Below are 454,606 nucleotides of genomic sequence, written 5' to 3' on the forward strand. Positions count from 1 at the left end.
GGCCGGAACTACGCGGACCACGCCAAGGAACTCGGCAACGAGGTCCCCGAGGAGCCGCTGCTGTTCTTCAAGCCCAACACGTCGGTCATCGGCCCGAACGTCGAGATCAAGCTCCCGGCGGTGTCCGAGCGCGTCGACTTCGAGGGCGAGGTCGCGGTCATCATCGGCCAGCCGTGCCGCGACGTGCCGCGGTCCAGGGCGGCCGGCGTGATCATGGGCTACACGATCGCCAACGACGTCACCGCGCGCGACCTGCAGAAGAAGGACGTGCAGTTCACGCGCGCCAAGGGGTTCGACACGTTTTGCCCGTTGGGTCCCTTCATCGAGACCGAGTTCGACCCGTCGGACGTCCGCCTCGTCACCGAGCTCGACGGCGAAGTCAAACAAGACGGACGTACTTCCTTGATGGTGCACGACATTCCATCCCTCGTGGAGTACGTGTCGGGCATCATGACGTTGCTGCCGGGCGACCTGATCCTGACCGGTACGCCGGCCGGGGTCGGCCCGATGACCGCCGGACAGACGGTCTCGGTGACGGTGGACGGCCTCGGCACGCTCACCAATCCGGTCGCAAATAGGTAGCCGTACGGAGCAATCCGGCGTCCGGCGGCTTACGCACCCGGGTACCCGCGAGTAACTTCCCGGTGTCATGACGGACCCGGCGTCCACCCGTGTGTTGCTGGTCGACGGTTCGCAGCTCATCACCGAGGGGCTGCGGATCTCGCTGCACCGCACGCACTGCTTCCGCGTTGTGGGGATCGCCCACACCGTGGCCGATGCTGCGCGCAGCCTGCGCGGCACACCGGTGGACCTCGTCGTCACGGACTTCGACGTGCCGGGCGCCGGACCGCTGCGCACCGTGCGCGACACGGCGCAGCACCGGCCGGGCGCCCGCGTCGTCGTCCTGTCCAATGCGGACAGTCCGAGCTGGGCCCGCGCGGCGCTGGACGCCGGCGCGGTGGCCTACCTGCTGAAGACCTCGCCCGTGGCCGAGCTGCTGCCGCTGATCGTGGCCGCGGTGCGGGGTGCTCCCGCCACCATCGACGCCAGGGTGGGCTCGCTCGCACGCCTGCCGGCGCGGATGCCCCCGCCCGCGTCGCTCGGCCGCCTGTCCGCGCGCGAGTTCGACGTCCTCGCCGAGATGGCGAAGGGGTTGGACAACGCGCGCATCGCCCAGCGGCTCTTCATCAGCAACGACACCGTGAAGACCCACGTGAAGGCGATCCTGCGCAAGCTCGGCGCACGCGATCGCGCCCACGCCGTGGCGATGGTGCTCAGCGAGTCCTCGGACTCGTTCGTCACGACCTGACCGTCACGACCTGACCGTCACGACCTGGTGATGACCTGCGGAGCACGGCGGGCGAACTCCGGCGCGTGCTCCGGGCGCGGGCCGATCGCGACCACGTAGGCGGGCACGGCCTGCAGGAACGGCAGCTTCTGGGCGATCCTGAGCGGCAGCGGCACGCCGGTGCGCGAGACCGTCTCGGTGCTGTTGAGCTTGCGTCCGAGGAACAACCGGTGGATCACCCGCTGCACGGTCTGGATCACCAGGGTCGGGAACAGCCTGCGCCCGCGCACCTTCGCGAGCGTCGCGCTCGTGACCCCGCCCTCCCGCAACGGCTTCGCGAGCAGGGTGGCCGCCGCCACGGCGTCCTGCACGGCGAGGTTGATGCCCACGCCGCCGACGGGCGACATCGCGTGCGCCGCGTCACCGATGCACAGCAGTCCGTCCACGTGCCAGCGCCGCAAGCGGTCCAGCTTCACGTCGAGCAGCTTGCAGTCGTCGATGCCGGTGATGTGGTCGACGCGGTCCGCGAGCCACGGGACGAGCGTGACGACGCGTTGCCGGAACTTCTCGACACCTTCGGCGCGCAGCGCCTCGTCGGTGCCCTTGCGGATCAGGAAAGCGCACTGGAAGTAGTCACCACGGGGAATCAGGACCATCGCGCTGCCGGCGCTGAACCGGCCGGCGCCGCCCTTGATGTCGTCGGTCTCCTTGCGCGGCAGGCGGAACCACCACACGTCCATCGGTGCGCCGAAGCTGTGGACGGGGAGTTCCGCGGCGGCGCGCAGGATCGAGCTCCTGCCGTCCGCCGCGACGACGAGGTCCGCCGCGATCTCACCCTCGTGCCCGTCAACGCGGTCCCGGTACTGCACGCCGGTGACCCTGTTGCCACTCTTGGTGATCGCGGTGACCTCGGTGTTCATCCGCAGCGAGAACGTCGGTTCGAGCCTGGCCGCGTCCGCGAGCAGGTCCAGGAAGTCCCACTGCGGCACCATCGCGATGCGCTTGTTCGGGCCGGGAAGCCGTGACAGGTCGGCGATCGTGGCCTTGGCGCCGCCGTCGAGCAGCGCCTCGAGCTTGTCGACGTCCTGGTGGGGCACCTGCTCGAACGCCGGACCGAGCCCCAGTTCGTCCATCAGCGTGAGCGTCGACGCGTGCACCGTGTCGCCGCGGAAGTCGCGCAGGAAGTCGCCGTGCTTCTCCAGCACAGTCACCTCGACACCTCCGCGCGCCAGCAGCAGCCCCAGCACCATCCCCGCGGGTCCGCCGCCGACGACGAGACAGGTCGTCCTCTCCATGTCGATCCCCTCTTTTCAACTGCTGTTGAATAAACTCAGCATGCTCCTGATCGCAAGGCGCGTCAAGCGGAGTTCGCGGTGGCGCGGACCTCGTTCGGGACCATCCATTGTGGACCGTCTGGGAAACCAGGCCTCGAAAAGGTTGCGGCTGCTGCGGAAGTTCGCTGTTCGGGCTAAGGTGCCGCACCCGCGGAATCGCAGGGCACTACAGCGGTGGTTGCGTTGCCGAACAACACTCGACCGGGCGATTGCTTTCAGCGCCTGGAGGAGTGCGACTGGTTCGTTCGGGGCCTCAAGGTCCGCTTGATCGTGCAAGGACCTGGAGGAATCACCTCGTTAGCCGAATCGGACGAGGCCCCCACGCACCTAACCTTCCTGGGTGACAACTGCGTCCCCGACTTTCACGCGTAAGAGAACCGGCGAGATCCGCGCTGTGTGCCTGGACGTCGACGACACACTTGTCGACTACAGCACTTCTTCGCGAGCCGCGTTGGCATCGATGGTCGGTAACGCCGACGCCTGGTCGTTGTGGCAGCGCATCACCGACGACCACGTGTCCCGCCAGCTCTCCGGCGAGCTCCGCTACGAGGAGATGCGCAACATCCGGACGCAGGCCTTCTTCGCCGCGCTCGGCGAAGACCTGCCGCTCGACGAAGCGACCCGCCGCGAGGTCGGCCGCCAGGAGGTCCTCTCCGCCGGCTGGTGCCTCTTCCCGGACGCGATCCCGATGCTCGACTGGCTGCGCGCCACGGGCCTGCCCATCGCCGCGATCAGCAACGCCTCCGGCTGCCACCAGCGCGTGAAGATCGCCCAGCTGGGCCTCGCCGAGTACTTCGACGCCGTGCTCATCGCCGGTGAGGTCGGCTGCGCGAAGCCGGACCGCGTGATCTTCCACACCGCGTGCCTGTCCCTCGGCGTCCCGCCCGGCGACACCGTCCACGTGGGAGACCGCCTGCACGCCGACGCCATCGGGGCCCGCGACGCCGGAATGCACGGCGTCTGGATCAACCGCACGGGTCCGACCGGCGGAACGCTGCCCGCGGGACTGTCGTCGATCACGAGTCTCGCGGAACTGCCCGAGCTCCTCGTGTGCGAACTCTCCGCCGCGACCGCCTGAGTTCACCTCCGAGACCGGCCCCCACCTGCGCATATGCGTTGAGGAGGGGGCCGATTTCACTTCTGGTGGGGGCGTGGTCTAGTATTTCTCCCGGCAGCAACGAGGGCCTCGGAACTCCCCAGGGACAACGAAGTCGATCGTGAAAGCCAATGGGGTATGGTGTAATTGGCAGCACGACTGATTCTGGTTCAGTTAGTCTAGGTTCGAGTCCTGGTACCCCAGCTGCAACGGAAGAACTGCCCTCGGGTAAGGTTCCGGAGCAAAGCAAGAAAAAGAACTGAATAGCCGGATTTGAACCGGACAGAGCGATCTGATAAGGTTCACACCAGCAAGAAGTTCTAGGGCCCCGTCGTCTAGCGGCCTAGGACGCCGCCCTCTCAAGGCGGTAGCGAGGGTTCGAATCCCTTCGGGGCTACAGAGGTGGGAGAGGCCCGTCTGCGGAAAACGCAGACGGGCCTCTTTTGCATGTGTCCTCTGGGGGCCGAGCCCCCAGACCCCCAGCCGGCGGGCTGCCGCCCCCGGACCCCCGCCTCGGGGTTGCCCGAATGTTCTGGGTCGGGCTTCGCTTCGCTCGCCGGTGGCTGGGGCGTCGCTTCGCTCGCCGGTGGAGTGGGCTTTGCTTCGCTCGCCGTCGGAGTGGTTTCTGTGAGTTAGGGCCTCGTTTTGAGCGGGCTTCTTATTGTGCTGCGGCACACATTTGGAGCGACTGTCTTAGCTTTGATGGGTTTGGTGTTGAGGCTCGCCTTCTGTGTGTTGCATCTCTTCGGCGGCGCTGTGAGCGGCTGAGCAATCGTTTGGGCCGGCACTGGCGGTGAGTGGTCGTCGGCGTCGCGCTCGGTCTGTGTTCCGCGCCGGGTTCGGCGGCTGCCTGGCTTTGTCGTGTGGAAGGGCGGCGTGTGGGGGAGGGAAAGCAGAAGGCCGCCCTTCCGTGGGGAGGACGGCCTTGGGGGCGTGGTGCTTCAGAGGCGGCTTTGCAGGGCCTCGGCTGCCGCCAGCAGGTCTGCGGCCCAGCGGGCGCCCGGGCGGCGGCCCATGCGGTCGATGGGGCCCGAGACCGAGACGGCGGCGACGACGGCTCCCGAGGAGTCGCGCACCGGGGCTGAGACCGAAGCCACGCCCGGTTCCCGTTCCGCCACGCTTTGCGCCCAGCCCCGGCGGCGGACCTCGAGCAGGGTGCGTTCGCCGTAGACGGCGTCGGCCAGCACGGCGCGTTGCGTGCCGGGATCCGACCACGCGGCCAGGACCTTGGCGCCGGAGCCCGCCGTCATCGGGAGCCTGGCACCGATCGGGACCGTGTCGCGCAGGCCCGAAGGAGGCTCGGCCGAGGAGACGCAGACCCGCTGCATGCCGTCGCGACGGTACAGCTGCACGCTTTCGCCGGTGATGTCGCGCAGGCGCGGCAGCACCGAGGAAGCCGCGTCCAGCAACGGGTCCGTCGCACCGCCGGCCAGTTCGGCGAGTGCCGCGCCGGGGCGCCAGCGGCCGTCGGAGCCGCGGCGCAGCAACCTGTGCACCTCGAGGCCCACGGCCAGGCGGTGCGCGGTCGCCCGCGGCAGGCCTGTGCGGTTGCACAACTCGGCCAGGCCACACGGATCTTTTGCTACGGCGTTCAACACGGCCACTGCCTTGTCCAGCACGCCGATCCCGCTATGCTGTCCCACAAGCCGATACTAACTTCCCAGACAGTGAGAAGTCCAGATCTGTCGGCACGTCCATACTGTGGGAGATGTCGCGATGAGCCGCACGCTCGCGGAGAAGGTGTGGGAGGCACACGTTGTGCGCCACGGAAGTGGTGCGGAGCCGGACCTGCTCTACATCGACCTCCACCTGCTCCACGAAGTCACCAGCCCCCAGGCGTTCGACGGGCTGCGCCTTGCCAACCGGAAGCTGCGCAGGCCCGACCTGACGATCGCCACCGAGGACCACAACGTCCCGACCGTCGACATCGACAAGCCGATCGCGGACCTCGTCTCGCGCACGCAGGTGGAGACGCTCCGCCGCAACTGCGCGGAGTTCGGGGTGCGGCTGCACCCCATGGGGGACTTCGAGCAGGGCATCGTCCACGTCGTGGGCCCGCAGCTGGGTCTCACGCAGCCGGGGATGACCGTGGTGTGCGGCGACAGCCACACGAGCACGCACGGTGCGTTCGGCGCGCTGGCGTTCGGCATCGGCACGTCCGAGGTAGAGCACGTGATGGCGACGCAGACGTTGCCGTTGCGCCCCTTCAAGACGATGGCCATCACCGTCGAAGGCGACCTCGGTCCCGGCGTCACGGCGAAGGACGTCATCCTCGCGGTCATCGCGAAGATCGGAACCGGTGGCGGACAGGGCTACGTGCTCGAGTACCGCGGCTCCGCCATCGAGAAGCTGTCGATGGAAGCGCGCATGACGGTTTGCAACATGTCGATCGAAGCGGGCGCGCGCGCCGGCATGATCGCGCCGGACGACACGACTTTCGACTACATCCAGGGACGCCCGCACGCACCGTCCGGCGCGGAGTGGGACAAGGCCGTCGAGTACTGGAAGACGTTGCGCACCGACGACGACGCGACGTTCGACGCCGAGGTGCACATCAACGCCGACGAGCTCACCCCGTTCGTCACGTGGGGGACCAACCCGGGCCAGGGACTGCCCCTGGGCGCGAGCATCCCCGACCCCGGGCAGATCGCGGACGAGAACGAGCGCGTGGCCGCCGAGAAGGCGCTGACGTACATGGGCCTCGAGCCCGGCACGCCGCTGCGCGACATCCGCGTGGACACCGTGTTCCTCGGCTCGTGCACGAACGGGCGCATCGAGGACCTGCGCGCCGCCGCGGACGTGCTGAAGGGCAAGCACGTCGCCTCGGGGGTGCGGATGCTCGTCGTCCCCGGGTCGATGCGGGTGCGCAAGCAGGCGGAGGACGAGGGGCTGGACAAGGTCTTCCTCGACGCGGGTGCCGAGTGGCGCCAGGCGGGCTGCTCGATGTGCCTTGGCATGAACCCGGATCAGCTCGCCCCCGGCGAGCGCAGCGCGTCGACCTCCAACCGCAACTTCGAGGGCAGGCAGGGCAAGGGCGGCCGCACGCACCTCGTGTCCCCGCTCGTCGCGGCCGCCACGGCCGTGCGCGGCACCCTGTCGGCCCCCGCAGACCTGGAGAACTGACCATGGAAGCCTTCACCACCCACACGGGCGTCGGCGTGCCGCTGCGCAGGTCCAACGTGGACACCGACCAGATCATCCCGGCCGTCTACCTCAAGCGCGTGACCCGCAGCGGGTTCGAGGACGGGCTCTTCGCCGCCTGGCGCGGCGACGAGCACTTCATCCTCAACCAGGAGCCGTTCAGGGCGGGCAGCGTCCTCGTCGCGGGCCCCGACTTCGGCACCGGGTCCTCTCGGGAACACGCCGTCTGGGCGTTGATGGACTACGGCTTCCGCGTCGTCGTCTCGTCCCGGTTCGCGGACATCTTCCGGGGCAACGCGGGCAAGCAGGGCCTCGTGGCGGCGCAGTGCAGCCAGTCCGATGTCGAGCTGCTGTGGAAGCTGCTGGAGTCCGAGCCCGGCACGCCGGTCACCGTCGACCTCACCGACAAGACCGTTCGCGCCAAGGACTTGGTCGCCCCCTTCGAGATCGACGACTACACCCGCTGGCGCCTTCTCGAAGGCCTCGACGACATCGCTTTGACGCTGCGCCACGAGGCCGAGATCAGCGCATTTGAAGGCAATCGCCAGACTTGGTTGCCCACAACGGATCCGCTTCCGGCGGTCTGAGAGGGGGCCGGATTCTCCTCTTGAGAGGGGCGAATCCGGCGCTCTGAGTCCCTCGAAGGGGCGCAATTAGCCACGCCACAACGAAAACTTTGGCGTGGCGATTGGTATTTCTCGCGATTTGGGCCTACCGTTGCGTTCTAGTCGGCCCGACGCTTAGGGGCCGTGAGCGTCCTGGGAGGGACTGAAGGTGAACAAGGCCCAGCTCATCGAGGCGCTCGCCGAGCGCCTGGGAGACAAGAAGACCGCGGGTGCTGCTGTTGACGGCATCGTCGATGTGATCGTGCGGAGCGTCAACAAGGGCGAGAAGGTCAACATCACGGGCTTCGGCGTCTTCGAGAAGCGTGCCCGTGCGGCTCGCACCGCGCGCAACCCGCGCACGGGCGAGACCGTGAAGGTCAAGAAGACCAACGTGCCCGCGTTCCGCCCCGGCTCGACGTTCAAGGACGTCATCAGCGGTGCGAAGAAGCTGCCGAAGGCCGTTGCCGCCAAGGCCGCCGCCAAGCCCGCCGCCGCTGCCGCCGCGAAGCCCGCGGCCACCAAGGCTCCGGCGACGAAGGCCGCGACGACCCGCGCGACCACCACCACGCGCACCCGCACGGCCGCGGCCGCCACCAAGGCGCCCGCGACCCGTCGCACCAGCACGGCCGCCGCGACGAAGACCGCTGCTGCCGCCAAGGCGCCCGCGAAGGCGACCGCCACCAAGGCCGCTGCCACGAAGACGACGGCTGCCAAGGCTCCGGCGAAGCGCACCACGGCTGCCACGAAGACGACGGCTGCCAAGACGACGACGGCCGCCGCCAAGACGACGACGACCGCCGCTGCCAAGCCCGCCGCGAAGACGGCGGCTGCGAAGCCGGCTGCTCGCAAGACGGCTGCCAAGAAGAAGTGAGACGGGCCTCCACAGGGAGGCTGCGTCACTTCAGCAACTACGCGGAAGGCCCCGGTGTGCGCACACCGGGGCCTTCCGCGTGCCTGGGGCAGGACGTCACCGGGCCGGGAGGTCGTTGGGGCACAGGGATCCCCGGAGAAGCCCTTGGCGTGCCTGGGAAGCCGCCCCACGAAGCCTCTGACCTGCGGTGGAGCTGCACGGTGTGGTTCAGGGAACGGGGCCGGGCGATCAAATCCCGTGTCCCGCAGCGGGACTGCGGTGCCTGCGGAGAACGGTTCCGATCCGGTTCCGCTATTCGCAGGCGGACTCGCCCACTCCCGCCGGCAGGCCGAATTCACCGCCGGCTTCGAACGCTCGGCGGCCTCAATGCGCCCACCCCCGCAGAGGCGGAAGAATCGCCCTGCGCGCCAATAGAAATAACGCCCCGCACCTGTGAACACCCGAGGCACAAGCGAAACCGCCGCCTTCCCGCCCGACTTGGTTGCCTGAGGCGAACTTTCGTCGGAGCGGGAAGACGGCGGCGGCAGAACGCCCGCGCGGGCTCGTCAGGGACGGGGCAGCGCGGAGGGCAGGTAGTGCGCCGACACCAGCGTTGGCCAGCGCGAAGGCGAGTCCGAAGTGGACCAGGCGCCGAACGGCCTGGTGAAGGCCAGCACCCACGTGCTGCCCTTCTTGCAGGGGATCTTGTCGAGCCGGAGCCCGCCCATCTCGGCCAGCGACTGCACGACGGACGGGATCACACCGCCCTGCGAGGACACCACGGCACGGCCTTCGAGAGCCGCCACCTCCAGGAGGCGCACGAGGCCCGCGTCGGGGTCGGGCCAGTAGCCCTCCTCGGACAGCCGGGCCTCCTCGACCACCTCGACGGACAGATCGGCCGCCACGCCCCGCACGGTGTCCGCGCAGCGCACCCTGGGGGCCGTGTGGACGCGCACCGGCGCCCACAGCGGCAACAGCGTGCGCAGGGCCTCCGCCTGGCGCCAGCCGGCGCCGGAGAGGGGACGCAGGTCGTCGTCGCCGTCCCACTCGGACCGCTTCCCGGCCTTGGCGTGCCGCACCAGCAGCACCAGCAGCAGGTCCGCGGGCAGGCGGGCGAACTCCTCCAGCACCTCGCGGTCGGGCTCGTAGGTCAGCAGGGAGGACGCTTCGGCGACCGGCAGCCACTTCAGCGAGTCGACCTCGTCGTTCTCCTCGAACGAACCGGAAACGGCCTCGGCCGCGTAGTAGTCGACGGTCTTCGGGACCCCTCGGACCTGGTAGGAGACCTGCCGCAGGTGGCGGCCGAGGACGCAGGAATAGCCGGTCTCCTCGAGGATCTCGCGCACCGCGCAGGCGGGAATGGTCTCCCCGTCGTCGAGTTTTCCCTTCGGCAACGACCAGTCGTCATAACGCTGGCGGTGCACGACCGCGACTTCGACGTCACCGCCGGCATCGCGCCAGAGCACCGCCCCAGCAGCTTTGATCACCCAAGAGCTCCGTGCTTGTGCAGCAGTTCCATTTGGTGGTCGCGCACCGACGAACCGTCGGACGGTGACGCTTCCCATTCTCCGTCCGCGCGCAGCACCCAGCAGCGCGTGTGCGGGTCGAGCGCGGATTCGAACATGTCGCCGAGCTGCTTGGTGAGCCGCGGGTCGGCCACGCGGACGGCCACCTCGACGCGGCGGTCCAGGTTGCGGTGCATCATGTCCGCACTGCCGATCCAGTACTCGTCGCAGGCGACGAAGTGGAAGACGCGCGAGTGCTCGAGGAACCGGCCGAGGATCGAGCGCACCCGGATGTTCTCCGACAGCCCCTTGATGCCCGGCTTCAGGCCGCAGATGCCGCGCACGACCACGTCCACGGGCACGCCCGCCTGCGACGCCCGGTACAGCGCGTCGATGACCTGTTCGTCCACGAGCGAGTTCACCTTGATGCGCACACCCGACGGCTCACCGGCCTGTGCGCGCTCGATCTCGGAGTTGATCCGCTCCACGATGCCCTTGCGCACGCCGTAGGGCGCGACGAGCAGCGAGCGGTACTCGTCCTGGCGCGCGTAGCCGGTCAGCACGTTGAACAGGTCCGTGAGGTCCGCGCCGATCGTCGGCTCGGCGGTCAGGATGCCGACGTCCTCGTAGAGCCGCGCGGTCTTCGGGTTGTAGTTGCCGGTGCCGATGTGGCAGTAGCGCCGGATCGTCGACCCCTCCTGGCGCACCACGAGCGACGTCTTGCAGTGCGTCTTCAGGCCCACCAGGCCGTAGACGACGTGCACGCCCGCCTTCTCCAGCGTGCGCGCCCACTTGATGTTCGCCTGCTCGTCGAAGCGCGCCTTGATCTCCACCAGCGCCACGACCTGCTTGCCCGCCTCGGCCGCGTCGATCAGCGCGTCGACGATCGGCGAGTCACCGGAGGTGCGGTACAGCGTCTGCTTGATGGCGAGCACGTGCGGGTCGGCTGCCGCCTGCTCGATGAAGCGCTGCACCGACGTGGAGAACGAGTCGTACGGGTGGTGCACGAGCACGTCGCCCTCGCGCAGGGTCGCGAACACGCTCTTCGGCGTCTCGCGCTCACCGAACGCCGGGTGCGTCGCCGGCACGAACGCCGGGTCCTTCAACGTCTTGCGGTCGATGCCGTAGAGCTGCCACAGGCACGACAGGTCGAGCAGCCCGGGCACCGTCACGACGTCGTGCGGGTCGACGTCCATCTCCCGCAGCAGCAGTTCGAGCATGTGCTCGGTCATGTCGTCGGCCACTTCCAGGCGCACCGGCGGGCCGAAGCGACGCCGCGCGAGCTCGCGTTCGAGCGCCTGCAGCAGGTCCTCGTCGCGGTCCTCCTCGACCTCGAGGTCCGCGTTGCGCGTCACGCGGAACGCGTGGCACTCGATGACCTCCATGCCCGCGAACAACTCGCCGAGGTGCGCGGCGATGAGCTCCTCCAGCGGCAGGAAGGTCGCCGACGAGGACGACCGGTCCGCCTCGACCCGCACGAGGCGCGGCACGTTGTCCGGCACCTTCACGCGGGCGAACCGCTCGCCGCCGCCCTCGGGGTCCCGCACGGTCACCGCGAGGTTCAGCGACAGCCCCGAGATGTACGGGAACGGGTGCGCCGGGTCGACCGCGAGCGGCGTCAGGACCGGGAACACCTGCGCGCTGAAGTAGTTGGAGAGCCTCAGCCGGTCGTAGTCGGTGAGGTCGCCCCACGTCACGATGCTGATCTGGTGCTGCTCCAGGCCGGGCCGGATGTGGTCGAGGAACGTGCGGGCGTGCTGCTCCACCAGTTCCTGCGAGCGCTTGAAGATCCCCACGAGCTGCTCGAGCGGGGTGAGCCCGTCCGCGCTGCGGACCGTGAGGCCGGTCTCCGCGCGCCGCTTCAGGCCCGCGACCCGGACCATGTAGAACTCGTCCAGGTTCGAGGCGAAGATCGCGAGGAACTTGGCGCGCTCCAGCAGGGGCTGCGAGGAGTCCTCCGCGAGCGCGAGCACGCGGGCGTTGAAGTCCAACCAGGACAGTTCACGGTTGAAGTACCGGTCGTCCGGGAGGTCTCCGGGCACGGCGCTCGTCGTCACCGCGGGCGGTGCCGAGGGGACGCCGCGCAACGGAGCGGCGGCCGCGGGGCCTCGCTCGACCTTCGCGCGCGTGGTCGAAACCCGCCGGGTAGCCGCACGAGGCTGCTTGCGCGGGGTCGCCGCCTCCTCGCCCTTCGCGCGCGGCGTGCGGCGTCGGGATGGGGTCGCCTTGCCGTCAGAGTTCTCCGTGCTCACGTCACGCATTGTGTCGCACTATCGCCGTTGGCGCCCCCAGCCAGGACGACCGCTTAATGAACTCCTCGTCACAGAACAGGCAGGCGCAGAGCTGTGACGACCCCGTCGGGGCTGCGTTCGAGGGTCACCCGCTGACCGGGACGCAACATCCGCCAGCCACCCGCGGTGACGGCTTCGGCACTCACGTCGACGAGAACGCCGTCATCTCGCAGGACGACGGCAGAGCCGTCACTGTTGAAGGTGGACACGGTCGCCTGCACGGAGCAGAACCCTAGACGTTCGGGCGGTCCTGTCCGCCTCCGCCACGGCAGGAGTTGCTCCGGCGGGGCCGCCGAACCGGGACCGTGGCGTTCGTGAGCGTGGAGACCGGCCGGGGAGAGCGACCGGGGACCCGTGCCGCTCGCCCCGAACCCGTTCTACGGCTGGGCCTGCCCGGTGGTCGCTAACCGCGACGAGTCGGTGGACCGCGGCGCGCCCCGCCCGGCCACGCCGCCGGTGACGGCGGCCTTGGCGCGTCGGCGGGTGATCACGCGGCGGCCGAGGTCGATCATCGGGATCTCCACGGTCGCGTAGAGGACGCTCGCCAGCGCCAGCCCCAGCGCGGTGACGCCGGCGGCCTGCCCGAGGCCGGACAGTTCGGGCCAGACGAACGCGAGGACCGTCGCGGCGATCGTCTGCACGAGGTAGAGCGAGTACGAACGCTCGCCGACGAACTGCATCGGCTTCGTGGACAGCACGGCCGTGACCGGACCCGGTGTGACCATCGAGGTGAGCAGCACGGCTGTCGCCAGCGCGTAGACCGGGACGACCAGCACGTGGCCGGGGATGCCACCCGTGCCGTCGAGGAAGCCCGCCATCGGCTTCACGCCCACGTGGACCATCACGAAGCCGAGGGAGACGAAGACCTGCGCGACCGGGTTCGTGAGCGGGCGCAGCAGGGCGAAGCCGCGCGGGCTGTGCAGCGCGATCGCGAGCAGCACGCCGGTCAGGATCGAGAAGTAGTGCAGCGGCCAGCCGGGGTTGCTGTGCGACACGGTGAAGTTCACGACGACGAGGGCGAGCAGCATGCCGAGGGCGGCCGCGCCGGCGCGGCGCTTGAGCACGACGGTGCCCAGCGCGATCGCCACCAGCGGCCAGACGAGGTAGAACTTCTGCTCGATGCCCAGCGACCAGGACTGCCCGTACGGGCTGGCGTCGGCGAACTCGTTGGTGAAGGTGAAGAAGTACCGCAGCGCCGGGCCGGTCCCGTTGCTGACGAACGTGCCCATGACGAGCGAACCGGCGATTGTGGCGAAGAGGACGACGAAGTACACGGGCAGGATCCGGAACGCCCGCCGCAGGTAGAACTCCTCGAGCGAGATCCGCCCGGTCCTGCGCTCCTCGCGGAGCATCAGCGTGGTGATGAGGAATCCGCTGAGGACGAAGAACATCTGGACCCCGGCCCAGCCCTGGAGCCAGTCGGGACCGCCGTAGTGGAAGAAGACGACCAGGACCGCGGCGATTGCGCGAAGGCCGTCGAGAGCGGGAAAGCGGCGCAACGCCAGGTAGTCGGCGTGCGTCAGCGACTTCATGCAGGTACACCTCTGAGCAATGCGTCGGGGGAACGGCGTAGGGGGTTGCGCCGTCTGCATCGGGGGATACGGATGTAAAGGTGCCGGGGTTCCCCACCGAGTTGCTCAAACCAACATTTTCGTGTCGTTCGTCACGGAATCAACGTGACACGAAAGGGGAACGCGCGTGGCGACCGCGCGTCAGCAGGCCTTCAGCGGCGACAGCTCCGAAAGCGGTGCCGCCGCCGCGACGCGCCACCCCTGCCGCGTCAACGCTCCGCCGTGGACCTCGAGCCAGTACGCGCCCTCGGTCGTGTGCACGGTCGCGCCGCTGCGGATGTCCGTCACGTACGAGGACTCCGACTGCCACGACACGAAGTCGCCGCTGACCCGGGGGAACACGATGCCCTCCGTCCTCGGCACCGGCCTGATCGCGGCCAGCTCGCGCGGTTCGGCCCAGCCGTCGCGCCAGCCGCGCAGCTCGTCGTCCTGCGCCCACACCACCGTGCGCCCGTCCGAAGCCACGCTGTCAGAGGGCCTCGCGTTCGACAGCTGGACCGGCAGCGCCCCCTCGGACCGGAACTTCCCGTCCTGCAGCCAGAGGACCGCGTCGCCCAGGAACACCGGCTTGCCGCCCCGGCCGACGACCCTGTCCTTCTTCTTCGCCAGGTCGTAGACGTGCACGCCCGCCTGGTCCGCCCAGGCGGCCTTGCCGTTGTGCAGCACCGCGCCGCTGGCGCCGATCGGCACCGGCGCGCCGTCGTTGCGCGAGTCCCACGCGTAGGTCGTGGTGGTGGTGTCGCCGGGGCTTGGGGACGTGGAGAACGTGACCCAGCGGCCGTCGAACTCGACGCCGAACAGCTGACCGTCGTTCTGGACGGCCATCACCTGCTGGCGCTTGCCGTGGTCGTGCAGCACCAGTTCGGTGGTCCTGTTGCGCGTGGTCCTCACCAGCGTCGTGCCGGCGTCGGCGTCCGCACCGACGACGGTGACCTTCTCGTGCGAACCGACCTCCGTCGTGTCGCGGGACAGCCGGTCCTTCCAGTCCCGGGGCAGGTCCACCCGGCACGTGCCGAGCTTGCTCTCCGCCGTGTAGTCGGAGGGACGGTCGATCGGAAAGGCGGCTACACAGCCCGCGATGGCCGTGACTGCCGCCAGCGCGGTCAGCGCTCGCATCGGTCTCCCAAGTCGTGATCACCCCAGCGACCCGGAAGACGCGCGACGGCTGCTCAGGTTGTCCAGGCGGGCAGGGCGTTCGCGGTGCGGACCCCCAGACCGAGGACGAGAGCGAGGCGCAGGTCCTCCTCCGTGTCCACGTCGCAGCGCAGCGACGGCCACGGACCGATCAGCTCGGCCGCCCCGGAGAGCCGGTGGTGCCCGGCCGATCCGACGCCGAACCGGGGGTCGAGCTCCCCGCCGGGCGCGGCCAGCAGCAGCGTCGTGCCGGTGCCCTGGCGGTCCGGGACGAACGCGCGGCGGCCCGCGGCGGCGTCGAGCGCCGCCCTGAGCTCGACGGGCCTGAGCGCCGGCAGGTCGGCCTGGAGCGCGCCGACGCGGGACGACCCGAGCGTGCGCGCACCGTGCCGCAAGGCGGCGTTGAGCCCGGGCTCGCCGGGTTCCGGCAGCGACTCGACGCCCAAGGCGGCCATTTCGGACGCGACGGCGGGATCGGATGTGATCGTGACCACGCGCCGGACACCGGGTGTGCGCGCAGCCGCGCTCACGGTGTCGAGGGCGAGCGCGAGCGCCAGCGCCGCGTGCGACACCGGATCTCCGCCTGTCGCGCTGGTCAGCCTGGTCTTCGCCCTGTCCAGGGTCTTGACCGGCACCACGAGGTCGACTTCATCCCGCACCTCGCCATAGTCCACGATCCGGCGACTAGTGTGCTCTCGGGTTCAGGACCGCGCAGATCTGGAGTGAGGAGAGGTCCACGTGGCCAAGGAGAAGGGCGGCTTCTGGGTGGGGGTCGCAGCGGCGATCGTCTACCCCATGTCGTTCGTGCTGGGCAGGCACCGGATCCTGCACGGGGAGCGCATCCCGCGCCAGGGCGCCGCGCTGCTCGTCATGAACCACATCTCGCACCTCGACCCGTGCTACGACGCCGTGTTCGTGCACCGCAACGACCGGGTGCCGCACTTCCTCGCGAAGCACAGCCTGTGGAACGTGCCGATCATGGGCTCGATCCTCAAGGGAGCGAAGCAGATTCCCGTCTACCGGGGCAGCACCGACGCCCAGCAGAGCCTGCGCGAGGCGCACAAGGCGCTGGAGAACGGCCTGGTCGTGGTGATCTACCCCGAGGGCACGATCACCAAGGACCCCGACGGCTGGCCCGCGCACTCCCGCACCGGCGTCGCCCGGCTCGCCCTGCAGCACGACGGTCCGGTCATCCCGGTCGCCCGCTGGGGCACCCTCGACCTCTACAACCACTACCGCAAGAAGTTCCGGCCGCTCCCGCGCAAGACGATCACCCACCTCGTCGGCGAGCCGGTCGACCTCTCCGCGTACCGCGGCAGGGAGGAGACCCTGCCGCTGCTGCGCGAGGTGACGGACCTGCTGATGGGCGCGGTCAGGGACAACCTGGCCGAGATCCGGCAGCAGCAGGCCCCCCAGGGCTTCTACGGACCGAGGAAGGCCTGACCATGGCGATCGAACGCGTTGCGGTGCTGGGCTCCGGGTCGTGGGGCACGGCCTTCGCGAAGGTCATCGCGGACTCCGGTCCCGAGGTGGTGATGTGGGCGCGCCGCCAGGAGGTCGCCTCGGAGATCACCGAGACCCGCGTGAACTCCGGCTACCTGCCCGGCATCTCGCTGCCCGCCAACCTCGCGGCCACCTCCGACCCGGCGAAGGCGCTGGACGGGGCGGACGCCGTGGTGCTCGCCGTGCCGTCGCAGACGCTGCGGGCGAACCTCTCGGCCTGGAAGGACCTGCTGCCGCCGGACGCGACCCTGGTGTCGCTGTCCAAGGGCGTCGAGCTCGGCACGCTCAAGCGGATGAGCGAGGTGATCCGCGAGGTCGCCGCCGTCGACGAGTCGCAGGTGGCCGTGGTGTCCGGGCCGAACCTGGCCAAGGAGATCGCCGTCGGGCAGCCGACCGCGACGGTCATCGCGTGCACGGACCACGACCGCGCGGTCGACCTGCAGCACGCGTGCTCGAACTCGTACTTCCGCCCGTACACCAACACCGACGTCGTGGGCTGCGAGCTCGGCGGGGCGTGCAAGAACGTCATCGCGCTGGCGTGCGGCATGGCGGCGGGCATGGGCTACGGCGACAACACGATGGCGTCGATCATCACGCGCGGCCTGGCCGAGACCGCACGGCTGGGCGCGGCCCTCGGGGCCGACCCGCTGACGTTCGCGGGCCTCGCCGGCCTGGGCGACCTCGTCGCGACGTGCGCGTCGCCGTTGTCGCGCAACCGGTCCTTCGGCGAGCGGCTCGGCAGGGGCGAGACCCTCGCGCAGGCGCAGGAGGCCGCGCACGGGCAGGTCGCCGAAGGCGTGAAGTCCTGCTCGTCGATCCGCGAGCTCGCCGCGGCGCACGGTGTCGACATGCCGATCACCGAAGGCGTCCACCAGGTCTGCCACGACGGGCTGAGCGTGCGCGAGCTCGGTGCCGCGCTGCTGGGCCGCGACCGCAAGCACGAGCGCCAGTGAACGCCGAGTTCGGCGACGGCACGCGGGTCGTGCACGCCGTCCAGGGCGGGCCGGGCGAGCCGTTCGGCGCGCAGCCGGTGTTCGCGTCGGCGTTCCACCTCGGCGGTGCGGACACCTACGCCAGGTCGGGCAACCCGACGTGGCGGTCGCTGGAGAGCGCTCTCGGGTCGCTGGAGGGCGGCGAGTGCGTCGTGTTCCCGTCCGGGATGGCGGCGATCTCGACGTTGCTGCGCACGGTTCTGTCCACCGGGGACACCCTCGTCCTGCCGTCGGACGGGTACTTCCTGAGCCGCAGGTTCGTGTCCGGAATGGACGTGCGGATCGTCGAGGCGCCCACGGCGGGCCCGTACCCGTCCTTCGAGGGCGTGCGGCTGGTCCTGCTGGAGACGCCGTCGAACCCCGGTCTGGACGTGTGCGACATCGCCGCCCTGGCCGACGCGGCGCACGAGGCGGGCGCGTTGCTGGCCGTGGACAACACGACGGCGACCCCGCTCGGGCAGCGGCCGCTGGAGCTGGGTGCGGACGTCGTGGTGGCCTCGGACACCAAGGCCGTCGCCGGGCACAGCGACGTCCTCTTCGGACACGTCACGGTCGCGTCGCCCGAGCTCGCGACCCGGTTGCGCGACGCCCGCACGCTGAACGGCGCGATCCCCGGCCCGTTCGAGACGTGGCTCGTGATGCGCGGCCTCGGCACCCTGGACCTGCGGCTGGAGCGGCAGGCGAAGAACGCGGCGGTGCTGTACGAGGCGTTGTCCGGCAGGGTCGAGGGCCTGCGCTGGCCCGGCGCCGAGCGGGACCCGGCCCACCTGCTGGCCGCCCGGCAGATGCGGCGGTTCAACGGCGTGCTGACGTTCGAGCTGCCCGACGCCGAGGCGGTGGAGGAGTTCGTGGAGCGCTCGGAGCTGGTGTCGGCGGCGACGTCGTTCGGCGGCCTGCACTCGACGGCGGACCGGCGTGCGCAGTGGGGCGACCCGGTGCCCGAGGGTCTGGTGCGCTTCTCGTGCGGTTGTGAGGACACGGCCGACCTGGTCTCGGACGTGTCCCAAGCTCTGGGACTGGATTGACGGAGGGTCCCGGTTCCGGGACCCTCTGCCGCATGTCCTTCAACACGTGTTGCTGTTGTACCAGGCGATAGTCCCGCGTCCTCTTTTCGCGCATTCGCCTGGTTAGGACCTTTTCCCGATGTTCGCCGTTCCCGAGAACAGCGTCGTACTGCCCGAGAACACCCAGCTGCTGCACCCCGTTCGGGTGGCTTTGGCGTGGGCGGCCGACCGCGACCGCTGGAAGCACCTGCTCCGCTACGACCCGGAAGAGCGCTTCTCGGCGTTGGTCGACAAGACCGGCGACCAGGAGATCTGGCTGATGAGCTGGCTCCCCGGCCAGACCGCGTCGCTGCACGACCACTCCACGACCTCCGGCGCGTTCACCGTGGTCAGCGGCCTGCTGACCGAGGTGGTGACGACCCGCGTCCAGGTCGTGCACTCGCTGCGCGCCGGCCAGTCGCGCGTGTGGGGCCCCGGCTACGTGCACCAGGTGCGCAACGACGGCGTGGACCCGGCCGTGTCGATCCACGTGTACCGCCACGGCACACGCGCCATGACCCCGTACCGCTACGACCCGGTCAACGGCCCCGTCCGCTGACGTGCGGCGGCACGGGCTTGTCCGTCTCGTGCGGCACCGGCGCACCCCACGACTGGATGAGCGGCATGTGCCCGCCCCACACCAAGTTCGCCGCGAGGTCGTCGGGCTCCTCCCCGGGGCCGCCCTCGCGCACCTTGACGCTCGCCTCGGTGAGGTCGACCTCCAGCGCGACCGTCGCCGCGAGCTCCTTCCTGGACGGACGGCGCGCGTGGTCCCAGCTGCCCGGCGTGACGTGCTCGACGATGACCTTGAGCGCGTGCTCGGGGTCCTCCGCGACCTTCGCCGTGCCGTGGACGACCGCCGACCGGTAGTTCATGGAGTGGTGGAACACCGACCGCGAGTAGACGACGCCGTCCACCAGCGTGACGGCGACGCAAACCGGCTTGCCCTCGAGCATGCTCCTGATGGACCGTGAGCCGGTCGACCCGTGCAGGAAGATGCGGTTGCCGTCCCGCCCGTACGCGGTGGGGACGAGGAACGGCGCCCCGTCGACCTCCACGGCGAGGTGGCAGACCAGGCCGGCGTCGAGGATGTCGTAGAGCACCTGGCGGTCTTGGACGGCTCGGTTCTTGCCGCGGACGACGGTGCTGCGTTCGGTGGGGGAGAGCTGCAGGTCGGAGGTCATGCTTCTACTGTGCGGGCAGAAGTGGCATCATTGAAGCGCCATTTTCCGCTCATTTCAGAAGGCCACTTCATGCCTTGCGTCCGCCAGGAGTGTCGGTGCTGTCCGGGAGAATGAGAACAAGGGGCTCCCTTGGCCGGGGGACGCCTGCGCGAGCGTGCGAGGTCGCCCGTGGCTGAGACCGCGCTCCCCGTCGCCCTCGACCGCGAGTCCGCCGAACCACTCGCCGTCCAGCTGGCCGACGCCCTCCGCTCCGCCGCCTCCGAAGGCCGCCTCCGGGCGGGCGACCGCCTCCCGTCCACGCGCGCACTGGCCGACAGCCTCGGCGTCTCCCGCACCGTCACCGCCGCCGCCTACGAGCAGCTGCACGCCGAAGGCTGGATCGCGGGCAGGCACGGCTCCGGCACCTACGTCACCACGACCCCGCCCGGTCCGTTGCGCAAACGTTCGCGCAAGCCGGTCGTGCCCGCCATCACCGACTTCGTCGACCTCGGCACCGGCGCGCCGTGGGCCGGCGGGCTCGACCGGGCGGCGTGGCGCAGGGCGTGGCGGGCGGCGGCCGACACGCCTCCGCTGTCCCGGCCCGAACGCGCGGGGCTGCCCGAGTACCGCGAGGTCATCGCCGAGCACCTGCTGCGTCACCGCGGTCTCGCCGTCAACGCCGGCCCCGTCCTGGCCACCGGCGGCACGACGGCCGTCCTCACCGAGATCGCGGTGGCCGTCCTCGAACGCGGAGACGCCGTCGCCGTCGAGGAACCCGGCTACCAGCGGGCGGTGGGCGTCTTCAAGGCGAACGGGCTCGAGGTCGTGCAGGCGGTCGTCGACGCGGAAGGCCTCCTGCCCGACGCCGTCCCCGCGGGCGTGAAGGCCGTCTACTGCTCGCCCGCCCACCAGTACCCGCTCGGCGGGCGCATGTCGGCGGGGCGCCGGGTGGCGCTCGTCGAACGGGCGCGGCGGGACGGCTGGCTCGTCATCGAGGACGACTACGACGGCGAGCTCCGGTACGACGTGGCCCCGCTGCCGTCGCTGGCCGCGCTCGCCCCGGACGTCGTGGTCCACCTCGGCACCACCAGCAAGATCCTCACGCCCACCCTCGGCGCGGGCTGGATGGTGGCACCCGAGCACATCGCCACGGCCGTCCTCGAGCACCGCGACCTCACCGGCACCAGCCCGGCCGCGGCGGGGCAACGGGTCGTCGTCGAGCTCGCGCGAACCGGTGACCTCGGTCGGCACCTGCGCAAGCTGCGCCGCGAGCTGTCCGAGCGCCGCGCGCTGATCGTCGGCACGTTCGCCGAAGCGGGGATCGAGGTGCTGGGCGACGACGCCGGAGCGCACGTCGTGGTGCCGCTGCCCGGTGCCGAGCAGGAGCGCGAGGTCATGCGGGCGGCGCTGGAACGCGGGCTGCGCGTCGACGGGCTCGGGAGGCACTTCGTCAATCGCGCGAGGTGGCACGGGCTCGCGATCGGCTACAGCGCCTGCTCACGGGAACAGCTGGTCAGCGCACTGCCGGTGCTGATCGAACTGATCACAGCGAGCGGCTGACCACGACCACCTCGCGGGTCGTGACGAAGCCCAGCCGCTCGTTCACCCGGATCATCGCGGAGTTGGCCGAATCGGTCCCGGTGCCGACGTGCTCGAGCTCCGGCCGGTCCGCGGTCAGGCCCCGCAGCAGGTGTGCCTTGACCATGCGGCCCAGCCCGTGGCCGCGGTGGGCGGGCATGACGACCGTGGTGCCCCAATGCGTCCGCGTCAAGTCGCCGGGGTGCAGCGGGACGTCGGTCAGCGCCACGACGAGTCCGGTGGCCTCCTCGACCGCGACGGCGACGCGCTGCTCGACACCGCCCGCCCGTGCCTCGGCCTCCTCGGCGCGCACCACCTCGGGCGTCCACTCCGGTGCCCGGACGGCGCTCCGCGTGGCCGGCGCGTCGTCGATCGACTGCCGGGTGGCCGCGACGGACGCCAGCAGGTGCTCCGGCGTCTCGCCGGTCCACTGCTCCACGCGGTAGCCGGGAGGCGGCGCGATCCCGCCGACGGCCGCCTCGGAGATCGTCAACGTCTGCAGCACCCTCGACGCGGCCACGCGGAACCCGCGCGCGACGGCCCAGTGCTCGCCCGCGCTGCCCTTGGTGACCCCCAGCTCGCCAGCACGTCCCGGCCATGGGCGCGCAGTCGCGGCAGCACCGCCTCCAGCAGCGCGGTGCCGACACCCCGCCGCCGGTGCCGCGGGTGCACGGTGACCGGACCGACCGCCAGCCGGGCGTTCACGCCGCCGAGCAGTCCGATGGTCGCGCTGCCCACACCCTCGCCGTCACGACGGGCGACGAACCGGAGCACCTCGCTGAAGTCCGGGTTCGCCTCCCGCAGCGAGGCGATGATCCGCTCCCTGGCCGGTGCCGGTTCGTCCGGCCGGTCGACGGCCTGGGCCGCGATCCGCACGTCGGCGTAAGCGTCGAGCGCGGCGGTGTCCCCGAGGTCCAGCGCGGTGATCTCCAGCACGGCCGCGAGGTTAACTTGCAGGTGGGCACAATCGCCCAAACGGGTAGGGTCCCCGGCATGACGCAGCGCAAGACGAGGGTGGCCGTGGTGTTCGGCGGCCGCAGCTCCGAGCACGAGGTCTCCTGCCAGTCCGCCAAGAGCGTCCTGCCCTACCTGGACCCGGACCGCTTCGAGGTGGTCCCCGTCGGCATCACACCGCAGGGGCAGTGGGCGCTCGGCACGGACCCGAACGCGCTGGAGGCCGGCACGGGCAACCTCCCGACGCTGCGCGGCAGGTCCGACATCACCCCGGTCGAACCCGGCCAGGCGTTGAAGGACGTCGACGTCGTCTTCCCGCTGCTGCACGGCGCGTGGGGTGAGGACGGCACGATCCAGGGCCTGCTCGAGCTGGGTGGCGTCCCGTACGTCGGGCCCGGCGTGTTCGCGAGCGCCGCCGCCATGGACAAGGTCTTCGCCAAGAAGATCCTCCAGGCCGAGGGCCTCGACGTCGGCAGGTTCGTCGCGCTGGACCGCTCCGCCACCACGCTGACGCTGGACGAGCGCGAGCACCTCGGGCTGCCGGTGTTCGTGAAGCCGTCGCGCGCGGGCTCGTCCGTCGGCATCTCCAAGGTGAACGACTGGGCCGACCTCGACGCCGCGATCTTCGAGGCCCGTCAGCACGATCCCAAGGTCATCGTCGAGGCCGCCGTCGCGAACCCGCGCGAGATCGAGCTCGCCGTGCTGGAGTTCCCGGACGGCCGGGTCGAGGCCTCGCTGCCCGCCGAGCTGCGCCCGGTCGGTGCGGGCGCCGACTGGTACGACTTCGAGGCCAAGTACGTCAACGACTCCTACGAGGCCGACATCCCGGCGAAGCTCGACGACGAGACCACCGCACGGGTGCGCGAGCTCGCCGTGACCGCGTTCAAGGCGCTCGACTGCCAGGGGCTGGCGAGGGTGGACTTCTTCCTGACCGAGCAGAACGAGCTCATCGTCAACGAGCTCAACACCATGCCCGGCTTCACGCCGATCTCCATGTACCCCAAGGCGTGGGACGCGACCGGCATCGACTTCCCGACGCTGCTCACCACGCTGGTGGAGACGGCGATCGCGCGCGGCAGCGGTCTGCGCTAGGAGGTCTTGACCGGCTGCTTCGGCAGGAGGTCGCGCACCGTCGTGGAGATGTCCTGCAACGGTCCGGTGCCCGCGTCGTCGGGCACCGTCAGCGCCACGTACACGCCGCGGTCCACGACCACCCACGTCGAGCTGCCCGAACCGGGCAGCTGCAACCACTGGACGTCGGAGATCAGCCGCAGCTGCGACGTCGGCGTCAGCTCGGACGGCCGCGGCAACCCGCAGCGCAGAACCACCGGATCGTGTTTGGCGTCACCCCACGCGACCGTGGCGGGCGGCGCGGGCGCGGCGATCTCCCGGCGCGACAGCATGTCCGTCCCGGACGGCAGTCCGAGCGGCAGCTTCTCGACCAGGGAAGCGCATTCCGGTGAGCCGGCCGACGGTGCGTCGATCGACACCAGCGCGAGCGGACCCGTGCGACCGGGGACGTCCTCGGACTGGTTTCCCGTGCCCAGCCACAGACCGAGCCCGGCGACACCGGTGGCGAGCAGCACGGCGAGCCCGACCGCCGCGAGCAGCGGCCGGGACAGCGCCGACGTGGTTTCCTGCTGAGTCACCCGGCTATGACAGCACGAGCTAGAGATGGACCACCGGGCAGGTCAGTGTGCGGGTGATGCCCTCGACGTTCTGGATGCGCGCGACCACGAGCTGGCCGAGCTGGTCGACGGTCTCCGCCTCGGCGCGCACGATGACGTCGTACGGACCGGTGACGTCCTCTGCGGTGGCTACCCCGGTGATCCCGGAAATCTCGGAGGCGACTGCGGCGGCCTTGCCGACCTCGGTCTGGATGAGGATGTATGCATGCACCACGGCGTGCCCCTTCGTCGCGACAGGTTGGGTCGGGGTAGGAACGTGTCACGCAACGTACCCCAGTTGGGGTTCCGAATGCTCAGATTGGGAGGCAACTTTGCGTCCGGAGCCGCCGCGCGACGCGGAAACGGTCGCCGACGTGGGTGAGTTCCACCTCATCCACCGGGTGACGACCGGTCGCGCGCAGCCGGAGACGACCATCCTCGGGCCGGGTGACGACGCGGCCGTCGTCGCCGTGCCGGACGGACGGGTCGTCGCCTCCAAGGACCTGCTCGTCGAGGGTGTCCACTTCAGACTGGACTGGTCCACACCCGAGCAGGTGGGCCGGAAAGCGGCCGCGGTGAACCTCGCCGACGTCGTCGCGATGGGCGCCCTGCCCTCGGCCCTGCTCGTCGGTTTCGCGTGTCCCGCGGACACCCCGGCGTCGGTCGTCGAGGGGATCATGGCGGGCCTGTGGGAGGAAGCGGCGAAGGCCGGCGCGGGCATCGTGGGCGGCGACATGGTCAGCTCCGCCACGCTGGTGATCTCCATCACCGCCATGGGCGACATGAACGGGCTCGAGCCGGTCACGAGGTCCGGAGCGCTCGTCGGGGACGTCGTCGCGGTCACCGGGAGGCTCGGCTGGGCAGCCGCCGGACTCGCGGTGCTCGGCCGCGGGTTCCGTTCGCCGGTCGGCATCGTCAACGCCCAGCGCAGCCCGGAGCCGCCGTACGAGGAGGGCCCCAGGGCCGCGGAGGCGGGAGCCACGTCGATGATCGACATCTCGGACGGGCTGCTGCAGGACCTCGGCCACATCGCGGACTCCTCCGGCGTGGCGATCGACGTCCGCACCGACCTGCTGCCGCTGCACCCGCGCCTGCTCGACGTCGCCTCGGCGCTCGGCGGTGACGCACGGCACTGGGCGCTGACGGGAGGCGAAGACCACGCCCTCGCGGCGACGTTCCCCGGCCCCAGGTCGGTTCCGCCCGGGTGGACGACGATCGGCACGGTCCGCGCGGGCGAAGGGGTCACGGTCGACGGCAGGGTTTACGAGAAACCTCCCGGCTGGGAGCACTGGCGGGCGTAAACTGGTCGATGTGGAACTATGCACGCGCGCGTATGATCATCCAGATTCGGTCAAGCTGATCGCCGACCTCCAGCAGGTCTTCGTCGAGCGCTACGGCGACGAGGACGCCACCCCCGTGGACCCGGCGCAGTTCGCCGCGCCGCTCGGCTACTTCGTGGTCGGCTACCTCGACGGCACGCCCGTCGCGTGCGGCGGCTGGCGCGCGCACCAGGAGCTCGAGGGCGCCGCCGAGATCAAGCGCATGTACGTCGCCGACGCGCTGCGCGGCCGAGGGCTCTCCCGGCTCGTCCTCACCGACCTGGAGGACACCGCGCGCGAGGCCGGCCACCGGCGGATGGTGCTGGAGACCGGTCTGCGCCAGCCCGAGGCGATCGGCCTGTACCTCGCCACCGGCTACGAGCGTATCGAGAACTTCGGCGTCTACCGGGACCACCCGGAGAGCCGCTGCTACGGGAAGTCGTTGTAGGTTCAAGCTCATGGCCATCTACGCGCTGGGGGACTACACGCCGCAGATCCACCCGGACGCGTACGTCCACCCGGACGCGACGGTGATCGGCGACGTGCGCATCGGTGCTTTCTCGTCGGTGTGGCCGCAGGCCGTGCTGCGCGGTGACTACGGGCGCATCGTCGTGGACGAGCGCACGTCGATCCAGGACGGCACGGTCATCCACTGCACCGAGGTCCACCCGGTGCACATCGGGTCGTCGTGCGTCATCGGCCACAACGTCCACATCGAGGGCGCGACCGTCTCGGACGACTGCCTGATCGCGTCGGGTTCGGTGGTGCTCAACGGTTCCATCGTGGAAAAGGGTGCGATCGTCGGCGCCGGCGCGGTGGTGTCGTTCGACGGCCACGTCCGCGAACGCACGATGGTGCTGGGCGTTCCGGCCCGCGAACGCGCCGGACACGTCGTGCCGGAACGGGCCTGGGAGTTCATCGTGGAGAAGTACGTCCAGAACATCGCCCTGTACCGGGAGAAGCTCCGTCGGCTCGATTGAGTGAGATAGGGTTCACAGCCGTGGCTCGTCCCCTCAACGAAGTTGTCGAAGCCGGCTGGGCTGAAGCTCTCGCCCCCGTCGCTGACCAGATCGCCGCCATGGGTGAGTTCCTGCGCGCGGAGGTTTCCGCCGGCCGCACCTACCTACCGGCGGGCGAGAACGTGCTGCGCGCGTTCCAGCAACCGTTCCACCAGGTGAAGGTGCTGATCGTCGGCCAGGACCCGTACCCGACGCCCGGCCACGCGGTCGGCCTGTCGTTCTCGGTCGCGCCGGACGTCCGTCCCATCCCGAAGTCGCTCATCAACATCTACAAGGAGTACGCCGAGGACCTGGGGTACCCGATCCCGTCCAACGGCGACCTCACTCCGTGGTCCGAGCGCGGTGTGCTGCTGCTCAACAGGGCGCTGACCGTGCAGCCCGGCAAGGCGAACTCCCACCAGGGCAAGGGCTGGGAGGCCGTGACCGAGCAGGCCATCAAGGCGCTCGCGGCCCGCGGGGCACCTCTGGTCTCGATCCTGTGGGGCCGCAACGCGCGCAACCTGCGCCCGTTGCTGGAGCCGTTGCCCGCCATCGAATCCGCGCACCCGTCGCCGCTGTCCGCGCACTCCGGGTTCTTCGGGTCGAAGCCGTTCAGCCGTGCCAACGAGCTGCTGGAGAAGCAGGGCGCCGAGCCGATCGACTGGAAGCTCCCGTAAGTGCCCCGGCAAGACGTGATCTGACGCTGACGGCCGCCGGTGCGGCCGTCAGCGAGTTCGGCAACGCGTTGTCGTTGCTCGTCCTGCTCTTCTGGGCGACGCCGATCAGCTCGTTGCTCGTCGCCGCGATCCTGATCGCCGAGCTGCTGCCGCTCGTGCTCGGCGCACCCCTCGCCGGTGTCCTCGTCGACCGGCTTCCCAACCGCCGCCTGCTGATCGTCGCCCTGCTGTTCCAGGGCGTCGCGATCGCGGCCATCGCGCCGTTGATGGGGCAACCCGTCTTCGTCGTGGCGCTGGTGCTCCTCTCCGGCTGCGGCCGGGCGGTCGCCCAGCCCTGCGTCTCCGCTCTCGTGCCGCACATCGCCGGCGAGGAAGAAGCGACGCGCGGCTACGCGTGGCTCGGCACCGGACGCAGCCTCGGCAGCATGGCGGGCGTCACCGGTGGTGCGTTGCTCGCCGGGTTCTTCGGCCATCCCGCCGCGTTGCTCATCGACAGCGGCACGTTCGTCGCCTACGCGGCGCTGCTGGCGTTCGTGCGCACGGAACGACGGCCTTCCGGCACGCACGAGGCGCGTCCCAGCGCGCTCACGGGGATCCGGCACGTGCGGCGGGACCCGGTGCTGTTCGCGTCGGTCATCGGACTGGCCTTCTGCGTCGGCACGGTCGTGGTCGTCAACGTGGCCGATCCCGCGTTCGTCCGGTACGTGCTGCACGGCGACGAGTTCGTGCTCGGCGCGATGCAGGCGTGCTGGATGACCGGGATCCTGGTCGGCAACAGGCTCGCCGCACGGCTGGAGACGATCTCCGGGGTGGCGCACGCGATCGCCGTCGCCGCCGTCACCACGGGCGTCGGCGTGCTGATCCCCGCGTCCTTCCCGTTCGTCGTCGCGGCGGGGACGGGCTGGGTGGTCGGTGGCGTGTCGAACGGCGTCCACAACGTGGCCCTGAACGCCGTCGTGCGGATGCGCACGCCCGAGGAGATGCGCGGGCGTGCGTTCGCCGCGGTCGGGTCGGTGGTGATCGGGGCGAACCTGCTCGGCACGGCCGCCGCGGGCGGGCTGCTGCTGGTCGTGGAGCCCCGGACGGTGTTCGCGCTCGGCGGCACCGGGGCGTTGCTCAGCGGCGTCGCCTGCCTGGTGTTCGTGCGCCGTGCCTTGGAACGCGAAAAGAGCCCGGCCGAAGCCGGGCTCTCTCCGAACTGGTGATCTGTGGCGGTGATCAGCCGCGCACGACCTTGCCGGCCTTCAGGCAGGACGTGCACACGTTGATCCGCTGGCGCTGCGAGGCCGAGACCTTCGCGCGCACAGACTGGATGTTCGGGTTCCAGCGGCGGTTCGTCTTCCGCTGGGAGTGCGAAACCGAATGGCCGAAGCCCGGCCCCTTGCCACAGACGTCGCACACGGCAGCCACGTCAGCCACTCCTTCAGGTTCCTCAAGCGGTAAGTCATGCGTCCCGGTGGGCGCGCAAGCGTGCACAAGCCTCAACCGGGCACGGCAACTCGATGAGGGTAGCCGGTGGCCTCACCTGCGACCAAACCGGGTGGATACTCTCGCCGCCATGCAGGTCATGGATGCGGTCGCGGTGCGCAGATGGGCAGACGCCTGCGTGCGGTCGTTGGACGCCAACCGGGAGTCGATCGACCAGATTAACGTCTTCCCCGTCCCGGACGGTGACACGGGGACGAACCTGCTGCACACGATGCAGTCGGCGCTCGACGCGCTGCTGCGCACGCCCATGTCGACGGTGGGGGACGCGCTGTCCGCCCTCGCCCGCGGCGCGCTGGCCGGGGCGCGCGGGAACTCGGGCGTGATCCTGTCGCAGGTGCTCAGGGGCCTCGCGGAGACCGTGCAGGAGGTCTCCCTGGTCACGGGGTCCGCGCTGCGCAGGGGCCTGCACAGGGCCGACGAGCTGGCCACCGCCGCCGTCTCGAAGCCCGTTCCCGGCACGGTGCTGTCCGTGCTGCACGCCGCCTCCGAGGCCGCCCGTGACTGCACGTCCGACGAGCTCGACGACGTGGTGATGGCGGCGTCACGCGCGAGTGCCGTCGCACTGGCCGATACGCCCCGTCAGCTCGCCGTGCTGGCCAAGGCGGGGGTGGTCGACGCGGGCGGCCGGGGGCTCGTTGTGTTGTTGGACACACTGGCCGCGGTGATCACCGGCCAGAGCGTGGAAACGCCGGTGGACGCTCCTCTGCTGCCCCGCACGCCCGAGTCGCTGACGACCGCGCGCGAGGCCGGGTCGGCGGAGTTCGAGTACGAGGTCATGTACCTGGTCGACGAGACCTCGGAAGAGCGCGTGGCCGAGCTGCGCGCCACCTTGAACGAACTGGGCGACTGCGTGTCGGTCGTGGGGGACGGCGCTTCGCTGTGGACCGTCCACGTGCACTGCAACGACATCGGCGCCGCCGTCGAGTCGGGTGTGCGCGCCGGGCGCCCGCACCGCATCACGGTGGCGCGGTTCGCGGACCAGATCGCGGCGCAGGCCTCCCGGTTCGTCCGCGACCGGGCGATCGTGGTCGTCGTGAGCGGTGCGGTAGACCTGTTCCGGGCTGAGGGCGCCACGGTGTTCGACCTCTCCACGACTTCGGCGACGCCCACGGACCTGTTGTCGGCAATAGTGTCGACGCGCGCGCGTCACGTCGCGGTGCTGCCCGGTGACCCGGACATCCGTGAGGAGCTGGACGAAGCCGTGGCGTACGCACAAGCCGCGGGGCAGGACGTGGTGGTGGTGCCGACGCTCTCGCCCGTGCAGGCCCTCGCGGCGTTGGCGGTCCACGACTCTTCTCGCCGCGCCGGTGACGACGTCGTCGCGATGGCCGAGGCCGCTGCCGCCACCCGCCGCGGTGAGCTCTCGGTCGCCGCCGACGAGGCCCTGACGTGGGTCGGCCGCTGCCAGCCCGGCGACCTGCTGGGCATGCTGGACGGCGAGGTCGTGCTGATCGAGCCCGGTCCCGCGGCACCGGACTCGGTGACGGACCTGGCCTGCCGCCTGGTCGACCGCATGCTGGCGGGCGGGGGTGAGCTGGTGACGCTGCTCCTGGGCGCCGAGGCCCCCGACGGCCTCGTCGACGTGCTCGAGGACCACCTGCGGGTCACCCATCCGGAGGTCGAGGTGACGGCGTACCCGGGCGGGCAGCCGGACGCGCTCATTTTTGTCGGTGTCGAGTAGTTGAATGGGACGCGATGATCTCCTTCGACGACAAGCTGCAGCCGTTGCTCGGCAAGAAGACCGCCGACGCACTGGAGACCGGCCTCGGCCTCACGACGGTCGGTGACCTGCTGCGCCACTACCCGCGCCGCTACGACGAGCGCGGGAAGCTGACGGACATCCGCTCGCTGGAGATCGACGAGCACGTGACGGTGCAGGCCGAGGTGCGCAAGTGCCAGAAGCGCCAGATGAAGGCGCGCCGCGGCCAGATGACCGAGGCCGTGATCACCGACGGCACGTCCGAGCTGCACCTGGTGTTCTTCGGCAAGCCGGCGTTCGTGGCCGAGCAGCAGCTGCTGCCGGGCACGCGCGCGCTGTTCGCGGGCAAGGTGGGCCGCTACCGCCAGAACCTGCAGCTCGTGCACCCGGCGTTCGAGGTCCTCACCGCGGAGCAGGACGGGTCGTCGTTCCTGCAGGCGTTCCTGCCGGTCTACCCGGCGTCGCAGCACATCAACACGTGGAACATCGCGAACTGCGTCAAGCAGCTGCTGGAGGTCTGGGACGGCCCAGGCGAGGACCCTCTGCCCGCCGACTTCCGCTCCGAGCAGGGCCTGATCGGCCTGGAGGAGGCGCTGCGGGCGATCCACCGCCCCGACAGCTGGGCGCAGATCGCCGTGGCGCAGCAACGCCTGAAGTGGGACGAGGCGCTGGCCGTGCAGCTGGCCCTCGCCCAGCGCCGCAAGGCCTCCACCGCCCGCCCCGCCCCGTCGTGCGCGCGCCGGTCCGGCGGCATCCTGGACGCGTTCGACGCGCGGCTGCCGTTCACGCTCACGGCCGGCCAGGTGGAGGTGGGGGAGCAGATCTCCACCGACCTCGAGTCCGTGGTGCCGATGAACCGCCTGCTGCAGGGCGAGGTGGGTTCGGGCAAGACGATGGTCGCGTTGCGAGCTATGTTGCAGGCCGTCGACGCGGGCCGTCAGGCGGCGATGCTCGCCCCCACGGAAGTCCTCGCGGCACAACACGCCCGCTCGCTGTCGGAGATGCTCGGCGACCTGGCCCGGGCCGGTCAGCTCGGCGGCGCGGAGGACGCGACCCGCGTGACGCTGCTGACGGGCTCGATGAACACGGCCCAGCGGCGCCAGGCGTTGCTCGACATCGTGACAGGCGAGGCCGGCATCGTCGTCGGCACGCACGCGATCATCCAGGAGAAGGTGGAGTTCCACTCCCTGGGCCTGGTCGTCGTCGACGAGCAGCACCGCTTCGGCGTGGAGCAGCGGGCGGCCCTGTCGGCACGCGGCGAGCGGGAGAACCCGCACGTGCTCGTGATGACGGCGACACCGATCCCGCGCACGGTGGCCATGACCGTCTACGGCGACCTCGAGGTCTCCGCCCTGCGCGAGCTGCCCGGTGGCCGCTCACCGATCAAGACGTCGGTGGTGCCGGTCCGCGAGAAGCCCACGTGGCTCGACCGCGCCTTCGCCCGCGTGCGCGAGGAGGTGGCGGCGGGCCACCAGGCGTACTTCGTGTGCCCGCGCATCGGTGACGAGGAGCCGGCGAAGACCGACGACGAGGACAAGCGCCCGGCCCTGTCCGTGATCGACGTGGCGACGATGCTCGCCCAGGGTCCGTTGCGCGGCCTGCGCATCGAGATCCTGCACGGCCGCATGCCCCCGGACGAGAAGGACGCCGTGATGCGCGCCTTCGCGGCCAACGAGGTGCACGTGCTCGTGGCCACCACCGTCATCGAGGTGGGCGTCAACGTCCCGAACGCCACCGTCATGGCCATCATGGACGCCGATCGCTTCGGCGTCTCGCAGCTCCACCAGCTCCGCGGCCGGGTGGGCCGCGGCAGCGCGCCGGGCCTCTGCCTCCTGGTGACGGAGATGCCCGAGATGACGGCCACCATGGAACGCCTGCGCGCCGTCGAGTCCACCCTGGACGGCTTCGAACTGGCCCAGCTGGACCTGGAGCTGCGCCGGGAGGGCGACATCCTCGGCGCCGCCCAGTCAGGCCGCCGTTCGGGCCTCAAGATGCTGTCGCTGCTGCGCGACGAGGACGTCATCGCCGATGCCCGCACGGCGGCCCAGCAGGTCGTGGACGCCGATCCGGACCTGGAGGAGCACCCCGGGCTGGCGCGCATGGTGGCGACGCTGCTGACGGAGGAGAGCGCGGGCTTCCTGGAGAAGGCCTAGCCACGGGAGAAGTCGCGAGGGACGCGGCCGGGTCGAGGCCGCGCTGGTCGTGCCGGTCGCGGGAGCGCTGGTGCCCGGGCAGCGAGCCTGGACCGCGCTCGGCCCCTGTCGGCCTCGGACCTGCGCCACCACTCCGCGGAGCCGGCCATCCCGTCCCGCCCGGCGGCTGACCACGCGAAGAACGGCGGCCGCTGCGATCAGCGTGCCGCCGTTCCCGGGTCGGTCGTCAGTCCTTGCGGCGCGGCTTCGGCAGCTGCTCGGTCTTCTGCTCGGCCGCGTCCACGGCCTTGCCCGGCCCTGCGGGCGCACCCGGAGCCCCGGTCTTGCCGGAGTCCCCGGTCTTGCCCGGCCCCGCAGGCGCACCCGGAGCCCCGGCCTTGCCCGAGTCCCCGGTCCTGCCCGTGCTCACGGCCTTGCCCGAGGCCGGAGCGGACTCCGCCTCATCGGCGTCGGCCGAACCGTCCTCCAGTGGCTTGAGCACCGACATCGCCGCCTCCACCGCGGCCTGCGCGGCGTGGAACTGCGTGGCGAGGTTGTCGTGCGCCGCCCTCAGCGACGACTCCTTCGCGGCCGCGGCCGCGGCGCGCTGGTCCGCTTCGGCGACAGCAGCGGCGGACCGCTCCTCGGCGTCGCGCACGAGAGCGGACGTCTTGGCCTCGGCGTCGCGGACGAGGGATGCGGCCTTCTCGTCGGCCTCGCGGACCGTGGTCTCGGCCTTGCGCGTGGCCTCCTCGACGGTGGCCGTGGCCTTGTCCTCCGCCTCGCGCAGGGTCGTCGCCGCCTTCTCCTCGGCCGCGGTGACCAGGGTGGTCGCCTGCGCGGTGGCGTCGGCGGTGGTCTTCTCGGCACGGGCGAGCGACTCGGCCTCGAGCTCGGACACGGCCTTCTCGGCCTCCGCCCGCTGGGCCGCGAGCTCGTCGGCGAGCGCCTGCAGCGTCTCGGTCCGCTTGACCTCGGCCTCGGTGGTGATCCGCTCGGCCTCGGCGCGCGCGTCGGTCAGCACCTTCTGGTGCTCGGCGGTCAGCTTCGCCTTGAGGCCGTCGTACTCCTTGTCCAGCTCGTCGTGGTACGCCTTGTACTTGGCGTCCAGCTCGACGCGGCGGGCGTCCAGGTCGGCCGACTTCTGCTCGAACTCGGCGGCGACGCGCTCGCCGTTCGCGCGCACCTCGGAGACCAGGGTCTCGTGCTCGGTGGCGAGCTTCGCGCGCATCGCCTCGAACTCGGCCTCGAGCTCGGACCGGCGGCCGGCGACCTGCTGGTCGAGCTCGGCGTGGCGCTGCTGGTAGTTGACCTCGAGCTGCTTGCGGCGCGCCTCGGTCTCGGCGAGCAGGCGCTGGTGGGCCTCGCGCTGCTCCGCCGCCCACCTCTCGGCCTCACCGCGCGTCGCGGCGGCCTTGTCGAGGGCGTCCTGGCGGATGTCCGCGATCTCTTCCTCGGCCAGGCTCATCATCACGCGGACGCGCTCGGTGACGTTCGACGCGCTGACGGGGCTGTTGGCGAGGTTCTGGAGCTGGATCTTGGTCTTGTCCAGGTCCGTGCGCATCGAGTTCAGGAGTTTGGTGAGCTCCGCCACCTGCGCGGCGGCAGCGTCTCGGGAGCGGTTCGAGTTCTTGAGGTCGAACTCCAAGCGGGTGACCCGTTCGTTCACCTGTCGCTGGTTGTAACCACGGAGGACAACGTCGAAATGCGGTGTGCGGGCAGTAGGCTGCCCGGCTCCATCAGCCCCGGCCATATGGCTCACCCTACCGAGATGCTTCCCAAGATCGTCACTCGATCTGGTTAATCCCACTACCGGGTGGAGTCTGACCGGGTGGCGGGTGTCCACATCGCTCTCACCACGCGAGAATCCACGGGAGCAAGACCGATCAGGATGACACCCATCACGTGGGACAGTCCTCCCAACAGGCAAGAGTCGCACGGTAACGTGCCTCGACTGATGACCGCCGAGCACCACCGGGAGGGCACGGATGTTCCGCAAGGTTCTTGTCGCCAACCGCGGCGAGATCGCGATTCGCGCGTTCCGAGCCGCCTACGAACTGGGCGCGGGAACGGTTGCCGTCTTCCCCCACGAGGACCGCAACTCGCTGCACCGGTTGAAGGCGGACGAGTCCTACGAGATCGGTGAGCCCGGGCATCCCGTCCGCGCCTACCTGTCCGTGGAAGAGATCATCAAGGCCGCCCGCAAGGCCGGCGCCGACGCGATCTACCCGGGCTACGGCTTCCTGTCGGAGAACCCCGAGCTCGCGATGGCGTGCCGTGAGGCAGGTCTCACCTTCATCGGCCCCGTGGCCGAGGTGCTGGAGCTGACGGGCAACAAGGCGCGCGCCATCGCCGCCGCCCGCGAGGCCGGGCTGCCGGTGCTGGAGTCGAGCGCGCCGTCGTCGAACATCGACGAGCTGCTCGCGGCGTCGGGATCCATGCGCTTCCCGGTCTTCGTGAAGGCCGTCGCCGGTGGCGGTGGCCGCGGCATGCGCAAGGTCGACGACCCGGCCGCGCTGCGCGAGGCGCTGGAGGCGGCGTCGCGCGAGGCCGAGTCGGCGTTCGGCGACCCGACGGTGTTCCTCGAGCAGGCCGTGGTCGAGCCGCGCCACATCGAGGTGCAGATCCTCGCCGACGGCCAGGGCAACGTGATCCACCTCTTCGAGCGCGACTGCTCCGTGCAGCGGCGCCACCAGAAGGTCATCGAGATCGCGCCCGCGCCGAACCTCGCCCCCGAGCTGCGCGACCGCATCTGCAACGACGCCGTGAAGTTCGCGAGGCACATCGGCTACCGCAACGCGGGCACCGTGGAGTTCCTGCTCGACCCCCACGGCAACTACGTCTTCATCGAGATGAACCCGCGCATCCAGGTCGAACACACGGTCACGGAAGAGGTGACCGACGTCGACCTGGTGCAGTCGCAGATGCGCATCGCGTCCGGCGAGACGCTGGAGGACCTGGGCCTGTCCCAGGACACCGTCCAGCTGCGCGGCGCGGCGCTGCAGTGCCGCATCACCACCGAGGACCCGGCCAACGGCTTCCGCCCGGACACCGGCACGATCAGCGCCTACCGCTCGCCCGGCGGCTCCGGCATCCGTCTCGACGGCGGCACGGCCGGCGCGGGCATGGCCATCAGCCCGCACTTCGACTCGATGCTCGTGAAGCTCACGTGCCGAGGCCGCACCTTCAGCCTCGCCGTCGCCCGTGCGCGCCGTGCGATCGCGGAGTTCCGCATCCGCGGTGTGTCCACGAACATCCCGTTCATCCAGGCCGTGCTGGACGACCCGGACTTCTACGAGGGCCGCGTCACCACGTCGTTCATCGAGAAGCGCCCGCACCTGCTGACGGCGCGCCACTCGGCCGACCGCGGCACGCGCCTGCTGACCTACCTCGCGGACGTCACGGTCAACCACCCGAACGGCACCCGCCCGACGGCGGTCGACCCTCGCGAGAAGCTGCCGGTCATCGACCTCGGCGCCGAACCGGCCGCGGGCTCCAGGCAGAAGCTCGCGGAGCTCGGTCCCGAGGGCTTCGCGCGGTGGATGCGGGAGAGCAAGGCCGTCGGCGTCACCGACACGACGTTCCGCGACGCCCACCAGTCGCTGCTCGCGACCCGCGTGCGCACCAAGGACCTGCTCGCCGTCGCGCCGCACGTGTCGCGCATGACGCCCGAGCTGCTGTCGCTGGAGTGCTGGGGCGGCGCGACCTACGACGTGGCGCTGCGGTTCCTCGCGGAGGACCCGTGGGAGCGGCTCGCGGCGCTGCGCGAGGCCGTGCCGAACATCAACCTGCAGATGCTGCTGCGCGGCCGCAACACGGTCGGCTACACGCCGTACCCGGAGGCCGTGACGAAGGCGTTCGTGCAGGAGGCGACGAACACCGGCATCGACATCTTCCGGATCTTCGACGCCCTGAACGACGTCGAGCAGATGCGCCCGGCGATCGAGGCCGTGCGCGAGACCGGGACGGCCGTCGCCGAGGTCGCGCTCTGCTACACGAGCGACCTGTCCGACCCGGACGAGCGTCTGTACACACTGGACTACTACCTCAAGCTGGCCGAGCAGATCGTCGGCGCCGGCGCGCACGTGCTGTGCGTCAAGGACATGGCGGGCCTGCTGCGGGCACCGGCCGCGTCGCGCCTGATCACCGCGCTGCGCAAGGAGTTCGACCTCCCGGTCCACCTCCACACGCACGACACGGCGGGCGGCCAGCTGGCGACGTACCTCGCGGCGATCCAGGCGGGCGTGGACGCGATCGACGGCGCGACCGCGTCGATGGCGGGCACGACGTCGCAGCCGCCGCTGTCGTCGATCGTGGCGCTGACCGACCACACCGACCGCTCGACGGGCCTGAACCTGCAGAACGTCTGCGACCTGGAGCCCTACTGGGAGGCCGTGCGCAAGATCTACGCGCCGTTCGAGTCCGGCATCCCCGGCCCGACCGGCCGCGTCTACCACCACGAGATCCCCGGTGGTCAGCTCTCGAACCTGCGCACCCAGGCCGTCGCGCTCGGCCTCGGCGAGAAGTTCGAGGAGATCGAGTCGATGTACGCGGCCGCCGACCGCATGCTCGGCCACCTCGTGAAGGTGACGCCGTCGTCGAAGGTCGTCGGCGACCTCGCGCTGCACCTCGTCGGTGCCGGCGTCGAGCCCAAGGAGTTCGAGGAGAACCCCGGCAAGTTCGACATCCCGGCGTCGGTGATCGGCTTCCTGCACGGCGAGCTGGGCGACCCGCCCGGCGGCTGGCCGGAGCCGTTCCGCAGCAAGGCGCTCGAGGGCCGTGCCGCCCCGAAGCCGGTCGAGGAGCTCTCGCCCGAGGACGAGGCCGGCCTGGCCGACGACCGCAGGGCGACCCTGAACAGGCTGCTGTTCCCGGCGCCGACCAGGGAGTTCACCACGCACCGCGAGGCCTACGGCGACACGTCGGTGCTGCGTTCGAAGGACTTCTTCTACGGCCTGCGCCCCGGCGAGGAGTACTCCGTCGACCTGGAGCCGGGCGTCCGGCTGCTGATCGGCCTGGAGGCGATCTCCGAGGCGGACGCGCGGGGCATCCGCACGGTCATGGCGACCCTGAACGGCCAGCTGCGCCCGATCCAGGTCCGCGACCGCTCCGTGGCAGCGGACATCCCGGCCGCCGAGAAGGCCGACCGCGGCAACCCGAACCACGTCGCGGCCCCGTTCGCCGGCGTGGTGACGGCCGCCGTGGCCGAAGGCGACCGCGTGGACGCCGGTCAGACCGTCGCGACGATCGAGGCCATGAAGATGGAGGCGGCGATCACCGCCCCGAAGGCGGGTGTCGTGCAGCGCCTGGCGTTGCGCGGAGCCCAGCAGGTCGAGGGCGGCGACCTCCTGATCGTCCTGGAGTAGGCCTGCTCGCCGAAGGGCCCGGTCTCTGCCCGAGACCGGGCCCTTCTTGCCGCGCGAGGCCTGGAACTCCACGACCGTTCCGCGCGTTGCACCGAGCACGGGGTCAGGGAGAGGGAATCGCATCATGAAGAAGGCGTTGGCCGGCCTGCTCGGCCTGGCAGGGGTGGCGTACGCGCTGAAGGACGTGCCGCGGCAGCTCGGTGGCAAGCCGGACCCGGTCCACATGTCGCGCTCACCGCGCTACCGCGACGGCAAGTTCCACAACGACGAGGAGGTCAGCTCGGTCCCGGACCGCGACGCCTTCTCGTTGCGCGACTTCGTCTTCGGCGGCGCGGACCGCAAGCCCTCCGTCGCCGTGCCGCTGGTCGGACCCGCCGCGCCGGTGACCGACGGCCTGCACATCACCTGGTACGGCCACGCTTCCGCGCTGATCGAGATCGACGGCGCCGCGGTGCTGGTCGATCCTGTGTGGAGCGACCGGGTGTCGCCCTCCGCTCACGTCGGGCCTCGCCGGTTGCACCCTGTTCCGCACCAGTTGTCGGACTTGCCCGCCATCAGTGCCGTCGTTGTTTCGCACGACCACTACGACCACCTCGACATGGACACGGTGCAGAAGCTCGCGTCGTCCACGTCCGCGGTGTTCGTGGTGCCGCTGGGGTTGGGTGCGCACCTCGCCCGGTGGGACGTTCCGGCTTCCCGCGTGGTCGAGCTCGACTGGGACGAGTCGCACTCAGTGGACGGGTTCACGCTCACCTGTACTGCGGCACAACACTTCTCGGGCCGTTCGGTGCAGCGCGACGTGACGCTGTGGGCCTCGTGGGTGATCCGGCGCGGGGAACGGTCCGTGTTCTACAGCGGGGACACCGGGTACTTCGCCGGGTACAAGACGATCGGGGCGGCGCACGGGCCGTTCGACGCCGTGCTGATGCAGGTCGGGGCCTACGGGGACGCCTGGCCGGACATCCACATGACCCCTGAGGACGGCGTCCGGGCGTTCGACGACCTGGGCGGTGGCTTGTTGATCCCCGTGCACTGGGCGACGTTCAACCTGGCGCTGCACCCCTGGGGGGAACCGATCGACCGGGTGTGGCGGGAGGTCAAGGCCCGGGGGATGAAGCTGGCGGTGCCCCGGCCCGGGGAGCGGGTCGACGTCGATTCCCCCGGGGAGGTCGACGGGTGGTGGCAGTCGCTCGCCTGATCTGGTGGACCTCGGCCGGGTGATCTTGTCGGGGGTGCTGGGTAGGTTGTGTTGCGAGGGGTCCCGAGGGTGGGGGGACGCCTGCGTGAGCCTGCGTCGGCGTGGGTGTGCGCTCCGTTCGTGGGGGTCGCTGGTGTGGCGGCGCTGGGGTCCGTAGGTGGTTGCGTTGCGTGCGGCTGGTTGCGGTTGCGTTGTTCCCCTGAGGGCTCTCTCCCCAGAACCCCGGCAACCTGACCAGGGGCCGGCGCTTCGAGCGGGTTGATGGGACCCCACCGCCGGGAGCGCTTGCTCGGGAAGGCGTTCGGACGGCTCGCCGTTGGGGCGCGCGCCGGCGTGGTGGTGGGCGTGGGTGCGTGGCCGCCGCCTGGGACGATGTACCCGTGACACGCATCGTTGCCGGGACCGCGGGAGGTCGCAGGCTCAAGGTCCCGCCCAAGGGCACGCGCCCCACCTCCGATCGGGTTCGGGAGGCGCTCTTCAGCTCCCTGGAGTCGTTGATGGACCTCGACGGTGCCCGCGTGCTGGACCTCTACGCCGGCTCGGGTGCGCTGGGTTTCGAGGCGTTGAGCAGGGGAGCGGGTCACGCGACGTTCGTCGAGTCGGACAAGCGGGCCGCTGACGTGCTCAAAGGCAACGCCAGGGAGCTCGGGTTCGCGAACGTCGTGATCGCCAACCGGACGGCTGAGGCGTACGTGGCGACCGAGGGGGAGCAGTTCGACGTCGTTTTCGCCGATCCGCCCTACGCGCTGGGGGACGACGAGCTCGCCGAAGTCCTGAAGGGGATCGTGCCGAGACTCACGGCCGACGCCGTCTTGATCGTGGAACGTGCTTCGCGAAGCAGCGAACCAGCGTGGCCTGAAGAGGTGGAATCCTTGCGCGCCAAGCGTTATGGAGACACTGCCGTGTACTGGGGGCAGGTGCGTGCTGATGGGTGACGAGAACCACGGACACGCCTGGAGGCGTCCGATCGGGTGCTAACGTCCGCTCCATGACACGTGCCGTGTACCCCGGCTCCTACGACCCGGTAACCAACGGTCACCTGGACATCATCGGGCGAGCCGCGCACCTGTTCGACGAGGTCGTCGTCGCTGTGCTGATCAACAAGAACAAGCGCACCTTGTTCTCCGTTGAGGAGCGCCAGGAGATGCTGCGCGAGGTCACGGCTCAGTGGGACAACGTGCGCGTGGACTCGTGGCATGGGCTGTTGGTCGACTACTGCCGTGAGAACAACATCAAGGCCATCGTGAAGGGCCTGCGCGCGGTCAGCGACTACGACTACGAGCTGCAGATGGCGCAGATGAACCACCAGCTCACCGGGGTCGACACGCTGTTCATGCAGGCCAGCCCGCAGTACTCCTACCTGGCGTCGTCGCTGGTCAAGGAGGTCGCGACCTACGGTGGCGACGTGTCGACGCTGCTCCCGGCGTCCATCGAGCAGCGGCTCAAGCTGCGCCTCGAGGAGACCCGCTAGAGGGTCAGCTTCATCCCCACGTGCGACGCGGTGAACCCGAGCCGCTCGTAGAAGCGGTGCGCGTCCACGCGTGACGCGTCCGTCGTCAGCTGCACGAGGCCGCAGCCGCGTGCGCGGGCCTCGTCGACTGCCCACTTCACCAGCTGTTCTCCCAGGCCGTGGCCGCGCTGGTCGGAGCGCACCCGCACGGCCTCGACGGTCGCGCGGGTCATGCCCAGGCGTGAGAGGCCGGACGTGAACGTGAGCTGCAGCGTGCCCACGACCTCGCCGGACCCGTCGACCGCGACGGCCAGGTACTGGTGCGGGTCGGCGTCGATGACCTCGAACGCCGCCAGGTAGGCCGGGTCGCCCGGCTTCTCCCGCCGTGCGCCCAGCGGGTCGTCCGCCAGCATCGCCACGATCGGGTGAACGTCGTCGGCGGTGGCCCGCCTGATTGTGATCTTCACGGTTCCCCCAGGTGGATGTGGGGAAATCCTGACACGCCCTGCCGATCTCCCGGAGCGCGGGAGATCGGCAGGGCACACTTGTGGGTGGGAGTCACAGGGGTTAGGGAGTGAGACGTGTACCGGGTGTTCGAGGCTCTCGACGAGCTCGTCACGATCGTCGAGGAAGCGCGCGGAGTTCCGATGACCTCGGGCTGCGTCGTGCCGCGCGGCGACGTGCTCGAACTTCTCGACGACGTGCGCGACGCGATCCCAGCCGAGCTCGACGACGCGCAGGACGTGCTGGACCACCGCGACGAGGTCGTCGGCAAGGCCAAGCACGAGGCCGAGACCGGCGTGTCCAAGGCCCGCGCGGATGCGGACCGCATGCTCGCCGAGGCGCAGGCCGAGGCGGAGGCGATGCTGTCCGACGCGCGCGCCCGTGCCGAGCGGATGATCGCCGAGGCCGAGGACCAGGCGGAGCGGACCGTCGCCGCGGGCCGGCAGGAGTACGACGACCTGGTGGGCCGGTCGCACGCCGAGGCCGAGCGGATGATCCAGGCGGGTCGCGCGAACTACGAGCGCGCCACCGAGGACGGCCGCGCCGAGCAGGCGAGGCTCGTCAACGAGCAGGAGGTCGTCCGGGCCGCGCACGCCGAGGCGGCGCGCATCCTCGACGCCGCGCAGAACGAGTCCATCCGGCTGCGGTCGGAGTGCGACGCGTACGTCGACGGCAAGCTCGCGGACTTCGAGGACCTCCTCGCGCACACCCTCAGGTCGGTCGGCAAGGGCCGTTCGCACCTGCGCGGACCGGCCGTCGCGGGTGCGGCGGCGCCGTTCGACTACGGCTCCTGACGAACCAGCCCGGTTCTCCGGCGCCTGAACGTGTGATTCGCGCTACGTCTGACAGGTGCGATCACCTGGCGATTTCACGCGCGGGGCCGTCGTCCCGTACCCTGGACCGGCTGGACGTGGTAGGTCCCCGCCGGCAACCAATCTGATCATGACTGAGCATCGTCACGCGTCCACGCGTCCCACAGCATCCGGTCCCTGGGTCTTCGACACCAGGGATCTCGGCCGTCGTGCCGGGTCCAGCCGACCCTTCGTCCGGTCGGTTCCCGCAGCAGGCACGGGGCTCCTCGGCGTGATCGCGGTGCCAGAAGGCGGAGAGGTGGAGCTCGACCTCCTGACCGAGTCGGTCGTGGAGGGCGTGCTCGTGTCGGGGACGGCGTTCGCCAAGGTCGAAGGTGAGTGCTCGAGGTGCCTCGAGCCCATCACCGATGAGGTTGAAGTCCGGATCACGGAGCTCTACGCGTATCCGGACAGCGCCACGGACGAGACCACTGAGGAAGACGAGGTCAGCCGGATCGAGAACGATCTGATCGACCTCGAGCCTGTGGTGCGGGACGCCATCGTCCTCGCGTTGCCGCAGGCGCCGCTCTGCGAGCCGGACTGCGAGGGGCTTTGCTCCGAGTGTGGTGGCAGGTGGGCGGAGCTCGGGCCCGACCACGGGCATGAGACGATTGACCCTCGTTGGGCCGCGTTGCAAGAGCGGTTCAGCGATGACAACTCGGAGGAGAAGTAGTCGTGGCCGTCCCGAAGCGGAAGATGTCGCGTTCGAACACCCGTGCGCGCCGTTCCCAGTGGAAGACGTCTGCTGTGCACCTGGTGGCGTGTCAGAACAAGGCCTGCCGTCAGCCGAAGCCGCAGCACGTCGCCTGCCCGGCCTGTGGTCAGTACGCTGGCCGCCAGGTCGCTCAGCCGGCCTGATCTCCTCGCCGTCGTAGTGGGGGGAAAGCCGCCGCGCGCACCGAAAGCGGACCGCGCGGATCTGCTCGAAGCGCTCGGCGTCCACTTGGACGCCGAGCTGCTCGTGCTCGCACTCACCCACCGGTCGTACGCGTACGAGAACGGCGGGCTTCCGCCGAACGAGCGTCTCGAGTTCCTGGGAGACGCGGTTCTGGGGCTGGTCGTCACTGACCACCTCTACCGCACCCATCCTGATCTTCCCGAGGGTCAACTCGCGAAGCTCCGTGCCAGCGTGGTGAACATGCACGCACTGGCTGGCGTAGCGCGTGACCTGGGCAAGGGCGGGCTCGGTGCACACCTGCTGCTCGGTCGTGGCGAAGAGCTGACCGGCGGCAGGGACAAGGCGAGCATCCTCGCCGACGGCCTCGAGGCCGTCATCGGTGCGGTGTACCTGCAGTTCGGTATCGATACCGCACGAACGTTCGTTCATCGGCTGTTCGATCCGCTCTTGGCCAAAGCTCCGCTTTTGGGTGCTGGACTGGACTGGAAGACAAGCCTGCAGGAGCTCACCGCTCAAGCCAGCCTCGGCGTCCCGGAGTACCGCGTGGACGACCAGGGGCCGGACCACCGCAAGGAGTTCACCGCCACGGTGCTCGTCGGTGGCCAGCCTTACGGCAAGGGTGATGGGCGCACCAAGAAGGAAGCCGAGCAGAAAGCCGCTGAAGCGGCTTATCATGTTCTGCACGAACGGGTCAAGGCCGAGCAGGAGTCGGTCAAGGCCACGAACGGGCAGAACGGCGCCTCGGTGACGCCAGGGACCCTCCCATCCGAGGAAGACTGAGACACGCGATGTATGCGACCAGGAACCGCACCAACCGCCGCACCCGCACCGTCCGCGGGCCGGTGAACACCTCCCGCAGCGGAGGCATCCAGGGACTTGTGCTGGTCAGGGACACGAGCCGCGCGGGCGTGTGGGTGCTCAAGCCCACCAAGCCCCAGGCTGCCGTGATCGAGGCGCAGCCCGTCGACGAGGGCAAGTCCGAAGCCTGACGTGCCCGAACTCCCAGAGGTCGAGGTAGTACGTCTCGGCCTCGAAGCCCACGTCGCCGGCCGGGTCATCTCCTCGGTAGAGGTGCTGCACCCACGCGCCATCCGCCGGCACGACCTGGGCTCGGAAGACTTCTGCGCGCGCTTGGCCTCGCAACCGATGGTGGCAGCCAAGCGCCGCGGCAAGTACCTCTGGGTGGAACTGGCCGACAAAGCAGCCATGCTCGCGCACCTGGGCATGAGCGGCCAAATGCTCGTCCAACCCTCGTCGGCCCCCGACGAGAAGCACCTGCGCGTCCGCTTCACGTTCGAGGACGGCGGGCCCGAACTCCGCTTCGTGGACCAGCGCACCTTCGGTGGCCTGGCCCTGGCGGAACTGGTCGAGGTGGACGGGACTCTGGTGCCCGACTCGGTCGCGCACATCGCCCGCGACCCGATGGATCCTCTCTTCTCCCGTGATGCCGCCGTGCGCGCGTTGCGTCTGCGTCACACGGAGATCAAGCGCGCCTTGCTGGACCAGACCCTGGTGTCCGGGATCGGCAACATCTACGCCGACGAGGCTCTCTGGCGTGCCCGTCTGCACGGCACCCGGATGACGGACAAGCTGAGCCGGGCCAAGGCCGCCGAGGTGCTGGACCACGCTTCGGACGTGATGCGTGAGGCGCTCGGGCAGGGCGGGACCTCGTTCGACGCTTTGTACGTCAACATCAACGGGCAGTCCGGGTACTTCGACCGGTCCTTGAACGCTTATGGGCAGGAGAACCGGCCTTGCAAGCGGTGCGGGGCGATGATGATCCGGGAGCCGTTCATGAACCGGTCTTCGTTCTCGTGCCCTCGTTGTCAGCCCCGGCCGAGGGCTTGAGGATCTCCGCCGGCCCGGTGTGCGGGTTTTGAGGTAGTGGACGCCTTCCGGTTCGCCTTTCGCATGCCTGCGGCAACGGCTCGTCGACGTTGCACGACGTCCGCGCCAGCCGCTCTTACCCGCTGAATTCGATCTTCCCGAGCGCACGTCTCCCGCAGGGAACAACGGGATGGACAGTACTGCGCGATGCGTAGTAGTGTTCACGGCGTAACAGTGCTCGGCCCTGGAAGAGGGGTCCGGCCTGGGTCGGAGGGGCCATGGACACCAGTCAGCTGCTCAAGGGGGTACTGGACCTGGCCGTCCTTGCGGTACTGCGCAAGGACGACGGGTACGGGTACGACGTGGTGCGCAGACTGCGCGCCGGGGGATTGGACGAAGTGGGCGACGCGTCGGTGTACGGGACGCTGCGGCGGCTCTACAACGCCGGGATGCTGACCTCGTACGTGGTGCCCAGTGAAGAAGGGCCGCACCGCAAGTACTACAGCATCAACGAGACCGGGCGGGCGCGCCTGGCTGAGTCGAGGGAGACGTGGAGGTCGTTCGCCAGCACGTTGGACGGCCTGCTCGAGGAGGTCGCAGCATGAACACGCAAGCGCTCGGTGTCGAGCACTACCTGGCCGGGATGCGTGCCGCCCTCGACGACCTGCCGGCCAACGAGGTCGCCGAGATCATGGAGGACGTCGAGGCGCACGTCGCCGAGCTGACCACGGAGCTCGGGGAGGACGAGACGCTCGAGCGGCGGCTCGGGTCGCCGGAGCAGTACGCGCGGGAACTGCGGCAGGCCGCTGGCTATCCGCCGAAGACCGAACGGCTGCCGGTGACGACCAAGCAGTCGTGGCTGTCGCGTCCGCGGGCTGCCGCGTGGGGACTCGTCGTGGCCACCGGTGTCACGTTGCTGGCCGGGGCGGCGGCGTTGCGGGAGCCGGCGGTGTTGCTGCTGCCGGGTGTGATCCTCGTGCTGAGCCTGGCACTCGTGCACGACCGGGGTCCGGTGCAGCAGGAGATCATGAACCTGCCGGAGACGCACCGGCTCAAGAAGTGGCTGACTCCTGAGGAGGGCACGCCGGCGGAGCGTGCCATCACGTACCTGAAGTCGCTGCAGCCCGCGTGGTGGTTGGTGCGGGCGGGTCTGCTCGGGCTCGGCGCCGTGTTGCTCGCGGGGCGCGACATCCTCGGGTTCCTCGCGATCGCCGCGATCGCCGTGGTGTCGGTGTTCGCCGGGCCGCGGGCCAAGGTCGACCGGCGGTGGCTGTGGTTCAGCCTGCCCGCTTCGGCGTTGGCGGTCGGGTTGTTGTTCCAGGTCATCGACGTGACCGCGGGGCAGCTCGGGTACAACGCCTCGCGCTCGTCGTACCAGCCGCCCATCGTCGAGTCGTACGAGAACATCTACGCGTACGACGAGAACGGCAAGTTGCTCACGAACGTCTTGCTGTACGACCAGGACGGCAGCCCCATCAACGCGCCGCGGAGCTACAACGGCTGCAACATGCCTGGCAACGGTCCCGAGCCGGTCATTCCCGCCAACCGCTATCCGCGGCCTCAGGTCGACTACGAAAACGGTGTCTGTTACACAGTGACACCATCTGTGACCGCTCCGTCATCGACCTCTTCAACGCCGAGTTCGGTACCGGCCAGTTCTGGAAGCACGACTTCGAGCTCGGTACCGCCTACTTCTGTGTCACCGAGCAAGTAAAGCCAGGAGCGGGACCCGTCGGGGGGTCCCGCTCCTACTTGTTCTCCTGCGGGTCCGCCAGGTGGCGCAATACCGGCATGGCTGAGCGCAGGTGTTCTCTGTCTTCTGGGGAAAGCTCGGACATTCTTTCACTCAATAGTTCGGCTTCGCCGTGAGCGAGCGACAGGATCGTCTCGCGGCCGACTTCGGTGAGCACGACTATCGTCGCTCGTCCGTCGGCGGCGTCGGGCTCCCTGCGCACTAGGCCGGTGGACTCGAGGCTGGTCACGACGGTTGTCGCGGTCGGCTGCGAACACAGCGCGCGCACCGCGATCTCGCCGATCCGCATCGGGCCGTGGGCGCTCAGTTCTGACAGCACCAATAACTGGGTGGGTTGCAAACGACGGGCCGGAGCGGCCTGCCGCAGACTTCGCACCAGCCGGTGCACGGCCACCACGAGTTGAAGTGCCTCGTGGTTGGTGACGGTGGTGGGCATCGTTTCTCCGCGCGCATGTGATTGTCCGAATTCGGACACGAACCCTGGCACTTTCCCTCATTCACGCTCTGCGCGCTATCCGCCAACTGCCGATAACCCATTCGGCCGTTGTGGTGACGCGGGGTGTCACCGCGTGCGTCCGACACACTTGAATGTGCTGGTAAACGGCGTAAAAAGCGCAACCCGGCTCACTCGAACGGTCGCCGAGTTGAAGCATGATTCAACGAGACAGATCCGGTGTCAGAACTGTGGGAAGGCGCACTCGTTTCGCCGTGTGGCGCAGCGCATACCCCCGAACGGTCCACGGGCGATCAGGGGCAGACTGGGTTGGTGAGTCCGAAAACCCGTCGTGGCGAGCTCCGCATCCACCTCGGCGCCGCTCCCGGTGTGGGGAAAACGTTCGCCATGCTCAGTGAGGCGCACCGCCGACGGGAACGCGGCACCGACGTGGTCATCGGTTTTGTGGAGACCCACGGCCGGAGGAGGACCGCCGAACTGGTCGAAGGCCTGGAAATCGTTCCGCGCAGGCGTTCGGTGCACCGCGGCGTCGAACTCACCGAGATGGACGTCGACGCCGTGCTGGCCCGCGCGCCGCAGGTCGCCGTCGTCGACGAACTGGCGCACACGAACGTCCCCGGCTCCCGGGGTGCGAAGCGGTGGCAGGACGTCGAGGAGCTCCTCGAAGCGGGCATCGATGTGCTCTCCACGGTCAACGTGCAGCACCTGGAATCGCTCAACGACGTCGTTCAGCGCATAACAGGCGTTCCGCAGCAGGAAACCGTGCCGGACGAGGTCGTGCGCAATGCGAACCAGATCCAGCTCGTCGATCTGACGCCGGAGGCGCTGCGCCGCCGGCTCGCCCACGGCGACGTCTACCCGGCGAACAAGATCGACGCGGCCCTCGGCAACTACTTCCGCGTCGGAAACCTGACCGCGTTGCGCGAACTGGCGCTGTTGTGGGTCGCTGACCAGGTCGATGTCGCGTTGCTGCGCTATCGGGCGGAACAGCAGATCACGGACACGTGGGAGACGCGCGAACGAGTCGTCGTCGCCATCACCGGTGGCACGGAAAGCGAGACGTTGATCCGTCGCGCACGCCGCATCGCGACGCGCGCGGGTGGTGACCTTCTCGTCGTGCACGTGCTCAGAGGCGATGGGCTCGCAGGGGCGGATCCGCACTCACTGCAGAAGTACCGCAAGCTCGCCGACGACGTCGGTGCGACCTTCCACACCGTTGTCGGTGATGACGTGCCCACGGCGCTGCTTGAGTTCTCACGCGGCGTCAACGCCACTCAGCTCGTGGTCGGCACCTCGCGCCGTTCACGGGTCGCGCGCGTGTTTTCGGCAGGGATCGGTTCCACGGTCGTGCAGGAGTCCGGGGCGATCGACGTCCACATGGTCACGCACCCCGTGACGGCCAGCGGCTGGCGGGCGCGGTTCGCGGGCAGTCCGCTGGAGCCGAGCCGGCTCGCCTGGGGCTGGTTCCTGGCCGTTGCCGGGCCCGCGCTGGTCACGGCCGCGGGAGCGTTGCTGCGGAGCGGCCTGAACTTCTCCACCAACGTCATCGGCTACCTGCTGGTCACGCTGGTCGTCGCGATCGTCGGCGGCCTGGGGCCGGCGATCGCGGCAGCCCTGGTCAACGCGCTGCTGCTGAACTTCTTCTTCACCGAACCCCTCTACACGTTCACCATCAACGCCCAGCAGAACGTGCTCACCTTCTTCGCGATGATCATTGTCGGCGTCTCCACGGCGTTGGTGGTGGACTACGCCGCGAGACGCGCCACGCAGGCAGCGCGCGCACGCACCGAAGCCACGCTTCTCGCCTCATACGCGCGCACTGTTCTGACGCACCCGTATCCGCTCGCACGGCTGTTGGAAAAGGTGAAGGAGAACTTCGGCCTGACGTCCGTCGCCCTGCTGGAACGCGTGGACGGCGCCTGGGACCGGGTCGCGTGCGTCGGCGCGGCCCCGTGCGACGAACCCGACGAGGCGGACGTCGACATCGCCGTGACGCCGGAGGTGCACCTGGCGTTGCGCGGACGCTCGCTGCCCGCGTCGGACCGCCGCGTGCTGGAGGGCGCCGCCGGCCAGGCGTTGCTCGCGCTGAGGCAGCAGCGGATGGCCGAGCAGACCCTCGAAGCGCAGCGCCAAGCCTCGCGCACCGAGCTGCGCACCGCGTTGCTCTCGGCCGTCGGCCACGACCTCCGCACGCCGCTGACCTCGATCAAGGCCTCCGTCGGCTCGTTGCGCGATCCCGAGCTGACCCTGTCGGCGGAGGACACCGCCGAGCTGCTGGAGGCGGTCGAGGAGTCGGCGGACCGCCTCACCGCGCTCGTCGACAACCTGCTCGACTCGTCCCGCCTCGCCACGGGGGCCGTGTCGCCGCAGTTCCGCGCGGTCGGCTACTACGAGGCCGTCGCACGGGCGCTGAGCGGCCTCGGCGGCGACGTCGAGGTCGACGTCCCGGAGTCGCTACCGCCCGTGCGCGCCGACGTCGGACTGCTCGAACGAGTGGTCGCCAACGTCGTGGGCAACGCGCTGCGTTACGCCGGAGCCGTCGCCATCAGGGCGTCCGCGCACGGCTCGGTGGTGGAGCTGCGCGTCGTCGACCACGGTCGCGGTCTGCCCGCCGGTGCCGCGGAGCAGGTTTTCGCGCCCTTCCAGCGCCTCGGCGACCGCACGCCGGGTGGCGTTGGTCTCGGTCTGAGCGTGGCGAAGGGCTTCACCGAGGCCATGGGAGGCACGATCACCATGGAGGACACACCCGGTGGCGGGCTCACCGTGGTGATCTCGCTCCCCGCCGAGGAGAGGAACGCGTGACGAAGGTACTGGTGGTCGACGACGAGCCGCAGATCGTGCGCGCGCTGCGGATCAACCTCTCGGCCCGCGGCTACGAGGTGCTCACCGCCCCCGACGGCGCCACGGCGCTGAGGCTCGCCGCCGACGGCAAACCGGACGTCGTGGTCCTCGACCTCGGCCTGCCCGACATGGACGGCACCGACGTCATCGCGGGCCTGCGCGGCTGGACGACCCTGCCGATCATCGTGCTGTCCGCCCGCACCGACTCGACCGACAAGGTCGACGCCCTGGACGCAGGCGCCGACGACTACGTGACGAAACCGTTCGGCATGGACGAGCTCCTCGCCCGCCTGCGCGCCGCCGTCCGCCGCTCGGCGGTGGCGGGCCCCGAGGACGAGCCGGTCGTGAAGACCGCGTCGTTCACCGTCGACCTGGCGGCCAAGCGCGTGCTCAGGGACGGCGCCGAGGTGCACCTCACGCCCACCGAGTGGGGTCTGCTGGAGGTCCTCGCCCGCAACGCGGGCAAGCTCGTCGCGCAGAAGCAGCTGCTCAGGGACGTCTGGGGGCCCGCCTACGAGAAGGAGACGCACTACCTTCGCGTGTACCTCGCGCAGCTGCGGCGCAAGCTGGAGCCGGAGCCCGCACGGCCGCGGCACCTGCTGACCGAGGCCGGCATGGGTTACCGGTTCGAGCTCTGAGCCGTCAGGACTGCGGGTCCGGCGCGGCCGAGCTGGAGGAGCTCGACGACGGCGGCACGGTGGTCTCCGACGCCGAAGAACTGGACGTCGTCGGTGCCGGTTCCTCGATCGACGTGGGCGGGTTGCTCTGCGACCGCGTCGGCTCCACCGGGTTCGTCGTCACCTGCGGCTGGTCGGGCGTCCCGGGCTTCGGCTGCTGCTCCTGCGGACGTGCCGCCTGCCTGCGGTCCTGCTCGGGCTGCGACGACGGGGCGCCGGACGACACGGTGACCACGACGGTGCTCGTGCTGCCGTCGGGCGCGACACTGGTGATGGTCTGCACGACGTCGGCCGCCGTGCGTTCCGGGCTCGCCTCGCGGCCGGACGCGGCGAGCATGGACGCCACCGTGGCGAACAGCGTCGCGACGACCACGCCGCCCGCAGCGAGCATCACGGCCGTGCCCACGCGCTTCTTCGAGGCCTCTGCCGATGACTGCGGATGATCTTCTTCGAACACACCCATCTCCTCGTGGAAACCCGGTCGGATGGACTTGCGTTCGAGTTATCGGCGGGAACACTCCAAAGCCTCAGCAGAGCCACACCTTCGTGTAGCTCTGCGTCACAGGGCGGTGACTGGCGTAACCCTAAGGGGTCGTCGTCGTTGTCGTCGGGTCCGTGGTGGTGGTGGTCGTCGTCGGCTCCGTGGTGGTGATCGGCGGCTTGGTGGTCGTCGTCGGGTTCGACGTGACCACCGGCGGGTCCTCGGTCGTGACCGTCGTCGTCGTGCCGTCCGGACGCGTGATGGTCGTGACGCGCGTCGGCTTCTTCGACGTGGTGGTGGTCGTCGAGGTCGTCGTCTCCACCGTCGTCGACGTCTGCTCGACCGACGAGCTCGGCGTGGACGTCGGCACGATGCTCAAGGCGTCGCGCACGGCCTCCTTGCGCGGGGGCTGGGTCGCGGGCGACTCGGCGGCGCTGTCCGAGCCCGCCGCGAGCGAGGCGACGGCGGCGAAGACGGTCGCCAGCACGACGCCCGTCGCGGCGAGGACGATCTGCGGCGCGCCTCGGCGCCAGCGCGGGCTCGAGTCCGGTTCCGGGCTCTCGTACACGAAGTTTCCCCTGCTCAAGCGGTCAGCGGCCGAAGTTCTGGGTCCAGTAGTTGCCTCGCGTGTCGAGGCCCACGCCCATCGTGGTGAAGCTGCAGTTCTCGATGTTTTCGCGGTGGCCCGTCGAGTTCATCCAGCCGGTCACGACCGCCTGGGGCGTCGGGTAGCCCTTCGCGATGTTCTCGCCGCCGGGCTTCGGGTAGCCCGCTTCCTTCATCCGCACGTCGAACGTCCTGCCGTCCTGCGACGTGTGCGAGAAGTAGTTCTTGGTGGCCATGTCCGTGCTGTGGGCCTGGGCGGCGGTCGTGATGCGGTCGTCGATCACGAGGGCCTTGCAGCCGGCGGCGGCGCGGGCGTCGTTCACGAGCGCGAGCACGGCCTGCTCCGGCGTCTGGCCGGCGGGCGGCTTCGGCGGCTGGACGGGCGGCTTCGGCGCTTCGGGAGGCGTCGTCGTCGTGGTGGTGGGAGCCGCTGACGAGGTGGTGGAGGAGGGCGTCGCCGTCGTCGACGAGGTGGTGGGAGCGGAGGAGGACGACGAGGCCGTGGGGGTGCCGACACCGGTGTTGCCGTCTTCGGGTGGCGTCCGGCTGCCGGGGGCGGCGGCGTTGCCCGTGCCGAACTGGTTCGCCGCGTCGGTGCTCTCCTGCTGCGCGGCGTTGGTGAAGCCGATGCCGAGAGGGGAGGTGCCGGTGATGGCGAGGCCGCCGATTCCGGTTGCACCGATCAGCAGGCCGAGTAAGAGGCTGCGGGCACTCACGGGTCGGGACCGTACCACTAATGGGTGACACCCCAGAGTGCGTCATCCGTCACCTTCGGTCACTACGCCACCATTCGGAGGTGGACGTACGACTGAACGCCTGGGTGCGTGGACGGGTGCAGGGTGTCGGTTTTCGCTGGTGGACGCGCGCCAGAGCGCTGGAGCTGGGCCTGGTCGGAAGTGCTTCGAACCGGCCGGACGGGCGGGTCGAGGTGGTGGCCGAGGGTCCGCGGGAGAAGTGTGAACAACTGCTGGAGGCTCTCCGATCGGGTGACACTCCGGGGCACGTCGAATCGGTGGGTGAGCAGTGGTCCGCCGCCCGGGGCGACCTGACCGGCTTCGTCGAACGCTGAACCTTCCGCGAGAGGATGGCGTAGTAGGAGATCGTGGACTCCTCAGAAGACGTCCTCATCCAGCTGTACGACCGCTGGAGAGGCCCGCTGCTGCACTACGTGCTGCGGCTGGTCGACGGCGACTACCAGCAGGCCGAAGACGTCGTGCAGGAGACCCTGCTCCGCGCGTGGCGGCACCACGAGGAGTTGAAACCGGACGACGCGGCGCCGTGGCTCTACACGGTCGCGAAGAACCTCGTGATCTCCGGATACCGCCGCCGCAACGCACGCGCGACCGAGGTGCCGCTCGAACCGGTGGACCTCCCGCCGGTCAGCGACCAGGTCGAGCACGTGCTGCAGACGTGGCAGGTCGCGTCGGCGCTGAGAGCGCTCACGCCCGAGCACCGGACGGTCGTCATCGAGCTGTACTACCGCCGCCGCACCGTCGCGGAGGCCGCCAAAACGCTCGGCATCCCGCCGGGCACGGTCAAGTCGCGCTGCTTCTACGCGCTGAGGGCGCTGCGCGACGCACTGGAGGAGAGAGGGGTGACCGGGGCGTGAGCTGCCAGCACACCGTCGACGTCGGCGCCTACCTCTTCGGCTCGCTCGACCTCGGGGAACGAGCCGCGTTCGAACGCCACCTCGGCACCTGCGACTGCTGCCAGGCCGAGATGCTGCGGCTCGCCCCGCTGCCGGGCCTGCTCGGCCGCCTGACCCCGCAGGACGTCGAGAACCTCGACGAGATCCCCTCCTGCCCGCCGGGGCCGGACCGGCAGCGCCGCGTGGCGCTGGTCTGCGCCGCCGTCCTCGTGGCGCTGGCGCTGGCCGGCGGCGTCCTGTTCCTGCGGCCACCGCCCGCGCCCACGTGGGCGGCCGAGGACCCCGGCACCGGGGTGGACGGCGAGGTCTCGATGGTCTCGAAGTCGTGGGGCACGGAGATGTGGTTCAAGCTCGGCGACGTCAAACCGGGTGCGCGCTGCAAGGTCATCGTGTTCGACCGGCGGGGCCAGCGCGAGGTCGGCGGCTGGTGGGGGTCCGACCACGGCCCTGACGAGCGCATTCCCGGTTCCACGTCGTTCCGGGTGGACCAGATCGACAGGCTGGAGGTGTCGGACGAGAGCGGGCTGCTCGTCACCCTGCGCCCCTAGACGCGCAGGTCAAGGCACGCCTCCCGCGACCGCCGCAAGCGCTTGGGTACTCTGCCCGGCGTGCATCTCAAGAGCCTGACGCTGAAGGGCTTCAAGTCCTTCGCCTCGGCTACCACGCTGCGCTTCGAGCCCGGCATCACCTGCGTGGTCGGTCCCAACGGGTCCGGCAAGTCCAACGTGCTCGACGCGCTGCGCTGGGTGATGGGCACGCAGGGGGCCAAGGACCTGCGCGGCGGCAAGATGGAGGACGTCATCTTCGCCGGCACGTCCGGCCGCGCGCCGCTCGGCCGCGCCGAGGTGACGCTGACGATCGACAACTCCGACGGCGTGCTGCCGATCGAGTACACCGAGGTGTCGATCACCCGCCGCATGTTCCGCGAGGGCGCCACCGAGTACGAGATCAACGGCAACTCGTGCCGCCTCATGGACATCCAGGAGCTGCTGTCGGACTCCGGCATCGGCCGCGAGATGCACGTGATCGTCGGTCAGGGCCAGCTCGCCGCGATCCTCGAGTCCAAACCGGAGGAACGGCGCGCGTTCGTCGAAGAGGCCGCCGGCGTCCTCAAGCACCGCAAGCGCAAGGAAAAGGCGCTGCGCAAGCTCGAGGCGATGCAGGCGAACCTGACGCGCCTCACCGACCTCACCGCCGAGCTGCGCCGCCAGCTCAAGCCGCTGGGCAAGCAGGCCGAGATCGCCCGCCGCGCGCAGGTCGTCCAGTCCGAGCTGCGGGACTCGAAGCTCCGCCTGCTCGCCGACGACCTGGTGACGCAGCGCGAGGCCATCGCGCAGGAGGAGCACGACGAGGCGAAGGCCCGCGAGCGCCGCGCCGAGGTCGAGAAGTCGTTGCAGGCCGCGCAGTACCAGCAGAACGAGCTGGAGGAACGGGTCGCGGCTGACTCGCCCAAGCTGCAGGCCGCGCAGGACACCTGGTACCGGCTGTCCGCTCTGGAGGAACGCCTGCGCGGCACGGTCCGGCTCGCCGCCGAACGCGCGCGGCACCTCTCCGCCGACGTGGACGCCCCCAGCAGGGGCCGCGACCCCGACGACCTCGACCGCGAGGCCGAGGAGACCGCCGAGATGGAGCTGGAGCTCCAGGAAGGCGTGACCGAGGCCCGCATCGCGCTCGCCGAGGCAGTGGAGACGCGCGCCGAGCTGGAGCGCATGGTCTCGCAGGCGGAGAAGGCCCACATCGCCGCCGTCCGCGCCATCGCCGACCGCCGGGAGGGCCTCGCCCGCCTGTCCGGTCAGGTGGAAGCGTTGCGCAGCAAGACGAACGCCACCGCCGAGGAGATCGAACGCCTCTCCGTCACGGTGGCGGAGGCCGCCGAACGCGTCGAGTTCGCGTCGATGGAACTGGCCGAGGCCCGCGAGATCACCGGCACCGAGGACGAGGACGACCACGACCTCGACGAACGCCACCGCCAGGCCGTGCAGTCCAACGACGCGGCACGCCAGCGCGTCGAGGAACTGGTCAAGGCCGAACGCACGGCAGAACGCGACATCGCGTCGTGGCGTGCCCGCGTCGACGCTCTCTCGTTGGGCCTCACGCGCAAGGACGGTGCGGGAGCGCTGCTCGCGTCGGACGTGCCGGGCCTGCTGGGCTCCGTCGCCGCGCTGCTGACCGTCGAACCGGGTTTCGAGGTGGCGCTGGCCGCCGCGCTCGGCCCGATCGCCGACGCCGTCGCGGTGTCGTCCGGAGACGGCGCGCTGGCCGCCCTGAAGCTGCTGAAGGAGAAGGACGCCGGCCGCGCGGGCGTGCTGATCGGCTCCGGTGGGTCCACTGTGGACACCTCCGCGTGGGGTCACCTGCCGCACGGCGCGCGCTGGGCGATCGACGTCGTGCACGCGCCCGAGGCGTTGCGCCCGGCGCTCGCGCGAGCACTGGACCGCCTCGCCGTGGTCGACGACCTCGACACGGCGGCACGCCTGAACGTGCGCGCGGTGACCCGTGACGGCGACGTTTTCGGCCTCGACTGGGCCGTCGGCGGCTCGGGTGGCCAGGGCCAGAGCGTGATCGAGGTGCAGGCCGCGGTCGACGAGGCCCAGGAGCAGCTGGCGACGGCGGAACGGGCGCTGGAGCACGCCTCGGCGGCGCTCGAAGGTGCCCGCGCCGAGCAGCAGGCCCGCCGCAAGGTGCTCGACGCGGTCAAGGAGGCCGTGCAGGAGGCCAAGGTCCGCCAGGCCCGCTCCGGCGAGCGGCTGAACCGGATGGCCGCGGCCGTGCGGTCGGCGGAGGCCGAGGTCGCCCGCATCACCGAGCAGCGCTCCAAGGTCGAGCGGTCCCGCGAGGAAGCCCTGATGAAGCTGGGCGAGCTCGAGGAACGGCTGCTGATGGCCGAGGAGGAGCAGACCCTCGAGGACGAGCCGGACACCGACCAGCGCGACGCGCTGTCCGCGGAGCTGGCTCAGGCCCGTCAGGCCGAAATGGACGCCCGCCTGGTGCAGCGCACGGCAGAAGAGCGCGCACGGGCCGTACAGGGCAAGGCAGACGCTTTACGTCGCGCCGCCCGCGCCGAGCGTGAGGCCCGCGAACGCCACGCCCGCGCCACGGCGCACCGTGCGCGCGGTGCGGTCGTCGCGAAGGCCGTCGTCCGCGGTGGCGAGCAGGCGCTGGAACGCATCGAGATTTCGCTGGCCCGCGCCGCCCGTGAGCGCGACCTGGCCCAGGAACGCCGCCAGCAGCACGAGCTCCTGCTGACCCAGGTGCGCAACGTGGTGCGTGAGATGTCCGGCGAGCTGGAGAAGCTCGTCGACGCCGTGCACCGCGACGAGGTGCTGCGCGCCGAGCAGCGCATGCGCATCGAACAGCTGGAGACCAAGATCGCCGAGGACTTCGGCATCGGCCTCGACGACCTGGTCAACGAGTACGGCCCCGACGTAATGGTGCCGGCGTCGGCCGCCGAGATGGCCGAGTACCAGGCCGCCAAGGACCGCGGCGAGCAGGTCTCCGAGCCGCAGCCCATGCCGTACGACCGCGACACCCAGGCCCGCCGCGCCAAGCGGGCCGAGCGCGACCTGTCGTTGCTGGGCAAGGTGAACCCGCTCGCGCTGGAGGAGTTCGCGGCCCTGGAGGAGCGCTACAAGTTCCTCTCCACGCAGCTGGAGGACATCAAGGACACCCGCCGCGACCTGCTCACCGTCGTGAAGGAGGTCGACGACAAGATCCTCGAGGTCTTCACGCTGGCCTACGAGGACGTGGCGCGCGAGTTCGAGATCGTCTTCAAGGTCCTGTTCCCCGGCGGCGAGGGCCGCCTGGTGCTGACCGAGCCCGAGGACATGCTGACCACCGGCATCGAGCTGGAGGCCCGCCCGCCCGGCAAGAAGGTCAAGCGCCTGTCGCTGCTCTCCGGTGGCGAGAAGTCGCTGGCCGCGGTCGCGATGCTGGTCGCGATCTTCCGCGCCCGCCCCTCACCGTTCTACGTCATGGACGAGGTCGAGGCGGCGCTGGACGACACGAACCTGCACCGGCTGATCAGCCTGTTCCAGCAGCTGCGGGACAAGTCGCAGCTGCTGATCATCACGCACCAGAAGCCGACCATGGAGATCGCCGACGCGCTGTACGGCGTCTCCATGCGCGGCGACGGCATCTCGCAGGTGATCTCGCAGCGGCTGCGCACGTCGGGCGACGAGCCCGCGCGTGCCGCGCAACCCGCTCCGGAACCGGCTCAGGCCGAGGCCTGAGCGCCGCGGGTCAGCGCCCGCCGCGGTCGAGCCGCGCCGCTTCCTCCGGCGTGGGCGCGCTGCCGCCCAGGTGCGCCGGAGCCCACCAGGCACCCGGCTCGTTGGGGTAGCCGGCCTGGGCGACGTCCAGCAGGTCCTGCAGGCGCTTGCGGAGCAACGAGTCGCCGGAGTCGCCGGGGGAGGCCTCGAACGGCTCGCCGATGAGGATCGTGATGGGGATGTGCCGCTGGGTCAGGTCCTTGGGGCGGCCCTTGGTCCACAGGCGCTGGGTGCCCCACAGGGCGACGGGGATGAGCGGCACGCCGGCCTCGTGCGCGAGGCGGTTCGCGCCGGACTTGATGTCCTTGACCGTGAACGAACGGCTGATGGTGGCCTCGGGGAAGATCCCGACCACCTCGCCGGTGCGGAGCGCGGACAGGGCCTGCTGGTAGGAGGCCTGGCCCGCGCTCCGGTCGACGGGGATGTGGTGCATGCCGCGCATGAGCGGGCCTGCGATCTTGTTGGCGAAGATCTCGTGCTTCGCCATGAACCGCGTGAGGCGCTTCGAAGGGTGCGCACCGTAGCCCGCGAAGATGAAGTCGAGGTAGCTGACGTGGTTGGACGCCAGCACGGCTCCACCCGTGCGCGGAACGTGGTGCGCCCCTTCGACGGTGATCCGCAGGTCGAGCACCTTGAACATGAGCTTCGCTGCGGCGATCACCGGGGGATATACGCGATCCGACATGCTTCCGAACGGTAGCCGGAAAAGCTACTGACCGGTAGCGGCACCTTCGTGTTCTCGCATGACCTTGGGCACGCCCGCCAGGTCCTCGTCGTTGCAGAGCAGCTTGAGGTCGTAGTACGGGTTTCCATGGGTGTCGTCGTAGTCGAGATGGACTGCGATGACGTCCACGGGCTCGCCCAGCCACTCCTGGGTCTGCCGCAACCAGGCGGCAGCACGTTCCAGAGCGGCGGGAAGATCATCGTCTCGGAATTCGACCGGCCTGTACGGAACTCCCTGGACACCGTCCCGGTTGTTCGACGGCAAGGGCAGGTCGACGGCCACCCCGGATTCGTTGAGATCGAGTTGGATCGTTTCCTCACTCACCGTAAAAGAGTCCCCCACCCTCACCTGGGCTGCAAGCCCGAATCTGGTTGTCGTGCCCACGGCGCCGGTGGTAGCGCCCCGGCATACCAGCGCCGAGGAGGGGGTCGGTGTGAGTGTTGTCTCCCGCCTCAGCAGGAGCGTTTCAGGAACTCGATGTCGCGCTTGACCTTCGTGATCCGGTCGTGGGTGGGCATCAGCACGCGGGAAAGCGCGGCCAGGAGCTGCTCCAGGTCCGCGGCCGCGCCACCGGTGTCCCCGGTCGCGTAGCGCAGGTTCGCGAGCAGCTGCCGGGTCTCCAGGACGTCCTCGTGGTCGGGGCCGAGCACGCGCTCCTGGTCGCGCAGCAGTGGCTCGCACACGGCGATGGCCTTGGCGGACTGCTTCGCCGCGCCCAGGACGCGCGCCAGGTTCAGCCGAACGGTGAGGGTCCCGGGGTCGTCCGCGCCCGCCACCTCCCCGTACCGCTCGACGAGCGCCCGGAGCTCCTTCGCGGCCGTCCTGAAGTCGCCCGCGTGGGCCCTGGCCTCGGCCTCGGCGGCGCGGGCGTGCAGCTCTTCGAGTTCCCCGGCGGACGACATCCGGCCGATTTTACGCGAGCGCGCGACCGTGACCTGGGGCCGGTGAAAACTCCCTCGCTTCGAACGGCCGTGCGAGCAACCATTCTTCTCATGTACGACATCCGTTTCGCCGAACCTGGCGACCTCGGCGCCACGATGGCGCTGCTGGTCCGGCTCCAGGCCGACAACGCGCACCACATCGGGTACCTCGGTGAGACAGTCGAAGAGCTCCGCGCGGAGCTCGGCGAGTTCGAGCCCAGCTGGGCCGACTGCACGGTGGTCGCCGTCGACGCCGACGACAACATCACCGGCATGCTCAGCGTGGAGATCGACGCCGAGCTCGGGCGCGCGTGGCTGCACGGCCCGTTCGTCGACGTACCGGTCAACCACCCCGCGGGCAGCCGCATCTGGGACCAGACCGCCGACGCGATGTTCCGGCGCGCCACCGAGCTCCTCACCGGCATCACCGACCTCGAGCTCTACGGGCACACCGCCCACCGGCGGCTGGCCGCGTTCGCCGAACGGCACGCCTTCAGCGCCGGCAAGGCCAGCGCCATCCACGTCCTCGACAACGGGGACTTGCGCACGTTGCTCCTCAGGGACGCCAAATGTCCCAACGAGCGCGAGATGCGCATCCTGCCGACCGACAAGTTCGTGCACGAGGCCGTCGCCGTGCTGCACGAGCGATGTTTCCCGCGCACGTACCTGTCCGGCAGGCAACTCGTCGAATCCGATCCCAGGACGCGCACGGTCGTCGTCGCCATGGACGGTCAACGCGTGCTCGGGTACGCCGCGGGCAAGGCCCAGCCCGAGGAGTACTACGTCGACTTCGTGGCCGTCGAACCCGACGTCCGCGGCCAGGGCGTCGGAGCCGCTCTCGTCACCGAGCTGCTGTGGAAGCTCGCGGCCGAGCACGGCGCCCGGCCGCAGGCCGCGGCGTCGATCTACGCCGGCAACGAGTCCTCGCAGAACATGTTCGCCCGACTAGGATTCCGCCTTCACGTCGAGCTCGTCGCGTACCGCCACACCGCGTGAGTGGCGCAGTGACAGCAACCCGCCCACGAGCAGCGTGACCGCCACCCCCAGGGGCGTGTTCCACCAGCCGGTGAGCGACTTCAGCTCAGAGGTCGCCTTGCCGAAGTAGATCGTCGGCGTGCTGCCGCCGAACTTGACCCCGAGGATCACGAACCCGACGACCACCACCGTCGCCACGAACGCGATGATCGCGTCCGCCTGCGTGACGCGCCGGAAGACCAGGCCGAGCAGGAAGGCCCCGAGCAGCGCGCCGTAGGTGTAGCCGGCGATGCCGAGCGCCTGCACCACGATCGGATCCGCGGTGGTCTTGTTCGAAGAGGCGAACAGGCCCGCGCAGACGATCAGCAGACCCGCCCACACCAGGGTCCAGATCCGCCCGTGGCGCAGGCGTTCCTCGTCGGTCATCGGGGTCTTGCGGACGCGTTCGTAGACGTCGGTGACGGTGCTGGAGGCCAAGGCGCCCAACGACGACGACAGCGCGGCGGCGAGGATGCCGGCGATCACGAAGCCGGACAGGCCCGACGGCAGCTCGTTGACGATGAAGTAGCCGAACAGCTCGTCCTTGTTGCCGAGCCCCAGCTCCTTCACCGGGTCGGCGCCGTTGTGGAAGGCCCACATCATCACGCCGATGAACAGGAAGAACGCGAACTGCAGGAACACCACGAAGCCGGAGGCGATCAACGCCTTCTGCGCGGACTTCACGTCCCGCGTGGCCATGAGCCGCTGCACGATCAGCTGGTCCGCGCCGTGCGACGCCATCGACAGCAGTGCGCCGCCGAAGAACGCGGCGATGAACGGGTACGCGCCCGTCAGCGGTGAGGAGGTGAAGTCGAAGACCTGGAACTTGTCGACGTCGACGGCCTTGGCGAACCAGCCGTCCGGCAGCTGGCCGGACAACCACCAGATCACCACGAGTCCGCCGAGGACGTACCAGAGCATCTGGATGGCGTCGACCCACACGACCGCGCGCACGCCGCCGAAGAAGCTGTAGAACACCATCGCGATGCCGAGCGCGAGGATGATCGTCCAGTAGCCGGCGTCGATGCCGTACCGGGCGAGCACCAGCTTGATCGGGATCGCCGTCGCGAAGAGCCGGATGCCGTCCGCGAGCAGGCGCGTGAAGAGGAACGTCACGGACGCCGTGGCGCGCATGCCGCCGCCGTACCGCTTGCCCAGGAACGCGTACGCCGTCACGAGGTCACCGGCGATGTAGCGGGGCAGCAGGACGAAGCTGACGACGATGCGTCCGACGACGTAGCCGAGAGCGAGCGTCAGGTACGTCATGCCGCCCTGCGCCGGCGTCGCCATGTAGGCGATCACCGGCACGCTCAGCACGGTGAGCGTCGACGTCTCCGCGGACACGACCGACAGGCAGACGACCCACCACGAGATGCGCTTCTCGCTGACGAAGTAGTCGGTGGACGAGTTCTGCCTGCCGCCGATCCACATGCCGAGCAACGGCATCCCGACGAGGAACAGGGCGATGATCGCGAGGTCTAGTCCGCGCATTTCGGCTCCCCCACTTCCAGCTTGGTCACGGTGGTGGTGACGGGCTCGGGCAGCCTCAGCGGCCCGGCGCCCGGCGTGATGCTGCCGAGCAGCCGCGGTCCGGACGCACCGGTCGCGGACGGCGTGTTGCCCGCGATCCCGTGCCAGGTCAGGAACCCGAGCAGGGCGGCGAGGTAGGCCTCCTTGCCGTCGCGCGGCAGGCCCAGCGAGTCGCTGATCCGCAACGGGATCGGGTCGAGGGCACGTGCCAGCGCCTCGACCAGCACGGGGTTGCGCATGCCGCCACCGGACGCGACGACGGTGCTCGCGTCGTGCGCGCGGCAGGCGTCGGCGATGGTGCGGGCGGTGAGCTCGGCGAGCGTGCGGAGCATGTCCTCGGCCTGGACCGTGGGCAGACCTTGGAGGTACTCGGCGTTGAAGTGCTCCTTGCCCGTCGACTTGGGCCACGGCTTCGCGTAGTACGGGTCGGCGAGGAGCTTTTTGAGGACGTCCTCGCGCACGGTGCCCCTGCTCGCGAACTCGCCGTTGGTGTCCTGGCGGCGTTCGCCTCGGGACAACACCTCCATGACGGCGTCCATCAGCGCGTTGCCGGGGCCTGTGTCGTAGGCGATCGGCGGGCTGCCCGGTCTGACCACGGTGATGTTCGCGATGCCGCCGATGTTGAGCGCGACGGCGGGCGCGTCCCCGGCCAGCCAGAGGGCGTCCAGCGTGCTCGCGAGCGGGGCACCCTGGCCTCCCGCCGCGACGTCGCGGACCCGCAGGTCGGCGACCACGGGCACGCCGGTCCGTTCGGCGATCCAGGCGGGCTGGCCGAGCTGCAGGGTGCCGAGGCAGTCGCCGTCCTGGACCTCGTGGTGCACGGTCTGCCCCAGCGAGCTGATCAGGTCCGCCGGCAGGTACCCGGCGGCGACTTCACCGAAAGCCTGCCCGAGCGACGTGTCGAAGGCGCACACTTCAGCGAGGTCCCGCGGCTTCTCCAGCAGGTCCTTCGGGAACGGGTGCTCGGCGCACTGCACCGGCACGAGCTCTACGACGTCGCCGTTGATCGACAGGTCGGCGACGGCGACGTCGATGCCGTCCATCGACGTGCCGGAAATCAGTCCGATCACCCTCACGACGTGTGGTGTATTCCACACAGTGGTCGGGCGCAAGAGCTCTGGTGAAATCTTCGCTTAATTGAGCAACAACTGGTTGACAGATCACATGCGGGCCTGTGAAAGCATGGTCCCGTGTCGACGTCCTCCCTTGTCCTGATCCTCGTAGTCGTGGCGGTCGTGCTGATCGCTGCGCTGGTGACCGGTGTGGTGCTGACGCGTCGCCGTCGCATCAGCCTGACCCAGAAGGAGGAGACCCCTCGCCCCGGCGGGTACCAGGCCGCGTCGGGGATCACGTTCGCCCCGGCCACCCCCGAAGCCACCGACGCCGAAGCGGTCGCCGTGGCCGAAGTCGAGGTGACCCCCGTGCGCCCGGCGCCGGTCGAGCGCCCGGCGCCGGTCGAGCACCCGGTGGCCGACCGGACCGAAGTCGACGGCCAGCCGGGCGTGGGCGACGACGCCTCCGTGCCGCGCGACTCGCCCCAGCGCGGCTTCGTCGAGATCGACCTGCCGGAAGAGGCCTCCGAGGTCGAGGAGATCGAGCCGACCGAGGGCCGGCTGGAACGGCTGCGGGGCAAGCTCTCGAAGTCGCGCAACGCCTTCGGCACCTCGCTGCTGGGCCTGCTGGGCGCGGGCGACCTGGACGAGGACTCGTGGCAGGACGTCGAGGACACGCTGCTGATCGCGGACCTCGGGGCGGCGCTGACGACCGAGATCGTCGACACGCTGCGCTCGAAGATCGCCGGATCCGGGGTGCGGACCGAGGCCGAGGCCCAGGCACTGCTGCGGTCCGTGCTGGTCGACGCCCTGGGCCCGCGCATGGACCGGTCCCTGAAGGCCCTGCCGCACGCCGGCAAGCCCGCCGTGCTGCTCGTGGTGGGCGTCAACGGGGTCGGCAAGACCACGACCACCGGCAAGCTCGCGCGGGTCCTGGTGGCCGATGGGCGCACGGTGCTGCTCGGTGCCGCTGACACGTTCCGCGCCGCTGCCGCCGACCAGTTGGAGACCTGGGGCAAGCGGGTCGGTGCCGAGACCGTGCGCGGCCCCGAGGGCGGCGATCCGGCCTCCGTCGCCTTCGACGCCGTCAAGCGCGGCGTGGACTCCGGTGTGGACACGGTGCTGATCGACACCGCCGGCCGGTTGCACACCAAGGTCGGGTTGATGGACGAGCTCGGCAAGGTCAAGCGCGTGGTGGAGAAGCAGGCTGTCGTCGACGAGGTGCTGCTCGTGCTGGACGCCACCACGGGGCAGAACGGGCTGGCTCAGGCCCGGGTCTTCGCCGAGCAGGTGGACATCACCGGGATCGTGCTGACCAAGCTGGACGGAACCGCCAAGGGCGGGATCGTGTTCCAGGTCCAGCGGGAGCTCGGGGTCCCGGTGAAGCTGGTCGGGCTGGGGGAGGGGGCGGACCACCTGGCCCCGTTCGAGCCCGGTGCGTTCGTGGACGCACTGCTCGGGTGATCTTGTCGGGGGTGCTGGGCAGGTTGTGTTGCGAGGGGTCCTGAGGTCGGGGGGACGCCTGCGTGAGCGCGCGTCGGCGTGGGTGTGCGCGCCCTGTCCGTAGGTTCTCGCTGTTGCGTTGGCGAGTGCCTGTTCGGCGATTTGCCCCCAGACCCCGGCAATCTGATCAGGGGCCGGCGTTTCGAGCGGGTTGACGGCACGCCTGTTGCGTTGGGCGGCTGCCGGTTGCGGTGGTGGTTGCGCCGGGAGCGCTTGCTCGGGAAGGCGTTCGGACGGCTCGCCCTCGGCATCGCGTTCGGTCAGGCTGTTGCCGCCTGGTCCGCCAGTCGCTTCGCCGCCGCCCGCACCTCGGGGAGGATGCGGGCTACCGCTTCCTTCGTCAGTCGCCCCTCCGGGCCCGACACCGACACCGCGGCCAGCGTCGGGCCTCCCACGACCGGCACCGCGATGCAGCGCACCCCGAGTTCTTGCTCGGACTCGTCCAGCGCGTATCCGCGTTCGGCGATCTCGTCCAGCGAAGCCAGCAGCTCGCCGGCGTCCGTGATCGTGTTCGACGTGTAGGCGGGTAGGCCCGTGCGCTCCAGGAGTGCGCGGACGTCGGATCGCGGTAGTTGCGAGAGCATCGCCTTGCCCACGCCGGTGCCGTGCGGCAGCAGGCGGCGGCCCACTTCCGTGAACATGCGCATCGAGTGCTTCGAGGGCACCTGCGCCACGTAGACGACCTCGTCGCCGTCCAGGACTGCCAGGTTCGCCGTTTCCTCCACCGAGTCGACGAGCTGGGAGAGCAGTGGTCTGGCCCAGGTGCCGTACTGGCGCGAGGCGGTCTCGCCGAGGCGGATCAGGCGCGAACCGAGGGTGTAGCGCCGGTTGCTGTTCTGGCGCACATAGCCCAGCGTGACAAGGGTGCGGATGAGGCGGTGGATCGTGGGCAAGGGTAGGCCGGACGTGGCCGCCAGCTCCGACAGCGATGCCTCGCCGCCCGCGTCCGCCAGGCGTTCGAGCAGGTCGAATGCCCTTTGCAGGGACTGCACGCCACCTGTGGACACGTGCGGCTCCTTCCATTGCAGTTCCGCAATGCAAAAACTATAGTCCACACAGCAAAACCGAGAGAGGTGGATTCCGGTGCAGGTCCTGACCGAAGAGGCTCTTGAGTTCGTCGCGAAGCTGCACGAGGCGCATGCCGCCCGCAGGGACGAGCTGCTCGCTCTGCGCAAGGAGCGACGGCCTCTCGGGTTCCTGCCGGAGACGCGGGAGGTGCGCGAGGGCGACTGGCGGGTCGCGGAGGCGCCCGAAGCGCTCAGGGACCGCCGCGTCGAGATCACCGGGCCCACCGAGCGGAAGATGACGATCAACGCGCTCAACTCCGGCGCGAAGGTGTGGCTCGCGGACCTCGAGGACGCGAACACGCCGCACTGGGACAACGTCGTGCAGGGGCAGGTCAACCTCTACGAGGCGGCGCGCGAGACCATCGAGCACACCTCGCCGGAGGGCAAGGAGTACAAGCTCAAGGGCGGGCCGTACCCGACGGTCGTCGTCCGGCCGCGCGGCTGGCACCTCGACGAGCGCAACCTCGAGTTCGGTGGCCGCAAGGCCGTGGGTGCTCTCGTCGACTTCGGACTGCATTTCTTCCACAACGCGTCCCTTGGCAAGCCGTACTACTACTTGCCGAAGATGGAGTCGTACCTCGAAGCACGGCTGTGGAACGACGTCTTCACGACGGCGCAGAAGTTGCTGGGCATCCCGCACGGCACGATTCGCGCCACGGTGCTCATCGAGACGATCCCGGCCGCGTTCCAGATGGAGGAAATCCTCTACGAACTGCGCGACCACGCGTCGGGGCTCAACGCCGGCCGGTGGGACTACCTCTTCAGCGTCATCAAGTACTTCCGCGACGCCGGCGCCGACTACGTGCTGCCGGACCGCAACAGCGTGACGATGACGGCGCCGTTCATGCGCGCGTACACCGAGCTTCTGGTGAAGACGTGCCACAAGCGCGGGGCGTTCGCCATGGGCGGCATGGCGGCGTTCATCCCGAACAGGCGCGATCCAGAGGTCACGGAGAACGCGCTGCGCAAGGTCCGCGAGGACAAGACGCGCGAGGCGAACGATGGTTTCGACGGGTCGTGGGTGGCGCATCCTGACCTCGTGCCGATTTGCCGGGAGATCTTCGACGGTGTGCTGGGCGACAGGCCCAACCAGGTCGACAAGCAGCGACCCGACGTCAGCGTCACGGCCGCGCAGCTGCTGGACTTCAAGTCCGCGGGTGGCGCGGCGACGCGGGCCGGGCTGGAAGCCGCCGTCGACGTCGGCGTGCGCTACATCGCGTCCTGGCTGGGCGGCAACGGCGCGGCGGCGATCCACAACCTGATGGAGGACGCCGCCACCGCGGAGATCTCCCGCTCGCAGATCTGGCAGTGGATCAACAACGAGGTCGTGCTCGACGACGGCACCCAGGTCACCCCGGAGGTTGTGCGCGAGGTCCTCGCCCGTGTCGGCGGCTCGCTGGAGGGTCCGCACGTCGCGGCGGCCGTCGAGCTGTTCGAGCAGGTCGCGCTGTCCGAGGAGTTCGTCGACTTCCTCACGCTGCCGGCGTACGAGCGCATCTGATGTACCGGACATCGCTGCCTCCCGAGGAGGTCGAACGGCTGACAGCGCGGTTGTCCACTGTGGAACGCAGCTGGCCGGTCGGCCGTCAGCCCGTGCACACGTGCTACGTGCCCGCCGGGCGCCTCATCGGTTCCACGGTCGACGACTGGGGCCGCGAGGCCCTGGAGTCGATCGAGCCGGAACTGCTGCCGGACCTGCCGGACGGCGTGCTGGACCGCGTCGAGGCGAAGCTGCGCCGCGAGCCGATCGAGGACCTGCGGATCGACTTCGAGGACGGCTACGGCGCGCCCGAGGACGACGTCGAGGACATGGACGCCGAGAGCACGGCCCACCTGGTGTCCCGCTGGCTCGCCGAGGACACCGCGCCGCCGTCGTTCGGCGTGCGCATCAAGTCCTTCGACACCGCGGAACTGCGCGAGCGCGGACTGCGCACCCTCGACATCTTCCTGACCGCGCTGGAGGACGTCCCGCCCGGCTTCGTGATCACCCTTCCGAAGGTGACGTCGGTCGAGCAGGTCGAGGTGTTCGGCGAGATCCTCGACCTCTTCGGCGGCGACCTGAAGTTCGAGATCCAGGTCGAGACCACCCAGTCCGTTGTGGACTCTTCGGGACGGCTCGCGATCCCGCAGTTCATCGAGGCGGGGCACGGCCGCGTGACGGGCCTGCACTTCGGCACCTACGACTACACCGCGGGCTGCGGTCTGTCCGCGGCACAACAACACCTGGCACACGGCGCGTGCGACTTCGCCCGCCACGTGATGCAGGTGTCCGCCGCCGGCACGGGTGTCCGGTTGTCCGACGGCTCCACCAACGTGCTGCCCGTGGGCGACGGGAAGCAGCACGGCTGGGAGACGCACTACCGGCTCGTTCGCCGTTCGCTGGAACACGGCTTCTACCAGGGCTGGGACCTGCACCCGGCACAACTGGTGACGCGGTATGCGGCCGTCTACGGCTTCTACCGCGAAGGCCTCGCCGCCGACGCCGCCCGTTTGAAGTCGTACGTCCAGCACGTTTCCGGCGGCGTCCTGGACGAGCCGGCGACCGCCCGGGCGCTGTCGTCCTCCTTCCTCCGCGCGGTGGACTGCGGCGCGCTCGACCCGGAGGAAGTGCAGGTCGCGACGGGTCTGGACGAACCGGCGCTGAGGAGCCTCGCGACCCGGTCGAGCTGATCCGGCTGCTCGGCCGTCTGTACCGGCGACTGCTGATCGAGTACTGCTGATCGAGTACTGCGGGGCGGACCTGTTCCACTCGTGGCGGGACCAGCGGATGTCGTTGCGGGGCACGGAGAACCGCTGACCCTGCTGGTTCAATGGGGCCATGAAGGTCGTGGTGGTAGGTGGGGGAATCGCCGGACTGCTCGCCGCCCGCGTGCTGAGCGAGTCGCACGACGTCGTGGTCCTGGAGCGGGACGAGCTGTCCGACGAGGTCGAGTACCGGGCCGGTGTGCCGCAGGGCCGGCACGTGCACGGGCTGCTGGTGCGCGGCGGCGAACTGCTGGAAGGGCTGTTCCCCGGGCTGCGCGACGAGCTCGTGGCGGCGGGCGCGGTGCTGGCGGACGCGGGGGACATGCGCATCCTCAACCCGCTCGGCTGGCTCGCGCGCACGCGGACGGGGCTGCCGCTGCTGTCGTTGAGCCGGCCCTTGCTGGAGACCGCGATCAGGCGGCGGGTCACGGCCGAGATCGTGGACGGCGTGCACGTCACCGGGTTGTCGTTGCGCGACGGCACGGTCGACGGCGTTCTCACGCGGGACCACGGCAAGATCGGCGCGGATCTCGTCGTCGACGCTTCCGGGCGGTCCTCGAAGCTGGCGGACTGGCTCGCGCGGGCGGGGATCACGACGCCGGAGCCCGAGGTCGTCGACTCGCGCACCGGGTACGCCACGCGGATCTACACCGCGCCGGAGGACTTTCCCGTGGTGTACGCGGAAAGCCTGTCCGCGCCGCACGTGCCGAGGGGCTGTGCGGTGATGCGGGTCGAGGGCGAGCGGCTGATGGTGACCGCGCAGGGGGCCGCGGGTGACCACCCGTCGCGGGACGTGCGGAGCTACGAGGAGTTCCTGGGTTCGCTGCGGGTGCCGATCGTCGAGATGCTCGAGGACGCCGAGCCGCTCACGCCCGTGTACCTGTTCGCGCGGACGGCCAGTCGCCGCAACGCGTTCGAGTCCACGGCGAACTGGCCCGGCGGGCTGGTGGCGGTCGGGGACGCGGTGTGCGCCTTCAACCCCGTCTACGGGCAGGGGATCACCGTGGCGGCGATGGAGGCGTTGTTGTTCCGGCGGCACGAGAACTTCAGCGCCAAGGGGTGCCGGGCGTTCCAGCGCAAGGTCGCCAGGACGTCGCGGGGGTCGTGGGCGATGTCGAGCAACGCCGACCGCAGCTGGGTCGAGGACAGGCGCCGGGGCGTGCTCGGGTGGTACCTCAAGAAGTGGCAGGTCGGGATCGTGCGCGACCCCGACCTGTTCCGGCGTTTCGTCCGGGTCGCGCACATGGTCGCCTCTCCGGCGAGCCTGTTCAACCCGGTGGTGTTCAGAAGGCTGGCAAAGTACTCCAGGCAAGCCCCGCCTCCGGGGCGTCGTCCCGCAGGACCGAACCCTCGATGAGGCCGTAGGGGCGGTCCGCGGCGTGGAAGACCTCGTTGTCGTTCTCCAGGCCGAACGGGCTCAGGTCCACGAGGAAGTGGTGCTTGTTCGGCATGGAGAGCCGCACCTCGGCCACCTCGGGCCGTGTGGTCAGCACGGCCTCGCCCATCGCGTACAGCGTCTGCTGCAACGAGAGGGAGTGCTTGTCCGCGAACGTCTTCAGCATCGTCGAGCGGATCTCGGCGAACGACGTCGCCCAGTCGACGTCCGTGCCGGTGTAGCGCCAGCGGGCGGTCACCGACGTCGCCAGGATGCGGTCGTCGGTCTCCTTCAGCGTCGTGTACGGGTCCTTCGGGTAGCCGTGGAACTCCGAGCCCGTCGACTTCAGGACCACGAGGTCGCGCACGCCGGAGACGACCCAGGCGGAGGAGCCCTCGATCGTCACGGCGGTGGTGCGCTTCTCGTTCGAGCCTTGCACGAACGAGTGGTCGTGGCCGTCGATGCGGTCCCAGGAGTGCTCGTCGACGAGGATGCGCGCGCCCGTGATCGGCTCCTGCGAGTCCACGAAGTGCCGGCCGAGGCGCAGGGCGAAGTCCTCGATCTCGCCGACGGGCGCTTCCTTGGCGAACGCGTAGACGGTGTTCTTCTGCGTGTCGGTCGCGAGCACCTTGGCGTTGTCGCCGGTGAGGTGCGTGTCGGCGAGGTCTCCGCGCAGCGAGGTGCTGACGGTCAGGTCTTTGATCGTGTGCACGGAACCGTTGCGCGACACCGTGACGAGGCGGATCTCCGCCTTCCCGTACTGGTTGGGGCCCAGGACGATGGCCATGTTCAGCTCCCGATCAGCTTCCGCAGCCGCAAGGCGGCGATCTTCGCGAGTTCGTCGTTGACGACGCGGAGCTCGACCTCCGGCGCGTTGCCCAGGCGACTGGACAGGTTGCCGAGCATCTCCGCACCGCTCAGGCCGGTCGCGCACACCAGGTAGATATGCCCGAACCGATCCTCGTACGCGGCGTTGGCGGCCGCCAGGCGATCGGCCTCGGAGGCGTCCACACCGGACTGTTCGGACCGCGACCACCTCGCCGACACCCCGCCTGTCCTCTGCCGTTCGCCGATGCGCGGGTGCCCGGCGATCGCGCCGAGCACCTCCTCGTCGGAAAGTCCTTGTGCGGCAACCGAAGAAGCCGCGAGGAGAGCATCCATCGACGCGTAGGGCCTGCCCGCCGCTATCGCGTCGATCCAGCGGGGTACCGCGAGGCACTCGGCGAGCAGAGGGCGGAGTTCGGACTCCGGGGCGCTGTTGAAGCTCTCCACGGCTCTCCAAGTTTCTACATCGCGGAATTGAACTTCCACATTCTTGCGCCGGGCTGCGCGCGCTGTCCAGTGTCTCCGTGAGGCGAAATATTGATTCTGTTCAGCGAAATGACGCTCGACCCGGAGCACGCCATCCACGCATTGCCGGACGTCGAACCGGACGTCACGCGGCGCATGGCTCAGGCCGATCCGCTCCTCGCCGTCCCAGGCGGTCGCATCGCCCGCGACCGGGTGTCACAGTGAGTGCCATGGACCTGGTCTTCCGCGCCCGCAGGGTCGTGACGCCGCAGGGTGAGATCGCGTGCGACGTCGGCGTCGTCGACGGCAGGGTGGTCGCCGTCGAGGCGCGCATCGACTCGCCGAACGTCGTGCACCTCGCCGACGACGAGGTGCTGCTGCCGGGCCTGGTCGACACGCACGTGCACGTCAACGACCCAGGCCGCAGCGAGTGGGAGGGTTTCGGGACGGCGACCCGGGCCGCCGCCGCCGGGGGCGTCACGACGATCATCGACATGCCGCTCAACAGCATCCCGCCGACGGTCGGGGCCGAGGCGCTGGAGATCAAGCGCGAGGCGGCGGCGGACGTCTCGGTCGACGTCGGGTTCTGGGGCGGCATCGTCCCCGGCAACCTCGCCGACCTCGAGCCGTTGCACGAGGCCGGCGTCTTCGGCTTCAAGTGCTTCCTGCTGCACTCGGGCGTGGACGAGTTCCCGGCGGTGACCACCGATGAACTCGAAGCGGCGTTGCGCCAGTTGGCGACGCTCGACGCGTTGACGATCGTGCACGCCGAAGACGCGCACACGGTCCGTGAGTCCGAGCCGGACTACGCGGGCTTCCTCGCCTCACGGCCGCGAGAGGCGGAGAACAAGGCGATCAGCGACGTCGTGGCGTTGACCCGCAAGACCGGCGCGCGGACGCACATCCTGCACCTCTCGTCGTCCGACGCGCTCTCGATCCTGGAGGCCGCGAAACGCGAGAGCCTGCCGATCACCGCGGAGACGTGCCCGCACTACCTCACGTTCTCGGCGGAGGAGATCCGCGACGGGCAGACCGAGTTCAAGTGCTGCCCGCCGATCCGCGAGGCGGAGAACCGCGAGGCGCTGTGGCAGGGCCTGCGCGACGGCGTGGTCGACCTCGTCGTGAGCGACCACTCGCCGAGCACGGTGGAGCTGAAGCAGGGCGACTTCGCCACGGCCTGGGGCGGCATCTCGTCGCTGCAGCTCGGTCTGCCCGCGGTGTGGACGGGCGCGCGGGAACGCGGGTTCCAGCTCACCGACGTCGTCCGCTGGATGGCGACGCACCCGGCGCGCCAGGCCGGGCTGGAGAGCAAGGGTGCCGTCGAGGTCGGCAAGGACGCGGACCTCGTGGTGTTCGCGCCCGACGAGACGTTCGTGGTGGACAGGGAGAAGCTGCACCACCGCAACCCGGTCACGCCCTACCACGGACGCGCGCTGCACGGCGTCGTGCGCCAGACGTGGTTGCGCGGCAGGGAAACCGGTCAGGCGCAAGGCAAGCTGCTCAGAAGAGGAGAAGCATGACGGAGTGGACCCGGCTGCCCGATCTCGCCTCGCGCGCGGTCGGAGGTGGTGTGATGTGGGCTAACGACGAGCTGTTCGCCGAGCGGGAGAACCTGGTCGAGCCCGCCGAGCCGGTCTACCGGCCCCACACCTTCGGTCACAAGGGGCAGGTCTACGACGGCTGGGAGACCCGCCGGCGTCGTGAGCCCGGCGTGGACCAGGCGGTGGTCCGCCTCGGCATGCCCGGTGTCGTGCGCGGGATCGTCGTCGACACGGCGTTCTTCAAGGGCAACTTCCCGCCGTTCTGCCGGGTCGAGGGCGCCCAGGTCGACGGCTACCCGTCGGCCGACGAGATCACCGGGTGGTTCCCGCTGGTCGAACGCTCCGCGCTGAAGGGCGACGAGAAGCACTTCTTCGACGTCGGCGAAGGCCGCCGCGTCACGCACGTGCGCCTGACCATCGACCCGGACGGCGGCGTCGCCCGGCTGCGCGTGCACGGCGAACCGGTCGCCGACCCGCGCCTGCTCGTCGGCGGCGTCGACCTCGCCGCCCTGGAGAACGGCGCGGTCGTCACGGGCTGCAGCAACATGTTCTACAGCTCGCCCAGCAACCTCATCGCCCCCGGTCAGGCCACCGTCATGGGCGAGGGCTGGGAGACCGCGCGCCGCCGTGACGACGGCAACGACTGGGTGTCGCTGCGGCTCGCCGCGCCCGGTCTCGTGCGGCTCGTCGAGCTCGACACCAGCCACTTCAAGGGCAACGCGCCGGGTTGGGCGTCCGTGCAGGGCTGTGACGAGCGCAGCGACCCGGACACGTGGTTCGACCTGCTCCCGCGCACGCGGCTGCAGCCCGACACGAGGCACCGGTTCCTCGTGGACCCGGCCGAGGCGACGGCCGCGCGCCTCGACATCTACCCGGACGGCGGCATGGCGCGCCTGCGGATCCTCGGGACCCCTACGAGTGACGGCCTGGCTCATCTGCGGATGAGGTGGACCGAAACGACCAACTGACGGTGGTTGTACGACCACGGGCTGATTTCACTCCCTACCTGAGTTGGTTGTCTGCGTCACACGATCGGTGGAAGCGTTCCTCCCGCAAGATCGGGGATCTAGGGAGGAAATCCATGCAACCGATGGTGCGCGTCTTCGGAGCCGCGCTAGCGAGTTCTGCATTGGTGCTAGGTGCGAGCCAGGTCGCGGTCGCGGCTCCGGAAGGGCAGCCGGAGTTCAACGTCGGCGCGATCGACTGGAAGCCCTGCGAAGAGGTGCCGACGGTCGAGTGCGGCTTCCTCGAGCTGCCTGTCGACTACGCGAAGCCCAAGGGGGAGAAGTTCCAGCTGGCCGTGTCGCGCCGCAAGGCGAACGACCCGTCCCAGCGCATCGGCGCGATGGTGATCAACCCCGGCGGACCGGGTGGGTCCGGTGTCGACTTCTCGTTCGGCGCCGACCGCTACTTCAGCAAGGAGATCGTCGACAAGTTCGACGTCATCGGGTTCGACCCGCGCGGTGTCGCCCGCAGCGCGCCGATCAAGTGCTCGGCGGAGATGCTGCAGAAGACCCCGTCGAGCTACCCGAAGTCCAAGGCCGAGTTCGACGCGCTGGTCGTGTTCAACAAGGCGCTGCGCGAGGACTGCCGCAAGCAGTCCGGCGCGATCTTCGACAACGCCTCGACCGCGGAGGTGGCGCAGGACATCGACGCCATCCGCCGCGCCCTGGGCGAGAAGAAGATCAATTACTACGGCATCTCGTACGGCACGATCATGGGCCAGCACTACGCGGAGCGGTTCGGCCGCAACATCCGGGCCATGATCATCGACTCCAACATGGACCACAGCCTCGGCACCAAGGCGTTCCTCGACTCCGAGGCGCGCACCGCCGAGGACTCGTTCGACGAGTGGGTCAAGTGGAGCGACCGCAGCCCGTCGTCGCCGTTCCACGGCCAGGACCTCCGCAAGATCTGGAAGGACCTGCTGGCCAAGGCCGAGCGCGGTGAGGTGCCGGCTCCGTGGGACCCGACCCTCAAGATGACGCCGGAGGACCTCGGCAGCGGTGTGGTCGGCATGGCCTACGGCCCCAGCTGGAAGCCGTTCGCCGACCAGGTCAAGCAGATCATCGACGGTGTGCAGGCGCCGAAGTCGGCGTTCTCGGCCTTCGCGGCCGAGGAGACGTTCCCCAACCCGTTCCCCGGCATCTTCTGCAACGACTACAACCTGCGCGTCAGCTCGTGGGGTGAGTACCAGGCGTTGACGAAGTCGGAGTACCGGATCGCGCCGAACACGCGCGGCTCCTCGCTGGGCCACGGCGCCATGATGGGCTGTGCCGGGTTCCCGAAGGCCACGAACCCGCAGCGCACGCTGAAGATCAAGAACGCGCCGAAGATCCTGCTCACCAACGCCAAGCACGACCCGGCGACGGCCTACGAGTGGGCGGTCAACGCGCACCGCCAGTCCCGCGACACCACCGTCTTCGTGACCTACGAAGGCTGGGGCCACGGCGTCTACGACCGCAGCGAGTGCACGCTGAAGATCAACAACGAGTACCTCGTGTCGCTGAAGCTGCCGCGCAACGGCACGTCCTGCGCCGCCGTCGAGCCGGCCGAGACGGCGACCATGTCCGTGAAGCCGCGGGTGCCCGCGGGTCCGTACTCGATCGCGTAGTCCAGTCAGGTCGCGGACCGCGTCCGCCGGTGAGCGCACCGGGGGACGCGGTCCGTTCGCGTCCCCCGGAAGGGTGAGGTCGGGGCCACTCCTCGTCACCGCTTCGCCGCCGTGAGGTGGCCGAATCGAGACCGTGAACGCCGTGAAACGCGGACGTAACACGTCCAGGTCGACAGTTCACCTCGGCGAAACGTTCCACGCGGGTCCGTGAAACAGGACCTGCCGATGCTCCCTGCAACCGACGTGCAGTGGAGGTCGAAGTGGATACAGGGGACACCGCCTGGGTACTCACCAGCGCCGCCTTGGTGCTGCTGATGACGCCGGGCCTCGCCTTCTTCTACGGAGGCATGGTCCGTTCGAAGAGCGTGCTCAACATGATGATGATGAGCCTGGGCGCCATGGCCGTGGTCGGTGTCCTGTGGGTGCTGTTCGGGTACTCGACGGCATTCGGCGCGGACGTCGGCGCGGGCCTGCTGGGCAAGCCGTTCGAGTTCTTCGGCCTCGACGGCCTGCTGGGCGCCGACTCGCTGTCGGGCAAGATCCCGAGCACCGTGTTCGTGGCGTTCCAGGCCATGTTCGCGATCATCACGGTCGCGCTGATCTCCGGTGCGATCGCCGACCGCGCCCGCTTCGGCCCGTGGCTGCTGTTCGCGGGTCTGTGGGCCACGATCGTCTACTTCCCGGTCGCCCACTGGGTCTTCGACTTCGACGGCAAGGACGAGGCCGGCAACGTCGTCGACCCCGGCGGCTGGATCGCCAACAAGCTCCTCGCGATCGACTTCGCCGGTGGTACGGCGGTGCACATCAACGCCGGTGCCGCGGGTCTCGCGCTGGCGCTGGTGCTCGGCAAGCGCGTCGGCTGGCCGAAGGAGCCGATGAAGCCGCACAGCCTGCCGCTGGTCGTGCTCGGTGCCGGTCTGCTGTGGTTCGGCTGGTTCGGGTTCAACGCCGGTTCCGCTCTCGGTGCGAACGGCATCGCGGGTGTCACGTTCATCAACACGCTGGTCGCCACGTGCGCCGCGGTGCTCGGCTGGCTGCTGACCGAGCGCATCCGCGACGGCAAGGCCACCACGCTCGGCGCGGCGTCGGGTGTCGTCGCCGGTCTGGTCGCCATCACGCCCGCCTGCTCCGCGGTCACCCCGGTCGGCGCCATCGCGATCGGCGCGATCACCGGTGCCCTGTGCGCCCTGGCCGTGTCGCTGAAGTACCGCTTCGGCTTCGACGACTCGCTCGACGTCGTCGGCGTGCACCTCGTCGGCGGTCTGTCCGGCACGATCCTGATCGGCCTGTTCGCCAGCGAGGCGGCGCCCGCCAAGATCAACGGCCTCTTCTACGGCGGCGGTGTCGACCAGCTGTGGCGCCAGGCCGTCGGCGCCTTCGCGGTGCTGGCCTACTCGTTCGTCCTGAGCCTCGCGCTCGGGTACCTGGTGAAGTTCACCGTCGGGTTCCGCGCCACCGAGGAAGCGGAGGTCGCGAGCATCGACGAAGCCGAGCACGCCGAGCGCGCCTACGAGTACGGCAGCCTCACCAGTGCGCGGGGTACCGGCAAGCCGAGCGCGGCCGCCGGTGCGACCGCGGTCCTCGAGGGGAGCAACAAGAAATGAAGCTGGTCACCGCGATCATCAAGCCGTTCACGCTCGACGACGTGAAGAGCTCCCTGGAACAGCTCGGGGTGCTGGGCATGACCGTCAGCGAGGTGCAGGGCTACGGCCGCCAGAAGGGCCACACCGAGGTCTACCGCGGTGCCGAGTACTCGGTGGACTTCGTGCCCAAGATCAAGATCGAGGTCGTCATCGACGACACCGCCGTCGACAAGGTGCTGGAGGCGGTCGTCGAGGCCGCCCGCACCGGCAAGATCGGCGACGGCAAGGTCTGGGTCACTCCGGTCGAGACAGTCGTTCGCGTGCGCACGGGCGAACGTGGATCGGATGCGCTTTAACCACTAGGAGACGGCCCGTGGAGAACAACGAAACGGCCGTCGTCACGGCTGACGACCTGGTGCGAGCACGCGAAAGGCTGCTCGTGCCAGGTCGTCGTCGCTTGACCGCCGAACCCCTGCGCGAAGCACTCGTGGACCTGCACGAGTTCTGGTTGACCAAACACGCGCAGGGAGCGGGGATATCCGGATCGGGTGTCGCGCTCGTGGCGGTCGGCGGGCTGGGGCGGCGCGAGCTCGTGCCCTACTCGGACCTCGACCTGGTCCTGGTGCACAACGGTGTCAAGAACATCGATGAGATCGCCGAGAAGCTCTGGTACCCCCTGTGGAACTCCGGCATCGGGCTGGACCACTCCGTGCGGACCGTCGGGGAGGCGTTGAGGGTCGCCGCCGGCGACCTGCGGACAGCGCTGGGACTGCTCGACATCCGCCTCGTCGCCGGTGATCCGGAAGTCGCGCAGAAGCTCGCGGACGGCGCGCGGCAGGCGTGGCGGGGCAACGTCCGCAACCGGCTGGACGAGATCGCCGAGTCGTCGCGGAAGCGCTGGGCGCGCAGCGGCGAGATCGCCCACCGCGTCGAACCCGACCTCAAGCACGGCCGCGGTGGGCTGCGGGACCTGACCGTCCTGGACGCCCTGTCGCTCGCGCAGCTCGTGGACCGGCCGTCCGCCGACGTCGGTGAGGCGCGCCGGTTGCTGCTGGACGTGCGCACCGAACTCCGCCGTGTGGCGCGGAAACCTCGTGACGTGCTGCGGGCGCAGGACGGCGACGAGGTGGCATCGGCTCTGGGGCTGGCCGATCGTTTTGCTTTGGCCCGTGCGCTTTCTTCTGCCGCACGCACTGTCGTCTACGCGTTCGACGTGGCCATGCGCTCGGCCCGTGCGGCCGCACCGAAGCGTGGACTCGGCGCGTTCCTCCGCGGACAGCCGCCGCGCAGGCCGTTGGACGAAGGCGTTGTGCTGCACGGCTCCGAGGTTTCCCTCGCCCGTGACGCGATTCCCAGCCGTGACCCGGCGTTGTTGTTGCGCGTGGCCACGGCGGCGGCAAGGTCGAAGCACCCCATCGCGTCCGGAACGCTCACCCGGCTCGCGGACTCGGCGCCGGAGCTGCGCCAGCCGTGGCCGCGCGAGGCCCGCGAGGAGCTGCTGGCGTTGCTGGGCAGCGGAAGCGGGCTCGTGGACGTCGTGGAGGCGTTGGACCGCACGGGTCTGTGGGGCCGGCTGTTCCCCGAGTGGGGCGCGGTGCGGGACCTGCCTCCCCGCGACGCCGCCCACATGTGGACGGTCGACCGGCACCTGGTGCAGACCGTCGCGCACGCCGCCCGCCTCGCGACGACGGTGGCGCGGCCGGACCTGTTGCTGCTGGGCGCGTTGATCCACGACATCGGCAAGGGCCGGCAGCAGGACCACTCCGAGGTCGGGGCCGCGCTGGCGACCCAGATCGGCGAGCGGCTCGGGCTGTGGCCGCAGGACGTCGAGACGCTGTCCGCGATGGTGCGCCACCACCTGCTGCTGCCGCACACAGCGACCCGCCGTGACGTCGAGGACGAGGCCACCGTGCACCGCGTGGTCGAGACCCTCGGCGGCGACTCGGTGCTGCTGGAACTGCTGCACGCGCTCGCGGAGTCCGACTCCATCGCGACCGGGCCGGGCGTGTGGACGGACTGGAAGGCCGCGCTGCTGGCCGACCTGGTCGCCCGCTGCCGCACGGCGATGGCGGGGGAGGCGTTGCCCGAACCGGAACCGCTCGACCCCGTGCACGTCGAGATGGCGGAACGCGTCGCGGCGTCGGGGAAACCGGACGTGCTGCTGGAGAAGCAGGACCACGCGGCGGTCGTGACGGTGATCGCGCCGGACCGGCCGGGGCTGCTGTCCAAGGCGGCCGGTGTGCTCGCGTTGAACTCGCTGGAGGTCCACGCGGCGACGTTGCGCTCGCACGGCGGTGCGACGGTGGACGCGTTCACGGTGTCACCGCGTTTCGGCTCGTTGCCGGACGCGGCCCTGCTGCGCGAACAGCTCACCAGGGCGGTCGAGGGCTCGCTGCCGCTGGCGGACAAGCTCGCCGCCAAGGAACGCGACTACGGCGGCCCGCCGCTCGACCCGCCGCCCGCCCGCGTGCTGTGGTTCGACGACGAGGCGACCGGTGCCGTGGTGCTGGAACTGCGCGCCGCCGACCGCATCGGGCTGCTGCACCGCGTGGCCGGTGCGTTGGAGCAGTGCGGGGTGGACGTCCGGTGGGCGCGCGTGTCCACCTTGGGGGCCACGGTCGTCGACTCGTTCAGCATCGCCGGCGCCGATCTGGACCGGAGGCGGATCGAGCGGGCGGTGCTCGACGCGGCCGGGTAGAGGTTGAGTAGCACTACGCACAACCACTCGGGGGTGCTCACGCTCCTGGACGCTTCCGAAACGCGGCAGTCTTCGCGGTGTCCGGAAAGCGTCCTCGAGGGGTGGACCGCTTCCCGGACGGGCGAAGGCGGTGGTGACGGGTGGCGGAGCCGGGGGAGGTACCGGACACCCGCACCGCCGCCGGCGTGCGAACGGCACGGGCCGCGGAGTCGAAGCTGTGCATTCGGTGAGAAACCGGGCCAAACTGAACGAGAAGGATGGCCGGAACGTCTTCTAGGACATGACCGCCGTGTTGAACACGCAGACCACCGCCGTCCGAGTGCGGCCGCGTTCGCTCGTGGTCCTCGCCGGGATCCCCGGCGCGGGCAAGACGACGCTGCTCACCCGCCTCGACGCGGACGAACCGGTCACCGTGCTCGACTCCGACCAGGTGCGCACGTGGCTGGAACCGCGCGTGCGCCTGCCGTACCGGTACTGGCGCGTCTTCGTGCACCTCACGCACCGGCTGCGCGTGTTCTGGGCGGCGCTGTCCTGCGCGGGCCTGCTGGTCGTGCACGAGCCCTCCACCCGTCCCGGCACCCGGCTCATGCTGGTGCTGGCAGGCCTGCTGACGGGACGCTCCCGCCACTTCCTGTGGCTGGACGCGTCCGCCGCCCAGGCCCTGGACGGTCAGATCGCCCGCAAACGGGTCGTTCGCACCCACGCGTTCGAACGCCACGTCCGCCGCGGCACGTCGATGCGCGCCCGGTTCGAGGCGGGCTGGGTCCCGTTCGGCTTCCAGGGCGTGACGCTCCTCACCCGCGCGGGCACCTCCGGTGGCCTGCGCATCGTGGTGTCGTGATCAAGGCTGTCCTCTTCGACTTCGCGGGCACCCTGTTCGGGCGTCCGGCCCACCAGTGGTTCTCGCCGCGGCACCTCTCCGTCCTGCGCGCGCCCGCCCCGTACGTCGCGCGGATGAACGCGGCGGAGCGCGCCGTCTGGAACGCCCGCGACCTGACGGCGCTGGCCGACCGCTCGGCCCACCGGACCCTGTTCCGGCTGGCGGGCCTGTCGCTGACCGAGGACCTGTTCCAGCGCCTGCGCAACCCGGCGTTCTGGCTGCCGTACCCCGACACGGCCGCGGCGTTGAGCGTGGTGAGGCCGCTGAAGGTCGGCGTGCTCAGCAACATCTCGTGGAACATCCGCGGCGTGTTCGCACGCGAACGGCTGTCGGTGGACGCCTTCGCGCTGTCGTACGAGATCGGCTTCTCGAAGCCCTCGCCCCGCGCCTTCGACGCCGCCTGCGTGCGGCTGGACGTCGACCCGTCCGAGTGCGTGTACGTCGGCAACGACCCCGTGGCGGACGGGGCCGCGGCGGTGGCGGGGCTGCGGTTCGCGCGGGTCTCCACTGCTCCGGTCGGACGCCGTGAACCGGTCCTGCTGGAGGCGCTGGCGAGCCACGGGATCGGGTGGAGCTGAGGTTGGCTAGGCTGGACGGCGTGTTCTCCACGCTTTCCGACCGGCTGACCACGGTTCTCCAGGGCCTTCGCGGCAAGGGCCGGCTCAGCGACGCCGACATCGACGCGACCGCCCGCGAGATCAGGGTCGCCCTGCTCGAGGCCGACGTCGCGCTGCCCGTTGTGCGCGGCTTCATCGCCAAGGTGAAGGAGCGCGCCAAGGGTGCCGAGGTGCACCAGGCGCTGAACCCGGCGCAGCAGGTCGTGAAAATCGTCAACGAGGAGCTCGTCAACGTCCTCGGTGGCGAGACCCGCAGGCTGAACCTCGCGAAGAACCCGCCGTCGGTGATCATGCTGGCGGGTCTGCAGGGTGCGGGCAAGACGACGCTCGCGGGCAAGCTGGCCCGCTGGCTCAAGGGCCAGGGCCACACGCCGCTGCTCGTCGCGGCCGACCTGCAGCGCCCGAACGCCGTCACGCAGCTCCAGGTCGTCGGTGAGCGCGCGGGCGTGCCCGTGTTCGCCCCTGAGCCCGGCAACGGCGTGGGCAACCCCGTCGAGGTCTCGCGCCGCGGCATCGAGGAAGCCAAGGCCAAGCAGCACGACATCGTCCTCGTCGACACGGCCGGCCGGCTGGGCGTCGACGAGGAGATGATGAAGCAGGCCATCGACATCCGGGCCGCGGTCGACCCGGACGAGGTCCTGTTCGTCGTCGACGCGATGGTCGGTCAGGACGCGATCAACACCGCCACGGCGTTCCGCGACGGCGTCGGCTTCACCGGTGTCGTGCTCACGAAGCTCGACGGCGACGCCCGCGGTGGTGCCGCCCTGTCGGTCCGCGAGGTCACCGGCCAGCCGATCCTCTTCGCGTCCAACGGTGAGAAGCTCGAGGACTTCGACGTCTTCCACCCGGACCGGATGGCGTCGCGCATCCTCGGCATGGGTGACGTCCTCACGCTGATCGAGCAGGCCGAGCAGCACTTCGACCAGGCCCAGGCCGAGAAGGCCGCCGCGAAGCTGCACACCGGCCAGCTCACGCTCGAGGACTTCCTGGAGCAGATGCTCGCCATCCGCAAGATGGGTCCGATCGCGAACCTGCTCGGCATGCTGCCCGGCGCCGGTCAGATGAAGGACCAGCTCGGCATGCTGGACGAGAAGCACCTCGACCGGATCCAGGCGATCATCCGCGGCATGACGCCGGCCGAGCGCGACGACCCCAAGATCATCAACGGCTCCCGCCGGCTGCGCATCGCCAACGGCTCGGGCGTCAAGGTCAGCGACGTCAACGACCTGGTCAACCGCTTCTTCGAGGCCCGCAAGATGATGGCGTCGATGGCCGGCCGGATGGGCTTCGGCGGCGGTGGCGGCGGCAAGGGGAAGAAGGGCAAGAAGGGGAAGAAGGGCAAGGGCGGACGCGGCCCGACGCCTCCCAAGATCAAGGGCGGCTTCCCCGGGATGCTCCCCGGCGGCCTGCCCGGTGGCTTCCCCGGCATGCCTCCCGGCGGGATGCCCGACCTGTCGAAGCTCGGTGGCGGCATGAACGAGCTTCCGCCCGGCTTCGACCCGTCGAAGTTCAAGTTCGACGGCGACGACAAGAAGAAGTGACCATGCACCTGCGCGGCGTCGTCCTGCCGGACGGCGAGCCGCGAGACCTGTGGGTCGTCAACGGCCGTGTGCGCACCCAGCCCGTACCGGGTGCGCGGACCGTGGTCGACGGCGGGTTCCTCGTCCCGGGCCTGGTCGACGCGCACTGCCACGTCGGGCTGGGCCCGCAGGGCGGTGTGGAGCTGTCCGAGGCCGTCGAGCAGGCGATCACCGACCGCGACGCGGGCACGTTGCTGATCCGCGACTGCGGGTCGCCGATCGACACGACGCCGTTGCAGGAACGCCTGGACCTGCCGCGGATCATCCGGTCGGGCCGCCACATCGCCCGCCCGAAGCGCTACCTCCCGCACATCGGCGTGGAGATCGAGTCGGACCTGGCGTCAGCCGTGGCCGAGCAGGCCGCGCAGGGCGACGGCTGGGTGAAGCTCGTCGGCGACTGGATCGACCGCGGCGCGGGTGACCTCGCCCCGTTGTGGACGGACGAGGAGCTGGCCGGGGCGATCAAGGTCGCCCACGACGCCGGCGCCAAGGTCACCGCGCACGTGTTCGGCGAGGACGCGCTGCCGGGCCTGATCAACGCGGGCATCGACTGCATCGAGCACGGCACCGGCCTGACCGCCGACACGATCGCGCTGATGGCCGAGCGGGGTACCGCGCTGGTGCCCACGCTGATCAACGTCGAGACGTTCCCCGGCATCGCGGACAAGGCCGGCAGGTACCCGGTCTACGCGAACCACATGCGGGACCTGCACGCCCGCGTCTCGTCCACGGTGGCGTCCGCGATCGAGGCGGGCGTGCCGGTCTACGCGGGCACCGACGCGGGTGGCGGCATCCGGCACGGGCGCATCGTCGACGAGGTCGTCGCCCTGCACCGCGTGGGCATGAGCGCGGCGGACGCCATCGGCGCCGCGTCGTGGCGTGCCCGCGAGTGGCTGGGCTTCCCGTCGCTGACCGAGGGCGCGGCGGCGGACATCGTCGTCTACGACGAGGATCCGCGGGAGGACCTGGAGGTCCTCCGGACGCCGCGCATGGTCATGCTCCGGGGCCGGATCCACTAGTCGAACTGGGCCATCGCGCCCACCTGGTACGCACCGCCCTTCTGGCGCGTGATGACGCCCAGCCGGTTGGCGGCGTTGATCAGGCCGACCAGGCAGACCAGGGCGGCGGTCTCCTCCTCGTCGTAGTGCTCGCGGACCGCTGCCCACGTCTCGTCGCTCACGCCGTCGAGCGTGAGCAGCGTGCCCTCCTCGGTGAGCTTGAGCGCGGCCCGTTCGGCCTCCGTGAACACGGTCGTCTCGCGCCACCCGGCCACCAGGTGCAGCCGCAACGGGTCCTCACCGGCCGCGACGGCGTCCTTGGCGTGCATGTCGAGGCAGAAGCCGCAGCCGTTGAGCTGGCTCGCCCGCATGCTGACCAGTTCGACCACGGTCTTCGACAGCGGCGACTCGTGCAGCACGCCGTGCAGACCCGCGAACCGCTTGGCGAGCTTGGCACCGGTCTGGGTGGCGAAGAGGTCGAAGCGGGTTTCCATCGTTGGTTCCTCCCTCGTGGACTTGCCGGACGACCACGAGATGCCGGACCCCCGAATCCTGTGACTGTGATCCAGCACACTGTCACAGGCGCTCCCGGCCGGGTGTCCTGTGTTCATGGACGTCGCGACCGACTCGTTCGTCAGCCACCGCAACCTGCTCTTCACGATCGCCTACGAGATGCTCGGCTCCGCCGCCGACGCGGAGGACGTGCTGCAGGAGACGTGGCTGCGGTGGGCCGACGTGGAGCACGGCGCCGTCGGGAACCACCGCGCCTACCTGGTCCGCGTCGTGACGCGCCAGGCGCTGACGAGGCTGCGGACCCTGGGGCGCCGCAAGGAGTCCTACGTCGGCTCGTGGCTGCCGGAGCCGCTGCTGACCGCCCCGGACGTCGCCGAGGACGTCGAGCTCGCCGACAGCGTCTCGATGGCGATGATGCTGGTCCTCGAAACGCTCACCCCGACCGAGCGCGCCGTCTTCGTGCTGCGCGAGGTGTTCGACCTCGACTACGACGAGATCGCCGAGGCCGTGGGCAAGAACCCGGCCGCCGTCCGCCAGATCGCCCACCGCGCCCGCTCGCACGTGGCCGCCCGGCGCCCGCGCGAGGTCGTCACCCAGGCCGAGTCGCGCAAGGCCCTCGCGGCCTTCCAGCGCGCCACCGCGACGGGTGATCTCCAGTCGTTGCTGGACCTGCTCGCCCCGGACGTCGTGTTCCTCGGCGACGGCGGCGGCGTGAAGCAGGCCGTCCGGCGCCCGGTCGTCGGCGCCTCGAAGGTCGCGCGCATGCTGCTCGGCGGACTGCTGAAGGTGACCGGGTGGGAGATGGAACCGGCGCAGGTCAACGGCTACCCGGCGCTCGTGGTCAAGTTCGGCGGCGAGCTCGACACGGTGATCGCGGTGCGGATCGAGGACGGGCGGATCAGCGGCCTCTACGCCGTGCGCAACCCGGAGAAGCTCTCGCACATGGAGCGGGAGACGTCCCTGCGCCGTTGACCACCGGCTGCCGCGGACGCGTCCTGCCCCCGGCTACCGCTCGGGTCTGGGCTCCTCGACGGGATCGCGCACCGACTGCCCGCACAGCGACACGACCCGGGACGACCTCGCCGCGGCACCGGTCCGGCACCATCCGCGCCAGTGGTTTGCGATCCGGTCCGCCCGCCGATCCGTTCACCAGGAGCCGGGACATCCGGCGGAGACCCGATCTGACCATCTTTTGGCCAGGTGCTTGGCCCGGATTCCGTCGGTGCCGCACAGTAACCTCGGATCCGGGGGCGGTAACACTCCCCGAGGGGGCTCGCGGTCCCCACTCCAAGCGTATCGCGAGGCACCGACAGCCCGGTGGTGCTTCAGCAGCCGTCGATCGCGAGGTGAGCTGATCATGAGGGTGTCGGTGCCCGCTGTTGCGCCGCTGGTAGCCGCGGTGTGACTAGATTGCAGAGCGTGAGCGAGCCGGAATCCCTGAAGCCCAAGCGCGGCTTCGCCGAGAGCGTCGCCGGAACCGCGCGCCGCGTTGCCGGGGCCGTGCGCGGCGCCGTCGAAGCGGTGCGGAACATCAACCGCGACCCGGAGCCCGAGCGGGTCGGCCAGCGCTGGGGGTTCGGCGCGTTCCTCCTGGTCGAGGCGATCTTCATCCTCAGCGCCGTGTTCATCACGGCGATCGCCAAGCAGTTCGGCATCAGCCTGCTGGACTCGGTGCCACTGGTGCTGATCGGCTCGATCGTGCCGACGGTCCTCGCGGCCGGCGCCGCCATCGTGATCACCTGTGTCAGGGGCAACGGTCCCAAGATCGACCTCCGCTTCAGCATGACCAAGGAGGACGTCGCGATCGGGCTGAAGCTCGGCGTCCTCGGTCTCGTCCTCACCTACACCGCCGCCACGCTCTGGACGAAGGTCGTCGGCGAGGAGAACGCGACGAGCGCCGTCGGTGACCTGCTGTCCGGCTCGAACCTGCCGCTCGGCGCCGCGATCACGATGTTCCTCTACGTGAGCCTCATCGGGCCGGTCTGCGAGGAGATCATCTACCGCGGCATGCTCTGGGGCGCCGTCGAACGCCAGGGCTGGAGCCGCTGGGCCGCGTTCTGGCTCACCACGGTGATCTTCGCGATCGGCCACTTCGAACCGCTGCGCACGTCGTTGCTGCTCGTGATCGCCATCCCGATCGGCATAGCCCGCCTGCTCACCCGCCGCCTCGGGGCGAGCATCGTGGCGCACGTGATGAACAACTTCCTGCCAGGACTCACTCTCCTGCTCGTCGCCGTCGGGGTCATGTGATGGATCTGAACAGCGACTTGGGCGAGGGCTTCGGCATCTGGAAGCTCGGCGACGACACCGCCCTGCTGGGTCTCATCAGCAGCGCGAACGTCGCGTGCGGCTTCCACGCCGGCGATCCGTCGACCATGCGCAAGGTGTGCGAGGAGGCGGCGCGCAACGGCGTGCGGATCGGCGCCCAGGTGTCCTACCGCGACCTCGCCGGGTTCGGGCGCCGCTTCATCGACGCCGACCCGCTCGAACTGGCCGACGAGGTGCTCTACCAGATCGGTGCGCTCGACGCGTGCGCGCGAGCAGCGGGCACCGAGGTCGTGTACGTGAAGCCGCACGGCGCGCTCTACAACGCGACGGTGCACCACGAGAAGCAGGCCGAAGCCGTGGTGAACGGCACCAAGGCGTTCAAGGACCTGCCGATCCTCGGTCTGCCGGGCTCCCAGCTGCTCGCGAAAGCCGCGGAAGCCGGGCTCAGGCCCGTCCAGGAGGCGTTCGCGGACCGCGGCTACACGCCGGAGGGCACGCTGGTCCCGCGCAGCCGGCCGAACGCCCTGCTGAGCAGCACGGACGAGGTCGTCGAACGGGCCAAAAGGCTTCTGAACGGCGAGATCGTCGCGGTCGACGGCACCGTGATCAAGACGCGCGCCGAGTCGTTGTGCGTGCACGGCGACACGCCCGGAGCGGTCGAACACGCCCGCGCGGTGCGCGAGGCGCTCGGCTCCGTGACGCCGTTCGCGTAGGCCCGATTCGGATCCACCGTCCGTCATCTGGCACAATTGCCCGCTGTCCGTCGTGGTCGGCCCCTCTGCCCGGGCCACGGCCGTGCGAACCATCAACACAGAGCTTTCGAGGAGTACCAGGCCAATGGCCGTCAAGATCAAGCTTCAGCGTCTCGGCAAGATCCGCCAGCCGTACTACCGCATCGTGGTCGCCGACGCGCGCACCCGTCGCGACGGCAAGGCCATCGAGACGATCGGCAAGTACCACCCCAAGGAAGAGCCGTCGTTCATCGCGGTCGACTCCGAGCGCGCGCAGTACTGGCTGGGTGTCGGCGCGCAGCCGACCGAGTCGGTCCAGCGCCTGCTGGAGATCACCGGTGACTGGCAGAAGTTCAAGGGCCTGCCGGGCGCCGAGGGCACGCTGAAGGTCAAGGAGCCGAAGACTCCGAAGGCCGAGCTGTTCGCCGCCGCGCTCGCCGCCGCGAACGAGGAGCCGATGACCGAGGCCACCACGCCGAAGGCGAAGAAGACCCGCAAGGCCGACGACGCGCCCAAGGCTGACGCCGAGGCGCCCAAGGACGAGGCGTGAGTTTGTTGGCTGACGCCCTCGAACACCTCGTTCGCGGCATCGTCGACCACCCGGACGACGTCCGGGTGAACCTCGTCACGACCCGCCGCGGCCGCACCCTCGAGGTCCACGTCCACCCGGACGACCTCGGCAAGGTGATCGGCCGTGGCGGTCGCACCGCGACGGCTCTGCGCACCGTGATGGCCGGTATCGGCGGTCGCGGTGTCCGGGTCGACGTCGTCGACACCGACCGCTGAACGAACTTCAAGGGCAAATGGACGTCGTTGTCGGCCGTGTGGCCAAGGCGCACGGGATCACCGGCGAGCTCGCCGTTGACGTGCGCACTGATTCACCCGAACTGCGGTTCGCGCTCGGAGCCACGCTCCAGGCCAAGCTGCGTGACGGCACGTCCCGAAGCCTCACCGTGTCAGCCGCCCGGCCTCATGCCGGGCGGCTGCTCGTGCGTTTCGAGGAAGTTCTCACGCGCGACGTCGCGGAAGCCCTGCGCGGCACGTTGTTGCTGGGCAGCACCGACGACCTCCCGCCGACCGACGACCCCGACGAGTTCTACGACCACGAGCTCGAAGGGCTCGCGGCGGAGCTGGTCGACGGCACGAAGATCGGCACGGTCAAAGAGGTCTTGCACGGCCCCGGTGGCGAGCTGCTCGTGGTCATCCGCGACGGCGGGGAGGCTTTGATCCCGTTCGTGCGCGAGATCGTGCCCACTGTGGACGTTCGCGGCGGCCGTGTCGTGATCGACCCGCCCGAGGGCCTTCTCGATGCAGATTGACGTCGTCACGATCTTCCCCGAGTACCTCGCGCCGCTGCGCGCGGCGTTGCTCGGGAAGGCGATCGACAGGGGTCTGATCAGCGTCGGTGTGCACGACCTGCGGGACTGGACCCAAGACGTGCACAAGGCCGTCGACGACAGCCCGTACGGCGGTGGGCCCGGCATGGTCATGAAGGCCGACATCTGGGGTCCCGCACTCGATGACGTCTGCACGGACGAGACGCGTCTGATCGTGCCGACGCCGGCCGGTCGTCCGTTCACGCAGGCGCTCGCGCACGAGTACGCGAGCGAGTCGCACCTCGTCTTCGCGTGCGGTCGCTACGAAGGCATTGACCAGCGTGTGGTCGATGACGCCCGGCGGCGCGTTCGCGTCGATGAGGTGTCCATCGGGGACTACGTGCTGGTCGGCGGCGAGGTGGCCGTGCTCGCGATCGTGGAAGCGGTCGCGCGGCTGCTGCCGGGCGTGCTCGGCAACCCCAAGTCGCACGCCGAGGACTCGTTCCAGGACGGACTGCTCGAAGGGCCGAGCTACACGCGGCCGCTCGTGTGGCGCGACCTGGCCGTTCCGGACGTGCTGCGCTCGGGCAACCACAGGCTCATCGACCGCTGGCGGCGTGACCAGTCACTCGCCCGCACCTTCGAACGGCGTCCCGACCTGCTGGAATCGTTGCCGGAGGACGCCTTCGACAAGCACGACCGGGCCCTGCTCGCACGCCTGCGCGAGGGTGGCGAGTAGCCCGATTTCATTCCGGAGTGCCTGGTCTGGCACACTGGAACAGTTGCCGCAGCCGGTGTCGTATCGGCGTGCGCACCAAGCCGACCCCCATCATGTCGTGCACAGCCATGGAACATGCTCTGGGGAGTTCACAGACACACGTGAGGACCACCGATGAACATCCTGGACGCACTTGACGCCCAGTCGTTGCGCTCCGACGTCCCGGCCTTCCGCGCCGGCGACACGCTGAAGGTCCACGTCCGCGTCATCGAGGGCTCGCGCGAGCGCGTCCAGGTGTTCCAGGGCGTCGTGATCCGTCGCCAGGGTGGCGGCATCCGCGAGACCTTCACCGTCCGCAAGGTCTCCTTCGGTGTCGGCGTCGAGCGCACCTTCCCGGTGCACTCCCCGAACATCTCCGAGATCGAGGTCGTCACCCGCGGTGACGTGCGTCGCGCCAAGCTGTACTACCTGCGCGACCTGCGCGGCAAGGCCGCCAAGATCAAGGAGAAGCGCGAGGCCCGTCCGGTCTCCTGATCGGTGGCCTCGAGCCCAGAAGACCCGGAGGACGCCTCCGCACCGGATGAACCGGAGCGGGGGCGTACTCCTGTGTGGAGGGAAGTCCTCTACGTCGTCCTGACAGCCGTCGTGCTGACGGTGCTGATCCAGGCGTTCGTGGCGCGGGTCTACGTGATCCCCTCGGCGTCGATGGAGAACACGCTGCACGGGTGCACCGGCTGCGAGAACGACCGCGTGCTCGTCGACAAGGTCACCTACAGGTTCGGCGACGTCGAGCCCGGCGAGGTGGTCGTGTTCCGCGGGCCCGAGGCGTGGACGACGGACTTCCGCAACCCGCCGTCGACGAACCCGGTCGCACGGTTCGTGCAGTACGTCGGTTCGTTGCTGGGCATCGCGCCCGCGAACGAACGAGACTTCGTCAAGCGCGTGATCGCGCTTCCCGGCCAGACGGTGATGTGCTGCGACGAGCAGCACCGTGTCGTCGTGGACGGAAAACCCCTCGACGAGCCGTACGTGTACTGGCAGCCCGGCACCTCTCCCGCCGACCACGAGCCGTTCGCGCCGATCCGCGTGCCGGAAGGGCGGTTGTTCGTGATGGGGGACAACCGGATGAACTCCACCGACTCGCGCAAACAGGGCGGCGGGGGCGTCGCGGGCACGGTGCCTCTCGAGAACGTCATCGGCAAGGCCCGGTACGTCGTTTTCCCGAAAGATCGGTGGAGTGTTGTGTCCGACCACAACCCCCAGCCCCTAGGCTGATCTCGTGGTCGACGACGCTCCAGAGCAGAACACGTCCGGTGACGAGCCGACTTCCGATGCTTCGGGTGAAACCGGGAAGAAGAAGAAAAAGGGCAACTTCTGGAAGGAACTGCCCGTCCTCATCCTGGTCGCGTTCGGCCTCGCGATCGGCATCCAGGTCTTCCTGGGCCGCGTCTACATGATCCCGTCGGAGTCGATGGAGGCGACGCTGCACGGGTGCACCGACTGCTACGGCGACCGCGTGCTCGTGGACAAGGTCACCTACCGCTTCACCGAGCCGGCGCCCGGCGACGTGATCGTCTTCCGCGGGCCGCCGTCGTGGCAGAACGACTTCATCTCCGAGGAGCCGGGCAACCCGGTCTCGCAGGGGCTGGCGTGGCTCGGGTCGCTGGTCGGCCTGCCGTCGGCGAACGAGGAGGACTTCGTCAAGCGCGTGATCGCCGTCGGCGGGCAGACCGTGAAGTGCTGCGACGAGCAGAACCGCGTGACCGTGGACGGCAAGCCCCTCGACGAGCCGTACAAGCACTTCGACGAGGGCACGCCGGCCGAGCAGGAGTCGTTCGAGGAGCTCAAGATCCCGGACGGGATGCTGTTCGTGCTGGGCGACAACCGCAACCACTCGTGCGACTCTCGCTGCCAGGGCCAGGGCGGCCTCAACGGCCTCGTGCCGGTGGACGACGTGATCGGCAAGGCGCGCGTGATCGTGCTGCCCCCGTCGCGGTGGGGCGGGGTGTCGGACCACGACCCGCAGGCCGTGTCGATGGGGGCGCCGGGCTGGCAGGAGAACGTGCCGCTGGGGCTGGGTATCGTCGCCGCGTGGCCGCTTCTGCTGCTCGGACGTCGAGTGCGAGACCGATTCCGCCGATGACCATGCTGATGCCGCCTCGCGCGGTCGTGCGGGGTTCGTCGGGGAACTGGGCGCTGCAGAGCACCCTGGAGCGCCGGGGCCTGGGTCCCGTCGCCGGGGTCGACGAGGCGGGGCGGGGTCCGTGCGCCGGGCCGCTGGTGATCGCCGCGTGCGTCCTCCGGCCGGGTGACGCGTCGCGGTTCGAGGGCCTGAACGACTCGAAGCTGATGACGGCGTCGGCGCGCGACAGGATGTACGACCTGGTCCTGAAGCGCGCGCTGGACCACTCGGTGGTCGTCGTGCCGCCCGCGGACATCGACTGGCTGGGCATCCACGTCATGAACATCGAGGGCATGCGGCGCGCGGTGGCGCGGATGTCGACGCATCCCGGCTACGTCCTGACCGACGGGTTCAAGGTGCCGGGCATGCCCGCGCCGAACGTGGCGGTGCTCAAGGGCGACCAGGCCGCGGCGTGCGTGGCCGCGGCATCGGTGCTGGCCAAGGTCACGCGGGACCGGATCATGGCCGACCTGCACGAGCGCCATCCCGAGTACGGGTTCAACGTGCACAAGGGTTACTGCACGCCCGACCACACGGCTGCGTTGATGGAGCACGGGCCGTGTGCGGAGCACCGGTGGTCGTATGTAAATGTGGCAGCGGCGGCTGCCAAGCACGGTCTCGCCGCGCCGCACAGGGTGGCGCGCGCCACGACCGCGGCGGCCGTGGTCCAGAATGATGCAGCCCCGGCTGATGCCGGGGAGCTCGCGACGAGGGAGGGCGCGGAGCAGATGATGACCCGCGCGGAGGCGTAATGAGTGCAGAGGATCTCGAGAAGTACGAGACCGAGATGGAACTGTCGCTGTACAAGGAGTACCGCGACATAGTCAGCCAGTTCTCGTTCGTCGTGGAGACCGAACGGCGTTTCTACCTGGCCAACTCGGTGGACGTGCAGGTGCGCAACGCCGACGGCGAGGTGTACTTCGAGGTGCGCATGTCGGACGCGTGGGTGTGGGACATGTACCGGCCCGCGAGGTTCGTCAAGAACGTTCGCGTCATCACGTTCAAGGACGTGAACGTGGAGGAGCTGGACAAGCCGGACCTCCGACTGCCGGAAAGCGGTCCGTTCCCCACCTGAGGTCTTCCGCAGCACCGCCCTCGCGTCCCGGGTCGTCCCGGGACGCGGGGGCGGTGCTGTTTCGTGCCGCGGGTCGCCTTCCTCGGGCCAGTAGCACACCCCACCGACAACTCCGCCACTTCAAGATCCACAACGGCCTACCTGTCCACAGCCGCTGAGTTGTCCACAGATTCCCCTCAGCCCGGCCACCCACCCCGCCCCGCCCGGCAAGGTCGAACCCGACGACCCGCAGGGAGGCGAGGACAGTGGTGGCACAGGCACCGGTGGGGACCAGGCAGCAGGAGAGAGGCCGTCAGGGCGAGGACCTGGCGTGCAGGTATCTGGAGGAGCAGGGCCTGGTGGTCCTGTCGCGGAACTGGACGTGCCGCGACGGTGAGCTCGACATCGTGGCCGTGGAGGGCGACCAGCTGGTCGTCTGCGAGGTCAAGACGAGATCCGGTCCCGCGTGGGGACGCCCGGACGAGGCCGTGGACCAGCGCAAGCTCTCACGCCTGCGCCGAACAGCCCTGCGCTGGCTCGCGGCGCACGGCGTCGGCTGGTGCAACGTCCGCGTCGACCTGATCTCGGTCACCTGGCCCCCGTCCGGCGAAGCCCGCCTGCAGCACCTGCGGGGAGCCTGAGATGGGCCTCGCACAGGCGTGGTCGGTGGCGCTCTGCGGCGTCGACGGCCTGCCGGTGGAGATCGAGGCGGACGTGGGCGTGGGCCAGCCCCGCACCCACCTCCTCGGGCTGCCCGACGCGTCGCTGCACGAGTCGAAGGAGCGCGTGAAGGCCGCCGTCCGCAACAGCGAGGAGGAGTGGCCGAAGCAGCGCATCGTCCTGGGCCTGTCCCCGGCGAACCTGCCGAAGGGCGGCAGCAGCTACGACCTGGCCATCGCCTGCGCCACGCTGGCCGCCTCGGGCGCGATCCCGCCCGACCGCCTCGCCACCACCGTCCTGCTGGGCGAGCTGGCCCTGGACGGCCGCATCCGCCCGGTCCGCGGCGTCCTGCCCGCCCTGCTGGCGGCCCGCCGCGCGGGCCTCACGCAGGCCGTCGTCCCCGTGGCCACCCTGCCCGAGGCCGCCCTGGTGGACGGCGTGGACATCCACGGCGCCCTCACCCTGCCCGAGGTCCTGGCGTGGCTGCGCGGCGACGAGGTGCCGCTGCCGAAGCCACCGCGGCCGGTCGACCCGCCGCTGCCGCAGGTCCCGGACCTGGCCGACGTGGTCGGCCAGCCGGAAGCCCGCTGGGCGCTGGAGGTGGCGGCAGCCGGCGCCCACCACCTCCTCCTGACGGGCCCACCGGGCACCGGCAAGACGATGCTCGCCGAACGCCTCCCGGGCCTGCTCCCACCCCTGACCCGCGAGGAGTCGCTGGCCGTCACAGCGGTGCACTCCGTGGCCGGCGTCCTCTCCTCCGACTACCCGCTGGTCGCGAGCCCGCCGTTCGTCAACGTGCACCACACGACGTCGATAGCGGCCCTGATAGGCGGCGGAAGCGGACTGGCGAAGCCGGGCGCCGCCTCCCGGGCGCACAGGGGAGTGCTGTTCCTGGACGAGGCCTGCGAGTTCGGCCAGAAGACCATCGACACCCTCCGCACAGCCCTGGAAGAGGGCGAGGTCCGCATCCCGCGCCGCGACGGCATAGCCCGCTACCCGGCGCGCTTCCAGCTGATCCTCGCCACCAACCCGTGCCCGTGCGCCCCACCGAAGGAGGTCGACTGCATCTGCACCAGCACGGTCCGCCGCCGCTACCAGTCCAAGCTGTCCGGCCCGCTGCTCGACCGAGTGGACCTCCGCGTCCGCATGAGAGCGACCACCGCCATGTCGAACGCCGACGCGGCCCCACCCGACTCGACGGCAACGGTCCGCGAACGTGTCCTCAAGGCCCGCTCGCGAGCCGCCACCCGCTGGTCGGCCCACGGCCACAACTGGCAGGCCAACGCCCTGGTCCCCGGCCCAGCACTCCGCCAGGAGTTCGCGCTCCCACGCGACACCACGGCGCTGCTGGACCGAGCCCTGGCCATCGGCGCCCTGACAGGCCGAGGCGCCGACAGGTGCCTGCGAGTCGCCTGGACCCTGGCCGACCTGGCCGAAGCCGACCGCCCCACCGCCGACCACGTGGCCGCCGCCCTCCAGTTCCGAGAACGCCGAGTCTGACGCCTCTGCGCTGGTCTCCGGCTCTACTGCGGAGGCGCCAGACCAGCACCCTGCGCCGCCGTGGCTGGTCGGCCACGAGTACCGCCTGACAAACGGCGTTCGTGACCGGCGGCCGGCTGCCCGTCCGCCGGTCACGAGCCCAGGGGAGCCGTTCACCCGAGCCGCCGATCATCAGCGGCAACCTTCGTCCCTCCGGCTGCCAGCGGACTCCAAGGCAGCCGTCCACCCAGGCTGCCGGTCGCCAGCGATGGCCCTTGGCACCCCGGCTGCCAGTGACTCCAAGACAGTCGTCCACCCGAGCCGCCGGTCGCGGAGCTTCCCGCCCCGACTCCGCGTCCCGCCCCGGTCGAGCGGGCGCACGTCCACTCCTGCGGACGCCCGCTCACCCACCAACCCCAGGGGTCTACCCCCAGTCCCCGACCACCAACGCCCTGATCCCCGAGCCGCCGGGCGCGGAGCCCACTCCCGCTCCGCGCCCGGCGCCTGCCCCGTTCACCCGAGCTGCCGGAGGCGAGCTTCGAGCCTCTGCTCGCCTCCGGCCCGAGGTGGGTCGTCCGCTCCTCCCCAGCGGGCGGCCCACCACCCCAGCCCTCTTACCGACTTCCGAGCCGCCGGTCGCGGAGCTTCCCGCCCGGACTCCGCGTCCGGCTCGGTCGAGCGGGCGCTCGTCCACCCCTGCGAGCGCCCGCTCACCCACCAACCCAGAGGTTCGACCAGGCCCCGACCACCAAGCCTGAGCTCCCGAGCCGCCGGGCGCGGAACCTCACTCCCGCTCCGCGTCCGGCACCGCCCTGCTCACCCGAGCTGCTGGAGGCGGGCTTCGAACCTCTGCCTGCCTCCGGTCCCAGCCGAGCGGGCGTTCGTCCCCTGCGGGCGTCCGCTCACCCGCCGCCTGTCCCCACCGAGCCGCCGGGCGCGGAGCCCCACTCCCACTCCGCGCCCGGCACCTGTCCGTCCCACCTGGACCAAGGAGTCCGACCATGTCCCCGCTTCTCGTCTGCGCTGCCACCTCGACCACCGCCCGAGCAGCCGCTTTGCCCGCGCTTCTGCGAATGCCGTGCACGGTGCGAAGGCGCTCGTCGGGTGCCAGTCCGCCGACGCCGTGGCGTTCGGAGCCCTGGCAGAGCTGGCTGCCCTGGTGGTGGTTCCGGTGAGCGCCGGGCCGACGGATGCCGTCCGGCTGGCGCGGGCGTACCTGTCGCGGGTGGCGGAGCCGTACCCGGCGGCGCTGGCCGCGTTGGTGGCCCAGGTCGGGCCGGTCGAGGCCGCAGTGCTTGTCCGGGCTGGTGAGGTGTCGCCCTCGGTTGCCGGTCAGACTTCTGCTCGGCGGGCTGAGGAGCGGGCGGAGCAGGACCTCGCGCACGTTGCCAAGTTGGGTGGTCGGCTGGTTGTTCCTGAGGACGAGGAGTGGCCGCGGTGGCCGTTCGTCGCGTTGGAAGGGGTGTCGGCGCGGCGGTGTGGTGGTGAGCCGTTGGCGTTGTGGGTTCGCGGGGCGCACGACCTCGCCGAGGCGGTGGACAAGGCCGTGGCGATCGTGGGGTCGCGGGCTTCGACCGGGTACGGCGAGCACGTTGCCGGTGAGTTCGCGTTCGGGTTGGCGGCGGCGGGGGTGACGGTCGTGTCCGGGGCGGCGTACGGGATCGACGGCGCTGCTCACCGCGGTTCGCTCGCCGGTGGCGGGCTGACTGTCGCGGTGCTGGCGTGCGGGGTGGACTTCGCCTATCCCGCCGGGCACCAGGGGTTGCTCGCGAAGATCTCGCGGGAGGGGGTGGTCGTCAGCGAGTACCCGCCCGGGGTGATGCCTGCTCGGCACCGGTTCCTGACGCGCAACCGCCTCATCGCGGCGTTGGCCGGCGGCACGGTCGTCGTCGAGGCCGGGCGGCGCAGCGGGGCCAAGAACACCGCTGCGATCACGCTCGCGTTGGGGCGGCCGTTGATGGTGGTGCCGGGGCCGGTGACGTCGGCCAGTTCGATCGGGTGCCACGAGCTGTTGCGGGACGGGCAGGCGGTGTCGGTGAGCTCGGTGGCCGAGGTCGTCGAGTCGGTCGGGCGGTTCGGGGACGACCTCGCCACCGAACCCGCGGAGAAGGAGAGCGAGCTCGGGGCACCGCAGGGCGAGGCCATGCGGGTCTACGAGGCTCTCGGAAAGCGGTGCGGGGTCAGCGACGAGGTCGTGTCGGTCGAGTCCGGTGTGCCGTTGGAACGGGTGCGGGCGCTGCTGCCCGAGTTGGAGCTGGCCGGGCTGGCGCTGCAGGTCGACGGTGGCTGGCAGAAGCTGGAGGTGCGGTGCTGATCAGTCCGGGACGGCCGGGCCGTCGTCAGGGTCGTTGCCGCGCAGCACCAGGGCGGCGACCACGGCGTCGGCGAGAGCCTCCGCCTTCTGCTGCTCCATGCCCAGCGAGAGAGCGCGATCGAGGGCGATCTTGCGCACCTCGGCCAGCTGGGGCGTGGTCAGGGGCGTGGACGGCAGCTCGAGCGGTTCGGCGGGCTTGCCGCGGAGTTTGCGCCACGCCTTGCGCGCGGCGTTGGTCGTCCCCTGCTGCACGGCCTTGCCGACGCTGTCGGACACGGCGGTGATCACGCTGCCGGACACCAGGGCGATCACCGGGGTCGCCATCGCGACGATGTCGCCCAAGCCGAAGCCCAGCGGGTCGTCGTGGGCCTGGCGGAGCCGGCGTTCGGCCTGCTTGGGGTTCTCCAGGTAGGGCGCGGCGACTATCTCGAACGAAGGCAGCTCCTCGGGAGCGATCTTGCGCACGACTCGGCGGGCGAGCTCGTCGACTGTTCGGACGGTGGTGCTGACTACCATCGCTACTCCGAAAGGTGATCTGTACGTGCCACCAACCCCTGGTCGTCACAGGGAGTTGAAACGTTATCGTGTTCTCGATCATGAGAGCGCTCTCAAGCGGCACGGGGGTGTGGCGATACTTGACCAAACGCCCCGACTGGCGCAGCGTCTTGACCTATGTCCCCGCCGCCGCATGGTCGGACACGTCGTGTCGATCTCGTTCGCCTGCGCGAAAAATTGCCTGCGCACGTCGCGGAGGTGTTGCGGCAGTACGAACGCCACTTGGCGTTGGAGCGTGATCTGTCAACGCACACAGTGCGCGCGTACGTGGGCGACGCAGTGGCGTTGCTGGGACACGTCGCCGGGAATATCCCGGAAAACGCCGCTGTCGAGCACGTAGACCTGGCAAATCTGCGGTCATGGCTTGCGGCGCAACGCGCAACGGGTGCGAGCCGCACGACTCTCGCGCGTCGCGCTGCCGCTGCACGCGCGTTCACGGCGTGGGCGCACCGAACAGGGCATTTGGCGTCGGATCCGGGGCCTCGCCTCGCTGCTCCGCGGCCGCACCGGACGTTGCCGTCCGTGTTGCGCCAGGACCAGGCGAAGGACGTGATGAGCGCCGTATCCTCCGGCGCGTCCCAAGGTGATCCGGTTGCGCTGCGTGATCAGGCCGTGGTGGAGTTGCTGTACGCCACCGGTATCCGCGTGGCCGAACTCTGTGGTCTTGATCTCGACGACGTGGACTACTCCCTAAGGGTGATTCGAGTTCTGGGCAAAGGTGGACGAGAGCGCAGCGCGCCGTTCGGCGTGCCGGCCGAGCGCGCGGTGCGCCGGTGGGTGGACGAGGGCAGGAACGCCCTGGTGGCACCGGATTCGCCGCCCGCCCTGTTCCTCGGTGCGCGCGGGGGCCGGCTGAACCAGCGGGCCGTCCGCGCTCTGGTGCACGAGGTCGTCGCCGAGGTACCGGACGCGCCGGACATCGGGCCGCACGGGTTGCGCCACTCCGCCGCGACCCATTTGCTGGAAGGAGGAGCGGACCTGCGCACCGTCCAAGAGCTGCTTGGTCACGCTACGCTCGCAACGACTCAGCTTTACACACACGTCACTGTCGAACGGCTGAAGGCGATCCATGACCGAACCCACCCCCGTTCCTGACGCCGCAGGGGGAGGATCGCGTACGGCGACCGTGCCCCCTGACCCCGTCCTGCCCGCACCAGCGTCGAAGCAGGCGAGCAACGGGCACCGTCAGAACGGCGCGCCGCACAGCACCGAGGCGATCCCCGAGCCCGGTGCCGACACGCATGTCAACGGCACGCCCGCTGCCGTCCCGACCGGCGTGACGCGCGCGGACGTCCGGTCCGGTGACGACGTCGAAGCCGGCATCGTCGCGCTGTGGCGCAGCTACGGCGAGTCCCGCGACCAGGGCCAGCGCGACCGCCTGGTGCTGCACTACGCGCCGCTGGTCAAGTACGTCGCCGGCCGCGTCGGCACGGGCCTGCCCGCCCACGTGGACGTCGCCGACCTGATCCAGTCCGGAATCTTCGGCCTGGTCGACGCGATCGAGAAGTTCGAGCCGGAGCGCGGTCTCAAGTTCGAGACCTACGCCATGCAGCGCATCCGCGGCGCGATCCTCGACGACCTCCGCTCCCAGGACTGGGTGCCGCGGTCGGTCCGCAGCCGCGCCCGCGACGTCGAACGGGCCCTGGAACGCCTCGGCGCCAAGCTCCAGCGCACGCCCACCGACCGCGAGCTCGCCGCAGAGCTCAAGATCGGTCTGGCCGAGCTGCGCGAGCTGTACGGCCAGCTCCAGCTCACCAGCGTCGTCGCGCTCGACGAGCTGATCGCCCCGAACAAGGGCGGCTCCTCCCTCGCCGAGTCGCTGCCCGACGACGCCGCGGAAGACCCGGTGGCGAGCCTCGTCGACCAGGACAGCCGCCGTCAGCTGGCCGACGCGATAGCCCAGCTCGCGGAGCGCGACCGCGTGGTCGTGACCCTCTACTACTTCGAGAACCTGACCCTCGCCGAGATCGGCAAGGTCCTCGGCGTGACCGAGTCCAGGGTCTGCCAGCTGCACACCCGCGCCGTCCTGCGCCTGCGCACCAAGCTCAACGAGCAGTCCGAGGCCTGACGCAGCCTCACCCACCCGCAGTCGGGCGCATCGCCCGAGCTGCCGGACGCGCGTACCGAGAAGTCGTGCGCGGCCCTGGAAATGAGCTTCAAGCCTCCATTCCGCCCCTTGCCGGGCCAATTCACTCGAACGGGTGGACTTCTGCCAAGTCCCCGTACGTCGCGTGCCCGCTCGGGCAGCAGGCGAACGGTCGAGCGCCGAGCTGAGCTGCTGGACTTCGGGGCGCTCTGGTCGATTCCCGCGGTGAGCGGTCGAGTCGATCTGCGAACGATGGCGGCCGATCCACGAGTCCGCCGAAAATGCATTCAGCGCTTGCGAACCTCCACCGCCAACGGCAATCGGGCAGTCGCCGAACAGGCCGGTCGTCATCACCGGATCGCGATTCGACGATCGGCTGGATCCCGAACTGTCGCCCGCGGCCGGTGGACGAGCGGGAGCAGTGGGCAGGGCCGAGCCGGCTCGTGGGCGCAGGCCGGGCAGTTCCGCGCGGACAACGGGCACGGCCGACGCCCGCCGATCGTGTTCAGACGTCCGCGTGACCAGGGCCGGGAGGCGGGCGGAAGGTGAGCGGGGCCGCCTCCCGGCACCTGGTGGGCGCCGCGGCGCGGGGACGGGTCGCGCCGCTGTCCGGCCGCCGGGGACGGCGGGAAGCGCCCTATCGGAGCGCCGCTGGCAAGCACTGGGCCGCGCGGCGCGGGTCTCGGCCGCGACCGGGTCAGGGGCTCCTGGCCGGCGCGGACAGGGGCAGCAGGCGCACGCGCGCCGAGCTGACCAGGCGGAGCGGGTCGAGGTACTCGGCGCCCCGCCTGGCACCCCAGTGCAGGCACGGCGTGGGGCAGTGGCCCTCCTGCAGATGACCGATCACCTGTCCCCGGCGCACCGGGCTCCCCGCCGCGACGGCCGGGGTCACCGGCTCGTACGTCGTGCGCAGGCCGCCGCGGTGCTGGAGCGACACCAACGTCCTGGTGGCCACCGGCCCGGCGAACACCACCACCCCGTCCGCCGCGGCCAGCACGTCGGTGCCGGCCGGAGCGGAGAGGTCCGCGCCCCGGTGGCCGGGGCCGAACGGGGTCGCCGGGGCCTCGAAGGCGCGCACCACCGGGTGGGGCGGGGGCAGCGGCCAGGTGAAGCGGGCCTGAGGCGAGGTGAGGAGCGTCGTGAGGACCAGGGCGGTGGGGAGGAGGGGCATGGGTCAACGATCGGCCACGGGGCACACCGGGGACCAGCGGTGATCGGGGATCTGTGGATTACTCGCCGGTTGTGGACAACCACCGCCTGCTCGACGGGGGCGATTCGAAGTTTGACGGGGGTGAGGAGTAGACTTTCGGGCGCGTCCCGTCTGTGCGCGGGACGACTTCGCGTGCCAATGCAGATCCGACCGGCTGGTTCCAGCAGGGTCGAGTCACGACGTCCGACGGTCCTGAAGGTGCAGAGATGCCCCGAGGGTGCGGGCGGCGGCGTTCGGCACCAGGGCTGACGGCCTACCGGCCTGAGGCGACAACCGGACCGACGCGCAAGGCCAGACCTGACGCGTCCGACAGATGAGGTGCGAACCGGCCATGGCCGTCGTAACCATGAAGCAGCTGCTCGACAGCGGCGTGCACTTCGGGCACCAGACTCGGCGCTGGAACCCGAAGATGAAGCGCTACATCCTCACCGAGCGCAACGGCATCTACATCATCGACCTGCAGCAGACGCTGACCTACATCGACCGGGCTTACGAGTTCGTGAAGGAAACGGTCGCGCACGGCGGGTCGATCCTGTTCATCGGCACCAAGAAGCAGGCGCAGGAGGCCATCGCCAACGAGGCGCTCCGCGTCGGCATGCCCTACGTGAACCAGCGCTGGCTGGGCGGCATGCTCACCAACTTCTCGACGGTCCACAAGAGGCTCCAGCGCCTCAAGGAGCTCGAGTCGATGGAGCAGACCGGCGGTTTCCAGGGTTTCACCAAGAAGGAAATCCTGATGATGAACCGCGAGAAGGACAAGCTGGAGCGCACGCTCGGCGGTATCCGCGACATGTCCAAGGTGCCCAGCGCCGTGTGGATCGTGGACACCAAGAAGGAGCACATCGCGGTCGGTGAGGCTCGCAAGCTGAACATCCCGATCGTCGCGATCCTCGACACGAACTGCGACCCGGACGAGGTCGAGTTCCCGATCCCGGGCAACGACGACGCGATCCGCTCCGCCGCACTGCTGACCAAGGTCGTGGCTGAGGCCGCCGCCGCCGGTCTCATGCAGCGCTCCGGTGGTCGCCGCGACGCCGCCGACGGCCAGGACAAGCCCGCTGCCGACGAGCCGCTGGCCGAGTGGGAGCAGGAGCTCCTGACCAGCTCCACGGCCACCGAGGCTCCGGCCACCGAGGCTCCGGCTGAGGCGGCCCCGGCCGAGGAAGCTCCGGCCGAGGAAGCTCCGGCCGAGCAGCCCGTCCAGTCCTGATCTCCCCCACGAGGTGCCCGCGACCGCGGGCACCTCGTGACCTAAGCGCGTACATCGCAGAAGGAAAACGATGGCGAACTACACCACCGCGGACGTCAAGAAGCTCCGCGAGCTGACCGCCGCCGGCATGATGGACTGCAAGAAGGCGCTGGACGAGGCTGACGGCGACTTCGAGAAGGCCGTCGAGATCCTGCGCATCAAGGGCGCCAAGGACGTCGGCAAGCGCGCCGAGCGCACCACGTCCAACGGCCTCGTCGCCGTCAAGGACGGCGCGATGGTCGAGCTGCGTTGCGAGACGGACTTCGTCGCCAAGAACGCCGACTTCATCGCCCTGGCCGACGACATCGTCGCGATCGCCAAGGCCAACAAGGTCGCGGACGTCGAGGCCCTCAAGGCCGTCGAGGTCGACGGCAAGACCGTCGACGCGCTGGTCCAGGAGTTCTCCGCGAAGATCGGCGAGAAGCTCGAGCTGGCCAAGGCGGTCGACTTCGACGGCACCGTCTCGACCTACCTGCACAAGCGTGCCGCGGACCTGCCGCCGGCCGTCGGCGTGCTCGTCGAGTACACCGGTGACAACGCCGAGGTCGCCAAGGGTGCCGCGATGCAGATCGCCGCGATGCGCCCGAAGTTCGTCACCCGTGACGAGGTGCCGGAGGAGCTCGTCGCCAACGAGCGCCGCATCGCCGAGGAGACCGCTCGCGAGGAGGGCAAGCCCGAGGGCGCGCTCCCCAAGATCGTCGAGGGTCGCGTCAACGGCTTCTTCAAGGACGTCGTGCTCCTCGAGCAGGCTTCCGTGACGGACAGCAAGAAGACGGTCAAGGCTCTCCTGGACGAGGCCGGCGTGACGGTGACCCGTTTCGCTCGGTTCGAGGTCGGCCAGAGCTGATTCGCATGAGGGCGGGGTTGCAGGCACCAGCGACCCCGCCCTTGGCGTGTCTACAGAAGTTCCCGGGGTCAAAGGAGAGGGACCTGTGAGCGAAGAAGGTAGCCACGGCTACAGCCGGGTGATGCTCAAACTCGGTGGCGAGATGTTCGGTGGTGGTGGCGTCGGCGTCGATCCCGACGTCGTCCAGACAGTCGCCAAGCAGATCGCGGCCGTCCACAAGTCCGGCGTGCAGGTGGCCGTCGTGATCGGTGGTGGCAACTTCTTCCGCGGGTCCGAGCTCCAGCAGCGCGGCATGGACCGGTCGCGCGCCGACTACATGGGCATGCTCGGCACGGTCATGAACTGCCTGGCGCTGCAGGACTTCCTCGAGCGCGAGCACGGCATCGACACCCGCGTGCAGACCTCCATCCAGATGACGCAGGTCGCCGAGTCCTACATTCCCCGCCGCGCGATGCGCCACCTCGACAAGGGCCGCGTCGTGATCTTCGGTGGCGGCGCGGGTCTGCCGTACTTCTCCACCGACACCACCGCCGCCCAGCGCGCACTGGAGATCGGCTGCGAGATCGTCCTGATGGCCAAGGCCGTCGACGGCGTCTACACGGCCGACCCCAAGATCGATCCCGACGCGCTGATGTTCGACAACATCACCCACCGCGAGGTGCTGGAGCGCGGCCTCAACGTCGCCGATGCCACGGCCTTCAGCCTCTGCATGGACAACAACATGCCGATCCTCGTCTTCAACCTCCTCACCGAGGGGAACATCGCGCGAGCGGTGCGTGGTGAGAAGATCGGCACCCTGGTGAGCACCCCCGGTGGCCGCCCGGCCTTCTAGACCTGGTGGGATCTCTCCAGGACCGGGAATCAGGCACGAACACGCAGAGCAAGGAGCAGTCGTGATCGACGAGACCCTCCTCGACGCCGAGGAGAAGATGGAAAAGGCGGTTTCGGTCGCGAAGGAGAACCTTTCCTCCGTTCGAACCGGTCGTGCGACTCCCTCGATGTTCAACCGCATCCACATCGACTACTACGGGTCGATGACGCCGCTGAACCAGATGGCCAGCATCACGGTCCCCGAGGCGCGCATGGCGGTCGTCAAGCCGTACGACGCGAGCCAGCTGAACGCCATCGAGAAGGCGATCCGGGACTCCGACCTGGGCGTCAACCCGAGCAACGACGGCGCCATCATCCGCATCGTCATCCCGCAGCTCTCCGAGGAGCGCCGCCGGGACATGGTGAAGGTCGCCAAGCAGAAGGGCGAGGACGCGCGCGTCTCCGTCCGCGGTGTCCGCCGCAAGGCGAAGGAAGAGATCGACCGGCTCGTCAAGGACGGCGAGGTCGGCGAGGACGACGGCTCCCGTGGTGAGAAGGAGCTCGACGCTCTCACCCACAAGTACGTCGCGCAGGTCGACGAGCTCGTGAAGCACAAGGAAGCCGAGCTTCTCGAAGTCTGATCCCCCTTGATGGTTCGCCCGGCCGAGTCGCCGAAGGCGTGATTGCCCTGGCCGGGCGGAGGTCGTGATGGGAGCACAGGTGGCAGGCGGTCCCGCGGACGCGCCCGCGTCGAAGCCGTCGCGCGCGGGACGTGACCTGCGGGCGGCGATCCTGGTCGGTGTGGGCCTCGGCGCGGTGATCATCGCGTCGTTGCTGACGGTGAAGGAGACCTTCATCGCCATCGTCGCGGCCGCCGTGGCGGTGTCGACGTGGGAGATCGCCACCGCGTTCAAGAAGGCGGGCATCAACGTCGCCTTCTGGCCGGCGTTGATCGGCGGTCAGGCGATCCTCTGGCTGTCCTGGCCGCTGGAGCGCGCCGGCATGATGACCGCGTTCGTGGTCACCGTGCTGGTGTGCATGATCTGGCGGTTCCGGGGCGGCTCGGACGGCTACCTGCGCGACCTCAGCGCGTCGGTGTTCACCGTCGCGTACGTGCCGTTGTTCGCGGCGTTCGCGGCCATGCTCGTCGTGCCCGACGACGGCGTGGGTCGTGTGTTCGCGTTCATCGTCGGTGTCGTGCTGTCCGACGTCGGCGGGTACGCGGCCGGCGTCTTCCTGGGCAAGCACCCGATGGCGCCGACGATCAGCCCGAAGAAGTCCTGGGAGGGCTTCGCGGGCTCGCTGACCGCCGGTGTGGTCGGTGGCGCGATCACGGTGTCCACACTGCTCGACGGCCAGTGGTGGCAGGGCGCGCTGTTCGGTGCCGCGCTCGTCGTCACGGCCACCGCGGGTGACCTGGTCGAGTCGCTGATCAAGCGCGACCTCGGCATCAAGGACATGGGCACGCTGCTGCCCGGCCACGGCGGGCTGATGGACCGGATGGACTCGCTCCTGCCGTCCGCCGTCGCCTCATGGCTGCTGCTGCACCTGTTCGTGCCGTAAGCCCTCGGTCAGTCGTCGAACGGGTCGTCCACCTCGGTGCGCGGCTCGGCCTCGATCACGCGGGACGGGTCGATCACCGAGAAGGCCGTTCCCGCGTGGTCCTCGACCACCGTGATGCGCCCGAACGGGGTGTCGTAGGGCTCGACGGTCACCCGGCCGCCGAGCTCGAGCACGCGGTACGCCACCGAGTCGATGCCGATCTCCGGCGCCGCGTTGAAGTAGACCATCCAGTGGGAGCGCTCTCCGTAGGGGAACTCGCGCCCCATCTTCTGCCGCCCGATGACCTCCGTGCCCTCGATGGACCAGGAGGCGTAGTCCAGGCGCTGGCCGTCGCCGATCTGGGTGATGTCGTAGTTGCACAGCTCGCCGAAGAACTCGTCCGCCGCGATGCCGTCGCGGGTGTTCAGCTCGGCCCACGCGTACGAGCCGTGGCCTCCCATGCCGAACCGCCAGTCCGGGGGCACGTGGCGGAAGCCGACGACGGCGCCGGTGGGGTCGGCGATCACGGTGCTCTGCGTGTGGTCGGCGGCGTCCTCGGGGTTGTGCAGCACGGACCCGCCGAGGTGGAAGGCCTTCTCCGCAGTAGCACGTGCATGCGGTGTGACCAGGTACAACCGCCACCCTTCGGGATCACCCTGGGGTAAGCCCGCGACGGGGATGCCGTCGACCATCGCGACGGTGTAGCCGGCGTCGTCGGCGTAGTGCCAGCCGAAGAGGCCGGTGTAGAACTCGATCGCACCCTTGAGGTCGTCGACGGTTCTCTCGACCCAGCACGGACTTCCGGAGAGCAACGGCGCGAGCTTGGGCGTGTTGGGCGCGATGGACACAGCCGCCTCCTGCAGGGGAAAGAGATGCCAACACGCTACGCCGTGATCGGGCGAATTCGTACGGTCGCCGGGAAATGGAGGCCCTACAGTGGCTCCGTGAGGGGATTCGTGCGGGCGGCGCTGAACGCGGTGCGTCCGGCAGACGTCGTGCCCAGTCCGAACATCTGGCACTGGCCGGACGTTTACGAGGTCGAGAACCGCGCGCAGGACGTCCACGGTGCGATTTGGACGACGATAAGCGAAGAATGTCCGTTTGGCGGCGGGGACGTCGTGGACGTCGGCTGCGGTGACGGGTTCCACCTGCCGCTGTTCGCGCGCACCGCGAAGTCCGTCACGGGCGTCGAACCGCACCCGCCTCTGGTCGTGCGTGCCAGGCAGCGGGTGGCCTCGTTGCCGAACGCCCGCGTCGTTTCCGGTCCGGCGCAGGGGCTGCCGCTCGACGACGCGTGCGCTGACCTGGTGCACGCCCGTACCGCCTACTTCTTCGGACCCGGGTGCGAGCCGGGGATGCGGGAGGCTGACCGGGTGCTGCGGCCCGGGGGTGCGCTGGTGATCGTCGACCTCGACGGGCTGGCCGACCCGTACGGGCCCTGGTTGCTCGCCGACGAGCCGCGTTACGACCCCGTGGTGGTCGAGAAGTTCTTCGCGGAAAACGGGTTTTCATTGCGACGGGTCGTGGCGGAGTGGCGGTTCGAGAGCCGCGAGGACCTGGAGGCCGTGCTGCGCATCGAGTTCTCGGCGAAGGTGGCCGAGCGGGCGATCGCCTCGGTGAGCGGGGTGAGCTTCCCGGTCGGGTACCGGGTGCACGTGCGGCGCAAGCCGAAGGGTCTGATCGTGTGATCGGGACTAGGCTCGATTCGTGGAGAAGCGAAACGCAGGCAGGTTGAACCGCCAGGTCGGCGTCGTGGGGCTGGGGTGCTGGCAGCTCGGCGCGGACTGGGGCGAGGTGGACGAGAGCGACGCGCTCGCGCTGCTGCACGCCGCCGCCGACACGGGTGTCGACTTCTTCGACACCGCCGACGTGTACGGCGACGGTCGCAGCGAGACGCTCGTCGGGCGGTTCCTGGAGGAGCGCAAGGACGACGGGATCTTCGTCGCCACGAAGATGGGGCGGCGGCTGCCGGCGCAGGTCGAGGAGGGGTACAGCCGGGAGAACTTCCTCGCGTGGAACGACCGGAGCCGCCGCAACCTGGGGGTCGACACGCTGGACCTCGTGCAGCTGCACTGCCCGCCCACGGCCGTGTACAGCCGTGACGAGGTGTACGACACCTTGGACGAGATGGTGGAGCAGCAGCGGATCGCCGCTTACGGCGTGTCCGTGGAGAAGGTCGAGGAGGCGCTGGAGGCGATCAGGCGTCCGCACGTGGCGAGCGTGCAGATCATCCTGAACGCGTTCCGGCTCAAGCCCCTCGAGGAGGTGCTGCCCAGGGCCGCGGAGGCGGGGGTCGCGATCATCGCGCGGGTGCCGCTCGCTTCCGGGTTGCTGACCGGCAAGTACGACAGGTCGACGACTTTCGGTGCGGACGACCACCGCAACTACAACCGCAACGGTGAGGCCTTCGACGTCGGCGAGACCTTCTCCGGGGTGCCCTACGAGGTCGGCCTGGAGGCGGTGGAGCGCCTGCGGCCGCTGGTGCCGGAGGGGGCCACGATGGCGCAGTTCGCGCTCAGGTGGATCGTGGACCAGGCCGGTGTCACGGTGGTGATCCCCGGTGCTCGCAACGTGGAGCAGGCACGCGCCAACTCGCAGGCCGCGGATCTGGAGCCGGTCGACGGGAAGGCCGTCGCGGCCGTGTACGACGAGCTGATCCGGCCGCACGTGCACGACCGGTGGTAGGTCACTCCTCGGCGAGGATGGCGTAGAGCTTGCGCCGCAGGTCGTTGTAGAGCTCGACCGCGCGGGTCTTCTGCTCCGGCGTGCCCGCGTGGGAAATCTGCTCCATCGCGGCGCCGAGCAGGCGGACCGCCGTGCGCAGTTCGCCGTCCACCGGGTCCAGCTGGATCTCGATGTCGCGCCAGGGCGGGGCCGTGTGCTCCGTCCTGCCGTGCTCGGTGAGGTTGAAGAGCTTCTTGCCTCCTTCCTCGGCTGCGAAGACGAGGCCCTCGTCGGCGAGCATCTGCAGCGTCGGGTAGACCGAGCCGGGACTCGGGCTCCACGCGCCACCGGTGCGCCTGGCGATCTCCTGGATGATCTGGTAGCCGTGCATCGGCCGTTCCGCCAGCAACGACAGCACTGCCGCCCGGACGTTGCCGCGCCTCTGGCGGCCGCCCCTGCCGCCGCCCCCGAAGGGTCCGTGGCGATGCCTGTGGTGGTGGTCTCTGTGGTGCGGTTTCATCATCATGTCGTTAACGATATATCGCAAGCTATCGCGATACAGCGGTCTTGTGTTGCTGAAGTTCATGGGACACTAGATGTGCTATGACCTCGCTTCCCCTTGTCTTCGACGCGCCCAAGCGCGGCCTGCCGCCGCGCCACCTCGTCGACCTGTCACCCGTCGAACGCGCTGAAGCCGTTGCGGCTCTGGGCGAAAAGCCGTTCCGGGCCAAGCAGCTGTCGAACCACTACTTCAGCCGCCTGACCGTCGACCCGGCCGAGATGACCGACATCCCGGCGGCCACGCGCGACAAGCTGGTGGCCGACCTGATGCCGCCGCTGTTCACGGTTGTGCGCAAGGTCACCGCCGACGAGGGCACGACGGCGAAGACGCTGCTGCGCGCGCACGACGGCACGCTCATCGAGTCCGTCCTGATGCGCTACCCGGACCGCGCGACGCTGTGCATCTCGTCGCAGGCCGGCTGCGGCATGGCGTGCCCGTTCTGCGCGACCGGCCAGGGCGGCCTGCAGCGGAACCTGTCGACCGCGGAGATCGTGGACCAGGTGCGCCTGGGCGCCGCCGCCATGCGCGACGGCGACCTGCCCGGTGGTCCCGGCCGGCTGTCGAACATCGTCTTCATGGGCATGGGCGAGCCGCTCGCGAACTACAAGCGGATCATCGAGGCCGTCCACCGCATCTGCGACCCCGCGCCGGACGGCCTGGGCATCTCGCAGCGCCACGTGACGGTGTCGACGGTCGGGCTCGTGCCGGCGATCAGGAAGCTGACCGAGGAGAACCTGCAGGTCCGCCTCGCGGTGTCGCTGCACACGCCGGACGACGAGCTGCGCGACACGCTGGTGCCGGTCAACACGCGGTGGAACGTCGCCGAGGTGCTGGAGGCCGCTCGTGGGTACGCGGACAAGACGGGGCGTCGCGTCTCGATCGAGTACGCGCTGATCCGCGACATCAACGACCAGGGCTGGCGCGCGGACCTGCTCGGCAAGAAGCTGCGCAAGCACCTCGGGCAGCTCGTGCACGTGAACTTGATCCCGCTGAACCCGACTCCCGGGTCGAAGTGGGACGCGTCGCCGAAGCCGGTGGAGCGGGAGTTCGTGCGGCGGGTCCGGGAACAGGGTGTCGAGTGCACCGTGCGGGACACGCGCGGGCAGGAGATCGCGGCGGCCTGCGGTCAGCTCGCCGCCGAAGGCTGACCGTCTGCCGTTGATCCGGCGCAAAGCCGTCAGTCCTGTCTTCGACCGGTTGCGCTGGCGAAAATCAGTCGCTGAGGTCCACTGTGGCTCCTACCGTTCCCCGCGATGAAACTTCTGGGGGAACGCTGGCGCACGCTCGTCAGCACCGTGCGGCTGGGCCGCGACGAGTACCGGGTGGTGCGGCCTGCCCGGCCGGTTCCGCACGCCTCGATGCACCTGGCGTCGTGCGGTGTGAGCGTCACGGTGAACAAGCCGGCGGCGCGTGAGCTGGCGATGGCGTGGCAGCGGGAAGGCTTCTGCGCCGAGATCGTCGCGAAGGGCATGGGCAGCAGGGAGCAGTTGCACGTCCAGTACTGCCCCAAGCACCGCGTGAGCACGCGCCGATGAAGCTCGAAGGGGCGCGCTGGCGCACGCTCGTCACCACCGTGCGGTTAAGGCACAAGGAGTACCGGGTCGTGCGGCCCGCCAAGCCCTTGGAGCACGCGCCGCTGTACGAGGGGTACATGGGCGTCGAGTCGTGCGTGACCAAGGCGTCGGCGCTCGACATCGCGATGGCGTGGGCGTTCGCGATGCGGTCGCCACGCACGCTGGTGTACCTGCCGTTGCGGCAGAGCGATTGCGGGTGCCGCAGCAACGACGGACCGGCGCTGGACCTCGTGCTGCTCCACCACAGCCTCGGGTTCCGCCTCTCGACGTGGCGGGACGTGCGGGCCAAGCTCCGGGGTGGACGCCGCACACCGTCGTCACCCGTGCACTACCTCGGGAGCACCCGTCGCCGGCGTGGGACGGGGAGGAGCTGCGCGGCGAGATCGTGGAAGGCACCGTGTTCGTCGTCGGCAGCAAGGCCGCGTTCCAGGCAGGCGGGCAGGCGTTCCGGCAGTTGGTGGAGGACTGCCCGCAGCACATGCACGAGGCCCCCGGCACGCATTGCTGCGCCGAGATCACGGCCAAGGGCCGGCACGAGTGCTGGTTGCACGTCGTGTACTGCGACAAGCACCGGGTGAGCACGCGTCGATGAAGCTCGAAGGGGCGCGGTGGCGGACGCTGATCAGCACCGTCAGGTTGGGGCGGGACGAGTACCAGGTCGTGCGGCCTGCCAAACCGTTGCGGCACGCGTCGCTGTACATCACGGACGACGCGTTTCGCAACGCGGAACTGCTCGTCGACAAGGTCGCTGCTCGTGAGCTGGCGATGGCGTGGGAGCTCGCGATGCGGTCGCCGCGCACGGTGGTGTACTTGCCGTTGCGGCAGACCGAGTACGAGTGCCGGTCGTTCGAGGAGGACGACGAGCCGTTGCTGGACCTCGTGTTGATGCACCACAGCCTCGGGTTTCCGCCGTCGCTGTGGAAAGAGGTGCGGGCGCGGCTCGGGCGGGGGAGGCCGCACGTCGTCAGGAGCAGGGGGTTCCTGCCGGTCGAGAGCCTGCTCACGCCGGACTACCAGCCGCTGCGCCGCACCTGCCGCGACGTGGTGCGGCACCGGGTCGCGGCTCGCACGGTGTTCCTCACGGGGAGCTGGAAGGCGTTCGCGCTCACCGGGGAACAGTGGCGGTGGCTGGTCGAGGACGGGCCGCGCTGGATCCACGAGAACCCCGGCCGGCACTGCTGCGCGGAGATCGCGGTCGAGTGGGACTGGGACTGGCTGCACGTCGTCCGCTGCGACGATCACCGAGTCGGTGTGAACGCCTGACGCCGGGGCGGAGTTCTGCGAAGCTCCGTTCATGGGAGTGCTCTGCGACTACTTCGCCGCGCCGTCCGACGAGCTCGCGGCCACCGCGATCGAGGACGGGCCGGTGGGTCTGTTCAGGACGGTCGAGACCAAGTCGCTCGACCCCGTCGTGGTGATGGGACAGCTGGAGGAGCTGCTGACCGGTCGCCCCTACACCGAGGTCGTCCAGGACCCGAGGTGCGGTCACGGCGTTGCCGTGGAAGACGACGGGAACGTGGCGGTCCTCGCGGTCACCGACGGCCTGCGGGACGGGCTCGCGGCCGCCGGTGACCTGGACGAGGTCTCGGTGCGGTGGGCCGGGATCGAGGAGCTGGAGGGGTTCGAGGCCACCGTGCTCGCCGAGGTCCTGGCAGAGCTGCGGGACCTCGCCTCCGAAGCGCGGAAGAACGGCGAGCGGCTCTACTGCTGGGCCTGCGTCTAGGGTTTCACCCCGGTCGCGCGGCAGTCGGCCTGGGTCACGAACCGCACGTGCCGGACGCCGCCGCCCAGGCGGGAGGCCGCCGGGGCGAAGGCGTTGCCGATCTGGTCGGCGAACGACTGGAACTGGCCGGACAGGAACCTGCCGCCACGACCGTGCGGCTACCATGCGGCCTCGTGGGGGATTCGACAAGGCTGGTCGCGGGCAGGTACGCGACGCTCGGAGAGCTGGGCCGGGGCGGCATGGGGGTCGTCTGGCTGGCGGAGGACAGGGTCATCGGCCGGCAGGTCGCGCTCAAGGAGCTGCGGACCGGCGAGACCGAGCGGGTGCTGCGGGAAGCGCGCACGGCAGGGCGCCTGAACAGCCCGAACGTCGTCGGCATCTACGACGTCATCGTCGAGCACGGCGTCACCTACCTGGTCATGGAGCTCGTCGAGGCGCCCACGCTCTCGGAGGTCATGACCCGCAGGACCCTCACCGAGGACGAGGTCGCGGACATCGCTCTGCAGACGCTCAACGCCCTCGATGCGGCGCACGCGGCGGGGATCGTGCACCGGGACGTCAAGCCCAGCAACATCATGGTGCTGCCGGACGGCCGCGTGAAGCTCGCCGACTTCGGCATCGCCCGTGCGCTGGACGACCCGGGCCTCACGGCGACCGGCGGCATCATGGGCTCGCCCGGCTACATGGCGCCGGAGCTGTTCGCGGGCAAGCAACCCTCGCCGGCGAGCGACCTGTGGGCGTTGGGCGCGACCATGTTCCACGCCGTGGAGGGGCGTTCTCCGTTCCAGCGCGACACGACCGCGGCCACGATGCACGCGATCATGTACGAGGAGCCGGTCCTCCAGCGCACCAGAGGCCCGCTCGCGGACACGATCATGGCGCTGCTGGCGCAGGACGACACCCGGCGGCTCACCGCGGCCCAGCTGCGCGAACGGCTCGAGAACCGCACCAGCGTCGTCAAGCCGCTGACGCCGTCCGAGCAGACCGTCGTCATCGAACCGGTCACCGGCTACGTCGTGCCGCAGGCGGCGACGCGGGACGACTGGAGCGACGAGAAACCCAGGTCGCGCAAGAAGGTCGGCCTGTTCGCCGGTGCGGCGGCGGGCGTCGTGGTGATCGCGCTGGCCGTCGTCTTCCTGGTGAAGCCCGAGACGAGGCAGGGCGAAGCCGCTGCCGCGCAACAGGGTCCGGTTTCCGGGCAACCGTCCTCGACGGTGAGCAGCACGCCCTCCAGCGCGGCGAGCAGCAGCAGTGCGGCTCCGAGCAGCAGCAGCGCTGCGCCGTCGTCCACGCAGGTGTCGAAGCCGTCCCAGACCTCGCAGGCGGGGCAGCCCCAGCCGACCACGACACCGCCGAAGCTGCCACGCGAGACCCTGGCGTTCTCCCGCTACCGCAACGCGAACGGCTGGCACTACAGCGGAACGCCGAACATCGCGGTGCCGCCCGGCTTCACGGTGGAGAACACCGGCGGCCTCGGCAAGCTCCTCGCCAAGCCGGAGCCGGGCACGAAGCCGTTGTACAGCTGCATCATCAACAACTCGGAAGACCGCATGACGTCGGCTTCGGACGGGTGCGAGGGCCAGCAGCGCTACGGCGGCGTCCTCGGCCACGTCTTCACCACCAAGCCCGCCGACGTCGCCTCGTTGCCGCTGCACCGCTGCAACACGGGCGGCCACCACTTCGACTCGGTGGCGGGCTGCGAGGGCTACCCGCAGGAGTTCGTGCAGGGCTGGGTGCTCGCCTGACCGACCCGGTCAGCGGGTCGTGGCGGGCTCCAAGCCGACCGGCTCCGAGCTGTCGAACGTCTCCCTCGCCTCGGCGACGGACTCGTAGTTCCGCTGCGCCCACAACCGCAGCGCGGCCAGCGGCTCGGTGACGCTGCGCCCGAGCTCGGTCAGCTCGTACTCGACGCGCAACGGCACCGAGGGGTAGACCGTGCGCGTGACGAGCCCATCGCGCTCCAAGGTGCGCAGCGTCTGGGTGAGCATCTTCTGGCTGATGCCTTCCAGTCGGCGCTTGAGCTCACCGAACCGCTTGGGTCCGTCTTCCAGGTCGCCGATCACCAACGCCGTCCACTTGGACGCGACCATGTCCAGCAGGTCGCGGCACGGGCACATCTTGAGGTAAACGTCCCTGATCACGACTAGTTTCTACCAGGTACCCAGTGCACAACATAGTGCCTGGTTGCCAGAAGTGACCTGCTCTCTCATGCTGTAGTGCATGCGAGCGATCACCCAGAACGAGATCGGCGGCCCCCTCACCCTCGCCGATGTCCCGAAGCCCACGCCGCTTCCGACGGAGGTGCTGGTCAGGGTCCACGCGGCCGGCGTGAACCCCGTGGACTGGAAGACCCGCGCCGGCAGCGGCATGGCCGGGCTCCAGACGTTCCCGTTCATCAACGGCTGGGACGTCTCCGGCGTGGTCGAGGAGGTCGGCTTCGGCGTCACGACCCTCAAGCCCGGCGACGAGGTCTACGGCATGCCGTGGTTCCCGCGGGCCGCAGGCGCCTACGCCGAGTACGTCACCGCGCCGTCGCGGCACTTCGCGAAGAAGCCGAAGAGCCTCAGCCACGTCGAGGCGGCCGCGCTGCCCCTCGCCGCCCTGACCGCGCACCAGGTCCTCATCGACACCGCTGACCTGCGGAAAGGTCAGAAGGTGCTGATCTCGGCCGCGGCGGGTGGTGTTGGTCACCTCGCCGTGCAGATCGCGAAGGCGCACGGCGCGTACGTCATCGGCACCGCGCGCGAGCCGAAGCACGCGTTCCTGAAGGACCTCGGCGCCGACGAGGTGGTCGACTACACCAAGGGCGACTACCAGGGCACCGACATCGACCTGTACGTCGACCTGGTCGGTGGGGCGTCACCGGCCCCGGTGCGGCCCGGAGGGTTGTTCGTCGGCGTGCCGTCCCGAGCGGACGTGCAGATCCGCGACGACATCAGGACGAGCCCGATCCTGGTCGAACCCGACCGCGCGGGGCTCGAGGCCATCGCCGCGCTGGTCGAGTCGGGCGAGCTCAGGGTGCACGTCGACGCGACTTTCCCGCTGGAGGACGCCGAAAAGGCGCATGCCCTGGGCGAGACGGGCCGCACCCAGGGCAAGATCGTGCTCGAGACGCTCTAGCGGCGCCAGGGCTTCTTGCGGCGCGCGGCGTCCCACACCAGCAGGGCGATGATCGAGACACCGGAGGCGACGAGCCAGATGTTCTCGGTCTGACCGTGGTGGTTGCCGATCAGCATCAGGAAGCAGAAGATCGCGGAGAGCCAGCCCGCGATGCGGGTGCCCTTGGGGAACGTGCCGTGCCAGCCCCACTCGGCCGACGGCTCCTCGTGCGGGTCGACGGCAGGACGCTTGTCCAGTTCCGAGGACGTGGCCACGGTTTCCTCCACTGCTCATCCGGATTACGAGGCCATCGTCGCACATGTGGGCGGGGACGGATGTGTGAGGTCGCGCGCGCACGACTGACGGGCGGGGCCGCGCCGGTCTAGGCTCAGCGCGGCCCCACCCGTCCGACCTCGAAGGCGCCTCGACTTGACCGGCTTCTCCCCCGCCGAGGCCTCCGCCCCGGACACGTCCGCCCCCGTCGAGATCGGTCTCCACGGTGTGCGCAAGCGCTTCTCCGACCAGGTGGCGGTCGACGGCGTCTCGCTGAACGTCCACGAGGGCGAGTTCTTCTCCGTCCTCGGCCCGTCCGGCTGCGGCAAGACCACGGTGCTGCGCATGATCGCCGGGTTCGTCGACCCGGACGAGGGCCGCATCGAGCTCGACGGCGACGACATGGTGGGAGTCCCTCCTCACCGGCGGGACGTCAACACGGTCTTCCAGTCGTACGCGCTGTTCCCGCACATGACGGTGTGGGACAACGTCGCGTACGGCCTCAAGCGCAAGAAGGTCCGCGGCGACGAGCTGAAGAAGCGCGTCGGCGAGCACCTCGAGCTCGTGCGGCTCTCGCAGTTCGCCAAGCGCAGGCCCGCGCAGCTCTCCGGCGGTCAGCAGCAGCGCGTCGCCATCGCCCGTGCGCTGGCCGCCGGTCCCCAGCTGCTGCTGCTCGACGAACCCCTCGGCGCGCTCGACGCCAAGCTCCGCAAGGAGCTGCAGATCGAGCTGATGCGCATCCAGCGCGAGGTCGGTACGACGTTCCTCCACGTCACGCACGACCAGGAAGAGGCGCTGGTCCTGTCGCACCGCATCGCCGTGATGAACGCGGGCAAGATCGAGCAGGTCGGTTACCCCGAGGACGTCTACGAGCGCCCCGCGACCCGGTTCGTCGCCGGCTTCATCGGCACCTCGAACATCCTCGACGCCGTCGTGTCCGGTGTGGACGGTGAGTTCGCCGCCCTCCGCGCGCCGGGAGCGGAACACCTGCGCGCCAAGTTCTCCGGCAGCGTCGGCCACGGCCGCGAGGTCGCCGCCACCGTCCGCCCGGAGAAGGTGCACCTGTTCGACGAGTCCGCCGAGCCCCCGACGGGCTGGTGTGTGCTCAAGGGTGTCGTCCAGGACGTCGTCTACACGGGCGTCTCCACGCAGTTCGTGGTCGAGACGCCCGCCGGCGTGCTGTCGGCGTTCGTGCAGAACGCGCGGCGCATCGACGACGCGGGCGCGCCGGGCCAGCCGGTGCGGATGGCGTGGGACCCGGAGTTCACCGTGCTGCTGGAGAGCTCGGATGGCTGACCGGGTCCGGATCGCCCGGCTGTGGGACGTCGACAGCCCGCGGGTGACCCGGCGCACGATGCTGGGCTCGATGGCGTTCTTCGCGCTCGCGGCGTGCGCCGTCGGTCCGGCGCCGACGAACTCCGCCGGCTCCGGCGGCGCCGTCAAGGCCGCGAACCTGCTGGACGAGCCGAAGCTCGGCTTCTACAACTGGACCGACTACATCGCGCCGGAGACGTTGCCCGCCTTCACGTCCGCGAGCGGCATCGAGGTCACGTACGACAACTTCTCGACCAACGACGAGATGGAAGCCAAGATCGCGTCCGGCCAGGCCGGGTACGACCTGGTGGTGCCGAGCGACAACTTCCTGCGCCGGTTCCTGCGGTCCGGGCTCCTGCAGCCGCTCGACCACGACGCGATCCCGAACCTGCGCAACCTGGAGCCGCGGTTCGCCGAGGCGGAGTACGACCCGGGCAACCGGTACTCCGTGCCGTGGGCCTGGGGCACCACGGGGCTCGCGTACTCGAAGGCGGAGATCGGTGGCGAGGTCATCGGTTTCGACGCCTTCGACCTGCCGAACGCCCGGGGGCGCAGCTCGATCCTCGACGAGGCCCGCGACGGCATGGCGATCGGGCTGCTCAAGCTCGGCCACGACCCGAACACCACCGACGCGCGGCAGATCGACGACGCCGCGAACTTCCTGCTGTCGCTTAAGAAGAAGCTCGGCCAGATCACCTCGGACGTGATCGAACCGCTGACGTCGGGGCAGGTGCGGCTCGCGCAGGCGTACTCCGGCGACGCGTTCCAGGCCCGCGAGACCACCGAGGACGTCGGCTACGCGATCCCGGCGGAGGGTGGACTGTCCTACGTGGACCTGCTCGTCATCCCGAAGGACGCGCCGCACGCCGGGAACGCGCACCGGTTCATCGACTTCGTCCTCGGCGCGGAGGCGGGCGCGGCGCTGTCCAACGCCGTCCGGTACGGCAGCCCCAACGCCGCCGCGAAGCCGTTGATCGACAAGGAGCTGCTGAACGACCCGGTGGTCTACCCGCCGGACGAGCAGCTGGCGAAGCTCCCGTTCACCAAGGACCTCGGCGGCGACGCCGAAGCGCTCTACGCCGACGCCTGGACGAAGGTCAAGACCGGCTGACCGGCATGGACCTCATGCCCCGGATCACCACCGAGTCGCGGAACGTCACCGGACCCGTCTGCCGCAGATCCGGCATGCGGCGCGCCAGCGCGCGCAACGCCACGTCGCCCTCCATGCGCGCGAGCGTCGCGCCCAGGCAGTAGTGGATGCCGCTGGAGAACGCGAGGTGCTCGGGCTGGTGCACGCGCATCACGTCGAACTTGTGCGGCTCGGGGTAGACCTCCGGATCGCGGTTCGCGGCGGCGAGCAGGAGCGTCACCACCTCGTCCTTGCCGATCGCGTCGACCCGCTCGTGCGCGATCCGGCTGGTCAGCTGCACCGGTGGCGCCCACCGCAGCGTCTCCTCGACGACCGCGGGCGCGAGGTCCGGGTTGGCCTTGAACAACCTCCACTGCGCGGGGTGGTCGAGCAGCGCACGGGTGGCGTTGCCGATCAGGTTCACCGTGGTCTCGAAGCCCGCGACCAGCAACAACACCAGGGTGCCGAGCATCTCCTGCGCGGTGAGCTTTCGCTCCGCCTCCGCGGCGACCAGCGAGCTGATCACGTCGTCGCCGGGCGTCCTGCGGCGTTCCGCGATGAGCCGGTCGAACAGCGCGAGCACCTTGTCGTGGGCCTCGGACATCTCCGGCGTGACACCGGAGTCGAACGACGCGGCGACCAGCGCGCCGTAGTCGGCGAACTCCGCGGTGTCGGAGTCGGGGATGCCCAGCAGGTCGCTGATCACCGAGATCGGCAGCGGCGCCGCGAAGTCGGCGATCAGGTCGAACTCGTCGCGGTCGAGCAACGCGTCGGCGACCTTCTCCACGCGCGCCCGGTACTCGTCGATCTTCTTCGGGCTGAACGCCGGCATGGCGAGCCTGCGCAGCCGCGTGTGGTCCGGCGGGTCGAGCTCCAGGAACGAGTCGGGCAGCAGGCTGCCGCCGGCCGGGTAGCCGCCGTCGGCGAACCGGACGCCGAAGCGGCGGTCGCGCAGGACCTTGTTGGCCAGCGCGTGGCTCGTCGTGAGCCACATTCCGTTGTCACGCGTCAGCGGTCCTTGCGCGCGCAGTCGTTCGTAGATCGGGTGCGGATCTTCATGGCCGGTCAGCTGGTCCAGCACTTGCTACCCCCTCGAACACAGTGGTGAGCACGAACCGGGGAGCGTCCAGCGGCGCGAGACGGCCGTCGCTGATCGCTTCCCAGGCGTTGAAGAGCCCGGCGTAGAGGGTCTGCAGGACCCACCACGCGGGCAGGTCGCGGCGCAGCGTCGTGCCCTGCAGCCGGGTGATCAGGTCGAGCACGGGCCGGTCCATCTCGCGGATGCGGGCCGCCAGCTCCTCGTCGCGTTCCAGGCCGGGGAAGCGGAGCAGGAACTCCACCCGCGGCCCCAGCGCGACCAGGCGGGTGACCAGGTCTTCGAGCGCCTCGTCGGAGCCGAAGTCGACCTCGCGGGCCACCGAGTAGATCAGGTCGAGCGCGTCGCTCGCGACGGCGCGCACCAGCGCCGCGCGGGTCGGGAAGCGCTTGTGGAGTGTGGTCCTGCCGACACCGGCGGCCCGCGCGACGTCGCTCAGCGACGCTGTCGGGTCCTTGAGCAGCACAGACGTCGCCGTCTGGAGCAGGTGAACACTCATGTTCACAACGGTACACGAATGTTCGCGCTGGTGCGGGTGGCAAGATGCGGCCCGTGCTCCGACGCTGGCTGAAGGCCAACGCCCTCCTCGCCCCGACCGGGGTCTGGCTGGGGATCTTCCTGATCGCGCCGCTGGTCGTGGTCGTCGAGTTCAGCTTCGCGACCAGGAACACGGGAGTGGCCCGCGCGGTGCTGCCGTGGACGGCGCAGGCGTACCTGACGGCGCTCGACCCGGCGTTCCTGCCGATCTTCGGGCGGACCCTGCTGTACGCCGGTGCGACGACGCTGCTGTGCCTGGTGCTCGGCTTCCCGCTGGCGTGGTTCATCGCGCGGCACGGCGGGCGCTACCGGACGGCGTTGCTCGCGGCGGTGCTGATCCCGTTCTGGTCGAGCTACCTCGCGCGGATCTACGCGTGGAAGGCGCTGCTGGACGGCGAAGGGCTCGTGAACACCGTGCTCGGCTGGGTCGGGCTGGACCGGGACGGCGGTTTCCTGCTGACCCACGGCGCCGTGGTGCTCGGCCTGACGTACGGCTTCCTGCCGTTCATGGTGCTGCCGCTCTACGTGGCCTGCGAGCGGTTCGACGTGCGGCTGGTGGAGGCGTCCCACGACCTCGGCCACGGGCGCGTGTCGACGTTCTTCCGCGTCGTGCTGCCGGGGGTGATGAGCGGTGTGCTGGCCGGGTCGTTGCTGGTGCTGGTGCCCGCGGCCGGTGACTTCGTGACGCCGAAGCTGCTCGGCGGGGTGGAGCAGTCGACGTTCGGGTCGGTGATCGACGACCAGTTCCGCGGCGGCAACAACTGGCCGCTGGGCTCGGCGATGGCGGTGCTGCTGCTGGTGCTCGTCGTGGTGGTGCTGGTGCTGCGCGGACGGCGTGGGGAGGACGTGCTGTGAACCGTCGTCCGTGGGCGCTCGGTGCTGTCGTGGCGCTGGTGTTCCTGTTCTTGTACGCACCGATCGCGTGGCTCGCCATCGCGTCGTTCAACTCCTCGCGATCGTTGTCGCGCATCAGCGGGTTCTCGCTGCAGTGGTACGCGGAACTGGTGGACGACACGCGTGTGTTCGACTCGTTGCAGCTGACCTTGCAGCTCGCCCTGTCGTCCGCGGTGATCTCGACGGTGATCGGGACGCTGGCGGCGTTCGGGCTGCGGCGGGCGTTCCCCGGCCGCGGGCTCTGGACGGTGCTGCTGTCGTTGCCGCTCGTGGTGCCCGAGGTCGTGCTCGGCGTGGCGATGCTGGGGTTCTTCGTGAAGCTCGCCGGTGTGCCGCTCGGGTTCGGGGCGCTGCTGTTCGCGCACGTGGCGTTCTCGCTGAGCTTCGTGGTCGTCGTGGTGCGGTCGCGGGTGTCCGGGATGGACGTCCGGCTGGAGGAGGCGGCGGCCGACCTCGGGGCGTCGCCGTTCGTGGCGTTCCGCACCGTGACGCTGCCGCTGGTGGCCCCCGCGGTGGTGGCCGGTGCGGCGTTCGCGTTCCTGCTGTCGTTCGACGACGTGGTGATCTCGTCCTACCTGACCGGTGTCGGCTCGACGACGCTGCCGGTGTTCGTCTACGCGCAGGCTTCGAAGCGCGGCATCTCGCCGGAGATCGTCGCGCTCTCGACGTTGATGGTCGCCGCGACGGCTCTTCTGCTGATCATCGGCGTCGTCTTCGCCTCCTGGCGGGCGCGCAGGACCGGATCAGCCGCGAAGCTGGCCGTGTAGTCAACTTTCGTCGCAGGTTTCCGATACTCCAGCGTGCCGCGCGGGCAGGAGCCGTCTCGTAGCTTGAGAGCGTGACTATTGCTGTGCGGACCAGGGCCGAGGCGTTCCGCGCCGACGCCCTGGCCCGGTTCCGCGGCCTGACCGTGGTGCGCCTGGTCGGCGACCTGGTCGTCGTGGTCGCCGCGATCCTGCTGGACGTGTGGCCGGGCCCGTGGGCCGAGACGAAGGCGACGGGCTGGTCGCTCGCCGGCATCGCCGCCGTCTACGTGGTGCTGCTCCCGCTGCGGCACCTGTTCCCGGCGACGACCATGATCGGAGGTGCGGCGCTGCCGTTCCTCGGGCCCGCGGCGATGGTCGTGCTGAGCTACACGGCGGGCCGCCGGGTCGAGTCGTGGGTCAAGGCCGTCGCGTCGACCACGCTGACGTTCGTCGTCGTGGCCCTGCTGTGGGACTGGGACGCGCGCCCGCTCGAGTTCGACCCCGTCTACGGGATGCTCATCCTCATCACGATCTTCGGCGTGGGCGTGGCGCTGCCGTTCCTCGTCGGCCGGTACCTCGCGCAGCGCGAGGCGCTCGTCCAGGCCATGCAGGACCGCGAGGCGCGCATGCGCGGAGAGCACAAGCTGCTGTCGCGGCAGGTCCGTCTGCGCGAACGCAGCCGCATCGCCCAGGACATGCACGACAGCCTCGGCCACCGGCTCTCCCTGATCTCGGTGCACGCCGGCGCCTTGGCGCTGGACCCGTCGCTGGGGGAGAAGCAGCGCGAGGCGATCGGGGTGCTGCGCTCCGCGGCGCTGACCGGCATGGGGGAGCTGCGGGCGATCATCGGCGTTCTGCGGGCCGAGGACGGCCCCGACGACGACCCGGCGACACGCACCGCAGAGTCCATCGACTCGTTGGTCACCGACGCGCGCAAGGCCGGTGTTCTGGTCAGTCTGGTGCGCGGCGGACAAGCACACCCTTTGCCGTCCCGTGTCTCTCACGCGGCCTATCGCGTCGCACAGGAGGGCCTGACGAACGCCGCCAAGCACGCGCCGGGCGCGGCCGTGCAGGTGACGGTGAAGTACGAGCCGGACGCCCTGGTCGTCGAAGTCCGCAACAACCCGTCACGCAACGGCTCGCCGAGCGGCGCACCAGGCGTGGGACTCATCGGCCTGACGGAACGCGTGCGCGTGGCGGGCGGCATCCTGCACGTGGGCGCACTGCCGTCCGGTGGCTTCCGCATCGCCGCCGTGCTGCCGTACGAGGAGACCGCGCTCCCCGACGAGCCCGAGGACGAGCAGGACGAGACCGAGTCGCCGCGCGGCATCCGCAAGTGGGCGGGCATCGGCTCCATCGCGGGCGCGTCCGTGGTGCTGGCGATCATCATCGGCGGCTTCACGTACCTCGGCGCGCAACCGGTGACCGAGGTCGTCTCGCAGGAGAACCTGGACAAGATCCAGGAGGGCCAGCCCGAGGCCGACGTGCGCGCGTTGCTCCCCAACGGCGACGAACCCCTGGTGGCCGACGGCGAACGCAAGTCGCAGGCCTCCCCGGAACCACCCGGCGCCCGCTGCGTCTACCACATCACCGACGAGCAGTCGTACCTCGCGAAGGGCACCAGGGTGGTGCGTTTCTGCTTCCGAGACGGCAAGCTGGTCGAGAAGAAGATCCACGTTCAGAGGACTGGTCAATGATCCGGGTGCTCATCGCCGACGACGAGCCGTTGATGCGCGCCGGCATCAAGGCCATCCTCGGCACCGCCGACGACATCGAACTCGTGGCGGAGGCCGGTGACGGCCGCGAGGCGCTGCAGATCGTGCGCGAACGCCGCGTGGACGTGGCGGTGCTCGACATCCGCATGCCGCGCATGGACGGCCTGGCGTGCGCCCGCGAGCTGCGGACGGTGGCGCCGTCCGTGCGGGTCGTGATGCTGACGACGTTCGGCGAGGACGACAACATCGTGCGGGCCCTGTCCGACGGCGCCGCGGGCTTCCTGCTGAAGGACTCCGCGCCCGAGGAGCTGTTGCGCGCCGTGCGCGCGGTGAACAACGGCGAGGCGTATCTGTCGCCGATGGTCACGTCCCGCGTGGTCGGCATGGTGGCGACGTCCGGGCAGCCGAAGCGGCAGGAGGCGCAGAAGGCGGTCGGAGGGCTGACCGAGCGCGAGGTCGAGGTGCTGGCGCTGCTCGGGCAGGGGATGTCGAACGCGGACGTCGGCGCGAAGCTGCACATGTCCGAGGCGACGGTGAAGACGTACGTGTCGCGGCTGCTGGCGAAGCTGGGGCTGACGAACCGGGTGCAGGCGGCTCTGCTGGCGCGGGACGCGGGCATCGCGAACTGACCCGGAAAGCACGAGACCCGGAAAGCACGTGACCCGGAAAGCACGTGACCCGGAAAGCACGAGAGGCCGTTCGGGTGTCACCCGAACGGCCTCAAACGTCATGTGCCGCTATGCGTGGCTGCGTCGTCCCGCGACCAGGCGGTAGATGCCCAGCAGGACCAACGATCCGACGATGGCCAGCAGCCACGTCCGGAGATCGAAGAAGTTGCCCAGACTGGTCCCGAAGATGGCGGACCCGATGAAACCGCCCAGGATCGCGCCGACGATGCCGATCAGCATCGTGATGATGATTCCGCCCGGGTCCTTACCCGGCATGATCGCCTTGGCAATGGCTCCGGCCAGCAGGCCGAGCACGATCCATCCGAGGATGCCCACCGAGAATCTCCTTCCAACGACTTGACGACCGTGGAATGCCCTCGATCCGGTGACTTCACACCTCCAAAACCACTTCGTTATCAAAGTAGCGGCCTGTGCCGAGGCTCTCAGGCACTCTCCGGAACAATGAGGGGCGATGAGTACTCCACGCACTGTCCTGATCCTGGGGTCGACCGGCTCGGTCGGGACCCAGGCGCTCGACGTCATCCGGCGCAACCGCGACCGCTTCCAGGTCGTCGGGCTCGGCGCGGGTGGACGTCAGCTGGACCTGCTGAAGCAGCAGGCAGCAGAGTTCGACGTGAAGACGGTCGCCGTGGCCAACGGCGCCGACGTGCCCGGTCTCAGGACGCTGACCAGCATGGTCGACCTGATCGAGGCGTGTCCGGCGGACGTCGTCCTCAACGGCATGGACGGGTCCAGGGGGCTCGAGCCGTCGCTCAAGGTGCTCGAGACCGGCGCAGTGCTCGCGCTCGCGAACAAGGAGTCGCTCATCGCGGGCGGGCCGCTCGTGCTCAAGGCGGCCAAGCCGGGCCAGATCGTCCCGGTCGACTCCGAGCACTCGGCACTCGCGCAGTGCCTCCGCGGCGGCACCGAGAACGAGGTCCACAAACTCGTTCTCACGGCATCGGGCGGGCCGTTCCGGGGCAAAAGCCGCGAACAACTCGAATCGGTCACCGTGCAGCAGGCCATGGCGCACCCGACGTGGTCGATGGGACAGGTCGTCACCATCAACTCGGCGAACCTCGTCAACAAGGGCCTGGAGCTGATCGAGGCGAACCTGCTGTTCGGCGTGCCCTACGACCGCGTCGACGTGGTCGTGCACCCGCAGTCCATCATTCACTCGATGGTGACCTTCACGGACGGCTCCACGCTCGCGCAGGCGTCGCCTCCGGACATGCGGCTCCCCATCTCGCTGGGCCTCGGGTGGCCCGAGCGCGTACCGGGGGCCGCCGCCGCCTGTACCTTTGACACCGCCACCTCGTGGACGTTCGAGCCGCTGGACAGCGTGACCTTCCCGGCGGTCGAGCTCGCGCGGCAGGCCGGCACGGCGGGTGGGTGCCACCCCGCGATCTACAACGCCGCGAACGAGGAGGCACTCGCCTCATTCGTGGCCGGGAAGACGTCGTTCCTGTCGATCGTGGACACCATCGGCCAGGTTCTCGGCGAGGCAGACGTTTGGCAGAAGGACCCCGCGGACGTCGCGGAGGTGCTGGCCGCCGAGGACTGGGCACGCGCACGTGCCCGCGAGCTGGTTGGAAGGAACTGAACTACTCGTGAACACATTCATCAACATCCTCGGGGTGCTGTTGTTCGCGTTCGGCATCGCGGTGTCCATCGCGCTGCACGAGTTCGGGCACCTGCTGACCGCGAAGGCCTTCGGCATGAAGGTCACCCGCTACTTCATCGGTTTCGGCCCGAGGATCTTCTCGTTCCGCAAGGGCGAGACGGAGTACGGCCTGAAGGCGATCCCGGCCGGTGGTTTCTGCGAGATCACCGGCATGACGGCGCTGGACGACGTCCACCCGGACGACCGCAAGCGCGCCTTCTACAACCAGAAGGTGTGGAAGCGCGTCGTCGTGCTGGCCGCCGGCTCCATCACGCACTTCATCCTCGGCTTCCTCATCCTGCTCGTCCTCGCGATGTCGCTCGGCCTGCCGAACAACAAGGACCTCCCGGTCCTCGCCGAGATCACGCCGTGCGTCCAGGACCACACCGTCGGCCTCACCGCGCCGTGCCAGCCGGGCGCCCCGGCCCCGGCCAAGGACGCGGGCCTGCGGGCCGGCGACGAGGTCACGGCCATCGCCGGCAAGCCGATCTCGACGTGGTCGGAGATGCTCAAGGTCACCCGCGACCTGAGCGGCCCGACCGAGTTCAAGGTCAAGCGCAACGGCGAGGACCTGGCCCTCACGGTGAACGTGCCCAAGGTCACCCGCGAGGTGACGGACGGCAAGGGCGGCCGCGAGGTCAAGGAGGTCGGCGCCATCGGCGTCACCTGGCAGCAGAACTTCGAGTACAGCCCGCTCGCGGCGGTCCCGGCGTCCATCGCGTTCACCGGCGACATGTTCGTGAACACCTGGAAGGGCCTCATGCGCTTCCCGGAGCGCATCCCGGCCGTGGTCAAGGCCATCGGCGGCGGCGAGCGCGACCTCGACACCCCGATCTCCGTCGTGGGCGCGTCGCGCCTGGGCGGGGACGCGGCGGAGCGGGGCCTCTGGGCGTTCTTCATCCTGATGCTGGCGGGCCTGAACTTCTTCGTGGGTGTGTTCAACCTCCTGCCGCTGCTCCCGCTTGACGGTGGTCACATCGCCGTCAACCTCTACGAACGGGTGCGAGACTGGGTGAGGAAGCTCCGCGGGAAGCCCGCCGGCGCACCGGTCAACTACATGCGCCTGCTGCCCCTCACCTACGTGGTCATCTTCATCGGTGGCGCCATCACGCTGCTGACCGTGACCGCCGACATCGTCAACCCGATCAGGTTGCAGTAGTGATTCACGGAAAGGTGCACAACCCATGAGTGACGGCGTGATGCTCGGAATGCCGGCACTGCCGCCGCCGGTGCTGTCGGAACGTCGCAAGACCCGGCAGCTGATGGTCGGCAACGTCGGTGTCGGCAGCGAGTTCCCCGTCTCCGTCCAGTCGATGACGACGACCCTCACGTCGGACGTCAACGCGACGTTGCAGCAGATCGCGGAACTCACCGCGGCCGGCTGCGACATCGTCCGCGTCGCCTGCCCCTCGCAGGACGACGCGGACGCCCTGCCGGCGATCGCGAGGAAGTCCCAGATCCCGGTGATCGCCGACATCCACTTCCAGCCGAAGTACGTCTTCGCCGCGATCGAGGCCGGTTGTGCCGCGGTCCGGGTCAACCCCGGCAACATCCGCAAGTTCGACGACCAGGTGAAGGAGATCGCGGCCGCCGCGCGCGACCACGGCACCCCGATCCGGATCGGCGTCAACGCCGGTTCGCTCGACCCCCGCCTGCTGCAGAAGTACGGCAAGGCCACCCCGGAGGCCCTGGCCGAGAGCGCGATGTGGGAGGCCTCGCTCTTCGCGGAGCACGACTTCCACGACATCAAGATCTCGGTGAAGCACAACGACCCGGTGGTCATGGTCCGCGCGTACGAACTGCTGGCCGAGCAGTGCGACTACCCGCTGCACCTGGGCGTCACCGAGGCGGGCCCGGCCTTCCAGGGCACCATCAAGTCCGCCGTGGCCTTCGGCGCCCTGCTCCGCCAGGGCATCGGCGACACGATCCGCGTGTCGCTGTCCGCCCCGCCGGTCGAGGAGATCAAGGTCGGCCACCAGATCCTCCAGTCGCTCAACCTGCGCCCGCGCAAGCTGGAGATCGTGTCCTGCCCGTCCTGCGGCCGCGCGCAGGTGGACGTCTACACGCTCGCCGAGCAGGTCACGGCCGGTCTGGAGGGCATGGAGGTGCCGCTGCGCGTCGCCGTCATGGGCTGCGTCGTGAACGGCCCCGGCGAGGCCCGCGAGGCCGACCTGGGCGTGGCGAGCGGCAACGGCAAGGGCCAGATCTTCGTCAAGGGCAAGGTCATCAAGACCGTTCCCGAGCACGCGATCGTCGAGACCCTCATCGAAGAGGCCATGCGCCTCGCCGAGGAGATGGAGCCGGTAGAGGGCGGCGCGCCCGCCGTCACCGTCGGCTAGCAGCAACAACAGCACCACCGGAGGGCGCTCCCACGGGGGCGCCCTTCGCCAACTCACGACCCGGAGCCACCCCGTCACCGCAAGAACCAGCGCAACCGGCAACCGCTGGAATCACCAGGCGTGCCACCTCAAGGTGACGGCTCGGACAACAGTCGCGGAAATAAACGCAACCACCATCACCCTCGCTCCGCACCAACGGCTGATCCCAATCCCCGCGCGGATCTGGCACGCTGGATGACGTGCTGAGGCTGGCCGGAGCGCGCGTGCTGGACGAGCGCGACCTGATCGACGTACGCGGGGTCTTCGAATCAGACCCCGTAGCCGCGTGCATGGTCGCCGCGAGGGTCGAGGTCGCCGGCCTGGACCCGTGGCGCCTCGGTGGCGAGATGTGGGGTTCGGACAGCAAGCCGACCAGGGGCACGATCGACGGCCTGTGCTTCAGCGGCCCGAACCTGATCCCCCTCAAGGGCAGCGCGACGGCCATGCGCATGTTCGCGGACAGGGCCCGCCGCAGAGGCCGCATGTGCTCCAGCCTCGTAGGCCCGGCCGAACAGGTCCTCACCCTCTGGGACGAGCTCCAGCCGGACTGGGGACCGGCCAGGGAGGTCAGGGCGGACCAGCCCCTCATGGCCATCTCGACGGCCCCCAGGACCACCCCGGACCCCGCGGTCCGGCAGGTCAGGCCGAGCGAGCTGAACCGCTACCTGCCCGCGGCGATCAGCATGTTCATCGAAGAGGTGGGCATCGACCCGTGCGCGGAGGACGGTGGCACGGGCTATCGCGCACGAGTCAGCGAGCTCATCGCCGCGGGCCGGGCGTTCGCCAGGTTCGAGGACGGCGAGGTCGTCTTCAAGGCAGAGATCGGCGCCATGTCGAGCCGCGTCGGCCAGATACAGGGGGTCTGGGTGCGCCCGGACCGCAGGGGCGAGGGCATCGGCACGGCGGGCACGGCGGCTGTCGCCGACCGCCTCACCAGGGTCCTGAACAGGACCGCGAGCCTCTACGTCAACGGCTACAACCACGTGGCGCAGGCCGCCTACCGCCGAATCGGTTTCGAACAAGTCGGGCAATACGCCACCGTCCTCTTCTGAGAGGGCATACTCGCGCGAGTGCGCCTACTCGCGATGATCACGGTGGTGCTGGTGACGGTGAGCGGCTGCGGGCTGTTCGAGTCGGAACCGGGGGCACCGGAGATCACCCACGACTTCCTGGCGAAGCTCGCGTCCGGTGACGTGCGGGGTGCCGCCGGGATGACCGACAACCCGGCCGAGGCCGAGGAGACCCTGGAGAAGTTCCGGGGTGCCCTGAAACCGGAGGGGCTCAGCAGCAAGGTCGACCAGATCCGCAAGAACGGCGAGACGGCGTCCGAGGCGAGCGTCACCCTCGACTGGGACCTCGGCAAGAACCGCCACTGGACGTACCCGGCCAAGTTCGACGTGCGCCAGGAGGGCGACACGTGGAAGGTCCACTGGGCTTCGTCGGTGGCGCACCCGAAGCTCGCGCCGCAGCAGTCCGTGCGGCTCACGGAGCTCAAGCCCGACCCGGCGCCGGTGCTCGACCGCGACGGCACGCCGCTGCTGGCGCCCGAACGGATCGTGTCGGTGCTGCTCGTCGCGAAGGAGGCCGGGGACGTCGGGGCCGTCAGCAAGACCCTCGCGGACGCGCTCAACCCGCTCGACAAGGCCATCACCCAGCAGACGATCACCGACGGCGTGGCCAAGACGCCGGAGGGGCAGGCCTACCAGGTCGCGGCGCTGCGCGACCCGGACTACCAGTCGGTGAAGCCCGCCATCTACGAGCTGCCGGGCGTGCGGTTCAGCTCGCAGACGTCGTTGCTGGCGCCGAGCCGCAACTTCGGCTCGCAGGTGCTGCCGGCCGTGCGCAAGCTGGTCGAGAACGACATAGCCGGTGACGCGGGCTTCCGGATCGCCACGGTCGACGCGCAGGGCAACGAGATCGACGAGCTGCACTCGAAGGCGCCCGAGCCCGCCAAGGCCGTGAGCACCGCGTTGTCCCGCTCGATCCAGGCCGCCGCGGAGGACGCCGTCGAACCGGTCACGCAGCCCGCGATCCTCGTCGCGATCCAGCCGTCGACCGGGGACGTCCTCGCCGTCGCGCAGAACGACCCGGCCGACGCGCAGGGGGCGCTGGCACTGACCGGCCGCTTCCCGCCGGGCTCGACGATGAAGGCCGTGAGCGCGCTCGCCGCGATCCAGTCCGGCAAGGCCACCGCCGACACCCCGCTGCCGTGCCCCGGCAAGACCACCATCGACGGGCGGCGGATCGTGCCGAACTCCTCGGAGTTCGACAAGGGCACCATCCCGTTCCGCTCGGCGTTCGCGTTCTCCTGCAACACCACGTTCGCGCAGCTCGCCGTCGACATGCCGGCGGACCTGCTGACGAACTCCGCGCTGTCGCTCGGCCTCGGCGTGGACTTCGACGTCCCCGGACTGACCACGATCACCGGCTCCGTGCCGCCCGCGACCGACGTCGTGGAACGGGCGGAGGACGCGTTCGGGCAGGGCAAGGTGCTGGCGTCGCCGTTCGGCATGGCGCTGGTCGGGGCGTCCATCGCGAAGGGCTCGATGCCGGTGCCGCAGCTGGTGCGGGGCAAGGAGACCAAAGCGGACAAGCAGCCCGCCGCGCCGCCCGCCGCCGCGCTCGACCCGGTGCGGCAGATGATGCGCGAGGTCGTCGACTACGGCACTGCACCGCAACTCAAGCCGTACGGAGACGTGCGCGGGAAGACTGGTACCGCACAGTTCGGTGACGGAGTGCACTCGCACGGGTGGTTCATGGGGTACCGGGGCGATCTCGCGTTCGCGACCCTGGTGCTCAGCGGTGAGACTTCGACACCAGCCGTGGACGTGGCGGTGAGGTTCCTCAAGGCGGTGCCGTGATGAGCAAGACCAACGACCTGACGTTGCGCGAACGCCTGCTGCGGGCAGGCATCCTCCTGCCCGCGCCGCGCGTGCCTGAACCTCGTGCAGAGGACCAGGTTCAGGGTGGTGCGCGCGTAGGCGGCTAATGTGGAACGCATGGCTGTTCGTGCTCCACTGCAACCCGGTGTGCAATCTCCGCGGCGTCAGGTGCCCTCCCGCATCGTGCGTCCCGAGTACGTCGACAAGCCCGCGCCGCAGCGCGGCACCGACCCCTGGGTGCAGACGCCGGAGATCATCGAAGCCATGCGCGTCGCCGGCCGTCTCGCGGCCCAGGCGCTGCAGGAGGCCGGCAAGGTCGTCGTGCCCGGCGTGACGACGGACGAGATCGACGCGGTGGCGCACGAGTTCCTGTGCGACAACGGCGCGTACCCGTCGACGCTGGGCTACCGCGGCTTCCCGAAGTCGTGCTGCACCTCGCTGAACGAGGTCATCTGCCACGGCATCCCGGACAGCACCGTCGTCGAGGACGGCGACATCGTCAACATCGACGTCACGGCCTTCATCGGCGGCGTGCACGGCGACACGAACGCCACCTTCCTCGCGGGCGACGTCTCGGAGGAGGCCAAGCTCCTCGTCGAGCGCACGCACGAGGCGACCATGCGTGCCATCAAGGCCGTGAAGCCCGGTCGTGAGCTCAACGTCGTCGGTCGCGTCATCGAGGCGTACGCGAAGCGGTTCGGCTACGGCGTCGTGCGCGACTTCACCGGCCACGGCATCGGCCGGACGTTCCACAGCGGCCTCGTGGTGCTGCACTACGACGAGCCGTCGGTGAAGACCGTGCTCGAGCCCGGCATGACGTTCACGATCGAGCCGATGATCACGCTCGGGGACTACGAGGGCGAGATGTGGGACGACGGCTGGACCGTCACCACCAAGGACAAGAGCTGGACCGCGCAGTTCGAGCACACGATCGTCGTGACCGAGACCGGCTCGGAGATCCTCACAGTCTGCTGACCACGGACTTCACCGCGGCCGCGACCGACGAGGGCGACGTCGCGGCCGCCAGGTGGTGCGCCTCGACGCGCTCGACCGGCCACCCGAGCCCTTCCGCGCGCACGGCCGCGTCCTCGTAGACCGGGGACAGCAGCACGTAGCCGCAGGGCCCGGACCACTCGACGCTCGGGCGCTGCTCCTTCAGGAACTCCCACGGCACCTCGGGCGCCTCGTCGCGCATCTCCTCGCGCAGGCCGGCGGGCACGAGCCGCAGCGGGTCGGAGTCGAACCAGCGGTCCCAGCGCGGCAGCCTGCCGTCGCGCACGGACGCCTTGACCTGGCTCACCAGGGCGGGGTCGACGGTCTCGCGCCACGCCCTCCCCGGCGTCGGCAGGTCGGAGTCGACGAACACGAGGCCGGCCACGTCCAGTTCGAGGGCGTCGGCGAAGGCGGGGAGCAGCGGACCGGCTCCGCTGTGGCCCACGAGGACCAGCGGGCCGGGCACCCCGGCGTCCTCCAGGGCGTCGGCGAAGGCGCCGATCAGCCGCTGGTGCACCGGGGCCTCGTTGACCGTCATCCGCAGGTCGACGAGCAGGACGGCCACCCCGTCGGAGGCCAGCGCGTCGGCGAGCGGGCGCATGCTCGACGGGCCGAGGAACGGGCTGTGCATGAGCACGACGGTGACCATGGGGGTGATGATGGCAGCATTGGCGTCCATGCGGGGCGCGATGTTGATCTGTGGGACGACCTCCGACGCGGGCAAGAGCGTCCTGGTGGCCGGTCTGTGCCGGTTCCTGGCACGCCAGGGCGTCGACGTCGTGCCGTTCAAGGCCCAGAACATGTCGAACAACTCGTTCGTCACACTCGACGGCGGCGAGATCGGGCGGGCGCAGGCGCTGCAGGCGCGGGCGGCGTTCAAGGAGCCCAGCGTCCGGTTCAACCCGGTGCTGCTCAAGCCCGGCAGCGACCGCACGTCCCAGGTCGTCGTGCTCGGGCAGGCGGCCGGCGAGGTGTCGGCGCTGAGCTACCGCGACCGCAAGCGGCAGCTGCTCGGCACCGTTCTGTCCACTTTGGACGAGCTGCGGCGCGACCACGAGGTCGTCGTGTGCGAGGGCGCGGGCTCACCGGCCGAGATCAACCTGCGCGCCGACGACATCGCGAACATGGGTCTCGCGGTCACCGCGCACCTGCCGGTGCTCGTGGTCGGCGACATCGACCGCGGTGGCGTGTTCGCGCACCTCTTCGGCACGGTCGCGGTGCTGGACGCGGCCGACCAGGCGCTGGTCTCGGGGTTCGTCATCAACAAGTTCCGCGGCGACCAGCGCCTGCTCGAACCCGGGCTGCACCAGCTGAAGGCGCTCACGGGCCGCCCGGTGCTCGGCGTGCTGCCGTGGCGCGAGGAACTGTGGCTCGACGCCGAGGACTCGTTGTCCTACAACGCCGACGGCGTGATCGGCCGGCCGCGGCCGCCGGTGAAGGACTGGCTGCGCGTCGCCGTGATCCGGTTGCCCCGCATCTCGAACGCCACCGACGTGGAGGCGCTGGCGTGCGAACCCGGCGTCTCGGTGCGGTTCGTGACGGAGCCGTCGAGGCTGGCCGACGCGGACCTGGTGGTGCTGCCCGGCTCGAAGGCCACCGTCTCCGACCTCGCCTGGTTGCGCGAAACCGGCCTGGCACAGGCGATCGCGCGGTTCGACGGCCCGGTCCTCGGCATCTGCGGGGGGTTCCAGATGCTCTCGAAGCGGATCGAGGACGACGTCGAGTCCGGGCGCGGCACGGTCGACGGGCTCGGCCTGCTCGACGTCGACATCCGCTTCCGGCGGCGGAAAACGCTGGCCACGCCGTCGGACACGGCCTGGGGCGAACCCGTCACGGGGTACGAGATCCACCACGGCCAGGTCGTCCGCAGCGCCGAGCAGCCGTTGATCGGCGACGAGGGCGCGCAGACCGACACGGTCCTCGGCACGCACTGGCACGGCCTGCTGGAGAACGACGCGTTCCGCCGCAGGTTCCTGCGCTGGGCCGCCGACCGCGCCGGCCGCGACTTCGAGCCGGCCGAGGTGAGCTTCCAGGCCGCCCGCGAGGCCCAGCTGGACCTGCTGGGCGACCTGGTCGCCGATCACCTCGACACGAAGGCCGTCATCGACCTGCTGGAACGAGGGGCTCCGGCAGGACTGCCGTTCGTGCCGCCCGGCGCCCCAGCAGCTGCGGGATAGCGAGCCCGGCCAGCACGAGCCCGCCGGCCGCGGCCTGCAGCCCGCTCAGGTCCTCGCCGAGGAACGCCCACGCCGAGAACATCCCGAACACCGGCACCAGCAGCGAGAACGGCGCCACGACGGACGACTCGTAGTGCCGCAGCAGGAACCCCCAGAGGGCGAACCCGAGCAGCGTCGAGATCCACGCGACGTACCCGACCGCGCCGATCCCGGACCAGCCGAGGTCGCCGAGCGCGCTCATGTCCTCCGTGAGGGCCGACAGCGCGAACAACGGCAGCACCGCGACCGCGCTCACCCACACCATGAACCGCAGCGTGTCCGCGGGTCGCGCGTACCGCATCAGCACGTTCGACACGCCCCAGCAGGCCGCCGCGGCGATCAGCAGCACGAACCCGAGCAGAGGCGCCGAGAGCCCGTAGTCCCACGCGATGACCCCGATGCCCGCGACGGCCAGCGCGATCCCGGTGACCTGCACGGACTTCGGCCGTTCGCGGAGCGCGACCGCCGCGAACAGGGTCGTGAAGATCACCTGGCTCTGCAGGACCAGCGACCCGAGGCCTGCCGGCATGCCCGCCTTCAGGCCGATGAACAGGAAGCTGAACTTCGCGACACCCAGCACCAGCCCGACGGAGATGATCCAGCGCCACGCCACCCTCGGCCGCCCGACGAAGAAGATCGCGGGAACCGCCGCCGCGAGGAAGCGCAGTGCCGAGAACAGGATCGGCGGGAACTCGTCGAGGCCGACCTTGAGCACGACGAAGTTGAAGCCCCAGATGGCGGCGACGAGAACGGCGAGCAGGACGTGGCGGGGACTCATGGGCTCAAGCTTGCGGGTGCTAACTGTTTAGCACTAGTTCCGATTCCTAAGGGGATGGGTTTAGCATCACTACATGCTCGACCTCGGCAGACTGAAAGCCCTGCACGCCGTCGCCACCCACGGGACCGTCGGCGCCGCTGCGGACGTGCTCGGCTACACGCCGTCCGCCGTCTCGCAGCAGATCGCCAAGCTCGAACGCGAGACCCGCACCACACTGCTGGAGCGCAACGGGCGCGGTGTCCGCCTCACCGACGCGGCCCGGCTGCTCGCCGAGACCGCCGACCAGGTGCTCAAGCTCGTGGAAGAGGCGGAGGTGGCGCTGGAGGAACAGCGCGGCGCCGCGATCGGCAGGCTCTGCGTCGGCTCCTTCGCCACGGCGGCGCGCGGCCTGCTGCCCGAGGTGCTCGCGCGGCTGGGCGAGCAGCACCCTGCGCTCGACGTGCGGCTCACGGAGATCGACCCGCCCTACGCCATCGAGGCGGTCGCCCGCGGTGAGCTCGACATGGCGATCGTGCACGACTGGGCGAACACGCCGTTGCCCGTGCCGGAGTCGCTGTCCCGCGAGTTCCTCGTCGAGGACGTCGCCGAGGTGCTGATCCCCGCCACGAACCCGTTGGCGCACAGCGAGTTTCTCGAACCGGTCGACCTCGCGGGCGAGCGGTGGATCTGCCAGACCGAGGGCTCGATCTGCTTCGACTGGCTGGAGCGGACGTTCCACGGCGCGGGCATCGAACCCGTGGTGGCCTACCGGATCAGCGAGTACCGGACGCAGATCGCGTTGCTGGACAAGGGGATCGGGGTCGCGCTGATCCCGCGGCTCGGCAGGGGGGAGGTCCCGGACACGGTCAGGATCGTGCCGTTGCGACCCACGCCCACCCGGCGGCTGTACGCGGTGTGGCGGACCCAGGCCTCGCGCAGGCCCGCCATCACCGCGACGCTCGACGTGATCAGGCAGGTCGCTTAGGGCGTCACGATGACATGGGGCTTCTTCGGCGCCATCACCTTGAGCACCGCCTTGGCCTCCCGGACCACTCCGGCCATGTCCTTCTTCGTGGTCTTGGAGTAGGGCTCGATCGTCAGCGTCGCCGCGTCCCTGTTCTCCACCACGTTCCAGGTGCCGCGCAGGAACCCGTCCACGAGGAACGTCGGGGGGAACACGGCGTTGCGGACCGCGCCCCACCGCGAGCGCGCGTCCTCGCTCATGATCCGCCTGCGGTCGGCGTGCCCGAGCAGCACGTTGTCGAACGCGGGCAGCAGTCGTGCGGGCGCCGGCACGTCCTCGGGCACGATCACGCCGTCCGGGACGTCGAGCAGCACCTTGCCGTCCTCGTTGCGGTACTCCACGAGGTCGAGCTCCGCCGCGTGCGCCTTGAGCCCGACCAACCGCGACCAGGCCTGCATGTCCGCGAGCGTCGCCGGCCCGAACGCCCGCAGGTACCGCTCGACGAGCTCCGCCACCGCGGCCTTCTCCGGCAGCTCCCGGCCGAGCCACGTGGCCATGGCGACGTTTTGCGGAACGCCGCCCACGCCCCAGATTCCGCGCGGCGGCACCTGGATCATCGGCACGAGCATCTGCGCCTGCGTCGACAGCTCGCGAGCCTTCGCCCCGGGGAAGTGCTCCTCGAGGTGCGCGCCGATCTCGGCGACCGTGCGCGGCTCGGCGTCGATGAACTCGCGCGTGATCCGGGCGAGCTCCTCGAGGTCGACCTCGACGCGCGTGGCGGGCGGCATCACGGTCTTCGCCCACTTGTTCAGCTCCGGCTGCAACGCCGTGCGCATGAGGTGCACGTCGTCGGCCGAGATCAGGTGCAGGGTGCCGCGCCACAACGTCATCCGCACCAGCGAGCGGTCGATGATGAGCTTGCTCAGCGCGTCGACCGTGTACGGCTTGAGCCGCGTCCACAGGGCGAGGTAGGGCGGGATCGGCGCCTGCGCCTGCAGACCGACGAGGTGTTCGACGGCCTGGACGATCGGCATGTCGGTGCGTTGCAGCAACATCTGCCGCGCGAGGAGCGTGCGGTTGAGGGTGCGGTGGGAAAGTGTTGTGCTCATAGTGATCCGAAGAACTTCCTGATGTCTTGGACCAGCAGGTCCGGCTCCTCCATCGCGGCGAAGTGACCGCCGCGGTCGAACTCCGTCCAGTGCACGATCGACGGGATCGTCTTCTCCGCCAGCGACCGCACCGGCAGGCTGAGGTCGTGCGGGAAGACGGCCACGCCCGTCGGCACGGTCGACGGCTGCTGCTTGCCCCAGGCCGCGGACTGCTCCTTGTAGAGCGCCGCGGACGAGCCCGCGGTGGCGGTGAACCAGTAGATGGACACGTTGGTCAGCATTTGGTCGCGGTCCACAGCGTCCTCGGGCACGCCGTTGTTGTCCGTCCAGTCGTGGAACTTCTCCGCGATCCACGCGAGCTGCCCGACCGGTGAGTCCGTCAGGGCGTACGAGAGAGTGCGCGGCCGGCTGCGTTGCAGGTGCATGTAGCCGGAGAGTTCCTTCTGGTAGTGGTCGAGCGATTCCAGCGCCCGCATCTCCTCGGGCGAGAGGTCGTTCACGCCCTGCGGCCGGAAGGTCTGCAGCATGTTCACGTGCACGCCGACGACGTGCTCGGGGAACACCCGGCCGATCTCCTGCGCGATGCCGGAGCCCCAGTCGCCGCCCTGCGTGCCGTAGCGGTCGTAGCCCAGGGCTTCCATCAGCTTCGCGAACGCCCACGACACGCGCAGGACGTTCCAGCCGGGCTTGCGCACCGGGCCCGAGAAGCCGAAGCCCGGGATCGACGGGATCACCAGGTGGAAGTCCTGCGAGAGCGGCTCGACCACGTCGAGGAACTCGACGACCGAGCCCGGCCAGCCGTGCACGAGCAGCAGGGGCAGCGCGTCCGGGTTCTTCGAGCGGACGTGCAGGAAGTGGATGCGCTGCCCGCTCACCTCGGTCGTGAACTGCGTGTGGGAGTTCAGCCGCTCCTCCTGCGCACGCCAGTCGAACCCGTCGGCCCAGTACTCGGCGAGCGGGCGCAGGTAGCTCAGCGGGATGCCGTAGGACCAGTCGACACCGGGCAGGTCGTCCTCCGGCCAGCGCGTCCCGGCCAGGCGGGCGCGGAGGTCGTCGACCTCGGCCTGCGGGATCTCGATGCGGAACGGCGTGATTTCCATGGCCCCCGCTATGAGCTCGTGCGGACAGCCGTTGTCCGCGTTTTCAGCAGAACTTCTCGATCAGCTCCTCGAAGAACCCGCCCGCCTCGATCGCCGCCTTCTCCTGGTCGCCGTCGCGGACGGCGTGCAGCAGCCCGGTGTGCGACACCTGGTCGGTGCCAGGCTGGCTGGTGTCGACAGAGGCCGCCACCGAAGCTTTGACCGCCTCGGTCAAGCCCCGGTAGAGCTCGGCCAGAAGAGTGTTGTGCGAGCACTGGACGAGCAGCACGTGGAACGCCGTGTCGTGCTCGACCACCTCGGCCCACTGCTCCGCCTCCATCGCCGCGTCGCGCTGGTGCAGCAACTCGGTGAGGCGCGCGAGCTCGGCGTCGGTGCGGTGCTTGGCGGCCAGGCGTGCGCCCTCCACCTCGAGGGTGCGGCGCACCTGGAGCACCTCCCTGAGCTCCGACCCGCACATGCGGCGGACCGCGCCGGAGATCTCGCTGGTCGCGCGGACGAACGTGCCGTCGCCCTGCCGCACCTCCAGCAGGCCCGCGTGCGACAGCGCCCGCACGGCTTCCCGAACTGTGTTCCGACCCACCCCGAGCGCGGTGACGAGCTCGGGCTCGGGCGGGATGCGCTGCCCGACAGGCCATTCACCAGAGGTGATCGCGCCGCGCATCTGCTCGATCACCTGGTCGACGAGGCCCGCCCGCCGGGTAGTGGCCAACGGCACAGCGTCATCCTTTCATCCGAACATCCTACGTCTGCGATAGTGGCTCGCGTGACGCTTCAGCAGACGACTCCCGCCGCACAGACTGCCACCGATCGAGGTCGCAGGGTGACGGTCGTCAAGAATCGTCACGTTCCGCTGGTCGGCTCCGCGGTGCTCGCGATCGGGGTCGCCCTCGCTGCCGCGAATCTCCGGCCTGCGGTGACCAGTCTGGCCTCGGTCCTCGGCGATGTCCGCGCCGCCCTGGGCGTTTCGGCCGCTTGGACCAGCGCGCTGACGGCCGTTCCGGCGCTCTGCTTCGGCTTCGCGGCGTTCGCCGCCCCCTGGCTCGGCCGCCGTCTCGGCATGGCCCGCGCGATCGGTCTGTCCCTGGGGGTGCTCACGCTCGGCCTCGTGCTGCGCGTGATCGACGGGCCGTGGGTCGTGCTGGGCGGCACCTTCATCGCGTGCGCGGGCATCGCGGTGTCCAACGTGCTGATCCCGGTGGTCGTGAAGGCCTCGTTCCCGGACAAGGTCGGCCTCATCACCGGTGTCTACACCGGGGCGCTGTCCGCGGGCGCCGCGCTCGCCGCCGCCCTGACGCCGCGCCTGGAGGACCACCTCGGCTCGTGGCGCCTCGCCGTCGGCGCGTGGGCGCTGCTGTCGGCCGGTGCGGTGATCGTGTGGTTCGCCGGTGCGCGGCACGGTTCCGAAGCCTCGGTCGTGCGCTCCGCCGCTCCCGCGGAGAAGCGTTCACTGCTGCGCAGCCCGCTGGCGTGGGTGATCACCGCGTTCTTCGGCCTGCAGTCGCTGTTCGCCTACACCGTCATGGGCTGGCTGCCCGCGATGCTCGTCGACTCCGGCGTCGACCGGAACACCGCCGGCATGCTGCTCGCCGTCTCGATGCTGCTGAGCGTCCCGGTCAGCCTGTTCGTGCCGCCGATCGCCGCGCGGTTGCGGAGCCAGGGCCGGATGGTGCTGGCGCTCGGCGTGCTGTCGTTCGCGGGCATGCTCGGCATGCTGGTGGCGCCCGCCGCGGCACCCGGCCTGTGGGTGATGCTGATCGGGTTCGGCATGGGCATGTTCCCGCTGGCGCTGCTGCTCATGTCGCTGCGCACGAAGTCCACTTCGGACACCGCGCGGCTGTCCGCGATGGCGCAGAGCCTCGGCTACCTGATCGCGGCCTCCGGGCCGTTCGCGTTCGGCGTGCTGCGCGAGGCCACCGGCACCTGGACCACGTCGCTGGTCCTGCAACTGGTGCTGCTCGCCGCGCTGACCGCGCTCGGCATGATCGCCGGCCGTCCCCGCTACGTCTGAGCGCAGCCGGTCAGGAATCGAGAAGCACGGCGTTCGCGCCGGTCCTAGCGTTGCCGGCGTGGACATCACCCTTCAAGCGACGTTCCTCCCGCACACCGACCCCGACGCCTCGCTGGCGTTCTACCGGGACCTGCTCGGCTGGGAGGTCCGCGCGGACGTCGGCCAGGGCGCGCTGCGCTGGATCACCGTCGCCCCCGCCGGTTCCAGCTCGTCGGTCGTCCTGGAGCCGCCGGCCATGGCGGAGGGCCTCACCGACTCCCACCGCACGGCCATCGCCGAGATGATGGAGAACGGCTCCTACGCCTTCATCACCCTCGCGACGCCCGATCTCGCGGGCGCGTTCGACGCGTTGCAGGCGGGCGGGGCGGACGTCGTGCAGGAGCCGGCGGACCAGCCGTGGGGCGTGCGCGACTGCGTGTTCCGCGACCCGGCGGGCAACACGGTCCGCATCCAGCAGGCCTGATTCCCCCTAGCCGGACACGAAACCGCGGTGCAGCACCGTGAGCTGGTCGGCGAGGTAGCGCGCCCACGCCTTCGCCCGCTCCCAGTCCGGTGCCGCACCGCCGAAGCTGACAGGCCCGATGGCACCGAGCCTGCGCACCATGCGCGTGACGTCGCCGGGCACCGGAGGTGTGCCGCGGTGGAACAGCCACAGGGGCGTGCACTTGAGGGAAGTCTTGTGCCGCCGCACGAATCTGTGCGCGTCCCGTGCTGCGGCATCACCCATGATCACGGCACCGAACCCGTGCAGCGTCTCCGCGGCGGCGACCGGGAGCACGCTGACCCTCAGGCCGCAGCCCGCGAGCTCGGTGCCGATGATCTGGGCGATTTCGTCCGTGGCGGCGATTTTCGACGTGTACGCGACGAGGACCTTGTCTGCCATCGCTGCATCCTGGTCCGTGTGAGCGGTTCGCGGCAGCGGCGGAAGACCCTGTCGAGCGGGACCTTCAGTCCAACGGCAGGTTCAGCAGCGCGTTCTCGACCAGCTCGGGCATCGCCGGGTGGATCCAGTACTGGCCCTGCGCCATGGACTTCGCGTCCAGCCCGAAGCTCATCGCCTGGATCAGCGGCTGGATCACCGTCGACGCCTGCGGACCGATGATGTGCGCGCCCAGCAGCTGCCCGGTCGCCGGGTCCGCGAGCAGCTTCGCGAAGCCCGTCGTGTCCTCCATCGCCCAGCCGTACGCGATCGACGCGTAGGCCTGGCTCGCGGTGACGTACCGGATTCCCCGCTCCTTGGCCTGCTCCTCGGTGAGACCGACGCTCGCGATCTGCGGGCTGGAGAACACGGCCGCCGGCACGAACCGGTGGTCGCTCGCCTTGGGCTCGTCCGGGTGCAGCAGGTTGTGCTGGACCACGCGGGCCTCGTGGTTCGCGACGTGCTTGAGCTGGTGGTCCGAGCTGATGTCGCCCAACGCGAAGATGTGCGGCTGCGAGGTGCGCTGGAACTCGTCGACCTTGACGCGTCCGTCGTCGTGCGTCTCGATGCCCGCCTTGGCGACGTCGAGCAGGTCGGAGTTCGGCTGCCGCCCGGTGGCGACGAGGAGCTGCTGCGCCTCGACGGTTTCCGCGCCGTTCGGCCCCTCCAGGTGCAGCCGCACGCCGGTCGCGGTCTTCTCGGCGCGGGTCGTCTTGCGCTGGAGCAGGACGTTCCACTTCGACTTCGCGACGGACGTGAAGCGCTCGGCGATCTCCAGGTCCTCGTGGCGCAGCAGGAGGTTCGAGCGGGCGATCACCGTGACGTCCACGCCGAAGCTGCTGAAGACGTGCGCGAACTCCGAGGCGATGAAGCCGCTGCCGACGATGATGAGGCTCTCGGGCAGCTCGTCGAGGCGCATGACCGTGTCGCTGGTGTGGAAGCCGGTCGTGTCGAGGTCCGCGATGTCGGGGATGCTCGGACGGCTGCCGGCGGCCACGACGATCCGGTCCGCGGTGATGGTCTCGCCGGTGCCGGTGTCGATCGTGTGGGCGTCGAGGAAACGCGCGGTGCCCTCGTAGACGGTCACGTTGGCGTTCTCGTTGGCCCGCCAGTTGCGGCCGCCCTCGGCGATCGGGTCGATCCGCCCGAAGACGCGGTCGCGGATCTCCGGCCAGTGGACCGCGTCGGTGTGGGCGTCCACGCCCAGCTTCCTGGCGTTGGCCGGGGCCGCGGCCTGGTCCGCGGTGTGGACGAACATCTTCGTCGGGATGCAGCCCACGTTGAGGCAGGTTCCGCCGAAGGTGCCTTTCTCCAGGATGGCGATCTGCCAGCCTGCCATGGCTTCGGTGGGGATGCTGTTGCCGGAGCCGGTGCCGATGATGACCAGGTCGAAGTGCCTCACGTGTCGATCCAACCACTTCGGGTGGGTGGGTGTTCCCCGGATGGTCTTACGCGGGGGTTGCGTGGCATGCCCTGTTCGCAGGCGGTTGGGTTGCGGGCGGCCTGTCGCGCTGGTGGTCCTGCCCGTCGTGGGGTGGGCCGGTGGGGCGACTCATGACGGGACACCCCACCGGCGAGGCGGCCGGAAGCCCGGAGCGAAGCGGCTCGTGTGCGATCAGTGCTGGTAGGTCGGGGTGATGATCGCCCTGGCCAGGGTGTGGAAGGCCAGGTTGAAGCCGACCACGGCGGGGGAGGCGTCGGCGTCCACGTCGAGCTCGTCGACGTCCACGGCGTGCACCACGAAGTAGTAGCGGTGCGGGTGGTCGCCCTTGGGCGGGGCGGCTCCTCCGAACGCTCGGGTGCTGTAGTCGGAGCGGACGTGGAAGGCGTCGCCCGGGAGGGTGTCGTCCGAGGCGCCCGCGCCGGTGTCGAGGCTGGTGGTGGTCGCGGGGATGTTCACGGCCACCCAGTGCCAGAAGCCCGAGGGGGTCGGGGCGTCGGGGTCGTAGCAGGTGACCACGAAGCTGCGGGTCTCCTCCGGGAAACCCGACCAGGACAGCTGGGGTGAGGTGTTGCCGCCCTCGAAGACCTGGGCTTCGGGGAGCTGTTCGCCGTCTCGCACGTCCGTCGAGGTGACGGTGAAGGTGCCCACCTGCGGGAGCAGCTCGTAGGGGTCGGGAGCGACTGGGCGCTCGAGGCTCATGGGAGTCCTCCTTCTTGTGATCAGTTCGACCCTATCCGCGTGCAACCGGTGGGGCCTGCTCGACGTCTTCGGCCTGGAGGGGGATGTTGATGTCGAGGTTGCGGCTCTTCGCTGCTCTTGTGCTGGTCGCGGGGATGGTCTCCTGTGCGGGGACGCCGGAGGGGTCCGGTGGTGGGCCTGTGCTCACCACGTCGTCGCCCGCGGTGGTGACGACGACCGGGGAGCGGCCGAAGAGGATGTTCGAGCCGCCGTACCCGTACGGGACGGTGCAGGCCAAGGCGCCCGCTGTGGTGGACGGGATGGTTCCCGTCGTCACGCACATCCCGACGGACAAGCCGTACGTGTTCATCACGGTCGACGACGGGGCCGTGCAGCACCCGAAGGCCCGTGAGCTGATGATCGAGGCCGGGGTGTGGCCGTCGGTGTTCCTCAACACGAAGTATGCCGAGGGGCATCGCGACTACTTCAAGGAACTGCCCGTCACGGTCCACAGCCACACCACGAGCCACCCGAACCTCGCCGGCAAGGGGCTGGAGTTCCAGAAGCACGAGATCTGCGGCAACGCGGACTTCCTGGCGGCCGAGTACGGGAAGCGGCCCACGTTGTTCCGGCCGCCGTTCGGCAACTACGACGCCACCACGCGGCACGCCGCGGCGAGCTGCGGGTTCAAGGCGCTGGTCAACTGGACCGCCGCGGTCAACGACGGGCGGGTGCAGTTCCAGCAGGGGGATCGGCTCAAGGCCGGGGACATCGTGCTCATGCACTTCCGCACGACGTTCGTCGAGGACTTCACGGCGTTCCTCGACCGGGCCAAGCAGGACGGGCTCACGCCGGTGCCGCTGGAGGACTTCCTGGGATAGCGGAGCAACCCCGCGGACGGTTGTCGCGTGGTAGAGGTGAAACGTTTCACGACCACACTGACGTTCGCAGGGGGAGACAAAGTGCAGAAGCGGCTTATCGCGGTGCTGCTCGCAGTGCTCGCGGTGTTCACGTTCGTCCCGGCGGCCTCGGCCAGCGGGCACGCGGAGCTCACGGACATCAGGACCGGCAAGCACGACGGCTTCGAGCGGATCGTGCTCGACTTCACCGGTCTGCCGGGCAACTACCTCTCGCGGGAGACGACCGAGGTCTCGAACTGCGCCTCGGGCAACCCGGTTCCCGTGCAGGGCGCGAAGATCCTCGACACGGTGCTCTACGGCGCGGCCACGTACGACGAGAACTTCGACCCGACGTACACCGGGCCGCGCAACTTCGTGCCGCAGGGGCTGACCAACGTCAAGGGCGTCGCCATCACGTGCGACTTCGAGGGGACGCTGGGCATCGCCGTCGGGTACGCGAACCCGCACTCGTACCACAAGGTGTTCACGCTGACCGGTCCTGACCGGCTCGTCATCGATGTCTACTCGTTCTGACGCAACTGTGGCCCGTGTCACACGTCTTGAAGTCATCGAATGAGCCCTGAGAGGGGGCCGAAGATGAACAGACGTATTGCCGCGGTCCTGGTCGCGGTGCTGGCGGTCTTCACGTTCGTCCCGATCGCGTCGGCGCAGAGCACGCCCACGCTGTCGAACATCAGAACCGGGCAGCACGCCGGGTTCAGCCGCGTGGTGCTGGACCTGTCCGGACTGCCGGCCGAACACCGGGTCAGCGAGGTCACCGGCGTGTCGAACTGCGGGTCCGGCGACCCGGTCACCGTCGCGGGGTCCGGGATCCGGGAGATCCTGTCCGTCACGCTGATCGGCGCCGCCGCGCACGACGACGCCGGGAACCCGACCTACCCGGGGTCGCGGAACTTCGCGACGCCCGGCCTCACGCACGTCCGGGGGGTCGCGCTCACGTGCGACTTCGAGGCCACGCTCGGGATCGCTGTCGGTTACAGCAACCCCTCGTCGTGGCACCGGGTCTTCACGCTGACGAGCCCGAACAGGCTTGTCATCGACATCGGCCTGTAGAACGGAAAAGCCTCGTGGGGGCAGCAGTCGCCGCTGCTGCCCCCACGAGGGGTCTGCGTCAGGATTCCGCTACGCCGCAACGGTCGCGACGGTCTCCTTCGACAACGCGTGCTCCAGCACCTGGGCCACGTCCGACACGAAGTGCACGGTCAGCTGCTCGCGCACCGACTCCGGCACGTCGTCCAGGTCCGGCTCGTTGCGCTGGGGCAGCAGCACGGTCGTGATGCCGGCGCGGTGGGCGGCCAGCAGCTTCTGCTTCACGCCACCGATCGGCAGCACGCGGCCGGTCAGCGAGATCTCACCGGTCATCGCCACGTCCGAGCGCACCGGGCGGCCCGACAGCAGCGACGCCAGAGCCGTCGTCATCGTGACGCCCGCAGACGGGCCGTCCTTCGGCACCGCGCCCGCCGGGACGTGGATGTGCACTCCCCGGTCGGCCAGCGCCGCGGCCTTGTCGTCGTGCGAACGCAGGTACGACAACGCGATCTGCGCGGACTCCTTCATCACGTCGCCGAGCTGGCCGGTCAGCGTGACACCGGCCGACCCCGTGTCCTTCGGGGCCAGCGAGGCCTCGATGAACAGCACGTCGCCGCCGACACCCGTGACGGCCAGACCCGTCGCCACGCCGGGCACCGAGGTCCGCTCCGCCGACTCGGGCGTGTTCTTCGGGCTGCCCAGGTACGACTTCAGCGACGGCCGGTCGACCACGACCGGCAGTTCCGACTCGCCCAGGGCGACCTTCGCGGTGACCTTGCGCAGGATCCGCGAGATGGCGCGTTCCAGTTGCCGCACACCGGCTTCCCGCGTGTACTCGCTCGCGAGCTGGTGCAGCGCGGGCTTGTCGAACGTGACGTCCTCGGGGGTGAGGCCGGCGCGTTCGACCTGGCGCGGCAGCAGGTGGTCGCTCGCGATCGTGACCTTCTCGTCCTCGGTGTAGCCGTCGAGCTGCACGAGCTCCATGCGGTCGAGCAGCGGAGCCGGGATCGACTCCAGGACGTTCGCAGTGGCGAGGAAGACCACGTCCGAGAGGTCGAGCTCGACCTCCAGGTAGTGGTCGCGGAACGTGTGGTTCTGCGCCGGGTCCAGCACCTCGAGCAACGCCGCCGTGGGGTCGCCGCGGTAGTCCGAGCCGACCTTGTCGATCTCGTCGAGCAGCACGACCGGGTTCATCGACCCCGCCTCGCTGATCGCGCGGACGATCCGGCCCGGCAGCGCGCCGACGTACGTGCGGCGGTGGCCGCGGATCTCGGCCTCGTCGCGGACGCCGCCGAGCGCCACGCGGACGAACTTGCGGCCCATCGCCCGTGCCACGGACTCGCCGAGCGACGTCTTGCCGACGCCGGGAGGACCCGTCAGCGCGAGGACGGCGCCGGAACGACGCCCGCCCACGACGCCCATGCCGCGGTCGGCACGGCGCTTGCGCACGGCCAGGTACTCCGTGATGCGCTGCTTCACGTCGTCGAGGCCCGCGTGGTCGGTGTCGAGGACCTCGCGCGCCGCCTTGATGTCGTAGGAGTCCTCGGTGCGCTCGTTCCACGGCATCTCGAGAACCGTGTCGAGCCAGGTGCGGATCCAGCCCACCTCGGGCGACTGCTCGGAGGTGCGCTCCAGCTTGTCGACCTCGGCCAGCGCGGCCTTGAGCACCTTCTCGGGCAGCTCGGCGGCCTCGACGCGGGCGCGGTAGTCCTCCTGCTCGGTGGCGGGCTTGCCGTCGAGCTCGGCCAGCTCCTTGCGGATCGCGGCCATCTGCTGGCGCAGCAGGAATTCCCGCTGCTGCTTCTCGACGCCTTCCTTGACGTCCTTGGCGATCGTCTCGTTGACGTCGAGCTCGGTCAGGTGCGCCTGGCCCCACTCCACGAGCTTCTCGAGGCGCTCGGTGACGTCGGACGTCTCCAGCAGCCAGATCTTCTGCTTCTCGTCGAGGTAGGAGGCGTAGCCCGCGAGGTCGGCGAGCGCCGACGGGTCGGTGATCTGCTGCACCGAGTCGACCATCTGCCACGCGCCGCGCGTCTGCAGGATGTTCGTGACGAGCGCGCGGTACTGCTTCGCGAGCTCACGGGTGCGGTCGGTGATCTCGGACTCGTCCGCGATCGTGGCGTTCACCCACAACGCCGCGCCCGGCCCCGTGGTGCCCGTGCCGATGCGCACGCGCTTGGTGCCGCGCACGACGGCGGCGCGTTCGCCACCGGGCAGCCGGCCCACCTGCTCGATCTCGGCCAGTGTGCCGACCGCGGCGTACTTGCCGTCCAGCCGGGGGACGAGCAGCACTTGATGGTTCGCCGCGGTCGTGGCCGCGTCGACGGCCGCGCGGGCCTCGGCGCTCGCGTCCGCACCGGAGATGCGGATCGGCACCACCATGCCGGGAAGCACCACGACGTCGTCCAGCGGCAGTACCGGCAGGGCCAGGGTTTCGCCCATCTCGTCATCCTCCAAAGTTGAGTCTGTACCGCTCAACCAACTGGAGTCTGCTGATGTTCCCCCGCGGTGTTCGCTGTCAGCGAGCAGTGGCTCGCAGGCGTCTGACCAGCGCGATCTCGCCGGTCAGGCGGGCTATCGCCGCGCCGGTCCCGCACGAGGACAGCACACCGGTGGGCCTGCGCCGCAGGTCGAGGCGGTCCGCGCCGGGATACCTGACCGTGCAGCGGTTGGCCGCCGCGACCAAGGGGACCAGCACCTCGCCCGCTTCGACCGTACGCCCGCTCAGCACGACCGGGAGGGGTGTGCGGCGGACCGGGGCGACGGGGACCGGTGTGTCGAACCGGAGCAGCTCCTCGACGGCGTCCGCGGCGAGGCCCGGGTCGGCGCGGAGCAGCGCCGCCTGGCCGGGGTGCTCGTGCAACGCGCGCAGGGCGTTGGTGAGGAACCCCCGCGTGGTGGCGAGGGCGGACGGGGCGAACGCCTCCACGCCGTGCGTGAGGGTGAACGCCTCCGCGGCCGTGGCGGCGACCGACTGCGCGAACGTGGCGTCGTCGGCGTCGAGCAGTTCCACGGTGCTCATGGTGATCGCCGGCCGGGCCACTTTCAGCGCGCGGGCGATCGCCCGTTTGGGTGGAGGTTGCGGGCCGCCCGCGTCCACGCCGAGCACCGTGCGCACGTCGTCGTAACGGCTGATGCACCAGCCGCCGATGTCGGCGTCGAAGTGCACCGGCGAGCGTTCCCTGAGGTAGCGGAACCTCGCGTGGCGTTCAGCGGTGCTGGAGGGCATGTCCTCCACACGTGAGCGACACCATCCCGGTTCGGATGTGTGGCGGTGGACACCCGTGCGGCGACGACGGAGGATGCGCACGTGAAGGAAGAGCTGAAGTGGGTCCCGTCCACGGTCGACGTCACGCGCCCGAGCGTGGCGCGGATGTACGACTACTACCTGGGCGGCTCGCACAACTTCGAAGCCGACCGCGCGGCCGCCAAGCAGGTGGAGCAGATCTTCCCCGGCGTCGCCCAGAGCGCGCAGGCCAACCGCTCGTTCCTGCGCCGGGTCGTCCGCCACCTCATGGACCAGGGCGTCGACCAGTTCCTCGACCTCGGCTCCGGCATCCCGACCGTGGGCAACGTCCACGAGATCGCGCAGCACGAGAACCCGGACGCCCGCGTGGTCTACGTCGACTTCGAACCGGTCGCCGTCTCGCACAGCAACGCCCTGCTGGCCGACAACCCGAACGCCACCGCGATCCTCGCCGACCTGCGCGCCACCGCGACGGTGCTCGGAGGAGCCCGCGAGACGCTCGACTTCTCCCGCCCGGTCGGCGTGCTGGTCATCGCCGCGCTGCACTTCATCCAGGACGCCGACAGCCCGTACCAGGCCGTCGAGGAGTACATGGCGGCGTTCCCCTCCGGCTCGTACCTCGCCATCACCCACGCCACGTGGGACACCCTGAACGACGAGGAGCGCGCCGAGGCCGAGCAGATCGCCAAGATCTACAGCAGCTCGGACAACGGCCTCAAGATGCGCACGCACGCCGAGGTGACGAAGTTCTTCGACGGCATGGAGATGCTGGAGCCGGGCGTCGTCGCGGTCAACGACTGGCGCCCGGACTCCTTCGACGAGGCCCACGTGGGCATCTACGGCGCCGTCGCCCGCAAGCCCTGAAGCAGGCGGTCCCGGATCTCGTTGGTCTCGCGGTCGGTGAGGGTGCGTTCCGGCGCCCTCATCGTCACGCGGATGAGCACGTTCTTCTGACCAGGCAGGGCCCTCAGCCGTTCCCTCACGTGCTCGGGAAGCTCCTCCGACGGTGTCTCGGCGAGAATCTCGATCTCCTCGACGACATCTTCCGGCACGAGAGCGCGGATCCGGTCACCCAGTGTCTCCGCGTCGTCGTTGCCGTCGGCCACGATCGAGATGTCCCTGATCGCCGCCGGGTGCCGCGAGATCGGCCGGTACTCGTCCAGGTCGAGCATCTGCGCCGCGATGCGCGGGTCCTCGTTGCGCAGCAGGCGGATGTCCGGGATCCCCTTGCGCAGCATGAGAACCCGGTCGAGACCGAGCCCAAGCGCGAGGCCGTGCGGGTGGTGCTTGAGCACGTGCCGCGCCGCCCTGCCGCACTCACCGATCTCCACCCACCGACCGTCGTGCTCGACGTCGATCTGCTTGCCGTGCGTGGTGTACGGGTGCTGCGCGTCGACGGTCCGATAACGCTTGCCGGGCAACAGGGTCGTGACGACGGTGTGGATGAGGTCGTCGAGCGGTTCCTCCGCGGTGCTGATCCGCCAGACGTCGAGCTGGTGCGGCGTGCCGGTGTGCAGGCGGTCAACGGTGTCGCGGCGGTGGACGAGGCCGGGGCAGAGCAGCGTCACGTCCGGGGTGACCTCCCGCAACGCCGGCGGGATCATCGCCGTGGTGTGGCTGCGCAGCATGCACGTCTGGCTGACGTACCGGGTGTAGCGGGCGTCCCTGGTGATCGCGTCGGCCGGGTAGCCGAGGTGCTCGTAGTTGTGCTCCACCGGGACGAGCGGGTGGTGGCGGACTTCCCGCGGGTTGTGCAGCGCTGCCTTGAGATCAGCGATGAGGAGCTGCATCGCGTGCGGACCCCGCGCGGGATCGGTGAGGTCGCGGACGTTCAGGGCGCGCACGAGTTCTTCGGTGCTGTACATGGGTTTCCCGTTTCTTCCGGCCGGAGTGGGATGCGGAGTCCCCCGACCAACGGGAAGGTTCTAGGCGCGCGCCACCCACGCGGGTCGGGGGTGGCTAAATCGCGTCACGGGACCAGGTTAGCGCGTCTACTCCGGCGGCGTCAGCCGCAAATCCGGGTCCACCGGCGGCACCCCGTCGAACGGCCCGTCGTCCTTCAGCCGCCCCACGTGGTCCAGCGCGACCTCGATCTCGTCCCGGAACGGGTCGCCGTCGGCCGGCGGAGTGCGGAACCAGTCGTGCAGCTCCGCGGGGATCTCGAACCGGGCGAGCAACTGGTCGTAGAGCGCCTCGCGGTCCGCCGCCTGCTCGCCGAGCTCCTGGTACTCGCGCAGCGCCATGCGCAGGCGGATCCAGCGGTAGCGGTCGGTGTTGTGCCGCTGCTCGAACCGCTCGCGCAGGAGTTCGCCCGCTCGCTGGCCGCGCAGCGCCAGGCGCCGGATCGTGGCGGGCGGCATGAAGAGGTTCGAGCCGCCCTCGTCGTCGGCCTGCCGGACGTGCGCGATGCGGCCGCGGTAGCCGGGGAGCGCGGACTGCGTGGTGTCGCGCCAGTCGAGGAACGTGTTCAGGATCGACACCAGGAAGCGCGGCATCGAGTCCAGGGACGCGTACGGCGTGCCGGAGCTCGACGCGTCCTGCTCCGGCAGCCACACCTCCCGCGTGTCGCCGTTCGGGTAGGACTGCAGGCTCAGGCCGAACGTGGGCCAGCGGGGCAGCAGCGTGTCGAAGAAGTGGATGGGGAAGTTGCTGGTGATACCGCCGTCGGAGAACCAGTGCACGCGCCCGTCGCGGCACAGCGGCACGGCGGCGACCAGGCCGGGGAACGACAGCGACATCCGCACGGCGAGCACGACGGGCAGCCGGTCGCGGGGAGGCAGCGCGCGCAACGGCATGTGCTCGTGCAGCGGGCACTTCACCGCGGTCACAGCCCCGTTCAGCTGCTCCACGACCCGGCTCGGGAGCACGTGGCCGAGGCACTCCTCGCAGTACTGCCACTCCTCCTTGAACGGCAACCGGTACGGCCGCCCCTCCGACACGTCGGTCGTCATCAGCACGAGGTTGATGTCACCGAGGTCGCCGAACGTCAGCGCCTGCGAGGTACCCGCCAGCGCGTCGAGCTGGTCGGCGATCCAGTCGGCCAGCGGTGGCACGCCGGTCGACTTCGGCACGCCGGCGAGCCGGTCGAGCCACGACGGCGTGAAGTCACCGGTGCCCGGCACGAGTCCGAAGTGGATGGACCGCGCGTTGTTCTTCAGGAACCGTTGCACGGCATAGCCGTACGTGACGATCAACGCGCTGACCGCCGCCAGTGACAGCACCAGCCACACCAGCAGCACGACCGCGGCCGTGGCGTGGTGGCGGGAGAACGCCAGCCCGAGCACCAGGGGCACGGCGGCGAAGATCCAGGCGGGCCACGGCAGGCTCGACCTCAGCGGCCACAGCGCCAGGGCCAGGCACGCCAGCGCCAGCACGACCACCAGCGCCGCGAGCCAGCCCGCGTAGGACGACGGGGCGAGCCACGCCGACCACAGCACCGGCCCGCCCAGCCACAGCGCCGCCATGAGCGCCAGCACCGCCTTCGCCCGCCAGCCGACCGCGCCGAGCAGGGCGAAGAACAGGCACGTGATCGCGCTGCGGCCCGTCGTGGAGCGCTTCTGCATGGACGCGACGACGATCCGGTACAGCGCGCGGGTCTTCTCCGCGGGCTGGAACAGCTGCGCCATCCGCCACCGCTCCGCGCCCGTGCCGGACGTGAACCAGTCGATCAACCCGGCCAGCTTCTCGAAGCCGCCGGTCGCACGCCCGCGTTCGGCCGCCGCCGTGAAGCCCGCCGCGATCGCTCCCGCCGACGCGCCACCGATCTGCTTGAACTCGTAGTGGCGGGCCAGCGAGGCGACCGCGAGCGGGTACACGACACCGCTGGTCGTGCCGCCCCGCATGGTCAGGTCGCAGTAGCGGTCGTACTCCATGTGCTCATGATCGCGCGGTCAGCGTGATCTCCCGGGAAAGTTCACCCGGACGCCAGCGGCCGGACCGGACCGCGTTCCACGGCGAGCCACCACGAGATCACGTCCTGCGCCACGTCGGCCACGGACTGGTCCGCGTCGACGACGTAGTCCTCGACCCAGGACGCCGCGTAGAGCATCTCCAGCTCGTCGGCGCGGTTGAGGTGCCACCGCAGGTCCGCCTCGTCGAGGTGCCGCTGCGACAGCCGCCGGTGCACGACCGACAGGTCGGCCTTCAACCGGCAGACGTTGAGCTTTCCGCCGATCACCTCGGCGTACCGCAGGCGGTCCGCCTGGCTCTCCACCACGCCCGCGAGCACGATGCGGTGCACGCCGGTCTCGACGTAGTTGCCCACCACGGCCCGCAGGTTGCGCAGCCGCAGCTCGAAGTGGAACGGATCGGAGTCCGGCGCGGGCCAGCAGGACGACAGCCAGTCGAGGTCGATGACCGCGTGCGGCACCTTCGCCTCGGCGAGCCTGCCGCCGACCGCCTCGGCGACCGTCGTCTTGCCCACCCCGACCGGCCCGGTGATCAGCAGCGCCTTCACCCCGCCACCGCCGCGAGCTCCGCCGGCGTCCCGGACATGATCACGCGGACGTGCTCGGTCACCTTCTCGACCGGCCAGTCCCACCACGCGATGCTCTCCAGCAGCTCGACGTCGGCGTCGCTGTAGCGCTTCTTGAGCAGCTTGGCCGGGTTGCCGCCGACCACGCCGTACGCCGGCACGTCCGCCACGACGACCGAACCGGACGCGATGACCGCGCCGTTGCCGATGCGCACACCCGGCATGACCAGGCTGCGGTAACCGATCCAGACGTCGTTGCCCACCACGGTGTCGCCCCGGCTCGGCGCCCCCAGCGCGATGTCGAGCGTCTTCTCCGCCCACAGCCCGCCGAAGATCGTGAACGGGAACGTCGACACGCCGTCGGTGCGGTGGTTGCCGCCGGACATGATGAACCGCACGCCCTCCGCCAGCGCGCAGTACTTGCCGATGACCAGCTTCTCCTCGCCGAAGTTGTAGAGGACGTTGCGGTGCTCGAACTCCTCGGCGTGGTGCGGGTCGTCGTAGTAGGTGTACTCGCCGACCTCGATCTGCGGGTTCTTCACCAACGGCTTGAGCAGCACCGTCCGCGGGTGGTCCGGCAACGGGTAGAGGTTGTCGGGCGGGGGAATCGTCACGGCGCTCCGATCGGCTCTTCGCTGAACTGCGTGCGGTACAACTTGGCGTAGTGGCCTTCCCGGGCCAGCAACGCTTCATGCGTACCACGTTCCACGATCCGCCCCTTCTCGACCACGAGGATCTGGTCCGCCGCGCGGATGGTCGACAGCCGGTGCGCGATGACGAGCGAGGTCCGCCCGGCGAGCGCCTCGACCAGCGCCTCCTGCACCGCGGCCTCCGACCGCGAGTCGAGGTGCGCGGTGGCCTCGTCGAGGATCACCACGCGGGGCTTGGCCAGCAGCAACCGCGCGATGGTCAGGCGCTGCCGCTCCCCGCCCGAGAGCCGGTAGCCGCGCTCGCCCACCACGGTGTCGAGCTGGTCCGGCAACGAGGAGACCAGGTCCGCGAGCCGTGACCGTTCAAGTGCGTCCCACAGTTCCTCGTCGGTCGCCGCGGGAGCCGCGAGCCGCAGGTTCGCGCCGATCGTCTCGTGGAACAGGTGCCCGTCCTGCGTCACCATGCCCACGGTGTCGCGGATCGAGTCGAACGACAGGTCTCGAACGTCCACACCGGACAGCCGGATGGAGCCGGAGTCCGCGTCGTACAGGCGGGGCAGCAGCGAGGCGATCGTCGACTTGCCCGCACCGGACGACCCGACCAGCGCGATCATCGAACCGGGCTCGGCGGTGAACGACACCCCGTCGAGGATCTGCTCACCTCCGCGCGTGTCGAGTGACGCGACCTCCTCCAGCGAGGCCAGCGACACCTTGTCCGCGGACGGGTAGGCGAACCGCACGTCGGAGAACTCGACGGACACCGGTCCGTCGGGGACGGGGACCGGCTCGGGCTTCTCCTCGATGAGCGGCGGCAGGTCCAGCACCTCGAAGACGCGCTCGAACGACACCAGCGCCGTCATCACGTCGACCCGCGCGCCGGCCAGCGCCGTCAGCGGTGCGTACAGCCTGGTCAGCAGCAGTGCCAATGTCACGATCGTGCCCGGCGCCATCTGCCCGGCGAACACGAACCACCCGCCCAGGCCGTAGACCAGGGCCAGTGCCAGCGAGGACACCAGCGTGAGCGCCACCAGGAAGAGCCACTGCGCCACCGCGGTCCGCACGCCGATGTCGCGCACCCGCCGCGCCCGTGCGCCGAACTCGGCGCTCTCCAGGGCGGGCCGGCCGAACAGCTTGATCAGCGTCGCGCCGGGCGCGGAGAACCGCTCGGTCATCTGCGTGGTCATCGCCGAGTCGAGGTTCGCCGCCTCGCGGTGCATCGACGCCAGGCGCTTGCCCATCCGCCGCGCCGGGAACAGGAAGATCGGCAGCAGCGCCATCGCGAGCAGCGTGACCTGCCACGACAGCGTCAGCATCACGGCCAGGGTCAGCACGAGCGCGATCACGTTCGTGACGACACCGGAGATCGTCTCGGAGAACGCCCGCTGCGCCGCGATCACGTCGTTGTTCAGGCGCGACACCAACGCACCCGTGCGCGTGCGGGTGAAGAACGCGACCGGCATCCGCTGCACGTGGTCGAAGACCGCCTGGCGCAGCCGCAGGATCAGGTCCTCGCCGACCCGCGACGACTGCCACCGCTCGGCCAGGGAGAACCCGGCCTCCAGCACCGCGACGCCGGCGATCGCCAGCGCGAGCCACACGACCAGCCCGAAGTCCCTGCCCGCGATGATGGTGTCGACGACGCGGCCGGCGAGCAGCGGTGAGGCCACCGCGAGCACGGCGGCGACCGCGCTGGTGGCGAGCAACGCGTGCACGGCCCGCCGCTGGGGGCGGGCGAACCGGGCGACGCGCTTCAACGTCGCCCGGCTCACGCGACGGCTCTTCTCGTCCTGCATCGCGCTTTCGAGCGCGTACCAGGCGTTGAAGTCGATGTTCATGACGACCAGTCTCGAACTTCGACCTATCAGGAGGTCAAGCGGTTTCGAGGAACGCGTCCACCTCGGCGAGCGCCGCCGCGCGCACGGGCTCGGGCGAGAGGAAGAGGTCGTGCATGCCGGCCTTGATCTCGACGACCTTGACCGACGACCCGATCTTCGGACCCCACCTGCGCATCCCCTCGACGTCGAGCACGGCGTCGGCCCGGGAGACGTCCTCGCTCCACTCGCGGGCGTTGAGCATGCTCTTGTCGGAGTGCAGCACGAGCACGGGCACGCGCACGTCGAGTCCCTTCTGGACCTTCTCCTGCGCGATGAGCACGGCCCGGATCCACCCGGCCAGCACCGGGAAGCCCGCGAGCGGCTTCCACCTGAGGTCGAAGTCCCACTCGCCGTTGCGCGAGTTGTGGATCGCCGCTCCGTACGCGTCGCCGAGGTTCGCGCGGATCTTCGCCTTCGGAGCGAGCCGGCCGACCAGCTTCACGACTCGGCGCAGGAACGGCGGCTCGACGACGTCCAGCCACGGGCTGTTGAGCACCAAGGCGTCGATCAGCTCGCTGGAGCGCCGTTCGTGCGCCCACAACGACGTGGTCAGGCCTCCGGTCGAGTGCCCCATGAGGACGACGCGCGAGTGCTCCTCGCGGACCTTCGCGATCGCCGCGTCGATCTCCTCGAAGTACACCGCCATGTCGGTCGTGTAGTTCGGCACCTCGCCGTCGCGCAGCGACCGGCCGTACCCGCGCAGGTCGACGGCGTAGAAGTCGTAGCCCCGGGCCGTGTAGTGCTCGGCCACGTGCTCCTGGAAGAAGTAGTCCGCGAACCCGTGCACGTAGAGGATCGCGCCCCGGTCGTTCGCCGCGGCCCGCCGGCGGACCAGGGTGGCCGATGCCCCGCCGCGCAACGGCAGAACGGTGGTGTCTTCGTCGCTGCTCACCGCGCAAGTCTGCAACGGTCCGGTGCGGATTCCGCACACCCGCGTCCGGATCGTGTCTAACCTGGGGACATGACGGGGGACATCGAACAGTCATCCAGGGTGCGGTTCCCGGGCATCAGCTCGCGCGCCTACGAACATCCGGCCGACCGGGGCGCCCTCGCGGTGCTGCGCGCCGTGCCCGCCGTGGGACCGATCATCAAGGCGGTCGCGGCGGCGTTCTCCGAGCGCGGGGAGCGCCTGGTCCAGATCGCGTCCTCGGTGCGCGTCGGCCCGAAGCAGTTCCCCGACCTGCACCGGCTGCAGAACGAGGTCGCCGCCGCGTTCGACCTGCAGGAGGTGCCGGAGCTGTTCGTCCGGCACTCCCCGCTGGTCAACGCGCAGACCAGGGGCATCGACAAGCCCTTCGTCGTGCTGAGCTCCGCGCTGGTCGAGAGGTTCGACCGGGAGCAGCTGCGCTGGGTCATCGGCCACGAGATGGGCCACGCGATGTCCGGCCACGGTCTCTACAACACGATCCTCGACCGCCTGCTCGGCCTGCGGTACACGATGGGCTGGAACCCGGCGGGCACGTTCGCCATGCGCGCGGTGATCGCGGCGCTCTACGAGTGGCAGCGCAAGACCGAGCTGTCGTGCGACCGCGCCGGCCTGCTCGCGGGCCAGGACCCGCAGGCCGCGCTGCGCGTGCACCTCGCGTTCGCCGGCGACACGGGCGGCCAGGTGGACATCGCGTCGTTCCTCGAGCAGGCCAAGGAGTACGAGGGCGAGGACATCCGCGACAGCATCCTCAAGCTGCTCGACAACGAGCAGCGCTCGCACCCGCTGGCCGTCGTCCGGGCCGCCGAGCTCCAGCGGTGGGCCGCGAGCGAGGAGTACCGCGAGATCCTCACCGGCACCTACCCGCGCCGCGAGGACGACCACCCGACGAACAACCTGGCCGACGACATCAAGGGCGCCGCCAGGTCGTACAAGGAGTCCATGAGCAGCTCCGCCGACCCGTTGATCAAGACCATCAACGACATCGGCGAGACCGTGATGGGCGCGGCGGGCAAGATGTGGAGCAAGGTTGCTCCAAATGGACCAGCGGAATAGCTACCATCTGGAGTCATGAGACGACTCCTGGTACTGGTTCTCTCCGCAATGCTGGCTTCCGCGGGTGTTGCCGCCGCCGACGTGCAGGTCGTCGGCGGCGAGCGCGCCTCGATAGCGGCCAATCCGTGGATCGTCCACCTCACCGATGAGCGGGGTGCGCAGTTCTGCGGTGGCACGATCGTCGCGCCGACGAAGGTGCTCACGGCGGCGCACTGCGCGCTGGGCCGGTCCCCGAGGAGCCTGCGGGTCGTCGCCGGTCGCGAGGACAGGCAGGACCGCGAGGCCGGGGTCTCGGTCGTGCCCGAGTCGATCTGGATCCACCGGCAGTACGTCTCCGCCGACCAGGGCGAGGACGTCGCGGTGCTCACGCTGCCCGGGGAGCTGCCGTACCAGCCGCTGCCGTTCGCGGACGAGACCGACGGGGCGCTCTACCAGCCCGGAACGCCGCTGCGCGCGCTCGGCTGGGGGCGCACCAGCGAGAACGGCAGGACCTCGCGCTTCCTCATGCAGGCGACCTTGCCGGTGCTGCCGGACGACTTCTGCGCCAACACGTACCCGCAGTTCGTGCACACCGACATGTTCTGCGCGGGGTACGAGGGCGGCAATGTCGACACCTGCCAGGGCGACTCGGGCGGTCCGATCGTCGCCGAGGGCAAGCTCGTCGGCATCACGTCGTGGGGCGAGGGCTGCGCGCGCAGGAACAAGCCCGGCGTGTACGTGCGGATCCCGCGGTACGCCAAGGAACTTCGCTCGGTGGTGGGTTCTCCGCAGCCCGCGGTCGTCGAGCCGTAGGCCGGCGGGTTCGGTGAGGGGCGTGCGGCTGCTGCCGGCGGTTCTGGCTCTGCTCGTGATCACGGCGACCCCGGTTCACGCGGCTCCCCGGATCGTCGGCGGCGTCGTGGCGGAGGCCGGTGAGGCGCCGTGGGTGGTGGCCCTGACGTCGTCGGGCGACCAGTTCTGCGGCGGCGCCCTCCTCGGTCCCGGGCAGGTGGTCACGGCGGCGCACTGCGTCGACGGCCGCCCGCCCGCCTCGATCACCGTCGTCGGTGGGCGGCTCGACCTGCGCACCGGCGACGGAGCCACCTCCGCCGTCTCGGCCCACCGGGTCGTGGACGGCTATTCGACGCCCTCGCGCGGCAAGGACCTCGCGGTGCTGACGCTCGCCGAGCCGATGCCCTACGCGCCGTTGCCCGTCGCGCAGTCGTCCGGTGTGTACATGGGCGGCAGCGTCGGCGTCGTGTACGGCTGGGGACGGCAGGCGGAGGACGACGCGGTCAAGAGCCCGTTGCTGCACAAGGCGCACATCCCGATCGTGCCGGACGCACAGTGTGCGGCGGTCCATCCGCGGTACGACGCCGTGGTCATGTTCTGCGCCGGCTACCCGGACGGCGGAATCGACTCGTGCGTCGACGACTCAGGCGGTCCGTTCGTGATCGACGGCAGGCTCGTGGGCATCGTGTCGTGGGGCGTCGGCTGTGCCCGCCCGAACCTGCCCGGCGTCTACACACGCGTCACTACGTACCTGAGCGCAGCCGCCTGACCACGTCCGCCCGATAGCGCAGTCCAGCGCTCTCCGCCCGTTCGACCGCCTTGGCGTACAACGCGTCGTCCTGCGTCAGCGCGGCTTTGCCCGCGAGCGCGCGCACCTCGATGATGCGGAACCCGGCGTCCACCGCGCGACGCAGCACCTCGTCGTACTCGGCGACCGACCGGTTCACCTCCGCGAGCACGAGGCACGCGTCGACCTCGATGAACAGGTCGTCGTCGCCCGCGAGTTCGAGGGCGCGCCCGGCCTGCTCGCGCGCCTCCTCCCGGCGGCCGGCGGCCAGGAGCAGTTCGGCGTACTCGACCCGTGCGGACATCTCGACCGGCCGCAGCCCGTGGCGCTGGGCCAGCAGGACCGCCTCGGTGAACGCGGACTCGGAGTCGGCGTGCCGGTGCTGGGCGGCGAGCACCACGCCCAGGTTGTTCAGGCCGTTCGCGAGGTGCTGCCAGTCGTCGGTCTCGCGCGCCAGCTCGACGGAGCGCCGCAGCATCTCCTCGGCCGAGGAGAGCCCGCCGAGCTCGAGGTCGACCAGGCCGAGGTTGGCGAGACCGCCGATGAGCTGCGCCCGCATGCCGTTCGGCCCGTAGAGCTCGATCGCGGCCGCCAGGTGGTCGCGGGCGCGGTCGAGCTCGCCGAGGTCGTGGCGGATTCCGGCGAGCGTGTTGAGCGCCGTGGCCTCCTGCGCCTGCGCTCCGGCCGCGCGGAACCCGGCGATTGCCCGTTCGCTGTGCTCGACGGCCCGCCGGTGCTCACCGGCACGCCAGTCGAGGAGGGCGAGGCACACCCGCACCGCCGCCGCGCGCTGCCCGGTCTCGCCGGCGTCCAGCGCCGCCTGCGCGATCGTGCGCAGGTCGGCGTACTGGCCGGTGAGCAGCAGGAACGGCCGCATGGCCGCGACCAGCGACGCGTCGGGGCGCTCCACGGCGAGCGCGACGAGGTTCTGCCGTTCCGCCTCGAACCAGGTCATCGCCTCCGCCCTGTCCGCGAACTCCACGGGTTCCGGCACTGGCGGCAGCAGCCGGGTGAAGCCGGCCCGCAACCGCGCCTCGGCGCCGTCGGCGTGCCGCAGGTACCAGTCGAACACCGCTCGCCGGTCCGCGGCGGTGGCCCGTTCGTCGGCGTAGAGGCGCAGCAGATCGTGCAACTGGTAGCGGTCGCCGGTGCGCTGCACCAGGTTCGCCGCGACCAGGTCGTCCACGGCCGGACCGGCCAGACCGGGCGGGACGTCGGGACCGGGCACGGCGCCGAGGAAGTCGAACGTCCGGCGTGCCCTCGACGAGAGCTTGCGGTACGAGAGGTCGAACGCCGCCCGCACCGCCGTGTCGTCTTCTTCGATCTCCAACGCTTCGAGCCGGTGTTCGCGCAGCTCCGCGACGTAGTCCGGCAGGTGCCGGCCGGCGAGGTTCGCCCCGGCGATCCGCAACGCCAGCGGCAGCCGCGCGCACAGCCGGACCAGCTCGCCGGTGTCGCCCTCGACCCGCATGCCCTCCAGCAGCTCGCGTGCTTCCCGTTCCGCCAGCACACCGATCTTGACCTGTGCGAACTGCGGCAGGTCCTGGCGGCTCGTGACCAGCGCGGCGCACCCCGGCGTGGCCGGGAGCAGGGGCGCGATCACCTCGGCGGTGGCGTTGTCGAGCACGACCAGCACCCGCCGGCCCCGCAGCAGCTCGCGGTAGTCGTCGTCCGGCCCGCCGCCGAGCGCCTTCACGAACCGCGCCTGCGCCTGCTCGACGGTCGTCGACGGACCGGTGGAGAAGCCGCGCAGGTCCACGTACAGCTGACCGTCGGGGAACCTCCCGCGCAGCCGGTGCGCCTCGCGGATCGCGAGCGCGGTCTTGCCGACACCGGGCAGGCCGGTGATCGCCCGCACCGGGGCGTCGAGCAGCTCCAGCCGCGCCAGCTCCTCCTCCCTGCCGACGAAGTCGGGCAGGTCGGCGGGCAGCTGGCACGGCGCGGGCGGGCGCGGCACGAGCCGGTACCCCGTCGGTTCGGTGATCACCTGCTCCGTGGCGCGGAGTCTGCTGACCAGCGTGCGCAGCGCCGCCCGGGGGTGCTTCGGCGGTTCGGCCGGCCAGACCCGCGCCGCCAGCACGTCGAACGGGACGGGGTCACCGGGACGCTCGGCCAGCGCGTCGCGCAGGGCCCGCAGTCGATCCACCACGTGATCGATCGTAGGGAAGTCGTGCCGGGAGGCGCGCCGCTCCCGAGATCGCCTAGACCACTAGGCCCACGGACATGGTCAGGAAGACCGCGGCGCAGACCGCGTCCAGCGCCGTCGTGACACCGGGGCGCTTCAGCCGTCCGGCGACGCGCGACGCCGCCAGCACGATCATCAGCTCCCAGACGGCCGCCAAACCGAGGAACAGCGCCGCCAGCATCGCGAGCTGCGGTGCCGGTTCACCCGATCCGATGAACTGCGGCAGGAACGCCAGCGAGAACAGGATCATCTTCGGGTTCGTGATGTTGGTCAGGAAGCCCTGCCGGAACGGCCGGTCGCCGACGACCTCCTCCGGCTCGCCGCCGGAGCGCCTGAGCAGACCGCGCGTGATGGAAACGGCCAGGTAGAGCAGGTAGCCGGCGCCGATCCAGCGCAGCGCGATGAGCACCATCGGGTACTGCGCGAGCACCACGCCGAGACCCGAGATGACCAGCGCCACCTGGACCGCCGCGGCCGTGTGGATGCCGCCCAGCGCGAGCAGTCCGGCGCGGGTGCCGGAGCGCAGTGACGTGCGCAGCAACAGGAACGCGTCAACACCGGGGGTCACGATGACGACCGCGCACGCGATGAGAAAGGCCGGAACCTGGCCGAAGTCGAACAACACCGTACATACCCCCGTGATCTGCGCCACTAGCCGTAAAATCTACGGCCAGCCGGGACACTAACACGAGAATCTCCGGTTTTGACGCCGTCCCAGCGCCATCGCTACGGTTGGTGACCGATCGTCCACCTGGCGCAACGAGGAGTGGTCCGTGAGGGGTAAGCGGTGTGCCGTGCTGATGGCGGTGATCGCGCTGGTCAACGGCGCCACGACCGCCGATGCGATCGTCGGGGGGACACCCGCGCGGGTGGCGGACACCCCGTGGGTTGTGGCGATCACCACCACGGACGGTCAGCTGATCTGCGGCGGTGCGCTCGTCGCCCCGGACAAGGTCGTGACGGCCGCCCACTGCGTCACCGCGAAGGGCGTCGTCGGCGAGAACCAGCGCCCGGCGGAGCAGTTGCGCGTGGTCGCCGGCCGCACCGACCTGAAGGGGGAACAGGAGGGCGTCGAGGCGGCGGTCGCGAGCGTGTGGCGCCACCCCGACTACCGCGAGGTCACGAAGGGCGACGACGTGGCGGTGCTGACGCTCGCCCGCACCGTGCCGTACCGGACGATCGCGCTCGGCGAGCGCGGGGACGACGGCGTCGTGCTGGGCTGGGGCCGCACGTCCGAGAACTCCGCGCCCGCGATGTCGTTGCGCCAGGTGACGGTGCCGGTGCTGTCCGACCAGGAGTGCCTGCTCAAGGAACCGGCCTACCGGCAGGGCGCGATGCTGTGCGCCGGGCGGGGTGGCCGCGACGCGTGCACCGGCGACTCGGGCGGACCGCTCGTGGTGCGCGGCAGGCTCGCGGGCGTCGTGTCGTTCGGCCGCGGCTGCGCCCGTCCCGACGAGCCCGGTGTCTACACCAGGCTGGCTCACTACCGGCAGGCGCTGGGCTTCTGATATCCAAGGTTCGGTGCGAACCACACAGTTTCCGGCCACCCTGCGCCGCCAGTGGGGACTCGACCTGAGCCCCGCCCAGCTCTACGCGATCCTGCGGCTGCGCCAGGACGTCTTCGTCGTCGAGCAGAGCTGCGTCTACGCCGACGTGGACGGGCGTGACCTCGACCAGGGCACACGGCACTTCTGGCTGGAGGCAGAGGGGTCGCACGACCCGCTCGCGTACCTCAGGCTCCTGGAGGAGCCCGACGGCACGTTCCGCATCGGACGAGTCGCCACCGCGCGCATGGCCCGCGGCCGTGGCTACAGCCGTCGCCTCATGCAGGCCGCGCTCGTGGACGTGGGCACCACGCCGTGCGTGCTCGACGCGCAGACGTACGTCGCGGACTTCTACGCGTCGTTCGGGTTCGTCGCCGAGGGCGCCGAGTTCATGGACGACGGGATCCCACACCTGCGGATGCGGCGCTCTCCCTGATCACGCGCACCGCGCGCTCGATCTCGGCCTCGGTCAGGTCGGCGCGCGCGGTGAGCCGCAACCTGCTGACGCCGTCCGGCACCGACGGCGGCCGGAAGCAGCCGACGACCACGCCGCTCGCCCGGCAGTTCTCGGCCCACTGGAACGCCTGCTCCGGGCTCGGCGCCCGCACGCTCACGACGGCGGCGGTGGGCGTGCTGACCTGGAAACCGGCCTCCTTCAGGCGGTTGCTCAGGTCGTGCGCCACCGTCAGCGCCCGTTCGGGGCGGTCCGGCTCCTCGCGCAGGATCCTGATCGCGGTCAGGGCCGCCGCCGCGCTGCTGGGCGCGAGACCGGTGTCGAAGATGAACGTCCGCGCGGTGTCGATCAAGTGCCTGATCACCCGGCTCGGGCCGAGCACGGCACCGCCCATCGCGCCGAGCGACTTGCTCAGCGTCAGCGTGGTGACCACGTCCGGCGCCTTGATGATCCCCGCCTCGGCGACCGCGCCGCGGCCGCCCGGTCCGACGACACCCAGGCCGTGCGCGTCGTCGACGACCAGCGCCGCCCCGGTCGCGCGGCAGGCCTCGTGCAGCTCGTTCAGCGGGGCGATGTCGCCGTCGACGCTGAACACCGAGTCCGTGACGACGATCGCGCGCCGCTTGCCCCGCGTCTCGAGCGCGTGCCGGACCTTGCCCACGTCGCAGTGGTCCGCGACGACGACGTCGGCCTTCGACAGGCGCGTGCCGTCGATCAGCGACGCGTGGATGTGCTGGTCCGCCACGATCGCCGTGCCGGGACCGGTCAGCGCCGTGACCGCGCCGAGGTTCGCCATGTAGCCGCTGCTGAACACCAGCGCCGACTGCGCGCCGCAGAAGTTCGCGAGCTCGTACTCCAGCTCGTTGTGCAGCTCCGTCGAGCCGGTGACGAGACGCGAGCCCGTCGAGCCCGCACCCCACTTCAGCGTGGCGGCGGCCGCGGCACCCGCGACGCGCTTGTCCCTGGCGAGGCCGAGGTAGTCGTTGCTCGCGAGGTCGAGGTCCGTCGAGTCCGCCGTGCGCGGCCTCACGCGCCGGGTCAGACCCGCCTTGGACCGCGCCTCGGAGCGGACGTCGATCCAGTCGAACGTCGACTCACCGCCACTGGACACTGCCTCGGTTGTGCTCACGGTCACCGCCTGAGTCTCCCATCCGCCGACTAGCGTGCCGCTCGTGGACCTGTTCACCTTCACGCGCGCCGAACTCACCTCACCGGTGCAGTTCGCCGGCGGACGCTGGGTGGTGTCCGCGTACGACGACGTGCGTGCCGTGCTGGCCGACCCGGTCACGTTCCTGCCCGACAACGCGCTGACCGCCGTCACCCCGGTCGCCCCCGCCGCGCTGCGGTCCCTGGTGAGGGCCCGCTTCTCGCTGCCGCCGACGCTCGCGAACAACAGCTCCGCGTCCCACACCCGCCTGCGCAAGCTGGTGGCGTCGTTCTTCACGCCGGCCCGCGTCGCCGCTGCGGAGCCTCGCATCCGGTCCCTGGTTTGGGAACGGCTGGGTGGCACGGATCTCGTGCGCGACCTCGCGTGGGACCTGCCCGCGATCGTGCTGATGGACCTCCTGGGTTGTCCGAATGTTGACATTCCGACGTTGAAGCGGTGGAGCTCCGGCTCGCTGGAGTTCTTCTGGGGCGACATCACCCGCGAACGGCAGCTGGAGCTGGTCGACGACGTCGGCGACTTCCACCAGTGGCTGGTCAAGCGCTACCACGCGCGCGACGGCGAGCTGTTCCGCGCGCTGGCCGACGCCGGGATCTCCGTCGAGGACTCCGCGGGCCTGTGCTACTTCCTGCTGATCGCGGGTCAGGAGACGACGACCCAGCTGCTGTCCACGGCGTTGCGCCGCGCTCTGCGGGACCGCGAGCTGTGGGCGCGGCTGCCGTTGCCCGGTGTCGCGGAGGAGTTCGTCGAGGACGTGCTGCGCACCGAGACGCCCGTGGTGACGTGGCGGCGGCTGACCGCGCGGGAGGTGGTGCTGTCCGGGGTGCGCGTGCCCGCCGGTGCCGAGCTCGTGTTGTTGTTGCGCGGCAAGGAGACCGATCCGCGGCACCTGGCCTTCGGCTACGGCAGGCACTTCTGCCTCGGCGCCGGGCTGGCCCGGCTGGAGGCCGCGGTGACGCTGCGGACGGTGGCCGAGCACGAGCCCTCGCTGCACCTCACCGGGCCTGGTCCGGACTGGCTGAACCTGCTGTCGTTCCGCGCGCCGCGGTCGGTCACGGTCGCGCGATGAGCTCGCCCCTCGTGGTGCGGGCTTCGAGCGCCCGGTGCGCCTCGGCGATCTCGTCGAGCCGGTGGACGTCGCCGAGCACATCGAGTTCCTGCTGGACCAGGGCATGACCGCCGACGAGATCCGGGCGGACGTCATCTCTCTCGCGGACACTCTCGCGACTGAGGTTTGATGCTGGGGTGCTGAACCGCCAACTCTCCGGAATCCGCAAGAAGACGCTGCTGGAAAGCCTCGGCCCCGTGCCGGACGTCGACCCCGACCGGTACGGCGACGGCGGCCCGGTGGAGGCGCTGGAGAAGCGGGTCGCGCAGTTGCTGGGCACCGAGGCGGCGCTGTTCGTGCCCACCGGCACCATGGCGCAGCAGATCGCGCTGCGCTGCTGGGCCGACCGCACCCACAACCCGATCGTGGCGATGCACCCGCGGGCGCACCCGTTGAACCACGAGGACGACGCGCTGACCGTGCTGTCCGGCCTGCGCCCGGTCAAGGTGCGCGACTCCGAGGTGGGCTCCTGCCCCGAGCCGTACGGGACGCTGCTGCTGGAGGTGCCGGACCGCGAGGCCGGGTTCGTCCTGCCGACCTGGGACGAGCTGACCTCGCTCGTGGACCTGGCACGGGAACGGGACGCCGTCGTGCACCTCGACGGCGCACGGCTGTGGGAGAGCACGTACGGCCTCGGCAAGCCGCTGCCCGAGATCGCGGGCCTGTTCGACTCGGTCTACGTGTCGTTCTACAAGTCGCTCGAAGGCGTCTCGGGCGCGGCGCTCGCGGGTTCTCAGGACTTCGTCGACCAGGCGCGCGTCTGGCGGCACCGGTACGGCGGCATGCTGTTCCAGCAGTGGCCCGCCGCCCTGTCGGCGTTGCACGGCCTCGACACCGTGCTGCCCCGGCTGGGCCGGTACGTCGAGCACGCCAAGGTCGTGGCCGCAGCCATGGACCTGCCCGAACCGCACACCCACCAGTTCGCGCTGCACCTGCCGGGCGACCCGGCGCGGCTGACCGAGGTGAGCGGGTCGTTCCTCGGCGGGTTCTGGCGGGACGGGACGCTCGCCAAGACGGAGATCACGGTGGCGGAGCCCGCGCTGGAGTGGACGGCCGACGAGGTCCGGGAGGCCTGGGCGGAGTTCCGGAGCATGATCTAGGGCGACGTCGCTCACCTGGCTGTTGGACCCGGCGGCGCGAAGTGCGACGATGCCGGGGCTGTGAGGGGAGTGCGAGGAAGCCGGTGCGAATCCGGCGCCGTCCCGCGACTGTGACCGGCCCGGCAGGGTCGGGAGTCAGGAACTCATCCCCCTCTTCACCTGACCGCGGGCGTGGACACCCGAGGAAGGACTTCACCGAGCATGTTCCCCTTTTCGGCTGTCGTCGGACATGACGACCTCCGGCTTGCCCTGCTGCTCAACGCCGTTCACCCCGGCATCGGCGGCGTTCTCGTCCGAGGCGAGAAGGGGACCGCGAAGTCGACGATCGTGCGTGCCCTCGCCGCGCTCCTGCCCGACCTGGAGGTGTCGGCGCACTGCCGCTTCGGGTGCGTGCCCGGCAGCGCGGACTGCCCCGACGCGCCGCACGAGGGCGTGGAGCGGCGGCGCGCGAAGCTCGTCGAGCTGCCCGTCGGCGCCACCGAGGACCGGCTGGTCGGGTCGCTCGACCTCGAGAAGGCGCTGACCCAGGGCGTGCGGGCGTTCCAGCCCGGGCTGCTGGCGGCGGCGCACCGGGGTGTGCTCTACGTCGACGAGGTCAACCTGCTGCACGACCACCTGGTCGACCTGCTGCTCGACGCCGCCGCGATGGGACGCGCGCACGTCGAGCGCGAGGGCGTGTCGGTCTCGCACCCGTCGCAGTTCCTGCTGGTCGGCACCATGAACCCCGAGGAGGGCGAGCTGCGGCCGCAGCTGCTCGACCGGTTCGGGCTGACGGTGGCGGTGAAGGCGGCGCGGGACGTCGGCGTGCGCACCGAGGTCATCCGGCGCCGGCTCTCCTACGAGGCGGACCCGGTGGGGTTCGCGCGGAAGTGGGAGGACGAGGACGTCCGGCTGCGGCAGCGGATCGCCGACGCGCGGCACAAGCTGCCCGCGGTGTCCCTCCCGGACGGTGAGCTGCGCCGGATCGCCGCCGTCTGCGCGGCTTTCGAGGTCGACGGCATGCGCGCGGACCTCGTGGTCGCCCGTGCCGCCACGGCCCACGCGGCGTGGCGGGGCGCCGAGCAGGTCGAGGAGCAGGACGTCGAGATCGCGGTCCGGCTCGCGCTGCCGCACCGGCGTCGCCGCGACCCGTTCGACGAGCCCGGCATCGAGGAGCAGCAACTCGAGGACGCCATGCGCCAAGCGGCCGAGCACGCGGAGGACCCCGGGGAGGGGCCGGACGACGACGGGCCGGGTGGTGGCGAGCTGCCCGAACCGCAGGAAGGCCCGAAGGGCGGCGGGAACGCGCCCGGCGACCGTCCGGCACCGGAGCCCGCGCCCGCGTTCAAGGCGCGGCTGCTCGAGGTGCCCGGAGTGGGGGAAGGCGCGCCCGGCAAGCGTTCCAGGGCACGCGCCCGCACGGGCCGGGTCGTGCGTTCGTCCACAGTGGACGGCAGTGGGCTGCACCTGGTCGACACGCTCACGAACGCGGCGCCGCACCAGCGGGCCCGCGGCCGCAGCGGACCGGGACTGCTGCTGACGGCCGCCGACCTCCGCAAGGCGGTCAGGGAGGGCAAGGAGTCGAACCTCGTCCTGTTCGTCGTCGACGCCTCCGGTTCGATGGCGGCGCAGAAGCGGATGTCGGCGGTCAGCGGCGCGGTGATCTCGTTGCTGCGCGACGCCTACCAGCGCCGGGACAAGGTCGGCGTGGTCACGTTCCGCGGCAGCCAGGCCGAGGTCGCGCTGCCTCCGACGACTTCCGTGGACGCGGCGGCGACGCGGCTCAAGAAGATGCGCACCGGAGGGCGGACCCCGCTCGCGGACGGCCTGCTGAAGGCCCACCGGGTGCTGGAGGTCGAACGGCTGAGGGACCCGCGCAAGCGCCCGCTCGTGGTGTTGCTGACCGACGGGCGCGCCACGTCGTCCGGGCTCGGCGGTGATCCGGCCAAGGACGCGCTCAAGGCCGCCGGCCTGCTGGAGCAGACCGCTGTCGTCGTCGTGGACTGCGAACAGGGGCACGTCCGCCTCGGGCTCGCCCAGAAGATCGCCGAGGCGCTGCAGGGCACCTGCGTGCGACTCGAACAGCTGTCCGCCGACCACCTCGCCGGCGTCGTCCGGGCCGCATAAGGAGATCCCGATGCCTCAAGGACAACCCACCGAGGTGCCGAAGGACGGCCTGACCACCCGTCAGCGCCGCAACCGGCCGTTGCTCATGCTCCACACCGGCGAGATGAAGGGGAAGTCGACGTCGGCGTTCGGCCTCGCGCTGCGCGGCTGGAACCAGGGCTGGGACATCGGCGTGTTCCAGTTCGTGAAGTCCGCCAAGTGGAAGGTCGGCGAGGAGTCCGCGTTCAAGGCGCTCGGCCGGCTGCACGACGAGACCGGCGAGGGCGGCGCCGTCGAGTGGCACAAGATGGGCGAGGGCTGGTCCTGGACCCGCAAGCAGGGCACCGAGGACGACCACGCCACCGCCGCGCGGGAGGGGTGGGCGGAGATCGCCCGTCGCATCCGGTCCGAACGCCACGGCCTGTACGTGCTCGACGAGTTCACGTACCCGCTGCACTGGGGCTGGATCGACGTCGACGAGGTGGTCGACACGCTGACGGCCAGGCCCGGTCACCAGCACGTCGTCATCACCGGCAGGTACGCGCCCCGGAAGCTGGTCGACGCCGCTGACCTCGTGGTGGAGATGACCAAGGTCAAGCACCCGATGGACGCCGGGCAGAAGGGCCAGCGGGGGATCGAGTGGTGAACAGGCTGGTCGTCGCCGCCCCGGCGTCCGGCAGCGGCAAGACCACCGTCGCCACCGGCCTGATGGCCGCGCTGCGCCTGGCCGGGTCCCGGGTCGCGCCGTTCAAGGTGGGGCCCGACTACATCGACCCCGGCTACCACGCGCTGGCGACGCGGCGGCCCGGTCGCAACCTCGACCCGGTGATGGTCGGCGAGCACCGGATCCCCGGCCTGTTCGCGCACGGTGCCAAGGGCTGCGACATCGCCGTCGTCGAGGGCGTGATGGGCCTCTTCGACGGCCGCGTCGACACCGCGGGCATCGGCTCGACCGCGCACGTCGCCAAGCTGATCAACGCGCCGGTGCTGTTCGTCGTGGACGCCCGCGGGCAGAGCCGGTCGCTGGCCGCGCTGCTGCACGGGTTCCGCGGCTACGACCCGACGGTCCGGCTCGGCGGCGTCATCCTCAACCAGGTCGGTTCGGAACGGCACGAGCAGGTGCTCAGGTCGGCGTGCGACGAGGTCGGCCTCGACGTGCTCGGCGTGCTGCCCCGCGACCCGCAGTTCTCCCTGCCCTCACGGCACCTGGGCCTCGTGACGGCCGCGGAGCACGGGCCGGAGGCCGTCGCCGCGGTCGACGCGATCGCCGCCGCCGTCGCGAAGCACGTCGACCTCGACGCGGTGCGCAGGCTCGCGTCGTCGGTGCCCTCGATGGCCGTCGCCGCGTGGGAGCCCCGGGTCGGCCGCGTGGAGGACGAGCCGCTGGTCGCGGTCGCCGGGGGAGCGGCGTTCACGTTCGGCTACGCCGAGCACGTCGAGGTGCTGGAGGCCTCGGGCGCCGCGGTCGCCGTCGTCGACCCGCTGAACGACGAGGACCTCCCGGCGGGGACGGCCGGTCTCGTCCTGCCGGGCGGGTTCCCCGAGCAGCACGCGGAAGCCCTGTCGGCCAACGCGAAGCTGCGCGACGCCGTGGCGCGGTTCGCCCGATCGGGCGCTCCCGTGCACGCCGAGTGCGGAGGGTTGCTGTACCTGGCCCGCTCGCTCGACGGGCACCCGATGTGCGGGGTGGTCGACGCCGAGGGGTTCATGACCCCGAAGCTGACCCTGGGCTACCGGGACGCGGTGGCCTCCGCGAGCTCGCCGCTGCACCCGCCGGGCAGCCGCGTGACCGGCCACGAGTTCCACCGGACCCAGCTGTCCACACCGCACTCGGCCCCGCCCGCGTGGCAGTGGCGCGGCGTCGACTCGCGACCCGTCGCCGAGGGGTTCGTGGTGGGCGGCGTGCACGCGTCGTACCTCCACACCCACCCGGCCGGTGATCCGGACGCGGTGGCCCGTTTCGTGCGGGCCTGCCACCCGTTCGTGGCAGGAGTGGCGGACGGTACGGTCTTCGCCTAAGCCTCTCGCCGAAACCCCTGTGGAGCTGTCGTGACGACGACCGGTCGGGTCTCCTTCGTCGGCGCCGGTCCCGGTGCCGCCGACCTCATCACTGTCCGGGGCGCGCGCCGCATCGCGGAAGCCGACGTCGTGATCTGGGCCCCGAGCGCGGTGGACGTCGAGTGCGTCCGCGAGCACGCCCGCCCCGACGCCGACCTCGTCGACTTCTCGCGCGTCACGCCGGAGGAGATCACCGACCTGTACCGCCGTGCCGCGGCCTCGCGCCAGGTCGTCGTGCGCCTGCACGCGGGCGACGCCGCGACCGGTGGTGGCGTCCAGGAGCAGCACGACCTGTGCGTGCGCCTCGGCCTGGAGGTCGAGGTCGTTCCGGGCGTGTCGGTCGTGGCCGCCGCTGCCGCCAGGATCGGCCGCGAGCTCACGCAGACCGAGGCGTCGTCGGCGGTGCTGATCTCGCCGGAGAGCAGCGAGCGCGTCGCCGAGTTCGCGCGGCTGCAGACCACGATGGCCGCGACGGTCTCGGGCGCGCGCACGGGCCAGTTCGTGGAGCAGCTGGTGCAGGGCGGCTACACCACCGAGACGCCGGTCGTCGTCGCGTACAAGGTGAGCCAGACCGACGAGGTCGTCGTGCACACCACGGTGGGCGAGCTCGAGGCGGTCGTGAAGCAGCACAAGCTGTACCGCCCCACGCTGTTCCTGGTCGGCACCGCGGTGAAGGCGCCGGCGCGCCGCGTCTCGGCGCCGGCCACGAGCTCGGCCGACGAGCCCCAGCGCACCGCCCGCCCGACCCGCTGGTCCCGCCGCGCCGCCTCGCGCATCGCGACGCGCGCGGACGAGCCCATCCCGGCGGCGGCCCCCGCGCCCGCCACTCCCGCCGAGCCGAACCCGGCGTGGACGGCGGTCGAGGAGATACAGCAGTCCGTGCGCAAGCCCGCCGAGGAGTCCACGCCCAAGCCGAAGCTGACGGTGGTGGCGGCCGAGAAGCCGAAGCCGCCGACGGTCCGCGCCTCCACGGCCACGGCGAAGAAGAAGCCGGTCGGCCGCAAGTCCAAGCGCACGGCCGGCAACTGAGGCGGAAGCCGTGACAGTCGAGAAGCTGAGGGAGGCGGCGGGCCGCCCGGTCGAGGTCGTCGACGCCGCGGACGGTCTGCGCCCGGCGCTGAACGTGTGCCGTGCCCGTTCCGCCGTGGTCGTGCGGCTGGCCGAGGGTGTGGGACCCGCCGAGATCGGAGCGGGCCTCGCGGGCTGGCGCCGGTCGATGGTCGTGTCGGACGCCGACGGACTGACCACAGTGGACCCGCGTGACGCGGTGACCAGGCGCTGGACCGCGCCGGACGCCGTGTTGTGCCTGGCGGACAACGAGTTCCTCCAGTCCAACGACGGCTGGGCGCTCCCGGACGAGGAGTTCGCGAGCCGCAGCCACGTGCTGGGCGCCGAGGTCCGCGCGTTCGTGCTGGCCCGTCTCGCCCCGCGCCCCGGCGTGCTGGTGTGGGACGTGCTGGCCGGTTCCGGCGCGGTGGGCGTGGAGTGCGCCCGGCTGGGCGCCGCCGTGATCGCGGTCGAGCCGGACCCCGTGCAGTGCGTGCGGATCATCGCGAACGCCTCCGCGCACGGCGTGGACGTCCGCGTCGAGGAGTTCGAGCTGGACGCGCCCTCGTTGCCGCGCCCCGACGCGGTGTTCGTCGGCCGCGGTGAGATCGGCGCGGTCAAGGCCTCCGCCGCCGTGTCGGCCCGCCGGGTCGTGGTGGCGACCGAGAGCGTCGACGAGATCGTGCCGGCGCGCGACGCGCTGGTGGCCGCGGGCTACGAGGTGGAGGGCGTGCACTGGACCGCCTCGCGCCTGCTGGACTCCGGGTTCGCGCCCGCGGTGCCGGTGACCGTGTTGTGGGGGAGCAAGAAGTGAGCGCGGTGGCACCGAGCCGCCCGGCCACCGGACCGTGGGGAAGCAGCAAGTGATCGGTGTGTTCGCCGGGGCCGCCCACCGCGGTGACGCGGCCGACCTGGCAGGCCTGCTCGGCGCCGACGCGGTCGTCCCCGACGGCCCCGTCAAGCTCGCCCTCCGCGGTCTCTGGCCGCGGCTCGACGCCGCCGTGCTGTTCCTGGACGCCGGGTCCGCCGTCCGCCTGATCGCGCCGCTGCTGCGCGACCGGCGCCGCGACCCGGCCGTGGTGTGCGTGGACGAGCACTTCGTCGTCGCGCTGGCCGGGAACGCGGACACGTTCACCCGCCACGTCGCGGACCTGCTGAACCGCACGGCCGTGGTGACGAAGGGACCGTCGATCGACTCGGTGCTCGACGAGCTGGTGGAGCAGCTCGACGCCACCGCGGACGGCGACGTCGAGGCCTGCTTCGCCGCCATCGAGGCGGGCGAGGAGGTCGTGCTGCGCAACCCGTTGAACTTCCCGCTGCCCGCCCTGCCGCCGAACGTCGTGGCGGCCGGCGAGGACGCGACGTGGGTGATCGTCGTCGACGACCGGGCGGCCTCCCGCAAGGAGAACGTGTTGCGGATCGTGCCGCGCACGCTCGTCGTCGGCGTGGGGTCGACGAGGGGCGCGTCGGCCACGAGCGTCGGCGCGGCACTGTCGGAACTGGACGCCCAGGGCGGACTCGACCTGCGCGCCATCAAGGCGTTCGCGACGGCCGACGTCAAGGCGGACGAGCCCGGCATCGTGGACGCCGTGGAGGACTGGGGTTTCTGGCACGGCGACACCGCCGAGCTGCTGACGTTCCCGACCGAGGAGCTGGCGGAGATCGGGGTGCCGAACCCGAGCTCGGTGGTGCGCAACTCGATGGGCACCGCGAGCGTCGCGGAGGCGGCGGCGCTGCGGGGTGCGCGGTCGCTCTGCCACGGCGGCCCGGTCGAGCTGGCGGCGGAGAAGTTCAAGCGGGACAACGTGACCGTGGCCGCGGCTCGGGTGCTGCCGCGCGGCAGGCTCGCGCTGGTCGGGCTCGGTCCGGGCTCCGCCGAGGAACGCACGCCGCGGGCGGAGGCGGAGATCCGGCGCGCGGCGTTCGTGGTCGGGACACCCGAGGCGCTCGACGCCGTGGGACCGATCCTGCGTGCCGGCACCGAGGTCCGCCACGAGGGCGCGGGTGAACTGGCCGCCGCGGGGGCCGCCGTCGCGTTCGTCGCTTTGGGAACCGGTCCCACGCTGGACGGTCCGGTCGCGGCCGACGTGGTCGTCGTTCCCGGGATCGGCTGAGTCAAAAGTCAAGTCCGGCATCTCCGACTAATGGCGGTTATGCCGCCGAATCCTCCCCAGTGACGCTGTGTGCGCCGTTGCTTCACACCCTGCACACACGGCGTCATAGGGAAGGACTGGCAACATGGCGAAAACCCTGCATCGCCTGATCATGTCTGTCTTGGTGTCCGCTCTCGCGAGCATCTTCTTCGTCGCTCCGCCCGCCAGCGCGGGCGACGTGTCGCCGATGATCGTCGGTGGCACGCGCGCCAGCACGTCGACCTACCCGTGGGTCGTCTACCTGGCGTCGACGACCGGCTCGCAGTTCTGCGGTGGCACTCTGGTGAAGGCCAACAAGGTCGTCACCGCCGCGCACTGCGTCTCCGGCCGCTCCGCCTCCAGCACCCGTGTGGTGCACGGGCGTGACGACAAGCAGAGCACCGCGGGCACCGTCGCGAGCGTCACGCGCATCTGGGTGCACCCGAGCTACCGCAGCGCGACGTCCGGCTACGACGTGGCGGTGCTGACGCTGGACCGCGACATCAGCTCGGCCACCCTGCCGCTCGCCACGCCGGCCGACACGGCGCTCTACGCGGCCGGCAACTCCGCGCTGATCCTCGGCTGGGGCACCACGTCCTCCGGTGGCTCGGCCTCGCGGTACCTGCTCAAGGCCAACGTGCCGCTGACGTCGGACTCGACCTGCAAGACCGCGTACTCGCAGTACAGCAACACCTCGATGGTGTGCGCGGGCTTCCCGCAGGGCGGCGTCGACACCTGCCAGGGCGACTCCGGTGGTCCGCTGGTCTACGGCGGCAAGCTGATCGGTGCCACGTCCTGGGGCCGTGGCTGTGCCTCGGCGGGCTACCCCGGCGTGTACGCGCGCATCGCGTCGTACAACTCCGTGATCACCGCTCAGCTCTAGGTCTCCGGTTGCGGGGTGCGTGCTCCGGCACGCACCCTGCACGCATGGCTGATCTCGAAGCTGTTCCCGAGGACTGGTCGAGCGCCCTGGTCGTCGTCGCTCACCCCGATGACATGGAGTACGGCGGTGCGGGCGCCATCGCTCGGTGGACCGCCCAAGGCAAGAAGATCGCGTACCTGCTCGCGAGCCGTGGCGAGAACGGCATCGACTCGATGGACCCGGACGTCTGCGCGCCGTTGCGCGTCGAGGAGCAGATCGCGTCGTGCGCGGCCGTCGGCGTGACCGAGGTCGAGTTCCTGGACCACCCGGACGGCACCATCGAGTACGGCGTCCCGCTGCGGCGCGACATCACGGCCGCCCTCCGCCGCCACCGCCCGGAGTTCGTCATCACCGGCAACTTCCGCGAGACCTGGCCGGGCGGCGGGCTCAACATGGCCGACCACGTCGCCGTCGGCCGCGCGACCGTCGACGCCGTGCGGGACGCGGGCAACCGCTGGATCTTCCCGGAGCTCGGCCTGGAGAAGTGGGACGGCGTCAAGTACGTCGCGGCGGCGTCTTCGCCGTTGGCGACGCACGCCGTGGACATCACCGCCTCGTTCGACGCCTCCGTGGCCTCGCTGCGCGCTCACAAGGCGTATCTGGAGGCGTTGAGCGGCGACATGGCCGAGCCGGAGCCGTTCCTCCGTTCGATGGCGGAAGCCGCGGGGAAGAGGTTCGGAGGCGTCCTCGCGACCTCGTTCGAGCTCCTGCCGCTGTGACCATGTTCCCTTCGGCTGGACACGGCGGGTCCGGTGTGGATGCTTCTACGCATGCCCTTTGAACAGCACTACCTGGCCGGCCTCGACCTCCGGGGCCGACGCGTCCTCGTGGTCGGCGGTGGCACGGTCGCGCAGCGCCGTCTTCCCCGCCTGATCGCGTCCGGCGCCGTCGTCGACCTCGTGTCGCCCGTCATCACCCCCGCCGTGCAGGGCATGGTCGACGCGGGGGAGCTGACCTGGCACGAAAGGCTGTTCGAGGCCGGGGACGTCGAGGGTGCCTGGTACGTGCTGGCGTGCACGTCCGATGTCGAGGTCAACGCGCAGATCAGTGAAGAAGCGCTCTCTCAGCGTGTGTTCTGCGTGCGCGCGGACATCGCCGTCGAGGGCACGGCCGTCACACCGGCCTCCGGCACGCACGACGGCATGCTGATCGGTGTTCTCGCGGGTGGCGAGCACCGCCGCTCGGCCGCGGTGCGGGACGGGCTCGTGGCGGCGTTGCGCGACGGCCGCATCGCGGACCAGGCCGCACCGCCCGTCGGTGTCGCGCTGGTGGGTGGCGGTCCGGGCGACGCCGAGCTGATCACGGTGAAGGGCAAGCGTTTGCTGGCGCTCGCGGACGTGGTGGTCGCGGACCGGCTCGCCCCGCGTGAGCTGCTGGAGGAACTGCCCGCGCACGTCGAGGTCGTGGACGCGGCGAAGATCCCCTACGGCCGCGCGGCGACGCAGGACTTCATCAACCAGACGCTGGTCGACCGGGCCAAGGAGGGCAAGTTCGTCGTCCGGCTCAAGGGCGGCGACCCGTACGTCTTCGGCCGCGGCTTCGAGGAGCTGCTGGCGTGCGCCGAGGCCGGGATCCCGGTGACGGTCGTGCCGGGCGTGACGTCGGCGTTCGGCGTGCCGGCGCTGGCCGGTGTGCCGGTGACGCACCGGGGTGTGGCGCACGAGGTCGTCGTCGTCTCCGGTCACGTGGCACCGGACGACCCGCGTTCTCTCGTCGACTGGCCGGCGATCGCACGCCTGCGTGGCACGGTCGTGCTGATGATGGCGGTCGAACGAGCCGGTGCGTTCGCCACGGCCTTGATGGAAGGCCGTCCCGGCTCGACGCCCGTCGCCGTGGTCCAGGAGGGCAGCACGACCGCCCAGCGCGTTCTGCGTTCCACTTTGGACTCGCTCGCGGCCGACATGGAGGCGCACCAGATCCGCCCGCCGGCGATCATCGTCGTCGGACCGGTCGCCGACATCGCCTCCCTGGAGGGCTAGAACCGGCTTGGGCGGATATCGCGGAAGTGGGTGCGCAGCGGCTTCAGGCTGAGCACCCCGACCGCCGTGCGCAGCGCCACGGCGGCGTACCAGGGTGCGAGCAGCCCGAAGCCGTCCGCGACGAGCCCGCCCAGCAGCGCGCCGACCGGCTGGACACCCCAGGTGATCAGCGTCTGCGCGCTGCTGACGCGGCCCAGCAGCCCGGTCGGCACCACCCGCTGCCGCAAGCTCGAGGTGGCCACGCCCCACACCGCCGTGCAGAACGAGCTCACGACCGCGAACACCGCGACCGTGGGAAGATCCCGCGCGATCGTGGCGATCCCGAGCCACATCAGCGGGATCAGCACCACGGTCGCGAGGACCGCCCAGCTCGCCCGGGCCAGGATCCGCTCGGCCAGCAGGGCCCCCGCGACGCCGCCGCAGGCGAGGGTCGCGAGCAGCGCCCCGAAGCCGGCGTCGGTGAGCCCCAGGCGCTGCTGGGCGAACAGCACCAGCGTCGCCATCGTCATCGCGATGCACAGGTTGGTCGTCGCGGACACGACCGTGATGGTGCGCAGTGCCTGGTGCTTCATCAGCCACCGCAAGCCGTCACGGGCCTTCTGCCGGGTGGACGGCACTTTGCGTTCCGTACGCATCTGAGTGACCAGCAACGCCGCTATGGCGAACGTCAGCGCGTTGACCCAGAACGGCGCGGGCACGGCGATGGCGAACAGCAGACCACCCAACGGTGGTCCCGCGAACTGCAGCGCTACCGCTTGAGAGGCGAACAACCTGCCGTTCGCACGCTCCAGCAGATGGTTCTTCACAGTGGCCTTGATGAGTGGTTGTCCCACGGCCCTGGGGATCGTCTCGACGGTGCCGATCAGGAACGCCAACCCGTACAGGACCGCGATGTGCGCGCTGTGGAAGGTCGCGAGCAACGCCATGAGCGCGCACTGGACCCACAGCGCGGCGAGGAGAAGCCGCCGTCCGTCGTAGCGGTCCGCGGCCGCGCCGGCGGGCAGGGAGACCAGCAGCCAGGGGAGTGCGCCGAAGAAGCTCACGCCGGCGACCAGCGTCGGGTCGCGGGTGGTCGTGGTGGCGAGCAACGGCAGTGCCGCGAGGAAGATGCCGTCGCCCAGCGCCGAGATCGCGCTGCCGCCCCACAGGAAGTACCAGTTCCGCCCCACGGGGCACCCTACGTGCCGGTCCCTGTGGGACCGGCACGCGGGCGACTGGGGAACACGGCCGGGCTCGAACCGGCGTCCCTCCGGTGAAGAGCCGGAGCTCTACCGCTGAGCTACGCGTTCCAGGCGTTCGGCGGGCCGGGCTCGAACCGGCGCCCACCCGGTCCAGAGCCGGGCGCTCCACCACTGAGCTACCACCGAACGCGTCCCAGCTTGCTCAACCGAGCGTGTTCTGTCCACCCAATACCTCGGCGCGGACCGCCTTGCCGCTGAACACGTGCGCGCGCCGCAACACCATGCCCCACAACGGATCCGAGACGGACACACCGTGCACGAGCTCCGGGGTCGGGCGGAAACGCGCGATCGCGCCGTGTTCGCGCGGCGCCGTCCACCCGGCACGTTCCGGGTCGACGCCGTGCTCACGGCACGCCGCCTCCACGTCCGCGCGGGTGCACGCCGCCGTGCCGTCGAGGACCTCCCACGGCAGGGGCAGCCGCGCCCACACCGAGGTGTCCGGGTGCAGGCCGCCGTGCCACGCGACCAGGTCGGCCGCCATCACGCGCATGGCCTTGCCCGGCCAGGCGTCGTCGAGCAGCGACGAGAGCCCTGCGGCGTGCAGGCACGAGATCCAAGCCGCGCGTGCGGCGTTGTAAGCGCCCGCGAAGGCGTTCCAGGTCGACGAGTCGACGCCGGACCGCACGACCATGGTCGCCCGGTCGATGTCCGACGAACGCCACACGCCGTCCAGCACGGCCGCGAGCGACCGCGTCGCCGCGGACCACCGGCCGAGCAGCTCGCCGAGCTGGTCGGCGGACAGGTGCCGCAGCACGTCCCACACCGGGTGCGCCAGCGCGATCATCGCCCAGTCGGTGTCCGCGCGGGCCCGGCAGCGCGCGAAGAGCACGTCCGCCACCTGGTCGAACGGGTTCTCCCGGCCGGTCAGGCTGAACTCGCGGCGCAGCTTGCGGCGAGCCGTGAAGTAGGCGACGAAGCAGGCCGCGTCGACGTCCGCGCCGAAGCGTTCGCGGTCGATCACGTCGACGAACCCCGCCGACGCGAGCAGCGTCGCGCTGCGCAGCCGCTGGGCGCGGCCGAGTCGGTCGGCCTTGGCGGACAGCCTGCGCAGCATGCGGAACCGGCGGTTGTACTGCCGCTTGGACAGCTCGACACCGGCCGCCTCGCGCGCCTCGCGGTTCAGCCGGTCCGCGAGGAAGTCCGTGTGCTCCGGGTCCCAGCCGATCCCGGCGCCGGCCAGCTCGGCGAACTCCAGCACCGACACCGGGTCCTCGGTGTCGACCGCGGCGTCCACGTCGAACAGGCGTCTGGTGGCGGCGACCTGCCGCGCGGCACCGACCGGGCGCGCGTAGTCGTCGCTCATGCCGGAGAACCCCTGCCAGCGCGACGCGTGCCCGGCGACGTTCCCGATCACCGCGCGCTCGCGGCGCGTCAGGGACCGGTTCACCTCCAGCACCAGGACGGCCACGTCCTCCGGGCGCGGCCGTGCGTCGAGCGAGCGGTACAGGCGGTCGAGTGCTTCCACGCCTCCAGAGGACCACGCCCTGTCCAGCGGTTTTCGGGCTTTGCCCTACCCTTTCGACCGTGCTGGTGCTGCTTCCCCCGTCGGAGACCAAGGCGATCGGCGGCGAGGGCGCGCCGCTCGACCTCGACGCGCTGTCGTTCCCCGAGCTGAACCCGGTGCGCGACAAGCTGGTGTCCGCGCTGGCCGACCTGGCGCGGGACGTCCCGGCGAGCCTCAAGGCGCTCGGTATCTCCGAACGCCAGGTCGACGAGGTGCACCGCAACGCCGCCCTGCGCACGTCGCAGACCACGCCCGCGCTCCTGCGCTACACCGGCGTGCTCTACGACAACCTGGACTTCCCGTCGCTGAGGAAAGCCGAGAAGCAACGCGCCTGCCAGCGGCTCGCGGTCGCGTCCGCGTTGTTCGGAGTGGTCCGCGGCGGTGACCCGGTGCCCGCCTACCGGTTGTCGGGCGGCAGCACGCTGCCGGACCACGGCAGCCTGCGCACGGTGTGGAAGCCCGCGCTGGAGCCCGTGCTGGCCGGCGCGGACGAGTTCGTCGTGGACCTCCGGTCCGGTGCCTATTCGAGCCTCGCGAGGGTCCCGCACGCCGTCGTCGTCCGGGTCGTCACCAGCGAGGGCAAGGTCGTCAGCCACTTCAACAAGGCGCACAAGGGCTTGCTCGCGCGGGCCATCGCCCGGTCCAGCGCCGAGCCCGCCGACCTGAAAGGCCTGGTCAAGCTCGCGCAGAAGGCCGGGATGCGGCTCGTGCCGACCGGCGGGAAGACCGCTGACCTGATCACCGGTTAATTCGGTTGCGGCCGGTGGGGCCGCAGGACATCCTTCTGTTCGAAGCGCGACATCGGAACTGGATCGAGGAGGTGCGTGATGTCAGAGCCTGTCTGGGGACGTGGCACCGCGTTCGCGACCCGTCCAGCCGCCCTTCGCGCCTGATCAGCACCGTTTGATCGCAGAGCGCCAGTGGGGCGGTCACCCTTCGTCCTTTCCGGGAGACCCCACCGTGCGCGAGCACGATCTTTTCGACCGTTACGAATCCGCTTTCGACGACACCGCCGACACGATGCGGCGCAAGGGAAAGCGCACCACGTCCAGGCTCGACGACGCGGAACCCACCCGTCGCGGCCGCATGACCGAGGAAGAGAAGCTGCGCGTCGCGCGAGTGCGCGAGGACCAGCTCAGCTCGGCCGACACCCCCGAGGACGGCGACCGCTGGTCCACGTGGGGCGACGCCGACCAGGGACCGAAGCCGCACCCGTCGTGGCTCATCACGGAGCTGGCGGCGGTCGACCGCGAGCTCGGCATCGTGAAGACCGGCAAGGAGGCGGACGTCTTCCTGCTGGAACGCGCGATCGGCGACCGGGCGTGCCTGCTCGCCGCCAAGCGCTACCGCAGCAACGACCACCGGATGTTCCACCGCGACGCGGGGTACCTCGAGGGTCGTCGCATGAAGAAGTCCCGTGAGATGCGGGCGATCGCCAACCGCACCTCGTTCGGGCGCAACCTGATCGCGGAGCAGTGGACGGTCGCGGAGTTCGCCGCGCTCTCCCGGCTGTGGCAGATCGGCGCGCCCGTGCCGTACCCGGTGCAGCGCAGCGGCACCGAGCTGCTGCTGGAGTTCATCGGGGACGCCGAGGGCAACGCGGCGCCGAGGCTCGCGCAGACCCGTCCCGACGAGGACGAGCTGCTCGACCTGTGGCGCCAGCTGGTCGCGACGCTGACGACGCTCGCCGAGGCGGGCATGACGCACGGCGACCTGTCCGCGTACAACCTGATGGTCCACGAGGGCAGGCTGGTCGTGATCGACCTGCCCCAGGTGGTCGACCTCGTCGCGAACCCCCGCGGCGTGGAGTTCCTCGACCGCGACGTCCGCAACATCTGCGGCTGGTTCGCCGCGCGCGGCCTCCCGCCGGAGATCGGCGACCCGTCCGCGCTGGTGGCAACGCTGCTGGACGTGGCCGGTATGGCCTGACCCCGCCGTCGCGCGCCCGGCCGTGTCCAAGGACACTGCCGGGCGCGCGAGGTGTCGCCATTGATCAGCTAGACTGTGCTGTACACCGATGAAGGCCTGACGGCCGTTGACCGGTGTTTCCACCTACTCATCAGCGGCGTGACCACCACGCCGGGCCCGTCCTTGTGATCGGCACCGCGGTAGCGCGCGGGGCAGCCTCGAGACGTGCCATGTCCCGGAGGTTTGTTTTGCCATCAATGTCCGAAGGTCGTTCCGAGCGTGGACAAAGCCGCAGGTCACCGCGCCGCCGCTCGGGTCGCCAGGGCAATTCCTCGCGTCCGCAGCAGCGGGTCGAGGAACCGATCGTCGCCGAGCACTTCGAGAGCACGCTGCCGGAAGGCCCGCTGCCCTCGTTCGCTGAACTCGGCTTGGCCGACGCGCTGATCCGCTCGCTCGTCGCCAACGAAATCACCGAGCCGTTCCCCATCCAGGCGGCCACCCTTCCCGACGCGATGTCGGGCAAGGACATCCTCGGCCGCGGCCAGACCGGCTCCGGCAAGACGCTGGCGTTCGGCCTCGCGATGCTGTCCCGCCTCGCGGGCGGCCGCTCGATGCCGAACAAGCCGCGCGGCCTGATCCTCGTCCCGACCCGCGAGCTCGCGATGCAGGTGGAGACGGCGCTCATGCCGCACGCCCGCTCGCTGGGCATGTGGTGCCGCGTCGTCGTCGGCGGCACGTCGTTCCCGCGCCAGGTCGAACACCTGCGCCGCGGCGTCGACCTGCTGATCGCCACGCCCGGCCGTCTGTCCGACCACGTCCGCCAGGGCACGTGCGACCTCGGCTCCGTCGAGATCACCGCGCTGGACGAGGCCGACCAGATGGCGGACATGGGCTTCATGCCCCAGGTCCGCGCCATTTTGGACCTGACCCCGCAGGACGGTCAGCGCCTGCTGTTCTCCGCGACGCTCGACGGCGACGTGGACAAGCTGGTGCGCCAGTACCTGCACTCCCCGGTGACGCACTCGGTGGCCCCGTCCACCGCGAGCGTCACGACCATGGAGCACCACCTGCTGTTCGTGTCCGCTGAGGACAAGCAGAACGTGGTGACCGAGGTGGCCGCGCGCGAGGGCCGCACGATCATGTTCGTGCGCACCAAGCACCACGTCGACCGCCTGGCCAAGAAGCTCCGCTCGGTCGGCGTCCACGCCGGCGCCCTGCACGGCGGCAAGGCGCAGAGCGCCCGCACCCGCGTGCTCGGCGAGTTCCGCGAGGGCACCACGCCGGTCCTGATCGCCACCGACGTCGCCGCCCGCGGCATCCACGTCGACGACGTCTCGCTCGTCGTCCACGTCGACCCGCCGGCCGACCCGAAGGACTACCTGCACCGCGCGGGCCGCACCGCGCGCGCCGGCCAGTCCGGCACCGTCGTCACCCTCGTGACGCACGACCAGCGCCGCGCCGTCCAGGGCATGGCCGCTCGCGCCGGCATCCGTCCGGAGAGCACCAAGGTCCGGCCCGGCGACGACGAACTGGTCCGCATCACCGGCGCCCGCACGCCCAGCGGCGAGCCCGTGCTGGAGCGGGAGAAGCCCGCCCGTCGCGGGTCCTCGCGCCGGTTCGGTGCTCCTGGTGCCGGTTCCGGTCGTCGTTCCGCGGAAGGGGGCGAGTTCCGCAGCGGGCCTCGTCGGCCTTCCGGGGACGGTGGCGAGTTCCGCGGGCCGCGTCGCACCGAGCGGGCCGAGGGCGGTCGCGCGTTCGGTCGTTCGGAGCGCGGTGGACGGCCTCGCCGGGCGCCTCAGCACTGAGGATCGGCCGGCGGTGAAGTCCGCTGGGTGATCTTGTCGGACCCCCTGAGCAGCGTTTGGGCTCAGGGGGTCTTTCATTGGGGGACGCCTGCGCCAGCTCGGCGTTGGTCTTTTGCCTGGTGTTTGTCTGTCGGGTGCCTGGGGTGCCGCCTTCGGCGTGCGCGGGTTTGCCGTTGGTCGTCCCCGCTGGTGCGTAGCGATGTGCGTCCGGTGGGGTGGTCCTGTCACAAGCCGCGCCCGAGCCGGCGCGGCAAGAGCTGAGGCACGACTCGTGACAGGACCACCCCGCCTCGGGTCGTTGTGAAGAGCTGACAAGCCTGGAGCGGGGTGGGAAGCGGCTCGGCTTCGCCCTTGCGTTGGCTCGCCCTGCCCTTGCCCGGCCTCGCCTTGCTCCAACCCGGCTCTGTCCCGTCCACTCTGCCCACCCGCATCCCGCCCGCGTCTCGTGGGCGGCCGGCGGTGGCTTTGGCTGTGTCGGCCGGGTTCAGGTCCACGCCTGTACCGGTGGCTGTGGGGGCTGCTTCGAGGGGGCGCAGGAGCAGCTCCGCCCAGCCGCAGCCGAGGTCGAGGACGTGGGCGTTGTCGAGGGGGAGCAGCGAGCGGATGAGGCGGGCTGCTCGTTCTTCGGACAACGGGCCGTGGAAGGTCAAGTCGTCGTGCAGCGGCGCTATCTCTGGCGGTGTCATCTGGCGCACGGTGGCGCTGCCGGGGTGTTCGGGCAACGCGTTAATCAGTTGGCCGGGGCCGGGTCTCGCCGTAGCTTCGGGGTGTGGAACTCGTGTGGCGCTCGCTCACGACCGCGGACATCCCGGCGGTGGCCGCGTTGTACAACGCTGTCGAAGCCGCGGACGACACCGGGGAGTTGTTGTCCGAAGAGGACTTCGTCGAGTTGTTCGGTGAGGCCGACCTCCCTCGCGGGTCTGTTGCCGCGCTGGTGGGGGACGAGCTCGCCGCCTACGGGATGGTCGTGCCGCGGGACAAGCCTGTTGGGGCGCACCGGGTTCGGCTTGACGGGTTCGTGCATCCCTCGTTCCGGCGGCGCGGTGTCGGGCTTCAGCTGTTGCCGCGGATGGTCGAGCTGGCGCGGGACCTGCACGCGGACAAGCACCCGGACCTTCCGCTCGTGGTGAGCACGATGGTCGAGAGCCGGTGTGCTGGCCACGTGGCGCTGGTGGAGCGGTGCGGTTTTCGTGCCGAGCGGCACTTCCACGAACTGGAGGTGGCGCTGGGCGAGTCACTCGCCCGGGTGCCGATGCCGGCCGGGTACGAGGTCGTGCCGTTCTCGGCGGCTCGGGATGCCGAGGTCCGGGTGGTGTCCAACACGGCGTTCGCCCGGCACTGGGGGTCCGTCGAGCGCAGTCCGGAGGAGTGGGCCGCGTCGTTCACCAACAGCAAGCGGTTTGTGCCGGAGAGCTCCTTTCTCGCTTTGCACAACGGTGTTGTCGTCGGGTTCGTGCTCGCGCGGCACTACCCGGTCGTCGAGGAGATGACCGGCGTGCGCGAGTTGTGGATCGGGGACGTCGGCACCCTGGAGGAGCACCGCGGACGCGGGGTGGCCTCCGGGTTGCTGAGCTGGACCCTGGCCTGGGCCAGGGCTCAGGGGTACGCCAGGGCAGGGCTCTCGGTGGACACGGCGAACCCCTCCGGCGCGCTCGGGGTGTACGAGCGTGCCGGGTTCGGGGTGGCGCGGACCTGGGCCGACTACGGGATGCCGGTGGAGCTTTAGAGCTCCTCGCCCGCCTGGCCGACGCAGAACTCGTTGCCGTCCGGATCCGCCAGGACCGACCAGACCAGGCCCGGCACGCTGTGCACGGCCACCTCGGTGGCACCCAGGCCGACCAGGCGTTCCACCTCCGCCTTGCGGTCCGGCACGTGCGAGTCGAAGTGCACTCTGTTCTTGCCCGGTGTGGCGTCCGGGACCTGCTGGAAGCCGAGAGCCGGGCCGGTCTCGGAGTTCGGGGCGAGGACGATGAACTCACCCCAGTCGTTCTGGATCTTCGTGCCCAGGGCGGCCGTCCAGAACTCCACGAGCTTGCGCGCGTCCGGGGTGTCGATGGTGATCATGTCGATCGTCAGTGGCATGGGCAGGACGCTACTCAGGGAGTCTGACAATTCTTGTCGTCGCAGGTGGGAGCCCGTGGCGAGCACCGCGCGCGATTTCAGGCAACGTCCAACCAGTACGCTGCTCCAACAGCCCGTGAACGAGGAGTACCCACCGTGATCACCAGGATGTCGTCGCTGTTCCTGCGAACCCTTCGCGAGGACCCGGCGGACGCCGAAGTGCCCAGCCACAAGCTGCTGGTGCGTGCCGGCTACGTCCGCCGCGTCGCGCCGGGCGGATACTCCTGGCTGCCGCTGGGGCTCAAGGTCCTGCGCAACATCGAGGCCGTCGTCCGCGAGGAGATGGACGCCTTCGGCGCGCAGGAGATCCAGTTCCCCGCCCTGCTGCCCAAGGAGCCCTACGAGGCGACGAACCGGTGGGAGGAGTACGGCCCCAACCTGTTCCGCCTCAAGGACCGCAAGGGCGCCGACTACCTGCTCGGGCCGACGCACGAGGAGATGTTCACCCTCACCGTGAAGGGTGAGTACAGCTCCTACAAGGACTACCCGGTCACGCTGTACCAGATCCAGACCAAGTACCGCGACGAGGCGCGTCCCCGTGCGGGCATCCTGCGCGGCCGCGAGTTCCTGATGAAGGACTCGTACTCGTTCGACCTGACCGACGAGGGCCTGAGCCAGTCGTACGTGAACCACCGCGACGCCTACATCCGCATCTTCGACCGGCTCGGCCTGGAGTACGTGATCGTCTCCGCCACGTCCGGTGCGATGGGCGGGTCCGCGTCCGAGGAGTTCCTCGCCGTCGCCGAGACGGGCGAGGACACGTTCGTGCGCAGCACCGAGTCCGGCTACGCGGCGAACGTCGAGGCCGTCGCGACTCCCGTGCCCGCCGAGCAGCCGATCGAGGACAAGCCCGCGGCGCAGGTGCACCACACGCCGAACACGCCCACCATCGAGACGCTGGTGGACTTCCTCAACGCGAACACCGACCGCAAGTTCACCGCGGCGGACACGTTGAAGAACGTCATCGTGAAGACGCAGCAGCCGGGCCAGAAGGACTGGACGCTGCTCGCGATCGCCGTCCCCGGTGACCGCGAGGTCGACTTCAAGCGCCTCGAGGCGGCGCTCAGCCCCGCCGAGGTCGCGATGGTCGACGAGGCCGACTTCGCGAAGAACTCGTTCCTGGTCAAGGGCTACATCGGTCCGGGCGCGATCCAGTCCAACGGCATCCGCTTCCTCGCCGACCCCCGCGTCGTCAAGGGCACCGCGTGGGTCACCGGCGCGGACAAGGCCGACCACCACGTCGTCGACCTCGTGGCGGGCCGCGACTTCACGCCCGACGGCGTCATCGACGTCGCCGAGGTCCGCGAGGGCGACGCCTCCCCGGACGGCAAGGGCGTGCTGGTCGCCGCGCGCGGCATCGAGATCGGCCACATCTTCCAGCTGGGCCGCAAGTACGCGGACGCGTTCTCGCTCGACGCCCTCGGCCCGGACTCCAAGCCGGTCCGGATCACCATGGGCTCGTACGGCATCGGCGTCTCGCGGCTCGTCGCGGTCATCGCGGAGCAGTCGCACGACGAGCGCGGCCTGATCTGGCCCCGCAACGTCGCGCCCGCCGACGTCCACGTCGTGGTCGCCGGCAAGGACGAGGCGCTGCTCAACGCCGGTGAGGACTTCGCGAAGCAGCTCAGCGACAAGGGTCTCGACGTGCTGCTGGACGACCGCAAGGCGAGCCCCGGCGTGAAGTTCGCCGACGCCGAACTCGTCGGCATCCCGACGATCCTCGTGATCGGGCGCGGGCTGAAGGACGGCACGGTCGAGGTCAAGGACCGCCGCTCCGGCGAGCGCGTCGAGGTGCCGGTGGCCGAGGCTGTCGACCACCTGGTGCAGGTCGTCAAGGGCTGAGCGGGGAACTTCGGACGCCGGGTCGCGCGCTGGTCGCGCGGCCCGGCGTCCGGCGTTTCCGGGGCCGGTCCTGCGGCCGTTGAGCGGGTTGCGGGGCAACGGTTCCGGCGTGGCGGCGGAGGCACGCTGCCGCAGGGCGGAGGGGCGTCCGAAGGCGAACGCCGCGGAGGCTCCGGACGCGCTGCCGGTCGGCGCGAGAGGGCCGGAGCGGCGCGGCCGGACGTCAGGTCGTCGGGACCAGCGACTCGGCCATCTTCTGCAGGTCGGACTCCTTGACCAGCGGCGGGGTGGTGCCGCCTCCGCCGCCCTCCAGGTCTCCGTTGACGACCAGCACGTGCAGCCTGTTGCTGCCGTTGAGCACGACGACCTTGAGCATTCCCTTGGACGCCAGGCACTTGTTGGCGGACTGGGTCACGGTGGCGTCGACCTGCACGCCCTCGACGGTGACCTTCTTGCCGTCCTTCTGGGTGTGCTGGATCTTCACCGGCTTCGGCTGCGTGAGCTCCACCTTGGGCTCGCCGCCGGAGTTGTAGTACTGGGTGGCCAAGGACTTCGTGAAGTCGGTGGCCGTCTTGTTGATGTCGCTCTTGGGCAGCAGCGCGCCGCCGTTGGTGCCCTTGGTGTAGTTCTTGCCCTCGCACTCGTAGTCGCCGTACGAGGTGACGCCGGACAGCGAGATGCCGTCGAACTTGTCGACCGGAATCCTGGCCTCGCTGAGGATGTCCCAGTTCTTCGGGACCTCGTAGGTGAAGCCGAGGCTGGTCTCGACGCACTGCTGGCCGTCGTTCTTCGGGCACTTCACCTCGGCCGGCTGCGAGGAGGAGGTGGCGCTGCTCGTCGAGGACGGGTCGGGCTGCGCGCCCTGATCGTCCGAGCGCGACAGGAGCAGCCACGTGAGGCCGCCGCCGACCAGGAGCACCAGCACCACCGCGCCGAGCACGAGCCACAGCGTCTTGTTGCTCTTCTTCGGCGGCTCGTTGTCGAAGCCGCCGTAGACGCCCAGGCCGCCGTACCCGCCGCCGTAGGGCTGCTGGGGGAATCCGCCCTGCTGCGGGAACCCGCCGGTCTCCGGGAAACCGCCGGTCTGCGGGTAGCCGCCGGTCTGGTAGCCCCCCGTCGGGTGGCCGCCGCTCTGATCACCCTGCTGCTGGCCCCAGCCCTGCTGGTCGTTCCAGCCGCCCTGTCCGCCCCCTGGGTACGTCACGGGGGGAACCGTACCTGGTGGGTCTGACAGCACCGAAATTCATCAAGCGTTGACTTCCGGGAAGAAGTAGGCGTACCGTCCCCTAAATTCAACAAATGATGAACTTTGGAGGCGCACGATGCGCACCGCGCTGGTCACCGCCGCCGCAGGCGCGGTGGTGGCGTTTCTCCTGGGACTGCTGACGTTCGGCGTGCAGGCCACCGTGCACCCGCACGACGTGCCGCTCGCCGTGGTGGCGCCTCCACCGGTCGCGGAGCGCGTGCGGGCCGCCGACTCGGCCGAGGTCGACATCAGGGTCGTGTCCGCGGACGAGGCGCGAACCTTGTTGGCGGACAAGGAGGTCTACGGAGTGCTGGAGATCGCGCCCGGCCAGGCGACGATCCGGCTCAACCCGGCGGTCAACCCGTCCGGCACCCAGGTCGCGCAGCAGGTCCTGACCGGTGTCGCGCAAGGCGCGGGGCTGCCGGTCAGGGTCGACGCCCGGGCCGTCACGGCCGCCGAACGCACCGCACCACTCGCCGCGAGCGCACTGCTGTGGGTCGGCGGGATGATCTCCGGGCTGCTGTTCGTGGTGCTGAGGGGACAGCGCCTGAGGTGGCTGTCCGCCTTGTTCACCGCCGTGCTGGTCACCGGCTCGACCGCGGGGCTGCTGGCCTGGTGGGGCGTCACCCCGGACGCGGCGGCGCTCACCTTCCTGCTCGCCGTCGCCGGGGCGTTCGCCCTGCTGCAGGCCGGGTTGTTCCGGCACCTCGGCATCCGCGCGATGGGCGTCCTCGGCCTGCTCTACCTGATGGCGCCCGCGGTCGCGGGGCAGGTGCCGGAGCTGCTCGACCCCGTCTACAAGGCGGTCCTGTGGTCGTGGACGCCCTTCCGGTTCTCCGCGGAAGGCTTGCGCAGCCTCCTGTACGACGGCTCCGTCACCACCGAGTGGTGGGTGTTCGGCGGGATCGCACTCGTCGGTGTCGTGCTGCTGCTAGCCGGCCAGAAAGCTCAGACGGACCGTGCGGACGGGGTTGTCGACGTTGGTGTCGACCAGGCAGACGGACTGCCACGTGCCGAGCGCCAGCACACCGCCTAGCACCGGGATCGTCGCGTAGGGCGGCACCAGGGCCGGCATCACGTGGTCGCGGCCGTGACCCGGGGTGCCGTGCCGGTGCCGCCACCGCGCGTCGCGGGGCAGGATCCGCTCCAAGGCGGTCAGCAGGTCGTCGTCACTGCCCGCGCCGGTCTCGATGATCGCGACGCCGGCGGTCGCGTGGGGCACCCACACGTGCAGCAGCCCGTCGCCGTTCTCGCTCTCGAGGAACCGCTCGCACTCCCTCGTGAGGTCGTGGACGACCTCGTCGGAACCGGTGCGGACCTGGATCTCCTCGCTGCGCATGGCCCCAGATCTTACGAACCACCCGGGCAGGGCTGCCGACCGCAAGCGCGTGAGCAGGCATCGTGCCTCGCTCTCGAAGTCCTCAGTATCGTCACGTCATGCGCGTGCTGTTCGCCTGCATGGCCACAGTCGGCCACACGTACCCGTTGATCCCGTTGGCGTCAGCGCTGCGCAACGCCGGGCACGAGGTGCACTTCGCGGTCGGCGAGGAGATGCACCCCGAACTCGAGCGGCTGGGGCTGCGGCCGTTCCGCCCCGGCCTCTCGTTCGGCGAGATCTACGCCGGGGACATCGCGCCCGAGCTCGAACGCGTCCTGCCCGACCTGGTGATCAGCGGCTGGTCGGTGCCGGAGGTGTTCCGGGAGGCGAAGCGCAGGGCGTTCCCGGTGCTGTGGCACGGGTTCGGGCGCATGTTCGACGACGGCATCGGGCTGGCGCGGCCCGACGGCGGACGGCACCTCGACCTCTGCCCGCCCTCGCTGCAGAACGCGGACTTCACCGACGACCGGATCCTGCTCCGCCCGGTGCCGCACGCGACGCCCGGCCGGGTCCCGGAACGCACGCACGAGAAGCTCGTCTACGTCACCTTCGGAACGGTGTTCGGCACGGAAGAACTGCTCGCGACGGCGGTGGGGGACCTCGGACGGCTCGACGCCCAGATCGTCGTCGCCACGCCGGACCGGTGGCTGCCGCAGGCCGAGGTGATCAAGCAGGCGGACGTCGTCGTGCATCACGGTGGAAGCGGCACGATGCTGACCGCTCTGGCCGAGGGGGTCCCTCAGGTCGTACTGCCGCGAGGGGCGGACCAGTTCGGCAACGCCGAGGCGCTCGTCAAGGCGGGCGCCGGGGTGCGTCCGGACGCGGTCGGTGCCGAGGCGGTCGCGCAGTGCGTGCGGCTGCTGCTCACCGATGGCCGCTACCGGGAAGCCGCAGGTCTGATCGCGGACGAGATAAGTCACATGCCGTCGCCGGAAGAAGTTGCGGACAGGCTCGCGGAGGTTGTGTAACACTGTTTTTTATGAAGGCAAGCCGCCTGCGCTTCGGGATGAACCTGTGGCCGCCGTTCCTGTTCGCCGGCATCCGCGTCGAGGAGATCTCGCCGGACTACCGGTATGCGCGCGTGCGGATGCGTCTGCGCCCGTGGAACCGCAACTACTTCGGCACCCACTTCGGCGGCTCGCTGTTCGCGATGACCGACCCGTTCTGGGTGTTGCTGCTGTTCAACCAGCTCAAGGGTGAGCACGTCGTGTGGGACCGGGCGGGCGAGATCGAGTTCGTCGCACCCGGCCGCGGCACGGTGCACGCCGAGTTCCGGCTGACCGACGAGCACGTCGAGCAGGTGCTGGAACGGACCAGGGGCACCGAGAAGGCCTTGATCTGGTTCGACACGGACGTCGTCGGGCAGGATGGGACCGTGATCGCACGGGTGAAGAAGCAGGTCTACGCGCGACGCAAGCGCGACAAGCAGCTCACGCATGCGTGAGGCCTTCGGAGCGGTTTTCGACGTCGAGCCCGGCTACCTCAACACGGCGTCCATCGGGGTGCCCCCGCGGCACGTCGCCGACGCGGTGGCGGCCTCGCACGAGCGGTGGCGGCGCGGCCAGGACACGTCGTCGACGTTCAACGAGGTCGTGGAGACCTCCCGAGAGGCGTTCGGGCGGCTGGTCGGGGTGCCCGCCGCGTCGGTCGCGTGCGGCGCCACGGTGTCGCAGTTCGCGTCGCTGGTCGCCCAGGCCCTGCCGGCCGGCTCGAAGGTCTTCGTCGACCCCGGCGAGTTCACGAGCGTCTCGCTGCCGTTCGTCGCCGCGGGGCACCGGGTCGTGGCCACGGTGGACGAGTGCGACCTGGTCGCGGTGAGCGTGGTCCAGAGCGCGGACGGGACGATCGCGGACCTCGAAGGCCTTCGCGCAGCGGGGAAACCGGTGCTGCTCGACGTCTCGCAGGCGGCGGGGTGGATGCCGTTGTCGCTGGCGTGGGCCGACTTCGTCGTCGGCGTGGCCTACAAGTGGCTGATGGCACCGCGAGGCGCGGCCTGGATGGCGGTGCGGCCGGACCGGATGGACTTCCTCAGGCCGTTGGCGGCCAACTGGTACAGCACCGGCGAGAACTACGGCACGGAGCTCGTGCTGCGTTCCGACGCACGGCGGTTCGACCTCTCGCCGACGTGGTTCTCCCACGTCGGTGCGGCGGTTGCGCTCCCGTGGGTGGCGACCCTGGACCTCGACGCAGTGCGCGCGCACTGCGTGAGTCTGACTGATCGGCTTCTCACCGGGCTCGGCCTGCCGGCCCGCGGCTCGGCGATCGTGTCCGTCGACGCACCACCCGTGCCGGGCGTCGTGTCGTCTGTCCGCGCAGGTCGCACACGGTTCGCATGTCACCTTTACAACACGGTCGAGGACGTGGACCGGGTGCTCGAAGCACTCGGCTGACTGCCGTCCGTTACCGTGGGTCCTTGTGTCGGAACCACGTCAGTCACCTGAAGAGGTGACCCAGAACCTGCCTCGCTTCCCACCGAGGCCCACCGACACCGCGCCGTTGTACCCGGCCGACGAGCTCGTGAAGCTCCAGTCGATCATGGACAACCGCCAGGGGCACATGCCCGCGCCGCCGCCACCCGCACCCGTGCGGAAGAGCACGTGGGTGGGCAGGGCGCTGGCACTCGTAGGCGTCGCGGTGGTCTCCGGGCTCGTCTGGTGGGTGCTGCAGCCGTCGGACCCGGTGGACCAGCAGGTCGCGCAACCCCAGAAGACCGCGGGGGAGTACGAGTTCACCACCGTGCCGGAACTGCCGGAGCCGGTGAAGGACAGCGACTGCGCCGCCCACGCCACGAGCCAGACGCAGGCGTTCCTCAAAACCACGCCTTGCCTGCAGTTGACCCGTGCGTTCTACACGGCCAAACTGCCAGACGGCCGCACTGTCTACTCGTCCGTGTCCGTCGTGAAGATGAAGACGGCCGAGGAGGCGCGTCAGCTGCGCGAGCTCACCCAGCGCGACGGCACCGGCAACGTGAAGGACCTGGTCCTGGACAAGGCCATCAGCGTGCCGCCGCTGACCACGTTGGCCAACGGCGGGTACGCCTCCGAGCAGCGCGACGAGGAGGTCGTGATCGTCGAGTCCGACTCGCCGACCAGGGGCCCCGACGCGCTCACGCACAACAAGGACATGAAGAAGGTCTCCGAGGACGCGCTCAGGCTCGCGTCCTCGTTCACCGGCTAACCGGACGCGACACCCGGCATCGTGATGGATGCCGGGGTCGTCCCGGCCGCCTTGCGCCACCGCGTCGCCCGCACCGCCGCCGTCGTCAACGCCTCCAGCGCGGACGTGCGCAGCGCCGCGTCGTCGGTCCGCTCCAGCACCCCTCGCCAGGCCGCACAGGTGTCCTGCTCGGCGGCGACGAGCGACGCCAGGGCGGACGGGGCGTCGGACACCGGCGCCGGCGGCAGGTAGGCGGCCGCGGGCGGGTTCGGCGTCGCGCCGTGGTCCTTCAGCCACCGCTCGGTCGTGTCGCGGCGCGCCCGGTGCAGGTTCGCGCCCTCGGCGACGGCGGCGGACTGCTGGTCCAGGAACGCCGACACCATGCCGTAGGTCCACAACGCCGCGTGCTCGGTCCCGAGCGCGGTCTGGACGGCCTCCACGCTCATCCGAGCACCTCCCGCAGAGACGCGCAGCCGGCGGCCACCGAACCGACGAGACCGGCGCGGTAGGAGGGCAGCGAGGCGACGGCGGCCGAGGCCTCGCGCACGGACTCGTCGAGCGCGGTCCGCAGCGCGGCCAGGGGGTCCGGCGGCGTGGGAGGGCTCGTGGGGGCGGGCGGCGCCGTGGACGACAGCGGCGGCCGTTCGCGGTCGACCTCGGCCTGCAGCAGCGTCGCGTGCGTCTCGCGCGCCTTGGCGATCTCCGCGGCCGCGGGCACCGTCGTCAGCGACTGCGCCAGCTTGGCGTCCGCACGGGCCCGCGAGGCGAGGGCCGACAGCGGGTCCGGCGGGGGCGGCGCCGGGGGTTCTGTGGTGCACGCAACGGCGAGCGGTGCGGCGGCCACCGCGAGCAGCACACGGCGGCGGCTGACCGATTCGGAGATCACGCGAACCCATCTTGCCAGCAGCCGTGCGGGTCGGTGGGAGCCGGGCGAACGAGATAGTCTGGTCGTCCACGGCCGCCGGAAACAGCGTCGGCCGGGGTTTTCATGCGTTCGAACTGAAGGAGACACCACGTGTCCAGCCCGCCGCGCGGAGACCTTTCCGCGCAGCTAACACCCGTTGTGCGGGAAGCTCTCGAAGCCGTCGGCTTCGACCTCGACGCGCTCGACGTGCATCAGGCTGGGCGCCGCCGTCTGGTCAAGGTCGTCGTGGACGGTGAAGACGGCATCGGGCTCGACGAGGTCGCCGAGGCGAGCCGCGTGGTCTCCGCCGCGCTCGACGCGCACGACCACCTGATCAACGGGCCGTACACCCTCGAGGTCACCTCGCCGGGTGTCGACCGCCCGCTCACCCGCCCGCGCCACTGGAAGCGCGCGCACCTGCGTCTCGTGAAGGTCAAGCAGCCGGAGAAGGCCGAGTGGTTCGGCCGGGTCGGCGAGTGCGACGAGACCGGGGTCGAGCTGCTGCACCAGGGCGAGCTGCGGCGCGTGGAGTACCGCCACATCGAACGCGCGGTCATGGAGATCGAGTTCAAGCAGCCGCCGGTCGAGGAACTGGCTCGGCTCACTCGGAAAGCACCGGAGGAGGAGCCGAGGTGAACGTCGACATCGCCGCCCTGAGGGCGATCGAACGTGAAAAGGACATCCCCTTCGAGACGGTCCTGGAGGCGATCGAGTCAGCACTGCTGACCGCCTACAAGCACACCGAAGGACATGCCACGCACTCACGCGTGGAGATCGACCGCAAGACCGGCGTCGTGCGCGTGATCGCGCAGGACCTGGGTCCGGACGGGTCGGTCCAGGAGGAGTGGGACGACACTCCGGAGGGCTTCGGCCGCATCGCGGCGACGACGGCGCGCCAGGTCATCCTGCAGCGCCTGCGCGACGCGGAGCACGAGCGCACCTTCGGCGAGTTCGCCACCAAGGAGGGCGAGATCATCGCGGGTGTCGTGCAGCGCGATGCCCGCGCGAACGCCCGCGGCATGGTCGTCGTCCAGGTGGGCGACACCGAGGGGGTGCTGCCGCCGGCCGAGCAGGTGCCGGGCGAGCAGTACAACCACGGCGAGCGCATCAAGTGCTACGTCGTGAGCGTCTCCCGCGGCTCCAAGGGGCCGCAGATCGCCCTCTCGCGCACCCACCCGAACCTCGTGCGGCGGCTGTTCGCCCTCGAGGTCCCGGAGATCGCGGACGGCACCGTGGAGATCCCCGCGGTGGCGCGTGAGGCAGGTCACCGTTCGAAGATCGCGGTGAAATCAACGGTTGCCGGAGTGAACGCCAAGGGCGCCTGCATCGGCCCGATGGGCGCCCGTGTGCGCAACGTCATGCACGAGCTCGGTGGCGAGAAGATCGACATCATCGACCACTCGGACGACCCGGCCACGTTCGTCGGGAATGCGTTGTCACCTGCGAAGGTCGTGTCGGTCAAGGTGGTCGACGAGCGCACCAAGACGGCCCGTGTCGTGGTGCCCGACTTCCAGCTGTCGCTGGCGATCGGCAAGGAGGGGCAGAACGCCCGCCTGGCCGCCCGCCTGACCGGCTGGCGCATCGACATCCGCAGTGACGCGGAGGCTCCGGCCGCCGGTGCGGTCACATCCGGTTCGGCTGAATGAGCTCCAGGGGATAGAATCATCAACGGTTCATCGTCGGGAGTGGTGTCCCAGCACATCGGCCCTGTTCGCACGTGCATTGGATGCCGCGCCCGGACGTTGCCCTCCGAGCTGCTGCGAGTGGTCGCGGTGGACGGTTCGGTGGTTCCGGACGTTCATCGGCGGCTTCCGGGTCGGGGTGCTTGGTTGCACTTCGATCTCGAATGTCTCCGCAACGCCGAGCGGCGACGGGCGTTCTCGCGGGCCCTCCGGGTCCAGGGAGCACTCGACGTCGCTTCGCTGCGCGAGCACTTCGAGCGGCACGGGAAACCGGTCCCGGGACAGCCCCGGGGCCAGCAGGAAACAAGGAAGCAGGTCGACCCGTCATGAGTCAGCCGTGAAGCTGAAGACATGAACGCGCGACGTTAAGACGAGGTCGATGGGACTTGCCCGCCGGCCTCACGACCTAGGAGACCAGTGGCAGGCAAGGCCCGCGTGCACGAGCTCGCGAAAGAGCTCGGTGTTACGAGCAAGGAAGTTCTCAACAAGCTCGCCGAACAGGGCGAGTACGTGAAGTCCGCGTCGTCGACCGTCGAGGCCCCCGTGGCCCGGCGGCTCCGTGACGCCTACGAAGCCAAGTCCTCGAAGCAGGCTCCCAAGCCGTCCGCTCCGAAGCCGAAGGCACCCGCACCCGCACCCGCACCCGCAGCTGCCGCGCCCTCCGCCCCGGCGGAGTCGAAGCCGGCAGCGACCGACAACAAGCCCGCTGCGCCCAAGGGCATGCCCGGACCGCGTCCGGCCGCCCCGCGCCCGCCGGCCCCGAAGCCCGCTCCGGCAGCTCCTGCCGCGCAGGCTCCGGCTCCCGCGGCGCCCGCAGCGGCACCCGCGCAGCCCCAGGCCCCGGCCGCCGCACCGGCACCCGCCGCGTCGGCTCCGGCCGCCCCGAAGGCTGCCCCGGCTCCCGGCACCAAGCCGGGTGGCGGTCCGCGTCCGGGCCCGCGCCCGGCTCCGCAGCAGCAGCCCGCACAGCCCCAGCAGCCGCAGGCCCCGGCCGCGTCCGCCGGTGGCCAGTCCTCGGCCGTGGTCCCGCCGCGCACGCAGGCTTCCAAGCCCGCGGGCCCGCGCTCTCCGCGTCCGGGCAACAACCCCTTCGGCGTCGGTGGCGGCAACGCTCCCTCGCCGCGTCCCGGACCTCGTCCCAGCCCGCGCCCCGAGCAGGGCGGCGACCGCCCCGCCGGTGGCCCGAAGCCCGGTGACCCGCGTCCGGCGAACCCCCGTCCGAGCGGTGCGCCCGGTCAGGGTGGTCCGCGTCCCGCGGCCGCACAGGGTGGCGGTCGTCCCGGTCCCGGTCAGGGCGGTCCTCGCCCGGCGCCGGGTCAGGGCGGTCCCCGTCCCAACCCGGGCAACATGCCCCCGCGGCCGAACCCCGGCATGATGCCGGGCAACCGTCCGGCCGGTAACCGTCCTGGTCCCGGTGGCGGCGGTGGCCGTCCCGGTGGTGCCGGTGGCGGTGGCGGCGGTCGTCCCGGTGGGGGCGGCGGCGGTGGCGGCTTCCGCGGTGGCGGCGGTGGCGGCGGAGGCGGTGGCTTCCGTCCCGGTGGCGGCGGTGGCGGTGGCGGTGGCTTCCGTCCCGGTGGCGGCGGTGGCGGTGGCGGTGGCTTCCGTCCCGGTGGTGCCGGTGGCGGTGGCGGCGCGCCCGCTGGTGGCGGCGGTTTCCGCGGTCGCCCCGGTGGTGGCGGCGGCGCTGGTCGCGGCGGCACCGCTGGTGCCTTCGGTCGTCCGGGTGGCCCGGCGCGCCGTGGACGCAAGTCCAAGCGGCAGAAGCGCCAGGAGTACATGGACAACATGCAGGCGCCTTCGGTCGGTGGCGTCCGCCTGCCCAAGGGCAGCGGCGAGACGATCCGCCTACCGCGCGGTGCCTCGCTGACCGACTTCGCCGACAAGATCAACGCCAACCCGGCGTCGCTCGTGCAGGTGCTCTTCCACCTGGGCGAGATGGTCACGGCGACCCAGTCGGTGTCCGACGAGATCTTGGAGCTGCTCGGCACCGAGATGAACTACGTCGTGCAGGTCGTGTCCCCCGAGGAGGAGGACCGCGAGCTGCTCGAGACGTTCGACATCACCTACGGCGAGGACGCCGGTGACGAGGACGACCTGCAGGTCCGCCCGCCGGTCGTGACCGTCATGGGTCACGTCGACCACGGCAAGACCCGCCTGCTCGACACCATCCGCAAGGCGAAGGTGCACGAGGGCGAGGCCGGTGGCATCACCCAGCACATCGGCGCGTACCAGGTGGAGACCGAGCTCGAGGGCAACCCGCGGCTCATCACCTTCATCGACACCCCGGGTCACGAGGCGTTCACCGCCATGCGCGCCCGTGGTGCGAACGCGACCGACATCGCGGTCATCGTCGTCGCCGCTGACGACGGCGTCATGCCGCAGACCGTGGAAGCGATCAACCACGCGCAGGCCGCCCAGGCGCCGATCGTGGTCGCGGTCAACAAGATCGACAAGGAGGGTGCGAACCCCTCCAAGATCCGTCAGCAGCTGACGGAGTACGGCCTCGTCGCCGAGGAGTACGGCGGCGACACGATGTTCGTCGACATCTCGGCCAAGCAGGGCATCAACATCGACAGCCTCCTCGAGGCCATCCTGTTGACCGCCGATGCTTCGCTGGACCTCCGGGCCAACCCGGACATGGAGGCCCAGGGTGTCGCGATCGAGGCGCACCTCGACCGCGGTCGCGGTCCGGTCGCCACGGTGCTCGTGCAGCGCGGTTCGCTCCGTGTCGGCTCCTCGATCGTCGCGGGTGACGCGTACGGTCGCGTCCGCCGCATGGTCGACGAGCACGGCGATGACGTCACCGTCGCGACCCCCTCGCGTCCGGTGCAGGTCATCGGTCTGACCTCGGTGCCGCGCGCCGGCGACTCGTTCCTCGTCGTCGACGAGGACCGGGTGGCCCGCCAGATCGCCGAGCGTCGTCAGGCCCGCACCCGCAACGCCGCCAACGCGGCGAAGCGCAAGCGCGTCAGCCTGGAAGACCTGGACGCCGCGCTCAAGGAAACCAGCGCTCTCACCTTGATCATCAAGGGTGACAACTCGGGTACCGTCGAGGCCCTCGAGGACGCGCTCATGAAGATCGAGGTCGGCGACGACGTCGAACTGCGCGTGATCCACCGCGGTGTCGGTGGCATCACCGAAGGCGACATCAACCTCGCCGTGGCCGGTTCCGCCATCGTCCTGGGCTTCAACGTCCGGGCCGAGGGCAAGGCGACCGAACTCGCGAACCGCGAAGGTGTGGACGTCCGGTACTACACGGTCATCTACCAGGCGATCGACGAGATCGAGGCGGCCCTCAAGGGTCTCCTCAAGCCGGAGTACGAAGAGGTCCAGCTCGGCCGCGCCGAGATCCGCGACGTCTTCAAGTCCTCCAAGGTCGGCACGATCGCGGGTTGCATGGTCCTGTCGGGCGAGATCCGCCGCAACGCGCGTGCTCGCCTGCTCCGTGACGGCAAGGTGATCGCGGAGAACCTCCCGATCAGCTCGCTCAAGCGGTTCAAGGACGACGCCACCGAGGTTCGCGAGGGTTTCGAGTGTGGTCTCACGCTCGGCAACTACAGCGACCTCAAGCTGGAAGACATCATCGAGACCTTCGAGATGCGCGAGAAGCCGCGCGCCTAGTCGGTGGGTGAGGGGGTGCGAAGCCGCTTTAACCAGTGGCTTCGCACCCCTTTCTTCTGGAGGATCTTGCCCATGTACGTGGGTGCTCTGGAACTGGACTTGCTCTTGGGCGACGTCCACTCGTTGAAGGAGAAGCGCTCGGTGGTCCGGCCCGTCGTGGCCGAACTGCGCAAGCGCTTCGAGGTCGCCGCGTCCGAAGCAGGTCACCAGGACCTGCACAGGCGCGCGTTGATCGGTGTCGCCGCGGTCTCGGCCGACGCGGCGCATGTCAGGGACGTCCTGGCCGGCTGTGAAAGGCTGGTCGCGGGACGGCCCGAACTCGAACTGCTCTCCGCCCGGACGCGTCTCGTCGGGCCGGAGGACGATTAGGAAGGGGAGGCTCGTGGCCGACACGGCACGTGCCCGCAAGCTCGCCAAGCGGATCTCGCAGATCGTCGCTTCGGCTCTGGAGCACGAGGTCAAGGATCCGCGCCTGGCCAGGGTTACGATCACCGACACCAAGGTGACCGGGGACCTGCACGACGCGACCGTGTACTACACCGTTCTGGGCGAGCGCCTGGACGTCGAACCCGACTACGCCGGTGCCGCCGCGGCCCTCGAGAAGGCCAAGGGCGTCCTGCGGTCCATGGTGGGCGCTCAGACCGGCGTCCGGTTCACGCCGACGCTGACGTTCATGACGGACACCGTGCCGGACGAGGCCCGGAAGATGGACGAGCTGCTGGCGAAGGCCCAGGCGGCCGACGCCGAGGTGGCCCGACGTGCGGTGGGAGCGTCTCCCGCCGGAGAGGCCGACCCGTACAAGGCACCTCGTGAGGACGACGAGGACGAGGACTGAACTCGTCCGGAACTCTGCTCGTGACCAGGGCGGACGCGGTTCACCGCGTCCGCCCTGCGGTTTTGCGACCAGTCCACTTGGCACACTCGCGCTGCAATCGGATGGAAACTGTCTTGTCCGGGGGTCCCGCACAGCACTTTTGGACAGTTAGCGGCTAACGTCTCCCTGTGGCAGACGACCTGAGCACCACCATTGCCGAGGCCGCGAGGTTGCTGACCGGCGCCCGTGATGTGACTCTCCTCAGTCACATCAACCCCGACGCCGACACGCTCGGGAGTGCTCTGGCGGTGGGGCTCGCGCTGCACCGGCGCGGGGTGGCGGTGCGGGTGGCGTTCGGTGAGCCGGAGACCGTGCCCGAGAGCCTGAAGGCGTTGGACACGGCCGGGTTGCTCGTCCACCGCGACGAGGTGCCCGAGGTGCCCGAGCTCCTGGTCGTCCTGGACACGGGCAGCGTGCAGCGGCTGGGACCGTTGGGGGGTCGCGTCGCGAACGCCCGTGGTCCCGTGATCGTCGTCGACCACCACGTGTCGAACACGCGCTACGGGACGGTGCACTGCATCGACGAGCACGCCGAAGCCACGGCGCTCATCGCACTCAAGCTGCTCGACGAGATGAACGTCGAGATCGACGAGCCGATCGCGCGCTGCATCTACGCGGGGCTCGTGACGGACACCGGGGGTTTCCGCAAGGCGGGGCCCGAGGCGCACCGGACGGCCGCGCGGTTGCTGGAGACCGGAGTGGACGCGTACGCCGTCACGCGGCCGTTGATGGACTCCCACCCGTTCGCCTATCTCGGCATGTTGTCGAAGGTGCTGGCCAAAGCCGAGTTCGACGCGAAGGCGGCGCACGGGCTGGGGCTCGTGCACGCGGTCGTGGGTCTGGACGACGCCCGCGGTGTTCGCAGTGAAGAGGTCGAGAGCGTCATCGACGTCGTGCGCTCCACCTCCGAGGCCGAGGTCGCGGCGGTGCTGAAGGAGCTCAGGCCCGGGTACTGGTCGGTGTCGCTGCGCGCGGTCAGCCGGGTCGACGTTCGTGAGGTGGCGCAGGTCCTCGGGGGTGGCGGGCACCGGCTGGCGGCCGGGTTCACGTTCGACGGGGCCGCGGACCAGGTCGTCGCCGCCCTGAAGGGCGCGTTGGAGCAGGTGGGGTCATGACACGGACAGGGAGTCCGCGGCTGCTGCGGGAGATCAACGACCGGGCCGCGATCGAGACGTTGTTGCGCACGGGCGCGATGACGCGCGCCGAGCTGGAAGAGGTGATCGGGCTCTCGAAGCCCGCGACCGCCCAGCTGCTGGCGCGGCTCGAGGAGGACGGCATGGTCGTCCGCACCGGGTTGCGCGGGGGCGGGCGCGGGCCGCGAGCGCAGATGTGGGCCGTCAACGGGGGCGTCGGGTACGTCGCGGCCGTGGCGTTGTCGGCCGAGCTGATCGACGTGGCGATCGCGGACATCACCGGGTCGTTGCTGGCCCAGCACAGCGCGCCGATGCCCGGGGAGAACACCCTGCGGGTGTTCCGCGAGACGGTGCAGAAGGCCGCGGCGCTGGCAGGGCTGTCGCTCGGCGCGTTGGCGCACGTCGTGGTCGGCACGCCGGGCGCGGTCGACCCCTCCACCGGGCACCTCGGGTTCGCGCCGCACCTGCCGGGGCTCGTCGACGTGGACCTGCCGTCGACGCTGCGCGAGCTGCTCGGGACGTCGGTGTCGATCGAGAACGACATCAACCTCGCCGCGCTGGAGGAGATGAGCTCCGGCAAGGCCGTCGGCGTGCGGAACTTCGTGCTGTTCTGGCCCGCGGACGAGATCGGCTCCGCGGTCGTCGTCAACGGCGTGCTGCTGCGCGGCGTCACCGGCGGTGCGGGCGAGATCGACTCGATGCAGGTGCCCGGCGGGCGCTACGGCGACCAGGTCGACAGCGACGCGATCGTCGAGCTCGCGGCGGAGTACGGCATCACGCGCCCGACCGGGCTCGAGGCCGTCGCGCACGCGCTGAACGCCGGCACCGAGGGCAAGGCGTTCCTCACCGCCCTCGCGCACCGGATCGCGCTCGGGCTGGCGAACGTCGTGTGCGTGCTCGACCCGGAGCTGGTGCTGCTGTCCGGCGCGGTGGCGCACGCGGGAGGCGAGACGTTGTGCGACCTCGTGGCGGCCGAGCTGCTGAAGCTCGTCGTGCCGCGGACGCCGGTGCACCTGGCGCAGATCGCCGCGAAGCCGGTGCGGTCGGGGGCGTTGCACTCGGCTCTCGCCGTGGCGCGGGAGCGGGTGTTCGGGCTGCCCCAGCGGTCGTGAGTGGCCGCCGTCACCGCACGGGCGCACTCGTCAGCGCTTAGGTTCGTGAGGTGGAGGATCGGGTTCCCGCTCGGCGGGTGATCGGGCTGGCGGTGCCTGCCCTGGGGGTCTTGGCGGCGGAGCCGTTGTACGTGCTCGTCGACACGGCGGTGGTCGGTCACCTGGGGGCGTTGCCGCTGGCCGGGCTCGCACTCGGCGGTGTGCTGCTCACGCAGGTGTCGACGCAGCTGACGTTCCTGTCGTACGGCACAACGGCACGCACGGCTCGGTTGCACGGTGCCGGGCGGCGCCGTGAGGCCGTCGAGGAGGGCGTTCAGGCCACGTGGCTCGCGCTCGCCGCCGGTGTGCTCGTGGTGCTGCTCGGGCAGGTGTTCGCGCGTCCGCTGGCGGAGCTGCTCGCGGGTGGCGGCGCTGTCGCGGACGCGGCCGTCGAGTGGGTGCGCATCGCGTTGTTCGGTGCCCCGTTCATCCTCGTCACGATGGCCGGCAACGGGTGGATGCGCGGTGTTCAGGACACCAAGCGGCCGTTGAAGTACATCCTGATCGGCAACGGCATCAGCGCGGTGCTGTGTCCCGCGCTCGTCTACGGCGCGGGCTGGGGGCTGGAGGGCTCCGCGGTCGCGAACGTCGTGGCGCAGCTGCTCTCGGCCGGGCTCTTCTTCCGGGCGCTGTTCGCCGAGCACGTGCCGTTGAAGCCGCAGTGGCCCGCCATGCGCGCGCAGCTCGGCATGGGGCGCGACCTGGTGTTGCGGAGCTTGGCGTTCCAGGCGTGTTTCATCAGCGCGGCTTCTGTGGCGGCGCGTACGTCCGTCGGGGCATTGGGCGCGCATCAGGTCGTGTTGCAGCTGTGGACGTTCCTCGCGCTCGTGCTCGACTCGCTGGCCATCGCGGCGCAGTCCCTCGTCGGGGCGGCCCTGGGGGCGTCGAGGCGCCGGCAGGCGGAGAAGCTGGCGTGGCAGGTCACCCGGTACGGGCTGGTGTTCGGCATCGGGCTCGGGGTGGTGTTCGCGGCGCTGTTCACCGTGCTGCCGCGGGCGTTCACCTCCGACGCGGGCGTGCTGGCGGAGATCCCGCACGCGTGGTGGTTCTTCGTTGCGCTGCAACCGATCGCGGGCGTGGTGTTCGCGTTGGACGGCGTGCTGCTCGGTGCCGGTGACGTGAAGTTCATGCGGACCGCGACGCTCGGTTCGGCAGTGGTCGGGTTCCTGCCGCTGGTGTGGGCGTCGTACGCGTTCGGGTGGGGGCTCGCGGGCATCTGGACCGGGCTGTCGGCGTTCATGGTGCTGCGGCTGCTGGCCGTGGTGTGGCGCACGCGCTCGGGGGAGTGGGCCGTGGAAGGCGCCGTCCGATAGGTGTGAGCAGGCCCACCACCACCCTCCCGGACAGGTGCTGTGGCCGACCTCACGGCATAGAACTGTCACCAAAAAGGTTGTTTAGGCGATGTAACTAATATCCGCCTGGCTCCTACCTGGGGAGAGTGCTCTCTTGCCGTCGGTCGATCGCGCCACCCGGACGTCGTGGCTGATCTGGACCACCGCCGTACTCGTCTACTTCGCCGCCCTGTTCCACCGGACCACGCTCGGCGTGGCCGGACTGGAGGCGAGCGAACGCTTCGGGCTCGGACCCGCCCAGCTCGGCGTGTTCACCGTGCTGCAGATCGGCGTCTACGCCCTCATGCAGATCCCCACCGGCCTGCTGGTGGACCGCTACGGGCCGCGCCGCGTGCTCACCGCCGCCGCCCTGCTCATGGGCACCGGCCAGGTGCTCTTCGCCATCGCGGGCTCCTACCCGCTGGGTCTCGTCGCACGAGCCGTGCTCGGCATGGGCGACGCGATGACGTTCATCAGCGTGATCCGCCTCGTCGCCACGCACTTCCCGCCGCGCCAGTACTCGCTCGTCGTCGCGGTCACGGCCGCGATCGGCGGTGTCGGCAACCTCGTCGCCACCGTGCCGCTGACGCTGCTGCTCGGCTCGATCGGCTGGACGTGGGCGTTCCTCATCGCGGGCGGCATCACCGCGCTCTACTCCGTCGTGGCGTTCCTGCGGGTGCGCGACGTGCCCGCCGGGTTCGTCGCACCGATGCCCGAACCCGTGCCGTTGCGCAAGATCTGGCCGAAGGTGCGGCAGGCGTGGAGCGTGCCCGGTACCCGGCTCGGGTTCTGGGCGCACTTCAGCACCATGTCGACGCCGGCCGTCATCGGCCTGCTGTGGGGCTACCCGTACCTCGTGCAGGCGCAGGGCATGTCCCCGAAGGCGGCGTCGTCCACGCTGGGCCTGCTCGTCATCGGCGCGATCGTGGCCAGCCCGGTCATCGGCGGCCTGTTCTCCCGCAACCCCGAGTGGCGCATGCCGATCTCGGTCGGGTTCCTGGCGTTCGCGCTGACCGGCTGGGCCGTGCTGCTGCTCTGGCCGGGAGGACACGTGCCGGCGCCGGTCATCGCCGTGGTGTTCCTCGTGCTGACGGTGGGTGGGCCGATCTCGGGTGTGGCGTTCGCCCTCGCCCGTGACTACAACCCGTCGCACCGGCAGTCCACGGCCAGCGGTCTGGTCAACGTCGGGGGCTTCCTCGCGGTGACGGTCTCGGCGCTGGGCATCGGTGTGGTGCTCGACCTCCTCGAGGGCGTGCTGGCGCCCGTCACGGCGTTCCGCGTCGCCTTGAGCTTCCTCGTGCTGGTGCTCGTGCTCGGCGGCTGGCGGATGCTCGTCTGGTGGCGTCGCGCGCGGGCCGCCGTGTTCGAGGCGGAGGAGCGAGGGGAGTGCGTGCCGGTGCAGATCCGGCGTCGCCGTTGGGACGCTCTGCGCGTCGCCTAGGATTTCCCGCCGTGAAACCCTCTGTTGCACCGGGCCTGGTCGTCGTCGACAAGCCGGACGGCATGACCTCGCACGACGTGGTGGCGCGTGTGCGCAGGATCCTCGGCACCCGCAAGGTCGGGCACGCCGGAACCCTCGACCCGATGGCGACCGGCGTGCTCGTGCTCGGCATCGAGCGCGCGACGAAGCTCCTCGGGCACCTCGCGCTCGACAGCAAGGCCTACCTCGCGACCATCGTGCTCGGCGCGTCCACCACCACGGACGACGCCGAGGGCGAGGTCCTGTCCACAGTGGACGCCTCAGGGGTGGCCGACGACGCGGTCGCCGCCGAGGTGGCGAAGCTGACCGGCCCGATCCAGCAGGTGCCGTCCGCCGTGTCCGCGGTGAAGATCGACGGCAAGCGTGCCTACGCCCGCGTCCGCGCCGGCGAACAGGTCGAGATCCCCGCACGCCCCGTGACCGTGCACCGGTTCGACGTGCTGTTCTCGCGCCGTGAGGACAAGCAGGTGCTGCTCGACGTGATGGTCGAGTGCTCCTCCGGCACCTACGTGCGCGCGTTGGCCCGTGACCTCGGTGCCGCCCTGGGCGTCGGCGGGCACCTGGGGGCGTTGCGGCGCACGAGGGTGGGGCCGTTCGACCTGCGCGTGGCCCGGACGCTGGAGCAGCTGGAGGAGACCCCCGGCCTGTCGCTGGACCTCGACGCCGCCGTGGCGACGGCGTTCCCGCGCCGGGAGATCGATCCCGGCGAGGCTTCGGCCCTGTCGCACGGGCAGCGGTTGCGCGCCGGTGGGATCGATGGGACTTATGGGGTGTTCGGGCCTGATGGGCACGTCATCGCGTTGGCGAAGGACGAGGGCACGGCCTGCAAACCCGTGGTGGTGCTGAGCCCCGCCGGCTGAGCCGCGCCCGGGTCCGGCCCGGTCGCGAGGCGGTCGGACGCCGGGCTCGGCGGGCGTCGTAGGCTGATCGGCGTGCAACGCTGGCGCGGACTAGACCACCTCCCCGGCGGCTGGGGCCGCTGCGTGGTGACCATCGGCGTGTTCGACGGTGTCCACAAAGGCCACCAAGCCCTCATCGGCAGGGCCGTCGAGCTCGCACGGCAGCGCGGTCTGCCCGGCGTGCTGATGACGTTCGACCCGCACCCCTCCGAGGTGGTGCGGCCCGGCAGCCACCCCGCGCAGCTCACCACGCTGCGGCGGCGGGCCGAGCTGGTCGAGGCGCTCGGGATCGACCACTTCGTCGTGGTGCCGTTCACCCTGGAGACCAGCCGGATGCCCGCGGACCAGTTCGTGCACGAGGTGCTGGTCGAGAAGTTGCACGCGGCGGCGGTCGTGGTGGGGGAGAACTTCACCTTCGGGCACAAAGCCGCGGGTAACGTCGCTTTGCTGCGCCAGCTCGGGCAGCGGTTCGGATTCGTGACCGAGGGGGCTGATCTGGTGTCCGCTGACGACCTCACCTACTCGTCGACCTACATCCGCGCGTGCATCGACGCCGGAGACGTGAAAGCGGCGGCCGAGGCGCTGGGCAAGCCGCACCGGCTGGAGGGGATCGTCGTCAAGGGCGACGGGCGGGGCAAGGACCTCGGGTTCCCGACCGCGAACCTGTCGACGCCGAAGTTCGCCGCCGTGCCCGCGGACGGCATCTACGCGTGCTGGTTCACCGACGCCAAGGGCAAGACGCTCAAGGCCGCGGTGAGCGTCGGCACCAACCCCACGTTCTCCGGGCGGGAGCGGCGGGTCGAGGCGTTCGTGCTCGACGTGGACGAGGACTACTACGGCCAGCGCGTGGCCGTGGACTTCGTCGAACGGCTGCGCGGGATGGAGAAGTACGACTCCGTCGAGGCCCTGCTCGAGCAGATGCACAGGGACGTGGACCGGACGAGGGAACTGCTGGCGGGGTCGTGACCGTCAGATCAGGCGAAATGGGCATCTGAGGGCCGTTGTGCTGGCAGGATGCGCTCAGAAGTGCGGGCTACGGGAGAGGCCAACGTGGAGGACCACAAGATCGTTCAGCGCAACCTCGCCCTGCAGCGGGAGTGGTACGGGGAGCCCCTGGGCGACCGAGTGCGCCGGTTGGTCGTGGCCTTCAACGTCTCCCAGGCCCAGCTCGCGGACGTCCTGGGCATCAGCGCGCCCATGCTCAGCCAGGTGATGAGCGGTCGCCGCGCCAAGATCGGCAACCCGGCCGTGCTCGCTCGGATGATCATGCTGGAGCGCAAGGTCCTCACGCCGGACGTGGCGACCGGGGCGCCGGAGGCGTTGCAGCGCGCGCTCGACGACGTGCGCGAGTCCAAGCCGACCGTTTCCCGCGACTCGTTGCCGGTCAACGGTGACGAGAGCGTCGCGTACCCCGTGTTGCGCCGCGTCGCCGACCGCACCGAGCTCCAGCAGGCCGCCGACCTGCTCTCCGACGACTTCCCCGCCATCGCCGACCTGTTCCGCCGGGTCATCCGGGCCGCCGGCAGGTGAAGTTCTTCACCGCCCTCTACCCGCCGCCGAACGTGGTCTCCGAGCTCGAGGCCGTGCTGGACCGCGGTCTCGACCTGGAGTGGACGAAGCCGGAGAAGTGGCACATCACGTTGTGCTTCCACGGTGAAACCGCAGATGAGGAGCGCTTCCGGGCGCTCGAGGGGCACGAAGCGCCGCGGCTGAGGCTCCGGAACTTCGGCGACTTCCGCGGGAAAGTCCTGTGGGCGGGAATCGAGGGCGACCTAAATGAGTTGGCAAGAGCAGCGGGCGCGGACGACACTTGGTCAGCGCACCTGACGGTCGCGTACGGCTACAAGGGCCAGGCGATGCCGGAGTTCCTGAGCAGTCCGTGGCAGCCGTCGGAAGCAGTGCTCGTGAGCAGCGCGGACGGCGTCTACACACCCGTGGACCGGGTGGGGTTGCGCACGTCAGCGCGCCGCTGAGCGGTTTGCCTGATAGCCTTCGCAGTTGGGTCTGGCTGCGGTCCGTGGCGGCCAGTACCGGCTACCCCGGCCAGCAACTCGGCGGGCGTGGGGCCGCACGGACCTGAACAAGTAGGAGAAGTACCTAGTGGCACTGTCCACGGAACAGAAGAAGTCCATCCTCGGTGAGTACGGTCTGCACGACTCGGACACGGGCTCGACCGAGGCGCAGGTCGCTCTGCTGAGCAAGCGCATCGCCGACCTCACCGAGCACCTCAAGCAGCACAAGCACGACCACCACTCCCGCCGTGGTCTCCTGCTGATGGTCGGCCGTCGCCGCCGTCTGCTGAACTACCTGACCAAGGTGGACATCAACCGCTACCGCGCGCTGATCCAGCGCCTCGGTCTGCGCAGGTGATTCACGCGGAGGGGGAGTGACCGGCCGGTCACTCCCCCTCCGCGCACAACCGGGTGTATACAGATCCCTGGTTGCAAAGAGGAAGAAAAACAGGACCCGCATCGCGCGCAGCAGTTTCCGCGCCGGTCCTCGGTAGTGGTCCCCTGGTGGAAACGCCCCAGAGGACTTCGATCGAAGACCGGCCTCGTCAGAACGCGTGAGCGGTGTCCAAAAGACGAGGAGCAACAAGTAAATGACGGACATCGAGGTCCACGAGGCGACTGCCGTTATTGACAACGGCACGTTCGGCTCGCGCACCATCCGCTTCGAGACCGGGCGCCTCGCGCGCCAGGCCGCCGGCAGCGTGGTGGCGTACCTGGACGACGACACGATGCTTCTGAGCGCCACGACGGCGTCGAAGCACCCCAAGGAGCACTTCGACTTCTTCCCCCTCACGGTGGACGTCGAGGAGCGCATGTACGCCGCGGGCCGCATCCCCGGCTCGTTCTTCCGGCGTGAGGGCCGTCCGAGCACGGACGCCATCCTCACCTGCCGCCTGATCGACCGTCCGCTGCGCCCGTCCTTCGTGGACGGTCTGCGCAACGAGATCCAGGTCGTCATCACCGTGATGAGCCTGAACCCGAAGGACCTGTACGACGTCGTGGCGATCAACGCCGCGTCCGCGTCGACGCAGCTCGCGGGCCTGCCGTTCTCCGGCCCGATCGGTGGCGTCCGCGTCGCCCTGATCGAGGGCCAGTGGGTGGCGTTCCCGACCCACGAGCAGCTCGAGAAGGCCGTGTTCGACATGGTCGTCGCGGGTCGCGTGGTCGAGTCCGGCGACGTCGCGATCATGATGGTCGAGGCCGAGGCCTCCGAGAACGTGATCGACCTGATCGGCGAGGGCGCCACCGCCCCCACCGAGGAGGTCGTGGCCGCGGGCCTCGAGGCCTCCAAGCCGTTCATCAAGGTCCTCTGCGAGGCCCAGGCGCAGCTCGCCCAGGTCGCCGCGAAGGCCACCGGTGAGTTCCCGACGTACCCGGCCTACCAGCCGGACGCGTTCGAGGCCGTCGAGTCCGCCGCTTCCGGTGAGCTCGCCCAGGCGCTGACCATCGCGGGCAAGCAGGAGCGCGAGACCACGCTCGACGAGATCAAGGCGGCGACGCTCGAGAAGCTCGCCGAGCAGTTCGAGGGTCGCGAGAAGGAGGTCGGCGCCGCGTTCCGCTCGCTGACCAAGAAGCTCGTGCGCCAGCGGATCCTGCGCGACAAGGTCCGCATCGACGGCCGTGGCCTCACGGACATCCGCGACCTCGGTGCCGAGGTGGCCGTGATCCCGAGGACGCACGGCTCGGCGCTGTTCGAGCGCGGCGAGACCCAGATCCTGGGTGTCACCACGCTGAACATGCTGCGCATGGAGCAGCAGATCGACTCGCTGTCCCCCGAGACGCACAAGCGCTACCTGCACCACTACAACTTCCCGCCCTACTCGACCGGTGAGACCGGCCGCGTGGGTTCGCCGAAGCGCCGCGAGATCGGCCACGGCGCGCTGGCCGAGCGGGCGATCATGCCCGTGCTGCCCAAGCGCGAGGAGTTCCCCTACGCGATCCGCCAGGTCTCCGAGGCGCTGAGCTCCAACGGCTCGACCTCGATGGGCTCGGTCTGCGCGTCGACGCTGTCGCTGCTCAACGCGGGTGTCCCGCTGAAGGCGCCGGTCTCCGGCATCGCGATGGGTCTCGTCTCCGACGAGGTCGACGGCGAGACCCGCTACGTGGCGCTGACCGACATCCTCGGTGCCGAGGACGCGTTCGGCGACATGGACTTCAAGGTGGCGGGCACCAAGGAGTTCGTGACGGCTCTCCAGCTCGACACGAAGCTCGACGGCATCCCGTCCGAGGTGCTGGCGGCGGCGCTGGGCCAGGCTCGCGACGCGCGCTACACGATCCTCGAGGTCATGGCCGAGGCCATCTCCGACCCGGACGAGATGAGCGCCTTCGCCCCGCGCGTCACGTCGGTCAAGATCCCGACCGACAAGATCGGCGAGGTCATCGGCCCGAAGGGTAAGATGATCAACTCGATCACCGAGCAGACCGGTGCCGACATCTCCATCGAGGACGACGGCACGATCTACGTCGGTGCGGCGGACGGCCCCTCGGCCGAGGCCGCGATCGGCATGATCAACGCGATCGCGAACCCGCAGCTGCCGAAGGTCGGCGAGCGCTTCCTCGGCACCGTGGTGAAGACGGCCGCGTTCGGCGCGTTCGTCTCGCTGCTGCCCGGCAAGGACGGCCTCGTCCACATCTCGAAGCTGGGCAACGGCAAGCGCATCGCGAAGGTGGAGGACGTCGTCAAGATCGGCGACAAGCTCCGCGTCGAGATCGCCGACATCGACCAGCGCGGCAAGATCAGCCTGATCGTGGTGTCCGAGGACGCCGCGAAGCCGGCTGAGGCCCCCGCTGCCGCCGAGGACGCTGCTGCTGAGGCGGCTCCCGCGCAGTGAGTGCGACGAGCAACAACGTGACGGCCGCGGGTGCATCCACCCGCGGCCGTCCGCGTACTCCCGTGCTGGGCCACCTCCAGAAGCCCGGCAGCACGCGGGTGCTCGAGATGTCCGCGGGCTCCGAGGTGCGGCGCAGCACGCTGCCCTCGGGCCTGCGGGTCATCACCGAGCGCATCCCCGGCGTGCGGTCCGCCTCGGTCGGGCTGTGGGTGCAGGTCGGGTCCCGTGACGAACGGCCCGAGGTCGCGGGTGCCGCGCACTACCTGGAACACCTGCTGTTCAAGGGGACGTCGCGGCGCACGGCGGCGGCCATCGCGGAGGAGATCGACGCGGTCGGCGGCGAGCTGAACGCGTTCACCGCGAAGGAGCACACCTGCTACTACGCGCACGTCCTGGACGAAGACCTGCCGCTCGCGGTGGACCTCGTCGCGGACGTGGTGTTCGAGGCCGTGTGCGGTCCGCGCGACTTCGAGACCGAACGCGGTGTCGTGCTCGAAGAGATCGCGATGCGCGACGACGACCCCGAGGACCTGCTGCACGACGCCTTCATCGAGGCGTTGTTCGGCGGGCACGCGCTGGGCCGCCCCGTCCTCGGCACCGAGAAGTCCATCCAGGACATGCAGCGGGACAACCTGTTCTCGTTCTACAAGAAGAACTACACGTTGCCGCGCATGGTGTTCTCGGTCGCGGGCAACATCGAGCACACGCACGTGATGCGCCTGATCCGCAAGGCGATCGGCGACCGGTTGTCGAAGCAGGGCGGCGCGGTGCCGCCCCGGGCGGGCCGCGCGCGCATCGCCGACGCCCGCAAGCTGGTGCTGCACACCGACGACACCGAGCAGGCGCACATGATGCTCGGCATGAAGGGGCTCGACCGCCACGACGAGCGCCGGTTCGCGTTGAACGTGCTGAACGCGGCCGTCGGCGGTGGCATGAGCTCCCGGCTGTTCCAGGAGGTGCGCGAACGGCGGGGCCTGGCCTACCAGGTGTACTCGTCGGTCGGCCTCTACGCGGACACCGGCACGTTCGCCGTCTACGCGGGCTGCCAGCCGGACCGCCTGGGCGAGACCGCCGGCGTCATCCGCGAGGTGCTCGTGGACGTGGCGCGCGGTGGCCTGTCAGACGCCGAGGTGGCGCGCGGCAAGGGCCAGCTGCGCGGTGCTCTCGTGCTGGGGCTGGAGGACACCAGCTCCCGGATGTCGCGCATCGGCAAGTCCGAGCTGAACTACGGCGACCACCTGAGCGTGGAAGCGACTTTGGCGCGCATCGACGCGGTGTCGGCCGACGAGGTGGCGCTGCTCGCACGTGATCTGCTGCGCCGCCCCGTCGCCGCGGCCGTGGTCGGCCCTTACGATCACGCCGACGATCTGCCGGACCAGGTACACGAGGTGATTGCATGATTCGCGTCGGAGTTCTCGGCGCGCGGGGCCGCATGGGGTCCGAGGTGGTCCGCGCGGTCGAGGCCGCGAAGGACATGGAGGTCGTGGCGGCCATCGACGCCGACGACCCGCTGCAGACCCTGGTGGATTCCGGCGCGCAGGTCGTCGTCGACTTCACGCACCCCGACGTGGTGATGGGCAACCTGGAGTTCTGCATCGGCGCCGGGATCCACTGCGTCGTCGGCACCTCCGGGTTCGACCAGGCCAAGCTGGACGCGGTCGGGGCGCTGCTGGCGGACCAGCCGTCCGTCGGCGTGCTGGTGGCGCCGAACTTCGGCATCGGCGCCGTCCTGCTCATGCGCTTCTCGGAGATCGCCGCCCGCTACTACGAGTCGGCCGAGATCATCGAGCTGCACCACCCGCGCAAGGCCGACGCGCCCTCGGGCACGGCCGCGCACACGGCCCGCCTGATCGCGGCGGCGCGGGAGGGCATGGACCCGATGCCCGACGCGACCACGCAGGAGGAGCCGGGCGCGCGCGGCGCGGTCGTCGACGGCGTGCGAGTCCACTCGCTGCGCATCTCCGGCATGATCGCGCACCAGGAGGTCGTGTTCGGCGGCGAGAGCGAGACGCTGACCATCCGCCAGGACTCGTTGCACCGCACGTCCTTCATGCCCGGCGTGGTGCTGGGCGTGCGGGAGGTCGTGTCGCGGCCGGGCCTGGCCGTCGGCCTCGACAGGTACCTCGACCTGTGAAGGTCAGGCTGGCGGTAGGGCTGCTGATCGCGGCCCTCGCGGTCTACTTCGTCCTGCTCACCGGCCGCGCGGTGGCCCTGCTGGGGACCGGCGAGGTCGTCGGCGTCCTGCTCGGCGTCGGCGTGCTGATCCTGCCGCTGCTCGGCGTGTGGCTCGTGTACTCGAACCTGCGCTTCGGGTGGGAGACCGAGAAGATGGCCCGCGAGCTCGACGCGGACGGGCTGCTGCCGGACGTCTCGCACCTGCCGCGCCGGCCGTCCGGGCGGGTCGACCGGGACGCCGCCGACTCGTGGTTCGAGGAGCGGCGGGCCGAGGTCGAGACCTCGCCGGACGACTGGCGGGCCTGGTTCCGCCTCGCCTACGCGTACGACGTCGCGGGGGACCGCGGCCGGGCGCGGCAGACGATGCGGAAGGCGATCGAGCTGCACTCGTGAACGAAGCCCCGGGCCTGTCGGTCCGGGGCTTTCGTGCTGTGGCGGGCCTTGCGGGTGCGAGGTGTCTTCCGCGGGCTTCGAGCAGATCGGGGACGGGGCCGAGACGGTGGTCGCGGGCGCGTCGACGCTGGGGAGCCGCCGACGCTCCGACCTCAGACGCGGAGGCGGTCCAGCCGCACGCCTGATCTTGCCCGTGGCGCTGAGTACGGTGAAACGCAGGCGTTCCCGATCAGGGGGACACCTGCGCCAGCGCGACGGCGGGGCGGATGGGACCGGACTGGTACTGCGACGAGGTCATCCCGAGCCTGGTCGACGTCGAGGTCTCGCCCGCACCGCGAACGCCCTCGCTTTCCGGCCGCCGCGGCCGGGTTTCGGCGTCGCCCGGTTCGTGCGGCGCCGCTGAGCTATCCCCGGACGACCGCGGCGATCAGCTCCGCCGCCAGGTCGCCCTTCTGCACGACCAGCACGTCCTCCAGGTCGAGCCAGCCGGCCATCAGCCGCAGCTCCGCGGCCAGCTCGGCCGCCACCCGAGGCCGGTCCACCCCTTCCTCGGCCCAGGCCGACTGCACCCGCAGCACCCCCGCCGCCCGGTCGGCCTTGATGTCCACGCGGCCCACCAGGTCCCCGTCGAGCAGGAACGGGAACACGTAGTACCCGTGCACGCGCTTGGGCTCCGGCACGTAGATCTCGATGCGGTACCGGAAGCCCCAGATGCGCTCCGTCCTGGCCCGCTCCCAGATCAGCGGGTCGAACGGGCACAGCAGCGCGCGGCCGGTGACCCGGCGGGGCGTGGAGGCGTCGCGGTGCCGGTAGCCCGCGGCACGCCAGCCGTCGACGGCCACGGGTTCGAGGACGCCCTCCTCGACCAGGGACGCCACGGCGGCCCGCGAGTGGCGGGGGTCCAGGCGGTAGTAGTCGCGCAGGTCGGGTTCGGTGGCCACGCCCAGCGCGACGGCGGAGCGCTGGACCAGTTCGCGGGCGCCCTCCTCGGGCGTGTACCTCCGCTCCAGGACGTCGGCCGGGATCACGCGCTCGGTCAGGTCGTACAGGCGCTCGAACGAGCGGCGGGTGCCGGTGGTCAGGACGCCGACCCCGAAGAGGACCTCGCAGACGCGCTTGACCTCGGACCAGTCCCACCACGGGCCCTTCGCGCGGCCGGAGTCGCCCATCAGGGCCTTCTCCAGGGCGCCGGCGCCGATCGGGCCGAGTTCCTTCACGGCGGCGAGCACGTCGTCGACCAGTTGCGGCGAGCGTTCGAGGATCGTCCGGTAGTTCTGCCACCAGCCGCGCTTCTTGGCCCCCGAGTGGAACAACGGCCAGTCCGCGACCGGCACCAGGGAGGCCTCGTGCGCCCACGTCTCGACCAGCATGCGCGGCTTGCGGGCCGAGTGCGTCCAGGCGGCCTCGTCGAGCAGCGAAGGCGCGTAGGCGCCCAGGCGGGAGAACAGCGGCATGTAGTGCGCGCGCACGGCCACGTTCACCGAGTCGATCTGCAGCAACTGCACTCGGGACAGGACTCGCTGCAGGTGCCTGCGGGTGGCCGCCGACGGCCTCGGGTCGGTGAAACCTTGCGCGCCCAGCGCGATCCGGCGGGCCACGTCCGCACTCATCCTCTGCACGAGGGCGATGGTGCCACGCACCCCTGACAATTCCGGCGTCGATAGCATGCGTCCATGGCCGACGCCGGCGTGCACACCGCCACCGCTGCTGATCTCGCGGAGATCGTCCGCATCCACCGGGAGACCTGGCGGCTCGCCTACGCAGACCTGCTGCCGTCCGAGGTGCTCGACACGCTCGACACCGACGACGCGTGGTCGAGCGCCATCCAGCTCGGCGCGGTGCTGAAGGCGACCGAGGGGGAGTGGACGGTCGGGTTCGTCGTGGCGAGCAAGGCGCCCGACGACGAGGTGGCGAAGGCCGACGGGTCGTTGCCGCGGGACGCCGCGACAACGGCGCTCCTGAGCGTCCTCGTGGAACCCCGCTGGGGCCGCAGGGGCCACGGCACGCGGCTCGTCGCGGAGGCAGTCAGGCGGCTGGGCGAGACGGGGGCGACCAGGGGCATCGCGTGGGTGCCGGAGGCCGACAAGGCGTCCAGGAACTTCTACGAGCGACTGGGCTGGACGGGGGACGGCACGGTGCGCACTTTGGACGCTGCCGGGCGTCCGCTGCGCGAGATCCGGGTGTCCGGTCCGCTGAGCGTCCGGCTGGGCGACTGACATCTGTGTAACCTCGGCACGGTGCTTGCCTTGGTTGGCCTCACCTTCGGGGTCGCGCTCGGCTCAGCCATCGTTCCCCTGATCAGCATCGAGATGTTCGTCCTGGGACTTTGCGCGCGCTGGCCGGACATGTCGTTCTGGATCGTCGGCGCCTCGGTCGCGGTCGGCCAGGTGCTGGGCAAGCTCCTGTACTTCTACGCGGCGCGCGGCGACATCCACCTGCCGAAGTTCCTGCACCGCAAGCCCAGCGACAAGCCGTCGAGGCTGAGGCGCTGGATCGGGCCCGGCACGCGCCCGCACCGCTGGGGCGAGTGGATGCACGCGAAGTGCCGGGCGCACCCGAACTGGATGGCCTGCACGCACGGGGTGAGCGCGCTGGTCGGGGTGCCGCCGTTCATGGCGACGAGCGTGCTCGCCGGGCTCTCGGGCATGTCGACGCTGATGTTCGTCGCCACCGGCATGGTCGGCCGCTTCGCGAGGTTCAGCCTCCTCGCGGCCTCCCCGGCCGTCGTGATGACGTGGTTCTAGTAGCCGAAGAAGATCGACGCCGTCACGGAGAAGGCGATCAACACGGCTGCCACGGTGATTCGCGCTGAATCGAGCACGGTCCTGAATTTATCGATTCCGAACCGCTGAAAGCCAGGCGCGAACAGGTGAGAGCCGGATGATCTGGCTCTCACCTGCCCGGTATTCGCCCGGTTATTCGAGGACGAGGACGCCGTCGGGCAGTCCGGGGACCTCGTAGGAGTGCCACATCGGGCGCCAGCCGGGTACCTCCAGCATGCGGCGCATGTCCGCGAACCCGGACAGCCAGCCCAGCCACGACCCGTAGGGCGGGGCGGCGGGGTCGAAGCCGCTCTGCACGAACGTCAGCCGCGTCCTGCCCCCGGAGCCCTTCAGCTCCCAGGACGACACCATCCCGTCCGGGAACTCGATGGCGAAGTGCTCCTCGTCGAGGGCGACGACCTTCGCCGGGTTCGGCTCGTCCTCGAAGCTGCCCATCGCCCAGCGGCCGCCGACGTGCGGCTCGATCGAGCACCGCGCCCCGAAGTACCGCGCGAACACCTCCTCGTCGGTGAGCGCGTGCAGGACGGCCGCGGGCGGTGCCGCGATGTCGACCTCGATCCGCTGCTCCGGCGTCGAGAAGTCGCACAGCGCGAAGACCGGCCGGCCCTCGACGTGCTCGACCAGGTTCGCGAGCGTCAGCGACCAGAACGTCTGGATGACGCCAGCGCCGCCCTCGTCCTCGATGCCCGCGCCCCATTGCGGGTACGGCGACTGCGTCGCGACGATCAACGTCTGGCCGTCGCGCTCCTCCACACCGAGCTCGAGCGTGTAGTCGGTGCCCTGCAACAGCCACGAGAAGCGCACACCGGACGGGGTGACCTCCAGCAGCTTCTGCCGGCCGCGCTCGCCCTCCGGCGTGTAGCGCCCCCAGAACTCGTAGACGCCCTGCTCCAGGTCCACGTGGGCGTGTTCGGCGAGCCACACCCGCATGTCGTCGGCCGTCGTCAGCGCCCGGCGGATCCGGGCGGGGTCGGCGGTGGTGCGTACGCGGACAACTCCGGTGCTCATCGATCGTCTCCCTTGGGGTAGCAGGCGAGCGCGATGCGGAACGCATCCCCTTCCGCGCCGCCGTATCGGGTGAAGAGGTCCTGCAACGTCGTCTGCAGCTCGGCCAGGAACCGCTGGCGCTCCTCCGGCCGCACCCGGATCTCTCCGGACACGCCGACGGACGGCAGTTCGCTCGACCTGTCGAGGGCCGCCACGTCGACCTGGATCTGCTCCGCGAGGTCCACGAGGTGCCCCAGGGCCAGTTCGTCGCGGGCTCCGATCCGGCCGACCAGGCGGGGCGACAGCCAGTACGACCGCGCCACGGCCTGGTAGAGGCCCTCCTGGACGCCGCGCACCTTCCGCTCGGCGACCTGGGCGGCCAGACCGGCCTTGACCAGCTGTTTGACGTGGTAGTGCACGCGTTGCGGCGTCTGGTCGAGCGCCTCGGCGACCTCGGTGCACGAGCGCGGCGCGGCGAGCTGCCGCAGCACCTCCACGCGCTGCGGCTTGAGCAGGGTCTCGGCCTGCTCCATCCGGTCCAGGTAGATGACGTCTCTCATCGCAAAAAACACTTTGAACGTTCAAAACTCTTTTGTCAATCACGCCAACAAATATCGACTGACAGATATTGAAATCTGTCAGTTGTTCGGACAGGCTGGAGAACACCGAAGAGACGAAGGGGTTCGAAATGCAGAAGCGCCAGCTCGGAGCCACCGGTCCGGTCGTGTCCGCCCTCGGTCTGGGGTGCATGGGCATGTCCAACGCCTACGGCCCGGCCGACCGCGACGAGAGCATCGCGACCGTGCGGGCCGCCCTGGACGCGGGTGTCACGTTGCTCGACACCGGTGACTTCTACGGCCAAGGCCACAACGAGATGCTCATCGCCGAGGCCATCAGGGGCCGTCGCGACGAGGCCCAGCTCAGCGTCAAGTTCGGCGGCCTGCGCGACGCCGACGGCGCGTTCATCGGGTTCGACACCCGTCCGAACGCCGTGGCCAACTTCCTCGCGTACTCGCTGCAGCGGCTCGGCACCGACCACGTCGACGTCTACCGGCCGGCGCGCCTCGACCCGGCCGTGCCGATCGAGGACACCATCGGCGCCATCGCCGAGCAGGTCGAGAAGGGCCGCGTCCGGCACATCGGCCTGAGCGAGGTCGGGCCCGAGACCATCCGCCGCGCCCACGCCGTGCACCCGATCGCCGACCTGCAGATCGAGTACGGCCTGCTGGAACGCGGTGTCGAGCGCGAGATCCTCCAGGTCACCCGCGAGCTCGGCATCGGCATCACCGCGTACGGCGTGCTGTCGCGCGGCCTGATCTCCGCCACCCCGCTCGCCCTCGGTGCGAGCGACTGGCGCGGCCACGCGCCGCGGTTCCAGGGCGACAACCTGACCCGCAACCAGGACCTCGTCGACAAGCTCGGCGAGATCGCGCGGGACAAGGGCGTCACCGTCGCGCAGCTCGCGATCGCGTGGGTCGCGGCGCGCGGTGAGGACGTGGTGCCTCTCGTCGGCACGACGAAGCGTGCGAGGCTGACGGAGGCGATCGGTGCCGTCGACGTGACGTTCACCGAACGGGAACTCCAGGAGATCGAGGCTGTCGTCCCTGTCGGGGCGGCCGCGGGCACGCGCTACGCGGCCGAGCAGATGGCCGCGCTGGACAGCGAGAGGTGAGTGGGAAGTGGCGGAGGCGCTGACCGCGGAGGCGATCCTCGCGGCGACCGAAGAGGTGCTGCGCAGGTACGGCCCCGCCAAGGCGACGGTGGTCGACGTCGCCAAGGCGCTCGGGGTCAGCCACGGCAGCGTCTACCGCCACTTCGCCACCAAGGCCGCGCTGCGCGAGGCGGTGACCAGGCGCTGGCTCGACGCGATCCACGAGGAGATGGAGCCCGAGTTCGACCGGGAGGTCCCCGCCTCGCGGATGCTCGGGGACTGGCTGCAGAAGCTCTTCGACAGGAAGCGGCGCTCGCACACCGAGGACCTGGAGCTGTTCACCACGTTCCGCACGCTCGTCGGCGAGAGCAGCGCCGTCGTCGAGTACCACCTGGGGCACCTCGTGGGGCAGCTCGAGCGCATCATCCAGGCCGGAGTGGATACCCGGGAGTTCGTGACGGACGACGTCGGCAGGACGGCGCAGGCGGTGTGGGACGCGACGCAGGTGTTCCACCACCCGGCTCACGCCCAGGAGTGGGGGAATCCTCACATTCAGGACGCGTTCGACGCGGTCGTCTCCCTGGTCGTCGCCGGACTGCGGTACAACCGAATCCCAAGCGCCACAGGCGATGCTTGAGGGTCACGGAGGTGAACGGTGCCGCCTGACGAGTGGATCGATCTGCTGGGGGCGCCCGAGAGGCGCCCGGACCCGGTTGACTGGGACGCGGTCACCGCACGGGTCGGCACGGCGCTGCCCGGCGACTACGTGCACCTCGCCGAGGCCTACCCGCCGCTCATCGTCGGTGGCTACGTTCGCATCCTCCACCCAACGGCGCGTGCCGGTTTCATGAACTGGATGTCAACAGCGCCCAAGATGTTGCGCGCGTTGCGCCGCCAGCCGGGTCTGCGGGCACACCCGGAGTCCCCCGGCCTGCTGCCCTGGGGCATGACCGTGAACGGCGACCACTGCCTCTGGGTGACCGGGGGAGAGCCGGACGAGTGGACCGTGATGATCACGGACATGCGGCAGAAGTGGTCTTATGACGGCACTTTCTCGAGTTTCATCAGGAAGTTCCTGACCGCGGAGATCCGCTGCCCGCTCTTCCCGGACGACGTCCCCGGCGGCTCCAAGCCGTTCCAGGAGCCGTAGGGACGCCGTCCGGTTCCCTCCCGACCCCCCGGTCAGCTCGATGCGGCGGTCACCAGCGCGTTGCCGCTGCCCGTGCGGCCCGTGACCGACAGCACGGCGTCGCCCAGCGGTTCCGCCGAGACGTCGAGATCGCTGCGGGCGGTGCCGGACGTGGACACGAGGTCGATGCGCGCGAGCGCCCCCTGGCGGATGCCGACGCGGATGTGGCCCGACCCGGTGCCGAGGTGGATCTCGCCCGAGGCGGCGTCGGCGACGGTGAGGTCGCCGCTGCCGGTGCGCACCTGGACGTCGCCCTGCACCGCGCCCAGCCAGACGTCGCCGGTGCCGGTGACCAGCGTGGTGGTGCCCCCGACCGACGACACCTCCACGTCACCGCTGCCCGTCTTCGCCTTCAGCGACGAGAGCATCGTGCCGAGGCGCACGGTGCCGGCGCCCGAGTTCACCTTGGTCTCGCCGGTCGCCCGGTCGGCGGACACGTTGCCGGTGCCCGTGTTCAGGTCCAGACGGCCCGCACCCCCGGTCACGGTCACATCCGCAGCACCGGTCCGTGAAGACACGTGCGAGCCGACGGGTGCCGTCACCACCACCGAGAGCGGCACGGCGCGCAACGGCAGAGCCTTCGACGACTCGATGCGCAAGCGGTTGCCCAGCAGTTCGACACGGGCGTCGCGCACGGCGTCCTCAGGTCCGGCCGGCGCGGCGGTCCTGTCGGGACCGAACTGGCCGCTGACCCAGCTCAGCACTCCGGCCAGCCCCTCGGTCCACGTGTTGCCGGCGCCGGGGTCGTGCCGCACCTCGACGTGCACTCCGGGCGCGTCGGTCAACTGCACCTGCACGCGGCCGCTGAGCAGCGAGATGTCGATCTCGGCGGTGCCCGCGGGTTCGAAGCTCTGCCGGCGCACCACGCCGGTGGGGCCGGTCTGGTCCTGTCCTGCCGATTCAGTCATCCCGCTCACCCCTGCACCCATCCGCGGACGCGCGAGCCCGAGCCCGCGTTCCCGCTCCACCCCTTGTGCTGGTGCTTGTGCTTGCCGTGCACGGCACCCCCGACGGCCTGCTGGATGAACGAGTTCAGCGACACGCCCTGGGCCGCGGCGGCGGCCTCGGCCTTCGACTTGAGCTCGTTGATCATCCGCAGGGTGATGCGGCTGATGTCACCCGTGGCGTCACCGGCGCCGAATCCCGGCGCCTCCTGGCGCGGAGCGGGCTCCGGCTCCGGTTCGGCCGACCCGGTGACGACCACCTGCACGTCCCGCCCGGCCAGCCGGACGTCCACGACCTGGCCGTCCAGGGAGGCGGTGACCTCCGCAGCCAGGTCGGACAGTGCGTTCATGATCGCCAGCCGCGCGGCTGGCTCGAGCGCTGCGGACAACGCGGCGGCCGTTCGACGGGTGTTCTCGTCCCCCGCGGATGCGGCCGTCGCCAGGTCCTCGCGCAGTGACGCGATGTACGGTGACAGATCCATGACACCACTATGACGTCACTCGCGACATCGTGCAACCAACTCGTGGTGTCAGGGCTAATGTCGGCCCATGCCGAGAGTGCGCTTGGTGGCGAGAACCGAGTTCATCCCGCCGGACGACGTGCCGTGGACGACCGACGCGGACGGCGGCGCGGCGCTCGTCGAGTTCGCCGGCCGGGCCTGCTACCAGTCGTGGGACCGCTCGAACCCCATGACGAACACCAACGCGACGTTCCTGCACCACCTGCTCGACGTCGGCCACCTCGCCGCGTTCGAGCACGGCAGCGCCTCGCTCTACCTGACCGAGCTGCCGCGGTCGCTCACCCACGAGCTGATCCGGCACCGGCACTTCTCGTACTCGCAGCTGTCCCAGCGCACCGACCCGACCGACGTCGTCGAGCCCTCGCTGATCGCCGAGGACCCGGAGCTGCACGCGCGCTTCGTCGCCGCCACCGAGGCGAGCCTGAAGGCCTACGAGGACCTGGTGCAGAGCCTGGAGAAGACCGTCAACGGCCGGCGTGCGCGGCAGATCGCACGGTCCGTGCTGCCCAATGCCACCGGCACCGAGATCGTGGTGACGGGCAACTACCGCTCGTGGCGGCACTTCATCGCGATGCGCGCGACCGAGCACATCAACGTCGAGCTGCGCGAGCTCGCCGTCGCCTGCCTGCGCGAACTGGTCAAGGCCGCTCCCAACGCGTTCGCGGACTTCGTCATCTCGACACTCCCGGACGGCACGGAAGTTGCCTCGAGCCCGCTCGTGGTTGAAGGCTGACGTCATGAAGCGGCTCATCGTGGACGTCCGGCCCGGCGAATACGCGGTCACGCGCCTGGCACCGGACGCACCCGTCCCCACCGGGCTGCTCGACCTCACCGACGTGCTGGTGTCCGTGACCAGGACCCCGGCCGAGCTGTCGATCATCGCGCCCGCGTCGTCCGCGCCGGGCGGCGACGTGTCGGAGAAGGGCTGGCGGCTGCTCACCGTGCGGGGGCCGCTGGAGTTCACGCTCACCGGCATCATGGCCGCCCTCGCGGGTGAGCTGGCGGCGGCGGGCGTCTCGCTGTTCGCGCTGTCCACTTACGACACCGACCACCTGCTCGTGAAGCAGGCCGACCTTGGCCGCGCCGTGGTGGCGTTGCGTGCCGCAGGTCACGAACTGGTTGTAGCGCCGGAAGTCTAGGAACCGATCCTCTGGTCGGCGGGTCTCAAGTACCGTCAACGCCCCCGGTTCCGAGGTTGTAGGAGCGCACGTTGCACGGACAGGCAGTCGAACCACGCGTCATCGCGGGCAGGTACGCCCTGGTGGCGGAGCTCGGCCGCGGTGGCATGGGCATCGTGTGGCGGGCCCAGGACCGTCACATCGGGCGTTTCGTCGCCATCAAGGAACTGCACCTGCCGGACGGCATCGCGCACGAGGAACGCCGTGTGCTCGAAGAGCGCGCTCTGCGTGAGGCGCGGACCGCCGGCAAGCTCAACGACCCCGCCGTCGTGACGGTCTACGACGCGATCAACGAGAACGGCACGACCTACATCGTCATGGAGCTGGTCGAGGCGGCGACGTTGTCGACGTTGATCGGCGCCCACGGCCCGATGCCGCCGAACCAGGTCGTCTCGATCGCGCTGCAGGCGTTGTCCGCGCTGGAGACCGCGCACGCGGCCGGGATCGTGCACCGGGACGTGAAGCCGGGCAACCTGATGGTCCGCCCGGACGGCAAGGTCAAGCTCACCGACTTCGGCATCGCGCAGGCCGTCGACGACCCGCGCCTCACGACCAGCGGCAGCCTCATCGGCTCGCCCGCCTACATGTCGCCGGAGCGCATCCACGGCCACGAGGCAGGCCCCGCCTCCGACCTGTGGGCGCTGGGCGCGACCCTCTGCTACGCCGTCGAGGGCTGGAGCCCGTTCGAGCGCTCCTCCACGGCCTCGACGCTGCACGCGATCATGAGCGAGACCCCGCGCCTCACCCGCGCGACGGGCGTGCTCGGCGCCGTGATCACCGGTCTGCTGATCGCCGACCCGAACGCCCGCCTGTCCGGCCCGCAGGCCCGCGCGATGCTCTCCAGCATCGGCAACCAGCCGACGCCGCCCACCGGCATCCCGCCCCAGGCGACGCAGCAGTACCAGCAGCCCGCCGCCGACCCGGCGAAGAAGAAGCGCAACCGCGTCCTCGCGCTGGTCGGCGCCGCCGTGATCGCCGTGGCGGCGTTCACCGGCGGCATCTTCACGCACAGGGCCTTCACCGCGCCCGGAGGCACCAGCGGCAGCCAGGCGCTCACCTACGGCGAGGGCGCCGAGGTCCCGGTGTTCGGGCTGTACGAGAACACGTGCGGTCTCGGCGACGTCGCGCCGACCAAGCTGCTCAACTCCGACACCCGCGAGGAGTGCGACAAGCCGCACGACTTCGAGGTGTTCGACGTGATCGACACCCTGCCGCTGCAGTCGAGCCTGCCGGACGCGGCGTATCCGGGCGTCGACGCGCTGAAGAGCCTCGGCGTGGCGCGCTGCGAGATGACGCTGAACTCGGAGTGGATCAAGGACGGCTCGAAGCTCAGGCTCACCACCCTGATCCCCGGCGAAAAGGCGTGGACCAAGGACAAGAGCGGCAACGCCGACCGCAAGATCTGGTGCGTGGCCGGCAACAAGGACGGCAGCAAGCTCGACGGAAGCATCAGCACGAAGAAGGACAGCTGAACGTGAAGAGAAAGATCGCTCCCGCCCTGCTCGTCCTCGGCTGCGTGGCCGCGTTGACGGCCTGCGGGAACAACGAGGACAAGTTCGTCTCCGAGCTCAAGGCCGCCGGGTTCAGCAACCCCGGCGAGCCCAGCACGGAGAAGGAGAAGAAGTCCAAGAAGATCGGCAAGCGCACCGTCAAGTCCTCGGAGAAGACCATCGAGGTGGTGGTGCGGGTGAAGGGCTGCGACCTGGAGATGGCCAAGATCTCCGGCCAGTCCGGCTACTGGCTCGACGAGCTGCACGTGAACGGGCAGGAACCGGACTGGCCCGGCTACCCGGAGAACCTGAACCGCGACCAGGTCGTCAAGCTGTTCGCGGACAGCTCGACCAAGCCGGCGGGGTTCCAGGGCTGTTACCGGCCGAACGAGCCCTGACCCGCCGCTGTGGTGCAATGGTCGGGTGAGTCTCGCCCGCGATGAACGCAAGGCACTCGTCGACCTGATGACCGAGCTCGGCCCGGACGCGCCCACGCTGTGCGACCCCTGGCGGACCTTGGACCTGGCCGCGCACCTCGCCGTCCGCGAGAGGCGCCCCGACGCCGCACCCGGCATCGTGCTGCCGGTCCTCGCCAAGTGGACCGGGAAGGTCCAGGAGGACTACACGCACAAGGCGTGGAGCGAGCTCCTGGACCTGGTGCGCACACCGCCGTTCTGGATCAAGCCGGTCGACGACCTGATGAACACTGCCGAGTACTTCGTGCACCACGAGGACGTGCGGCGCGCCCAGGCCGACTGGGAGCCACGGCCGTACGACGCGCGGCGTGAGGCGACGCTGTGGAAGGTGCTGCCGCTCACCGCGCGCATGGCGTACAGGTCGTCGCCGGTCGGCGTCACCCTGGTGCGCCCCGACGGCGAGCACCTCGTCGCCAAGCAGGGCGCGAACGGCGTGGTGATCACGGGTGAGGTGCCCGAGCTGGTCATGCTCGCGTTCGGGCGCGACCAGGCCCGTGTGGAATACAGCGGTGACGCCGACTCGGTGCAACGCGTGCGGTCGTTGAACCGAAGCGTCTGAACTCGGGTAGTTTCTGCGCATGCCAGGAAGCCCCTACGCAGGGCCGGACCGCCCGTTCGGCCGCGTTCTCACCGCCATGGTCACCCCGTTCGACCCCCGCGGCGAGGTCGATCTCCCCAAGGCGCAGGAACTGGCGAAACACCTGGTGGACTCGGGCAACGACGGCCTGGTCGTGAACGGCACGACCGGCGAGAGCCCGACGACGACCGACCGCGAGAAGGCCGCGCTGCTCACGGCTGTCGTCGAGGCCGTGGGCGACCGCGCCACCGTGGTCGCCGGCGCCGGCACCTACGACACCGCCCACAGCGTCCACCTGGTGCAGCAGGCCTCGAAGGCCGGCGCGCACGGCGTGCTGGTCGTGACGCCGTACTACTCGCGTCCGCCGCAGGAAGGCCTGCTGGCGCACTTCACCGCCGTCGCCGACGCCTCCGAGGTGCCGGTGATGCTCTACGACATCCCGCCGCGCGCGGTCGTGCCGATCGAGGTCGACACCCTCCTGCGCCTGGCGGAACACCCGCGGATCCTGGCCGTGAAGGACGCCAAGGGCGACCTGCACGCGGGCAGCAGGGTGATCGCGAGCACCGACCTCGCCTACTACTCGGGTGACGACCCGCTGAACCTGCCGTGGCTGTCCGTTGGCGCCGTCGGGTTCGTGAGCGTCATCGGCCACCTCGCGGCGGACCGCCTCCGCGACATGGCCGACGCCTACGAGTCGGGTGAGGTAGTGCGCGCGAAGGAGATCCACGAGTCGCTGCTGTCGCTGCTGCGGCCCTTCCGCCGGGTACCCGGCGTGACGTACACGAAGGCGGCGCTGCGCCTGCGCGGACTGGACGTGGGCGAACCGCGTCTGCCGCTGGTGCCGGCCGTCGCCGAGGACATCGAGGCCATCGCGGCCGAACTGGGAGTCAACGCGTGACCCAATCGACCCAATTGCCGCCCGCACTGCCGGAAGGCGGCCTCCGCGTCGTCGCACTCGGCGGAATTGGCGAGGTCGGCCGCAACATGACCGTGTTCGAGCACGCCGGCAGGCTGCTCGTGGTCGACTGCGGCGTTCTCTTCCCCGAAGACGACCAGCCGGGCGTAGACCTGATCCTGCCCGACTTCCGCGCCATCGAGGACCGGCTCGACGACATCGACGCCATCGTCCTGACGCACGGCCACGAGGACCACATCGGCGCGGTCCCGTTCCTGCTGAAGCTGCGCCCCGACCTGCCGGTCGTGGGCTCCCGCTTCACGCTGGCGCTGCTCGCCGCCAAGTGCCGCGAACACCGCCAGAACCCGCAGCTCGTGGAGGTCCGCGAGGGCGAGCGCCGCTCGTTCGGTCCGTTCGAGCTCGAGTTCTTCGCGGTCAACCACTCGATCCCGGACGCGCTGGCCGTCGCCATCCGCACGTCCGCCGGCCTGGTGCTGCACACCGGTGACATCAAGCTGGACCAGCTGCCGCTCGACGGCCGCCTGACCGACCTCGCGGGCTTCTCCCGCCTGGGCGACGAGGGCGTGGACCTCTTCCTGGTCGACTCGACCAACGCCGAGGTGCCCGGCTTCGTGGTGCCCGAGCGCGAGATCGGCCCGGTGCTCGAGAACGTGATCCGCAAGGCGGACCAGCGGGTCATCGTGGCCTGCTTCGCCTCGCACGTGCACCGCGTGCAGCAGGTGCTCGACGTGGCCGTGCAGTACAAGCGCAAGGTCGCCTTCGTCGGCCGTTCGATGGTCCGCAACATGGGCATCGCGTCGGACCTGGGCTTCCTGAACGTGCCGGACGGCCTGTTCGTCGACCTCGACGAGGCCATGCGGATGCAGGAGGACGAGGTCCTCTTCGTCTCGACCGGATCGCAGGGCGAGCCGCTGTCCGCGCTGTCGCGCATGGCCCGCGGCGAGCACCGCCAGATCTCGATCCGCGAGGGCGACACGGTGATCCTCGCGTCGTCGCTCATCCCGGGCAACGAGAACGCGGTTTTCAACGTCGTCAACGGCCTCGCCAAGCTCGGCGCGACCGTCGTGCACCAGGGCAACGCCAAGGTCCACGTCTCCGGCCACTCCCCGGCCGGCGAGCTGCTGTTCCTCTACAACGCCGTGCGGCCGTCGAACGTGATGCCGGTGCACGGCGAATGGCGCCACCTGCGCGCGAACGCCGCTCTGGCCGTGGCCACCGGTGTCGCCGAGGACCACGTCGTGATCGCCGAGGACGGTGTCGTCGTGGACCTCGTCGACGGCAAGGCAGCGGTGTCCGGCCGAGTCGTCGTCGGCCACGTGTACGTCGACGGCCTGTCCGTGGGCGACGTCGGCGAGTCGACGCTGTCCGACCGCCTGGTGCTGGGTGAGGGCGGCTTCATCTCGATCTCGGTCGCCATCGACACGGCTTCCGGCCGCGCCGTGACGTCACCGACGATCTCCGGCCGCGGCTTCTCCGACGACCCCAAGGCGCTGGAGGCCGTCGTGCCGCTCGTGGAGATGGAACTCGCGCGCACGGAGGCCGAGGGCATCACGGACACGCACCGGGTCGCACAGGCCGTGCGGCGCGTTGTCGGGCGTTGGGTCGCGGAGACCTACCGCCGCCGCCCGATGATCGTTCCGACCGTCATTCCGGTCTGACACTTCGGGTGGAATAGCAGAATTTCCGTGACCCTGCTGTGATCTGCGTCCCCCTCGTCCGATAAGGTTTGATCCCAGACCATGGACGAGGGGGTTCGCCCAATGGCCGACGTCTTCAGCCCGCCGGGCAAAGACGACATTCTCCTTCCATCGATCTTCACCTGGCACGACCCGTTCGGTCTGCCGTTCGACGTCCCGGTGACCAAACCGCAGGTCCTGCTGGTCCTGTCCGTCGTGATCATCCTGACGTTCTTCCTGGTCACCACCAGGAACCTGGAGCTCGTCCCGTCGCGCTGGCAGTTCGCCGCCGAATCGGTCTACGACTTCGGCCGCAACACGATCGCGCGGGAGCAGATCGGCGCCAAGGAATTCGCGCCGTACGTGCCGTTGATCGTCAGCATCTTCTGCTTCGTGCTCGTGAACAACCTCTACGGGCTCATCCCGCTCGTGCAGTTCCCGACCTTCACGCACAGCGGCTTCCCGTTCGCCGTCGCGCTGCTCGTGGTCTTCCCGCTCTACCACTACGTGGGCATCCGCAAGTTCGGCCTGAAGGGCTACCTGCGCAACCAGTTCGTCATCCCGGACGTGCCGAAGCCGGTGCTGTGGGGACTGCTGATCCCGACCGAGGTGATCCTGAAGTTCTTCTTCGACCCGTTCAACCTCGCCATCCGGGTGTTCGCGGCGATGTTCGCGGGGCACCTGCTGATCCTGGTGTTCACGCTCGGCAGCGAGTTCATGCTGCTGCAAGCGCCGATCTACCTGAAGCCGGTGTCGGCGCTGGGGTTCGCGCTGGCGATCGCGCTGTTCTTCCTGGAGGCGCTGGTGCAGGTGCTGCAGGCGTACATCTTCGCGTTGCTGTCGGCGCACTTCATCGGGCGCGCGCTGGCCGAGCAGCACTAGACCGCCCACCCCGAGCGCTCAGGGGCGCTGGCACACCAGGTGCAGCGACTCCTCGGGCGTGGCGCCGGGGAACGAGGGCGTGAACACCGGACGGCTCCGGCGCACGACCCGCAGGCCGACCTCGCCGAGGTGCTTCTCGAAGTTCTCCTCGGAGAACGACGACACCTGGATCTCCTGGCCCATCCAGGGCAGGGTGACCTGCTCGACGTCGATCGCCACCGTGGCGAGGAAGAAGTGGCCGCCGGGCCGCAGCCACGCGGAGATCCGGCCGAGGGTCCGGACGATCTCGGCCTGGGTCATCTGCAGCAGCGAGAAGACCGCGCAGATGACGTCCCACGAGCCGGGCGGTGACTCGAAGTCGCGGATGTCGATCTTGTGGAACGTGGCGTCGGGAACCTGGGAGGACGCGAGGTCGACCATGACGGGCGAGACGTCGAGGCCGGTGACCCTCATGCCGGCCTTGGCGAGGGTGCGCGCCACGGGAACGCCTGTGCCACAACCGATGTCGAGCACCCGCGAGCCCGAGGGCTGCGTCGCGGCGAACCAGGCGAGAGTGCCGTGCAGTGCCGGCTGGTGCGACCAGGCGCGTTGGTACTCCAGCCCGAGCGTGTCGAAGACCTCGGCCGCGTTCATGCCCTGCTCCTCATTTCGGCCCAATCCACCTCTTGTGAAGTGTGGAGAACTCCTCTGCACGGCTTCTGGATGGCTTCTGGACGGATCCTGACGGTAGGTTGCCGGATGACTGCGGACAGCGACGAAGTGAGACGGAAGTTGCAGAACGAGTTGCGCGTCAGCTTGCTGGGCGCGCTCGCGGCCACGGTGGGCGGCGAGGCGCTCGCGCTCGGTCCGCCGCGGCAGAGGGCTGTGCTGGCCGTGCTCGCGTTGCGGGCGAACCACGTCGTGTCGCGCAGCGAACTGATCGACGCGGTCTGGGGTGACGAGCCGCCGGCCAGTGCCGACAACGGCATCCACACCTACGTCGCGGGACTCCGCAGGCTCTTCGAACCCGGCAGGGCTTCGCGCGCGCCGAGCTCCGTGCTGCTCTCCACGGACGCCGGATATTTGCTGAGGCTCCCATCCGGCAGTTCGGACGCCGCCGTGTTCCGCGCTCGTCTGGACGAGGCCGCGCGTCTGCGTGAGAAGCCCGCAGAGGCCCTCGCGCAGTTCGACGCGGCGTTGGGACTGTGGCGTGGCGTCGCTCTCGAAGGCGTGCCGGGGCCGTTCGCTGCGGTGGAACGCGCGCGCTTGGCCGAAATGCGGCTCACGGCCGTGGAGCAGCGTGCGGCGTTGATGCTGTCGGTCGGGCGTGAGGCCGAGGTGGCGGCGGAGCTGACGACGCTGGTGAGCGCGCACCCGTTGCGGGAGAGGCTGCACGGCTTGCTGATGTCGGCGCTGTACCGCGGCGGCCGGCAGGCGGAGGCGCTCGCCGTCTACGCGGACCTGCGCCGGTTGCTGATCGAGGAGCTCGGCATCGAGCCCGGCCCGGAACTGCGCCGGCTCCACGAGCAGCTGCTCGTCGGCCGCCACGACCCGGAGCCCGAACCGGCGGCGCCCGTGCTCGTGCCCGTTCAGCTCCCGCACGAGGTCCGCGACTTCACGGGGCGTGAGAAGGAGCTGGCGAAGCTCGCCGAAGTCGTTCCGCACGACCACTCGCCGGTGCTCGTCGCGATCACCGGCACCGGCGGCGTCGGCAAGACGGCGCTCGCGGTCAAGTTCGCGCACCAGGTGGCGGCGCGCTTCCCGGACGGGCAGCTGCACGTCGACCTGCGCGGCTTCGACGCGTCGTCACCGCCGGTGCAGCCCTCGGCCGCGTTGCACCAGCTGCTGCAGAGCCTCGGCGTGCCGGCCGAACGCATCCCGGACGACCTGCCCTCGAGATCCGCGCTCTACCGCAGCGTCCTGGCGGGCAAACGGGTCCTGGTGCTGCTCGACAACGCGCGGCTGGCCGAGCAGGTCCGCCCGCTGCTGCCGGGACGGTCGACGTCGATGGTGCTCGTGACGAGCCGCAACCACCTCGGCGGGCTCGTCGCGCGCGACGGTGCGCACTCGGTGACGTTGTCGACCCTCACGCGCGACGAAGGCCTGGCGCTGCTGACCTCGGCGGTGGGCGCGGACCGCGTCGAGGCCGAACCCGAGGCCGCCGCGAAGCTCGTCGAACTGTGCGGGCACCTGCCGCTGGCGGTGCGGATCGCGGCCGAACGGGTCGTCACGCGGCCGCACCTCACGCTGGCCGACCTGGCGAGCGACCTCGCTGACGAGCGCGACCGGTTGAACGTGCTGGCGACGGGCGACGACGAGGACACGGCGGTGCGCGCCGCCTTCTCGTGGTCGTACCTGGCGCTGAGACCCGACGCGGCGAGGGCGTTCCGGCTGATCGGCCTGCACCCCGGCGCCGAGATCAGCCTGAACGCCGTCGCCGCGCTGGCGGGTGTGCCGGTGCCGCGGGCTCGGGCGTTGCTCGACGTGCTGGCGGGCGGGCACATGATCGAGGAGGTCGCGCGCGGCCGGTTCCGGCTGCACGACCTGCTCCGCCTGTACGCCACGGAGCTCAGCGCCGCGGAGGAGTCGGCGGGCGGGCGCGGCGAGGCCGTGGAACGCCTGCTGCGGTGGTACTTCGACACCGCGAACGCCGCGGGCACCGTCATCGCGCCGCCGGACCACCCGGCGTTCCTGCTGCCGGCGCTGTCCACACAGGACTTCACCACGCACGACGAGGCGTTCCGCTGGTGCCGCGCGGAGTCCGCGAACCTGCTCGCGGTGACGCGGCTCGCCGAAGAGGAGCATTCGCCCGCGGCGTGGCAGATTCCGCTCGCGCTGTGGAACTACTTCATCGTGTCGAGCGCTCTGGACGAGTGGACCCGCGCGTACCGCATCGCGGAACGCGCCGCCGCTCGTGACGGCGACCAGGCAGCGCGCGCCTGGGCGGTGCACGGTCTGGGGCTCGCGGCGTTCCGCGGCCAGCGCTTCGCCGACGCCCTGGAGCTGTTCGACCGCGCGCTGGCGGTCCGCCGCGAGATCGACGACCGGGTTGGTGCCGCGTGGAGCCTTACCGGCCTCGGCATGGCGTACGGCGGGCTGCGCCGGTTCGACCTGGCCGTCGAGCGGTTCGGCGAGGCGCTGGACCGGCACGCGGAGGTCGGCTCGTGGTTCGGCGAGGGCGGCACGAGGCTGTTCCTGAGCGACATCCTGCGGCTGGCCGGGCGGTACGAGGAGTCGCTGACGTCGGCGAACAGGGCGTTCGACGTGATGGACTCGCACGGCGCCGTGCACGGCAAGGCGATGGCGCTGGTGAGCATCGGCTGGGCGCTTGTGAAGCTGGGACAACGGGTCGAGGCGCGCGAGTCGTTCCGCGAGGCGGTGGGCTTCCTGCGCGTGCTCGGCGACCGCAAGAGCCTCGCGGAGGCGTTGCACGGGGTGGGCGAGGCGAGCGCCGCGCAGCCGGAGGTGGCGCGCACCCACCTGCTGGAGGCGCTGACGATCTACGAGGACTACGACCACCCGCTCACCCCGGAAGTGCGGGCGCGGTTGCACGAGCTCTCCTAGGGGTGATCCCCGATGCGCGCTGCCTGATGTGTAGGCAAGCTACATGTCATGCAGAAGCGCGCCCGAACGTTGCTGGTGTGGTTGCACGTCGTCACGTCCGTCGGCTGGATGAGCCAGGCCGTCGCGTTGCTGGCGTTGTTGCTGTACGGCATGGAATCCGGTGATGTCAGCGCGTTCGAGATGGCGCGCTTCCTCGACCACCGGGTGCTCGCCGTCATGGCCAACATCAGCGCCTTCACCGGCATGATGCTCAGCGCCACGACACCGTGGGGCTACTTCCGGCACTGGTGGGTGCTCACCAAGTTCGTGATCACCGTCGTGCAGCTCTACGTCGGCATCTTCATCCTCAGCGACAACCTGGAGGCGGCCGCGCACGGCCACGTCACGGCGTGGATGCCGGTGGGCACCTCGCTCATGATCAGCGCGATCGCGTTCCAGGCCTGGCTGAGCGTGGCGAAACCGTGGGGCCGCACGCCGTGGGCGGACCCGAAGGTCAAGCTGCCCACGGCGAGCACGGCGGTGTTCGTCGTCGCGCTGGTCGTTCCGCTGGCCGACGTCGCGGTCAGCCTCCGCACGGGTGGACCGAGGCCGTTGTTCATGCTGGTGACGGTGATCGCCTACTCGATCACGCGAGCCGCCAGGGGGAGGAGCCGGTCGTCGGACGCGTCGGGTCGTGGAACTTCGGGAGGTCCGGCTCGTCGAGGCGCAACGGCACCAAGTTCTCGGTGATCGCGATCATGATCCGCTCGTGGGCGCGGCGGGCGTCGCCCACCGTGTCGGCACTGAGGTCCGACAGCTCGACGGGCTTGCCGAAGTGGACCTTGAACGTCGGCCGCCTGCGGACCGCGCGCAGCCACGACGTCAGGTACGGCAGGACGTCCCTCCAGCTGCCGACGCTGAGGTTGCCCCAGTAGACGGCCTCGTGCGCGCCCCACTGGCTGATCGGGACCACCGTGATGCCGCCGCCGAGCGCCATGCGGGCGACGCCGGTCTTGCCGCGCTCCGGCCACATGCCGGGGTCCAGCGTGATCTTGCCCTCGGGGTAGACGGCGATCGGGTCGCCGCCCTTCCGCAACGCCTCGACGGCCCGGTGCATCGCCTCGCCCACGTTCGCCGACCGGCGGTCGACGCGCAGGTGACCGCACGCCTTGAGGGCCGGGCCCATGACCGGCGCGTCGAGCAACCCGCCCGCGAGCATGAACCGCGGGTTGACGCCCATCTTGCGGCACGCGGCGACGAGCACCATCGGGTCGAGGTTGCCGATGTGGTTGGACGCCAGCAGCAACGGTTGGCCGACGAGCTCCGGCGGGATGTCGCCCGATACCTCGAGCTTGCCGGTCAGCGCGATGAGGCCCCGGTCGACAGCCATGAGCACGCGCCAGAGGAGCGGTGTGGACACGCCGGGCAGCGTACGGCGTGTCGTGCGGACACCGTGGCGGATCCGGGGAACCATGGGGATTTCGCACGCGTCCCGGTTGCAAATGGGGCTGGTGGGACGCGAGGGACTACCTTGTAGACATGGCCGGGCGTACAGGGACTTCGAGAAAGACCACGTCACGCGGCAAAGCGCCAGCCAAGCCGCGGGCACGATCCACCGCGTCCAGAAAGCCCGCCGCGCGCAGGAGCGGTGGCGGTGCCTTCAGCGCCGTGTGGGGGGCTTTGGGACGTGGCGTCGGCACCGTCGTCCGGGGGATCACCGGCACCAAAGGACTCGAACCGGAACATCGCCGTGACGGCCTCGGCCTGTTCCTGATCGCGCTCGCGTTCATCACGGGCACGGGGGTCTGGTGGCAGGCGGGCGGACCGGTCGGCCGGTGGGTCGACGTCGCCGTGCGCAGCTCCGTCGGGTTCCCCGCGGTGTTCGTCCCGGTCGTGCTGCTCGGCATCGGCGTGGTGCTGATGTCCACCGACGCCAAGCCGGAGGAGCGGTTCCGGCTCGTCGTCGGCGGCACGTTGATCAGCATCGGCGTGCTCGGCATGTTCCACCTGATCGGCGGCCTGCCGATGGACCCGCTGGCCCGCCGCGACGCCGGTGGCGCGCTGGGGTACCTCGCCGGCGGCTTCCTCGCCCAGGGCCTCACCCCGTGGGTCGCGGGCCCGCTGCTCGTCATGATCTTCGTCTTCGGCCTGCTCTGCGTGCTGCACTGGCCGGTTCGCGAAGTGCCGCAACGACTTCGCGCCCTGGTGCACCGCGAGCGCACGGCCGAGCCGTTCGACTTCGAGGACGAGCCGGAGGAGGAGCCCAAGCCGGTTCGCCTGCGCCGCCCGTCGCGCCGCCGCCAAGCCGCCGAGACCCCGGTGGAGGAGCCGCAGGCCGAGCTCCCGCTGGACGAGCCCGCGGAGCCCGCCCCGAAGCCCGCCCCGAAGCCCGCCCCCGCGGCGAAGAAGGCGGCGGCCGCGGCACCGGCACCGGCGATGGCCGTGCGCGCGGTCGAGGGCGACTACCAGCTGCCGCCGCCCACGATCCTCAAGGACGGCGACGCGCCGAAGGCCCGCAGCAAGGCCAACGACCAGATGATCGACGCCATCACCGGCGTGCTGGACCAGTTCTCGATCGACGCCCAGGTCACCGGTTTCACCCGAGGCCCGACGGTCACGCGCTACGAGGTCGAGCTCGGCCCCGGTGTGAAGGTCGAGAAGATCACCGCGCTGACGAAGAACATCGCGTACGCGGTCGCCACCGACAACGTCCGGCTGCTCGCGCCGATCCCCGGCAAGTCCGCGGTCGGCATCGAGGTCCCGAACAGCGACCGCGAGATGGTGCGCCTCGGCGACGTGCTGCGCGCGCCGTCGACGTTGCAGGACACGCACCCGATGGTGATCGGCCTCGGCAAGGACATCGAGGGCCACATGGTCACCGCGAACCTGACGAAGATGCCGCACCTGCTGGTCGCGGGCTCCACGGGTTCCGGCAAGTCGTCGTTCGTCAACTCGATGCTGGTCTCGCTCCTCGCGCGCGCCACGCCCGACGAGGTCCGGATGATCCTCATCGACCCGAAGATGGTCGAGCTGACGCCGTACGAGGGCATCCCGCACCTGATCACGCCGATCATCACGCAGCCGAAGAAGGCGGCGGCCGCGCTGGCGTGGCTCGTGGAGGAGATGGAGCAGCGCTACCAGGACATGCAGGTCAACCGGGTGCGCCACATCGACGACTTCAACCGCAAGGTGAAGTCCGGTGAGATCGCGGCACCGCCCGGCTCCGAGCGCGTCTACCGCCCGTACCCGTACATCATGGCGATCGTCGACGAACTCGCCGACCTGATGATGACGGCGCCGCGCGACGTCGAGGACGCGATCGTCCGCATCACGCAGAAGGCCCGCGCCGCCGGCATCCACCTGGTGCTCGCCACGCAGCGCCCGTCCGTCGACGTCGTCACGGGTCTGATCAAGACGAACGTGCCGTCGCGGCTGGCGTTCGCCACGTCGTCGCTGACGGACTCCCGGGTCATCCTCGACCAGCCCGGTGCCGAGAAGCTGATCGGCATGGGTGACGGGCTGTACCTGCCGATGGGCGCCGGGAAGCCCGTCCGGATCCAGGGCGCGTTCGTCGGCGACGAGGAGATCTCGCAGATCGTCGACTTCACGAAGAACCAGGCCCAGCCCGAGTACACGGACGGGGTCACCGCGGCCAAGGCCGGGGAGAAGAAGGAGATCGACGCCGACATCGGCGACGACCTGGAGCTGCTGGTGCAGGCGACCGAGCTGATCGTGACGTCGCAGTTCGGGTCGACGTCGATGCTGCAGCGCAAGCTCCGCGTCGGGTTCGCCAAGGCGGGGCGCCTCATGGACCTGCTGGAGACCAGGGGCGTCGTCGGGCCGTCCGAGGGCTCGAAGGCGCGCGAGGTGCTGATCAAGCCGGACGAACTCGAGAACGTGATCTACCTGATGCGTGGAGGCGGCCCCGCCGACGGCGAGTGAGCTACCCCAGGCCGGCCTGCTCGATGCTGTCCGCCGTCGAGCTCCCGGTGCCTCCGAACTGGCGCACCGCCTTGTAGTACAGGTCGGCGGTGCGCCTGCACGTCCAGTTCCAGCCGCACTGGGCGTACATGTCGGACTTGAAGTTGTCGTCGACGCGCAGCCGGTTCGCCTCGCTGAACCGGGCCTGCCGCTTGTAGTTGCGGTAGCCGAAGTCGTGGCGGTGGCAGGTCGGCAGGAACTTGAAGCCGAAGGGGTTGTCCGGCGAGTACGAGCAGCCGTCGGAGGACCAGTCGAGCTGGTCCGCGTGGGGCTGCTGGGCGCGCAGTGTCGTGAACTGGCTCAGGGACTGCGCGTAGAGGTAGTCGTCGGTCACCGCGACGATGTCCACGGCCAGCGCCGGGGAGCCCGTGAAGATGAGGGCCAGGGATGCGGTGGCACCCACGAACGCCGAGCGCAGCGTCTTCGTCGACATGCGAGCTCCTCCGGTTGTGAGCAGGTCTCGCCAGTTGTAGCGGGTGATCGTCCGTCGTAGGTAGACACGATCCGGTGAACGTCAGGTGATCGGATGCCCGCAGGCGATCGCGGTGGCCACGCGGAGCTCGCGAGGCAGGCCCAGGGCGTGCAGCACCTCGTGGTCCGCCACGCCGCCCAGCAGGTGGCCGCCGAGGCCCAGCTCGGCGAGGCGGAGACAGATGTTCTGGGCCGCGGCGCCGGCTTCGACCAGGCCGAAGCGCCCGGCGCGTTCGCCGTACTTCTCGAAGGACTCCCCGTCCGCGAGCACCAGGACGATCGCCAGCGGTGGCGCCGACGGGGTTCCGAGGATCTCGGCCAGGTCGGGCGGGGCCGCGCCGATGTCCTGCAGGGCTTGGCGGCGCAGGTCGTAGCGCACCGCCCGGCCGTCGTGGAAGGCGTAGCAGCGCAACGGGTCGAGGCCGCCCGCGGAGGGGTAGCTGTTGTCGGACAGCGCTCCCAGCACGGCGCCGAGTTGCCTGTCGCCCAACGGCCTGTCGGCGAACTCGCGGGTGCTTCGGCGGGCCTGGAACAGCTTCTGCAGCCGGCCACCGGGGCGCGGGAGCGCGACGGGGGCGCTCGGGAGCTCCAGCGGGTCGACCAGCGGTGGCCGGGGGCGGAAGTCGCGCAGTCGTTCGCCGAGGCGCCGCCGGTGCAGGACCGAGTAGCGGCTGGCGGCCCAGAAGTCGTCGAACATGGCTTCACCCCAGCGGATGCGGTGCGGGATTGGGGAACGCGCCCGGTGAGGCGTGCGGGTAGCGCCAGGCCAGCTCGCGGGCCCGGCCGCCCAGGTGGGGCCAGCGGTGGTCGGCGTGCAGCGGTGCCAGGTCGGGGGACAGGACGCGGACGCAGTGCAGCCCCACGGCCGAGAGCTCCGGCGTGGTCAGCTCGCGGTAGGCGAGCCGGATTCCGGCGCCGTCCAAGGCGTGCACCAGTTGGGTGAGCTCCGCCGCGGTGCCGCGGGCCTCGGCGTCGGGTGGCGGGTCCGTCTCGAAGCCCCGCAACCACGGCAGCGCGCCCCACTCCGCCGGGTGGGTGGCGTAGTAGGCGGCGTGCCGGTCGAAGTCGGTGGCCTCCTCGACTGGCTCGTCGCCGTGGCGCGCCAGCCACACCTCGACGAACACGGTGCCCTGCACCCATTCCTCGTAGGCCTTGCGGAGCGCTTCCGCGACCGTGGCGCGGCAGGCCAGGCCCAGAGTGGGGCGGGGCTTGCCCGCGATCGGGAGGGAGCCCGCCACCGCGACCACGGGGTGCGGGCTGTAGGCGGGGGTGAGGTCGAAGGCCTGGGCACCGTGCGGGAGGTCGGCCGGAAACCGCTGCGGCGCGAGGGAGTGCAGCCAGGTGGTGGTGAAGGCGTCGCGTTCGACCAGTTCCTGGACGGCTCGCAGCAGCGCGTTGGTCGTCGACGGGCCGGCCGCCAGGCCCGAGGACGTCGTGGGCAGGCCGTACGAGGCGTCGAGGCCCACGAGTCCGGCGGGCACGCGGATCGGTTCGTTGGCGGGCAACGTCCAGGCGCGCGTGTACGGCGTGTCGACGTATCCCTTGCGATAGCGGTAGTTCGGTGACACGCGCTGTTCGACTGTGTGCAGGCTGAAGTGTTCCAACGGCCAGCACTCGCCGGTGGTGACGATCTCCAGCGGTGCGCGGGCGGCGGCGTGCCGTTCCAGTGCCTCGGCGATCGCGGCCACCTCGTCCGCACCGCCCGAGGTGCCGCCGGCGGCGAACGGCTCGGGCACGGCGGCCCAGCCTTCGACGTCCACATCGGACAGGCTGTGCGGCAACGGGTGCAGCTGCGCCACCACGCCCTGCCGCCAGCCGACCGCGCGCTCGGCCAGCGCCTCCGCGACGGTCCTCACCGCGGCACCCGGTGGTGCCGGAAGAGCCAGTACCCGAAGGCCGACGCCCCGCCGATGTAGAGCGCACCGCCGATCCAGGCGCCCGCTTCACCCGCTTGCGCGACGGGCCCGAGCACCACCAGCACCACGAACGGCTCGACGCACCAGAGCAACGACCAGCCGAGCAGCCTGAGCAGGCTCATCCACGGCTTCGGTGACCGGGCGACGAACCCCGACGCGACGGCCCACGCGAGCGCCACCCCGAAACCGCCGAGCCACCAGCCCCAGGGCAGGCCGAAGATCGCGCCCGTCGTGGCGAACGGCAGCACGATGACGAGCAACGGGAAGACCGCGGCGGGGAGGACGAGAGCGCCGCGAGGGCGTTCGAGGTCCCGGGTGTCGCGGTGCAGGGCGACGGGGATGTGCACGGCCGCGCCGACCGAGGAAACCGCGCAGCAGCAACAACAGCAGCAACAGGTGGGCGTCGCGGCGCTCGTGGCGGCCGCACCGGGTGAGAACTGGTCAGGTAACCGGACTGCCGTCGCGTTCATGGTCCCCCCAAGGAAGTGTCACGCGCCCGAGCTCCACCGTCGGGCAGACCTCGCAGCCGGCCGCGGGCAGCACGCTCTCACGCGTGGTCGTGAACTCGTCGAGGTTCACGGTGACGACCGTGTCGAGCAGTGCCAGCGAGCCGTTGCGGATGTTCCGGACCGCCTGCTCCGCGAGCGAGAGCGGGAACTCGTGCCGCAGCGCCGCCGGGTGCGGGGGAGGCGGCGGATCTCCCCACCGCCGTCCCGCCCGCACGGCGAGGCACGCCAGGCACGCGCCGGCACCGGGCACCACGAAGGGTCCGATGGCGGCGGTGTGGTGGTACGCGAGGTCCAGCAGGAGGTGCGGGACCTTCGTCTCCCGCGCCACCTCGACCAGGTCGAGCAACGTGCCGGTCGTCCGCACGACGAGCAGGAGGTCCGGGTTCTCGTGGTGCGGCAGCCGCTCCGCCAGCCCGGCGGGTGCCCGTCCGACGACGCGCGTGCCGACCGCCACCGGCCCGTCCACGTCGTCGGCCGGCAACCCGGCCGGGCGGAGAGCGCCCAGGGTCCTCAGCTGGGCCAGGTACCGGCGAGCCGGTTCCCCGACCCGGCTCTCGTCGACCGTCCGAGCCACTCCCCCCGGCACCGGCTCGAACAGTCCCGCCAGCGCCACGGCCACCGCCTTCGGCAGGTCCGGGATCAGGTACGCGAGGTCCGCACCCGCGTACACGACGAGGCCTTCGTCCCGGACCTGCGCGTGCCAGGCGGGGTCAGCGACCAGGCTCATCCTCGTCCCCCCGTCTCAGGAAGTTCTCGATCTCCTGCTCGCTCGGCAGGTCGCCCGCCGGGTCCATGAGGTTCTCGGCGATCGGCGGCAGCGGCTGCTCCGCCCACGCGGGCTGGTAGTCGTCGCTGGGCAGCAGCCCGTGCCGCGACGCGAACTCCTCGGCGGCGTCCCGGATCGACTCCCGCAGCGTCCCCACCACCGCGGTCTCCGCCGTGTACGTGAGCTCGACGAGCAACGCCCGCACGTTCTCCAGCTGGTTCTCGTCACCGGCCTTGCGCGCGAGCTCCGGCCAGAACTGCCGCTCGAACAACCGCACGAAGTCCGCCGCCACCGCGTCGGTCGCCGTGCGCAGGCGCGTGAAGCTGTCCATGACGTCATCGCTGGGCACCCGGAGGCCGGCGAGCCTGCCGCCCGCCTCGAGTGCCCAGCGACGCGCGTGCGGCCAGCCGTACTTCCACCGCACCAAGCCCAACCGCATAGCCCGGAGGAGGAGTCGCGGTTGGACGTCTCCCATCGGAACGAGGTGCCGGATGTCGCGCACCTTGATCCGAACCCAGTCGTCGGGCCCGTCGGCCTCGCCCATGCCGAGCACCGCGGCGACCGACTCGCCCTTCTCCCGTGCCGCGATCAGCTCGGCGATCGCGGGCAGCGAGAACCCCCGCTGCTGCAACCGCTGCACCAACGTCAGCCGCTCGACGTGCGAGGCGTCGTAGTACGCCACGCGCCCCTGCCGTCTCGGCGCGTGCAGCACACCCTTCGTCTGGTACATGCGAATGGTGCTGCTGGGCAGGCCGATCCGGGCGGCGAGCTCGTCGACGGTGAGCGATTCGGGCACACCACCGATCCTGGCGTGCCCGCGTTATGTGAGTCAAGACTATTCGAGTGATCACTCGAATAGTTACAGCTCCAGGAGCATCCTGCTGTTGCCGAGCGTGTTCGGCTTCACGTAGCTCAGGTCGAGGAACTCGGCGACACCCTCGTCCACCGACCGCATGATCTCCTCGTAGACCTCGGGGCTCACCGGCGTGCCCTCGATCTCCACGAACCCGTGCTTGGCGAAGAACCTGGTCTCGAACGTCAGCACGAAGATGCGCGTGAGCTGCAGCTCCTTGGCCGTCGCGATGAGCTGCGCCACGATCCGGTGACCGACACCCCGGCCGAGCGCCATCGGGGACACCGCCACGCTGCGGATCTCGGCCAGGTCCTCCCACATCACGTGCAGGGCACCGACGCCGAGCAGCTCGCCGTCCTCCTCGGCCACCCAGAACTCCTGGACCGCCTCGTACAGCGTGACCAGGGGTTTGGCCAGCAGGACCTTGCCCGCGTACCCGTCGATCAACGTCTTCATGGCGCGCACGTCGCTGGTGCGGGCGCGCCGCACGACTACCCCACTGGTCACAACCGTCAAGTATGGGCGCCGCTCCTGGCGTGGTAGCCAGCAGAGGTCCAAGTCGTGAAACACGCCCAGGCTGTCAGCTACAGGCCGATCTCTGCGGTTTAATTGCGCAGAACGGTCTGTGGGAGGTGGATGACGTGCTGCGCAGCTTCCGGGTCGGCAACTACCGCTCGTTTCGGGAAGAGCATGAGTTGTTGCTCATGCCGCTCTACTCGAACGAGCGCTCGGTACTGCCCGTCGCGGCCATCTACGGTGCGAACGCTTCCGGCAAGTCCAACCTGCTCGACGGGCTCGAGTTCATGGCGGACGCGGTGCGTGAGTCGTTCGCGGCGTGGGCGCCCGGTGGCGGGGTGCCCAGGCGGCCGTTCAAGCTCGATCCGGGTCGTCGGCGGGAGCCGTCGGTCTTCGTGGTCGAGTTGATCATCGCTGATGTCCGGCACACCTACGGCTTCGAGGTGGATGACGAGCGGGTGCTGGAGGAGTGGCTGTACAGCTACCCGGAAAAACGCAGGCGGGTGTTGTTCGAACGGCAGGGGAGCACCATCAAGTTCGGCAGCACGGTGGCTGGGAGTGCCGCCATCACCGAGTTGCTCGGTGGGCTGCTCCGGCCGAACGCTCTGCTGCTCAGCTTGGCCGCGCAGTCCGGCTTCGAGGTCGTGCTGCCCGTGTTCCGCTGGTTCGCAGAAGACGTGGTGTTCCGCAACGAGGTGCGCACGAGGTTCAATCAGGCTGCGGTCGCTCGATTCCTCCAATCAGAGCGCTCCTTGGCGATCAAGCTCACCGAGTTGCTCAGGCTCGCTGATCTCGGTGTCAGCGGGATCAGTTTCCACGTGCCGAAGTCGGCCGATGAACTCGTGGACGACCATGATCTGCCTCACGTGCTCGGGCAGGTGGCAAACCGCGTCAGGCTGACTCACGGACCACAGGGGCACGCTTTCGACCTCGACGAGGAGTCCGCTGGAACGCTGTCGTGGTTGATGCTGCTGCCGCAGGTGCTGCTGACGTTGCGAAGCGGCGGTTTACTGGCCATCGACGAGATCGATGCCAGTCTGCATCCACGCTTGACGGCAGCTCTGGTCGGTCTGTTTCGCGACGCGGAAGCGAACCCGAACGGTGCGCAGCTCCTGTTCACGACGCACGACGCGAGCTTGCTCAGCCCGGTGCTGGGAGATGCAGTGCTCACCCGCGAAGACGTCTGGTTCGTGACAAAGGACGAAGACGGTGCCTCTGAGCTGTACCCGTTGACGGATTTCAAGCCGCGGAAAGAAGGCGAGAACCTGGAACGCCGCTACCTGGGAGGAAGCTACGGGGGCATTCCGGACGTGCAGGCCGAGACGCTCATCTCGGCGGTTTTGCGTGGTGCTGATGGCGCGACGTGAAAATTCGTCCCGACGCCGGACACCTTCGAGAATCTCCACAAGCCGTGTGCTCGCCGTGTGCTGCGGACAAACCGAGCAGGCATACCTCGACGGGATGAAGCGGCTGTCCAAGCCGGTGACCTTGAAACCTGTGGTCAAGGTCGGCTCACCAGCGCAGCTCGTCAGGTACGCGGCGAAGCGGCGCCAAGCCGACCGAGGCGGTTTCGACGAGTACTGGTGTGTCGTCGACGTCGACGAGTTCGACATCGGCGAAGCCGTCGCCGCGGCCGGCGCGGAAGGGATTTCGCTGGCAGTGTCGAACCCGTGCTTCGAGGTGTGGCTGATCCTGCACTTCGCGGACTGCACCGCGGGGATCTCCAGCCCGAAGGCTGCCGCCGAGAAACTGCGCAAGCACATGCCTGGCTATGCGAAAGGCGCGCTCGACTTCGCCGTGCTCGCGGAGCGCGTCGACCAGGCGGTCGAGCGGGCCAAGGCGCTGGGCTCGGACAACCCGTCGAGTGACGTGTGGCGGCTCGTCGAGGTCGTTCGGAAGCACTGAGTTCAAGCGCCCAGACGTGGGGCGGTTACGCTGAGCGCCGTGTCTTCTCCCGCCACTCCGCGACGCGTGTCGCTGCTGACCCTGGGCTGCGCCCGCAACGAGGTCGACTCCGAAGAGCTCGCCGGACGCCTCGGCGAAGGCGGCTGGGAGCTGGTGGACGAGGGCGCCGACGTCGTCGTCGTGAACACGTGCGGCTTCGTCGAGCAGGCGAAGAAGGACTCGGTCGACACGCTGCTCGCCGCGTCCGACACCGGCGCCAAGGTCGTCGCGGTCGGGTGCATGGCGGAGCGCTACGGCAAGGAGCTCGCGGACAGCCTCCCAGAGGCGGCCGCGGTCCTCGGCTTCGACCAGTACAACGACCTCGCCGAGCGGCTGCAGGACGTGCTGCACGGCAAGCCCGTCGAGTCGCACGTGCCGGTCGACCGCCGCACGCTGCTGCCCATCACGCCGGTCAAGCGCCAGGAGGCCAAGGACGCCGTGCAGGTGCCCGGCCACGGCTGGGGGCCCACCAAGACGCCCCGCAAGCGCCTCGACGACGCCCCCGTGGCACCGTTGAAGATCGCGTCGGGCTGCGACCGGCGGTGCAGCTTCTGCGCCATCCCGAGCTTCCGCGGCGCGTTCGTCTCGCGGCACCCGGACGAGGTCGTGGCCGAGGCCATGTGGCTCGCCGAGAACGGCGTCAAGGAGCTGTTCCTCGTCAGCGAGAACTCCACGAGCTACGGCAAGGACCTGCCGCGCGAGCAGGGTGCGCTGGAGCAGCTGCTGCCGCGTCTGGCGAGCATCCCCGGCGTCGAGCGCGTGCGGGTGAGCTACCTACAGCCGGCCGAGACCAAGCCGAGCCTCGTCGCCGCCATCGCGAAGACCGACAAGGTCGCGAACTACTTCGACATGTCGTTCCAGCACTCCAGCGAGAACGTGCTGCGGCGCATGCGCCGGTTCGGTGACACGGACAGCTTCCTCAAGCTCGTGTGGCAGATCCGCGAGCACGCGCCCGAGGCCGGCATCCGCAGCAACTTCATCGTGGGCTTCCCCGGCGAGACCGAGGAGGACCTGCGGGAGCTGGAGCGGTTCCTGACCGAGGCGCGCCTCGACGCGGTCGGCATCTTCGGCTACTCCGACGAGGACGGCACCGAGGCCGAGGAGCTCGACGGCAAGCTCGACGCGGACACCATCGCGGAGCGCGTGCAGCGCATCGGCAACCTCGTCGAGGAGCTCACCAGCCAGCGCGCGGAGGACCGGGTCGGCACCGAGGTCACGGTGCTGGTCGAGACCGAGGAGGACGACGAGAACGACTGCGTCGGCCGCGCCGAGCACCAGGCGCCCGAGGTCGACGGCGAGTGCATCGTGCTGGAGGCCGAAGGGCTCAAGCGCGGTGACTTCGTGCGCTGCCGCGTGGTCGACTCCGAGGGCGTGGACCTGATCGTCGAGGTAATCCCGACATGACGGAGGCCCGGAAGGTCCCGCTGCTCAACGTCGCGAACATCCTCACGATGGCGCGGCTGGCGCTCGTTCCGGTCTTCCTGTTCTCCCTGTTCGAGGCGGGTGGCTTCGACACCACGTGGCGCCTCATCGCGTTCGCGATCTTCGCGGTCGCGAGCTTCACCGACCACATCGACGGCACGCTCGCGCGCAAGCACGGGCTGATCACCGACTTCGGCAAGATCGCCGATCCGATCGCGGACAAGGCGCTGACCGGGTCGGCGCTGGTCGGCCTGAGCATCCTCGACGTGCTGCCGTGGTGGATCACGATCACCATCGCCGTGCGCGAGATAGGCATCACGCTGCTGCGGTTCTGGGTGATCCGCTACGGCGTGATCCCGGCGAGCCGCGGCGGCAAGGCCAAGACACTGGCGCAGGTCGTCGCGATCGGGTTGTTCGTGCTCCCGCAGAACGACGTGCTGCAGCTGATCGCCTGGGTGATCGTGGTGGTCGCCCTCGTCCTCACCGTCGTGACGGGAATCGATTACGTCGTCCGAGCGTTCAAGTTGAAGGCCCGCGCGGGTAGGGCGGTGGCGTGACCGACGTCGTCGCACTGCTGAAGGCGCGCGGGCAGACCGTCGCCACCGCGGAGTCGCTGACCGCGGGTCTGCTGTGCGCGACGATCGTCGACACACCGGGGGCGAGTGCCGTGGTCCGCGGTGGGTTGATCGTCTACGCCACCGAGCTCAAGCACGTGCTCGCGGGCGTGGACCAGCGGTTGCTCGACGAGCACGGTGCGGTGCACCCCGACGTCGCGGTTCAGCTGGCCGAAGGCGCCCGGACGAGGTGCGGATCGGACTGGGGGATCGGGCTGACGGGAGTCGCCGGACCCGACCCCCAGGACGGGGTCGCTCCGGGGACGGTCCACATCGGCTTGAGCGGGCCTGGAGTGTCCACAGTGCGGACAATCACCGTGCGTGGTGATCGCGCGGCGGTGCGTTCCGGCGCTGTGGAAAAAGCCCTGGTCCTGCTGTCGGACTGCCTGCTGGACACCGCGGGCGGGAACAAATGATGACTCCGCGTTCGTTCGCCCTTGGCGGACGTGTTCGGAAGTCAGTGACCGTTGTCGGTGTCGATCGGTAACGTAGGGACACGGCCGGCCGGAAGGAGGCGCGCGATGACCGTGCTGCTGCGCGAGGCGATCGGTGATCGGCTTCGCCATGCCCGCACCAACCAACGCCGCACGCTGCGCGAGGTCTCTCGGACCGCCCGCGTGAGCCTGGGGTACCTGTCCGAGGTGGAGCGCGGCCGCAAAGAGGCGTCCAGCGAGCTCCTCGCGGCCATCTGCGAAGCATTGGAACTGCCGCTGTCCGAACTGCTGCACCACGTCGCCTCCGACATCGGCGCCGTCCAGCAGACGCCGGACACGGTGCCGGACACCGTCCCGGACGGACGTTCGGACAGGGGCAAGCTGGAGGGTGGCCGCGTGCTGCCGTCCACGCTCTCGGACGACCTGTCCGACCTGCGCCTGCAGCCCATGCTGAGCCACCGGCTCACGAGCAAGATCGGCGAGACGCCCAAGGCGGTCGTCGCGGCTTGACCCCCCCCGTCCTCCCGGCCCCGTCCGCCACCTGGCGGGCGGGGCCGCCTGCGTTCAGGTGACACGTCACCGCCTGTGGTCCGGGCCACGTGACGGTCTGCAACAAGAACGCGTCCTCGTACGTTCAACTGACAACGACGGCAGCGTGCTGGACCACAGGCAACGGCTTGGCATCAGCACGCTGGGTCACCGCGTCCCCGGACGCGGGTGCGGGCAGGATTGGCACGTCGTCAGGCGTGTTCTCCTAAGTCCCGGGGTGGGTCAGGGTGTTCCCGGATATCTCCCCGTGTCGGTGGATACCCCGACGAACAATTGAGACGATGGATCCAACACCGGCACCGAGAAGGCAGGCGTAGGAGATGGCCAGTCCGTTCGTGAAGTTCTGGAAGTACCTGATGGCATCGTTCTCGACGAAGATCGACGAGCACGCTGACCCGAAGGTGCAGATCCAGCAGGCCATCGAGGAGGCGCAGCGTCAGCACCAGGCGCTCTCCCAGCAGGCCGCGGCCGTCATCGGCAACCAGCGGCAGCTGGAGATGAAGCTCAACAGGCAGCTCGGCGACGTCGAGAAGCTGCAGGCCTCCGCTCGCCAGGCGCTCGTCCTCGCCGACGAGGCGCGCTCCAAGGGCGACGAGCAGAAGGCCACGCAGTTCGAGAACGCCGCGCAGGGCTTCGCCACCCAGCTCGTCACCGCAGAGCAGGGCATCGAGGACCTCAAGACGTTGCACGACCAGTCGCTGCAGGCCGCGGCGCAGGCCAAGCAGGCCGTCGAGCGCAACTCGATGATGCTGCAGCAGAAGCTGTCCGAGCGCACCAAGCTCCTCAGCCAGCTCGAGCAGGCGAAGATGCAGGAGCAGGTCTCCGCCTCGCTGACGCAGATGAGCGAGCTCGCCGCACCGGGCAACGTGCCGTCGCTCGAAGAGGTCCGCGACAAGATCGAGAAGCGCTACGCGACCGCGATCGGGTCCGCCGAGCTCGCGCAGAACTCGGTGCAGGGCCGGATGCTCGAGGTGCAGGCCTCGACCACGCAGCTCGCCGGGTCGTCGCGGCTCGAGCAGATCCGCGCGTCCATGCACGGCGGTCAGGCGAACACGCCGCAGCAGGTGACCGCGGGCAACAGCGCCGCCGCGCAGATCCAGGCCGAGATCGCGCAGCGCGTCCAGCAGGAGCAGAAGACCACGCAGCAGCAGGTTCCGCCGGCTCAGAACTGAGCCACGGGGCAGGAGGAGTCAGCAGGTGATCATGGAGCCCTGGAGAAACCGTCCCAACAACGAGATCGTCCGCAAGGTCGTCGGCGAGTTGGGTGCGTCGCTCCAGGGCCACCCCCTGGCCGAGCAGGCGCGCTACCGCATGCAGAAGTGGAACGACCCCGTCGCCAAGCTCGAACGCAAGCGCAAGCGCACCAACGCGGTGCTGACGTTCTGGCTGGCGCTGATCACGATCTTCGGCACGCTCGCCGTCTTCGGGTTCACCGGCGTGCTCGGCACGTGGGCCACCGTCGGCGGCACGATCGGCGCGGCCCTGCCCGGGCTCCTCGCCGTCCGCAGCGGGTTCAAGCTGAAGGAGCTGGGCGCCGCCCGGCAGCGGCTCGCGCTGTCGCCGCCGCCCCCGCCCCGTCCGCCGCTGCCCGCGCACATCTCGGCCGCGCGCGCGCCGATGGAGAAGTTGCACAGCGCCGAGGACGCGATGACGCAGCTGCTGGTGCAGCTCGACTCGCCCGCGCTCACGTCGATGCCCACGGAGTCCGTCCAGCACGCCCGCCAGACCGCCCAGGAGGCCGCCGCAGCCATCCGCGCGGTGTCGGCGCAGCTGCAGGCCGTCGAACGCGCCCGCGACACCGCTCCGCCGCTGGAGCGCGCCTCGCTGGTCGAGGGTGTCCGGGTGCTCAGGATCCAGTTGGCGGACGGCGTGGACCGCTACTGCGCGCTGGTGGCGGAGGCCGGCAAGGCGCTGGCCGCCAGCACGCAGTTCCAGAACCCCGGCGAGGTCTTGGACGACGCGACGGACCACATGGCGGGCTTGGCGTCCGCGATGCGCGATGTATCAGGCTATTCAGCGTATTGATTGTCACCCTGTGTAGTTGCGTACGACTATTCGGCGAGTGTCCCTGGGATCTTTAGGGCAATCGTGTGATTATCGGACTGTTATCTAGCCGTAGCCGCTACATGGCGTGGCAGGATTCCGGGGCCGGTCTGCGGGAAGTCCGGCTGAATTGCCGGGAGGCAGTGCGTTGGCGTTGTGGACCGTGCACGGGGACGGTCGGATCACCGACAGTGAAACCGTCGCGCCCCAGGAGCGGGTGAGCTGGCCGCTCACGATCGGGTTCGGGGTGCAGCACCTCGTCGCGATGTTCGGCGCCACGGTGATCGTCCCCACCGCCACCGGTCTTCCCGTCGCCACCACGCTGCTGTTCTCCGGTCTGGGCACGCTGCTGTTCCTGGTGATCACCAAGAACCGCGTTCCGAGCTACCTGGGCTCGTCCTTCGCCTTCGTGGCGCCGCTCGTGGCCGCGCGTGAACAGGGCATCGCCGCGCAACTCGGCGGTGTCGTCGCGGCCGGTCTGCTCGTGATCGTGGTGGGCATCGCGGTCAAGGCGCTCGGCGTGCGGCTGCTGGAGTCGGTCATGCCGCCGGTCGTCACCGGCGCCGTCGTGGTCATCATCGGCCTGAACCTCTCGCACCGGGCCACCTCGGACTTCGGCGAGCAGCCCCTGCTCGCGGCGCTCACGACCGCGGTGATCCTACTGGCCGGCGTGCTCGGCCGAGGCCTGGTGTTCCGGTTCTCGATCCTCATCGGCTTCGTGGCCGTCTGGATGGGCGGCCTCGCGTTCGGCGCCGTCTCGTCCGAACGGCTGGCCGCGCTGCGCGACGCGGCGTGGGTGGGCCTGCCGAGGCTCTACCAGCCCGAGTTGCGGCCGTCCGTGGTGCTGCTGATGCTGCCCGTGGTGATCGTGCTCGTGGCGGAGGTCGTCGGCCACGTGAAGGCGGTCGCGGCGCTGACCGGCCGCAACCTCGACGGCAGCGCGGGTGACGCGATCATCGCGAACGGGCTGTCGACCGCGCTGTCCGGCCTGGGCGGTGGCGCGGGCACGACGACGTACTCCGAGAACATCGGCGTGATGGCCGTGACCCGCGTGCAGACGACGGCGGCGTTCGCGTTCGCCGGGGTGTTCGCCGCCGCGCTGGCGTTCTCCCCGAAGGCCATCGCGCTCTTCGGCACCATCCCGCCGGGCGTGCTCGGCGGCTGCACGCTCGTGCTCTACGGCCTGATCGTGCTGATCGGCGTGCGGATCTGGATGGACCGCGGCGTGGACCTCGCGAACCCGGTGAACGCGATGGTCGGCGGCGCCGCGCTGGTCGCCGGGGTCGGCGACCTGACCATCGAGATCGGCGACCTGGAGATGGGCGGCATGGTCTGGGGCTCGCTGCTCGTGGTGATCCTGCACCCGGTGATGCGCTGGCTCCGGGCCGCGCGCCGCACCTGACGACCGGCCGGGGCGCGCCTACCTCAGTGCCCGGTTGATCCTCGACACGAGGCCGGGGCCTTCGTAGATGAACCCGGTGTAGATCTGCACGAGGCTCGCGCCGGCGTCGACCATGCGCTTGGCGTCGTCGGGGGTCGCGATGCCACCGACGCCGATGACGGGCAGGTCGCTGTTCTTGGTGATGAACCGGACCACGTCGTTCGCGCGCCGCGTGAGGGGCTTGCCGCTGAGACCGCCGGTTTCGGACGCGTGCGCGCTCGTGAGGCCCTCACGGCTGAGGGTGGTGTTCGTGGCGATGAGGCCCTTGATGCCGTTGTCCATGCACACCTGGATGACCTCGGCGATGGCATCCTCGGTGAGGTCGGGCGCGATCTTGACCAGCATCGGCTTCGCGGTGGCCGCGGTGAGGGTCTGGACGAGCTCGGTCAGCGCCCCCTTGTCCTGCAGGCTGCGCAGGCCGGGCGTGTTCGGCGAGCTCACGTTGACGGCGTAGTAGTCGCCGTGGTCCTTCAGGGCGTTCAGCGAGTTCAGGTAGTCCTGCACGGCGTCTTCGACCGGCGTGACCTTGGACTTGCCGAGGCTGATGCCCAGCGGGGCCTTGAGGGGCGTCCGGTCCAGCTTCGCGGCAAGCGCTTGCGCCCCCGCGTTGTTGAAGCCCATCCGGTTGATGATCGCCTCGTCCTCGCGCAGGCGGAACAGGCGCGGCTTCGGGTTGCCCGGCTGCGCGTGCCACGTGACGGTGCCGACCTCGACGAACCCGAACCCCAGCGCGGCCCACGCCGGCAGCGCGCGCCCGTCCTTGTCGAGGCCCGCCGCGAGCCCCACGGGGTTCGGGAACCGGACGCCGAAGACGGTGCGCGGGTTGTCCTGGTTGCGGGCGAACCTCGCCAGCGGGCTCAGCCGAGCCATGACGTCGAGCGTGGTCTCGTGGACCCGCTCCGCGTCGCCGCCGTGCATTCCGAACAACGCCCTGCGAACCACCTGCTTGTAGACCACGCGCTCACCCTATAACGCCAGCTCAGCGTAGCCGTCGTCACATCGGCCCAGGCACCTTGACCGTCGCCTGCTCGTCCAGCGGCGTCCGGGGCTTCGCGAGGAACGTCACCGGCAGCTCCCGCAGGCCCCGGCTCCCGAGCGACACCCGCCACCCGAGCGGGCGCGACGTGTCGAGGGTCAGCCCGGCGCACCGCTCCAGCAGCGTCCGGAACGCGATCTCGCCCTCCAGGCGGGCCAGCGGCGCGCCCAGGCAGAAGTGGATGCCGTGGCCGAACGCCAGGTGCTGGCGGTCCGCCCGCTCGATGTTGAGCTGGTCGGCGCGCGGGTAGCGGTTCGGGTCGTGCTCGGCGGAGGCCAGGGACAGCAGCACCACGTCACCGGCCGGGATCCGTGCGCCGCCGATCGTCAGCGGCCGCGTGGCGAACCGCAGCACGTGCGAGGTCGGGCCGTCGAAGCGCAGGAACTCCTCGATGGCGCCGGGCAGCAGGGACGACGAGCGCTGCAGCAGTTCGAGCTGCTCGGGGTGGCGCAGCAGCGCCAGCGCGCCGTTGCCGACCAGGTCCACGGCGGTCGTGTAGCCGGCCACCAGCAGCAGGAACGCGAGCGAGGCCAGTTCGTCGTCGGTGAGCGCGGTCTCGCCCTTCGCCCTGGCCAGGCCGCCGATGAGGTCGTCGTCGCCGGAGGTGCGCTTGTGGGTCACCAGGTCGCGCAGGTAACCGGAGGTCTCCTCGCGGGCCGAGGCCGCGTCACCGTCGGCCAGGCCGGTCACCACGTCGGCCCAGTAGCGGAAGTTCTCCTGGTCGACGGCGGGGACGCCCAGGAGCTCCATGATCACGGTGATGGGCAGCGGGGCGGCGAAGTCCGCGATCAGGTCGCAGCGCCCGGAGTCGGCGAACGAGTCGGCCAGTTGGGCGGCCACCTGCTCGATCCGGGGGCGCAGGCCGGCGATGCGGCGCGGCGTGAGCTGGCTCGACACGGCCCGGCGCAGGCGCGTGTGATCGGGCTCGTCGCTGTTCATCATGTGGTCGGACAGGTCGCCGAACCACCACGACGCGAAGTGCGGATGGCCGCGCAGGGGTTCGGCGAGCGCCGAGCCGTGGGAGGACAGCAGCGGGTTGTCCAACGCGGCACGCACGTCGGGGTAGCGGGTCACGAGCCACATCGGCACACCGAAGGTCTCGACCCGGTGCACGGGGCCGGCGTCGCGCAGGCTCTTCAGCACCGCGTAGGGGTCGTCGGTGAAGCCGGGGCGCAACGCATCCAGATCTACCGCCATATTGGGGCACACGGCCGGGAGAGCGCCTCGGTTCAACCGGATTGGCATTTTGGGCAGAAGTACACGAATCTGCCGTCGATCTCGTCCGATCGGACCCTTGTGCGGCAACGCAGGCAGGGTTTGCCCGTCCGCTCGAACACGTAGTGCTGCACCCGGAGGTCGCCGGTGGTGCTCTGCTCCGGCCGCCACTGGTTCGCCTGCAAGAGCTTGCGCGACAACGCAACCGCTCGTGAGGCGTCGACGGACGAGACAGGTGTCGTCGGCAGGACGCGCAGCAGGAAGCACACTTCCGCGCGGTAGAGGTTGCCGACACCGGCCATCACGCGCTGGTCCAGCAACGCGAGCCCGACCGGCCGTGAGGGGTCCGCGGTCAACCGCCGGATGGCCTCGTCGGCGTCGAAGTCGTCGGCCAGGAGATCGGGTCCGAGGTGCGAGATCAGTTCGTCTTCGCGGGAGGTCGGGACGAACTCCATGTCGTGCAGCGCGAACCCGATGGCCTGCCGGTCGTCGACCTCGAACACCGCGCGGGCCTGGTGCGCGGGCCGGCGCCAGCGCTCACCGGGGCGGTAGAGGTGCCACGAGCCGTCCATGCGGAAGTGGCTGCGCAGGCTGTTGCCGTCGGAGAAGTGCGTGAACATGTGCTTGCCGTACGTCCGCACGCCGAGGACGTCCAAGCCGGCCAGGTCGAGCGCGGCCAGTCTGGGGTGACGCAGTTCACCGCGGATCAGCGTCTTCCCGGCCAGCGCCTGGTGCATGCGGTGGCCCGCCAGGAAGACCGTGTCCCCTTCAGGCATCCACCGCTTCCTGGATCTCGTCGTCGTCGAAGTCGTGGTGCACGGCGCGGCGCCGGCTCCGCGAGATGCGCTGGATGCGGGCGAGCAGCAGGTTGAACGCCAGCGCGACCTCACGGGCACCCGGAGTACCCCACTCGTGGATCGGCATGCATGCGCCCTGCGCCTGTTGTACTGCCAGACGGTCCGGTAACGCCACCGGCATGACTAACGGGCCGAAGATGTCCCGCAGCTCTTCGATGCGGAACTGGTGTTCGTGCGAACGCGGCCGCACGCGGTTCACGACGACGCCCAACGGTTGCAGGTCGGCGTTGTTGCTCTCGCGCTCGTTCTGCACCGCCTCGAACGCCCGCTGCACGCCCGCGACGGCGAACATCGTCGGTTCGGTGACCAGGAGGGCGCGGTCGGCCGCCACGAGCGCCGAGCGGGTCAGCTGGCCCAGCGACGGCGGGCAGTCGAGCAGCACGAGGTCGTACGGGAACTCGTCGTACATGTCCCGCAACGTGCGCAACGCGTCTTTCAGGCGGTGCAGGCGCGACTCGTTCGGATCCGGGTGGTTGAGCAACTCGGCGTCCTCGGACCCGGACAGCACGTCGATGCCGTCACCCCACCTGCTGGGGCGGATCGCCTGTTCGAGGTTCTCCTCGGACGGGTCCTGCAGGACGTCGTAGATGCTCGCCTTGGACTCCTCGGGCTCCAGCGTCGACGTGGCGTTGCACTGCGGATCGAGGTCGATCACGAGAGTGCGGACGCCGCGGCGGAGAGCGGCTGAGGCGAGGCCGAGCACCACCGTCGTCTTACCGACGCCTCCCTTGAGGCTGAGCACGGACACCGTATGCACAGACCTACTCTAAGGTCTCCTACTCTGTAGGCCATGCGACCGGACGCCGTACACAGGGTGCTCGACGCCGAACTGGCCGCCGCGCGGGAGCGCAGGGGTGGAGAACCGCCCCGCGTGCTCGACGTCGGAGGCGGCAGCGGTGTCTGGGCCGTGCCCCTCGCCGCGGCGGGCTGCGCGGTCACGGTCGTGGAGCCCTCCCCGAACGCGCTGGCCACGCTGCACACGCGTGCGCGCGAGGCGGGCGTGACGATCAACGCGGTCCAGGGCGACACCGACTCGCTCGGTGTTTCCGCTGGTGAGGCCGATCTGGTGCTCGCGCACGGGCTGCTGGAGGTCGTGGACGACGCCCCGGCGGCGCTGTCCTCGCTGGCTGCCGCCGTCGCCCCCGGCGGGGCGGTGTCCGTGCTGGTCGCGAACCGGTTCGCGGCGATCCTGCACCGCGCGATCGCCGGTCGCATCGTCGACGCGCGCAGGTTGCTGGACGACGACGCCGGCCAGCTCGCGGGCACGCGCGACCCGTTGCAGCGCCGGTTCGACGTCCCAGGTCTCGAGAAACTCGTCCTCGAGGCGGGGCTGTCCGTCGAGCTCCTGCAGGGACATGGCATTGTCTCAGACCTCGTACCAGGTGTGGTGCTGGACACCAATCCGGGTGCTGCCGACGCCCTCGCCGAGCTGGAACTGGCCGCCGCCACGCGGTCCCCGCTCCGGGACGTCGCCGCCCGGCTGCACGTCCTCGCCCGCCGAACCGCCTGACAGCGTTTGCATTCGGGACAGTTATGTCCCCCTGAGTGGTCCCAAACGACGCGGCGGCGAAAGATGATGACTCCGCTGCCGACGTAGGGAACCGACGCGATGGAAAGTTCCGACCTGCTGGCCTCCTTGGTCAACGAGGCCGTTGCGGGTGATCGGCCCGCCGTGGAACGGCTGCTGGCCTCCGTGCGTCCGCTCGTCGCCCGGTACTGCCGTGCGCGCGTTGGACGCAATGAAAGGGCGTACGCGTCGGCTGACGACGTGGCGCAGGAGGTGTGCCTGGCGGTGCTGACGGCACTGCCCACCTACCGCGAGCAGGGAAGACCTTTCCTGGCGTTCGTCTACGGCATCGCCGCGCACAAGGTCGCGGACGCCCATCGCGTCTCGGCGCGCAACCGGTCCGAACCCGTCGCCGAGGTGCCGGACGGGCCGTCGCTCGCCGTCGACCCGGAGGAGAACGCGCTGCTCGGCTCGCTCTCGGTCCGGCTCGGCCAGTTGCTGAGGAGCCTGCCGGACAAGCAGCGCGAGATCCTGCTGCTGCGGGTCGTGGTCGGCCTGACGGCGGAGGAGACCGCCGAGGCGACCGGCTCGACGCCGGGAGCCGTGCGGGTGGCCCAGCACCGCGCGCTGGCGAAACTGCGGACCTCCGCGGGGGTCGAGGAGCTGATTTGACCGGTGCCTTCTACGACGACCTGTCCGGGGCCTACGACCTCATGTTCCCGGACTGGGACGCGTCGATGGCCCGGCAGGCGTCGCAACTCGCGGAGTTCATCCCGGCGGGCGCGCGCGTTCTCGACTGTGCGTGCGGTATCGGCACGCAGGCGATCGGTTTGGCTTTGCGCGGCTATCAGGTCGTGGGCACTGATCTGAGCCCCAGGGCGGCCTCTCGGGCCGTTGTAGAGGCCTCTGCGCGTGGCGTCGCGTTGCCCACGTTCGCCGCGGACATGCGGGCGTTGCCGTTCGCCGATGACTCGTTCGACGTCGTGCTCGCCGCGGACAACGCCCTGCCGCACCTGCTGACCGCGGACGACGTGCTGGCGGCGTTGCGGGAGATGCGGCGCGTGCTGCGGCCCGGCGGCAGGCTCGTCCTCTCGACGCGCGACTACGACGCGATCCGGCGGGAACGGCCGTTGTCGACACCGCCGTCGGTCGGACCGGGCCGGGTCGTGTGGTTCCAGCTCTGGCACTGGGACGGCGACCGGTACGAGCTGGAGATGTTCCAACTGCACGAAACGGAGTCATGGCGAGTCGTGGTGGGCAAGGCACGATATTGGGCGATCACCCGTCACGAAATCACCGACTTGGCGGAACGAGCCGGTTTCGATTGCGTGGAGTGGTTGCTCCGTGCCTATTACCAACCGCTGCTCGTTGCTGCAAACGGGTGACGTTTGGAACTTATCCCTACTTTCCGCATAAGGAGTGACGCGTCGCACGTCTCCTCTCCGGGACGTCGACGAGGGGACGCTTCGGATGGAGAGTTCGGCTTCAACCGCAGAGCTGGTCAGCATGGCCGTGCAGGGTGACCGCAAGGCCACTGATCTGCTGCTTCGCCACATTCGACCGCTGGTGGTGAAGTACTGTCGCGCGCGTGTGGGGCGCTCCGCGACAACTGCGGACGACGTCGCGCAGGAGGTGTGCCTGGCCGTGCTGACGGCTCTCCCGAACTACCGGGAGCAGGGCAGGCCGTTCCTGGCATTCGTCTACGGCATCGCGGCGCACAAGGTCGCCGACGCGCACCGGGCGCTGGCTCGTAACCGTGCGGAGCCGGTCGCGGACGTGCCCGATCAGGTCGTGCGCGGCTTCGGGCCGGAGGAGTTCGTCCTCCAGGACGAGCTGAACGGCACCCTCGGACGGCTCTTGCACGTCCTCCCCGCCAAGCAGCGCGAGATCCTCGTGCTGCGCGTCGTGGTGGGTTTGTCGGCCGAGGAGACCGCGGAGGCGGTGGGGTCGACTCCCGGCGCCGTTCGCGTCGCACAGCACCGCGCGCTCGGTCGTCTGCGCAAGGAAATCGCGGCACTGAGTGTCCCGATCGGGTGACATTCGTTTGCATTTGCGACCAGTCGTGCGGAGTACGTGGGGTGGACGTACCCAAACGACATACCCAGAGGTAGGAAGACACCGACATAAGGACCAGGGGGCATGGGAAGTTCGGACTCCGCGCTTGCCGCCGAGCGGCTGCGCATGGACGGGGTGCTGGTGCAGCACTTCCGCGAGTCGGGGCTGACCGGGCCGCGCTGGGACCAGTTCCACCGTCAGCTTCTCGGGCTCGGTCTCGGGATCGTTGCGAAGCTCGTGCGGTCGGGTGCGATGTTCTCCCGGTGCGGTCAGCAGGGCCGGTACCTGCACCGCCAGGAGATCCCGCCGCAGGAGGCGGAAGAACTGGCGAGCGACGCGGTGTACGAGGGGTTCGTCTACTTCCGGGACCGGGGGGTTCTCGGCAGGGAGTGGACGGTCGAGCAGGGCCTGCCGTTGCGGGAGTACTTCGTCAACGCCTGCGTGCTCGCGTTCCCGAACGTCTACCGCCGCTGGCAGACGCGGGTGAACGGCTGGCAGGACGTGCGGCTGGTCGACACCCTCGCCTCGCTCGAGAACGTCGTCACCGAGGGGAACCCCGAGGACGCCGTCGTCGAGCAGCACGCGGTGAACGCCGTGTTCGCCGCGCTGAGCGAGGACAGCAGGCGGTTGCTCTTCCTCCATGACCAGGGCTATTCGCATGCGGAGATCGCCGAGCTGCTCAGGCTCACCCCGCGCGCGGTCGAAGGACGGATCCGGCGGGCACGTCTCGCGGTGCGCCGGCGTCCAGAAGAGGAACGGTGATCTGCGTGGAGTTCACGCCCGGCCTGCACCGGAAGGTCCCCGCGGAGGTCGTCCAGCGCTCCTCCGTCGGCGGCCCGGTGTCCGCCTCCCCGAGCACGGTCGACGCGCTGGTCGAGCGCACGGGGGGCGGTGACCGGGAGCCGGTCGACCCGCCCGCGCCCTCGTACTACTCAGGCCGTCCGGACACCGCTGACGACCACGTTGCGCGCGCTGTCGCCGGTGACAAAGTCGCCATCGAACGGCTGTTGGGCACCATCCGGCCGTTGATCGTCCGGTACTGCCGTGCGCGCGTCGGCTCGTTCGCGTCGGCGGACGACGTCGCTCAAGACGTGTGCCTGGCCGTGCTGACCTCGCTGCCGTCCTACCGCGACCAGGGAAGGCCGTTCCTGGCGTTCGTCTACGGCATCGCGGCGCACAAGGTGGCGGACTCGTTCCGCAGCTTCTCGCGCAACCGCGCCGAGGCGGTGCCGGAGCTGCCCGAGTCGATGGACACCGCGGCGGGCCCCGAGCAGCGGGCGATGCAGGGAGAGCTTTCCGATCAGATGGCGGTGCTTCTGCGCGTACTGCCCGAGAAGCAGCGCGAGATCGTTGTGCTGCGTGTGGTGGTGGGTCTGTCGGCGGAGGAGACGGCCGAGGCGGTCGGTTCGACGCCCGGTGCCGTGCGCGTGGCTCAGCACCGGGCCCTGAACCGGCTGCGCAAGGAGATCAGTGACACCAGCGGGTGACGTTGGCGATCCCCTGCGGGCTCGCGTCCTTGTACCGCTCCATCTCGCCGCGCCGCACGTCCGCGATCGTGCCGGCCAGCTCCTGGCCGAACGCCTCGGTGAGCACGGCGTCCTTCTCGAACTCGTCGACGGCTTCCCTGAGCGACGTGGGCAGGCGCGGAACGTTCTCGAGCAGCGCGGGGTCGACGTTCAGACCTTCGGGCAGCGGGGCCCCGGTGGCGATGCCGTCCAGCCCGGCCGCGATCACACCCGCGACGACCAGGTACGGGTTCGCGGTCAGGTCGAAGCACTTGATCTCCAGGTTGTCCTGGACCAGGCGTAGCGCCGTCTCGCGGTTCTCCTCGCCCCACGCCGCGAACGGTGCCGACCACGTGTGCGGCACGAGCCTGAGGTAGCTCGCGAGAGAGGGACAGCCGATCGCGCACAACGCGCGGATGTGGTTGAGCACGCCCGCGCTGAACTGCCTGGCCTCGTCCTGGAAGCCGTCGAAGAGGTTCGTGCCGCCGCGCCAGAGGCTCAGGTGCAGGTGACCGCCGTTGCCGACGCCGCCGTTGACGACCTTGGGGGAGAACGAGGGGCGCAGGCCGTGCCGGACCGTGACGGCGCGGACGGTCTCCTTGACCAGGACCGCGGTGTCGGCGGCGTTCACCGGGTCCTCCGGCGCGGTGGAGACCTCGAACTGGCCGGCGGCGTACTCCGGGTGGAACTGGAGGACCTCGACGTCCTGCTGGTCCAGCGCCCGCAGGAGGTCGACGCAGTAGTCGGACAGCTCGACCTGGCGGGCGTGGCCGTAGGCCGAGCCGCTGGTCGCGGGCACCCAGTCGTCGGTGCCGGCTTTGCCGACGCACCACTCGACCTCGAAGCCCGCCCGGGCGGTGAAGCCCTTCGCCGCGAGGTTCTCGACGGCCCTGCGGGCCTGCAGCCGCTGGTCCATCGGGTAGGGAACGCCGTTCTGGAAATGGCGGTCGGCGGGCGCCCAGGCCCAGCCCGGCTGGCCCGCGAGCACCGTGAGGCGGTCGAGGTCCGGGTGCAGCCGCAGGTCGCCGACCGGGCCGCCCGCGAACCGGCCCTGGATGATCCAGTCGTCGAACAGGAAGACGTCGAACACCGGTGACGCGCCCACGCCGTGCGCCGCCGCGTGGGCGAGCTTGCGCAGCGGCACGGACTTCGCGCGCGTGATGCCGCTGTTGTCGACCCAGGTGAGCGCCACGACGCTCACGTCCCTCGCGTTGAGCCCGTCGAAGAGTTCCGTCGCCCGGTCGAACCGCTGGTCCCGCTCCGCTGAGTCCACGATCCTAAGGCTATGGGCACCTTGCCGTTCGTCGCCGAACTCGGGCTGGTCGACCACCACTGCCACGGCGTGCTGCGGACCGACAGCACTCGTGAGGAGTTCGAGTCGTTGCTGTTGGAGGCCGATGCGGTGGCCCCGCTCGGCGGGTCGTTCTTCGACTCGGCGGTCGGGTTCGCGGTGCGGCGGTGGTGTGCGCCGTTGCTGGACCTGCCGCGGCACGCGTCGGCGGAGGAGTACCTCGAACGGCGGAACTCGCTGCACATCGCCGAGGTGTCGCGGACGTTCCTGATGGCGTCCGGGATCCACACCTTCCTCGTCGACGGCGGGTTCCAGGCCGACCGGCTGTTGTCGGCCGCCGAGCTGGCGTCGCTGGGAGGGGGAGTCGCGCACGAGGTCGTGCGGCTGGAGGCGCTGGCCGAGTCGTTGCGGCCTTCCGCCTCCGCTGCCGAGTTCGTGCCCGCTGTCCGGGCGCGACTGGCCTCGTCGTCCGCGGTGGGTGCCAAATCCGTTGCGGCGTACCGGATCGGGCTCGGGCTGCCGGGTGAGCGGCCCGCCGACGCGGACGTGGTGCGGGCGGTGGCGGCGTGGTCGTCGGGGCGGCTGGCGGACCCGGTGGTGATCACCTGGCTGGCTTGGGAGGCCTTGTCCGCGGGGCTGCCGTTGCAGTTCCACGTGGGGTACGGCGATTCGGACCTCGATCTGCACTTGTGCGATCCGTCGTTGCTGACACCGTTCCTGCGTGCGACCGCATCGCTCGGTGTGCCTGTGTTGTTGTTGCACAACTACCCGTTCCACCGCCAGGCCGGATACCTCGCGCAGGTGTTCCCGCACGTGTTCTGCGATCTCGGGCTGGCGACGCACGGGTTGGGGCACCAGGCGTCACGGGTGTTCGCGGAGGCGTTGGAGATCGTGCCGTACGGCAAGTTCCTGTTTTCGACCGATGCGTTCGCCCTGCCCGAGCTGTACTACCTCGGCGCGTTGATGTTCCGGCGCGCGTTGTCGGACTTCCTGTCCGATGGGCTGCGTCGCGATGCGTTCGTGGAAGAGGACGCACACCGGATCGCGCGACTGATCGCCTCGGAGAACGCGGCGCGTGTGTACAAACTGTAGGATTCGCCTCGAACTGGCGTTCGAGAGGGGTGTTCATGGGTCGCAGTGCGAACCTGCCACGCGGCCTGCGTGACCGGTTCCGTGCGCGTGACGGTGTGTGGCCTGACGACACGGGCTGCCGGATGCTGCACGTCGACATGGACGCCTTCTACGCGTCGGTGGAGATCCGTGAACGCCCTGAGCTCGAGTCCGTGCCTGTCGTCGTAGGTGGCGTGGGCGGGCGTGGTGTCGTGTGCTCGGCCAACTACATCGCGCGTGAGCTGGGCGTGCGTTCCGCGATGCCCACGGCGCATGCTCGCCGGTTGGCGCCTCACGCCGTGTACCTGCCACCGCAGTTCGACCTCTACCAGGAGGTCTCGCGCGGGGTCATGGCGATCTTCCGCGACATCACGCCACTGGTCGAGCCGCTGTCGTTGGACGAGGCCTTCCTCGACGTCGGTGGCGCCCTTCGCCGGCTCGGCCTGACGCCGGGCGGTGTGGGCGAACTGATCAGGTCTCGCGTGTTCGCTGATCACGGTGTGTCGTGTTCGGTCGGTGTGGCGTCGACGAAGTTCCTCGCGAAGCTCGCCTCGGGGATGTGCAAGCCCGACGGCATGATGGTCGTGCCGACCGCGTCCGCCCTGGAGTTCCTGCACTCGCTGCCGGTGTCCGCGCTGTGGGGCGTCGGGGCGAAAACCGCTGCGCGCCTCGGGGAACTGGGCCTGGAGTCGGTCGCCCAGGTCGCGGCCACGCCGTTGCCGCGACTGCGCCGCATGATCGGCGTCGCACTGGCGGAACACCTGCACGCCCTGGCCTCCGGCGTCGACGACCGCGCGGTGGAGCCGGTGACGCGGGAGAAGTCGATCGGCGCCGAGGAGACGTTCGAGGTCGACCACCTGGACCGCGCCGTGCTGCGCCGCGAGTTGCTGCGCCTGTCGGAGCGTTCGGCGGGTTCGTTGCGCGCCAAGGGTTTGCGCGGCCGGACGGTGTCGATCAAAGTCCGCTTCTCCGACTTCTCGACGATCACCCGCTCCCGCACGCTGCCGGTCGCGACGGACGTGACGCAGGAGATCTACCGCGTCGCCACCGAGCTGCTCGACACCCAGGTCCCGCCGGGAGCGGTCCGCCTGATCGGCGTCCGGGTAGAAGGTCTTGACAACGCCGACTCCGCCCAGCAGTTGGTCTTCGACGCCCCCGAGAACGGCTGGCGCGAAGCCGACCAAGCCGCTGACCAGGCCCGTTCCCGCTTCGGCTCGCTGGCGGTCCGCCCGGCCTCCCTGCTGCGCAAGAGTCCGGAAAGGACGGCCGACTTCGAACCGAAGCCCGAGTGATCGCGACCTGTCCACAACCCGGAAGTTGTCCACAGCTTCCCGCCCACCCCACCACCCCCACCTCGCCCGGCCCCAAGCTGGACCCATGCGCCACCCCATCGACCTGGAAGCCCTGGGCACCCTCTTCGTCCACCGCGTGGCCCCCGTGGCCGCACTGCTCCACATCGGACTGTCCGCGTCCCTGATCGACCAGCGCTGCCGTCCCGGCGGCCCCTGGCAACGCCTGTTCCCGAGCATCTTCCTGCTGTCGAGGGCGGGCCCCTCCCGCGAACAACTGGTCCAGGCAGCCCTCCTCTACGCGGGCGAAGGCGCCATGCTGACCGCCTTCGACGCCCTCTACCTGCACGGCATGAGGGCCGTCCTGCCTTCGGCGGACGCGATCCACGTCCTGGCCCCACGCCACTCCAGAGCATGCGGCCACGCAGCCCTGCGCCTGGAACGAACGGACCGGCTCCCCAGACCGGCCCTGCGCCGAGGCTTCCACGTGGCACCCCTCGAACGAGCCGCGGTGGACGCCATCCGCCGCACCCGCTCCATCCCGGACACCAAGGCGATCCTCGACGAGGTGGCGCACTTCGTGGGCATCCAGGCCTTGCGAGCCGAACTGGCCCTCGCCCCGCGCAAGGGCACCACCCTGGCCCGCACACTGCTGGGCGACTCCCCGGCCCGCCAACTGGAACTGGCGGTGATGGACCGCCGCCTCCCGGCCCCACGCACCCCGCTCCCCATCGGCTGACAGCCGCGCCCGCCACCCGGCACCGGTGCACCTGGGTGGCCAGCCCGCTCACCAGCCACGCGACCTGCTTAACGGATCGTTCGATCTCCGGACCGCTCGATCCCCACACCATCGATCAGCTCAGGCTTGGTCAGCGAGTCCGACACTTTCCGCGGCCGCAGCCGCAGCCACACCGACAGCCGTGAACCCAACCGCAGCGGCGAACCCAGGCGCGGGCAGGCCGCCCGAGCCCGCCTGCCCAGGCCTGCCCGCGCCCGCCCACCTACCTCAAGGACGCCGGTACTGAGCCGGAGACCCAGCAGTCGCCGGGTCCTCGAAGCTCCCCGCCTTCCCCCGATCCACGTGAAAGGTCGTCAACGTCGTGACCGGCGAAGCAGCGTCCCGCCGATCCCCGATCACCCTCATGTGCGTGGTGAACCGCCGCGGCGTCACCTCGTACACGTCGTAGCCGTACCTGTTGCCCTCGAAGTACTTCAGGTGCGGGTTGGCCGCGCCCATCACCGGTCCGTTCGCCGCGTTCCACTCCGGCGAGTAGGCGCTGGAGGTGATCGAGTGCGCGGTGAACTCCGTGCCGATCACCGGTGACGAGAGGTCGTCGAAGTCCGGGCGGATGTCGTCCACGAACGCCGAGTGCCAGTCGCCGGTCAGGACGACCAGGTCCTCCAAGCCCGTGGTGGCGACGTGGCCGAGCACCTCGCGGCGTTCGGACAGGTAGCCGTCCCACTGGTCGGTGAAGTAGTAGCCGCCGCCGGGGCGGGCGAGTTGGGAGAGCATGATCGAGTTGATCCACACCTGCCAGGCTTCTCGGGCGCCGGAGATGCCGTCGAGCAGCCACTTCTTCTGTTCGGCGCCGAGGATCGTGCCGTTGGCGAGGTTCTGCGCCGAGCGGTGCTGGCGCAGGTCCAGCACGGTCAGGTCGAGCAGGGAGCCCCACTCGCGGCGGCGGTGGATCCGCGGTTCCAGTGCGCTGCCCGAGCGGATGGGGAGGTGTTCGTACCAGGCCTGGTAGGCGGCGGCTCGGCGCTTCACGAACGGTGCGGCGCCCTCGGTGCCGCTGTAGTCGTTGACGACCTCGTGGTCGTCCCAGGTCAGGTAGAACGGGTGGGCGGCGTGGGCGTCGCGCAACGACGGGTCGCCCTTGTAGAGGGCGTGGCGGCGGCGGTAGTCCGCCAGGGACAGCGCGGCGGGGCCCTCGTGGTCGCGCACGTGCGCGCCGCCGACCTGGCCGTGTTCGTAGATGTAGTCGCCGAGGTGCACGACGAAGTCGAGGTTCTCCTGGGCGATGCCGCGGTGGGCCGCGTAGAAGCCGTCGTGGAACGCCTGGCAGTTCGCCGTCGCGAAGCGCACCTTCGAGACCGGGCCGACGGGTGCCGTGCGGGTGCGGCCGACGCGCGAACGCTTGCCGAGCGCCGAGAACTGGTAGTAGTAGGTGCGACCGGCACGGAGCCCGTGGACCGGCACGTGCACGCTGTGCCCCAACAGGTTCGACGCGGCGATGGTGCCCGAAGCGACGCGTGAGCGCATCGTCCGGTCCAGGGCCACGGTCCATTCGACCTCGACGATCTCGGGCAGCGGCTGCTCGAACGCCAGCGGTTCCGGCGCGAGCCGCGTCCACAGGACCACGCTGTCGGGCAACGGGTCCCCGGAGCCGACGCCCAGGGTGAACGGCGCGGCGTCCCACGAGGCGCCGAGGTCCAGTGCGGCGGCGTGCGCCTGTGCGGGCGACAAACCGGCGGAAAGCGGCCACACGGTGCCAAGAGCGCCGGCGGCGGCCGCGGCTCGGAGGAGATCACGTCGGTTCAGCATCAGCGGGCCTCCACCGTGAACGAGATGTTGTCCGCGTAGCCGTCGTTCGACGTGCCGCCACCGGATCGGGTCATCTGCAGCGTCACCACGGCGGTGCGGCTGCCCGGCGGCACGGTGCCGCTCGCGGTGCGCTCGAAGAGGCCGGTGCGGCCCGAGCGCTCCTCGGCGGTCACCGGGCCGAGCACCACCAGGCCGCGCGGTGTGCCGCCCGCGTCGAGGAACTCGACCGACAGACGGGCGCCGTCCTGTTGCGAGGCGTAGCCGCCGAGCCAGGCGGAGACCGCGAAACGAGACGCGCGCCGCGGCAGCGTCACGCTCTGTCGCAAGGTGCTCAGAGGCGTGTCGCCGCCGCCGAAGAACGCCGCGCCGCGCTCCGCCGGCCCGGGGTCGCCGGGACCCGGATAGCCCTGGCCGGTGTCGTACCGCAGCACGACCGGGGCACCCGCGATCGTGAGCCAGCCGGTCAGGCCCTGCTCGGCGGCGCCGTTGACGATGAGTTGGGTCATGCGGCTGATCCGAGCAAGCGGGGCTGTCCCCGGCGGATCACGCCGCCGAACGGCACGTGAACGGCAGGCCACAAGGCTCCGGAGGTGCCTCACGAGGGCCTCACCACTGCCCCAGGAGGATGATGGTGACAGAACAGACCGCATGAGACGGCCGACTGGGTAGTCGCCGGGGCGCGCGACTCGTATCCTGGAAGGTGACGTCCCCAGGGTGGGTCGTCCGCCGGGTTCGGCGGAAACCGCGAACACCCGGCGCCCGCGACCGCTGTGCCGGAGGAGGAATGATGCCACTCTCCGAGCACGAGCAGCGACTGCTCGACCAGATCGAGCGCGCGCTCTACGCCGAGGACCCGAAGTTCGCATCAACCGTACGGGGCGCCAAGTTGCGGCGGCCGTCCAAGCGACGCCGCGTGCAGGGCATCGTGTTGTTCGTGGTCGGCGTGGCCGCGCTCATCACCGGAGTGATGCTGCCGCAGCTCTCGATCGCCAGCATTCCCGTGGTGAGCGTCTTCGGCTTCCTGCTCATGTTCTTCGGTGCGCTCATCACCCTGACGACGTTGCGTCGCGGTGACCAGGTCGCCGAGGGAGCGCAGGAGGACGGCAAGCCAGCGCGCAGCCGCAGCTCGTTCTCCGAACGGATGGAAGAGCGCTTCCGCCGTCGCTTCGACGAAGAGCAGTAGCCGACCGACGAAGCTGAAGTGCGATGGGCCCGCCCCCGGCAGGGGAGCGGGCCCATCGCTTTGTCCTCCCCGACTCGCCGTCAGACCCCGACGGGCTCGCGCTCGGGCGTCTCCGCCACCGGCGCCGTGGCGGGCTTGAGCACCGACTTCGGGAACAGCCTCGCTCGCAACGACAGCGGGGCGTTCTTCTTCAGCGACTGCCGCACCGCGGCCAGCGCACCGGGCAGGCCCGGGTCCGCGACCGGGTTCGCGCTGTACCAGGACCGTTCGATCGACCCGATCACGGACCGCAGGCCGTCCTTGCCCGCCTCGTCCAGGTTGTGCTCGCGCGCCAACCGGCGGGCGGCCGTCCTGATCGTCTCGGCCGCCGGCACCGGCGCGCCGCGGTCGATCGACTCGGCAATGAGCTCGCTCCACGCGGCCGTGGCCGCCCCCGGACCGAGCGCCGCCACGGCGTGCAGGTGGTTGCGCCGCCGCACGCCGCGCACCAGCAGCGGTGTCAGCACGACACCCGCCAGCACCAGCACCGCCGCGAGCCACCACGAGAGCAACGCCGCCGCGAGCCCCACGCCTATCAGCCACAACCCGGCGACCGCCGGTATGAGCAGCTTGCGCGCCCACGACACGCCCAGCAGACCGGCGCCGATCACGCCGAGCAGCGCCAGCACCAGGAACGCCGACAGCAGCGCCGCCAGCAGCAGCACCACGCCGAGCGTCCACAGGTGCCACGGCGGCGGCCCTTCGGCCTGCGCCTGCGGCAGCCCCTGGTCGCCGTCCTCGCCGTCGGGCGAGGCGGACGCCTGGGCCGAGCCGGACGTGGACGGCGCCACCGACTCGGTCGTCGTCTCGGCGGTCGGCACCTCCTCGCCGCCCGGCGCGGTCTCGCGCAGGTACGGCGGCACGACGCCGCGGCCGTCGGAGATCGGGGTCGGGTCGAAGGTCATCCAGCCGTGGTTCGGGAAGAAGATCTCGACCCACGCGTGGGCGTCGTCCGTGCTGATCACCCGGTAGGCGTTGTCCGCGGCGGCGACACCGGCGGTGAAGCCGATCGCCACGCGCGAGGGCAGGCCGACCACGCGCGCCATCACGGCCATCGCGGAGGCGAACTGCTCGCAGTAGCCGACCTTGCTCCTGAGCACGAAGTCGGTCAGCGCGTCCCTGTTGACGTCGCCCTGCGTCTTGAGCTCGTACTTGAAGTCGGTGGTGGGGCTGTTGAAGAACTCGGTCAGCTTGGCGGCCTTGTCGAAGTCGTTGGTGGCGCCCTCCACGACCCTGTTCGCGAGGTCGACCACCTCCTGCTCGACGCCGTCGAACTTGTAGTACTCGGACTCGACCGCGTTCTTCTGCGAGGGCGCCAGCCGCAACGCCTGCTTGGTGGGCGTCGACAGGACCGCGTCGATCTCGTAGGACGCCGGTTCGCGCTCCCGCTCGGTGTAGATGACGCCCTTCTTGGCGTCGAAGCGGTAGTCGTCGTCCGGGGTGTCGATGCGGCGCACGGCGCCGTAGGTCGGCAGCCAGAAGCTCCGCCAGTCGCGCGGCTCGATGTTGATCCGCGTCGTCTTGCCCTCGCCGCGGTCACCCGCCTGCGGGGGGAGCTCACCGCGCGCCGGCTGACCGCCGGGCGGGGTGCCGCGCTCCCAGCCCTTGTTCGGCACGTACTGCGCCAGCGTCGAGGCCCGCATGTACGTCTGCTCCGGCAGGCCGCGCACGTAGAACACCTCGGCGGGCCTGCCGCGGTTGAGCATGCCGCGCAACGACGTCATCTCGCTCAGCCCGATGCCGCCCTTGCCGCCGCCACCGGAACCGCCACCGGGGAGCCTGCCGACCGTGCCGACGACCGTGAAGCCGGCACCGACGACCAGCGCGATCACCATCGCGATGCTCGCCACCGTCGTCGCCGACCCGCCGGACCCGCTCGCCGACCCGGACCCGAGCCGGCCGCGCCAGGCCTCGTGCCGGTGCTGGCCGTCGACCGCGAGCAGCATCGCGAACGCGGCCGCTCCCAGCACGAACGTCCAGAACGGCAGCATCTCGTCGGCCAGCGACGCGGGCACCGCGAACACGCACAGCAGCACCAGCCCGGACGCCGCCGGAGCGCCCGCCGCCACGGCGAGGGTGTCGACCAGCACCGCGACCAGGCCGATCGCGAGCACCACGAGCGCCTGGATCGCGGGCGACGCGTGCACCGGGGGCACCCCGGTCTGCACCTGCGCCACCGACTCCGCGAGCACGTCGCCCAGGTCGCCCAGCGCCTCGGGACCGGGGATGAACAGGAAGATGCCCGACCGCGTGTGCAACGCCGTGAGCAGGCACAACAGCACGAAGACCTGGGCGATCGCCACCAGGGGCGGCGTCAGCCGGGTCGCGCGCAGGAACGCTCCGGTCACGGTGATCGCGACGATCACCACGCCGATGCGCACGAGCCACAGGTCGCCCTCGATGACCCCGGACAGCGCGGTCGACGCGCACAGCACGGCCAGAGCGGCGATCCACGGCGTCGCCGAGGTGAACCACTCGGGCTCGGTGCCCCTCGCTGGAGCGGAACGGTTCCCCATCTCAGCCCACCTCCGAGCGCACCGACGGACCCCGGTTGCCGGCCGAGGCGCACAACTCCTGCCACACCTGCTGCATCGACGCGGACGGTTTCGCGATCGTCACGCCCCAGCCCGCGCCGGCCAGCATCCGCCGCACGTCCTCGGGGTCGGGTGCCGAGGCGTCCGCGCCCCCGGACCACGCGTTGACGTCGAGCAGCACGGCCAGGCTGCGCATGCCGCGCGGCCGGTACCGGATGAGCTCCTCGACCGAGGCGGGGGACACGCCGCCCAGCACCGCGATGACCTCCTGGCCCGCGCCGGGGTCGATCCCGCCGCTCAGCTCACGGCGGTGCGAGCCCTGCAGCGCGGCGAGCGAGTCCAGCACCACGTGGTCGCTGTGCCCGCCGTCGGCCGACCCGCCCGCGAGCACCCGCCCGTCCTCGGCGACCAGGCGGACCTGGTGGCCGAAGTGGTGCAGGTGCAGGCAGATCGACGCCACGAACGAGATCGCCCATTCGAGCGAGGCCGTCGGTCCGCTGCCACGGTGCGCGTGCACCCGGTGGTCGAGCAGCACCGTCGTGCCGCCGCGCCACGGGCGTTCCTCGACGCGCACCATCAGCTCGTCGCGCCGGGCCGTCGACCGCCAGTGGACCTTCCGCAGGTCGTCGCCCTGGCGGTAGGGCCGCACCACCGCGTCGTCCTCGCCCTGACCGGCGCGCAGCCGCACCGAGCCGTCGTCGCCCGCGCCCATGCCGGACCCGCCGGGCAGCCCGGCCAGCCGGACGACGCGGGGCACCACGACCAGGCGCGACCGGCCCGCGAGCTCGCGGTCGAACTCGGCGAGGCCGAACGGGTCGGTGATCCGCGCCATCAGCGGGCCGACCTGCTGGATGCCGCGCATCACCGGCTTGAGCGGGTAGCGCAACGCCGTGGGCGTGTTGCGGGGCAGCCGCTCCACCAGGAACCGCGGCCGCGCGCCCAGGGCGTACGGCACCGTGTCCTCGAGCATCAGCCCGCCCGTGGGCAGCCGGCCGGTGCTGCGCAGGTCGAGCTTCACCTCGGAGGCGGCGCCGACCGGCACCCGGCTCGGAGCGAGGTACCGGGCGGCGTGCAACCCCACCCTGGCCCTCGTCGCGAGCCACGCGGCCAGCAGCGGCAGCGCGATGACGAAGGCCGCCACCCGCAGCAGGTCGCGCTCGTTCAGCACGGCGGCGCACACTCCGGCGGCGAACCCCGCGGCCAGCAAGCATCTTCCGCGCGTGGTCAGACCGGAGAGTGCGGTGCGCATCGTCAGCGTGGCGTCCCTGCGTTGTTGTTGTTCAAGCTGCGGACGAACGCCGCGCTCGGGTCGAGTGCCGCCGTCGGTACCGGGACCCGCTGCAGCAGCGCCCTGATCAGCTCGGCGGGGGACCGGCGGGCTGCCTGAGCCTCGGCGGTCAGCACCAGGCGGTGGGCGAGCACCGGGATCGACACCGCGTGGATGTCGTCCGGCACCACGAAGTCGCGACCGGCGAGCGCCGCGTGCGCGCGGGCGGCGCGGACGAGGTGCAGCGTGGACCGCGGGGACGCGCCCAGCCGCAGCTCCGGCAGCCGGCGCGTGGCCGACACCAGGTCGACGGCGTACCGGCGGACCTCGGGGGACAGGTGCACCCGGCGCACGGCCTCGATCAGCCGCAGGATCTGCGCAGCGTCCGAGACGGGCCGCAGGTCGTCGAGCGGGTTGTGGCCCGCGTGCTCGTCGACCATCGCGAGCTCGGCCTGCGGGTCCGGGTAGCCGATCGACACGCGCGCGGTGAACCTGTCGCGCTGCGCCTCCGGCAGGGCGTAGGTGCCCTCCATCTCCACGGGGTTCTGCGTCGCGATCACCATGAACGGAGACCCCAGCGGGTACGTGTTGGCGTCGACCGTGACCTGGTGCTCCTCCATGCACTCCAGCAGCGCGGACTGCGTCTTGGGGGAGGCGCGGTTGATCTCGTCGCCGACCACGATGTTTGCGAAGATCGGTCCCGGCCGGAACTCGAAGTCGTTCTCCTGCCGGTTGTAGATGGACGAGCCGGTGATGTCGCTCGGCAACAGGTCCGGCGTGAACTGCACGCGGCTCACGGTGCAGTCGATCGAACGGGCAAGCGCTTTCGCCAGCGAGGTCTTGCCGACTCCCGGCACGTCCTCGACCAGCAGGTGCCCTTCGGCGAGCAGCGTCACGAGGGCGAGACGGACGACGTCGGGTTTGCCGACGAGCACCCGTTCGACGTTGGCGGCGATCCGCTGGACGGCGCCGTGCAGCTCCCCCAGAACCTGATCTACCGGCGCGTGGCTGTTCGCACTTGGGCTTCCCGGCGTCACTAAACCTCCAGCAGCCGTGTCCGGAACACGGACGTGTGAGCGTTTCACGCAGTGTGTCAAACCACGGCTAAGTGCCCCACACCTGCGGGCTGCATCGGGTTCGCTCCACCAGTTTCCACCTTCCCCCACCAACCCGCCCGAATCTCATGTTTCGACGGAAATTTGTACGCCGTTCGAGTGCTTTACGGGGCCTGAACCCTCACCCGCGAAGGTGGTGCCGCACGAGTTCCCCCACCGTCCCCCCACGTCACCCCACGCCGTCTACCAGCGGAAACAGGTTGCGACATGGTGTGTAAACACCTGTTTCATCGTTGACTGTGGTGAAAAGTGGGGTACTGTGGCGGCCGGTGGGGCAGACGGGGGCTCCACTGCCGGTCTCGTCGTCCGGCAAGGGAGGTGGCTGCCGATGTTCCTCGGCACTCACTACCCGCGCCTGGACGACAAAGGTCGGCTGACACTGCCTGCGAAGTTCCGGGACGAGCTGGCGGGAGGTCTCATGGTCACCAAGGGCCAGGACCACTGCCTGTACGTGTTCCCCCGGGCTGAGTTCGAGCAGATGGCGAGGAAGGTCGCCGAGGCGCCGTTCACCAACGACGCCGTACGCGCCTACCAGCGGTATCTGTTCGCAGGTACGGACGAGCAGCGTCCGGACGGTCAGGGCCGCGTCTTGATCGCACCGGAACTGCGCCGGTATGCCGGGCTGACCAAGGAGTGCGTGGTCGTCGGCGCGTTCACCAGGTTGGAGATCTGGGACGCGGCGGCCTGGCAGACCTATCTCGAAGAGCACGAGGACGGCTACGCCACGGCTCGCGAGGAGGTCATACCGGGCGTCTTCTGATGGCGGTCAGCCGAGCAACAGGCCGGATGTTCCACACGCGATTCGGGTGCCGTGAGGCCTCGGTCCGCTCGACTATCGGCCCTGGCGCACCTTCCCCGGCGCCAGGTTCGACGAGCGGGCGGGGACCTGACGTCACCCGATCGCGCATTAAGGGGAGTAGAGGGACGATGGATCAGCCGCGGCACGTTCCGGTGCTGCTGGACCGCGTCCTGGAACTCTTCGCTCCGGCGTTGCAGGGCAAGCCCGCCGTCGTCGTCGACACGACGCTCGGAATGGGCGGCCACTCCGACGCGCTGCTCGGCGCCCACCCGGAGCTCACGCTCATCGGGCTCGACCGCGACCCGCAGGCCATCGAGATGGCGGGCAAGCGGCTCGCGCACCACGGCGACCGGGTCCACCTCGTCAACGTCACGTACGACCACATCGACGAGGCCGTCGCGGACCTCGGGTACTCGCGCGTCGACGGCGTGCTGATGGACCTCGGCGTGTCCTCGTTGCAGCTCGACGAGGAGGAGCGCGGGTTCGCGTACTCGAAGGACGCCCCGCTCGACATGCGGATGTCCAAGGGCACCGGCATGACGGCGGCGGACGTGCTGAACACGTACTCCCACGGCGACCTCGCCCGCATCCTCTCCACCTACGGCGAGGAGCGGTTCGCGGGCAAGATCGCCTCGGCCGTGCTCAGGGAACGCGAGAAGGAACCGTTCACGAACTCCGGGCGGCTCGTCGAGCTGCTCTACGCCGTCGTGCCCGCGGCTTCGCGGCGCACGGGCGGGCACCCGGCGAAACGCACGTTCCAGGCGCTGCGCATCGAGGTCAACGGGGAGCTGGAGTCGCTGCGGCTGGCCCTGCCCGCAGCGCTCGGCGTGCTGGGGGTGGGCGGGCGGATCGTCGTCGAGTCCTACCAGTCCCTCGAGGACCGGATGGTGAAGCAGGCCTTCGCCGAGCTCGCGAAGTCGAAGTCCCCGCTCGGTCTGCCGGTCGAGCTGCCGGGCCACGGGCCCGAGATCAAATTGCTCACGAAGGGCGCGGAGCTCGCGTCGGAGCAGGAAGTCGAGGACAACCCGCGCGCGGCGCCGGTGCGCCTGCGCGCGGCGGAGCGGATCGGAGAACCGAGATGACGGCACCCGCACGCGTCGGCGGGCCGTCGCCCCGCGACCCCTCCGGGAACAAGCGCAAGGACAAGGACAAGGCGCGGCGCCGGACCGCCGGTGCCGAACGCGCCTACGCGCGGCGGGCCCAGCGCGCCCAGAACCTGCGCGGCGGTTCGGCCGCCCCGCAGAGGGCCGTGTCCAAGGCGCCGTTCGTCGTGCTCGTGATGCTCGTGCTGGGCGCGGGCGTCGCCGGGATCATGTACTTCTCCACCCAGGCCGCCGCGGACACGTACCGCCTGCAGGAGGCGCGCGCCGAGGCCGAGAAGCTGACGCTGCAGATGGAGCAGCTGCGCCGCGAGGTGGCGCTGCTCGAGTCGCCGACCGACCTCGCGCGCCGGGCCACCGAGATGGGCCTCGTCGAGCCGCCGAGCCCGGCGCGGCTGCGGCAGAACGCGGACGGGTCGATCGAGGAGTTCGGCAAGCCGAGCGCGCCGACCAAGCCGACGCCGACGCCGCCGCCGTCCCCCGAGACGCCTCCGCCGCCGTCCGGTGAGCAGCCGCCCGCGGGTGAGCAGCCGCCGGCAGGCCAGACGCCGCCCGCCGGCCAGACGCCTCCGGCGGGTGGATGATGCCGGCTCCGCAGTCGAAGGGACCGCGCCGTCCGCTGTCGGTGCGCGGCGCTCGCCCGGCCACGCGCCTGGGCGGCAACAGCAGGGTGCGCATCGCCGTCGGCCGCATCCTGCTGATCGGCGCGTTGCTGATCGCGGGCGTGAAGCTCGTGCAGGTGCAGGGCATCCAGGCCGACGAACTGTCGCAGCAGGCGCAGAAGCAGCGCACGACGCGGCAGGACATCCCCGCCGAGCGCGGCTCCATCCTGGACCGCAACGGCAACCAGCTCGCGTTCTCGATCGAGGTGCGCGCGCTCTACATCCTCCCGCAGCGCGCCCGCAAGACGTGGGACGACGCCCGCGCCGCCAAGCCCGCGGACCACCCGTTGTCCTACGACGACCACGCGCGCGAGATGGCGGGGTTCATCTCGTCGACGCTGGGCCCGGAGGTCAACGGCGAGAAGACCGACGAGGAGACGATCTACCAGCAGCTGGTGCAGGACATCAGCTACGAGGTCCTGGTGAGCGAGGCCGAGCCGGCCAAGGCCGCGAAGATCGTCGAGAAGTACCCGGCGGAGATCGGCTCGGAGTACCGCTCCAAGCGCATCTACCCCAATGGTGAGCTGGCCTCGAACGTGATCGGCGCCGCCAACTGGCGCCAGGACGAGAAGCCGCCGACCACGCAGGGCATCCTCGGCCTGGAGAGCGCGCAGGACAACCTGCTCGCCGGCCGCATGGGCCGCCGCATCGTCGACACGATGTCGGGCGACGACACCGTCGTCATCCCGAACACCGAACGCGAGCTCGTGAAGCCGCAGCCGGGCAAGAGCCTCGAGCTGACGATCGACATCGACACCCAGTACGCCGTGCAGCGCATGGTCACCGACTACGCGAAGAAGTCGGGTGCCAAGAACGCGTCGGCGGTCGTGCTGGACAGCCGCACCGGCGAGATCGTCGCCATGGCCAACGACAAGACCTACGACCCGGCCGACTTCGGCAAGTCCTCGGAGGACCAGCGCCGCAACGGCGCGGTCGCGTCGAACTTCGAACCCGGCTCGGTGAACAAGATCGTGACGGCCGCCGCCGCCGTCGAGCTCGGCCTGTTCAAGCCGGACGACGTGCTGCAGGTGCCGGGTTCGATCAGGGTCGCCGACCGCGTGATCCGCGACGCGTGGACGCACGGCACCGTGCCGATGTCGTTCACCGGCGTCTTCGCGAGGTCGTCGAACGTCGGCACCCTGCAGGCCGCGCAGCAGGTCGGTCAGGAGCGCTACGCCGAGATGCTGCAGAAGTTCGGCCTCGGCAGCCGCACCCAGTCCGGCGTGCCCGCGGAGGAGTCCGGGGTCGTGCCGCCGCTGAACCAGTGGTCCGGCTCGACCTTCGGCAACCTGCCGATCGGCCAGGGCCTCTCGATGACGTTGCTGCAGATGACCGGCATGTACCAGGCCATCGCCAACGACGGCCTGCGCATCCCGCCGCGCCTGATCCGCGCCGAGATCGGCGAGGAGGGCGCGCGGTCGGAGAAGCCGCGCCCCGAGGGCGTGCGCGTGGTGTCGCCGGAGACCGCGAAGACCGTCCGGGACATGTTCCGCTCGGTGACGCAGTCCGATCCGCGCGACGCGAACCAGAACGGCACCGGCAAGGCGGCGGCGCTGCCCGGCTACCAGATCGCGGGCAAGACCGGCACGGCGCAGCAGATCGACCCGGTCTGCAAGTGCTACTCCCAGTCGCAGTACTGGATCACGTTCGCCGGCATCCTCCCCGCCGACAACCCGCGCTACGTCGTCGGCATCATGCTCGACGCGCCGAACGGTACCCAGTTCAGCTCGTCGGCCGCGCCGTTGTTCCACGACATCGCGGCCTACCTGACGCAGCGGTTCCAGGTGCCGATGTCGGCGGAGCAGACGCCGTTCGTGCAGTTGCAGATGTAGGTGACTGGCGGAGCACGGGGTTCTGCGCGCCTTTCACCGCAGACCTGATCTTGGCGGTGACTCCCGTTCCCGCTGTTCAGCGAGGTGGGGAAGAGTTGGCCGTCAAGTCGTTCTGGCTGCACATGAACAGCACGCCCGTGTCCGGTGAAATGATCGAACTGGAAGCGCGAAGGCGTTCGCACGTCGTTGTGAACGCCTGGGAGAAGGACCTCGCCGCGAAGCTCAAGGCGGCCAACCCGGAGATCAGGACGTTCGTCTACAAGGACCTGTCCTCGACCCGCGACTACGCCTGCGCGAACGGCGTCGACGACGCCGACCTCCCCACCGGCGTCGGGTACTGCGAGGCGGACCCCTCCTGGTTCCTGCGCGGTGCCGACGGCCGGCGGTTCGAGTACGAGGGCTACCCCGGCCACTGGCAGATGGACGTCGGCAACACCGCCTACCAGAACGCCTGGGCCGAGAACGTGGTCGCGTCCTCGGCGAAGGCCTTCGACGGCGTGTTCATGGACAACGCGCTGTTCGCCTGCGACACCTACCACCCCGGCGTCTGCCCGACGGCGTACCCGACCGACGCGGCGATGCGCGAGGCGTACGTCTCGATGCTCGCGAACACGAGGCAGAAGTTCGTCGACGCGGGCCTCGAGACCATCGCGAACCTGTCCGGCGCCCGCCTGCACGAGGGCGCCTGGGACTCCTACGCCGAACACCTCGACGGCGGCTTCGACGAGTGGTGGCTGACCTTCGGCGACACCTACCTGCTCGCCGAGTACCCGCAGGGCTGGAGCAGGCAGATCGCCCAGGTCACCGCCAACGAGGCCAAGGGCAGGACCACCTGGGTGCAACCGCACCACAGCGGCGCCGAGCAGCCGTTCCGCTACGCCTTCGCGAGCTACCTGCTCGCCGCCGGGTCCCGCACGGCGATCTCCGAGATCGAGCAGACCGACCGCTACGACACCCCGTCGCCGTGGCGCGCGGAGTACGACTGGGACCTCGGTGACCCGCTCGGCCCGCACCGCGAGGTGGCGGAGAACGTGCACCAGCGCGACTTCGAGTGCGGCACGGTGATCGTCAACGCGAACAGGACCGGCAGCGCCCCTGTCACGGTGGGGCTCGCGGAGACCCAGGAGGACGAGCGCGGCGCGCCGGTCAGCTCCGTGGCGTTGCCGGGGACGAGCGGAACCGTGCTGCGCAAGACCTGTCAGAGCGTGCGGTCGTCGTGCACCGGCTCCGGCCGGGCGACCATCACCGGGCACGAGGCGTGGTAGAGCGCCGCCCGCGTGGTGAGCCCGACCCCGTCGTGCTGTCCGCCGCGACCCACCACGACGAGGTCGGAGTCCAGATCGGCCAGGGCCTCGTGCGGGTGGCGTGACTCCACCAGGACCTCGGGGGTCAGCTCGGGGGCCGTGGTGCGCAGCAGCAGCACCGCCCGGCGCACCGCCGCCTCGTCGCGCGGCGCGGTCCCGCCGTGCTGGGCCGGCGGGTGGACGTGCAGCAGCCGCAGCGACGCCCGGCGGGTGCGGCAGAGCTCGACCGCGCGCCGCAGCACGACCGCGTCCTCGCACCCGCCGACGGCCGCGGTGACCCAGCCGTACTCGCCGCGGATCGCCTTCGGGCGGCCGCGGACGACCACGACGCCGCACCGAGCGCGGCGCAGCACCGGGAGGACGAGGGACCCCAGACCCAGGCTGCGGTGCTGTTCTCCCCTGCACCCCAGGACCAGGGTCGCGCTGGAGTCCGACGCCCCCACCAGTGCGGCCACCGGGTCGTCGCCGCTCGGGCGGAAGTGCGCGGTGAGCATCGGGAGCCGTTCCAGGACCCGCTGGACCGTCGTGTCGCCGGGGTCCGCGAGGTACACCTGGAGATCCGTCCTGAGCGACCACGCGTGGCGCGCCGCCCATTCGAAAGCGTGGTACGCGGGTTCGGACGTGTCGACGCCGACCGTCACGGACCTGCTGAAATCGGGGGACCAGAAGGAGAACCTCCTGGGATCGACCGCCGTACGAGTTCTCATCGCCGCCTCCTGCCGCCCTCAACTCCACCGCAGGCGCACGTGCGCTCACAGGGCACTAAGTCACGAAGCGGGCAGGAACTTGTTCGACCGGACGGGCTCGCCCGCGAAGAGCAGCGTGAACGACCACCCGAACGGGCCATAACCGCCGATCATCACCCGAACGCCAACGCGCCGCTCGGGTGCCGCGCGCCCGCCGGTAGCCTCTTGCCCGTGCCTGCCAAGCTCGAGGGCAAGGTCGCGACCGCCCCGCCCCGCCCCAACGCCATCCGCCCTGCTTCCGTGGCTGCTCTCGCCGCGGTCGCCGACGTGCACCTGACCAGGCCAGCGCATGCCGACGTCCAGGTGACGGGGGTGACTCTGCGTGCACAGCACGTGATCGCAGGGGACCTCTACGCGGCGCTGCCCGGTGCCCACGCGCACGGTGCCGACTTCGCCGAGACGGCGATCGCGAACGGTGCCGTCGCCGTGCTGACGGACGAGGCCGGAGCCGCGCGCGACTCGCTCAAGGACGTGCCCGTGCTCATCCACCCACGACCTCGCGAGGTCGTGGGCCTGCTCGCCGCGCACGTCTACGGACAGCCGTCGACGAAGATCAAGCTGTGGGGTGTCACCGGCACGTCCGGCAAGACCACCACCACGTACATGATCGAGTCGGTGCTGCGCGCCGCCGGGAGGAACACCGGCCTGATCGGCACGGTCGGCACCCGCATCGGCACCGAGCAGCTCGGCAGCTCGCACACGACGCCCGAGGCGCCGGACCTGCAGGCGCTGTTCGCGGTCATGGCCGAGCGCGGCGTCACCGACGTGGCGATGGAGGTGTCGAGCCACGCGCTGCACATGGGCCGGGTCGCCGCCACCGGGTTCGAGATCGGCGCGTTCACGAACCTCAGCCAGGACCACCTCGACTTCCACGCCGACATGGAGGAGTACTTCCAGGTCAAGGCGCAGCTGTTCGACGGCCGCGCGCGCAAGGAGGTCGTCTGCGTCGACGGCGAGTGGGGCCCGAGGCTCGTCAAGGACACGACGATCACCGTCTCCACCACCGGGCCCGCCGACTGGACCGCGAGCGACGTCGTCGTCAGCGCGACCGGCGAGCAGACGTTCACCGCGCACGGTCCGGACGGCGACATCGAGATCCACCTCCCGCTCGCCGGCAGCTTCAACGTCGCCAACGCCCTGCTCGCCATCGCCTGCCTGCACGTCGAGGGCGTCGCGGCCGAGGCGATCCGGGAAGGCCTGAGCACCGTCGGGGTCCCCGGCCGCATGCAGCGCGTCGACGAGGGCCAGGACTTCACCGCCGTCGTCGACTACTCCCACAAGCCGGCCGCCGTGGCGCTCGCGCTGGACGCCGTGCGCGCCAAGACCGACGGCCGCGTGATCGTCGTGCTCGGCTGCGGTGGCGACCGCGACCGGGCGAAGCGCCCGCTGATGGGCCAGGCCGCCGCGGAACGCGCCGAAGTGTTGATCATCACCGATGACAACCCGAGGAGCGAAGACGCGTCCTCCATTCGGGCCGCCATGCTCGAAGGCGCTCTCGCCACCGCGAACCGGGGCGAGGTGCTGGAAATCGGCGACCGGAAGCTCGCGATCGAGAAGGCCGTCGAGCTGGCACGTCCGGGGGATGTCGTCGTGGTCGCGGGCAAGGGGCACGAGACGGGACAGGAGATCGCCGGCGTGGTCCACCCGTTCTCGGACGTCGAGACGCTGACCGCCGCCATCAGAGAGGCGCACCGTTGATCGCACTCACGCTCGCCGAGATCGCTGAGATCGTCGGCGGACGCCTGCACGCCACCGACGGCAGTCCGGTGGTCACCGGCACCATCGAGTTCGACACCCGCAAGATCACCGGGGGCGGCCTCTTCCTGGCACTGCCCGGCGAACGCGTGGACGGCCACGACTTCGCCGCGCAGGCCGTGGCCTCGGGTGCCGCCGGTGTGCTGGCGGGCCGGGAGGTCGACGCCCCCGCGGTGATCGCGCCGCCGGTGCCGACCAGGCACGCCAACGCCTACGTGCTCGCCGGCGACACGAACGGCGAGGGCGCCGCGGTGCTCGAGGCGCTGGCCAAGCTGGCCCGCCACGTCACGGACCGCCTGGAGGACCTGACGGTCATCGGCATCACCGGCTCGGCGGGCAAGACGTCCACGAAGGACCTCATCGCCCAGGTGCTGCGGCCGGTCGGCGACGTCGTGGCGCCGCCGGAGTCGTTCAACAACGAGCTGGGCCACCCGTGGACCGCGCTGCGCTCGACCGAGGACACCCGGTTCCTGGTGCTGGAGCTGTCCGCGCGCGGCATCGGCCACATCGCGAACCTGTGCGAGGTCGCCCCGCCGAAGTTCGGCGCGGTGCTCAACGTCGGCACGGCGCACCTGAGCGAGTTCGGTTCCCGCGAGGGGATCGCGCAGGGCAAGGGCGAGCTGGTCGAGTCGCTGCCCGAGGACGGCGTCGCCGTCCTCAACGCCGACGACCCGCTGGTCGCGGGCATGGCGAGCCGCACGAAGGCCAAGGTCGTCCTCGTCGGGGAGAACCCGAAGGCCGACGTCCGCGCCGAGAACATCGTGCTGGACGAACAGGCCCGTGCGAGCTTCACGCTGAAGACCGCGCGGGGTGACGCCGAGGTCAAGCTCGCGGTCAACGGCACGCACCAGGTCGCCAACGCGCTGGTCGCCGCCGCCATCGCCCTCGAGCTCGGTGCCACGCCGGAGGAAGTGGCCCAGCGGCTCGGCAACGCGCAGAGGGTCTCCGCGCACCGCATGGTCATCACGGACCGCGCGGACGGCGTGACGGTGATCGACGACGCCTACAACGCGAACCCCGACTCCGTGCGGGCGGCGTTGAAGGCGCTGGCGTCGATCGCGCGCTCCACCACGCCCGCGCGCCGCAGCTGGGCCGTCCTCGGCCCGATGGCGGAGCTGGGCGACGACGCGGTGCGCGAGCACGACGAGATCGGTCGTCTGGTGGTGCGCCTGGACATCAGCAAGCTGGTCGTCGTCGGTGAGGCGGCCCGGCCGATGCACCAGGGGGCGCACCTGGAAGGATCTTGGGGCGACGAATCCGTCGCAGTGCCGGACGCCGACGCCGCCGTCGCGTTGCTCCAGGGGGAAGTCCGGCCCGGTGACGTAGTGCTGGTCAAGGCATCCAACGCCTATCGCCTGTGGCGCATTGCCGAGGCCCTGCTGGAGGCAGGAACCAAGTGAAGAGCATCCTGATCGCGGCAGCGATCGCCCTCGCGGTGTCGATCCTGCTGACGCCCTACCTGATCAAGATCTTCTCCCGGCAGGGTTTCGGCCAGGAGATCCGCGAGGACGGTCCGCAGCACCACAAGACCAAGCGCGGCACGCCGACCATGGGTGGCCTCGCCATCCTGGTCGCGATGTGGGCCGGCTACCTCGGCACGCACCTCGTGAACTCGATGTCGGCCTCGGCGTCCGGGCAGACCCCGACGGCGTCGGGCCTGCTCGTGCTGATGCTGACGACCTCGCTGGGGCTCGTCGGCTTCCTCGACGACTTCATCAAGATCCGCAAGTCCCGCAACCTGGGCCTGAACAAGACCGCGAAGCTGGTCGGCCAGTTCATCGCGACGATCACGTTCGCGATCCTGGTGCTGCAGTTCCCGAACAAGGACGGCCTGACGCCCGCGTCGGTCAACCTGTCGTTCGTCCGCGACATCACCGTGGTCTCGTTCGGCGTCATCGGGTTCATCGTCTTCTGCTACGGCATGGTCGCCGCGTGGTCGAACGCCGTGAACCTGACCGACGGCCTCGACGGCCTCGCCGGCGGCTCGTCCGCGATGGTGTTCGGCACGTACGTCGTGATCTCGTTCTGGCAGTGGCGCTACAACTGCTCGAGCTACGCCGTCGCCGGCTGCTACGACGTCCGCGACCCGCTGGACCTCGCGGTGATCGCCGCGGCCGCGATGGCCGGCTGCATCGGCTTCCTCTGGTGGAACGCCGCCCCCGCCAAGATCTTCATGGGTGACACCGGCTCCCTCGCGCTCGGCGGCCTCGTCGCCGGTCTCGCGATCGCCACCCGCACCGAGCTGCTGATGATCGTCATCGGTGGCCTGTTCGTGGTCGAGGCCCTGTCGGTGGCGTTGCAGGTCGCGGTCTTCCGCACCTCACGACGGCGCCTGTTCCGCATGGCACCGTTCCACCACCACTTCGAACTGGCCGGCTGGGCGGAAACCACGGTCATCATCCGGTTCTGGTTGATGGCGGGCATCTGCTGCATGTTCGGTCTCGGTGTCTTCTACAGCGAGTGGCTGACGGGCGGGTTCTAGGACGATGACGAAGCTGGCCGGGATGAAGGTGCTGGTCGCCGGTGCTGGAGTGACCGGCCGGTCCGCCGCGGAGGCGTTGCTCGCCGCGGGCGCCGAGGTCGTGGTGACGGACTCGTCCGCCGACCGCCTCGCGGCGCTCGAGACGCTGCTCGAAGGCGTGGAGCTGGTGCCGGGCCTCACCGCACCTCCCGCCGGCACGGCGCTGGTGGTCACGAGCCCGGGCTGGCCGCCGTCGAGCCCGCTGCTCGCGGCCGCGGCGTCGGCGGGCGTCGAGGTGATCGGCGAGGTCGAGCTGGCCTGGCGGATGGCCGCCGAGCTGGCCGACCCGCCGGTGTGGCTCGCGGTGACGGGAACCAACGGCAAGACGACCACGGTCGGCATGCTGGAGTCGATCCTGCACGCCGCCGGTGCGGACGCCGTGGCCTGCGGCAACGTCGGCCTGCCCGTCGTGGACGCGCTGCTCGCCGGCCGCCGGGTGCTCGCCGTGGAGCTGTCGAGCTTCCAGCTGCACTGGGCGCCGTCGGTGCGGCCGCAGGCGGGCGCGCTGCTCAACCTCGCCGAGGACCACCTCGACTGGCACGGCGGCATGCGGGCCTACGCGCAGGCGAAGGCCCGCGTGCTCACCGGTGACGTCGCGATCGGCTGGCTCGACGACGACCTGGTCGTCGACCTGCTCGAAGAAGCTCCCGCGCGTGACCGCGTCGGGTTCACGCTGGAGGAGCCGGAACCCGGTCAGCTCGGCGTGCGCGACGGCTGGCTGGTCGACCGCGCGTTCGCCGACGACGAGCCGCTGGTCGAGGTGGCGAAGATCCGCCCGGCCGGTCCTCCCGGCATCGCGGACGCTCTCGCCGCCACGGCTCTTGCGCGCGCGTACGGCGTTCCGTCCGAGGCCGTGCGCGAAGGCCTGGAAGCGTTCGAACCGGCCGCGCACCGCGCCGTGCTGGTCACCGTCGACGCGGCGGACGTCCGGTACGTCAACGACTCGAAGGCGACGAACCCGCACGCCGCCGTGGCCTCGCTGCGGGCTTTCGACAGCGTTGTCTGGATCGCGGGCGGGCTGCTCAAGGGCGCGTCGGTCGAGGACATGGTGCGCACGGAGGCCCACCGGCTGCGCGGAGCCGTGCTGATCGGCGCCGACCGCCAGGTGATCGCGGACGCACTGGCGAAGCACGCGCCGGACGTGCCGGTGCGCGTGCTCGACGTCGCCGGGGCCGACGAGCCGATGCAGGCCGTGGTCCGCGCGGCGCGGGAACTGGCGCAGGCCGGTGACACCGTGCTGCTCGCGCCCGCCGCCGCGTCGATGGACATGTTCAGCGACTACGCACACCGCGGGGTGGCGTTCACGGACGCCGTGAAGGGCCTCACGGGCGGCCGGTAGGGTTCGAAACGGCGACACGCCCCAGAGGAATCCCCGTTCGAGCGCTTGACACAGGAGACGATGATCTGGTGACCGTCGTCGCAGACAAGCCGGGAAACAAGCGGAAGGGCCAACCTGCGGGCCGCGGCGCCTCCGTGCGCAGCGGGATGACCGCGTGGCTGGGCCGGCCGCTGGCCGACTTCCACCTCCTGCTCGCGATCTTCGGCATGCTCACCGTGCTCGGCCTGGTGATGGTGCTGTCGGCGTCGGCGCCGGGCCAGGTCGCCTCCGGCGTGTCCGCGTACAGCGTGTTCCAGAAGCAGCTGATCTACGTCTGCGTCGGCTCGGTGCTGTTCTGGCTGGTGCTGCGGTTCCCGCTGCGGCGGCTGCGGCACCTGTCGACGGCCGCGATGGGCATCGGCGTGCTGCTGCTGGCGCTGGTGCTGACGCCGCTCGGCGACGTCCGCGGTGGCGCCCGGTCGTGGTTCACCGTCGGGCCGATCTCGTTCCAGCCCATCGAGGCCGTGAAGCTCGCGCTGGCGTTGTGGGGCGCGCACGTCCTGGTCACCAAGCGAGCGCTGCTGTCGCAGTACCGGCACCTGCTGGTGCCCGTCGTCCCCGTCGCGATGCTGGTGTTCGCACTGGTCATGCTGCAGCCCGACCTCGGCGGCACCATCACGCTCGGCGTGGTGCTGATCAGCCTGCTGTGGTTCGTCGGCGCCCCGATGCGGTTGTTCGGCGTGATCGCCGGTGGTGCGGTGGTGGGTGCCGTCGTGCTCGCGATCGGTGCCGCGTACCGCCTGCAGCGCGTGACGACGTTCCTCAACCCCGACGCCGACCCGCTGGGCGCGGGTCTGCAGGCGCGGCAGGCGATGTTCGCGCTCGCCGAGGGCGGCCTGTTCGGCAAGGGGCTCGCGCGGGGCAGTTCGCAGTGGCGGTACCTGCCCAACGTCGAGTCGGACTTCATCTTCGCCGTCATCGGCGAGGAACTCGGGTTCGTCGGCTGCGGCCTGGTGCTGGCGCTGTTCGGCGGGCTCGCGTGGGTGGGCCTGCGGATCGCCGCGCGCAACACCGACCCGTGGATCCGGATCGTGGCCGCGACGCTGACGGTGTGGCTCGTCGCGCAGGCCGCGATCAACATCGGCTACGTCGTGCGGCTGCTGCCCGTCACGGGCATCACGCTGCCGATGATCTCCTCCGGCGGCACGTCGATCGTCACGACCATGGTGGTGTTCGGCATCCTCGCGAACTGCGCCCGGCACGAGCCCGAGGCCGTGTCGGCGCTGCGGTCGCTCGGCCCCGGCCGCGTCGGCGGGCTGCTGCGGCTGCCCGCGCCCGAGGCGTACCGGCCGCCGCCCAAGCGCAAGCCCGTCCGCCCCTCCACGCCGCCCCGCGCACCGGGACGCAGCCGGACGCAGCAACTCCCGGTGGTCGACGAACGTCGTGTGGCTGGGCGGTCCGCTCCGCCCTCGGAGTACCGTCGCCGCGAAACGCGGCGGGTGAACCAGGGCCGCTCCGAGCAAGGCAGGTCGACCCGCGGCCGCGGGCGATACAACTGAGTCGAATTTCCCGAGCTCAACACAACCGGAGGCAAGTCTTGACCGGGCACCCTGCCCCCAGTGGTCCGTGCGTCGTGGTCGCCGGCGGTGGCACCGCCGGACACATCGAGCCGGCACTGGCGCTGGCCGACGCGGTCATGCGGCTGCGGCCGGACGCGCGCGTCGTCGCGCTCGGCACCGAGCGCGGCCTCGAGAGCAAGATCGTTCCAGCCCGCGGGTACCCGCTGGAGCTGATCCCGCCGGTGCCGATGCCGCGCAAGCCCACGCTGGACCTGCTGAAGCTGCCGCTGAACGTGCGCGGTGCCGTGAAGCAGACGCGTGAGGTGCTGGAGCGCGTCGGCGCGGACGTCGTCGTCGGATTCGGCGGTTACGTGGCGCTGCCCGCGTACCTGGCCGCACGGGGCCGCGTGCCGATCGTCGTGCACGAGGCGAACGCGAAGGCCGGTCTCGCGAACAAGGTCGGCGCCAAGTTCGCCGAGTACGTCGCGGCGGCGGTGCCGGACTCCGGCCTGACCGACGCGCAGATCATCGGCATCCCGCTGCGCCGGTCGATCACGACGCTGAACCGCGCCGCGCTGCGCGACGAGGCCCGCCGCTTCTTCGGCCTCGACCCGCACGCGCCGACGCTGCTGGTGTTCGGCGGTTCGCAGGGCGCGCGCTCGATCAACGAGGCCGTGGCGCCCGTGGCGGCCGAGTTCGCCCGTGCCGGCGTCGGAGTGCTGCACGCGTACGGACCGAAGAACACCGTTGCGGTGCAACAGGTTCCCGGCCGGCCGTCGTACGTTCCGGTGCCGTACCTGGAGCGCATGGACCTCGCGTACGCCGCCGCGGACGCCGTGCTGTGCCGTTCCGGCGCGATGACCGTCGCCGAGGTGTCGGCCGTCGGCCTGCCCGCGGTGTTCGTGCCACTGCCCATCGGCAACGGTGAGCAGGCCCTGAACGCCGGTCCGGTCGTCGCCGCCGGTGGTGGCCTGCTGGTGCCGGACGAGGAGCTGACGCCCGAGAAGGTCGCGTCGCTCGTCGTCCCGCTGGTGGCCGACCGCGACCGGCTGGCCCGGATGTCCGCCGCGACGCTCGGCACCGGCCGTCGCGAGGCGGACGAGGTCCTCGCCCTCGCAGTGCTGGATGTGATCAAGAAGTGAGCCTCGAACGCGTGCACCTCGTCGGCATCGGTGGTGCCGGCATGAGCGGTATCGCCCGCATCCTGCTGGCCCGCGGCGTGCAGGTGTCCGGATCGGACGCCAAGGACTCGCGGACCGTGCTGGCCCTGCGCGCCCAGGGTGCGCGGATCGCCGTCGGCCACGACGCGGCGAACCTCGACCAGCTCGTCGGTGGTCCGACCGAGGTCGTGGTGTCGACCGCGATCAAGGACACGAACCCGGAGTACGCGGCGGCCCGCGAGCGGGGCATCACCGTGCTGCGCCGCGCCGAAGCGCTCGCCGCGCTGATGGAAGACCACCGGGTCGTGTGCGTCGCCGGAACGCACGGCAAGACGTCGACCACGTCGATGCTGACTGTGGCGTTGCAGCACTGCCGGCTCGACCCGTCGTTCGCGATCGGCGGCGACCTCAACGAGTCCGGCGCCAACGCCCACCAGGGCACCGGTGGCGTGTTCGTCGCGGAGGCCGACGAGTCCGACGGCTCGTTCCTGTACTTCTCACCGTCGGTCGCCGTCGTGACGAACGTCGAGGCAGACCACCTCGACCACCACGGCACCGTCGAGGCCTACACGGCCGTGTTCGACTCGTTCCTGGAGCGGATCGAGCCCGGCGGCGTTCTGGTGTCCTGTGCTGACGACCCCGGTGCCGTCCGGCTGGCCGCCGAAGCCCGTGCGCGCGGGATCCGCGTGCGCGAGTACGGACGTTCGGCCCCCGACGCGCGTCTGGTCGACTACAAGTCGCTCGAGGCCGGTGGCCTCGCGTCGGTCGAGATCGACGGCGTCGCGCTCGAGGTCCGGGTCGCGGTGCCGGGCGAGCACATGGCGCTGAACGCCGTGGCCGCTCTGCTGGCCGGACTGGAGCTCGGCGCGGACCAGGCGGGGATGCTGAACGGCCTCGCGGCGTTCGGTGGCGTGCGGCGGCGGTTCGAGTTCAAGGGCCGTGGCGGTGGCGTGTCGGTCTACGACGACTACGCGCACCACCCGACCGAGGTCGACGCACAGCTGCGCGCCGCGCGTCCGGTCGCCGGTGCCGGCCGGGTCGTCGTGGTGTTCCAGCCGCACCTGTACTCCCGGACCCGCACGTTCGCGACCGAGTTCGCCGCCGCGCTGTCGCTGGCGGACGAGGTGGTCGTGCTGGACGTGTACGGCGCCCGTGAGGAGCCGGAGCCGGGCGTGACGGGTGTGCTGATCGCCGACCAGGTCACGGCTTCGGTGCACTACGAGCCGTCGTTCGACCGCGTGCCGCCGCTGGTGGCCTCGCTGGTGCGCGAGGGCGACCTGGTGGTGACGATGGGCGCGGGCGACGTGACGATGCTCGGCCCCGAGATCGTCACCGCGTTGTCCGGCGAAGTGCAGGCATGAGCGCCCCGGTTCGTGGCAGGTCCACGCGAGCTCGTCCCGCGAACCGGAGACCGAAGAGCGCCGAGTACCGGGCGCGGCGCAGGGTCGTCCTGCGCCGCCGCCTGGTGGCGCTGCTGACGCTGGTGTCCGTCATCGCGTCGGTGTACTGCGTTTTCTTCACGCCGTTGCTGGGCGTCTCGCAGGTGCAGGTGCGGGGCAACTCGGTGCTCACCGAGGAAGAGGTCCGCGACATCGCGGCGATCGAACCGGGCTCACCGCTGGTGCGCCTGGACCTCCAGGGCATCCACGACCGCGTCGCCACCATCCCGCGCGTCGCCGCGGTGGAGGTCGAACGCCAGCTCCCCGGCACGGTCCGGCTGCTGCTCACCGAACGCAGCCCGGTCGGCTCGGTGAAGATGCCCGACGGCTTCCACCTCGTCGACTCCACGGGCAAGGACTACGCGATCGTGCCGGTGGCGGCTCCGGGCGTTCCCGAACTGGTGCTGACGCTGCCGTCGTCCTCGGACCCGGCCACGCGCGCCGTGGTCGGGGTGCTGAACGAGCTGCCGGAGAAGCTGCGGCCCGAGGTGGTGTCGGTGTCGGCCACCACCGGTGCCGACGTGAGGCTGACGCTGACCGGCGACCGCGTGGTGAAGTGGGGCAGCTCCGAGCTCACCCCGCGCAAGGCGGCCGTGCTGCTCGTGCTGCTTTCTCGGCAGGGCACGACCTACGACGTGTCGTCGCCGGACCTGGCCACGGTGTCGTAGTCCATCAGTTGCGTTGTCAGGCCCGGCGAACGACATGTCGCCGGGCCTGACCCGTGTCCTACGGGCGCGGTGTCCACGGCCTCGACGGCGTCGGGAACCGGCGCGGGCGGTGGTACTTCGACCGGGGGTTCGGTGGGGAGCACACGGGGTTGTCCTGGGATCCGCCGCTAGCCGACCGGCCTCAGTCGCGTCAGCGCGGCTCGGACGACCAGATTGCCGAGTCTGCTCGTGACGAGTTCCAACACGATCGCTGCCAAGACGAGCGAACGCACGGACGCGGGTGCGGGTGCCAAGACGTGCCTCCTGGTTGATGACGACTACCGTGCTCATCGGAGAGCCACTGGCGGTATTAGCCCCAGGGATCGTTGTCACCCGAAGGAAGTACTCAAGACAGCGTGGTGGTGCCTGGTCGTTGCTGAGCTGTGGGCGCAGACTCCGCGGTCCGTCATTTCGGGGCACCTGAGGGACGGAATCCGTCTCGATCGGTCGTGCCGGCCGCGGCCTCGTGCGGCACTACCGGCGGTCGCGGCTGATCACCGGTAAAACGGGTGGAAGCGGCCAAAGCATGGGCGAGACGATCTCTGATCAGAGCTCCGACTAGGCTTGGGGTGCGCCGTGCTTGTCATCGTGCGTACTGCTTGACGGCACGACCGGGGAGTAGTAGCGCACAGTGTTGGGACTCTGCGGCGTGGCTGCTGGACCGACGCACCGCCGGTGCTTACCGTCCAGCAGGAACATACGGGGTTGACATAACTCCGGACCTCGACGAGGTCGGAGCGGCAATCCGGGTGGATCACACCCAGCACCACAGCGCGGACCACGATCAGGAAGGCGGATCCGATGACGCCCCCGCACAACTACCTCGCGGTGATAAAGGTCGTCGGCATCGGTGGTGGCGGCGTCAACGCCGTCAACCGCATGATCGAGGTCGGGCTCAAGGGCGTCGAGTTCATCGCGGTGAACACCGACGCGCAGGCCCTGCTGATGTCTGATGCCGACGTCAAGCTCGACATCGGCCGTGAGCTCACGCGCGGCCTCGGTGCCGGCGCGAACCCGGAGGTCGGCCACAAGGCCGCCGAAGACCACCGCGAGGAGATCGAGGAGGTCCTCAAGGGGGCCGACATGGTCTTCGTGACCGCCGGCGAGGGCGGCGGCACGGGCACCGGCGGCGCGCCGGTGGTGGCCTCGATCGCCCGCAAGCTCGGCGCACTGACCATCGGTGTCGTGACGCGCCCGTTCTCCTTCGAGGGCAAGCGCCGCGCCAAGCAGGCCGAGGACGGCATCCAGGCCCTGCGCAACGAGTGCGACACGCTGATCGTCATCCCGAACGACCGGCTCCTGCAGCTGGGCGACATCGGTGTCAGCCTCATGGACGCCTTCCGCTCCGCGGACGAGGTGCTCCTCTCCGGTGTCCAGGGCATCACGGACCTGATCACGACCCCCGGTCTGATCAACCTCGACTTCGCCGACGTCAAGTCGGTCATGTCCGGTGCCGGCTCGGCGTTGATGGGCATCGGCTCGGCCCGCGGTGAGGGCAGAGCCGTCCAGGCCGCGCAGAAGGCGATCAACTCGCCGCTGCTGGAGGCCTCGATGGAGGGCGCGCACGGCGTGCTGCTGTCGATCGCCGGTGGCTCCGACCTGGGCCTCTTCGAGATCAACGAGTCCGCTTCGCTCGTGCAGGAAGCGGCGCACCCCGACGCGAACATCATCTTCGGTACGGTCATCGACGACTCGCTCGGCGACGAGGTCCGGGTCACGGTGATCGCGGCCGGGTTCGACAGCGGCGGACCGACGCACAAGAAGCTGGAGCCGACGGCGTTGTCCTCGCCGCCCCGGACCGCTTCCGGGCCGATCGCGTCCGCTTCCGCCACGCCTGCGCCTGTGCAGCAGCCGATGGCTCCGCCTCCGGTGCAGGCGCCGCCTGTTCATGCCCAGCCGGTGCAGGCTCAGCCGGTGCAGGTCCAGCCCGTGCAGGCCCAGCCGGTGCAGGCCCACGTCCAGCCCGCTCCGGTTCAGCCCGCTGAGGTTCGGTCGGTCCAGCAGCCCACCTCGGTGCCGCCGCAGCCGTCGCATTCGCAGGGGAACGGGTACGTGCCTTCCACGCCTCGGCCGTTGACCCAGAACGGGTCGATCCCCTCCCGTCCCGTGCCGGTCACCGATGACCCGGACGACGAGGTCGACGTTCCGCCGTTCATGCGGCGGTGAGCATCGTCGGCTGATCTTGTCGGACCCCCTGAGCAGCGTTTGGGCTCAGGGGGTCTTCCTTGTGGGGGACGCCTGCGGCAGCTTGCTCTGAGCGGGTTCGTGCCGCCTGCGAGTGGGGCCTGTGGGTCGGTGCCGGTCTGTGGGCACGGTTGTTGCGTTGGCCGTCTCCTGGTTCGTCGGCGGCTGGCGCGTTTGTGGTTCGTAGGTGGTTGGGGTGCGTGCGGTGGCGTTGCGGTTGCGAGCACTGCGCAGGGCTCTGAGCAAAAGCGGCTCGCCTTCGGCCTCGCTACTGCTCGCCTTCGTCATCGCGGGAGCGAGTGGCTCCCCTCGCCGACGCCCCGCCCGACCTGCTTTCGCCCGCCCTCCCTTCGCTCCGGCCTGCACCTCGCCGCGCCCGCGCCTCCGCCACGACCCGACCTCGCCGACGCCCCGCCTGCGCCCTCGCCCGTCGACGCCGTGATCTCGCCCGTGCTCCTCCCCTCCTCGCCGTCGTTCTCACCTCCCTTCCCTCGCCATCGGCCTCGCGGTCCCGCCACGGGCGTGCGAACTAGGGTGTAGGTGTGCGCATTCGTCGTGTTGTCACCACCCGCGCCGGTGGGGTTTCCAAGGGGCCGTACGAGTCGTTCAACCTCGGCGATCACGTCGGGGACGACGGGGAGGCGGTCGAGGCCAACCGGGCTCGTCTTGCTGCCGGGATCGGGTTGACGCCCGAGCGGCTGGTCTGGATGGAGCAGGTGCACGGGCGGACCGTCGCCACGGTGGACGGGCCTGTGGCCGGGGCGCTTGAGGCCACTGATGCTGTTGTGACGAAACGGGCTGGTCTCGGACTGGTCGTGTTGACGGCCGACTGCGTGCCCGTGTTGCTCGGGGATCAGGAGGCCGGGGTTGTCGGGGCCGTGCACGCCGGGCGTGTCGGGGCTCGGGTCGGGGTTGTGGTCGAGGCGCTCAAGGCGATGATGGCGCTCGGGGCCGAGTTGGAGCGCGTCGAGGTTCTGCTCGGGCCCGCTGTGTGCGGTGAGTGCTACGAGGTGCCCGCCGAGATGCAGAAGGACGTCGAGAAGCACCTGCCCGGTAGTGCGTCGAAGTCGCGGAAGGGCACGCCTGCGCTGGACCTGAAGGCCGGGTTGTGGAACCAGCTCGCCAGTGCCGGGGTCGGGAGGATCGGGGTGGACCCGCGGTGCACGTTCGAGGAGAAGGACCTCTTCAGCCATCGCCGGCAGGCGCCCACGGGGCGGCTTGCGTCCGTGATTTGGATTGAGCCGTGAACCGCGCCGAGGAGTTGGAGCAGAACCTCGCGGAGGTCGAGGAACGGATCGCCGAAGCGTGTGAGGCGGCGGGGCGTGAGCGAAGTGAAGTGATGTTGCTCGCGGTGACGAAAACCTGGCCGGCGAGCGATGTCGAGATCCTTTACGAGCTCGGTTTGCGGAACTTCGCGGAGAACCGGGATCAGGAAGCGAGTGCCAAGGTCGCCCAATTGAGACATCTCGAAGGTGCGAGATGGCACATGGTAGGGCGATTGCAGCGCAACAAAGCGAAGTCCGTCGTCGGGTGGGCCGATCAGGTGGACTCGGTCGACAGCGTCCGGCTGGCCGAGGCGCTGGCCAGGGCGGCGCGGGCCCGCGGGCGGACGCTGGACGTGTTGCTGCAGGTCAGCATGGACGGCGATACGTCGCGCGGGGGAGTGGCGTTGGGCGATGTGGCGGAACTCGCTGGCGTGATCACTCGTTCGGGTGATCTTATTCTGCGAGGTGCGATGACTGTCGCGCCTTTGACGATGGATGCTTCACAGGCGTTTCAAGCGTTGGCTTCGGTGGTATCTGGGCTACGTGATGATCATCCCACTGCCACCGGTGTGTCAGCGGGAATGAGTGGTGACCTGGAAGATGCCATCTCGCACGGATCTACCTGTGTGCGTGTCGGAACGGCGTTGCTCGGCAGTCGGCGACTAACCTCGCCATAGGTTGTCGGGAACCTCGGGACCGTCCGCACCGTCCCCTAAGAGTGGGGCACCGCCGAGGAGGGGCTGGAATGAGCGCTTTGCACAAGCTGAAGGCCTACTTCGGGATGGTCCCCGCCGAGTACGCAGACGACCCCGGCTACGACGACGACCGGGGTCGCTACGGCGACTACCGGCCGGAGTACGCGGCCGAGGCCGACGACTACGACCCCTACCCGCGGCGCAGTCGCGTGTTCACGCCGGGCCGGTCGGAGCTCCAGGGCTCCGGGTACCGCCCCGACATCGACGAGCCGGACGACTACGAGCCGGAGTCGCGGCGCGGGGGCACCCCCTCGAGCACGCGGCGCTGGAGTGCCGACGCACCCGTGCACGGCGCACTCGCGGTCGAGCCGCAGCGTGAACCCGTGAGCAGGCTGCGTCCTGTCGCCGCCGAGCCGGCAGGCAACCCCATGGCGCGCATCACCACGCTTCACCCCCGCAACTACAGCGAGGCGCGCACGATCGGGGAGCACTACCGCGACGGCACGCCGGTGATCTTGAACCTGACCGACATGGACGACGCGGACGCGAAGCGCCTCGTCGACTTCTCGGCCGGACTCGCGTTCGCTCTGCGCGGGTCGATGGACAAGATCACCAGCAGGGTGTTCCTTCTCTCACCGCCGAATGTCGACGTCACGGCGGAGGACCGGAGGAAGCTGGCCGAGGGCGGGTTCGGCAACCACGGTTAGAGTTGACCCGTGGACCCGATCCGTCTCGTCATCTTCTACGTCCTCTTCGCGTTCTCGCTGTTCCTGACCGCGCGTGTCGTGGTCGAGATGGTGCGGACGTTCGCGAGGGAGTGGCGCCCAGCGGGCGGCGTAGCCGTGACGCTTGAGACCGTCTACACGGTCACCGACCCACCGGTTCGTGCACTCCGTCGGGTGATCCCGACTGTGCGGATCGGAGGCGTCGGGCTGGACCTATCGATTATTGTGCTGTGGCTGGTCGTTATCATTCTGATGCGATTCGCAGATCCCAGGTGACGGGGAACCGTGGGATGACCGCAGCCCAGGAGTGCGAGAGGTGATCCGATGCCGTTGACCCCCGCTGATGTGCACAATGTTGCATTCAGCAAGCCACCGATTGGCAAGCGGGGCTACAACGAGGACGAGGTTGATGCGTTCCTCGACCTGGTTGAGGGCGAGCTGGCCCGCTTGATCGAGGAGAACAACGACCTCCGTCAGCAGGTCGAGCAGCTCGACCAGCAGCTCGAGACCGCGCGCGCAGACCTCGACGACGCGCGCGCCAAGGCTTCCTCCGGCCCCATGACGAGCCGCATGCCGGTGGAGGAGCCGCGCCGCCTGGCGCCGGTCCCGCCGCCCACGGTGATGGAGCAGACGTCCCCCGGTGGTGGCGGAGACCACCACGTGCAGGCCGCGAAGGTCCTGGGTCTCGCCCAGGAGATGGCGGACCGGCTGACGGGTGAGGCGAAGGCCGAAGCGGACGGCATGCTGTCCGAGGCCCGCACGAAGTCCGAGCAGCTGTTGTCCGAGGCTCGCGCCAAGGCCGACACGATGGTCAACGAGGCGCGCACGCGTGCCGAGACCATGCTGAACGACGCGCGCACGCGTTCGGAGACGCTGGAGCGGCAGGCCCGTGAGAAGGCCACCGCGCTGGACCGCGACGCGCAGCGCAAGCACGCCGAGGTGATGGGCAACATCACCCAGGAGAAGAACACGCTCGAGAAGCAGATCGACAAGCTGCAGACGTTCGAGCGCGAGTACCGCACGCGACTGAAGACCATGCTCGAGTCGTCCCTGCGCGACCTCCAGGACCGCGGCCCGGCCGCTCCGTCCGAGGGCCGTTCCCAGGGCTACTCGTTCGGCGCACGCGCCGAAGCGGGCTGAACTACTGTTCGCTAGGTGCTCTTCGTAGTTCTACTTCTGGTGTTGGCTGCCCTCGGGCTGCTCGTACCTGCGCTGACCACGTCCGACAACATCTGGGCGTGGTCGTCCGTGGGAGCGAGCGTGCTCGCCGCCCTGGTCCTTGCTTGGGACTGGTGGCGGCGGCGTCCGGGGGACCCCGCAGCCGACGCGCAGAGTGTAGATCAACTAGCCGTAGAAGATGATCAACGGGTGGTCGGGTCGGCGGTCGCCGACATGCCCCCCGCGGACGAGGAACCATCGGAAGAGGACACCGACGCGGCGGACCTGCTCGTCGTGGCCGATCTGGTGGATGAGGTCCGGGTGCTGGACGAACGGCCCCGGTATCACCTGAGCTCGTGTTCCTGGCTCGCCGGGAGGCCTACCGTCGGCCTCCCGGTGCAGGAGGCACGGCAACTGCAGTTCACCCCGTGTGCCCTGTGTGGTCCCGATTCGACGCTGGTGTCGCGCCATCGCGCCCGGCTGCGGGACGCGTCCCCCTGATCGCCGCCGGCATCCGGCCGCGGTGACGGCCAGGGCCTTTCTTCTTCCTCGTGCCGCTGTGGCACCTCCTTGTCCCACGCAAGTGGGACGCTGTCCCATATAGTAACGGGACAGCGTCCCACTTGCGTGAGGAGAGATTGTGGCGGTGACGTACGTACTTGTCCACGGGGCATGGCACAGCGGTCAGTGCTGGGCACGGGTCGTGCCGAGGCTGGGAGCGAGCGGGAGCGGGGTGTTCGCTCCGACGCTCACCGGTTACGGGGAGACCCGGCACCTGCTGAGCCCGGACGTCGGCCTCGGCACGCACATCGCCGACGTCGTCGGGCTGCTGGTCGGCGAGGACCTGACCGACGTCGTCCTGGTCGGGCACAGCTACGCGGGCATGGTGATCTCCGGCGTGGCCAACGAGGTGCCGGAACGGATCGCGCGCCTCGTCTACCTCGACGCCATGGTGCCCACCGACGGCGAGAGCGCGCTCGACGTCCTGCCGATCATGCGCGACATGATCGGCAGCGACTGGCGGGTGCCCCCGCCGCCCGCGCCCTTCGGGTTGTTCGGCCTCACCGACGACGCCGACATCGCGTGGCTGAACACCATGGTCTCCGACCAGTCCGCGCTGTGCCTGCGGGAACCGGTCGCCATGGACGCGCCCGCCCTGGCCGCGATCCCGCGCACGCACGTCCACTGCACGGTGACGCCCCCCGGCGTCGAACTCCGTCCGGTTCCCGCCGTGCAGCCGAACGGCGACCCCGCCGACGTGCGGGAGCTCGCGACGGGCCACGACTGCATGATCACCATGCCCGCCGAACTGGCCGGGATGCTGCTCGACATCGGATCTCAGGCCTCGGCGCGGGCGTCCGCCCCGGCGGGTGCCGGTCGTTAGGATCAAGGCTGTGAGCGACGCCCCCGGCACCGCGGGATCCCCGCAGCGACGCGCCGACGCGCGCCGCAACGCCGGGAGCGTGCTCGAGGCCGCGGCCGCCGTGTTCGTCACCTCGGGCGTCAACGCGTCGATCCGCGAGATCGCCGCCCGCGCCGGTGTGGGGACCGCGACCATCTACCGCCACTACCCGACGCGGGCCGACCTGATCGTGGCCGTCTACCGCTCGCAGGTGGAAGCGCTCTCCGAGGCAGGCCCCGCCCTGCTCGCCGCCGAGGCGAGCCCCCACCGGGCCCTGACGAGGTGGATCGACCAGTTCGTCGGCTTCGTCGTCACCAAGCAGGGGCTCGCGTCGGTCCTGCAGTCCGGCGAGGCCTGCTACGACCCGCTGCACGACTACTTCCTCGAGCACCTCGTCCCCGTCTGCACGCGGTTGCTGGAGGCGACCGCGGCGGCGGGGGAGATCGTGCCCGGCCAAGACCCGAACGAGCTGATGCGCGCGGTAGGGAGCATCTGCGCCGGCGCGAATGCTGCCAAGGGCGTGCGTTACGACGTGCGGCACCTCGTGCGGTTGCTGATCAACGGGCTGAGGCCCGGCCTCGGCGACTGATCGCGCCCGGTGGCCTGGCTCCTCAGCGGTCCAGGAACAGCAGCGTGCTCAGCAACGCCAGCAGCGCGAGGTCCACGACGACGCCGGTCGGTTTCGAGTCGAACCGCAGGCGCGTGATCGTGGCGCCGACCATCAGCAGGCCGAGGCCGGCGGTGGCGGCGTGCGCGACCCACTGCCACGTCACCAGGCCGAGGACGAGACCCGCCGCGCCGGCCCACTCCAGGGCGCCGATGGTGCGCCACAACGCCGGGTTCATCCGGAAGTGGTCGCGTGCCTCGAGTGAGGCCTTCGCCCCGAAGAGCTTGCCCGCGCCCGTCGCCACGAACAGCAAGGCCAGCACGACCGACAACGCGATGGGCAACGTCATCGGGGCAGCATAGGGCTCGCCACCGGCCGGAAGGCGGAAGCGAACCGGCGCACATCCCGTTTGCGCGCCCGGCGTACCCTGTACCCACAGGCACCGATCCGGCCATCACCGGGGAGCCTCCGGAAGAACAGGCGCGAGCCCCAGTAGAACCGGACGGGACCGGCCCGTCACAGCCGAAGAACGAGAGGCTCGTCAGCACGAGGACGAGCAAGCGGGGTGGTACCGCGGCAGGCCGAGCCACATCGGCGTGTCGTCCTCGCGTGTCGCATCTGACCGCGAGGAGCAGTGGAGATGGCCTACCCCAGGGCCGGAGCGAACGAGGTCCCGGCGCAGCCGTCCTTTCCGAACCTCGAGCAGGACGTGCTCGGGTACTGGAAGGACGACGAGACCTTCCAGGCGAGCATCGACCGCAACCCGGCGGGTGAGCACGGCGAGAACGAGTTCGTCTTCTACGACGGCCCGCCGTTCGCGAACGGGCTGCCGCACTACGGCCACCTGCTGACCGGCTACGTCAAGGACGTCGTGCCGCGCTACCAGACGATGCGAGGCAAGCACGTCGAGCGCCGGTTCGGCTGGGACACGCACGGCATGCCGGCCGAGTACGAGGCCGAGAAGCAGCTCGGCATCACGCAGAAGCACGAGATCGACGAGCTCGGCATCGAGAAGTTCAACGAGGCGTGCCGCACGTCCGTGCTGCAGTACGCGGACCAGTGGCGTGAGTACGTGACGCGCCAGGCCCGCTGGGTCGACTTCGACAACGACTACAAGACGCTCGACCTCGACTACATGGAAAGCGTCATGTGGGCGTTCAAGGCCTTGTGGGACAAGGGCTTGATCTACGAGGGCTTCCGGGTGCTCTGGTACTGCTGGCGTTGCCAGACGCCGCTGTCGAACACCGAGACCAAGATGGACGACGCCTACCGCGACCGGCAGGACCCCGCCGTCACGGTCGCGCTGCGCCTGGAGTCCGGTGAGAAGGCCCTGGTCTGGACGACCACGCCGTGGACGCTGCCGAGCAACCTCGCCGCCGCCGTGCACCCGGACGTCGACTACGTGACCGTGGTGGGCTCCGACGGCGACAGGTACCTGCTCGCCGAGGCCCGCGTCGCGGCGTACGCGCGTGAGCTGGGCGAGGAGCCCGAGGTCGTCGCGCGCCACAAGGGCTCGGACCTGGCCGGCAAGAAGTACCTGCCGCCGTTCGACTTCTTCGTGGGGCGCGAGAACGCGCACCAGGTCCTCACGGCCGACTACGTGACCACCGACGACGGCACGGGCATCGTCCACATCGCACCGGCGTTCGGTGAGGACGACAAGGTCGTGACGGACGCGGCGGGCATCGAGGTCGTCGTGCCGGTCGGGCCGGATGGCAAGTTCACCGCGGAAGTGGCGCCGTACCAGGGCGTGCACGTCTTCGAGGCGAACAAGCTGATCATCCGCGACCTCAAGGAAGCGGGCCTGCTGCTGCGCCACGAGACCTACGACCACCCGTACCCGCACTGCTGGCGGTGTGCGAACCCGCTGATCCAGCGCGCGCTGTCGGCGTGGTTCGTCGCGGTCACGCAGTTCAAGGACCGGATGGTCGAGCTCAACCAGCAGATCAACTGGGTGCCCGGCCACATCAAGGACGGCCAGTTCGGCAAGTGGCTCGAGAACGCGCGCGACTGGAACATCTCCCGCAACCGGTACTGGGGCTCGCCGCTGCCCGTGTGGGTGTCGGACAACCCCGAGTTCCCGCGCACGGACGTGTACGGGTCGCTGGACGAGCTGGAGCGCGACTTCGGCGTGCGCCCGGACAACCTGCACCGGCCCTACATCGACGAGCTGACGCGGCCGAACCCGGACGACCCGTCCGGCAGGTCGGTCATGCGCCGGATCCCGGACGTGCTCGACTGCTGGTTCGAGTCGGGCTCGATGTCGTTCGCGCAGGTGCACTACCCGTTCGAGAACGCGAAGTGGTTCGAGGACCACTACCCCGGCAACTTCATCGTCGAGTACAACGGGCAGACGCGCGGCTGGTTCTACACGCTGCACGTGCTCGCGACGGCGTTGTTCGACCGGCCGGCGTTCCGCGACTGCGTGGCGCACGGCATCGTCCTCGGTGACGACGGCCAGAAGATGTCGAAGTCGCTCAAGAACTACCCGGACGTCAACGAGGTCTTCGACCGCGACGGCTCGGACGCCATGCGCTGGTTCCTCATGGCGTCGCCGATCCTGCGCGGCGGCGACCTGGTCGTGACCGAGCGCGGCATCCGCGACGCGGTGCGCCAGGCCGTGCTGCCGCTGTGGAACTCCTGGTACTTCCTCGCGTTGTACTCCAACGCCTCCGGGAAGGAGGGCACGTGGCGCGTCGACTCGAAGAACGTGCTCGACCGGTACGCGCTGGCGAAGACGCACGACCTGGTCCGCGACGTCCAGGCGGCGATGGACGTCTACGACATCTCCGGTTCGTGCCAACTGGTGCGCGAGTACCTGGAGGTGCTGACGAACTGGTACGTGCGGCGGTCGCGGCAGCGGTTCTGGGACGGTGACCAGGACGCGATCGACACCCTGCACACCGTGCTGGAGGTCGTCACGCGCGTCGCGGCACCGTTGCTGCCGTACACGACCGAGGTCGTGTGGCGCGGGCTGACCGGTGGCCGTTCGGTGCACCTGACGGACTTCCCGTCGGTGTCGGACGTGCCGGCGGACGACGCCCTCGTGGCGGCGATGGACGAGGTGCGCGACGTCTGCTCGACGGCGTTGTCGCTGCGCAAGGCGAACAAGCTGCGCGTGCGACTCCCGCTGGCGCGCTTGACGGTCGCCTCCCCGGTGGCGGCGTCGCTGGAGGACTTCGCCGAGATCGTGCGCGACGAGGTCAACGTCAAGGAGGTGTCGCTGTCCACCGACGTCGACGCCTACGGCCAGTTCCAGCTCGTCGTGAACGCGCGTGCCGCCGGCCCGCGCCTCGGGCCGAACGTGCAGAAGGTCATCAAGGCCGTCAAGGCCGGCGACTGGTCCGAAGTGGACGGTCGCGTGGTGGCCGCGGGCGTCGAGCTGTTCGAGGGCGAGTACGAACAGCGCCTGGTGGCAACGGATCCGGCCGCCACGGCCGCTCTGCCGGGCGGCGCCGGTGTCGTCGTGCTCGACACGGCGGTGACGCCGGAGCTCGAGGCCGAGGGCGTCGCGCGTGACCTCGTGCGCGTGGTGCAGCAGGCCCGCAAGGACGCCCAGCTCGACGTGTCCGACCGGATCGCGCTGACGCTGGAGCTGCCGGACGCGGTGAAGGCCGCCGTGGAGCCGCACCTGCCGTTCGTGCGGTCGGAGACGCTGACGACTTCGGTGGTGTTCGGTGAGGGCACGTCCGAGGGCACCGTCGGCGACGGCGCCAAGGTGAAGGTCGCTGTCGCGAAGGCGTGATCGATACGTGAGCACTCGTCCCTAACGTCGCCATCGCCTGAGAGGGGGCGATGGTGAAGGTCAGAGGACTGGTGGTGAGCACGGCGTTCCTGGCGGCGTGTGTGGTGGGTTCGCCTGCCGCGCACGCCGCCGCTGCGTGTGAGTGGGTCACGACGGGCCTGCCGGTACCGGCAGGGGTCGTGTTCTACGGCGTGTACGCCGCGTCGGACAGCGGCGAATGGGTGCTCGGACACGGTGAGAACGCCTCGTACGAAAAGGGGACGTTCGTCTGGCGCAACGGAATGCCGACCGGTGAGTTCATCCCGCAGCTCGGAACGGTCGGTGATGTCAACGACTCCGGTGTCCTGTTGAGCAACGTCGGTGACGCCGGCTACCGGATCGAGAACGGTGTCCGGGAGCGCTTGGAACCGGCTCCCGGCACCTCCTGGTCGTGGGGCGAGCACATCAACAACGCCGGCGACGTCGCCGGCATGTCGGGCTTGCGCGGCCCGCTCCTGGTGTGGCCGGCGGGATCCACGACACCCAGGGAGCTGCCGAACACCCGCAACGGGCCCGATCGCGTTGTGAAGGGCATCGACGACGACGGCAACGTGGTCGCGATGGAGTACGGACCGCCGGAGAAGTGGTCCAGCCACGTCTGGGACCGCGACGGGAACCGGACGACGCTGAAGCCGCTGGCGGTGGACCACCGGGCGGAGGTGGGCTTCATCCGTAACGGCCGGATCTTCGGCAGGTCGGCGCCCCACGACGGGCAGCAGCCCGGCACCGTCGTCGAGTGGGGGCTGGACGGCGAGATCGTGCGCACCTTCCCGGAGTTCTCCCGCCCAGTCGACGCGAACGCCTCCGGGCACGTTCTCGGCCAGGTCTCGGGGGAGAACGAGCACAACGCGGTGTGGCGGGAGCCGGGTCAGCTCGACACCCCGCCCGGCGTGAACGGATCCGTGCTGGCCGACAACGGTGACGTCTACGGCGCCGCACGCAAGGACGGTGTCCTCGTGCCGCGTCACGCGCGCTGTGGCTGACGCTTCGGCGTGAACAGGCGCCGCACCTGGCGCACGTACCACGACCAGCGGGCCGGGGCCTTCGGTTCCCGGCCCGCCGCGCGTTCGCAGGCGTCGAACAGGTCCTCCATGCACGCGTCGTGCAGCCACCGGATCGCCAGCGCCCAGCGCACCCGGTCCACGAGGGCGAACCGGCCGATCAGCTCGTGCCGCAGGACCGTGCCGGACGCCGAGAGCGTGTGACTGCCCGACATGTCGACGAACTCGAAGGTGACCGACTCGCCGGGGACGAACTCGGTGCAGCGGTAGCGGATCGGGCCGTGGCCGCCGTCGGCGCCGACTCCCAGCGGCCGGTCGAACTCCAGCTTGCTCCACGCCGGTGGCCAGAGCTCCTGGACGCGGTCGACGAACGGGCCCGCGGGCACGCCGAGGTCGCGGGTGTGGATGTTCCTGATCATGGGAGTCCCTTCCATACGCTGCCGTATGTTCCTGGACCGTACGGTAGCGTATGGAAGCGTGGTGCGGCGGAATCGTGACGACTGGACTGAGATAGCGCTGAGAGCGCTGGCGGAAGGCGGGCTCGGCGCCGTCGCGATCGAGCCGCTGGCGGCACGGGCCGGTGCCACGAAGGGCAGCGTCTACCACCACTTCCCGAGCCGCGAGGCGTTGCTGCGGGCGACCGTCGAGCGGTGGGAGCGGGAACACACCGAGAACGTCATCGAGCTCGTCGAGTCCGAGGGGACGCCGCAGGACAAGCTCAAGACGTTGTTCACCATGGTGCTCGACTCGACCCGCAAGGGCTCGGTCGAGATGGCGTTGCAGGCGGGGGCGGGCAACGAGGTGATCGCGCCCGTTCTCGAGCGGGTCGCGAAGAAGCGGATCGGCTACGTCACGGAGCTGTTCATGCAGCTCGGGTTCGACCGGGACCACGCGAGGAAGCGGGCGTTGATCGCGTTCAGCATCTACCTCGGGCAGGCGCAGATGTGGGTGAGCCTGCCCGGCCTCGTCGAACCGGTGCTCGACGAGGCCGTGCAGGTGCTCACCGCCCAGTGATCAGGCAACGGTGATCAGGCAGCGGTGATCAGGCGGCGGTCGCCCACAACGCGGAGGCGATCACGTCCGCGTTGCGGTCGAGCGCCGTGGTGCTGACGTTCGCCGTGGTGTCGCAGGAGCGGTGGTAGCAGCGGTCGTAGGCCTGGCCGGCCGTGCCGCCCCACTTCTGCGCCTGGGCCGCGGTCTTGACGCCCTCGGCGCCGGTGAAGGTGCCGCCGACCGGGATGCCCGCGCGGGCGAACGCCGCGTGGTCGGAGCGGCCGCCGACGCTGGTCAGCTCGGTCTGGACGTTGAGCGCCGTGAAGCCCGCCTGGAGCCGCTGCTGCAGCGCGAGCGAGCCGGAGGGCTGGCCGGAGGCGCTGTAGACGAAGTAGCCGGGGTTGGGCGAGCCGGTCATGTCGAAGTTCAGGTACGCCTTGATCTTCGACCGGTCGGTGGTGCTCAGCGAGTTCACGTAGAACGTCGACCCGCGCAGGCCGAGCTCCTCGGCGCCCCACCAGCCGAACCGCACGTGCTTGGTCGGCTGGAAGCCCGTCGCCCTCATCTGCAGGGCGACCTCGAGCAGGGACGCGGAGCCCGTGCCGTTGTCGTTGATGCCGGGGCCCGACGTGACGCTGTCGAGGTGGCCGCCGAGCATGACGGTGTTGTTGGTGTCGCCGCCGGGGTAGTCGGCGATCAGGTTGTAGCCGGTGGCGCCGTTGTAGGTGAACGACTGGACGCGGGTGGTGAAGCCCGCCGCGTCGAGCTTGCCCTTCACCCAGTTGACCGAGGCCAGGTACCCCGGACGTCCGTGGGCGCGGTTGCCGCCGTTGGCGTTCGCGATGGACTGGAACTGGTTGAGGTGGGCTTGCACGTTCGCCACGTTGATGTCGGGCGCCGCCAGTGCCGACGGTGCGGCGGCTTGCGCCGTGGTTGCTCCGGCCACCGTCAAGGCGGCCGCCAGTGCGATCAGGATCCTCATGGTTCAACTCCGTGCAGGGTTGGGATTGAGCCACTGATCAACATGCTCCGTCGTGCATGGGCCCGCTAGGGGCGAACGGCTGGAGTTGTTGACTCGTCTGATTCGTCGGAATCGATGGTGATCAACCAGAATGGTCCAGGTGGGTGACGTCACGGTCGTTCTGGGTGTCGGTGCCGTCGTACTGCTGATCTCCGTGATCGCGGTGCGGGTGTCGACTCGCCTCGGCCTGCCCTCGTTGTTGCTGTACCTCGGCATCGGCGTGCTCCTCGGCGAGTCCGTCTTCGGCATCAGGTTCGACGACGCCGGCCTCACGCAGTCCCTCGGCATCGCCGCACTGGTGCTGATCCTGACCGAGGGCGGCATCACCACCCGCTGGAGCGCCGTGAAACCCTCGCTGTGGCTGGGCGTCGCACTGTCCACAGTGGCCGTTGTGGTGAGCGTCGCCGTCACCGGCACGGCACTGCACTTCCTGCTCGGCCTCGACTGGCGGATCGCGTTGCTCTGGGGAGCGGTGCTGTCGTCCACCGACGCTGCGGCCGTGTTCAGCGTCCTGCGGTCGTTGGGTGTCGGGGCGCGGCTCACCGGTGCGCTCGAACTGGAGTCCGGTCTCAACGACGCGCCTGTCTACATCGCCGTCGTGCTGCTGGCGTCCGCGGACCGGATCTCGTGGACCGCGCCGCTGCTGGTGCTCTACGAACTGGGCGCGGGAGCGTTGATCGGCATCTTGCTGGGCGTCTTCGGCGCCGCGGGGCTGAGACGCGCGGCGCTGCCCTCGACCGGTCTCTACCCGCTCGCCACCGTGGCCGTGTGCGTGATGGCCTACACGGCCGGCGATCTCGCGCACGCCTCCGGGTTCCTCGCCACCTACGTCGCGGCGCTGGTGCTCGGCAACGCCCGCCTGCCGCACCGCGCCGACACGCTCTCGTTCGCCGAAGGTCTCGGCTGGCTGGCCCAGATCGGGCTCTTCGTCCTGCTCGGCCTCTACGCCTCGCCGTCACGGCTGCTCGACGTGCTGTTCCCCGCGCTGGTCGCGGGCGTGGTGCTGACGTTCGTCGCCCGGCCGTTGTCGGTGGTGCTGGCCTCGCTGCCGTTCAAGGTGCCGTGGCGTGAGCAGGCGTTCCTCTCGTGGTCCGGCCTGCGCGGCGCGGTGCCGATCGTGTTCGCGCTGATCCCGCTGATCCAGGGGGTCGAGGGCGCGCGGCAACTGGTCGACGTGGTGTTCCTGCTGGTCATCGTCCTGACGATCGTGCAGGGCACGACGCTGCCGTTCCTCGCGCGCCGTCTGGGGCTGGTGAAGACGGGGGAGGCGCTGGAGGTCCAGGTCGACTCCTCGCCGCTCGACGAGCTCGGCGCCGAGCTGCTGCAGGTGCACATCCAGCGCGGGTCGAAGCTGCACGGCGTCTACATGTCGGAGCTGAGGCTGCCCAGCGGCGCCACGGTGAGCCTCGTGGTGCGCGCCGGGAAGAGTTTCACCCCGCAACCGACGACCCGGCTGCAGACCGAGGACCAGTTGCTCATCGTGACGACGGAGGAGGCGCGCGAAACCGCTGAACGGCGCGTTCGAGCCGTCGACAGGGCCGGTCGCTACGCGCGCTGGAAGGGCGAGACCGGCGAATGATCGGTTTGCGAGCCTTCCCAGCATGTGAATCGGGTGTCGACGAGCGCGTCACCCTCCGCTAACGTCGTCGGCAGGTCATGAGAGCCAGCGTCAAGCCCAAGCTTGCTGGCCGGCAACCCTCCAACCGCGGTGGGGTGCCCTTGGTGAGGACCTGGTCCGGCGCGTGGGGCGCCGGTCAAGCGCGGGCCTTCGCGACACGGGGCCCCTGGCCTCGGAGGCAGCTCGATGACGCTCGCGATCACCCCTGGAACCACCACTTCCGTCCCGGCCGTCGTCGGCGCCGACCTGAGGGTTCCCCTGGTGACCGGAGAGCGCGTCACCTACGCCAACCTCGACCACGCGGCGTCGGCGCCCTGCCTGCAGGAGGTGCGCGACGCCGTCGACGAGCTGCTGCCCTGGTACGCCAGCGTGCACCGCGGCGCCGGGTTCGCCTCCCAGGTCTCGACCCGCGTCTACGAGCAGGCGCGCGACCGCGTCCGCAGGTTCGCCGGCGCGCACCCCTCCGACGCCGTCGTCTTCACCCGCAACACCACCGACTCGCTGAACCTGTTGGCGCGCAGCGTTCCCCGCAACACCGCGGTCGTCCTGTTCGACAGCGAGCACCACGCGGCGCTGCTGCCGTGGCGCGGGCCGAACGTCCAGCGCGTTCCCGCTCCGTCTTCGTCCGGCGCCGCGGTGGTGGCGCTGGACCGGGCTCTCGCCGCCGCCCCGGTCGGCCCTCGGCTCGTGATCGTCACCGGGGCGTCCAACGTCACGGGGGAGCTGTGGCCGGTCGCCGAGCTCGCGAAGGTCGCCCGCCACCACGGCGCGCGCATCGCGCTCGACGCCGCGCAGCTCGCCCCGCACCGCCCGATCAACGCCCGTGAGCTGGGCGTCGACTACGTGGCCTTCTCCGGGCACAAGATCTACGCGCCGTTCGGCGCCGGCGTGCTGGTCGGCCGTGCCGACTGGTTGCAGCAGGCCCAGCCGTACCTCGTCGGCGGCGGCGCGACCTCGAAGGTCACCGACCACGGCGACCGCCTGGGCGTCGCGTGGTCCGCCGTGCCCGAGCGGCACGAGGCCGGCAGCCCGAACGTCGTCGGCGTGCACGCCCTCGCGGCGGCCTGCGAGATCCTGTCGCGGCACTGGGAGCAGACGGTCGCGCACGAGCAGGAACTGCTGACGCGCCTGCGGGACGGCCTGCGCACGGTTCCCGGCTTCCGCGAGCTGTCGATCCTGACCGACGCCGACAAGGTCGGCGTCGTGAGCTTCACGATCAACGGCTTCGACGCGGGCTTCCTCGCGGCGGCGCTGTCCGCCGAGTACGGCATCGGTGTCCGCGACGGCGCGTTCTGCGCGCACGTGATCGTGAGCCGCCTGGTCAAGAAGGCCGGATCGCACGAACAGCGTGCCGTGCGCGCGTCGATCGGCCTCGGCACGACGGCCGAGCACGTCGACCGTTTGGTGGCGGCGCTGCGCACGCTCGTCACCGAAGGTCCGAAGTGGACCTACACCCGGCTCGACGGCCGCTGGGTGCCCGAGGACGACGGCCGAACCCTGCCGCCGTTCCTCGCGTAGTCCCGGTAGTGGACAATGACCTGGTGAGTGACGAGTCCAAGGCCGCGGAGAAGGTCTCCGGGAAGGCCGCTGAACCGCCTGCCGAGGTGCTGGTCAGCGAGCCCGGAACGGCTGAGGCGGCCGCGATCGCGGCCGAGGAACCCGCCGAGTCCCCCGCGGAGGTGGAGGACGACGAGGAGGGCTTCTCGATCGCCGGCTCGCTGCCGGAGCCGAAGACCACGCTCCTCGCGGTGCTGGCGACCGGCGTGCTGGCCCTGGACGTGCTCACCAAGGTCCTGTCCGTGGCGTTCCTCGAGGGTGCCGACCCGATCAAGATCTTCGGGGGCGCGCTCTACCTGACGTTCGTCCGCAACCCCGGTGCCGCCTTCGGTCTCGCCGAGGGCTGGACGTGGATCCTGGCGCTGATCGCGCTGGGCGTCGTCGGGTTCATCCTCTGGATCTCGCGCAACCTCCGCTCGCAGGGCTGGGCCGTCGGCCTGGGCCTGGTGCTGGGCGGTGCCGTCGGCAACCTCGCCGACCGCCTGTTCCGCGAGCCGGGGCCGATGCGCGGCCACGTGGTGGACTTCCTGTCGCTTTTCGACCCGTTCGGCCGTGTGTGGCCGGTGTTCAACGTCGCCGACATGGCGATCGTCGGCGGTGGCGCCGCGATCATCGTGCTGGCGCTCCTGCAGCACGACTACGACGGGACGGTTCACAAGGAGAAGAAGGTCGAGGACCCCGCTTGAGCGGATACCGAACGCTGCCGATTCCCGACGGTCTGGACGGCATGCGCGTGGACGCCGGCCTCGCGAAGCTCCTGGGCCTCTCGCGCACGGTCGTCGCTGCCATCGCCGACGCGGACGAGGTGCTGGTCAACGGCCGCGTCGTCGGCAAGTCCGACCGGCTGACGGCCGGGGCGATGCTCGAGATCACGCTGCCGGCGCCGCCGCAGCCGATCACCGTGCAGGCGATCCCCGTCGAGGGCCTGGAGATCATCCACGAGGACGACGACATCATCGTCGTCGACAAGCCCGTCGGTGTCGCCGTGCACCCGTCGCCGGGCTGGACCGGGCCGACCGTGGTGGGTGGGCTCGCCGCCGCGGGCCACCGCGTCGCCACGTCCGGTGCCGCCGAGCGCCAGGGCGTCGTGCACCGGCTCGACGTCGGCACGACCGGTGTCATGGTCGTCGCGAAGTCCGAGTCGGCCTACTCCGCGCTGAAGCACGCCTTCAAGGAGCGGACCGTCGACAAGGTCTACCACGCGATCGTGCAGGGCCACCCGGACCCGATCAAGGGCACCATCGACGCCCCGATCGACCGCCACCCGAAGCACGACTACAAGTTCGCCGTGATGAACTCCGGCAAGCCCTCCATCACGCACTACGAGGTGATCGAGGCGTTCCGCGCGGCGTCGTTCGTCGAGGTGCACCTGGAGACCGGCCGCACCCACCAGATCCGCGTGCACTTCTCGGCGCTGCACCACCCGTGCGTCGGCGACCTGACGTACGGCGCCGACCCGACGCTCGCCAAACGCCTCGGGGTGTCGCGGCAGTGGCTGCACGCGCGCCAGCTCGGGTTCCACCACCCCGGCACCGGCGAGTGGGTCACCTACACCTCGGACTACCCGGACGACCTGGCCGCGTCGTTGGAGAAGCTGCGCGACGAGGGCTGATTGCTTCTGGGTAAATCACCTGTTGACGACGTTGCACTTGATGTCAACCGGTGTGCTCCCTAGCGTTCTCGGCATGAACCTCATCGTTCTCGCCGCCTCCGGACGGACCGGTCTCGCGCTGGCCCGGCAGGCCCTCGACCGCGGCCACACCGTCACGGCCGTCGCCCGCGACCCGCGGCGGATCAGCCTCGACCACGAGAACCTCCGCAAGGTGGCGGGCGACGTGACGGACCCCGCGAGCATCGCCGCGGTCGTCTTCCCCGACTCCGTCGTGGTGTCCGGCCTCGGCGCCGACGTGCCCGGCGTGCTGCATGACGGCGCCCGCGCCGTGATCGCCGCCGGACCGCGCCGGATCGTCTGGCTCGGCGCCTACGGAACGGGTCCGTCCGCCGACGCGGCGGGTCCGGGGGCCGAGGTGCTGTGGAAGTTCTTCGGCGACCGCATCCCCGACAAGGTCGCGGCCGACAACGCCGTGCTCGCCGCCGGCGGCACCGTCTTCCACGCCGGCGTGCTGAGCGACGAACCGTCCGGTCCCGGCCGCACGGTCGGTCTCGACGCCGCGCCGCCGTTCGACCTGGGCGTCAAGATCAGCCGCGGCACCGTCGCGGCGGCCATGCTCGACGAGGCCGAGCAGCCGCGGTTCGCCGGCGCGGTCGCGTTGCCGCTAGCGGCCTAGGACGTCCTGGACGGTCGTCCGCACCTGGTCGCGCAGCCAGGCGTGGGCGAGGTCGGAGTCGTAGCGCTGGTGCCAGTTGCAGTTGACCGGCGCCTCCGGCGACTCGGCCGGCAACGGGTGGGTGACCAGCCCGAACGCCTCGACCAGCGGGCGGCAGAGGATCGCCGTGGTGGTGACCAGCGCGTCGCTCGCGGCCGCGATCTGCAGGGCGGAGTGCACGGTGGCCACGGTCGCGATCACCCGCCGCCGCAGGCCCTGCGCGGCCAGCAGGTCGTCGATCGGCGCGGTGAGCCGTCCCCGCCGGGAGACCAGCACGTGCGGGTGCTCGGCGTAGGAGCGCAGGTCCAGTTCGGTGCACGGGTGGCCGGACCGCGCGACGACCGCGAGCGGGTCGGTGCCGAGCGTCTCCGAGCGGAACTCGGGGAGGTCGGGAGCACCACCGCCGAGCTCCAGGTCGACCCGGCCGTGCCGCAGGTCGCCGGTGTCGGCGGAGTGCTCGGCGAGCACCCGCAGCCGCACGCCGGGAGCCTGCTGCGCGATCCTGCCGACCAGTGCCGGCACCACCGACGAGGCCAGGGCGTCGTGGCACTGGACGGTGAACGTGCGGTCCAACGCGGCCAGGTCCAGCTCACGGCTCGGCGCCAGCACGGCGTTGGCCTGCCGCACCAGCCGGTGCACCTCGTCGGCGATCGCCAGCGCGTAGGGCGTCGGCGTCATCGTGTGCCCCGTCCGCACCAGGATGTCGTCGCCCGTCACCTTCCTGATCCGGCCGAGCGTGCGGCTGACCGCCGGCGACGACAGGTGCAGCCGCTGCGCCGCCCCCATCACGCTGCCCTCTTCGAGCAGGGCGTCCAGCACGGTCAGCAGGTTCAGATCCGCTTGCATGACAGACAATCTTGGAGGAAACCATGCTCGCCGCCACCACCGCCGCCGTCCGCACAGCCGGGGCGCGGATGTTGAAGCGCTACTCGACCGAGTCGCGCACGTCCTCTCTCGAGGAGCTCGTCGCGGCTGTCCGCGCCAACGACGCCGCCGTCGTCGACGTCTTGAAGCCCGCGCTCGCGGAGATCCGCCCGCAAGCCCGCTGGCTCGACGACGAACACGGCTCGGGGGAGCTCGGACCGGGCGAGTGGTGGCTCGTCGACCCGGTCGGCGGCAACATGAACGCGGTCCAGGGCATGACCGACTGGAACATCGGCGTCAGCCTGGTCCGCGACGGCCGCCCGGTGCTCGCGGTCCTGCACTTCCCGTTGTCCGACGAGACCTGCACGGCGGTCGAGGGGGAGGGCGCCTTCCTGAACGGCGTCCGGCTGCGGGTGTCGGAGAAGACGTCCCTGGACGGCGCGCTGGCCGGCACCGGGCAGGCGCAGCCGGGACAGGGGCCGGAGATGGCCGACCGGGTGGGCGCGTCGTACGCGGCGATGGCGAAGAAAGCCCTCTACGTCCGGATCTCCGTGCCGGTCACGCACCAGCTCGCCCAGGTGGCCGCCGGACGGATGGACGTGCACTGGCAGTACGACAACGTGCGCGCGCACGCGGCGGGTGTGCTGCTCGTGCGGGAAGCGGGCGGTGTCGTCACCGATCTCGACGGCGGGCCGTGGACGCTGACCAGCACCGGGTACCTGGCGGCGGCGCCGGGCGTGCACGCCGAGGCGCTGGACGTCCTGGGTTAGTCGTCGACGGTCCAGACCAGGGTGTTCACGTCGACCTCGGGGCGGACGCTCCAGCGGACCTGGATGATCTCGGTCGCGTCCGGCAGCACGAAGACGCTGTGCCCGCCCGCGGTCTCGCCGGGCTGCACGCCGAGCTTGTGCGCCGGGCGGGAGGACAGCGAGACGGGGGCCTTCGTGACGGTCTCGCCGGTCTTCGTCACCAGCACGAGGTACATGTCCGGCAGCGAGGTGTACGGCACCTGCGAGGTGTTCGTCACCTCGGTGTGCACGACCACGGACCGCTCCCCGTCGGCGAGCTTGTAGCCGGCCGCCGTGAAGAGGAAGTCGGCCGGGTCGACGACCTCGACCAGCTGGATCGACAGGCGGGCGCCCTCCAGGCTGTCCGCCTCCAGCGCCGTGCCGATCTTGCCGGTCCGCGAGACGGACCTGGGCTGCGGCTGGTCGGCGCGCACCCAGCCCGCCGACTGGGGAGGGCCCCAGGTCGACTGCGGCGGCTGCTGAGCCGGGAACGGCTGGCTCACCGGCCCCTGCGGGCCGTACTGCTGGACCTGGTGGGGGCCGCTCTGGTGCACCGCGTACGGCCCGGACGGCGGGCCGCCCGTGTAGTTGCCGTAGGCGGCGGCGTTCGCGAGCGCCCGGCGGACGCCGTTCGGGTCGCACTCCACGCCCACGAGCAGGGGCAGGCCGCTGCCCGACAGGGTGATCAACCGCATGGCCGCCTCGCGCGGGTCCATGCCGAGGCGCTGGGCGATCTCGTGCACGGCGGCACGACCCGACTCGGCGAGAACGGCGAGCAGGCGAGCGTCTACGGGATCGGGGACCACCACGAAAAGAACGCTACCCGCCGCTGCGGAGGCGTGTGCCACCGCGTACCTGATCGAGATCGTCCGGGGCCGGTGGCCTTCGCCACGGCGTGTCGCCGGGGCGTTCGCGAATCGCGGAGGCCAATCCGGGGCTGCCGCGAGCGGTGCCTGTAGTGTTGGCGGGCGCCCGGACGTGTTCGTCCCTCATTCGCGCTAAAACGCTTGCTACACAAGGGGGTTGCCGGTGGCAGACTCGTTTGTGCACCTGCACGTGCACACCGAGTACTCGATGCTCGACGGCGCGGCCAAGGTGGCCCCGCTGTTCGAGGAGGCCGGGCGTCTCGGCATGACGGCGGTCGGCATGAGCGACCACGGCAACATGTACGGGTCCGACGAGTTCTACCAAACGGCGACGAAGACCGGCATCAAGCCGATCATCGGCATCGAGGCCTACCTCGCGCCGCACAACCGCCTGCACAAGAAGCCGGTCTTCTGGGGCGACCCGGGCCAGCGCGGCGACGACATCTCCGGTGCGGGTGCCTACACGCACATGACGATGTGGGCCCGCAACGCGGACGGCCTGCGGAACCTCTTCCGGCTGCACACCGAGGCGAGCAAGACGGGCTACTACTACAAGCCCCGCATGGACCGCGAGCTCGTCGCGGAGCACTCCGACGGCATCATCGCGACGACCGGCTGCCCGTCCGGCGAGGTCCAGACCAGGCTGCGGCTCGGCCACGTCGACGAGGCGCTCAAGGCCGCGGCGGACTACCAGGACATCTTCGGCAAGGAGAACTTCTTCCTGGAGCTGATGGACCACGGCCTCGACATCGAGCGCCGCGTCCGCGACGGCCTGCTGGAGATCAGCAAGAAGCTCGGCATCCCGCCGCTCGCCACCAACGACAGCCACTACGTCACCAAGGACCAGGCGGACACGCACTCCGCGTTGCTCTGCGTGCAGTCCGGCAAGATGCTGACGGACCCGAACCGGTTCAAGTTCGACGGCGACGGTTACTACCTGAAGTCGTCCGAGGAGATGCGGCAGATCTGGAAGGACCTGCCGGAGGCGTGCGACAACACGCTGCTCGTCGCGGAGATGGTCGAGTCGTACGAGGACATCTGGAGCATCAAGGACCGGATCCCGAACTTCGAGGTCCCCGAGGGCGAGGACCAGGCGTCCTGGTTCCGCAAGGAGATCCGGCGCGGGCTCGAGTGGCGCTTCCGCGGCTCCGAGGTGCCCCAGGAGTACATCGAGCGCTGCGACTACGAGGCCAAGGTCATCATCGACAAGGGCTTCCCGGCGTACTTCCTCATCGTCGCCGACCTGATCAACTACGCCCGCAGCGTCGGCATCCGCGTCGGTCCCGGCCGCGGCTCCGCGGCGGGCGCCGCCGTGTCGTGGGCGATGGGCATCACGAACATCGACCCGATCCCGCACGGTCTGCTGTTCGAGCGGTTCCTGAACCCCGAGCGCACCGCCATGCCCGACATCGACATCGACTTCGACGACCGCCGCCGGGGCGAGATGATCCGGTACGCGAGCGAGAAGTACGGTGCCGACAAGGTCGCCCAGGTCATCACGTTCGGCACCATCAAGACCAAGGCCGCGCTGAAGGACTCCGCGCGCGTCCACCACGGCCAGCCGGGCTTCGCGATCGCCGACAAGATCTCCAAGGCGCTGCCGCCGCCGATCATGGCGAAGGACATCCCGCTCAACGGCATCATCAACAAGAGCCACCCGCGCTACAACGAGGCCGCCGAGGTCCGCTCGCTGCTCGAGACCGACTCGCAGGTGAAGGAGATCTTCGACACCGCGCTCGGTCTCGAGGGCCTGATCCGCAACGCCGGCGTGCACGCGTGCGCGGTCATCATGTCGAAGGACCCGCTGTCCGACTCGATCCCGCTCTGGTACCGCGACGACGGCTCGTTCATCACCGGCTGGGACTACCCGTCGTGCGAGAACATCGGCCTGCTGAAGATGGACTTCCTCGGGCTGCGCAACCTGACGGTCATGGGCGACGCCATCGAGAACATCGAGATGAACCGGGGCAAGGACGCCGTCCCGGACTTCGACACGCTCCCGATGGACGACCCGGAGACGTACGCGCTGCTCGGCCGCGGTGACACGCTCGGCGTGTTCCAGCTGGACGGTGGCCCCATGCGCGACCTGCTGCGCCGCATGCAGCCGACGTCGTTCGAGGACATCGTCGCGGTCGGCGCGCTGTACCGCCCCGGCCCGATGGGTGTGAACGCGCACAACGACTACGCGGACCGCAAGAACGGCCGCCAAGAGGTCAAGCCGATCCACCCGCAGCTGGCCGAGCCGCTCAAGGAGATCCTCGGCGAGACGCACGGCCTGATCGTCTACCAAGAGCAGATCATGTTCATCGCCCAGGAGGTCGCGGGCTACTCCATGGGGCGCGCGGACGTGCTCCGCAAGGCGATGGGCAAGAAGAAGGCCGAGGTCCTCGCCAAGGAGTTCGAGGGCTTCCAGGCGGGTATGCGGGCCGACCCGCGCGGGTTCTCCGACGAGGCGATCCAGGCGCTGTGGGACACGATCCTCCCGTTCGCCGGCTACGCGTTCAACAAGTCGCACGCCGCCGCGTACGGCCTGATCTCCTACTGGACCGCGTACCTCAAGGCGAACTTCCGCGCCGAGTACATGGCCGCCCTGCTCACGTCGGTCGGTGACAACAAGGACAAGTCCGCGGTCTACCTCGCGGAGTGCCGCCGGCTGGGCATCAAGGTGCTCCCGCCGGACGTCAACGAGTCGGCGCTGCGGTTCAGCGCGGTCGGCACGGACATCCGCTTCGGCCTGGGCGCGATCCGCAACGTCGGCGCGAACGTCGTCGAGTCGATCATCAAGTCCCGCAAGGAGAAGGGCGCCTACACGTCCTTCACGGACTTCATGGACAAGTCCGAGCTCGTCGCCTGCAACAAGCGCGTGATCGAGTCGCTGATCAAGGCGGGCGCGTTCGACTCGTTCGGCCACCCGCGCCTCGCGCTGATCCAGGTGCACGAGGACGCGGTCGACGCCGTCGTCCCGATCAAGCGCAAGGAGGCCGAGGGCCAGTTCGACCTGTTCGGCGGCGACAGCGCCGACGACCAGGACGACAGCAGCTCGCCGCTCGCGCACCTCAAGTTCGGCGCCGAGGAGTACCCGCGCAAGCAGATGCTGAGCCTCGAGAAGGAGATGCTCGGCCTGTACGTCTCCTCGCATCCGCTCGACGGCGCGGAGCGGATCCTGCGCAAGTTCGCACCGAGGCCGATCGCCGTCGTGCTCGACGACCCGCCCAAGGAAGGCGAGCTGATCGTCTCGGGCATGATCTCGTCGATCGAGCGCCGGGTGAACAAGAACGGCCTGCCGTGGGCGATCACGGTGATCGAGGACCTGGACGCCTCCATCGAGGTGCTGTTCTTCCCGAAGGCCTACGAGGTGCTGCGCGACGACCTGGAGCTCGACTCCGCGGTGTGCGTGAAGGGCCGGGTGAACTGGCGCGAGGACAAGATGGCGATCTTCGGCGACGGTGTCGTCCCGCTCGACATCAGCGACGCGGAGATGAACCCGGACGCGGAGCCGCCGCTCGTCCTCGGGCTGCAGACCAAGATGCTGACGCCGGAGCTGATCGAGGAACTGAAGATCACGCTCAAGTCCCACGCGGGCCAGGTCGCCGTGCACCTGGAGGTGCAGAAGCGCGACAAGTCGAAGGAGGTGCTGGTGGTGGACAACTACCGCGTCAACACGACGCCGTCGCTCTTCGGCGATCTGAAGACGATCCGCGGGATCACCATCCAGCGGTAGTGGCGAGGCTTCAGTGAACGGGGTTAACTGGGTGAGGTGACCACACTCACCCAGTTGCCCGACGACTACGTCCAGAACCCGCACGCAGCGCACGACCTGCTGCGTGCCGAGGGCCCCGTGCGGGAAGTCCGCATGCCGCGCGGGCTCAAGGTCTGGCTCGTGACTCGGTACGACGAGGCGAAGATCGCCCTCACCGCCACGGAGGTCAGCAAGAACATCATGGAGGGTGGTCACCTCATGGCGGTGCACTCCTCCGAAGGCGAGCAGCACCGCGAGATCGACCGCTCGCTCTCGGTGCACATGCTCAACATGGACCCGCCCGGCCACACGCGGCTGCGCAAGCTCGTGACCAAGGCGTTCACCGCCCGCCGCATCGAGCTGATGCGCCCGCGCGTGCAGGAGATCGCGGCCGAGCTGATCGCGGAGCTGAACGACGGCGACGAGGTCGACCTGCTGGAGGCGTTCGCGTTCCCGCTGCCCATCACGGTGATCTGCGAGCTGCTCGGCATCCCGATCGACAACCGCGACGACTTCCGCGAGTGGTCGAACCAGCTGCTGACGTTCGGCACGCCCGAGCAGATCCAGGCCGCCGCGGACGCGATGGCCGGCTTCCTGTTCCAGCACGTCACCGCGATCGCCGACGCCGAGCCGGACGACACGTTCTTCTCCGCCCTGGTGCACGCCGACGACTCCGGCGACCGGCTGAACACCGAAGAGCTGATCTCGATGGCGTTCCTGCTGCTCGTGGCGGGCCACGAGACGACGGTGAACCTCATCGGCAACGCCGTGCTCTCGTTGCTGCGCAACCCCGACCAGTTGCAGGTGCTCAAGGACCGCCCGGAGCTGATCCCGGCGAGCACCGAGGAGTTCCTGCGGCTGGAGGGCCCGGTCAACGTCGCGACCTTCCGCTACACCAGGGAGCCCCTCGAACTGGGCGGCGTGACCGTGCCCGCGGGCGAGATCCTGATGGTGTCGCTGATCGCCGCGAACCGGGACCCCGAGCGCTACGAGAACCCCGACCGGCTCGACGTGACGCGGTCCGCGCAGGGGCACGTCGCCTTCGGCCACGGCATCCACTTCTGCCTGGGCGCACCGCTGGCCCGGCTGGAGTTCGACGTGGCGCTGACGCAGCTGCTGGAGCGGTTCCCGAACCTGGCGCTTGCGGCGGAGCCGGAGACGCTGGTGTGGCGGGACAGCACGCTGATCCGCGGCCTGCACACCCTGCCGGTACGCCTCGCCTAGTGTGCAGCGGGTGGACGACCTGCTGAAGCTCGACCAGGCGCACGTCTGGCACCCGTACGGCCCGATGCCGGGCACCCGGGAACCGCTGCTCGTCTCGGAGGCCTCGGGTGTCCGGCTCACCCTCGCGGACGGCCGGGAGCTGGTCGACGGCATGTCGTCGTGGTGGGCGGCCATCCACGGCTACCGGCACCCGGTGCTCGACGCGGCCGTCACCGAGCAGCTCGGCCGGATGAGCCACGTGATGTTCGGCGGGCTCACGCACGAGCCCGCCATCCGGCTGAGCGCGAAGCTCGTCGAGATCACCCCCGAGCCGTTGCAGCACGTCTTCCTCGCCGACTCGGGCTCGGTGTCGGTCGAGGTCGCGGTCAAGATGTGCCTGCAGTACTGGCGGTCGCGCAAGCGGCCGGAGAAGCGCCGCCTGATGACGTGGCGCGGCGGGTACCACGGGGACACGTTCAACCCGATGTCCGTGTGCGACCCCGACGGCGGAATGCATTCGCTCTGGCGCGGAATCCTGCCGGTCCAGGTGTTCGCGGACGCGCCGCCGGCCGAAATGGACACCGCCTACGTCCAGCACCTCGCGGACCTCGTCGAGCAGCACGCCGACGAGCTGGCCGCGATCATCGTCGAGCCCGTCGTGCAGGGTGCCGGTGGCATGCGGTTCCACGACCCGCGATATCTGCACGTGCTGCGAGAGCTCGCGTACACACACGACGTGCTTCTCGTGTTCGACGAGATCGCCACGGGCTTCGGCCGCACCGGCGAACTCTTCGCCGCCGACCACGCGAACGTCAGCCCGGACGTGATGTGCCTCGGCAAGTCGCTGACGGGCGGCTACCTCACGATGGCCGCCACCCTCTGCACGTCACGGGTGGCGGACGGGATCAGCAAGGGCGAGGTGCCGGTGCTCGCGCACGGGCCGACGTTCATGGGCAACCCGCTCGCGTCGGCGGTGTCGCTGGCGTCGATCGACCTGCTGCTGTCCCAGAACTGGAGGAGAGAGGTCGCTCGCATCTCGGCCGGGCTGTCCGAGGGGCTCGCGCCCGCGCGCGCCTTGCCCGGCGTTCGGGACGTGCGCGTGTTGGGCGCTATCGGCGTCGTGCAACTGAATGAGCCGGTGGACATGGCACGCGCCACACAGGCCGCCGTGGACGCCGGGGTGTGGCTGCGGCCGTTCCGCGACCTCGTCTACACGATGCCGCCGTTCGTCAGCACGGACGACGACGTGGCCCAGATCGCTGCCGCCGTGGTGGCCGCCGCCCGCTAACGTGACACCTCATGGGGAAACTCCCGGCCGCCCTGGGCGCGGTCGTCCTGCTCGCCGCGGTTCTCGTCGTGCCGGCGCGGGCGTCCGCCGAGCCCGTCACGTTCCCCAAGCTCCACGGCTCGGGCCGCGGCGGCACGATCAGCCTCCCCGGGACGGGCAGGTGCCTCGACGCGGCGCTGGAGGAGATCGACCGCGACGGCGGCAAGGTGCAGATGTGGACGTGCGGCCTCGCCGGTGACGAGCAGCAGTGGCGCTACGACCACCTCCCCGAGATCGGCGCCGGCGCGTACATCGTCAACCAGGCCAACGGCAAGTGCCTCGAGGTCGCCCCGGAGGAGCTCGGCGTCGAGGGCGGCAGGCTCCAGATGTGGGACTGCGCCGGCCGCGTGGAGCAGCGGTGGGAGGTCATCCACCACCAGGGCGACCTGTTCCTCACGAGCAAGGCGACCAAGGGTGTCCTCGGCGTGTGGAGCGTTCACGAGGGCGCGCCGATCGGTGTGCACGGCAAGAGCTGAGAGCCACGACGACGCCCCCGTGCGCCTCTACGACGAGGGCTGGACGCCGATCGCGGCCGCGAGCTGCGTGTCGGTCGGCTCGACCAGGACGTCCCCGCCCGGCAGCACCAGGACGGGGATGTTCTGACGTCCGGAGAGCTCGACGGCCCGATCACGCGCCGCGTCGTCGTTCGCGACGTCGACGTAGGTGAACGGCACGTTGTTGCGGGTCAGCCAGGACTTGGCCCGGCGGCAGTCACCACACCACTCGGCGCCGTACATCACGATCGGTTGCTCAGTCATGCCTTCACGGTAGGTGACGTCCTAAGGTGATGGTTCGTGAGCGTGCTGGTGATCACCGGAACCGGGACCGAGGTCGGCAAGACCGCCGTCACCGCGGGCATCGCGGCGCTGGCCAGGGCAGAGGGAAGACGGGTCGCGGTGCTCAAGCCCGCGCAGACCGGTCTGCTGCCCGGCGAGCCCGGCGACGTGGCGGAGGTGGCGCGGCTGGCGGGCGACGTGACGACGCGTGAGCTGGTCAGGTACCCCGACCCGCTGGCGCCGGCCACCGCGGCCAGACGCGCGGGCATGGCCACCCTGCGCCCCCAGGAGGTCGCCGCCGAGGTGACGAAGCTCGACGAGACCCACGACCTGGTGCTGGTCGAGGGTGCCGGCGGGGTGCTGGTGCGGTTCGACGAGGCCGGGTCGACCCTGGCCGACATCGCGTGGGCCGTGAACGCGCCCGTCCTGATCGTGGCCCAGGCCGGGCTCGGGACCCTGAACGCGACGGCGCTGACGGCGGAGGCACTGCAGCGGCGCGGGCTGGAGTCGATCGGCGTGGTCGTCGGCAGCTGGCCGTCGAACCCCGACCTCGCGTCCCTCACGAACCTGGCCGACCTGCCCGAGGCGGCGGGTGCCCCGTTGCTCGGCGCGCTGCCGCAAGGTGTGACGAAGCTCGGCTCCGTGGACTTCCTGCGGGTGGCCAGGAGAGCGTTCTCACCCTGGTTCGGGGGCGAGTTCGACCCGGAGACGTTCGCGGCTCAATTCGCGGTCCAGTGACCTACGTCGCTCCACGATGAAGGATCCAGTGCGGCATAGTGCACGCCAGGCCACAGTGAGGAGGAGAGACCGTGACCGCAGCACCGGAACAGATCGACGTGCTCGACGAGGCTCGTGAGCAGGTGCTCGAACGAGGCGTCGGGCTCACCGAGGCCCAGGTGCTGAAGGTGCTCGAGCTCCCCGACGACCGGATCCCCGAGCTGCTGGCACTGGCGCACGAGGTCCGCGAGCGCTGGTGCGGCCCCGAGGTCGAGGTCGAGGGCATCGTCTCGCTCAAGACCGGCGGCTGCCCCGAGGACTGCCACTTCTGCTCGCAGTCCGGCCAGTTCCCCTCGCCCGTGCGCTCGGCGTGGCTCGACATCCCGGGCCTGGTCCGCGCGGCGCGGCAGACCCGCGACACCGGCGCGACCGAGTTCTGCATCGTCGCGGCCGTGCGCGGCCCGGACAAGCGGCTGCTCTCGCAGGTGCGCGACGGCATCAAGGCCATCCGCGCCGACGGCAACGACATCCAGATCGCCTGCTCGCTCGGCATGCTCACCCAGGAGCAGGTCGACGAGCTCGTGGCGATGGGCGTGCACCGCTACAACCACAACCTCGAGACGGCCCGCTCGCACTTCCCGAACGTCGTCACCACGCACTCCTGGGAGGAGCGCTGGGACACGTTGCGGATGATCCGCGACGCCGGCATGGAGGTCTGCTGCGGCGGCATCATCGGCATGGGGGAGACCCTGGCGCAGCGCGCGGAGTTCGCCGTGCAGCTCGCCGAGCTGGAGCCCGACGAGGTCCCGCTGAACTTCCTCATCCCGAACCCCGGCACGCCGTACGAGAACTACCCGGTCGTGGAGGGCGCCGAGGCGCTGCGCACGGTCGGCGCGTTCCGCCTCGCCCTGCCGCGCACGATCCTGCGGTTCGCGGGCGGCCGTGAGCTCACGTTCGGCGACCTGGGCGCGAAGCAGGGCATGCTCGGCGGCATCAACGCGATCATCGTCGGCAACTACCTGACGAACCTCGGCCGCCCGGCGCAGCAGGACCTCGACATGCTCGAGGAGCTGTCGATGCCCATCAAGGCGCTGAGCCAGACCCTGTGATGATCACTACCGTGTACTGCTCCTTCTGCGGCAAAGAGGAAGCCGACGGCGACCACGCGTTCTGCCGTCAGCGGTTGTCGATGATCGATCCGCCCAGGTACTGCGGGGAGTGTGCGCGCCGCATGGTCGTCCAGGTGACCCCGGACGGCTGGACGGCGCGCTGCAGCCGCCACGGGGAGACCGGGTCCGCTCGGTAGTAACCTCTCGCGAATGGACGAGAACGCAGCGCCGGTGAGCACCGAACCCGTGCCGGAGCCGCCGTACGTCTACCACTACTACCTCCGGCCACGGCCGAAGGTGGTGGTGAAGCGGGACCTGCTGCCGGGCCTGGTGGTCGCGCTGACGACGTTCGCGGCCGGGCTGCCCGCGGCCTGCCTGTGGTCGTGGCTCGCCCCGGCGCAGCTCAAGATCGTCTCGGCGCAGGACGGCAAGTTCTACCCGATCGGCGTGGAGAGCTACCACCGGCTCGACGCGCTGATGGTGTTCGTGCTGATCGGTCTCGGCGCGGGCGTGGTCACCGGCATCTCGGTGTGGCTGCTGCGGCAGCGGCGCGGTCCCGTGGCGATGCTCGGCATGACCGCGGGCTCGTTCGGCGCGGCCTGGTTCGCGCAGTACCTGGGCGGCTCGCTGGCCGCCGGCCGCTACCCGATGCCGTCGACGATCAAGGCGAACGACACCCTGCTCGTGGCTCCGGCCCTGGAGACGTGGTGGGGAATCCTCGCGTGGCCGCTGGGCGCGGCTCTCGCCTACGGCTGCTGCGCGGCGTGGAACGGCCTGGACGACCTGGGGCGGCGCCTCGGCTGAAGCACCGCCCTCGTGGTGGCCTATCCGACCCGATAGGCGAAGTCGGGCATGTCCGTCACGAACATCTGCCCCGGCGCGTGCGTGATCGCGAACGGCGGCCTGGACTTCATCAGCACCGCCTGCGGGGTCACCCCGCACGCCCAGAACACCGGCACGTCACCGGGTTCGTGCTCCACGGCGTCGCCGAAGTCCGGTACGCCGACGTCGGAGATCCCGAGCATCTTCGGGTCGCCGGCGCCCACCGGCGCCCCGTGCACCGAAGGCATGAGCGCCGTGACCTTGTGCGCCACGTCCACAAGGGACTCCGGGATCCAGCGCATCGACACGACCATCGGTCCGTGCAGCCTCCCGGCGGGCCGGCACTGGATGTCCGTGACGAACATGGAGACGTTCCTGCCCTGCTCGACGTGCCGCAGCGGCACCCCCGCGTTCACGAGGGCGGTCTCGAACGTGAAGCTGCAGCCGATCAGGAACGTCACCAGGTCGTCGCGCCAGAACCCGGTCGCGTCCTCCGGTTCCGCTGTCAGCTCACCGTTCTCCCAGACCCGGTAGCGCGGTGCGTGCGTGCGCACGTCGGCGTCCCGCTTGAGCGCGCTGACCGTCTCGCCCGCGTCCAGCACGTCGAGCACCGGGCACGGCTTGGGGTTGCGGTGGGTGAAGAGGAGGAAGTCGTACGCCCAGTCCCCGGGGATGGCGACGAGGTTGGCCTGCGCCTGTCCCGGCGCCTGTCCCGCGGTCGTCATTCGAGCTCCTTGTTGACCGTCTCCGGCAGCCAGACCAGTGCGACGACGGCGATCCCGTACGCGGCCGCCCCGAACAGCATCGCACCGCCGATGCCCAGCCGGTCGGCCATGAACCCGACCAGCCCGGGGAACACCGCGCCGAACGCGCGCCCGAGGTTGTAGGTGAAGCCCTGCCCCGTGCCGCGCAGCTGCGTCGGGTAGAGCTCGCTGAGGTAGCTGCCGAACCCGCTGAAGATGGCGGACATGCAGAACCCGAGCGGGAAACCGAGGAACATGACCAACGTGTTGGCACCGTTGGGGATCTGCGTGTACGCCACGATCAGCAACGCGCTGGCGACCGCGAACAGCGTGAAGGTCTTCTTGCGCCCCAGGTGGTCCGTCAGGTAGCCGCCGCACACGTACCCGATCCACGCACCGGTGATGAGGAACGCGAGGTACCCGCCCGTGCCGATGATCGTGAGCCCGCGCCCGGTCTGCAGGAACGCCGGCAACCACAGGGCGAGCGTGTAGTACCCGCCCTGCACACCCGTTGCGAGCAACGCCGCGAACAGCGTGGTCTTGAGGATCGGCCCCTGGAAGATCTTCGGGAACGTCCCGCGCGCCCTGGGCTGCGCCTTGACCTCGGGAGCGTCGTCGACGTTGCGGCGCACGTAGAAGATGAGGACCGCGGGCAGCGCGCCCGTCCAGAACATGACCCGCCAGCTGATGGCGGGATCGGCCAAGCTCGCCACCAGCGTGTTGACGACGACGGCGAGCCCCCAGCCCACGGCCCACGCGCTCTGGATGAACGCCACCGTGCGCCCGCGGTACTTCGGCTTGCAGTACTCGGCCACGAGGATCGCCCCGGCCGCCCACTCGCCACCGAAACCGAGGCCCTGCAACGCCCGGAAGACCAGCAGCGTCTCGTAGTTCGTCGCGAAGCCGCACAGCACGGTGAAGAACGCGTACGCCGCGACGGTGATGATCAGCGTCCTCGACCGCCCGAACCGGTCGGCCATGACGCCCGCCACCGCGCCGCCGATGGCGCTCATCAGCAGCGTGCTCGTGCCCAGCAGGCCCGCTTCCGCCTTGGTGAGGCCGAAGTAGCCGGTGATCGCGACCAGGCTCAACGGCAGAACCCAGTAGTCGTACGAGTCCAGCCCATAGCCGCCGAACGCGCCGATGAACGCGCGCCTGCCCTTCTGGCCGAGACTGCGGAACCAGGCGAACCGGCCTGTGTCCTCGGTCGTGGTCGTGCTCATGCGACACCTCGCAGCGTGGTGGAGGAGTGGTCGAATGTGATGTGGGACTCAGCGTATTGGATTGTTGAACAATCCGACAAGACCACAATTCAACGATCCGACGATCGGTGGGTCACGGATGGGCTGAGCGGTGCTCCGGGATGCGGCTCAACGGGGCTGCGGAGGATGCGGAGGTGGCCGCGGTGGGCGTGGAACCGCACGCGTCTTCCGGAGCGGCCAGGCGAGAGCTGTACGGCCTGCTCAACGGGCAGCATGCGAAATGGGCACGGCTGCGCGAAGGGGCACACTCCAGCCAGGACCGCCACCGAGCAGGTCGACCGGGCGGTCGGATGTGCGTTCAGCCGCCGGCCATCGAGGCCGGGCTTTCGGGTCCGCCCGCGCCCAGCGCGAACTCCCGGCGCGAACTCCCGGCCGAACCGCCTAGTTGGGCGAAGGCACGTGCCCGAACTCCGTCAACGGCACCGGAACGGCCTTCAAGGTGCTCAAGATCCCGGTCTCCCGGTGCAGCATCCGCCGCACCAGCCGCAAGCGGCGGGCCGGCGACCTCTCCTCCAGCAGCCGCTGCCGGTCGTCGACGGGCAGCAGGCAGTCCGCGGCCAGCAGGTACGACAACGCGCCGAGGTCCACGTCGTCGGCGGGGGAGGACCAGTCCTCCTGGTGCCATGCCGCCCCGCAGTACCGCTCGTGAGCCGCACGGGCCCCGCGTTCCAGGATGGGCACGACCTCCTGGGCCGCCTCCGGTACCGGGGCGTCGTCCACGTAGTCGACGTGCGCCAGCAGGTAAGGCGCGGTGGTGGTGTCCACGTCCAGCAACCGGAACCGCCGCACCCCGCGCGTCACGATGTCGAAGCGCCCCTCGGGCAGCGGACGTGCGTCGAGGAGGTCGGCCGAGCAGCCGATGTCCTGCAGGGAGCGGACGTTGTCGGCGCCCACCTCCCAGCCCTCCTTGATGCACACGACGCCGAAGGTGCGGCCGAACAGCGAGCCGGTCATCAGGTCGACGACCAGCTGGCGGTAACGCGGTTCGAAGATGTGCAACGGCAGGGACGCCCCGGGCAACAGCACGGTACCCAGGGGGAACAACGGAAGCGTCTCTGCCACGCGTGCAACGTTACGGGGTGGCTACTCCGCCTGCTGGACGGCCGGATCCCGGCGGCCTCAGCACGGCGAACGGATCGGTCACCTTGATTCCCTTGGCGCTGAACCGGAACAAGGCGGCCGGCCTGCCCCCGGACGGGCCGGGGGGTGCGGTGCCGCCCGTCGGTTCCAGCAGCAGGCGGCGGGAGAGCACGCGTTGCAGGTTCGTCGCGGAGACGCGGTAGCCCAGTGCGGCGGAGTAGTGGTCGCGCAGCAGGGAGATGGTGAACTCCGGTGGTGCCAGGGCGAAACCGAGGTTCGTGTACGACAGCTTCGAGCCGAGCCTGTGCCGCGCCCGTCCGACGATCGAGGCGTGGTCGAACGCCATCGCGGGGAGTTCGTCGACGCAGTGCCACATGGTGTCCGAGGGGACCTCGGGGTCGACGTCCGAGGGGACCAGCCCGAGGAACGCGGTCGCGACGACGCGGGGGCCGGGAACTCGGTCCGGTGCGCTGAAGACGGCCAGCTGTTCGACGTGTGACAACTGTCGCACGTCGACTTTTTCCGCCAGCTGACGGCGGATGGAGGACTCCACGTCCTCGTCGACCCGCAGCTCCCCACCGGGCAGCGACCAGCGGTGAGCGTGTGGTTCCCGTGCGCGCTCCCACAGCATGACCTGGAGTGACGCACCTCTCACCCGCAGCACAGCTGCCAGAACTTCATGTCCCACACCGGCCACTCGGCTGATACTATCGGCCACGTTTTCGACCAATAGGCGAAAACCCCGGATCGAGGAGGCAGTGATGGTCGCTACCGCAATCGTGGAGCGAACCGCGTCGGGTGTGTACGGCGGAGTCGAGCCGGACGCAGCATGGCGGGACGAGGTGTTGCGCCTCGCCGAGGAGCGGGATGCCGTCATCCTGGCGCACAACTACCAGCTGCCCGAGATCCAGGACATCGCCCACCACACCGGCGACTCCCTCGCGCTCAGCAGGATCGCCGCGCAGTCCGACGCGCGGACCATCATCTTCTGCGGCGTGCACTTCATGGCCGAGACCGCGAAGATCCTGAGCCCCGAGAAGACGGTGCTCATCCCGGACGAGCGCGCGGGCTGTTCGCTCGCCGACTCGATCACCGGCGCGCAGCTGCGCGAGTGGAAGGCGCAGCACCCCGGCGCGGTCGTCGTGTCCTACGTGAACACCACGGCCGAGGTGAAGGCCGAGACCGACATCTGCTGCACGTCGTCGAACGCCGTCGACGTGGTGCGCTCCATCCCCGCCGACCGCGAGGTGCTGTTCTGCCCGGACCAGTTCCTGGGCGCGCACGTCAAGCGCGAGACCGGCCGCGAGAACCTGCACATCTGGGCGGGTGAGTGCCACGTCCACGCCGGCATCAACGGCCCCGAGCTGGCCGAGCGCGCCGCCGCGAACCCGGACGCCGACCTGTTCATCCACCCGGAGTGCGGCTGCGCCACCAGCGCGCTGTACCTGAGCGGCGAGGGCATCGTGCCGGCTGAGAAGGTCAAGATCCTCTCGACCGGCGACATGATCACCGCCGCGCGCAGCACGAACGCCCGCAAGGTGCTCGTCGCGACCGAGGTCGGCATGCTGCACCAGCTGCGCAAGGCCGCGCCGGAGATCGACTTCCGCGCCGTCAACGACCGCGCGTCGTGCACCTACATGAAGATGATCACGCCGGCGGCGCTGCTGCGGTGCGTGCGCGACGGCCTGGACGAGGTGCACGTCGACCTGGAGACCGCCCGGCGCGCCCGGGGTGCGGTGCAGCGCATGATCGAGATCGGCCAGCCCGGCGGCGGTGAGTGATGGCCGCGCGCTGGGAGGCGCGAGCCGACCTGATCGTGGTCGGCACGGGCGTGGCGGGTCTCACCGCCGCACTGCGGGCTCGTGAGCTGGGACTTCGGGTCATGGTCGTCACGAAGGCCGCGGGCGACGACGGCAACACGCGCTGGGCGCAGGGCGGCGTCGCCGTCGTCCTGGAGGACCAGCACGACCCCGGCGACTCGGTCGCGAAGCACATCGAGGACACGCTGACGGCGGGCGCGGGCCTCTGCGACGACACGGCCGTCGCGGCGATCATCACCGGCGGCCCCGCGGCCGTCGCCCGGCTGCGCGAGCGCGGTGCCGTGTTCGACGCCAAGCCGGACGGCCTGCTGGAACGCACCCGCGAAGGCGGCCACAGCGCGTTCCGCGTCGTGCACGCCGGTGGTGACGCGACCGGCGCCGAGGTCGAGCGCGCGCTGCTCAAGGCCACTGTGGACGGACGGGTTCCCCTGCTGGAGAACCACGTCGCGGTCGACGCCGTCAAGACGCCGCTCGGTGCCGTGGCCGGACTGCTGGTCCTGGACGGCAACGGCGTGCCCGGCGTGCTCACCGCGCCCGCCGTGCTGCTGGCGACCGGTGGCATCGGCCAGATGTACCAGGCGACCTCGAACCCCTCCGTGGCGACGGGTGACGGCCTGGCACTGGCTCTGCGCGCCGGCGCTCTGGCGGCGGACGTCGAGTTCATCCAGTTCCACCCGACCGTCCTCTACACCGGACGCGGCGCGCGAGGCCGTTGCCCGCTCGTCACCGAGGCCGTGCGCGGTGAGGGTGCCGTGCTGGTCGACGCGACCGGCGCCCGCGTGATGAAGGGCGTGCACCCGCTGGAGGACCTGGCCCCGCGCGACGTCGTGGCGGCCGCGATCACCCGGCACATGGCGGCGGGCCCCGGAGGCGTCGACGACCACGTCTTCCTCGACGCGACGTCGTTGCGGGACATGGCCTCCCGCTTCCCGACCGTCCACGCGGCCTGCGTCTCCGTGGGCGTCGACCCGGCCGTGGACCCGATCCCGGTCGCCCCGGCGGCGCACTTCGCGTGCGGCGGCGTGGTGTCCACCGTCGACGGCCGCACCGGTGTGACCGGCCTGTACGCCGTCGGCGAGGTCGCGCGCACCGGTCTGCACGGCGCGAACCGCCTGGCGTCCAACAGCCTCCTCGAAGGCCTGGTCTGCGGCACCCGCGCCGCCGAGACCGTGGCCGCCGACCTCGCCATCGGCCTGATCGCACCCGCCCGCGCCGTCGACCCCGTGTTGCCGACGGCACCGGTGGCGGACAGGGACATGCTCCAGCGCGTGATGTCGCGTTACGCCGCGATCGGCAGGGACGCCGAGGGCCTGGCCGTCGTCGGCTCGGTGCTCGACGTGTCCACTGTGGACAAGCAGTTGGAGTCGCGCGAACTGGTCGAGGACGCGGCGCTGACCATCGCCGCCCGCGCCCTGATCGCGGCGGCGCAGGAACGCACCGAGTCGCGCGGCTGCCACGTCCGCACGGACTTCACCGAGCGTTCCCCGGCGTGGCAGCGCAGCCAGCTCGTCCGGCTCACCCCGACCGGTCAGCCCGTTCTGGCCGATCCCGTTCTGGTGGAGGGTGTCGCATGACCACCGAGGGCAGCGTCGACAGCGGCATCGACTGGGACGACGCGAACCGGGTCATCCAGCTCGCGCTCGAGGAGGACCTTCGCTACGGCCTCGACGCCACGACGCTCGCGACCGTGCCGGAGAAGGCCGTCGCCACCGCGGAGATCACTCCCCGGGCGGCCGGCGTGCTGTGCGGCGTCTCCGTGGCCCGCACGGCTTTCCAGCGCTACCTGCCCGAGATCGAGGTGCTGCACGAGGCCTCCGACGGCGACAAGGCCGTGCCCGGCGAACCCGCGCTGGTGCTGAGGGGTTCGACGCGCGGCCTGCTCACCGTCGAACGCACGGCGCTGAACCTGATCTGCCACCTGTCCGGCATCGCCTCGCGGACAGCGCTGTGGGTCGAGGCGGTCGAGGGCACCGGTGCGGCCGTCCGCGACTCGCGCAAGACGTTGCCGGGTCTGCGCCTGCTGCAGAAGTACGCGGTCAGGGCGGGCGGCGGCGTCAACCACCGGATGGGCCTCGGCGACGCGATCCTGATCAAGGACAACCACGTCGCCGCGGCCGGTTCGGTCGGTGCCGCGATCCGCGCGGCGCGTGCGCACGCGCCGGAACTGCTGATGGAGGTCGAGGTCGACAGCCTGGAGCAGCTCGACGAGGCGCTGGCCGAAGGCGCGGAACTGGTGCTGCTGGACAACTTCACGCCCGAGCAGTGCGCGCGGGCCGTGGCGCGCAGGCCGGAGGGCGTGAAGCTGGAGGCGTCCGGCGGGCTCACCCTGGACGTGGCCCGCGCGTACGCGGAGACGGGCGTGGACTACCTGGCCGTCGGCGGGCTGACGCACTCGTCGCCGTCGCTCGACCTCGGCCTGGACCTGAAGTAGCGCAAGGGCGGCCCGCACCCCCGAGGCGGGCCGCCCGGCGGGGGTCACTCGCCGCGCGGCCGGTAGCGCACGAAACCGCCCTGCCGGGTGCCGGGGAACGTCTGCGCCCGGCGCCAGTCGGCGGTGGCGGAGCCGACTCCGACGCCGTTCGCCAGCGCGTCGGCGTGGTCCTGCGCGCTCACCCACTCCGCGTAGTTGATGACCTGCCTGCCGTCCTCGCGGATGTGGAAGGCGGCGGAGATGCCGCCGGGGTGCGGGTTCGGCTCGCTCGCCAGTGCCACGAAGACCGCGTCGACGAACCCCCGCGCGGCGGCCTCGTCGTCGGTGTCGATCGTGACCAGGACGACGCACCCCACCGGCTTGTCCGAAGAGGACGCGCCGACGGTGCGGTAGAGCTCGAAGCCGTCGATCTCCTTGCGGTCGCGGACGAATCCGGGCAGTTCGGGAAGAGTCATGTCCCGATCCTGCGGTCTCGACCTAACTGGAGGTCAAGCGCCGGTTCGCCAGCACGGGCAGCACCTCGCGAGCCCGCTCGACCACGGCGAGGTCCAGGTCGACGACCGTGCCGGACGGCTGGTCCGACAGCTGCACGACGACGTCGCCGAACGGGTCCGCGACCGTCGAGTACCCGATGCCGGTCGGCGCGGACGACCCCAGGTCGCCGGGATGGGCCTGTCCGCACGCCACGACGTACGACGTGCAGTCGAGAGCGCGGGCCCGCACCAGCAGCTCCCACTGCTCCTTCTTGCCCGGCCCGGCGCCCCACGACGCCCCGACCAGCACGGCGGACGCGCCCTTGTCCGCGAGCGCGCGGAAGAGCTCGGGGAAGCGGATGTCGTAGCAGGTCGCGACACCCAGGGTCACGCCGTCGACCTCGAAGACCACCGGCGAGGAGCCGGGCGCGACCGTCCGCGACTCCTGGAACCCGAACGCGTCGAACAGGTGGATCTTGTCGTACCCGACGTGCAGGCCGGGCCCGGTCACCAGCAGCGTGTTCGCCACCCGGTCGCCGGAAGGCGTGAACATGCCGGCCACCACCACGACGTCGTGCGCGGCGGCGATCTCGTGCACGGCGGACGCCCACGGGCCGTCCAGGGGCTCGGCGACGGGCCCGAGGGGCACGCCGAAGCGGCACATCGTGGCCTCGGGCAGCACCACGACCCGCGCGTCCTCGGCCCGGCGCACCGCGTCGCGGACGAGCTCCAGGTTCGAACGGGGATCGGTCGTGGAGCTGATCTGACTCACGGCGATGCGCATGGGGATCACTGTAGGGTCCGGGACGTGCGTTCCCCACTGCTCCTAGTCGTGCTGCTGGCCGTCGCGGGCTGCACCGAGACCGCCACGCCCCGCCCGGACGGAGGGTCGAACGGCACGTCGATCGTGCTGGCCGACCGCGATGAACCCACGACGCTGAACCCGCTGCTCGGCTACGGCGCGCAGGGCGTGTCCAAGATCTACGACGGCCTGGTCGAGCACCGCCAGGACGGCTCGCTCGGTCCGCGGCTCGCGGCCGACCTGCCCGAACCGGCGGCGGACGGCCTGAGCTGGACCGTGAAGCTGCGCGGGGACGTGAAGTTCACCGACGGCAGCGCGTTCGGGGCCGAGGACGTCGTCGCGACCTACACCGCGGCGCTGCGCAACCCGGTCAAGGAGCGGTTCAGCACGCTGAAGAGCGTCGAGCAGCTCGACCCGTCCACGGTCCGCTTCACCCTGACGCAGATGCACGCCGCGTTCCCGCACCTGCTGGTGCTCGGCATCCTGCCCAGCGAGCAGGCGAACCCGGACGGCCAGCCGGTCGGCACCGGCCCGTACAAGGTCACCGAGTGGAAGAAGGGCGACCGGCTGCTCCTGGAGAGCAACGAGAGCTACTTCGACGGCGCGCCCAAGGTGAAGAAGGTGACGGTCGTCTTCGTCACCGACGACAACCAGCGCGCCCGCCGCATGCAGGACGGCGAGTTCGACGGCACGGTGCTGCCGCCCAACACCACCGAGCAGTTCACCGGCAGGTCGGGCCTCACCGTGCGGTACCACCGCAGCGCCGACTACCGCGCGGTGCGGCTGCCCGCGGCGAACCCGGTCACCGGCAACGCCGCCGTCCGCCTCGCCCTGAACTTCGCCGCGAACCGCCAGGGCATGATCGACAGCCTGCTCGACGGCAAGGGCACCATCGGTTACACGCCCGTGCCCGACGCGCTGGCCGAGGAGTTCGACCCGTCCGCGAGGTTCCGGTTCGACAAGGACGAGGCGACGAGGCTGCTCGGCGCGGCCGGCTGGGCGCCCGGTGCGGACGGCATCCGGGTCCGCGAGGGCGTGGCGGCCCGCTTCACGCTGATGTACCCGCTGGGCGACGACCTGCGAGCCGACCTCGCGACGGCGTTCGCGGCCGACGCCAGGGCGGTGGGCGTGGACGTGCAGCTCGCCGGCCTGTCGTGGGAGGCGATCCGCCCGCGGATGGACCAGGACGCCCTGCTCTACGGCGAGGGTTCGCCGTTCGACCCGGACCTGATGCTCCACGGCCTGCGCGGCCAGGGCAGCCCGGCGGCGGACGCGGCGATCGAGAACGGCCGCGAGCTCATCGACCCGGCGCAGCGGGCGGTGGCGTACAAGCTCTTCCAGCAGGCGTTCGTGGCCGCGCCGTCGATGGTGGTGCTGGTCTTCCCCGAGCACGCGTACGTGCTGCGCGACTCGTGGAACGGCTACCAGCCCGTGGTCGACGCGAACTCCTACGGCGCACTTGCCTGGGGTCCGTGGTGGAACCTGGAGAAGTGGGAGCCTAAGTAGTGCGGGCGTTGATCTCGCGGACGGCGCGCTCGGGGTCGTCCGCCCAGAACTCGACGCGCTCGACCCGCTTCGCGCCCGTCTTGCCGAGGTCGACGAGCTGCGGCTCGCGGAACGGCACGGACACGTTCGTCCTGGTCAGCGACTGGATGACGAGCGCGTCCCCGATCACCTCCACGCTGCGCTGCCCCTTGTGGCCGCGTTCGGCGATCCGGGCCGCGCCGAGGTCCGCAGTCGGGATGCGCCAGTCGAAGAACCCCAGCTGGCGCAACCGCAGCTCGTCGGCGGAAATGGTGTGCGGCTGCTTCGTCAGCACGTAGAGAGCGCCCGCACACACCACGGCGTTCAGCACGCCCAGGACGATCAGCGTGATGAGCAGCCACGGGATGTCCAGCCCGAACGCGACCAGCGCGATCCCGACCGCCGTGATGATCAGGAACCGCACGTACCGCGGCTTCATGCGCTTGCCGTAGGGGATCTCCACCATGCGACGAGCCTATTTCGTGGCAGAGTGCGAACCGTGAGCGACCTGATCTTCCTGGACAGCGCCGGTTCCTCGATCCCACCCGCTCCCGTCGTCGACGAGGTGGTCGGGCACCTCCGCCGGGAGACCGAGATCGGCGGCTACCGGGCCGCCGCGGAACGCCGCGACGACCTCGAGGCCGGGTACGGCGTGCTGGCCGAGCTCTTCGGCTGCGAGCCGTCCGAGGTCGCGTTCACCGACAGCGCGACCCGCTCGTGGCTCACGGCCTTCGACGCCGTGCCGCTCGCGGAGGGCGACCGCATTCTCATCACCGAGGTCGAGTACGGCGGCAACGCCGTGCCGATGCTGCGCCGCGCGCAGGAGACCGGCGCGACGGTCGAGGTCATGCCGTCCGACCGGCACGGCCAGGTCGACGTCGAGGCCCTCGACCTGGACGAACGGGTCAAGCTCATCTCGCTGGTGCACGTGCCCACGAACGGCGGCCTGGTCAACCCGGTCGGCGAGATCACCGCGAAGGCCCGTGAGGCCGGCGCGCTGGTGCTGCTCGACGCGTGCCAGTCGACCGGGCAGATCGACCTCGGCGCGGTCGACTACGACATGCTCGTCTGCACCGGCCGCAAGTGGCTGCGCGGCCCCCGTGGCACGGGCGCGCTGGTCGTGCGGGACGAGGTCCGCCGGAGGCTGCGGCCGAGACTGATCGACCACAGCGCCGCCGAGTGGGTCGCGCCGGACCGCTTCGAGCCGCGTGACGACGCGGGGGTGTTCGAGCTGTGGGAGTTCAGCGTCGCGGACCGGCTGGGGATGATCGCCGCTGCCCGGTACGCGCTGGCCAAGGGCCTCGACGTGATCGAGGCCGAGGTGGGCGACCGCGCCCGGCGCCTGCGGGAGGGGCTCGCCGCGATTCCCGGCATCACCGTGCGCGACCTGGGCGAACGGCGGTCCGGCATCGTCACGTTCACCAGCGACGTGGTGCCCGCGGTGGAGCTCAAGGACCGGCTGTGGCGGGAGAACGTCGCCGTGACCGTGTCGCAGCGCGGGTCGACGTTGATCGACATGACCCGGCGGGGCCTGGACGAGGTAGTGCGGGCCTCCCCGCACTACTTCGTCACCCCCGAAGAGGTCGATCAGGCGGTGGAGAGGATCAGCAGGTCTGCCCGATGACCCGCTTCACGCAGTCCGAGTAGCTCATCAGCAGGTCGACGGCGCGGTCGTTGCGGGCGGTCTGCGTCCCGATGACCGTGTCGCGCGGGTAGAAGCCGTTCAGGCCGCTGCCGCTCGCCGGGTACATCTCGAACGTGAAGGCCCAGATCTTGTGCTGGCCCCACATCCAGTCGTCGCTGCTGCCGTCGGTGATGTAGAGGTCGCTCGCCTGCTCCGGCGTGTAGCCGTTGGTGGCGGCCATCTGCCGGCCCAGCGTCTGGAACGCGCGCGCCTCGTCGGCGTTCAGGCCCGTGTCGGTGTCCGCGCGGGTGTAGCCGTACGGCCACAGCACGAGCTCCGAGTACGAGTGGAAGTCGATGAACGTCTTGATCTGCTGCGCGCCACCGACCACGCGGGAGTTCACGAAGTCGCGGATGCGGGCGGTCTCCGGCGCGGAGAACGCCGCGGTGCCGCGGTAGGTGTCCGACGTGCTGGTGCCGCTGGAACCGCCGCAGCAGCCCCACTTGTAGCCCCAGTTGCGGTTGAGGTCGGTGCCGTTGCCCTGGCGGTTCTTGCGCCAGCCGCGGAACGAGCCGGTGGCGATGTCGTACTCGGCGCCGTCCGGGTTCATCATCGGGACGAGCCAGACCTCGCGGCTGTCGACCAGGTTCTTGACCGCCGGGGTGGCGTAGTTGTCGGTGTAGCGCTTGATGATCTGCAGGCACTGCTCGACGGTGAGGTGCTCGCGGGCGTGCTGGCCGCAGACGAACAGCACCTCCGGCTCGCTCTCGTCGGACGCGACGTTGTCGCTGACCTTGAGCGCCCAGATGTCCCGGTTCTGGTAGCTCTTGCCGATGCTGCGCAGGCTCGCCAGGGTCGGGTGGTCGCGGACCGTCTGCTGCAGCTCCGCGGTCATCTCCGCGTAGTTGTGGTAGCCGGTGTAGCCGGACGGGAAGTCCTGGGTGCCGACCTGGCCCGGCTGCGGGTCCGCGAACTGGACCTTGCCGAGCTTCTTCAGCTCGTCCTCGAAGTCACCGACGTACCTGATCGGCAGCCCGGTCGCCTGCAGGGCGCGGTACTGGGCCTTGTCGGCGACGACCTGGACCGTGGTGAGCTTCGTCGCTCCGAGCACGTCGACGCCGATCCGCGCGACCTGCGTGCGTTCGGCGGACGTGTCCGCCGTGACCTCCAGCAGGTAGCGGCCGGAGTCGGCGTTGCTGGGTGCCGCCATGCCCGCGACCAGCACGGGCAGGCAGAACCCGAGCACTGCGGCGATCATGCCGCGGCGCTTGGTGAACATGGTTCCTCCATCATCAGCAGGGGTTTGCGACGGAGTGGTGCTCGACCGAGCGTGGCCGGGGCGTCACGGGCTGAGTAGCGCCGATAGCGGGGTGACCGTTGACAGATTTCCGCAGGAACTAGGCTGTAGGACATGCTGAACCGCATCGACCTGCGAGGTCGTACCACGACCCCCGCTCAGTTGCGCGCCGTTGTGCCGCGCGCCGAGGTGGACGTGGACGCGGTGCTGCATCACGTGCGTCCGCTGGTGGACGCGGTCGCCGACCGCGGTGTCGAGGCCGCTCTCGAGTACACGGAGAAGTTCGACGGCGTCCGCCCCGCTTCCGTCCGCGTGCCCGTGTCGGAGATTTCGTCCGCTTTGTCCTCGTTGGACCCTGCCGTGCGCGAGGCGCTGGAAGAGGCCATCGAGCGCACCCGCCGCGTGCACGCCGACCAGCGCCGGGTGGAGACGACCACGCAGGTCGTGCCCGGCGGCACCGTCACCGAGAAGTGGGTGCCGGTCGCGCGCGTCGGTCTGTACGCGCCCGGCGGCCTCGCCGTCTACCCGTCCACCGTCGTCATGAACGTCGTCCCCGCGCAGATCGCGGGCGTCGAGTCGCTCGTGGTGTGCTCGCCGCCGCAGGCCGAGTTCGGCGGCCTGCCCCACCCGACGATCCTGGCCGCCGCCGCGCTGCTCGGCGTCGACGAGGTGTGGGCCGTGGGCGGCGCGCAGGCCGTGGCGCTGCTGGCGCACGGCGGCGTGGACACCGACGGGGCGGAGCTGGCCCCGGTCGACATCGTCACCGGCCCCGGCAACATCTACGTGACGGCGGCCAAGCGGCTGCTGCGCGGCCTGATCGGCATCGACTCCGAGGCGGGCCCGACCGAGATCGCGATCCTCGCCGACTCGTCGGCCGACCCGGTGCACGTGGCCGCCGACCTGATCTCCCAGGCCGAGCACGACCCGCTCGCCGCCTCGGTGCTGGTGACGGACTCCGCCGAGCTGGCGGACGCGGTCGACGCCGAGCTGGACCGGCAGGTCGTGGCGACCAAGCACGCCGAGCGCATCCGCACCGCCCTGGGCGGCAAGCAGTCCGGTGTCGTCCTGGTGTCCGACGTGGACGAGGGCGTCCGCGTGGTCGACGCCTACGCCGCCGAGCACCTGGAGATCCAGACGCGCGACGCCCGGTCCGTCGCCGCCCGGATCCGGTCCGCCGGGGCGATCTTCGTCGGCGCGTACGCACCGGTGTCGCTGGGCGACTACTGCGCCGGCTCGAACCACGTGCTGCCGACCGGCGGCTGCGCGCGGCACTCGTCGGGGCTGTCCGTGCAGACGTTCCTGCGCGGCATCCACGTCATCGACTACTCCGAGGAAGCACTGCGCGAGGTCGCGGACAAGGTCGTCGCGCTCGCCAACGCGGAAGACCTGCCCGCGCACGGGCAGGCCGTCACAGCGAGGTTCTCCCGATGAAGCCCGTTGTCGGCGCGAGGGTGGAGCTGTCCGACCTGCCCCTGCGCGAGGACCTGAGGGGCCGCACGCCCTACGGCGCGCCGCAGCTCGACGTCCCGTACCGCCTGAACACCAACGAAAACCCGTACGCGCCGACGGACGCCCTCGCGGCGGACGTCGTCGCGGCGGTCGCCGAGATCGCCGGAGAGCTGCACCGCTACCCGGATCGCGACGCGGTGGCGTTGCGCGAGGACCTGGCCGCGTACCTGACGGAGGCGACGTCGGTCACGCTGACGTCGGAGAACGTCTGGGCCGCCAACGGCTCGAACGAGATCCTCCAGCAGATCCTGCAGGCGTTCGGCGGTCCGGGCCGCGTGGCGCTGGGCTTCGAGCCGTCGTACTCGATGCACCCGATCATCGCCGCCGGCACCCGCACCGAGTGGTCGCCGACCCCGCGCCGCCCCGACTTCTCGCTGGACGTGGAGAAGGCGGCCGCGATCATCGCCGAGACCCGTCCGGACGTCGTCTTCGTGACGTCGCCGAACAACCCGACGGGCCAGTCGATCCCGCTCGCGGACCTCCGCCTGCTGATCGCGTCCTCGACCGGCATGATCGTCGTGGACGAGGCGTACGCCGAGTTCTCGCCGCAGGAGAGCGCGATCAAGCTGCTCGACGAGTTCGGCTCGCGCCTGATCGTCTCGCGCACGATGTCGAAGGCCTTCGCGTTCGCGGGCGGCCGCCTCGGCTACCTGGCGGCGGCCCCGGCCGTCGTCGACGCCCTGCAGCTGGTGCGCCTGCCGTACCACCTCTCGCAGCTGACGCAGGCCGCCGCGCGCGCGTCGCTGCGGCACGCCTCGGAGACGCTCGGTTCGGTGGCCCTGCTGGCCGCGGAACGCGACCGGGTCGTGGCCGAGCTGGGCGCGATGGGCTTCCGGGTCGTGCCCTCGGACGCGAACTTCGTGCTGTTCGGCTGGTTCGAGAACGCACGCGAGGTGTGGAAGTCCTATTTGGACCACGGCGTGCTCATCAGGGACGTCGGAATCGCGGGTCACCTGCGGGTGACCATCGGAACGCCCGAGGAGAACGACGCTTTCCTCGCGGCCAGCAAGGAGGTCAGCCGGTGAGTCGTGTCGGCAAGGTGGAGCGCACCACCAAGGAGTCGTCGGTCTACGTCGAGATCGACCTCGACGGCACCGGCAAGGTCGAGATCAGCACCGGCGTGCCGTTCTACGACCACATGCTCACCGCGTTCGGCGTGCACGGCTGCTTCGACCTGGTCGTCCGCGCCACCGGTGACGTCGAGATCGACGCCCACCACTCGGTCGAGGACATCGCGATCGTGCTGGGCCAGGCGCTGCGCGAGGCGCTGGGGGACAAGAAGGGCATCCGCCGCTTCGGCGACTGCTGGATCCCCATGGACGAGACCCTCGCCCACGCCTCGGTCGACGTCTCGGGCCGCCCGTACACCGTGCACAGGGGCGAACCGGAGCAGTTCAACAGCTTCGTGATCGGCGGCAACTACCCGTTCGTGCTGAACAGGCACGTCTTCGAGTCGCTCGCCTTCCACGCCCAGATCGCGCTGCACGTGCGCGTCGAGTACGGCCGCGACCCGCACCACATCGCCGAGGCCGAGTACAAGGCCATCGCCCGCGCCCTGCGCGCGGCCGTGGAGCCAGACCCGCGCGTCGGCGGCATCCCGTCGACCAAGGGCGTTCTCTGATGCCGAAGGAAGTCGTCGTCATCGGCCTGCTGGCCCTCGCGGGCTTCCTGGCCGGTGGCGTCTACACCACGTGGAAGACCGCCAAGGTCATGGCGGTCGTCCTGCTGGTGCTGGCACTCGTCGCCGTGGGCGGCGCCGTCCTCTGGCTGCTGTAGCACTACCCGATGCGGTGATTGTTCGAGGTCGCTCGGGTAGCCAGACTCTGGCGGGTGGACGAACCTGCTTACGACGCGTTCCTTTCGTACAGTCGCGCGCTGGACGGCAAGCTCGCTCCCGCTCTGTATCACAGCATCCAGCGGTTCGCCAACCCCTTCTACCGGCTGCGGTCGTCGAGGGTTTTCCTCGATGATCGCAGCCTCTCGGCCAATCCCGGCCTGTGGTCGTCGCTCGAAGCCGCAATGGGGCGATCGCGTTGGTTGATCTTGCTGGCCTCACCGGAGGCCGCTGCATCTGAATGGGTCGGGCGCGAGCTCAAGTGGTGGCTGGAGAACAAGTCTGCCCAGCGGATCCTCGTTGTGCTGACCTCCGGCGAGTACGCCCAAGCCGTTCCTCATGAGGTCCGCAAAGCGCTGGGGGAGGAACCCCGCTGGGTCGACTTGCGGTGGCTGAGAGAAGCAGGGCAAGTCCACGACTCGAACCCGCGGTTGCGCAACTGTGTCGCCGACATCGCCAGTGCGGTGAGAGGCGTGCCGAAGGACGACCTTGTCGGCGACCACATCCGCCTGCACCGTCGCACCATGTGGTTGACGGGTGGTGCTATCGCCACCCTCGTCGTGCTTACCGTCGCCTTGCTGGTCGCCGCGCACACCGCAGTGGGAAAAGCGGATGAAGCGGTCGCGCAGGCCCGTACAGCAACCGCCCGCGGCCTCGCTTCAGCCGCCGTGGCGAACCTTCGCACCGATCTGGGGCTGAGCCGTGTGCTCGCGGCAGAGGCGTACCGAGTCGAGCCCAATGGCCAGACACGCGCGGCGCTGTTCGAGACGATGGCGACGAGTCCTCATCTCGAGCGCTATTTGCCGGTGGGCGGCGAGGTGACCGCTCTGGCGACGTCCGCGGATGGCAGGGTGGCGGTGGCTGGTACAGCGGACGGGCGCGTCGTGAGATGGGATCTGGTCAAGTTCCGCAGTACCGAGCGGAAGGTCGGTCCGAGGGCGGTCACCGCGGTGGCGACGAGTGCCGACGGCAACGTGATCGCGGCCTTCACCGCGGGATACACACTGCGCTGGGAAGTGCGTTCCGATGCCACACAGGTGATCGACACACCTGATGACCTCACGCGTGGCTTGGTCGCGGTGTCACGTTGGGGCCGGTTCACCGCTGTGTACAGCACTTCCACATCGGCAGAGGTCTACGAGAACGGCTTATCGCGCACCACACGAGTGGTCCACGATGATCACTTGGATCGAGTCGTCGAGCGCAACGATCCGAGTTCTCCGGTGCTCATGGTGAGATTGCCCGATGATTTCACTTTGCTGGAGGTGTCCTACAACGACTGGGTTCGCAGATCACCCACCACGTTGGAGACAGCGTCGGTCGTACAGGGAAACGCGGCCCCTGCGAACGGTTCTTGGGGAGGCTTGTCGGACGACGGCAACCACTTCGGCTTCTCGAAAGACGGCGACACCCGCCTGTGGCGAACGAGCCAGGCAGCTTTCGGCTTCGACACACATGATGTGCGGCTACCGGCAGGCAGGGACAACCCTGCTGCGGTGGCGATCAGCAACGATGGCGCTCGTACGGCCGTGGCTGATGCCGGCGTGATCTACGTCTACGACATGTCCGGCCCGGTGACCGGTGAGCGGACACGGCTCGACGGCAACAGTGAGACGCCGTTCGTGGGGTTCCTCGGGGTCGACAACAACCGCCTGGTATCCGCGACACGTGACCGGCTCGTGCTGTGGGACCTGACGCGCAACACCCCCATCGGTTCCACGCCGATCATTCGCACTCCTCTGTCGTGCAGCGCGTGCCCGGCACCGCGGATCGCGGCGGCGCATGGCGGGATCGCGGTGGCTGCAGGCTCGGACGTGGCGGTGCAGTGGTACCGGAATTCCATCGGTCCGGATAACAGATTCGGTCCGCTGGTGTGGAACTCGACCGGTAAGAAGCTGTTCCTCGTGAAGATGCCTGATGGTATTGGAGAGGTGTGGATGGCTGAACACGGTCTCGAGCGACTCTCTGTGTGGAACGGCTTAGTGAACGCTGAGTTCGTGGTTGCGATGGGTGTGTCGGCCAACGATCACAGGCTGGTCACGGTCAACGAGCGCGGCGACGTGCAGGTCTTCACGGGCCGTGAACTGTCGAGCACGGGAACCGTCAAGGTCGATCGCCGGCTGGATCAACAGGGATGGCCACCGGCAGGTCACCTCGCCGCGGTGAGCGCGGACGCGGTGACCGCAGCCATTGCGCTCCCAGATTCGGTCTTCCTCGTGAACACGTTGTCGGGCAAGGTGTACCAGCTTCCAGGCGGCAAGGCCGATGCCGTCGTCTTCACCGCCGGAGATCTGTTCGTTCAGCGCGACGGCGCCATCGAGATCTGGGACACCAGCGGGCGCTTCCTGCGGCGCACCGTGCCGAGCGACCCCGCCTACTTGCCGGGACTCGCCGTCAGCCCCGACTCGAAGATCGCCGCACAACTCCGCAGCGACCACGTCCTTGTCATCACCAACCTCGTGACCGGGGAACTCGTCGGTCAACTTCGGCTGAGCGAGCAACGCGGGCGGTTCGGCCGCATCGGCGTGGCTTTTTCCGACGATCGGAGCGTCCTCACAGCGGTCTCCGACAGACCGCTGCGCCGATGGGACCTCTCAGAGGACAACTGGGTGAAGGCTGCTTGTTCGTCCGCAGGCAGGGGCTTGACCGATGATGAATGGCGGCATTTCGTGGGCACGGCGCCACCCGCTCAGCTCACTTGCGGGCGATGATCCAGTGGAACATCGCCGGCTCCGGCTCGTGCATGGTCACCAGATCGTCGACGACGATCTCCAGGTGCTCCGCGAGCAGCTCCCGGTTCACATCGGGTGTGTTGCTGCCGAAGAACATCTCCACACCGAGCCAGCTCTCGGTGACGTCCGGCGTGCCCGTGCCCAGTGAGGCGAGGAACAGGCCGCCGGGCTTCAACCACCGCGCGATCCGCGCGATGAGCCCGGACTGCTCGGCCTGCGGCACGTGCAGGATCGAGTAGAACGCCGCGACACCGTCGAACGTGCCTTCGTCGAAGTCGAGGACGGTCATGTCGCCCTTCTCGAACCGTGCCCCCGGAACGTTGGCGCGAGCCAGTTCAACCTGCCGCTGCGACAGATCGACACCGAGCACGTCGTGCCTCACAGCGAGCTCCCGGCCGCACGGCACACCCGCACCGCACCCGAGTTCGAGCACCTTCGCGCCGTTGGGCAGCCGGCGGTCGAACTCCGCGAGGTAGCGCAACCGGGGATCGTCGGCGATCTGCGCGGACCATTCGAGGTACCGCTGCGCGATGGCGTCGTACCCCCGCTCGACGATCCGCTTCACGGCGTCGCCAGGTAGCTCGCCGGTACGTGCTGGGTGAGCCACACCCCGTTGGCGCTGAGCCGGAACTCGTGCCCGTTCTCGTGCATCGCCCTGGCGTCGACCGTCAGCACCAACGGCCGCCCGCGCCGCGCGCCGACCCTTCGCGCGGTCTCGCGGTCGGGGGAGAGGTGCACGTCGTGGCGCGACATGGGGCGCAGGCCGTCGCGCATGATGTCGTCGAGGTGCTGCGCGACCGTGCCGTGGAACAGCTGGTCCGGCGGTGTTGCCGTCGGCAGGCCCAGGTCCACCTCGACGCTGTGGCCCTGGTTCGCGCGGATGCGGTCGCCCACGATCGTGAAGCGGTTCTTGTCGTTGCGCGCCACGACCTCGAGCATGTCGGCCTCGGAGATGCCGAGCGCGGTCAGGAGGTCGGTCACCGGGACCCAGCCCGCGGGATCGAGGGTCAGGCCGACGCGCTCGGGCTGGTGCCGGAGCGCCTTGGACATCCGCTTCGAGAGGCGGATCATTCTTTCGTCTTCCATTTCGACCCCAGGAAACCACAGCGCGTCCACCGATTTTGCGATCTCATGGCCGGGTGTGGCGCGAACGGCGGGTGACCGGTGAGACCGAGACCTTCGTGGCGTGGCGGGAGGGGCGGCAGGACCGGGCGTTGCTCGCGATCCACGGCGGCCCCGACTGGGACCACAGCTACCTCCGCGACCCGCTGTCGGAGCTCGGCTGCCGACTGCTCCTGCCCGACCTGCGCGGATGCGGCCGGTCGGGAAGACCCCTGGCGCCGCCAGGATCTGACGCCGGACGACGTCAAGGCCGAGGCGGTCGCGGCGGCACCGGCGAACATCCGGCGCGCCGAGGCGATGCCGGGCTACCTGCGGCGGCTGGAGGACGTCCGGTTCGGTGCCGAGTGGGTGCGGCAGCTGCAGGCCGGCACCCTCGTCACGCCCCGGCTCCCCGACGCGGCGCAACGGATCGCGGCGCTCGACCTCCCCGTGCTCCTGCTGCACGGCCGTTATGACATGACATTCCCCGTGAGCCTCGTGGCGCCGACGCTGGAGCTGATCCCGCGAGCCCGCGCCGTCGTGCTGGAGGCAGGTCACATGCTGCACGTCGACGATCCCGAGGGGTACCTCTGCGCGCTGCGGGAGTTCCTAGGCGGTGCCGCCCTCCAGAACGGGCTTGAGTTTGGGGGCACCCGGCCCATGTGAGGCCTGCTCGTCGTCGATGTTCTGCAGCGCGCAGCTGCGCAGCGACAGGCAGCCGCAGCCGATGCAGCCGGTGAGCCGGTCGCGCAGGCGGTAGAGGGCGTCTATGCGCGCGTCCAGCTCGGCGCGCCACGCGCGGGAGAGGCGTTCCCAGTCGGACTTCGTCGGCGTGCGGTTGTCCGGGAGCTGGGCCAGCGCGTCGCGGACGTCCTCCAGGGTGAGGCCCACGCGTTGCGCGGTGCGGATGAACGCCAGGCGGCGCAACACCGAGCGCGGATAGCGGCGTTGGTTGCCCGTGGTGCGCACGGAGGTGATCAGGCCCCGCTCCTCGTAGAACCGCAGGGCCGTGTGGGGCACGCCGCTGCGTTCGGCGACCTGCCCGATGGTCAGCATTTCCGGCAACTTGCTCACCGGATCATGGTAGCCGCTTGACCTCCAGCATGGTCGAGGTTGAACAGTTGGTGCCATGCAACGGATACCGGAGCTCTTCGCGAGGATGACCGGGGACGAGAAGCACGAGTGGGCGGCGGCTTCCACGATCGACGTGCTGTGGGTCCTCTACGACAAGGTCCTCAACGTCACGCCCGCCACGGCCGACGACCCCGACCGCGACCGGTTCCTGCTCTCCAAGGGGCACGGTCCGATGGCCTACTACGCCGTCCTGGCGGAGAAGGGCTTCCTCGACGAGTCCATTTTGGACGACTGGACGTCGTGGGACAGCCCGCTCGGCCAGCACCCCGACCGGGTGCTCGTGCGCGGCGCCGAGATCAGCAGCGGCTCGCTCGGCCACGGGCTGCCGATCGCGGTCGGCACGGCGATCGGACAGCGGATCGGCGGAAGCCGCGGGCGCACGTTCGTGCTGGTCGGCGACGGTGAGCTGGACGAGGGCAGCAACCACGAGGCGATCGCCGTGGCCGCGCGGCTGCACGTCGCGAACCTCACCGCGATCGTGGTCGACAACCAGTCCGCGATGTACGGCTGGCCCGGCGGCATCGCCCGGCGCTTCGCCGTCGAGGGCTGGCAGACCACCGAGGTGGACGGCCGTGACCACGAGGCCCTCCTCATCGCACTGACCGCTCCGCACGACCGCCCGCACGCGGTCGTCGCCAAGATCGAGAAGAGCCACTGATGACGACCATGCGCCAGGCGTTCGTCAAGACCGTCAACGACGAGATCGCCACCGACCCGCGCATCGCCGTGGTGACCGCGGTGATCTCCAGCAACGAGTTCCCGCAGGAGCACGAACGCGTCGTCGACGTCGGGATCCGCGAGCAGACCATGGTGGGCGTGGCGAGCGGCCTGGCGCTCACGGGTCTGCGACCGGTCGTCCACAGCTACGCGCCGTTCCTCGTCGAACGGCCGTACGAGCAGATCAAGCTCGACATCGGGCACCAGGACGTCGGTGCCGTGTTCGTGAGCATCGGCGCGTCCTACGACGACCCGGTGTGGGGCCGCACGCACCAGTCGCCGGGCGACGTCGCGTTGTTCGACACGCTGCCCGGCTGGACGGTGCACGTACCCGGACACCCGGACGAGGTCACGCTCCTGCTGCGGCAGGCGCTGAAGGACGACAACCGCGTGTACGTCAGGCTTTCGCTGCACGAGAACAGCCGGGCGCACCCGGTCGGCAGGGGCTTCACCGCGCTGCGCCACGGCAAGCGCGGCGTCGTGCTCGCCGTCGGACCGATGCTCGACCGGGTGCTCGAAGCGGTCGACTCCGAGAACGCCGACGTCACGGTGCTGTACGCGGCCACGGTCCGACCGTTCGACTCGGACGGACTGCGCGCCGCCGTGCAGGACACGGACCACGCCGACGTGATGGTCGTGGAGCCGTACCTCGAGGGAACGTCATCCCATCTGGTGTCCGAGACGCTGCAACAAATCCCGCACCGCATTCGTTGTACAGGTGTCAAACGACACGCTGAACTCCGCAACTACGGCACGGCCGAGGACCACGACGCCGCGCACGACCTCGACGTGGTGGGGCTGGCCAGCGCTGTGCGGAGTTTCTTCAGGGGGTGAAGGAACATGTTCACAGTCATGGGGGATGACTGGACCGGCGCGCCTTCTCGCGCCGTGTAGGGGGAAGCGAGGCGCGATCGGGCCGAGCGCCCGATCGCGCACCGCTGTTCGCACGACTGTCCGTTCCGGAACGCGACCACGGTGGCATGTCTTCACGAGCCCCCGAACCGGACCAGGAATGATGTTGTGCGTGAGAATGCTGATCTGGACCCCGTTGAACGCCGCCGAGCTGCAGAAGGCCATGCACGGCGGCAACGTGGGACCCGCGGCGCTCGTCCCGGTGCAGACCGGCACGGTGCTGCTGTCTCCGCCTGCCACCAGGCTCAACGAGGCCGCATACATGACGAGCAGGGTGCGCAGGATCGGGGGCGGCGCCGCGCTGGCCGTGTGGAACGACGAGGCCGCGTTGCTCTACCTGTTCACCACCACGCTCGGCCGCGCCTCGATGTGGGGTTCGCGCGAGGCGGTGCTGCGGTTGTCGGCGCAGGCGAAGCGGTCGGGCCCGGTCGGGAGGTTCTTCGACCGCGCGACCGCGGGCATGATCGACCTGCGTGAGAAGGAGAGGTGGCAGCTCGACGCCGTCGACAAGCTCACCGCGCTGCACCCGGCCGCCGGTCGCAGGGCACCGCTCGAACGCATCCGCGACTTCACCCGCGCCGAGGCGGCGATTCCGGACTTCTTCCGCGCCGCCGGCCTGCAGGAGGTCGCGCAGGTGGCCGAGCTCACCGAGGAGGGCCGCGCGGACTTCATGTTGCAGACCTTGGAGCCGCCGCGCGCGCAGATGTGGCCGCTCGCGCTCACCTTCCCGTTGATCGTGGTGGCGGCGCTGGCGACGGTCCTGCTCCACCTCCCGGCGGTCGTGTACTACCTCATCGGCGCGCTGCTGCTCGTGGTGATGTGCACGCTGATGGTGACGCTCAGGCGGCAGCTCGTGCGCAAGAAGCCCATCAACACCGTGTTGCCGGTCATACCGGTTACGCAGGGTGCGGTACCGACCGACTAACCTGGACGTCGTGGCACGTGTCGTCGTACTTGACTATGGCTCCGGCAACCTGCGCTCGGCCGAGCGCGCGCTTCAGCGTGTCGGCGCCCATGTCGAGGTGACGTCCGACCCGCGCGCCGCCCGTGAGGCGGACGGCTTGGTCGTACCCGGCGTCGGCGCGTACGCGGCGTGCATGGAGGGCCTCAACTCGGTGCGGGGCGCCCGGATCATCGGCGAGCGCCTCGCCGGCGGCCGTCCGGTGCTCGGCATCTGCGTGGGCATGCAGATCCTGTTCGAGCGCGGCATCGAGCACGGCGTGCTGACCGAGGGCTGCGGCGAGTGGCCCGGCACCGTCGAACGGCTCGAAGCGCCGGTCGTGCCGCACATGGGCTGGAACACGGTCCGTGCGCCGGAGGACTCGCGGCTCTTCGCGGGCCTCGACAAGGACACCCGGTTCTACTTCGTGCACTCCTACGGCGTGCGCCGCTGGGAGCTGGAACCGGCCGACCACATCAAGGCGCCGCTCGTGACGTGGGCCGACCACTCGGGCGACGAGTTCGTCGCGGCCGTCGAGAACGGACCGCTCTGGGCGACGCAGTTCCACCCGGAGAAGTCCGGTGACGCCGGAGCTCACCTGCTGCGGAACTGGCTGTCCACCCTGGCGTGACGCCCCGGCGCGCAGTCGGCGCAGACGCCCGGGAGCACTTGGCGGAGCCCGTGACGAGGGACGCTAGGCTGCTCAGGTGACGTTCACACTCCTCCCCGCTGTTGACGTGGCCGACGGTCGTGCCGTCCGGCTCGTGCAGGGCGAAGCCGGTACCGAGACGAACTACGGCGAGCCGCTCGACGCGGCCCTGCAGTGGCAGCGCGACGGAGCGGAGTGGATCCATCTCGTCGACCTCGACGCGGCGTTCGGCCGCGGCTCGAACCGCGAGCTCATCGCGCGCGTCGTCGGCGAACTGGACGTGAAGGTGGAGCTGTCCGGCGGCATCCGCGACGACGCCTCGCTGGAGGCCGCGCTCGGCACCGGCTGCGCCCGCGTGAACCTCGGCACGGCCGCGCTGGAAGACCCGGAGTGGTGCGCGAAGGCGATTGCCGCGTACGGCGAGAAGATCGCCGTGGGCCTCGACGTCCGCATCACCGAGCAGGGCCACCGGGTCAAGGGCCGCGGCTGGACGTCGGACGGCGGCGACCTCTGGGAGGTCCTCGACCGCCTCGACCGCGACGGCTGCTCCCGCTACGTCGTCACGGACGTCTCGAAGGACGGCACGCTCACCGGCCCGAACCTGGACCTGCTCAGCGAGGTCTGCGCCCGCACCGACGCCCCGGTGATCGCCTCCGGCGGCGTGTCCACCGTGGACGACCTGGTGGCGCTGGCGAAGCTGTCGCGCGACGGTGTCGAGGGCTCCATCATCGGCAAGGCCCTCTACGCCGGCGCCTTCACGCTCCCGGAAGCACTGGCCGCGGTCCGCTGACCACGGACTCGATGTGAGCGGCTGCGGCCGCGTGCGTCACACCGGTGTTGTGCAGCACGTCGGCCGCGGTCCCGCCTTCCTCCAGCAACACGCCGAGCAGGATGTGCTCGGTGCCGATGAACATGTGGCCCATCCGCAGCGCCTCGCGTACGGCCAGTTCGAGCGCCTTCTTGCAGTGCGTCGTGTACGGCTGCTTCTCCGGCCGTTGCTTGGCCTCGGTGTCGAGCCGGTTGAGGGTGGCGATGCGCGTGCTGCCGTCACCCGACTCCAGCTTCGCGACGGTCTTGGCCGCGAGCCCGCCCGACTCGTCGAGCAACCCGAGCAGCAGGTGCTCGGTGCCGATCCGCTCGCTGAACCGCGCGTGGTGCCTGGCGAGCGCGATCACCCGCCGCGAACGCTGCGTGTAGCGCTCCATGGTGGGCTTGCCGAGGTCCGGTGACTCCCTGGGCACGAACCGCTTCTGCGCGGCCTGCTTCGTGACGCCGAGGCTCTCGCCGATCTCGGCCCAGCTCGCCCCGCCGCGCCTCGCCTCGTCCACGAAGTGACCGATCAGGTGATCACCCAGTTCGTTCAGCTGACTGCTCATCTCCACCGCTCTCGCCAGGCGCACGAGAGCGTCGTCGGCCTCTTGGGCGACGGTGACGATGAGGTCGGTCAACTGGATCACGCGTCAACTCTAGGTTGACAGCGAGAGGCGGGTCAACCTAGAGTTGACGGACTGGTGCACGCGATCAACGTCGATTCTGTTGTCTACGTCGACTCAAGGTGGACGGCCTCATCAACGTCGATCTGCCTGGATCTGTGCGCACCGCTGACAACGTTGTCATCGGCGCTTGCCGAGCATCAAGCGCTTGCGAAGAGGTCAACATGTAGTCGACACGCAGGTCGACAGGACACAACTAATCCGCATCGACTCGGACGTCCATGTCGACGGCCGTCCCGTCCACGTTGATCATGCGCTGGTCCACGTTGACGACTCCGTCAACGTGGACGGTTCTCGCCGATATCGACCCACTGCCATCAATGCCGATCGGCGGCGTCGACATCGACTCCACATCGACTCCACGTCGACGCCGCCCGAATCGACGTTGACCTGATGAGATCAATGTTGACGGTCCACCCGCGTCAGGAAGCCGCCGTGATTCGGATGCCGATCGAGCCGGTCCGCCCGCGCCGCAGCTTGCTGCCGAACACGGTCACCCATCCGAACACCCCGTACTTCTTCGAGATGCGGGACCGCACGTCGTCGCTGCCCGTCTCGTCCAGCAAGGACGCGTGCGCCTTGGTCGACGGCCCCTTGGGGTTGCCGCGGACGTCGCACGGCCCCACCTCGACGTCACCGCTGCGCCGGATCCGCTTGACCTTGCCGGTGTCCACGGCGCTCCACGCGTAGATCACCTCGTCGCTCTCGCCCGGCACGACCCAGACCGGTGTGGGTACCGGGGTGCCGTTCTTGCGGAACGTCGTCAGCAGCAGGTACTTGCCCTCGCCCAGTTCCCTGATCATGGCCGCGCAGCGTAGTCCGGGACGGCGGCTTGTAGGCTTTCCCGCATGTCAGTCGCGGTCCGTGTCATCCCCTGTCTCGACGTCGACCGGGGCCGGGTGGTGAAGGGCGTCAACTTCACGAACCTCGTCGACGCGGGTGATCCTGTCGAGCTCGCGAGGGCGTACGACGCCGAGGGCGCCGACGAGCTCACGTTCCTCGACGTGACGGCGAGCAGCGGCGACCGGGAGACGACGTTCGACGTGGTCCGCCGCACCGCCGAGCAGGTGTTCATCCCCCTCACGGTCGGTGGCGGCGTGCGCAGCCCCGAGGACGTCAACAAGCTGCTGCGCGCCGGCGCGGACAAGGTCAGCCTCAACACCGCGGCCATCGCACGGCCCGAGCTGCTCAAGGAGTGCTCGGAGCGCTATGGCGCCCAGTGCATCGTGCTGTCGGTCGACGCGCGGCGCGTGCCCGGCGGCACCGGCTTCGAGGTCACGACCCACGGCGGGCGCAACGGCACCGGCATCGACGCCGTGCAGTGGGCCGCGAAGGGTCAGGAGCTGGGCGTCGGCGAGATCCTGCTGAACTCGATGGACGCCGACGGCACCAAGGCCGGGTTCGACCTCGAGCTGATCGAACTGGTGCGGCGTGAGGTCGACGTCCCGCTGATCGCGAGCGGTGGCGCGGGCGCGGTCGACCACTTCGCGCCGGCCGTCGCCGCGGGTGCGGACGCCGTGCTGGCGGCCAGCGTGTTCCACTTCGGCCAGTTGCGCATCGGCGAGGTCAAGGACGGCCTGCGCCAGGCGGGCGTCGTGGTGCGGTGAAGCCCGTCGAGGTGCGGGTGGCCTCGGCGGTCGCGTTCGGCGGTGCTCTGGTGTTCTTCGTGGTCGGGCTGGTTCTGTGGCGCTCGACCGGCGACGCGGACGTGTTGAAGCTGCCGTCGTTCATCGCGGCCGTCGAGCTGCCGGTCGCGGCGGCGTTGCTGCTCAGGCTGCGGTTCATGCACTACCCGGCGATGCTCGTGTTCGTCCTCGTCGCGTTGCTGCACCTCGTCATCGTGCTCGCCGACGGACCGGCGTGGGCTCGCGTCGCGTCCGGCGTGCTGTCCGCTGTGCACATCTACGGCGTGGTCCTGCTGAACACCGGACCGGCTCGTGAACACCTGGGAGGACCCCGTTGAGCAGCCCGCTCGATCCCGCCGTCTCCGCGAGGCTCAAGCGCACCCCGGACGGCTTGGTGTGCGCGGTCGCGCAGCAACGCGGCACCGGTGAGGTGCTCATGGTGGCGTGGATGGACGACGAGGCGTTGCACCGCACTCTCACCACCCGTCGTGCGACGTACTACTCGCGCAGCCGCCAGCAGCTGTGGGTGAAGGGCGAGACTTCGGGCCACACGCAGTACGTGCACGAGGTCCGGCTGGACTGCGACGGCGACACGCTGCTGCTGACCGTCGACCAGGTCGGTGCCGCCTGCCACACGGGTGACAGGACGTGCTTCAACGCCACGGTTCTCCTCGCGGACGTGTGACGCACGGCGCGCTGATCCCGATGATGTCTTCATGGCTGACATCACGGTCCGCGTCGAGGCGTCGGGCGAGAACCTGGCGCAGGTCACCGCGGAGCTGCTCGAACTCCTGACCACGGCTGCCCGCGTCGACGCCCGCCCCGCCACCGGATCCGCACCGGACGGCGCGAAGTCCGCCGGTCTGGCGATCGGCGAGCTGGTCGTGACGGGTGTGCTGTCCACCGCGTCCGTGCGCGCCGCTTCGTCGGTCCTGTCGTCGTGGCTGCAGGGACGCGCGAAGCGCAAGGTGACCCTGAAGTCCGGCGACGACGAGATCGTCATCGACGGTCCGCTGACGCGCGCGCAGCAGGAACTGGTCGAGAAATGGCTGCGTGAACGCGGATGAGCCGGCACGCGCTGCTCGTCGCGGTCGGTGACTACGAAGATCCTCGCCTCAACGCCCTGCGTGCGCCGCAGCAGGACGTCACGCGCCTGGCCGCCGTGCTGGAAGACCCGGCGGTCGGCGGCTTCGACTCCGTGCGGGTCGTGGTCGACGCCCCCGACCACGAGATCCGCAAGGCGCTCGAGAACGCGCTCGCCGAACGGGACGCGGACGACCTCGTGCTCGTCTACTTCTCGTGCCACGGCGTCAAAACCCCGCAGCAGCGCCTGTACTTCGCCGCCACCAACACGCAGCAGGACCGTCCGGCGGGCACGGCCGTGGCGCGCACGTTCGTCAACGAGCTGTTCGAGGACTGCCGTGCCGCAGGGCGGATCCTGTTGCTGGACTGCTGTTTCAGCGGCGCGTACGGCAAGGGCATCAAGGCTTCTGCCGGAGGTTCGGTGCTCGACGACCGCAGCGGCGAGGGCTACGTCGTGCTGACGGCGTCGGACGCCTTCGAGTACGCCTTCGAGGAGGGAGGGCTTTCCCTCAAGGCGCCACGGGCCTCCGTCTTCACCGATGTGCTGCTGGAGGGGTTGTCGAGCGGTGCCGCCGACCTGAACGGCGACGGCTGGATCGACGTCCAGGAGCTGTTCGGCTACGTCCACCGCGAAGTGACCGCACGGCGGCGTGACCAGACACCGAAGTTCTTCGCGCACGGGGCCGATCCCGCGATCCGGATCGCACGGGCGGGCGGCTCCCGAGTAGTGCCCGCGCGGGCCGTCAAACCGATGTACACGCCGCAGCAGATGGTGGTGGCGCGCGGTTTCAAGGCAGCGGCCGAACCGATCTGCCGGACGCTCGGGCCGCTGGGCCGCCGGTCGGTCGTGCTGGGGGAGGACGGCCGCTACGTCGAGCTCGCCGACGCGGCGGCCATCGCCGAGGCGTTCCGCGTCTCGGATCCGCGCGACGAGCTGGGCGCGTCCTACGTCCGCGACGTGGTGCGGCAGGCGCGCCACCAGGTCGGCGACGGAGCGGCGACGGCGGTGGTCATCGCGCAGGCGTTGATCGGGAACGTCCTGGAGGCCCTGCGTGCGGGCGCGCACCCGGCGCTGCTGAATCGCGAGCTGGACGACGCCTTCCAAGCCGTGCGGCGGTACTTCCGGGACAACCGCCGCTACCTCGAAGCTCCGGAGGAGGCCGCGCGGTTCGCCACGTCGACCTCAGGTGATCCGGAGATCGGCGAGCTGGTCGGCAGGACCGTCGAGCACGTCGGCTGGAACGGCACCCTGGTCGTGGAGGAGAGCAGCAGGCTGGGCCTCGGGATGGAGCTGACCTGCGGCATCCGGTTCGAAGGCGGCTACCTGTCCGGCAGTTTCGTCACCGATGCCGCCCGCCAGGTGGCTGAACTGGAGACCGCGTTCGTGCTCCTGTCCTCGGACGAGATCACCTCGGCGGCCACGTTGACGCCGGTGCTGGACAAGGTCGCGAAGGAGGGCAAGCCGCTCGTGGTCGTCGCACCGGACGTGATCGGGGAGGCGCTGGCGGCGCTCGTGGCCCGCGCGCCGGGGGCGGTGGCCGTGCGCGGCCCACGCGATCCCGAGGTGTTCCGCCGGATCGCCTGGGCGGTGGAGGGGAAGGTGCTGCCCGCAGACCGGCTCCAGCAGGCCGAACTGGCCGAGCTGGGCCAAGTGCGCAAGGTGTCGGTCAGCGAGTACGAGACCGTCGTGGTGGCCCACGGCTACCACCCCGTGCGAACGCCGTCGGTCATAGCCGTGCTCACGGTCGGGGTGCTGGGTGAGACCGCGTTGGCCGAGCGGCGCCGGAGGCTGGAGCGGGCGGTGCTCACGGTGCGCCTTGCGGCCGACGACGGCGTGGTTCTCGGCGGAGGTGTCGCCCTGGCAGGCGCCGCCGACGTGCTCGACGCGTCGAACCCCGCGCACGCGGCCCTGGCCGACGCGTTGCGGAAGCCGCGGCGCCAGATCGCGCTCAACGCGGGCTCCGACCCGTCCGCCGCGGTGGCAGAGCCTGTGTTCGACGCGGTCGGGGTGCTGAGCACAGCGGTCGGCCTCGCGGTGCGGACGGCGCAGCGGTTCCTGCTGCTCGGTTAGCCGAGCTCGCCGGTCAGGTAGCGCTGCAAGTTCGGGGCGATGGCCTTGACGACGGTCTCCACGTCGGCCGACGCCAGCGGCTCGAACCGCACGACGTAGCGGACGATGCCCAGCCCGACCATCTGCGTCGCGCACAGGGTGGCGCGCAGCTCGCGCTGCTCGACGCCGATCTGCGCGAGCACGTTCCTGAAGATGGCGTTGACCAGGAACTGCTTCAGCGCGCCCGCCACCTCCGGCTGGCTCGTGACGCTGCGGATCAGGGCGGCGAACGTGCCGCCGCCGGTCGCGTCCCACACCGTCACGAACGTGCGGATGATGCGCTCGCCCGCCTGCTCCAGCGGCCCGTCGAGCAGGCGCTTGAGCACCTCGGCCGGGTCGAACGGCAGCTGCAGCACGGACTGGGCGAACAGGCCCTCCTTGCCGCCGAACCAGTGGTTGACCATCGCGGCGTCGACGCCCGCCTTCGCGGCGATCGCGCGTACGGTGGCACCGTCGTAGCCCTTCTCGACGAAGACCTCGCGGGCCGCGGCGACGAGCGCGGCCCTGGTGTCCTCGCCCGCGGCGCGGCGGCCTCGCCGTTTCTGGTTCACTTGCTCCACGCGGGCCATATTTCAACAGATGTTGAATTTATGCAACAATCGTCCCATGGTGAGCGTCATCGGGGCTGTGGCCGCCGCTGGTCTGGGGGCCGTGAGCCCCACGCGTGAGGAGTTCCGCGAGCTGGCGGTCAACCGCCGGGTCATCCCGGTGGTGCGCAAGCTCCTCGCGGACGCCGAGACGCCGGTCGGCCTGTACCGCAAGCTCGGGGCCGACCAGCCCGGCACGTTCTTGTTCGAGTCTGCCGAGAACGGGCGCTCGTGGTCGCGCTGGTCGTTCATCGGCGTGCGGTCGTCCGCGGCGCTCACGGCGACCGGCGGTGACGCGTTCTGGACGGGCACGCGACCGGTCGGCCTGCCCGACGGCGGCGACCCGATGCAGGTCCTGCGCGAGACCGTCGAGGTGCTGCGCACGGACCCGTTGCCCGGCATGCCCCCGCTGACCGGCGGCATGGTCGGCTACATCGGCTACGACGCGGTGCGGCGGCTCGAACGGCTGCCCGTCATCGCCGAGGACGACCTGAAGCTGCCCGAGATGGTCATGCTGCTGGCGACCGACCTCGCCGCGCTCGACCACCACGAGGGCACCGTCACGCTCATCGCGAACGCGATCAACTGGGACGACTCGGCCGAGCGGGTCGACGCCGCGTACGACGACGCGGTGCGCCGCCTCGACGAGATGACGACGGCCCTGCACACGCCCGCGCCGCCGACCGCGGCCGTGTTCTCCCGGCCCAAGCCCGAGTTCCGGCGCCGCCGGTCGCAGGCCGAGCACTTCGCGGCCGTCGAGAAGGCCAAGGAGGCCATCCGCGCGGGCGAGGCGTTCCAGGTCGTGGTGTCGCAGCGGTTCGAGATCGACACCGACGCCGACGCGCTCGACATCTACCGGGTGCTGCGGGCGACCAACCCCAGCCCGTACATGTACCTGCTGCGCCTCGACGGGTTCGACATCGTCGGGTCCAGCCCCGAGTCGCTGGTGACGGTGCGCGACGGCAAGGCGACCACCCACCCGATCGCGGGCACCCGCTGGCGCAGCGAGGACCCCGAAGAGGACGCCCTGCTGGAAAAGGACCTGCTCGCCGACCACAAGGAACGCGCCGAGCACCTGATGCTCGTCGACCTCGGCCGCAACGACCTGGGCCGCGTCTGCAAGCCGGGCTCCGTGCACGTCGTCGACTTCTTCAAGGTCGAGCGGTACAGCCACGTCATGCACATCGTGTCGACCGTGACCGGCGAGCTGGCCGAGGGCAAGACCGCCTACGACGCGGTCGCGGCCTGCTTCCCGGCCGGCACGCTGTCCGGCGCGCCGAAGCCGCGCGCGATGGAGCTCATCGAGGAGCTGGAACCCACCCGCCGCGGTCTCTACGGCGGCGTCGTGGGCTACTTCGACTTCGCCGGTGACGCGGACACGGCGATCGCGATCCGCACCGCCCTGGTGCGCGACGGGGTGGCGTACGTGCAGGCGGGCGGAGGCATCGTGGCCGACTCCGACCCGCGGGCCGAGGACAACGAGTGCCTGAACAAGGCGGGCGCGGTGCTGGCCGCGATCGCCACCGCGCAGACGATGGCCCCCGCCGTTGAACGGTAGGCGTCCACTGTGGATCGCCGCGCTCCTGCTCGTGGGCGCGGCGGGTGCCTTCTGGGGTGCGGGCTCGGTGCCGATCGCGCTGCTGTGCCTCGCCTCCGTCGCGGCGGTCGTCGCGCTGAGCGGGGTGGCGCGCCGCGTCCTCGGTGCGCTGCTCGTCGTCGTGGGTCTGGTCGGGGGTTTCTCCGGCCACTGGCTGGCCGTCGTCGGAGGCGTGCTGCTGGCGGGCTCCGGCGTGCTCCAGGTGGCTCTGGGGGGTCGCATGCCGAAGATCGGGGTGGGCGGGCAGAAGGCTCGCGCGCACGACCCGGAGACGGAGATGTGGCGGGCGCTGGAGCGCGGAGATGATCCGACCGACGATAAGCCCCGCGGCGGACCATCCTCGAACGAGTGAAGATCATCCATCCACGTTCGCGCATGTGACACGTGCACAGCCCTGGTTAGCTGCGTGGACACCGAACCCCCGGTGGCGGAGGCGTTACTCCGGCGGGGTTAGCATCCCCATAGCGGGAAGGGGAGCAAGACTGTGACGGTTCTCGAGTCGATCCTCGAAGGTGTGCGTGAGGACCTCGCCGCTCGCGAGGCCCGGTTGCCCTTCGACGTCGTCAAGGAGCGCGCGGCCAGGACCGCCCCGCCGCTCGACGTGCTGTCGGTGCTGCGCGGGCCGAACGTGGGCGTGATCGCCGAGGTCAAGCGCCGCAGCCCCTCCAAGGGCGCGCTGGCGGAGATCCCGGAACCCGCCGAGCTCGCGTCCGCGTACGAGGCGGGCGGTGCGTCGGTGATCAGCGTGCTGACCGAGCAGCGCCGCTTCGGCGGGTCGCTGGCGGACTTCGACGCGGTGCGCCGGGCGGTGAAGATCCCGCTGCTGCGCAAGGACTTCATCGTGTCGCCCTACCAGGTCCACGAGGCGCGCATGCACGGCGCCGACGTGGTGCTGCTGATCGTGGCCGCGCTGGAGCAGAACGCCCTGGTGTCGCTGCTCGACCGGGTGGAGTCGCTCGGCATGACGGCGCTGGTCGAGGTGCACACGGCCGAGGAGGCCGACCGCGCTCTCGAAGCCGGGTCGACGGTCATCGGCGTGAACGCGCGCAACCTCCACACGCTGGAGGTGGACAAGGACGTTTTCGGCAGGATCGCGCCGGGACTACCCTTCGAAACGATCAAGATCGCCGAGTCGGGGGTCACCGGGCCCGGCGACCTGATGTCGTACGCCGGCGCGGGTGCTGACGCGGTGCTCGTCGGCGAAAGCCTGGTGACCAGCGGAGACCCCAAGGCCGCCGTGAACAAGCTCGTGACCGCGGGCTCACACCCCGCGTGCCCCCGGCCGAGCCGATGAGGACCGGTCGACAACAGCGTTAGAGGAGTTACCCGATGGGCCAGTTCAAGCCCACACCGCACGATCCCGACGCACGCGGCCACTTCGGCCCGTGGGGTGGCCGGTTCGTCCCGGAGGCCCTGATCGCGGCGGTGGACGAGCTGGCCGCCGAGTACGACAAGGCCCGCCTGGACCCGGAGTTCGTGGGCGAGTTCCAGCGGCTGCTGAAGGACTTCGCGGGCCGCCCGTCCCTGCTGACCGAGGCCCCGAAGTTCGCGGAGCGCGCCGGCACGCGGGTCTTCCTCAAGCGCGAGGACCTCAACCACACGGGCTCGCACAAGATCAACAACGTGCTCGGCCAGGCGTTGCTGACCAAGCGCATGGGCAAGAAGCGCGTGATCGCCGAGACCGGCGCCGGCCAGCACGGCGTGGCGACGGCGACGGCGTGCGCGCTCCTCGGGCTCGACTGCGTCGTCTACATGGGCGAGCTCGACACCGAGCGGCAGGCGCTCAACGTCGCCCGCATGCGCCTGCTGGGCGCCGAGGTCATCCCGGTGAAGTCCGGCTCGCGCACGCTGAAGGACGCGATCAACGAGGCGTTGCGCGACTGGGTCACCAACGTCGACGAGACGCACTACCTGCTCGGCACGGCCGCGGGCCCGCACCCGTTCCCGCTGCTGGTGCGCGACTTCCACCGCGTCATCGGCATCGAGGCGCGCGAGCAGATCCTCGAGAAGGCAGGCCGGCTGCCCGACGCCGTCGTCGCCTGCGTCGGTGGCGGCTCGAACGCCATCGGCATCTTCCACGGCTTCATCGACGACGCCGACGTGCGCCTGGTCGGTGTCGAGCCCGGTGGCTCCGGCCTCGACAGCGGCAGCCACGGTGCCACGCTGACGGCCGGCACGCCCGGCTCGCTGCACGGCGCGATGTCGTACGTCATGCAGGACGAGGACGGCCAGATCACCGAGGCGCACTCGATCTCCGCCGGTCTCGACTACCCCGGTGTCGGCCCGGAGCACTCGCACCTCAAGGACATCGGCCGCGCCGAGTACTTCCCCGTCACCGACGCCGAGGCGATGGAGGCGTTCGCGCTGCTCTCCCGCACCGAGGGCATCATCCCGGCGATCGAGTCCTCGCACGCGCTCGCGGGCGCGCTGAAGCTCGGGCCGTCGCTCGGGCCGGACGGGCTGCTGGTCGTGAACCTCTCCGGGCGTGGTGACAAGGACATGGACACGGCCGTGAAGTACTTCGGCCTCGCTGACGGGGGACAGGCCTGATGTCGTTGTCCGACGTGTTCTCCACCGCGCGCGCCGAGTCGCGTGCCGCGTTGATCGGCTACCTGCCCGCGGGCTACCCAACGGTCGACGGGTCCAAGGACCACCTCCGTTCGATGATCGAGTCCGGTTGTGACCTGGTCGAGGTCGGCCTGCCGTTCTCCGACCCGGTGATGGACGGCCCGACGATCCAGGCCGCCGCCGAGCAGGCCCTGTCCGCGGGCTTCCGCGTGCGCGACCTGTTCGACGTGGTGTCCGCCGTCTCCGATGCCGGCGGGCGTGCGGTCGTGATGACGTACTGGAACCCCGTGCTGCGCTACGGCGTGGACGCGTTCGCGCGCGACCTGGCCGCCGCCGGTGGCCTCGGCATCATCACGCCCGACCTCGTCCCGGACGAGGCCGACGACTGGATGGCCGCCTCCGAGGCGCACGGCCTCGACCGGATCTTCCTGGTGGCGCCGTCGTCGACCGAGGAGCGCGTCGCGATGACGGCCCGCGCCTCATCCGGCTTCCTGTACGCCACCGCGGTCATGGGCGTCACCGGTGCTCGTGACGTCGTGTCGTCCGCTGCTCCCGAGCTCGTCGGCCGCGTCCGGGAGCACACGTCGCTGCCCGTCGGCGTCGGGCTGGGCGTGCGGTCCGGTGCGCAGGCGGCGGAGATCGCCGGGTTCGCGGACGGGGTGATCGTGGGGTCGGCGTTCGTGTCGGCCGTGGCCGAGGGCGAGACGGCTGTGCGTGCGCTGGCCGCTGATCTGGCCAAGGGCGTGCGGTCGGCGGCTGCGACCGTCTGAACCTCCTGTCTTCGCGAAGCCGCTCGGTTCTCCGGAACCGGGCGGCTTCGTCCTGTGCGGCGCGGATGTCGGACCTGCCTCCTTCCGGAGTCCTGATGTTCCGCCATGAGCATGACACGAATTCGAACACCTGATCGAGTGAATCTGCGGCCGGTGGGGGCAAAACCCCAGTTGAGCGTCGGTCCTACCTGCGAACCTGTCCTCATGCACGAGCCAGCCGCCCGCCCGGCGTGCCACACTGGTGGCGCGCAGGTGGTCAACGGAGGTGATGCCCAGTGGCGGCGCCAGCCGAAGCCAAGATCGATTTCCTGCTGCCCAACCACGAAGGGCCCTGGACGATCGAGGACGTCCTCGCTCTGCCGGAGGACAACAGCCAGCGGATCGAACTCGTCGACGGGATGCTCTACGTGAGCCCGCTGGGGACGGCCGCACATCAGAGACTGGTGTTCGAGGCGTCGTACACGCTGCGCGGAGCCTGTCCTCAGGACTACGAGGCGACGATCGAGTTGAACGTCGAGTTCGACGACCGCCGTCTGTTCATCCCCGACTTCACCGTGCTGAAGAGGAAGGGGGCGAAGGGCCTGACCGTTCCGGCGGAGGACGTGCTCCTCATCGGCGAGGTGATCTCCAAGAGCACCAAGCTGAAGGACCTGGTGGTCAAGCGTCAGGTGTACGCGGAAGCACGCGTGCCCTACTACCTGATCATCGATCCGGCGAAGGGCGTGCCGGAAGCGGTGTTGCTCGAACTGGACGAAGAAGGCGAGTACGCCGAGATCGCCCGGAGCGAGAACGGCGTCCTGACCATCGAACGACCGTTCCCGGTCACCCTCGAACTGCCTTCCTAGCCGTAGAGCCACTCCAGCCGTTCGTGCAGGTCGGCCGTGGTCCACGAGGCGAACAGCGCGTTCCGGGCCTCCGCCGCCTCGCCAGCCGGGTGGTAGACCTCCCGGCCCATCCGCCGCGACACGTGGTGGACGCGCGCGGTCCGCTCCGAGCGGAGCGCCACGTACCGCGCACAAGAGCCGGCCACGTCCCGTGAGTCGAACACCTCGGAGAGGCACACGGCGTCCTCCAACGCCTGGCAAGCCCCCTGCGCCGCGTACTGCAGCACGGGGTGGGCGGCGTCGCCGAGCAGTACGACCCGCGAGTCCTGCCACGTCGTCACTGGCTCCCGATCGCACAACACCCACGCCCGCCACTCGCGCGCCAACGCCATGACGCGAGCAGCGTCGTCGCACAACGGCGCGAAGTGCCGCAGCACCTCGGTGTGCTCGGTCGGCTTGGCGGTGACGGGCTCCGTGGCGCCGTTGTCCGTCGTGGCCACGAGGTTCACGTACCGCCCGCCGGCGATCACGTACCAGACCACGTGGTACCGAGGCCCGGCCCAGAGGGTGACGACGTTCTCCTTCAGCGACCGCGGCACGTTCTGCGCCGGGATGACCGCGCGGAAGGCGGTGTGCCCGGAAACCCGCGGCTCCCCATCGCCCACGAGCTGCCGCCGCACCGCGGACCGCAACCCGTCGGCCCCGACGAGCGCTTCGCCGCGCACGAGCTCACCGGACCGCAGCTTCGCCGCGACCCCGTCACCGTCACCGTCCTGCGCGTAGGCCTCGACAGCGCTGTCCACCCTCAGCTCAACGCGCTCGTGGTTCCGGCAGGCCTCGATCAGCGGCGCGAGCACATCGTTGCGGTGCACGACGGCGTACGTCCCGAAACGCCTTCGGAACTCCTCGTCGACGGCCAGCCCGGCGATCTGCCGCCCGGACACACCGCAGCGCAGCCGCAGTCCGTCGACGTGCACAGCCCGGGCTCGCACCTCGGCGCCGACGCCGAGAGCGTCGAGCGCACGGAACCCGTTCGGGCCGACCTGGATGCCTGCGCCGATCTCCTCGAACGCGGGCGCGGCCTCCAGCACCGTCACGCGGTGTCCGGCTCGCGCGAGACCGAGAGCCGTTGCCAGACCGCCGATGCCGCCGCCGACCACCAGGACCGTCATGTCCGACCTTTCGCGAGCCCGCCAGAGACCGCGTCCGAGTATTGCGGCCCCGCGAGCACGCGGTCGCGGAGGTGGCCGGGCCGAGGCTGGGCGCCGGGGTGTCCACGGGTGTGCGGGAGGTTGGGCTGGGCCGTCGCGTGCATCCGCGAAGCCGGCCAGCAAGGCGCGGCCCAACTCGGCTCGGGCCTCGCCTGGTTCGCTGCGCCTGGCCGGGCTCGACGCGCCCGGCTCGATCCGGCAAGGCAGTGCGACGCGGCCCTCCCCGCCCGCCTCGGCAAGCCAGCCGCACACGATCAGCCCCACGCGTCACTCGACCGAACGGGCACGGCCCACGCGTCCGACGAGCGGATGAGCAAGCCCTCCGCACTTCGCACAGCCAAGTCCAACGGGCCTATGCGCAGCTACCACACACACGCGTCTGGCCGGGTACCCCAAATTCGATTCCAGTGTTCGGCACCGACAGGTTCGGCTCGGTAACGATCGCGCGTCCGAACGAGAGGCACACAGGGCCACCGGTACGGTGGGCGTCGTGTTGAACGGGTTGAACGCCGCCGTCCTGGCCACGATCCCGAGTCCAGACCGTGGTGTTTGGTACCTCGGACCGCTCCCCATCAGGGCGTACGCGCTGTGCATCATCGCCGGCATCATCGTCGCGATCTGGTGGGGTGAGCGCCGGTGGGTCGAGCGGGGTGGCATCAAGGGCGAAGTCACGGACATCGCCGTGTGGGCGGTGCCGTTCGGGCTCGTCGGTGGGCGGCTCTACCACGTCATCACGGACAACCAGAAGTACTTCGGGCCGGGCAAGGACCCGCTCGCGGCTCTGGAGATCTGGAACGGCGGCCTCGGGATCTGGGGTGCCATCGCTCTTGGTGCGGTGGGTGCGTGGATCGGGTGCCGGCGCAAGGGCATTCCATTGCCCGCCATGGCGGACGCGCTCGCGCCCGGCATCGTGGTGGCGCAGGCGATCGGGCGGCTCGGCAACTACTTCAACCAGGAGCTCTACGGCGGCGACACGACGTTGCCGTGGGGGCTCGAGATCTACCGCCGCGTCACGCCCGAGGGGCGTGAGGACGCGCTGGCGGGCGTGGCGATCGACCACACGCCGATCCAGGTCGTGCACCCGACGTTCCTCTACGAGCTGCTGTGGAACCTCGGTGTCGCGCTGCTGATCGTGTGGGCGGACCGGAAGCTCCGGCTCGGGCACGGGCGGGTGTTCGCGCTCTACGTCGCGGGCTACACGGCCGGCCGGTTCTGGATCGAGCTGATGCGCACGGACGAGGCGACGCTGATCTTCGGGCAGCGGGTGAACGTCTTCGTGTCGGCGCTGGTGTTCTTCGGGGCCATCGCGTACTTCGTCATCGCCCGGTCGCGGGGTGGGCGCGAGGACGTCGCGGCGGTGCGAACCGCCCACCCCACCGACGGCGAGCCCGTCGAACCCGGCGAGAGCACGTCGCGAGAAGCCGAGGCGGTCGAGGAAGACGCCGAGAAGGACAAGAAGAACTCCCCGGAGTCCGTCAAACCGGAGTGATCTGTGCGCGTGCTCGTCGTCGAGGATGACGACCGGGTGGCCAGGGGCCTGCTGACCGCGTTGCGGCACGCGGGCTACGAGGTTCATCGGGTGGCCACGGCCGCTGACGCGCTGCGTGCGGCGCCGGCGGACGTGGTCCTGCTCGACCTCGGCCTGCCCGACGGCGACGGCCTGGACGTGTTGCGCGAGCTGCGGCACCGGCCCGGGACGGCCGTCATCACGGTCACCGCGCGCGGCGAGGAACGTGAACGCGTGCTCGGGCTGCGGGCCGGCGCGGACGACTACGTGGTGAAGCCGTTCGGCACGTCCGAGCTGCTGGCCCGGATCGAGGCGGTGCTCCGCCGCACGCGCACCCACCGGGCCGGGCCCGACAGCGAGGGACCGATCCAGGTCGGCCCGTTGCGGATCATCACCTCGACGCGCGGCGCGACGCTCGCCGGCGAGGCTCTCGTGCTCACGCGCAAGGAGTTCGACCTGCTCGCCCTGCTCGCCGCCCGCAAGGGCGAGGTGGTGAGCCGCGACTTCATCGTGGACCAGGTGTGGCAGGCGCACTGGGAGGCGCCGTCGCGGACGCTGGACACGCACATCGCGGCGCTGCGCGGGAAGCTCGGCGACCAGGTCAAGATCGAGACGGTCCGCGGGGTGGGGTACCGGCTCGCCACGTGACGAGTCTCCAAGAGACATCCACAGGCCGGTGCGGAACAATCTCAACCGATGCTCCGCCGACTGCTCGTCATCACCGTCCCGCTGCTCGTCGCCCTGGTCGCGGCGCTCGGCATCCCCTTGGCGTCCGCGGTGGTGCAGCGGGAGACGCAGACGACCTACCTCGACCGCCTCGGTGACGCGAGCAGGTTCGCCTCCCTCGCCGAGAGCGCGCTCCAGTCGGACCGGCTGGAGGCGCTGAGCCAGGAGATCCAGCGCTACGACGCCCTCTACGACATCCCCGTCGCGATGGTCAGCGCCGACCAGCGGATCGTGCTGGCGTCACGGCAGGGCTTCAACCCGAGCAGCGACCCCGGGGTCACCGTTCTGCTGAACACCGCGCTGAACGGCGGCGTGCGGCCCGAACCGGAGTACACGGGCTGGCCGTGGCGCACGGGGCCGATGGTCGTCGTCGAACCGGTCGGGCGCGACAGCGAGGTGGTGGCCGCGGTCGTCACCGTCTCGCAGACGAGCGGCCTGCGCGCCGAGGTGCTGCGGCAGTGGGGGCTCATGGCGCTCGCGGGTCTCGCTCCGATGCTGGCCGTGGTCGCCGCGGCCTGGCCGATGTCGCGGTGGGTGCTGCGGCCGGTCAGCAAGCTCGACGAGGCCACGGCGGCCGTCGCGCAGGGCAACCTCGACGTGCGGGCGGACGAGGTCGGCGGGCCCCCGGAGCTGCGCAGGCTCGCGAAGAGCTTCAACACGATGGTCGACGTGGTCGGCAGGGCGCTGAACAGGCAGAAGGCGTTCGTCGCCGACGCCTCGCACCAGCTGCGCAACCCGCTGGCCAGCCTGCGGCTCGCCGTGGACAACCTGGAGCCGCACGTCCAGGGGGAGGACGCGAGAGAGGCCCACCAGATCGCCGTCGAGGAGGCCGAGGAGATGGGCCGCGTGCTGGACACGCTGCTCGCCGCGACCCGGCTCGACAGCGCGCGGCAGACCGAACCCGTCGAGATCGACCAGCTCATCACGACCCACCGGGCCGCCTGGCAGGCGCTCGCGAGCAAGAGCGGGGTGGAGCTGAAGATCGACATGCCGGCGGGCCTCACCATGCAGGAACCACCGGGCGGGCTCGGCAGCGTCCTGGACGAGCTCGTCAGCAACGCCGTCCGCCTCTCCAACGCCACCGAGGTCGTGGTCACCGGCAAGCCCGGTGAGCTGCACGTCGTCGACAACGGCGACGGCCTGGACGACGAGGAGCGCGAGCTCGCGCTGCAACGGTTCTGGCGCGCGACCAAGCACCAGAACATCGCCGGTACGGGGCTCGGGCTCGCGATCTGCGCCGAGCTGATCGAGTCGGCGGGGGGCACGCTCACGCTGCACGACGCCGGTCCGGGCCTGGACGTGAAGGTCGCCCTCAGCGCTTCACGGAACGGAACCAGCGCATAGCGCCCTCGTGCAGCGGCACGAGCCCGGTCGCGATGCCGGTGCGGACGTTGATGCGCGACGCCTCCGGGTGGCCCTCCACGATCCGCGCCGTCTCGGTGAACACCGTGCGCGTCACGACCTCGACGACGTCCGCGCTCAGCGACTCCCGCGCCAGCAGCAGGTTCGGCACCGCGAACGTCTGGTTCGCCTGCACGCCCTCGTAGGTGGTGCTCGGGATCGTCGCCGGGATGTACGGGCCCTTGTGCTCGTCGGCGAGCTGGACGGCCTCGGCCGGGATGTTCACCAGCCGTACGTTCCCGACCAGGTTCGAGATCGCGGGCGTCGGGATCCCGGTCAGCGCGAGCAACGCGTCCAGCGACCCGTTCGCGACCCTGCGCGAGGCCTCCGCGTGCGCCATGCGTTCGTCCATTGCGGACACCTTGAAGAAGTCCAGCATCCGCTCGGCGGTGAACTCCGTGCCGGAACCGGTGGGGCCCAACGAGATCCGCTTGCCCGCGAGGTCGGCGAAGGTGTGGATCGGCGATGCCAGCGGCACCGCTATCTGCATGAAGCTGTCGTAGAGCCTGCCCACCGCACGCACGCTCTGCGGGTCGTCGATCGGGTCCAAAGAGGACAGCGCGAGCTGGGCCTCGCCGGAGCGCAGCAGCTGCAGGTTCTCCACCGACGCGGCGGTGGGGATCGCGGTGACCTTCGTGCCGGGCAGCTGCTCGGCCAGCGCGGCCGCCAGTGCTCCGCCCACCTCGCGGAAGACGGCGCCCTCGGGACCGGTCGCGAGCACCAGCTCGGCGGGGGCGTCGACCCTGCGCGGGGTGCACCCGGCGAGAGCCAGCCCGGCCCCCAGCAGAAGTGTGCGACGGCTGAACGACACCGATGAAGCCTAGCTGTTACGTCAGGGCTGTCTGAAGTTTCCGGACGTCCGCTTGTCGGGCCTGGTGGCGCGGCTCACTCTCTCTCCCAACACGTAGTTCAAGGAGGAACAGTGGCCACCACGACCACAGGGCGCAAACCGATCTACAAGCACCTCTACTTCTGGGTGCTCGTCTCCATCGTTCTGGGCGCTGCCGTCGGGTTCCTGTTCCCCAAACAGGCGTCCGAGATGAAGTGGCTCGCCGACCTCTTCGTGAACCTCGTCAAGGTCGTCATCGCGCCGACCATCTTCGCGACGATCATCGTCGGCATCGCGGGCCTCGGGAACCTCGCCAAGGCGGGTGGTCTCGCCCTCCGCACGATCCTCTACTTCACCGCGATGACCACGGTGGCGCTCGCCATCGGCCTCGTCGTCGTGAACATCGTCCAGCCGGGTCACCACGGCGGCGAGATCCAGCTCAACGCGAGCCAGGCCGACGCGACGCTGAAGTCCGCGGCGAACGCGGAGACCGGTGTCACCGGCTTCATCCTGAGCCTGGTGCCGAAGTCGTTCGTCAGCGCGTTCACCGACGGCCAGCTGATCCAGGTGCTCGTGGTCGCCATCCTCGTGGCCGTCGCGGTCGCCGGAATGGGTGAACGCGGTGCCAAGGTCGTCTCCGCGATGGAGACGTTGTCCAAGGTGATGTTCGGCATCATCAAAATCGTCATGTACGTCGCCCCGATCGGCGCCTTCGGCGGCATCGCCTACACCGTGGGCAAGTTCGGCGGCAGCGTCCTCGGCAAGCTGCTCTGGCTGATGGGCTCGTTCTACGCGACCTGCATCCTGTTCGTCATCGTGGTGCTCGGCATCGTGGCGAAGTTCGCGGGCTTCAGCCTCTTCAAGTTCCTGCGCTACATCAAGGACGAGATCCTCATCGTCCTCGGCACGTCGTCGTCCGAGTCGGTGCTGCCGCGCATGATGGTCAAGCTGGAGGCGGCGGGCGCGCAGAAGTCGGTCGTCGGCCTCACCATCCCGACGGGCTACTCGTTCAACCTCGACGGCACCTGCATCTACCTGACCATGGGCGCGATCTTCATCGCCCAGGCCACGGGTCACGACGTGTCGATCGGCGTCCAGATCGGCCTGCTGCTGTTCATGCTGATCGCGTCGAAGGGCGCGGCGGGCGTCACCGGAGCCGGCCTCGTCACCCTGGCCGCCTCGCTGCAGGCGTTCGAGGCCCACTCGGCCATCCCCGCGGTCGGCATCGCGCTCATCGTCGGCATCGACCGCTTCATGTCCGAGGCCCGCGCCATCACCAACGTGATCGGCAACGGTGTCGGCTCGCTCGTGGTCGCCGCGTGGCAGAAGGCCCTCGACAAGGACCGCCTGACCGAGGTGCTGAACAACCCCGACAGCGTCGACGTCGACGACCTGCTGGCCAAGCAGACCGGTGCCGGCGACGACGAGAAGGAGCCGGTCGCGGCTCACTGAGACGTCCGTGGCCGGAGGCGACTCTTCCCGCCTCCGGCCACGCGACCTCCACGAACACCGAGGTCCCGCTCTCCCCGCCTGCGACGCGGGGGACGGGGCCTCGCTCTCGTTTGACCGGAAACAAGTGCGGCGGCATGGTTTGCGCGGTGCGCGTACCCTCTGAAGTGGGACGACGTGAGCGTCCGCTAACTGAGACGATAAGGCGCTGAGCAGCGAAGACGCTGGCGGCGCGTGCTGATCCAGTGGGAAGCACCGAATGTAGTGCAGCTCTCATCCGACTGGCGCAAGTTGAACGTTCGGTTACGCTAACCCGGATGTAACGAACGCCGACGTTGGCCGCAATGTCGCTCAACGGTGGGGAATCGTTACACATCCATGACCTAGATCACCCATTGGCGGGTGTCCCTGGGTTTCGCGGCTGTTAAAGTCGCGTCAACACGCGGGCCATCGTCGTCCCGTGCTCCCACCTGTTGGTTCGAGGTCTGAGCACGAGGACATTGTTCTTTCGCGAGGACGACGAAGGAGGTCTGCGCAGTGATCTTCTCCGCCATCCCCGGCCCCCAGGGTCTCTACGACCCGGCTGATGAGCGCGACGCCTGTGGTGTCGCCATGGTGGCCGACATCCAGGGCAGGCGTTCCCACGGCATCGTGAGCGATGCGCTGACGGCGCTGGCCAACCTGGAGCACCGGGGTGCCGCCGGCGCCGAGCCCACCTCGGGCGACGGTGCGGGCATCCTCCTGCAGCTGCCGGACGAGTTCCTCCGCGCCGTGGCCGGGTTCGACCTGCCCGAGAGAGGGCAGTACGCGGCGGGAATCGCTTTCCTGCCGTTCGAGGCCGAAGAACGCGAAGCGGCCATGCGGCAGATCGAGCGCATCGCCGAGGAGGAGAACCTCGTCGTCCTCGGCTGGCGCGACGTCCCGGTCGCCCCGGAGTCCGCCGGCGTCGGCCCGACGGCCATGTCGGTGGCGCCGCACTTCGCACAGCTGTTCGTGAAGGGCACGCGCGACGAGTCCGGCATCGCCCTGGACCGCCTCGCCTTCTGCCTGCGCAAGCGCGTGGAGCACGAGGGCAGCGTCTACTTCCCTTCGCTGTCGGCGCGCACGATCGTCTACAAGGGAATGCTGACGACCGAGCAGCTGCCGGCGTTCTTCCCCGACCTGCACGACGAGCGCCTCTACACGGCGATCGCGCTGGTGCACAGCCGCTTCTCCACGAACACGTTCCCCTCGTGGCCGCTCGCACACCCGTTCCGGTTCGTCGCCCACAACGGTGAGATCAACACCGTGCGCGGCAACCGCAACCGCATGCGCGCCCGCGAGGCGCTGCTGGACAGCGACCTGATCCCCGGCGACCTCGCCCGGCTGTTCCCGATCTGCAACCCGGACGGCTCGGACTCGGCGTCGTTCGACGAGGTGCTGGAGCTGCTGCACCTCGGCGGCCGCAGCCTGCCGCACGCGGTGCTGATGATGATCCCGGAGGCGTGGGAGAACCACGCCACGATGGACCCGAAGCGCCGCGCCTTCTACCAGTTCCACGCCTCGCTGATGGAGCCGTGGGACGGCCCCGCCTGCGTCACGTTCACCGACGGCGAGATCGTCGGCGCGGTCCTCGACCGCAACGGGCTGCGTCCCGCCCGCTGGTGGCAGACCGCCGACGGCCGCGTCGTCCTGGCGTCGGAGACCGGCGTGCTCGACGTGCCGTCCGACCAGGTCGTCGCCAAGGGCCGCCTGCAGCCCGGCCGCATGTTCCTCGTGGACACCGCCCAGGGCCGGATCATCGACGACGAGGAGTTCAAGTCGACCCTGGCGTCGGAGCAGCCCTACGACGAGTGGCTGCACGCCGGCCTGCTCGACCTGGCCGACCTGCAGGACCGCGAGCACGTCGTGCAGAGCCACGAGTCCGTCGTGCGCCGCCAGCTCACCTTCGGCTACACCGAGGAGGAGCTGCGGATCCTGCTCACGCCCATGTCGATCACGGGCATGGAGCCGCTGGCCTCGATGGGCACCGACACCCCGGTCGCGGCGCTCAGCCAGCGCTCGCGGCTGCTCTACGACTACTTCGTGCAGAACTTCGCGCAGGTCACGAACCCGCCGCTGGACGCGATCCGCGAAGAGATCGTCACGTCGGTCAAGCGCGTGATGGGTCCCGAGCAGAACCTGCTGGGGCCCGGCCCGGTGTCGTGCCGCCACGTCACGCTCGACTACCCGGTCATCGACAACGACGAGCTCGCCAAGCTCATCCACATCAACGACGACGGCGACCTGCCGGGCTTCGCCTGCACCGTCCTGTCCGGACTGTACGAGGTGGACGGTGGCGGCGAGGCGCTGGCCGCGGCGATCGAGCGCGTGCGCCGCGAGGCGTCGGAGGCCATCGCGAACGGCGCCCGCACGCTGGTGCTGAGCGACCGCGACTCGGACCACCGCATGGCGCCGATCCCGTCGCTGCTGCTGGTCTCCGCGGTGCACCACCACCTGGTGCGCACCAAGGAACGCCTGCGCGTCGCGCTCGTCGTCGAGTCCGGTGACTGCCGCGAGGTCCACCACGTCGCCGCGCTGCTGAGCTACGGCGCCGCCGCGGTGAACCCGTACCTCGCGTTCGAGACGATCGAGGACCTGATCAGCCAGGGCGCCATCACCGGCGTCCGGGCGCACAAGGCGATCCGCAACTACGTCAAGGCGCTCGTCAAGGGCGTCCTGAAGATCATGTCCAAGATGGGCATCTCGACCGTCGGCGCCTACACCGCCGCGCAGATCTTCGAGGCGGTCGGCCTGTCGAACGACCTGCTGGACGAGTACTTCACCGGCACGCAGTCGAAGCTCGGCGGCGCCGGCCTCGACGTGCTCGCCGAGGAGGTGGCGCTGCGCCACCGCCGCGCCCACCCGGACAACCCGACGGCGCGCGAGCACCGCAGGCTCGAGGTCGGCGGCGAGTACTCCTACCGCCGCGAGGGCGAGCTGCACCTGTTCACGCCGGAGACGGTGTTCCTGCTGCAGCACGCCACGAAGACGCGCAAGGAGGACGTCTTCCGGCAGTACACGGCGGAGGTCGAGCGCATCTCGCGGCAGGGCGGCACGCTGCGCGGCCTGTTCAAGTTCCGCAGCGAGGGCCGCACGCCGATCCCGATCGACGAGGTCGAGCCCGTCAGCGCGATCGTCAAGCGCTTCAACACCGGCGCCATGTCGTACGGCTCCATCTCGGCCGAGGCGCACGAAACCCTCGCGATCGCGATGAACCGCCTGGGCGGCCGGTCGAACTCCGGTGAGGGCGGCGAGGACCGCGAGCGCCTGTACGACCCCGAGCGCCGCTCGGCGGTCAAGCAGGTCGCGAGTGGACGGTTCGGCGTCACGAGCGAGTACCTCGTGAACTCCACGGACATCCAGATCAAGATGGCACAGGGCGCGAAGCCCGGCGAGGGCGGCCAGCTGCCCGGCTTCAAGGTCTACCCGTGGGTCGCGCGCACCCGGCACTCCACGCCGGGCGTCGGCCTGATCTCGCCGCCGCCGCACCACGACATCTACTCGATCGAGGACCTGGCGCAGCTCATCCACGACCTGAAGAACGCGAACGAGCAGGCACGGGTGCACGTGAAGCTCGTCTCGTCCATCGGCGTGGGCACGGTCGCGGCGGGTGTCGCCAAGGCGCACGCGGACGTCGTGCTGATCTCCGGCTACGACGGCGGCACCGGCGCCTCGCCGATGAACTCGCTCAAGCACGCCGGGACGCCGTGGGAGATCGGCCTCGCTGAGACCCAGCAGACGTTGCTGCTCAACGGTTTGCGCGACCGCATCACCGTCCAGGTCGACGGCGCGATGCGCACGGGCCGTGACGTCGTGGTGGCCGCGCTGCTCGGCGCCGAGGAGTTCGGCTTCGCCACGGCTCCGCTGATCGTCGCGGGCTGCGTGATGATGCGCGTCTGCCACCTCGACACGTGCCCGGTCGGCGTCGCCACGCAGAACCCCGACCTGCGCGCCCGCTACACCGGTCAGGCCGACCACGTCGTGAACTTCTTCGAGTTCATCGCGCAGGAGGTCCGGGAGATCCTGGCCGAGCTCGGCTTCCGCACGATCGACGAGGCCGTCGGTCACGCGGAGCTGCTCGACAAGGACGAGGCGATCGAGCACTGGAAGATCGCGGGCCTGAACCTGGACCCGGTCTTCGAGGTGCCCGAGACCCCGTACCCGACGGCGAAGCGCCGCGTCCGCGACCAGGACCACGGTCTCGACAAGGCCCTGGACCGCACGCTGATCCAGCTCGCCGAGGCGGCGCTGGAGGACGCGCACCAGGTCACGCTGGAGCTGCCGGTCCGCAACGTCAACCGCACGGTTGGCACGCTGCTCGGCGCCGAGGTCACCCGCCGCTTCGGCGGCGAGGGCCTGGAGGACGACACGATCCGGGTGAAGCTGACCGGTTCGGCCGGCCAGTCGCTCGGCGCGTTCCTGCCGCGCGGCATCACGCTCGAAATGGTCGGCGACGCGAACGACTACGTCGGCAAGAGCCTGTCCGGCGGGCGGATCATCGTGCGGCCGCACGACGACGCGCCGTTCCGCGCCGAGGACCAGGTGATCGCGGGCAACGTGATCGGCTACGGCGCCACGTCCGGCGAGGTCTTCCTGCGCGGCCGTGTCGGCGAACGCTTCTGCGTCCGCAACTCCGGCGCGCTGCTCGTGGCCGAGGGCGTGGGCGACCACGCGTTCGAGTACATGACCGGTGGCCGGGCAGTGGTGCTCGGGCCGACCGGGCGCAACGTCGCGGCCGGCATGTCCGGCGGAATCGCGTACGTGCTCGACCTGGACCCGTTGTCGGTGAACCAGGAGATGGTGCAACTGCAGCGCCTCAGCGCCGAGGACCTGCGTTGGCTCAAGGACGCCGTCACCAAGCACCACCAGCACACCGGTTCCGCGGTGGCTGCGTCGCTGCTCGGTGACTGGACCCGTCGGGCCGGTGCGTTCACGAAGGTCATGCCCGGCGACTACCAGCGCGTTCTCGAGGCCATGCGCCTCGCCCGCGCTGAGGGCCGGGACGTTGACGCGGCTGTCATGGAGGCGTCTCGTGGCTGATCCACAGGGTTTTCTCAAGCACTCCCGCTCCGACGCGCCGAAGCGTCCGAAGCCGGAACGGTTGCAGGACTGGAACGAGGTCTATCTCCAGGAGACCCCGGAGGAGCGCAACGCCGCCGTGCGCACGCAGGCGACGAGGTGCATGGACTGCGGAATCCCGTTCTGCCACAGCGGAACCGCGGGCTGCCCGCTCGGGAACCTGATCCCCGAGTGGAACGACTTCGTGCGCCGTGGCGACTGGGAGCTCGCCTCGGACCGCCTGCACGCCACCAACAACTTCCCGGAGTTCACGGGAAGGCTGTGCCCGGCACCGTGTGAGGCCGCCTGCGTGCTGTCGATCTCGCACGACGCGGGCGGCGCGGTCGCGATCAAGCGGGTCGAGGAGACCATCGCGGACGTGTCGTGGGAGAACGGCTACGTGCAGCCGTCCCAGGCAGCCGTGTCCTCGGGCAAGCGCGTCGCGGTCGTCGGGTCCGGTCCCGCCGGGCTCGCCGCCGCGCAGCAGCTGACCCGCGCGGGCCACGAGGTCGTGGTGTACGAGCGGGACGACCGCCTGGGCGGACTGCTGCGGTACGGCATCCCCGAGTTCAAGATGGAGAAGAAGGTCCTCGACCGCCGTCTCACACAGCTGCGCCGTGAGGGCACCAAGTTCGTGACCGGCTGCGAGGTCGGCGTCGACATCACGGTCGAGCAGCTGCGCGCCGAGTTCGACGCGGTCGTGCTGGCCGTGGGCGCGCTGCGCGGCCGTGACGACAAGACGACCCCGGGACGCGAGCTCGAGGGCGTGCACCTCGCGATGGACCACCTGGTTCCCGCGAACCGCGCCTGCGAGGGCGACGGCCCGTCGTCGCTCTCCGCCGAGGGCAAGCACGTCATCGTCATCGGCGGTGGCGACACGGGCGCCGACTGCTACGGCACCGCGACCCGCCAGGGCGCGCTGTCCGTGACGCAGCTCGACCAGTACCCGATGCCGCCCTCCGTGCGCGACGACGAGCGCTCACCGTGGCCGGTGTGGCCGCACATCCTGCGCACGTACCCCGCGCACGAGGAGGCGGGCGAACGCCGCTTCACCGTGGCGGTCAAGCGTTTCGTGGGGGACGAGGCCGGCCACGTGCGGTTCATCGAGCTGCAGCAGGTGCGCGTCGAGAAGGACTCGTCCGGCCGCCGCGCCGTGATCCCGGTGTCCGACGAGATCGAGGTCCTGCCCGCCGACATGGTGCTGCTGGCGATCGGCTTCGAGGGCGTCGAGCACATGCGGCTCCTGGACGACCTGGGCATCTCGCTCACGACCCGCGGCACGATCTCGTGCGGCTCCGACTGGCAGACGACCGCGCCCGGCGTGTTCGTCTGCGGGGACGCCCACCGCGGCGCTTCCCTGGTGGTGTGGGCGATCGCGGAGGGGCGGTCCGTGGCGAACGCCGTGGACACGTTCCTCACGGGCGCCTCGAGCCTGCCCTCGCCGGTGATCCCCAACCAGCTTCCGCTCGCTGTGGTCTGACAACGGCGTCCGACAGCGGAGAGCAGCATGACGCCCCGCGCGACAACGAGGTCGCGCGGGGCGTTCGCCTTTTCCAGGGCCGACGCGTTCGAGATCACCCGCTAGCCGGGCGTGCAGGAGCTCCAGCCGACGGCCCGGCACGCCGCCCGCACCGGTTCGTACACCGAGTCGTCGACCTTCGCGTATCCCCAGGCCGTGGCGTCACCCACCGGGCACTCGCCCTGGCAGAACCCGTTGGCCCGCAGGTGGTCCGCGGTCGCCTTCGTCTGCAGGGCGGCGACGATCCGCTGCCGCAGCGGTTCCGGCAGGTCGTCCGCCACGGCCAGGGGAGCGCCGGGGATCGGACCGGACGTCCAGATCTTCTTCAGCTGCCCCGGCTGGACCTGGCCGCGTTCGACCAGGTGCCGGTCGACCATCTCGTCGAACGCGAAGCCCGCGTCGCACTGCCCGGTGGCCACGGCGAGCACGGTGGCCTCGTGGCCGCTGGTGAACACGGGCACGGTGTCGCGCGCCGGGTCGAGGCCGATCGCGCGCAGCGCCGCGCTCGGGTAGAGGAACCCGGTGGTGGACAGGCGGTCGGCGTAGCAGACCTTGCGGCCGCGCAGGTCGGCCAGCGACCTGATGGACGAGTCGGCGTGGGTGAAGCCGAAGCCGCGGTACGACGGTGCGGCGCCCTTCTCCTTCACCTGCGCGGAGACCGGGGTGATGCGCGCGCCGCGTTCGCGCGCCACGACGTAGGACTGCGGGCCGAACGCGCCGATGTCGATCGAGCCGTCGCGCATGCCGGTGACGAGGGCCTCGTAGCCGGTCGGTTCCTGGACGCGGATCTCCACGCCCGTTTCGCGGCGCAGCATGTCGACGATCGGCAGGTACGTCTGCTGGGTCGTGATCGAGCTCGCGGTCGGGACTCCGCTGAACACCAGGGGTTCGCGGGCCCGCGCCACCTCGGCGGGCGGGGACGAGCACGCGGCGAGCAGCAGGACCGCGGGGAGGAAGCGTTTCATCGCACGTCTCCTGAGCAGGTGTCGCGGTAGGGCAGGGCGGGGAGGTACTGCTGCCATTCGAGTCGGCTGAGGCCACCGCCCGCGACCGCGCAGGCGCGGTGGACGGCGTTGTCGAGCAAAGCCATGTCCCACAACACCGTCGTGCCGTCGGAGCCCGCGGTCGCGAGCACGGTGCCGCTGGGGGCGAACGCGGCGGAGTTCACCGCCAGCCGGTGGCCGTCGAGCTGCCGGCCGACCTGGCGGGGCTGGTTCGGGTCGGTGACGTCCCAGACGAGCGTGCCGCCGGTGGACGTGCCCGCGACGAGCTTCGTGCCGTCCGGGGCGAACGCGAGCGCGGTGACCTGCTTGTTCTGTCCCAGCGGCTGGCCGATCGGGAGCGGGTGGCCCGGATCGCTGATGTTCCACAGGATCGTCGTGCCGTCGGTGCTACCCGCGGCGAACACCTTGCCGTCCGACGAGAACGCCGCCGCGCTCACGCTGTTCCTGAGCCCCGCCAGCGGTTTCCCGATCGGCTTGCCGGCGGCCACGTCCCACAGCACGATCGTGTTGTCGCTGCCCGCCGTCGCGTCCATGCCGCCGTGCGAGGCCAGCGAGTGGAGCCGCGAGCTGCCGGTGCCCTCGCCGATCTTCCTGGGCTGCTGCGGGAGGCCGACGTCCCAGCGGATCTGCCGGTTGTCCGCCCCGGTGGTGACGAGCGTGGTGCCGTCCTCGAACGCGACGGACTTCACCAGCATGCCGTGCCCGGTCAGCGGCGCCCCGATGCGGCGGGGCCGGTCGGCCATCTCCCACACGACGGCGGGCCCGCGGGTGCTGCCCGTGACGAGGCGCAGGCCGTCGGGGGAGAACGCCAGCGACGACACCGCACCCCGTTGTCCCACCAGCGGATCGCCGGCCTGGCGCGGCCGGTCCGGGGCGCTGATGTCCCACAGGACCGTGGTGGCGTCGTGGCTCCCGGCGGCCAGCACGGACGAGGTCGGCGAGAACGCGACGGAGGAGACGAGCCCGCTGTGCCCGGTCAGTCGCGTGTACGTGCGGTCTGCCGGGGTCCACAACGTCGTGGCGCCGTCCGATCCACCGGTGGCCAGCAGCGTCCCGGTGTCGTTGAAGGCCACGGACGTCACGGCCTTGCGGACGTTGTCGTTCAGCGGCTCGCCCGCGACCGGCCGCTCCGGTGAGCCGATGTCCCAGACCACCACCGTTCCGTCGTGGCTGCCGGTGGCGAGCTTCGTGCCGGAGAACGCCACCGACGACACCCCGGCGCCCTGGCGCTGGAACGGCTCGCCGAGCTGTGCCGGCCGCGGTCCGAGGCGCCACAACGCCGTGGTGCCGTCCGAGCGGCCGATGGCGAGCAGCGTTCCGGCCTGGTCGATCGCCATCGACGTCACCGGCTGGCCCGACGGCAGGCGTTGACGCCGTGAGGTGGTCCGCCTGTCCCACACCAGCACCGAGCCGTCGGAACTGCCGACCGCGGCGACGTCGAGCGACAGCGCCACCGACGTGACGGCCGCGCTCGTACCGGACTCGGTGGCCAGTTGCCGCGGCTCGTCGGTGAGGTCCCACAGGCTCGCCGTGCCGTCCGTGCTGCCGACGACGGCCGTGTGCCCGGCGGGGCCGAACGCGACCGCGGACACCGTCTCGCCGAACGAACCGCCGTACCGCGTTGTCAGCAACGTGTTGACCAGCTCGGTGTTCGTGTCCGAGCTGGGAACGAGCCGGTGCGCGGCCAGCCCGAGCCGTAGCGCGAGCTGCGGCGACGAGTTGCGCGCCACCTGGGCCTGCGCGATGAGGGCACGGGCGGTCGCGGTGTCGCGTTCGTCGCTCGCGACGCTCCACTGCACGGCCGCGAGCCCCGCCGCGCCGACGGCCGCCACGAGGAACACCGCGAGCCAGCTGGTCGTGCGCCTGCGGTCGCGGCGCCGCTGTTCCTGCAGCGCGACGATCCTGGTGCGGCTCGCGGTCAGGAACCGGCGGGCGTCGGGGGACAGGTCGTCCTCCGCCACCAGCGGCGCGATGGCGGCGAACGTGTCCTCGTTGAGCAGCAGGTGGTCGGCGCACTCGCCCTCGTTCCACTGCGAGGCGTCCAACTCGACCGACTGCGCCGCCCGCAGGCCGATCTGCCGCTCGTCGATCGCGGTGCGCAGCGGCCTCCACTCGGTGAACAGCGCCTCGTGCGCCACGCCGATCCAGCGACCCTGCTTGTCGCCGCTCGCTGTCAGCAGCCGGTGCCGGACGAACACCTCCAGCGCCTCGCGGGCGCCGGGGTCGAGCTGCGCCAGGCTGACGCGCTTGCGGGTCGGCCTGCCGGTGTGGTCGAGCGTGGCGAGCGACGCGAGCCGGGAGAGCAGCTCCTCCCGGCCGAGCCCGGTTTCCGAGACGGCGCCGTCGAGCACGTCGTCCGCGTGCCGGGCGAGCGCGCCGTGCACGCCGCCGAGGTGCTCGTAGCGTTCGCTGGACAGCGTGCCGCCCCTGGGCACGCCCATCGCGAGGTGTTGCAACGTGAACGCGAGCAGCGGCAACGCCTCGCCGCTCGCCGTGTCCTCCACGAGCCGTGCGACGAGCTCCGGGTGCACCTTGAGCCCCGCCACCCGCGCCGGCCCGGTGATCACCACGTTCAGCACCTCCCGGGTGAGCGGTGCGAGCACGTAGCTGCCGAGGTGGACACCGCCCAGCTCCGGCAGCGTCCGCAGGTCGTCGAGGAACTCCGACCTCAGCGTGGCGATCACCCGCACGTTGTCCGCCAGCGCGTCCTTGAGCAGGCTCGCCAGGAACTGCCGGTCCTTCTCACCGGCGCGGGTGAAGAGCTCCTCCGCCTGGTCGATGGTGATCAGCAGCCGGCGGTCCTCGTCGACGAGCTCGTGCGCCACCCCGCGCAGCCCGTCGAGGACGAGCCGGTCCCTCGTCTCGCGCAGGCTCCAGCGCAGGCCGACGCGCTCGGCGGTCTTGCGCACCGACCGGGCCAGCGCGTCCAGCGGGTCGTTGCCCGGCAGCCACGGCGGCATGACGAGCCAGCGCGGGTCGTCCGCGAGCTGGGCCAGCAGGCCGGCTTTGACCAGCGACGACTTGCCGCAGCCGGAAGGGCCGACGACCGCCAGCAGCCCTGGCCCGCGGCGCACCTCGCGGGCCAGCGCCCGGGTCTCCTGGTCGCGCCCGAAGAACACGGCGCTCAACGCCGTGCTGAACGCGTCGAGGCCCGGGAACGGCTCCTGGTCCTTCGCGAGCTTGCGGCCACCGGCGTCGAACTGCCGCAGTGCCTTCTCCAGGTGCTCGCGCGCGGTGGCGTGCGGGATGTGGTTGAGGTGCCGGATCAACGGGTGGATGACGTCCTCGGCCTGCACGGGCAGCAGCAGGCAGCCCAGGGCGTCCGCGATGGCGACCTCGGCGGTGCACCAGCTGGAGACGACCGAGGCCCCGCTGACGAGGCAGACCACCGCGTCCGCCCGGCGCAGCTCGTGGTGCAGGCGCTCGCGCCACGCCTCGCCCACCTGGATGCCGTCGTCGGGGTGGACCTCCAGGAAGGTGTCGTGATCGGGGTCGAGCCAGTCGCGGATCTGCGCCGCGATCGCCACGTCCTGCGTCGCATGGCTGATGAACACCCTCGCCACGGCAGGCCTCCTTTGGCATTCGGTCACCGATTGTGCAGAGCGGCAGGGGATCGGTGATCGGTTGTCCATCAATTGGCACAACTCCAACGCGGGAGAGCTGCGCTCCGCATACCCGCGGGGCCGCCGGAGTGGCTCCCCCGCTCGGCGGTCGCCGCGACGGCCGCCTCCGCTTTGCGCCCGAGACTCGTTGTGCGGGGTGCGGTATCTTGGTGTATTCACGCAGGAAATGAACGTGAAGTGAAGTCGCACTTCAGCGATCGGCATCGCTCCGCGTTGTTCCACCCTGTGAAACCTGAAGATACTTTCGGGTGAATTTGGCTCCTGAAACGGTGGTACATGTCATGTGTTAACCACCCCGTCATCCGCTCGGGTAAAACTGACGGAGGGAAATCAACTCGGTCGGGGGTGAGCATGCGCAGCGTTCTTCTTGCTGTCGTCGTCGCCCTGTGCGCCGTGCTGACCCCGGCCATCTCCACGGCCTCGATCGGCGCGCCGCCGCCGAAGTCCAAGACCTCCGCGCCGAAGGAGGAAGCGCCCCGCGAGGAACGGGAGCCCAGCCGGCCGAGGCTGCCGGTCGCGTCCGCGGATCGCATGTCCGACGAGGCCACACCGTCTTTCACGACGGTTTTCGCACCCCGCACGGCACCCGGCGCCGCCCCGGTGACCGAGGCGGAACCGATAGCCGTCTGGCGCACACCTCCCGCACTGCAGGTGTTCCGGAACTGATCGGTCCCCACCGCCCGATCAAACCGAACACTTTCTCCAGCAGTGAGGGATTCCCGTGGACTTCCATCGCTTTGTTCAGCATGCCCGCGCACACGCCGCATCGCGTTCCCGCGCAGTCGGCCGCGAGCTCGCCGCGGGGCAGCAACCCAGCACGATGTTCATCACGTGCGCCGACTCGCGCATCGTGACGGCCGCGATCACCGGAGCCCAACCGGGTTCTCTGTTCGAGCTCCGCACGGCGGGCAGCGTCATTCCCCCGTATTCGCTGACCGCGCCGACCAGCGAAATGGCGACGATCGAGTTCGCCGTGGTGCAGCTCGGCGTCAGCGAGATCGTCGTGTGCGGCCACTCCCACTGCGGCGCGGTGAGCGCGCTCACCGGCGGTGGCATCGACCACCTGCCCGCGATGCGCGGCTGGCTGCGCCCGAAGGCACCGCGCACGCCGTCCGACCCGGCGATGCGCGCGGAAGGGCAGGAACACGTCCGCGCCCAGCTCGAGGTGCTGCGGGCGTACCCGTTCGTGGCCGAGAAGGTCGTCGCGGGCTCGCTGCGCGTGCACGGCTGGTTCTACGACATCGAGACCGGCGAGGTCTCCGCGTGCGATGAGCACGCCTTCCTTCCGCTGTAGGGGCCAGCCGTGATCAAGAAGCACTGGCCCGACCTGGGGGCCTCGATCGTCGTTTTCCTGGTGGCGCTACCGCTGTGCGTGGGCGTGGCGGTCGCCTCCGGGGTGCCGGCCGAACTGGGCATCGTGACCGGCGTGGTCGGCGGCGTGGTCGTCGGCCTCCTGCCGGGCAGCACGATGCAGGTGAGCGGACCGGCTGCCGGACTGACGGTGCTGGTGGCGGACGCCGTCGCAAGGCACGGGATCCAGGCCCTGGGCGTGATCGTCCTGGGTGCCGGACTGCTGCAGGTGCTCCTGGGCGTGGCCCGCTGCGGGAGGTGGTTCCGCGCGATCTCCCCGTCGGTAGTCCAGGGCATGCTCGCGGGCATCGGCCTGGTCCTGGTCCTCGGCCAGCTGAAGCCGATCGTGGCGTCCCCGATCGCCCTTGCCCTGGGCCTGCTGACCGTGGTCATCATGCTGCTGTGGCAACGCACCCCGATGCGCGTCGTACCGGGCGTGCTGGTGGGCGTGGTCGTCTGCACGGCCCTGGCGGCGCTGTTCACCTCCGACGTCGACAAAATCGTGGTGGGCACCCTCTCCGCGGACGTGCACCTGCCGAACTTCTCGCTGCTGGACACGGGAGTGGTCGGCACGGCGGTCGTCTTCGCCCTGGTGGCGTCGGCGGAAAGCATGTTCGGCGCCACCGCCGTCGACCGCATGCACAACGGCCCGCGCACCCGCTACAACAAGGAGCTCGTCGCCCAGGGCGTGGGCAACACGATCTGCGGCCTCCTCGGCGCCCTGCCGATGACGGCGGTGATCGTGCGCAGCTCGGCGAACGTCGCCGCAGGCGCCCGCACCAAGGCCTCGCGGGTGCTGCACGGCGTGTGGCTGCTGCTGTTCGTGGTGCTGCTGCCGGGCCTGCTCACGCTGATCCCGGTGGCGGTGCTGGCGGCCGTTCTCGTGCACGCCGGCTGGAAGCTGCTGGGCCTCGGGGACCTGGTCCGCCTGTGGCGCACGGACAGGGCGGAAGGCGCGGTCCTCGCGCTGACCGCCGGCCTGATCGTGGCCACGGACCTGCTGACCGGAACCCTCGTCGGCCTGCTGGCGGCGGTCGTGAAGACGGCCTGGGACGTGTCCCGGCTCTCCGTGGTCGAGACACCCGAGGGCCTGGCGCTGAAGGGCAACGCGACGTTCCTGCGGCTGCCCCGGCTGCTGGACGTGCTGGACGGCGTGGACCGCGAGCACGTGCGCATGGACCTGAGCGGGGTGCGCCACCTCGACCAGGCCTGCGGCCAGGCGATCGAGCAGTGGGTGGACGAGTCGCGGCGGGCGGGCAGGACCGTCGAGCTCGTCGGCAGGGGCGAGCCGGTGCGCAGATAGGGACGAGCGCGCCCGGGCAAGCTCTCGCGGGGGTCCCCTTCGGAAATGGGGTCCCCCGCGACCCGACCTGCACAGCGGGTCTGACAATTCCGGCGCGAAGCCGAAGGCGAGCCACCCGGTGATGGCGCAACCACGACGGCGATGACTCGACCACGCGATACGGAACCGAAGGCGACCACCGCCCCAAGGCGACCACCCCGCTGGAACAGGCACCCGCTCAGCACGCCCCACCCCCGGCGAACCACAACCGAACTCCCGGCGAACACTAGGCCGTTCGGGTGTGCCCAGCTAACGCCGGAGTGGAAAGTGTCGACCCACCAGGTGAACCAGTAGGGGGCGACACCATGACCACCACAGCCGTGAAAACCGGTTTCGACACGCAGTTCCTCGGCACCGAGGCAGGCCTCCCGGTCCTGACCGAGCAGGGTGCCGCCGACGCCGTGGAGCTGGGCGGCGAGACCACCATCGACTACACCCACTTCTCGCTGGCGATGAGCAAGTCCCGCAGGTTCGCGAGCTGGGTCGCGTGGAACATCGACGGCGCCGAGATGAAGGCGTTGAGCCGCAACAACATCCCGTTCGTCAAGGACCCTCGGATCCCCGCCGAGTTCCAGACCGGGGACGAGCTCTACCGCGACAACCGCCTCGACCGCGGGCACCTGGCCCGCCGCGCCGACCTCTGCTGGGGGCCCAAGGCGGAGGCGCAGAGGGCGAACAAGGACTCGTTCTTCTTCACGAACATCACGCCGCAGATGGACGACTTCAACCAGAGCACGAAGGAAGGGCTCTGGGGGCGGCTGGAGGACGCGGTGCTGGCCGACGTCGACGTGGACAACCTCAGGGTCAGCGTCTACGGCGGGCCGGTGTTCAACGTCGACGACCGGATCTTCCGGGGTGTCGCGATCCCGCGCGAGTTCTACAAGGCCATCGCGTTCGTGGTGGACGGGGAGCTGCGCTGCAGCGCCTTCCTGCTCACCCAGAACATCGTCCTGGCCGAGGCGCTCGACCTCGACGAGTTCCGCGTGTTCCAGGTGTCGCTGACCGAGCTGGAGAAGCGCACCAGCTTCACCTTCCCGGCCTCGTTGCACGCCGCGGACACGGCCTCGGTCCAGCTGCTCGACGTGGAGGAGCGCAAGCCGCTCGACAGCCTCGCCGACATCAGGTGGTGACGCGCACGCCGGGCAGGGCCTGACGCAGCTCCTCCAGCCGGGCGGGCGACTCCGGCTGGTGCACGACGACGTGTCCAACGCGGGCAGGGCGAGCGGTGGTCGATCGCAACCCGCGCATCGCGTTCCCGAGCCGGTGCACGGCCTCCTCGCGCGGCACCATCGCTCACCGCACGAGCAACAGGTCCAGGACAACAGCACGGTCTCGCGCACCGTCAGCAGTCCGGCGGAGAACGGGTCGGCCACGTCCCCGGTACCGGCACGTGGTCACCGGGAGTCCGGTGACCTCACCGGCTGTTCATCCCAGCCGGTCGGCGGGGAGCGCGACCTTGCGGACGTGGCCGATCGTGAACTCCCTGCTCGTGCCGTCCTCGCACTCCGCGCTCAGCACGCCCTCGAGGTGCTTGGTGGGAACCACCACGTACGTCTCCGTCCTGCGCGGCCCGCTGGCGTGCCCGATCTCGACGCGGCTGCCGTCGACCAGGGCCGACGCGAGGAGCAGGACCTCCTCGTCGCGCAGGAAGACGTTCTGGTCCCGCAGCGTCCTGGCGGCGTCGGCGCGCGGCGTCCCCCGGCCCACGGACGGCCTTTCCCGCTCCACCAGGCGGACCGCGAGCTGGGTCAGCTCCAGGTCGTCCACCTCGCCGCGCCACCACCGGTCCGGCCGGCGCTCGCCCCGTGCGGGTGCCCGCAACCGTTCCACGTGCTCCACGATGGACTGGTCACCGCCGTCCACGCCGGTCGGCGCGTACCCGGACCGGCGCAGGGCCGTCAGCGTCTCCGCCATCGGCCGGTCCGACGCCAGCACCGTCGGCGCCAGGAACCGCAGCTTCAGCGACGCCAGCCGCTTCGACCTCGCGATCTCCCGCAGCAGAACGGGATCGGTGCCGCGCACGCAGCTCGCCACGTTCGTCACCGTCAGGTGCCCGTGCTTGCGCGCGATGTCACGCACGTGGAAGTCGATGACCTGTGGCAACGCGGCCTCCGACACGGCGGCCAGCTCGGCGAGCACCTCGTCCGCGGACAACCCGGAGTCGAGCGCGCGCCGCACCGAGCCCGCCGACAGCCGCCACACCCGTGCCGCGTCGTTGTCCTCCAGGTCCGCCACCAGGTTCAGCGTCGCGCTGAGTTCCGGCGACGGCAGCCCGTTCACCACCGCGGTCATGTCCGTCTGGAACGCGGCCTTCTCCGTCGCCGGCGGCATGAGGGCGGCCGCGGCGGCCTCGACGTCACCGTCCCGCACCACCGCGACGCCCAGCGGCGTGAGCGCGCCGCCCGCGACCAGCCCCAGCGCCTCCATCTCGCCGATCACCGCCGTGGTCGCCCGCGGGTCGTGCACCGCCGGCCGTTCCCAGGCCAGCTCCGCGACCAGTTCGCCGACGTCGGTGAAGGCCTCGTCCGCCGAGAACCGCTCCAGCGCGCTGCGCCGCAGCAGGAGCCCGTGGGCGCCGGTGTAGTCGCGCAACGCCGCCCGCGCCTGGTCCGGAGCCGGTCGCCAGTCCATCCGCCGCCACGCACCGACCAGCGCGGCGAGCCGCGGCCCCGGCTGCGAGTCGAGCCACGCGTCACCCTGCCTGGTCGGCAGCAGCCGGGAGCGGTCCACCCCGAGCAGCTGCGCCTCGACCGCGAGCTCCAGCCACAACCGCAGCACGCCGTCCTCGACCCGCAACACCCGCGCGGCCCGCCGGATCTCCACGGTCGCCACGCCACCGGTGTAGCGGGCGTCGAACGCGTCCTGCTCGCAGTGCGCGAGAAGCCGCGCGACTCCGTCCACTGTGGACATGGCGGGGACGATCGGCGACATGGCGGACGCCCTGCGCCTGCCGGGCTTCTTCGGTCGTAACGTGAGCTGGCCGCGCACCGCACCCGTGGCGCGCACGGAGTTGACCGCGATGAGCCGCGGTCCCTCCGGCCACGCGAGCGCCCGCTTCTCGAGCTCGTCCAGCGCCCGTTCGAAGTCGCCGATCGAGCACCCCAGCTCGGTGCGGACGGTGTCGACGGTCCCGGTGCCGCCCTGCGCCACGATCGTGCCCAGGACGTCGAGCGCGCCCTGGTCCAGCGTGTCCTCGGCGGCGTGCACCGAGTCGGAGTCGGTGAGCTGCGTCGCCAGGTCCTTCATCGTCCGGATGAACCGGTCCGCCACGTCGCGGCGGTGCAGGAGGATCGAGGTCACCTCGTCGGGACCGAGTCGGAGGAGCCAGGTCGCGAGCGCGTTGATACGGCGAGGCATTCGTCGGATTATGGTCCCGGTTGTGCGCCCTCAAACGAATTTTCACGCACATGGGCGATCGGCCTAGGCTGACTCGGTGACGTTCAGCGGTTTCGGCGAGTACGCCATCGACTTCTTCGACGGTCTGGTCCTGGACAACTCGAAGGCGTACTGGGACGACAACAAGGAGACCTACCTGCGCGACGTGCGCGCCCCGATGGAGGCGCTGCTGCTCGCGCTGGAGAAGGAGTTCGGCGAGGGCAAGGTGTTCCGCCCGTACCGCGACGTGCGGTTCGCCAAGGACAAGACGCCCTACAAGGACCACTGCGGCGGCGTGATCGAGAAGGGCCGCGGCGGCGGCGCGTACTACGTGCAGCTCAGCCCCGAGGGCCTGATGACCGGCGGCGGCTCGTTCCACATGCACTCCGACCAGCTGGCCCGCTACCGCGCCTCGGTCGACGCGCACGGCGTCCTGCTGCGCAAGATCGTGGACAAGCTCGTCGAGCAGGGCTGGACGCTCGCGGGGGACGTGATGAAGACGAAGCCGCGTGGGTTCGCCGACGACCACCCGCACCTCGACCTGCTCCGGCACCGGTCGATCTACGTGCGCAAGGTGTGGGAGCCGGACGACGTGCTGCACGAGCCGGAGTGCCTCGACCGGGTGCGCAAGTCGTGGAGGCAGCTCAAGGACTTCAACGCGTGGTGCGAGGACCACGTCGGCGTGAGCGAACAGCCGCGGCGATAGCCCAGCCCAGGCCGATGCCGAGCACGTCCACCAGCGCGTCCACCACGTCGCCGCTGCGGTGCAGCGGCGTGATCACCTGCTGAAGCACCTCCGAAACACCCGCGTAGACGACGAGCGCGAGCAGGATGCGAGGAATCCTCGCGTACAGGCCGGTGAATGCCAGGAGTGCGAACAGCACCGCGTGGACCACTTTGTCCGTGCCGGGTGGCGAGTTCGGCACACCTGACTCCGGGGTGAACAGCACGACGACGCTGAGCAACGCCGCGGTCACAAATGGCAGTACTCGACCCATTCCGGAAACATTACCGATGGGTAGTTCGGGATCGGTCCAGGAACCAGGTCTACTCTCTCTAGACGTGAGTCGACGCGCAAAGATCGTCTGTACCCTCGGTCCCGCCACCGGCACGCCGGACAAGGTTCGCGACCTGGTAGCGGCCGGTATGGACGTGGCCAGGATGAACTTCAGCCACGGCAGCCATGCCGACCACAAGCAGGTCTACGACATGGTTCGCGCCGCAGCCGACGAGTCCGGCCGCGCCGTGGGCATCCTCGCCGACCTCCAGGGCCCCAAGATCCGTCTCGGCCGTTTCGCCGCGGGTCCGGTCGACTGGAACACCGGCGACGTCGTCCGCGTCACCGTCGAGGACGTCGAGGGCACGCACGACCGCGTGTCGACGACGTACAAGGAGCTCGCGAAGGACGCCAAGGTCGGCGACCGCCTGCTCGTCGACGACGGCAAGGTCGGCCTCGTGGTCATCGACATCGAGGGTTCCGACGTCGTGTGCGAGGTCACCGAGGGCGGACCCGTCAGCAACAACAAGGGCCTCTCGCTGCCCGGCATGGACGTCTCCGTGCCGGCGCTGTCGGAGAAGGACATCGAGGACCTCGAGTTCGCGCTCTCGCTCGGCGTGGACTTCATCGCACTGTCGTTCGTCCGCTCGCCCGCCGACATCGACCTGGTCCACCAGGTCATGGACCGCGCGGGCAGCAAGCGCCTCCCGGTGATCGCGAAGATCGAGAAGCCGGAGGCCGTGGACAACCTCGAGGCCATCGTGCTCGCCTTCGACGGCGTCATGGTCGCCCGCGGTGACCTGGGTGTCGAGCTGCCGCTCGAGCACGTGCCGCTGGTGCAGAAGCGCGCGATCCAGATCGCCCGCGAGAACGCCAAGCCGGTCATCGTCGCGACCCAGATGCTCGACTCGATGATCACGAACTCCCGCCCGACCCGCGCCGAGACGTCCGACGTCGCGAACGCGGTGCTCGACGGCGCGGACGCCCTGATGCTGTCCGGCGAGACCTCGGTCGGCCGCTACGCCATCGAGTCCGTCCAGACCATGGGCCGCATCATCGAGGCCGTCGAGACCGAGTCGGTCGTCGTGCCCCCGCTGACGCACGTCCCGCGCACCAAGCGCGGCGTGATCTCGTACGCGGCCCGCGACATCGGCGAGCGCCTCAACGCCAAGGCCCTGGTCGCGTTCACGCAGTCCGGCGACACGGTCCGCCGCCTGGCCCGCCTGCACACGCACCTGCCGCTGCTGGCCTTCACACCGGAGCCCGCGGTCCGCTCGCAGCTGTCGCTGACGTGGGGCACCGAGACGTTCCTGGTCCCGAAGGTGGAGTCCACCGACGAGATGGTGCGCCAGGTCGACGTCGCCATGATCGAGATCGGCCGCTACCAGGCCGGTGACCTCATGGTCGTCGTCGCGGGCTCGCCCCCCGGCACGATCGGGTCGACGAACCTCATCCGCGTGCACCGGCTCGGCGAGGACGACCACGCGTAAGTGGCTGGGCTCTCAGCCCGATACGTCGTGCCACCCGGCCCCGTCCCCTCATACTGGTCGTGAGGGCGCGGGGCCGATGCCGTGCCGCTAGGAGAGTTCTGCCGTGACTGAGGCCGCCCGTGCCGCTGCCGAGAGCCCGTCGGGCCTGACCGGACAATCCGCAGTGGACGACCTGGTCGCGTTGCTCGACCTGGAACGCATCGAGGAGAACATCTTCCGCGGCGTCTCACCCGCCGAGTCGCCGGTGCGCGTCTTCGGCGGTCAGGTGGCGGGCCAGGCCCTGGTGGCCGCCGGCCGCACCGTCCCGGTCGAACGCCGGGTGCACTCGCTGCACTCGTACTTCATCCGGCCCGGCGACCCGCGCGTGCCGATCGTCTACGAGGTGGACCGCATCCGCGACGGACGCTCGTTCACCACCCGCCGCGTTGTCGCCGTGCAGCACGGCAAGGCGATCTTCTCGCTGTCCGCGTCCTTCCAGCTGGAGGAGCAGGGCGTCGAGCACACCTCGGACATGCCGCCGGTGCCGGACCCCGAGTCCTTGCCGACGTGGAGCGAGTCCGCCAAGAGCTACCCGCTGGTGAACCTGAAGTTCCCGCGCCCCATCGACGTCCGCTACGTGACCGAGCCGCCGTGGGAGTCGCGTGAGGACGGTCCGGGCGAGGCCGCGTCACAGGTGTGGATGAAGGCCGACGGCAAGCTGCCGGACGACCCGATGCTGCAGCTCTGCGTGATGACGTACGCGTCGGACATGACGCTGCTGGACGGAGTTCTGGCCCGGCACGGCGTTTATTGGGGTCTGGACAAGGTTCTCGGGGCTTCTCTGGACCACGCGATGTGGTTCCACCGGCCGTTCCGGGCCGACGAGTGGTTGTTGTACGACACGACCTCGCCCACCGCCTCCGGGAATCGCGGGCTGGCGACCGGGCGGTTCTTCACCCGGGACGGCGCTTTGGTCGCGACCGTGGTGCAGGAGGGGCTGATCCGGGTGATCAAGCCTTCCGGCGACGGCGACGGCGACGGCGGCGCTTAGGAGCGCCGCGTCGCCCGGAGCCCGTAGCGAATTGATCACCGGCTGCGATAGCCCGGTGTGACCAGACGAATCGGAGCAGTGGCGATCGGGCTGCTGGCGGCCGTGTTGACGGGGTGCGGCAGCACGGGCAGCGGGACAACGCTCGCGCCGGAAACACCGGCCGCCATCAGCAGTAGCGCACCGCCGGACAACTCCGCCTTGGAACAGCAGGTCCGCGCGTATTCGACCGCGTTTCTCGCGGGCAACGGTGACGTGGCCTACGACCTGCTGTCGCAGCGTTGCAAGGAGCGGAACACACGTCCGAACTTCGTGATGCTCGTGCAGCAAGCGGGCAAGTTGTACGGCCCGCAGGAAATTCGGTCCTTGAAGGTCGATCAGGCGGCAGGAGACCTCGCCCGCGTGACCTACACCTACGACAAGGCCGAGTTGGACCAGCGCGGCGAACCGTGGGTGCGCGAGTCAGGCGTGTGGCGGATCGACGACTGCTGACCCGCTAAGCCTTCCGGCGGCGGTGCGTGGGCCGCAGGTTTGAAGGCGGCGTCAGGGCGCGGGTCTCCACCCGTTCCAGCACCACCGACGAGGTCAGGTTCCGCACCTCGGTCCGCGACGCGATCTTGTCCATCAGGAACGCCTGCAGGTGCGTGGAGTCCGCGACCGCGATGTGGATCAGGAAGTCGGCCTGCCCGGAGACGTGGAAGATCGACCGCGTCTCCGGCTGGGCCATCACGAACGCCCGGAACCCGGCCACCACGACCCGTGTGTGCGGCCGCACGTTCACCGAGATCACGGCCTCCAGCGGCAGTCCGGTCGTCGCCGGGTCGACGACGGCGTGGCACCCCGTGATCACGCCGAGGTCGCGCAGCCGCCGCACGCGCTGCAGGCACGAGGACGGCGCCAGCCCGACGATCTCCGCCAGCGTCCTGTTCGGCAGGGTCGCGTCGTTCTGCAACTCCTCCAGGATGTACCAGTCGACCGAATCGAGTTCGGCTTGTTCGCGCATAACCGAACATCGTACTGACCTGCTGGAACAGGCACGAACGATGCGCAGACGATCTGCGCCATGCACATCGCGTGGACGTCGTTCCTGCTGGCGCTCGTGGTCATCACGGTCGTGCCCGGTCCCGACTTCGTACTGGTCATGGGGAACGCGGTGCGGAGCCTGCGCCAGGGCGTCGAGGCGGCGCTCGGGGTGCTCACCGGGCTGCTGGTCCACGCGACGCTCGCGACGGTCGGGTTGTCCGCTCTCGTGGCGGCGGCGCCGACGGCGTTGTTCGTCGTCAAGGCGATCGGCGCGGCCTACCTGGTCCACATGGGCTTCATGACCTTCCGGAGCGCCGGCAAGCCCGTCGGGGAGCAGCCGCGGCAGCAGAACGTGTTCCTGCGCGGCATGTTGTGCGACCTGTTGAACCCCAAGGTGATGCTCACGTTCCTGAGCCTCATCCCGCAGGCGATGGACCCGAACGCCGCACCCCTGCCGCAGGCGGCGCTCCTCAGCGCGGTCACGGTGGGCGTGTTCGCGGTGTTCTGGGTCCTCGTGGTGCCCTCGGCGCGTCAGCTGGGCCGGTTGCTGAGCAAGCCGAAGACGCGTGCCGTGTTCGAGCGGATCTGTGGGACCGCTCTCATCGGGCTGGCGGCGTCAGTTCTCGCTACCTGAGTCCCACGTGACGGAAAGCTCGTCGCGGGTCCCGAACCGGACCAGGTGCCGTTCGACGACATCGCGCAGCCGGGCCACGTCCTGTTCCGACGACGAGACCACACGCATGATCAGCGCGTCGGACGAGGCCTCGAACTCCGCCAGGCCGCCCGAGAAGCGCACGAACCCGCGTCCGTCCTCCCAGGACCCTTCGAGGTCCTTGTGCGTGAAGTGCTTCACCATCTGCGATCCGTACCTGGAGGCACGGTCGGTCGCCGAGCGTCCCACGCTCGTGAATTCCGTCATGAAGCCAACGTACGCCTAGCACTACGTACCGGCAGGTGACGCGGTTCACCTGGCGAAACGAAGGCTGAGAACACCCTGTGACGTCTCGCGCAACGCCGGAGAACACGGCAGGCTGTGCGCTATGACGGAAGGCAAAGCACGTATCGCGGTCACCGGTCTGGCCACCATGGGCAGCAACCTCGCGCGCAACCTCGCGCGCAACGGCTTCAAAGTCGCCGTGCACAACCGGACGCCCGCGAAGATGAAGGCCCTGCTCGACGAGCACGGCCACGAGGGCGACTTCGTCGGCGCCGAGACGCTGCAGGACCTGGTCGACAGCCTGCAGACGCCGCGCCAGATCATCATCATGGTCAAGGCGGGTGGTCCGACCGACGCCGTCATCGACGAGCTGAGCGGGATCCTCGAGCCGGGCGACATGGTCATCGACGGCGGCAACGCCCACTACGCCGACACGCGGCGCCGTGAGGCCGCGCTGAAGGAGAAGGGGCTGCTGTTCGTCGGCGCCGGCATCTCCGGTGGCGAGGAGGGCGCGCTCAACGGCCCCAGCATCATGCCGGGCGGCCCCGCCGAGTCGTACAAGCACGTCGGGCCGGTCTTCGAGGAGATCGCGGCGAAGGTGGACGGTCAGCCGTGCTGCGTGCACGTCGGACCGGACGGTGCCGGGCACTTCGTGAAGATGGTGCACAACGGCATCGAATACGCCGACATGCAGCTGATCGCCGAGGCGTACGACCTGCTGAGCCGCATCGGCGGGCAGACGCCGGCGGAGATCTCCGAGGTCTTCACGCAGTGGAACTCGGGTGACCTGGAGTCGTACCTGGTCGAGATCACCGCCGAGGTGCTCAAGCACGTCGACGCGAACGGCACGCCGCTGGTGCAGGTCATCGAGGACGCCGCGGAGCAGAAGGGCACCGGCCGCTGGACCGTGCAGGAGGCGCTGGAACTGGGCGTCCCGGTCACCGGCATCGCCGAGGCCGTGTTCGCGCGGTCCCTGTCCGGCCACACCGACCAGCGCAAGGCCGTGCGCGACGCGTTCGGCGCCAGCGAGGTCGTCGCGAAGCCGGACGCCGAGCTCGTCGACGACGTGCGCCAGGCGCTCTACGCGTCGAAGGTCGTGGCGTACGCGCAGGGCTTCGACATGATCCGCGAGGCGTCCAAGAACTTCGACTGGAACATCGACCTCGGCGCGATGGCGACGATCTGGCGCGGCGGCTGCATCATCCGCGCGCGGTTCCTCAACCGCATCCGCGAGGCGTACGACAACAACGCGGATCTCGCGTCCCTCCTGGTGGACGACTACTTCCGCGACGCGGTGCGCGACGCGGAGGCCGCTTGGCGCAGGGTCGTGGTCCGTGCGGTCGAATCCGGCGTGCCGACGCCTGGCTTCGTGTCCGCTTTGGCCTACTACGACGGACTTCGTTCGGAGCGCCTGCCCGCCGCACTCGTTCAGGGACAGCGCGACTTCTTCGGCGCGCACACGTACAGGCGCATCGACAAGAGCGGTAGCTTCCACACGTTGTGGTCGGGTGATCGATCAGAGGTGGAAGCGTGAAACTACGAATCCTGGGGGTGGTCGTCGCTGCGGCGGCAGGGTTGACCCTGACGTCGAGCGGCGGCGCGGGAGCGGCCGGCAACGAGGCGCTCACCGCGGACCTCGACGCGATCCTGGCCGACAACGCGCTCAAGGGCGCGGACGTCGGCCTGGTCGTGCGGGACGCCGGTACCGGTGAAGTGATCTACACCAGGCAGAGCGGCAGGCGTTCCCAGGTCGCGTCGAACCTGAAGCTGCTCACGACGGCGACGGCGCTGGACCTGCTGGGCCCGGACCACCGCTGGAAGACCGAGCTGGTCTCCAGCGGCACCACGTCCGGGTCGACGCTCAACGGCGACCTGGTGCTGCGCGGCGGCGGTGACCCGACGATGTCCCGGCTGCGCTACCAGCAGCTCGCGGACACGCTGAAGGCCAGCGGTGTCACGAAGGTCAACGGCGCGTTGGTCGTCGACGACACCAAGTTCGACGCGCAGCCGTACGGCACGGGCTGGGCGTGGGACGACGAGCCGTACTCCTACAGCGCGGAGACCTCGGCGCTCACGCTCTCGCCCGACGCGAAGTTCAGCGCCGGCACGGTGGTCGTGCGCGTCAAGCCGGGCGCCGCGGCGGGTGCCCCGGCCGTCGTGACCGTCGAGCCGGCGAACGACCACGTGCAGATCGCGTCCACGGCGACCACCGGCGGCGCCGGCGTCGTCGTGGAGCGCGAGCACGGCACGAACGTGATCAGGGTGAGCGGGTCCACGAACGTCGAGACCACGCGGCTCTCGACGGTCAAGGACCCGACCGGCCTCGTCAGCTCGGTGTTCCAGAAGGCGTTGCAGGCCAGCGGCATCACCGTCACCGGTGGGGTGAAGAGGGCCAAGGCGCCGGCCGGTGCCGCGGTGCTCGCGACCGACACGTCGATGAAGCTCAGCGAGCTGAACGTGCCGTTGCTCAAGGACAGCAACAACATGCTGGCCGAGGTGCTGGTCAAGACCGCGGGCGGCTCGTTCGTCAACGGCGTCAACCAGCTCAGCACCAAGTGGGCGGGCCTCGGCGTCGACCCGAACGCCGTCGAGGTCTTCGACGGCTCCGGCATGTCGCGGCTCGACCAGTTCTCGCCGGACGACCTCACCTCGGTGCTGGTCAAGGCGAGGACCAAGCCGTGGTTCGCCGCGTGGCAGGCGTCGCTGCCGGTCGCCGGTGTCGACGGCACGCTGGTCAACCGCATGCGCGGCACCCCGGCGGCGGGCAACGTGAAGGCCAAGACGGGCTCGCTGTCCGGCGTGTCCGGCCTGTCCGGCTACGTGCGCACGGCGGCCGGCCGTGACCTCGTGTTCTCGGTGGTGCAGAACAACGTCCTGCTGTTCAACAACCCGAGGAACATTGAGGACAGGATCGCCGTGCGCCTGGCCTCGGACGGCGCCGCCCAGCCGGCCTCGCCGCAGGTCCAGTCGGTGCCGCAGCAGCGCAAGGCCCCGGCGCAGGACCGCACCGCGGTTCCGGTGAAGGAGCGCTTCGACGTGGAGTGCTCCTGGGTCGGCACCTGCTAGGAGAACGTGCGTTGTGGAGCCGCCCCGAGCGATTTTCGGGGCGGCTCCACACGTTTCAGGCCGGTGACGGCACCGGCTCCAGCCCGTTGCGGTCCGGGTCGACCAGGTACACGCGGGCGTGGGAGATGTCGAAGTACAGGCCCTTCAACGACAACGTGCCCGCGGCGATCGCCTCCTTCACGCTCGGGTGCCCGAGCAGGTTGTCGAGCTGCTGGGCGACGTTCGCGACGGCGAGCCGGTCGGCCACCGGCAGCTGCGCGCAGCCGGGGGCGGTGGGCGCGTGGAACCGGATCAGCGACGGCTCGGCGTTGCGCAGCCACGAGTGCAGGTGCGAGCCGCGCGAGGCGGACCCCTTGACGAGCGCCTTCATCGCGCCGCAGTCGGAGTGCCCGCACACCACGATGGTGCTGACGTTGAGGACCTCCACCGCGTACTCGACCGCCGCGCCGACCGAGCTGTCGCCCGCCGACGGCACCGGCACCAGGTTGCCGAGGTTGCGCACGCAGAACAGGTCGCCCGGCCCGGACGTGGTGATCAGGTTGGGCACCACCCGGGAGTCGGCGCACGTGATGAACAGCTGCCGCGGCCGCTGCCCGCGCACCGCCAGTTCCTGCAGGAACGGCCGCACGAGCGGAGCGGAACGCCGTTCGAACTCGTGCATCCCGCGCAGCATCGGATCGCTCTCCGGGGGCTGTTCGGCGGACGACCGCTGGGCGGGCAGCGTGACCTCGCCGGGCGTGCCCTGCCAGTGCGACCACGGGGCGAACCAGCGCGGCAGCGGGCCCGGCAACGTCTTGCGCCGCCCCGGTCTGCCCTGGTTCGCCTGGTCGTACCAGGTGTCGTGCACCTCGTCGACCCGCACCCGGCCACCGAGTCGTTCGTACCCCTGGCGCCAGTCGTCGATCGCCTCGTACGACGCGTGGTCGAGGTAGTCGACGTGCAGCTCCAGCACCACGGTCCGGCCCAGCGGCAGCCTGCGCAGCTCACGCACGAGCCGCCCGACCCCCAGGAACACCAGCGTTCCCCGCACGCACACCCGGTCGCCCTCGACGCGCACCGAGCAGTGCGTCAACCGGTACAACGCGCGCAGGAGCGCGACGGCGAGGCCGGTGACCACGCCCTCCAGCAGTCCGAAGAGGACGACGCCGAGCACCGTCGCGGCGTAGACGACGAACTCGCCGTGCCGCGACAGGGTCCGCATCCGGTCGACCGACACGAGCTTGAGCCCGACGACCAGCAGCACGCCGGCCAGCGCCGCCAGCGGGATCATCTCCAGCGCCGAGGAGAACGCCAGCACCGCCACCGCGATCCACAGGCCCTGGAAGATGGCGGCGCAGCGGGTCTTCGCGCCCGCCGCGACGTTCGTGGAGCTGCGGGCCAGGCCGCCGCTGATGGGGAACCCTCCCAGCGCGCCCGTGAGCACGTTGCCGGTGCCCTGCGCGACGAGCTCCCTGTCCAGCCGGGCGCGCGGCCCGTCGTGCAGCCGGTCCGTGGCGACCGCCGACAGCAGCGACTCCATGCTCGCCACCAGCGCGACCGTGACGACGGCCGCGGCCACCGCGCCGACGCTGCCCTCCGGCATCTCCGGGAACACCAGGGCGTGGCTGTCCGGCAGGTCGACGCGCGCGACGTCGAGGCGCAGCACCAGCTCCAGCCCCGTCGCGACGGCCACGGCGACCAGCGGTGCGGGGATGACCGAGACGCGCGGGACCCGCGGCCACAGCAGCAGGACCGCGATCGCGACCAAGCCTGCCACCACCGACCCGAGCTGAGGACCGGTGAGCTGTTCCCGCAGCAGGGCGGCGTTCGCGGGCACGGACGACGCCGCCGTGCCGCCGAGCACCACCACGAGCTGTCCCACGGCGATGGAGATGCCGATGCCAGCGAGCATGCCGTGCACCACGGCGGGCGACAGCGACATCACCAGCCGGCTGATCCCGGTGAGCCCCAGCGCGATCTGCAGCACGCCCGCGGCGAGCGTGATCGCCGCGGTGGCGGCCCACCCGAACTGCGCGACCAGTCCGGCGACGATCACGACGAGACCGGTGCCCGGCCCGCTGATCTGCAACGGCGCCCCGCTGAGCGCGCCGACCACGACGCCGCCGAGGACCGCGGAGATGATCCCCGCCATCAGCGGCGCGCCCGTGGCGTGCGCGATGCCGAGCGACATCGGGATCGAGATCAGGAACAGCACGAAGCTCGCGGGCAGGTCGTGCCTCAGCACCAGCGGTGGACCGTGCGGGGTGTGCTCGCCGGCGTTGGACCTGGGCGGGTGGTTCACGACAGGTGTCCCTTCGGAGGAATGACGGCATGGCCCTGTGCGCCTGGGGCGCAGGGCGGGGAAGGGGAGTGGGTGGAATGAGGCTCTAGTGGCGCGGCGCGCGGCCTAAGGGCAGCAACCGGCGCGGCCGCACGGCATCGAGCTCGTCGGCGCGGTCGTGCGGGGTCGGCACGGGAACACCTCCGTGTCGGCACAGGCGTCCTGGGCGGATCGGGCCGCGTCGCCTTCCATGATGAGGCCGGGACCTGCGTTGCGGCAGATCTTTCAGCCAACCGTGTTGATCTTGATGAAGATCGTCACGCGAGGTGATGACGTAGAAGGGCCGGCTCCGGTCGGGGGGTGCGGAGCCGGCCCAGGTCGTGGCGGAACCGAGGAGTCAAACCACCGGGTTCCGGAAATCAGCCTACCGAGCGCAGGTGCTTGCCGTGCGAAGTCTGCTGCCCGACGACGGTCAGGACGAGTTGCGCGGAGAGGTAAGCACGGCACGGTGCGGGCATCCGCCTCGAGAACCAGCCGCGCCTGCAGGTCGCGCACCGGCCGTGCTCGTCGGGCTGGTGCTCGTCCAGCAGCGCCTCGACCACCGCCACCACCCTCGGGAGCTCAACCCTGGCGAGCACGAGAGCGGTCTGGTCGTCGCCGCGCTGGGCCAGATCGGTGAGCGTGGCCAGGTGCGAGTGCAGCGACTTGTCCAGTTGGCTGAACACCGTGACGGCCATCAGGCTCAGAGCTCCAGTCCTACGTAAGCAGCCCATGCAGCCTGGCGCGCCGCGCCTGCGATCTGCAAGTTGCAGTACACGAATGGATGACGTCTCTTTGCGACGCGCTCCTTTGCTCTCAAACTGGTGCGGACCAGGAGGTGTGGATGCCACGGGGTAGCAGCCCGACCCTGCGCAAGAGGCGGCTCGTGAGCGAGCTCCGGAGATTGCGCGAGACGGCCGGGCTGACGATCGAGGAGGTCGGAGAGCGCCTGGAGTGCTCGGCCTCCAAGATCAGCCGCATCGAGACGGGCCGTGTGGGGGTGAGCCCGCGCGACGTGCGGGACATGCTCGCCGCCTACGGTGCGGACACCGCCACCCTCGAGGAACTGGTCCAGCTGGCCAGGGAAGCCCGTCGCAAGGCGTGGTGGGACGAGTTCGGCGACATCGTGCCCGGTCGTTACGTGGGGTACGAGGCCGACGCGGACTCGATCAGGACCTACCAGGGGCTGATGATCCCGGGTCTGCTGCAGTGCGAGGCGTACACGAGGGCGTTGATCTCCCAGGTGCTGCCGGCCGCGAGCGCCGCCGAGATCGACCGGCGCGTCCGGTTGCGGAAGGCCCGGCAGGCCTTGCTGAGCGAGGACGACCCGTTGCGCCTGCACGTCGTGATCGACGAGGCCGCCCTGCGCCGGCTCGTCGGCGGCGCCGGGGTGATGCGCGTGCAGATGGCGCGTCTCCTCGAAGTCGGTGCATTGCCGAACGTCACGATGCAGGTCGTGCCGTTCAGCGCCGGTGGTCACGCTGCGATGGACGGCCCGTTCGTCATCCTGAGCTTTCCGGAGCGGCTCGACCCCGACGTCGTGTACATCGAAAGCACCAGAAGCGGCGTCTACCTCGAGCAACAATCAGACGTCCATTCCTACGCCGAGATGTTCGAGCGCCTCGTGAAGTCCGCCCTGAGTCAGCGGGAATCGGCAACCCTGATCACTGAGATCGCTCGTACTCTCGCGTGACCGCGATCGGGAGTGAACAGACAGTGGAAAGCTTGCGTTGGCGCAAGAGCAGCCGGTCGTCGGCCGGCGGGCCGGAGTGCGTGGAGATCGCGCTCGTCCGATCGGGCGCGGCGGTCCGCGACAGCAAGAACGCGGACGGAGCGCGGCTCGAGTTCGGTGGCGCCGGATGGGACACCTTCCTCGCCGCCGCGAAGACCGGCTCTTTGTCAGCTGATTGACAGGTGCACGAGAAGGCCCCGGCTGGATGATCCAGCCGGGGCCTTCTGCTCTTCGGAAAGGGGGACGAGGGCCGGCCGGCGTTCCGCCGCCGCGGGCTGGATGCCCCTTGCACGCCGGCCGACCCACGTCGATCATGAGGAGCAGCGGGTGTTCCGCTGTCCGGTCCAACCTGTTCCCACTCGGTGATCTCCGGTTTCCGTTGATCTCGCCGTCTGTGGTTGGTTGGACACGCTAAGCGTAAGAATGCCTTCTACAGCACGACTGGAGCCCGACTGAAGTGATCTTCGAGCTCCAGGTGGCCCACAGGCGAAGGACACATCGGTGACGCACGGCGAGGAACCCCTCAGGTACGAGGTTCTCGGCCTCCTCCGAGTCGTTCGCGCAGGTCAAGAGGTTGATCTTGGTGCGGCGAAGCAGCGCGCCGTCCTCGCGGTGCTGCTGCTGGCCCGCGGCACGCCGGTCAGCCGCGGCCAGATCATCGAGGCCGTCTGGGGCGACAACGTGCCCTCCAGTGCCGTGAACTTGGTCCAGACCTATGTCGCCGGCCTGCGCCGGGCGCTCGAACCGGCCCGCGCACGCCGGGCTCCCGCCGAGCTGCTCACGTCGGTCGGCGACGGCTACCTGATGCGCGTCGACCCCGGCGCGCTCGACCTCGACGTCTTCGAACGCCAAGTGCTGCTCGCGAACCGCCTGCGCGCGGCCGGTGACCTCGCCGGAGCCGCGGTCGAGCTGGACGACGCGCTGGCGCTGTTCCGCGCGGAACCGCTCGGCGGTGTCTCCGGGCTCTTCTTCGACGTGGAACGCGGCCGTCTCGTGGAACGGCGGCTCGCGGTGCTGGAGGAACGCGCCGAGCTCGGGCTCGCGATCGGCCAGGGCCCCGAGCTGGTCTCGCAGCTGACCGCCGTGGTCGCCGAGCACCCGTTGCGCGAGCGCGGCCACGGCCTGCTGATGCGGGCGCTGGTCCAGGCGGGGCGGCAGGCCGAGGCGCTCGCGGCGTACCGGGAGGCCCGCGGCGTGCTGATCGAGGAGCTGGGCGTCGAGCCCGGTCCCGAACTGCGCCGCGTGCACCAGGCCGTGCTGGCGGGGGAGAGCCCCGAACCAGCCCGCGCGCCGGTGCGCACGACGCCCCAGGCCCCGGCCGAACCCGCGCCCGTGACGGTTCCCGCGCAGCTCCCGCGCGCCCCCGTCTCGCTGGTGGGCCGCGACGCCGAGGTGGCGGTCATGGACGCGTTGCTGCGCGGCCACGACGGCCCGGTGCTGCTGGTGACCGGCCCGGCCGGAGTGGGCAAGACGGCGCTGGCCCTGCACTGGGCGCACCGGGTCCGCGACGAGTTCCCGGACGGCCAGCTCTACGTCGACGTGCACGGCTACGACCCGAACCGGGAGCCGCTGGAGATCGGCGAGGTGCTCAACCGGTTCCTGCGCGCTCTCGGCGTCCCGGCCGGGGACACGCCCGTCTCGGTCGACGAGCGCTCCGCCCTGCTGCGCACGCTGCTGGCCGACCGCCGGATGCTCGTCATGCTCGACAACGTCCGCAGCTCGGCCGATCTGCTGCCGTTGCTGCCGGGCGCGCCCTCGTGCGTGGTCGTCACGTCCCGGCGCCGCCTGGTGGGGCTCGTCGCGCAGGTCGAGGCCAAGCTCGTCGAGCTGGACATGCTCGACCCGGACGCCGCCGTCGCCGTGCTGGGCCGCATCGCCGGCCGCTCGGACGTCGAGGCCCACGCGCTGCGCGAGCTGGCCGAGCTGTGCGACGGCCTGCCGCTGGCGCTGCGCATCGCCGCCGCCCGTCTCGCCGTCTCACCGAAGCTGCGCGCGGCCGAACTGGTCGAGGAGCTCCAGGACGAGCACGGCCGGTTGGCCGCCCTCGGCCTGGAAGACGGTGAGGGCACCGTGCGAGCAGCTCTGGACGCCTCGCGCCGTGCGTTGCCCGCGCTGCCGTCGCGGCTGCTGGCGATCATCGGCCTGCACCCCGGTGCCGACCTGACCCCGCACGTGGTCGCCGCGATGGGGGAGGTCCCGCTGCTGGAGGCGCAGCGCTCGCTCGACGCCCTCACGGCCGCGAACCTGCTGTCGGTCAGCGAACCGGGCCGCCACTTCGCCCACGACCTGGTCCGCGTCTACACCAAGACGCTGGCGGGGGAGCTGTCCGAACCCGAGCGGCGGGCCGCCACCGGCCGGATGTTCGACTACTACCTGCACTGCGCGGACATCGCCGACGGCCTGCTCCCGATCAACCGCGGCAGCGTCCTGGTGGCGCCGGAGCACCGGCCCGTCCACGTGCCCGCGCTGTCCGGTGCCGCCGACGCGATGGCGTGGTTCGACGCCGAGCGCGCGAACCTGATCGCCGCCGCGGAACTGGCGTCCGCGACGGGCTGGCACGTGCACGCGTGGCAGCTGCCGTACACCCTGTCGCGGTACCTGTGGCTGCGGACCGAGCGCGAGACGTCGTTGCGCATCACCCAGGCCGCGCTGCAGGCCGCGATCGCGCTGAACGACGACGACGCCCGGTTCGTCATGCAGTTCAACGTCGGCATCGCCCTGCTGCAGATGGAGCGCTACGACGAGGCCCTGCACGCCCAGCGCAACGCCCTGGAGGTGGCGCGCCGCAAGGAGGACGTGCACCAGCAGGCACGGGCGCTGACGACGATCGCCGGAACGTTGCAGGACATGGGGCGCGCGGAGGAGGCCGAGACCCACTACCGCGAGGCCATGGAGATCTCGCGCGTCGCCGGGTCGAAGTGGGCGGAGGCCAACGCCCACCACCACCTCGGCCTGCTGTACCTGAGCGGCCGGCGCTTCGACGAAGCGATGCCGTGGTTGCGCGTGGCGTTGCGGATGTACCACGAGGTCGGCGAGCAGTGCGGGGAAGCGGCCTGCCACGTCGACATCTCCACCGCGCTGCTGGAAACCGGGGACATGGAGAGTGCGCTGTCGTCGGCCCGCACGGCGTTGGCGGTGGCGTGCGACGCCGTCTCGCCGTACCACCAAGCGCTGGCGCACGACCGGCTGGCGACGGTGTTCGACCGGCTCGGCGCGGCGGGGGCGGCGGCGCACTGGCAACGCGCCCTGGCGCTGTTCACCGAGCTGGGAGCGCCGGAGGCCGACGGTGTGAGGGCGCGGCTCGCCCGTGCCCGCGCGGTGACAGTGGGGTAAGGGTTTCCGCGCTCAGGACTGCGTGATCGACCGATGCCGGGGGTGCCGACTCAGGACGAACCTCAGGACCATGACCGAATGGACCACTGAGGCGATCAAGGCGGAGATCGACTACCGGCGCGGCAACGCGATGTGCGCCTGGCGGCGGGCGAACCGCGACATGCCGTCGTGGTTCAGCCGCGTGATGCACCGCACCTCCGGAAAACACAGCAGCACGGGCTCATGACGTGTGACAGCATGCCCCTTGTGGCGCGTCTCGGTTCCGGAATCCCGTTGGTCGCGCGCGACCGCGAGCTCGGCCGGTTGCGCGCCGCACTGGAGAAGGCCGGGGAGGGCGCCGCGGGGGCGGTGCTGCTCGCGGGCGACGCCGGTGTGGGCAAGACGCGGCTGGTCGACGAGCTCGCGGCCGGCGCGGACGACACGCTCGTCCTCACGGGACGGTGCCTCGACGCCGGTGAGACGGGACTGCCGTACCTGCCGTTCGCCGAGGCGCTCGGCACGGTGAAGAACGCCGTGGTGAACCGGCCCGCGCTCGCGATGTTGCTGCCGCAGCTCGCGTTGCCCGCCGCACGCGAGCCCGGCACCGAGGCCATGATCGCGCCCAGCGTGGTCCCGGGCCGCCGTCCCGAGCAGGACGTCGGCCAGCTCCAGCTGTTCGACGCCGTCCTCGGGGTGCTGAGCGACCTCTCGGAGCGGCAACGGGTGCTGCTCGTCATCGAGGACCTGCACTGGGCCGACGCGTCCACCCGCTACCTGCTGTCGTTCCTGTTGTCCCGCCTGCGTTCCCAGCGCCTGCTGGTCGTCGGCACCTACCGCGCGGACGACCTGCACCGCAGCCACCCGTTGCGCCCCTTGCTGTCCGAGCTGGTCCGGCTGCCCGCCGTCGACCGCGTGGACCTCACGCCGTTCAACGCCGCGGACGCCCGCCGGTTCGTCGAGGCGCTGTCCGACGACCTGCCGCAGGACGTCGTCCAGCAGGTCGCGGAACGCTCCGAGGGCAACGCCTTCTTCGCCGAGGAACTCATCGCGGTGGCCACCTGCGACGACGCCAGGTCGCTGCCGTCCGCGCTCGCCGACGTGCTGCTCAGCCGCGTCGAGAGCCTCAGTCCCGAAGCGCAGCACGTCGTCCGGGGAGCGTCGGCCTGGGGGCGGCGGGTGCGGCACCACCGGTTGCACGAGGTGGCCGGCATGGCCGACCTCGCGTTCGACGCGGCGTTGCGCGAGCTGGTCCAGCACCACCTGCTCGTCGTGGGGGACGACGAGGTCTACACGTTCCGGCACGCCCTCGTCCGCGAAGCCGTCTACGGCGACCTGCTGCCCGGCGAACGGGTGCGGCTGCACGCCGCCTACGCGCGTCACCTGGCCCAGCGGCCCGACGAGCGCGGAACCGCGGCGGCACTGGCCCACCACGCCTTCGAGAGCCACGACCTGCCGCAGGCGCTGACCGCCTCCATCCAGGCGTCCAAGGAGGCCGAACGGGCCGGTGCGCCCGCGGAGTCGTTGCGGTACCTGGAGAAGGCGCTCAACCTGTGGAACGCCGTGCCCGAGGCCGACCGTCCGTCCGATGTGGACGAGTCGGTGCTGCTGCGGCGCGCGTCCTGGGTGGCGGGCACGGCCGGGCAACCGGAACGCGCCGTGGCGTTCGCCCGCAGCGCCACCAAGGCGATCGGCGCCGAGCAGACCCCCGAGGAGGCCGCCGAGATCTGGCTGCGGCTCTCGCAGGCGCTGTCGATCCTCGACGGCAACGAGGAGGAGCACTTCCTCGCCCTCGGGAAGGCGCTCGCGCTCGTGCAGGACCGCGACCCCAGCCCGACCCGCGCCCGCGTGTTCGCGGGCAAGGCGTCGTCCCTGCGCCAGCAACGCCGCGACGACGAGGCGCGGGAGGCCGCGGAGCTGGCGATCGCCGACGGCCGGACGGCGAACGCGCCGGGAGCGGTCGCGGACGGCCTGGGCACCCTGGCGATCCTCGACGACCACGCGAACCGGCTGCGGGAGGCGAAGGGCAGCTTCGAGCGTGCGATCGAGTGCGCACGCGAGGTCGGTGCGTTCAACAACGAGCTGAGGGCTTGGTTCTACTACGGCCTGATGCACTACGACCACGGCGATCTCGCCGAGGCCGCCCGCGTCTTCGCCCTGGCCGGGGACAGGGCCAAGGAGACCGGCCTGACCTGGAGCATGTTCGGGCTGGAGATCCGCATCATGCAGGTCCTGGTGCACTACTACATCGGCGACTGGGACTACGCGGCGTGGGCCAGCGAGCCGCCCGGCATGTCGGTGTCGTCGACGGTGCTCGCACGGCTGGCGTCGGCGAGCACGCACCTCACGGTCTCGCGCGGCGACCTGGCCGAGTCCGAGCGGATGATCACGAAGCTGCGCAGCGACTGGCACCGCGACATCCAGATCGCGCTGATCAACGGCGGCACGGGCGCGGAGCTCGCGTTGTGGCGCGGCCGTCCGGAGCTCGCCGTCGAACGGGTCGCGGACGCGTTGCAGTGGGCGCGCGAGCTCGGCGGCCCGTGGATGCTGGCGGGCATCCGGATCGGCGCGATCGGCATCGCGGCGCATGCGGAGATCGCCGCGAAGGCCCGGCGCAAGAGGGACGCCGAGGCCGAGGCGAAGGCCGTCGCGGCAGGGCACGAGCTCGCCGAGCACGTGCGGCTGACCGCGCGCAACGGCAAGCCGCGCGCCGGTGTCCTGGGCCCGGAGGGACGGGCGTGGCTCGCCCGCGCGCTCGCCGAGGAGTCCAGGTTGGAGGGTGCGGGCGACCCGGCGCTGTGGCAGGCCGCCGTCGACGAGTTCGCCTACGGCGTCGTCTTCGAGCAGGCGCTGTGCCGGTGGCGGCTCGCGGAGGCGTTGCTCGGGGCCGACCGCCGCGACGAGGCCGCCGAGCAGCTGCGCCAGGCCGACGAGGTCGCGACGAGGCTCAAGGCCGTGCCGCTCGCGGAGGCCGTCGCGGCGTGCGCGAAGCGGGCCCGCATCACCCTCAGGGCTGACGAGCCGGTGCGCGAGCACGTCGACCTCTTCACCCCGCGCGAACGCGACGTGCTCGGCCTGGTGGCCGCCGGACGGACGAACCGCGAGGTCGGCGAGGAGCTCTACATCAGCGAGAAGACCGTTTCCGTGCACCTTTCCCGGATCATGGCGAAGCTCGGGGCGTCGCGGCGCGCGGAGGCCGTGGCCATCGCGTACGACCGGGGTCTGCTCGACTAGCCCCGGTTGTCATACCTCAGGCTGACGCGCAACGCTTCGCGGAGTTGATGTCAGCGCACTCAGGCTCCTCATAGCTTCTTCCTCAGCACGGAACATCCCCTGTGAGGAAGGCGAGCGACATGTCTGCACTGGTGTCCGAGGTCGGCACCCGGACCGCGGCGGCGGCCCACAACCTGGTGAAGGTCTACGGCAAGGGTGACACCGCGGTGCGGGCGCTCGACGGCATCAACGTCGCGTTCCAGGCCGGGAGGTTCACCGCGATCATGGGCCCGTCGGGCTCCGGCAAGTCCACGCTGATGCACTGCCTCGCGGGCCTCGACACCGTCGACAGCGGTGCGATCCACATCGGACAGACCGAGATCACCAAGCTGAACGACAAGGACCTCACCAAGCTGCGCCGCGACCGCGTCGGCTTCGTGTTCCAGGCGTTCAACCTCCTGCCGACGCTGACCGCCGAGCAGAACATCCTGCTGGGCCTCGAGCTCGCCGGGCGCAAGCCGGACAAGGAGTGGTTCGACACCATCGTCGACGTTCTCGGCCTGCGCGACCGCCTCACCCACCGCCCGACGGAGCTGTCCGGCGGCCAGCAGCAGCGCGTGGCGTGCGCCCGCGCCCTCGTCGCCCGCCCCGAGGTCATCTTCGCCGACGAGCCGACCGGCAACCTGGACTCCCGCAGCGGTGCCGAGGTCCTCGACTTCCTGCGCATGTCGGTGCGCAAGCTCGGCCAGACCGTGATCATGGTGACGCACGACCCGGTGGCCGCGAGCTACGCGGACCGCGTGGTGCTGCTCGCCGACGGCCGCCTCGCGGGCGAGATCCACCAGCCCACCACCGAGTCCGTCGTGAACGCCCTCACGCACCTGGGGGCGTGAGGTAATGCTGAAGACCATCCTCGCGGGCCTGCGGGCCCGCACGGCGAGGCTGGTGCTGTCCAGCATCGCCATCGCGCTCGGCGTCGCGTTCGTGACGGGAACCCTCGTCCTCAGCGACGCCGTCGAGGCACAGACCAGGGACAACTTCGCCCGCGGCGCCCGCAACGTCGACGCCGCGGTGCACATGACCGAGAACAGCCCGAACCGTGAGAACGGCGTTCCCGCCGACTTCGTCGGGAAGATCAGGGCGACGCAGGGCGTGGCCGGAGCGGACGCCCGCGAGTTCGGCAGCGCGGCTCTGCTCAGCAGCGACAACAAGGCGCGCAACGCGCTGGTGCAGCCGTTGCCCACCACGGAGAAACTCCGCGACTTCGACCTCAAGGACGGCAAGTTCCCGGTCAAGGCCGACGAGGCCGCGATCGACACGAAGACCGCGCAGGTCGCGAAGCTCAAGGTCGGCGACGAGCTCAAGCTGCTCGACGAGGACAACGCCGAGCACTCGTTCACGATCGTCGGCACCTACCAGCAGGGTGCGAGCAGCATCTCGATGTCCGGCAGCGACCACGTCGTGGTGTCGCCGGAGGGCCTGCGCACGGTCATCCCGAAGCAGCACGTCTACGAAATCGTGGCCGTCGCGAAGGACGGCGTGTCGCAGCAGCAGCTCGTCGACAACATCACCAAGGCCATCGGCCCCGGTTACGAGGTGCAGACCGGTGAGCAGCTGACCAAGGCGACGCTGGAGCAGGTCGGTGACGCCGCCGGCGAGATCAGGTCGGTCCTGCTCGCGTTCGCCGCGATCTCGCTCGTCGTCGCGGGCATGGTCATCTACAACACCTTCACCATCCTCGTCGCCCAGCGCACGAAGGAGCTGGCGCTGCTGCGCTGCGTCGGCGCCGAACGCGGCCAGGTGTTCCGCAGCGTGCTCGCCGAGGCGGTCTTCATGGGCCTCGCGGCGTCCATCCTCGGCATCCTGGGCGGACTCGGCGTCTCGGCGGGCCTGCAGGCGTTCATCGGCTCGGTCGGCGGCCCCAGCGGCGACGACTTCCCGATCCGCCTCCCGATCACGTGGACGACCATCGCCGCGGGCTTCGCCGTCGGCGTGGTCGTGACGGTCCTGTCGGCCGTGCTCCCGGCCCGCCGCGCCACGAAGGTCGCCCCGGTGGCGGCCCTGCGCTCGCAGCCCGACAGCCAGGACGACGTGGCGCGCACCGGCAAGGTCCGCGTCGCCCTCGCCCTCCTGGTCGCCCTGGCCGGTGGCGCCGCCGTCTACCTCGGCCTCCAGCAGGAGAAGGAAGAGCCCGCGATGTTCATCACCGGCGGTGCCACGATGGTGCTGCTGCTCGCGGTCCTGCTCCTCGGCCCGCTGTACGTGCCACTCGTGAACCGCCTGTTCGGCAAGGCGCTGCGCGGCGTCCCCGCGAAGCTCGCCTCGGCCAACGCGGGCCGCAACCCGAAGCGCACCGCCGCCACCACCGCGGCCCTGATGATCGGCGTGACCATCGTCGCGATGGTGACCGTCGTGGCGGGCAGCGGCCGCGAAACGATGGCCAAGAAGGTCGACGAGCGCTTCCCGGCCGACTACGAGGTCACCTCGAACGTCTACAGCCAGCCGCTCTCGCAGAAGTTCGCCGACGAGCTGGCCAAGGTCCGCAACGTCGAGAAGATCGCACCGGAGCTCCAGGTGTACGGCGAGTCCGACAAGCTGAAGTACGGCGACGTCACCGGCTACCCGTCCGACGCCATCGGCACCCTGGTCCGCCCCGAGCTGGCGAGCGGCACCCTGACGGGCCTCGAGGACGACCAGATCGTCCTCCGCGAGCGCGAGGCCAAGGACGTCGGCCTGTCGATCGGGTCGTCCGTCAAGATCAACGACAAGATTTTCGAGGTCGCCGCGCTGATCAAGGACAACACCTACGGCGCCGGCATCGTCACCCTCCCCGCCGCCCAGGCGATCATGAAGGATGACCGGAAGGGCTACCAGAAACTGCTGGTCAAGCTCGCCCCGGGCACCGACATCACCGTCGCCCGAGCCGACCTGGAACGCGCCATCGCGTCGTCCCCGGTGGCCGTGCTGAACTCGGCGGCCGAGACCAAGGCGGAGCTGAACGCGCAGATCGACCAGATCCTGCTGTTCATCTGGGCCCTCGTCGGCCTGGCCCTGGTCATCGCCCTGTTCGGCATCGCGAACACCCTGACCCTCTCGGTCCTGGAACGAACCCGCGAGTCGGCCCTGCTGCGCGCCCTGGGCCTCACCCGGGGCCAGCTGCGCCAGATGCTGGTGGTGGAGTCGATCCTGATGGCCCTGATCGGCGCCGTGGTCGGCGTGGTCCTGGGTGCCGGCTTCGGCTGGCTGCTGGTGGAGGCCCTGTCGAACCCGGAGCTGCGGATCAGCTACTCCATCCCGTTCGGCCAGATCGGCGTGATGCTCGGCCTGGCGGTGGTCGCGGCCGTGATCGCCGCGGCGCTCCCCGCCCGCCGCGCTGCCCGGAACTCCGTGGTGGCCGGCATGGCCGAGGCGTAGGGGACACCCCGCCTGGCTCCCCGCTGTCGGGGGCTCGGGGTCAGGTGGGTTCGGGCGTGCGGAACAGGGGCCGCACGACCGGGGGATCGGTGGAGGTCCGGTGCTGTCGGGGCACCGGGCCTCCGCTGCGTTCGCGTGGGCCGGCTCCTGCCCGGCGGAGGGGCACCTCTGCAGAGCCGTCGGTTGATCGCCGCTTCGCGATAATGGTGGTGTGACTCATTACCGCTTTCTGGTGAAGAATTGTTCACCTGACCGGCAAATGCGGCAGCAATGCCGATCTGCCCGAGTCATGCGGCTCTGACCAGCGGTGATAATGCAATAACGACGGTGACGAAGTCAGCACGCGCTATACGCGCACAATGCTGACCACTCCACTGGAACAGGAACGAGCCGGCGCAAGCCGACCCGTGCGGCACAGTCCTCGACAGGCCGTGGCCGCGACTCGCGGTACCCACCCCCGGCGTCCCTCAACCGGCTTCCGGCAAAAAATTTCGGCCCCACGCGTCACGATCCGCCCTGGGCACCCTCTACCTGGGGTGAGGGACGACCGGAGCGAGGGCCCGGTCGTCCCTCTTCGCACGTCAGGCGACTCGAGACACCGTCCGGGGCCGACCGCGCACCCGGTCCACCCGAGACGCCCACCGATCGGGCGCAGGTTTTTGTTGCCTCTCTCCACAAAGTTACGGAACGATGTCGACCGCTTGACACCCGCGCGTCTCCGGTTGAGTGTGAGAGCGCTCTCATCACAGTTAAGCGCCGCTCACGGCGTCGTCGAGGAGGACGGATGAGCAGAAGGCTGGTCGGCAGCGTCGCTGCGACCCTCGTGGTGGTTCTGGCTGCCGGGTGCGGCGGGAGTTCCGGGGCCGACGGCAAGATCGAGCTGTCGCTGGGCCTGTTCTCCGACTTCGGGTACGACAAGCTCATCGAGGAGTACATGGCCTCGCACTCGAACATCAAGATCGAGCAGCGCAAGGTCAAGATGGAGCAGCACAACACGCAGCTCGCGACTCAGCTCGCGGGTGGCCGTGGTGCCGCGGACATCGTCGCCCTCGAGGAAGGCGTGGTCTCGCAGTTCCGCGCCTCCAAGGACAAGTTCGTCAACCTCGCGGAGTACGGGGCCAAGGACCTCAAGGACCAGTGGGCCGGGTGGAAGTGGAACCAGGGCACCGCTGACAACGGCGAGTTCGTGCTGGGGCTGGGCACGGACATGGGCAGCCTCGGGCTGTGCTACCGCGCCGACCTGTTCGCGGCGGCCGGGCTGCCGACGGACCGGACCGAGGTCGCCAAGCTGTGGCCGACCTGGGCCGACTACGCCAAGGTCGCGGACCAGTTCACGGCCAAGACGCCGAACGTGAAGTTCGTCGACACCGGTCGCAACGTCTACAAGGCCATTCTCGACCAGACCGAGGAGGGCTACTTCGCGAAGGACGACTCGTACATCGCGGAGAAGAACGACAAGGTCAAGACGGCGTTCGACACGGCGGCGGCGCTCGGCACCAAGCAGCAGACCGGTGCCCTCGAGCCGTTCAGCCAGGACTGGAACGTCGCGCTGAAGCAGGGTTCGTTCGCCACCACCACCTGCCCGGCCTGGGCGCTCGCGCTGATCAAGGCGGGTGCCGGTGACGCGGCGGCCGGGAAGTGGGACGTGACGACGGCGCCCGGCGGTGGCGGCAACTGGGGCGGCTCGTTCCTCGCGATCCCGAAGCAGGGCAAGCACCCCAAGGAGGCCTACGAGCTGGCCAAGTGGCTGACGGCCCCCGAGCAGCAGAAGCGGATCTTCAAGGAGACCGGCAACCTGCCGAGCCAGCCGAAGGTCTACCAGGACGCCGAGGTGCAGGCGACCGTCAACGAGTACTTCAACAAAGCTCCGGTGGGCCAGATCTTCGCGACCTCGGCGGAGTCGCTGAAGCCGACCTACCGCGGCACGAAGGACTCGAAGGTCGGCCCGGTGTTCGCCACCGCGCTCACCCGCGTGGAGCAGGGCAAGCAGTCCGCGGCCGAGGCGTGGACGCAGGCCCTGAAGGAAGCGACGGACGCCGCCAAGTGACGGCTGTCCGCACGGAGACCGAGGCGGCCCCGGCCGTCTCGGTCTCGTCTTCCAAGGAGCCGAAGCGCTTCAGGCTGAGCAACTGGGACGCCAAGTACACGCCGTACCTGATCATCGCACCGTTCTTCCTGGTGTTCGGGATCTTCGGGCTCTACCCGCTGGTCTACACGGCGTGGGTGTCGCTGCACGAGTGGCAGCTGATCGACGGCAACCTGGGATTCGTCGGTTTCGCCAACTACGCCGAGCTCTTCGGCGACACCAAGTTCTGGAACGCGCTGTTCAACACGCTCAGCCTGTTCGTGCTCTCGACGGTGCCGCAGCTGCTCGCGGCGCTCGGGCTCGCCGCGCTGCTCGACCGGGGACTGCGCGGGAGCGCGTTCTGGCGGGCGGGCGTGCTGCTACCCAACGTCATCTCGGTCGCCGCGGTCGCGCTGGTGTTCGCGCAGTTCTTCGGCCGCGACTTCGGCATCGTGAACTTCCTGCTCGGCCTCGTCGGTGTCGACCCGATCGACTGGCGCGCCGAGACCTGGGCCTCGCACCTCGCGGTGTCCACGATGGTCATGTGGCGCTGGACCGGCTACAACGCGCTGCTGTACCTGGCGGCCATGCAGTCGGTGCCCAAGGACATGTACGAGTCGGCCACCCTGGACGGTGCGTCGCGCTGGCGGATGTTCTGGTCGATCACCGTGCCGTCGATCCGCCCGACCATCCTGTTCACCGTCGTCACCTCGACGATCGGCGGCCTGCAGCTGTTCGCCGAGCCCGCGCTGTTCGACCCCGGGTTCGCCGCCAACAACTCCACCGGTGGTTCCGACCGGCAGTTCCAGACGCTGGTGCTCTACATGTACGAGAAGGGCTTCCGGTTGTTCGACGCCGGGTACGCGGCCACCATCGCGTGGATGCTGTTCGTGGTCGTCCTGCTGGTCGCGATCGTCAACTTCACGCTGACGCGGCGCATCGCGGGCAAGGAGTGATCGTGAAGAACGCGAAGGCAGGACCGCTGCTGTACGGGTTCCTGGTCGCCGTGCTCGCGGCGTCGGTGTTCCCGCTGTACTACTCGTTCATCGTGGCGTCGAAGGACAACTCGGTCCTCGGCGAGAAGGTCCCGCCGCTGGTCCCCGGCGGCAACCTGGTCGAGAACATCACCCGCGTCTTCGACACGGTCGACTTCTGGCTCGCCATGCAGAACTCGTTCATCGTGGCGTCGACCGTGGCGATCTCGAACGTCGTGCTGGGCACGCTCGCCGGGTTCGCGTTCGCGCGGCTGCGGTTCAAGGGCCGCGACTCGCTGTTCCTGGTCGTGCTCGGCACCGCGATGGTGCCGACGCAGCTCGGCGTGATCCCGCTGTACATGCTGATGTCGGACCTCGACTGGTACGGCACGCTGCAGGCGGTCATCGTGCCGGTGCTGATCGGGTCGTTCGCGGTGTTCTGGATGCGCCAGGCGTGCGAGGAGACCGTGCCGTTCGAGCTGATCGAGGCCGCGCGCGTCGACGGCTGCTCGGTGCTGCGGACGTTCTGGCACGTCGGCTTCCCGGCGGTGCGCCCGCAGGCGGCCGTTCTCGGCATGTTCACGTTCATGACGGCGTGGAACGACTTCTTCTGGCCGTTGATCGTGCTGGACCCCAACGACAGCCCGACGGTGCAGGTCGCGCTGTCGACGCTCGCCAGCGGCTACTACACCGACTACTCGTTGATGCTCGCCGGCGCCTCCATCGCGGTGCTGCCGGTGATCGCGATCTTCGTCCTGCTGTCGCGCCAGATCGTCGGCGGCATCATGCAGGGCGCCGTAAAGGGATAGAACACCGCAGGGATCAAGCCACGAGGATGTGACTGAATGACGACCGACTCGGACGTCGAGGTCGGGCGGGAGGTGCTGACCTTCCCGCCGGACTTCCTGTGGGGGGCGGCCACCGCGGCGTTCCAGATCGAGGGTTCGACCACCGCGGACGGACGTGGCGCCTCCATCTGGGACACGTTCGCCGCGACGCCCGGCAAGGTGCTGGCCGGTGACACGGGTGACCCGGCCTGCGACCACTACAACCGCTACGCCTCCGACGTGGAGCTGATGAAGTCGCTGGGGCTGGCTTCGTACCGGTTCTCCGTGGCGTGGCCCCGGATCCAGCCGAGCGGCAGCGGCGCGGTCGAGGAGCGCGGGCTCGCGTTCTACGACCGGCTGGTGGACTCGTTGCTGGAGAAGGACATCCAGCCGCTGGTCACGCTGTACCACTGGGACCTGCCGCAGGTGCTGGAGGACTTCGGGGGCTGGCGCAACCGCGACACCGCCTACCGCTTCGCCGAGTACGCCGCCATCGTGCACGAACGGCTCGGCGACCGCGTGCAGGCGTGGACCACGCTGAACGAGCCGTGGGTCTCGGCGTTCCTCGGCTACGGCAACGGCATCCACGCGCCGGGCGTCACCGACGCCGTGGCGTCCCTGCAGGCCGCGCACCACCTGCTGCTGGCGCACGGGCTGGCCACGCAGGCGTTGCGCGCGCAGGCACCCGACTCGCACCGCCTGTCGATCGTGCTGAACTTCAGCACCATCTGGGGCGACGGCGACTCGGAGGCCTCCCGGGAGGCCGTGCGCAAGGTCGACGGGCTGCAGAACCGCATCCTGCTCGACCCGGTCCTCGGCCGCGGCTACCCGCTCGACGTCCTGCAGGACACGACGTGGCTGGGCGACTGGACGAACGTGGTGCGCGACGGGGACATGGAGACCATCGCGACCCCGATCGACTGGATCGGCGTGAACTACTACAACCCGACCCGCGTCGCGCCGGCCGACCCCGGCCACGTGCCCGCCGGGCCGCACGCGGGTCTGCGCGGTGTCACGATCGAGCCGCCGCGGGGCGAGCTCACCGGGTTCGGGTGGGAGCAGAACGCCGACGCCTTCACCGAGCTGCTGGTGCGCCTGTCCCGCGACGCGGGCGGGGTGCCGCTGGTGGTCACGGAGAACGGTTCCGCGTTCCCGGACGTCGTCGACGCCGCGGGCCGCGTGAACGACGTGCAGCGGACGAAGTACCTGGTGGACCACGTCCGCGCGGTGCACAGGGCGATCTCCGAGGGCGCCGACGTCCGCGGCTACCTCGCGTGGTCGCTGCTCGACAACTTCGAGTGGGCGGCCGGGTACTCGCAGCGGTTCGGGATCGTGCACGTCGACTTCGAGACGCAGCAGCGCACGGTCAAGGAGAGCGCGGTCGCGCTGTCCAGGATCATCGGGCAGAACGGGCTCCCCGCCCGGGGCTACACCGTCTAGCCACCCTGCACTGGCTGAGGGGTTTTGGCGCTCTCGCCTGCGGACACGTCCGTGCCGCAGGTGAGAGCGCTCTCTTGTCTAGCGCCTGCGCAGAACCCTCGGATCGGCGTGCAGGTTCTCGCCGAGCCGGATGGTGATGAACTCGTTGTCGTCCGGTTTGCCCGGGTTGCGGCCCGACGACGACGGGAAGTTGTTGTCGTTGAGCACCGCGATCGTGCGGTCGTCGAGGATCGTGACGTCCTCGATCGTGACGAACGGGAACCTGAACGGGTTCGCCTGCCCGCCGACGTGCTTCGGGTTGGCGAGGTCCAGCAGGTCGGCGACCAGGGTCTTGTCGAGCTCGCCGTCGCGGTCGCGGTCGCGCTTGTCGGCGAGGTAGACGCGTTTGACGATCGCGTCGGCGCCCTGTGCGCTGTCCCGCTCGATGACCAGCAGCCGGTTGGCGTCCACGGCGATGGCGTCCCCGATCGCGAAGTTCGGGTCCTCCAGCCGGTACTTCCAGGTCGTGCCGGTGAAGGCAGCGCTCGCGACGTCGAACTCGTTGAGGCGCAACGTTCCCGGCGCGTCACCCGCGACGGTGCCCTCCAGCAGCGCGTTGATCCTCTTCCCGTCCGGCGAGAGCGTGATGCCCTCGAACCCCTTGCTGCCGCCCAGGTTCGGGTTGCCGGCGGGGTTCTCCGGGGCGCGCACACCCGGCAGGGGAACCGGCGGGGACACCAGCCGTCCCGCGCGGTCGAAGTGCAGCAGGTACGGGCCGAACTCGTCGCCCATCCAGTAGGTGCCGTCGGCTCCGCGGGTGACCGACTCGATGTCGAGGTCGGCGCCGGTGATCACCCGGTCCGGCCGGGTGAGCGGGAACGGGATGTGACCGCGCGGGTCGGTCAGCGTGATGCCGCCGACCACGTCGACGGTGTTCTCCGCGAAGTCCGGCGCGATGCGGTGGATGCGCAACAGGAAGTCCGCGCTGTTGGCCCTGGTGCCGTACCCGTTGTCGGAGATGGCGTCGAAGGTGCCGTCGCCGTTGCGGACGAGACCGCTGAAGCCCTGGACCGGCTGGTCGGCGAACGGCGGCGTGACCCCGTTGATCGGCGCCGTGCCCAGCGCCGAGCCGCTCGGTTCGCTGCCGGGCAGGAAGGTGAGCGCCGGGAGAGACGCGAAGTTCGTCAGCGCCGCCCGCCCCGGTGCCTTCCTGCTGGCCTCGACCGGCGCGGCGGAGATGGGGGTGGCCAGCGCCGTGACGGTGAGCAGGGTGAGGCCTGCGGCCAGTGTTCTCCTCATGCCGCGACCCTATGACGAGCGTTTTACCCGCGGTTCGTCTCGCGGCAACAAGTTCCATGAACTCTTGACGTCATGACGACGACCTGGCGCATGCGCTTCGAACTCAGCGACAGCCCCGGCGCGCTCGCCCGCGTCACCGTCCGGCTGGCCGCGGCCGACTGCAACGTCCTCGCGCTGCACGTGATCCCCGTTCCCGGCGGGGTGCTGGACGAGATCGTCGTGCGGGCGGGGGAAGGCGTGCTGCCCGCCGACCTCGTGGAGGCCGTGCGCGGCGAGGGCGGCAGGCGCGTCGGGATCACCAGGGCCGAGATGCGCGACCTCGTCGACGAACCGACGGCGGTGCTGCGCGCGGCGAAGATGGCGCTGACCGACCCGGACCGGACCGCGGAGGCGCTGCGGCAGGTCCTGGCCGCCGACGCGGTGACCTCCGGCGAGGCGACGGACGACCAGGTCCAGTTGGGAGGGTTGGTCGCCCGGCGCGGCTGGGCGAGGTTCACCCAGGTCGAGCTCACCCGCGCGCAGGCGTTCCTCGAGCTGCTGGACGCGCCGGCGCCCTCGCTGCGCGGGATGCTCAGCGACGACGGCGTGGCACTGGTCCTGCGACCCGGCGTGGCCGAGGACGAGGAGGCCGTCACCGGCCTGCACGCCCGCTGTTCGATGAGGACGTTGTTCAACCGCTACCACGCGGGCATGCGCACGCTGCCCCGCCGCTGGGTGCACCGGCTGCTCGACCCGCCGCGCGGCACCACGACCCTCGTCCAGTGCGGCGACCAGGTGGTGGCGCTCGGTCAGCTCATCCACACCGGAACGCCCGAGTGCGCCGAGATCTCGTTGCTCGTGGAGGACGCCTGGCAGCGCCGCGGCGTCGGTGCGGCCCTGCTCGCGGCGCTCGCGTCCGACGCCCGTGCCGCGGGGTTCGCGGAACTCGTCGCGTGGTGCCTGCCCGCGGAGACCGCTCTCGTGAGGACGGCCGCCCGCGCGGGCCTCGCCGCCACGACACGCCGGGAGGACGGACTGCTGCGGGTGTCCATCGCCCCACGTGGGCGTGCGCTCACGACACCGGCGGCGGCTGTCGCGGGCGAAAAAACACGATGAACAGCGCGGAAACCCTCCTCGGAGATCGCTTGCGGCTAAGCTGCTCGGCGACTCAAAGGTTTTCATCGAGGAGTGGTGGTGCTCGTGTCCAACCACGCGCGTCCGACGTTGGAAGACGTTGCCGCGAGGGCAGGGGTCTCCCGCGCCACGGCGTCCCGGGTGCTGAACGCGTCACCCCGCGTGAGCCCCGAAGCGCTCGAGGCGGTCAACGCCGCCGTCCTGGCTCTCGGCTACCAGCCGAACCGGGCCGCGCGGGCACTGGTCACCCGTCGCACCGGCGCCGTGGCCGTGCTGTTCTCCGAACCCGAGCCCAAGATCTTCGATGACCCGCACTTCGCACGCCTGATCCGCGCGGGCGCCCGCGCTCTCGCGGACGTCGACGTGCAGATGGTGCTCATGCTGGTGCACTCCCCGGACGACCAGGCCCGTGCACACCGGTTCCTGGCCGGCGGTCACGTCGACGGCGCTTTGATGTTCGCACCGCACCGCAACGACGAGCTCGTGTCGATCGTGAAGAAGCTGCCGCTGCCGGTCGTGTACGCCGGTAAGCCGTGGGGGTCGTTGCGGGGCATGCACCTCGTCGACAACGACAACGAGGGCGGCGCCGTGGTGGCGACCAAGCACCTCAAGGCGCTCGGCCGCAAGAAGATCGTCCACGTCTCCGGTCCGCTCGACGAGATGTCCGCCATAGACCGCCTGAACGGCTTCAAGTCCGCGTTGTCGCTGGACGACAAGGGAGCGGCGAAGCTCACCGAGGACGGCGGGTTCACCAGGGAGGGCGGCCGCAAGGCCATGTCCGTCCTGCTGGCGAAGCACCCCAACCTGGACGCCGTGTTCGTGGCGTCCGACCTCATGGCCGCCGGCGCGCTGGAGACGTTGCACGAGGCGGGCAAGCGCGTGCCGCAGGACGTCGCGGTCGTGGGCTTCGACGACCACGTCGCGATAGCCGAGCACACGACGCCGCCGCTGACGTCCGTGCGGCAGGACTCGGACGAGCAGGTCAAGCACATGGTCGAGCACCTGATGAAGCTGCTGCGCGACGAGACGGTCAAGAAGAAGCAGCAGATGCTGCCGACGGTGCTGGTGCGGCGCGAGTCGGCCTGAGCGCGAACGACCCCGGCAGAGCCGGCACGGCTCGACCCGCCGGGGGTCGCCGGCGCTGACGCCCTGAGGGGCTAGCCCATGTTCTTGCAGGTGGGCGGCGGCAGCGGGTTGAGCGGGTTGCACGGCCAGCCGGAGGACGACGGCGCCGTCGTCGTCGTCGCGGTGGGCTGAGGGGGCGGCGGCTGCTCCTGGTTCGTCACGGCCGGCGGCGGGGTGGTCCTCTTCGGCGGCTGCTGCGTGCTCGGCGCCGTGCTGCTCGTGCTCGGCGGTGCGCTGCTGACGGTGGTCGAGATCTCCGTCGTGCTCGGCGGTGTCGAGCTGGTGGAACCGACCCAGGTGGATCCGGGCGTTCTGCTCACCGGGTCGTCGGCGGAAACGCCGTGGATCGCCATGCCCACCAGCACTCCGAGCAACGCGGATCCGAGCACGGCGGAACCGCCTGCGGTCCACAGTGCGCGCACAGCGGTCCTCCTTGGATGCTCACGGTTGTGCTCACGGTCGGAAGTCAGACGGTCACGCCCCGGCAGGTTACCGGCTGCCCCGGTCGCAGGAGAACGCTCGTCCGGGTGCCTTATCGGCTCCCTGACGGTCACGGTTGAGTGATCGTCGTCATTCGACCGTGATGCGGGCAAGCACCAAACTGGCCCCGGAAAGCCCTGCCACCAGCACTGTTCCGGTCATGTGCCATGTCGGAGCGTCACCCGTGCAGGTGAACACCTCGGTGAAGCGCTGCGAGGAGCACGTGACGAACGAGACCGACGTGAGGGCGATCGACGAGGCGGCGACCCCGCCGAGCACCGCGGAGCCGAACGTGCGCATGAGAGGGAACGCGGCGTTCGCGGTGCCGACCGCCGCGATGGCGAACAGCAGCGGCACGGGTCTGGGGAACAGGCCGGTCAGCGCGCAGCCGACCATCAGGACGCCGAGCACCGCTTGGCCGATTCTCGCCTGTGTCGCCACGGCTAAGGACCCTAACAACTCCGTAAGCTCTTTCCGATCCGGTTTGGGCCAGTATTTTCGGTATGCGCCATCGTCGATTCCTGATTCCCGTCTCGGTCTTCCTGGTCGTCGCCCTCGGGATCGGGCTGTACCTGTTCCAGCCCTGGCGGGTGTTCACGGTTCGCCAAACGAACGACGCGCTCCTGGTGCCCACCGCGACCTCGCAGATGTCGTCTTCCGCCGCTTCGGCACCGGTCTCGGAAACGCCGAAGCAGGTCGCCGAAACGCCGCAGGAGGTCGCGGCGGGGCAGTGGCGTTCGCTCGAACACGCGACCACCGGCAAAGCGAGCCTCATCGCGCTGCCCGGCGGCCGCCATTCCGTCCAGTTCGCGTCGCTGAACACCAGTGATGGCCCTGACCTGTACGTCTACCTGTCCCCGCACGCCTCCGACTCGTCCGAGAAGACGTTCGGCCAGGGATTCACGAGTCTGGGGAAGCTGAAGGGAAACCGCGGCGACCAGGTGTACGAAATCCCTTCCGGCGTGAACGTGTCCACCATTCGGAGCGTGGTGATCTGGTGCCAGAGGTTCTCCGCGGGCTTCGCCGTGGCTCCACTGGAACGAGCCTGAGAAATCAGGCGGTCACCTGCTCTCCCCGCACTGTTGACTTTTCTGGTCTAGACCACATAACGTCAACGGACACAACATCGTCCCTTGCCGATGGGCGTGCGGAAGCCCCGTCGGCGAGGAGCACGGCTCACCGCGTGGGCCCACTGCGGCGGTGACGCGACTCCAGCTCTCCCCGGAGCCGCGTCACCACTGCGGGCGTTTTACTGTTGTCCGTGCACTCCAGGACCGTGGCGATCCACTACGTGCGCGCGGCACTGCGCGCGTGCCCGGATCCGTCCGCCGTCCTGCGGGGCGCGGGCATCCCGCCGAGCCTGCTGGACGACGACAGGGCGCGCGTGACGCCCTCCCAGTACACGACGTTCATCCAGACCCTCTGGGAAGTCCTCGACGACGAGTTCATGGGCTTCGGACCGCGCCCGTCCAAGCGCGGCACGTTCGCGATGATGTGCCTGCTCGCCGTGCACTGCCCGGACCTCGAATCGGCCCTGCGGCGCGGCCTCGCCTTCTACGCGCTGTTCGACGAACCGCTGGAGCTCGCGCTCGTCGACGGCCGCTTCACGCTGCACATCCCCGGCGACCCCGACCACTTCCTGACCGAGTCGCTGCTGGTGCTGTGGCACCGCTTCTCGTCGTGGCTGATCGGCCGCCGCATCCCGTTGCGGGGCGCCGAGTTCGCCTATCCCGAACCCGCGCACGCCGCCGAGTACCACCTGATCTTCGGCTGCCCGCTGGCGTTCGGCGCACCCGCCACCGCGATCACGTTCGACCCGAGGTTCCTGCGCATGCCCGTGGTGCAGGACGAGGCGGCGTTGCGGCGCTTCCTGCGGCACTCGCCGGCGGAGCTGCTCTCGCGCCGCGACCACGGCGCGGACACGGCCGGGCACGTGCGGAGGCTGCTCGGACGCGGGGTGACGGGGCTGGAGGCCGTGGCGGCCCGGCTGGGCGTGTCGGCGCCGACGCTGCGGCGCAGGCTCGCTGCGGAGGGCACGTCGTTCCGCGAGGTGCGCGAACAGCTGCTGCGCGACCAGGCGGTCGCCTCGCTGGTGCGGGGCGGGGAGTCGGTGGAGGAGCTGGCGCTGCGCCTCGGGTTCTCCGAGGCGAGCGCCTTCCACCGGGCCTTCAAGAGGTGGACCGGGTCCTCACCCGGCTCCTACCGCGCCTAGAACCTGTCGCGCTCCCGCAGCGAGGCGGGAGGACGGAACCGCTCGCCGTACGTGTCGGCGAGGTAGTCCGCCCGTTCCACGAACGCCTGCACGCCGTAGGAGTTGATGAACTGCAGCGTGCCACCGGTCCACGGCGCGAAGCCGAACCCGAAGATCGAGCCGATGTTCGCGTCCGCCACCGACGTCAGCACACCCTCGTCCAGGCACCGCACGGTCTCCAGCGACTGCACGAACAGCAGCCGGTCGCGGACGTCCTGTTCGGACACACCCGCGTCGGCCTTCACGTACCGGGTCGTGAGCTCGGGCCAGAGGAACTTCCTGCCGCCCTCGGGGTACTCGTAGAACCCGGCGCCGGCCGACTTCCCGCTGCGCCCCAGCGACACCATCTCGCGGATGAGGTCGTAGGCGGCGCTCTCCGACACCAGCGACGGGTCGTCCGCGAGCGTCTGGTCGTGGATCTTCAGCTGCAGCGACAGCGTCACCTCGTCCGACACCGCCAGCGGGCCGACGGCCATGCCGGACTTCTTGGCGACGTTCTCGATCAACGCCGGCGAGACGCCCTCGGCGAGCATCGTGATCGCCTCGATCACGTACGTGCCGAACGTCCGGGAGGTGTAGAAGCCGCGCGAGTCGTTGACCACGATCGGCGTCTTCCCGATCTGCCGCACGTAGTCCAGCGCGCGCTGGAGCGTCTCCTCGGACGTCTTCTCGCCGCGGATGATCTCCACGAGCCGCATCTTCGGCACCGGTGAGAAGAAGTGCAGGCCGATGAACCGCTCCGGCGCCGTCACCGCGGACGCGAGACCGGTGATCGGCAGCGTCGAGGTGTTGGACGCGATCACCGCGTCCGGCAACGCCTTCTGCTCGGCCGCGGGCAGCACCTCGTTCTTCAGCTCGCGGTTCTCGAAGACCGCCTCGATGACGAGGTCGCAGCCCGCGAGGTCGTCGTCGGAGTCGGTCGGCGTGATGCCTTCCAGGCCCTGCGCGCCCTTGCGGGCCGACTCCAGCGTGACGTCCTTCAGGACCACCTCGATGCCCGCCTTCGCGGACACCTCGGCGATCCCCGCGCCCATCATGCCCGCGCCCAGCACGCCGAGCTTGCCCACGCGCTTGCCGGTGGCGGACGCGCGGCCGTTGACCTCGTTGAGGTTGAACCAGAACGCGGTGATCATGTTCTTGGAGACCTGGCCGGACGCCAGTTCCAGGAAGTAGCGCGCCTCGATCTCCAGCGCCGTGTCGAAGTCGACGTACGCGCCCTCGACGGCCGCCGCCATGATCTTCTCCGGCGCCGGGTAGACGCCGTGCGACTTCTTGCTCAGCACGGCGGGAGCGGCCGCGAGGATGCCGTAGCTGTCGGGGTCCGCGAACTTGAGGTCCGGCACGCCCGCGCCCTGCACGTCCCACGGCTGCGTCGGCGCCGGGTTGGCCTTGATCCACGCACGTGCCTCGGAGAGCAGCTCCTCGCGCGTGTCCACGAGCTGGTGCACGATCCCGGCCTGCAGCGCGCGTTCCGGACGCAGCTGCTTGCCCTCCATGAGCAACGGCAACGCCTTCTGCACGCCCAGCAGCCGCACCATGCGCGTGACGCCACCGCCGCCGGGCAGCAGGCCCAGCGTCGCCTCGGGCAGTCCGACGCGGATCTTGTCGTCGTTCAGCAGGATCCGGCGGTGCGCGGCGAGGGCGATCTCGAACCCGCCGCCGAGCGCGGTGCCGTTGATCGCGGCCACGACCGGCTTGCCGAGCTTCTCCAGGCGCCGCAGCTGGGCCTTGAGCTCCTCCACGCCGGCCAGCGCCTGCGAGACGTTCTCCGGCGTGATCGCGATGAGCACGTTCAGGTCGCCGCCGGCGAAGAACGTCTTCTTGGCGGACGTGACGATCACGCCGGTGATGTCGTCGCCCTCGAGCTTGGCGACCGAGTCGCCCATCAGCTCGCGGTACTCGTCGTTCATCACGTTGGCGGAGCCGGACATGTCCATCGTCAGGGTGACGATGCCGTCGGCGTCCTTGTCGTAGTGGAACGGCATCTTCTAGACCCTCTCGATGATCGTGGCGATGCCCATGCCGCCGCCGACGCACAGCGTGGCGAGGCCGCGGCGCAGGTCCCGGCGCTCCAGCTCGTCGAGCAGCGTGCCGAGGATCATGCAGCCGGTGGCGCCGAGCGGGTGGCCGAGCGCGATGGCGCCGCCGTTGACGTTGACCCTGTCCTCGGGGACGTCCATGTCCCGCAGGAACTTCAGCACGACCGAGGAGAACGCCTCGTTGACCTCGAACAGGTCGATGTCCTCGACCGAGAGGCCCGCCCTGTCCAGGGCCTTGCGCGCGGACGGCGCCGGTCCGGTGAGCATGATCGTCGGCTCGGTGCCCACGACCGCGACGGACACGATCCGCGCGCGCGGCGTGAGGCCCGAGGACCGGCCGGCGGCCGCGGAGCCGATCAGCATCGCGGCGGCGCCGTCGACGATCTGCGAGGAGTTGCCCGGCGTGTGCACGTGGCTGATGCGTTCGACGGTGGGGTAGCGGTCGATCGCGACGGTGTCGTAGCCGAGGTCGCCGTGGAACTGGAAGCTGGGCTTGAGCCTGCCCAGCGACTCCACCGTCGACTCGGGACGGATCGTCTCGTCCTCCTTGAGCACCACCGTGCCGTTCTGGTCGACGACCGGCACGACGGACCGCTCGAACCAGCCGTTCTTCTGCGCCTCGAACGCCCGCGCGTGCGACCGCGCCGCCCACTCGTCGACGTCGGTGCGGGAGAAGCCCTCCAGCGTCGCGATGAGGTCGGCCGACACGCCCTGCGGCACGAACGACAGGTCGAAGTTCGTCTGCGGGTCGATCGCCCACGCGCCGCCGTCGGAGCCCATCGGCACGCGCGACATCGACTCGACGCCGCCCGCCACCACCAGGTCCTCGAACCCGGACGCGACCTTGGCCGCGGCCAGGTTCACCGACTCGAGGCCGGACGCGCAGAACCTGTTGAGCTGCACACCGGCCGGGCGCTGGTCCCAGCCCGCGGCCAGCACCGCCGTGCGGGCGATGTCGCCGCCCTGCTCCCCGAGCGGGGACACGACGCCGAACACGACGTCGTCCACCGCGGAGGTGTCGAGGGAGTTGCGTTCGGACAGCGCGCGCAGCACACCGGCGGCCAGATCCACGGGCTTGACGCTGTGCAGCGACCCGCGCTTCCCCTTGCCGCGCGGCGTGCGCACCGCGTCGAAGATCAAGGCTTCGCTCATGGTCCTCACGCTAGGCCCGCCCCGGCGAGCTGGCCATGACCGTGGGGGGTGACCGATTAGCTCACCTGGAACTCCATGTACTCGGGATCCTCGGCCTGCCGGAAGCCGAGCCGCCGGTAGAGCCTGCGCGCGGGCAGGTTGTCCTCCCAGACCCGCAGGACGACGACCTTCCAGCCCTGCTCCGCCGCCCACGCCAGAACAGTCCTGACCAGGCCTTCCCCGATGCCGCGGCCGCGGTGGGAGGCGCGCACCCACATCGAGTAGAGGTAGAGCCCCTCCGGCTTCGCGGTGGCCGCGACCAGGGCGACGGGGTCGGGGTCGAGCGCGACGACCTTCAGCCCCTCGGCCGCGCGGTCGCGCCACTCGTCCTCGCCGTACCGCTGCTCGACCGCCAGCGCGGACCCGAACTCCTCGGGGTCGCTGGACAGCGCCTCCAGGCGGATGTCACGCCACAGCCGCCACTCGTCCGGCGCGACCTGATGGATCTGCATACCGAGCAGTCTGGACGACCGGGGTGGGAATTTCGCTCAGTTTTTCGGGTGATGGCCTGGCGCGCCGGTCATGGCGTGGACCACCGCCCGGTGGTTTCGTGGACGGCATGGCAGAGCGTCGATCGCGGTGGATGGACAGCGACCTGGACCAGTTGCGCCAGCTCGCGCGCACGTTCTTCGAGAAGGAGGTCACGCCGCACGCGGAACGCTTCGCCGAGCAGAAGCAGGTCGACCGCGAGCTGTGGCTCAAGGCCGGTGAGCTCGGGCTGCTGTGCCTCTCCATCCCCGAGGAGTACGGAGGCGGCGGCGGGACGTTCGCCCACGAGGCCGTGCTGCTCGAGGAGCAGGCGCGCGCCGGAGACAGCTCGTGGGGCAACAGCGTGCACAGCGGCATCGTCGCCCACTACCTCAACTCCTACGGCACCGAGGAGCAGAAGCGGCGCTGGCTGCCGAAGCTCGCCTCGGGTGAGCACGTCGGCGCGATCGCGATGACCGAGCCCGGCGCGGGCTCCGACCTCCAGGGCATCCGCACGAAGGCGATCCGCGAGGGCGACGAGTACGTCATCAACGGCTCGAAGACGTTCATCACCAACGGCGCGCTCGCCGACCTCGTCATCGTCGTCGCCAAGACCGACCCGGTGCAGGGCGCCACCGGCATCTCCCTGCTCGTCGTCGAGAACGACATCCGGCGCGGCCGCGTGCTCGACAAGGTCGGCATGAAGGGGCAGGACACCGCCGAGCTGTTCTTCGACGACGTCCGCGTGCCGGCGGACAACCTCCTCGGCGGCCAGGAGGGCCTCGGGTTCGTCCAGCTCATGCAGCAGCTGCCGCAGGAACGCCTCATCATCGGCGTCTGCTGCATCGCGGGCATCGAGGCGGCCGTCGACCTGACGCTCGGGTACGTGAAGGAGCGCAAGGCGTTCGGCAAGGAGCTGATCAAGTTCCAGAACACCCGCTTCAAGCTGGCCGAGTGCGCGACCGAGGCGTCCGTGACCAGGGCGTTCATCGATGAGTGCATCGAGAAGCACCTGCGCGGCGAACTGGACGTGCCGACCGCCGCGATGGCGAAGTGGTGGGCCAGCGACCGGCTGAGCAGGGTCGTCGACGAGTGCGTGCAGCTGTTCGGCGGCTACGGCTACATGAACGAGTACCCGATCGCACGTGCCTGGTCCGACGCCCGCGTGCAGCGGATCTACGGCGGCACGAACGAGATCATGAAGGAAATCATCGCGAGGTCCCTGTGAGCGGGCCTCTGCAGGGGCTGCGCGTCGTCGAGCTCGCGGGCCTCGCACCCGCGCCGTTCGCGTGCATGGTGCTCGCCGACCTGGGCGCGGACGTGGTGCAGGTCTGCAAGCCGGGGAGCCGGTCGACGGTCCCCGGTGACTTCCTGGGCCGCAACCGGCGCTCCATCGCGATCGACACCCGCACCCCCGAGGGCGCCGACCTGGTGCTGCGGCTGGTCGAACGCTCGGACGTGCTGGTGGAGGGCTTCCGGCCGGGTGTCACCGAGCGCCTGGGCATCGGCCCGGCCCAGTGCCTCGCCCGCAACCCGCGCCTCGTCTACGGGCGCATGACCGGGTGGGGTCAGGACGGGCCCCTCGCCGACCGCGCCGGTCACGACATCAACTACATCGCCGTCGCCGGTGCGCTGGAGCCTCTCGGCCGCGCCGGCGGGCCGCCGTCGTTCCCGATCAACCTGCTCGGCGACTTCGGCGGGGGAGGGCTGCTGCTGGCCCTCGGCGTGCTCGCCGCGCTGTACGAGAGGGAACGCTCCGGGCGCGGTCAGGTCGTCGACGCGGCCATGGTCGACGGGGCGGCGCTGCTGACGACGTTCCTGCACGGGATGCGGTCCGCGGGCATGTGGGCGGGCGGGCGCGGCGAGAACATGCTCGACGGTGGAGTGCCGTTCTACGACGTCTACGAGGCCGCGGACGGCAGGTACGTGGCCGTGGGCGCGCTGGAGGAGAAGTTCTACGCCGACCTCGTGCGCGTGCTGGGGCTGCAGGACGCACCCTCGCGCAACGACCCCGCGAACTGGCCTGAGCTGCGGGAACGCATCGCCGCGGCGGTGAAGACCCGGTCGCGCGACGAGTGGGCGGCCCTCGCGGAGGACACCGACGCCTGCCTGGCGCCCGTGCTGACCCCGGACGAGGCGGCACGTCACCCGTACAACGCGGAACGTTCCACTTTCGTGGACGTCGGCGGCGCGCTGCACCCGGCTCCGGCGCCCCGCTTCGACCGCACGCCGACGGCCGTTCCGACCCCTCCGGTTTCCGCGGGGGTGAACACCGGGGAAGTGCTTGCCGACATGGGTGTGGCCGCTGACCGAATTATGGAACTGCGGCGGTCTGGAGTAATTGGATGAATGGCCGGGCGCGCATTAATTGCGCCACGAGGGCGTGACGGAGTGTGAAGCAGGCGGTTCGGCATCCGGGTGAGGCCCGGTGCACCAGGTTCTGTCCAAGCTGTGGGATGCGAGGGAGTCCGTGTTCACCTCGTGCCCAGGACATCGGCGCTGCTGACGCCCCGCTTTAGCCGCCATTCGGGTGACGTTGGGCGCCCCGCAGGCGTGCGCCCCTGGTCGATCGCCGCGATGGTCGGGCGTGGTCGTTGTTCATCTCAAGGGTGAATGGGGGACCATGTCGGGTGACACGGGCGGTCCGCCGCCTGACCGGTGAGCGACATGGACGGAGAGGTACCTGTGAACCTCAAGAAGGTGCTAGTGCTGGCGGGCGTGGCGCTGGTGCTGTTCCTCCTGATCACCCGGCCCGAAGAGTCCGCTTCGGCGGTCCAGACGGCTCTCGGCTGGCTGCGGGAGGGCGCGGAGTCGATCATCACCTTCGTCAGGAGCCTCTTCGGCACGGCGACCCCCATCTCCTAGTCACGCACGGTGATCCTCGACCGTTCGCGTTGAGCCGGACGGGTGGAATGCGGCCAATCACGCACTGGTAACGGGTGTTCTGAGGATTCAGGGTCTGGCGATTGTCAGACCTACCGAATACCTTCCGCTGCAATGGCCGATCCCCGACCGACGAGGAGGCATGGATGGTCGAGGACTCCGGGGTCCACGAGCTCTTGAAGCAGTGGGCGGCTGAACGGTCTGATGACGCAGAGATGCAGGAGGTGAACCGGATCAAGAACGCGTGGCTCGCTGAGGCTCCCCCCTCGGCGCCAGGCATCCCCGTGCAGCGGGGTGCCGCACGGAGCGGGTCGCGTGGCTTGGTCAAGGTCGACTCGGCGGATCCGGCCTACGTGGCCGCGATGCGCAAGCGGGCGCCGGAGGCACCCGAGGCGTTGCTCGCCGCCGCGGCGAGCTACTGGCAGCTGGTGGGCGACGTCGCCGAAGCCGAGCAGTGGTGGGACGCGGGCATCAGCCCGCTGGACCAGCGCGCGCTCGACTACCGCGCGGCCGGCCTCACGCCCGCCGACCTCGGGAGGCGCCTGGGACCGATGACGGTTCTCCAGCACCTCCGCCGTGGCTCCGCCGCGGCCTGGTGCGTCGCACGTCTGCAGAGGCAGCGCCGGGACGGCGTGGCATAAGAGGAGAGGGCTGCCGGAGGCGGCAGCCCTGTACCCATCCCCGCGGGTGGCCTCCTGCCAGGAGGCCTCACCCCAGTAGTGTGGAGGTCGTGCGCGGCCTCCTTACTCCCCAGCGTGTGCTGATCGCGCTCGCCTGTCTGGCGGCGCTGATCGTCTGCTGCGGGCTCGCGTACTGGCAGTGGCAGCGCTTCGAGTCCTCCAGCGGCACGTTCCAGAACCTCGGGTACGTGCTCCAGTGGCCGCTCTTCGGCCTCTTCCCCCTCTTCATGGTGTGGCGTTTCCGCCGCCTGGCACGCCAGCGCCGTGACGAGGCTCTCTCCGCACCGGAGCCGGTTGCGGCCGCCGCCGAGCCGGTGACTACCGTTGACGCCGTCAAACCCGCGCCCGTCGAGCACTTCGACGACGACGAAGACGCGGAGCTCGCGGCCTACAACCGCATGCTCGCGAACCTGAACGCGCGGGACGGTCGTTGAGCGAAGGCGGGCAGATGAAGGGTGCGTTGACCCGGTTCAGGGTCATGGCTTACGTGGTCGGTGTCTTCCTGCTGCTCCTGGTCGTGGCGATGGTGCTCAAGTACGCCGCGGACATGGACGGCGCGATGAAGGTCGTCGGCCCGGTCCACGGCTTCCTGTACGCCATCTACCTGGTGCTTTCCGTCGACCTGGCGCTGAAGCTGCGCTGGTCGATCAAGGGCACGGCGCTCGTCCTGATCGCCGGCACGATCCCGTTCCTGTCGTTCTGGGCGGAGCGCAAGGTGGTCGAGAAGACGGCGCAGGGCGTGCCGCTGTGACGTTCGGCCTGCTAGCGTCTGGGGCAACCAACTGAACACGGCCGTCGATGTCGCGCGGGAGAGCTCCACCGCTGCCGGTTTCCGGCGTGGGGAGCGCCGAAGGAGCAACTCCTCCCCGGAATCTCTCAGGTCCCCGTACCGCGCGACGAAGGCAACTCTGGAAAGCAGGCTCGTCAGCAGCCTCGCCCACGGTGCAAGCCACTCCGGTGGTGAAGCTCTCAGGCTCATGACAGAGGGGGAGGCTCTCTCAGACGAGGAGTCTCTGATGGACCGTGTCATTCTTCTGTTGCCTCAGCCGGCCTGGCCCGGCTCTTCGGCGCACCCTCAAGGAGCGTTCTGATGTCCCGCCTCACGCCTCTGAACGCCGAGCACGAGCAGCTCGGCGCGATGTTCACCGACTTCGCGGGCTGGCGGATGCCGCTGCGCTACTCGTCCGAGCTCGCCGAGCACCACGCGGTGCGCACCTCCGCGGGCCTGTTCGACCTCACGCACATGGGTGAGATCGTCCTGACCGGACCGCAGGCGGGCGAGGCGCTCGACTACGCGCTCGTCGGCCACATCTCCGCGCTGGCCGTCGGCAAGGCGCGCTACACGATGATCACCCAGGCCGACGGCGGCGTGGTCGACGACCTGATCGTGTACCGCCTGGGCGACGAGGAGTTCATGGTCGTCGCGAACGCCTCCAACGCCGCGGTCGTGGCCGACGCGCTCGTGGAGCGCGCCGCCGGGTTCGACACCGCCGTCACGGACAGGTCGACCGACTACGCGCTGATCGCGGTCCAGGGCCCGAAGTCCGTCGAGATCCTCGCCGGCCTGACCGACACCGACCTCTCGGCGGTGAAGTACTACGCCTCGTACCCGTCGACCGTCGCGGGCGTTCCGGCGCTGCTCGCGCGCACCGGCTACACCGGCGAGGAGGGCTTCGAGCTGTTCGTCACCCCGGCCGACGCCCCGGCCGTGTGGGCCGCGCTGCTGGAGGCGGGCCAGCCGCACGAGCTCAAGCCGTGCGGGCTCGGCTGCCGCGACACGCTGCGCCTCGAAGCCGGGATGCCGTTGTACGGCAACGAGCTCACCACGTCGCTGACGCCCTACAACGCGAACCTCGGCCGCGTCGTGAAGCTCGACAAGCCGGGCGACTTCGTGGGCCGCGACGCCCTCGCGAAGGTGGCGGAGTCCGGTGTGGACTCGGTCCTGGTCGGACTGAAGACCCCCGAGCGGCGCGCCCCGCGCCACGGCTACGCGGTGCTGAACGGCGACGAGGTCGTCGGCGAGGTCACCTCGGGCGCCCTGTCCCCGACCCTCGGCTACTCGGTCGCGATGGCCTACGTGACCCGTGCGAGCTCCGAGCCGGGCACCTCACTGCTGGTGGACGTCCGCGGCAAGAAGCAGCCGGTCGAGGTCGTCGCACTTCCGTTCTACAAGCGTGCCAAGTAGGGAGATCCTCCAGATGTCCGACCAGTTCAACGCCTCCCTCGCGGAGTACGACCCCGAGGTTGCCGAGGCCGTAGCGGCCGAGCTGGCACGCCAGCAGGGCACCCTCGAGATGATCGCCTCGGAGAACTTCACCCCGGTCTCCGTGCTGCAGGCCCAGGGCTCCGTGCTCACCAACAAGTACGCCGAGGGCTACCCCGGCCGCCGCTACTACGGCGGCTGCGAGCACGTCGACGTCGTCGAGCGCCTCGCCATCGAGCGCATCAAGTCTCTCTTCGGCGCCGGCTTCGCGAACGTCCAGCCGCACTCGGGCGCCCAGGCCAACGCGGCCGCCATGTTCGCGCTCCTGCAGCCCGGCGACACGATCCTCGGCCTGGACCTCGCGCACGGCGGCCACCTGACGCACGGCATGCGCATCAACTTCTCCGGCAAGCTCTACAACGTCGTGCCGTACCACGTCTCCGACGGCGACGGCCGCGTCGACATGGCCGAGGTCGAGCGCCTGGCCACCGAGCACCGCCCGAAGCTGATCGTGGCCGGCTGGTCCGCCTACCCGCGCCAGCTGGACTTCGCCGAGTTCCGCCGCATCGCGGACTCGGTCGAGGCGTACCTGATGGTCGACATGGCGCACTTCGCGGGCCTCGTGGCCGCGGGTCTGCACCCGTCGCCCGTGCCGCACGCGCACGTGACCACGACGACCACGCACAAGACCCTCGGCGGCCCGCGCGGCGGCGTGATCCTGTCGAACGACGCCGACATCGCCAAGAAGATCAACTCGGCGGTGTTCCCCGGCCAGCAGGGCGGTCCGCTGGAGCACGTGATCGCGGCCAAGGCCGTGGCGTTCAAGCACGCCGCCTCGCCGGAGTTCGCCGACCGGCAGCGCCGCACGCTCGAGGGCGCCCGGATCCTGGCCGACCGGCTGTCGCAGGCCGACGTCGCGGCCGCCGGCGTGAAGGTGCTCACCGGGGGGACCGACGTCCACCTGGTCCTCGTCGACCTGGTGTCGTCCGAACTGGACGGCAAGCAGGCCGAGGACGTGCTGCACCGGATCGGCATCACGGTGAACCGCAACGCCGTGCCGAACGACCCGCGTCCGCCGATGGTGACGTCCGGTCTGCGGATCGGCACGCCGGCGCTGGCCACCCGCGGGTTCGGTGAGGTGGACTTCGCCGAGGTCGCCGACGTGATCGCCGAGGCCCTGAAGCCCGGGGCGGCTGTGGAGGAGCTGCGGGCTCGGGTCGAGGTCCTGGCGGCCAAGCACCCGCTGTACTCGTCGCTCTGATCTTCCGATCTCGTCGGACCCCCTGAGCAGCGTTTGGGCTCAGGGGGTCCTTCTTGTGGGGGGACCCCTGCGGTCGCCTGAGGTTCTGGGGTTGGTGTGGGGCCGCCTTCGGCGTCCGCATGGGCCTGTCCCCCTGTGCGGCTGCCTGGTTGTGATCCGCAGGTGGTGCGGGTGGTTGCGATCGCCGCCTGTTCGGGGGTGGCCGGGTTGCTGGTGGCGGGATCGGCTTGCGTGCTCTCCCCGAGGGCTCTGCGCTCAGACTCCCGACACTCCCCGAGGAGCCGGTCCAACGCCCCTCGCGAGTTGATGGCACGCCTGTCGCGTTGGGCGGTTTGCTTTCCCTGTGCGCCAACGGTGTACGGCGAAGGGCGCCGCCTCTGTGGCGACGCCCTTCGCGACCCCGGAGCGAGAACGACGGGAACCCCGGCCCCTTCCCCAGGGCCGGGGTGTCACCGTGTCAGGGTGTTGTGTGTCTCAGATGGACCGTCCTAACGGGAGTGTGCGGGTTACGCGGCGGGCGCCGTGACGCCGGGGGGCAGGCACTCCACGTTGCGCTTGCCGTCGGGCTGGATCACGAACCAGGTTCCGCCGACGCCCTGACCCTTCCAGGCGCCCGGCTTCGGGTCCTGCGAGTAGGCGTAGAGCGCCCAGCCGTCGATCGCGACCTGCTTCTTGCCGTCGGCGCGGGTGATCAGCGAGACGAGCTTCGGGTCGATGCCCTCGACCTGGGGAACCGTGTCCGAGAGGAGCGGCGGCCAGGTCACCGCGCACTGGTTGTTGCAGTTCGACTTGCCTTCCGGCTTCGGGGTGTCCTTGTCGAAGCGGTACATCGTGCGGCCGTCGCCGTCCTGGACCACGAGGCCCATCTTGTCGACGGGCTTGCCGACCAGCTTCAGCGAGCTGACCGGGGCGGCTGCAGGGGGCTGCGCCGCGGGCTGTGCGGCCGGGGTTTCCGGGGCCTGCTGCTGGACGGGGGTCTCGGGCGCCGCAGCGGGCTCCTGGAGTACCGGGGGCTGACCCACGTCGCCGTAGTCACCGAGGACGCCCAGGTCGGTTTCGGTCTGTGCCACCGGCTTGGAGTTGTTCGAGCCACTGCCCGTGGCGCTCCAGACACCCAGACCCAGCACAACTGCCAGTCCCGCGGCGAGCCCGATGGCAATGCGGTTACGTCGGATCACACTCATGTCCTCCTTGTCCATCCGTTCGCTCTATCGAGGCCATACGGGCGGGGTTGCGTCTCGGTTCAGAAACGAACCGAACCTCCTCGTCTCCCGAACGTCGGGCGGCACCGGGTCGTGCAGGAGGTGCAGGGTGGTTGTCGCTGGTCAGCTGGCGGAAGATGGCCGATCGGGTGGGTGCGCCGTTGCCGATCGGAATTCACGCCTCGGACGGGAGCGTGGCCGGGCCGCAGGACGGCGCGGTACTCGTGATCCGCTCACGAGACGCGTTGCGGAGGCTCGTGTGGAGTCCGAACGAGCTCGGGCCGGCTCGCGCGTACCTGAGCGGGGAGCTCGACCTCGAGGGGGAGGAAGCGCGGCTGCGGGGTGCGCTGCACACCAAGAGCCGCGATCGGCACGCGATCTCGCACCACTACTGGGAAGTGTGCGACGAGCCGTTCGTCGCGACCTCCACGATCGAGATGGGGAGCACGTCGGCGAGCGCGACCACCCCGAGTGCGCCGCGGCGCTGCACCGGCTGTTGAAGCCGGAGGGCCGCCTGCTGCAGCAGATGCGAGCTCCTGCGACCGTGTGCCGCAATCCCCTCGGGCACCTGGATCGTGCTGGGGAGCGCACGTCACAGCACCCGTGCCGGCGGCATGTGCGGGTTAGGGTGGGTCGTGGGCAACGACATCTCCTTCCCGCGCCAACAGGCGCGCACCCAGCGGTTCACCGTCGGCGCACCGAGGACCTTCGCGGTGTCGGCGGACGGCGCACGCGTCTTCTTCCTGCGCCCGGCCACGGCCACGAGCCGCGCGAATGGGCTCTGGGAGCTGAACACCTCCACCGGCGTCGAGCGGCTGCTCGCCGACCCGGCGGCGCTGCTGACCGACCCGGAGGACCTGCCGGCCGAGGAGAAGGCGCGCCGGGAGCGCACGCGTGAGTCCGGCGCGGGCATCGTCGGGTACGCGCTGTCCCGCGACGCCTCGGTGGCCTCGTTCGCGCTGTCCGGGCGGCTGTTCGTGGCCGACCTGGTCAACGGTGCCGTCCGGGAGCTGCCCACCGAGGGCGGCGTCATCGACCCGCGGGTCGACCCGACCGGGGAGCGCGTGGCCTACGTCACGCGCGGCACGTTGCGGGTCGTCGAGCTGGCGTCGGGCGAGGACTACGCCGTCGCCGTGCCGGACGGCGAGGACGTGACGTTCGGGCTGGCCGAGTTCATCGCGGCCGAGGAGATGTCGCGCTACCGCGGCTACTGGTGGGAACCGGGGGGCAAGCGCCTCATCGCGGCGCGGGTGAACAACGCGCCCGTGCAGCGCTGGTACATCGCCGACCCGGCGAACCCCGGCACCGCCGCCACCGAGATCGCCTACCCGGCGGCGGGCACGGCCAACGCCACCGTGTCGCTGCAGGTGGTGTCGCTGGACGGCACGTTCGTGCCGGTGCTGCTGGAGTTCGACTACCTCAACGACGTGCACTGGTCGTCCGGTGGTGCTCCGCTGATCACGACGCAGACCCGTGACCAGCGCACTCGCCGGATCCACGCGCTGGTGCCCGACACCGGCGCCGTCACCGAGCTCGCGGTCGAGACCGACCCGGTGTGGCTCGAGGTCAGCGACGGCGCTCCCGCCTGGACCCCGGACGGTCGCCTCGTGCGGATCGTGGGGGAGGGCGACGAGTACGCGCTGAAGGTCGGCGACGCGGTCCTCACCTCCGGGCTGCAGGTGCGCCGGGTGCTCGACATCGCCGACGACTCGATCCTGGTCGCCGCGTCCGCCGACGACCCGACCCAGGTGCACGTCTACTCCGTGGGCGAGACCGTCGAGCAGGTGTCCACTGAGGACGGTGTGCACTCCGCGATCCGCGGCGGGGACACGGTTGTGCTCGTTTCGGCCACTGTGGACAGGTTCGGCGCGCGAGTCCGGGTGGGCGACCACGAGATCGAGTCGTGGGCGGACACGCCGGTGATCAAGGCGTCCCCGCGGATGCTGACGCTGGGCGAGCGCGGGATCAGGGCGGCGCTGCTGCTGCCGTCCGGTCACGTGCCGGGCACGAAGCTGCCGGTGCTGATGGACCCGTACGGCGGCCCGCACGCGCAGCGCGTGCTGTCGTCGCAGAACGCCTTCCTCGCCTCGCAGTGGCTGGCGGACCAGGGGTTCGCGGTCATCGTCGCGGACGGCCGCGGCACGCCGGGGCGCGGCCTCGCCTGGGAGCGCGCGATCGCGTTCGACTTCGCCGGCGTCACGCTCGACGACCAGGTGGACGCGCTGCACGCGGCCGCGGAGGTCGAGCCCGACCTCGACCTCACCCGCGTGGCGATCCGGGGCTGGTCCTACGGCGGCTACCTGAGCGCGCTGGCCGTCCTGCGCCGCCCGGACGTCTTCCACGCGGGCATCGCGGGCGCCCCGGTCACCGACTGGCGCCTCTACGACACCCACTACACCGAGCGCTACCTGGGCCACCCGGACGAGAAGCCCGAGGTCTACGACTCCAACTCGCTCATCGCCGACGCGGACAAGCTCTCCCGCCCGCTGATGATCATCCACGGCCTGGCCGACGACAACGTGGTGGCGGCCCACACGCTGCGCCTCTCCAGCGCGCTGCTGGCCGCCGGTCGCCCGCACACCGTGCTGCCGCTCTCGGGCGTCACGCACATGACCCCGCAGGAACAGGTGGCGGAGAACCTGCTGCTCCTGCAGGTCGACTTCCTCAAACAGTCCCTGGCCTGAGCAAGCGGAAGGGGCGCCTCCCGCGAACGGGAAGCGCCCCTTCCGGAAAACCGAACCGTCAGGCCAGCGACTGCCGCACCCGGTACGGCGGGATGCTGTTGCCCACCAGTGCCAGGTCGTCGATCGTCTCCGGCTCGTACCCGGCCGTCTTCAGGCGCTCGACCATGAGAGCGGTCGGGTCCTCGACGACGTCCGCGCGGCCGAACAGGTACGCCCACTCGTGCTCGTCCGAGCCGTAGTACGCGACCGTGTCGAACACCTCGTTGAACCGCTGCCAGGAGCGGATCAGCGTGGTGTTGCGCCACATCGTCTGGCAACCGGACTGGTTGACGACGACACCGCCGGGACGCAGCAGGGCCTTGCACATGCGCAGGAAGTCGGCGCCGTACAGGCGGTTGTGCTGCGCCTCCTCCTCACGCTCGTCGGGCAGGTCCACCAGCACGATGTCGTACTTCTCCGACGTCGTGCGGATGTACTCGAACCCGTCGATGTACTGCACGCGGATCGGGCCGTCGCCCTTCTCCGCGGCGGCCAGCTCCTCGACCGTGTAGCCGTACGGGAGGTGCTCCGCGCACAGTTTCACGGCCTGCTCGTCGATGTCGATGTGGTCGACCACCGAAGCACCGTGCTGAACGGCCATCTGGCACACGACGCCCTCGGAGGAGCCGATGACCAGCACGCGCTCGACGGTGTCGGCCAGCAGCAGCGCCGGCACCATCAGGGCCTCGTGGTAGGTCAGCTGGCTGAACTCCGTCGACTGGCGGTCATCGTCGCAGAACAGCGACAACCCCTGGGCCGTGCGGGCGATCACGAGGTGCTGGAAGTCGGTTTTGGTGTCGACCACCACCTCGTCCACGCGCCAGTGGCGGGTCATGCCCTCGGCGAGTGGTTCGTTGATGACGTTCACGCGGCGTGCTCCTTGATGCCACGAGTGACGAGATCCGTGCTCACGTGAGCGGCGCCCAGTGCGTCAGCGAGTAGCTGCACGGCGAGCGCGGGTTTCGCACGAGTACCGCAGGTGAACACGTCGACGAACACCGAACCCACTTCCGGGTAGGTGTGGATCGAGGCATGGGATTCCGACAGCAGGGCCAGCACGGTGACTCCTTGGGGATCGAACTTCTTGGAGATCACCTCCAGCACAGTTGCGTCGGCCTGCGTGAGAACCTCACCGAGGGCGTGTCGCAGGAACTGCTCGTCGTCGAGCAGATCGGCACTCACACCCGAAAGCTCTGCAAGTACGTGCTGTCCCGCGAACAAACCGACGGTCTCCTCGGTCTGACAGGGCGCTTCGGACATCAATCACTCCAAACTATGTGAATTGCGGCGGACTCAGATGCAGTACGTGGCCAGCGGCGGGAAGCCGTTGAAGCACACGGACGAATAGGAGGAGGTGTAGGCGCCCGCGTGGAGGATGTCCACGTGGTCGCCCGCCTGCAGGTCGAGCGGCAGGTCGTAGCGGGTGTGCTGGTAGATCACGTCGTCCGCGTCGCACGTCGGACCCGCCAGCACGATCGGGCCGGTCTCGCCGCCGTCGCGCGAGGTCCGCAGCCGGTACGCGATCGCCTCGCCCTCGGTCTCGGCGAGGCCCTGGTAGCGGCCGATGTCGAGGTAGACCCAGCGGCGCTCGTCCGAATAGGACTTCCGCGACACGAGCACGACCGACGACCGGATCATGCCGGCCTCGGCGGAGACCGCCCGGCCGGGCTCGATCATCACGCGGGGACGTGAGGGACCGAAGTGCCGGGCGAGCGAGGCCTCGATGGCGGAGGCGAAGGACTCGAGCGACGGCGTGGAGGCCTGGTACACGGCGGGGAGACCGCCGCCCAGGTTGACCGTCGTCGTCTCGATGCCCTCGGCACGCAGCTTCGCGGCGATCAGGGCGGCGTCGGCGATGCCGGAGTCCCAGCCCTCCACCGAGAGTTGCTGCGAGCCCGCGTGGAACGCGACGCCGAGAGGAACGAGTCCCAACTCGTGCGCCAGCCGCAAGAGATCCGTCGCCATCTCGGGATCGCAACCGAACTTGTTGCCGAACGGGTACGTGGAACCCTTGCTGTGGACGAGAATCCGCACCAGCACGGCCGAGCCCGGCGCGTGCGCTGCGACGAACCGGACGTCCTGCTCGCTGTCCGACACGAACATCCGCACGCCGCGCGAGTGGGCGTACGCGATGTCAGCGGCCTTTTTGATGGGGTTGCTGTACGAGATCGACGACGGCGCGGCGCCGCGCGCCAGGCACAGGTCGATCTCCGCGGGTGACGCCACGTCGAAGTGCGCCCCCTCGGCGACCAGCGTGCCGACCACGTCGGACTCGGGGTTCGACTTGACCGCGTAGTAGATGTCGACGGACGGCATCGCCGCGCGGATCGCCTGGTAGCGGCCGCGAATCGTCTCGAGGTCGATCACCAGACACGGTGTCGACGGGTTCTCCTGGTCCAGGAAACGCCGAATACGAGCCTCTGCCTCGGTGCGCCGATGAACGGCGAAGCTCTCGGTCATTTCCCCAGGGTTCCCCCTTCATCCGCCTGCGTTCCGTACGCGGGCACGGCCGACCACTCTACGGCCTTGACACCGCAAGCGCGCAATCCCGTCGGGCCGAGTGTGATTTAGCCAGCAGAACGAAGTTCGATCATCGTGATGTCCGGCGGGGCCCCGACGCGCACCGGCGGACCCCAGAAACCCGCGCCACGACTGGTGTAGAGCCACGTGTCGTCCACCTTCGACAGCCCCGCCGTGCTGGGTTGCTGCAACGGCACGAGGAAGTTGAACGGCACCATCTGTCCGCCGTGTGTATGGCCGGACAACTGGAGATCGACGCCGTGTGAAGACGCGTCGCTGACCAGCACGGGCTGGTGTGACAACAGGACTACGGGGTTGTCGCGGTCCCGTCCCGCGAGTGCCCGGCCGAAGTCGGGCCCGTCGTCGTACGACTTGCCGGTGACGTCGTTCACACCCACGACCTCGATGCCGCCGGCGACCGTCAACCCCTCGTTGCGCAACGGGTTCACGCCGAGCCTGTCGAGCTCCGCGATCCACTGCTCGTGACCGGAGAAGTACTCGTGGTTGCCCGTCACGAAGAAGCTGCCGTGCTTCGAGACGAGGTCCCGCAGCGGTGCGGCGGCCTCGCCCAGCTCGGCGACGGAGCCGTCGACCAGGTCACCGACGATCGCGACGAGGTCGGCCTCCTGCTCGTTGATCATCCGCACGATCCGTTCGGTGTGCGAACGCCCGAGCAGCGGTCCGAGGTGGATGTCGCTCACGACCGCGATGCGGAAGCCCGACAGCGACGACTTGAGCTTGCCGAGTGACACGGGGACGTTCAGCATCCGCGGGTCGCCCAGCGCCTCGGTCATGCCGTAGCCGACGATGCCGCCCGCGGCGAGGCCGGAACCGATCGCGACCGAGCGCGAGATGAACAGCCGCCGCGACGGGTCCGGCACGACCTCGACCGGTTCGGCGGCCTCGGCGCCGGTGCCGACGGCGACCGGCGCGGCGGTCGCCCGCCTGAGCAGGACCCGGCGCGGGACCTCGGCGATCCCGAGCACGATCACCAGGTAGAACAGCACCGCGAGCCAGACGAACCCCGGCCAGGCGAAGAACTTCCCGTACTCCGGCGGCACCCTCCGCGTCACGACCAGGGCACTCATCAGCAGCAGGAACGCGCCGACGATGGCCAGCGCGCCGATGCGGCGCCCGAGCGTGCGCGGAAGCGTTGTGTCCACGACCAGCCGGCGCCACAGGTAGAGGTGACCGAGCGCGGTCGGAACTCCGAGGAGCAACAGGAAAATCACGACATCAGTATGCTTTTCCCTCTCGCGTGGGCGACCTTCGGTGCTCCCTTCGGGGAAGCGCGCTCACGTTCGGCACGCGCACCGTCACAACCGGTGTGGCCTTCTTCCGGTCCCGGTGAGAAATCGCCCGCGAACCCGTGCAACCCGCCAGGCCCCAGGTGGCGTGACTAACCCGGCACCGCAGAAGGGGGAAACCTGATGAGTGACCGGGACGCCGCGTTCCAGGAGTACTTCGCGGCCCGTTCCGACGTCATGCGCGGCACGGCATACCTGCTGTGCGGTGACTGGCATCGCGCGGAAGACCTCGTGCAACAGGCGTTCACGAAGCTGTACCTGGCGTGGCGCCGGATCGAGCGGCACGAGGCGCTGGACGCCTACACCAGGCAGGTCCTGGTGCGGACGTTCCTGTCCGAGCGGCGGCGCGGGTGGTTCCGGTTCGAGTCGGCCAGTGACGACTTCGCCGACTCGGTCGCTCCCGCGGGCGTCCACCCCGAGGAGCGGATGGTGCTGCTGGAGGCGCTGGCGAAGGTGCCTCCGAAGCAACGTGCGTGCCTCGTCCTGCGGTACTGGGAGGACATGTCCGTCGAACAGACGGCCGCTGTCCTCGGGTGTTCGGGAGGAACCGTGAAGAGCCAGGCCGCGCGGGGGCTGCAGACGCTGCGCGGCCTGCTCGCAGAGCAGGAGAGGGTTCGATGAACGAACAGGACCTGAAGAACGCTTTCGAACGCGCGCTGGTGGCGAGCAGCCCGCCGCCGTCGATGGACCCCGGTCAGGCCCTCGACGCCGCCCGCAAGGCCAGGGCCAAGCGCTCGGCGTCGGTGCTGGGCGCCCTGGTCGCGGTGCTGGTCGTGGGGCTGGGGGTCGGCTCGGCGTTCGCGCTGAACCCCGAGCTGGGCCGTCAGGTGATGAAGGGTGCCGGGCAGATCCTGCCCTCGTCGGTCTGGGGACTGGAGTGGCCGGTCGGCCAGACCGACCGCACGGCCACGAACGGGCCGCAGGCGGACAGGGCGCGGAAGCTGCTCGAGGAGCTGAAGGGCGTCGTGCCGGCCGGGTACGACGCACCCCAGCTCCGCTACCAGGACTGGCGCTACAACGGCGGGGACATGCAGCGGACCCAGGGCCAGATCGCGTCCGACCGCGGTGTGACCCCGGAGGTCTGGGAGTACATGGCCCAGACACCGGTGCGCAAGGACGGCCAGGTGGGCTGGTTGCTCGCCGAGGTGTCCACACCGAACCGGGCACTGCCCGCCGAACCCTGCGCGCTGGCCAGGACGTTCTGGGGCATGGGCGGGGAGTGCGCGGTGGTGCTCGTCGACGGCCTGGAGGTCGGCGTCGTGCAGCGCAACACCAGCGGCCGCCACCAGTTCGACAAGTGGGCGACCTACCGCGCCCGGGACGGGCAGGTCGTGACGATCGCGCAGGACGACAGCTACGAGGGCGGTGGCTACCCGCAGCTCGACGTGCCGGTGTTCACCGAGCGGCAGCTGGCCGAGCTGGCGACCGATCCCCGGTTCCGGGTCGGCGGCTGACCGCGCCCGCACGCTGAGGGCGGCCACGGCTGTGGCCGCCCTCTCTCGTTGCTCCTATCGGGTGTTTTGCCAGGTAGAGTGCCGTTCGCAATGCGGACTCTGCTCATCGACAACTACGACTCGTTCACGTTCAACCTCTTCCAGCACCTGGCCGAGGTGAACGGCGCCGAGCCCGTGGTCGTCCACAACGACGACCCGCGCTTCCGGCTTGCCTCGCTCCGGTCGTTCGACAACGTGGTGATCTCGCCCGGTCCCGGCCGGCCCGGCAACCCCGCCGACTTCGGCGTCTGCCGCGCGGTGGTCGAGCACGCCGAGATCCCGTTGCTCGGCGTCTGCCTGGGCCATCAAGGGCTGTGCCTGTCTTACGGCGCTGTCGTGGGTCCTGCGCCCGTTCCGCGTCATGGGATCGTTTCGCCGGTTGTCCACACGGGCGTCGACGTGTTCGCGGGATTGCCGTCGCCGTTGAACGTCGTGCGCTACCACTCGTTGGCGGTCACGGACCTGCCCCCTTCGCTGGAAGCGATCGCTTGGAGCGACGACTCCGTTCTCATGGGCGTGCGCGCGCTCGACCGGCCCGCATGGGGCGTGCAGTTCCACCCCGAGTCGATCTGCACGGACCTCGGCCGCGAGATGCTCGCGAACTTCGCCGCGCTCACCCCGACGCGGACCGCTGCCGTCGCGGAGCCGCCGCTGGTGCGCGCCAAGGCCCAGAAGCGCCCTGTGCAGGTGCGGAGGCTCGACGTCGCCGTTGACGCGGAGGAAGCCTTCGCGGCGCTGCACGGGACGTCTGAGGCCGCGTTCTGGCTGGACAGCGGCACCCGCGGTCGCTTCTCCTTCATGGGGGACGCCTCAGGGCCGCTCGCCCGCGTCGCCCAGTACTCCGTGCAGGACCACGTGCTCACGCTCGACGGCGAACGGCAGCACTGCCCGTCCTTCTTCTCGTGGCTGGACGACGACCTCTCGGCGTGGGGCGTCGAGCAGCCCGACGTGCCCTTCGACTTCGCCCTGGGCTGGGTCGGCTACCTCGGCTACGAACTGAAGGCCGAGTGCGGCGGCGACTTCGCGCACCGCGCCGAACAGCCGGACGCGTCGTTCGTGTTCGTGGACCGCGCCGTCGTCATCGACCACGAAGAATATTGCGTCTATTTGCTGTCGCTGACCGAGGACAGCTGGTTCGACGAGGTTTCGGCGGTTCTGGCCCGTCTGTCGCCATTGGCCGAACCTTCGCGCCCCGTCGTGTCCGACGTGACGTTGCGCCATCCGCGCGCGCACTACCTGAAGCTGATCGGCGCCTGCCAGGAAGCGATCACCGCGGGTGAGACGTACGAGGCGTGCCTGACGAACATGATGTCGTGGCGTGCCTCGCTCGACCCGTGGGACACATATCGGCTGCTTCGCGCCGCAAATCCCGTCCCGTTCGGCGCACTGCTGCGTTTCGGTGACCTCTCCGTGCTCAGCACGTCACCCGAACGATTTATCCGTGTGCACCGGGATGGCGTCGTCGAGTCGTCGCCGATCAAGGGCACGCGGCCTCGCGGTGTTGATGCGGCGGACGACGAGATGTTGCGCACAACGTTGGCGCGATCGGTCAAGGACCGCGCCGAGAACCTCATGATCGTGGACCTCGTCCGCAACGATCTCGGCACCTGCGCGGAAGTCGGTTCCGTCGAGGTGACGCGGTTGTTCGACGTCGAAACCTACTCGACCGTGCACCAATTGGTGAGTACGGTGCGGGCACGGCTGCGGCCGGACAGTTCTGCCGTCCGATGTGTTCGGGCCGCGTTTCCCGGCGGTTCCATGACCGGCGCGCCGAAGATCCGGACCATGCAGATCCTCGACGGCTTGGAAGCCGGTCCACGCGGGGTGTACTCGGGAGCGCTCGGTTACTTCTCGCTCAACGGAGCAGCCGACTTCAGCATCGTCATCCGAACGCTGGTCGCGAACGGCGACCGGGTGACATTCGGTGTCGGAGGAGCGGTGATCTCGCTGTCCGACCCCGCCGGGGAATTCGAGGAGACAGCGGTCAAGGCCACTGCGGTGTCCCGCCTGTTCGGCGTGGACTTTCCAGGGCGTTGATCCCGCGTTCCGGGGATAGTGTGAACGAACCGGAACGCGGTTTAACACGTCGGCCGGTGGTCCGGCCGACGTGTGGAAACCTCGCTGGTTTCAGCAGGTCAGGAGGCGTGAGCTTCCTGGAACTGCACGACCAGGTTCTGCGGAATGCGACCGCGGTCCGAGATCTGGTGCCCCTGTGCGCGGGCCCAGTCGCGAATACGCTGCGCCTCAGCCTTGTCGCTGGCCTTCACCGTCGACTTGCCGGTGCCCTTGCGCTGCTTGCGGCCACCCGCACGGCGAGCCTTGGCGACGAAGTCCGCCAGCGACTCACGAAGCCGCTCCGCATTTCCCTTCGACAGGTCGATGGCGTACTCGACACCGTCAAGTGCGAAGGTCACGGTCTCGTCGGCTTCTCCGCCGTCGAGGTCGTCGATGAGTTGGACGACGGTCTGCTGTGCCACTGTTCCTCCGTTGGGTACTCACATAGCACGCGGATCCTCGACGTAACCACGTGCTTCGGCAACACCATAGTGCACATCGTGAAAAACGGCGAACCTTTCGCCGCTAAAATGTGACCCCAACCGCCCGGTCGGGGCATTTCCCCCGGTAAACCACATGGGTGTTATGGGTCCAAAATGTGCAGCTAGTCGTCTCACTTCGGCCCGTTGCTGGGCTTGCCGGACGCTTCCCCATTCCCGCTGACGGAGCAACGTTGCACATAACGCACCCGCGTCGGGTGCGGGTATCCTCGACATACCCGCACGGGGTAGGGAAGGTCAGGAGCCGATGCACGGGTACACCGCGGACAAGGACGCATACCTCAAGCGACTGCGCCGCATCGAGGGACAGATCCGCGGTCTCCAGCGCATGGTCGAGAACGACGATTACTGCATCGACGTCCTCACCCAGATCTCCGCCGCCACGAAGGCCCTGCAAGCGGTCTCGCTCGGGTTGCTCGACGAGCACCTGAAGCATTGTGTGGCCCAGGCCGCGGCCGAAGGCGGCGCGGTGGCCGAGGAGAAGATCGCGGAGGCGTCCGCGGCGATCAGCCGCTTGGTCAAGTCGTAGGGACCCAGCAGAAACCCGCTTGGGTGATCCGCTACAGTTCACCCTGCTACGCCCCCGTAGCCCAATCGGCAGAGGCAGCGGACTCAAAATCCGTCCAGTGTGCGTTCGAGTCGCACCGGGGGCACGATCTTCGAGCGAGGTGTGTCTGCGGAAAGCGCAGACCATGCCTCGCTCGTGGTGTTTTCCGGGGGCCGAGCCCCCATGCCCCAGCCGGGGCGCTGCGCCCCGGACCCCGCGTCGGGTCGTCGCTCCGCCCGACCCGTTCCACAGTGGAATCGAACTGGTCATCTCCTTGGTGATCAAGGCCGAACGGTGGATGTGGGGGCCGGTGCGGGCCGCTACGGTCGTGCGGGATTCAACGATCGTGTGCGGGAGTCTTCGGTGGTCCGGAAGTCCTTGTCGCTTCTTCTCGTGCTGCTGGTGTGCGGGTGCACTGTGGAGGGTCAGTCGCGGCCCGTGACGGCGCCGGTGCAGCTGCAGGTGCCCACGCTGGTCAACGACTCGCGTGGCGACGTGGCCGCTGTCGTCCGTGCGGTGGTGGACGGGCGGACCATCGAGCTCGACAGCGGGGAGCGGGTGCGGATCTCGCTGCTGGCGGCGCCGGCGGGGTGCTGGGCCGCGTCGGCCCGCGCGTTCGCCGAGAAGACGTTGGTGGGCAAGCCCGTTCGCGTCAGCGCTGTCACGCCGGGTGAGGTGAGCGTCCGGCTCGAGGACGACACCGACTACGCGGCGCTCGCCGTTCGCGAGGGTGTGTTGAGGGCGCAGGACGCGGCCGGCTCGCTCTCCGACGCCGAACTCGGTGCCGCTCGCGCCGACCGCGGGCTGTGGGGGGCGCCGTGCAACGGCATGGACGTCGCACCCACCACGACCACGGTTCCGCAGTCTTCTCAGCGGGCCGAGCCGCCGACGTCGGTTGCGACCACTTCTGCGGCCGCGCCTTCGGTTCTGGTGACGACGACTGCGCCTCCCGCGCCGACCTGTTCGGTGGCCTATCGGGTCGAGGAGCAGTGGCAGGGCGGGTTCCAGAGCAGGATCACGATCAGGAACACCGGTGCGGCGGCGATCGGCGGCTGGACGTTGCGGTGGTCGTTCGCCGACGGGCAGAGCTTGCGGGAGATGTGGGGCGCGACCGCGTCGCAGCGGGGAGCGGCCGTCACCGCGACCAGCGTCGACCACACCAGGACCGTTCCGGCGCGCGGTGAGGTGGCGGTCGGGTTCATCGGAGCCTTCCGCGACAGGAACACCGCGCCTTCGTCGTTCACGCTCAACGGAACGGTCTGCGCGACGAGCTGACCGCGCCTGCTGTGAGCTGATCTGCTCACGGCAGAGAAAGCGGCGCACCGCCGGGCGTGCCCGGCATCGTCGGTGCCATGACCAACAACGAGAAGATGTTCAGCCCAGGGCTGAGGGAGCGGTTCTTCGGCCAGCGCGTGCTGATCCTCGACGGCGCGCTCGACGACGACAACGGCACTGTGCTCGCGACCCAGATGCTGTCGCTGGCGAGCGAGGACCCGCGGCAGGACATCGCGCTGTGGATCAACTCGCCGGGTGGGTCGGTGCCCTCGATGCTCGCGATCCGCGACGTGATGCGGCTGGTGCCGTGCGACGTGGCGACGCTGGCGCTGGGCCTCGCGTGCAGCGCCGGCCAGTTCCTGCTGTCGGCGGGCAGTCCGGGCAAGCGGTTCGCGTTGCCGCACGCGCGAATCCTGATGCACCAGGGAAGTGCGGGCATCGGCGGCTCGGCTGTCGAGGTCGAGGTGCAGGCCGACGACCTGCGCCACACCAGGGACACGGTGCTCGGCCTGATCGCGGAGGACACCGGCCAGCCGTTCGACCGCATCTTCACCGACTCGCTGCACGACCGCTGGTTCACCACGGAACAGGCGCGCGAGTACGGCTTCATCGACCACGTGGTCAGCGACCTCGGCCAGGTCGTGCCCGTCCGCATGCACAAGCTGGGACTTCACTCGGGAGCGGTCGCATGAGCAGCTACACCATCCCCAACGTCATCACGCGCGACGCCCGTGGCGAGCGGGTCATGGACGTCTACTCGCACCTGCTGTCCGAGCGGATCGTCTACCTCGGCACGGGAATCGACTCCGGCGTGGCCAACGCGCTGATCGCGCAGCTGTTCCACCTGGAGGCGGACAACCCGGACCTGGAGATCAACCTCTACATCAACTGCGAGGGCGGGGATCCCTCCGCGATGCTCGCCCTGTACGACACCATGCGCTACATCAAGGCGCCCGTGGCCACCACGTGTGTCGGACAGGCGGTGGCGGTGGGCGCGGTGCTGCTGGCGGCGGGGGCCGAGGGACGGCGGTCGGTGCTGCCCCACTCGCGGGTGGTGCTGCACCAGCCTGCCGCGCAGGGGCGGGGGACCATCCCGGACCTCATCCTCGCGGCGGACGAGGTGGTGCGGGTGCGGGCGCAGATGGAGAACATCCTGGCCCGGCACACCGGGCGAGGCGTGGAGGAGTTGCGGCACGACACCGATCGGGATCGGGTGTTCGACGCTGCCGGGGCGGTGGAGTACGGGCTGGCTGACCGGGTGCTGGACCAGCGGGCTTGAGCTGGCTTCGACGTGCGCGGGTCGGGATGAGGCGTGGGGGGCGATCGGGGCTTGACCTCGAGCCTTGGCGGGATGCTGGACGGCCGGAAAGGCCGGGCTGAGAAGCGCCCGGCCCGGCGCCCGTCAGGCCGCCATCGCCACCGGGCCCGAAGGACGGCCCGTCGGTCGCGAGGTCTGGAAGTGCCCGCCGGCCCGGAAGGAGCTGGCGGAGCGGAGGTTGCGGACCTGACCGGCGATCCCGATCAGCAGGTCGGCCAGGTCGACGCCCAGCGCCCCCGCCACGGCAGCGATCATCTCGCTCGAGGGTTCCTTGCGGCCCCGTTCGATCTCGGACAGGTACTGCACCGAGATCCCGGCCCGTTCGGCCACGTCGACCAGGCGGTCACCCCGTTCTTCCCGGGTCTCGCGCAGCTTGCGGCCCAGGGCCTCGCGCCACAGCGGTTCGGGGCGCGGTGCAGGACCGGGCTTGCGGTTGAAGTCCAGGATCTCCGCCATGTCGTCATCGTGGCAGCACCCCGGCCACCCCGAAGGGCGGTTCTGCTACCAGCAGAAGCGGCAACAAAAGACAGGTTGGCAGCGACTGTCAATCTGGCGTACGGTGACGTCATGGGAGTCGACTTCGGGAAGCAGACGGTGCTGGTCACCGGGGCCAGTTCGGGCATCGGCGCGGAGTTCGCGCGGCAGTTGGCGGCACGCGGGTCGGGGCTGGTGCTGGTCGCGCGCAGGAAGGACCGGCTGGAGGAGCTGGCCGGGCAGCTGCGTGGGGCGCACGGCGTGGAGGTGCACGTGGTGGCGGCGGACCTCGCCCAGTCGGGGATCGGGCAGCGGCTGGCCGACGAAGTCGCCGGGTTCGGTGTCACGAGCGTCGTCAACAACGCCGGGTTCGCGAACTTCGGGCCGTTCCACGAGGAGGACCCGGAGCGGCTGCGGCAGGAGGTCGCGGTCGACGTCAACGCCGTCGTCGAGATCAGCCGGGCGTTCATCGGACCGTTGCGCGCCCACGGTCACGGCTTCCTCGTCAACGTCGCGAGCATGGCGGCCTACCAGGCGTCGCCGTGGGCTTCGGTCTACGGCGCGGCGAAGGCGTTCGTCGTGAGCTTCACCGAAGGGCTGTGGGTGGAGTCGCGCGGGACCGGGTTGCGGGTCGTGGTGCTGTCGCCCGGTGCGACGCGGACCGAGTTCTTCGACGTCGCGGGCAGCGAGGAGATGGCGGGCGGGACCAGGATGCAGACGGCCGGCGAGGTGGTCGCGAGCGCCATGCGCGCGTTGGAGCGGCGGGTCACGCCCGTCGGTGTCATCTCGGGCAGGACGAACCGGTTCCTGGCGTTCGCGTCACGACACCTGACCTCGCGCGCCTTCAACGCTCGGATGATCGGGCGCATGGTGCGGCGCGGCTAGAGTGGGCGCATGGAGAAGGCGGCGACGTTGTGGGACCGGTCGCGCCAGGCGGTGGTCGCCGAGATCGTCGAGACGGCGCTGGTCCTGTTCGCGGAGCAGGGCTACGAGGCGACCACGATGGCCCAGGTCGCCGCGAGGGCCGGTGTGTCGCAGCGGTCGCTGTTCCGCTACTTCGGCACCAAGGAGGACCTGGTCTGCGGTGAGCAGGACGCGCTCGGTGAGCTGCTGGTCCGCGCGGTCGAGGAGCAGGCGCCCGAAGTGTCCACCTGGGACGCGTTGCGGGCCGGGTTCACGACGATCCTCACGGCCTCGAACCACACGCAGGAGCGGGTGCTGGAGATCTCGACGCTGATCTTCGGCAACGCCTCGCTGCGCGCGAGGTACTTCGAGAAGCGGCTGAAGTGGCAGAAGGCGCTCGTGCCCGTCGTCGAGAAGCGGATGGGCATCGAGCACCGCGAGATCCCCGACCCCGCGGCGATGGGCGTCATCGCCACGGTGTTCGCGTGCGTCGACACGGCCTCGGAGCTGTGGGTCCGCCACGGCGGCAAGGCTGATCCGTTCGAGCTGTACGAACGAGCACTTGCCGCCGTGCGCGGTTAGACCGTCACTTCGGTCTTCTTGCGGCGCAGCCGAAGCGTGAACGCCACGACCAGCAACACCACGAGAACGGTGTAGGCGACCGCCGCGAACGGGCTCGTCACCAGCGCGCTGAGCGAGCCCTCGCTGATCTGCAGCGTGCGCCGGACCTGCTCCTCCGCCATCGGGCCGAGGATGAGGCCGACGACGAGCGGCGCGACCGGATAACCGTGGCGCCGCATGAAGAAGCCGACCACACCGATCACCAGCAGCACGATCAGGTCGTCCACGACGAAGTTCACCGCGTAGGTGCCCAGCGCCGCGAACAGCAGGATGCCCGCGTACAGGTACGGCCGCGGGATCTGCAGCACCTTCACCCAGATCTTCACCAGGGGCAGGTTCAGCACGAGCAGCATCACGTTGCCGATGTACAGCGACGCGATCAACGCCCACACCATCGCGGAGTTGTTGGTGAACAGCAGCGGTCCCGGCTGGATGCCGTAGCTCTGGAACGCCGCCACGATCACTGCGGCCGTCGCGGTGGTGGGCAGGCCGAGGGTCAGCAACGGCACCAGAACACCGGCCGCGGCCGCGTTGTTGGCTGCCTCCGGGCCCGCCACGCCCTCGATCGCGCCCTTGCCGAACTCCTCGGGCCGCTTCGAGAGCTTCTTCTCCGCCGCGTACGACAGGAACGTCGACACGTCGGCGCCACCGGCCGGCACGGTGCCGATCGGGAAGCCGATGAACGTGCCGCGCAGCCACGGCTTCCACGAGCGCGACCAGAAGCCGCGCGTCATCCACTTCCCGCCGATCGGGATGACCTCGATCGGCCCGTGCCGCAGCCGTGACGCCACGTACAGCGCCTCGCCGACCGCGAACACGCCGACCGCCACCACGACCACGTCGATGCCGTCGGCCATCGTCGCGATGCCGAGCGTGAAGCGCTGCTGCCCGGTCAGCGTGTCGGTGCCGACGAGCCCGATGAACAGGCCGAGTCCCAGCGACGCCAGACCGCGCACCGGGGACGAGCCGAGCAGTGCCGCCACGGTCGTGAACGCCACCACCATCAGTGCCACGTAGTCGGCGGGGCCCAGCTGGACGGCGAAGTCCGCGATGGTGGGCGCCAGCAACGTGAGCAGCACCGTGGCGATCGTGCCCGCCACGAACGAGCCGATGGCCGCGGTCGCGAGCGCGGCTGCACCGCGCCCGGCCTTGGCCATCTTGTTGCCTTCCAGGGCGGTCACGACGGACGCCGACTCGCCCGGGGTGTTGAGCAGGATCGACGTCGTCGAACCGCCGTACATGCCGCCGTAGTAGATGCCCGCGAAGATGATCAGCGCGGCCGTCGGTTCCAGCGTGTAGGTCAGCGGCAGCAGCAGCGCCACCGTCATCGCCGGTCCGATGCCGGGGAGCACGCCGACGGCGGTGCCGAGCGTGACGCCCAGCAGCGCGTAGAGCAGGTACTCGGGCTGCGCGGCGGTCGCGAAGCCCTCCAGGAGGGCGGTGATGCTATCCATCGAGGAGCGGCACCCCTTCGAAGATCCCGGCCGGCAGCGACAGGCCCAGGCCGGAGGCGAACACGACCTGCACGACGAGCGCCAGCACCACCGCGATCGGCAGCGCCCGCCACCAGGTCGCGCCCAGGCTCCAGGCGGCGCCGAAGAACAGCAGCGCCGCCGCGACCGGCCAGCCGACCAGGTCGATCAGCACCAGGTGCGCGACGAGGACGGCCACCAGCTTGCCCACGGTGACCCAGTCGGTGCGGACCGTCTCGTCGACGTCCTCGGCCTCCTCGGCCCGCCCGAGCTTCCCGCGCGCGGTCGCGATGATCGCCGCGATGCCCGTCACGACGAGCAGGATTCCCACCGCGTAGGGGAACGCGCGTGGTCCGACGGCGTTGTCGTCGCGCGCGGCGATCGTGGTCGCGTCGACGAGGGTGAAGACCCCGATCGCCGCGACCAGACCGCCGAACGCGTACTCCTCCGCTTTTTCAGCGATCACTTGACGAGCCCGATGTCCTGCAGTGCGGGCTTCACGCGGCCGATTTCCTTGAACAGGAACGTGGAGAACTCGGTGCCGGTCAGGAAGGTGTCGGTCCAGCCCTTCTTCTGCAGCTCCGCCTTCCACGCGTCGCTCGCGTGCATGTCGGTGACGAGCTTGGTGAGACGGGTCTTGGCCTCGGCCGAGATCGACGCCGGCGCCACGACGCCGCGCCAGTTGATCAGCTCGACGTTGAGGTCCTTGAACGTCGGCGCGTTCAGGTCGGGGTGCGGGTTCGGGCCGGACGTGCCCAGCGCGCGCAGCTTGCCCGCCTTGATCTGCTCCCTGTACTCGCCGACGCCCGAGATGCCCGCGTCGACCTTCTTGCCGAGCAGTGCCGCCAGCGACTCGCCGCCACCGGAGTAGGGCACGTAGTTCAGCTTGGCCGGGTCGATGTTCTTCGCCTTGAGCAGCATGCCGGCGAGGATGTGGTCGGTGCCGCCGGCCGAGCCGCCGGTGATCGAGACGCTCTTGCCCTTCTCGTTGACCGCGTTGAGCAGGTCGTCGATCGTCTTGTGCGGCGAGTCGGCGGGCACCACGACCACCTCGTCCTCGGCCGTCAGCCGGGCGATCGGCGTGGTCTCCTCCAGCCGGGTCTGCGACGCGTTGGTCTCCACCGCGCCGATCATGACCAGACCGGTGATCATCAGGAACGACTCGGAGCGCTCCGAGCTGAGCTTCTGCAGACCGACCGTGCCGCCGGCGCCGCCGACGTTGCTGACCTGCACGGAGTTGACGAGCTTCGCGCCGGTCACCGCCGACTGCATCGCGCGGGCGGTCTGGTCCCAGCCGCCACCGGGGTCGGCGGGCGCCATGATCTCCAGCTTGGCGATGGAGTCACCGCTCGCGCCCTTCGTCCCCTGACCGCATCCCGCGAGCACCAGTCCCGCGGCGGCGACCGCCACGGCTCGTCTCCAGGCCGTACTCATCCAACACTCCTCGCATCGTCGCGAACGCTGGGCGGGGACGCTAGGTAACGGCTGCGTGCATACGTAAGTGTTAGGTCGTAAGTTCCGTATTGGTCGTTTAGTTCGTGACTTCTTTCACAGGTGATGAGTGAGAATTCCCCCATGTTCCGTCGATCTGTTTCGTTTGGGGCCTTGCTGCTGGCGTTGCAGGTGGTCATCGTCCTGATGACGACCTGCGCCGCCGGTCTGCTGGCGGCCAAGCTGCAGAGCGACCGCATCCGCGACTCGTACAAGGACCGGATGCTGTCGGTCGCGGAGAGCGTGGCGCGGCTACCGGCAGTCATCGAGGCGTTCGGGACCGTTGACCCGTCCGCGTCCATCCAGCCGTTGGCCGAGGTGATCCGGAAGGCGTCCAACGTGACGTACGTGGTCGTCGCCGACGGCAACGGCGTCCGCTACGCCCACCCCGACCCGAAGCGCATCGGCGAGCACGTGTCCACCGACCCGAGCACCGCGTTGTCCGGCGAGGTGTTCGTCGGCACGGAGACGGGCACGCTCGGCACGTCGTTGCGCGCGAAGGTGCCGATCCGCACTCCCGAGGGCCGGATCATCGGCATGGCCTCGGTCGGCATCCTGGAGAGCCAGCTGTCCGAGGACCTCGCCGAGGACCTGCCGGAGCTGATCGGCTGGCTGGCCGCGGCCGCCCTCGTCGGCGTGCTGGGGGCCGCGCTGGTCACGCAGCACGTGCGGCGCCGGATGTTCCGCCTCGAACCCGCGGAGATCGCGCAGCTGCTGGAGACCAGGGACGCCATGCTGCACGGCATCCGCGAGGGCGTGGTCGCCGTGGACGACCAGGAGCGGCTGGCGCTGGTCAACGACGAGGCGATGCGCCTGCTCGGCCTGGCGGAGGACCCCAGCGGGCAGCCGGCGGCGGAGGTCCTCGACGACGGCCTGCTCGCCCTGGCGCGCGGCGACGACGTGGCCGACCGGCTGGTGCTCGCCGGCGAACGGGTCCTGGTCGCGAACCGGATGACGGCCAAGACGCACGACCGCGCGGTCGGCGTCGTGCTGACGTTGCGCGACCGGACGGAACTGCACGACGCGCTGAGGGAGCTCGACGGCCAGCGCACCGTCACGGAGGTGCTGCGGGCGCAGGCCCACGAGTTCTCCAACCACCTGCACGTCATCGGCGGTCTGCTGGAGCTCGACCGCGGCCCGGACGCGGTCGCGTACATCGAACGGGTCGGCGGAGCGGGGTCGCTCACCGCCGACATCATCGACGGGGCGAACGCCGACCCCGCGCTGGCGGCCCTGTTGCTGGCAAAATCGTCCACCGCGCACGAACGAGGTGTGGAGCTGCGGCTCGATCCCGGCAGCTCCGTCGACATCCGTGCGGGCGACGACGCGTTGACCGTCCTGGGCAACCTGGTCGACAACGCGGTGGACGCCGTGGAGACCGGAGGAACCGTGCGGGTGCTGGTGCGTTCGTCGGCGAGCGGGGTGCGGGTGGTCGTGGACGACGACGGGCCAGGGGTGGCCGAGTCGCAACGAGGCCGGATCTTCGACCTCGGCGTGAGCTCGAAGGACGCCCAGGGCGCGCACGGCAGGGGAATAGGACTGGCATTGGTGTCGAGGGTGGTGACCCGGCGCAGCGGCCGGGTGGCGATCACCGACTCGGAGCTCGGCGGCGCGTCGTTCGACGTGTGGCTGCCGGAAACGGGGAACCGATGAGCGTGCGGACGCTCGTGGTCGATGACGACTTCGCCGTGGCGGCGATCCACCGCGGTTTCCTGGAGGCGATGCCCGAGTTCGAGGTGGTAGGCGAGGCGCACCGCGGAGGAGAGGCGTTGCGCGCCATCGACGCGCTGCGGCCCGACCTGGTGCTGCTCGACATCCACCTGCCCGACATGTCGGGGCTCGAGGTGCTGTCACGGCTGCGCGCCCGCGGCGGGACCCCGGTCGACGTCATCGCGGTCACCGCGGCGCGCGAGCGGGAGACCGTGCGGCAGGCCATGTCCCGCGGTGTCGACAACTACCTGGTGAAGCCGTTCACGCGCACGGCGTTCATCGATCGCATGCGCGAGTACCTCGCCCAGCGCATCGAGGTGCAGCGGCTCGGGCAGGTGCTCGACCAGGACGAGGTCGACTCGTTGATGCACCACCGGCCGCGAACCCTCGCGATGCCCAAGGGGTTGTCGGCGGTGACCCTGCGGCTGGTGACCGATGCGTTGCGGGACAGCGAGAACGACCTGTCGGCGCAGGAGGTCGGCGACCGGGCGGGACTGTCGCGGGTCAGCGCGCGCCGCTACCTGGAGCACCTGGTGACGATCGGCAAGGCCGAGGTGCAGCCGCGCTACGGCATGGCGAACCGCCCGGCGCACGGGTACCGGCTGACCTGACCGGTCACTCCACAATGGACTTCCGTCCTTGTGGAGGTCTTGTGGAGGTTTCACCGCAACCACCGCGGTCACTGGCATGCTCGGGTGCATGAGACATGGGGGCAAAGTTCTGACAGCAATCGCCGTTCTGGCCGGACTGGTCGCGAGCGGCCCTGTCGCGCAGGCGTCGGAGGATCCCGGCTGTGCGGCCGGAGTGCGGTTCACCTCGAACCACACCGAGGCGGCCTCGGGGCTGCGCGTGATGTCGGTCGAGGTGGCCAACTGCGGGACGGAGGCGTTGCAGCTCAACGGGTATCCGCAGGTGAGCCTGTTCGACGCGGAGCGCCTGCCGTTGGACGTCGCGATCCTCCAGGGCACCGGCGGGATCACCGTCCTCGACGGGTTCGACGACCCGCCGCAGCCGATCACCGTGCAGCCGGGGGAGAGCGCCGCCAGCGCGTTCGTGTGGCGGAACACGAACACCTCGCTGGAGCCGCCGCAGGTCGCCAAGCACGTTGAACTGGCGACCGCTCCGGGCGCCGTGCAGCAGTCGTTGATCGCCGTGGCGCCGCAACGGAGCATCCACATCGACCTCGGCAGCACGGGACGGATGGGCGTTCGCGCCTGGTACCGCTAGTAAAGGGAGCTCAGGGGCGCGGGGTGGTGTCGGAAGTGTTAAATCTTCCGGCGCCGCGGCGTTTCCGTGTTCTGATGGCCGCATGTCGGTCACCGCGCTCCTGAGCTTCACCTTCGTCGCGCTGCTCACCGTCATCACGCCCGGCCTGGAAACCCTCCTGGTGCTGCGGACGGCGCTGCTGGCCGGCCGTCGTGCCGCGATGGGCGTCGTCGTGGGCAGCACGCTGGGCTGCCTGGTGTGGGCGACCGCCGGACTGATCGGGCTGACGGCGTTGCTGCAGGCGTCCGAGCTGGCCTACGACATCGTGCGCTGGCTCGGTGCGGGCTACCTGGTCCTCCTCGGGATCAAGGCGCTGTGGGCGTCCCGGCGGCCGGCCGAGCTCGACGAACCGGCGCCGGTGCCGTCCGTGCGGGCGGCGGTCCGGGTCGGGCTGCTGACGAACCTGCTCAACCCGAAGCCGGGCGTCTTCTACGTCTCGCTGCTGCCGCAGTTCCTCCCGGTCGGCCAGCCGGCGTGGGGTGTCGTGCTCGTCGCCATCCACCTCGGCATCGGCCTGCTGTGGTTCCCGGTCCTGATCACGGCGGCCGGGCGGGCGCGCGCTCTCCTGCTGCGGCAGCGGGTTCTGCTGGACCGCCTGTCCGCGTCCGCGCTGATCGCCTTCGGCCTGAAAACCGCTGCTGACGCGAGATAGCCTGTGATCTGATGTGCCCATGTCGACCGCCGCGCTCCTGAGCTTCTCGCTCATCGCACTGCTCACCGTCCTCACGCCCGGCCTCGACACGGTCCTGGTGCTGCGCACGGCGCTGTTCAGCGGCAAGCGCGCTGCGATGAGGGTGGTGCTCGGCATCTCGCTCGGCTGCCTGGTGTGGGGGGTGGCGAGCCTCGCGGGCCTGACAGCGCTGCTGACGGCGTCGGAGCTGGCCTACGACGTCGTGCGGTGGCTCGGCGCGGCCTACCTGGTCTACCTCGGCGCGAAGGCGTTGTGGGACTCGCGCAAGGCCGTGTCGCTGGAGGACTCCCGTCCGGTGCCGACCGCGAAGGCGTCGTTGCGGGTGGGACTGCTGACGAACCTGCTCAACCCCAAGGTCGGCGTCTTCTACCTGTCGCTGCTGCCGCAGTTCATGCCTGTGGGTCAACCCGCGTGGGGCGCTGTCCTCGTCACCGTGCACCTCGGCCTCGGTCTCGTGTGGTTGCCGTTCCTGGTCGTCGTGGCCGGTCGCGCCCGTGCTTTCCTGCTGCGGCAACGGGTTCTGCTGGACCGCCTGACCGCGTCGGTGCTCGTCGCGCTCGGGCTGAAGCTGGCGTTCGAGGCGCGCTAGCGATCGGTCGCGGCCGAGCGGTGCCACGCCGCGAGGGCCGTCCTGCTGGGCAGTCCGAGCTTCACGCTGATGTTGACCACGTGCCGGTCCGCCGTCCGCGGCGAGATGAACAGCCTCGCCGCGATCTGCTTCGACGTGCACCCCTCCGCGACCAGGCCGGCGATCGTGAACTCCTGCCTGCTCAGGCCACCGGGCAGGGCGGGCACGACCGGCCGGCGCTCGGAGGCCGGCACCGGTTCGAGCGCGAACGCCACGGCCTGTTCGGGACGCAGGTCGGCCCCCAGGGTCGTGATCACCTGGTAGTCGTCGCCGAGCGCGCGGCGGGTGCCGCGGTCCGCCCGCTCCAGCACCTGCTGGAACGGGCTCATGCCGCCGAACGAGATCCGGGAGATCCGTTCCTGGGACCGCAGGGCGCCCAGCAGCCGGGCGGCGCGGTCGAACGCCCCCAGTTCCGCGCACGCGCAGGCGAGCAGCCACAGGCTGAACGGCGCACCCCACGTGTCGCCGAGCGTGAGCTGGATCCGCAACGCCCTCAACGCCGGCCCGTGCACCTCCGCCGGGTCGCCGTGCAGCAGCTCGTGGAGCCCGCGCAGCCACAACCCCCAGGCGTGCGACCAGTTCACGCCGTTGCTCTCCGCCTGCCTGATGAGCCCGGTCGTGGCCTTGTCCGCCGCTTCGGCGTCCAGCAGGAAGCACGTCGCCATCGCGTGCATGAGTTCGGTGATGTAGGTGTCACCCGGTGAGGCGTGCCGACGGCACAGTTCGACGACGTGCGCGTACAACGGCACGCAGTCCGGCGACCCCTCCACGAAGAAGAGGTGCGTGGCCTCGGCCAGAACGAGGTGCACGTCGGTGACCGGCAGCCGTGGCAACGTGCGCGCTTCGTTCATCAGCGGGATCGCCGTCGCCATGTCGCCGCGTGCCTGCGCCATGTACGCGCAGTGTGCGAGCAGCGACGTCCGCAACGGTGCCTCGGTGATCGCCTCGCGCGCGGCCGCCAGCAGGTCCCAGGCCTGGCCGAGCATGCCGGCGAACGACGTGAACCGCGCCCTCTGGCCGTTCATCGCCATCGTCGCCCCGACCGCGGCGAGACCGGGGGTGCGCAGGGCGTGGCCGATCGCCGCGCGGACGTTCGGCCACTCCTCCCACAGCCTGCCCATCCACAGCGCCTCGCCGGGCGAGAACCACGAGCGGGCGACCTCGTCCACGAACTCGTTGTAATGCAGCGCGTGGCGGCGCAACGGTTCATCCGCGTCCGTCAGCAGACGAGCACCGAACTGCGACACGGCGCTGAGCAACCGGTACCGCGTCTCACCGGTGACAGGACTGGTCGTCGCCACCACGATCGACCTGCGGACCAGCGCGCACAACGGTTGCTGCACGTCCGCGTCCGCCACCGCCTCGGCCGCGGCGAGGTCGAAGTCCGCGGGGAACACCGACAGCGCCGCCCACACCAGTCGTTCCTCGTCCGTGCAGCGCCGCGCCGCCCACCCGAGCACCTGGTCCAGCGTGACGGGCCCGAGCCCGTCGAGCACCTCGGTCAGCGGCGTCCCGGCGGGTCGTGCCGCCACGAGCTCGACGGAGAGCGGAAGTCCGTCCACCGCCGTGCACAACGCGGTGACGTCGGCCTGCTCGGCCACCACCCCGGCCCGGTCCTCGAACAGCCGCACCGCGTCGTCGACGCTCAACGGGGGAACCCGCAGCACGCGTTCGCCGTAGATGCCGAGCGGCTCCCGCGAGGTCACCAGGATCGTCAGGCCCTCGCAGTCGCGCCGGAGGTGGTGCACGAGGTGCCGCACCGCGTCCAGCAGGTGCTCGCAGTCGTCCAGGACGAGCAGCAGGTGCTTGTCGTGCAACGACTCCACGAGACGGCCGAACCCGCCGTCCGGTGCGTTGTCGACGATCCGCAACTCGGCCGCGACCACGCGGGCGAGCAGCGCCGGGTCCCCGAGGTCCCCGAGCCGCACCCGCCGGACGCCGTGCTGGAACGCCTCCGCCGCGGCGAGCGAGCGCCCCGCCTCCACGGCGAGCCGGGACTTGCCGGCACCTCCCGCACCCGTCAGCGTGACCAGCCTGGTCTCGCGTAGGAGCACCTCGGTCTCGGCGAGCACCGCACCGCGGCCGATGAGCGTCGTGGTCTGGGCGGACAGGGTGCCCCGCACGGTCATCGGCGCATCTTCGCCCAGCGCGGCGGGGGTGTGATGACGAGCATCACGTCACCACCCCTTCGGCCTAGCGAGTTCGGCCATGCGTGGCCACCCGCCCACGCGGCCGGATGATCATCTTGCTCGCGAGCCGCAGCCCCTGGCGTGCGTTGAGGTGCGGCAGGTACGCGCGGCTCACCGCGTTCGCGATGCGCGGCAACGCCGCCGAGTCCGGGTACGCCATGAACATCGGCTGGTAGGCCGGTTGGAACTTCGCCTTGAACGCGAACAGCGACCGGAACCCGTACACCGGCTCGAGCACCTGGCCCGTGAAGTCGAGGACGCGCTGCAGCGCCCGAGGACGCTCGCCCCGGTCCAGCCGCGCGAGCGGCGCCCCGGACAGGCTGAGGAACCGCGCCCCCTCGGCCTGGAGCTGTTGCGCCGCCGAGGCGATGAGGAACTCCATCGAGCCGCGGAAGCCGTGCGTGCGGCGGCGCATGAAGTCGAGCGTCCACCCCACGACCTCACCGTCGGCGTACACCGGCAGCCAGCTCGTGATGCCGTGCACCGTGCGGTCGCCGTCCACCGCCAGCAGGCAGCGGACACCGTCGCCGGCCAGTTCCTCCAGCCCGCCCAGCGTGAACCCCATCTCGGGCAGGCCCTTGTCCGCCACCCACTCCGCCGAGATCGACCGGATCTGGTCGGTGATCGCGTACGGCGCGTCGGCGTACGCGCACCACTCGGCGGTGATGCCGGCCTTGGCGGCCTTGTTCAACGCCGTGCGCACGTCCTGCCACTTCTTGCCGGTGAAGCTCAGCGCGTCCAGTTCGACCACGGTGTCCTCGGCGACCTGCACCGCCGACCACCCGAGATCCTCGACCACCTCCTTCGTCTCCGTGCCCACGCTGTAGAGGCACGGCGTCCACCCGTTGCGGGCGCAGAACTCCGCGAACCCGCGCACGGCCTCGGCCCGTGCCGGGCCGATCGGGTCGCCGACCGTGAGCGCGATCGTCGCGACCACCCGGTACGCGACCGCCGTCTCACCGTCGGGCGTGAACCAGTACTGGTTGCCCCGCCACGTCGTCATGTACGACAGCGACGAACCGCCGTAGCGCCGCATCAGCTCACGCGCCTGTGCCGCCTCCTTCTCGCACGACGAAGGCCACGTCCGCCATGACGCCATCAGCAGACCGGTCAGCACGATCAGCCAGAACACCACGCCCGTGTACTCGAACAGCAGCGTGCCGGCGAAGCCCTCCGCCTGAAACCGCAACGGCACCAGGTCGAGGTAGCCCGGCGGCAGGAACCGCGTGGGCAGGTCCGCGAGCAGTGCCGTGAACCCCGGTTCCGGCGTGAACCGGTCGCGGACCAGGTACCCGCCGAAGACGTACAGCGCCGACAGCAACGTGACGCTGCCCGCCGTGAACCGCCAGAACTTCGTGACGGCACGCCGAGGCAGACGCACGTCGAAATGCCTGCGCGTCCACAACAACACGCCGATGATCGCGAGCGGAGCCAGCATCGGCACACCGAACGAGACCGCGAGCTCCAACGCCGTGGCGTCCGGGAACTGTGCGACGTAGACGACGTACGAACCGATGAACGCCGCATACGCCACGTTGAACACGAGCGCCGACCGCCACGCGAACCGCCGGCCGCGTCGCAGTCCTTCCGCCAGCACGAGCAACAGCAACGCCGGCAGCAACGACATCACGAGCGCGGGGAACCGGCCGTACGACAGCTGGACCGCCATCGTCCGGCACGACTCGACCGCGTCCGCGCCGCACATCGCGTCGACGTCGTCCTGCGAGGGTTGCGCGACCGCCACGACGTCCGCGAACCACCACAGCGGGCCGTTCGGGTACGGCGACATCATCGACACCACCGGCCCGAGTGCCGAAGCCGCGAGCAGCAGCGCCACCAGCACCCGCGTCTCCTGCAGGGAACGCGCCCGGGACTCGGGACCGTTCCCGAGGAAGAGCACTCCGACCACCAGTCCGGCCACGCCACCGGACAGCCTGAGCAGATCTTCGAGCCAACCCGAGTACAGGGTAAGCACCAGCACCGACAAGATCGTCAACAACCGGACGCGACGCCTCCACAGCGGCGGCATCCGGAACGTCAGGGCGAGCACCACGCCCACGCCGCCGATCGACGGGCCGGTCGCGACCTCGCCCACGAGCGACTCCGGCCAGCCCCAGTGCACGTCCCGCCCGGCCAGCACCATCCCGAGCCCCAGGAACGAGCCCAGCACGTGCGAGGTCAGGAAGATGGCCGCTGTCCGCAGGACTCCGAACGCGCGTTCCGCCGCCACACCGGCCGCCAGCAGCAGCACGGTGGTGCCCACGTACCCCAGCAGGTCCATCGACCACAGCGCCGAGGTCAAGACGGTCCACATCGGACTTCCGGTGCCGAACCCGGTGGCCGCGAGCAAGTCCTCGTCCGCGCCGCCGATAGCACCGGTCAGCGCCCCGACCGTCCAGAAGACGATCAGGAAAGCGCACGTCAGCGGCGCGGTGCGGAGGAGCCGGGCGATCACCTGACGAGTCCCGTCCGCCGCGCGAGCCACGGCAGCGACCCGAAGAGACCGTCCCTGGCCATGTTCCAGTCGTGGTTGTTCGGCAGTTCTCTCCACTGCACGTCCATTCCGGCTTTGCGGCAGGCCTCGAACACCTCGGCGTCGGCCTGGCGGTAGGTGACGTCGTCGCGGCCGGCGACGACCACGCCCGCGGTACGGGGGAACCGCTGACCGGCGAGGACGTCCATCGGGTTGACCTTGGCGAAGGCGGCCTCGTCGCCGCCGAACGCGGCCTTGACCGTCTCTTCTCGCGTGCCGAGCGAGGGCTCGCGCTGGGGAGCGAGGGCGATGAAGTTGCCGTAGACGTCCGGCGCGCGCACGGCCAGCTGTAGCGAGCATGTGGCGCCCTGGGAGAAGCCAGCGACGGTCCAGGCCTCACGGCGCTCGTCGACGGTGAGCCGTTGCCTGATCCACGCGGGCACGTCACGCGCGAGGTACGTCTCGGACCGGCCGAGCTTCGAGTCGAGGCACAGCGGGTTCGCCGTCGATGTCCCCAGTTGGTCGGCCACCACGACGATCGGTGCGAGCCCGTCGTGCTGCCGCGCGTAGGCGTCGAGGTTGTCGAGGATCCGGCCACCGTCGAACCAGTCGCGCGGGCTGCCCGGCTGGCCCGCCATCAGGACGACGACGGGCAGCCGCGGACGCGGGGTGGTGTTGTAGGCGGGCGGCAGGTAGACCCACGCCGGTCGCGCCTGGAACGCGCCGGGGATCTCCGCCTCGGAGACGGTGCCCTTGTCCGGCAGCCCCTCCGGCCTCGTCCAGACGTCGGCGAGCGTCTTGCCCACCGGCACCTCGACCACGCCCGACGCCGGGGGAGCGGCTTCGTTGAGGTCGACCCGATCGTTCCTGAACAGGTCCAGCACGGCGCGAGTGGTGGGGTACTGCCCGAAATGCGCGTTCGTCGCGACCACCGCGCTCATCACCACACCCAGCGCCAGCAGCACACCGAACGCACGGCCGTACCAGCGGCCGGAGCGCAACCGCACCACTGCGAGCGTCAAGGCGACAAGAACCGCACCGAGCCACACGATCAGCACGGTCGGCAGCGGCTCCGGCCACGGTTTCCACACGTGGTCGACGACGAGAGCCAGCCCGGTCACCGCGAGAGCGCACGCGAGCACGACGATCGGCAGGACGCGGACCCGCCAGGTCCGGTCCTTCCGAACGGCCAGGTACGCGATGGCGAGCACGGCCGCGACCGTGGCGGCCTGGGGGATCGGTCCGTTCGTCAGCGACAGGTCCAACGGGCTGAGCATGCCGCAGATGCTTCAGGAACTCTTCAGGTTCCACATCGGAGGTTCGTCTGAGTCCGAAGAGGTGAACATCAGCCTGAAGAATGACAACCCGTCAGTCGGATGATGCGTCGCGCCACGCGTCCGTCAGCACCCGCAACGCTTCCGGGTGCTCGGCGATCTCCGCGGCGCGGGGCAGATCGGACTCCGCCATCCCCAGTTCCCGCAACGACGTCGCGGCGCCGAACCGCGTGGCGGTGCCGTGGACGCGCCTGGCCAGATCGGCCGGCGCGGTGTGGGGGAGCAGCGCCGTGTGCGTCGCGGCGTGCGGCATTCCGAACGAACCGCCCAAAACGTGCGCGAGTTTGTGGTGCAGTCCCATCGGG

449 protein-coding genes, 5 tRNA genes and 4 riboswitches (2 of these 458 only partly in view) are annotated in these 454,606 nt (G+C 70.3%); of the genes, 311 read left to right on the forward strand and 143 right to left on the reverse strand.

What is annotated here, in order from left to right:
• Window positions 1-582 carry the 3' portion of a fumarylacetoacetate hydrolase family protein gene (locus BLQ91_RS04795; protein ID WP_090095385.1) on the forward strand. 177 nt of this gene lie to the left of the window's left edge, so 582 of the gene's 759 nt are visible here — the last part of the coding sequence; its start codon lies beyond the left edge, outside the window; the stop codon is at window positions 580-582.
• A gap of 67 nt (window positions 583-649) precedes the next feature.
• A complete protein-coding gene (locus BLQ91_RS04800) occupies window positions 650-1,309 on the forward strand; it encodes a response regulator transcription factor (protein ID WP_090095386.1) in 660 nt (219 codons plus the stop codon).
• A 17-nt stretch (window positions 1,310-1,326) separates the two neighbouring features.
• On the opposite strand, the gene BLQ91_RS04805 is transcribed toward BLQ91_RS04800, so the two are convergent.
• Entirely contained in the window at window positions 1,327-2,583 is a 1,257-nt protein-coding gene (locus tag BLQ91_RS04805; protein ID WP_090095387.1) for an FAD-dependent oxidoreductase, read from the reverse strand.
• Window positions 2,584-2,962: 379 nt separating this feature from the next.
• Here BLQ91_RS04805 and BLQ91_RS04810 point away from each other — a divergent pair, with 379 nt between their 5' ends.
• The 3 genes from BLQ91_RS04810 (at window position 2,963) to BLQ91_RS04820 (ending at window position 4,115) form a co-directional block, all read left to right on the forward strand.
• Window positions 2,963-3,700 (forward strand): HAD family hydrolase, encoded by a 738-nt coding sequence (locus BLQ91_RS04810; protein ID WP_245733114.1) that lies wholly within the window; start codon window positions 2,963-2,965, stop codon window positions 3,698-3,700.
• Window positions 3,701-3,850: 150 nt separating this feature from the next.
• Window positions 3,851-3,922, forward strand: a tRNA-Gln gene (locus BLQ91_RS04815).
• Window positions 3,923-4,042: 120 nt separating this feature from the next.
• Window positions 4,043-4,115, forward strand: a tRNA-Glu gene (locus BLQ91_RS04820).
• Between the two features lie 544 nt (window positions 4,116-4,659).
• On the opposite strand, the gene BLQ91_RS04825 is transcribed toward BLQ91_RS04820, so the two are convergent.
• Entirely contained in the window at window positions 4,660-5,361 is a 702-nt protein-coding gene (locus BLQ91_RS04825; protein WP_053736944.1) for an IclR family transcriptional regulator, read from the reverse strand.
• Window positions 5,362-5,434: 73 nt separating this feature from the next.
• On the opposite strand from BLQ91_RS04825, the gene leuC reads away from it, so the two are divergent.
• The 3 genes from leuC (at window position 5,435) to BLQ91_RS04840 (ending at window position 8,335) form a co-directional block, all read left to right on the forward strand.
• Entirely contained in the window at window positions 5,435-6,841 is a 1,407-nt protein-coding gene (gene leuC, locus BLQ91_RS04830; protein ID WP_090095389.1) for a 3-isopropylmalate dehydratase large subunit, read from the forward strand.
• A gap of 2 nt (window positions 6,842-6,843) precedes the next feature.
• Window positions 6,844-7,446 carry a 3-isopropylmalate dehydratase small subunit gene (leuD, locus tag BLQ91_RS04835; protein WP_090095390.1) on the forward strand — a complete coding sequence of 201 codons (603 nt, stop codon included), beginning with the start codon at window positions 6,844-6,846 and terminating at the stop codon, window positions 7,444-7,446.
• A gap of 187 nt (window positions 7,447-7,633) precedes the next feature.
• The gene (locus tag BLQ91_RS04840) at window positions 7,634-8,335 is read left to right on the forward strand and encodes an HU family DNA-binding protein (protein WP_090095391.1); all 702 of its coding nucleotides are present in this window, start codon (window positions 7,634-7,636) and stop codon (window positions 8,333-8,335) included.
• Between the two features lie 545 nt (window positions 8,336-8,880).
• Here the strand turns inward: BLQ91_RS04840 and BLQ91_RS04845 are convergent.
• From BLQ91_RS04845 to cofC, 6 genes are all read right to left on the reverse strand, one after another.
• Window positions 8,881-9,798, reverse strand: a complete 918-nt coding sequence (locus BLQ91_RS04845) for an NUDIX hydrolase (protein WP_245733220.1) — start codon at window positions 9,796-9,798, stop codon at window positions 8,881-8,883.
• Window positions 9,798-12,080 (reverse strand): RNA degradosome polyphosphate kinase, encoded by a 2,283-nt coding sequence (locus tag BLQ91_RS04850; RefSeq protein WP_090095393.1) that lies wholly within the window; start codon window positions 12,078-12,080, stop codon window positions 9,798-9,800. The genes BLQ91_RS04845 and BLQ91_RS04850 overlap by 1 nt, the downstream gene beginning before the upstream one ends.
• A 59-nt stretch (window positions 12,081-12,139) precedes the next feature.
• Entirely contained in the window at window positions 12,140-12,331 is a 192-nt protein-coding gene (locus tag BLQ91_RS04855; protein ID WP_090095394.1) for a cold-shock protein, read from the reverse strand.
• A 156-nt stretch (window positions 12,332-12,487) separates the two neighbouring features.
• Window positions 12,488-13,642, reverse strand: coding sequence for an acyltransferase family protein (locus tag BLQ91_RS04860; RefSeq protein WP_090095395.1), 1,155 nt, complete (start codon window positions 13,640-13,642; stop codon window positions 12,488-12,490).
• 180 nt (window positions 13,643-13,822) lie between these two features.
• Window positions 13,823-14,797 carry a hypothetical protein gene (locus BLQ91_RS04865; protein ID WP_090095396.1) on the reverse strand — a complete coding sequence of 325 codons (975 nt, stop codon included), beginning with the start codon at window positions 14,795-14,797 and terminating at the stop codon, window positions 13,823-13,825.
• Window positions 14,798-14,850: 53 nt separating this feature from the next.
• A complete protein-coding gene (cofC, locus tag BLQ91_RS04870) occupies window positions 14,851-15,474 on the reverse strand; it encodes a 2-phospho-L-lactate guanylyltransferase (RefSeq protein ID WP_090095995.1) in 624 nt (207 codons plus the stop codon).
• Between the two features lie 136 nt (window positions 15,475-15,610).
• On the opposite strand from cofC, the gene BLQ91_RS04875 reads away from it, so the two are divergent.
• The 4 genes from BLQ91_RS04875 to BLQ91_RS04890 all read left to right on the forward strand — a co-directional run bounded on the left by BLQ91_RS04875 (window position 15,611) and on the right by BLQ91_RS04890 (window position 18,912).
• A complete protein-coding gene (locus tag BLQ91_RS04875) occupies window positions 15,611-16,258 on the forward strand; it encodes a lysophospholipid acyltransferase family protein (RefSeq protein ID WP_090095996.1) in 648 nt (215 codons plus the stop codon).
• 2 nt (window positions 16,259-16,260) lie between these two features.
• Entirely contained in the window at window positions 16,261-17,271 is a 1,011-nt protein-coding gene (locus BLQ91_RS04880; protein WP_090095397.1) for an NAD(P)H-dependent glycerol-3-phosphate dehydrogenase, read from the forward strand.
• On the forward strand, window positions 17,268-18,335 hold the full coding sequence (locus tag BLQ91_RS04885; RefSeq protein ID WP_090095398.1) for a cystathionine gamma-lyase: 1,068 nt from the start codon (window positions 17,268-17,270) through the stop codon (window positions 18,333-18,335). Before BLQ91_RS04880 ends, BLQ91_RS04885 begins: the two co-directional genes overlap by 4 nt.
• 118 nt (window positions 18,336-18,453) lie before the next feature.
• Complete coding sequence (locus tag BLQ91_RS04890) at window positions 18,454-18,912, forward strand: cysteine dioxygenase (RefSeq protein ID WP_090095399.1); 459 nt, start codon at window positions 18,454-18,456, stop codon at window positions 18,910-18,912.
• On the opposite strand, the gene BLQ91_RS04895 is transcribed toward BLQ91_RS04890, so the two are convergent.
• Complete coding sequence (locus BLQ91_RS04895) at window positions 18,893-19,537, reverse strand: pyridoxamine 5'-phosphate oxidase family protein (protein ID WP_090095400.1); 645 nt, start codon at window positions 19,535-19,537, stop codon at window positions 18,893-18,895. The two genes, BLQ91_RS04890 and BLQ91_RS04895, sit on opposite strands and share 20 nt — an antisense overlap.
• Before the next feature lie 168 nt (window positions 19,538-19,705).
• On the opposite strand from BLQ91_RS04895, the gene pdxR reads away from it, so the two are divergent.
• Window positions 19,706-21,076 (forward strand): MocR-like pyridoxine biosynthesis transcription factor PdxR, encoded by a 1,371-nt coding sequence (gene pdxR, locus BLQ91_RS04900; protein ID WP_090095401.1) that lies wholly within the window; start codon window positions 19,706-19,708, stop codon window positions 21,074-21,076.
• Here pdxR and BLQ91_RS04905 read toward each other — a convergent pair.
• Together BLQ91_RS04905 and BLQ91_RS04910 are read right to left on the reverse strand one after the other, a co-directional pair.
• Window positions 21,060-21,614, reverse strand: a complete 555-nt coding sequence (locus BLQ91_RS04905; RefSeq protein ID WP_090095402.1) for a GNAT family N-acetyltransferase — start codon at window positions 21,612-21,614, stop codon at window positions 21,060-21,062. The genes pdxR and BLQ91_RS04905 overlap by 17 nt on opposite strands.
• Entirely contained in the window at window positions 21,584-22,030 is a 447-nt protein-coding gene (locus BLQ91_RS04910) for a GNAT family N-acetyltransferase (protein WP_176959569.1), read from the reverse strand. The genes BLQ91_RS04905 and BLQ91_RS04910 overlap by 31 nt, the downstream gene beginning before the upstream one ends.
• 57 nt (window positions 22,031-22,087) lie before the next feature.
• Here BLQ91_RS04910 and BLQ91_RS04915 point away from each other — a divergent pair, with 57 nt between their 5' ends.
• Window positions 22,088-23,140 carry a D-alanine--D-alanine ligase family protein gene (locus BLQ91_RS04915; protein ID WP_090095403.1) on the forward strand — a complete coding sequence of 351 codons (1,053 nt, stop codon included), beginning with the start codon at window positions 22,088-22,090 and terminating at the stop codon, window positions 23,138-23,140.
• Here BLQ91_RS04915 and BLQ91_RS04920 read toward each other — a convergent pair.
• Together BLQ91_RS04920 and BLQ91_RS04925 are read right to left on the reverse strand one after the other, a co-directional pair.
• Window positions 23,137-23,697, reverse strand: coding sequence for a DUF3515 domain-containing protein (locus tag BLQ91_RS04920; protein WP_090095404.1), 561 nt, complete (start codon window positions 23,695-23,697; stop codon window positions 23,137-23,139). The genes BLQ91_RS04915 and BLQ91_RS04920 overlap by 4 nt on opposite strands.
• Before the next feature lie 19 nt (window positions 23,698-23,716).
• Window positions 23,717-23,950: an Lrp/AsnC ligand binding domain-containing protein gene (locus BLQ91_RS04925; RefSeq protein WP_090008449.1), complete on the reverse strand. Its 234-nt coding sequence runs from the start codon at window positions 23,948-23,950 to the stop codon at window positions 23,717-23,719.
• Between the two features lie 97 nt (window positions 23,951-24,047).
• Here BLQ91_RS04925 and BLQ91_RS04930 point away from each other — a divergent pair, with 97 nt between their 5' ends.
• The 5 genes from BLQ91_RS04930 to BLQ91_RS04950 are packed head-to-tail and all read left to right on the forward strand — an operon-like array spanning window position 24,048 to window position 27,914.
• Window positions 24,048-25,016 (forward strand): thiamine-phosphate kinase, encoded by a 969-nt coding sequence (locus BLQ91_RS04930; RefSeq protein WP_090095405.1) that lies wholly within the window; start codon window positions 24,048-24,050, stop codon window positions 25,014-25,016.
• 10 nt (window positions 25,017-25,026) lie between these two features.
• The gene (locus BLQ91_RS04935) at window positions 25,027-25,482 is read left to right on the forward strand and encodes a GNAT family N-acetyltransferase (RefSeq protein WP_090095406.1); all 456 of its coding nucleotides are present in this window, start codon (window positions 25,027-25,029) and stop codon (window positions 25,480-25,482) included.
• A gap of 10 nt (window positions 25,483-25,492) precedes the next feature.
• Window positions 25,493-26,014, forward strand: a complete 522-nt coding sequence (locus BLQ91_RS04940) for a gamma carbonic anhydrase family protein (protein ID WP_090095407.1) — start codon at window positions 25,493-25,495, stop codon at window positions 26,012-26,014.
• Window positions 26,015-26,034: 20 nt separating this feature from the next.
• Window positions 26,035-26,709, forward strand: a complete 675-nt coding sequence (locus tag BLQ91_RS04945; protein WP_090095408.1) for a uracil-DNA glycosylase — start codon at window positions 26,035-26,037, stop codon at window positions 26,707-26,709.
• Between the two features lie 26 nt (window positions 26,710-26,735).
• Entirely contained in the window at window positions 26,736-27,914 is a 1,179-nt protein-coding gene (locus BLQ91_RS04950; RefSeq protein WP_281199309.1) for an MFS transporter, read from the forward strand.
• A gap of 13 nt (window positions 27,915-27,927) precedes the next feature.
• On the opposite strand, the gene rpmB is transcribed toward BLQ91_RS04950, so the two are convergent.
• Window positions 27,928-28,119, reverse strand: a complete 192-nt coding sequence (gene rpmB / locus BLQ91_RS04955; RefSeq protein WP_030467945.1) for a 50S ribosomal protein L28 — start codon at window positions 28,117-28,119, stop codon at window positions 27,928-27,930.
• 148 nt (window positions 28,120-28,267) lie between these two features.
• Here rpmB and BLQ91_RS04960 point away from each other — a divergent pair, with 148 nt between their 5' ends.
• Window positions 28,268-29,878 (forward strand): DAK2 domain-containing protein, encoded by a 1,611-nt coding sequence (locus tag BLQ91_RS04960; RefSeq protein WP_090095410.1) that lies wholly within the window; start codon window positions 28,268-28,270, stop codon window positions 29,876-29,878.
• A 14-nt stretch (window positions 29,879-29,892) separates the two neighbouring features.
• Entirely contained in the window at window positions 29,893-32,049 is a 2,157-nt protein-coding gene (gene recG, locus BLQ91_RS04965) for an ATP-dependent DNA helicase RecG (RefSeq protein ID WP_090095411.1), read from the forward strand.
• A gap of 226 nt (window positions 32,050-32,275) precedes the next feature.
• Here the strand turns inward: recG and BLQ91_RS04970 are convergent, their stop codons facing one another.
• A complete protein-coding gene (locus BLQ91_RS04970) occupies window positions 32,276-33,697 on the reverse strand; it encodes a hypothetical protein (protein WP_090095412.1) in 1,422 nt (473 codons plus the stop codon).
• Window positions 33,698-34,016: 319 nt separating this feature from the next.
• On the opposite strand from BLQ91_RS04970, the gene BLQ91_RS04975 reads away from it, so the two are divergent.
• From BLQ91_RS04975 to coaD, 4 genes are all read left to right on the forward strand, one after another.
• Window positions 34,017-37,394, forward strand: coding sequence for a pyruvate carboxylase (locus BLQ91_RS04975; RefSeq protein WP_090095413.1), 3,378 nt, complete (start codon window positions 34,017-34,019; stop codon window positions 37,392-37,394).
• A 124-nt stretch (window positions 37,395-37,518) separates the two neighbouring features.
• On the forward strand, window positions 37,519-38,592 hold the full coding sequence (locus tag BLQ91_RS04980) for an MBL fold metallo-hydrolase (protein ID WP_090095414.1): 1,074 nt from the start codon (window positions 37,519-37,521) through the stop codon (window positions 38,590-38,592).
• A gap of 380 nt (window positions 38,593-38,972) precedes the next feature.
• The gene (gene rsmD / locus BLQ91_RS04985; protein ID WP_090095415.1) at window positions 38,973-39,527 is read left to right on the forward strand and encodes a 16S rRNA (guanine(966)-N(2))-methyltransferase RsmD; all 555 of its coding nucleotides are present in this window, start codon (window positions 38,973-38,975) and stop codon (window positions 39,525-39,527) included.
• 53 nt (window positions 39,528-39,580) lie between these two features.
• On the forward strand, window positions 39,581-40,063 hold the full coding sequence (gene coaD, locus BLQ91_RS04990) for a pantetheine-phosphate adenylyltransferase (protein ID WP_090095416.1): 483 nt from the start codon (window positions 39,581-39,583) through the stop codon (window positions 40,061-40,063).
• Here coaD and BLQ91_RS04995 read toward each other — a convergent pair.
• The gene (locus BLQ91_RS04995) at window positions 40,060-40,455 is read right to left on the reverse strand and encodes a GNAT family N-acetyltransferase (protein WP_090095998.1); all 396 of its coding nucleotides are present in this window, start codon (window positions 40,453-40,455) and stop codon (window positions 40,060-40,062) included. The genes coaD and BLQ91_RS04995 overlap by 4 nt on opposite strands.
• Before the next feature lie 168 nt (window positions 40,456-40,623).
• Between BLQ91_RS04995 and BLQ91_RS05000 the strand changes: the two genes are divergently transcribed.
• The 8 genes from BLQ91_RS05000 (at window position 40,624) to BLQ91_RS05035 (ending at window position 45,836) form a co-directional block, all read left to right on the forward strand.
• Complete coding sequence (locus BLQ91_RS05000; RefSeq protein ID WP_090095417.1) at window positions 40,624-41,340, forward strand: DivIVA domain-containing protein; 717 nt, start codon at window positions 40,624-40,626, stop codon at window positions 41,338-41,340.
• A 148-nt stretch (window positions 41,341-41,488) separates the two neighbouring features.
• Window positions 41,489-42,070: a YceD family protein gene (locus BLQ91_RS05005; protein WP_090095418.1), complete on the forward strand. Its 582-nt coding sequence runs from the start codon at window positions 41,489-41,491 to the stop codon at window positions 42,068-42,070.
• A gap of 2 nt (window positions 42,071-42,072) precedes the next feature.
• Window positions 42,073-42,255 (forward strand): 50S ribosomal protein L32, encoded by a 183-nt coding sequence (gene rpmF / locus BLQ91_RS05010; protein WP_065916643.1) that lies wholly within the window; start codon window positions 42,073-42,075, stop codon window positions 42,253-42,255.
• A 16-nt stretch (window positions 42,256-42,271) separates the two neighbouring features.
• Window positions 42,272-43,075 carry a ribonuclease III gene (gene rnc, locus BLQ91_RS05015; RefSeq protein ID WP_090095419.1) on the forward strand — a complete coding sequence of 268 codons (804 nt, stop codon included), beginning with the start codon at window positions 42,272-42,274 and terminating at the stop codon, window positions 43,073-43,075.
• A gap of 8 nt (window positions 43,076-43,083) precedes the next feature.
• The gene (locus tag BLQ91_RS05020; protein ID WP_030467960.1) at window positions 43,084-43,284 is read left to right on the forward strand and encodes a hypothetical protein; all 201 of its coding nucleotides are present in this window, start codon (window positions 43,084-43,086) and stop codon (window positions 43,282-43,284) included.
• A 1-nt stretch (window position 43,285) separates the two neighbouring features.
• Window positions 43,286-44,143, forward strand: a complete 858-nt coding sequence (gene mutM / locus BLQ91_RS05025) for a bifunctional DNA-formamidopyrimidine glycosylase/DNA-(apurinic or apyrimidinic site) lyase (protein WP_090095420.1) — start codon at window positions 43,286-43,288, stop codon at window positions 44,141-44,143.
• Window positions 44,144-44,400: 257 nt separating this feature from the next.
• Window positions 44,401-44,727 (forward strand): PadR family transcriptional regulator, encoded by a 327-nt coding sequence (locus BLQ91_RS05030; RefSeq protein ID WP_090066438.1) that lies wholly within the window; start codon window positions 44,401-44,403, stop codon window positions 44,725-44,727.
• Complete coding sequence (locus BLQ91_RS05035) at window positions 44,724-45,836, forward strand: DUF1700 domain-containing protein (RefSeq protein WP_090095421.1); 1,113 nt, start codon at window positions 44,724-44,726, stop codon at window positions 45,834-45,836. The genes BLQ91_RS05030 and BLQ91_RS05035 overlap by 4 nt, the downstream gene beginning before the upstream one ends.
• A 34-nt stretch (window positions 45,837-45,870) precedes the next feature.
• Here the strand turns inward: BLQ91_RS05035 and BLQ91_RS05040 are convergent, their stop codons facing one another.
• A complete protein-coding gene (locus BLQ91_RS05040; RefSeq protein ID WP_090095422.1) occupies window positions 45,871-46,311 on the reverse strand; it encodes a MarR family winged helix-turn-helix transcriptional regulator in 441 nt (146 codons plus the stop codon).
• A 330-nt stretch (window positions 46,312-46,641) separates the two neighbouring features.
• Between BLQ91_RS05040 and BLQ91_RS05045 the strand changes: the two genes are divergently transcribed.
• Complete coding sequence (locus BLQ91_RS05045; RefSeq protein WP_425412412.1) at window positions 46,642-49,131, forward strand: DUF4118 domain-containing protein; 2,490 nt, start codon at window positions 46,642-46,644, stop codon at window positions 49,129-49,131.
• Window positions 49,128-49,808, forward strand: a complete 681-nt coding sequence (locus BLQ91_RS05050) for a response regulator (protein ID WP_090095424.1) — start codon at window positions 49,128-49,130, stop codon at window positions 49,806-49,808. Before BLQ91_RS05045 ends, BLQ91_RS05050 begins: the two co-directional genes overlap by 4 nt.
• Window positions 49,809-49,812: 4 nt before the next feature.
• Here the strand turns inward: BLQ91_RS05050 and BLQ91_RS05055 are convergent, their stop codons facing one another.
• From BLQ91_RS05055 to BLQ91_RS05065, 3 genes are all read right to left on the reverse strand, one after another.
• Window positions 49,813-50,304 (reverse strand): hypothetical protein, encoded by a 492-nt coding sequence (locus tag BLQ91_RS05055; RefSeq protein ID WP_143022528.1) that lies wholly within the window; start codon window positions 50,302-50,304, stop codon window positions 49,813-49,815.
• 127 nt (window positions 50,305-50,431) lie between these two features.
• Window positions 50,432-50,896, reverse strand: a complete 465-nt coding sequence (locus BLQ91_RS41060; RefSeq protein ID WP_090095426.1) for a hypothetical protein — start codon at window positions 50,894-50,896, stop codon at window positions 50,432-50,434.
• Window positions 50,897-50,918: 22 nt separating this feature from the next.
• Complete coding sequence (locus BLQ91_RS05065; protein ID WP_090095427.1) at window positions 50,919-51,650, reverse strand: CAP domain-containing protein; 732 nt, start codon at window positions 51,648-51,650, stop codon at window positions 50,919-50,921.
• A gap of 20 nt (window positions 51,651-51,670) precedes the next feature.
• Here BLQ91_RS05065 and BLQ91_RS05070 point away from each other — a divergent pair, with 20 nt between their 5' ends.
• Genes BLQ91_RS05070 through smc form a run of 4 tightly spaced genes read left to right on the forward strand, consistent with a single transcriptional unit; the run spans window position 51,671 to window position 56,811 of the window.
• Entirely contained in the window at window positions 51,671-52,003 is a 333-nt protein-coding gene (locus tag BLQ91_RS05070; protein WP_090095428.1) for an acylphosphatase, read from the forward strand.
• 33 nt (window positions 52,004-52,036) lie between these two features.
• The gene (locus BLQ91_RS05075) at window positions 52,037-52,543 is read left to right on the forward strand and encodes a sigma-70 family RNA polymerase sigma factor (protein WP_090095429.1); all 507 of its coding nucleotides are present in this window, start codon (window positions 52,037-52,039) and stop codon (window positions 52,541-52,543) included.
• A complete protein-coding gene (locus tag BLQ91_RS05080) occupies window positions 52,540-53,130 on the forward strand; it encodes an anti-sigma factor family protein (RefSeq protein ID WP_090095430.1) in 591 nt (196 codons plus the stop codon). The genes BLQ91_RS05075 and BLQ91_RS05080 overlap by 4 nt, the downstream gene beginning before the upstream one ends.
• 60 nt (window positions 53,131-53,190) lie before the next feature.
• Window positions 53,191-56,811 (forward strand): chromosome segregation protein SMC, encoded by a 3,621-nt coding sequence (smc, locus tag BLQ91_RS05085; protein ID WP_090095431.1) that lies wholly within the window; start codon window positions 53,191-53,193, stop codon window positions 56,809-56,811.
• A gap of 10 nt (window positions 56,812-56,821) precedes the next feature.
• On the opposite strand, the gene BLQ91_RS05090 is transcribed toward smc, so the two are convergent.
• From BLQ91_RS05090 to BLQ91_RS05100, 3 genes are all read right to left on the reverse strand, one after another.
• Entirely contained in the window at window positions 56,822-57,535 is a 714-nt protein-coding gene (locus BLQ91_RS05090; protein ID WP_090095432.1) for a lysophospholipid acyltransferase family protein, read from the reverse strand.
• Window positions 57,536-57,559: 24 nt separating this feature from the next.
• Window positions 57,560-57,898, reverse strand: a complete 339-nt coding sequence (locus BLQ91_RS05095; RefSeq protein WP_090095433.1) for a hypothetical protein — start codon at window positions 57,896-57,898, stop codon at window positions 57,560-57,562.
• Between the two features lie 128 nt (window positions 57,899-58,026).
• Window positions 58,027-58,476, reverse strand: a complete 450-nt coding sequence (locus BLQ91_RS05100; protein ID WP_090095434.1) for a tetratricopeptide repeat protein — start codon at window positions 58,474-58,476, stop codon at window positions 58,027-58,029.
• Between the two features lie 90 nt (window positions 58,477-58,566).
• On the opposite strand from BLQ91_RS05100, the gene BLQ91_RS05105 reads away from it, so the two are divergent.
• Complete coding sequence (locus BLQ91_RS05105; protein WP_090095435.1) at window positions 58,567-59,490, forward strand: GNAT family N-acetyltransferase; 924 nt, start codon at window positions 58,567-58,569, stop codon at window positions 59,488-59,490.
• Here BLQ91_RS05105 and BLQ91_RS05110 read toward each other — a convergent pair.
• Complete coding sequence (locus tag BLQ91_RS05110; RefSeq protein WP_090095436.1) at window positions 59,440-60,999, reverse strand: sodium:solute symporter; 1,560 nt, start codon at window positions 60,997-60,999, stop codon at window positions 59,440-59,442. The two genes, BLQ91_RS05105 and BLQ91_RS05110, sit on opposite strands and share 51 nt — an antisense overlap.
• A complete protein-coding gene (locus BLQ91_RS05115; protein WP_090095437.1) occupies window positions 60,987-62,108 on the reverse strand; it encodes an anhydro-N-acetylmuramic acid kinase in 1,122 nt (373 codons plus the stop codon). Before BLQ91_RS05115 ends, BLQ91_RS05110 begins: the two co-directional genes overlap by 13 nt.
• Before the next feature lie 120 nt (window positions 62,109-62,228).
• Between BLQ91_RS05115 and ftsY the strand changes: the two genes are divergently transcribed.
• Window positions 62,229-63,554 carry a signal recognition particle-docking protein FtsY gene (ftsY, locus tag BLQ91_RS05120; protein ID WP_090095438.1) on the forward strand — a complete coding sequence of 442 codons (1,326 nt, stop codon included), beginning with the start codon at window positions 62,229-62,231 and terminating at the stop codon, window positions 63,552-63,554.
• A 299-nt stretch (window positions 63,555-63,853) separates the two neighbouring features.
• Here ftsY and BLQ91_RS05125 read toward each other — a convergent pair whose 3' ends face one another.
• On the reverse strand, window positions 63,854-64,600 hold the full coding sequence (locus BLQ91_RS05125; protein ID WP_090095439.1) for an IclR family transcriptional regulator: 747 nt from the start codon (window positions 64,598-64,600) through the stop codon (window positions 63,854-63,856).
• 76 nt (window positions 64,601-64,676) lie between these two features.
• Between BLQ91_RS05125 and aceB the strand changes: the two genes are divergently transcribed.
• The 3 genes from aceB (at window position 64,677) to BLQ91_RS05140 (ending at window position 68,762) form a co-directional block, all read left to right on the forward strand.
• The gene (gene aceB, locus BLQ91_RS05130) at window positions 64,677-66,161 is read left to right on the forward strand and encodes a malate synthase A (protein ID WP_245733116.1); all 1,485 of its coding nucleotides are present in this window, start codon (window positions 64,677-64,679) and stop codon (window positions 66,159-66,161) included.
• On the forward strand, window positions 66,161-67,330 hold the full coding sequence (locus BLQ91_RS05135; protein ID WP_090095441.1) for a DUF6986 family protein: 1,170 nt from the start codon (window positions 66,161-66,163) through the stop codon (window positions 67,328-67,330). Before aceB ends, BLQ91_RS05135 begins: the two co-directional genes overlap by 1 nt.
• Before the next feature lie 148 nt (window positions 67,331-67,478).
• Entirely contained in the window at window positions 67,479-68,762 is a 1,284-nt protein-coding gene (locus BLQ91_RS05140) for an NAD(P)/FAD-dependent oxidoreductase (protein ID WP_090095442.1), read from the forward strand.
• Here BLQ91_RS05140 and pucL read toward each other — a convergent pair.
• Window positions 68,689-69,567: a factor-independent urate hydroxylase gene (pucL, locus tag BLQ91_RS05145; RefSeq protein WP_090095443.1), complete on the reverse strand. Its 879-nt coding sequence runs from the start codon at window positions 69,565-69,567 to the stop codon at window positions 68,689-68,691. The two genes, BLQ91_RS05140 and pucL, sit on opposite strands and share 74 nt — an antisense overlap.
• Before the next feature lie 2 nt (window positions 69,568-69,569).
• Complete coding sequence (gene uraD, locus BLQ91_RS05150) at window positions 69,570-70,052, reverse strand: 2-oxo-4-hydroxy-4-carboxy-5-ureidoimidazoline decarboxylase (protein ID WP_090095444.1); 483 nt, start codon at window positions 70,050-70,052, stop codon at window positions 69,570-69,572.
• 108 nt (window positions 70,053-70,160) lie between these two features.
• On the opposite strand from uraD, the gene BLQ91_RS43285 reads away from it, so the two are divergent.
• The 11 genes from BLQ91_RS43285 (at window position 70,161) to BLQ91_RS05200 (ending at window position 82,602) form a co-directional block, all read left to right on the forward strand.
• A complete protein-coding gene (locus BLQ91_RS43285; protein ID WP_281199239.1) occupies window positions 70,161-70,295 on the forward strand; it encodes a hypothetical protein in 135 nt (44 codons plus the stop codon).
• Window positions 70,296-70,300: 5 nt separating this feature from the next.
• Entirely contained in the window at window positions 70,301-71,590 is a 1,290-nt protein-coding gene (allB, locus tag BLQ91_RS05155) for an allantoinase AllB (RefSeq protein WP_090095445.1), read from the forward strand.
• Window positions 71,587-72,579 carry an allantoicase gene (gene alc / locus BLQ91_RS05160; RefSeq protein WP_090095446.1) on the forward strand — a complete coding sequence of 331 codons (993 nt, stop codon included), beginning with the start codon at window positions 71,587-71,589 and terminating at the stop codon, window positions 72,577-72,579. The genes allB and alc overlap by 4 nt, the downstream gene beginning before the upstream one ends.
• 113 nt (window positions 72,580-72,692) lie before the next feature.
• Entirely contained in the window at window positions 72,693-74,225 is a 1,533-nt protein-coding gene (locus tag BLQ91_RS05165; protein WP_090095447.1) for an alpha/beta hydrolase, read from the forward strand.
• Between the two features lie 260 nt (window positions 74,226-74,485).
• On the forward strand, window positions 74,486-75,829 hold the full coding sequence (locus BLQ91_RS05170) for an ammonium transporter (protein ID WP_090095999.1): 1,344 nt from the start codon (window positions 74,486-74,488) through the stop codon (window positions 75,827-75,829).
• Window positions 75,826-76,164, forward strand: coding sequence for a P-II family nitrogen regulator (locus BLQ91_RS05175; RefSeq protein ID WP_090095448.1), 339 nt, complete (start codon window positions 75,826-75,828; stop codon window positions 76,162-76,164). Before BLQ91_RS05170 ends, BLQ91_RS05175 begins: the two co-directional genes overlap by 4 nt.
• A gap of 17 nt (window positions 76,165-76,181) precedes the next feature.
• Window positions 76,182-78,506, forward strand: a complete 2,325-nt coding sequence (locus BLQ91_RS05180; protein ID WP_090095449.1) for a [protein-PII] uridylyltransferase — start codon at window positions 76,182-76,184, stop codon at window positions 78,504-78,506.
• Between the two features lie 280 nt (window positions 78,507-78,786).
• Window positions 78,787-79,347, forward strand: coding sequence for an AAA family ATPase (locus BLQ91_RS05185; protein ID WP_090095450.1), 561 nt, complete (start codon window positions 78,787-78,789; stop codon window positions 79,345-79,347).
• A complete protein-coding gene (locus BLQ91_RS05190; RefSeq protein ID WP_090095451.1) occupies window positions 79,344-79,964 on the forward strand; it encodes an HAD family hydrolase in 621 nt (206 codons plus the stop codon). Before BLQ91_RS05185 ends, BLQ91_RS05190 begins: the two co-directional genes overlap by 4 nt.
• Window positions 79,965-79,984: 20 nt before the next feature.
• Window positions 79,985-81,544, forward strand: a complete 1,560-nt coding sequence (ffh, locus tag BLQ91_RS05195) for a signal recognition particle protein (protein WP_090096000.1) — start codon at window positions 79,985-79,987, stop codon at window positions 81,542-81,544.
• Window positions 81,545-81,546: 2 nt separating this feature from the next.
• Entirely contained in the window at window positions 81,547-82,602 is a 1,056-nt protein-coding gene (locus BLQ91_RS05200) for an amidohydrolase family protein (RefSeq protein WP_090096001.1), read from the forward strand.
• On the opposite strand, the gene BLQ91_RS05205 is transcribed toward BLQ91_RS05200, so the two are convergent.
• Window positions 82,599-83,075 carry a carboxymuconolactone decarboxylase family protein gene (locus BLQ91_RS05205; protein ID WP_090095452.1) on the reverse strand — a complete coding sequence of 159 codons (477 nt, stop codon included), beginning with the start codon at window positions 83,073-83,075 and terminating at the stop codon, window positions 82,599-82,601. The two genes, BLQ91_RS05200 and BLQ91_RS05205, sit on opposite strands and share 4 nt — an antisense overlap.
• A 115-nt stretch (window positions 83,076-83,190) precedes the next feature.
• Between BLQ91_RS05205 and BLQ91_RS05210 the strand changes: the two genes are divergently transcribed.
• The 15 genes from BLQ91_RS05210 (at window position 83,191) to dprA (ending at window position 95,816) form a co-directional block, all read left to right on the forward strand.
• Complete coding sequence (locus BLQ91_RS05210) at window positions 83,191-84,066, forward strand: RNA polymerase sigma-70 factor (RefSeq protein WP_090096002.1); 876 nt, start codon at window positions 83,191-83,193, stop codon at window positions 84,064-84,066.
• 447 nt (window positions 84,067-84,513) lie between these two features.
• Window positions 84,514-85,344 carry a CPBP family intramembrane glutamic endopeptidase gene (locus tag BLQ91_RS05215; RefSeq protein ID WP_342670609.1) on the forward strand — a complete coding sequence of 277 codons (831 nt, stop codon included), beginning with the start codon at window positions 84,514-84,516 and terminating at the stop codon, window positions 85,342-85,344.
• A complete protein-coding gene (locus BLQ91_RS05220; RefSeq protein WP_090095453.1) occupies window positions 85,344-86,075 on the forward strand; it encodes a LamB/YcsF family protein in 732 nt (243 codons plus the stop codon). The genes BLQ91_RS05215 and BLQ91_RS05220 overlap by 1 nt, the downstream gene beginning before the upstream one ends.
• A gap of 124 nt (window positions 86,076-86,199) precedes the next feature.
• A complete protein-coding gene (gene rpsP / locus BLQ91_RS05225; protein WP_090095454.1) occupies window positions 86,200-86,643 on the forward strand; it encodes a 30S ribosomal protein S16 in 444 nt (147 codons plus the stop codon).
• A complete protein-coding gene (locus tag BLQ91_RS05230; RefSeq protein ID WP_030468017.1) occupies window positions 86,640-86,879 on the forward strand; it encodes an RNA-binding protein in 240 nt (79 codons plus the stop codon). Before rpsP ends, BLQ91_RS05230 begins: the two co-directional genes overlap by 4 nt.
• Before the next feature lie 17 nt (window positions 86,880-86,896).
• Complete coding sequence (gene rimM, locus BLQ91_RS05235) at window positions 86,897-87,412, forward strand: ribosome maturation factor RimM (protein ID WP_090095455.1); 516 nt, start codon at window positions 86,897-86,899, stop codon at window positions 87,410-87,412.
• Complete coding sequence (gene trmD / locus BLQ91_RS05240; RefSeq protein WP_090095456.1) at window positions 87,402-88,148, forward strand: tRNA (guanosine(37)-N1)-methyltransferase TrmD; 747 nt, start codon at window positions 87,402-87,404, stop codon at window positions 88,146-88,148. The genes rimM and trmD overlap by 11 nt, the downstream gene beginning before the upstream one ends.
• 153 nt (window positions 88,149-88,301) lie before the next feature.
• Window positions 88,302-88,661, forward strand: a complete 360-nt coding sequence (gene rplS / locus BLQ91_RS05245) for a 50S ribosomal protein L19 (RefSeq protein WP_090095457.1) — start codon at window positions 88,302-88,304, stop codon at window positions 88,659-88,661.
• Window positions 88,662-88,733: 72 nt separating this feature from the next.
• A complete protein-coding gene (lepB, locus tag BLQ91_RS05250) occupies window positions 88,734-89,402 on the forward strand; it encodes a signal peptidase I (protein ID WP_425412415.1) in 669 nt (222 codons plus the stop codon).
• Window positions 89,403-89,406: 4 nt separating this feature from the next.
• Window positions 89,407-90,270 (forward strand): signal peptidase I, encoded by an 864-nt coding sequence (lepB, locus tag BLQ91_RS05255; RefSeq protein ID WP_090095459.1) that lies wholly within the window; start codon window positions 89,407-89,409, stop codon window positions 90,268-90,270.
• Complete coding sequence (locus BLQ91_RS05260) at window positions 90,267-91,061, forward strand: ribonuclease HII (protein ID WP_090095460.1); 795 nt, start codon at window positions 90,267-90,269, stop codon at window positions 91,059-91,061. Before lepB (BLQ91_RS05255) ends, BLQ91_RS05260 begins: the two co-directional genes overlap by 4 nt.
• Window positions 91,061-91,384 (forward strand): DUF2469 domain-containing protein, encoded by a 324-nt coding sequence (locus BLQ91_RS05265; protein ID WP_030468024.1) that lies wholly within the window; start codon window positions 91,061-91,063, stop codon window positions 91,382-91,384. The genes BLQ91_RS05260 and BLQ91_RS05265 overlap by 1 nt, the downstream gene beginning before the upstream one ends.
• Window positions 91,385-91,632: 248 nt before the next feature.
• A complete protein-coding gene (locus BLQ91_RS05270; RefSeq protein WP_090095461.1) occupies window positions 91,633-92,004 on the forward strand; it encodes a YraN family protein in 372 nt (123 codons plus the stop codon).
• Window position 92,005: 1 nt separating this feature from the next.
• Window positions 92,006-93,523 (forward strand): YifB family Mg chelatase-like AAA ATPase, encoded by a 1,518-nt coding sequence (locus BLQ91_RS05275; RefSeq protein ID WP_090095462.1) that lies wholly within the window; start codon window positions 92,006-92,008, stop codon window positions 93,521-93,523.
• Window positions 93,524-94,673: 1,150 nt separating this feature from the next.
• A complete protein-coding gene (gene dprA, locus BLQ91_RS42435) occupies window positions 94,674-95,816 on the forward strand; it encodes a DNA-processing protein DprA (protein ID WP_143022557.1) in 1,143 nt (380 codons plus the stop codon).
• Here dprA and BLQ91_RS05285 read toward each other — a convergent pair whose 3' ends face one another.
• Entirely contained in the window at window positions 95,817-96,332 is a 516-nt protein-coding gene (locus tag BLQ91_RS05285) for a hypothetical protein (protein ID WP_143022529.1), read from the reverse strand.
• A gap of 156 nt (window positions 96,333-96,488) precedes the next feature.
• Here BLQ91_RS05285 and BLQ91_RS05290 point away from each other — a divergent pair, with 156 nt between their 5' ends.
• Window positions 96,489-97,466: a tyrosine recombinase XerC gene (locus BLQ91_RS05290; RefSeq protein WP_090095465.1), complete on the forward strand. Its 978-nt coding sequence runs from the start codon at window positions 96,489-96,491 to the stop codon at window positions 97,464-97,466.
• Between the two features lie 31 nt (window positions 97,467-97,497).
• On the forward strand, window positions 97,498-98,439 hold the full coding sequence (locus BLQ91_RS05295; protein ID WP_425412418.1) for a FliA/WhiG family RNA polymerase sigma factor: 942 nt from the start codon (window positions 97,498-97,500) through the stop codon (window positions 98,437-98,439).
• Window positions 98,440-99,154: 715 nt separating this feature from the next.
• On the opposite strand, the gene BLQ91_RS05300 is transcribed toward BLQ91_RS05295, so the two are convergent.
• Window positions 99,155-99,628, reverse strand: a complete 474-nt coding sequence (locus BLQ91_RS05300) for a M23 family metallopeptidase (protein WP_090095467.1) — start codon at window positions 99,626-99,628, stop codon at window positions 99,155-99,157.
• 370 nt (window positions 99,629-99,998) lie between these two features.
• Between BLQ91_RS05300 and rpsB the strand changes: the two genes are divergently transcribed.
• The 5 genes from rpsB (at window position 99,999) to BLQ91_RS05325 (ending at window position 104,136) form a co-directional block, all read left to right on the forward strand.
• Entirely contained in the window at window positions 99,999-100,877 is an 879-nt protein-coding gene (gene rpsB, locus BLQ91_RS05305; RefSeq protein WP_090095468.1) for a 30S ribosomal protein S2, read from the forward strand.
• 70 nt (window positions 100,878-100,947) lie between these two features.
• Window positions 100,948-101,763: a translation elongation factor Ts gene (gene tsf / locus BLQ91_RS05310; RefSeq protein ID WP_090095469.1), complete on the forward strand. Its 816-nt coding sequence runs from the start codon at window positions 100,948-100,950 to the stop codon at window positions 101,761-101,763.
• A gap of 121 nt (window positions 101,764-101,884) precedes the next feature.
• On the forward strand, window positions 101,885-102,595 hold the full coding sequence (pyrH, locus tag BLQ91_RS05315; RefSeq protein WP_090096004.1) for a UMP kinase: 711 nt from the start codon (window positions 101,885-101,887) through the stop codon (window positions 102,593-102,595).
• A 61-nt stretch (window positions 102,596-102,656) separates the two neighbouring features.
• On the forward strand, window positions 102,657-103,214 hold the full coding sequence (frr, locus tag BLQ91_RS05320) for a ribosome recycling factor (RefSeq protein WP_090095470.1): 558 nt from the start codon (window positions 102,657-102,659) through the stop codon (window positions 103,212-103,214).
• A gap of 67 nt (window positions 103,215-103,281) precedes the next feature.
• On the forward strand, window positions 103,282-104,136 hold the full coding sequence (locus BLQ91_RS05325) for a phosphatidate cytidylyltransferase (protein WP_090095471.1): 855 nt from the start codon (window positions 103,282-103,284) through the stop codon (window positions 104,134-104,136).
• A gap of 8 nt (window positions 104,137-104,144) precedes the next feature.
• On the opposite strand, the gene BLQ91_RS05330 is transcribed toward BLQ91_RS05325, so the two are convergent.
• Window positions 104,145-104,963 (reverse strand): VOC family protein, encoded by an 819-nt coding sequence (locus tag BLQ91_RS05330; RefSeq protein WP_090095472.1) that lies wholly within the window; start codon window positions 104,961-104,963, stop codon window positions 104,145-104,147.
• 96 nt (window positions 104,964-105,059) lie between these two features.
• Here BLQ91_RS05330 and BLQ91_RS05335 point away from each other — a divergent pair, with 96 nt between their 5' ends.
• Both BLQ91_RS05335 and BLQ91_RS05340 read left to right on the forward strand, forming a co-directional pair.
• The gene (locus tag BLQ91_RS05335) at window positions 105,060-105,803 is read left to right on the forward strand and encodes a class I SAM-dependent methyltransferase (protein ID WP_245733118.1); all 744 of its coding nucleotides are present in this window, start codon (window positions 105,060-105,062) and stop codon (window positions 105,801-105,803) included.
• A 19-nt stretch (window positions 105,804-105,822) separates the two neighbouring features.
• Window positions 105,823-106,800, forward strand: coding sequence for an aldo/keto reductase (locus tag BLQ91_RS05340; protein ID WP_090095474.1), 978 nt, complete (start codon window positions 105,823-105,825; stop codon window positions 106,798-106,800).
• Window position 106,801: 1 nt separating this feature from the next.
• On the opposite strand, the gene BLQ91_RS05345 is transcribed toward BLQ91_RS05340, so the two are convergent.
• Window positions 106,802-107,305 carry a PadR family transcriptional regulator gene (locus tag BLQ91_RS05345; RefSeq protein ID WP_245733120.1) on the reverse strand — a complete coding sequence of 168 codons (504 nt, stop codon included), beginning with the start codon at window positions 107,303-107,305 and terminating at the stop codon, window positions 106,802-106,804.
• A gap of 77 nt (window positions 107,306-107,382) precedes the next feature.
• On the opposite strand from BLQ91_RS05345, the gene rlmN reads away from it, so the two are divergent.
• The 6 genes from rlmN to BLQ91_RS05375 all read left to right on the forward strand — a co-directional run bounded on the left by rlmN (window position 107,383) and on the right by BLQ91_RS05375 (window position 112,383).
• Window positions 107,383-108,489: a dual-specificity RNA methyltransferase RlmN gene (gene rlmN / locus BLQ91_RS05350; protein WP_090095476.1), complete on the forward strand. Its 1,107-nt coding sequence runs from the start codon at window positions 107,383-107,385 to the stop codon at window positions 108,487-108,489.
• A gap of 105 nt (window positions 108,490-108,594) precedes the next feature.
• Window positions 108,595-108,876 (forward strand): hypothetical protein, encoded by a 282-nt coding sequence (locus BLQ91_RS05355; protein ID WP_090095477.1) that lies wholly within the window; start codon window positions 108,595-108,597, stop codon window positions 108,874-108,876.
• Between the two features lie 307 nt (window positions 108,877-109,183).
• A complete protein-coding gene (locus BLQ91_RS05360) occupies window positions 109,184-109,507 on the forward strand; it encodes a hypothetical protein (RefSeq protein WP_090095478.1) in 324 nt (107 codons plus the stop codon).
• On the forward strand, window positions 109,504-110,178 hold the full coding sequence (locus tag BLQ91_RS05365) for a hypothetical protein (protein WP_090095479.1): 675 nt from the start codon (window positions 109,504-109,506) through the stop codon (window positions 110,176-110,178). The genes BLQ91_RS05360 and BLQ91_RS05365 overlap by 4 nt, the downstream gene beginning before the upstream one ends.
• A gap of 31 nt (window positions 110,179-110,209) precedes the next feature.
• Window positions 110,210-110,638, forward strand: coding sequence for a hypothetical protein (locus tag BLQ91_RS05370; RefSeq protein WP_143022530.1), 429 nt, complete (start codon window positions 110,210-110,212; stop codon window positions 110,636-110,638).
• A gap of 173 nt (window positions 110,639-110,811) precedes the next feature.
• Entirely contained in the window at window positions 110,812-112,383 is a 1,572-nt protein-coding gene (locus tag BLQ91_RS05375; protein ID WP_281199242.1) for a serine/threonine-protein kinase, read from the forward strand.
• A gap of 9 nt (window positions 112,384-112,392) precedes the next feature.
• Here the strand turns inward: BLQ91_RS05375 and BLQ91_RS05380 are convergent, their stop codons facing one another.
• Window positions 112,393-112,755 (reverse strand): winged helix-turn-helix transcriptional regulator, encoded by a 363-nt coding sequence (locus BLQ91_RS05380; protein ID WP_090096006.1) that lies wholly within the window; start codon window positions 112,753-112,755, stop codon window positions 112,393-112,395.
• A 103-nt stretch (window positions 112,756-112,858) separates the two neighbouring features.
• Here BLQ91_RS05380 and BLQ91_RS05385 point away from each other — a divergent pair, with 103 nt between their 5' ends.
• Window positions 112,859-113,758 carry an NADP-dependent oxidoreductase gene (locus BLQ91_RS05385; RefSeq protein WP_090095481.1) on the forward strand — a complete coding sequence of 300 codons (900 nt, stop codon included), beginning with the start codon at window positions 112,859-112,861 and terminating at the stop codon, window positions 113,756-113,758.
• Here the strand turns inward: BLQ91_RS05385 and BLQ91_RS05390 are convergent.
• Window positions 113,755-114,012: a DUF2631 domain-containing protein gene (locus BLQ91_RS05390; protein WP_090096007.1), complete on the reverse strand. Its 258-nt coding sequence runs from the start codon at window positions 114,010-114,012 to the stop codon at window positions 113,755-113,757. The genes BLQ91_RS05385 and BLQ91_RS05390 overlap by 4 nt on opposite strands.
• Window positions 114,013-114,166: 154 nt before the next feature.
• On the opposite strand from BLQ91_RS05390, the gene BLQ91_RS05395 reads away from it, so the two are divergent.
• Together BLQ91_RS05395 and BLQ91_RS05400 are read left to right on the forward strand one after the other, a co-directional pair.
• The gene (locus tag BLQ91_RS05395) at window positions 114,167-115,306 is read left to right on the forward strand and encodes an ABC transporter ATP-binding protein (protein ID WP_090095482.1); all 1,140 of its coding nucleotides are present in this window, start codon (window positions 114,167-114,169) and stop codon (window positions 115,304-115,306) included.
• Window positions 115,299-116,435, forward strand: a complete 1,137-nt coding sequence (locus BLQ91_RS05400) for a polyamine ABC transporter substrate-binding protein (RefSeq protein WP_090095483.1) — start codon at window positions 115,299-115,301, stop codon at window positions 116,433-116,435. Before BLQ91_RS05395 ends, BLQ91_RS05400 begins: the two co-directional genes overlap by 8 nt.
• Here the strand turns inward: BLQ91_RS05400 and BLQ91_RS05405 are convergent.
• Window positions 116,422-117,534: a cytochrome P450 gene (locus BLQ91_RS05405; RefSeq protein ID WP_090095484.1), complete on the reverse strand. Its 1,113-nt coding sequence runs from the start codon at window positions 117,532-117,534 to the stop codon at window positions 116,422-116,424. The genes BLQ91_RS05400 and BLQ91_RS05405 overlap by 14 nt on opposite strands.
• Window positions 117,509-118,048, reverse strand: coding sequence for a TetR/AcrR family transcriptional regulator (locus tag BLQ91_RS05410; RefSeq protein ID WP_090096008.1), 540 nt, complete (start codon window positions 118,046-118,048; stop codon window positions 117,509-117,511). The genes BLQ91_RS05405 and BLQ91_RS05410 overlap by 26 nt, the downstream gene beginning before the upstream one ends.
• 53 nt (window positions 118,049-118,101) lie before the next feature.
• Here BLQ91_RS05410 and BLQ91_RS05415 point away from each other — a divergent pair, with 53 nt between their 5' ends.
• From BLQ91_RS05415 to BLQ91_RS05430, 4 genes are all read left to right on the forward strand, one after another.
• On the forward strand, window positions 118,102-118,941 hold the full coding sequence (locus tag BLQ91_RS05415) for an ABC transporter permease (RefSeq protein WP_245733121.1): 840 nt from the start codon (window positions 118,102-118,104) through the stop codon (window positions 118,939-118,941).
• Window positions 118,938-119,747 (forward strand): ABC transporter permease, encoded by an 810-nt coding sequence (locus BLQ91_RS05420; protein ID WP_090095486.1) that lies wholly within the window; start codon window positions 118,938-118,940, stop codon window positions 119,745-119,747. The genes BLQ91_RS05415 and BLQ91_RS05420 overlap by 4 nt, the downstream gene beginning before the upstream one ends.
• Window positions 119,748-119,818: 71 nt before the next feature.
• Complete coding sequence (locus BLQ91_RS05425; protein WP_143022531.1) at window positions 119,819-121,423, forward strand: sensor histidine kinase; 1,605 nt, start codon at window positions 119,819-119,821, stop codon at window positions 121,421-121,423.
• Complete coding sequence (locus BLQ91_RS05430; RefSeq protein WP_090095488.1) at window positions 121,420-122,070, forward strand: response regulator; 651 nt, start codon at window positions 121,420-121,422, stop codon at window positions 122,068-122,070. The genes BLQ91_RS05425 and BLQ91_RS05430 overlap by 4 nt, the downstream gene beginning before the upstream one ends.
• A 108-nt stretch (window positions 122,071-122,178) precedes the next feature.
• Here the strand turns inward: BLQ91_RS05430 and BLQ91_RS05435 are convergent, their stop codons facing one another.
• Window positions 122,179-122,445 (reverse strand): GlsB/YeaQ/YmgE family stress response membrane protein, encoded by a 267-nt coding sequence (locus BLQ91_RS05435; protein ID WP_090095489.1) that lies wholly within the window; start codon window positions 122,443-122,445, stop codon window positions 122,179-122,181.
• 136 nt (window positions 122,446-122,581) lie between these two features.
• Here BLQ91_RS05435 and dxr point away from each other — a divergent pair, with 136 nt between their 5' ends.
• The 7 genes from dxr to map all read left to right on the forward strand — a co-directional run bounded on the left by dxr (window position 122,582) and on the right by map (window position 130,007).
• Window positions 122,582-123,712, forward strand: a complete 1,131-nt coding sequence (gene dxr / locus BLQ91_RS05440) for a 1-deoxy-D-xylulose-5-phosphate reductoisomerase (RefSeq protein ID WP_090095490.1) — start codon at window positions 122,582-122,584, stop codon at window positions 123,710-123,712.
• 7 nt (window positions 123,713-123,719) lie between these two features.
• The gene (locus BLQ91_RS05445) at window positions 123,720-124,931 is read left to right on the forward strand and encodes a M50 family metallopeptidase (RefSeq protein WP_245733122.1); all 1,212 of its coding nucleotides are present in this window, start codon (window positions 123,720-123,722) and stop codon (window positions 124,929-124,931) included.
• A gap of 49 nt (window positions 124,932-124,980) precedes the next feature.
• Window positions 124,981-126,111: a flavodoxin-dependent (E)-4-hydroxy-3-methylbut-2-enyl-diphosphate synthase gene (gene ispG / locus BLQ91_RS05450; RefSeq protein WP_086665717.1), complete on the forward strand. Its 1,131-nt coding sequence runs from the start codon at window positions 124,981-124,983 to the stop codon at window positions 126,109-126,111.
• 239 nt (window positions 126,112-126,350) lie between these two features.
• Complete coding sequence (locus BLQ91_RS05455) at window positions 126,351-127,202, forward strand: GNAT family N-acetyltransferase (protein ID WP_090095491.1); 852 nt, start codon at window positions 126,351-126,353, stop codon at window positions 127,200-127,202.
• Between the two features lie 18 nt (window positions 127,203-127,220).
• Window positions 127,221-129,011: a penicillin-binding transpeptidase domain-containing protein gene (locus tag BLQ91_RS05460; RefSeq protein ID WP_342670610.1), complete on the forward strand. Its 1,791-nt coding sequence runs from the start codon at window positions 127,221-127,223 to the stop codon at window positions 129,009-129,011.
• Window positions 129,011-129,139 carry a hypothetical protein gene (locus BLQ91_RS43290; RefSeq protein ID WP_281199243.1) on the forward strand — a complete coding sequence of 43 codons (129 nt, stop codon included), beginning with the start codon at window positions 129,011-129,013 and terminating at the stop codon, window positions 129,137-129,139. The genes BLQ91_RS05460 and BLQ91_RS43290 overlap by 1 nt, the downstream gene beginning before the upstream one ends.
• 10 nt (window positions 129,140-129,149) lie before the next feature.
• Window positions 129,150-130,007, forward strand: a complete 858-nt coding sequence (gene map / locus BLQ91_RS05465; RefSeq protein ID WP_090096010.1) for a type I methionyl aminopeptidase — start codon at window positions 129,150-129,152, stop codon at window positions 130,005-130,007.
• On the opposite strand, the gene BLQ91_RS05470 is transcribed toward map, so the two are convergent.
• Complete coding sequence (locus BLQ91_RS05470) at window positions 129,994-130,674, reverse strand: alpha/beta fold hydrolase (RefSeq protein WP_090095493.1); 681 nt, start codon at window positions 130,672-130,674, stop codon at window positions 129,994-129,996. The two genes, map and BLQ91_RS05470, sit on opposite strands and share 14 nt — an antisense overlap.
• A gap of 28 nt (window positions 130,675-130,702) precedes the next feature.
• Between BLQ91_RS05470 and BLQ91_RS05475 the strand changes: the two genes are divergently transcribed.
• Complete coding sequence (locus tag BLQ91_RS05475) at window positions 130,703-132,202, forward strand: cobyric acid synthase (protein ID WP_090095494.1); 1,500 nt, start codon at window positions 130,703-130,705, stop codon at window positions 132,200-132,202.
• On the opposite strand, the gene BLQ91_RS05480 is transcribed toward BLQ91_RS05475, so the two are convergent.
• The gene (locus BLQ91_RS05480) at window positions 132,126-133,019 is read right to left on the reverse strand and encodes an EamA family transporter (protein WP_090095495.1); all 894 of its coding nucleotides are present in this window, start codon (window positions 133,017-133,019) and stop codon (window positions 132,126-132,128) included. The two genes, BLQ91_RS05475 and BLQ91_RS05480, sit on opposite strands and share 77 nt — an antisense overlap.
• Before the next feature lie 73 nt (window positions 133,020-133,092).
• Between BLQ91_RS05480 and BLQ91_RS05485 the strand changes: the two genes are divergently transcribed.
• Complete coding sequence (locus BLQ91_RS05485) at window positions 133,093-133,983, forward strand: LysR family transcriptional regulator (RefSeq protein WP_090095496.1); 891 nt, start codon at window positions 133,093-133,095, stop codon at window positions 133,981-133,983.
• Here the strand turns inward: BLQ91_RS05485 and BLQ91_RS05490 are convergent.
• The 3 genes from BLQ91_RS05490 to BLQ91_RS05500 are packed head-to-tail and all read right to left on the reverse strand — an operon-like array spanning window position 133,980 to window position 136,886.
• Window positions 133,980-135,071, reverse strand: a complete 1,092-nt coding sequence (locus tag BLQ91_RS05490; protein ID WP_090095497.1) for a winged helix DNA-binding domain-containing protein — start codon at window positions 135,069-135,071, stop codon at window positions 133,980-133,982. The genes BLQ91_RS05485 and BLQ91_RS05490 overlap by 4 nt on opposite strands.
• Window positions 135,068-136,171, reverse strand: coding sequence for an epoxide hydrolase family protein (locus BLQ91_RS05495; protein WP_090095498.1), 1,104 nt, complete (start codon window positions 136,169-136,171; stop codon window positions 135,068-135,070). Before BLQ91_RS05495 ends, BLQ91_RS05490 begins: the two co-directional genes overlap by 4 nt.
• Window positions 136,172-136,214: 43 nt before the next feature.
• Window positions 136,215-136,886, reverse strand: coding sequence for a FadR/GntR family transcriptional regulator (locus tag BLQ91_RS05500; RefSeq protein ID WP_090096011.1), 672 nt, complete (start codon window positions 136,884-136,886; stop codon window positions 136,215-136,217).
• 105 nt (window positions 136,887-136,991) lie between these two features.
• On the opposite strand from BLQ91_RS05500, the gene BLQ91_RS05505 reads away from it, so the two are divergent.
• Together BLQ91_RS05505 and BLQ91_RS05510 are read left to right on the forward strand one after the other, a co-directional pair.
• Window positions 136,992-138,179, forward strand: coding sequence for a CynX/NimT family MFS transporter (locus BLQ91_RS05505; RefSeq protein ID WP_245733123.1), 1,188 nt, complete (start codon window positions 136,992-136,994; stop codon window positions 138,177-138,179).
• Window positions 138,180-138,237: 58 nt separating this feature from the next.
• Window positions 138,238-138,642: a VOC family protein gene (locus BLQ91_RS05510; RefSeq protein WP_090095499.1), complete on the forward strand. Its 405-nt coding sequence runs from the start codon at window positions 138,238-138,240 to the stop codon at window positions 138,640-138,642.
• Window positions 138,643-138,648: 6 nt separating this feature from the next.
• On the opposite strand, the gene BLQ91_RS05515 is transcribed toward BLQ91_RS05510, so the two are convergent.
• From BLQ91_RS05515 to BLQ91_RS05525, 3 genes are all read right to left on the reverse strand, one after another.
• Window positions 138,649-139,062 carry an NADPH-dependent FMN reductase family protein gene (locus tag BLQ91_RS05515; protein ID WP_090095500.1) on the reverse strand — a complete coding sequence of 138 codons (414 nt, stop codon included), beginning with the start codon at window positions 139,060-139,062 and terminating at the stop codon, window positions 138,649-138,651.
• Window positions 139,063-139,126: 64 nt separating this feature from the next.
• Window positions 139,127-140,500 (reverse strand): mycothione reductase, encoded by a 1,374-nt coding sequence (locus tag BLQ91_RS05520; protein WP_090095501.1) that lies wholly within the window; start codon window positions 140,498-140,500, stop codon window positions 139,127-139,129.
• A 213-nt stretch (window positions 140,501-140,713) separates the two neighbouring features.
• Complete coding sequence (locus BLQ91_RS05525) at window positions 140,714-141,241, reverse strand: YbhB/YbcL family Raf kinase inhibitor-like protein (RefSeq protein ID WP_090095502.1); 528 nt, start codon at window positions 141,239-141,241, stop codon at window positions 140,714-140,716.
• Window positions 141,242-141,330: 89 nt separating this feature from the next.
• Between BLQ91_RS05525 and BLQ91_RS05530 the strand changes: the two genes are divergently transcribed.
• The 3 genes from BLQ91_RS05530 (at window position 141,331) to BLQ91_RS05540 (ending at window position 143,193) form a co-directional block, all read left to right on the forward strand.
• Window positions 141,331-142,101, forward strand: coding sequence for a polysaccharide deacetylase family protein (locus BLQ91_RS05530; protein WP_090096013.1), 771 nt, complete (start codon window positions 141,331-141,333; stop codon window positions 142,099-142,101).
• A gap of 81 nt (window positions 142,102-142,182) precedes the next feature.
• On the forward strand, window positions 142,183-142,653 hold the full coding sequence (locus tag BLQ91_RS05535) for an AMIN-like domain-containing (lipo)protein (protein WP_090095503.1): 471 nt from the start codon (window positions 142,183-142,185) through the stop codon (window positions 142,651-142,653).
• Window positions 142,654-142,716: 63 nt separating this feature from the next.
• The gene (locus BLQ91_RS05540; RefSeq protein ID WP_143022532.1) at window positions 142,717-143,193 is read left to right on the forward strand and encodes an AMIN-like domain-containing (lipo)protein; all 477 of its coding nucleotides are present in this window, start codon (window positions 142,717-142,719) and stop codon (window positions 143,191-143,193) included.
• Window positions 143,194-143,262: 69 nt separating this feature from the next.
• On the opposite strand, the gene lon is transcribed toward BLQ91_RS05540, so the two are convergent.
• Both lon and BLQ91_RS05550 read right to left on the reverse strand, forming a co-directional pair.
• Window positions 143,263-145,611, reverse strand: a complete 2,349-nt coding sequence (gene lon, locus BLQ91_RS05545) for an endopeptidase La (RefSeq protein WP_090095505.1) — start codon at window positions 145,609-145,611, stop codon at window positions 143,263-143,265.
• 76 nt (window positions 145,612-145,687) lie between these two features.
• Entirely contained in the window at window positions 145,688-146,398 is a 711-nt protein-coding gene (locus tag BLQ91_RS05550) for a cytochrome P450 family protein (RefSeq protein ID WP_143022533.1), read from the reverse strand.
• Between the two features lie 81 nt (window positions 146,399-146,479).
• Between BLQ91_RS05550 and BLQ91_RS05555 the strand changes: the two genes are divergently transcribed.
• Window positions 146,480-147,280, forward strand: coding sequence for an SAM-dependent methyltransferase (locus BLQ91_RS05555; protein ID WP_218130153.1), 801 nt, complete (start codon window positions 146,480-146,482; stop codon window positions 147,278-147,280).
• Here the strand turns inward: BLQ91_RS05555 and srmL are convergent.
• The 6 genes from srmL to BLQ91_RS05585 form a co-directional block, all read right to left on the reverse strand.
• Complete coding sequence (gene srmL / locus BLQ91_RS05560; RefSeq protein ID WP_090095507.1) at window positions 147,253-148,281, reverse strand: PheS-related mystery ligase SrmL; 1,029 nt, start codon at window positions 148,279-148,281, stop codon at window positions 147,253-147,255. The genes BLQ91_RS05555 and srmL overlap by 28 nt on opposite strands.
• A gap of 126 nt (window positions 148,282-148,407) precedes the next feature.
• On the reverse strand, window positions 148,408-150,288 hold the full coding sequence (locus BLQ91_RS43295; RefSeq protein ID WP_090095508.1) for a patatin-like phospholipase domain-containing protein: 1,881 nt from the start codon (window positions 150,286-150,288) through the stop codon (window positions 148,408-148,410).
• A 41-nt stretch (window positions 150,289-150,329) separates the two neighbouring features.
• Entirely contained in the window at window positions 150,330-150,872 is a 543-nt protein-coding gene (locus BLQ91_RS05570) for an ATP-binding protein (protein WP_176959571.1), read from the reverse strand.
• Window positions 150,869-151,504, reverse strand: a complete 636-nt coding sequence (locus tag BLQ91_RS42450; RefSeq protein WP_245733135.1) for a CatB-related O-acetyltransferase — start codon at window positions 151,502-151,504, stop codon at window positions 150,869-150,871. The genes BLQ91_RS05570 and BLQ91_RS42450 overlap by 4 nt, the downstream gene beginning before the upstream one ends.
• Complete coding sequence (locus BLQ91_RS05580; RefSeq protein WP_090095509.1) at window positions 151,501-153,375, reverse strand: ABC transporter ATP-binding protein; 1,875 nt, start codon at window positions 153,373-153,375, stop codon at window positions 151,501-151,503. Before BLQ91_RS05580 ends, BLQ91_RS42450 begins: the two co-directional genes overlap by 4 nt.
• Before the next feature lie 34 nt (window positions 153,376-153,409).
• Window positions 153,410-154,306, reverse strand: coding sequence for an alpha/beta hydrolase (locus BLQ91_RS05585; protein WP_218130154.1), 897 nt, complete (start codon window positions 154,304-154,306; stop codon window positions 153,410-153,412).
• 69 nt (window positions 154,307-154,375) lie between these two features.
• Here BLQ91_RS05585 and BLQ91_RS05590 point away from each other — a divergent pair, with 69 nt between their 5' ends.
• Genes BLQ91_RS05590 through BLQ91_RS05600 form a run of 3 tightly spaced genes read left to right on the forward strand, consistent with a single transcriptional unit; the run spans window position 154,376 to window position 156,935 of the window.
• On the forward strand, window positions 154,376-155,395 hold the full coding sequence (locus BLQ91_RS05590; RefSeq protein WP_090095510.1) for a M48 family metallopeptidase: 1,020 nt from the start codon (window positions 154,376-154,378) through the stop codon (window positions 155,393-155,395).
• Between the two features lie 15 nt (window positions 155,396-155,410).
• Window positions 155,411-156,187 (forward strand): S1 family peptidase, encoded by a 777-nt coding sequence (locus BLQ91_RS05595; RefSeq protein ID WP_090095511.1) that lies wholly within the window; start codon window positions 155,411-155,413, stop codon window positions 156,185-156,187.
• Window positions 156,188-156,209: 22 nt separating this feature from the next.
• The gene (locus BLQ91_RS05600; RefSeq protein WP_245733138.1) at window positions 156,210-156,935 is read left to right on the forward strand and encodes a S1 family serine peptidase; all 726 of its coding nucleotides are present in this window, start codon (window positions 156,210-156,212) and stop codon (window positions 156,933-156,935) included.
• Here the strand turns inward: BLQ91_RS05600 and BLQ91_RS05605 are convergent.
• Entirely contained in the window at window positions 156,910-159,102 is a 2,193-nt protein-coding gene (locus BLQ91_RS05605) for an ATP-binding protein (protein ID WP_090095513.1), read from the reverse strand. The genes BLQ91_RS05600 and BLQ91_RS05605 overlap by 26 nt on opposite strands.
• 52 nt (window positions 159,103-159,154) lie before the next feature.
• Entirely contained in the window at window positions 159,155-159,790 is a 636-nt protein-coding gene (locus BLQ91_RS05610) for a LysE family translocator (RefSeq protein ID WP_245733139.1), read from the reverse strand.
• A gap of 121 nt (window positions 159,791-159,911) precedes the next feature.
• Here BLQ91_RS05610 and BLQ91_RS05615 point away from each other — a divergent pair, with 121 nt between their 5' ends.
• Window positions 159,912-160,646, forward strand: coding sequence for a serine protease (locus BLQ91_RS05615; RefSeq protein WP_245733141.1), 735 nt, complete (start codon window positions 159,912-159,914; stop codon window positions 160,644-160,646).
• 13 nt (window positions 160,647-160,659) lie between these two features.
• Window positions 160,660-161,118, forward strand: coding sequence for a GNAT family N-acetyltransferase (locus BLQ91_RS05620; RefSeq protein ID WP_090095515.1), 459 nt, complete (start codon window positions 160,660-160,662; stop codon window positions 161,116-161,118).
• Here BLQ91_RS05620 and BLQ91_RS05625 read toward each other — a convergent pair.
• Window positions 161,072-162,271, reverse strand: coding sequence for an 8-amino-7-oxononanoate synthase (locus BLQ91_RS05625; RefSeq protein ID WP_245733143.1), 1,200 nt, complete (start codon window positions 162,269-162,271; stop codon window positions 161,072-161,074). The genes BLQ91_RS05620 and BLQ91_RS05625 overlap by 47 nt on opposite strands.
• A 37-nt stretch (window positions 162,272-162,308) precedes the next feature.
• Between BLQ91_RS05625 and BLQ91_RS05630 the strand changes: the two genes are divergently transcribed.
• The 12 genes from BLQ91_RS05630 (at window position 162,309) to cobA (ending at window position 174,732) form a co-directional block, all read left to right on the forward strand.
• Window positions 162,309-163,370, forward strand: coding sequence for a cytochrome P450 family protein (locus BLQ91_RS05630; RefSeq protein ID WP_218130155.1), 1,062 nt, complete (start codon window positions 162,309-162,311; stop codon window positions 163,368-163,370).
• 34 nt (window positions 163,371-163,404) lie between these two features.
• Entirely contained in the window at window positions 163,405-163,539 is a 135-nt protein-coding gene (locus BLQ91_RS43300) for a hypothetical protein (protein WP_281199244.1), read from the forward strand.
• 7 nt (window positions 163,540-163,546) lie between these two features.
• On the forward strand, window positions 163,547-164,509 hold the full coding sequence (locus BLQ91_RS05635; RefSeq protein ID WP_218130156.1) for a threonine aldolase family protein: 963 nt from the start codon (window positions 163,547-163,549) through the stop codon (window positions 164,507-164,509).
• A 73-nt stretch (window positions 164,510-164,582) separates the two neighbouring features.
• Window positions 164,583-164,654, forward strand: a riboswitch (cobalamin riboswitch).
• Window positions 164,655-164,710: 56 nt separating this feature from the next.
• On the forward strand, window positions 164,711-166,615 hold the full coding sequence (locus BLQ91_RS05640; RefSeq protein WP_090095518.1) for a putative cobaltochelatase: 1,905 nt from the start codon (window positions 164,711-164,713) through the stop codon (window positions 166,613-166,615).
• Between the two features lie 10 nt (window positions 166,616-166,625).
• Complete coding sequence (gene cobO, locus BLQ91_RS05645) at window positions 166,626-167,240, forward strand: cob(I)yrinic acid a,c-diamide adenosyltransferase (RefSeq protein WP_090095519.1); 615 nt, start codon at window positions 166,626-166,628, stop codon at window positions 167,238-167,240.
• Window positions 167,237-168,613 carry a cobyrinic acid a,c-diamide synthase CobB gene (locus BLQ91_RS05650; RefSeq protein WP_176959572.1) on the forward strand — a complete coding sequence of 459 codons (1,377 nt, stop codon included), beginning with the start codon at window positions 167,237-167,239 and terminating at the stop codon, window positions 168,611-168,613. The genes cobO and BLQ91_RS05650 overlap by 4 nt, the downstream gene beginning before the upstream one ends.
• A gap of 30 nt (window positions 168,614-168,643) precedes the next feature.
• A complete protein-coding gene (locus BLQ91_RS05655) occupies window positions 168,644-169,681 on the forward strand; it encodes a cobalt-precorrin-4/precorrin-4 C(11)-methyltransferase (RefSeq protein ID WP_090095520.1) in 1,038 nt (345 codons plus the stop codon).
• Window positions 169,682-169,691: 10 nt separating this feature from the next.
• Window positions 169,692-170,513 carry a hypothetical protein gene (locus BLQ91_RS05660; RefSeq protein WP_090095521.1) on the forward strand — a complete coding sequence of 274 codons (822 nt, stop codon included), beginning with the start codon at window positions 169,692-169,694 and terminating at the stop codon, window positions 170,511-170,513.
• 49 nt (window positions 170,514-170,562) lie between these two features.
• On the forward strand, window positions 170,563-171,813 hold the full coding sequence (locus BLQ91_RS05665) for a cobalamin biosynthesis protein (protein WP_090095522.1): 1,251 nt from the start codon (window positions 170,563-170,565) through the stop codon (window positions 171,811-171,813).
• 151 nt (window positions 171,814-171,964) lie between these two features.
• A complete protein-coding gene (locus BLQ91_RS05670) occupies window positions 171,965-172,714 on the forward strand; it encodes a S1 family peptidase (RefSeq protein WP_245733145.1) in 750 nt (249 codons plus the stop codon).
• Window positions 172,715-172,758: 44 nt separating this feature from the next.
• Entirely contained in the window at window positions 172,759-173,472 is a 714-nt protein-coding gene (locus BLQ91_RS05675) for a PIG-L deacetylase family protein (protein ID WP_090095524.1), read from the forward strand.
• Between the two features lie 51 nt (window positions 173,473-173,523).
• Complete coding sequence (gene cobA / locus BLQ91_RS05680) at window positions 173,524-174,732, forward strand: uroporphyrinogen-III C-methyltransferase (protein ID WP_090095525.1); 1,209 nt, start codon at window positions 173,524-173,526, stop codon at window positions 174,730-174,732.
• Here cobA and BLQ91_RS05685 read toward each other — a convergent pair.
• The 4 genes from BLQ91_RS05685 to BLQ91_RS05700 form a co-directional block, all read right to left on the reverse strand.
• Window positions 174,729-175,901, reverse strand: a complete 1,173-nt coding sequence (locus tag BLQ91_RS05685; protein ID WP_090095526.1) for an MFS transporter — start codon at window positions 175,899-175,901, stop codon at window positions 174,729-174,731. The genes cobA and BLQ91_RS05685 overlap by 4 nt on opposite strands.
• A gap of 46 nt (window positions 175,902-175,947) precedes the next feature.
• Window positions 175,948-176,021, reverse strand: a tRNA-Lys gene (locus BLQ91_RS05690).
• 6 nt (window positions 176,022-176,027) lie between these two features.
• A tRNA-Gln gene (locus BLQ91_RS05695) sits at window positions 176,028-176,099 on the reverse strand.
• A 16-nt stretch (window positions 176,100-176,115) separates the two neighbouring features.
• A complete protein-coding gene (locus BLQ91_RS05700) occupies window positions 176,116-177,438 on the reverse strand; it encodes a hypothetical protein (RefSeq protein WP_090095527.1) in 1,323 nt (440 codons plus the stop codon).
• Window positions 177,439-177,497: 59 nt separating this feature from the next.
• Between BLQ91_RS05700 and yaaA the strand changes: the two genes are divergently transcribed.
• The 3 genes from yaaA to BLQ91_RS05715 all read left to right on the forward strand — a co-directional run bounded on the left by yaaA (window position 177,498) and on the right by BLQ91_RS05715 (window position 181,190).
• Window positions 177,498-178,226, forward strand: coding sequence for a peroxide stress protein YaaA (gene yaaA, locus BLQ91_RS05705; RefSeq protein WP_090095528.1), 729 nt, complete (start codon window positions 177,498-177,500; stop codon window positions 178,224-178,226).
• Between the two features lie 211 nt (window positions 178,227-178,437).
• Window positions 178,438-179,406 carry a serine protein kinase RIO gene (locus BLQ91_RS05710; RefSeq protein ID WP_425412427.1) on the forward strand — a complete coding sequence of 323 codons (969 nt, stop codon included), beginning with the start codon at window positions 178,438-178,440 and terminating at the stop codon, window positions 179,404-179,406.
• 236 nt (window positions 179,407-179,642) lie between these two features.
• On the forward strand, window positions 179,643-181,190 hold the full coding sequence (locus BLQ91_RS05715) for a DEAD/DEAH box helicase (RefSeq protein ID WP_090095529.1): 1,548 nt from the start codon (window positions 179,643-179,645) through the stop codon (window positions 181,188-181,190).
• 224 nt (window positions 181,191-181,414) lie between these two features.
• Here BLQ91_RS05715 and BLQ91_RS41065 read toward each other — a convergent pair whose 3' ends face one another.
• Complete coding sequence (locus BLQ91_RS41065; protein WP_176959573.1) at window positions 181,415-181,876, reverse strand: SAM-dependent methyltransferase; 462 nt, start codon at window positions 181,874-181,876, stop codon at window positions 181,415-181,417.
• Window positions 181,877-181,959: 83 nt separating this feature from the next.
• Between BLQ91_RS41065 and BLQ91_RS05725 the strand changes: the two genes are divergently transcribed.
• Window positions 181,960-182,916: a GNAT family N-acetyltransferase gene (locus BLQ91_RS05725; protein ID WP_090095530.1), complete on the forward strand. Its 957-nt coding sequence runs from the start codon at window positions 181,960-181,962 to the stop codon at window positions 182,914-182,916.
• Here BLQ91_RS05725 and BLQ91_RS05730 read toward each other — a convergent pair.
• On the reverse strand, window positions 182,913-183,272 hold the full coding sequence (locus BLQ91_RS05730; RefSeq protein WP_090095531.1) for a VOC family protein: 360 nt from the start codon (window positions 183,270-183,272) through the stop codon (window positions 182,913-182,915). The genes BLQ91_RS05725 and BLQ91_RS05730 overlap by 4 nt on opposite strands.
• 135 nt (window positions 183,273-183,407) lie before the next feature.
• Between BLQ91_RS05730 and BLQ91_RS05735 the strand changes: the two genes are divergently transcribed.
• Window positions 183,408-185,153: a proline--tRNA ligase gene (locus BLQ91_RS05735; RefSeq protein ID WP_090095532.1), complete on the forward strand. Its 1,746-nt coding sequence runs from the start codon at window positions 183,408-183,410 to the stop codon at window positions 185,151-185,153.
• A 223-nt stretch (window positions 185,154-185,376) separates the two neighbouring features.
• Here BLQ91_RS05735 and BLQ91_RS05740 read toward each other — a convergent pair whose 3' ends face one another.
• Complete coding sequence (locus tag BLQ91_RS05740) at window positions 185,377-186,357, reverse strand: DUF8017 domain-containing protein (protein ID WP_090095533.1); 981 nt, start codon at window positions 186,355-186,357, stop codon at window positions 185,377-185,379.
• A 118-nt stretch (window positions 186,358-186,475) separates the two neighbouring features.
• Here BLQ91_RS05740 and BLQ91_RS05745 point away from each other — a divergent pair, with 118 nt between their 5' ends.
• The gene (locus BLQ91_RS05745) at window positions 186,476-187,435 is read left to right on the forward strand and encodes a YhgE/Pip domain-containing protein (protein ID WP_090095534.1); all 960 of its coding nucleotides are present in this window, start codon (window positions 186,476-186,478) and stop codon (window positions 187,433-187,435) included.
• On the opposite strand, the gene BLQ91_RS05750 is transcribed toward BLQ91_RS05745, so the two are convergent.
• Complete coding sequence (locus BLQ91_RS05750) at window positions 187,331-187,738, reverse strand: secondary thiamine-phosphate synthase enzyme YjbQ (RefSeq protein WP_090095535.1); 408 nt, start codon at window positions 187,736-187,738, stop codon at window positions 187,331-187,333. The genes BLQ91_RS05745 and BLQ91_RS05750 overlap by 105 nt on opposite strands.
• A gap of 98 nt (window positions 187,739-187,836) precedes the next feature.
• Here BLQ91_RS05750 and BLQ91_RS05755 point away from each other — a divergent pair, with 98 nt between their 5' ends.
• Genes BLQ91_RS05755 through BLQ91_RS05770 form a run of 4 tightly spaced genes read left to right on the forward strand, consistent with a single transcriptional unit; the run spans window position 187,837 to window position 190,954 of the window.
• The gene (locus tag BLQ91_RS05755) at window positions 187,837-188,745 is read left to right on the forward strand and encodes a glycosyltransferase (RefSeq protein WP_090095536.1); all 909 of its coding nucleotides are present in this window, start codon (window positions 187,837-187,839) and stop codon (window positions 188,743-188,745) included.
• A gap of 11 nt (window positions 188,746-188,756) precedes the next feature.
• Window positions 188,757-189,221 (forward strand): DUF4442 domain-containing protein, encoded by a 465-nt coding sequence (locus BLQ91_RS05760; protein WP_090095537.1) that lies wholly within the window; start codon window positions 188,757-188,759, stop codon window positions 189,219-189,221.
• Window positions 189,214-190,167 carry an aminotransferase class V-fold PLP-dependent enzyme gene (locus BLQ91_RS05765; protein WP_090095538.1) on the forward strand — a complete coding sequence of 318 codons (954 nt, stop codon included), beginning with the start codon at window positions 189,214-189,216 and terminating at the stop codon, window positions 190,165-190,167. Before BLQ91_RS05760 ends, BLQ91_RS05765 begins: the two co-directional genes overlap by 8 nt.
• Window positions 190,168-190,222: 55 nt before the next feature.
• Window positions 190,223-190,954, forward strand: a complete 732-nt coding sequence (locus BLQ91_RS05770; protein ID WP_090095539.1) for a hypothetical protein — start codon at window positions 190,223-190,225, stop codon at window positions 190,952-190,954.
• On the opposite strand, the gene BLQ91_RS42455 is transcribed toward BLQ91_RS05770, so the two are convergent.
• Together BLQ91_RS42455 and BLQ91_RS42460 are read right to left on the reverse strand one after the other, a co-directional pair.
• The gene (locus tag BLQ91_RS42455; protein WP_245733147.1) at window positions 190,951-191,379 is read right to left on the reverse strand and encodes a ferritin-like domain-containing protein; all 429 of its coding nucleotides are present in this window, start codon (window positions 191,377-191,379) and stop codon (window positions 190,951-190,953) included. The two genes, BLQ91_RS05770 and BLQ91_RS42455, sit on opposite strands and share 4 nt — an antisense overlap.
• Complete coding sequence (locus BLQ91_RS42460; protein WP_245733149.1) at window positions 191,376-191,819, reverse strand: hypothetical protein; 444 nt, start codon at window positions 191,817-191,819, stop codon at window positions 191,376-191,378. The genes BLQ91_RS42455 and BLQ91_RS42460 overlap by 4 nt, the downstream gene beginning before the upstream one ends.
• 129 nt (window positions 191,820-191,948) lie before the next feature.
• Here BLQ91_RS42460 and rimP point away from each other — a divergent pair, with 129 nt between their 5' ends.
• From rimP to BLQ91_RS05870, 19 genes are all read left to right on the forward strand, one after another.
• Window positions 191,949-192,473, forward strand: coding sequence for a ribosome maturation factor RimP (gene rimP, locus BLQ91_RS05780; protein ID WP_090095540.1), 525 nt, complete (start codon window positions 191,949-191,951; stop codon window positions 192,471-192,473).
• Window positions 192,470-193,483 carry a transcription termination factor NusA gene (gene nusA / locus BLQ91_RS05785; protein WP_090095541.1) on the forward strand — a complete coding sequence of 338 codons (1,014 nt, stop codon included), beginning with the start codon at window positions 192,470-192,472 and terminating at the stop codon, window positions 193,481-193,483. Before rimP ends, nusA begins: the two co-directional genes overlap by 4 nt.
• Window positions 193,484-193,609: 126 nt before the next feature.
• Window positions 193,610-193,849 (forward strand): YlxR family protein, encoded by a 240-nt coding sequence (locus BLQ91_RS05790; RefSeq protein ID WP_245733228.1) that lies wholly within the window; start codon window positions 193,610-193,612, stop codon window positions 193,847-193,849.
• Between the two features lie 87 nt (window positions 193,850-193,936).
• Entirely contained in the window at window positions 193,937-197,140 is a 3,204-nt protein-coding gene (gene infB, locus BLQ91_RS05795) for a translation initiation factor IF-2 (protein WP_090095543.1), read from the forward strand.
• A 72-nt stretch (window positions 197,141-197,212) separates the two neighbouring features.
• Window positions 197,213-197,509: a DUF503 domain-containing protein gene (locus BLQ91_RS05800; protein ID WP_090095544.1), complete on the forward strand. Its 297-nt coding sequence runs from the start codon at window positions 197,213-197,215 to the stop codon at window positions 197,507-197,509.
• 13 nt (window positions 197,510-197,522) lie between these two features.
• A complete protein-coding gene (gene rbfA / locus BLQ91_RS05805) occupies window positions 197,523-197,975 on the forward strand; it encodes a 30S ribosome-binding factor RbfA (protein WP_090095545.1) in 453 nt (150 codons plus the stop codon).
• 167 nt (window positions 197,976-198,142) lie between these two features.
• Complete coding sequence (locus BLQ91_RS05810) at window positions 198,143-199,129, forward strand: DHH family phosphoesterase (RefSeq protein ID WP_090095546.1); 987 nt, start codon at window positions 198,143-198,145, stop codon at window positions 199,127-199,129.
• The gene (locus BLQ91_RS05815; protein WP_090095547.1) at window positions 199,126-200,259 is read left to right on the forward strand and encodes an ROK family transcriptional regulator; all 1,134 of its coding nucleotides are present in this window, start codon (window positions 199,126-199,128) and stop codon (window positions 200,257-200,259) included. Before BLQ91_RS05810 ends, BLQ91_RS05815 begins: the two co-directional genes overlap by 4 nt.
• 50 nt (window positions 200,260-200,309) lie before the next feature.
• Window positions 200,310-201,611 carry an MATE family efflux transporter gene (locus BLQ91_RS05820; RefSeq protein ID WP_090095548.1) on the forward strand — a complete coding sequence of 434 codons (1,302 nt, stop codon included), beginning with the start codon at window positions 200,310-200,312 and terminating at the stop codon, window positions 201,609-201,611.
• A 133-nt stretch (window positions 201,612-201,744) separates the two neighbouring features.
• Complete coding sequence (locus tag BLQ91_RS05825) at window positions 201,745-203,070, forward strand: MFS transporter (RefSeq protein WP_090095549.1); 1,326 nt, start codon at window positions 201,745-201,747, stop codon at window positions 203,068-203,070.
• Window positions 203,071-203,081: 11 nt separating this feature from the next.
• Entirely contained in the window at window positions 203,082-203,969 is an 888-nt protein-coding gene (gene truB, locus BLQ91_RS05830; protein WP_281199248.1) for a tRNA pseudouridine(55) synthase TruB, read from the forward strand.
• Between the two features lie 72 nt (window positions 203,970-204,041).
• A complete protein-coding gene (locus tag BLQ91_RS05835) occupies window positions 204,042-204,974 on the forward strand; it encodes a bifunctional riboflavin kinase/FAD synthetase (protein WP_090095550.1) in 933 nt (310 codons plus the stop codon).
• Window positions 204,975-205,058: 84 nt separating this feature from the next.
• Complete coding sequence (locus tag BLQ91_RS05840) at window positions 205,059-205,538, forward strand: helix-turn-helix domain-containing protein (RefSeq protein ID WP_090095551.1); 480 nt, start codon at window positions 205,059-205,061, stop codon at window positions 205,536-205,538.
• Window positions 205,535-205,981, forward strand: coding sequence for a 2'-5' RNA ligase family protein (locus tag BLQ91_RS05845; protein ID WP_090095552.1), 447 nt, complete (start codon window positions 205,535-205,537; stop codon window positions 205,979-205,981). The genes BLQ91_RS05840 and BLQ91_RS05845 overlap by 4 nt, the downstream gene beginning before the upstream one ends.
• 127 nt (window positions 205,982-206,108) lie before the next feature.
• Entirely contained in the window at window positions 206,109-206,378 is a 270-nt protein-coding gene (rpsO, locus tag BLQ91_RS05850; RefSeq protein ID WP_030471762.1) for a 30S ribosomal protein S15, read from the forward strand.
• Window positions 206,379-206,610: 232 nt separating this feature from the next.
• The gene (locus BLQ91_RS05855) at window positions 206,611-208,851 is read left to right on the forward strand and encodes a polyribonucleotide nucleotidyltransferase (protein WP_090095553.1); all 2,241 of its coding nucleotides are present in this window, start codon (window positions 206,611-206,613) and stop codon (window positions 208,849-208,851) included.
• 107 nt (window positions 208,852-208,958) lie between these two features.
• Complete coding sequence (locus BLQ91_RS05860; RefSeq protein WP_090096022.1) at window positions 208,959-210,251, forward strand: M16 family metallopeptidase; 1,293 nt, start codon at window positions 208,959-208,961, stop codon at window positions 210,249-210,251.
• Complete coding sequence (gene dapB, locus BLQ91_RS05865) at window positions 210,248-210,985, forward strand: 4-hydroxy-tetrahydrodipicolinate reductase (RefSeq protein WP_090095554.1); 738 nt, start codon at window positions 210,248-210,250, stop codon at window positions 210,983-210,985. The genes BLQ91_RS05860 and dapB overlap by 4 nt, the downstream gene beginning before the upstream one ends.
• Window positions 210,982-211,419, forward strand: a complete 438-nt coding sequence (locus tag BLQ91_RS05870) for a tetratricopeptide repeat protein (protein ID WP_090095555.1) — start codon at window positions 210,982-210,984, stop codon at window positions 211,417-211,419. The genes dapB and BLQ91_RS05870 overlap by 4 nt, the downstream gene beginning before the upstream one ends.
• Window positions 211,420-211,823: 404 nt before the next feature.
• On the opposite strand, the gene BLQ91_RS05875 is transcribed toward BLQ91_RS05870, so the two are convergent.
• On the reverse strand, window positions 211,824-213,029 hold the full coding sequence (locus BLQ91_RS05875; protein WP_090096023.1) for a winged helix-turn-helix domain-containing protein: 1,206 nt from the start codon (window positions 213,027-213,029) through the stop codon (window positions 211,824-211,826).
• Window positions 213,030-213,092: 63 nt separating this feature from the next.
• On the opposite strand from BLQ91_RS05875, the gene BLQ91_RS05880 reads away from it, so the two are divergent.
• Window positions 213,093-213,635: a GNAT family N-acetyltransferase gene (locus tag BLQ91_RS05880; RefSeq protein WP_090095556.1), complete on the forward strand. Its 543-nt coding sequence runs from the start codon at window positions 213,093-213,095 to the stop codon at window positions 213,633-213,635.
• Between the two features lie 21 nt (window positions 213,636-213,656).
• A complete protein-coding gene (locus tag BLQ91_RS05885) occupies window positions 213,657-214,163 on the forward strand; it encodes a YqaA family protein (RefSeq protein WP_090095557.1) in 507 nt (168 codons plus the stop codon).
• 171 nt (window positions 214,164-214,334) lie between these two features.
• On the opposite strand, the gene BLQ91_RS05890 is transcribed toward BLQ91_RS05885, so the two are convergent.
• Together BLQ91_RS05890 and BLQ91_RS05895 are read right to left on the reverse strand one after the other, a co-directional pair.
• Window positions 214,335-215,210 (reverse strand): SRPBCC family protein, encoded by an 876-nt coding sequence (locus BLQ91_RS05890; RefSeq protein WP_090095558.1) that lies wholly within the window; start codon window positions 215,208-215,210, stop codon window positions 214,335-214,337.
• Window positions 215,207-215,749 (reverse strand): winged helix-turn-helix domain-containing protein, encoded by a 543-nt coding sequence (locus tag BLQ91_RS05895; RefSeq protein ID WP_090095559.1) that lies wholly within the window; start codon window positions 215,747-215,749, stop codon window positions 215,207-215,209. Before BLQ91_RS05895 ends, BLQ91_RS05890 begins: the two co-directional genes overlap by 4 nt.
• 128 nt (window positions 215,750-215,877) lie before the next feature.
• On the opposite strand from BLQ91_RS05895, the gene BLQ91_RS05900 reads away from it, so the two are divergent.
• The 3 genes from BLQ91_RS05900 to BLQ91_RS05910 are packed head-to-tail and all read left to right on the forward strand — an operon-like array spanning window position 215,878 to window position 217,990.
• A complete protein-coding gene (locus BLQ91_RS05900; protein ID WP_090095560.1) occupies window positions 215,878-216,861 on the forward strand; it encodes an aldo/keto reductase in 984 nt (327 codons plus the stop codon).
• Window positions 216,862-216,868: 7 nt separating this feature from the next.
• Complete coding sequence (locus tag BLQ91_RS05905) at window positions 216,869-217,477, forward strand: TetR/AcrR family transcriptional regulator (RefSeq protein WP_090095561.1); 609 nt, start codon at window positions 216,869-216,871, stop codon at window positions 217,475-217,477.
• Window positions 217,478-217,495: 18 nt separating this feature from the next.
• Window positions 217,496-217,990 carry a hypothetical protein gene (locus BLQ91_RS05910; RefSeq protein WP_090095562.1) on the forward strand — a complete coding sequence of 165 codons (495 nt, stop codon included), beginning with the start codon at window positions 217,496-217,498 and terminating at the stop codon, window positions 217,988-217,990.
• 32 nt (window positions 217,991-218,022) lie between these two features.
• On the opposite strand, the gene BLQ91_RS05915 is transcribed toward BLQ91_RS05910, so the two are convergent.
• Both BLQ91_RS05915 and BLQ91_RS05920 read right to left on the reverse strand, forming a co-directional pair.
• On the reverse strand, window positions 218,023-218,937 hold the full coding sequence (locus BLQ91_RS05915; RefSeq protein ID WP_090095563.1) for a DUF4097 family beta strand repeat-containing protein: 915 nt from the start codon (window positions 218,935-218,937) through the stop codon (window positions 218,023-218,025).
• A gap of 5 nt (window positions 218,938-218,942) precedes the next feature.
• Window positions 218,943-219,455, reverse strand: coding sequence for a toxin-antitoxin system HicB family antitoxin (locus BLQ91_RS05920; protein ID WP_090095564.1), 513 nt, complete (start codon window positions 219,453-219,455; stop codon window positions 218,943-218,945).
• Window positions 219,456-219,522: 67 nt separating this feature from the next.
• Between BLQ91_RS05920 and thyX the strand changes: the two genes are divergently transcribed.
• The 8 genes from thyX to atpB all read left to right on the forward strand — a co-directional run bounded on the left by thyX (window position 219,523) and on the right by atpB (window position 226,689).
• Entirely contained in the window at window positions 219,523-220,227 is a 705-nt protein-coding gene (gene thyX, locus BLQ91_RS05925; protein WP_090095565.1) for an FAD-dependent thymidylate synthase, read from the forward strand.
• A 4-nt stretch (window positions 220,228-220,231) separates the two neighbouring features.
• Window positions 220,232-220,633: an ACT domain-containing protein gene (locus BLQ91_RS05930; RefSeq protein WP_090095566.1), complete on the forward strand. Its 402-nt coding sequence runs from the start codon at window positions 220,232-220,234 to the stop codon at window positions 220,631-220,633.
• 71 nt (window positions 220,634-220,704) lie between these two features.
• Window positions 220,705-222,144 (forward strand): serine/threonine-protein kinase, encoded by a 1,440-nt coding sequence (locus tag BLQ91_RS05935; RefSeq protein WP_245733151.1) that lies wholly within the window; start codon window positions 220,705-220,707, stop codon window positions 222,142-222,144.
• Between the two features lie 2 nt (window positions 222,145-222,146).
• Complete coding sequence (locus BLQ91_RS05940) at window positions 222,147-222,560, forward strand: hypothetical protein (RefSeq protein ID WP_090095567.1); 414 nt, start codon at window positions 222,147-222,149, stop codon at window positions 222,558-222,560.
• A 25-nt stretch (window positions 222,561-222,585) separates the two neighbouring features.
• Complete coding sequence (locus BLQ91_RS05945; RefSeq protein ID WP_090095568.1) at window positions 222,586-223,197, forward strand: TIGR03085 family metal-binding protein; 612 nt, start codon at window positions 222,586-222,588, stop codon at window positions 223,195-223,197.
• 19 nt (window positions 223,198-223,216) lie between these two features.
• Complete coding sequence (gene dapA, locus BLQ91_RS05950) at window positions 223,217-224,113, forward strand: 4-hydroxy-tetrahydrodipicolinate synthase (RefSeq protein ID WP_090095570.1); 897 nt, start codon at window positions 223,217-223,219, stop codon at window positions 224,111-224,113.
• Window positions 224,110-225,789, forward strand: a complete 1,680-nt coding sequence (locus tag BLQ91_RS05955; protein WP_090095571.1) for a ribonuclease J — start codon at window positions 224,110-224,112, stop codon at window positions 225,787-225,789. The genes dapA and BLQ91_RS05955 overlap by 4 nt, the downstream gene beginning before the upstream one ends.
• Before the next feature lie 102 nt (window positions 225,790-225,891).
• On the forward strand, window positions 225,892-226,689 hold the full coding sequence (gene atpB / locus BLQ91_RS05960) for a F0F1 ATP synthase subunit A (protein WP_090095572.1): 798 nt from the start codon (window positions 225,892-225,894) through the stop codon (window positions 226,687-226,689).
• An 18-nt stretch (window positions 226,690-226,707) separates the two neighbouring features.
• Here the strand turns inward: atpB and BLQ91_RS05965 are convergent, their stop codons facing one another.
• Window positions 226,708-227,322 (reverse strand): class I SAM-dependent methyltransferase, encoded by a 615-nt coding sequence (locus BLQ91_RS05965; RefSeq protein WP_090095573.1) that lies wholly within the window; start codon window positions 227,320-227,322, stop codon window positions 226,708-226,710.
• A gap of 126 nt (window positions 227,323-227,448) precedes the next feature.
• On the opposite strand from BLQ91_RS05965, the gene BLQ91_RS05970 reads away from it, so the two are divergent.
• Both BLQ91_RS05970 and BLQ91_RS05975 read left to right on the forward strand, forming a co-directional pair.
• Entirely contained in the window at window positions 227,449-230,232 is a 2,784-nt protein-coding gene (locus BLQ91_RS05970; RefSeq protein WP_176959574.1) for an AfsR/SARP family transcriptional regulator, read from the forward strand.
• A 48-nt stretch (window positions 230,233-230,280) separates the two neighbouring features.
• Entirely contained in the window at window positions 230,281-230,961 is a 681-nt protein-coding gene (locus BLQ91_RS05975; RefSeq protein ID WP_176959575.1) for a hypothetical protein, read from the forward strand.
• Here BLQ91_RS05975 and BLQ91_RS05980 read toward each other — a convergent pair.
• Entirely contained in the window at window positions 230,858-231,631 is a 774-nt protein-coding gene (locus BLQ91_RS05980; protein WP_245733153.1) for a lysophospholipid acyltransferase family protein, read from the reverse strand. The two genes, BLQ91_RS05975 and BLQ91_RS05980, sit on opposite strands and share 104 nt — an antisense overlap.
• 119 nt (window positions 231,632-231,750) lie before the next feature.
• Here BLQ91_RS05980 and BLQ91_RS05985 point away from each other — a divergent pair, with 119 nt between their 5' ends.
• On the forward strand, window positions 231,751-234,153 hold the full coding sequence (locus BLQ91_RS05985) for a DNA translocase FtsK (RefSeq protein WP_090095576.1): 2,403 nt from the start codon (window positions 231,751-231,753) through the stop codon (window positions 234,151-234,153).
• A 1-nt stretch (window position 234,154) separates the two neighbouring features.
• Here the strand turns inward: BLQ91_RS05985 and BLQ91_RS05990 are convergent, their stop codons facing one another.
• From BLQ91_RS05990 to BLQ91_RS06020, 7 genes are all read right to left on the reverse strand, one after another.
• Complete coding sequence (locus tag BLQ91_RS05990) at window positions 234,155-234,625, reverse strand: phospholipase (protein WP_090095577.1); 471 nt, start codon at window positions 234,623-234,625, stop codon at window positions 234,155-234,157.
• Window positions 234,626-234,706: 81 nt separating this feature from the next.
• Entirely contained in the window at window positions 234,707-235,360 is a 654-nt protein-coding gene (locus BLQ91_RS05995; RefSeq protein ID WP_090095578.1) for a nitroreductase family protein, read from the reverse strand.
• Between the two features lie 4 nt (window positions 235,361-235,364).
• Complete coding sequence (locus BLQ91_RS06000) at window positions 235,365-236,519, reverse strand: YcaO-like family protein (protein WP_176959576.1); 1,155 nt, start codon at window positions 236,517-236,519, stop codon at window positions 235,365-235,367.
• Window positions 236,516-236,926, reverse strand: a complete 411-nt coding sequence (locus BLQ91_RS06005) for a hypothetical protein (RefSeq protein ID WP_090095580.1) — start codon at window positions 236,924-236,926, stop codon at window positions 236,516-236,518. Before BLQ91_RS06005 ends, BLQ91_RS06000 begins: the two co-directional genes overlap by 4 nt.
• Window positions 236,927-237,020: 94 nt before the next feature.
• The gene (locus BLQ91_RS06010; RefSeq protein WP_090095581.1) at window positions 237,021-237,815 is read right to left on the reverse strand and encodes a hypothetical protein; all 795 of its coding nucleotides are present in this window, start codon (window positions 237,813-237,815) and stop codon (window positions 237,021-237,023) included.
• Complete coding sequence (locus BLQ91_RS06015; RefSeq protein ID WP_245733154.1) at window positions 237,799-238,650, reverse strand: MerR family transcriptional regulator; 852 nt, start codon at window positions 238,648-238,650, stop codon at window positions 237,799-237,801. Before BLQ91_RS06015 ends, BLQ91_RS06010 begins: the two co-directional genes overlap by 17 nt.
• A 63-nt stretch (window positions 238,651-238,713) precedes the next feature.
• Window positions 238,714-239,214 (reverse strand): amino-acid N-acetyltransferase, encoded by a 501-nt coding sequence (locus BLQ91_RS06020; RefSeq protein ID WP_090095585.1) that lies wholly within the window; start codon window positions 239,212-239,214, stop codon window positions 238,714-238,716.
• Window positions 239,215-239,348: 134 nt separating this feature from the next.
• On the opposite strand from BLQ91_RS06020, the gene BLQ91_RS06025 reads away from it, so the two are divergent.
• The 9 genes from BLQ91_RS06025 (at window position 239,349) to BLQ91_RS06065 (ending at window position 247,631) form a co-directional block, all read left to right on the forward strand.
• Window positions 239,349-240,590 (forward strand): AAA family ATPase, encoded by a 1,242-nt coding sequence (locus BLQ91_RS06025; RefSeq protein WP_176959577.1) that lies wholly within the window; start codon window positions 239,349-239,351, stop codon window positions 240,588-240,590.
• Complete coding sequence (locus BLQ91_RS06030; RefSeq protein WP_090096025.1) at window positions 240,577-241,128, forward strand: RloB family protein; 552 nt, start codon at window positions 240,577-240,579, stop codon at window positions 241,126-241,128. The genes BLQ91_RS06025 and BLQ91_RS06030 overlap by 14 nt, the downstream gene beginning before the upstream one ends.
• Window positions 241,129-241,167: 39 nt before the next feature.
• A complete protein-coding gene (rimO, locus tag BLQ91_RS06035) occupies window positions 241,168-242,571 on the forward strand; it encodes a 30S ribosomal protein S12 methylthiotransferase RimO (RefSeq protein ID WP_176959578.1) in 1,404 nt (467 codons plus the stop codon).
• Window positions 242,568-243,146, forward strand: coding sequence for a CDP-diacylglycerol--glycerol-3-phosphate 3-phosphatidyltransferase (gene pgsA, locus BLQ91_RS06040; protein WP_090095590.1), 579 nt, complete (start codon window positions 242,568-242,570; stop codon window positions 243,144-243,146). The genes rimO and pgsA overlap by 4 nt, the downstream gene beginning before the upstream one ends.
• Window positions 243,143-243,619: a CinA family protein gene (locus BLQ91_RS06045; protein WP_090095591.1), complete on the forward strand. Its 477-nt coding sequence runs from the start codon at window positions 243,143-243,145 to the stop codon at window positions 243,617-243,619. Before pgsA ends, BLQ91_RS06045 begins: the two co-directional genes overlap by 4 nt.
• 105 nt (window positions 243,620-243,724) lie before the next feature.
• On the forward strand, window positions 243,725-244,147 hold the full coding sequence (locus tag BLQ91_RS06050; RefSeq protein ID WP_090095592.1) for a helix-turn-helix domain-containing protein: 423 nt from the start codon (window positions 243,725-243,727) through the stop codon (window positions 244,145-244,147).
• A 359-nt stretch (window positions 244,148-244,506) separates the two neighbouring features.
• The gene (locus BLQ91_RS06055) at window positions 244,507-245,358 is read left to right on the forward strand and encodes a PspA/IM30 family protein (RefSeq protein ID WP_090095593.1); all 852 of its coding nucleotides are present in this window, start codon (window positions 244,507-244,509) and stop codon (window positions 245,356-245,358) included.
• A gap of 31 nt (window positions 245,359-245,389) precedes the next feature.
• Entirely contained in the window at window positions 245,390-246,211 is an 822-nt protein-coding gene (pspM, locus tag BLQ91_RS06060) for a phage shock envelope stress response protein PspM (RefSeq protein WP_090096026.1), read from the forward strand.
• Window positions 246,212-246,446: 235 nt separating this feature from the next.
• Entirely contained in the window at window positions 246,447-247,631 is a 1,185-nt protein-coding gene (locus BLQ91_RS06065) for a uracil-xanthine permease family protein (protein WP_342670612.1), read from the forward strand.
• Window positions 247,632-247,649: 18 nt separating this feature from the next.
• Here BLQ91_RS06065 and BLQ91_RS06070 read toward each other — a convergent pair whose 3' ends face one another.
• The 4 genes from BLQ91_RS06070 to BLQ91_RS06085 are packed head-to-tail and all read right to left on the reverse strand — an operon-like array spanning window position 247,650 to window position 251,535.
• On the reverse strand, window positions 247,650-248,627 hold the full coding sequence (locus tag BLQ91_RS06070; RefSeq protein ID WP_090095595.1) for a quinone-dependent dihydroorotate dehydrogenase: 978 nt from the start codon (window positions 248,625-248,627) through the stop codon (window positions 247,650-247,652).
• Window positions 248,628-248,664: 37 nt separating this feature from the next.
• Window positions 248,665-249,903 carry a cytochrome P450 family protein gene (locus tag BLQ91_RS06075; protein WP_176959579.1) on the reverse strand — a complete coding sequence of 413 codons (1,239 nt, stop codon included), beginning with the start codon at window positions 249,901-249,903 and terminating at the stop codon, window positions 248,665-248,667.
• 32 nt (window positions 249,904-249,935) lie between these two features.
• Complete coding sequence (locus BLQ91_RS06080) at window positions 249,936-250,697, reverse strand: DNA-formamidopyrimidine glycosylase family protein (protein WP_090095599.1); 762 nt, start codon at window positions 250,695-250,697, stop codon at window positions 249,936-249,938.
• On the reverse strand, window positions 250,690-251,535 hold the full coding sequence (locus BLQ91_RS06085) for a ParA family protein (protein ID WP_090095600.1): 846 nt from the start codon (window positions 251,533-251,535) through the stop codon (window positions 250,690-250,692). Before BLQ91_RS06085 ends, BLQ91_RS06080 begins: the two co-directional genes overlap by 8 nt.
• Before the next feature lie 33 nt (window positions 251,536-251,568).
• Between BLQ91_RS06085 and BLQ91_RS06090 the strand changes: the two genes are divergently transcribed.
• The 6 genes from BLQ91_RS06090 to shbA all read left to right on the forward strand — a co-directional run bounded on the left by BLQ91_RS06090 (window position 251,569) and on the right by shbA (window position 255,827).
• Complete coding sequence (locus BLQ91_RS06090; RefSeq protein ID WP_090095601.1) at window positions 251,569-252,288, forward strand: class I SAM-dependent methyltransferase; 720 nt, start codon at window positions 251,569-251,571, stop codon at window positions 252,286-252,288.
• Between the two features lie 99 nt (window positions 252,289-252,387).
• Entirely contained in the window at window positions 252,388-252,957 is a 570-nt protein-coding gene (locus BLQ91_RS06095) for a sigma-70 family RNA polymerase sigma factor (RefSeq protein ID WP_090095602.1), read from the forward strand.
• Window positions 252,954-253,670: a class I SAM-dependent methyltransferase gene (locus BLQ91_RS06100; protein ID WP_218130157.1), complete on the forward strand. Its 717-nt coding sequence runs from the start codon at window positions 252,954-252,956 to the stop codon at window positions 253,668-253,670. Before BLQ91_RS06095 ends, BLQ91_RS06100 begins: the two co-directional genes overlap by 4 nt.
• 85 nt (window positions 253,671-253,755) lie before the next feature.
• The gene (locus BLQ91_RS06105) at window positions 253,756-254,322 is read left to right on the forward strand and encodes a sigma-70 family RNA polymerase sigma factor (protein ID WP_090095603.1); all 567 of its coding nucleotides are present in this window, start codon (window positions 253,756-253,758) and stop codon (window positions 254,320-254,322) included.
• A 102-nt stretch (window positions 254,323-254,424) separates the two neighbouring features.
• Window positions 254,425-255,102 (forward strand): RNA polymerase sigma factor, encoded by a 678-nt coding sequence (locus BLQ91_RS06110; protein ID WP_090095604.1) that lies wholly within the window; start codon window positions 254,425-254,427, stop codon window positions 255,100-255,102.
• Window positions 255,103-255,335: 233 nt separating this feature from the next.
• A complete protein-coding gene (gene shbA, locus BLQ91_RS06115; protein ID WP_245733232.1) occupies window positions 255,336-255,827 on the forward strand; it encodes an RNA polymerase sigma factor ShbA in 492 nt (163 codons plus the stop codon).
• Here the strand turns inward: shbA and BLQ91_RS06120 are convergent.
• Entirely contained in the window at window positions 255,808-257,118 is a 1,311-nt protein-coding gene (locus BLQ91_RS06120; protein WP_090095605.1) for a type I glutamate--ammonia ligase, read from the reverse strand. The genes shbA and BLQ91_RS06120 overlap by 20 nt on opposite strands.
• 12 nt (window positions 257,119-257,130) lie before the next feature.
• On the opposite strand from BLQ91_RS06120, the gene BLQ91_RS06125 reads away from it, so the two are divergent.
• The 3 genes from BLQ91_RS06125 to BLQ91_RS06135 all read left to right on the forward strand — a co-directional run bounded on the left by BLQ91_RS06125 (window position 257,131) and on the right by BLQ91_RS06135 (window position 260,274).
• Window positions 257,131-258,228, forward strand: a complete 1,098-nt coding sequence (locus BLQ91_RS06125) for an amidohydrolase family protein (protein WP_090095606.1) — start codon at window positions 257,131-257,133, stop codon at window positions 258,226-258,228.
• A gap of 35 nt (window positions 258,229-258,263) precedes the next feature.
• On the forward strand, window positions 258,264-259,538 hold the full coding sequence (dinB, locus tag BLQ91_RS06130) for a DNA polymerase IV (RefSeq protein WP_090096029.1): 1,275 nt from the start codon (window positions 258,264-258,266) through the stop codon (window positions 259,536-259,538).
• An 85-nt stretch (window positions 259,539-259,623) separates the two neighbouring features.
• The gene (locus tag BLQ91_RS06135; protein ID WP_090095607.1) at window positions 259,624-260,274 is read left to right on the forward strand and encodes a hypothetical protein; all 651 of its coding nucleotides are present in this window, start codon (window positions 259,624-259,626) and stop codon (window positions 260,272-260,274) included.
• A 267-nt stretch (window positions 260,275-260,541) separates the two neighbouring features.
• Here BLQ91_RS06135 and BLQ91_RS06140 read toward each other — a convergent pair whose 3' ends face one another.
• Window positions 260,542-262,080, reverse strand: a complete 1,539-nt coding sequence (locus tag BLQ91_RS06140; RefSeq protein ID WP_245733155.1) for an alkaline phosphatase D family protein — start codon at window positions 262,078-262,080, stop codon at window positions 260,542-260,544.
• Window positions 262,080-262,586, reverse strand: coding sequence for a phosphoesterase (locus tag BLQ91_RS06145; RefSeq protein WP_090095609.1), 507 nt, complete (start codon window positions 262,584-262,586; stop codon window positions 262,080-262,082). The genes BLQ91_RS06140 and BLQ91_RS06145 overlap by 1 nt, the downstream gene beginning before the upstream one ends.
• A 281-nt stretch (window positions 262,587-262,867) precedes the next feature.
• Between BLQ91_RS06145 and BLQ91_RS06150 the strand changes: the two genes are divergently transcribed.
• On the forward strand, window positions 262,868-263,263 hold the full coding sequence (locus tag BLQ91_RS06150) for a DUF3040 domain-containing protein (RefSeq protein WP_090073948.1): 396 nt from the start codon (window positions 262,868-262,870) through the stop codon (window positions 263,261-263,263).
• Between the two features lie 80 nt (window positions 263,264-263,343).
• On the opposite strand, the gene BLQ91_RS06155 is transcribed toward BLQ91_RS06150, so the two are convergent.
• The 3 genes from BLQ91_RS06155 to BLQ91_RS06165 are packed head-to-tail and all read right to left on the reverse strand — an operon-like array spanning window position 263,344 to window position 268,140.
• Complete coding sequence (locus tag BLQ91_RS06155; protein WP_090095610.1) at window positions 263,344-265,818, reverse strand: transglutaminase TgpA family protein; 2,475 nt, start codon at window positions 265,816-265,818, stop codon at window positions 263,344-263,346.
• A gap of 1 nt (window position 265,819) precedes the next feature.
• Entirely contained in the window at window positions 265,820-267,085 is a 1,266-nt protein-coding gene (locus BLQ91_RS06160) for a DUF58 domain-containing protein (protein ID WP_090095611.1), read from the reverse strand.
• Window positions 267,086-267,087: 2 nt separating this feature from the next.
• Complete coding sequence (locus BLQ91_RS06165) at window positions 267,088-268,140, reverse strand: AAA family ATPase (RefSeq protein ID WP_425412428.1); 1,053 nt, start codon at window positions 268,138-268,140, stop codon at window positions 267,088-267,090.
• A 406-nt stretch (window positions 268,141-268,546) separates the two neighbouring features.
• On the opposite strand from BLQ91_RS06165, the gene mraZ reads away from it, so the two are divergent.
• The 5 genes from mraZ to BLQ91_RS06190 all read left to right on the forward strand — a co-directional run bounded on the left by mraZ (window position 268,547) and on the right by BLQ91_RS06190 (window position 273,876).
• A complete protein-coding gene (gene mraZ, locus BLQ91_RS06170) occupies window positions 268,547-268,978 on the forward strand; it encodes a division/cell wall cluster transcriptional repressor MraZ (protein WP_030471832.1) in 432 nt (143 codons plus the stop codon).
• Window positions 268,979-269,145: 167 nt separating this feature from the next.
• The gene (gene rsmH, locus BLQ91_RS06175) at window positions 269,146-270,099 is read left to right on the forward strand and encodes a 16S rRNA (cytosine(1402)-N(4))-methyltransferase RsmH (RefSeq protein ID WP_090095612.1); all 954 of its coding nucleotides are present in this window, start codon (window positions 269,146-269,148) and stop codon (window positions 270,097-270,099) included.
• Entirely contained in the window at window positions 270,096-270,701 is a 606-nt protein-coding gene (ftsL, locus tag BLQ91_RS42465) for a cell division protein FtsL (RefSeq protein WP_090095613.1), read from the forward strand. Before rsmH ends, ftsL begins: the two co-directional genes overlap by 4 nt.
• The gene (locus BLQ91_RS06185) at window positions 270,701-272,611 is read left to right on the forward strand and encodes a peptidoglycan D,D-transpeptidase FtsI family protein (protein ID WP_090095614.1); all 1,911 of its coding nucleotides are present in this window, start codon (window positions 270,701-270,703) and stop codon (window positions 272,609-272,611) included. The genes ftsL and BLQ91_RS06185 overlap by 1 nt, the downstream gene beginning before the upstream one ends.
• A 95-nt stretch (window positions 272,612-272,706) precedes the next feature.
• Window positions 272,707-273,876 carry a putative glycoside hydrolase gene (locus tag BLQ91_RS06190; RefSeq protein ID WP_090095615.1) on the forward strand — a complete coding sequence of 390 codons (1,170 nt, stop codon included), beginning with the start codon at window positions 272,707-272,709 and terminating at the stop codon, window positions 273,874-273,876.
• On the opposite strand, the gene BLQ91_RS06195 is transcribed toward BLQ91_RS06190, so the two are convergent.
• Window positions 273,810-274,622: a universal stress protein gene (locus tag BLQ91_RS06195; RefSeq protein WP_090095616.1), complete on the reverse strand. Its 813-nt coding sequence runs from the start codon at window positions 274,620-274,622 to the stop codon at window positions 273,810-273,812. The genes BLQ91_RS06190 and BLQ91_RS06195 overlap by 67 nt on opposite strands.
• Window positions 274,623-274,832: 210 nt before the next feature.
• On the opposite strand from BLQ91_RS06195, the gene BLQ91_RS06200 reads away from it, so the two are divergent.
• The 17 genes from BLQ91_RS06200 (at window position 274,833) to BLQ91_RS06280 (ending at window position 293,138) form a co-directional block, all read left to right on the forward strand.
• Window positions 274,833-276,359: a UDP-N-acetylmuramoyl-L-alanyl-D-glutamate--2,6-diaminopimelate ligase gene (locus tag BLQ91_RS06200; RefSeq protein WP_245733157.1), complete on the forward strand. Its 1,527-nt coding sequence runs from the start codon at window positions 274,833-274,835 to the stop codon at window positions 276,357-276,359.
• Window positions 276,356-277,816 carry a UDP-N-acetylmuramoyl-tripeptide--D-alanyl-D-alanine ligase gene (locus BLQ91_RS06205; RefSeq protein WP_090095617.1) on the forward strand — a complete coding sequence of 487 codons (1,461 nt, stop codon included), beginning with the start codon at window positions 276,356-276,358 and terminating at the stop codon, window positions 277,814-277,816. The genes BLQ91_RS06200 and BLQ91_RS06205 overlap by 4 nt, the downstream gene beginning before the upstream one ends.
• A complete protein-coding gene (mraY, locus tag BLQ91_RS06210) occupies window positions 277,813-278,898 on the forward strand; it encodes a phospho-N-acetylmuramoyl-pentapeptide-transferase (RefSeq protein ID WP_090095618.1) in 1,086 nt (361 codons plus the stop codon). The genes BLQ91_RS06205 and mraY overlap by 4 nt, the downstream gene beginning before the upstream one ends.
• Window positions 278,899-278,902: 4 nt before the next feature.
• A complete protein-coding gene (gene murD, locus BLQ91_RS06215) occupies window positions 278,903-280,276 on the forward strand; it encodes a UDP-N-acetylmuramoyl-L-alanine--D-glutamate ligase (RefSeq protein ID WP_090095619.1) in 1,374 nt (457 codons plus the stop codon).
• Window positions 280,277-280,422: 146 nt separating this feature from the next.
• Window positions 280,423-281,814, forward strand: coding sequence for a putative lipid II flippase FtsW (ftsW, locus tag BLQ91_RS06220; protein WP_090096032.1), 1,392 nt, complete (start codon window positions 280,423-280,425; stop codon window positions 281,812-281,814).
• A gap of 38 nt (window positions 281,815-281,852) precedes the next feature.
• Window positions 281,853-282,956, forward strand: a complete 1,104-nt coding sequence (gene murG, locus BLQ91_RS06225) for an undecaprenyldiphospho-muramoylpentapeptide beta-N-acetylglucosaminyltransferase (RefSeq protein ID WP_176959582.1) — start codon at window positions 281,853-281,855, stop codon at window positions 282,954-282,956.
• Window positions 282,957-282,997: 41 nt separating this feature from the next.
• Window positions 282,998-284,335, forward strand: coding sequence for a UDP-N-acetylmuramate--L-alanine ligase (murC, locus tag BLQ91_RS06230; RefSeq protein WP_090096033.1), 1,338 nt, complete (start codon window positions 282,998-283,000; stop codon window positions 284,333-284,335).
• Complete coding sequence (locus BLQ91_RS06235; RefSeq protein ID WP_090095620.1) at window positions 284,332-285,081, forward strand: cell division protein FtsQ/DivIB; 750 nt, start codon at window positions 284,332-284,334, stop codon at window positions 285,079-285,081. The genes murC and BLQ91_RS06235 overlap by 4 nt, the downstream gene beginning before the upstream one ends.
• A gap of 840 nt (window positions 285,082-285,921) precedes the next feature.
• Window positions 285,922-287,286, forward strand: a complete 1,365-nt coding sequence (gene ftsZ / locus BLQ91_RS06240; protein WP_090095621.1) for a cell division protein FtsZ — start codon at window positions 285,922-285,924, stop codon at window positions 287,284-287,286.
• 560 nt (window positions 287,287-287,846) lie between these two features.
• Window positions 287,847-288,551, forward strand: a complete 705-nt coding sequence (gene pgeF, locus BLQ91_RS06245) for a peptidoglycan editing factor PgeF (protein ID WP_090095622.1) — start codon at window positions 287,847-287,849, stop codon at window positions 288,549-288,551.
• Window positions 288,548-289,246, forward strand: a complete 699-nt coding sequence (locus BLQ91_RS06250) for a YggS family pyridoxal phosphate-dependent enzyme (protein WP_090095623.1) — start codon at window positions 288,548-288,550, stop codon at window positions 289,244-289,246. The genes pgeF and BLQ91_RS06250 overlap by 4 nt, the downstream gene beginning before the upstream one ends.
• Before the next feature lie 68 nt (window positions 289,247-289,314).
• Complete coding sequence (locus BLQ91_RS06255) at window positions 289,315-289,971, forward strand: cell division protein SepF (protein ID WP_090095624.1); 657 nt, start codon at window positions 289,315-289,317, stop codon at window positions 289,969-289,971.
• A gap of 18 nt (window positions 289,972-289,989) precedes the next feature.
• Entirely contained in the window at window positions 289,990-290,265 is a 276-nt protein-coding gene (locus BLQ91_RS06260; protein WP_089950699.1) for a YggT family protein, read from the forward strand.
• A 48-nt stretch (window positions 290,266-290,313) separates the two neighbouring features.
• The gene (gene wag31 / locus BLQ91_RS06265; protein WP_089917266.1) at window positions 290,314-291,129 is read left to right on the forward strand and encodes a DivIVA-like cell division protein Wag31; all 816 of its coding nucleotides are present in this window, start codon (window positions 290,314-290,316) and stop codon (window positions 291,127-291,129) included.
• Window positions 291,130-291,144: 15 nt separating this feature from the next.
• The gene (locus tag BLQ91_RS06270) at window positions 291,145-291,648 is read left to right on the forward strand and encodes a hypothetical protein (protein WP_090095625.1); all 504 of its coding nucleotides are present in this window, start codon (window positions 291,145-291,147) and stop codon (window positions 291,646-291,648) included.
• Window positions 291,649-291,787: 139 nt separating this feature from the next.
• A complete protein-coding gene (locus BLQ91_RS06275; RefSeq protein WP_090095626.1) occupies window positions 291,788-292,531 on the forward strand; it encodes an alpha/beta fold hydrolase in 744 nt (247 codons plus the stop codon).
• A 10-nt stretch (window positions 292,532-292,541) separates the two neighbouring features.
• Complete coding sequence (locus tag BLQ91_RS06280; protein WP_090095627.1) at window positions 292,542-293,138, forward strand: TetR/AcrR family transcriptional regulator; 597 nt, start codon at window positions 292,542-292,544, stop codon at window positions 293,136-293,138.
• Window positions 293,139-293,160: 22 nt separating this feature from the next.
• Here BLQ91_RS06280 and BLQ91_RS06285 read toward each other — a convergent pair whose 3' ends face one another.
• Entirely contained in the window at window positions 293,161-293,505 is a 345-nt protein-coding gene (locus BLQ91_RS06285) for a DoxX family protein (protein ID WP_090095628.1), read from the reverse strand.
• Window positions 293,506-293,796: 291 nt separating this feature from the next.
• Between BLQ91_RS06285 and ileS the strand changes: the two genes are divergently transcribed.
• Window positions 293,797-296,901 carry an isoleucine--tRNA ligase gene (gene ileS, locus BLQ91_RS06290; RefSeq protein ID WP_090096035.1) on the forward strand — a complete coding sequence of 1,035 codons (3,105 nt, stop codon included), beginning with the start codon at window positions 293,797-293,799 and terminating at the stop codon, window positions 296,899-296,901.
• 50 nt (window positions 296,902-296,951) lie between these two features.
• Window positions 296,952-297,923 (forward strand): hypothetical protein, encoded by a 972-nt coding sequence (locus tag BLQ91_RS06295; protein ID WP_090095629.1) that lies wholly within the window; start codon window positions 296,952-296,954, stop codon window positions 297,921-297,923.
• Here the strand turns inward: BLQ91_RS06295 and BLQ91_RS06300 are convergent.
• Complete coding sequence (locus BLQ91_RS06300) at window positions 297,905-298,360, reverse strand: hypothetical protein (RefSeq protein WP_090095630.1); 456 nt, start codon at window positions 298,358-298,360, stop codon at window positions 297,905-297,907. The two genes, BLQ91_RS06295 and BLQ91_RS06300, sit on opposite strands and share 19 nt — an antisense overlap.
• Window positions 298,361-298,418: 58 nt before the next feature.
• On the opposite strand from BLQ91_RS06300, the gene BLQ91_RS06305 reads away from it, so the two are divergent.
• On the forward strand, window positions 298,419-298,955 hold the full coding sequence (locus BLQ91_RS06305) for a TetR/AcrR family transcriptional regulator (RefSeq protein ID WP_245733159.1): 537 nt from the start codon (window positions 298,419-298,421) through the stop codon (window positions 298,953-298,955).
• A gap of 28 nt (window positions 298,956-298,983) precedes the next feature.
• On the opposite strand, the gene BLQ91_RS06310 is transcribed toward BLQ91_RS06305, so the two are convergent.
• On the reverse strand, window positions 298,984-299,916 hold the full coding sequence (locus BLQ91_RS06310) for a M28 family metallopeptidase (RefSeq protein WP_090095632.1): 933 nt from the start codon (window positions 299,914-299,916) through the stop codon (window positions 298,984-298,986).
• A gap of 139 nt (window positions 299,917-300,055) precedes the next feature.
• Here BLQ91_RS06310 and BLQ91_RS06315 point away from each other — a divergent pair, with 139 nt between their 5' ends.
• The 5 genes from BLQ91_RS06315 (at window position 300,056) to BLQ91_RS06335 (ending at window position 305,418) form a co-directional block, all read left to right on the forward strand.
• Complete coding sequence (locus BLQ91_RS06315) at window positions 300,056-301,534, forward strand: potassium/proton antiporter (protein ID WP_090096036.1); 1,479 nt, start codon at window positions 300,056-300,058, stop codon at window positions 301,532-301,534.
• A gap of 73 nt (window positions 301,535-301,607) precedes the next feature.
• Window positions 301,608-301,722, forward strand: a riboswitch (SAM riboswitch).
• A gap of 37 nt (window positions 301,723-301,759) precedes the next feature.
• Entirely contained in the window at window positions 301,760-303,091 is a 1,332-nt protein-coding gene (locus BLQ91_RS06320) for an aminotransferase class V-fold PLP-dependent enzyme (protein ID WP_090095633.1), read from the forward strand.
• A 23-nt stretch (window positions 303,092-303,114) separates the two neighbouring features.
• Window positions 303,115-303,816 carry a signal peptidase II gene (gene lspA, locus BLQ91_RS06325; protein ID WP_245733161.1) on the forward strand — a complete coding sequence of 234 codons (702 nt, stop codon included), beginning with the start codon at window positions 303,115-303,117 and terminating at the stop codon, window positions 303,814-303,816.
• A gap of 41 nt (window positions 303,817-303,857) precedes the next feature.
• Entirely contained in the window at window positions 303,858-304,742 is an 885-nt protein-coding gene (locus tag BLQ91_RS06330) for an RluA family pseudouridine synthase (RefSeq protein WP_090096037.1), read from the forward strand.
• 73 nt (window positions 304,743-304,815) lie between these two features.
• Window positions 304,816-305,418: an NAD(P)-dependent oxidoreductase gene (locus tag BLQ91_RS06335; RefSeq protein WP_090095635.1), complete on the forward strand. Its 603-nt coding sequence runs from the start codon at window positions 304,816-304,818 to the stop codon at window positions 305,416-305,418.
• On the opposite strand, the gene BLQ91_RS06340 is transcribed toward BLQ91_RS06335, so the two are convergent.
• The gene (locus tag BLQ91_RS06340) at window positions 305,407-306,303 is read right to left on the reverse strand and encodes a LysR family transcriptional regulator (RefSeq protein WP_090095636.1); all 897 of its coding nucleotides are present in this window, start codon (window positions 306,301-306,303) and stop codon (window positions 305,407-305,409) included. The two genes, BLQ91_RS06335 and BLQ91_RS06340, sit on opposite strands and share 12 nt — an antisense overlap.
• A 23-nt stretch (window positions 306,304-306,326) precedes the next feature.
• Between BLQ91_RS06340 and BLQ91_RS06345 the strand changes: the two genes are divergently transcribed.
• On the forward strand, window positions 306,327-307,091 hold the full coding sequence (locus tag BLQ91_RS06345) for an inositol monophosphatase family protein (RefSeq protein ID WP_245733163.1): 765 nt from the start codon (window positions 306,327-306,329) through the stop codon (window positions 307,089-307,091).
• On the opposite strand, the gene BLQ91_RS06350 is transcribed toward BLQ91_RS06345, so the two are convergent.
• Window positions 307,088-307,918, reverse strand: coding sequence for an AsnC family protein (locus BLQ91_RS06350; RefSeq protein WP_090095638.1), 831 nt, complete (start codon window positions 307,916-307,918; stop codon window positions 307,088-307,090). The two genes, BLQ91_RS06345 and BLQ91_RS06350, sit on opposite strands and share 4 nt — an antisense overlap.
• Window positions 307,919-308,183: 265 nt before the next feature.
• Here BLQ91_RS06350 and dnaE point away from each other — a divergent pair, with 265 nt between their 5' ends.
• Genes dnaE through BLQ91_RS06370 form a run of 4 tightly spaced genes read left to right on the forward strand, consistent with a single transcriptional unit; the run spans window position 308,184 to window position 314,720 of the window.
• A complete protein-coding gene (dnaE, locus tag BLQ91_RS06355; protein ID WP_245733233.1) occupies window positions 308,184-311,696 on the forward strand; it encodes a DNA polymerase III subunit alpha in 3,513 nt (1,170 codons plus the stop codon).
• A gap of 36 nt (window positions 311,697-311,732) precedes the next feature.
• Complete coding sequence (locus BLQ91_RS06360; protein WP_245733165.1) at window positions 311,733-312,938, forward strand: cytochrome P450 family protein; 1,206 nt, start codon at window positions 311,733-311,735, stop codon at window positions 312,936-312,938.
• A 10-nt stretch (window positions 312,939-312,948) separates the two neighbouring features.
• Complete coding sequence (locus tag BLQ91_RS06365; RefSeq protein ID WP_090095640.1) at window positions 312,949-314,205, forward strand: adenosylmethionine--8-amino-7-oxononanoate transaminase; 1,257 nt, start codon at window positions 312,949-312,951, stop codon at window positions 314,203-314,205.
• Between the two features lie 11 nt (window positions 314,206-314,216).
• Entirely contained in the window at window positions 314,217-314,720 is a 504-nt protein-coding gene (locus BLQ91_RS06370; RefSeq protein WP_090095641.1) for an RICIN domain-containing protein, read from the forward strand.
• A 27-nt stretch (window positions 314,721-314,747) separates the two neighbouring features.
• Here the strand turns inward: BLQ91_RS06370 and BLQ91_RS06375 are convergent, their stop codons facing one another.
• Window positions 314,748-315,002 (reverse strand): glutaredoxin family protein, encoded by a 255-nt coding sequence (locus BLQ91_RS06375; RefSeq protein WP_090095642.1) that lies wholly within the window; start codon window positions 315,000-315,002, stop codon window positions 314,748-314,750.
• Window positions 315,003-315,038: 36 nt separating this feature from the next.
• Here BLQ91_RS06375 and bioD point away from each other — a divergent pair, with 36 nt between their 5' ends.
• The 4 genes from bioD (at window position 315,039) to BLQ91_RS06395 (ending at window position 317,650) form a co-directional block, all read left to right on the forward strand.
• Window positions 315,039-315,758, forward strand: coding sequence for a dethiobiotin synthase (gene bioD, locus BLQ91_RS06380; RefSeq protein WP_090095643.1), 720 nt, complete (start codon window positions 315,039-315,041; stop codon window positions 315,756-315,758).
• A gap of 71 nt (window positions 315,759-315,829) precedes the next feature.
• Window positions 315,830-316,846, forward strand: coding sequence for a biotin synthase BioB (bioB, locus tag BLQ91_RS06385; protein WP_090095644.1), 1,017 nt, complete (start codon window positions 315,830-315,832; stop codon window positions 316,844-316,846).
• A gap of 2 nt (window positions 316,847-316,848) precedes the next feature.
• Window positions 316,849-317,043 carry a biotin synthase auxiliary protein BsaP gene (gene bsaP, locus BLQ91_RS06390; protein WP_425412437.1) on the forward strand — a complete coding sequence of 65 codons (195 nt, stop codon included), beginning with the start codon at window positions 316,849-316,851 and terminating at the stop codon, window positions 317,041-317,043.
• Window positions 317,044-317,056: 13 nt separating this feature from the next.
• Window positions 317,057-317,650 carry a DUF2567 domain-containing protein gene (locus BLQ91_RS06395; RefSeq protein ID WP_090095645.1) on the forward strand — a complete coding sequence of 198 codons (594 nt, stop codon included), beginning with the start codon at window positions 317,057-317,059 and terminating at the stop codon, window positions 317,648-317,650.
• A 20-nt stretch (window positions 317,651-317,670) separates the two neighbouring features.
• Here BLQ91_RS06395 and BLQ91_RS06400 read toward each other — a convergent pair whose 3' ends face one another.
• From BLQ91_RS06400 to BLQ91_RS06415, 4 genes are all read right to left on the reverse strand, one after another.
• Window positions 317,671-318,393: a putative hydro-lyase gene (locus BLQ91_RS06400; RefSeq protein WP_090095646.1), complete on the reverse strand. Its 723-nt coding sequence runs from the start codon at window positions 318,391-318,393 to the stop codon at window positions 317,671-317,673.
• Window positions 318,390-319,634: an MFS transporter gene (locus BLQ91_RS06405; RefSeq protein ID WP_090095647.1), complete on the reverse strand. Its 1,245-nt coding sequence runs from the start codon at window positions 319,632-319,634 to the stop codon at window positions 318,390-318,392. Before BLQ91_RS06405 ends, BLQ91_RS06400 begins: the two co-directional genes overlap by 4 nt.
• Window positions 319,635-320,054: 420 nt before the next feature.
• Complete coding sequence (locus BLQ91_RS06410) at window positions 320,055-320,735, reverse strand: LON peptidase substrate-binding domain-containing protein (protein ID WP_090095648.1); 681 nt, start codon at window positions 320,733-320,735, stop codon at window positions 320,055-320,057.
• A 10-nt stretch (window positions 320,736-320,745) separates the two neighbouring features.
• Entirely contained in the window at window positions 320,746-321,414 is a 669-nt protein-coding gene (locus BLQ91_RS06415) for an NUDIX hydrolase (RefSeq protein ID WP_281199312.1), read from the reverse strand.
• A 100-nt stretch (window positions 321,415-321,514) separates the two neighbouring features.
• Between BLQ91_RS06415 and nadA the strand changes: the two genes are divergently transcribed.
• From nadA to nadC, 3 genes are read left to right on the forward strand one after another with little or no spacing between them, the layout of a single operon-like run.
• Window positions 321,515-322,534, forward strand: a complete 1,020-nt coding sequence (nadA, locus tag BLQ91_RS06420; RefSeq protein ID WP_090095649.1) for a quinolinate synthase NadA — start codon at window positions 321,515-321,517, stop codon at window positions 322,532-322,534.
• Window positions 322,534-324,147, forward strand: a complete 1,614-nt coding sequence (locus BLQ91_RS06425) for an L-aspartate oxidase (protein WP_090095650.1) — start codon at window positions 322,534-322,536, stop codon at window positions 324,145-324,147. The genes nadA and BLQ91_RS06425 overlap by 1 nt, the downstream gene beginning before the upstream one ends.
• Window positions 324,144-325,004 (forward strand): carboxylating nicotinate-nucleotide diphosphorylase, encoded by an 861-nt coding sequence (gene nadC, locus BLQ91_RS06430; protein ID WP_090095651.1) that lies wholly within the window; start codon window positions 324,144-324,146, stop codon window positions 325,002-325,004. Before BLQ91_RS06425 ends, nadC begins: the two co-directional genes overlap by 4 nt.
• A gap of 44 nt (window positions 325,005-325,048) precedes the next feature.
• On the opposite strand, the gene BLQ91_RS06435 is transcribed toward nadC, so the two are convergent.
• Window positions 325,049-325,459, reverse strand: coding sequence for an antibiotic biosynthesis monooxygenase (locus tag BLQ91_RS06435; RefSeq protein WP_090095652.1), 411 nt, complete (start codon window positions 325,457-325,459; stop codon window positions 325,049-325,051).
• Between the two features lie 22 nt (window positions 325,460-325,481).
• Window positions 325,482-326,261 carry a carbon-nitrogen hydrolase family protein gene (locus tag BLQ91_RS06440; protein ID WP_090096041.1) on the reverse strand — a complete coding sequence of 260 codons (780 nt, stop codon included), beginning with the start codon at window positions 326,259-326,261 and terminating at the stop codon, window positions 325,482-325,484.
• A gap of 24 nt (window positions 326,262-326,285) precedes the next feature.
• Between BLQ91_RS06440 and BLQ91_RS06445 the strand changes: the two genes are divergently transcribed.
• Complete coding sequence (locus tag BLQ91_RS06445; RefSeq protein ID WP_090095653.1) at window positions 326,286-327,785, forward strand: ABC transporter substrate-binding protein; 1,500 nt, start codon at window positions 326,286-326,288, stop codon at window positions 327,783-327,785.
• Here the strand turns inward: BLQ91_RS06445 and BLQ91_RS06450 are convergent.
• Window positions 327,778-328,269: a hypothetical protein gene (locus BLQ91_RS06450; protein ID WP_090095654.1), complete on the reverse strand. Its 492-nt coding sequence runs from the start codon at window positions 328,267-328,269 to the stop codon at window positions 327,778-327,780. The two genes, BLQ91_RS06445 and BLQ91_RS06450, sit on opposite strands and share 8 nt — an antisense overlap.
• 33 nt (window positions 328,270-328,302) lie before the next feature.
• On the opposite strand from BLQ91_RS06450, the gene BLQ91_RS06455 reads away from it, so the two are divergent.
• Complete coding sequence (locus tag BLQ91_RS06455) at window positions 328,303-329,427, forward strand: aminotransferase class V-fold PLP-dependent enzyme (RefSeq protein WP_245733169.1); 1,125 nt, start codon at window positions 328,303-328,305, stop codon at window positions 329,425-329,427.
• Here BLQ91_RS06455 and BLQ91_RS06460 read toward each other — a convergent pair.
• Window positions 329,408-330,706, reverse strand: a complete 1,299-nt coding sequence (locus BLQ91_RS06460; protein ID WP_090095656.1) for a M14 family metallopeptidase — start codon at window positions 330,704-330,706, stop codon at window positions 329,408-329,410. The genes BLQ91_RS06455 and BLQ91_RS06460 overlap by 20 nt on opposite strands.
• A gap of 132 nt (window positions 330,707-330,838) precedes the next feature.
• Here BLQ91_RS06460 and hisD point away from each other — a divergent pair, with 132 nt between their 5' ends.
• Genes hisD through BLQ91_RS06480 form a run of 5 tightly spaced genes read left to right on the forward strand, consistent with a single transcriptional unit; the run spans window position 330,839 to window position 336,778 of the window.
• The gene (hisD, locus tag BLQ91_RS06465; protein ID WP_090095657.1) at window positions 330,839-332,155 is read left to right on the forward strand and encodes a histidinol dehydrogenase; all 1,317 of its coding nucleotides are present in this window, start codon (window positions 330,839-330,841) and stop codon (window positions 332,153-332,155) included.
• The gene (locus BLQ91_RS06470) at window positions 332,152-333,258 is read left to right on the forward strand and encodes a histidinol-phosphate transaminase (protein WP_090095658.1); all 1,107 of its coding nucleotides are present in this window, start codon (window positions 332,152-332,154) and stop codon (window positions 333,256-333,258) included. Before hisD ends, BLQ91_RS06470 begins: the two co-directional genes overlap by 4 nt.
• Window positions 333,255-333,854 (forward strand): imidazoleglycerol-phosphate dehydratase HisB, encoded by a 600-nt coding sequence (gene hisB, locus BLQ91_RS06475; protein ID WP_090095659.1) that lies wholly within the window; start codon window positions 333,255-333,257, stop codon window positions 333,852-333,854. Before BLQ91_RS06470 ends, hisB begins: the two co-directional genes overlap by 4 nt.
• Window positions 333,854-334,009, forward strand: a complete 156-nt coding sequence (locus tag BLQ91_RS41075; protein ID WP_176959583.1) for a hypothetical protein — start codon at window positions 333,854-333,856, stop codon at window positions 334,007-334,009. The genes hisB and BLQ91_RS41075 overlap by 1 nt, the downstream gene beginning before the upstream one ends.
• Before the next feature lie 54 nt (window positions 334,010-334,063).
• Entirely contained in the window at window positions 334,064-336,778 is a 2,715-nt protein-coding gene (locus tag BLQ91_RS06480; RefSeq protein ID WP_090095660.1) for a TIR domain-containing protein, read from the forward strand.
• Here the strand turns inward: BLQ91_RS06480 and BLQ91_RS06485 are convergent.
• Window positions 336,762-337,364 carry a class I SAM-dependent methyltransferase gene (locus BLQ91_RS06485; protein ID WP_090095661.1) on the reverse strand — a complete coding sequence of 201 codons (603 nt, stop codon included), beginning with the start codon at window positions 337,362-337,364 and terminating at the stop codon, window positions 336,762-336,764. The genes BLQ91_RS06480 and BLQ91_RS06485 overlap by 17 nt on opposite strands.
• Window positions 337,361-337,885: an RNA 2'-phosphotransferase gene (locus tag BLQ91_RS06490; RefSeq protein ID WP_090095662.1), complete on the reverse strand. Its 525-nt coding sequence runs from the start codon at window positions 337,883-337,885 to the stop codon at window positions 337,361-337,363. Before BLQ91_RS06490 ends, BLQ91_RS06485 begins: the two co-directional genes overlap by 4 nt.
• A 333-nt stretch (window positions 337,886-338,218) precedes the next feature.
• Here BLQ91_RS06490 and BLQ91_RS06495 point away from each other — a divergent pair, with 333 nt between their 5' ends.
• Window positions 338,219-338,566 carry an alpha/beta fold hydrolase gene (locus BLQ91_RS06495; protein ID WP_090095663.1) on the forward strand — a complete coding sequence of 116 codons (348 nt, stop codon included), beginning with the start codon at window positions 338,219-338,221 and terminating at the stop codon, window positions 338,564-338,566.
• On the opposite strand, the gene soxR is transcribed toward BLQ91_RS06495, so the two are convergent.
• Window positions 338,510-338,956, reverse strand: coding sequence for a redox-sensitive transcriptional activator SoxR (gene soxR / locus BLQ91_RS06500; RefSeq protein WP_245733236.1), 447 nt, complete (start codon window positions 338,954-338,956; stop codon window positions 338,510-338,512). The genes BLQ91_RS06495 and soxR overlap by 57 nt on opposite strands.
• Before the next feature lie 73 nt (window positions 338,957-339,029).
• On the opposite strand from soxR, the gene BLQ91_RS06505 reads away from it, so the two are divergent.
• The 5 genes from BLQ91_RS06505 (at window position 339,030) to priA (ending at window position 343,042) form a co-directional block, all read left to right on the forward strand.
• The gene (locus tag BLQ91_RS06505; protein WP_245733171.1) at window positions 339,030-339,692 is read left to right on the forward strand and encodes a thiamine pyrophosphate-dependent enzyme; all 663 of its coding nucleotides are present in this window, start codon (window positions 339,030-339,032) and stop codon (window positions 339,690-339,692) included.
• Window positions 339,692-340,585, forward strand: coding sequence for a transketolase family protein (locus BLQ91_RS06510; RefSeq protein WP_090095665.1), 894 nt, complete (start codon window positions 339,692-339,694; stop codon window positions 340,583-340,585). The genes BLQ91_RS06505 and BLQ91_RS06510 overlap by 1 nt, the downstream gene beginning before the upstream one ends.
• A 190-nt stretch (window positions 340,586-340,775) precedes the next feature.
• Window positions 340,776-341,588 (forward strand): hypothetical protein, encoded by an 813-nt coding sequence (locus BLQ91_RS06515; protein WP_143022535.1) that lies wholly within the window; start codon window positions 340,776-340,778, stop codon window positions 341,586-341,588.
• Window positions 341,589-341,598: 10 nt separating this feature from the next.
• Complete coding sequence (hisH, locus tag BLQ91_RS06520) at window positions 341,599-342,234, forward strand: imidazole glycerol phosphate synthase subunit HisH (protein ID WP_218130158.1); 636 nt, start codon at window positions 341,599-341,601, stop codon at window positions 342,232-342,234.
• Window positions 342,235-342,310: 76 nt separating this feature from the next.
• A complete protein-coding gene (gene priA / locus BLQ91_RS06525; RefSeq protein ID WP_090095667.1) occupies window positions 342,311-343,042 on the forward strand; it encodes a bifunctional 1-(5-phosphoribosyl)-5-((5-phosphoribosylamino)methylideneamino)imidazole-4-carboxamide isomerase/phosphoribosylanthranilate isomerase PriA in 732 nt (243 codons plus the stop codon).
• Here the strand turns inward: priA and BLQ91_RS06530 are convergent.
• Both BLQ91_RS06530 and BLQ91_RS06535 read right to left on the reverse strand, forming a co-directional pair.
• Complete coding sequence (locus tag BLQ91_RS06530) at window positions 343,008-343,709, reverse strand: Clp protease N-terminal domain-containing protein (protein ID WP_245733173.1); 702 nt, start codon at window positions 343,707-343,709, stop codon at window positions 343,008-343,010. The two genes, priA and BLQ91_RS06530, sit on opposite strands and share 35 nt — an antisense overlap.
• Before the next feature lie 458 nt (window positions 343,710-344,167).
• A complete protein-coding gene (locus tag BLQ91_RS06535) occupies window positions 344,168-344,548 on the reverse strand; it encodes a PPOX class F420-dependent oxidoreductase (RefSeq protein WP_090095668.1) in 381 nt (126 codons plus the stop codon).
• Window positions 344,549-344,593: 45 nt separating this feature from the next.
• On the opposite strand from BLQ91_RS06535, the gene hisF reads away from it, so the two are divergent.
• The 5 genes from hisF to BLQ91_RS06560 are packed head-to-tail and all read left to right on the forward strand — an operon-like array spanning window position 344,594 to window position 348,524.
• Complete coding sequence (gene hisF, locus BLQ91_RS06540) at window positions 344,594-345,352, forward strand: imidazole glycerol phosphate synthase subunit HisF (RefSeq protein ID WP_090095669.1); 759 nt, start codon at window positions 344,594-344,596, stop codon at window positions 345,350-345,352.
• Entirely contained in the window at window positions 345,349-345,708 is a 360-nt protein-coding gene (locus BLQ91_RS06545) for a hypothetical protein (protein WP_090095670.1), read from the forward strand. The genes hisF and BLQ91_RS06545 overlap by 4 nt, the downstream gene beginning before the upstream one ends.
• Entirely contained in the window at window positions 345,705-346,055 is a 351-nt protein-coding gene (gene hisI, locus BLQ91_RS06550; RefSeq protein WP_090095671.1) for a phosphoribosyl-AMP cyclohydrolase, read from the forward strand. The genes BLQ91_RS06545 and hisI overlap by 4 nt, the downstream gene beginning before the upstream one ends.
• Window positions 346,056-346,086: 31 nt before the next feature.
• A complete protein-coding gene (locus tag BLQ91_RS06555) occupies window positions 346,087-346,437 on the forward strand; it encodes a hypothetical protein (protein WP_090095672.1) in 351 nt (116 codons plus the stop codon).
• Window positions 346,434-348,524, forward strand: a complete 2,091-nt coding sequence (locus tag BLQ91_RS06560; RefSeq protein WP_090095673.1) for a caspase, EACC1-associated type — start codon at window positions 346,434-346,436, stop codon at window positions 348,522-348,524. The genes BLQ91_RS06555 and BLQ91_RS06560 overlap by 4 nt, the downstream gene beginning before the upstream one ends.
• Here the strand turns inward: BLQ91_RS06560 and BLQ91_RS06565 are convergent.
• Window positions 348,521-349,123: a TetR/AcrR family transcriptional regulator gene (locus BLQ91_RS06565; protein ID WP_425412431.1), complete on the reverse strand. Its 603-nt coding sequence runs from the start codon at window positions 349,121-349,123 to the stop codon at window positions 348,521-348,523. The two genes, BLQ91_RS06560 and BLQ91_RS06565, sit on opposite strands and share 4 nt — an antisense overlap.
• Window positions 349,124-349,169: 46 nt before the next feature.
• Here BLQ91_RS06565 and BLQ91_RS06570 point away from each other — a divergent pair, with 46 nt between their 5' ends.
• The 6 genes from BLQ91_RS06570 to BLQ91_RS06595 all read left to right on the forward strand — a co-directional run bounded on the left by BLQ91_RS06570 (window position 349,170) and on the right by BLQ91_RS06595 (window position 354,930).
• On the forward strand, window positions 349,170-350,708 hold the full coding sequence (locus tag BLQ91_RS06570) for an anthranilate synthase component I (protein ID WP_090095675.1): 1,539 nt from the start codon (window positions 349,170-349,172) through the stop codon (window positions 350,706-350,708).
• A complete protein-coding gene (locus BLQ91_RS06575) occupies window positions 350,698-351,099 on the forward strand; it encodes a Trp biosynthesis-associated membrane protein (protein ID WP_143022536.1) in 402 nt (133 codons plus the stop codon). Before BLQ91_RS06570 ends, BLQ91_RS06575 begins: the two co-directional genes overlap by 11 nt.
• A gap of 132 nt (window positions 351,100-351,231) precedes the next feature.
• Window positions 351,232-352,041 (forward strand): indole-3-glycerol phosphate synthase TrpC, encoded by an 810-nt coding sequence (gene trpC / locus BLQ91_RS06580; RefSeq protein ID WP_090095677.1) that lies wholly within the window; start codon window positions 351,232-351,234, stop codon window positions 352,039-352,041.
• 35 nt (window positions 352,042-352,076) lie between these two features.
• The gene (gene trpB, locus BLQ91_RS06585; RefSeq protein WP_090095678.1) at window positions 352,077-353,297 is read left to right on the forward strand and encodes a tryptophan synthase subunit beta; all 1,221 of its coding nucleotides are present in this window, start codon (window positions 352,077-352,079) and stop codon (window positions 353,295-353,297) included.
• Window positions 353,297-354,085 (forward strand): tryptophan synthase subunit alpha, encoded by a 789-nt coding sequence (gene trpA, locus BLQ91_RS06590; RefSeq protein ID WP_090095679.1) that lies wholly within the window; start codon window positions 353,297-353,299, stop codon window positions 354,083-354,085. Before trpB ends, trpA begins: the two co-directional genes overlap by 1 nt.
• A gap of 275 nt (window positions 354,086-354,360) precedes the next feature.
• Window positions 354,361-354,930, forward strand: a complete 570-nt coding sequence (locus BLQ91_RS06595) for a Uma2 family endonuclease (RefSeq protein ID WP_245733174.1) — start codon at window positions 354,361-354,363, stop codon at window positions 354,928-354,930.
• Here BLQ91_RS06595 and BLQ91_RS06600 read toward each other — a convergent pair.
• Window positions 354,927-356,081, reverse strand: a complete 1,155-nt coding sequence (locus tag BLQ91_RS06600; protein WP_090095680.1) for an FAD-dependent oxidoreductase — start codon at window positions 356,079-356,081, stop codon at window positions 354,927-354,929. The genes BLQ91_RS06595 and BLQ91_RS06600 overlap by 4 nt on opposite strands.
• Before the next feature lie 532 nt (window positions 356,082-356,613).
• On the opposite strand from BLQ91_RS06600, the gene lgt reads away from it, so the two are divergent.
• Genes lgt through BLQ91_RS06615 form a run of 3 tightly spaced genes read left to right on the forward strand, consistent with a single transcriptional unit; the run spans window position 356,614 to window position 359,697 of the window.
• The gene (lgt, locus tag BLQ91_RS06605; RefSeq protein ID WP_090096046.1) at window positions 356,614-357,609 is read left to right on the forward strand and encodes a prolipoprotein diacylglyceryl transferase; all 996 of its coding nucleotides are present in this window, start codon (window positions 356,614-356,616) and stop codon (window positions 357,607-357,609) included.
• A 3-nt stretch (window positions 357,610-357,612) separates the two neighbouring features.
• Window positions 357,613-358,275 (forward strand): response regulator transcription factor, encoded by a 663-nt coding sequence (locus tag BLQ91_RS06610; protein WP_090095681.1) that lies wholly within the window; start codon window positions 357,613-357,615, stop codon window positions 358,273-358,275.
• Window positions 358,276-358,323: 48 nt separating this feature from the next.
• Window positions 358,324-359,697: a sensor histidine kinase gene (locus tag BLQ91_RS06615; RefSeq protein WP_090095682.1), complete on the forward strand. Its 1,374-nt coding sequence runs from the start codon at window positions 358,324-358,326 to the stop codon at window positions 359,695-359,697.
• Here BLQ91_RS06615 and BLQ91_RS06620 read toward each other — a convergent pair.
• Window positions 359,666-360,565, reverse strand: coding sequence for a TAXI family TRAP transporter solute-binding subunit (locus BLQ91_RS06620; protein ID WP_245733175.1), 900 nt, complete (start codon window positions 360,563-360,565; stop codon window positions 359,666-359,668). The two genes, BLQ91_RS06615 and BLQ91_RS06620, sit on opposite strands and share 32 nt — an antisense overlap.
• 111 nt (window positions 360,566-360,676) lie before the next feature.
• On the opposite strand from BLQ91_RS06620, the gene dctA reads away from it, so the two are divergent.
• The 3 genes from dctA to BLQ91_RS06635 all read left to right on the forward strand — a co-directional run bounded on the left by dctA (window position 360,677) and on the right by BLQ91_RS06635 (window position 368,591).
• Window positions 360,677-362,035 (forward strand): C4-dicarboxylate transporter DctA, encoded by a 1,359-nt coding sequence (gene dctA, locus BLQ91_RS06625; protein WP_090095683.1) that lies wholly within the window; start codon window positions 360,677-360,679, stop codon window positions 362,033-362,035.
• A gap of 534 nt (window positions 362,036-362,569) precedes the next feature.
• Window positions 362,570-367,093, forward strand: coding sequence for a glutamate synthase large subunit (gene gltB / locus BLQ91_RS06630; protein WP_090095684.1), 4,524 nt, complete (start codon window positions 362,570-362,572; stop codon window positions 367,091-367,093).
• Window positions 367,086-368,591, forward strand: coding sequence for a glutamate synthase subunit beta (locus BLQ91_RS06635; protein ID WP_090095685.1), 1,506 nt, complete (start codon window positions 367,086-367,088; stop codon window positions 368,589-368,591). Before gltB ends, BLQ91_RS06635 begins: the two co-directional genes overlap by 8 nt.
• A 101-nt stretch (window positions 368,592-368,692) precedes the next feature.
• Here BLQ91_RS06635 and BLQ91_RS06640 read toward each other — a convergent pair whose 3' ends face one another.
• Window positions 368,693-369,595, reverse strand: a complete 903-nt coding sequence (locus tag BLQ91_RS06640) for a phosphate/phosphite/phosphonate ABC transporter substrate-binding protein (RefSeq protein WP_176959585.1) — start codon at window positions 369,593-369,595, stop codon at window positions 368,693-368,695.
• Window positions 369,592-373,197, reverse strand: coding sequence for an nSTAND1 domain-containing NTPase (locus BLQ91_RS06645; protein ID WP_176959586.1), 3,606 nt, complete (start codon window positions 373,195-373,197; stop codon window positions 369,592-369,594). Before BLQ91_RS06645 ends, BLQ91_RS06640 begins: the two co-directional genes overlap by 4 nt.
• A gap of 411 nt (window positions 373,198-373,608) precedes the next feature.
• Between BLQ91_RS06645 and BLQ91_RS06650 the strand changes: the two genes are divergently transcribed.
• The 4 genes from BLQ91_RS06650 to BLQ91_RS06665 all read left to right on the forward strand — a co-directional run bounded on the left by BLQ91_RS06650 (window position 373,609) and on the right by BLQ91_RS06665 (window position 377,079).
• Window positions 373,609-373,923 carry a hypothetical protein gene (locus tag BLQ91_RS06650; RefSeq protein ID WP_143022537.1) on the forward strand — a complete coding sequence of 105 codons (315 nt, stop codon included), beginning with the start codon at window positions 373,609-373,611 and terminating at the stop codon, window positions 373,921-373,923.
• A gap of 154 nt (window positions 373,924-374,077) precedes the next feature.
• The gene (locus BLQ91_RS06655) at window positions 374,078-374,551 is read left to right on the forward strand and encodes a carbonic anhydrase (protein WP_245733176.1); all 474 of its coding nucleotides are present in this window, start codon (window positions 374,078-374,080) and stop codon (window positions 374,549-374,551) included.
• A gap of 9 nt (window positions 374,552-374,560) precedes the next feature.
• Entirely contained in the window at window positions 374,561-375,910 is a 1,350-nt protein-coding gene (locus tag BLQ91_RS06660; RefSeq protein ID WP_090095690.1) for a SulP family inorganic anion transporter, read from the forward strand.
• 344 nt (window positions 375,911-376,254) lie between these two features.
• The gene (locus BLQ91_RS06665; RefSeq protein ID WP_090095691.1) at window positions 376,255-377,079 is read left to right on the forward strand and encodes a DNA/RNA non-specific endonuclease; all 825 of its coding nucleotides are present in this window, start codon (window positions 376,255-376,257) and stop codon (window positions 377,077-377,079) included.
• Here the strand turns inward: BLQ91_RS06665 and BLQ91_RS41080 are convergent.
• Both BLQ91_RS41080 and BLQ91_RS06670 read right to left on the reverse strand, forming a co-directional pair.
• Window positions 377,069-377,239 (reverse strand): hypothetical protein, encoded by a 171-nt coding sequence (locus BLQ91_RS41080; protein ID WP_176959587.1) that lies wholly within the window; start codon window positions 377,237-377,239, stop codon window positions 377,069-377,071. The two genes, BLQ91_RS06665 and BLQ91_RS41080, sit on opposite strands and share 11 nt — an antisense overlap.
• A gap of 135 nt (window positions 377,240-377,374) precedes the next feature.
• Window positions 377,375-379,306 (reverse strand): helicase-associated domain-containing protein, encoded by a 1,932-nt coding sequence (locus tag BLQ91_RS06670; protein WP_090095692.1) that lies wholly within the window; start codon window positions 379,304-379,306, stop codon window positions 377,375-377,377.
• 76 nt (window positions 379,307-379,382) lie between these two features.
• Here BLQ91_RS06670 and BLQ91_RS06675 point away from each other — a divergent pair, with 76 nt between their 5' ends.
• The gene (locus BLQ91_RS06675; RefSeq protein ID WP_090095693.1) at window positions 379,383-380,030 is read left to right on the forward strand and encodes a DUF2461 domain-containing protein; all 648 of its coding nucleotides are present in this window, start codon (window positions 379,383-379,385) and stop codon (window positions 380,028-380,030) included.
• On the opposite strand, the gene BLQ91_RS06680 is transcribed toward BLQ91_RS06675, so the two are convergent.
• Window positions 379,978-380,322, reverse strand: a complete 345-nt coding sequence (locus BLQ91_RS06680; protein WP_090095694.1) for a VanZ family protein — start codon at window positions 380,320-380,322, stop codon at window positions 379,978-379,980. The two genes, BLQ91_RS06675 and BLQ91_RS06680, sit on opposite strands and share 53 nt — an antisense overlap.
• Before the next feature lie 64 nt (window positions 380,323-380,386).
• Between BLQ91_RS06680 and pyk the strand changes: the two genes are divergently transcribed.
• From pyk to BLQ91_RS06695, 3 genes are all read left to right on the forward strand, one after another.
• Entirely contained in the window at window positions 380,387-381,811 is a 1,425-nt protein-coding gene (gene pyk, locus BLQ91_RS06685) for a pyruvate kinase (RefSeq protein WP_090095695.1), read from the forward strand.
• A 103-nt stretch (window positions 381,812-381,914) separates the two neighbouring features.
• A complete protein-coding gene (gene tesB, locus BLQ91_RS06690) occupies window positions 381,915-382,841 on the forward strand; it encodes an acyl-CoA thioesterase II (protein ID WP_090095696.1) in 927 nt (308 codons plus the stop codon).
• A gap of 78 nt (window positions 382,842-382,919) precedes the next feature.
• On the forward strand, window positions 382,920-383,330 hold the full coding sequence (locus BLQ91_RS06695; protein WP_218130159.1) for a nuclear transport factor 2 family protein: 411 nt from the start codon (window positions 382,920-382,922) through the stop codon (window positions 383,328-383,330).
• Between the two features lie 4 nt (window positions 383,331-383,334).
• Here the strand turns inward: BLQ91_RS06695 and BLQ91_RS06700 are convergent, their stop codons facing one another.
• Window positions 383,335-383,841 carry an Lrp/AsnC family transcriptional regulator gene (locus tag BLQ91_RS06700; protein ID WP_090095697.1) on the reverse strand — a complete coding sequence of 169 codons (507 nt, stop codon included), beginning with the start codon at window positions 383,839-383,841 and terminating at the stop codon, window positions 383,335-383,337.
• 60 nt (window positions 383,842-383,901) lie between these two features.
• Between BLQ91_RS06700 and BLQ91_RS06705 the strand changes: the two genes are divergently transcribed.
• Window positions 383,902-384,495 carry a LysE family translocator gene (locus BLQ91_RS06705; RefSeq protein ID WP_090095698.1) on the forward strand — a complete coding sequence of 198 codons (594 nt, stop codon included), beginning with the start codon at window positions 383,902-383,904 and terminating at the stop codon, window positions 384,493-384,495.
• Here the strand turns inward: BLQ91_RS06705 and BLQ91_RS06710 are convergent.
• Window positions 384,478-384,780: a DUF2218 domain-containing protein gene (locus BLQ91_RS06710; protein ID WP_090095699.1), complete on the reverse strand. Its 303-nt coding sequence runs from the start codon at window positions 384,778-384,780 to the stop codon at window positions 384,478-384,480. The genes BLQ91_RS06705 and BLQ91_RS06710 overlap by 18 nt on opposite strands.
• A gap of 121 nt (window positions 384,781-384,901) precedes the next feature.
• Between BLQ91_RS06710 and gndA the strand changes: the two genes are divergently transcribed.
• Window positions 384,902-386,332: an NADP-dependent phosphogluconate dehydrogenase gene (gene gndA / locus BLQ91_RS06715; RefSeq protein ID WP_090095700.1), complete on the forward strand. Its 1,431-nt coding sequence runs from the start codon at window positions 384,902-384,904 to the stop codon at window positions 386,330-386,332.
• Window positions 386,329-387,864 carry a D-alanyl-D-alanine carboxypeptidase/D-alanyl-D-alanine endopeptidase gene (gene dacB / locus BLQ91_RS06720; protein WP_176959588.1) on the forward strand — a complete coding sequence of 512 codons (1,536 nt, stop codon included), beginning with the start codon at window positions 386,329-386,331 and terminating at the stop codon, window positions 387,862-387,864. Before gndA ends, dacB begins: the two co-directional genes overlap by 4 nt.
• A gap of 55 nt (window positions 387,865-387,919) precedes the next feature.
• Here dacB and BLQ91_RS06725 read toward each other — a convergent pair whose 3' ends face one another.
• Together BLQ91_RS06725 and BLQ91_RS06730 are read right to left on the reverse strand one after the other, a co-directional pair.
• A complete protein-coding gene (locus tag BLQ91_RS06725) occupies window positions 387,920-390,145 on the reverse strand; it encodes a SulP family inorganic anion transporter (protein ID WP_090095702.1) in 2,226 nt (741 codons plus the stop codon).
• A 398-nt stretch (window positions 390,146-390,543) separates the two neighbouring features.
• Window positions 390,544-390,861, reverse strand: a complete 318-nt coding sequence (locus tag BLQ91_RS06730; protein WP_090095703.1) for a hypothetical protein — start codon at window positions 390,859-390,861, stop codon at window positions 390,544-390,546.
• A gap of 146 nt (window positions 390,862-391,007) precedes the next feature.
• Between BLQ91_RS06730 and BLQ91_RS06735 the strand changes: the two genes are divergently transcribed.
• From BLQ91_RS06735 to BLQ91_RS06780, 11 genes are all read left to right on the forward strand, one after another.
• Window positions 391,008-391,856, forward strand: a complete 849-nt coding sequence (locus tag BLQ91_RS06735; RefSeq protein WP_090096049.1) for a helix-turn-helix domain-containing protein — start codon at window positions 391,008-391,010, stop codon at window positions 391,854-391,856.
• A gap of 23 nt (window positions 391,857-391,879) precedes the next feature.
• Window positions 391,880-392,074, forward strand: coding sequence for a DUF397 domain-containing protein (locus tag BLQ91_RS06740; protein ID WP_090096050.1), 195 nt, complete (start codon window positions 391,880-391,882; stop codon window positions 392,072-392,074).
• A 322-nt stretch (window positions 392,075-392,396) separates the two neighbouring features.
• Complete coding sequence (locus tag BLQ91_RS06745) at window positions 392,397-395,228, forward strand: AfsR/SARP family transcriptional regulator (protein ID WP_090095704.1); 2,832 nt, start codon at window positions 392,397-392,399, stop codon at window positions 395,226-395,228.
• Window positions 395,229-395,298: 70 nt separating this feature from the next.
• Window positions 395,299-395,454: a hypothetical protein gene (locus tag BLQ91_RS41085; protein ID WP_176959589.1), complete on the forward strand. Its 156-nt coding sequence runs from the start codon at window positions 395,299-395,301 to the stop codon at window positions 395,452-395,454.
• 11 nt (window positions 395,455-395,465) lie between these two features.
• Window positions 395,466-398,438 (forward strand): helix-turn-helix transcriptional regulator, encoded by a 2,973-nt coding sequence (locus BLQ91_RS06750; protein WP_090095705.1) that lies wholly within the window; start codon window positions 395,466-395,468, stop codon window positions 398,436-398,438.
• Window positions 398,439-398,557: 119 nt separating this feature from the next.
• Window positions 398,558-399,310, forward strand: coding sequence for an ABC transporter ATP-binding protein (locus BLQ91_RS06755; protein ID WP_090095706.1), 753 nt, complete (start codon window positions 398,558-398,560; stop codon window positions 399,308-399,310).
• A 4-nt stretch (window positions 399,311-399,314) separates the two neighbouring features.
• Entirely contained in the window at window positions 399,315-401,831 is a 2,517-nt protein-coding gene (locus BLQ91_RS06760) for an ABC transporter permease (RefSeq protein ID WP_090095707.1), read from the forward strand.
• Window positions 401,832-402,615: 784 nt separating this feature from the next.
• A complete protein-coding gene (locus tag BLQ91_RS06765) occupies window positions 402,616-403,878 on the forward strand; it encodes an ABC transporter substrate-binding protein (protein WP_090095708.1) in 1,263 nt (420 codons plus the stop codon).
• A 74-nt stretch (window positions 403,879-403,952) separates the two neighbouring features.
• A complete protein-coding gene (locus BLQ91_RS06770) occupies window positions 403,953-404,852 on the forward strand; it encodes a carbohydrate ABC transporter permease (RefSeq protein WP_240010263.1) in 900 nt (299 codons plus the stop codon).
• The gene (locus tag BLQ91_RS06775) at window positions 404,849-405,679 is read left to right on the forward strand and encodes a carbohydrate ABC transporter permease (protein WP_090095709.1); all 831 of its coding nucleotides are present in this window, start codon (window positions 404,849-404,851) and stop codon (window positions 405,677-405,679) included. Before BLQ91_RS06770 ends, BLQ91_RS06775 begins: the two co-directional genes overlap by 4 nt.
• A gap of 36 nt (window positions 405,680-405,715) precedes the next feature.
• Window positions 405,716-407,137: a GH1 family beta-glucosidase gene (locus BLQ91_RS06780; protein ID WP_090095710.1), complete on the forward strand. Its 1,422-nt coding sequence runs from the start codon at window positions 405,716-405,718 to the stop codon at window positions 407,135-407,137.
• 78 nt (window positions 407,138-407,215) lie between these two features.
• Here BLQ91_RS06780 and BLQ91_RS06785 read toward each other — a convergent pair whose 3' ends face one another.
• The gene (locus BLQ91_RS06785) at window positions 407,216-408,415 is read right to left on the reverse strand and encodes an esterase-like activity of phytase family protein (RefSeq protein WP_090095711.1); all 1,200 of its coding nucleotides are present in this window, start codon (window positions 408,413-408,415) and stop codon (window positions 407,216-407,218) included.
• A 72-nt stretch (window positions 408,416-408,487) separates the two neighbouring features.
• Here BLQ91_RS06785 and BLQ91_RS06790 point away from each other — a divergent pair, with 72 nt between their 5' ends.
• Both BLQ91_RS06790 and BLQ91_RS06795 read left to right on the forward strand, forming a co-directional pair.
• On the forward strand, window positions 408,488-409,510 hold the full coding sequence (locus tag BLQ91_RS06790; RefSeq protein ID WP_090095712.1) for a GNAT family N-acetyltransferase: 1,023 nt from the start codon (window positions 408,488-408,490) through the stop codon (window positions 409,508-409,510).
• Between the two features lie 78 nt (window positions 409,511-409,588).
• Window positions 409,589-410,614, forward strand: a complete 1,026-nt coding sequence (locus tag BLQ91_RS06795; RefSeq protein ID WP_090096052.1) for a LacI family DNA-binding transcriptional regulator — start codon at window positions 409,589-409,591, stop codon at window positions 410,612-410,614.
• Between the two features lie 71 nt (window positions 410,615-410,685).
• On the opposite strand, the gene BLQ91_RS06800 is transcribed toward BLQ91_RS06795, so the two are convergent.
• A complete protein-coding gene (locus BLQ91_RS06800) occupies window positions 410,686-411,075 on the reverse strand; it encodes a hypothetical protein (RefSeq protein ID WP_090095713.1) in 390 nt (129 codons plus the stop codon).
• 148 nt (window positions 411,076-411,223) lie between these two features.
• Window positions 411,224-411,574, reverse strand: a complete 351-nt coding sequence (locus BLQ91_RS06805) for a hypothetical protein (protein WP_143022538.1) — start codon at window positions 411,572-411,574, stop codon at window positions 411,224-411,226.
• A gap of 62 nt (window positions 411,575-411,636) precedes the next feature.
• Here BLQ91_RS06805 and BLQ91_RS06810 point away from each other — a divergent pair, with 62 nt between their 5' ends.
• Window positions 411,637-412,182: a DM13 domain-containing protein gene (locus BLQ91_RS06810; protein WP_090095715.1), complete on the forward strand. Its 546-nt coding sequence runs from the start codon at window positions 411,637-411,639 to the stop codon at window positions 412,180-412,182.
• Between the two features lie 212 nt (window positions 412,183-412,394).
• The gene (locus tag BLQ91_RS06815; RefSeq protein WP_090096053.1) at window positions 412,395-413,345 is read left to right on the forward strand and encodes an AraC family transcriptional regulator; all 951 of its coding nucleotides are present in this window, start codon (window positions 412,395-412,397) and stop codon (window positions 413,343-413,345) included.
• On the opposite strand, the gene BLQ91_RS06820 is transcribed toward BLQ91_RS06815, so the two are convergent.
• The 3 genes from BLQ91_RS06820 to BLQ91_RS06830 are packed head-to-tail and all read right to left on the reverse strand — an operon-like array spanning window position 413,342 to window position 417,066.
• On the reverse strand, window positions 413,342-415,369 hold the full coding sequence (locus BLQ91_RS06820) for a 3-hydroxyacyl-CoA dehydrogenase NAD-binding domain-containing protein (protein WP_090095716.1): 2,028 nt from the start codon (window positions 415,367-415,369) through the stop codon (window positions 413,342-413,344). The two genes, BLQ91_RS06815 and BLQ91_RS06820, sit on opposite strands and share 4 nt — an antisense overlap.
• Window positions 415,370-415,372: 3 nt before the next feature.
• Window positions 415,373-416,575 (reverse strand): acetyl-CoA C-acetyltransferase, encoded by a 1,203-nt coding sequence (locus BLQ91_RS06825; protein WP_090095717.1) that lies wholly within the window; start codon window positions 416,573-416,575, stop codon window positions 415,373-415,375.
• Window positions 416,576-416,631: 56 nt separating this feature from the next.
• Window positions 416,632-417,066 (reverse strand): GNAT family N-acetyltransferase, encoded by a 435-nt coding sequence (locus tag BLQ91_RS06830; protein ID WP_090095718.1) that lies wholly within the window; start codon window positions 417,064-417,066, stop codon window positions 416,632-416,634.
• A 107-nt stretch (window positions 417,067-417,173) separates the two neighbouring features.
• Between BLQ91_RS06830 and BLQ91_RS06835 the strand changes: the two genes are divergently transcribed.
• The 8 genes from BLQ91_RS06835 to glyA all read left to right on the forward strand — a co-directional run bounded on the left by BLQ91_RS06835 (window position 417,174) and on the right by glyA (window position 424,109).
• On the forward strand, window positions 417,174-418,310 hold the full coding sequence (locus BLQ91_RS06835) for an acyl-CoA dehydrogenase family protein (protein ID WP_090096054.1): 1,137 nt from the start codon (window positions 417,174-417,176) through the stop codon (window positions 418,308-418,310).
• A complete protein-coding gene (locus tag BLQ91_RS06840; RefSeq protein WP_090095719.1) occupies window positions 418,307-419,431 on the forward strand; it encodes a CaiB/BaiF CoA transferase family protein in 1,125 nt (374 codons plus the stop codon). The genes BLQ91_RS06835 and BLQ91_RS06840 overlap by 4 nt, the downstream gene beginning before the upstream one ends.
• Before the next feature lie 318 nt (window positions 419,432-419,749).
• On the forward strand, window positions 419,750-419,947 hold the full coding sequence (locus BLQ91_RS06845; protein WP_090096055.1) for a hypothetical protein: 198 nt from the start codon (window positions 419,750-419,752) through the stop codon (window positions 419,945-419,947).
• A gap of 164 nt (window positions 419,948-420,111) precedes the next feature.
• Complete coding sequence (locus BLQ91_RS06850; protein WP_090095720.1) at window positions 420,112-420,606, forward strand: transcriptional regulator; 495 nt, start codon at window positions 420,112-420,114, stop codon at window positions 420,604-420,606.
• 89 nt (window positions 420,607-420,695) lie between these two features.
• Window positions 420,696-421,079: a hypothetical protein gene (locus tag BLQ91_RS06855; protein ID WP_090096056.1), complete on the forward strand. Its 384-nt coding sequence runs from the start codon at window positions 420,696-420,698 to the stop codon at window positions 421,077-421,079.
• 14 nt (window positions 421,080-421,093) lie between these two features.
• Window positions 421,094-421,396 carry a DUF3817 domain-containing protein gene (locus BLQ91_RS06860; RefSeq protein WP_090095721.1) on the forward strand — a complete coding sequence of 101 codons (303 nt, stop codon included), beginning with the start codon at window positions 421,094-421,096 and terminating at the stop codon, window positions 421,394-421,396.
• A 45-nt stretch (window positions 421,397-421,441) separates the two neighbouring features.
• Window positions 421,442-421,547: riboswitch (glycine riboswitch) on the forward strand.
• Window position 421,548: 1 nt separating this feature from the next.
• A riboswitch (glycine riboswitch) is annotated at window positions 421,549-421,636 on the forward strand.
• 99 nt (window positions 421,637-421,735) lie between these two features.
• Complete coding sequence (gene gcvT, locus BLQ91_RS06865; RefSeq protein WP_090095722.1) at window positions 421,736-422,830, forward strand: glycine cleavage system aminomethyltransferase GcvT; 1,095 nt, start codon at window positions 421,736-421,738, stop codon at window positions 422,828-422,830.
• A gap of 13 nt (window positions 422,831-422,843) precedes the next feature.
• Window positions 422,844-424,109 (forward strand): serine hydroxymethyltransferase, encoded by a 1,266-nt coding sequence (glyA, locus tag BLQ91_RS06870; RefSeq protein ID WP_090095723.1) that lies wholly within the window; start codon window positions 422,844-422,846, stop codon window positions 424,107-424,109.
• A 506-nt stretch (window positions 424,110-424,615) separates the two neighbouring features.
• On the opposite strand, the gene BLQ91_RS06875 is transcribed toward glyA, so the two are convergent.
• The gene (locus BLQ91_RS06875) at window positions 424,616-425,287 is read right to left on the reverse strand and encodes a COG4315 family predicted lipoprotein (RefSeq protein WP_090096057.1); all 672 of its coding nucleotides are present in this window, start codon (window positions 425,285-425,287) and stop codon (window positions 424,616-424,618) included.
• Window positions 425,288-425,448: 161 nt separating this feature from the next.
• Between BLQ91_RS06875 and BLQ91_RS06880 the strand changes: the two genes are divergently transcribed.
• On the forward strand, window positions 425,449-425,811 hold the full coding sequence (locus BLQ91_RS06880) for a hypothetical protein (protein ID WP_143022539.1): 363 nt from the start codon (window positions 425,449-425,451) through the stop codon (window positions 425,809-425,811).
• A 135-nt stretch (window positions 425,812-425,946) separates the two neighbouring features.
• Complete coding sequence (locus tag BLQ91_RS06885; RefSeq protein WP_090095725.1) at window positions 425,947-427,995, forward strand: S9 family peptidase; 2,049 nt, start codon at window positions 425,947-425,949, stop codon at window positions 427,993-427,995.
• Between the two features lie 58 nt (window positions 427,996-428,053).
• On the opposite strand, the gene BLQ91_RS06890 is transcribed toward BLQ91_RS06885, so the two are convergent.
• The 4 genes from BLQ91_RS06890 to BLQ91_RS06900 all read right to left on the reverse strand — a co-directional run bounded on the left by BLQ91_RS06890 (window position 428,054) and on the right by BLQ91_RS06900 (window position 431,786).
• Window positions 428,054-428,869, reverse strand: a complete 816-nt coding sequence (locus BLQ91_RS06890) for a spermidine synthase (RefSeq protein WP_090096058.1) — start codon at window positions 428,867-428,869, stop codon at window positions 428,054-428,056.
• Between the two features lie 29 nt (window positions 428,870-428,898).
• On the reverse strand, window positions 428,899-429,294 hold the full coding sequence (speD, locus tag BLQ91_RS42470) for an adenosylmethionine decarboxylase (protein ID WP_030466682.1): 396 nt from the start codon (window positions 429,292-429,294) through the stop codon (window positions 428,899-428,901).
• A 33-nt stretch (window positions 429,295-429,327) separates the two neighbouring features.
• Window positions 429,328-430,494, reverse strand: coding sequence for a type III PLP-dependent enzyme (locus BLQ91_RS06895; RefSeq protein ID WP_245733181.1), 1,167 nt, complete (start codon window positions 430,492-430,494; stop codon window positions 429,328-429,330).
• A 107-nt stretch (window positions 430,495-430,601) separates the two neighbouring features.
• On the reverse strand, window positions 430,602-431,786 hold the full coding sequence (locus BLQ91_RS06900) for a metallophosphoesterase (protein ID WP_342670614.1): 1,185 nt from the start codon (window positions 431,784-431,786) through the stop codon (window positions 430,602-430,604).
• A gap of 198 nt (window positions 431,787-431,984) precedes the next feature.
• On the opposite strand from BLQ91_RS06900, the gene BLQ91_RS06905 reads away from it, so the two are divergent.
• The 3 genes from BLQ91_RS06905 to pabB all read left to right on the forward strand — a co-directional run bounded on the left by BLQ91_RS06905 (window position 431,985) and on the right by pabB (window position 435,391).
• A complete protein-coding gene (locus BLQ91_RS06905) occupies window positions 431,985-432,482 on the forward strand; it encodes a SigE family RNA polymerase sigma factor (protein ID WP_090095726.1) in 498 nt (165 codons plus the stop codon).
• Window positions 432,479-433,315: a hypothetical protein gene (locus tag BLQ91_RS06910; RefSeq protein ID WP_090095727.1), complete on the forward strand. Its 837-nt coding sequence runs from the start codon at window positions 432,479-432,481 to the stop codon at window positions 433,313-433,315. The genes BLQ91_RS06905 and BLQ91_RS06910 overlap by 4 nt, the downstream gene beginning before the upstream one ends.
• A gap of 90 nt (window positions 433,316-433,405) precedes the next feature.
• Window positions 433,406-435,391: an aminodeoxychorismate synthase component I gene (gene pabB / locus BLQ91_RS06915; RefSeq protein ID WP_090095728.1), complete on the forward strand. Its 1,986-nt coding sequence runs from the start codon at window positions 433,406-433,408 to the stop codon at window positions 435,389-435,391.
• 98 nt (window positions 435,392-435,489) lie between these two features.
• Here the strand turns inward: pabB and BLQ91_RS06920 are convergent, their stop codons facing one another.
• Complete coding sequence (locus BLQ91_RS06920) at window positions 435,490-435,831, reverse strand: histone-like nucleoid-structuring protein Lsr2 (protein ID WP_030466676.1); 342 nt, start codon at window positions 435,829-435,831, stop codon at window positions 435,490-435,492.
• A 325-nt stretch (window positions 435,832-436,156) separates the two neighbouring features.
• Here BLQ91_RS06920 and BLQ91_RS06925 point away from each other — a divergent pair, with 325 nt between their 5' ends.
• From BLQ91_RS06925 to BLQ91_RS06945, 5 genes are all read left to right on the forward strand, one after another.
• On the forward strand, window positions 436,157-436,438 hold the full coding sequence (locus BLQ91_RS06925; RefSeq protein WP_090095729.1) for a metal-sensitive transcriptional regulator: 282 nt from the start codon (window positions 436,157-436,159) through the stop codon (window positions 436,436-436,438).
• Between the two features lie 50 nt (window positions 436,439-436,488).
• Window positions 436,489-436,562: transfer RNA gene (locus BLQ91_RS06930), tRNA-Leu, on the forward strand.
• Between the two features lie 257 nt (window positions 436,563-436,819).
• Entirely contained in the window at window positions 436,820-437,731 is a 912-nt protein-coding gene (locus BLQ91_RS06935; protein ID WP_143022540.1) for a cellulose-binding domain-containing protein, read from the forward strand.
• A 77-nt stretch (window positions 437,732-437,808) separates the two neighbouring features.
• The gene (locus BLQ91_RS06940) at window positions 437,809-438,423 is read left to right on the forward strand and encodes a ClpP family protease (protein ID WP_090096060.1); all 615 of its coding nucleotides are present in this window, start codon (window positions 437,809-437,811) and stop codon (window positions 438,421-438,423) included.
• Window positions 438,420-439,010, forward strand: coding sequence for a ClpP family protease (locus BLQ91_RS06945; RefSeq protein WP_090095731.1), 591 nt, complete (start codon window positions 438,420-438,422; stop codon window positions 439,008-439,010). The genes BLQ91_RS06940 and BLQ91_RS06945 overlap by 4 nt, the downstream gene beginning before the upstream one ends.
• 123 nt (window positions 439,011-439,133) lie before the next feature.
• On the opposite strand, the gene BLQ91_RS06950 is transcribed toward BLQ91_RS06945, so the two are convergent.
• Entirely contained in the window at window positions 439,134-439,505 is a 372-nt protein-coding gene (locus tag BLQ91_RS06950; RefSeq protein ID WP_090095732.1) for a helix-turn-helix domain-containing protein, read from the reverse strand.
• 111 nt (window positions 439,506-439,616) lie between these two features.
• On the opposite strand from BLQ91_RS06950, the gene BLQ91_RS06955 reads away from it, so the two are divergent.
• Together BLQ91_RS06955 and BLQ91_RS06960 are read left to right on the forward strand one after the other, a co-directional pair.
• Window positions 439,617-440,408, forward strand: a complete 792-nt coding sequence (locus BLQ91_RS06955; protein ID WP_090095733.1) for an SDR family NAD(P)-dependent oxidoreductase — start codon at window positions 439,617-439,619, stop codon at window positions 440,406-440,408.
• Window positions 440,409-440,417: 9 nt separating this feature from the next.
• Entirely contained in the window at window positions 440,418-441,008 is a 591-nt protein-coding gene (locus BLQ91_RS06960; protein ID WP_090095734.1) for a TetR/AcrR family transcriptional regulator, read from the forward strand.
• On the opposite strand, the gene BLQ91_RS06965 is transcribed toward BLQ91_RS06960, so the two are convergent.
• The 3 genes from BLQ91_RS06965 to BLQ91_RS06975 are packed head-to-tail and all read right to left on the reverse strand — an operon-like array spanning window position 441,005 to window position 443,953.
• The gene (locus tag BLQ91_RS06965) at window positions 441,005-442,501 is read right to left on the reverse strand and encodes a tripartite tricarboxylate transporter permease (RefSeq protein ID WP_090095735.1); all 1,497 of its coding nucleotides are present in this window, start codon (window positions 442,499-442,501) and stop codon (window positions 441,005-441,007) included. The two genes, BLQ91_RS06960 and BLQ91_RS06965, sit on opposite strands and share 4 nt — an antisense overlap.
• Window positions 442,494-442,985, reverse strand: coding sequence for a tripartite tricarboxylate transporter TctB family protein (locus BLQ91_RS06970; RefSeq protein ID WP_090095736.1), 492 nt, complete (start codon window positions 442,983-442,985; stop codon window positions 442,494-442,496). Before BLQ91_RS06970 ends, BLQ91_RS06965 begins: the two co-directional genes overlap by 8 nt.
• Window positions 442,982-443,953 carry a Bug family tripartite tricarboxylate transporter substrate binding protein gene (locus tag BLQ91_RS06975; protein WP_090095737.1) on the reverse strand — a complete coding sequence of 324 codons (972 nt, stop codon included), beginning with the start codon at window positions 443,951-443,953 and terminating at the stop codon, window positions 442,982-442,984. Before BLQ91_RS06975 ends, BLQ91_RS06970 begins: the two co-directional genes overlap by 4 nt.
• A 171-nt stretch (window positions 443,954-444,124) precedes the next feature.
• Here BLQ91_RS06975 and BLQ91_RS06980 point away from each other — a divergent pair, with 171 nt between their 5' ends.
• From BLQ91_RS06980 to BLQ91_RS07000, 5 genes are all read left to right on the forward strand, one after another.
• Window positions 444,125-445,663, forward strand: coding sequence for an ATP-binding protein (locus BLQ91_RS06980; protein WP_245733183.1), 1,539 nt, complete (start codon window positions 444,125-444,127; stop codon window positions 445,661-445,663).
• Entirely contained in the window at window positions 445,660-446,331 is a 672-nt protein-coding gene (locus BLQ91_RS06985; RefSeq protein ID WP_090096061.1) for a response regulator, read from the forward strand. Before BLQ91_RS06980 ends, BLQ91_RS06985 begins: the two co-directional genes overlap by 4 nt.
• 88 nt (window positions 446,332-446,419) lie before the next feature.
• On the forward strand, window positions 446,420-446,947 hold the full coding sequence (locus tag BLQ91_RS06990; protein ID WP_176959591.1) for a DUF4232 domain-containing protein: 528 nt from the start codon (window positions 446,420-446,422) through the stop codon (window positions 446,945-446,947).
• Window positions 446,948-447,029: 82 nt separating this feature from the next.
• Window positions 447,030-447,638, forward strand: coding sequence for a LysE family translocator (locus BLQ91_RS06995; protein WP_090095740.1), 609 nt, complete (start codon window positions 447,030-447,032; stop codon window positions 447,636-447,638).
• A gap of 19 nt (window positions 447,639-447,657) precedes the next feature.
• A complete protein-coding gene (locus BLQ91_RS07000) occupies window positions 447,658-448,266 on the forward strand; it encodes a LysE family translocator (protein WP_090095741.1) in 609 nt (202 codons plus the stop codon).
• Here the strand turns inward: BLQ91_RS07000 and BLQ91_RS07005 are convergent.
• From BLQ91_RS07005 to BLQ91_RS07020, 4 genes are all read right to left on the reverse strand, one after another.
• The gene (locus BLQ91_RS07005) at window positions 448,263-450,434 is read right to left on the reverse strand and encodes an ATP-binding protein (RefSeq protein ID WP_090095742.1); all 2,172 of its coding nucleotides are present in this window, start codon (window positions 450,432-450,434) and stop codon (window positions 448,263-448,265) included. The genes BLQ91_RS07000 and BLQ91_RS07005 overlap by 4 nt on opposite strands.
• 64 nt (window positions 450,435-450,498) lie before the next feature.
• Window positions 450,499-452,949 (reverse strand): DUF2156 domain-containing protein, encoded by a 2,451-nt coding sequence (locus BLQ91_RS07010; protein ID WP_143022541.1) that lies wholly within the window; start codon window positions 452,947-452,949, stop codon window positions 450,499-450,501.
• Window positions 452,946-454,244, reverse strand: coding sequence for an alpha/beta hydrolase (locus BLQ91_RS07015; RefSeq protein WP_090095744.1), 1,299 nt, complete (start codon window positions 454,242-454,244; stop codon window positions 452,946-452,948). Before BLQ91_RS07015 ends, BLQ91_RS07010 begins: the two co-directional genes overlap by 4 nt.
• A gap of 91 nt (window positions 454,245-454,335) precedes the next feature.
• Window positions 454,336-454,606, reverse strand: the 3' portion of a protein-coding gene (locus tag BLQ91_RS07020) for a maleylacetate reductase (protein ID WP_090095745.1). It continues 668 nt past the right edge of the window; 271 of the gene's 939 nt are visible here — the last part of the coding sequence; its start codon lies off the right edge, out of view — the gene reads right to left on this strand; the stop codon is at window positions 454,336-454,338.

The sequence above is a fragment of the Lentzea jiangxiensis genome (genome assembly GCF_900104175.1).
Classification (GTDB): Bacteria; Actinomycetota; Actinomycetes; order Mycobacteriales; family Pseudonocardiaceae; genus Lentzea; species Lentzea jiangxiensis.

Coding starts and splice junctions, on each gene's coding strand:
- BLQ91_RS04800 (WP_090095386.1), top strand. CDS start 650: ATGACGGACCCGGCGTCCACCCGTGTGTTGCTGGTCGACGGTTCGCAG.
- BLQ91_RS04805 (WP_090095387.1), bottom strand. CDS start 2,583: ATGGAGAGGACGACCTGTCTCGTCGTCGGCGGCGGACCCGCGGGGATG.
- leuC (WP_090095389.1), top strand. CDS start 5,435: ATGAGCCGCACGCTCGCGGAGAAGGTGTGGGAGGCACACGTTGTGCGC.
- leuD (WP_090095390.1), top strand. CDS start 6,844: ATGGAAGCCTTCACCACCCACACGGGCGTCGGCGTGCCGCTGCGCAGG.
- BLQ91_RS04850 (WP_090095393.1), bottom strand. CDS start 12,080: ATGCGTGACGTGAGCACGGAGAACTCTGACGGCAAGGCGACCCCATCC.
- BLQ91_RS04860 (WP_090095395.1), bottom strand. CDS start 13,642: ATGAAGTCGCTGACGCACGCCGACTACCTGGCGTTGCGCCGCTTTCCC.
- BLQ91_RS04865 (WP_090095396.1), bottom strand. CDS start 14,797: ATGCGAGCGCTGACCGCGCTGGCGGCAGTCACGGCCATCGCGGGCTGT.
- BLQ91_RS04875 (WP_090095996.1), top strand. CDS start 15,611: ATGTCGTTCGTGCTGGGCAGGCACCGGATCCTGCACGGGGAGCGCATC.
- BLQ91_RS04880 (WP_090095397.1), top strand. CDS start 16,261: ATGGCGATCGAACGCGTTGCGGTGCTGGGCTCCGGGTCGTGGGGCACG.
- BLQ91_RS04890 (WP_090095399.1), top strand. CDS start 18,454: ATGTTCGCCGTTCCCGAGAACAGCGTCGTACTGCCCGAGAACACCCAG.
- BLQ91_RS04895 (WP_090095400.1), bottom strand. CDS start 19,537: ATGACCTCCGACCTGCAGCTCTCCCCCACCGAACGCAGCACCGTCGTC.
- BLQ91_RS04915 (WP_090095403.1), top strand. CDS start 22,088: ATGACGCAGCGCAAGACGAGGGTGGCCGTGGTGTTCGGCGGCCGCAGC.
- BLQ91_RS04940 (WP_090095407.1), top strand. CDS start 25,493: ATGGCCATCTACGCGCTGGGGGACTACACGCCGCAGATCCACCCGGAC.
- BLQ91_RS04960 (WP_090095410.1), top strand. CDS start 28,268: ATGCAGGTCATGGATGCGGTCGCGGTGCGCAGATGGGCAGACGCCTGC.
- recG (WP_090095411.1), top strand. CDS start 29,893: ATGATCTCCTTCGACGACAAGCTGCAGCCGTTGCTCGGCAAGAAGACC.
- BLQ91_RS04975 (WP_090095413.1), top strand. CDS start 34,017: ATGTTCCGCAAGGTTCTTGTCGCCAACCGCGGCGAGATCGCGATTCGC.
- BLQ91_RS04980 (WP_090095414.1), top strand. CDS start 37,519: ATGAAGAAGGCGTTGGCCGGCCTGCTCGGCCTGGCAGGGGTGGCGTAC.
- coaD (WP_090095416.1), top strand. CDS start 39,581: ATGACACGTGCCGTGTACCCCGGCTCCTACGACCCGGTAACCAACGGT.
- BLQ91_RS04995 (WP_090095998.1), bottom strand. CDS start 40,455: ATGCTGGCGGACGACCCGCTGGGCGCACGGCGGGAGAAGCCGGGCGAC.
- BLQ91_RS05005 (WP_090095418.1), top strand. CDS start 41,489: ATGACTGAGCATCGTCACGCGTCCACGCGTCCCACAGCATCCGGTCCC.
- BLQ91_RS05020 (WP_030467960.1), top strand. CDS start 43,084: ATGTATGCGACCAGGAACCGCACCAACCGCCGCACCCGCACCGTCCGC.
- BLQ91_RS05030 (WP_090066438.1), top strand. CDS start 44,401: ATGGACACCAGTCAGCTGCTCAAGGGGGTACTGGACCTGGCCGTCCTT.
- BLQ91_RS05035 (WP_090095421.1), top strand. CDS start 44,724: ATGAACACGCAAGCGCTCGGTGTCGAGCACTACCTGGCCGGGATGCGT.
- BLQ91_RS05040 (WP_090095422.1), bottom strand. CDS start 46,311: ATGCCCACCACCGTCACCAACCACGAGGCACTTCAACTCGTGGTGGCC.
- BLQ91_RS05070 (WP_090095428.1), top strand. CDS start 51,671: ATGGGTGACACCCCAGAGTGCGTCATCCGTCACCTTCGGTCACTACGC.
- BLQ91_RS05090 (WP_090095432.1), bottom strand. CDS start 57,535: ATGTCGGATCGCGTATATCCCCCGGTGATCGCCGCAGCGAAGCTCATG.
- BLQ91_RS05100 (WP_090095434.1), bottom strand. CDS start 58,476: ATGTCGTCCGCCGGGGAACTCGAAGAGCTGCACGCCCGCGCCGCCGAG.
- BLQ91_RS05105 (WP_090095435.1), top strand. CDS start 58,567: ATGTACGACATCCGTTTCGCCGAACCTGGCGACCTCGGCGCCACGATG.
- BLQ91_RS05110 (WP_090095436.1), bottom strand. CDS start 60,999: ATGCGCGGACTAGACCTCGCGATCATCGCCCTGTTCCTCGTCGGGATG.
- BLQ91_RS05135 (WP_090095441.1), top strand. CDS start 66,161: ATGTACCGGACATCGCTGCCTCCCGAGGAGGTCGAACGGCTGACAGCG.
- BLQ91_RS05140 (WP_090095442.1), top strand. CDS start 67,479: ATGAAGGTCGTGGTGGTAGGTGGGGGAATCGCCGGACTGCTCGCCGCC.
- pucL (WP_090095443.1), bottom strand. CDS start 69,567: ATGGCCATCGTCCTGGGCCCCAACCAGTACGGGAAGGCGGAGATCCGC.
- BLQ91_RS43285 (WP_281199239.1), top strand. CDS start 70,161: ATGACGCTCGACCCGGAGCACGCCATCCACGCATTGCCGGACGTCGAA.
- allB (WP_090095445.1), top strand. CDS start 70,301: ATGGACCTGGTCTTCCGCGCCCGCAGGGTCGTGACGCCGCAGGGTGAG.
- alc (WP_090095446.1), top strand. CDS start 71,587: ATGACGGAGTGGACCCGGCTGCCCGATCTCGCCTCGCGCGCGGTCGGA.
- BLQ91_RS05165 (WP_090095447.1), top strand. CDS start 72,693: ATGCAACCGATGGTGCGCGTCTTCGGAGCCGCGCTAGCGAGTTCTGCA.
- BLQ91_RS05175 (WP_090095448.1), top strand. CDS start 75,826: ATGAAGCTGGTCACCGCGATCATCAAGCCGTTCACGCTCGACGACGTG.
- BLQ91_RS05185 (WP_090095450.1), top strand. CDS start 78,787: ATGACCGCCGTGTTGAACACGCAGACCACCGCCGTCCGAGTGCGGCCG.
- BLQ91_RS05200 (WP_090096001.1), top strand. CDS start 81,547: ATGCACCTGCGCGGCGTCGTCCTGCCGGACGGCGAGCCGCGAGACCTG.
- BLQ91_RS05205 (WP_090095452.1), bottom strand. CDS start 83,075: ATGGAAACCCGCTTCGACCTCTTCGCCACCCAGACCGGTGCCAAGCTC.
- BLQ91_RS05210 (WP_090096002.1), top strand. CDS start 83,191: ATGGACGTCGCGACCGACTCGTTCGTCAGCCACCGCAACCTGCTCTTC.
- BLQ91_RS05220 (WP_090095453.1), top strand. CDS start 85,344: ATGGATCTGAACAGCGACTTGGGCGAGGGCTTCGGCATCTGGAAGCTC.
- rpsP (WP_090095454.1), top strand. CDS start 86,200: ATGGCCGTCAAGATCAAGCTTCAGCGTCTCGGCAAGATCCGCCAGCCG.
- rimM (WP_090095455.1), top strand. CDS start 86,897: ATGGACGTCGTTGTCGGCCGTGTGGCCAAGGCGCACGGGATCACCGGC.
- trmD (WP_090095456.1), top strand. CDS start 87,402: ATGCAGATTGACGTCGTCACGATCTTCCCCGAGTACCTCGCGCCGCTG.
- rplS (WP_090095457.1), top strand. CDS start 88,302: ATGAACATCCTGGACGCACTTGACGCCCAGTCGTTGCGCTCCGACGTC.
- BLQ91_RS05260 (WP_090095460.1), top strand. CDS start 90,267: ATGACCATGCTGATGCCGCCTCGCGCGGTCGTGCGGGGTTCGTCGGGG.
- BLQ91_RS05265 (WP_030468024.1), top strand. CDS start 91,061: ATGAGTGCAGAGGATCTCGAGAAGTACGAGACCGAGATGGAACTGTCG.
- BLQ91_RS05275 (WP_090095462.1), top strand. CDS start 92,006: ATGGGCCTCGCACAGGCGTGGTCGGTGGCGCTCTGCGGCGTCGACGGC.
- BLQ91_RS05285 (WP_143022529.1), bottom strand. CDS start 96,332: ATGGTAGTCAGCACCACCGTCCGAACAGTCGACGAGCTCGCCCGCCGA.
- BLQ91_RS05290 (WP_090095465.1), top strand. CDS start 96,489: ATGTCCCCGCCGCCGCATGGTCGGACACGTCGTGTCGATCTCGTTCGC.
- BLQ91_RS05300 (WP_090095467.1), bottom strand. CDS start 99,628: ATGCCCCTCCTCCCCACCGCCCTGGTCCTCACGACGCTCCTCACCTCG.
- rpsB (WP_090095468.1), top strand. CDS start 99,999: ATGGCCGTCGTAACCATGAAGCAGCTGCTCGACAGCGGCGTGCACTTC.
- tsf (WP_090095469.1), top strand. CDS start 100,948: ATGGCGAACTACACCACCGCGGACGTCAAGAAGCTCCGCGAGCTGACC.
- pyrH (WP_090096004.1), top strand. CDS start 101,885: ATGCTCAAACTCGGTGGCGAGATGTTCGGTGGTGGTGGCGTCGGCGTC.
- BLQ91_RS05325 (WP_090095471.1), top strand. CDS start 103,282: ATGGGAGCACAGGTGGCAGGCGGTCCCGCGGACGCGCCCGCGTCGAAG.
- BLQ91_RS05345 (WP_245733120.1), bottom strand. CDS start 107,305: ATGATGATGAAACCGCACCACAGAGACCACCACCACAGGCATCGCCAC.
- rlmN (WP_090095476.1), top strand. CDS start 107,383: ATGACCTCGCTTCCCCTTGTCTTCGACGCGCCCAAGCGCGGCCTGCCG.
- BLQ91_RS05355 (WP_090095477.1), top strand. CDS start 108,595: ATGAAACTTCTGGGGGAACGCTGGCGCACGCTCGTCAGCACCGTGCGG.
- BLQ91_RS05365 (WP_090095479.1), top strand. CDS start 109,504: ATGAAGCTCGAAGGGGCGCGGTGGCGGACGCTGATCAGCACCGTCAGG.
- BLQ91_RS05370 (WP_143022530.1), top strand. CDS start 110,210: ATGGGAGTGCTCTGCGACTACTTCGCCGCGCCGTCCGACGAGCTCGCG.
- BLQ91_RS05380 (WP_090096006.1), bottom strand. CDS start 112,755: ATGTGCCCGTGCCGCGACCTGCTGGACATGGTCGCGTCCAAGTGGACG.
- BLQ91_RS05385 (WP_090095481.1), top strand. CDS start 112,859: ATGCGAGCGATCACCCAGAACGAGATCGGCGGCCCCCTCACCCTCGCC.
- BLQ91_RS05400 (WP_090095483.1), top strand. CDS start 115,299: ATGGCTGACCGGGTCCGGATCGCCCGGCTGTGGGACGTCGACAGCCCG.
- BLQ91_RS05410 (WP_090096008.1), bottom strand. CDS start 118,048: ATGAGTGTTCACCTGCTCCAGACGGCGACGTCTGTGCTGCTCAAGGAC.
- BLQ91_RS05430 (WP_090095488.1), top strand. CDS start 121,420: ATGATCCGGGTGCTCATCGCCGACGACGAGCCGTTGATGCGCGCCGGC.
- dxr (WP_090095490.1), top strand. CDS start 122,582: ATGAGTACTCCACGCACTGTCCTGATCCTGGGGTCGACCGGCTCGGTC.
- ispG (WP_086665717.1), top strand. CDS start 124,981: ATGCCGGCACTGCCGCCGCCGGTGCTGTCGGAACGTCGCAAGACCCGG.
- BLQ91_RS43290 (WP_281199243.1), top strand. CDS start 129,011: ATGAGCAAGACCAACGACCTGACGTTGCGCGAACGCCTGCTGCGGGCA.
- map (WP_090096010.1), top strand. CDS start 129,150: ATGGCTGTTCGTGCTCCACTGCAACCCGGTGTGCAATCTCCGCGGCGT.
- BLQ91_RS05470 (WP_090095493.1), bottom strand. CDS start 130,674: ATGGTCACCGTCGTGCTCATGCACAGCCCGTTCCTCGGCCCGTCGAGC.
- BLQ91_RS05475 (WP_090095494.1), top strand. CDS start 130,703: ATGCGGGGCGCGATGTTGATCTGTGGGACGACCTCCGACGCGGGCAAG.
- BLQ91_RS05480 (WP_090095495.1), bottom strand. CDS start 133,019: ATGAGTCCCCGCCACGTCCTGCTCGCCGTTCTCGTCGCCGCCATCTGG.
- BLQ91_RS05485 (WP_090095496.1), top strand. CDS start 133,093: ATGCTCGACCTCGGCAGACTGAAAGCCCTGCACGCCGTCGCCACCCAC.
- BLQ91_RS05490 (WP_090095497.1), bottom strand. CDS start 135,071: ATGAGCACAACACTTTCCCACCGCACCCTCAACCGCACGCTCCTCGCG.
- BLQ91_RS05495 (WP_090095498.1), bottom strand. CDS start 136,171: ATGGAAATCACGCCGTTCCGCATCGAGATCCCGCAGGCCGAGGTCGAC.
- BLQ91_RS05515 (WP_090095500.1), bottom strand. CDS start 139,062: ATGGCAGACAAGGTCCTCGTCGCGTACACGTCGAAAATCGCCGCCACG.
- BLQ91_RS05525 (WP_090095502.1), bottom strand. CDS start 141,241: ATGAGCCTCGAGCGCCCAGTCGCTCCCGACCCCTACGAGCTGCTCCCG.
- BLQ91_RS05530 (WP_090096013.1), top strand. CDS start 141,331: ATGTCGAGGTTGCGGCTCTTCGCTGCTCTTGTGCTGGTCGCGGGGATG.
- BLQ91_RS05540 (WP_143022532.1), top strand. CDS start 142,717: ATGAACAGACGTATTGCCGCGGTCCTGGTCGCGGTGCTGGCGGTCTTC.
- lon (WP_090095505.1), bottom strand. CDS start 145,611: ATGGGCGAAACCCTGGCCCTGCCGGTACTGCCGCTGGACGACGTCGTG.
- BLQ91_RS05550 (WP_143022533.1), bottom strand. CDS start 146,398: ATGCCCTCCAGCACCGCTGAACGCCACGCGAGGTTCCGCTACCTCAGG.
- srmL (WP_090095507.1), bottom strand. CDS start 148,281: ATGTACAGCACCGAAGAACTCGTGCGCGCCCTGAACGTCCGCGACCTC.
- BLQ91_RS43295 (WP_090095508.1), bottom strand. CDS start 150,288: ATGGAGTACGACCGCTACTGCGACCTGACCATGCGGGGCGGCACGACC.
- BLQ91_RS05580 (WP_090095509.1), bottom strand. CDS start 153,375: ATGAACATCGACTTCAACGCCTGGTACGCGCTCGAAAGCGCGATGCAG.
- BLQ91_RS05590 (WP_090095510.1), top strand. CDS start 154,376: ATGACGGGGGACATCGAACAGTCATCCAGGGTGCGGTTCCCGGGCATC.
- BLQ91_RS05595 (WP_090095511.1), top strand. CDS start 155,411: ATGAGACGACTCCTGGTACTGGTTCTCTCCGCAATGCTGGCTTCCGCG.
- BLQ91_RS05640 (WP_090095518.1), top strand. CDS start 164,711: ATGTTCCCCTTTTCGGCTGTCGTCGGACATGACGACCTCCGGCTTGCC.
- cobO (WP_090095519.1), top strand. CDS start 166,626: ATGCCTCAAGGACAACCCACCGAGGTGCCGAAGGACGGCCTGACCACC.
- BLQ91_RS05670 (WP_245733145.1), top strand. CDS start 171,965: ATGTCTGTCTTGGTGTCCGCTCTCGCGAGCATCTTCTTCGTCGCTCCG.
- BLQ91_RS05675 (WP_090095524.1), top strand. CDS start 172,759: ATGGCTGATCTCGAAGCTGTTCCCGAGGACTGGTCGAGCGCCCTGGTC.
- cobA (WP_090095525.1), top strand. CDS start 173,524: ATGCCCTTTGAACAGCACTACCTGGCCGGCCTCGACCTCCGGGGCCGA.
- BLQ91_RS05715 (WP_090095529.1), top strand. CDS start 179,643: ATGTCCGAAGGTCGTTCCGAGCGTGGACAAAGCCGCAGGTCACCGCGC.
- BLQ91_RS41065 (WP_176959573.1), bottom strand. CDS start 181,876: ATGACACCGCCAGAGATAGCGCCGCTGCACGACGACTTGACCTTCCAC.
- BLQ91_RS05730 (WP_090095531.1), bottom strand. CDS start 183,272: ATGCCACTGACGATCGACATGATCACCATCGACACCCCGGACGCGCGC.
- BLQ91_RS05745 (WP_090095534.1), top strand. CDS start 186,476: ATGCGCACCGCGCTGGTCACCGCCGCCGCAGGCGCGGTGGTGGCGTTT.
- BLQ91_RS05750 (WP_090095535.1), bottom strand. CDS start 187,738: ATGCGCAGCGAGGAGATCCAGGTCCGCACCGGTTCCGACGAGGTCGTC.
- BLQ91_RS05755 (WP_090095536.1), top strand. CDS start 187,837: ATGCGCGTGCTGTTCGCCTGCATGGCCACAGTCGGCCACACGTACCCG.
- BLQ91_RS05760 (WP_090095537.1), top strand. CDS start 188,757: ATGAAGGCAAGCCGCCTGCGCTTCGGGATGAACCTGTGGCCGCCGTTC.
- BLQ91_RS05765 (WP_090095538.1), top strand. CDS start 189,214: ATGCGTGAGGCCTTCGGAGCGGTTTTCGACGTCGAGCCCGGCTACCTC.
- BLQ91_RS42455 (WP_245733147.1), bottom strand. CDS start 191,379: ATGAGCGTGGAGGCCGTCCAGACCGCGCTCGGGACCGAGCACGCGGCG.
- BLQ91_RS05800 (WP_090095544.1), top strand. CDS start 197,213: ATGTACGTGGGTGCTCTGGAACTGGACTTGCTCTTGGGCGACGTCCAC.
- BLQ91_RS05815 (WP_090095547.1), top strand. CDS start 199,126: ATGACACGGACAGGGAGTCCGCGGCTGCTGCGGGAGATCAACGACCGG.
- BLQ91_RS05855 (WP_090095553.1), top strand. CDS start 206,611: ATGACGGACATCGAGGTCCACGAGGCGACTGCCGTTATTGACAACGGC.
- BLQ91_RS05860 (WP_090096022.1), top strand. CDS start 208,959: ATGTCCGCGGGCTCCGAGGTGCGGCGCAGCACGCTGCCCTCGGGCCTG.
- dapB (WP_090095554.1), top strand. CDS start 210,248: ATGATTCGCGTCGGAGTTCTCGGCGCGCGGGGCCGCATGGGGTCCGAG.
- BLQ91_RS05875 (WP_090096023.1), bottom strand. CDS start 213,029: ATGAGTGCGGACGTGGCCCGCCGGATCGCGCTGGGCGCGCAAGGTTTC.
- BLQ91_RS05880 (WP_090095556.1), top strand. CDS start 213,093: ATGGCCGACGCCGGCGTGCACACCGCCACCGCTGCTGATCTCGCGGAG.
- BLQ91_RS05890 (WP_090095558.1), bottom strand. CDS start 215,210: ATGAGCACCGGAGTTGTCCGCGTACGCACCACCGCCGACCCCGCCCGG.
- BLQ91_RS05895 (WP_090095559.1), bottom strand. CDS start 215,749: ATGAGAGACGTCATCTACCTGGACCGGATGGAGCAGGCCGAGACCCTG.
- BLQ91_RS05900 (WP_090095560.1), top strand. CDS start 215,878: ATGCAGAAGCGCCAGCTCGGAGCCACCGGTCCGGTCGTGTCCGCCCTC.
- BLQ91_RS05915 (WP_090095563.1), bottom strand. CDS start 218,937: ATGACTGAATCGGCAGGACAGGACCAGACCGGCCCCACCGGCGTGGTG.
- BLQ91_RS05920 (WP_090095564.1), bottom strand. CDS start 219,455: ATGGATCTGTCACCGTACATCGCGTCACTGCGCGAGGACCTGGCGACG.
- thyX (WP_090095565.1), top strand. CDS start 219,523: ATGCCGAGAGTGCGCTTGGTGGCGAGAACCGAGTTCATCCCGCCGGAC.
- BLQ91_RS05930 (WP_090095566.1), top strand. CDS start 220,232: ATGAAGCGGCTCATCGTGGACGTCCGGCCCGGCGAATACGCGGTCACG.
- dapA (WP_090095570.1), top strand. CDS start 223,217: ATGCCAGGAAGCCCCTACGCAGGGCCGGACCGCCCGTTCGGCCGCGTT.
- atpB (WP_090095572.1), top strand. CDS start 225,892: ATGGCCGACGTCTTCAGCCCGCCGGGCAAAGACGACATTCTCCTTCCA.
- BLQ91_RS05965 (WP_090095573.1), bottom strand. CDS start 227,322: ATGAACGCGGCCGAGGTCTTCGACACGCTCGGGCTGGAGTACCAACGC.
- BLQ91_RS05975 (WP_176959575.1), top strand. CDS start 230,281: ATGCAGAAGCGCGCCCGAACGTTGCTGGTGTGGTTGCACGTCGTCACG.
- BLQ91_RS05985 (WP_090095576.1), top strand. CDS start 231,751: ATGGCCGGGCGTACAGGGACTTCGAGAAAGACCACGTCACGCGGCAAA.
- BLQ91_RS05990 (WP_090095577.1), bottom strand. CDS start 234,625: ATGTCGACGAAGACGCTGCGCTCGGCGTTCGTGGGTGCCACCGCATCC.
- BLQ91_RS05995 (WP_090095578.1), bottom strand. CDS start 235,360: ATGTTCGACGACTTCTGGGCCGCCAGCCGCTACTCGGTCCTGCACCGG.
- BLQ91_RS06010 (WP_090095581.1), bottom strand. CDS start 237,815: ATGAGCCTGGTCGCTGACCCCGCCTGGCACGCGCAGGTCCGGGACGAA.
- BLQ91_RS06030 (WP_090096025.1), top strand. CDS start 240,577: ATGGCGCGACGTGAAAATTCGTCCCGACGCCGGACACCTTCGAGAATC.
- pgsA (WP_090095590.1), top strand. CDS start 242,568: ATGACGGAGGCCCGGAAGGTCCCGCTGCTCAACGTCGCGAACATCCTC.
- BLQ91_RS06050 (WP_090095592.1), top strand. CDS start 243,725: ATGACCGTGCTGCTGCGCGAGGCGATCGGTGATCGGCTTCGCCATGCC.
- BLQ91_RS06055 (WP_090095593.1), top strand. CDS start 244,507: ATGGCCAGTCCGTTCGTGAAGTTCTGGAAGTACCTGATGGCATCGTTC.
- pspM (WP_090096026.1), top strand. CDS start 245,390: ATGGAGCCCTGGAGAAACCGTCCCAACAACGAGATCGTCCGCAAGGTC.
- BLQ91_RS06075 (WP_176959579.1), bottom strand. CDS start 249,903: ATGGCGGTAGATCTGGATGCGTTGCGCCCCGGCTTCACCGACGACCCC.
- BLQ91_RS06080 (WP_090095599.1), bottom strand. CDS start 250,697: ATGCCTGAAGGGGACACGGTCTTCCTGGCGGGCCACCGCATGCACCAG.
- BLQ91_RS06090 (WP_090095601.1), top strand. CDS start 251,569: ATGCGACCGGACGCCGTACACAGGGTGCTCGACGCCGAACTGGCCGCC.
- BLQ91_RS06095 (WP_090095602.1), top strand. CDS start 252,388: ATGGAAAGTTCCGACCTGCTGGCCTCCTTGGTCAACGAGGCCGTTGCG.
- BLQ91_RS06105 (WP_090095603.1), top strand. CDS start 253,756: ATGGAGAGTTCGGCTTCAACCGCAGAGCTGGTCAGCATGGCCGTGCAG.
- BLQ91_RS06110 (WP_090095604.1), top strand. CDS start 254,425: ATGGGAAGTTCGGACTCCGCGCTTGCCGCCGAGCGGCTGCGCATGGAC.
- BLQ91_RS06125 (WP_090095606.1), top strand. CDS start 257,131: ATGGGCACCTTGCCGTTCGTCGCCGAACTCGGGCTGGTCGACCACCAC.
- dinB (WP_090096029.1), top strand. CDS start 258,264: ATGGGTCGCAGTGCGAACCTGCCACGCGGCCTGCGTGACCGGTTCCGT.
- BLQ91_RS06135 (WP_090095607.1), top strand. CDS start 259,624: ATGCGCCACCCCATCGACCTGGAAGCCCTGGGCACCCTCTTCGTCCAC.
- BLQ91_RS06140 (WP_245733155.1), bottom strand. CDS start 262,080: ATGCTGAACCGACGTGATCTCCTCCGAGCCGCGGCCGCCGCCGGCGCT.
- BLQ91_RS06145 (WP_090095609.1), bottom strand. CDS start 262,586: ATGACCCAACTCATCGTCAACGGCGCCGCCGAGCAGGGCCTGACCGGC.
- BLQ91_RS06150 (WP_090073948.1), top strand. CDS start 262,868: ATGCCACTCTCCGAGCACGAGCAGCGACTGCTCGACCAGATCGAGCGC.
- BLQ91_RS06155 (WP_090095610.1), bottom strand. CDS start 265,818: ATGGGGAACCGTTCCGCTCCAGCGAGGGGCACCGAGCCCGAGTGGTTC.
- BLQ91_RS06160 (WP_090095611.1), bottom strand. CDS start 267,085: ATGCGCACCGCACTCTCCGGTCTGACCACGCGCGGAAGATGCTTGCTG.
- mraZ (WP_030471832.1), top strand. CDS start 268,547: ATGTTCCTCGGCACTCACTACCCGCGCCTGGACGACAAAGGTCGGCTG.
- rsmH (WP_090095612.1), top strand. CDS start 269,146: ATGGATCAGCCGCGGCACGTTCCGGTGCTGCTGGACCGCGTCCTGGAA.
- ftsL (WP_090095613.1), top strand. CDS start 270,096: ATGACGGCACCCGCACGCGTCGGCGGGCCGTCGCCCCGCGACCCCTCC.
- BLQ91_RS06185 (WP_090095614.1), top strand. CDS start 270,701: ATGCCGGCTCCGCAGTCGAAGGGACCGCGCCGTCCGCTGTCGGTGCGC.
- BLQ91_RS06195 (WP_090095616.1), bottom strand. CDS start 274,622: ATGAGAACTCGTACGGCGGTCGATCCCAGGAGGTTCTCCTTCTGGTCC.
- murD (WP_090095619.1), top strand. CDS start 278,903: ATGACGAAGCTGGCCGGGATGAAGGTGCTGGTCGCCGGTGCTGGAGTG.
- ftsW (WP_090096032.1), top strand. CDS start 280,423: ATGACCGCGTGGCTGGGCCGGCCGCTGGCCGACTTCCACCTCCTGCTC.
- murC (WP_090096033.1), top strand. CDS start 282,998: ATGAGCGGTATCGCCCGCATCCTGCTGGCCCGCGGCGTGCAGGTGTCC.
- BLQ91_RS06235 (WP_090095620.1), top strand. CDS start 284,332: ATGAGCGCCCCGGTTCGTGGCAGGTCCACGCGAGCTCGTCCCGCGAAC.
- ftsZ (WP_090095621.1), top strand. CDS start 285,922: ATGACGCCCCCGCACAACTACCTCGCGGTGATAAAGGTCGTCGGCATC.
- BLQ91_RS06255 (WP_090095624.1), top strand. CDS start 289,315: ATGAGCGCTTTGCACAAGCTGAAGGCCTACTTCGGGATGGTCCCCGCC.
- wag31 (WP_089917266.1), top strand. CDS start 290,314: ATGCCGTTGACCCCCGCTGATGTGCACAATGTTGCATTCAGCAAGCCA.
- BLQ91_RS06285 (WP_090095628.1), bottom strand. CDS start 293,505: ATGACGTTGCCCATCGCGTTGTCGGTCGTGCTGGCCTTGCTGTTCGTG.
- ileS (WP_090096035.1), top strand. CDS start 293,797: ATGGCCTACCCCAGGGCCGGAGCGAACGAGGTCCCGGCGCAGCCGTCC.
- BLQ91_RS06295 (WP_090095629.1), top strand. CDS start 296,952: ATGGTGAAGGTCAGAGGACTGGTGGTGAGCACGGCGTTCCTGGCGGCG.
- BLQ91_RS06300 (WP_090095630.1), bottom strand. CDS start 298,360: ATGATCAGGAACATCCACACCCGCGACCTCGGCGTGCCCGCGGGCCCG.
- BLQ91_RS06310 (WP_090095632.1), bottom strand. CDS start 299,916: ATGAGGATCCTGATCGCACTGGCGGCCGCCTTGACGGTGGCCGGAGCA.
- BLQ91_RS06320 (WP_090095633.1), top strand. CDS start 301,760: ATGACGCTCGCGATCACCCCTGGAACCACCACTTCCGTCCCGGCCGTC.
- BLQ91_RS06330 (WP_090096037.1), top strand. CDS start 303,858: ATGCGCGTGGACGCCGGCCTCGCGAAGCTCCTGGGCCTCTCGCGCACG.
- BLQ91_RS06335 (WP_090095635.1), top strand. CDS start 304,816: ATGAACCTCATCGTTCTCGCCGCCTCCGGACGGACCGGTCTCGCGCTG.
- BLQ91_RS06340 (WP_090095636.1), bottom strand. CDS start 306,303: ATGCAAGCGGATCTGAACCTGCTGACCGTGCTGGACGCCCTGCTCGAA.
- BLQ91_RS06345 (WP_245733163.1), top strand. CDS start 306,327: ATGCTCGCCGCCACCACCGCCGCCGTCCGCACAGCCGGGGCGCGGATG.
- dnaE (WP_245733233.1), top strand. CDS start 308,184: ATGCTCGACGGCGCGGCCAAGGTGGCCCCGCTGTTCGAGGAGGCCGGG.
- BLQ91_RS06370 (WP_090095641.1), top strand. CDS start 314,217: ATGGGGAAACTCCCGGCCGCCCTGGGCGCGGTCGTCCTGCTCGCCGCG.
- BLQ91_RS06375 (WP_090095642.1), bottom strand. CDS start 315,002: ATGACTGAGCAACCGATCGTGATGTACGGCGCCGAGTGGTGTGGTGAC.
- BLQ91_RS06395 (WP_090095645.1), top strand. CDS start 317,057: ATGGACGAGAACGCAGCGCCGGTGAGCACCGAACCCGTGCCGGAGCCG.
- BLQ91_RS06400 (WP_090095646.1), bottom strand. CDS start 318,393: ATGACGACCGCGGGACAGGCGCCGGGACAGGCGCAGGCCAACCTCGTC.
- BLQ91_RS06405 (WP_090095647.1), bottom strand. CDS start 319,634: ATGAGCACGACCACGACCGAGGACACAGGCCGGTTCGCCTGGTTCCGC.
- nadA (WP_090095649.1), top strand. CDS start 321,515: ATGGTCGCTACCGCAATCGTGGAGCGAACCGCGTCGGGTGTGTACGGC.
- BLQ91_RS06425 (WP_090095650.1), top strand. CDS start 322,534: ATGGCCGCGCGCTGGGAGGCGCGAGCCGACCTGATCGTGGTCGGCACG.
- nadC (WP_090095651.1), top strand. CDS start 324,144: ATGACCACCGAGGGCAGCGTCGACAGCGGCATCGACTGGGACGACGCG.
- BLQ91_RS06435 (WP_090095652.1), bottom strand. CDS start 325,459: ATGACTCTTCCCGAACTGCCCGGATTCGTCCGCGACCGCAAGGAGATC.
- BLQ91_RS06440 (WP_090096041.1), bottom strand. CDS start 326,261: ATGCGCATCGCCGTGAGTCAGATCAGCTCCACGACCGATCCCCGTTCG.
- BLQ91_RS06450 (WP_090095654.1), bottom strand. CDS start 328,269: ATGGTGGAGATCCCCTACGGCAAGCGCATGAAGCCGCGGTACGTGCGG.
- BLQ91_RS06460 (WP_090095656.1), bottom strand. CDS start 330,706: ATGTTCACCAAGCGCCGCGGCATGATCGCCGCAGTGCTCGGGTTCTGC.
- hisD (WP_090095657.1), top strand. CDS start 330,839: ATGCTGAACCGCATCGACCTGCGAGGTCGTACCACGACCCCCGCTCAG.
- BLQ91_RS06470 (WP_090095658.1), top strand. CDS start 332,152: ATGAAGCCCGTTGTCGGCGCGAGGGTGGAGCTGTCCGACCTGCCCCTG.
- BLQ91_RS41075 (WP_176959583.1), top strand. CDS start 333,854: ATGCCGAAGGAAGTCGTCGTCATCGGCCTGCTGGCCCTCGCGGGCTTC.
- BLQ91_RS06490 (WP_090095662.1), bottom strand. CDS start 337,885: ATGGAAGACGAAAGAATGATCCGCCTCTCGAAGCGGATGTCCAAGGCG.
- BLQ91_RS06495 (WP_090095663.1), top strand. CDS start 338,219: ATGCCGGGCTACCTGCGGCGGCTGGAGGACGTCCGGTTCGGTGCCGAG.
- soxR (WP_245733236.1), bottom strand. CDS start 338,956: ATGCTGACCATCGGGCAGGTCGCCGAACGCAGCGGCGTGCCCCACACG.
- BLQ91_RS06505 (WP_245733171.1), top strand. CDS start 339,030: ATGCAACGGATACCGGAGCTCTTCGCGAGGATGACCGGGGACGAGAAG.
- BLQ91_RS06510 (WP_090095665.1), top strand. CDS start 339,692: ATGACGACCATGCGCCAGGCGTTCGTCAAGACCGTCAACGACGAGATC.
- BLQ91_RS06535 (WP_090095668.1), bottom strand. CDS start 344,548: ATGATCAGGGAACTGGGCGAGGGCAAGTACCTGCTGCTGACGACGTTC.
- hisF (WP_090095669.1), top strand. CDS start 344,594: ATGTCAGTCGCGGTCCGTGTCATCCCCTGTCTCGACGTCGACCGGGGC.
- BLQ91_RS06555 (WP_090095672.1), top strand. CDS start 346,087: ATGGCTGACATCACGGTCCGCGTCGAGGCGTCGGGCGAGAACCTGGCG.
- BLQ91_RS06560 (WP_090095673.1), top strand. CDS start 346,434: ATGAGCCGGCACGCGCTGCTCGTCGCGGTCGGTGACTACGAAGATCCT.
- BLQ91_RS06570 (WP_090095675.1), top strand. CDS start 349,170: ATGGTGAGCGTCATCGGGGCTGTGGCCGCCGCTGGTCTGGGGGCCGTG.
- trpB (WP_090095678.1), top strand. CDS start 352,077: ATGGGCCAGTTCAAGCCCACACCGCACGATCCCGACGCACGCGGCCAC.
- trpA (WP_090095679.1), top strand. CDS start 353,297: ATGTCGTTGTCCGACGTGTTCTCCACCGCGCGCGCCGAGTCGCGTGCC.
- BLQ91_RS06600 (WP_090095680.1), bottom strand. CDS start 356,081: ATGACGGTCCTGGTGGTCGGCGGCGGCATCGGCGGTCTGGCAACGGCT.
- BLQ91_RS06615 (WP_090095682.1), top strand. CDS start 358,324: ATGCTCCGCCGACTGCTCGTCATCACCGTCCCGCTGCTCGTCGCCCTG.
- BLQ91_RS06640 (WP_176959585.1), bottom strand. CDS start 369,595: ATGAAACGCTTCCTCCCCGCGGTCCTGCTGCTCGCCGCGTGCTCGTCC.
- BLQ91_RS06650 (WP_143022537.1), top strand. CDS start 373,609: ATGCGCAGCGTTCTTCTTGCTGTCGTCGTCGCCCTGTGCGCCGTGCTG.
- BLQ91_RS06655 (WP_245733176.1), top strand. CDS start 374,078: ATGTTCATCACGTGCGCCGACTCGCGCATCGTGACGGCCGCGATCACC.
- BLQ91_RS06665 (WP_090095691.1), top strand. CDS start 376,255: ATGACCACCACAGCCGTGAAAACCGGTTTCGACACGCAGTTCCTCGGC.
- BLQ91_RS41080 (WP_176959587.1), bottom strand. CDS start 377,239: ATGGTGCCGCGCGAGGAGGCCGTGCACCGGCTCGGGAACGCGATGCGC.
- BLQ91_RS06670 (WP_090095692.1), bottom strand. CDS start 379,306: ATGCCTCGCCGTATCAACGCGCTCGCGACCTGGCTCCTCCGACTCGGT.
- BLQ91_RS06680 (WP_090095694.1), bottom strand. CDS start 380,322: ATGGGTCGAGTACTGCCATTTGTGACCGCGGCGTTGCTCAGCGTCGTC.
- BLQ91_RS06700 (WP_090095697.1), bottom strand. CDS start 383,841: ATGCGCGAACAAGCCGAACTCGATTCGGTCGACTGGTACATCCTGGAG.
- BLQ91_RS06705 (WP_090095698.1), top strand. CDS start 383,902: ATGCACATCGCGTGGACGTCGTTCCTGCTGGCGCTCGTGGTCATCACG.
- BLQ91_RS06710 (WP_090095699.1), bottom strand. CDS start 384,780: ATGACGGAATTCACGAGCGTGGGACGCTCGGCGACCGACCGTGCCTCC.
- gndA (WP_090095700.1), top strand. CDS start 384,902: ATGACGGAAGGCAAAGCACGTATCGCGGTCACCGGTCTGGCCACCATG.
- BLQ91_RS06730 (WP_090095703.1), bottom strand. CDS start 390,861: ATGGCCGTCACGGTGTTCAGCCAACTGGACAAGTCGCTGCACTCGCAC.
- BLQ91_RS06735 (WP_090096049.1), top strand. CDS start 391,008: ATGCCACGGGGTAGCAGCCCGACCCTGCGCAAGAGGCGGCTCGTGAGC.
- BLQ91_RS41085 (WP_176959589.1), top strand. CDS start 395,299: ATGACCGAATGGACCACTGAGGCGATCAAGGCGGAGATCGACTACCGG.
- BLQ91_RS06750 (WP_090095705.1), top strand. CDS start 395,466: ATGCCCCTTGTGGCGCGTCTCGGTTCCGGAATCCCGTTGGTCGCGCGC.
- BLQ91_RS06755 (WP_090095706.1), top strand. CDS start 398,558: ATGTCTGCACTGGTGTCCGAGGTCGGCACCCGGACCGCGGCGGCGGCC.
- BLQ91_RS06760 (WP_090095707.1), top strand. CDS start 399,315: ATGCTGAAGACCATCCTCGCGGGCCTGCGGGCCCGCACGGCGAGGCTG.
- BLQ91_RS06765 (WP_090095708.1), top strand. CDS start 402,616: ATGAGCAGAAGGCTGGTCGGCAGCGTCGCTGCGACCCTCGTGGTGGTT.
- BLQ91_RS06780 (WP_090095710.1), top strand. CDS start 405,716: ATGACGACCGACTCGGACGTCGAGGTCGGGCGGGAGGTGCTGACCTTC.
- BLQ91_RS06785 (WP_090095711.1), bottom strand. CDS start 408,415: ATGAGGAGAACACTGGCCGCAGGCCTCACCCTGCTCACCGTCACGGCG.
- BLQ91_RS06790 (WP_090095712.1), top strand. CDS start 408,488: ATGACGACGACCTGGCGCATGCGCTTCGAACTCAGCGACAGCCCCGGC.
- BLQ91_RS06810 (WP_090095715.1), top strand. CDS start 411,637: ATGCGCCATCGTCGATTCCTGATTCCCGTCTCGGTCTTCCTGGTCGTC.
- BLQ91_RS06820 (WP_090095716.1), bottom strand. CDS start 415,369: ATGCCGTTCCACTACGACAAGGACGCCGACGGCATCGTCACCCTGACG.
- BLQ91_RS06825 (WP_090095717.1), bottom strand. CDS start 416,575: ATGAGCGAAGCCTTGATCTTCGACGCGGTGCGCACGCCGCGCGGCAAG.
- BLQ91_RS06830 (WP_090095718.1), bottom strand. CDS start 417,066: ATGCAGATCCATCAGGTCGCGCCGGACGAGTGGCGGCTGTGGCGTGAC.
- BLQ91_RS06835 (WP_090096054.1), top strand. CDS start 417,174: ATGGCAGAGCGTCGATCGCGGTGGATGGACAGCGACCTGGACCAGTTG.
- BLQ91_RS06845 (WP_090096055.1), top strand. CDS start 419,750: ATGGACGGAGAGGTACCTGTGAACCTCAAGAAGGTGCTAGTGCTGGCG.
- BLQ91_RS06850 (WP_090095720.1), top strand. CDS start 420,112: ATGGTCGAGGACTCCGGGGTCCACGAGCTCTTGAAGCAGTGGGCGGCT.
- BLQ91_RS06860 (WP_090095721.1), top strand. CDS start 421,094: ATGAAGGGTGCGTTGACCCGGTTCAGGGTCATGGCTTACGTGGTCGGT.
- gcvT (WP_090095722.1), top strand. CDS start 421,736: ATGTCCCGCCTCACGCCTCTGAACGCCGAGCACGAGCAGCTCGGCGCG.
- glyA (WP_090095723.1), top strand. CDS start 422,844: ATGTCCGACCAGTTCAACGCCTCCCTCGCGGAGTACGACCCCGAGGTT.
- BLQ91_RS06880 (WP_143022539.1), top strand. CDS start 425,449: ATGGCCGATCGGGTGGGTGCGCCGTTGCCGATCGGAATTCACGCCTCG.
- BLQ91_RS06890 (WP_090096058.1), bottom strand. CDS start 428,869: ATGACCCGCCACTGGCGCGTGGACGAGGTGGTGGTCGACACCAAAACC.
- speD (WP_030466682.1), bottom strand. CDS start 429,294: ATGTCCGAAGCGCCCTGTCAGACCGAGGAGACCGTCGGTTTGTTCGCG.
- BLQ91_RS06895 (WP_245733181.1), bottom strand. CDS start 430,494: ATGACCGAGAGCTTCGCCGTTCATCGGCGCACCGAGGCAGAGGCTCGT.
- BLQ91_RS06905 (WP_090095726.1), top strand. CDS start 431,985: ATGAGTGACCGGGACGCCGCGTTCCAGGAGTACTTCGCGGCCCGTTCC.
- BLQ91_RS06910 (WP_090095727.1), top strand. CDS start 432,479: ATGAACGAACAGGACCTGAAGAACGCTTTCGAACGCGCGCTGGTGGCG.
- pabB (WP_090095728.1), top strand. CDS start 433,406: ATGCGGACTCTGCTCATCGACAACTACGACTCGTTCACGTTCAACCTC.
- BLQ91_RS06925 (WP_090095729.1), top strand. CDS start 436,157: ATGCACGGGTACACCGCGGACAAGGACGCATACCTCAAGCGACTGCGC.
- BLQ91_RS06940 (WP_090096060.1), top strand. CDS start 437,809: ATGACCAACAACGAGAAGATGTTCAGCCCAGGGCTGAGGGAGCGGTTC.
- BLQ91_RS06945 (WP_090095731.1), top strand. CDS start 438,420: ATGAGCAGCTACACCATCCCCAACGTCATCACGCGCGACGCCCGTGGC.
- BLQ91_RS06950 (WP_090095732.1), bottom strand. CDS start 439,505: ATGGCGGAGATCCTGGACTTCAACCGCAAGCCCGGTCCTGCACCGCGC.
- BLQ91_RS06955 (WP_090095733.1), top strand. CDS start 439,617: ATGGGAGTCGACTTCGGGAAGCAGACGGTGCTGGTCACCGGGGCCAGT.
- BLQ91_RS06960 (WP_090095734.1), top strand. CDS start 440,418: ATGGAGAAGGCGGCGACGTTGTGGGACCGGTCGCGCCAGGCGGTGGTC.
- BLQ91_RS06965 (WP_090095735.1), bottom strand. CDS start 442,501: ATGGATAGCATCACCGCCCTCCTGGAGGGCTTCGCGACCGCCGCGCAG.
- BLQ91_RS06975 (WP_090095737.1), bottom strand. CDS start 443,953: ATGAGTACGGCCTGGAGACGAGCCGTGGCGGTCGCCGCCGCGGGACTG.
- BLQ91_RS06985 (WP_090096061.1), top strand. CDS start 445,660: ATGAGCGTGCGGACGCTCGTGGTCGATGACGACTTCGCCGTGGCGGCG.
- BLQ91_RS06990 (WP_176959591.1), top strand. CDS start 446,420: ATGAGACATGGGGGCAAAGTTCTGACAGCAATCGCCGTTCTGGCCGGA.
- BLQ91_RS06995 (WP_090095740.1), top strand. CDS start 447,030: ATGTCGGTCACCGCGCTCCTGAGCTTCACCTTCGTCGCGCTGCTCACC.
- BLQ91_RS07000 (WP_090095741.1), top strand. CDS start 447,658: ATGTCGACCGCCGCGCTCCTGAGCTTCTCGCTCATCGCACTGCTCACC.
- BLQ91_RS07005 (WP_090095742.1), bottom strand. CDS start 450,434: ATGACCGTGCGGGGCACCCTGTCCGCCCAGACCACGACGCTCATCGGC.
- BLQ91_RS07015 (WP_090095744.1), bottom strand. CDS start 454,244: ATGCTCAGCCCGTTGGACCTGTCGCTGACGAACGGACCGATCCCCCAG.